The organism is Streptomyces sp. R35, assembly GCF_041053035.1.
Taxonomy (GTDB): domain Bacteria; phylum Actinomycetota; class Actinomycetes; order Streptomycetales; family Streptomycetaceae; genus Streptomyces; species Streptomyces lutosisoli.
Genome location: NZ_CP163440.1, coordinates 1127998 through 1589370, shown reverse-complemented (window position 1 = coordinate 1589370; position 461373 = coordinate 1127998). Strand labels below are relative to the sequence as shown.

395 protein-coding genes, 10 pseudogenes and 2 riboswitches (2 of these 407 cut by a window edge) are annotated in these 461373 nt (G+C 70.8%); of the genes and pseudogenes, 222 read left to right on the top strand and 183 right to left on the bottom strand.

The genetic code is table 11. The annotated features are described in order from the left end of the window. Positions 1-170, top strand: the 3' end of a protein-coding gene (locus AB5J50_RS07565) for a DUF6397 family protein (protein ID WP_369256110.1). It extends 850 nt beyond the left edge of the window; 170 of the gene's 1020 nt are visible here — the last part of the coding sequence; its start codon lies beyond the left edge, outside the window; its stop codon occupies positions 168-170. Between the two features lie 109 nt (positions 171-279). Here AB5J50_RS07565 and AB5J50_RS07560 read toward each other — a convergent pair whose 3' ends face one another. Beyond that, the gene (locus AB5J50_RS07560; RefSeq protein ID WP_330302866.1) at positions 280-1146 is read right to left on the bottom strand and encodes an acyl-CoA thioesterase II; all 867 of its coding nucleotides are present in this window, start codon (positions 1144-1146) and stop codon (positions 280-282) included. Between the two features lie 19 nt (positions 1147-1165). After that, complete coding sequence (locus AB5J50_RS07555; protein ID WP_369256107.1) at positions 1166-3679, bottom strand: DEAD/DEAH box helicase; 2514 nt, start codon at positions 3677-3679, stop codon at positions 1166-1168. A gap of 145 nt (positions 3680-3824) precedes the next feature. Between AB5J50_RS07555 and AB5J50_RS07550 the strand changes: the two genes are divergently transcribed. Then, positions 3825-4619: a metal-dependent hydrolase gene (locus tag AB5J50_RS07550; protein ID WP_327426864.1), complete on the top strand. Its 795-nt coding sequence runs from the start codon at positions 3825-3827 to the stop codon at positions 4617-4619. Positions 4620-4770: 151 nt separating this feature from the next. Here AB5J50_RS07550 and AB5J50_RS07545 read toward each other — a convergent pair whose 3' ends face one another. From AB5J50_RS07545 to AB5J50_RS07530, 4 genes are all read right to left on the bottom strand, one after another. Then, positions 4771-5046, bottom strand: coding sequence for a type B 50S ribosomal protein L31 (locus tag AB5J50_RS07545; RefSeq protein WP_327426863.1), 276 nt, complete (start codon positions 5044-5046; stop codon positions 4771-4773). A gap of 34 nt (positions 5047-5080) precedes the next feature. After that, a complete protein-coding gene (locus AB5J50_RS07540) occupies positions 5081-5551 on the bottom strand; it encodes a DUF5709 domain-containing protein (protein WP_369256105.1) in 471 nt (156 codons plus the stop codon). Positions 5552-5818: 267 nt separating this feature from the next. Next, entirely contained in the window at positions 5819-7600 is a 1782-nt protein-coding gene (locus tag AB5J50_RS07535) for an ABC transporter ATP-binding protein (RefSeq protein ID WP_369256103.1), read from the bottom strand. Further along, complete coding sequence (locus AB5J50_RS07530; protein ID WP_369256101.1) at positions 7597-9384, bottom strand: ABC transporter transmembrane domain-containing protein; 1788 nt, start codon at positions 9382-9384, stop codon at positions 7597-7599. The genes AB5J50_RS07535 and AB5J50_RS07530 overlap by 4 nt, the downstream gene beginning before the upstream one ends. Positions 9385-9619: 235 nt before the next feature. Here AB5J50_RS07530 and AB5J50_RS07525 point away from each other — a divergent pair, with 235 nt between their 5' ends. From AB5J50_RS07525 to AB5J50_RS07515, 3 genes are all read left to right on the top strand, one after another. Next, complete coding sequence (locus AB5J50_RS07525) at positions 9620-10390, top strand: L,D-transpeptidase family protein (RefSeq protein WP_369265329.1); 771 nt, start codon at positions 9620-9622, stop codon at positions 10388-10390. Between the two features lie 120 nt (positions 10391-10510). Beyond that, positions 10511-12124, top strand: coding sequence for a peptide-N4-asparagine amidase (locus tag AB5J50_RS07520; RefSeq protein WP_369256099.1), 1614 nt, complete (start codon positions 10511-10513; stop codon positions 12122-12124). A 152-nt stretch (positions 12125-12276) separates the two neighbouring features. Beyond that, the gene (locus AB5J50_RS07515; RefSeq protein WP_369256097.1) at positions 12277-13722 is read left to right on the top strand and encodes a cation:dicarboxylase symporter family transporter; all 1446 of its coding nucleotides are present in this window, start codon (positions 12277-12279) and stop codon (positions 13720-13722) included. Here AB5J50_RS07515 and AB5J50_RS07510 read toward each other — a convergent pair. Then, positions 13715-16654, bottom strand: a complete 2940-nt coding sequence (locus tag AB5J50_RS07510; protein WP_369256095.1) for an FAD-binding and (Fe-S)-binding domain-containing protein — start codon at positions 16652-16654, stop codon at positions 13715-13717. The genes AB5J50_RS07515 and AB5J50_RS07510 overlap by 8 nt on opposite strands. 20 nt (positions 16655-16674) lie before the next feature. Further along, complete coding sequence (locus AB5J50_RS07505; RefSeq protein WP_327426855.1) at positions 16675-17130, bottom strand: MarR family transcriptional regulator; 456 nt, start codon at positions 17128-17130, stop codon at positions 16675-16677. A gap of 144 nt (positions 17131-17274) precedes the next feature. Between AB5J50_RS07505 and AB5J50_RS07500 the strand changes: the two genes are divergently transcribed. Together AB5J50_RS07500 and mltG are read left to right on the top strand one after the other, a co-directional pair. Next, entirely contained in the window at positions 17275-19074 is a 1800-nt protein-coding gene (locus tag AB5J50_RS07500; RefSeq protein ID WP_327426854.1) for an ABC transporter ATP-binding protein, read from the top strand. Between the two features lie 43 nt (positions 19075-19117). Further along, on the top strand, positions 19118-20035 hold the full coding sequence (gene mltG, locus AB5J50_RS07495; RefSeq protein ID WP_369256092.1) for an endolytic transglycosylase MltG: 918 nt from the start codon (positions 19118-19120) through the stop codon (positions 20033-20035). Between the two features lie 16 nt (positions 20036-20051). Here mltG and AB5J50_RS07490 read toward each other — a convergent pair whose 3' ends face one another. The 6 genes from AB5J50_RS07490 to AB5J50_RS07465 form a co-directional block, all read right to left on the bottom strand. After that, positions 20052-21140, bottom strand: coding sequence for an NAD(P)-binding domain-containing protein (locus AB5J50_RS07490; protein WP_369256090.1), 1089 nt, complete (start codon positions 21138-21140; stop codon positions 20052-20054). A 93-nt stretch (positions 21141-21233) separates the two neighbouring features. Next, on the bottom strand, positions 21234-22391 hold the full coding sequence (locus tag AB5J50_RS07485; RefSeq protein ID WP_369256088.1) for an LLM class flavin-dependent oxidoreductase: 1158 nt from the start codon (positions 22389-22391) through the stop codon (positions 21234-21236). Further along, positions 22391-23422, bottom strand: a complete 1032-nt coding sequence (locus tag AB5J50_RS07480; RefSeq protein ID WP_369256086.1) for an ABC transporter substrate-binding protein — start codon at positions 23420-23422, stop codon at positions 22391-22393. Before AB5J50_RS07480 ends, AB5J50_RS07485 begins: the two co-directional genes overlap by 1 nt. Before the next feature lie 102 nt (positions 23423-23524). Then, positions 23525-24280 carry an ABC transporter ATP-binding protein gene (locus tag AB5J50_RS07475; protein WP_369256084.1) on the bottom strand — a complete coding sequence of 252 codons (756 nt, stop codon included), beginning with the start codon at positions 24278-24280 and terminating at the stop codon, positions 23525-23527. Next, positions 24253-25140, bottom strand: coding sequence for an ABC transporter permease (locus AB5J50_RS07470; protein WP_369256082.1), 888 nt, complete (start codon positions 25138-25140; stop codon positions 24253-24255). The genes AB5J50_RS07475 and AB5J50_RS07470 overlap by 28 nt, the downstream gene beginning before the upstream one ends. Positions 25141-25289: 149 nt before the next feature. Further along, positions 25290-25358 (bottom strand): putative leader peptide, encoded by a 69-nt coding sequence (locus AB5J50_RS07465; RefSeq protein ID WP_351286961.1) that lies wholly within the window; start codon positions 25356-25358, stop codon positions 25290-25292. Between the two features lie 201 nt (positions 25359-25559). Here AB5J50_RS07465 and AB5J50_RS07460 point away from each other — a divergent pair, with 201 nt between their 5' ends. Further along, positions 25560-25988 carry a secondary thiamine-phosphate synthase enzyme YjbQ gene (locus AB5J50_RS07460; protein WP_369256080.1) on the top strand — a complete coding sequence of 143 codons (429 nt, stop codon included), beginning with the start codon at positions 25560-25562 and terminating at the stop codon, positions 25986-25988. Positions 25989-26119: 131 nt separating this feature from the next. Here the strand turns inward: AB5J50_RS07460 and AB5J50_RS07455 are convergent, their stop codons facing one another. Then, complete coding sequence (locus AB5J50_RS07455; RefSeq protein WP_369256078.1) at positions 26120-27004, bottom strand: winged helix-turn-helix transcriptional regulator; 885 nt, start codon at positions 27002-27004, stop codon at positions 26120-26122. Between the two features lie 128 nt (positions 27005-27132). Between AB5J50_RS07455 and AB5J50_RS07450 the strand changes: the two genes are divergently transcribed. After that, positions 27133-28389, top strand: coding sequence for an MFS transporter (locus tag AB5J50_RS07450; RefSeq protein ID WP_369256076.1), 1257 nt, complete (start codon positions 27133-27135; stop codon positions 28387-28389). Positions 28390-29173: 784 nt separating this feature from the next. Next, on the top strand, positions 29174-29752 hold the full coding sequence (locus tag AB5J50_RS07445; protein ID WP_369256074.1) for a helix-turn-helix transcriptional regulator: 579 nt from the start codon (positions 29174-29176) through the stop codon (positions 29750-29752). A gap of 125 nt (positions 29753-29877) precedes the next feature. Here AB5J50_RS07445 and AB5J50_RS07440 read toward each other — a convergent pair whose 3' ends face one another. Continuing rightward, a complete protein-coding gene (locus AB5J50_RS07440; protein WP_369256072.1) occupies positions 29878-31215 on the bottom strand; it encodes a PLP-dependent aminotransferase family protein in 1338 nt (445 codons plus the stop codon). Between the two features lie 96 nt (positions 31216-31311). On the opposite strand from AB5J50_RS07440, the gene AB5J50_RS07435 reads away from it, so the two are divergent. Continuing rightward, complete coding sequence (locus AB5J50_RS07435) at positions 31312-31938, top strand: DJ-1/PfpI family protein (protein ID WP_369256070.1); 627 nt, start codon at positions 31312-31314, stop codon at positions 31936-31938. A gap of 139 nt (positions 31939-32077) precedes the next feature. On the opposite strand, the gene AB5J50_RS07430 is transcribed toward AB5J50_RS07435, so the two are convergent. From AB5J50_RS07430 to AB5J50_RS07415, 4 genes are all read right to left on the bottom strand, one after another. Then, complete coding sequence (locus tag AB5J50_RS07430) at positions 32078-32728, bottom strand: response regulator transcription factor (protein ID WP_369256068.1); 651 nt, start codon at positions 32726-32728, stop codon at positions 32078-32080. After that, complete coding sequence (locus tag AB5J50_RS07425) at positions 32634-34262, bottom strand: sensor histidine kinase (protein ID WP_369256066.1); 1629 nt, start codon at positions 34260-34262, stop codon at positions 32634-32636. The genes AB5J50_RS07430 and AB5J50_RS07425 overlap by 95 nt, the downstream gene beginning before the upstream one ends. Positions 34263-34269: 7 nt before the next feature. Beyond that, a complete protein-coding gene (locus AB5J50_RS07420) occupies positions 34270-34605 on the bottom strand; it encodes a response regulator transcription factor (protein WP_327426830.1) in 336 nt (111 codons plus the stop codon). Positions 34606-34705: 100 nt separating this feature from the next. Continuing rightward, complete coding sequence (locus AB5J50_RS07415; RefSeq protein ID WP_369256064.1) at positions 34706-36142, bottom strand: TRAP transporter substrate-binding protein; 1437 nt, start codon at positions 36140-36142, stop codon at positions 34706-34708. A 174-nt stretch (positions 36143-36316) separates the two neighbouring features. Between AB5J50_RS07415 and AB5J50_RS07410 the strand changes: the two genes are divergently transcribed. Beyond that, positions 36317-38038: a sensor histidine kinase gene (locus AB5J50_RS07410; RefSeq protein WP_369256062.1), complete on the top strand. Its 1722-nt coding sequence runs from the start codon at positions 36317-36319 to the stop codon at positions 38036-38038. Positions 38039-38084: 46 nt separating this feature from the next. Here the strand turns inward: AB5J50_RS07410 and AB5J50_RS07405 are convergent, their stop codons facing one another. Both AB5J50_RS07405 and AB5J50_RS07400 read right to left on the bottom strand, forming a co-directional pair. Then, the gene (locus tag AB5J50_RS07405) at positions 38085-39734 is read right to left on the bottom strand and encodes a SpoIIE family protein phosphatase (protein WP_369265328.1); all 1650 of its coding nucleotides are present in this window, start codon (positions 39732-39734) and stop codon (positions 38085-38087) included. Between the two features lie 184 nt (positions 39735-39918). Further along, positions 39919-40599, bottom strand: a complete 681-nt coding sequence (locus tag AB5J50_RS07400) for a class I SAM-dependent methyltransferase (RefSeq protein ID WP_369256060.1) — start codon at positions 40597-40599, stop codon at positions 39919-39921. Between the two features lie 170 nt (positions 40600-40769). On the opposite strand from AB5J50_RS07400, the gene lpdA reads away from it, so the two are divergent. From lpdA to AB5J50_RS07380, 4 genes are all read left to right on the top strand, one after another. Continuing rightward, positions 40770-42170, top strand: coding sequence for a dihydrolipoyl dehydrogenase (gene lpdA / locus AB5J50_RS07395; RefSeq protein WP_369256058.1), 1401 nt, complete (start codon positions 40770-40772; stop codon positions 42168-42170). Between the two features lie 19 nt (positions 42171-42189). Further along, positions 42190-42924 carry a hypothetical protein gene (locus tag AB5J50_RS07390; RefSeq protein WP_369256056.1) on the top strand — a complete coding sequence of 245 codons (735 nt, stop codon included), beginning with the start codon at positions 42190-42192 and terminating at the stop codon, positions 42922-42924. Between the two features lie 90 nt (positions 42925-43014). Then, complete coding sequence (locus AB5J50_RS07385) at positions 43015-44040, top strand: alcohol dehydrogenase (RefSeq protein ID WP_369256054.1); 1026 nt, start codon at positions 43015-43017, stop codon at positions 44038-44040. A 62-nt stretch (positions 44041-44102) separates the two neighbouring features. Continuing rightward, on the top strand, positions 44103-44549 hold the full coding sequence (locus tag AB5J50_RS07380) for an RpiB/LacA/LacB family sugar-phosphate isomerase (protein ID WP_369256052.1): 447 nt from the start codon (positions 44103-44105) through the stop codon (positions 44547-44549). Positions 44550-44608: 59 nt separating this feature from the next. Here the strand turns inward: AB5J50_RS07380 and AB5J50_RS07375 are convergent, their stop codons facing one another. Beyond that, positions 44609-45784, bottom strand: a complete 1176-nt coding sequence (locus AB5J50_RS07375; RefSeq protein WP_369256050.1) for a C40 family peptidase — start codon at positions 45782-45784, stop codon at positions 44609-44611. Between the two features lie 8 nt (positions 45785-45792). Further along, a riboswitch (cyclic di-AMP (ydaO/yuaA leader) is annotated at positions 45793-45953 on the bottom strand. 142 nt (positions 45954-46095) lie between these two features. Then, positions 46096-50187 carry a molybdopterin-dependent oxidoreductase gene (locus AB5J50_RS07370; protein WP_369256048.1) on the bottom strand — a complete coding sequence of 1364 codons (4092 nt, stop codon included), beginning with the start codon at positions 50185-50187 and terminating at the stop codon, positions 46096-46098. Between the two features lie 283 nt (positions 50188-50470). Between AB5J50_RS07370 and AB5J50_RS07365 the strand changes: the two genes are divergently transcribed. Both AB5J50_RS07365 and AB5J50_RS07360 read left to right on the top strand, forming a co-directional pair. Next, on the top strand, positions 50471-51835 hold the full coding sequence (locus AB5J50_RS07365; protein ID WP_369256046.1) for an FAD-dependent oxidoreductase: 1365 nt from the start codon (positions 50471-50473) through the stop codon (positions 51833-51835). A 192-nt stretch (positions 51836-52027) separates the two neighbouring features. Continuing rightward, positions 52028-52657, top strand: coding sequence for a dihydrofolate reductase family protein (locus tag AB5J50_RS07360; protein ID WP_369256044.1), 630 nt, complete (start codon positions 52028-52030; stop codon positions 52655-52657). A 45-nt stretch (positions 52658-52702) separates the two neighbouring features. On the opposite strand, the gene AB5J50_RS07355 is transcribed toward AB5J50_RS07360, so the two are convergent. Beyond that, entirely contained in the window at positions 52703-53311 is a 609-nt protein-coding gene (locus tag AB5J50_RS07355; protein WP_369256042.1) for a TetR/AcrR family transcriptional regulator, read from the bottom strand. Between the two features lie 252 nt (positions 53312-53563). Here AB5J50_RS07355 and AB5J50_RS07350 point away from each other — a divergent pair, with 252 nt between their 5' ends. The 5 genes from AB5J50_RS07350 to AB5J50_RS07330 all read left to right on the top strand — a co-directional run bounded on the left by AB5J50_RS07350 (position 53564) and on the right by AB5J50_RS07330 (position 59494). Continuing rightward, positions 53564-54202 (top strand): (2Fe-2S)-binding protein, encoded by a 639-nt coding sequence (locus AB5J50_RS07350; RefSeq protein WP_369256040.1) that lies wholly within the window; start codon positions 53564-53566, stop codon positions 54200-54202. After that, positions 54199-55191 carry a xanthine dehydrogenase family protein subunit M gene (locus AB5J50_RS07345; protein WP_369256038.1) on the top strand — a complete coding sequence of 331 codons (993 nt, stop codon included), beginning with the start codon at positions 54199-54201 and terminating at the stop codon, positions 55189-55191. The genes AB5J50_RS07350 and AB5J50_RS07345 overlap by 4 nt, the downstream gene beginning before the upstream one ends. Beyond that, entirely contained in the window at positions 55188-57311 is a 2124-nt protein-coding gene (locus tag AB5J50_RS07340) for a xanthine dehydrogenase family protein molybdopterin-binding subunit (protein WP_369256037.1), read from the top strand. The genes AB5J50_RS07345 and AB5J50_RS07340 overlap by 4 nt, the downstream gene beginning before the upstream one ends. Next, positions 57304-58491, top strand: coding sequence for an XdhC family protein (locus tag AB5J50_RS07335; protein WP_369256036.1), 1188 nt, complete (start codon positions 57304-57306; stop codon positions 58489-58491). Before AB5J50_RS07340 ends, AB5J50_RS07335 begins: the two co-directional genes overlap by 8 nt. Positions 58492-58561: 70 nt before the next feature. Then, a complete protein-coding gene (locus AB5J50_RS07330; protein WP_369256035.1) occupies positions 58562-59494 on the top strand; it encodes an NADP-dependent oxidoreductase in 933 nt (310 codons plus the stop codon). A gap of 56 nt (positions 59495-59550) precedes the next feature. Here AB5J50_RS07330 and AB5J50_RS07325 read toward each other — a convergent pair whose 3' ends face one another. Genes AB5J50_RS07325 through AB5J50_RS07315 form a run of 3 tightly spaced genes read right to left on the bottom strand, consistent with a single transcriptional unit; the run spans position 59551 to position 63990 of the window. Continuing rightward, positions 59551-62742, bottom strand: coding sequence for a carboxyl transferase domain-containing protein (locus AB5J50_RS07325; RefSeq protein ID WP_369256034.1), 3192 nt, complete (start codon positions 62740-62742; stop codon positions 59551-59553). Between the two features lie 31 nt (positions 62743-62773). Then, a complete protein-coding gene (locus tag AB5J50_RS07320; protein WP_369256032.1) occupies positions 62774-63469 on the bottom strand; it encodes an HAD family hydrolase in 696 nt (231 codons plus the stop codon). A gap of 44 nt (positions 63470-63513) precedes the next feature. Beyond that, the gene (locus tag AB5J50_RS07315) at positions 63514-63990 is read right to left on the bottom strand and encodes an Lrp/AsnC family transcriptional regulator (RefSeq protein ID WP_327426809.1); all 477 of its coding nucleotides are present in this window, start codon (positions 63988-63990) and stop codon (positions 63514-63516) included. Between the two features lie 225 nt (positions 63991-64215). Between AB5J50_RS07315 and AB5J50_RS07310 the strand changes: the two genes are divergently transcribed. The 3 genes from AB5J50_RS07310 to AB5J50_RS07300 all read left to right on the top strand — a co-directional run bounded on the left by AB5J50_RS07310 (position 64216) and on the right by AB5J50_RS07300 (position 68417). After that, positions 64216-65703: an FUSC family protein gene (locus AB5J50_RS07310; protein ID WP_369256030.1), complete on the top strand. Its 1488-nt coding sequence runs from the start codon at positions 64216-64218 to the stop codon at positions 65701-65703. 219 nt (positions 65704-65922) lie between these two features. Next, on the top strand, positions 65923-67308 hold the full coding sequence (locus AB5J50_RS07305; RefSeq protein ID WP_369256028.1) for a nitric oxide synthase oxygenase: 1386 nt from the start codon (positions 65923-65925) through the stop codon (positions 67306-67308). Positions 67309-67370: 62 nt separating this feature from the next. Beyond that, positions 67371-68417, top strand: a complete 1047-nt coding sequence (locus AB5J50_RS07300; RefSeq protein WP_369256026.1) for a lactonase family protein — start codon at positions 67371-67373, stop codon at positions 68415-68417. 139 nt (positions 68418-68556) lie between these two features. On the opposite strand, the gene AB5J50_RS07295 is transcribed toward AB5J50_RS07300, so the two are convergent. From AB5J50_RS07295 to AB5J50_RS07280, 4 genes are all read right to left on the bottom strand, one after another. Further along, a complete protein-coding gene (locus AB5J50_RS07295) occupies positions 68557-69477 on the bottom strand; it encodes a hypothetical protein (protein ID WP_327426805.1) in 921 nt (306 codons plus the stop codon). A gap of 217 nt (positions 69478-69694) precedes the next feature. Then, complete coding sequence (locus tag AB5J50_RS07290) at positions 69695-70681, bottom strand: N-acetylglucosamine kinase (protein WP_369256023.1); 987 nt, start codon at positions 70679-70681, stop codon at positions 69695-69697. Then, positions 70678-71355, bottom strand: a complete 678-nt coding sequence (locus tag AB5J50_RS07285) for a uracil-DNA glycosylase (protein ID WP_327426803.1) — start codon at positions 71353-71355, stop codon at positions 70678-70680. Before AB5J50_RS07285 ends, AB5J50_RS07290 begins: the two co-directional genes overlap by 4 nt. 162 nt (positions 71356-71517) lie before the next feature. Beyond that, positions 71518-72603: a WD40/YVTN/BNR-like repeat-containing protein gene (locus AB5J50_RS07280; RefSeq protein WP_369256021.1), complete on the bottom strand. Its 1086-nt coding sequence runs from the start codon at positions 72601-72603 to the stop codon at positions 71518-71520. 271 nt (positions 72604-72874) lie between these two features. Between AB5J50_RS07280 and AB5J50_RS07275 the strand changes: the two genes are divergently transcribed. Next, entirely contained in the window at positions 72875-73453 is a 579-nt protein-coding gene (locus tag AB5J50_RS07275) for a hypothetical protein (RefSeq protein ID WP_369256019.1), read from the top strand. Between the two features lie 549 nt (positions 73454-74002). On the opposite strand, the gene AB5J50_RS07270 is transcribed toward AB5J50_RS07275, so the two are convergent. Further along, complete coding sequence (locus AB5J50_RS07270) at positions 74003-76045, bottom strand: HEAT repeat domain-containing protein (protein ID WP_369256017.1); 2043 nt, start codon at positions 76043-76045, stop codon at positions 74003-74005. 242 nt (positions 76046-76287) lie between these two features. On the opposite strand from AB5J50_RS07270, the gene AB5J50_RS07265 reads away from it, so the two are divergent. Next, positions 76288-76671, top strand: a complete 384-nt coding sequence (locus AB5J50_RS07265; protein ID WP_369256015.1) for an ArsR/SmtB family transcription factor — start codon at positions 76288-76290, stop codon at positions 76669-76671. A gap of 45 nt (positions 76672-76716) precedes the next feature. Further along, positions 76717-77117, top strand: a pseudogene (locus AB5J50_RS07260) (cation transporting ATPase C-terminal domain-containing protein); the annotation flags it as partial. On the opposite strand, the gene AB5J50_RS07255 reads toward AB5J50_RS07260, so the two are convergent. Both AB5J50_RS07255 and AB5J50_RS07250 read right to left on the bottom strand, forming a co-directional pair. Next, positions 77080-77802 carry a response regulator gene (locus tag AB5J50_RS07255; RefSeq protein ID WP_369265327.1) on the bottom strand — a complete coding sequence of 241 codons (723 nt, stop codon included), beginning with the start codon at positions 77800-77802 and terminating at the stop codon, positions 77080-77082. The pseudogene AB5J50_RS07260 and the gene AB5J50_RS07255 sit on opposite strands and share 38 nt — an antisense overlap. 5 nt (positions 77803-77807) lie before the next feature. Then, the gene (locus AB5J50_RS07250) at positions 77808-79220 is read right to left on the bottom strand and encodes a sensor histidine kinase (protein ID WP_369256013.1); all 1413 of its coding nucleotides are present in this window, start codon (positions 79218-79220) and stop codon (positions 77808-77810) included. A gap of 191 nt (positions 79221-79411) precedes the next feature. Between AB5J50_RS07250 and AB5J50_RS07245 the strand changes: the two genes are divergently transcribed. From AB5J50_RS07245 to tatA, 3 genes are all read left to right on the top strand, one after another. Next, positions 79412-80104, top strand: a complete 693-nt coding sequence (locus AB5J50_RS07245) for an ABC transporter ATP-binding protein (protein ID WP_369256011.1) — start codon at positions 79412-79414, stop codon at positions 80102-80104. Next, positions 80101-82446, top strand: coding sequence for an ABC transporter permease (locus tag AB5J50_RS07240; protein ID WP_369256010.1), 2346 nt, complete (start codon positions 80101-80103; stop codon positions 82444-82446). Before AB5J50_RS07245 ends, AB5J50_RS07240 begins: the two co-directional genes overlap by 4 nt. Positions 82447-82588: 142 nt before the next feature. Next, positions 82589-82846, top strand: a complete 258-nt coding sequence (gene tatA, locus AB5J50_RS07235; RefSeq protein ID WP_369256008.1) for a Sec-independent protein translocase subunit TatA — start codon at positions 82589-82591, stop codon at positions 82844-82846. Between the two features lie 25 nt (positions 82847-82871). Here the strand turns inward: tatA and AB5J50_RS07230 are convergent. Continuing rightward, positions 82872-84527: pseudogene (locus AB5J50_RS07230) on the bottom strand (phosphatidylglycerol lysyltransferase domain-containing protein); the annotation flags it as partial. A 530-nt stretch (positions 84528-85057) separates the two neighbouring features. On the opposite strand from AB5J50_RS07230, the gene efeU reads away from it, so the two are divergent. Together efeU and efeB are read left to right on the top strand one after the other, a co-directional pair. Beyond that, a complete protein-coding gene (efeU, locus tag AB5J50_RS07225) occupies positions 85058-87112 on the top strand; it encodes an iron uptake transporter permease EfeU (protein WP_369256006.1) in 2055 nt (684 codons plus the stop codon). 72 nt (positions 87113-87184) lie between these two features. Beyond that, entirely contained in the window at positions 87185-88465 is a 1281-nt protein-coding gene (gene efeB, locus AB5J50_RS07220) for an iron uptake transporter deferrochelatase/peroxidase subunit (RefSeq protein ID WP_369256004.1), read from the top strand. Here efeB and AB5J50_RS07215 read toward each other — a convergent pair. Beyond that, a complete protein-coding gene (locus AB5J50_RS07215) occupies positions 88396-88737 on the bottom strand; it encodes a hypothetical protein (RefSeq protein ID WP_327426794.1) in 342 nt (113 codons plus the stop codon). The two genes, efeB and AB5J50_RS07215, sit on opposite strands and share 70 nt — an antisense overlap. Before the next feature lie 137 nt (positions 88738-88874). Here AB5J50_RS07215 and AB5J50_RS07210 point away from each other — a divergent pair, with 137 nt between their 5' ends. Together AB5J50_RS07210 and AB5J50_RS07205 are read left to right on the top strand one after the other, a co-directional pair. Continuing rightward, positions 88875-89516 (top strand): hypothetical protein, encoded by a 642-nt coding sequence (locus tag AB5J50_RS07210; protein ID WP_369256002.1) that lies wholly within the window; start codon positions 88875-88877, stop codon positions 89514-89516. Between the two features lie 114 nt (positions 89517-89630). Next, positions 89631-90266, top strand: coding sequence for a sigma-70 family RNA polymerase sigma factor (locus AB5J50_RS07205; protein ID WP_369256000.1), 636 nt, complete (start codon positions 89631-89633; stop codon positions 90264-90266). Positions 90267-90479: 213 nt separating this feature from the next. Here AB5J50_RS07205 and AB5J50_RS07200 read toward each other — a convergent pair whose 3' ends face one another. Continuing rightward, positions 90480-91829, bottom strand: coding sequence for a nucleobase:cation symporter-2 family protein (locus AB5J50_RS07200; protein ID WP_369255998.1), 1350 nt, complete (start codon positions 91827-91829; stop codon positions 90480-90482). Between the two features lie 158 nt (positions 91830-91987). Beyond that, complete coding sequence (locus AB5J50_RS07195) at positions 91988-93337, bottom strand: FAD-dependent oxidoreductase (RefSeq protein WP_369255996.1); 1350 nt, start codon at positions 93335-93337, stop codon at positions 91988-91990. Between the two features lie 145 nt (positions 93338-93482). On the opposite strand from AB5J50_RS07195, the gene AB5J50_RS07190 reads away from it, so the two are divergent. Beyond that, on the top strand, positions 93483-94001 hold the full coding sequence (locus AB5J50_RS07190; protein ID WP_369255994.1) for a DUF6214 family protein: 519 nt from the start codon (positions 93483-93485) through the stop codon (positions 93999-94001). A gap of 50 nt (positions 94002-94051) precedes the next feature. Here the strand turns inward: AB5J50_RS07190 and AB5J50_RS07185 are convergent, their stop codons facing one another. Then, positions 94052-94702, bottom strand: coding sequence for a DUF305 domain-containing protein (locus AB5J50_RS07185; protein WP_369255992.1), 651 nt, complete (start codon positions 94700-94702; stop codon positions 94052-94054). 193 nt (positions 94703-94895) lie between these two features. Between AB5J50_RS07185 and AB5J50_RS07180 the strand changes: the two genes are divergently transcribed. Beyond that, complete coding sequence (locus AB5J50_RS07180; RefSeq protein WP_369255990.1) at positions 94896-96398, top strand: LVIVD repeat-containing protein; 1503 nt, start codon at positions 94896-94898, stop codon at positions 96396-96398. On the opposite strand, the gene AB5J50_RS07175 is transcribed toward AB5J50_RS07180, so the two are convergent. Further along, positions 96386-97081: a TetR/AcrR family transcriptional regulator gene (locus tag AB5J50_RS07175; RefSeq protein WP_369255988.1), complete on the bottom strand. Its 696-nt coding sequence runs from the start codon at positions 97079-97081 to the stop codon at positions 96386-96388. The two genes, AB5J50_RS07180 and AB5J50_RS07175, sit on opposite strands and share 13 nt — an antisense overlap. 201 nt (positions 97082-97282) lie before the next feature. Between AB5J50_RS07175 and AB5J50_RS07170 the strand changes: the two genes are divergently transcribed. Next, the gene (locus tag AB5J50_RS07170) at positions 97283-97528 is read left to right on the top strand and encodes a DUF2630 family protein (protein ID WP_369255986.1); all 246 of its coding nucleotides are present in this window, start codon (positions 97283-97285) and stop codon (positions 97526-97528) included. Positions 97529-97561: 33 nt separating this feature from the next. Here AB5J50_RS07170 and AB5J50_RS07165 read toward each other — a convergent pair whose 3' ends face one another. The 4 genes from AB5J50_RS07165 to AB5J50_RS07150 form a co-directional block, all read right to left on the bottom strand. Continuing rightward, the gene (locus AB5J50_RS07165; RefSeq protein WP_369265326.1) at positions 97562-98254 is read right to left on the bottom strand and encodes an HAD family hydrolase; all 693 of its coding nucleotides are present in this window, start codon (positions 98252-98254) and stop codon (positions 97562-97564) included. A gap of 105 nt (positions 98255-98359) precedes the next feature. Beyond that, positions 98360-99058, bottom strand: coding sequence for a phosphatase PAP2 family protein (locus tag AB5J50_RS07160; protein WP_369255984.1), 699 nt, complete (start codon positions 99056-99058; stop codon positions 98360-98362). 39 nt (positions 99059-99097) lie between these two features. After that, the gene (locus AB5J50_RS07155; protein WP_369255982.1) at positions 99098-100033 is read right to left on the bottom strand and encodes a M56 family metallopeptidase; all 936 of its coding nucleotides are present in this window, start codon (positions 100031-100033) and stop codon (positions 99098-99100) included. A gap of 133 nt (positions 100034-100166) precedes the next feature. Next, a complete protein-coding gene (locus tag AB5J50_RS07150) occupies positions 100167-100715 on the bottom strand; it encodes a DUF5134 domain-containing protein (protein WP_369255980.1) in 549 nt (182 codons plus the stop codon). 179 nt (positions 100716-100894) lie between these two features. On the opposite strand from AB5J50_RS07150, the gene AB5J50_RS07145 reads away from it, so the two are divergent. The 4 genes from AB5J50_RS07145 to AB5J50_RS07130 all read left to right on the top strand — a co-directional run bounded on the left by AB5J50_RS07145 (position 100895) and on the right by AB5J50_RS07130 (position 106430). After that, on the top strand, positions 100895-102556 hold the full coding sequence (locus tag AB5J50_RS07145; protein ID WP_369255978.1) for an FUSC family protein: 1662 nt from the start codon (positions 100895-100897) through the stop codon (positions 102554-102556). A gap of 155 nt (positions 102557-102711) precedes the next feature. Then, a complete protein-coding gene (locus AB5J50_RS07140; protein WP_369265325.1) occupies positions 102712-103203 on the top strand; it encodes a MarR family winged helix-turn-helix transcriptional regulator in 492 nt (163 codons plus the stop codon). 140 nt (positions 103204-103343) lie between these two features. Further along, positions 103344-105878: a cellulosome protein gene (locus tag AB5J50_RS07135; protein WP_369255976.1), complete on the top strand. Its 2535-nt coding sequence runs from the start codon at positions 103344-103346 to the stop codon at positions 105876-105878. 33 nt (positions 105879-105911) lie between these two features. After that, the gene (locus AB5J50_RS07130) at positions 105912-106430 is read left to right on the top strand and encodes a cupin domain-containing protein (protein WP_369255974.1); all 519 of its coding nucleotides are present in this window, start codon (positions 105912-105914) and stop codon (positions 106428-106430) included. Positions 106431-106498: 68 nt separating this feature from the next. Here the strand turns inward: AB5J50_RS07130 and AB5J50_RS07125 are convergent, their stop codons facing one another. After that, positions 106499-107263: a VOC family protein gene (locus tag AB5J50_RS07125; RefSeq protein ID WP_369255972.1), complete on the bottom strand. Its 765-nt coding sequence runs from the start codon at positions 107261-107263 to the stop codon at positions 106499-106501. A gap of 150 nt (positions 107264-107413) precedes the next feature. Then, positions 107414-107800: a VOC family protein gene (locus tag AB5J50_RS07120; protein ID WP_369255970.1), complete on the bottom strand. Its 387-nt coding sequence runs from the start codon at positions 107798-107800 to the stop codon at positions 107414-107416. 69 nt (positions 107801-107869) lie between these two features. Between AB5J50_RS07120 and AB5J50_RS07115 the strand changes: the two genes are divergently transcribed. Then, entirely contained in the window at positions 107870-108412 is a 543-nt protein-coding gene (locus tag AB5J50_RS07115) for a GNAT family N-acetyltransferase (RefSeq protein WP_369255968.1), read from the top strand. 3 nt (positions 108413-108415) lie between these two features. On the opposite strand, the gene AB5J50_RS07110 is transcribed toward AB5J50_RS07115, so the two are convergent. After that, on the bottom strand, positions 108416-109099 hold the full coding sequence (locus AB5J50_RS07110) for a glycerophosphodiester phosphodiesterase (RefSeq protein WP_369255966.1): 684 nt from the start codon (positions 109097-109099) through the stop codon (positions 108416-108418). A 295-nt stretch (positions 109100-109394) separates the two neighbouring features. Here AB5J50_RS07110 and AB5J50_RS07105 point away from each other — a divergent pair, with 295 nt between their 5' ends. From AB5J50_RS07105 to AB5J50_RS07080, 6 genes are all read left to right on the top strand, one after another. Then, positions 109395-110402 carry an alpha/beta hydrolase fold domain-containing protein gene (locus AB5J50_RS07105; protein WP_369255964.1) on the top strand — a complete coding sequence of 336 codons (1008 nt, stop codon included), beginning with the start codon at positions 109395-109397 and terminating at the stop codon, positions 110400-110402. A gap of 81 nt (positions 110403-110483) precedes the next feature. Next, on the top strand, positions 110484-111881 hold the full coding sequence (locus tag AB5J50_RS07100) for a DUF6421 family protein (RefSeq protein WP_369255962.1): 1398 nt from the start codon (positions 110484-110486) through the stop codon (positions 111879-111881). Positions 111882-111919: 38 nt separating this feature from the next. Then, positions 111920-112666, top strand: coding sequence for an SDR family NAD(P)-dependent oxidoreductase (locus AB5J50_RS07095; RefSeq protein ID WP_369255960.1), 747 nt, complete (start codon positions 111920-111922; stop codon positions 112664-112666). Continuing rightward, complete coding sequence (locus AB5J50_RS07090) at positions 112663-113736, top strand: low specificity L-threonine aldolase (RefSeq protein WP_327426770.1); 1074 nt, start codon at positions 112663-112665, stop codon at positions 113734-113736. Before AB5J50_RS07095 ends, AB5J50_RS07090 begins: the two co-directional genes overlap by 4 nt. Positions 113737-113816: 80 nt before the next feature. Continuing rightward, positions 113817-114389: a transglutaminase domain-containing protein gene (locus AB5J50_RS07085; RefSeq protein WP_369255958.1), complete on the top strand. Its 573-nt coding sequence runs from the start codon at positions 113817-113819 to the stop codon at positions 114387-114389. Between the two features lie 8 nt (positions 114390-114397). Beyond that, positions 114398-115090, top strand: coding sequence for a B3/4 domain-containing protein (locus AB5J50_RS07080; RefSeq protein WP_369255956.1), 693 nt, complete (start codon positions 114398-114400; stop codon positions 115088-115090). 37 nt (positions 115091-115127) lie between these two features. On the opposite strand, the gene AB5J50_RS07075 is transcribed toward AB5J50_RS07080, so the two are convergent. Beyond that, positions 115128-115856: a lysophospholipid acyltransferase family protein gene (locus tag AB5J50_RS07075; RefSeq protein ID WP_369255954.1), complete on the bottom strand. Its 729-nt coding sequence runs from the start codon at positions 115854-115856 to the stop codon at positions 115128-115130. 186 nt (positions 115857-116042) lie between these two features. Next, entirely contained in the window at positions 116043-116459 is a 417-nt protein-coding gene (locus AB5J50_RS07070; RefSeq protein WP_369255952.1) for a DUF4395 domain-containing protein, read from the bottom strand. A 75-nt stretch (positions 116460-116534) separates the two neighbouring features. Here AB5J50_RS07070 and AB5J50_RS07065 point away from each other — a divergent pair, with 75 nt between their 5' ends. The 4 genes from AB5J50_RS07065 (at position 116535) to AB5J50_RS07050 (ending at position 119688) form a co-directional block, all read left to right on the top strand. Further along, positions 116535-116948, top strand: a complete 414-nt coding sequence (locus AB5J50_RS07065; RefSeq protein WP_330302774.1) for a thioredoxin family protein — start codon at positions 116535-116537, stop codon at positions 116946-116948. Between the two features lie 206 nt (positions 116949-117154). Continuing rightward, positions 117155-117664, top strand: coding sequence for a flavin reductase family protein (locus tag AB5J50_RS07060; protein WP_369255950.1), 510 nt, complete (start codon positions 117155-117157; stop codon positions 117662-117664). A 222-nt stretch (positions 117665-117886) separates the two neighbouring features. Then, complete coding sequence (locus AB5J50_RS07055; RefSeq protein WP_054228809.1) at positions 117887-118672, top strand: electron transfer flavoprotein subunit beta/FixA family protein; 786 nt, start codon at positions 117887-117889, stop codon at positions 118670-118672. 53 nt (positions 118673-118725) lie between these two features. After that, a complete protein-coding gene (locus AB5J50_RS07050) occupies positions 118726-119688 on the top strand; it encodes an electron transfer flavoprotein subunit alpha/FixB family protein (RefSeq protein WP_327426762.1) in 963 nt (320 codons plus the stop codon). A gap of 54 nt (positions 119689-119742) precedes the next feature. On the opposite strand, the gene AB5J50_RS07045 is transcribed toward AB5J50_RS07050, so the two are convergent. Further along, positions 119743-120636: an endonuclease/exonuclease/phosphatase family protein gene (locus tag AB5J50_RS07045; protein ID WP_369255947.1), complete on the bottom strand. Its 894-nt coding sequence runs from the start codon at positions 120634-120636 to the stop codon at positions 119743-119745. A gap of 124 nt (positions 120637-120760) precedes the next feature. Here AB5J50_RS07045 and AB5J50_RS07040 point away from each other — a divergent pair, with 124 nt between their 5' ends. Continuing rightward, the gene (locus tag AB5J50_RS07040) at positions 120761-122068 is read left to right on the top strand and encodes an aldolase/citrate lyase family protein (RefSeq protein ID WP_369255945.1); all 1308 of its coding nucleotides are present in this window, start codon (positions 120761-120763) and stop codon (positions 122066-122068) included. Positions 122069-122142: 74 nt separating this feature from the next. Here the strand turns inward: AB5J50_RS07040 and AB5J50_RS07035 are convergent, their stop codons facing one another. Together AB5J50_RS07035 and AB5J50_RS07030 are read right to left on the bottom strand one after the other, a co-directional pair. After that, the gene (locus AB5J50_RS07035) at positions 122143-122913 is read right to left on the bottom strand and encodes a hypothetical protein (RefSeq protein ID WP_369255943.1); all 771 of its coding nucleotides are present in this window, start codon (positions 122911-122913) and stop codon (positions 122143-122145) included. 3 nt (positions 122914-122916) lie between these two features. Then, positions 122917-123999, bottom strand: coding sequence for a LacI family DNA-binding transcriptional regulator (locus AB5J50_RS07030; RefSeq protein WP_369255941.1), 1083 nt, complete (start codon positions 123997-123999; stop codon positions 122917-122919). Positions 124000-124193: 194 nt separating this feature from the next. Between AB5J50_RS07030 and AB5J50_RS07025 the strand changes: the two genes are divergently transcribed. After that, positions 124194-125153, top strand: a complete 960-nt coding sequence (locus tag AB5J50_RS07025) for an ROK family protein (RefSeq protein ID WP_327426758.1) — start codon at positions 124194-124196, stop codon at positions 125151-125153. Positions 125154-125254: 101 nt separating this feature from the next. On the opposite strand, the gene AB5J50_RS07020 is transcribed toward AB5J50_RS07025, so the two are convergent. Further along, positions 125255-127294, bottom strand: a complete 2040-nt coding sequence (locus tag AB5J50_RS07020) for an NPCBM/NEW2 domain-containing protein (RefSeq protein WP_369255938.1) — start codon at positions 127292-127294, stop codon at positions 125255-125257. Between the two features lie 267 nt (positions 127295-127561). On the opposite strand from AB5J50_RS07020, the gene AB5J50_RS07015 reads away from it, so the two are divergent. The 11 genes from AB5J50_RS07015 (at position 127562) to AB5J50_RS06965 (ending at position 139287) form a co-directional block, all read left to right on the top strand. Further along, on the top strand, positions 127562-128830 hold the full coding sequence (locus AB5J50_RS07015; protein WP_369255936.1) for an ABC transporter substrate-binding protein: 1269 nt from the start codon (positions 127562-127564) through the stop codon (positions 128828-128830). A 19-nt stretch (positions 128831-128849) separates the two neighbouring features. Next, the gene (locus AB5J50_RS07010) at positions 128850-129764 is read left to right on the top strand and encodes a carbohydrate ABC transporter permease (protein WP_369255934.1); all 915 of its coding nucleotides are present in this window, start codon (positions 128850-128852) and stop codon (positions 129762-129764) included. Continuing rightward, positions 129761-130684: a carbohydrate ABC transporter permease gene (locus AB5J50_RS07005; RefSeq protein WP_369255932.1), complete on the top strand. Its 924-nt coding sequence runs from the start codon at positions 129761-129763 to the stop codon at positions 130682-130684. The genes AB5J50_RS07010 and AB5J50_RS07005 overlap by 4 nt, the downstream gene beginning before the upstream one ends. Positions 130685-130750: 66 nt before the next feature. Next, entirely contained in the window at positions 130751-131722 is a 972-nt protein-coding gene (locus tag AB5J50_RS07000) for a TIGR01777 family oxidoreductase (protein ID WP_369255930.1), read from the top strand. A 30-nt stretch (positions 131723-131752) separates the two neighbouring features. Then, positions 131753-131947: a hypothetical protein gene (locus tag AB5J50_RS06995; RefSeq protein WP_327426752.1), complete on the top strand. Its 195-nt coding sequence runs from the start codon at positions 131753-131755 to the stop codon at positions 131945-131947. A gap of 97 nt (positions 131948-132044) precedes the next feature. Next, positions 132045-133085, top strand: a complete 1041-nt coding sequence (locus AB5J50_RS06990; RefSeq protein WP_369255927.1) for an NUDIX domain-containing protein — start codon at positions 132045-132047, stop codon at positions 133083-133085. Positions 133086-133290: 205 nt separating this feature from the next. Beyond that, positions 133291-135105 (top strand): ABC transporter family substrate-binding protein, encoded by a 1815-nt coding sequence (locus AB5J50_RS06985; RefSeq protein ID WP_369255925.1) that lies wholly within the window; start codon positions 133291-133293, stop codon positions 135103-135105. A 100-nt stretch (positions 135106-135205) separates the two neighbouring features. Further along, complete coding sequence (locus tag AB5J50_RS06980) at positions 135206-136192, top strand: ABC transporter permease (protein ID WP_369255923.1); 987 nt, start codon at positions 135206-135208, stop codon at positions 136190-136192. Further along, positions 136185-137105, top strand: coding sequence for an ABC transporter permease (locus tag AB5J50_RS06975; protein WP_369255921.1), 921 nt, complete (start codon positions 136185-136187; stop codon positions 137103-137105). The genes AB5J50_RS06980 and AB5J50_RS06975 overlap by 8 nt, the downstream gene beginning before the upstream one ends. After that, positions 137102-138220, top strand: a complete 1119-nt coding sequence (locus tag AB5J50_RS06970; RefSeq protein WP_369255919.1) for an ABC transporter ATP-binding protein — start codon at positions 137102-137104, stop codon at positions 138218-138220. The genes AB5J50_RS06975 and AB5J50_RS06970 overlap by 4 nt, the downstream gene beginning before the upstream one ends. Next, complete coding sequence (locus AB5J50_RS06965; protein ID WP_369255917.1) at positions 138217-139287, top strand: ABC transporter ATP-binding protein; 1071 nt, start codon at positions 138217-138219, stop codon at positions 139285-139287. Before AB5J50_RS06970 ends, AB5J50_RS06965 begins: the two co-directional genes overlap by 4 nt. On the opposite strand, the gene AB5J50_RS06960 is transcribed toward AB5J50_RS06965, so the two are convergent. Next, positions 139260-140315: a protein kinase family protein gene (locus tag AB5J50_RS06960; protein ID WP_369255915.1), complete on the bottom strand. Its 1056-nt coding sequence runs from the start codon at positions 140313-140315 to the stop codon at positions 139260-139262. The genes AB5J50_RS06965 and AB5J50_RS06960 overlap by 28 nt on opposite strands. 176 nt (positions 140316-140491) lie before the next feature. Continuing rightward, on the bottom strand, positions 140492-141847 hold the full coding sequence (locus AB5J50_RS06955) for a dipeptidase (protein ID WP_369255913.1): 1356 nt from the start codon (positions 141845-141847) through the stop codon (positions 140492-140494). A 183-nt stretch (positions 141848-142030) separates the two neighbouring features. On the opposite strand from AB5J50_RS06955, the gene AB5J50_RS06950 reads away from it, so the two are divergent. Then, positions 142031-143236 (top strand): geranylgeranyl reductase family protein, encoded by a 1206-nt coding sequence (locus AB5J50_RS06950; RefSeq protein ID WP_327426743.1) that lies wholly within the window; start codon positions 142031-142033, stop codon positions 143234-143236. A gap of 18 nt (positions 143237-143254) precedes the next feature. Here AB5J50_RS06950 and AB5J50_RS06945 read toward each other — a convergent pair whose 3' ends face one another. After that, complete coding sequence (locus AB5J50_RS06945; RefSeq protein ID WP_369255911.1) at positions 143255-143704, bottom strand: nitroreductase family deazaflavin-dependent oxidoreductase; 450 nt, start codon at positions 143702-143704, stop codon at positions 143255-143257. Between the two features lie 147 nt (positions 143705-143851). Between AB5J50_RS06945 and AB5J50_RS06940 the strand changes: the two genes are divergently transcribed. The 3 genes from AB5J50_RS06940 (at position 143852) to AB5J50_RS06930 (ending at position 146568) form a co-directional block, all read left to right on the top strand. Continuing rightward, positions 143852-144580, top strand: a complete 729-nt coding sequence (locus AB5J50_RS06940) for a TetR/AcrR family transcriptional regulator (protein WP_369255909.1) — start codon at positions 143852-143854, stop codon at positions 144578-144580. Positions 144581-144661: 81 nt separating this feature from the next. Further along, the gene (locus AB5J50_RS06935) at positions 144662-145906 is read left to right on the top strand and encodes a sensor histidine kinase (protein ID WP_369255907.1); all 1245 of its coding nucleotides are present in this window, start codon (positions 144662-144664) and stop codon (positions 145904-145906) included. Then, complete coding sequence (locus tag AB5J50_RS06930; protein WP_369255905.1) at positions 145903-146568, top strand: response regulator; 666 nt, start codon at positions 145903-145905, stop codon at positions 146566-146568. The genes AB5J50_RS06935 and AB5J50_RS06930 overlap by 4 nt, the downstream gene beginning before the upstream one ends. A 268-nt stretch (positions 146569-146836) precedes the next feature. Here AB5J50_RS06930 and AB5J50_RS06925 read toward each other — a convergent pair whose 3' ends face one another. The 3 genes from AB5J50_RS06925 to AB5J50_RS06915 form a co-directional block, all read right to left on the bottom strand. Then, positions 146837-147892 carry a CU044_5270 family protein gene (locus AB5J50_RS06925; protein ID WP_369255903.1) on the bottom strand — a complete coding sequence of 352 codons (1056 nt, stop codon included), beginning with the start codon at positions 147890-147892 and terminating at the stop codon, positions 146837-146839. Further along, positions 147889-148554, bottom strand: a complete 666-nt coding sequence (locus AB5J50_RS06920) for an RNA polymerase sigma factor (RefSeq protein ID WP_369255901.1) — start codon at positions 148552-148554, stop codon at positions 147889-147891. Before AB5J50_RS06920 ends, AB5J50_RS06925 begins: the two co-directional genes overlap by 4 nt. A gap of 264 nt (positions 148555-148818) precedes the next feature. Then, positions 148819-150330 carry an MFS transporter gene (locus AB5J50_RS06915; protein WP_369255899.1) on the bottom strand — a complete coding sequence of 504 codons (1512 nt, stop codon included), beginning with the start codon at positions 150328-150330 and terminating at the stop codon, positions 148819-148821. Positions 150331-150415: 85 nt separating this feature from the next. On the opposite strand from AB5J50_RS06915, the gene AB5J50_RS06910 reads away from it, so the two are divergent. Next, the gene (locus tag AB5J50_RS06910) at positions 150416-150829 is read left to right on the top strand and encodes a MarR family winged helix-turn-helix transcriptional regulator (RefSeq protein WP_369255897.1); all 414 of its coding nucleotides are present in this window, start codon (positions 150416-150418) and stop codon (positions 150827-150829) included. Positions 150830-150857: 28 nt separating this feature from the next. Here AB5J50_RS06910 and AB5J50_RS06905 read toward each other — a convergent pair whose 3' ends face one another. Further along, complete coding sequence (locus AB5J50_RS06905) at positions 150858-151598, bottom strand: maleylpyruvate isomerase family mycothiol-dependent enzyme (RefSeq protein WP_369255895.1); 741 nt, start codon at positions 151596-151598, stop codon at positions 150858-150860. 70 nt (positions 151599-151668) lie between these two features. After that, a complete protein-coding gene (locus AB5J50_RS06900) occupies positions 151669-152832 on the bottom strand; it encodes an MFS transporter (RefSeq protein ID WP_369255893.1) in 1164 nt (387 codons plus the stop codon). A gap of 613 nt (positions 152833-153445) precedes the next feature. Between AB5J50_RS06900 and AB5J50_RS06895 the strand changes: the two genes are divergently transcribed. The 11 genes from AB5J50_RS06895 (at position 153446) to AB5J50_RS06845 (ending at position 166433) form a co-directional block, all read left to right on the top strand. Next, positions 153446-155503, top strand: coding sequence for a discoidin domain-containing protein (locus AB5J50_RS06895; protein WP_369255891.1), 2058 nt, complete (start codon positions 153446-153448; stop codon positions 155501-155503). A 29-nt stretch (positions 155504-155532) separates the two neighbouring features. Continuing rightward, entirely contained in the window at positions 155533-156141 is a 609-nt protein-coding gene (locus tag AB5J50_RS06890; RefSeq protein WP_369255889.1) for a TetR/AcrR family transcriptional regulator, read from the top strand. Between the two features lie 136 nt (positions 156142-156277). Continuing rightward, a complete protein-coding gene (locus AB5J50_RS06885; protein WP_369255887.1) occupies positions 156278-157114 on the top strand; it encodes a hypothetical protein in 837 nt (278 codons plus the stop codon). A gap of 417 nt (positions 157115-157531) precedes the next feature. Beyond that, positions 157532-158155 (top strand): DUF6230 family protein, encoded by a 624-nt coding sequence (locus AB5J50_RS06880; RefSeq protein WP_369255885.1) that lies wholly within the window; start codon positions 157532-157534, stop codon positions 158153-158155. A gap of 77 nt (positions 158156-158232) precedes the next feature. Further along, positions 158233-158715, top strand: a complete 483-nt coding sequence (locus tag AB5J50_RS06875) for a DUF6114 domain-containing protein (RefSeq protein WP_369255883.1) — start codon at positions 158233-158235, stop codon at positions 158713-158715. Beyond that, on the top strand, positions 158705-159421 hold the full coding sequence (locus tag AB5J50_RS06870; RefSeq protein ID WP_369255881.1) for a hypothetical protein: 717 nt from the start codon (positions 158705-158707) through the stop codon (positions 159419-159421). Before AB5J50_RS06875 ends, AB5J50_RS06870 begins: the two co-directional genes overlap by 11 nt. A 312-nt stretch (positions 159422-159733) precedes the next feature. After that, a complete protein-coding gene (locus AB5J50_RS06865; protein WP_369255879.1) occupies positions 159734-160639 on the top strand; it encodes an expansin EXLX1 family cellulose-binding protein in 906 nt (301 codons plus the stop codon). Positions 160640-160719: 80 nt separating this feature from the next. After that, positions 160720-161505 carry a cyclase family protein gene (locus tag AB5J50_RS06860; protein WP_369255877.1) on the top strand — a complete coding sequence of 262 codons (786 nt, stop codon included), beginning with the start codon at positions 160720-160722 and terminating at the stop codon, positions 161503-161505. After that, positions 161502-163142 (top strand): thiamine pyrophosphate-binding protein, encoded by a 1641-nt coding sequence (locus AB5J50_RS06855; RefSeq protein WP_369255875.1) that lies wholly within the window; start codon positions 161502-161504, stop codon positions 163140-163142. The genes AB5J50_RS06860 and AB5J50_RS06855 overlap by 4 nt, the downstream gene beginning before the upstream one ends. A 210-nt stretch (positions 163143-163352) precedes the next feature. After that, positions 163353-164312, top strand: coding sequence for a LysR family transcriptional regulator (locus tag AB5J50_RS06850; protein ID WP_369255873.1), 960 nt, complete (start codon positions 163353-163355; stop codon positions 164310-164312). A 135-nt stretch (positions 164313-164447) separates the two neighbouring features. After that, the gene (locus AB5J50_RS06845) at positions 164448-166433 is read left to right on the top strand and encodes a collagenase (RefSeq protein ID WP_369255871.1); all 1986 of its coding nucleotides are present in this window, start codon (positions 164448-164450) and stop codon (positions 166431-166433) included. A gap of 163 nt (positions 166434-166596) precedes the next feature. On the opposite strand, the gene AB5J50_RS06840 is transcribed toward AB5J50_RS06845, so the two are convergent. After that, positions 166597-167316, bottom strand: coding sequence for a hypothetical protein (locus AB5J50_RS06840; protein ID WP_369255869.1), 720 nt, complete (start codon positions 167314-167316; stop codon positions 166597-166599). A gap of 76 nt (positions 167317-167392) precedes the next feature. On the opposite strand from AB5J50_RS06840, the gene AB5J50_RS06835 reads away from it, so the two are divergent. The 11 genes from AB5J50_RS06835 (at position 167393) to AB5J50_RS06785 (ending at position 195169) form a co-directional block, all read left to right on the top strand. Further along, positions 167393-169132, top strand: a complete 1740-nt coding sequence (locus AB5J50_RS06835) for a DUF4132 domain-containing protein (protein ID WP_369255867.1) — start codon at positions 167393-167395, stop codon at positions 169130-169132. 224 nt (positions 169133-169356) lie between these two features. Next, positions 169357-169836, top strand: coding sequence for an SRPBCC family protein (locus AB5J50_RS06830; protein WP_369255865.1), 480 nt, complete (start codon positions 169357-169359; stop codon positions 169834-169836). 64 nt (positions 169837-169900) lie between these two features. Beyond that, complete coding sequence (locus AB5J50_RS06825) at positions 169901-170413, top strand: hypothetical protein (protein WP_369255863.1); 513 nt, start codon at positions 169901-169903, stop codon at positions 170411-170413. 561 nt (positions 170414-170974) lie between these two features. Beyond that, positions 170975-172090, top strand: a complete 1116-nt coding sequence (locus AB5J50_RS06820) for a GNAT family N-acetyltransferase (RefSeq protein WP_369255861.1) — start codon at positions 170975-170977, stop codon at positions 172088-172090. A gap of 483 nt (positions 172091-172573) precedes the next feature. Next, positions 172574-174334: a fatty acyl-AMP ligase gene (locus AB5J50_RS06815; protein ID WP_369255859.1), complete on the top strand. Its 1761-nt coding sequence runs from the start codon at positions 172574-172576 to the stop codon at positions 174332-174334. A 232-nt stretch (positions 174335-174566) separates the two neighbouring features. After that, positions 174567-188564: an SDR family NAD(P)-dependent oxidoreductase gene (locus AB5J50_RS06810; protein ID WP_369255857.1), complete on the top strand. Its 13998-nt coding sequence runs from the start codon at positions 174567-174569 to the stop codon at positions 188562-188564. Positions 188565-188665: 101 nt separating this feature from the next. Next, complete coding sequence (locus AB5J50_RS06805; RefSeq protein WP_369255855.1) at positions 188666-191212, top strand: thioester reductase domain-containing protein; 2547 nt, start codon at positions 188666-188668, stop codon at positions 191210-191212. Next, positions 191209-192345 (top strand): alpha/beta hydrolase, encoded by a 1137-nt coding sequence (locus AB5J50_RS06800; protein WP_369255853.1) that lies wholly within the window; start codon positions 191209-191211, stop codon positions 192343-192345. Before AB5J50_RS06805 ends, AB5J50_RS06800 begins: the two co-directional genes overlap by 4 nt. Before the next feature lie 62 nt (positions 192346-192407). Continuing rightward, complete coding sequence (locus AB5J50_RS06795; protein ID WP_369255851.1) at positions 192408-193187, top strand: alpha/beta fold hydrolase; 780 nt, start codon at positions 192408-192410, stop codon at positions 193185-193187. A 152-nt stretch (positions 193188-193339) separates the two neighbouring features. Beyond that, on the top strand, positions 193340-194155 hold the full coding sequence (locus AB5J50_RS06790; protein ID WP_369255849.1) for an alpha/beta fold hydrolase: 816 nt from the start codon (positions 193340-193342) through the stop codon (positions 194153-194155). Between the two features lie 195 nt (positions 194156-194350). Beyond that, the gene (locus tag AB5J50_RS06785; RefSeq protein ID WP_369255847.1) at positions 194351-195169 is read left to right on the top strand and encodes an alpha/beta fold hydrolase; all 819 of its coding nucleotides are present in this window, start codon (positions 194351-194353) and stop codon (positions 195167-195169) included. Between the two features lie 111 nt (positions 195170-195280). Here the strand turns inward: AB5J50_RS06785 and AB5J50_RS06780 are convergent, their stop codons facing one another. The 5 genes from AB5J50_RS06780 to AB5J50_RS06760 form a co-directional block, all read right to left on the bottom strand. Then, positions 195281-195541 carry a hypothetical protein gene (locus AB5J50_RS06780; protein ID WP_369255845.1) on the bottom strand — a complete coding sequence of 87 codons (261 nt, stop codon included), beginning with the start codon at positions 195539-195541 and terminating at the stop codon, positions 195281-195283. A gap of 51 nt (positions 195542-195592) precedes the next feature. Then, positions 195593-196474: a hypothetical protein gene (locus tag AB5J50_RS06775; RefSeq protein WP_327426709.1), complete on the bottom strand. Its 882-nt coding sequence runs from the start codon at positions 196472-196474 to the stop codon at positions 195593-195595. Between the two features lie 134 nt (positions 196475-196608). Further along, the gene (locus AB5J50_RS06770; protein WP_369255843.1) at positions 196609-197838 is read right to left on the bottom strand and encodes a PP2C family protein-serine/threonine phosphatase; all 1230 of its coding nucleotides are present in this window, start codon (positions 197836-197838) and stop codon (positions 196609-196611) included. A 103-nt stretch (positions 197839-197941) separates the two neighbouring features. After that, positions 197942-198589 (bottom strand): TetR/AcrR family transcriptional regulator, encoded by a 648-nt coding sequence (locus AB5J50_RS06765; protein ID WP_369255841.1) that lies wholly within the window; start codon positions 198587-198589, stop codon positions 197942-197944. A gap of 211 nt (positions 198590-198800) precedes the next feature. Then, complete coding sequence (locus AB5J50_RS06760) at positions 198801-199580, bottom strand: DeoR/GlpR family DNA-binding transcription regulator (protein ID WP_327426706.1); 780 nt, start codon at positions 199578-199580, stop codon at positions 198801-198803. A gap of 122 nt (positions 199581-199702) precedes the next feature. Here AB5J50_RS06760 and AB5J50_RS06755 point away from each other — a divergent pair, with 122 nt between their 5' ends. Next, complete coding sequence (locus AB5J50_RS06755; RefSeq protein WP_369255839.1) at positions 199703-200593, top strand: SIS domain-containing protein; 891 nt, start codon at positions 199703-199705, stop codon at positions 200591-200593. Positions 200594-200626: 33 nt separating this feature from the next. Continuing rightward, a complete protein-coding gene (locus AB5J50_RS06750; RefSeq protein WP_369255837.1) occupies positions 200627-201484 on the top strand; it encodes a ketose-bisphosphate aldolase in 858 nt (285 codons plus the stop codon). A gap of 5 nt (positions 201485-201489) precedes the next feature. Here AB5J50_RS06750 and AB5J50_RS06745 read toward each other — a convergent pair whose 3' ends face one another. Next, positions 201490-201771 (bottom strand): hypothetical protein, encoded by a 282-nt coding sequence (locus tag AB5J50_RS06745; protein WP_369255835.1) that lies wholly within the window; start codon positions 201769-201771, stop codon positions 201490-201492. Then, entirely contained in the window at positions 201768-202601 is an 834-nt protein-coding gene (locus AB5J50_RS06740; RefSeq protein ID WP_369255833.1) for a phytanoyl-CoA dioxygenase family protein, read from the bottom strand. Before AB5J50_RS06740 ends, AB5J50_RS06745 begins: the two co-directional genes overlap by 4 nt. Before the next feature lie 71 nt (positions 202602-202672). Here AB5J50_RS06740 and AB5J50_RS06735 point away from each other — a divergent pair, with 71 nt between their 5' ends. Then, on the top strand, positions 202673-203446 hold the full coding sequence (locus AB5J50_RS06735) for a helix-turn-helix domain-containing protein (RefSeq protein WP_369255831.1): 774 nt from the start codon (positions 202673-202675) through the stop codon (positions 203444-203446). On the opposite strand, the gene AB5J50_RS06730 is transcribed toward AB5J50_RS06735, so the two are convergent. Beyond that, positions 203436-204578, bottom strand: coding sequence for a methyltransferase (locus AB5J50_RS06730; protein ID WP_369255829.1), 1143 nt, complete (start codon positions 204576-204578; stop codon positions 203436-203438). The two genes, AB5J50_RS06735 and AB5J50_RS06730, sit on opposite strands and share 11 nt — an antisense overlap. 113 nt (positions 204579-204691) lie before the next feature. On the opposite strand from AB5J50_RS06730, the gene AB5J50_RS06725 reads away from it, so the two are divergent. Further along, positions 204692-205345, top strand: coding sequence for an alpha-ketoglutarate-dependent dioxygenase AlkB (locus AB5J50_RS06725; protein ID WP_369265324.1), 654 nt, complete (start codon positions 204692-204694; stop codon positions 205343-205345). Between the two features lie 72 nt (positions 205346-205417). Beyond that, on the top strand, positions 205418-206659 hold the full coding sequence (locus AB5J50_RS06720) for an ROK family protein (RefSeq protein WP_327426700.1): 1242 nt from the start codon (positions 205418-205420) through the stop codon (positions 206657-206659). Between the two features lie 40 nt (positions 206660-206699). Here the strand turns inward: AB5J50_RS06720 and ilvY are convergent, their stop codons facing one another. Next, positions 206700-207551, bottom strand: coding sequence for an HTH-type transcriptional activator IlvY (gene ilvY / locus AB5J50_RS06715; protein ID WP_369255827.1), 852 nt, complete (start codon positions 207549-207551; stop codon positions 206700-206702). A gap of 88 nt (positions 207552-207639) precedes the next feature. Between ilvY and AB5J50_RS06710 the strand changes: the two genes are divergently transcribed. Further along, entirely contained in the window at positions 207640-209139 is a 1500-nt protein-coding gene (locus AB5J50_RS06710; protein WP_369255825.1) for a ketol-acid reductoisomerase, read from the top strand. Positions 209140-209150: 11 nt separating this feature from the next. Here the strand turns inward: AB5J50_RS06710 and AB5J50_RS06705 are convergent, their stop codons facing one another. Genes AB5J50_RS06705 through AB5J50_RS06690 form a run of 4 tightly spaced genes read right to left on the bottom strand, consistent with a single transcriptional unit; the run spans position 209151 to position 211646 of the window. After that, on the bottom strand, positions 209151-210083 hold the full coding sequence (locus AB5J50_RS06705; protein WP_369255823.1) for a phosphotriesterase: 933 nt from the start codon (positions 210081-210083) through the stop codon (positions 209151-209153). After that, entirely contained in the window at positions 210080-210664 is a 585-nt protein-coding gene (locus AB5J50_RS06700) for a DUF4865 family protein (protein WP_369255821.1), read from the bottom strand. Before AB5J50_RS06700 ends, AB5J50_RS06705 begins: the two co-directional genes overlap by 4 nt. A gap of 11 nt (positions 210665-210675) precedes the next feature. After that, positions 210676-211071, bottom strand: a complete 396-nt coding sequence (locus AB5J50_RS06695; RefSeq protein ID WP_369255819.1) for a cupin domain-containing protein — start codon at positions 211069-211071, stop codon at positions 210676-210678. 14 nt (positions 211072-211085) lie between these two features. Then, entirely contained in the window at positions 211086-211646 is a 561-nt protein-coding gene (locus AB5J50_RS06690; RefSeq protein WP_369255817.1) for a TetR/AcrR family transcriptional regulator, read from the bottom strand. Positions 211647-211823: 177 nt separating this feature from the next. Here AB5J50_RS06690 and AB5J50_RS06685 point away from each other — a divergent pair. The 3 genes and pseudogenes from AB5J50_RS06685 to AB5J50_RS06675 all read left to right on the top strand — a co-directional run. Continuing rightward, a pseudogene (locus tag AB5J50_RS06685) lies at positions 211824-212120 on the top strand (SHOCT domain-containing protein); the annotation flags it as partial. A 7-nt stretch (positions 212121-212127) separates the two neighbouring features. Continuing rightward, positions 212128-212886, top strand: a complete 759-nt coding sequence (locus tag AB5J50_RS06680; RefSeq protein WP_369255815.1) for an ABC transporter ATP-binding protein — start codon at positions 212128-212130, stop codon at positions 212884-212886. Further along, positions 212883-215444, top strand: coding sequence for an ABC transporter permease (locus AB5J50_RS06675; protein ID WP_369255813.1), 2562 nt, complete (start codon positions 212883-212885; stop codon positions 215442-215444). Before AB5J50_RS06680 ends, AB5J50_RS06675 begins: the two co-directional genes overlap by 4 nt. 53 nt (positions 215445-215497) lie before the next feature. On the opposite strand, the gene AB5J50_RS06670 is transcribed toward AB5J50_RS06675, so the two are convergent. Both AB5J50_RS06670 and AB5J50_RS06665 read right to left on the bottom strand, forming a co-directional pair. Next, a complete protein-coding gene (locus AB5J50_RS06670) occupies positions 215498-216013 on the bottom strand; it encodes an ATP-binding protein (RefSeq protein ID WP_369255811.1) in 516 nt (171 codons plus the stop codon). 273 nt (positions 216014-216286) lie between these two features. Further along, on the bottom strand, positions 216287-216610 hold the full coding sequence (locus tag AB5J50_RS06665; protein ID WP_327426690.1) for a hypothetical protein: 324 nt from the start codon (positions 216608-216610) through the stop codon (positions 216287-216289). A gap of 383 nt (positions 216611-216993) precedes the next feature. On the opposite strand from AB5J50_RS06665, the gene AB5J50_RS06660 reads away from it, so the two are divergent. Then, positions 216994-218118 (top strand): PLP-dependent cysteine synthase family protein, encoded by a 1125-nt coding sequence (locus AB5J50_RS06660; RefSeq protein WP_369255809.1) that lies wholly within the window; start codon positions 216994-216996, stop codon positions 218116-218118. Positions 218119-218247: 129 nt separating this feature from the next. On the opposite strand, the gene AB5J50_RS06655 is transcribed toward AB5J50_RS06660, so the two are convergent. Both AB5J50_RS06655 and AB5J50_RS06650 read right to left on the bottom strand, forming a co-directional pair. Continuing rightward, positions 218248-218727, bottom strand: a complete 480-nt coding sequence (locus AB5J50_RS06655; protein ID WP_369255807.1) for an SRPBCC family protein — start codon at positions 218725-218727, stop codon at positions 218248-218250. Positions 218728-218869: 142 nt separating this feature from the next. Continuing rightward, positions 218870-219700, bottom strand: coding sequence for a DeoR/GlpR family DNA-binding transcription regulator (locus tag AB5J50_RS06650; RefSeq protein ID WP_327426687.1), 831 nt, complete (start codon positions 219698-219700; stop codon positions 218870-218872). 279 nt (positions 219701-219979) lie between these two features. Here AB5J50_RS06650 and AB5J50_RS06645 point away from each other — a divergent pair, with 279 nt between their 5' ends. Further along, positions 219980-222337 carry a hypothetical protein gene (locus AB5J50_RS06645; RefSeq protein ID WP_369255805.1) on the top strand — a complete coding sequence of 786 codons (2358 nt, stop codon included), beginning with the start codon at positions 219980-219982 and terminating at the stop codon, positions 222335-222337. On the opposite strand, the gene AB5J50_RS06640 is transcribed toward AB5J50_RS06645, so the two are convergent. From AB5J50_RS06640 to AB5J50_RS06625, 4 genes are all read right to left on the bottom strand, one after another. Then, the gene (locus AB5J50_RS06640) at positions 222307-224739 is read right to left on the bottom strand and encodes a right-handed parallel beta-helix repeat-containing protein (protein WP_369255803.1); all 2433 of its coding nucleotides are present in this window, start codon (positions 224737-224739) and stop codon (positions 222307-222309) included. The genes AB5J50_RS06645 and AB5J50_RS06640 overlap by 31 nt on opposite strands. A gap of 158 nt (positions 224740-224897) precedes the next feature. After that, positions 224898-225503, bottom strand: a complete 606-nt coding sequence (locus tag AB5J50_RS06635; RefSeq protein ID WP_369255801.1) for a hypothetical protein — start codon at positions 225501-225503, stop codon at positions 224898-224900. Between the two features lie 185 nt (positions 225504-225688). Then, complete coding sequence (locus tag AB5J50_RS06630) at positions 225689-226513, bottom strand: MOSC domain-containing protein (protein ID WP_369255799.1); 825 nt, start codon at positions 226511-226513, stop codon at positions 225689-225691. A gap of 45 nt (positions 226514-226558) precedes the next feature. Further along, a complete protein-coding gene (locus AB5J50_RS06625; RefSeq protein WP_369255797.1) occupies positions 226559-226987 on the bottom strand; it encodes a DUF6643 family protein in 429 nt (142 codons plus the stop codon). 281 nt (positions 226988-227268) lie between these two features. Between AB5J50_RS06625 and AB5J50_RS06620 the strand changes: the two genes are divergently transcribed. Next, complete coding sequence (locus tag AB5J50_RS06620; protein ID WP_369255795.1) at positions 227269-228630, top strand: TerD family protein; 1362 nt, start codon at positions 227269-227271, stop codon at positions 228628-228630. 4 nt (positions 228631-228634) lie between these two features. On the opposite strand, the gene AB5J50_RS06615 is transcribed toward AB5J50_RS06620, so the two are convergent. Further along, on the bottom strand, positions 228635-229810 hold the full coding sequence (locus AB5J50_RS06615) for a glycosyltransferase (protein ID WP_369255793.1): 1176 nt from the start codon (positions 229808-229810) through the stop codon (positions 228635-228637). A gap of 57 nt (positions 229811-229867) precedes the next feature. Here AB5J50_RS06615 and AB5J50_RS06610 point away from each other — a divergent pair, with 57 nt between their 5' ends. Beyond that, positions 229868-230653 (top strand): glutamate racemase, encoded by a 786-nt coding sequence (locus tag AB5J50_RS06610; protein ID WP_369255791.1) that lies wholly within the window; start codon positions 229868-229870, stop codon positions 230651-230653. 131 nt (positions 230654-230784) lie between these two features. Then, positions 230785-231330, top strand: coding sequence for a hypothetical protein (locus AB5J50_RS06605; protein ID WP_369255789.1), 546 nt, complete (start codon positions 230785-230787; stop codon positions 231328-231330). A gap of 30 nt (positions 231331-231360) precedes the next feature. On the opposite strand, the gene AB5J50_RS06600 is transcribed toward AB5J50_RS06605, so the two are convergent. Continuing rightward, the gene (locus AB5J50_RS06600; RefSeq protein WP_369255788.1) at positions 231361-232422 is read right to left on the bottom strand and encodes an O-antigen ligase family protein; all 1062 of its coding nucleotides are present in this window, start codon (positions 232420-232422) and stop codon (positions 231361-231363) included. Between the two features lie 239 nt (positions 232423-232661). Here AB5J50_RS06600 and lnt point away from each other — a divergent pair, with 239 nt between their 5' ends. The 4 genes from lnt (at position 232662) to AB5J50_RS06580 (ending at position 237670) form a co-directional block, all read left to right on the top strand. Beyond that, entirely contained in the window at positions 232662-234275 is a 1614-nt protein-coding gene (gene lnt / locus AB5J50_RS06595) for an apolipoprotein N-acyltransferase (RefSeq protein ID WP_369255786.1), read from the top strand. A 55-nt stretch (positions 234276-234330) separates the two neighbouring features. After that, entirely contained in the window at positions 234331-234804 is a 474-nt protein-coding gene (locus AB5J50_RS06590) for an NUDIX domain-containing protein (RefSeq protein WP_369255784.1), read from the top strand. 60 nt (positions 234805-234864) lie between these two features. After that, complete coding sequence (locus AB5J50_RS06585; protein WP_369255782.1) at positions 234865-235665, top strand: 3-hydroxybutyrate dehydrogenase; 801 nt, start codon at positions 234865-234867, stop codon at positions 235663-235665. 79 nt (positions 235666-235744) lie between these two features. Further along, positions 235745-237670: a helix-turn-helix domain-containing protein gene (locus AB5J50_RS06580; protein ID WP_369255780.1), complete on the top strand. Its 1926-nt coding sequence runs from the start codon at positions 235745-235747 to the stop codon at positions 237668-237670. Positions 237671-237726: 56 nt separating this feature from the next. Here AB5J50_RS06580 and AB5J50_RS06575 read toward each other — a convergent pair whose 3' ends face one another. Beyond that, positions 237727-239112, bottom strand: a complete 1386-nt coding sequence (locus AB5J50_RS06575; RefSeq protein WP_369255778.1) for an MFS transporter — start codon at positions 239110-239112, stop codon at positions 237727-237729. Positions 239113-239354: 242 nt separating this feature from the next. Next, a complete protein-coding gene (locus AB5J50_RS06570; protein ID WP_369255776.1) occupies positions 239355-240143 on the bottom strand; it encodes an IclR family transcriptional regulator in 789 nt (262 codons plus the stop codon). A gap of 115 nt (positions 240144-240258) precedes the next feature. On the opposite strand from AB5J50_RS06570, the gene AB5J50_RS06565 reads away from it, so the two are divergent. The 4 genes and pseudogenes from AB5J50_RS06565 to AB5J50_RS06550 form a co-directional block, all read left to right on the top strand. Next, positions 240259-241218, top strand: coding sequence for a 5-dehydro-4-deoxyglucarate dehydratase (locus AB5J50_RS06565; protein WP_369255774.1), 960 nt, complete (start codon positions 240259-240261; stop codon positions 241216-241218). A 206-nt stretch (positions 241219-241424) separates the two neighbouring features. Beyond that, positions 241425-242762, top strand: coding sequence for a gluconate:H+ symporter (locus AB5J50_RS06560; protein WP_369255772.1), 1338 nt, complete (start codon positions 241425-241427; stop codon positions 242760-242762). Between the two features lie 36 nt (positions 242763-242798). Then, positions 242799-244130, top strand: a complete 1332-nt coding sequence (locus AB5J50_RS06555; protein ID WP_369255770.1) for an enolase C-terminal domain-like protein — start codon at positions 242799-242801, stop codon at positions 244128-244130. Between the two features lie 184 nt (positions 244131-244314). Further along, a pseudogene (locus tag AB5J50_RS06550) lies at positions 244315-244521 on the top strand (transposase); the annotation flags it as partial. 235 nt (positions 244522-244756) lie between these two features. Here AB5J50_RS06550 and AB5J50_RS06545 read toward each other — a convergent pair. Continuing rightward, positions 244757-244951 (bottom strand): annotated as a pseudogene (locus AB5J50_RS06545) (ISAzo13 family transposase); the annotation flags it as partial. A 204-nt stretch (positions 244952-245155) separates the two neighbouring features. Here AB5J50_RS06545 and AB5J50_RS06540 point away from each other — a divergent pair. Next, positions 245156-245800: a tyrosine-type recombinase/integrase gene (locus AB5J50_RS06540; protein WP_369255768.1), complete on the top strand. Its 645-nt coding sequence runs from the start codon at positions 245156-245158 to the stop codon at positions 245798-245800. A gap of 287 nt (positions 245801-246087) precedes the next feature. After that, positions 246088-246273, top strand: coding sequence for a hypothetical protein (locus tag AB5J50_RS06535; protein ID WP_369255766.1), 186 nt, complete (start codon positions 246088-246090; stop codon positions 246271-246273). A 707-nt stretch (positions 246274-246980) separates the two neighbouring features. Here the strand turns inward: AB5J50_RS06535 and AB5J50_RS06530 are convergent. From AB5J50_RS06530 to AB5J50_RS06520, 3 genes are read right to left on the bottom strand one after another with little or no spacing between them, the layout of a single operon-like run. After that, complete coding sequence (locus tag AB5J50_RS06530) at positions 246981-248252, bottom strand: sugar ABC transporter permease (RefSeq protein WP_369255764.1); 1272 nt, start codon at positions 248250-248252, stop codon at positions 246981-246983. 5 nt (positions 248253-248257) lie between these two features. Continuing rightward, positions 248258-249040 carry an ATP-binding cassette domain-containing protein gene (locus AB5J50_RS06525; protein WP_369255762.1) on the bottom strand — a complete coding sequence of 261 codons (783 nt, stop codon included), beginning with the start codon at positions 249038-249040 and terminating at the stop codon, positions 248258-248260. A 38-nt stretch (positions 249041-249078) separates the two neighbouring features. Then, complete coding sequence (locus tag AB5J50_RS06520; protein WP_369255760.1) at positions 249079-250167, bottom strand: substrate-binding domain-containing protein; 1089 nt, start codon at positions 250165-250167, stop codon at positions 249079-249081. A 694-nt stretch (positions 250168-250861) separates the two neighbouring features. Between AB5J50_RS06520 and AB5J50_RS06515 the strand changes: the two genes are divergently transcribed. The 3 genes from AB5J50_RS06515 (at position 250862) to AB5J50_RS06505 (ending at position 255998) form a co-directional block, all read left to right on the top strand. Next, positions 250862-253396: a SpoIIE family protein phosphatase gene (locus tag AB5J50_RS06515; protein WP_369255758.1), complete on the top strand. Its 2535-nt coding sequence runs from the start codon at positions 250862-250864 to the stop codon at positions 253394-253396. Continuing rightward, complete coding sequence (locus AB5J50_RS06510; protein ID WP_369255756.1) at positions 253393-254475, top strand: sugar ABC transporter substrate-binding protein; 1083 nt, start codon at positions 253393-253395, stop codon at positions 254473-254475. Before AB5J50_RS06515 ends, AB5J50_RS06510 begins: the two co-directional genes overlap by 4 nt. A 71-nt stretch (positions 254476-254546) precedes the next feature. After that, the gene (locus AB5J50_RS06505) at positions 254547-255998 is read left to right on the top strand and encodes a glyceraldehyde-3-phosphate dehydrogenase (protein WP_369255754.1); all 1452 of its coding nucleotides are present in this window, start codon (positions 254547-254549) and stop codon (positions 255996-255998) included. 66 nt (positions 255999-256064) lie between these two features. Here the strand turns inward: AB5J50_RS06505 and AB5J50_RS06500 are convergent, their stop codons facing one another. The 5 genes from AB5J50_RS06500 to AB5J50_RS06480 all read right to left on the bottom strand — a co-directional run bounded on the left by AB5J50_RS06500 (position 256065) and on the right by AB5J50_RS06480 (position 262654). After that, entirely contained in the window at positions 256065-256784 is a 720-nt protein-coding gene (locus tag AB5J50_RS06500; RefSeq protein WP_369255752.1) for an FAD binding domain-containing protein, read from the bottom strand. Between the two features lie 240 nt (positions 256785-257024). Beyond that, the gene (gene meaB / locus AB5J50_RS06495; protein WP_369255750.1) at positions 257025-258011 is read right to left on the bottom strand and encodes a methylmalonyl Co-A mutase-associated GTPase MeaB; all 987 of its coding nucleotides are present in this window, start codon (positions 258009-258011) and stop codon (positions 257025-257027) included. A gap of 4 nt (positions 258012-258015) precedes the next feature. Continuing rightward, a complete protein-coding gene (scpA, locus tag AB5J50_RS06490; RefSeq protein ID WP_369255748.1) occupies positions 258016-260190 on the bottom strand; it encodes a methylmalonyl-CoA mutase in 2175 nt (724 codons plus the stop codon). Beyond that, entirely contained in the window at positions 260190-261995 is a 1806-nt protein-coding gene (locus tag AB5J50_RS06485; RefSeq protein WP_369255746.1) for a methylmalonyl-CoA mutase family protein, read from the bottom strand. Before AB5J50_RS06485 ends, scpA begins: the two co-directional genes overlap by 1 nt. A 185-nt stretch (positions 261996-262180) precedes the next feature. Then, positions 262181-262654, bottom strand: coding sequence for an isochorismatase family protein (locus AB5J50_RS06480; RefSeq protein ID WP_369255744.1), 474 nt, complete (start codon positions 262652-262654; stop codon positions 262181-262183). A 23-nt stretch (positions 262655-262677) separates the two neighbouring features. Here AB5J50_RS06480 and AB5J50_RS06475 point away from each other — a divergent pair, with 23 nt between their 5' ends. Beyond that, on the top strand, positions 262678-263736 hold the full coding sequence (locus tag AB5J50_RS06475) for an NAD-dependent epimerase/dehydratase family protein (RefSeq protein WP_369255742.1): 1059 nt from the start codon (positions 262678-262680) through the stop codon (positions 263734-263736). Positions 263737-263793: 57 nt separating this feature from the next. Here AB5J50_RS06475 and AB5J50_RS06470 read toward each other — a convergent pair whose 3' ends face one another. The 3 genes from AB5J50_RS06470 to AB5J50_RS06460 all read right to left on the bottom strand — a co-directional run bounded on the left by AB5J50_RS06470 (position 263794) and on the right by AB5J50_RS06460 (position 266739). Beyond that, a complete protein-coding gene (locus AB5J50_RS06470) occupies positions 263794-264771 on the bottom strand; it encodes an alpha/beta fold hydrolase (protein ID WP_369255740.1) in 978 nt (325 codons plus the stop codon). Between the two features lie 79 nt (positions 264772-264850). After that, positions 264851-265723: a TIGR03943 family protein gene (locus tag AB5J50_RS06465; RefSeq protein ID WP_369255738.1), complete on the bottom strand. Its 873-nt coding sequence runs from the start codon at positions 265721-265723 to the stop codon at positions 264851-264853. Next, positions 265720-266739, bottom strand: a complete 1020-nt coding sequence (locus tag AB5J50_RS06460; RefSeq protein ID WP_369255736.1) for a permease — start codon at positions 266737-266739, stop codon at positions 265720-265722. The genes AB5J50_RS06465 and AB5J50_RS06460 overlap by 4 nt, the downstream gene beginning before the upstream one ends. Positions 266740-266965: 226 nt before the next feature. On the opposite strand from AB5J50_RS06460, the gene AB5J50_RS06455 reads away from it, so the two are divergent. The 5 genes from AB5J50_RS06455 to AB5J50_RS06435 are packed head-to-tail and all read left to right on the top strand — an operon-like array spanning position 266966 to position 271770. After that, positions 266966-268471, top strand: coding sequence for a cytosine permease (locus AB5J50_RS06455; protein WP_369255734.1), 1506 nt, complete (start codon positions 266966-266968; stop codon positions 268469-268471). Then, on the top strand, positions 268468-269061 hold the full coding sequence (locus tag AB5J50_RS06450; RefSeq protein ID WP_369255732.1) for a cysteine hydrolase family protein: 594 nt from the start codon (positions 268468-268470) through the stop codon (positions 269059-269061). Before AB5J50_RS06455 ends, AB5J50_RS06450 begins: the two co-directional genes overlap by 4 nt. Beyond that, positions 269058-269768: a GntR family transcriptional regulator gene (locus tag AB5J50_RS06445; RefSeq protein ID WP_369255730.1), complete on the top strand. Its 711-nt coding sequence runs from the start codon at positions 269058-269060 to the stop codon at positions 269766-269768. The genes AB5J50_RS06450 and AB5J50_RS06445 overlap by 4 nt, the downstream gene beginning before the upstream one ends. Before the next feature lie 51 nt (positions 269769-269819). Beyond that, positions 269820-270836 (top strand): ADP-ribosylglycohydrolase family protein, encoded by a 1017-nt coding sequence (locus AB5J50_RS06440; RefSeq protein WP_369255728.1) that lies wholly within the window; start codon positions 269820-269822, stop codon positions 270834-270836. A gap of 4 nt (positions 270837-270840) precedes the next feature. Continuing rightward, positions 270841-271770 carry a PfkB family carbohydrate kinase gene (locus tag AB5J50_RS06435; RefSeq protein WP_369255726.1) on the top strand — a complete coding sequence of 310 codons (930 nt, stop codon included), beginning with the start codon at positions 270841-270843 and terminating at the stop codon, positions 271768-271770. A gap of 10 nt (positions 271771-271780) precedes the next feature. On the opposite strand, the gene AB5J50_RS06430 is transcribed toward AB5J50_RS06435, so the two are convergent. Further along, on the bottom strand, positions 271781-273043 hold the full coding sequence (locus AB5J50_RS06430) for an alpha-L-fucosidase (RefSeq protein WP_369255722.1): 1263 nt from the start codon (positions 273041-273043) through the stop codon (positions 271781-271783). A gap of 233 nt (positions 273044-273276) precedes the next feature. Here AB5J50_RS06430 and AB5J50_RS06425 point away from each other — a divergent pair, with 233 nt between their 5' ends. After that, positions 273277-276246 carry a carbohydrate binding domain-containing protein gene (locus AB5J50_RS06425; RefSeq protein WP_369255720.1) on the top strand — a complete coding sequence of 990 codons (2970 nt, stop codon included), beginning with the start codon at positions 273277-273279 and terminating at the stop codon, positions 276244-276246. 44 nt (positions 276247-276290) lie between these two features. Here the strand turns inward: AB5J50_RS06425 and AB5J50_RS06420 are convergent, their stop codons facing one another. The 4 genes from AB5J50_RS06420 to AB5J50_RS06405 all read right to left on the bottom strand — a co-directional run bounded on the left by AB5J50_RS06420 (position 276291) and on the right by AB5J50_RS06405 (position 280267). Continuing rightward, positions 276291-277157, bottom strand: coding sequence for a geranyl diphosphate 2-C-methyltransferase (locus tag AB5J50_RS06420; RefSeq protein ID WP_369255718.1), 867 nt, complete (start codon positions 277155-277157; stop codon positions 276291-276293). 40 nt (positions 277158-277197) lie between these two features. Continuing rightward, entirely contained in the window at positions 277198-278475 is a 1278-nt protein-coding gene (locus AB5J50_RS06415; RefSeq protein WP_369255716.1) for a family 2 encapsulin nanocompartment cargo protein terpene cyclase, read from the bottom strand. A gap of 5 nt (positions 278476-278480) precedes the next feature. Next, a complete protein-coding gene (locus AB5J50_RS06410; RefSeq protein WP_369255714.1) occupies positions 278481-279902 on the bottom strand; it encodes a family 2B encapsulin nanocompartment shell protein in 1422 nt (473 codons plus the stop codon). 197 nt (positions 279903-280099) lie between these two features. Continuing rightward, entirely contained in the window at positions 280100-280267 is a 168-nt protein-coding gene (locus AB5J50_RS06405) for a hypothetical protein (protein ID WP_369255712.1), read from the bottom strand. A 54-nt stretch (positions 280268-280321) separates the two neighbouring features. Between AB5J50_RS06405 and AB5J50_RS06400 the strand changes: the two genes are divergently transcribed. The 3 genes from AB5J50_RS06400 (at position 280322) to pqqB (ending at position 282757) form a co-directional block, all read left to right on the top strand. Further along, positions 280322-280618 carry a hypothetical protein gene (locus tag AB5J50_RS06400; protein ID WP_369255710.1) on the top strand — a complete coding sequence of 99 codons (297 nt, stop codon included), beginning with the start codon at positions 280322-280324 and terminating at the stop codon, positions 280616-280618. Between the two features lie 78 nt (positions 280619-280696). Continuing rightward, a complete protein-coding gene (locus AB5J50_RS06395) occupies positions 280697-281812 on the top strand; it encodes a hypothetical protein (protein WP_369255708.1) in 1116 nt (371 codons plus the stop codon). Between the two features lie 60 nt (positions 281813-281872). Beyond that, complete coding sequence (gene pqqB, locus AB5J50_RS06390; RefSeq protein ID WP_369255706.1) at positions 281873-282757, top strand: pyrroloquinoline quinone biosynthesis protein PqqB; 885 nt, start codon at positions 281873-281875, stop codon at positions 282755-282757. A 49-nt stretch (positions 282758-282806) separates the two neighbouring features. On the opposite strand, the gene AB5J50_RS06385 is transcribed toward pqqB, so the two are convergent. The 7 genes from AB5J50_RS06385 to AB5J50_RS06355 all read right to left on the bottom strand — a co-directional run bounded on the left by AB5J50_RS06385 (position 282807) and on the right by AB5J50_RS06355 (position 290212). Continuing rightward, positions 282807-283199, bottom strand: a complete 393-nt coding sequence (locus tag AB5J50_RS06385; protein ID WP_369255704.1) for a MarR family winged helix-turn-helix transcriptional regulator — start codon at positions 283197-283199, stop codon at positions 282807-282809. Positions 283200-283314: 115 nt separating this feature from the next. Next, positions 283315-283668, bottom strand: coding sequence for a VOC family protein (locus AB5J50_RS06380; RefSeq protein ID WP_327426632.1), 354 nt, complete (start codon positions 283666-283668; stop codon positions 283315-283317). A 191-nt stretch (positions 283669-283859) separates the two neighbouring features. Then, the gene (locus AB5J50_RS06375; RefSeq protein WP_369255702.1) at positions 283860-285812 is read right to left on the bottom strand and encodes a serine/threonine-protein kinase; all 1953 of its coding nucleotides are present in this window, start codon (positions 285810-285812) and stop codon (positions 283860-283862) included. A 230-nt stretch (positions 285813-286042) separates the two neighbouring features. Then, positions 286043-287074: a LacI family DNA-binding transcriptional regulator gene (locus AB5J50_RS06370; RefSeq protein ID WP_369255700.1), complete on the bottom strand. Its 1032-nt coding sequence runs from the start codon at positions 287072-287074 to the stop codon at positions 286043-286045. Further along, positions 287071-287976: a carbohydrate ABC transporter permease gene (locus AB5J50_RS06365; protein WP_327426629.1), complete on the bottom strand. Its 906-nt coding sequence runs from the start codon at positions 287974-287976 to the stop codon at positions 287071-287073. Before AB5J50_RS06365 ends, AB5J50_RS06370 begins: the two co-directional genes overlap by 4 nt. After that, complete coding sequence (locus tag AB5J50_RS06360) at positions 287973-288896, bottom strand: carbohydrate ABC transporter permease (RefSeq protein WP_369255698.1); 924 nt, start codon at positions 288894-288896, stop codon at positions 287973-287975. The genes AB5J50_RS06365 and AB5J50_RS06360 overlap by 4 nt, the downstream gene beginning before the upstream one ends. After that, a complete protein-coding gene (locus tag AB5J50_RS06355) occupies positions 288893-290212 on the bottom strand; it encodes an ABC transporter substrate-binding protein (RefSeq protein ID WP_369255696.1) in 1320 nt (439 codons plus the stop codon). Before AB5J50_RS06355 ends, AB5J50_RS06360 begins: the two co-directional genes overlap by 4 nt. A 184-nt stretch (positions 290213-290396) precedes the next feature. On the opposite strand from AB5J50_RS06355, the gene AB5J50_RS06350 reads away from it, so the two are divergent. The 15 genes from AB5J50_RS06350 (at position 290397) to AB5J50_RS06280 (ending at position 306538) form a co-directional block, all read left to right on the top strand. Continuing rightward, on the top strand, positions 290397-292418 hold the full coding sequence (locus AB5J50_RS06350; RefSeq protein WP_369255694.1) for a beta-galactosidase: 2022 nt from the start codon (positions 290397-290399) through the stop codon (positions 292416-292418). 261 nt (positions 292419-292679) lie between these two features. Next, positions 292680-294239 (top strand): glycosyl hydrolase 53 family protein, encoded by a 1560-nt coding sequence (locus tag AB5J50_RS06345; protein ID WP_369255692.1) that lies wholly within the window; start codon positions 292680-292682, stop codon positions 294237-294239. A 189-nt stretch (positions 294240-294428) separates the two neighbouring features. After that, positions 294429-294716: a winged helix-turn-helix domain-containing protein gene (locus AB5J50_RS06340; protein WP_327434882.1), complete on the top strand. Its 288-nt coding sequence runs from the start codon at positions 294429-294431 to the stop codon at positions 294714-294716. A gap of 93 nt (positions 294717-294809) precedes the next feature. Continuing rightward, on the top strand, positions 294810-295208 hold the full coding sequence (locus AB5J50_RS06335) for a hypothetical protein (protein WP_369255690.1): 399 nt from the start codon (positions 294810-294812) through the stop codon (positions 295206-295208). A gap of 242 nt (positions 295209-295450) precedes the next feature. Next, complete coding sequence (gene crcB, locus AB5J50_RS06330; protein ID WP_369255688.1) at positions 295451-295927, top strand: fluoride efflux transporter CrcB; 477 nt, start codon at positions 295451-295453, stop codon at positions 295925-295927. After that, on the top strand, positions 295924-296316 hold the full coding sequence (locus tag AB5J50_RS06325; RefSeq protein ID WP_327426623.1) for a DUF190 domain-containing protein: 393 nt from the start codon (positions 295924-295926) through the stop codon (positions 296314-296316). Before crcB (AB5J50_RS06330) ends, AB5J50_RS06325 begins: the two co-directional genes overlap by 4 nt. Next, positions 296313-296687 (top strand): fluoride efflux transporter CrcB, encoded by a 375-nt coding sequence (gene crcB / locus AB5J50_RS06320; RefSeq protein WP_327426622.1) that lies wholly within the window; start codon positions 296313-296315, stop codon positions 296685-296687. Before AB5J50_RS06325 ends, crcB (AB5J50_RS06320) begins: the two co-directional genes overlap by 4 nt. A gap of 83 nt (positions 296688-296770) precedes the next feature. Further along, positions 296771-297607 (top strand): undecaprenyl-diphosphate phosphatase, encoded by an 837-nt coding sequence (locus AB5J50_RS06315; RefSeq protein ID WP_330302638.1) that lies wholly within the window; start codon positions 296771-296773, stop codon positions 297605-297607. Between the two features lie 170 nt (positions 297608-297777). Next, entirely contained in the window at positions 297778-298455 is a 678-nt protein-coding gene (locus AB5J50_RS06310) for a FadR/GntR family transcriptional regulator (RefSeq protein ID WP_369265323.1), read from the top strand. Continuing rightward, positions 298452-299918 carry an amino acid permease gene (locus tag AB5J50_RS06305; RefSeq protein ID WP_369255685.1) on the top strand — a complete coding sequence of 489 codons (1467 nt, stop codon included), beginning with the start codon at positions 298452-298454 and terminating at the stop codon, positions 299916-299918. The genes AB5J50_RS06310 and AB5J50_RS06305 overlap by 4 nt, the downstream gene beginning before the upstream one ends. Next, positions 299915-300949: an asparaginase gene (locus AB5J50_RS06300; RefSeq protein ID WP_369255683.1), complete on the top strand. Its 1035-nt coding sequence runs from the start codon at positions 299915-299917 to the stop codon at positions 300947-300949. The genes AB5J50_RS06305 and AB5J50_RS06300 overlap by 4 nt, the downstream gene beginning before the upstream one ends. 164 nt (positions 300950-301113) lie before the next feature. Continuing rightward, positions 301114-302535 (top strand): aspartate ammonia-lyase, encoded by a 1422-nt coding sequence (gene aspA, locus AB5J50_RS06295; RefSeq protein ID WP_369255681.1) that lies wholly within the window; start codon positions 301114-301116, stop codon positions 302533-302535. 33 nt (positions 302536-302568) lie between these two features. Then, positions 302569-303507, top strand: coding sequence for a glutaminase (locus AB5J50_RS06290; protein WP_327426618.1), 939 nt, complete (start codon positions 302569-302571; stop codon positions 303505-303507). A gap of 203 nt (positions 303508-303710) precedes the next feature. Then, positions 303711-305105 carry a polyprenol phosphomannose-dependent alpha 1,6 mannosyltransferase MptB gene (gene mptB / locus AB5J50_RS06285; protein ID WP_369255679.1) on the top strand — a complete coding sequence of 465 codons (1395 nt, stop codon included), beginning with the start codon at positions 303711-303713 and terminating at the stop codon, positions 305103-305105. A gap of 50 nt (positions 305106-305155) precedes the next feature. Then, entirely contained in the window at positions 305156-306538 is a 1383-nt protein-coding gene (locus tag AB5J50_RS06280; protein WP_369255677.1) for a glycosyltransferase 87 family protein, read from the top strand. A 59-nt stretch (positions 306539-306597) separates the two neighbouring features. Here the strand turns inward: AB5J50_RS06280 and AB5J50_RS06275 are convergent. The 3 genes and pseudogenes from AB5J50_RS06275 to AB5J50_RS06265 form a co-directional block, all read right to left on the bottom strand. Then, a pseudogene (locus AB5J50_RS06275) lies at positions 306598-307440 on the bottom strand (D-alanyl-D-alanine carboxypeptidase family protein); the annotation flags it as partial. A gap of 89 nt (positions 307441-307529) precedes the next feature. Then, a complete protein-coding gene (gene rho / locus AB5J50_RS06270; protein WP_369255675.1) occupies positions 307530-308672 on the bottom strand; it encodes a transcription termination factor Rho in 1143 nt (380 codons plus the stop codon). A gap of 301 nt (positions 308673-308973) precedes the next feature. After that, positions 308974-309804: a class I SAM-dependent methyltransferase gene (locus AB5J50_RS06265; RefSeq protein WP_369255673.1), complete on the bottom strand. Its 831-nt coding sequence runs from the start codon at positions 309802-309804 to the stop codon at positions 308974-308976. 103 nt (positions 309805-309907) lie between these two features. On the opposite strand from AB5J50_RS06265, the gene AB5J50_RS06260 reads away from it, so the two are divergent. Continuing rightward, positions 309908-310828, top strand: a complete 921-nt coding sequence (locus AB5J50_RS06260) for a zinc-binding dehydrogenase (protein ID WP_369255671.1) — start codon at positions 309908-309910, stop codon at positions 310826-310828. 59 nt (positions 310829-310887) lie between these two features. On the opposite strand, the gene AB5J50_RS06255 is transcribed toward AB5J50_RS06260, so the two are convergent. Beyond that, positions 310888-311748, bottom strand: coding sequence for a helix-turn-helix domain-containing protein (locus tag AB5J50_RS06255; RefSeq protein WP_369255669.1), 861 nt, complete (start codon positions 311746-311748; stop codon positions 310888-310890). Between the two features lie 54 nt (positions 311749-311802). Beyond that, positions 311803-312675, bottom strand: a complete 873-nt coding sequence (locus AB5J50_RS06250) for a helix-turn-helix domain-containing protein (protein WP_369255667.1) — start codon at positions 312673-312675, stop codon at positions 311803-311805. A 249-nt stretch (positions 312676-312924) separates the two neighbouring features. Between AB5J50_RS06250 and AB5J50_RS06245 the strand changes: the two genes are divergently transcribed. The 3 genes from AB5J50_RS06245 (at position 312925) to AB5J50_RS06235 (ending at position 315287) form a co-directional block, all read left to right on the top strand. Further along, positions 312925-313332, top strand: a complete 408-nt coding sequence (locus AB5J50_RS06245; RefSeq protein ID WP_369255665.1) for a cupin domain-containing protein — start codon at positions 312925-312927, stop codon at positions 313330-313332. Positions 313333-313358: 26 nt separating this feature from the next. After that, positions 313359-314375 carry a zinc-dependent alcohol dehydrogenase family protein gene (locus AB5J50_RS06240; RefSeq protein ID WP_369255663.1) on the top strand — a complete coding sequence of 339 codons (1017 nt, stop codon included), beginning with the start codon at positions 313359-313361 and terminating at the stop codon, positions 314373-314375. Positions 314376-314621: 246 nt separating this feature from the next. Continuing rightward, positions 314622-315287 carry an SDR family NAD(P)-dependent oxidoreductase gene (locus AB5J50_RS06235; RefSeq protein ID WP_369255661.1) on the top strand — a complete coding sequence of 222 codons (666 nt, stop codon included), beginning with the start codon at positions 314622-314624 and terminating at the stop codon, positions 315285-315287. A 33-nt stretch (positions 315288-315320) separates the two neighbouring features. Here the strand turns inward: AB5J50_RS06235 and AB5J50_RS06230 are convergent, their stop codons facing one another. Further along, positions 315321-316232 (bottom strand): helix-turn-helix transcriptional regulator, encoded by a 912-nt coding sequence (locus tag AB5J50_RS06230; RefSeq protein WP_369255659.1) that lies wholly within the window; start codon positions 316230-316232, stop codon positions 315321-315323. A 175-nt stretch (positions 316233-316407) separates the two neighbouring features. Here AB5J50_RS06230 and AB5J50_RS06225 point away from each other — a divergent pair. The 13 genes and pseudogenes from AB5J50_RS06225 to AB5J50_RS06165 all read left to right on the top strand — a co-directional run bounded on the left by AB5J50_RS06225 (position 316408) and on the right by AB5J50_RS06165 (position 327640). Continuing rightward, positions 316408-317296 (top strand): annotated as a pseudogene (locus tag AB5J50_RS06225) (aldo/keto reductase). A 63-nt stretch (positions 317297-317359) separates the two neighbouring features. Then, positions 317360-317866, top strand: a complete 507-nt coding sequence (locus AB5J50_RS06220; RefSeq protein WP_369255657.1) for an alcohol dehydrogenase catalytic domain-containing protein — start codon at positions 317360-317362, stop codon at positions 317864-317866. A gap of 267 nt (positions 317867-318133) precedes the next feature. Continuing rightward, positions 318134-319177, top strand: a complete 1044-nt coding sequence (locus AB5J50_RS06215) for an NAD(P)-dependent alcohol dehydrogenase (protein WP_327426606.1) — start codon at positions 318134-318136, stop codon at positions 319175-319177. 96 nt (positions 319178-319273) lie between these two features. Beyond that, on the top strand, positions 319274-319774 hold the full coding sequence (locus tag AB5J50_RS06210) for a cation:proton antiporter (protein ID WP_369255654.1): 501 nt from the start codon (positions 319274-319276) through the stop codon (positions 319772-319774). An 11-nt stretch (positions 319775-319785) separates the two neighbouring features. Further along, positions 319786-320682, top strand: coding sequence for a cation:proton antiporter (locus AB5J50_RS06205; protein WP_369255652.1), 897 nt, complete (start codon positions 319786-319788; stop codon positions 320680-320682). 102 nt (positions 320683-320784) lie between these two features. Then, positions 320785-322038 (top strand): cytochrome P450, encoded by a 1254-nt coding sequence (locus AB5J50_RS06200; RefSeq protein WP_369255650.1) that lies wholly within the window; start codon positions 320785-320787, stop codon positions 322036-322038. Positions 322039-322165: 127 nt separating this feature from the next. Then, a complete protein-coding gene (locus AB5J50_RS06195; protein WP_369255648.1) occupies positions 322166-322936 on the top strand; it encodes an SDR family NAD(P)-dependent oxidoreductase in 771 nt (256 codons plus the stop codon). A gap of 6 nt (positions 322937-322942) precedes the next feature. Then, positions 322943-323356 (top strand): VOC family protein, encoded by a 414-nt coding sequence (locus AB5J50_RS06190; protein ID WP_369255646.1) that lies wholly within the window; start codon positions 322943-322945, stop codon positions 323354-323356. 11 nt (positions 323357-323367) lie between these two features. Next, entirely contained in the window at positions 323368-324912 is a 1545-nt protein-coding gene (locus tag AB5J50_RS06185) for an MFS transporter (protein WP_369255644.1), read from the top strand. Between the two features lie 161 nt (positions 324913-325073). Next, complete coding sequence (locus AB5J50_RS06180) at positions 325074-325820, top strand: nuclear transport factor 2 family protein (protein WP_369255642.1); 747 nt, start codon at positions 325074-325076, stop codon at positions 325818-325820. Next, on the top strand, positions 325817-326158 hold the full coding sequence (locus tag AB5J50_RS06175) for a YciI family protein (RefSeq protein WP_327426599.1): 342 nt from the start codon (positions 325817-325819) through the stop codon (positions 326156-326158). Before AB5J50_RS06180 ends, AB5J50_RS06175 begins: the two co-directional genes overlap by 4 nt. Next, positions 326155-327411 (top strand): RNA polymerase sigma factor, encoded by a 1257-nt coding sequence (locus AB5J50_RS06170; RefSeq protein ID WP_369255640.1) that lies wholly within the window; start codon positions 326155-326157, stop codon positions 327409-327411. The genes AB5J50_RS06175 and AB5J50_RS06170 overlap by 4 nt, the downstream gene beginning before the upstream one ends. A 49-nt stretch (positions 327412-327460) precedes the next feature. Further along, positions 327461-327640 carry a hypothetical protein gene (locus AB5J50_RS06165; RefSeq protein WP_369255638.1) on the top strand — a complete coding sequence of 60 codons (180 nt, stop codon included), beginning with the start codon at positions 327461-327463 and terminating at the stop codon, positions 327638-327640. Positions 327641-327680: 40 nt separating this feature from the next. Here the strand turns inward: AB5J50_RS06165 and AB5J50_RS06160 are convergent, their stop codons facing one another. From AB5J50_RS06160 to AB5J50_RS06125, 8 genes are all read right to left on the bottom strand, one after another. Further along, a complete protein-coding gene (locus AB5J50_RS06160; protein ID WP_369255636.1) occupies positions 327681-328451 on the bottom strand; it encodes an SDR family NAD(P)-dependent oxidoreductase in 771 nt (256 codons plus the stop codon). Between the two features lie 42 nt (positions 328452-328493). Then, positions 328494-329483, bottom strand: a complete 990-nt coding sequence (locus AB5J50_RS06155) for a LysR family transcriptional regulator (RefSeq protein ID WP_369255634.1) — start codon at positions 329481-329483, stop codon at positions 328494-328496. Between the two features lie 191 nt (positions 329484-329674). Continuing rightward, positions 329675-330631, bottom strand: a complete 957-nt coding sequence (locus AB5J50_RS06150) for a fumarylacetoacetate hydrolase family protein (RefSeq protein WP_369255632.1) — start codon at positions 330629-330631, stop codon at positions 329675-329677. A gap of 3 nt (positions 330632-330634) precedes the next feature. After that, the gene (locus AB5J50_RS06145; RefSeq protein ID WP_369255630.1) at positions 330635-332005 is read right to left on the bottom strand and encodes an FAD-binding oxidoreductase; all 1371 of its coding nucleotides are present in this window, start codon (positions 332003-332005) and stop codon (positions 330635-330637) included. 11 nt (positions 332006-332016) lie between these two features. Next, on the bottom strand, positions 332017-332985 hold the full coding sequence (locus AB5J50_RS06140; RefSeq protein ID WP_330302607.1) for a cyclase family protein: 969 nt from the start codon (positions 332983-332985) through the stop codon (positions 332017-332019). Beyond that, positions 332982-333986 carry an amidohydrolase family protein gene (locus tag AB5J50_RS06135; protein WP_369255628.1) on the bottom strand — a complete coding sequence of 335 codons (1005 nt, stop codon included), beginning with the start codon at positions 333984-333986 and terminating at the stop codon, positions 332982-332984. The genes AB5J50_RS06140 and AB5J50_RS06135 overlap by 4 nt, the downstream gene beginning before the upstream one ends. After that, a complete protein-coding gene (locus AB5J50_RS06130) occupies positions 333983-335107 on the bottom strand; it encodes an FAD-dependent monooxygenase (RefSeq protein ID WP_369255626.1) in 1125 nt (374 codons plus the stop codon). Before AB5J50_RS06130 ends, AB5J50_RS06135 begins: the two co-directional genes overlap by 4 nt. 41 nt (positions 335108-335148) lie before the next feature. Beyond that, positions 335149-335577 (bottom strand): antibiotic biosynthesis monooxygenase, encoded by a 429-nt coding sequence (locus tag AB5J50_RS06125; RefSeq protein WP_369255624.1) that lies wholly within the window; start codon positions 335575-335577, stop codon positions 335149-335151. Between the two features lie 259 nt (positions 335578-335836). Here AB5J50_RS06125 and AB5J50_RS06120 point away from each other — a divergent pair, with 259 nt between their 5' ends. From AB5J50_RS06120 to AB5J50_RS06100, 5 genes are all read left to right on the top strand, one after another. Beyond that, entirely contained in the window at positions 335837-336802 is a 966-nt protein-coding gene (locus tag AB5J50_RS06120; RefSeq protein ID WP_369255622.1) for a fumarylacetoacetate hydrolase family protein, read from the top strand. Next, positions 336799-337737, top strand: coding sequence for a VOC family protein (locus AB5J50_RS06115; protein ID WP_369255620.1), 939 nt, complete (start codon positions 336799-336801; stop codon positions 337735-337737). Before AB5J50_RS06120 ends, AB5J50_RS06115 begins: the two co-directional genes overlap by 4 nt. 47 nt (positions 337738-337784) lie before the next feature. Continuing rightward, positions 337785-339086 (top strand): histidinol dehydrogenase, encoded by a 1302-nt coding sequence (hisD, locus tag AB5J50_RS06110; protein ID WP_369255618.1) that lies wholly within the window; start codon positions 337785-337787, stop codon positions 339084-339086. After that, on the top strand, positions 339083-339853 hold the full coding sequence (locus AB5J50_RS06105) for an SDR family NAD(P)-dependent oxidoreductase (RefSeq protein ID WP_369255616.1): 771 nt from the start codon (positions 339083-339085) through the stop codon (positions 339851-339853). Before hisD ends, AB5J50_RS06105 begins: the two co-directional genes overlap by 4 nt. 295 nt (positions 339854-340148) lie before the next feature. Beyond that, complete coding sequence (locus AB5J50_RS06100; RefSeq protein WP_369255614.1) at positions 340149-342053, top strand: hypothetical protein; 1905 nt, start codon at positions 340149-340151, stop codon at positions 342051-342053. Here AB5J50_RS06100 and AB5J50_RS06095 read toward each other — a convergent pair. Continuing rightward, positions 342050-343645: an alpha-amylase family glycosyl hydrolase gene (locus AB5J50_RS06095; RefSeq protein WP_369255612.1), complete on the bottom strand. Its 1596-nt coding sequence runs from the start codon at positions 343643-343645 to the stop codon at positions 342050-342052. The genes AB5J50_RS06100 and AB5J50_RS06095 overlap by 4 nt on opposite strands. A 54-nt stretch (positions 343646-343699) precedes the next feature. Between AB5J50_RS06095 and AB5J50_RS06090 the strand changes: the two genes are divergently transcribed. The 3 genes from AB5J50_RS06090 (at position 343700) to AB5J50_RS06080 (ending at position 345820) form a co-directional block, all read left to right on the top strand. Continuing rightward, positions 343700-344491: a class I SAM-dependent methyltransferase gene (locus AB5J50_RS06090; protein ID WP_369255610.1), complete on the top strand. Its 792-nt coding sequence runs from the start codon at positions 343700-343702 to the stop codon at positions 344489-344491. A gap of 139 nt (positions 344492-344630) precedes the next feature. Then, entirely contained in the window at positions 344631-345320 is a 690-nt protein-coding gene (locus AB5J50_RS06085; RefSeq protein WP_369255608.1) for an SDR family oxidoreductase, read from the top strand. A gap of 218 nt (positions 345321-345538) precedes the next feature. Beyond that, positions 345539-345820 carry a hypothetical protein gene (locus tag AB5J50_RS06080; protein ID WP_369255606.1) on the top strand — a complete coding sequence of 94 codons (282 nt, stop codon included), beginning with the start codon at positions 345539-345541 and terminating at the stop codon, positions 345818-345820. 67 nt (positions 345821-345887) lie between these two features. Here the strand turns inward: AB5J50_RS06080 and AB5J50_RS06075 are convergent, their stop codons facing one another. From AB5J50_RS06075 to AB5J50_RS06060, 4 genes are all read right to left on the bottom strand, one after another. Next, positions 345888-346049, bottom strand: a complete 162-nt coding sequence (locus AB5J50_RS06075) for a hypothetical protein (RefSeq protein ID WP_369255604.1) — start codon at positions 346047-346049, stop codon at positions 345888-345890. Positions 346050-346148: 99 nt separating this feature from the next. Then, positions 346149-346970, bottom strand: coding sequence for an alpha/beta fold hydrolase (locus AB5J50_RS06070; RefSeq protein WP_369255602.1), 822 nt, complete (start codon positions 346968-346970; stop codon positions 346149-346151). Positions 346971-347028: 58 nt separating this feature from the next. After that, complete coding sequence (locus tag AB5J50_RS06065) at positions 347029-347862, bottom strand: alpha/beta hydrolase (protein WP_327426575.1); 834 nt, start codon at positions 347860-347862, stop codon at positions 347029-347031. A 75-nt stretch (positions 347863-347937) separates the two neighbouring features. Beyond that, on the bottom strand, positions 347938-348354 hold the full coding sequence (locus AB5J50_RS06060; RefSeq protein WP_369255600.1) for a response regulator transcription factor: 417 nt from the start codon (positions 348352-348354) through the stop codon (positions 347938-347940). Between the two features lie 295 nt (positions 348355-348649). Here AB5J50_RS06060 and AB5J50_RS06055 point away from each other — a divergent pair, with 295 nt between their 5' ends. Then, complete coding sequence (locus tag AB5J50_RS06055; protein WP_369265322.1) at positions 348650-348823, top strand: AraC family transcriptional regulator; 174 nt, start codon at positions 348650-348652, stop codon at positions 348821-348823. 2 nt (positions 348824-348825) lie between these two features. On the opposite strand, the gene AB5J50_RS06050 is transcribed toward AB5J50_RS06055, so the two are convergent. After that, positions 348826-350892 carry an AAA family ATPase gene (locus AB5J50_RS06050; RefSeq protein WP_369255598.1) on the bottom strand — a complete coding sequence of 689 codons (2067 nt, stop codon included), beginning with the start codon at positions 350890-350892 and terminating at the stop codon, positions 348826-348828. 117 nt (positions 350893-351009) lie between these two features. Here AB5J50_RS06050 and AB5J50_RS06045 point away from each other — a divergent pair, with 117 nt between their 5' ends. Next, positions 351010-351921 (top strand): MEDS domain-containing protein, encoded by a 912-nt coding sequence (locus tag AB5J50_RS06045; RefSeq protein WP_369255596.1) that lies wholly within the window; start codon positions 351010-351012, stop codon positions 351919-351921. Then, complete coding sequence (locus AB5J50_RS06040) at positions 351918-352892, top strand: anti-sigma factor RsbA family regulatory protein (protein ID WP_369255594.1); 975 nt, start codon at positions 351918-351920, stop codon at positions 352890-352892. Before AB5J50_RS06045 ends, AB5J50_RS06040 begins: the two co-directional genes overlap by 4 nt. Here the strand turns inward: AB5J50_RS06040 and AB5J50_RS06035 are convergent. The 11 genes from AB5J50_RS06035 to AB5J50_RS05985 form a co-directional block, all read right to left on the bottom strand. Next, positions 352870-353595, bottom strand: coding sequence for a GntR family transcriptional regulator (locus AB5J50_RS06035; RefSeq protein WP_369255592.1), 726 nt, complete (start codon positions 353593-353595; stop codon positions 352870-352872). The genes AB5J50_RS06040 and AB5J50_RS06035 overlap by 23 nt on opposite strands. Positions 353596-353739: 144 nt before the next feature. Further along, complete coding sequence (locus AB5J50_RS06030) at positions 353740-354906, bottom strand: serine hydrolase domain-containing protein (RefSeq protein ID WP_369255590.1); 1167 nt, start codon at positions 354904-354906, stop codon at positions 353740-353742. Positions 354907-355343: 437 nt separating this feature from the next. Then, complete coding sequence (locus tag AB5J50_RS06025) at positions 355344-356558, bottom strand: cytochrome P450 (protein WP_369255588.1); 1215 nt, start codon at positions 356556-356558, stop codon at positions 355344-355346. Positions 356559-356580: 22 nt separating this feature from the next. Continuing rightward, positions 356581-357972, bottom strand: coding sequence for an NAD(P)/FAD-dependent oxidoreductase (locus AB5J50_RS06020; RefSeq protein ID WP_369255586.1), 1392 nt, complete (start codon positions 357970-357972; stop codon positions 356581-356583). Then, positions 357969-358196 (bottom strand): ferredoxin, encoded by a 228-nt coding sequence (locus AB5J50_RS06015; RefSeq protein ID WP_369255584.1) that lies wholly within the window; start codon positions 358194-358196, stop codon positions 357969-357971. The genes AB5J50_RS06020 and AB5J50_RS06015 overlap by 4 nt, the downstream gene beginning before the upstream one ends. 380 nt (positions 358197-358576) lie before the next feature. Next, on the bottom strand, positions 358577-359254 hold the full coding sequence (locus AB5J50_RS06010) for a GAP family protein (protein ID WP_369255582.1): 678 nt from the start codon (positions 359252-359254) through the stop codon (positions 358577-358579). Between the two features lie 395 nt (positions 359255-359649). Then, positions 359650-360327, bottom strand: coding sequence for a recombinase family protein (locus AB5J50_RS06005; RefSeq protein ID WP_369255580.1), 678 nt, complete (start codon positions 360325-360327; stop codon positions 359650-359652). Beyond that, positions 360312-360713, bottom strand: coding sequence for a nuclear transport factor 2 family protein (locus tag AB5J50_RS06000; RefSeq protein ID WP_369255578.1), 402 nt, complete (start codon positions 360711-360713; stop codon positions 360312-360314). Before AB5J50_RS06000 ends, AB5J50_RS06005 begins: the two co-directional genes overlap by 16 nt. Before the next feature lie 8 nt (positions 360714-360721). Continuing rightward, positions 360722-361690: an acetylxylan esterase gene (locus AB5J50_RS05995; RefSeq protein ID WP_369255576.1), complete on the bottom strand. Its 969-nt coding sequence runs from the start codon at positions 361688-361690 to the stop codon at positions 360722-360724. A gap of 151 nt (positions 361691-361841) precedes the next feature. Next, a complete protein-coding gene (locus AB5J50_RS05990) occupies positions 361842-362597 on the bottom strand; it encodes a ferredoxin reductase (protein ID WP_369265321.1) in 756 nt (251 codons plus the stop codon). Positions 362598-362680: 83 nt separating this feature from the next. Next, positions 362681-363286, bottom strand: a complete 606-nt coding sequence (locus AB5J50_RS05985; RefSeq protein ID WP_369255574.1) for a sulfite oxidase-like oxidoreductase — start codon at positions 363284-363286, stop codon at positions 362681-362683. A gap of 305 nt (positions 363287-363591) precedes the next feature. On the opposite strand from AB5J50_RS05985, the gene AB5J50_RS05980 reads away from it, so the two are divergent. Both AB5J50_RS05980 and AB5J50_RS05975 read left to right on the top strand, forming a co-directional pair. After that, positions 363592-364512 (top strand): NADP-dependent oxidoreductase, encoded by a 921-nt coding sequence (locus AB5J50_RS05980; RefSeq protein ID WP_369255572.1) that lies wholly within the window; start codon positions 363592-363594, stop codon positions 364510-364512. Continuing rightward, positions 364509-365222 (top strand): GNAT family N-acetyltransferase, encoded by a 714-nt coding sequence (locus AB5J50_RS05975; RefSeq protein WP_369255570.1) that lies wholly within the window; start codon positions 364509-364511, stop codon positions 365220-365222. The genes AB5J50_RS05980 and AB5J50_RS05975 overlap by 4 nt, the downstream gene beginning before the upstream one ends. A 52-nt stretch (positions 365223-365274) precedes the next feature. Here AB5J50_RS05975 and AB5J50_RS05970 read toward each other — a convergent pair whose 3' ends face one another. Next, on the bottom strand, positions 365275-365691 hold the full coding sequence (locus AB5J50_RS05970; RefSeq protein WP_369265320.1) for a MarR family winged helix-turn-helix transcriptional regulator: 417 nt from the start codon (positions 365689-365691) through the stop codon (positions 365275-365277). A gap of 231 nt (positions 365692-365922) precedes the next feature. On the opposite strand from AB5J50_RS05970, the gene AB5J50_RS05965 reads away from it, so the two are divergent. The 5 genes from AB5J50_RS05965 to AB5J50_RS05945 all read left to right on the top strand — a co-directional run bounded on the left by AB5J50_RS05965 (position 365923) and on the right by AB5J50_RS05945 (position 371622). Then, entirely contained in the window at positions 365923-366975 is a 1053-nt protein-coding gene (locus AB5J50_RS05965) for a hypothetical protein (protein ID WP_369265319.1), read from the top strand. Positions 366976-367151: 176 nt separating this feature from the next. Continuing rightward, the gene (locus tag AB5J50_RS05960; RefSeq protein WP_369255568.1) at positions 367152-367925 is read left to right on the top strand and encodes a putative protein N(5)-glutamine methyltransferase; all 774 of its coding nucleotides are present in this window, start codon (positions 367152-367154) and stop codon (positions 367923-367925) included. A 128-nt stretch (positions 367926-368053) separates the two neighbouring features. Beyond that, positions 368054-368857, top strand: a complete 804-nt coding sequence (locus AB5J50_RS05955) for an alpha/beta fold hydrolase (protein ID WP_369255566.1) — start codon at positions 368054-368056, stop codon at positions 368855-368857. Positions 368858-368938: 81 nt separating this feature from the next. Then, positions 368939-370954: an NADPH-dependent 2,4-dienoyl-CoA reductase gene (locus tag AB5J50_RS05950; RefSeq protein WP_369255564.1), complete on the top strand. Its 2016-nt coding sequence runs from the start codon at positions 368939-368941 to the stop codon at positions 370952-370954. A gap of 95 nt (positions 370955-371049) precedes the next feature. Further along, entirely contained in the window at positions 371050-371622 is a 573-nt protein-coding gene (locus AB5J50_RS05945; RefSeq protein WP_369255562.1) for a PadR family transcriptional regulator, read from the top strand. 155 nt (positions 371623-371777) lie between these two features. Here the strand turns inward: AB5J50_RS05945 and AB5J50_RS05940 are convergent, their stop codons facing one another. From AB5J50_RS05940 to AB5J50_RS05930, 3 genes are all read right to left on the bottom strand, one after another. Next, positions 371778-372317, bottom strand: coding sequence for a hypothetical protein (locus AB5J50_RS05940; protein ID WP_369255560.1), 540 nt, complete (start codon positions 372315-372317; stop codon positions 371778-371780). Positions 372318-372506: 189 nt separating this feature from the next. After that, positions 372507-373436, bottom strand: a complete 930-nt coding sequence (locus AB5J50_RS05935; protein ID WP_369255558.1) for a LysR family transcriptional regulator — start codon at positions 373434-373436, stop codon at positions 372507-372509. Between the two features lie 53 nt (positions 373437-373489). Continuing rightward, entirely contained in the window at positions 373490-374452 is a 963-nt protein-coding gene (locus AB5J50_RS05930) for a fibronectin type III domain-containing protein (RefSeq protein WP_369255556.1), read from the bottom strand. Positions 374453-374842: 390 nt separating this feature from the next. Here AB5J50_RS05930 and AB5J50_RS05925 point away from each other — a divergent pair, with 390 nt between their 5' ends. Continuing rightward, positions 374843-375559, top strand: a complete 717-nt coding sequence (locus AB5J50_RS05925; protein WP_369255554.1) for a glycoside hydrolase family 75 protein — start codon at positions 374843-374845, stop codon at positions 375557-375559. A gap of 31 nt (positions 375560-375590) precedes the next feature. Here AB5J50_RS05925 and AB5J50_RS05920 read toward each other — a convergent pair whose 3' ends face one another. Then, positions 375591-376355 carry an SDR family NAD(P)-dependent oxidoreductase gene (locus tag AB5J50_RS05920; protein ID WP_369255552.1) on the bottom strand — a complete coding sequence of 255 codons (765 nt, stop codon included), beginning with the start codon at positions 376353-376355 and terminating at the stop codon, positions 375591-375593. A gap of 183 nt (positions 376356-376538) precedes the next feature. On the opposite strand from AB5J50_RS05920, the gene AB5J50_RS05915 reads away from it, so the two are divergent. Beyond that, positions 376539-377204, top strand: a complete 666-nt coding sequence (locus tag AB5J50_RS05915; protein WP_369255550.1) for a TetR/AcrR family transcriptional regulator — start codon at positions 376539-376541, stop codon at positions 377202-377204. Between the two features lie 101 nt (positions 377205-377305). On the opposite strand, the gene AB5J50_RS05910 is transcribed toward AB5J50_RS05915, so the two are convergent. From AB5J50_RS05910 to AB5J50_RS05885, 6 genes and pseudogenes are all read right to left on the bottom strand, one after another. Continuing rightward, a complete protein-coding gene (locus tag AB5J50_RS05910) occupies positions 377306-377752 on the bottom strand; it encodes a PTS-dependent dihydroxyacetone kinase phosphotransferase subunit DhaM (protein ID WP_369265318.1) in 447 nt (148 codons plus the stop codon). 4 nt (positions 377753-377756) lie between these two features. Next, on the bottom strand, positions 377757-378356 hold the full coding sequence (gene dhaL / locus AB5J50_RS05905) for a dihydroxyacetone kinase subunit DhaL (protein ID WP_369255548.1): 600 nt from the start codon (positions 378354-378356) through the stop codon (positions 377757-377759). A 133-nt stretch (positions 378357-378489) separates the two neighbouring features. Then, the gene (gene dhaK / locus AB5J50_RS05900) at positions 378490-379482 is read right to left on the bottom strand and encodes a dihydroxyacetone kinase subunit DhaK (RefSeq protein ID WP_369255546.1); all 993 of its coding nucleotides are present in this window, start codon (positions 379480-379482) and stop codon (positions 378490-378492) included. An 845-nt stretch (positions 379483-380327) separates the two neighbouring features. Then, the gene (locus AB5J50_RS05895; RefSeq protein WP_369255544.1) at positions 380328-380666 is read right to left on the bottom strand and encodes a hypothetical protein; all 339 of its coding nucleotides are present in this window, start codon (positions 380664-380666) and stop codon (positions 380328-380330) included. Positions 380667-380782: 116 nt separating this feature from the next. Beyond that, positions 380783-381055, bottom strand: a pseudogene (locus AB5J50_RS05890) (gluconate kinase); the annotation flags it as partial. 103 nt (positions 381056-381158) lie between these two features. Then, positions 381159-382034, bottom strand: a complete 876-nt coding sequence (locus tag AB5J50_RS05885) for a universal stress protein (RefSeq protein WP_369255543.1) — start codon at positions 382032-382034, stop codon at positions 381159-381161. A 167-nt stretch (positions 382035-382201) separates the two neighbouring features. Here AB5J50_RS05885 and AB5J50_RS05880 point away from each other — a divergent pair. The 4 genes and pseudogenes from AB5J50_RS05880 to AB5J50_RS05865 form a co-directional block, all read left to right on the top strand. Further along, a pseudogene (locus AB5J50_RS05880) lies at positions 382202-382408 on the top strand (universal stress protein); the annotation flags it as partial. Positions 382409-382479: 71 nt separating this feature from the next. Next, positions 382480-383382, top strand: a complete 903-nt coding sequence (locus AB5J50_RS05875; RefSeq protein WP_369255541.1) for a universal stress protein — start codon at positions 382480-382482, stop codon at positions 383380-383382. Between the two features lie 97 nt (positions 383383-383479). Next, the gene (locus AB5J50_RS05870; RefSeq protein WP_369255539.1) at positions 383480-384382 is read left to right on the top strand and encodes a universal stress protein; all 903 of its coding nucleotides are present in this window, start codon (positions 383480-383482) and stop codon (positions 384380-384382) included. Between the two features lie 78 nt (positions 384383-384460). Next, complete coding sequence (locus tag AB5J50_RS05865; RefSeq protein WP_369255537.1) at positions 384461-384742, top strand: SHOCT domain-containing protein; 282 nt, start codon at positions 384461-384463, stop codon at positions 384740-384742. 31 nt (positions 384743-384773) lie between these two features. Here the strand turns inward: AB5J50_RS05865 and AB5J50_RS05860 are convergent, their stop codons facing one another. Beyond that, on the bottom strand, positions 384774-385031 hold the full coding sequence (locus AB5J50_RS05860) for a DUF1876 domain-containing protein (RefSeq protein WP_369265317.1): 258 nt from the start codon (positions 385029-385031) through the stop codon (positions 384774-384776). A 220-nt stretch (positions 385032-385251) separates the two neighbouring features. Here AB5J50_RS05860 and AB5J50_RS05855 point away from each other — a divergent pair, with 220 nt between their 5' ends. Further along, positions 385252-386190, top strand: a complete 939-nt coding sequence (locus tag AB5J50_RS05855; protein ID WP_369255535.1) for a nitroreductase family protein — start codon at positions 385252-385254, stop codon at positions 386188-386190. Between the two features lie 147 nt (positions 386191-386337). Here the strand turns inward: AB5J50_RS05855 and AB5J50_RS05850 are convergent, their stop codons facing one another. The 3 genes from AB5J50_RS05850 to AB5J50_RS05840 all read right to left on the bottom strand — a co-directional run bounded on the left by AB5J50_RS05850 (position 386338) and on the right by AB5J50_RS05840 (position 390223). Then, a complete protein-coding gene (locus AB5J50_RS05850) occupies positions 386338-387315 on the bottom strand; it encodes a GerMN domain-containing protein (RefSeq protein WP_369255533.1) in 978 nt (325 codons plus the stop codon). 373 nt (positions 387316-387688) lie between these two features. Next, positions 387689-390022: a heavy metal translocating P-type ATPase gene (locus AB5J50_RS05845; RefSeq protein ID WP_369255531.1), complete on the bottom strand. Its 2334-nt coding sequence runs from the start codon at positions 390020-390022 to the stop codon at positions 387689-387691. Positions 390023-390052: 30 nt separating this feature from the next. After that, entirely contained in the window at positions 390053-390223 is a 171-nt protein-coding gene (locus tag AB5J50_RS05840; RefSeq protein WP_369255529.1) for a hypothetical protein, read from the bottom strand. 917 nt (positions 390224-391140) lie between these two features. Here AB5J50_RS05840 and AB5J50_RS05835 point away from each other — a divergent pair. The 3 genes from AB5J50_RS05835 (at position 391141) to AB5J50_RS05825 (ending at position 394792) form a co-directional block, all read left to right on the top strand. Next, on the top strand, positions 391141-392016 hold the full coding sequence (locus AB5J50_RS05835; RefSeq protein WP_369255527.1) for a universal stress protein: 876 nt from the start codon (positions 391141-391143) through the stop codon (positions 392014-392016). Between the two features lie 103 nt (positions 392017-392119). Beyond that, complete coding sequence (locus tag AB5J50_RS05830; protein ID WP_369255525.1) at positions 392120-393595, top strand: AAA family ATPase; 1476 nt, start codon at positions 392120-392122, stop codon at positions 393593-393595. A gap of 168 nt (positions 393596-393763) precedes the next feature. Beyond that, positions 393764-394792, top strand: coding sequence for an alcohol dehydrogenase catalytic domain-containing protein (locus AB5J50_RS05825; protein WP_369255523.1), 1029 nt, complete (start codon positions 393764-393766; stop codon positions 394790-394792). Positions 394793-394992: 200 nt separating this feature from the next. On the opposite strand, the gene AB5J50_RS05820 is transcribed toward AB5J50_RS05825, so the two are convergent. Beyond that, on the bottom strand, positions 394993-396174 hold the full coding sequence (locus AB5J50_RS05820; RefSeq protein WP_369255521.1) for an acyl-CoA dehydrogenase family protein: 1182 nt from the start codon (positions 396172-396174) through the stop codon (positions 394993-394995). A gap of 79 nt (positions 396175-396253) precedes the next feature. On the opposite strand from AB5J50_RS05820, the gene AB5J50_RS05815 reads away from it, so the two are divergent. Beyond that, positions 396254-397447 (top strand): CaiB/BaiF CoA transferase family protein, encoded by a 1194-nt coding sequence (locus AB5J50_RS05815; protein ID WP_369255519.1) that lies wholly within the window; start codon positions 396254-396256, stop codon positions 397445-397447. On the opposite strand, the gene AB5J50_RS05810 is transcribed toward AB5J50_RS05815, so the two are convergent. Further along, complete coding sequence (locus AB5J50_RS05810; RefSeq protein WP_327426532.1) at positions 397422-397994, bottom strand: TetR/AcrR family transcriptional regulator; 573 nt, start codon at positions 397992-397994, stop codon at positions 397422-397424. The genes AB5J50_RS05815 and AB5J50_RS05810 overlap by 26 nt on opposite strands. Before the next feature lie 43 nt (positions 397995-398037). Further along, the gene (locus tag AB5J50_RS05805; RefSeq protein WP_369255517.1) at positions 398038-398631 is read right to left on the bottom strand and encodes an SDR family NAD(P)-dependent oxidoreductase; all 594 of its coding nucleotides are present in this window, start codon (positions 398629-398631) and stop codon (positions 398038-398040) included. Here AB5J50_RS05805 and AB5J50_RS05800 point away from each other — a divergent pair. Together AB5J50_RS05800 and AB5J50_RS05795 are read left to right on the top strand one after the other, a co-directional pair. Beyond that, entirely contained in the window at positions 398549-399145 is a 597-nt protein-coding gene (locus AB5J50_RS05800; protein WP_369255515.1) for a thiamine pyrophosphate-dependent enzyme, read from the top strand. The two genes, AB5J50_RS05805 and AB5J50_RS05800, sit on opposite strands and share 83 nt — an antisense overlap. 2 nt (positions 399146-399147) lie before the next feature. Beyond that, positions 399148-400590 (top strand): aldehyde dehydrogenase family protein, encoded by a 1443-nt coding sequence (locus AB5J50_RS05795; protein ID WP_369255513.1) that lies wholly within the window; start codon positions 399148-399150, stop codon positions 400588-400590. A gap of 37 nt (positions 400591-400627) precedes the next feature. Here AB5J50_RS05795 and AB5J50_RS05790 read toward each other — a convergent pair whose 3' ends face one another. From AB5J50_RS05790 to AB5J50_RS05770, 5 genes are read right to left on the bottom strand one after another with little or no spacing between them, the layout of a single operon-like run. After that, entirely contained in the window at positions 400628-401647 is a 1020-nt protein-coding gene (locus AB5J50_RS05790) for a Gfo/Idh/MocA family protein (RefSeq protein WP_369255511.1), read from the bottom strand. A gap of 25 nt (positions 401648-401672) precedes the next feature. Continuing rightward, entirely contained in the window at positions 401673-402575 is a 903-nt protein-coding gene (locus tag AB5J50_RS05785) for a sugar phosphate isomerase/epimerase family protein (protein ID WP_369255509.1), read from the bottom strand. A 1-nt stretch (position 402576) separates the two neighbouring features. After that, a complete protein-coding gene (locus AB5J50_RS05780; protein ID WP_369255507.1) occupies positions 402577-403491 on the bottom strand; it encodes an ATP-binding cassette domain-containing protein in 915 nt (304 codons plus the stop codon). Positions 403492-403499: 8 nt separating this feature from the next. After that, positions 403500-404570, bottom strand: coding sequence for an ABC transporter permease (locus AB5J50_RS05775; RefSeq protein ID WP_369265316.1), 1071 nt, complete (start codon positions 404568-404570; stop codon positions 403500-403502). A gap of 5 nt (positions 404571-404575) precedes the next feature. Further along, positions 404576-405595: a sugar ABC transporter substrate-binding protein gene (locus tag AB5J50_RS05770; protein WP_369255505.1), complete on the bottom strand. Its 1020-nt coding sequence runs from the start codon at positions 405593-405595 to the stop codon at positions 404576-404578. 296 nt (positions 405596-405891) lie between these two features. Between AB5J50_RS05770 and iolC the strand changes: the two genes are divergently transcribed. The 6 genes from iolC to AB5J50_RS05740 all read left to right on the top strand — a co-directional run bounded on the left by iolC (position 405892) and on the right by AB5J50_RS05740 (position 413087). After that, positions 405892-406863, top strand: a complete 972-nt coding sequence (iolC, locus tag AB5J50_RS05765; protein ID WP_369255503.1) for a 5-dehydro-2-deoxygluconokinase — start codon at positions 405892-405894, stop codon at positions 406861-406863. A gap of 107 nt (positions 406864-406970) precedes the next feature. Continuing rightward, positions 406971-407849 (top strand): deoxyribose-phosphate aldolase, encoded by an 879-nt coding sequence (locus tag AB5J50_RS05760; RefSeq protein WP_369255501.1) that lies wholly within the window; start codon positions 406971-406973, stop codon positions 407847-407849. 41 nt (positions 407850-407890) lie between these two features. Beyond that, positions 407891-408775, top strand: coding sequence for a 5-deoxy-glucuronate isomerase (iolB, locus tag AB5J50_RS05755; protein WP_369255499.1), 885 nt, complete (start codon positions 407891-407893; stop codon positions 408773-408775). Continuing rightward, the gene (iolD, locus tag AB5J50_RS05750; protein WP_369255497.1) at positions 408775-410646 is read left to right on the top strand and encodes a 3D-(3,5/4)-trihydroxycyclohexane-1,2-dione acylhydrolase (decyclizing); all 1872 of its coding nucleotides are present in this window, start codon (positions 408775-408777) and stop codon (positions 410644-410646) included. The genes iolB and iolD overlap by 1 nt, the downstream gene beginning before the upstream one ends. A gap of 43 nt (positions 410647-410689) precedes the next feature. After that, positions 410690-412192 carry a CoA-acylating methylmalonate-semialdehyde dehydrogenase gene (locus AB5J50_RS05745; protein WP_369255495.1) on the top strand — a complete coding sequence of 501 codons (1503 nt, stop codon included), beginning with the start codon at positions 410690-410692 and terminating at the stop codon, positions 412190-412192. Between the two features lie 94 nt (positions 412193-412286). Next, entirely contained in the window at positions 412287-413087 is an 801-nt protein-coding gene (locus AB5J50_RS05740; RefSeq protein ID WP_369255493.1) for a GntR family transcriptional regulator, read from the top strand. 3 nt (positions 413088-413090) lie between these two features. On the opposite strand, the gene AB5J50_RS05735 is transcribed toward AB5J50_RS05740, so the two are convergent. From AB5J50_RS05735 to AB5J50_RS05725, 3 genes are all read right to left on the bottom strand, one after another. Beyond that, entirely contained in the window at positions 413091-414545 is a 1455-nt protein-coding gene (locus tag AB5J50_RS05735; RefSeq protein WP_369265315.1) for an alginate lyase family protein, read from the bottom strand. A gap of 191 nt (positions 414546-414736) precedes the next feature. Beyond that, complete coding sequence (locus AB5J50_RS05730) at positions 414737-415849, bottom strand: NADAR family protein (protein WP_369255491.1); 1113 nt, start codon at positions 415847-415849, stop codon at positions 414737-414739. Positions 415850-415928: 79 nt separating this feature from the next. After that, the gene (locus tag AB5J50_RS05725; RefSeq protein ID WP_369255489.1) at positions 415929-417083 is read right to left on the bottom strand and encodes a Gfo/Idh/MocA family protein; all 1155 of its coding nucleotides are present in this window, start codon (positions 417081-417083) and stop codon (positions 415929-415931) included. Between the two features lie 111 nt (positions 417084-417194). Between AB5J50_RS05725 and AB5J50_RS05720 the strand changes: the two genes are divergently transcribed. After that, complete coding sequence (locus AB5J50_RS05720; protein ID WP_369255487.1) at positions 417195-418253, top strand: LacI family DNA-binding transcriptional regulator; 1059 nt, start codon at positions 417195-417197, stop codon at positions 418251-418253. A 50-nt stretch (positions 418254-418303) separates the two neighbouring features. Here AB5J50_RS05720 and AB5J50_RS05715 read toward each other — a convergent pair whose 3' ends face one another. The 4 genes and pseudogenes from AB5J50_RS05715 to AB5J50_RS05700 all read right to left on the bottom strand — a co-directional run bounded on the left by AB5J50_RS05715 (position 418304) and on the right by AB5J50_RS05700 (position 422143). Next, positions 418304-419632, bottom strand: a complete 1329-nt coding sequence (locus tag AB5J50_RS05715) for a phosphoribosyltransferase family protein (protein WP_369255485.1) — start codon at positions 419630-419632, stop codon at positions 418304-418306. Between the two features lie 54 nt (positions 419633-419686). Further along, positions 419687-420815, bottom strand: a pseudogene (locus AB5J50_RS05710) (CapA family protein). Positions 420816-420824: 9 nt separating this feature from the next. Beyond that, entirely contained in the window at positions 420825-421445 is a 621-nt protein-coding gene (locus AB5J50_RS05705; protein WP_369255483.1) for a TetR/AcrR family transcriptional regulator, read from the bottom strand. A gap of 2 nt (positions 421446-421447) precedes the next feature. Next, positions 421448-422143, bottom strand: a complete 696-nt coding sequence (locus AB5J50_RS05700) for a type 1 glutamine amidotransferase domain-containing protein (protein ID WP_369255481.1) — start codon at positions 422141-422143, stop codon at positions 421448-421450. A gap of 277 nt (positions 422144-422420) precedes the next feature. Between AB5J50_RS05700 and AB5J50_RS05695 the strand changes: the two genes are divergently transcribed. Continuing rightward, positions 422421-422822 carry a nuclear transport factor 2 family protein gene (locus AB5J50_RS05695; RefSeq protein ID WP_369255479.1) on the top strand — a complete coding sequence of 134 codons (402 nt, stop codon included), beginning with the start codon at positions 422421-422423 and terminating at the stop codon, positions 422820-422822. Between the two features lie 28 nt (positions 422823-422850). Here the strand turns inward: AB5J50_RS05695 and AB5J50_RS05690 are convergent, their stop codons facing one another. Then, entirely contained in the window at positions 422851-423429 is a 579-nt protein-coding gene (locus tag AB5J50_RS05690; RefSeq protein WP_369255477.1) for a histidine phosphatase family protein, read from the bottom strand. Between the two features lie 100 nt (positions 423430-423529). Then, positions 423530-423694: riboswitch (cobalamin riboswitch) on the top strand. A gap of 36 nt (positions 423695-423730) precedes the next feature. Between AB5J50_RS05690 and AB5J50_RS05685 the strand changes: the two genes are divergently transcribed. Both AB5J50_RS05685 and AB5J50_RS05680 read left to right on the top strand, forming a co-directional pair. Then, a complete protein-coding gene (locus tag AB5J50_RS05685) occupies positions 423731-423952 on the top strand; it encodes a CbtB-domain containing protein (protein WP_327426512.1) in 222 nt (73 codons plus the stop codon). Positions 423953-423977: 25 nt separating this feature from the next. Then, a complete protein-coding gene (locus AB5J50_RS05680; RefSeq protein WP_327426511.1) occupies positions 423978-424742 on the top strand; it encodes a CbtA family protein in 765 nt (254 codons plus the stop codon). 50 nt (positions 424743-424792) lie between these two features. Here the strand turns inward: AB5J50_RS05680 and AB5J50_RS05675 are convergent, their stop codons facing one another. Beyond that, the gene (locus AB5J50_RS05675; RefSeq protein ID WP_369255475.1) at positions 424793-425446 is read right to left on the bottom strand and encodes a TetR/AcrR family transcriptional regulator C-terminal domain-containing protein; all 654 of its coding nucleotides are present in this window, start codon (positions 425444-425446) and stop codon (positions 424793-424795) included. Then, positions 425443-426375, bottom strand: a complete 933-nt coding sequence (locus AB5J50_RS05670; protein WP_369255473.1) for an alpha/beta fold hydrolase — start codon at positions 426373-426375, stop codon at positions 425443-425445. The genes AB5J50_RS05675 and AB5J50_RS05670 overlap by 4 nt, the downstream gene beginning before the upstream one ends. A 103-nt stretch (positions 426376-426478) precedes the next feature. On the opposite strand from AB5J50_RS05670, the gene AB5J50_RS05665 reads away from it, so the two are divergent. The 6 genes from AB5J50_RS05665 (at position 426479) to AB5J50_RS05640 (ending at position 435289) form a co-directional block, all read left to right on the top strand. Beyond that, the gene (locus tag AB5J50_RS05665; protein WP_369255471.1) at positions 426479-426928 is read left to right on the top strand and encodes a hypothetical protein; all 450 of its coding nucleotides are present in this window, start codon (positions 426479-426481) and stop codon (positions 426926-426928) included. Next, positions 426925-428481, top strand: a complete 1557-nt coding sequence (locus AB5J50_RS05660; RefSeq protein WP_369255469.1) for a multicopper oxidase family protein — start codon at positions 426925-426927, stop codon at positions 428479-428481. Before AB5J50_RS05665 ends, AB5J50_RS05660 begins: the two co-directional genes overlap by 4 nt. Positions 428482-428626: 145 nt before the next feature. Then, positions 428627-429790 carry a methionine adenosyltransferase gene (gene metK / locus AB5J50_RS05655; RefSeq protein WP_369255467.1) on the top strand — a complete coding sequence of 388 codons (1164 nt, stop codon included), beginning with the start codon at positions 428627-428629 and terminating at the stop codon, positions 429788-429790. A 37-nt stretch (positions 429791-429827) separates the two neighbouring features. Continuing rightward, a complete protein-coding gene (locus AB5J50_RS05650) occupies positions 429828-430808 on the top strand; it encodes a carbohydrate kinase family protein (protein WP_369255465.1) in 981 nt (326 codons plus the stop codon). Continuing rightward, the gene (locus tag AB5J50_RS05645; protein WP_369255463.1) at positions 430805-432037 is read left to right on the top strand and encodes a class I SAM-dependent methyltransferase; all 1233 of its coding nucleotides are present in this window, start codon (positions 430805-430807) and stop codon (positions 432035-432037) included. Before AB5J50_RS05650 ends, AB5J50_RS05645 begins: the two co-directional genes overlap by 4 nt. 60 nt (positions 432038-432097) lie before the next feature. Further along, complete coding sequence (locus AB5J50_RS05640) at positions 432098-435289, top strand: BTAD domain-containing putative transcriptional regulator (RefSeq protein ID WP_369255461.1); 3192 nt, start codon at positions 432098-432100, stop codon at positions 435287-435289. 30 nt (positions 435290-435319) lie between these two features. Here AB5J50_RS05640 and AB5J50_RS05635 read toward each other — a convergent pair whose 3' ends face one another. The 3 genes from AB5J50_RS05635 to AB5J50_RS05625 are packed head-to-tail and all read right to left on the bottom strand — an operon-like array spanning position 435320 to position 438213. Continuing rightward, on the bottom strand, positions 435320-436468 hold the full coding sequence (locus tag AB5J50_RS05635) for a nucleotide disphospho-sugar-binding domain-containing protein (RefSeq protein WP_369255459.1): 1149 nt from the start codon (positions 436466-436468) through the stop codon (positions 435320-435322). Between the two features lie 12 nt (positions 436469-436480). Next, a complete protein-coding gene (locus AB5J50_RS05630) occupies positions 436481-437287 on the bottom strand; it encodes an ABC transporter permease (protein ID WP_330302520.1) in 807 nt (268 codons plus the stop codon). Beyond that, complete coding sequence (locus AB5J50_RS05625; protein ID WP_369255456.1) at positions 437284-438213, bottom strand: ATP-binding cassette domain-containing protein; 930 nt, start codon at positions 438211-438213, stop codon at positions 437284-437286. Before AB5J50_RS05625 ends, AB5J50_RS05630 begins: the two co-directional genes overlap by 4 nt. A 220-nt stretch (positions 438214-438433) precedes the next feature. On the opposite strand from AB5J50_RS05625, the gene AB5J50_RS05620 reads away from it, so the two are divergent. The 5 genes from AB5J50_RS05620 to rfbH all read left to right on the top strand — a co-directional run bounded on the left by AB5J50_RS05620 (position 438434) and on the right by rfbH (position 449525). After that, on the top strand, positions 438434-439471 hold the full coding sequence (locus AB5J50_RS05620) for a ketoacyl-ACP synthase III family protein (RefSeq protein WP_369255454.1): 1038 nt from the start codon (positions 438434-438436) through the stop codon (positions 439469-439471). 93 nt (positions 439472-439564) lie between these two features. Beyond that, entirely contained in the window at positions 439565-446071 is a 6507-nt protein-coding gene (locus tag AB5J50_RS05615) for an acyltransferase domain-containing protein (RefSeq protein WP_369255452.1), read from the top strand. A gap of 16 nt (positions 446072-446087) precedes the next feature. Further along, the gene (locus AB5J50_RS05610) at positions 446088-447278 is read left to right on the top strand and encodes a nucleotide disphospho-sugar-binding domain-containing protein (protein ID WP_369255450.1); all 1191 of its coding nucleotides are present in this window, start codon (positions 446088-446090) and stop codon (positions 447276-447278) included. Continuing rightward, positions 447275-448225 (top strand): NAD-dependent epimerase/dehydratase family protein, encoded by a 951-nt coding sequence (locus AB5J50_RS05605; RefSeq protein WP_369255448.1) that lies wholly within the window; start codon positions 447275-447277, stop codon positions 448223-448225. The genes AB5J50_RS05610 and AB5J50_RS05605 overlap by 4 nt, the downstream gene beginning before the upstream one ends. A 4-nt stretch (positions 448226-448229) precedes the next feature. Continuing rightward, positions 448230-449525: a lipopolysaccharide biosynthesis protein RfbH gene (gene rfbH / locus AB5J50_RS05600; protein ID WP_369255446.1), complete on the top strand. Its 1296-nt coding sequence runs from the start codon at positions 448230-448232 to the stop codon at positions 449523-449525. A gap of 58 nt (positions 449526-449583) precedes the next feature. On the opposite strand, the gene AB5J50_RS05595 is transcribed toward rfbH, so the two are convergent. From AB5J50_RS05595 to AB5J50_RS05580, 4 genes are read right to left on the bottom strand one after another with little or no spacing between them, the layout of a single operon-like run. Continuing rightward, positions 449584-450738 carry an acyl-CoA dehydrogenase family protein gene (locus tag AB5J50_RS05595; RefSeq protein ID WP_369255444.1) on the bottom strand — a complete coding sequence of 385 codons (1155 nt, stop codon included), beginning with the start codon at positions 450736-450738 and terminating at the stop codon, positions 449584-449586. Next, complete coding sequence (locus AB5J50_RS05590) at positions 450668-451270, bottom strand: flavin reductase family protein (RefSeq protein WP_369255442.1); 603 nt, start codon at positions 451268-451270, stop codon at positions 450668-450670. Before AB5J50_RS05590 ends, AB5J50_RS05595 begins: the two co-directional genes overlap by 71 nt. Then, positions 451267-452265, bottom strand: a complete 999-nt coding sequence (locus tag AB5J50_RS05585) for a Gfo/Idh/MocA family protein (protein WP_369255440.1) — start codon at positions 452263-452265, stop codon at positions 451267-451269. Before AB5J50_RS05585 ends, AB5J50_RS05590 begins: the two co-directional genes overlap by 4 nt. Next, positions 452262-453692 carry an NDP-hexose 2,3-dehydratase family protein gene (locus tag AB5J50_RS05580; RefSeq protein WP_369255438.1) on the bottom strand — a complete coding sequence of 477 codons (1431 nt, stop codon included), beginning with the start codon at positions 453690-453692 and terminating at the stop codon, positions 452262-452264. The genes AB5J50_RS05585 and AB5J50_RS05580 overlap by 4 nt, the downstream gene beginning before the upstream one ends. Positions 453693-453906: 214 nt before the next feature. On the opposite strand from AB5J50_RS05580, the gene AB5J50_RS05575 reads away from it, so the two are divergent. The 7 genes in view from AB5J50_RS05575 to AB5J50_RS05545 are tightly spaced (at most 36 nt apart) and all read left to right on the top strand, a layout consistent with a single transcriptional unit that may run on beyond the window. Continuing rightward, on the top strand, positions 453907-455175 hold the full coding sequence (locus tag AB5J50_RS05575) for a beta-ketoacyl synthase (RefSeq protein ID WP_369255436.1): 1269 nt from the start codon (positions 453907-453909) through the stop codon (positions 455173-455175). Next, positions 455172-456395 carry a ketosynthase chain-length factor gene (locus AB5J50_RS05570; RefSeq protein ID WP_369255434.1) on the top strand — a complete coding sequence of 408 codons (1224 nt, stop codon included), beginning with the start codon at positions 455172-455174 and terminating at the stop codon, positions 456393-456395. The genes AB5J50_RS05575 and AB5J50_RS05570 overlap by 4 nt, the downstream gene beginning before the upstream one ends. 36 nt (positions 456396-456431) lie before the next feature. Next, the gene (locus AB5J50_RS05565; protein ID WP_369255432.1) at positions 456432-456689 is read left to right on the top strand and encodes an acyl carrier protein; all 258 of its coding nucleotides are present in this window, start codon (positions 456432-456434) and stop codon (positions 456687-456689) included. Then, entirely contained in the window at positions 456686-458386 is a 1701-nt protein-coding gene (accA, locus tag AB5J50_RS05560; RefSeq protein WP_369255430.1) for an acetyl-CoA carboxylase carboxyl transferase subunit alpha, read from the top strand. The genes AB5J50_RS05565 and accA overlap by 4 nt, the downstream gene beginning before the upstream one ends. Before the next feature lie 4 nt (positions 458387-458390). Next, the gene (locus AB5J50_RS05555; protein ID WP_369255428.1) at positions 458391-458918 is read left to right on the top strand and encodes an acetyl-CoA carboxylase biotin carboxyl carrier protein subunit; all 528 of its coding nucleotides are present in this window, start codon (positions 458391-458393) and stop codon (positions 458916-458918) included. Positions 458919-458924: 6 nt separating this feature from the next. After that, on the top strand, positions 458925-460337 hold the full coding sequence (locus AB5J50_RS05550) for an acetyl/propionyl/methylcrotonyl-CoA carboxylase subunit alpha (RefSeq protein ID WP_369255426.1): 1413 nt from the start codon (positions 458925-458927) through the stop codon (positions 460335-460337). A 14-nt stretch (positions 460338-460351) separates the two neighbouring features. Further along, positions 460352-461373, top strand: partial view of a glucose-1-phosphate thymidylyltransferase gene (locus AB5J50_RS05545; protein WP_369255424.1) — the 5' portion only. The gene runs 43 nt beyond the window's last position; 1022 of the gene's 1065 nt are visible here — the first part of the coding sequence; the start codon lies at positions 460352-460354; its stop codon lies off the right edge, out of view.

Sequence of the window (461373 nt, the reverse complement as noted above, 5' to 3'; positions counted from 1 at the left end):
CTCCGGAAGAGCGGCCGACGGCCGAAGATCCGCTGACGGCGGAGGACCGGCCGACGGCGGAGGGCCGGCCCAGGACCGAGGACCGGTCCACGACCGAGGACCGGTCCACGACCGAGGAGTCCGAGCGGTCACGGAGGCTGCTCGGGTGGCTGCGCCGCAGAAACCCCTGAGCCCTGAGCCACCGGTGTCGTTCCGCAGCGCCCTGAAGAGCCCTTCCCGGGACCGTCAGGCGCTTCCCCGCAGCGCCTGAAAAGCGTCCCGGGGAGGGTCGGCACTTCCCTACAGCGCCCGGAAAAGCCCCTCTTGGACGACCGAGACGAGCAGGCGTCCCTCCAGGTCGTAGATGCGCCCGCGGGCCAGCCCGCGACCGCCCGTCGCGATCGGGGACTCCTGGTCGTACAGGAACCACTCGTCCGCGCGGAACGGCCGGTGGAACCACATCGCGTGGTCCAGCGAGGCCATGTCGAAGCCGCGCGGGCCCCACAGCGGTTCCACCGGGATCCGGACGGCGTCCAGAAGGGTCATGTCGCTCGCGTACGTGAGGGCACAGGTGTGCACCAGCGGGTCATCGCCCAGCGGCCCGACGGCACGCATCCACACCGCGCTGCGCGGCTCGGCGTCCTTGATCTCCTCGGGGGTCCAGCGCAGCCGGTCCGCATAGCGGATGTCGAACGGCTGACGCCGTGCCATGCGCTCCAACGCCTCGGGGAGCGCGCCCAGGTGTTCCTTGATCTCCTGCGTCACCGTCGGCAGCGACTCCGGGTCCGGAACCTCGCGGGCCGGCGGCAGCTGGTGCTCGAAGCTCCCTTCCTCAGGCTTGTGAAAGGAAGCGGTCAGATTGAAGATCGTGCGGCCCTGCTGCACGGCGGTGACACGACGGGTGGTGAACGACCGCCCGTCCCGGACCCGTTCGACCTGGTACACGATCGGCACGCCCGGCCGGCCCGGGCGCAGGAAGTACGCGTGCAGCGAGTGCACCGGCCGGTCGCCTTCGGTGGTGCGCCCGGCGGCGACCAGGGCCTGGCCCGCCACCTGGCCACCGAAGACCCGCTGCAGTGATTCGTCCGGGCTGCGGCCACGGAAGATGTTGACCTCGATCTGTTCCAGGTCGAGCAGATCGACGAGTCTCTCGGCTGGGTTCGTCATGTGGGGGATTCTCCCGTCCTCACAGCTGGCCGACGTCGGTGACCTTGACCACGGCGCGGCCCTCCGCGTCGGAGGCCACCAGGTCGACCTCCGCGCTGATGCCCCAGTCGTGGTCGCCGTTCGGGTCGGCGAAGGTCTGACGGACACGCCACAGGCCGTTCTGCGGCTCTTCCACGATCGACAGCAGCTTGGGGCCGCGGGCGTCGGGGCCGGTGCCGAGGTCCTCGTACTCGTCCCAGTACTTGTCCATCGCCTCGCCCCAGGCATCGGCGTCCCAGCCGGAGTCGGTATCCATCTCGCCGAGCTCGTGGACATGGTCGAGGGCGGCGAGCTCGACCCGGCGGAACATGGCGTTGCGGACGAGGACGCGGAAGGCGCGGGCGTTCGCGGTGACCGGCTTGACCTGGTCGGCCTTCTCCTGGGCCTCCTCGGCCGTCATCTCCTCGGGGTTGGCGAGCTGCTCCCACTCGTCCAGGAGGCTGGAGTCGACCTGGCGCACCATCTCGCCCAGCCAGGCGATGAGGTCCTCCAGGTCCTCGGACTTGAGGTCGTCCGGGACGGTGTGTTCAAGCGCCTTGTAGGCACTCGCCAGGTAGCGCAGGACAATGCCCTCAGTGCGGGCGAGCTCGTAGTTGGAGACGAACTCGGTGAAGGTCATGGCTCGTTCGTACATGTCACGGATGACGGACTTCGGGGACAGCGGATGGTCACCGACCCACGGATGGCTCTTGCGGTAGGTGTTGTACGCGTGGAAGAGCAGCTCCTCCATCGGCTTGGGGTACGAGACGTCCTGGAGCCGTTCCATGCGCTCCTCGTACTCGACGCCGTCCGCCTTCATCGCGGCCACGGCCTCGCCGCGCGCCTTGTTTTGCTGGGCCGCGAGGATCTGCCGCGGGTCGTCCAGCGTGGACTCGACGACGGACACCATGTCGAGGGCGTACGAGGGGGATTCGGGGTCCAGGAGCTCGAACGCGGCGAGCGCGAAGGTCGACAGCGGCTGGTTGAGCGCGAAGTCCTGCTGGAGGTCGACGGTGAGGCGGACGATGCGGCCCGTGGAGTCCGGTTCGTCGAGCTTCTCGACGATGCCGCCGTCGAGGAGCGAGCGGTAGATCGCGATCGCCCGCCGGATGTGCCGCAACTGCTGCTTGCGCGGCTCGTGGTTGTCCTCCAGCAGATGCCGCATGGCCTCGAAGGCGTTGCCCGGGCGGGCGATCACCGACAGCAGCATGGTGTGCGTCACGCGGAAGCGCGAGGTCAGCGGCTCGGGTTCGGAGGCGATGAGCTTCTCGAAGGTGTTGTCCGTCCAGCCGACGAAGCCCTCGGGAGCCTTCTTGCGCACCACCTTGCGGCGCTTCTTCGGGTCGTCGCCCGCCTTGGAGAGGGCTTTCTCGTTCTCGATGACGTGCTCGGGAGCCTGCCCCACGACGTAGCCCGCCGTATCGAAACCGGCCCGCCCGGCGCGGCCCGCGATCTGGTGGAACTCCCGCGCGCGCAGCGTCCGCACACGGGTGCCGTCGTACTTCGTCAGGGCCGTGAACAACACCGTGCGGATCGGGACGTTGACTCCGACGCCGAGGGTGTCCGTGCCGCAGATGACCTTGAGGAGACCGGCCTGGGCCAGTTTCTCCACCAGGCGGCGGTACTTGGGCAGCATGCCCGCGTGGTGCACGCCGATTCCGTGGCGTACGTAACGGGAGAGGTTCTGGCCGAACTTGGTGGTGAAGCGGAAGTTGCCGATCAGCTCGGCGATCTGGTCCTTCTCCTCCCGCGTGCACATGTTGATGCTCATCAGCGCCTGCGCGCGCTCCACAGCCTGGGCCTGGGTGAAGTGCACGATGTAGACGGGTGCCTGCTTGGTGGCGAGCAGCTCGGTGAGTGTCTCCGTCAGCGGAGTCAGCACGTACTCGTAGGAGAGGGGCACGGGCCGGGTCGCCGAGCGGACCACCGAGGTGGGGCGGCCGGTGCGCCGGGTGAGGTCCTTCTCGAACATCGAGACGTCGCCGAGCGTCGCCGACATCAGGATGAACTGCGCCTGCGGCAGTTCCAGGATCGGGATCTGCCACGCCCAGCCGCGGTCACCCTCCGCGTAGAAGTGGAACTCGTCCATGACGACCTGGCCGACGTCGGCGTGCTTGCCGTCGCGCAGCGCGATGGACGCCAGCACCTCGGCGGTGCAGCAGATGACGGGGGCGTCGGCGTTCACGGAGGCGTCGCCGGTGAGCATGCCGACGTTCTCGGTGCCGAAGATCTTGCACAGCTCGAAGAACTTCTCCGAGACGAGCGCCTTGATCGGCGCCGTGTAGAAGGTGACCTCGTCACGGGCGAGCGCCGCGAAGTGCGCGCCCGCGGCGATCATGCTCTTGCCCGAGCCGGTGGGCGTCGAGACGATCACGTTCGCCCTCGAGACCACCTCGATCAGCGCCTCCTCCTGATGGGGGTAGAGCGTGAGACCGCGTTCCCCGGCCCACGACTCGAAGGCTTCGTAGAGGGCGTCGGGGTCTGCGGTCTGCGGCAGCTGATCGATAAGGGTCACGCCCCCATCTTGCCTGTGAACCCACTCGATGGGGGAATCGGATGCTGGTCGGAAGATCACGACCGCTACGCTGTGGCGCCGGCCAAGCGTCAGCGCACACGGGCAACTGGACAGCGGTACAAGAGGAATGGGGCGGGGAACGGCCATGATGGGACCAGCACACTCACTGTCGGGAGCCGCGGCCTGGCTCGGCGTCGGAGCGGCGGCCGCCGCGGCCGGCCACACCATGCCCTGGCCGGTCCTCCTGGTCGGCGCACTGATCTGCGCGGGCGCCGCCCTCGCCCCCGACCTGGATCACAAGGCGGCCACCATCTCGCGCGCCTTCGGACCCGTCTCACGGGGCCTGTGCGAGATCGTCGACAAGCTCTCGTACGCCGTCTACAAGGGGACGAAGAAGCCCGGCGACCCGCGACGCTCCGGCGGACACCGCACCCTGACGCACACCTGGCTGTGGGCGGTGATGATCGGCGCGGGCACCTCGGTCGTGGCGATCACCGGCGGCCGCTGGGCGGTCCTGGCCATCCTCTTCGTCCACATGGTGCTCGCCATCGAGGGTCTGCTCTGGCGGGCGACCCGTGGTTCCAGCGCCGACATCCTGGTCTGGCTGCTGGCCGCGACCAGCGCCTGGATCCTCGCGGGCGTCCTGGACAAGCCGGGCAACGGCTCGGACTGGCTGTTCACCGCGCCGGGCCAGGAATACCTGTGGCTCGGGCTCCCGATCGTCCTGGGCGCTCTGGTGCACGACATCGGGGACGCCCTGACGGTGTCCGGCTGCCCGGTCCTGTGGCCCATCCCGATCGGCCGCAAGCGCTGGTACCCGATCGGCCCGCCCAAGGCGATGCGCTTCCGCGCCGGCAGCTGGGTGGAGCTCAAGGTGCTGATGCCGGTGTTCATGCTGCTGGGCGGGGTGGGGTGCGCGGCGGCGCTCAACGTCATCTGAGGTGCTGGGCGGCCCGTGTCGTCCTCGTGCGGACGCCTCCAGGTAGCCGTGGACGCGGTCCAGCCGGGGCTGTGGCGGCGTCGAGGTGGTGGAGGAGTCGCTCTCAACGGGCCTGTACGGCAGGGCGGTTGGCCCAGGGGCATCGTCTCGTTCAGGCGGTGGTGCTCCCACCGGAGTCCTGCCCGCCGCCTCCGTACCGCCGCTCGAACTGAGCGACGCGGCCCTCCGTGTCGACGGTCCGGGCCTTGCCCGTGTAGAACGGGTGGCTTTCCGAGGAGATCTCGACGTCGACGACCGGGTAGGTCTCGCCGTCGTCCCACTCGATGGTCTGCTCGCTCGTGGCGGTGGAGCGGGTGAGGAAGGCGTAGCCGGCGGCGCGGTCGCGGAAGACGACGGGGTGGTAGGCGGGCTGCTTGTCCTGCTGCATGGGTGCTCCTTGGGGGAGAGGGGCGGGGGATCGGTCAGCCGGACAGGGAGTCCTCGTCCACGATGTGCATCGCGGCTTCCTCGGCCGAGGCGGCGGCTCCGTCGATGCCCACGTCCGTGGCGATGAGCCCGCTCTCCTCGTCCTCATGGGCGCCTTCATTGGGGGCCACGAGACGGCCGGAGCGCTGGGCGCCCACCTCGTTGTCGAGGGGTTCGCCGTCGGTGCCCTCGCAGTCGCCGATGCCGTCTCCGTCGGGTTCCGCGACGTCGGGCAGTTCCTCCGCGAGGCGCTGGTCCAGGGTCTCGCCCTCCTGGCGCTCGGCGGCGGTCACGCCGGAGTGCTCCACCGCCCATGGTCGCTCCGGTGGCGACCAGCCCCGGTCGAGGGGATCGCCGACGCCGTCGGCGAGCAGGGTGTCCTCGGCGTCGAGCAGCCCCGCGTCGTCCTGTACCTCGGATCCGTCGGGCTGGTAGACGTCGTCTCCCCATCCGTCGGCGCTGTTCACGGCTACCTCCAGGGGGTGCGGGCGGGGTCCGGTGCCGCCGCACTCGACGACGGGCGCACGGGCCACTGGACACAGGCGTCACGCCGCGCGAACGGGTGGTTCCCGGGAGTCCCCCGAGCCGGTGCCCACATCCAGCCTTCCACCCCCCTTCGGCACCGCGCAACGCCACACGGTCCGATGTGGGACGGGCAGGCCCTCGGATGCAGGCCCAGGGCGCCGGTGCGACCGCTCTCACATGTGAGCGCGGACCGCACCGGCAGCGCTCGCTCACCCGTGCCAGGACCGCCACAGCGCGGCGTACGCGCCCTCCGCCGCGACCAGCTGGTCGTGGCTGCCCAGCTCGCTGATCCGGCCGTTCTCCACGACGGCGATGACATCCGCGTCGTGCGCGGTGTGCAGCCGGTGCGCGATGGCGACGACGGTGCGGCCGTCGAGGACACGCGCCAGTGAGCGCTCCAGATGGCGGGCCGCGCGCGGGTCGAGGAGCGAGGTCGCCTCGTCCAGGACCAGCGTGTGCGGATCGGCCAGCACCAGCCGGGCCAGCGCGATCTGCTGGGCCTGGGCCGGGGTGAGCGCCACCCCGCCGGAGCCGACCTCGGTGTCCAGGCCGTCGCCGAGGGCCCGGGCCCAGCCGTCCGCGTCGACCGCGCCGAGCGCCGCCCACAGCTCGGCGTCGGCGGCGCCGGTCCGGGCGAGCAGCAGGTTGTCGCGCAGGGAGCCCACGAAGACGTGGTGTTCCTGGTTGACCAGGGCCACGTGGGAGCGGACCTCCTCGGCGGGCATCCGGGACAGTTCGGCGCCGCCGAGCGTGATCCGGCCGTCCCGGGGCGCGTAGATCCCGGCGAGCAGCCTGCCCAGCGTGGACTTGCCCGCGCCGGACGGACCGACCAGGGCGAGCCGGGTGCCGGGCGCGACCTCCAGGGAGACCTCGCGCAGCACGTCCACTCCGGCCCGGTAGCCGAAGTGCACCCGGTCCGCGTGGACGTCGCGCCCGTCCGGGGCCACGGCCGGGTCGCCCGCGGCCGGCTCGATGTCCCGGACACCGACGAGGCGGGCCAGCGAGACCTGGGCGACCTGCAGCTCGTCGTACCAGCGCAGGATCAGGCCCACCGGGTCGACGAGCATCTGCGCGATGAGCGCGCCCGTTGTCAGCTGGCCCACACCGATCCAGCCGTGGAGGACGAAGACCCCGCCGATCATCAGGACCGAGCACAGCACCGTCACATGCGTGAGGCTGACGACCGGGAAGAGGACCGACCGCAGCCAGAGCGTGTACCGCTCCCATGCGGTCCACTCCTTGACCCGGCGGTCCGACAGGTCGATGCGGCGTTCGCCCAGGCGGTGCGCCTCGACCGTGCGCCCGGCGTCGACCGTCTCGGCGAGGACGGCGGCGACAGCGGCGTACCCGGCGGCCTCCGAGCGGTAGGCGGACGGCGCGCGCTTGAAGTACCAGCGGCAGCCGACCACCAGCAGTGGCACGGCGACCAGCACGGCGGGGGCGAGCGCCGGCGCGGTCACGGCGAGTCCGCCGAGCAGCAGCGCCGCCCACACCACACCGATGGCCAGCTGTGGCACCGCCTCGCGCATCGCGTTGGCGAGCCGGTCGATGTCGGTCGTGATGCGGGACAGCAGATCGCCGGTCCCGGCCCGCTCCAGGACGCCGGGCGGCAGCCCGACCGACCGTACGAGGAAGTCCTCGCGCAGATCGGCCAGCATCCGCTCGCCGAGCACGGCCCCGCGCAGTCGTACCGCTCGTACGAACACGGCCTGGACGACGAGGGCGACGACGAACAGCGCGGCGGTGCGCTCCAGATGGAGCTCGCGCGCGTGGTCCGAGACCCGCTCGACGACCGAGCCCAGCAGATAGGGCCCGGCCATCGAGGCGACGACGGCCACGGTGTTGACGGCGACCAGGAGCAGGAAGGCCCTGCGGTGCCGTTGGAACAGTTCGGCCACGTAGGCGCGTACGGTCGCGGGCGCGCCGACGGGCAGGGTGTTCGCCGTCGTCGGGGCGGCCGGGTCGTACGCCGGTGGCGCCACGCCGATCATGCGGTCTCCTCGATTTCTTTCAGTGCTTCCAGTACGTCGTCCAGGGCGGCCTCGTCCTCGGTCTCCCGGGTCACGACGGCCCGGTAACGCGGTTCGCCGCGCACCAGTTCGCGGTGCACGCCGACCGCCGCGACCTCGCCCTCGTGGACCAGGACGACCCGGTCCGCGTGGTCCAGGAGCAGCGGCGAGGAGGTGAAGACCACCGTCGTGCGCCCGGCGCGCAGGGAGCGCACGCCGTCGGCGATCCGGGCCTCGGTGTGCGAGTCGACGGCGGACGTCGGCTCGTCCAGGACGAGTACCTCGGGGTCCGTGAGCAGCGACCGGGCGAGCGCCAGACGCTGACGCTGGCCGCCCGACAGGGAGCGTCCGCGTTCGGTGATCCGGGCGTCCATCGGGTCCTCGGCGTCCAGCGACCCCTGGGCGAGCGCGTCCAGGACGTCGCCGCACTGCGCGGCGGCCAGTGCGGCCTCGGCGGTGACGAGACCCGACGCGGGTACGTCGAGCAGCTCGCGCAGCGAGCCGGACAGCAGCACCGGGTCCTTGTCCTGGACGAGGACGGCGCTGCGGGCGGAGTTCAGCGGCAGTTCGTCCAGCGGTACGCCCCCGAGGAGCGCCGAGGTGCCCTCCTCGGAAGGGTGCCCGCCCAGCCGCTCGGCCAGCAGCCCCGCCGTGTCCGGGTCGCCGCACACCACGGCGGTGAGCCGGCCGGAGGGCGCCAGCAGCCCGGTCGAGGGGTCGTACAGATCGCCGCCCGGCACCTCCGCCTCGCGAGATCCGTCGCTGTCCATCGCTCGTTCGAGGGACAGCACCCGGGCGGCCCGCTTGGCGGACGGACGCGAGAAGGAGTACGCCATGGCGATCTCCTCGAAGTGCCGCAGCGGATAGGTGAGCAGCATGACCGCGCTGTACACGGTGACCAGTTCACCGACCGTGATCTTGCCGTCGCGGGCCAGATGCACGCCGTGCCAGATGACGGCGATCAACAGCAGACCGGGCAGCAGTACCTGGATCGCGCTGATCATCGACCACATCCGGGCGCTGCGCACGGCTGCCCGGCGGACCTCCTGGGAGGCACGGCGGTAGCGGTCGAGGAAGAGCTCCTCCCCGCCGATGCCGCGCAGTACGCGCAGGCCTGCGACGGTGTCCGAGGCCAGTTCGGTGGCGCGTCCGGCCTTCTCGCGCTGGAAGTCGGCGCGCCGGGTGGCGCGGGGCAGCAGCGGCAGCACGGCGAGCGCCAGGACAGGCATGCCCACGGCGACGATCACACCGAGCGCCGGCTGGTAGACGACCAGCGCGACGCAGACCAGCACCACGGTCACGGCGGCCGCCGCGAATCGCGACAAGGCCTCCACGAACCAGCCGATCTTCTCGACGTCGCCGGTGGAGACCGCGACGACCTCGCCGGCCGCGACGCGCCGCGTCAGCGCGGAGCCCAGTTGGGCGGTCTTGCGGGCCAGCAGCTGCTGGACGCGCGCGGCCGCCGTGATCCAGTTGGTGACCGCCGTGCGGTGCAGCATGGTGTCGCCCAGTGCGATGCCCGCGCCGCAGAGCACCATCAGCCCGCCCGTCAGGGCGAGCCTGGTGCCGGAGCGTTCGACGACGGCCTGGATGGCGAGGCCGACGCAGAACGGTAGCCCGGAGACGGCCACGAAGTGCAGCAGACCCCAGGCGAGGGCCTTGAACTGCCCACCGAGCTGATTGCGGCCGAGCCACCACAGGAATCGGGGACCCGAGCGCGCGTCCGGCACACCCGGGTCGGGATACGGAAGGTCTTGAATCTGCATGACGTCCCAGTGGCTCGTGTCAGGGGGTGGCGGGAGCCGCGGTTTTCGGCAACCGACCGGCCGTGAAGGCCGGCAACAAACCGTGAAAGGTTCGCGTCGCAGCGTGGTCGGAGGCAAACGATTTTTCGCCGCGGGGCATGGATTCGGCCCAACCGCCCGCGAACGGCCGGGAAGCAGATGGTGGGCAATTCGCCCGATACGTGGTGCGACTATGTGCCGTATGCGAAAGAACGGGATGGGCCGCGTGCGAAAGAGCGGCGCGATGCGTGCGGGGCTCGCCGCGGCGGCTTGTGGTGTCCTTGTCGTCGCTCTGTCGGCCTGCGGTGGCCAAGGCGGCGGGAGCGGGAGCGCGAGTGGGAGCGGGACGAAGGGCACCGGAGGGCCCGGCGGCCAGGCCGGCGACTCCCCGCCGCAATCCGTCGACCTGAAACGCATCCCTGACGTCGGCGACCGGTTGCAGAAGCGGATCCCGTCGGCCTCCCACCAGGTCGTCGCGGTCTACGGCGAGGGCAGGAACTCCGCCGATTCCACCGTCGTCCTGTACACGAAGTCCGGTTCCACCTGGGACGAGACCCGCAGGTGGCCGGCGCACAACGGGTCCAGGGGCTGGACCACCGACCACCACGAGGACGACAAGCGCAGTCCCGTCGGGGTGTTCACGCTCACTGACGCGGGCGGAGTGCTCGACGACCCGGGCGCCCTGCTCCCGTACGACCGGTCGGAGACCTATCAGGCGCCGTACGACTGGGCCGAGTCGTACTGGCACGACTTCGACTACGTCATCGCCATCAACTACAACCGTCGCGCGGGCACCCCGCCCGACGACCCGAACCGCCCCCTGGGACAGTCGAAGGGCGGCGAGATCTGGCTGCACCTGGATCACGACAGCGGCACGTCCGGGTGTGTGACCGTGTCCGAGTCGGCCATGGAGTATCTGCTGCGCACGCTCGACCCGGATCAGCACCCTGTCGTGGTCATGGGGGACAAGGCGGACCTGAACGCCTAGTCCTCGTGGCGGAACGAGGGACACCACGACGTGGGTCCCCCGTTCCGCCACCGTCCCCGTGCGCATGCCGTCCCGAGGGCCCATTGCGGGACGGGTCAACCGCCCCGTAGAACACCGCACATGAGAAGACGGCTCATCATGTCCATGCTCGCCGGGGTGACCCTCGTGGCGAGCGCCTTCCTCGGGGCGGCCCCGGTCTCGGCCACTCAACTCGCGGACCCTCCCGCCGAGTTCGGCACCGACTGGCACGACCCCCTGACCGCCGCCCCGCCGATCGCCGCGCCCGCAGCCAAGTCCTGCGAAGTGACGGTCGCCGAGGCGCAGTTCCGCGACTTCACGCCGTACCGGGGCACGTACGCGCCGCCGAGCGGTTGCGGTGACCGCTGGAGCAAGGTGGTGCTGCGGCTCGACGGCAAGGTCAAGGGGCGGCAGTTCGACCGGCTCGGCTATCTGCACATCGGCGGGGTCGAGATCTTCCGTACGTCCACTCCGGAGCCCTCGCCCGACGGCATCGAGTGGTCCGTCGAGAAGGACGTGACCCGCTACAGCGACACCTTCCGGCAGAGCCGCGACGTCGAGATGCTGATAGGGAACGTCGTCGACGACACGTACACCGGAGTCCTCGACGTCAAGGCCACGCTCACCTTCTACGCCGCCGAAAAGCCCGCCAAGCCGGCGGCGGCCACCCCCGACCGCGTCCTCACCCTCCAGGACGGGACCCTCACCACACCGCGCAACAGCGAGCGCATCGTCGCCGAGGTGTACGCGACCGGGTCCGGTGGCGGCTGCGAGGAGTTCTGGTATCTGACGGTGCCGGGCTCGGCCCCGTACTCCTGCCAGGCGGACAACGGTCCCTACCGCGAGGTGCAGATCAAGGTCGACGGTCAACTCGCCGGTATCGCCGAGCCGTTCCCGACCGTGTGGACCGGTGGCTGGTCCAACCCCTTCCTCTGGTACGTGATCCCGGGCCCGCGCGCCTTCGACATCAAGCCCATCGAGTACGACCTGACACCCTTCGCCGGGCTCCTGAACGACGGCCGTCCGCACCAGGTCGACGTCTCCGTCGTGGGCGTCCCCGAGGGACAGACCGGCTGGAGCGCCCCGGTCAACGTCCTCGTCTGGCAGGACGCGAAGAGCGAGCACGTGAGCGGCGCGCTCACCCAGGTCAAGGCGGGCGACCTGGCCAACTCGTCGACGTACACGCCCGGTTCGGAGAACCGCCTCGACACCGAGGGCGGGCATGGGCTGACGGTCTCCGGGTACGTCGACACCTCGCACGGCCGTGTGAAGACCACCGTCCGGCGGGTGCTGGCGAACACCTCCGTGCACCGCTGGACGGACGGTGAGAACACGGACGGGCTCAAGGCGACCTGGACCGACGACGAGACGGTCACCGTCGACGGACGAGGACCGGCCAGGACGACGCGCACACAGCGCACGTACGCGATGGACGGCACGACGACCCTCGGCACGGACGACCGGTTGCGGACCGTCCTGACGCTCGGCGACCGGGCGGCCGTAGTGGAGACGCGCGGCGGGCGGCGCACCGCGTGGTCGCGGCTCGACGACACCTACACGGGCGACGCCACGTATACGGCGAACGTGCCGCGCGACCAGCGCCATGCGGTCGCGGCGACGAGCGAGCGGTATCGGCTGTACGGCTCGGCCGGGTGCTACGACCGGAGTGTGAGCACCGTGCAGGGAGTACTGACGCAGGACCGCAGCGACTGCTGAGACTCCTGAAACTTCTGAGCAGGGATGGTGCCTCTGTTCCATGATTTACGTGGACGTGACACGGAGGTATCCGGCAGCACGGGGAACTCCTCAATAGTGATCAGCGCGGAAGCGCTTTTCCGCATACCAGAAGTCCCCCTGGAGGAGTCCCCGTGCCGCCGTCTGTACCGTCCCCGCGACGCGTCGCACGCATACTGCGTACCTCATTGTTCGCGCAGGTCGCCTGCGCTCTCGTGCTCGGAATCGTCGTAGGAAGGTTGTGGCCCGACACGGCCACGACCTTCCAGCCGCTCGGCGACGGTTTCGTGCGTCTCATCAAGACCGTGATCTCGCCGCTCGTGTTCTGCGTGGTCGTCGTCGGCATCGCCAAGGCCGGCAATCTGAAGGCCTTCGGGCGGATCGGGCTCAAGTCCCTGATCTGGTTCGAGGTCGCGTCCACGGCCGCTTTGCTCATCGGTCTGATCGCTGCCAACGTTGTCAACCCGGGCTCCGGCATGAACGTCGACCCGTCGAAGCTCGACGCCTCGGCGATCGACGGCAAGACCGCCGGCGGTTCGCTGCCCTCGACCAGCGAGTTCATCCTGAACGCGCTGCCCCAGAGCGCCGTCGGCGCGTTCGCCGAGAACTCGCTGCTCCAAGTCCTGGTGCTGGCGTGTCTGACGGGCGCCGCGCTGCTGCACCTCGGCACCACCAAGGTGCCCAAGATCCTGCCCGCCATCGAACAGGCCCAGGAGATCATCTTCGCGATCGTCGGCTTCGTCATGAAGCTGGCCCCCCTCGCGGTGTTCGGCGCGATGGTCCACCTGGTCGGCGAGTACGGGCTCGGCGTGATCAAGACGTACGGCAAGCTGATCATCCTGTGCTACGCGGTCGCGCTGCTGTTCCTCGCGCTGCTCGCCGTCGCGCTGAAGCTGGTCACCGGGCTCAGTCTGTGGAAGTTCGTCCGCTACACCCGTGCGGAGATGCTGCTCGCCCTCGGCACCGCGTCCAGTGAGACCGTGATGCCGCGCATGATGCAGAAGCTCCGCCAGGCGGGTGCCCGGGACGACGCGGTGGGGCTGGTGCTGCCCACGGGGTACTCGTTCAACCTCGACGGCGCCTCGATCTACCTCTCCATCGGCACGCTGTTCATCGCCCAGGCCGTGGGCGTGGACCTCTCCCTGAGCCAGCAGATCACCGTGATCCTGGTGCTCATGCTGACCAGCAAGGGCATGGCGGGCGTGCCGGGTTCGGCCTTCCTCGCCCTGTCGGCCACCGCGTCCTCCCTCGGCGTCATCCCCGCGGGAGCGGTCGCGCTCCTGCTCGGCGTCGACCGGATCATGGACTCGATGCGCGTCGCCACCAACCTGCTCGGCAACTGCGTCGCCGTCTTCGCGGTGTCCCGCTGGGAGGGCGCGCTCGACCTGGAGCGGGCCAAGAAGGTGCTGGACGGCGAGATCGCGTTCGTGGAGGAGGATGACGAGCCACGGGCCGAGACGCCCGCCCAGCCGGAGCGAGAGCCGGAGCCGGGCCTGGACCTGGAGCCTGAGCCGGCGGCCAAGGCCGACGTGCCCGCTCAAGCGGTCGCGGTCAAGGAACCCGCCCCCGAGGTCAGTTGACCGATTCAGGAGATTCAGGACGGGTCGCGCGCTCCAACTCCAGCAGTACGGAGTAGTAGCCGCGGCCCGTCGCGTGCTCCATCCCCACCTCGCACATACGGTTCGCCGAAAGATGCGCGTCGAAGGGGCGCGAGCCCACGAACGCGGCCTCCTTGCGGGTGGCCGACTCGGTGAGCTCCTTGTGGAGCATGCCGCGGTCGCCCGCGAAGGCGCAGCACCCGGCGTCGTCCGGAACGACCACCTCGTCGGCGCAGGCCTCGGACACCGCGCGCAGCTGGGCCTCGTCGCCCAAGTGGCGCATGGAACAGGTGGGGTGGAGCACCGCGGAGCCGACCCTCCGGAGCACGGTGAGGTGGGGGAGCAGCTCGTCGGCGGCCCACACCACGGAGTCGACGACCGTCAACTCGGCGTGCAGCTCGCGGTTGTCGGCGGTGAGGTACGGCACGACCTCCTGCGCGAGGCCGAGCGTGCAGGACGAGGCGTCCACGACGAGGGGCAGCTTGCCGCCCGCCGTCCACCCCCAGGCGGCCTCGACGATGCGATTGGCCATGACGGCGTTGCCCGTGTCGTACCCCTTGGAATGCCAGATCGTCGCGCAACATGTCCCCGCGACATCGTCCGGAATCCAAACCGGCCTCCCCGCGCGCGTGGAGACCGCGACGACGGCCTGGGCGAGCGACACGTCCCCCGGGCCGGCGAAGATGCGGTTGACGCAGGCCGGGTAGTAGACGGCGGCGGCTCCCACGCGCGCGGTGCGGGGCAGTTTCGCGGAGGCCGCTCCCGGGAGCCCCGGCAGCCACTCGGGCACGAGATCCTGCCGTACCGCCTTGCGTGCCGCGCGCGTCGCGGCGCCCACCCATCGGTCGCCGATCCGGTCCGCGGCGGCCACGGCCAGCCGCGCCGCCGCTTCGACCGCCCGGAAGTTCCGCGCGGCGAGCGCCGCCGTCTTCTCCTCGCGCGGCGAGTGCCGTGCGTGCCGGAAGCCCTCCATCAGCGCGCCCGTGTCGATGCCGACCGGGCAGGCGAGCCTGCACGTCGAGTCGCCCGCACAGGTGTCCACGGCGTCGTATCCGTACGCCTCCAGGAGGCTGTCCTCGACCGGGGAACCGTCGGGCTGGCGCATCATCTCCCGGCGCAGCACGATCCGTTGGCGCGGTGTGGTCGTCAGGTCCTGGCTGGGGCAGGTCGGTTCGCAGAAGCCGCACTCGATGCAGGGGTCGGCGATCGGCTCGACCCGCGGGATCGTCTTGAGGCCCCGCAGATGCGCGAGCGGATCACGGTCGAGCACGATGCGCGGCGCGAGCACCCCGTCCGGATCGATCACCCGCTTCGTCCGCCACATCAACTCCGTCGCCCTGGGGCCCCATTCGAGCTCCAGGAACGGCGCGATGTTCCGGCCCGTGGCGTGCTCGGCCTTCAGGGAGCCGTCGAAGCGCTCGACCGTCAGCCGGCAGAAGTCGTCCATGAAGGCGGCGTACCGCGCGACATCGGCCGTCCGGGACGCGTCGAAGGCGAGCAGGAAGTGCAGATTGCCGTGCGCGGCATGGCCCGCGACGGCAGCGTCGAAGCCGTGCCGCGTCTGGAGTTCGAGCAGTGCCGCACAGGCCTCCGCCAGCCGTTCCGGAGGCACCGCGAAGTCCTCGGTGATCAGCGTGGTCCCGGACGGACGCGCACCGCCGACCGCCGTGACGAACGCCTTGCGAGCCTTCCAGTAGCCGGCGATGGTCTTCGGGTCGCGGGTGAAGGCATTCGTCACCGAGGCGACGGGGGAGACCAGCGCGAGCCCCTCCAGCACTTCGAGGGCCGCCTCCTCGTACGCCTCCTGTCCGGACGCGTCCGGAGCGCGGAACTCCACCAGGAGCGCCGCCGTCGACCTGGGCAGTGCGGCCCAGTCCGCGGGTACGCCCTCGACGCTCACCGAGGCGCGCAGCGTGTTGCCGTCCATCAGCTCGACGGCGAGCGCGCCCGCCTCGTTGAACAGGGGCACGGCGGCGGCCGCGGCCGGCAGCGAGGGGAAGAAGAGCAGCCCGGTGGTGACACACCGGTCCAGCGGCAGTGTGTCGAAGACGACCTCCGAGATGAAGCCGAAGGTGCCCTCGGAGCCCACCATCAGGCCGCGCAGGATCTCGACGGGTGTCGAGCCGTCCAGGAACGCGTCCAGGCGGTAGCCGTTGGTGTTCTTGATCGTGTACTTGGCGCGGATGCGGGCGACCAGTTGGGGGTCGGACTCGATCTCCTCCTTGAGCTCCATCAGCCCGCCGCACAGAGCCGGCTCGGCGTGCGCCAGCTGTTCGTCGGCGTCCGGCTCCGCCGTGTCCACGACCGTGCCGGTCGGCAGCACGAAGGTGAGGGAGGCGAGCGTGCGGTACGAGTTCCGGGTGGTGCCCGCCGTCATACCCGAGGCGTTGTTCGCGACGACCCCGCCGACGGTGCAGGCGACCGCGCTCGCCGGGTCGGGGCCGAGCACGCGTCCGTGCCGGGCCAGCGCGGCATTGGCGCGGGCGACGGTCGTACCTGGCCCGATGCGGGCGCGCTCGCCGCCGTCCAGGACCTCGACGCCGGTCCAGTGCCTGCGCACGTCGACGAGGATGTCCTCGCCCTGCGCCTGGCCGTTCAGCGAGGTCCCGGCCGCCCGGAACACCACCTCGCGGCCCTTGCCATGCGCGTACGACAGCACGGCCGACACGTCGTCGATGTCCTCGGGGACCACGACGACCCGGGGGACGAAGCGGTAGGGGCTGGCGTCGGAGGCGTACCGGACGAGGTCGGAGATCCCGGTGAGCACCTTGTCGGGGCCGAGCAGGGCGATCAGGTCGCCGCGCAGGGGCTCGGGCGTACCCCCGGCACGGTCGTCGGGGACCCGGTCGGGCGAGGGAGCCTCGGGGCGCGCGGCGGGGCGCAGGGCATCCGGCTCCGGCTCCAGCAACGGCATCGCGCACCACTCCTACCGATTCAGCAGCGGTGCTCCAACCTGGGCGCGCCGTCCACCAGGGTGTCCAGCAGCCCGCCGAGCACCTCGCGCTGCTCGTCCGTCAATGGAGCCAGGATCTCCTCCGCGGCGGACCGGCGCGCGCCGCGCAGCTCCCGCAGCGCCCTGCGCCCGTCGTCCGTGACCTCGATGCGGATCACGCGCCGGTTGGTGGGGTCGGGGACCCGGCGCACCTTGCCGCTCGCCTCCAGGCCGTCGACCAGGGACGTGACGGCGCGGGGCACCACTTCCAGGCGCTCGGCGAGATCGGCCATGCGAGGTGGCGAGCTGTAGTGCGCGAGGGTGCGCAGCAGCCGGGACTGGGCCGGTGTGATGCCCAGCTCGCGCTGCTCCAGATGGCGCTTCTGGATGCGGTGCACGCGGCGCGTCAGCCGCAGCAGCTGCTCGGCCAGCAGGCCGTCGGCATCGGGGGTGGTCATGCGGGAACAATATCAGGATGCAGTTCATTGTGAGTATAGGTAACAATGAGCTAAGCTCCGTCAGTCGTCACTTCCATGCTCGCCCGAGCGTCAATCGAGCGAGCATCGCTTCTGTCCTTGTCACCTCACTCCAATAGGAGCCCATTGCGTCCCGATCAACCCACCTGGACCCCGACATCTGCCGACGCGGAACAGCCGCGGCAGGTGCGTCGCATCCTGAAACTCTTCCGCCCCTACCGGGGCCGTCTCGCGATCGTCGGCCTGCTGGTCGGCGCCGCGTCCCTCGTCTCCGTCGCCACGCCCTTCCTGCTGAGGGAGATCCTGGACGTCGCGATCCCCCAGGGCCGCACCGGCCTGCTGAGCCTGCTCGCGCTCGGCATGATCCTCAGCGCCGTCCTCACCAGCGTCTTCGGCGTGCTGCAGACTCTCATCTCCACCACCGTCGGCCAGCGCGTCATGCACGACCTGCGCACCGCCGTCTACGGCCGGCTCCAGCGCATGTCGCTCGCCTTCTTCACCAGAACCCGCACGGGTGAGGTCCAGTCGCGCATCGCCAACGACATCGGCGGGATGCAGGCGACCGTCACCTCCACCGCCACCTCGCTGGTCTCCAACCTGACCAGCGTGGTCGCCACCATCGTCGCGATGGTCGCCCTGGACTGGCGCCTCACCGCCGTCTCGCTGCTCCTGCTGCCGGTGTTCGTGTGGATCAGCCGCCGCGTCGGCAACGAACGCAAGAAGATCACCACCCAGCGCCAGAAGCAGATGGCCGCGATGGCCGCCACGGTCACCGAGTCGCTCTCCGTCAGCGGCATCCTGCTCGGCCGCACCATGGGCCGCGCCGACTCGCTCACGAAGTCCTTCGCGGAGGAGTCCGAGAGCCTGGTCGACCTCGAAGTGCGGTCGAACATGGCGGGACGCTGGCGGATGTCCGTCATCGGCATCGTCATGGCCGCCATGCCCGCCGTCATCTACTGGACCGCGGGCATCGCCTTCCAGCTCGACGGTTCCTCGATATCGATCGGCACGCTCGTCGCCTTCGTCTCGCTCCAGCAGGGCCTGTTCCGGCCGACGGTCAGCCTGCTCTCGACGGGTGTCCAGATCCAGACCTCGCTCGCCCTCTTCCAGCGCATCTTCGAGTACCTCGACCTGCCCATCGACATCACCGAGCCCGAGAGCCCGGTCCACCTCGACCAGGTCAAGGGCGAGATCCGCCTCGAGGACGTCGAGTTCCACTACGACGACAAGAGCGGCCCGATCCTCGACGGCATCGACATCACCGTCCCCGCGGGCGGCAGCCTCGCCGTCGTCGGCCCGACCGGCTCCGGCAAGTCCACGCTCAGCTATCTGGTGCCGCGGCTGTACGACGTCACGGGCGGCCGCGTCACGCTGGACGGGGTCGACGTGCGCGACCTGGACTTCGACACACTCGCGCGCGCGATCGGCGTCGTCTCCCAGGAGACGTACCTCTTCCATGCCTCGGTCGCCGAGAACCTGCGGTTCGCCAAGCCGGACGCCACCGACGAGGAGCTGTACGCGGCGGCGCGGGCGGCCCAGATCCACGAGCACATCGCGTCCCTGCCCGACGGGTACGACACGGTCGTCGGCGAGCGCGGCCACCGCTTCTCCGGTGGTGAGAAGCAGCGCCTCGCCATCGCCCGTACGATCCTGCGCGACCCGCCGGTGCTCATCCTCGACGAGGCGACCAGCGCCCTGGACACCCGTACGGAACACGCCGTCCAGGAGGCCATCGACGCCCTGTCGGCCAACCGCACCACGCTCACCATCGCGCACCGGCTGTCCACCATTCGGGGCGCCGACCAGATCGTTGTCCTCGACTCCGGTCACACCGTCGAACGCGGTACGCACGAGGAGCTGTTGGAGCAGGAAGGGCGCTATGCCGCCCTTGTCCGCCGGGACGCCCAACTGGAGCCGACAAGATGACGATATGCCGGGTTTGGTGGCATTAGCGGGTTAACGTGCCCGCATGCAGATGAACACTCCGCCACGGAGCACGATTCGACTGACGCGACGGGGCCGGGTCGCCCTCATCACGACCGGAGCCGTCGTGGCGGCCACCGCCGTGGCGGTGCCGCTGCTGACGATGGGAGGCGGCGAGGTCACGCAGCCGACGTCCCTCGTCATCCAGGAGGGCTGGCGCTCCGGCCAGGTCTACGAGGCCGTCGACAAGGCTCTCCGGTTGCCCCCGGGCACCACCAAGAAGTCCCTTGCGAAGGCCAACCTGAAGCTGCCGAACGACGCCGAGGGCAACCCCGAGGGGTACCTCTTCCCGGCGACGTATCCGCTCGACAAGAAGGCGACTCCGGAGTCGCTGCTGTCGTACATGGTCAACACCGCGAACCTGAAGTTCAACGGGGCCCCGGTCGCCGCCGGCGCGCAGCGCAACGCGATGAATGTCTATCAGGCGGTCACCATCGCGAGCATCGTCCAGTCCGAGGCGGCGACCAAGGCGGACATGGGCAAGGTGGCCCGGGTCATCTTCAACCGCCTGGAGCGGGGCATGCCGCTGCAGATGGACTCCACCATCAACTACGCGCTGAACCGGTCCACCCTGAACACCAGCCCGAGCGACACGAGGCTCAACAGCCCCTACAACTCGTACCAGCGGATGGGCCTGCCGCCCACGCCGATCGCCAACCCCGGCGAGGAGGCGATGCGCGCCGCGATCACGCCGACCCCGGGCGACTGGCTGTACTTCGTGACGGTCAAGCCGGGCGACACCCGCTTCACGGCCAGCTACGAGGAGCACCAGAGGAACGTCGCCGAGTTCACCCAGATCCGCAGCAGCGCGTCTCCCGCCGCCCCTGTCACCGGCACTGCCACCGCCTCCGCCGGCTCCACCGCTTCCACTGCCTCCACCGCTTCCGTCACCGCCCCTCGCTGAGCCGGCGTACCGGACATCACGCGGCGGTCGGCACCCCCGCCAGCAGCCGCCTGATGTCCCGTACGGCCGCGCGTCCGGCCCGGTTGGCGCCGATGGTGCTGGCCGAGGGGCCGTACCCGACCAGATGGATGCGCGGATCGGCGACCGCGCGTGTCCCCTCGACGCGGATGCCGCCGCCCGGTTCGCGCAGCCGCAGAGGTGCCAGATGGTCGATGGAGGCTCGGAAGCCGGTCGCCCACAGGATGACATCGGCGTCCACGTGACGGCCGTCGTTCCATTCGACGCCGTCGGGCGCGATCCGGTCGAACATCGGCTGCCGGTCCAGCACGCCGTCGGCCAGAGCCTGCCGGATCGCGTCGTTCAAGGGCAGCCCGGTGACCGAGACGACACTCTTGGGCGGCAGCCCCTGACGGACCCGCTCCTCGACGAGCGCGACGGCGGCCCGGCCGAATTCCTCGGTGAAGGGACCCTCACGGAAGACGGGCGGACGCCGCGTCACCCACGTGGTCCCGGCGGCGTACGGGGCGATCTCCATCAGATGCTGGGTGCCGGACGCGCCGCCGCCCACGACGACCACCCGCTGTCCGGCGAAAGCCTCGGGACCGGGGTACTGCGCGGTGTGCAACTGCCGCCCCCGGAAGGTCTCCTGGCCCGGATAGCGTGGCCAGAACGGCCGGTCCCAGGTGCCCGTCGCATTGATCAGCGCCCGCGCCGACCACGTACCGTCGTCCGTCTCGACGAGCAGCCGCCCGCCCTCGCCCTCGCGTACGGCCTTCACCTCGACCGGCCGCCGTACCCGCAGGTCGAAGGTGCGCTCGTAGCTGTCGAAGTACTCCGCGATGACCTCGGAGGACGGGCGCGCCGGGTCCGCGTCCGTCAGTTCCATACCGGGCAGGGAGTGCATCCCGTGCACTTTGCCGTACGTCAGCGAGGGCCAGCGGAACTGCCAGGCGCCGCCGGGACGCGGCGCGTGGTCGAGCACCACGAAGTCCCGCTCGGGCTCGAAACCGCCCCGCCGCAGGTGAAAGGCGCTGGACAGGCCGGCCTGTCCAGCGCCTATGACGACGACGTCGACGTCGCGCGCTCGTACCCCGGTGTTGTTCACGCATCTACTAACCGGACCGGGGTCCGGGATCTTCCCGCAGGGTGTCCGACGGTGAGCCGTTCGACGAGTGATGAGTCACCCGAGGGGCCTCCGTCAGCGGCCACTCGCGACGAGCAGGGGCGCGCCACCTCCCGCGGCCGCCACGCGGGGCAGCAGCCCCCGAGCCGCCAGATCCGGGATCACGCCCTCCCCGAACCAGTACGCCTCCTCCAGATGCGGATACCCGGAGAGCACGAAGTGCTCGACGCCCAGCGCGTGGTACTCCTCGATCCGGTCGGCGACCTCGGCATGACTGCCCACGAGGGCGGTGCCCGCGCCACCCCGTACGAGCCCCACGCCCGCCCACAGATTCGGTGAGATCTCCAGGGCGTCGCGAGAGCCGCCGTGCAGCGCCAGCATGCGCAGCTGGCCCACCGACTCGCTGCGTCCGAGGGCCGACTGCGCGGCCGCGATCGTGTCGGCGTCGAGGTCGTCGAGCAGCCGGTTCGCCGTCGACCAGGCCTCGGCCGACGAATCGCGGGAGATGGTGTGCAGCCGGACACCGAAGCGAACCGTGCGCCCCTCGCGGTCGGCGAGCGAGCGAATCCAGTCGATCTTCTCCCTGACCTGCGCCGGAGGCTCGCCCCACGTCAGATAGACGTCCGCGTGCCGGGCCGCGACCGGCCCTGCGGCCGCCGACGAACCGCCGAAGAAGATCTCCGGCAGCGGATCGGGCGGCAGCGCCGTCAGCCCGCCCTCGACCTGGTAATGGGCGCCCTCGAAGTCGTACGGCTGCCCGCTCCACACCCCGCGTACGACCGACAGGAACTCGTCCGTACGCGCGTACCGCTGATCGTGCCCGAGATGGTCGCCGAAGCGCCGCTGCTCCGCCGAGTCGCCGCCGGTGACGACGTTCAGGAGCAGCCTGCCGCGCGTGATGCGCTGGTATGTCGCCGCCATCTGTGCCGCGAGCGTCGGCGAGATGACGCCCGGCCGGAACGCCACCAGGAACTTCAGCCGCTCGGTGTGCTGGGCCAGCGCCACCGTGGTCAGCCAGGCGTCCTCGCACCAGGTACCGGTCGGAGTGAGCACCGCCTCGAAGCCCAACTGCTCGGCGGCCTTGGCGATCTGTGCCAGATATTCGATGTCGGGCGCGCGGACCCCGCTGACCGGCCGGGCGCGGTCGATGTCGTTCGCGGCGTACGCGTGCCGGTCGACGAGGGTACGGCCGTCGCCGCCGGTCGGCAGGAACCAGTGGAGATGGACGGTCATCAGGATTCCTTGAAGACGCGGGGCGTGGTCGTGGACGGCGGCAGACTGCCGTTGAACCGGGTATCCGTGAAGTCGGCGAAGTCGACCTTGCCGGGGATGAGCTTCAGGCCGGTGAAGGTGTCCGCGATCGCCTGCTCGGAGGCGATGAGCGGCTTGTCGACCGCGACCGCGATACGGCTGGCGTTGGTCCGCTTCACCGAGGCCAGCGCCACCTCGTACGGCAGCCCGGTGTCCTTCGCCCACACCTTGGCCCACGCCTCCGGGTGGTCGTAGACCCAGTCCTGGGCCCGCCGCAGCCGCTCCAGATAGTCCTTGATGGCCGCGGCCTTCTTCGTGTCCTTCAGTGCGCTCGGCGCCGCCACCTGGAAGTTGAGCCCGTTGACCACGCCGTCGCCGTCGGTGAGGATCCGGCCCTGCTTGGCCCCCAGCACTTGCGAGGTGTACGGGTCCCACACCGCCCAAGCGTCGACCTTTCCGCTGGTGAACGCGGCCAGCGCGTCGGCGGGCTGGAGGTACTTGACCTTCACGTCGCTCAGCGTGAGCCCGGCCTCCTTGAGCGAGGCGATCAGCTGATAGTGCGCGGACGAACCCTGCGCCACGGCGACGGACTTGCCCTTGAGCTCCTCGGGCTTCTTCAGCGACGAGTTCTTCGGTACGAGGATGGCCTCGCCCTTGGACGTGCCGTGCCAGGCGGCCACCACGGTGATCTTGGAGTTGGCGCCGGCCGCGAAGACGGGCGGGGTGTTGCCGACGCCGCCGATGTCGACGGCCTTGGCGTTGACGGCCTCCAAGAGCGGCGGGCCGGACGTGAATGTCGACCACTTGATCTTGTAGTCGAGGTTCTTGAGCTCTCCGGCCGCCCGCAGCACAGCCTCCGAACCGCCCTTCTGGTCACCGACGTTGAGCGTGAGGGACCCCTTGCCGTCGGTCCCGGCACCCGCGGCGGTGTCGGCCGCAGAGTTCCCGCCGCAGGCGGCGAGCAGCAGGGCCAGGGGGAGGAGCAGGGCGGCGGGGGCGAGGCGTCGTCGCATGGTGGTTCCGTTCGTTGGGTTGAACCGAGGGTGTGGTTCGGCGGAGTTGAACTCGGGGATTGGTTCGGTCGGGGTTGAACCGCGGTTTTGGGGGCGGGGAGTTCAGGCGGCTTCGGCGGCGGTGTCGACGCCGAGCCGTTCCAGCAGTGCGGCGCGCAGTGCGGCGAACCGGGGGTCGGTGATGTCGCGCGGGCGGTCCAGCTCGACCTCCGTCTCGTACGCGATGACGCCGTCGTCCATCACGAGGACGCGGTCGGCGAGCAGTACCGCCTCCTCGACGTCGTGGGTGACCAACAGGACGGCGCAGCCCCGGCGTTGCCAGAGTTCGCCGACGAGTCGCTGCGCCTTGATGCGGGTGAGGGCGTCGAGCGCGCCGAACGGCTCGTCGAGCAGCAGGAGATCGGGCTCGCGGACCAACGCGCGGGCCAGCGAGGCACGTTGGGCCTCACCGCCGGACAGGGTCTTGGGCCAGGCGTCCGAGCGGTGGGTGAGACCGACCTCGGTCAACGCCTGTTCGGCGACGGCACGTTCGGGCTTGCCGGGCAGACCGAGCAGGACGTTGCGCCACACCTTCTTCCACGGCATCAGCCGGGGTGCCTGAAACGCGACGGCCTTGCGCCGCGGGACGAGGACGGTGCCCTCGATGTCACGGTCCAGCCCGGCGAGGATCCGCAGGAGCGTGGACTTGCCGCAGCCGCTGCGGCCGAGCAGGGCAACGAACTCGCCCGGCCTGACGTCCAGTTGGAGGTTGTCGATGACGGCGCGGCCGTCGAAGGAGCGGGTCAGTCCCGCCACGCGTACGGCCGCGGCGGGGGCCTTCCGGGTGGTGGTCACCGGCCCGTGAACGTCGGTCGCCATTGCAGCAGCAGCCTTTCGAGGGTGCGGACGATGAAGTCGGCGAGCAGGCCGAGGAAGGCGTAGACGATCAGGCAGACGACGATCACGTCGGTCCGCAGGAAGTCCCGCGCCTGGACCATGAGGAAGCCGATCCCGGCGTCCGCGTTGATCTGCTCGGCGAAGACGAGCGCGAGCCAGGCGATGCCGAGGGAGTAGCGCAGCCCGGTCATCGCCCCGGGCAGCGCGCCCGGCAGTACGACATGCCGGACGAGCCCCCATCGCGAGAGTCCCAGCGACTCCCCGGCCTCGATCAGCTGGGAATCGACGCCGCGGATGCCGGCGTACACATTCAGATAGAGGGGGAAGGACACGCCGAGCGTGATGATCGCGATCTTCGGGGCCTCGCCGATGCCGAACCAGATGATGAACAGCGGGATCAGCCCGACGAACGGCACGGTCCGCAACATCTGGACACTCGCGTCCACGAGGTCCTCGCCGACGCGGAACAGCCCTGATATCAGGGCGAGTCCGGTACCGACGACGGTGCCGAGCAGCAGGCCGACCGCGACGCGCTGCAACGAGACGCCCATCGCGTTCGGCAGCGACCCGTCCGCGATCAGATCACTGCCGACCCTTGCGATGGTGCCCGGCGAGGCGAGGACATCGGAGGTCAACAGGCCGGTAGCGCTGAGGAGTTGCCACAGGGCGAGCAGCAGGACGGGGCCGGAGGTGCGACGCAGCCAGCGGGGGACCCGGGTGCGGCGTGTGGAGGTGGGGACGATGGGTTCGAGGTCGGGCGACGCCTGCGAGGGCTCGCCGTCCTTGGATGTATCCGAAATATCGGGCTCGGGTGAGCCGGGCGGGGCATGGCTGATGCTCATGAGTGCTCCACGGGGAGGAGAGCGACCGGAGAGGGGTACGCCATGGCGCCGCCGCGTCATGAACTCAGCGTGGGATCAGGTGAGAACGGACGCGCGGGTGGGCGGGGCGCAGGCGAGGAGAAAAGGGGGAAAGTGAGGGTGAAAGGGCGTCAGCAGCCGCGGCGACACGCGGCGGAGGCCACCCGCAGCAGGTCGATGTGACCGCGCGTGGTGAGCATGGCTGAACGCAACATGCGGCAGAAGCTAGCCAGCTGGTACGTGTACGGTCAATGGTGTCTCGCGGACTGGACCTCACGTATCACTGTACGGGCGGGGCGGTCGGGGTGCGGACCCGATCCATGGGCCGCCGATCGGCGTGCCCCCCGATGCGCGAGCCGTCGATCGGGCGTGGAACCCCACGTATGGGCGAGGATTGGGGCATGTCCGATGCCTTCACCACCCGTGTCCTGAACGTCGCCACCGGTTCGTCGGAGACGGTCGTCGATCTCACCCGTGACTGTGAGGCCTTCCTCCGGGAGGCGGCCGCCGGCCGCGACGGCCTCCTGAACGTCTTCGTCCCGCACGCGACCGCCGGAATCGCGATCATCGAAACCGGCGCCGGCAGCGACGACGACCTCCTCGCCGCCCTCCACTCCCTGCTCCCCGCGGACGACCGCTGGCAACACCGCCACGGCAGCCCCGGCCACGGCCGCGACCACGTACTGCCGGCGGTCGTGCCGCCGCACGCGACGTTGCCCGTATTGGGCGGGCGGCTGGAGTTGGGGACGTGGCAGTCGGTGTGCCTGGTGGATACCAACAGGGATAATTTCGAGCGAAAGGTTCGCATTACCTTTCTCGCCGGCTCCTGATCGGCATGCATGGAGGCCGTCCTGAGGTCAGAGGCACCGGAGGAGTACGCCACGGCCTAGCGGGTGTGAGCGCCTGTCGCCGTGACGGACTCGGCGGGCATACCCGGGGCCATCCCCGCGCCCGCCCCCCTTCAGCGCCCCGCCGCCACCCGCCGCACCACCGCCAGCGCCTCGCGCACTGCCCCCGGGATGTCCGTCACGGGGAAGCGTGCCTGGCGCACCACGCGTTCGCGGTCCACCACCAGCACCGCCCGCTTCAGCCGCAGTGCCTGCCCGGCGCGGAACACTGGTAGCCGCAGAGCGGCGGCGAGGCGCAGGTCGACGTCTGAGAGCAGGGTGAAGGGGATGCCCTCCTCGACCGCGAACACCCGCTGCTCGTCCGGGCGTTGCGTGCTCACGCCGCGCACCTCGGCGCCCGCCGCGCGGAAGTCGTCGTACGCGTCCCTGAACAGCCGGTTTTCCAGCGTGCAGCCGATGGCGCCCGGGATGTCGGCCCAGCCGTCCGGCAGCGGGCCGGGGCGACCGGTCGCCGGGTAGCAGAACAGGACGGTGGCCGCGGCCTCGGCCACCGGGTCCAGCGGCTCACCGTCCCGGTGCCCCGGCAGTTCGAGGCGCGGCAGCCGCTCGCCCACCAGGCCCGCCACCCGCACCGCCTCCGCACTCTCCTCGTCAGCCGTGCCGCTCAGCGAGCCGTCGCCGAGCAGCCAGCGGTCCGCCCAGTCCTGCATCGAGAGCAGTACGGGCAGCAGCCCCCGCCCGCTCTCCGTCAGCCGGTACTCGTACCGCACCGGGCCACTCTGGTACGGAACCTTCTCCAAGACCTCCGCCTCCACCAGATGCGCAAGGCGCTCGGTCAGCACCTTCCGGGAGATCCCCAACTCCTCCTGAAGCGCGTCGAACCGGTGGTGCCCGCGTGCGGTCTCCCGAACCAGGAGCAGGCTCCACCAGTCGCCGACCACGGCCGCCGCCTGCGCGATCGCACAGGCGGCGTCCCGCTCGGGCACCGACCTGACCATGGGTCTCCTGTCTTGCGGATACAGCGTCCAGCCTTTGAAACCATCTTGCGCCATGCGGTCAGTTCCGGATAGGAACTCAGTCGCATCAAGTAAGTTCCCATAAGAGACTCACGGGGGATGGGCGCAGTATGAGCGAGACACCGACGGTCCCGGAGCACGATCGCCGCAGCACCCGCCACGCGACCTCGCCGCCGGCCGTCTTCTGGCGCTACTGGGCCGCCGCCACCGTCAGCAACGCGGGCACCGCCGTCACCGCCCTCGCTCTGCCCCTGGTCGCCCTCACAGTCCTCGACGCCACCGCGCTCCAGGCCACCCTGCTCGCCGCCGCCGGACAGATCTCCTGGCTGCTGCTCAGCCTCCCGGCCGGAGTGATCGCCCAGCGCGTCCCGCTCCGCCGCCTCCAGGTCACCCTCGATCTCGTACGGTTCGTCGCCGTCGGATCCCTCCCGCTCGCCTGGTGGCTTGACCGGCTCAGCTACCCGCACCTGTTGCTCGCCGCTCTGGTCACCGGCGCGGCGACCGTACTCTTCGACATCGGCAACTCGACCTTTCTGCCCGCCATCGTCCCGGACCGGCAGCTCGCCGCCCGCAACAGCCTGATGTCCGGCACGCACGCCGTCACCGAGACCGGAGGGCCCTCCGGGGGCGGCCTCCTCGTGCACGCCACGGGCCCGGTCGGCGCGCTCCTCGTGGACGCGGCCAGCTACCTGCTCTCCGCCGTGCTGCTGCGTACCCTCCCCGAGCGCCGTCCCGCCGCCCGCACCGGCGACGGCGCCCTCCGGCTGATCCGCGAGGGCTGGACGTACGTGACGCGGCACCCAGTGATGCTGCCCTGCATGCTCTGGGCCACCGCCACCAACTTCGTCTGCGCCGCCCTGGTCGCCCTCACACCCCTCTACCTGGTCCGTGAGGCCGGACTGACGCCCGTACAACTCGGCCTGGTGCTTGCCATGGACGGAATCGGCGCCCTCGCCGGGTCCGCCGTGGCGGTCCGACTGACCCGGCGGTTCGGCACCGCCCGGGGGGTCGTCGGGACCGCGCTGGCCGGCGGCGCTGCCGCCCTGCTGGCCCCGCTGACCACGTCCGCAGCCGACGCGTACTGGTTCGCCCTGGGCAACGCCGGCTTCGCCTTCGGCGTCGTCATCGGGTCGATCACCACCCGCACCCACCGCCAGACCGAGTCCCCGCCCGAGCTCCTCTCCCGTGTCATGGCCACCGTCCGCTTCGTCTCCTGGGGCGCCCAGCCGCTCGGCGCCCTCACCGCCGGCCTGCTCGCCACGTACGCGGGGACGCACGCGGCCCTGTGGACGGTGTGCACGGCCGCGCTCCTGCCGCCGCTGTACCTGCTCGCGGTCCCGGTGGGCCGCCGCCGGGACTTCGCCTGACGCGGTCCTGGAGTCGGCGTGGTCTTCGTTCGACAGCGCGCCGGCGACGCTCATGCGCCGCTGCGGGCAGGTGATCGGCAAGCGGCAGGTCGAAAGCCTGGTTGTCCAGGCCGCGGTGGATATCGATGCCCCCTACCGGGCCCGCATCCCCGCACCGCCAAGACGCTGTTGGTGATCTCGGCCGACGGTAAAGGCATTGTGATGCGGTCCGATGCTCTGCGGCCTACGACGCCGAACCCGCCCCCGGTCCATACGACGTGCCCTCGCCCGGGCGGACGCCACGGCAGCCGCATACCCCGGCCCGGCCCGAAGGCCACCGCGAAGTGGCTGCACGGATGGGTCCTGCACGATGCCGCCACCGTCATCAAAGACGTCTTCGACCAGGCCGAAGCCCGCGACCCTGGCCACCCTGATCCGACGGCGTGTTCGGCGGCTGTGTCCCCAGGACGCCCTCTTGCGGGTGGCTGGGGAGCTGGGTTGTGTGCGTTCGGCCTTCTCTGCACCAAGCAAGAAGCGAGCCAGATACAAGGTCGACGTGTCGAGCAAGGTCAGTCCGGCGGCCGTCCCCCAAGATATGCCGCACCCGTGCCACCTGGAGTCGCACGTTCTCGGAGTCATCGCATGACTCCAGGTAGTAGGCCAATGAGCTCTCTGCGGCCTCTATGCCCATCGCGCGAACCTTATCGAGCCCGCCAACGGCCACCAGCTCGGGGTGGTTACGAGCCGCGAGACTGTATGCGTCCATCGCGACGTTGTGTTCCAGCGCAGCTCTGACGAAGGGCGGATGGTCCCCGACGGTTATCTCCATGGCCTTGGTCAGCGCCTTCAGGCCGGACACCTGGTCGGTCTGCCCGCGAGTGACAACCCGCTCGGTCTGGACGAGCCGACCGTGCTGACCGTCGGGCCCCTCCTACGGGAACTGATCCTCGCCTACACGCACACCCCGCACGACGACAGTCCCGAACGCGGGCTGCTACGGGCCGTGCTGCTCGACCAGTTGAGGGCATCACCCCAGCAGCCGCTGCACCTGCCCACTCCCACCGCCCCTCAGTTGATCGCGGTGTGCGAGATCCTGCGCACGAATCCGGCCGACGGCCGCACCCTGGCCGTACTGGGCAGAGAAGTCGGCGCCGGCGACCGCACTCTCTCCCGCCTCTTCAAGGCCGACCTCGGCATGACCTTCCCGCAGTGGCGTACCCAACTGCGCCTCTACCACGCGCTGGTCCTGCTGGCCGAGAACACCCCGGTGACGGCCGTGGCCCACCTGTGCGGCTGGTCGTCCGCCAGCGCCTTCATCGATGTCTTCCGCCGTACCTTCGGACATACCCCGGGAACACATCAGCCGCGCAAGCGGACAGGCTGACTGTTCCATCGTCCTCGCCAGGCGCACCCACGGCCTGCCGTACAGCGGATCCTCGGCGCGTTGGAAGGGGAATCCTCTGAGAGTGCGGTCGAGGCCCTCTCCCGGGACCAACCGTCCCACCGGCTTCAGGCGTAGGCGTCCTCGACAGCGGCTCGTCGCACTGTGCGCAGCGTCGACTGGAGACTGTCCAGATCGGTCGAGCCCAGAGCGAGGCGGATCGCCTGCGGTGTGTGCGGCGAGGTGGTGAACGGCTCGGCCGTGGCTACCGAGATGTGCTGACGCGCGAGGGTGGCGGTCAGGCGGTCGGCGCGTGCGTCGTCGGGCAGCGGCAGCCAGGTGAAGTAGGACGAGGGGTGGCTGATGAGGGGGAGGCCTGCCAGCTCCTGTCTGGCGATTGCTTGGCGGGCCTTGGCGTCGTCTCGTTTCTGCGCTTCCAACTGGTCCACCGTGCCGTCGTCGAGCCAGCGGCAGGCGATCGCGGTGGTGAGGGCCGGGGTGTTCCAGGTGGTCGCCCGGATCGCGCGTTCGAGCGACGGCACCGTAGAGGGCGGGGCGACGACGAAGCCGACCCGCAGGCCGGTGGCGACGCTCTTGGACAGTCCCGAGACGTAGACGGTGATGTCCGGCGCGGTTGCGGCCAGTGGCGGTGGCGGGTTCTCGACCAGGTAGGCGTAGGAGGCGTCTTCGATGATGAGCGGGCCGTGGTGTCGGGCGATCTTGATCAGGCGGGTTCGGTCGGTGGCCGGCATGACCCAGCCCAGCGGGTTGTGCAAGGTGGGCATCGTGTAGATCGCGCGCACCGGGCGGGTCGCGCACAGCTTCTCGAGGGCGTCGAGATCCGGCCCGGCGGCGGTTGCGGGGATGGGCGCCAGGTCGAGATGGAAGGCATGCGCGAGCACCTTGAAGCCCGGGTAGGTGAGGGCGTCGACCGCGACGACGTCGCCGGCATTGAGCGTGGCCATGACGGTGATGGCGAGGCCGTGCTGCGCACCGCCTGCGATGAGGACCCGATCCGCGTCGGTGGTGATTCCCCGGCGCCTCAGGTGCTGTGCGATCGAGGCTCTGTCCTGGGGACGCCCTCGATGTGGTTGGTAGCGCAGCAGCGTGTCGAGATCGCCGGCGGTGGCCAGCTCGCGCAGGGCCTGCCGGAGGAGATCGGCCTGTCCGGGCAGCGACGGGTAGTTGAAGTTGAGGTCGACCGCGTCCGTGGCGACGACCTGCTGATCGATGCCGTGACCGGCGGGAACCGCGATGTCACGCACGAACGTGCCGCGGCCCTGTTCCCGGCTCACCAGCCCCATCGTTTCCAGCTCGGCGTACACCCGGGTCGCGGTCACCACGGCGATGCCCTCACGGGCGGCGAGCCCACGGTGTGTCGGCAGCCGCACGCCCGGGGCGAGCCGCCCGCTCCGGATGTCGGATGCGAGCGCGTCGACCAGCACTTTGTATCGCGAGGCTGCCATGCACCCGATTGTATCCATGACAATTCTTTGACTGTCCTGTTCGCGGGTCCTTACCGTCAAGACCCACCCACCCACTCACCCGGAAGGACAGCCGCTGTGCCGCACATCGCCATCCTCACCTTCGAGGGCTACAACGAGCTCGACTCCCTGATCGCGCTCGGTGTGCTCAACCGCATCAAGACCGACGACTGGCGCGTCACCATCGCCACCCCCAGCCCCAAGGTGACGTCGATGAACGGGGTGGTCATCGAGCAGATGTCCACACTTGAGGAGGCGTGCGCCGCCGACGCCGTCATCGTCGGGAGCGGCATCGCCACCCGCGAGGTCGTCGAAGACCCGGCGATCATGAACGTCCTGCGCCGCCTGGATCCCTCGCGCCAGCTCATCGCGGCACAGTGCTCCGGCGCGCTCGTGCTGGCCAGGCTCGGCCTGCTGGGCGGCATCCCCGCCTGCACCGACCTGATCACCAAGCCCTGGGTCGTCGCCGCCGGCGTCGAGGTGCTCAACCAGCCCTTCTACGCCAAGGACAACATCGCCACCGCCGGCGGCTGCCTGGCCTCGCACTACCTCGCCGCCTGGATCATCGCCCGCCTCGAGGGCCACGACGCCGCCGAAAGCGCGCTGCACTATGTCGCACCGGTCGGCGAGAAGGAGGAGTACATCGAGCGCGCCTGGCGCAACATCACCCCCTACCTGCCCGCTTCCACACCGGCACTTGTGTGAACAACCCGTCGCAAGACGCGGCCGGCCAGGAAGCCCCGACCCCCCGGCAGCCCGGCCGGTCGTTCGCGGCCCGAACGTCTGGGCTTCCGCCGGCGATCGCCTCGGCCACCGCGTTGCCTGCGAGGCGGCGAGCCAGGGCTCAGTGCGTGGCCTGGAGGTACTTCAGGACGGCGAGTACACGCCGGTGGTCGTCCGGCGACTGATGCAGGTTCAGCTTCTGCAGGATCTGCCGGACATGGGCCTCCAGCGTCTTGGGACTCATCGAGAGCTTTCCGGCGATGGCTGCGTTCGAACGCCCCTCGGCCATGAGTGCCAACACCTCGAGTTCCCTTGTGGTGACGCCCGCGAGGGGGCCGGGGTCGCGGGGCCGCCGCATCAGCGTGCTCACGATCGTGGGGTCGATGACGCACTCGCCCTCGACGACGCGGCGCAATGCGTCGACGAGCAGGGCGACGTCCGCCACACGCTCCTTGAGGAGGTACCCGAGGTGTTCGGGCGCATCGCTGATCAGACGCATCGCGTAGTGCGCCTCGAGGTACTGCGACAGGACGAGCACACCGATGGACGGATGCATGGATCGCAGCTTGTGGGCCGCGACGAGGCCCTCGTCCGTGTACGTCGGCGGCATCCTGATGTCCACGATCACCGCGTCGGGCACAGCGGAGTCGAGTTTGTGCATCAGCGTGGCGGTGTTGTCAGCGGTCGCCACTACCTCGCAGCCGGCTTCCGCGAGCAGCCGCGCCAAGCCGTCGCGGATCAGCATCGAGTCGTCCGCGATCACGATCTTCATCGGATGCCCCCCGTTCACGATCTCCGTCCGACCCCGCTCCCTCGGCCGGGATCCTGGCCATGAGCAGTGTCCCGCCCGCGGCACCACCGCCGACAGTGATGCTGCCGCCCAAAGCCTCGACCCGGTCGGCGATCCCGCGCAGTCCCGAGCCCTCGGCGTCGGCACCGCCGCGGCCGTCGTCGGTCACGCGCACCACGACGTCGCCCGCCTCGGCGACGACCTCCACGCTCGCCGACGTGGCGGCCGCGTGCTTGGCGACGTTCGTCAGTGCCTCGGCGCACACGAAGTAGGCGGCCGCCTCGACCGGGGGCGGCAGTCTGCCGACCCCGACCGCCACCGAGACCGGCAGCCCGGCCCGGCCGGCGAGCAGCGGCAATGCGGCGGCGAGCCCACCGGCGGTAAGGCTCTGCGGCCTCACCCCCTGCGCGAACTGGGCGAGTTCGCGCAGGGCGGTGGCCACCTCGGCCCGCACCTCCGAAAGCACAGCGCGCAGTTCGTCACCCGCCTCGGCCTCAAGGGCGGCGAGGTGGAGCCCCGCCTGGGCGAGGTGGCGTTGCGCACCCGTGGCCAGCTCCGCCTCCAGCGCCCGCCGCTGGGCGTCGGCCGCCTCCACGATGCGGCGGCGTGACGCGGCGAGCCCGGCCGTGCGGGCGCGGACTTCCGCCCTCATCCGCGCGTTGGTGACGGCCAGGCGCAGCGCCGCGGTGGCCCCGTCGACCAGCTTCGGGTCGTCCAGTACCGAGGGATCGTGAATGAGTACGGCGACGGGCTCCCCGTCGTTCTCGACAGCCGTTGTCACCCGCCCCGTGGTGCGCCCGTCGGCGTCGAGCCGACGGCCTGTCTCATCGACGTACGCCTGCTGCCGCGGCACCCAGTAGCCCAGCGTCAGGCCGGGATCGCCCAGTGCCCTGGCCAGTTGGGCCTGCAGTCCTGCGGTGTCCGTGCGCCGGCCGAGCTGCGTGACGAGGTCGGAGACGGTGGCCTCGGTCCAGCGCCCGTACAGCAGATCCACCGTCAGCCAGATCACGACCAGGCAGACGGCCGCGTCGTAGACCAGCACGACAGCGCGGTCCGCGCCCCACTCCAGCAGCACGTTGGCGCTGCCCAGGGCCAGCACGCCGGCGAAGACCAGCGCGGCGGCCAGCGCCGACCGCCCTGCCCTCCTCGCGGGTCCCGACGTCCGGGCGAAGACGTCGAGAGCTGCCACGACGACGAGAGCCGACAGTCCCACGGTCAGCCACGGCGTCCGTACGAAACCCTCGTAGACCGCCGCTACGTAGGCGGCGAGGACCACGACAGCGGCCGGTCGCCGGTGCAGCCGCCCGATCGGATAGGACAGGTGCAGATGGACCAGCGGTCCCCGGTGGAGGAACACCAGGCCGGGAAAGACGCTGCCCAGGAACCAGCACGCCCCGGCCATCGCCATGAGCAGGCCGACGCGGCTGCGGCGCCTGCCTGTCCAGGCCACCGCGCCCGACGCGAGAAGCACCGCACCGACCGTGGCGTCGGCCAGAGACAACACCGGGTCCGGCATGGCGTGTTCACCCCGCCAGTGCCATGAGCGCGGTGCGCGACAGCCTGTCCTTGGGGATGAACCCGCGAGCCGCACTGCGCCCCAGCCGGTCCGCATACACCGTGGCGTCGCGGCTGGAGGTGAGGATGACCGCGGGCCGTTCCCCTCCACGTTCGGTCAGGCGTGCGCAGACCTCGAACCCGTCCAGGTCCGGCAGCACGATGTCCAGCAGCACGATCTGGGGGTCCAGCCGCTCGGCCGCGAAAACGGCCGACGCGCCGTCCGCGGCCTCCCCGACCACGTCGAACCCCTCCGCCTCCAACAGCGCCCTGGCGAAGGTACGGAAGCCTGCGTGATCGTCCACGATCAGAAGCGTCGGGGCCACAGCCCGATGGTGACAGCACGGACGGCGGCAGCGCATCAGGGCTGCCCCCGATGCGCCGCCTCGCCCCCGCGCAGCCCGTTCAACGGGCCGCCGCCGTCTTGACCCAGGGCTGCTTGGAGCCGCCGAATGTCACGGCGTAGCCTCCGCAGTCCGTACAGTCGCCGAAGTCGAAGGTGCCGAAGGTGAGTTGGTCGCCGTCGAGGCGGAACGTGGCGTTGAACGTGAACAACCCGGCGAGATGGATCCGGTCGCGGAACGTCTGGTAGGGCCACCGCTCGGTCTCGCCGTTGGGGTCGGTCTTGGTGAGGATTCCGTTCTCGAAGGCCAGGGTCCACGTGCCGTTCGGCGGACCCTCGGTCCAGGTCTCGTCCCCCGGCCAGTGCCGCCAGTCCCCGTCGGCCATCGTGCGTGTCCACGTTCCTTCGAGCGGACCGGCGGTGGTGGACTTGGCGGGGCATGAGGCGGTGTCAGGTCCCACGCCGGTCGTCTCCTTGAGGTACTGGATCTGTTCGAGCCAGTCATTCGTGCGTGTGTCCTTGCGCAGCCTGGCGTAGACCGGCTTCAGGGCCGACTCCATGGCTTTCAGACCGGCGGAGGACGCCGACGGGAACGTCATTCCCAGCCTGCACAGGGTGGGCGCGGTCTCCCGGTCCTCGGCCCGGGAGAGATCCACCGCCTGTGTGACCGTCTGCTGGAGCGCCTTGGTGAGGACGGTCCGCTGCTGCGGGGAGAGCCTGCTGTGGGCGGCCTTGCCCATGACGACCACGAGGGGGCGCGGCCACAGATCGACATTGCCCGTCACGTACTTGGCATCCTGGTCGTGATGCCTGCCGAGGACCGCTCCGAGCTGCATCTGAACGCCGCCGTAGGAACTGAGGTCCGTGCTCGCCGCTGCCGTGACGGGAGTCGCGCCCAGGGCCCGTAGGCTCTCGTCCATCAGGGCCGAATCCTGGCTGACGATCTTCTTGCCTTTGAGAGCGTCCGGGTTCACCAGGGGCTCGCGGGTACCCACCAGCCGCGTCAGCGGCCCCGGCAGCACGCCGATGCCGACGACACCGGCCTTGCGCACTCCGCCGAGCATCTTCGCCGGAATGCCGGCCTCGAACACCTTCGTCTCCAGCTCGTAGCTGTCCACCAGCATCGGCGCCAACAGTGCCTGGAAGTCCGTGATGCCGACCCGGTCGAACGAGCGGGCCCCCACCCAGGCCATGTCCGCCTTGCCCTTGCGGATGTCGTCGAGTGTCCCCACCTCGGGCCGGGCCTCTCCTTCGCGCCACTCGTCCCGGAACTTGATCCTGATCGTCCCCTTGGACAACTGGTCGACACGCTTGGCCCAGGCCACCAACTGCGGCGGCTCAACGGATCCGCCCGGGTTGGCGAGGGTGAGCACGGTGGCCTCGGCGTCGGCATGCCCTCCGGCCCTGTCGGCCGACGCGGCCGAGCACCCTGCCGAGACCAGCAGAGCCCCCACAACTGCCGCCGCAGCGGCCCACGTTCCTCGTTTCCGCCGTTTCACGGGGCACCTCCCCTTTCGATGCCCATGACGCTACGGACGTCCCCGGAGCGGGACATCGGGGCTGTCCCGGTGACACGCCACGGCCAGAATCAGGGACAGCCCTCTGCCAAAACAATGCCCGTCCCGGGACCATCGTTCCGACAGAAGAGCGAGTCGCCTGCCGGAGACATGCCGATGCCGATACGTCTGCTGCTGTTCGGGGTGGGAGTTGCTCTCAGCCTCGTCACCGTGGTGATCGCGCGGGCGGAGCGGGGCTTTTCGACGGCGCTCACGACATCGCACGGCCTGACCGCCCTGCTGGGTGCCGGCTGGGCCCTGCTGATCGGCGCTCTCGCTTTCGGCCGGCGGACTTCCGCCAGACGAACGGGACTGCTGCTGTTCCTCGCCGCATACGCCTGGTTCCTGCCGGAGTGGGACAACCCGGGGACGACCTCGTCGGTCGTGTTCTCCCTCGGTCTCGCCCTCAACGCGGCCTGCCCGGCAGTGGTGGGCCACATGGCGCTGGCCTACCCCGGCGGCCGGCTCGGGTCATGGCCCGCCCGCGCGCTCGCGGTGGCAGGCTACGCGATCACTGTGGGCGTACAAGGCGTGGGCGCGGCCGCGTACTTCCGGCCTCAGACGCAGGGCTGCTCGGAGTGCCCGCGCAACTGGTGGGCAGTCGCCGACGCCTCGGCTCGCGCACAGAGCATCGCATCGGTGGGCGTACAGGCGGGCACGGCCTGGCTCCTGGCGCTCATCCTCTTCCTCGTCTTCCGCCTGCTCACCTCGAGTCCGGCCGCGCGGCGGTCCACAGGCCTGCCGATGCTGTGCGCCCTCGGTTACTTCACGGCCGTGGCCGTCTCCTACATCCGCAGCCTGAACCGCGGCTTCCTCGGCTCCGACGCCCGTGATGGCCAACTGTGGCAGGTGCAGGCCGGGGCGCTGGCCCTGCTGGCGGCCTCGTTGATCGTGGAGGTCGTCCGCGCCGGACTGAGGCAGCGCGAGCTGACCCGTCTGGTGATCGACCTGGGTGGCACGGCCACCCCGAGCAGATTGCGCGAGGCGATCGCCGGACGCCTCGGCGACCCGGACCTGCAGATCGCCTACCCGGTCGGTGCCGGCGACCTTCATGTCGACGCGGCGGCCAACCCGGTCGCCCTGCCTCCGCCGCACGGCAGAACTGCCACCACGCTCCGCCGCGGCGACTCCCACATCGCCACCCTGGTTCACCGTCCCGGCCTGCTGGACAGCCCGGGCGCGATCGAGGACCTCCTGTCCGGCGCCCGGATGGCCCTGGAGCACGAGCGTCTCCACGCGGAAAGCCTCGCCCAACTCGCCGCCCTGCGCGCCTCGGGCGCCCGCATCGTCACCGCCGGCGACGAGGAGCGGCGCCGCCTGGAGCGCGACCTGCACGACGGCGCCCAGCAGCGCCTGGTGAGCCTGGCCTTGGGGCTGCGGCTCCTGCGCATGCGCGCGACGACTCCGGCACGCCGGCTGGACCTGGCCGAGGCGGAGCTCGAACAGGCCGTCTCCGAGCTCAGACGGCTGGCGCGCGGACTTCACCCTGTCCTGCTGAAGGAGGCCGGCCTTGCCGTCGCCCTCGAAGCACTGGGCCAAACCCGAGACCTTCGCGTCGAAGACGTCCCGCGCGTGCGCTACTCCGACGTCCTGGAATCCACGGTGTACCTGGTGGCGGCCCGGATGAGCGAGAACAGGCCGACGACGGTCTCCGTAGACAGCCGCGACGGCCAACTGACCGCCTACGTCACGGTGAAAGGCGAGCTGCCGGACCTCGCTGACCTGGCCGATCGGATCACCACACTCGAAGGGGAGCTCAACTCCCACACCGAGCAGGGCGAGACTCGGGTGACCGCCCGGCTTCCCCTGCGCTGCACGGGCCAACTCAGGCGCGATTGAGCTTCCTGGGACGAACGTCAAGACGTCCAGGACCGCCCAGGTTCCTTCAGGTGTCGCCATTCCTCGGGATCTGCTGCTCGAACCAGACGACCTTGCCCGTGCTCAGCCTCGTCGCCCCCCAGCGCTGGGCGAGTTGATCGACGAGGAACAGGCCGCGGCCGCCTTCGTCGCCTGGTGCGGCCCGCCGCATCCGGGGCACCTGGGGCGAGTCGTCGGTCACCTCGCAGCGGAGTACGTCGGTGCGGAGCAGGCGCAAGGCGATGGGGCGTGAGGCGTACCGTACGGCGTTCGTCACGACCTCGCTGACCAGGAGTTCCGTCGAGTCGAGCAAGGATTCCAGGCCCCAGCGGCGCAGCGCCCTGCGGGTCAGGCGCCGTGCCTGTCCCGCGGTCAGCGGGTGGGGGTCGAGGTACCAGTATCCGACGCTGTCCGGAGGGAAGCCCTCGAACCGGGCGGTCAGCAGCGCGATGTCGTCGTCCCGGGCGCCCGGGGCCATGGTCCCCAGGAGCTGATCGCACAGGAGTTCCAGTGAGGGGGCGTCGTGCCCGCGCGGGGTGGCTTGGAGATGGGTGCGCAGGGCCTCGATGCCTGTTCCCACGTCGGTGTCGCGGGACTCGACGAGGCCGTCGGTGTACAGCAGCAGGGTCGCTCCGGTGGGCGCGGACATCTCCACGGAGTCGAAGGCGACGCCGCCGACGCCGATCGGTGCGCCCGGCGGGATGCGAAGTACCTCCGCGTGGCCGTCCGGGTGCAGGAGGACCGCGGGCGGATGGCCGGCGCTCGCCATGAGCAGCCGGTGCGAGATCGGGTCGTAGATCGCGTAGAGGCAGGTCGCGATGTGATCGCTGCCCAGGCGCTGGGCCTGCTCGTCGAGGTGGTGCATGACCTCGTCCGGAGGCAGGTCGAGCCCGGCGAGGGTCTGCACGATCGTGCGCAGCTGGCCCATGATCGCGGCCGAGGTCATGGAATGACCCATGACATCACCGACGATCAGCGCGACGCGGTTGCCGGACAGGGGGATCGCGTCGTACCAGTCGCCGCCGACCTGGGCGGTCTTCGAGGCGGGCAGGTATCGGCTGGCCAGCCGGACGCCGGTGGGCTCGGGCAGTGACGACGGGAGCATGGTGTGCTGCAACGTGTCCGCCACGGAGGCCTCGTGTCCGTACATCACCGCCTTCTGGACGCCGATGGCGGTGTGTGTCGCGAGCTGTGAGGCGACGAGCAGGTCGTCACCGGTGAAGGCGAGCCGGTCGGGCCGGCGCAGCAGCACGACGGTGCCTACGACGTGATGGCGGCCGTGCAGCGGGGCGATGATCTGGCTGCGGCCCGGCGGCAGTGACCCCGGCGCCTGCGCCACGGGCCCGAGCAGCTCCGCGACCGCGGGCGCGACCCCCGGTGTGTCGCCGAACGCCGGCCGCCCGGCCAGGAGCAGCCTCGCGAGGCGGCCGCCCGTGACCGGATGCACGCGCGCGGCCACATCCGAGCGCAGGGGAAGGGACTTCAGCCCGGGTGTCCGTGTCCGTTCGGTGTCCGCGAGCTCCGGTGCGCTGTCGAGGCTGTGCAGATGCAGGGCGACGGGCACGGCCGACTTCTCGTCCCCGACGGGCAACGGATCCTGCAGATGGATGATGATGGCGTCCGCGAACGCGGGAACGGCTGCCCGGCGCAATTCCCGGAGCGTCTCGTCCAGGTCCATCCCGCGGGCGATCCGCCGAGTCGCCACGTCGAGATACCGAAGCCGGTCGGTCTGCGGCCCGGTGCTGCCTGTCACCGCGTCCTGTCGTCCACGGCGGCCGGGGGAGGGGTGCCCGTGGTGCTCCGTCACGCCTTTCGTTCCATCCAGTCGTGTCACAGGTCTGCCCGTGCCGGCTCGTGCGTTCTCAGTCACGCCGCCTGCAGCAGAGGAAGATCTGTTCCTCGGGCGGGACGTCGGCGACCAGGGGGGCGTAGGTGTAGGAGGTCTCCTTGACGATCTCGAAGCCTCCTGTCTCGAGGACATGGCGGAGGTCCTCCAGCACGTAGCCGGAGACCCGGATCGTGTGTCCGAGGAACGGGATCTCGAAGTCGTCCACGTCGGCTTCCACCATCGAGAGGGCGAACAGGCCGCCGGGAACCAACAGATGGTGGATCGATCGCAGTGCGAGGGGAATCTCTGCGCGCGGCAGCATCAGCAGCGAGAAGAAGGCCGCGACGGCGTCGAAGCGGCCCAGATCGCGAGGGCCGCCCGGTCGCAGGTCGGCGAGGTCCAGCTGGTGGAACGTGGCATTCGGGACGTACTCCCGGGCGAGTTTCACCATCCCGCCGGACAGATCGACGCCCACGAGTTCGAAGCCCGCGTCCGTCAACTGGCGTGCGGTCGGCACTCCGGTGCCGCAGCCGAGGTCCAGTACGCGGGATCCCGCCGGGAGGGATGCGATCAGCCATTCGCCCGCGGAAATCTGGCCCTCCTTGTGGGGGAAGGCCTCGTGGTAGCGGTCGCCGATGGCGTCGAACGCCTCGGCCTGACCTGCGCGGTCGAGCCGTAGGGTCTCGTCATCGGTCCCATGGTCACTGCTGGTCACGAAAGTTACCTCTCGTTGCACACGGTGGATTGTCCCATAATCAGGCGCAATCAGGCGCAATCGGACGGGTTCGCTGGAGAGGGGAGGGCCTCGCCCGGCTGCCCCGGCCGGTCTTCCGGCGACCGGCCTGCAAGATCGCCATTTACGGCTGGAGGGCTACGCTGACCGTCATGAGCGCACACTTTGACGTGGTGGTCCTGGGCGCCGGCCCGGGTGGATATGTCGCGGCGATCAGGGCGGCCCAGCTCGGCCTCAGCACGGCGATCGTCGAGGAGAAGTACTGGGGCGGGGTGTGCCTCAACGTGGGGTGCATCCCGTCGAAGGCGCTGCTGCGCAACGCGGAGCTGGCACATATCTTCACCCAGGAGGCCAAGACCTTCGGCATCCAGGTGAACGGCGAGGTGAGTTTCGACTACGGCGCGGCCTTCACCCGCAGTCGCAAGGTGGCGGACGGGCGCGTCAAGGGCGTCCACTACCTGATGAAGAAGAACAAGATCACCCAGTACACCGGCCGTGGCACCTTCAGCGACGACCACACCCTCCAGGTCGCCCTCGCCGACGGTGGCAAGGAAACCGTCACGTTCGGGAACTGCATCATCGCCGCCGGCGCGACCACGAAGCTGCTGCCCGGCACCTCGCTCAGCGAGCGCGTGGTGACGTACGAGGAGCAGATCCTGTCCGACACGCTCCCGGCGAGCATCATCATCGCGGGCGCGGGTGCCATCGGCGTCGAGTTCGCGTACGTCCTGCACAACTACGGCGTCGACGTCACCCTCGTCGAGTTCCTCGACCGCATCGTCCCGCTGGAGGACGAGGAGGTCTCCGCGGAGCTGGCCCGCCGTTACAAGCGGCTCGGCATCAATGTGCTGACCTCCACCCGGGTCGAGGCGATCAACGACTCGGGCGATTCCGTCAAGGTCATGGTGACCACGGGCGGCCAGCGGCAGACGCTGCAGGCCGGCAAGGTGCTCCAGGCGATCGGCTTCCAGCCGCGCGTGCAGGGGTACGGCCTGGAGAACACCGGCGTCAAGCTCACCGACCGCGGGGCGATCGACATCGACGGGCGCTGCCGCACGAGCGTCCCGCACATCTACGCCATCGGTGACGTGACGGCGAAGCTGATGCTCGCCCACGCGGCCGAGTCGATGGGCATCGTGGCGGCCGAGACGATCGCCGACGCGGAGACCATGGAGCTCGACTACGTCATGATCCCGCGGGCGACCTACTGCCAGCCGCAGATCGCCAGCTTCGGCTGGACCGAGGCGCAGGCCCGTGAGAAGGGCTTCGACGTCAAGGTGGCGAAGTTCCCGTTCACCGCCAACGGCAAGTCGCACGGTCTGGGCGACACCGCGGGCTTCGTCAAGATCCTCAGCGACGCCCGGTACGGCGAGCTCCTCGGTGCCCACCTGATCGGCCCCGAGGTCACCGAGCTCCTCCCGGAGCTGACCCTCGCCCAGCAGTGGGACCTGACCGTCCACGAGGTCGCGCGCAATGTGCACGGCCACCCGACACTCGGCGAAGCGGTCAAGGAGGCCATCCACGGCCTGGCCGGTCACATGATCAACATGTGACCCCGGGACAATCGTCGCCATGACCGACGGTATGGACGACGCCGAGAGCCGCCTCGCCAGGATCGAGCGGCTGCTGGAGAGCCGCGAGCGCGAGGTGGCACCCGCGTGGCGCCGGGCGACGCGGGGTGAGTCGCGCTGGGCGGTGACCGCCGTGATCCTGGTGGCGGTCGCCCTCCAGCTGATGCTGCCGCACCGGCTCACGCTCCATCCGTACTGGGCGCTGCCGGTCCTGGAGCTGGTGCTGCTGGCCGGCCTGATCGCCGCGAACCCCCGGCGGGTCGAACCCCGGACCCGGTGGCTGCGGTGGCTGGACCTGGCCCTGATCTGCGTGATCAGCCTGGCCAACGGCTGGGCGGCGGACCAATTGGTGGCGGGCCTGGTGAACGGCACCGAGGGGAAGGATGCAGGGCCGCTGCTGCTGACCGGCGGCGGCATCTGGCTGACGAACGTCATCGTGTTCGCCCTCTGGTACTGGGAGTGGGACCGTGGTGGACCGATGGCACGGGCCGTCGGCCACCACCAGTTCGCCGACTTCCTCTTCGTACAGATGCAGAGCCCGGACACCGCCCCGCCGGACTGGGAGCCGGCGTTCCTGGACTACCTGTACCTGTCGTTCACCAACTCCACCGCCTTCAGCCCGACCGACGTGATGCCACTGTCGCGCTGGGCCAAGATGCTGATGATGCTGCAGTCCTCGGTCTCGCTGGTGATCGTGGTCCTGGTGGTTGCCCGGGCCGTCAACATCCTGCATTGACAGAGCGGGCGGGGGACATCCGGCGCGCGCGATCGGCCCGGAGCTGGTCTGCTGGTTCGAGGGGCCGTCGCACTCGTCCCGGAGAGACACATGACTACCTATCGAGTTGCCCAGGTGACCGCCGTCGGCGGGCCGTTCGAGATCACTGAGCGTGAGGTGCCGCGGCCGGGCCCCGGCCATGCACGGATCGCTGTGGAGGCCTGCGGGATCTGCCACAGCGACTCCTACTTCGTGAATGCCGGCCTGCCGGGCGTCCGGTTTCCGGTGGTTCCCGGGCATGAGATCGCCGGGAGCATCGAAGAGCTCGGCGAGGGCACGCAAGAACGAGGCTGGCGGGTGGGAGATCGAGTGGCGGTGGGCTGGTTCGGAGGCAGCTGCGGCTACTGCGAGCCTTGCAGGCAGGGCGACTTCATCGTGTGCGAGAACCTCAAGGTCCCCGGGTGGGCCTATGACGGGGGCTTCGCCGAGGCGGTGATCGCGCCGGCCGACGCCTTGGCCCGGATTCCCGACGCGCTGACGGCGAGCGACGCGGGGCCCATGGCCTGCGCGGGTGTGACCACGTTCAACGGGCTGCGGCGCAGCTCCGCCCAGCCGGGCGATCGGGTCGCCGTACTCGGCATCGGCGGACTCGGCCACCTGGGCGTGCAGTACGCGGTCGCCATGGGCTTCGAGACGGTTGCGATCGCCCGGGGAGCCGGCAAGGCCGACTTCGCCAAGCAACTCGGCGCTCACCACTACATCGACAGCACGGGAGACACCGCCGTCGCGGACGCCCTGCAGTCTCTCGGCGGTGTCAAGGTCGTGCTGGCCACCGCCGGCAGTTCCGACGCCATCACGGCGACCATGGACGGGCTGTCGCACCGTGGTGAGCTGGTGGTCATCGGGGTGGCTCCCGAGCCACTGGGGATCAGCCCGCTCCAGCTGCTCATGAGCGGCAAGGTCGTCCGCGGCCACCCGTCGGGCACCGCGCAGGATGTGCAGGACACCATGGCGTTCAGCGCCCTGCACGGCATCCGCCCGACGGTCGAGACCGTGCCGCTGGACCAGGCCGACGAGGCGTATCAGAAGATGCTCTCCGGCACGGCCCGCTTCCGGATGGTGCTCACCACCCGCTGACGTACGCGCCCCCGTCGCCCACTCGCAGGACGCGAGCCCAACCGCTGGGTAGTCTCCCAGACATGCGGATCTCCGTTTCCTCGGACATGGACGAACCCGTGGCCCGCTCCCTTGTCGCGGAGCTGTGCAGCCGTGGCCACGAGGTGCGGACGCATGGGGCGCTGCGCCCCGGGGACGACCCGCGGTGGGCGGCGTGCTCGGAGGCGGCGGCCCGGGAGGTCGCCGCCGGGACGTCGGACCAGGCGATCGTGTGCTGCTGGACCGGCACGGGCGCGTCGATCGCCGCGAACAAGGTGCCAGGGGTACGAGCGGCCCTGTGCACGGACGCGTACACGGCGGACGGCGCCCGCCGCTGGAACGACGCCAATGTGCTGGCGCTCAGCCTGCGGCTGACGTCCGAGCCGCTGCTCAAGGAGATCCTTGACGCGTGGTTCGCCGCCCAGGCCAGCGAGGACGCCGACGACCGGGAGAACGTGGCCCATGTAGGACGCCTCGACCTCGGGGGATAGCGGGCCCCAGGGCCGTGGAACCCCGCGACCCCGCGACCCCGCTGCCCCCCTGCCGGGCTTCAGGCGGGCCGTGTCGCGCCGTGGATCGCCGACTCGCCGGCGAAGAAGATCGACTCCTCGCGAAGGTAGCCCCCCTGGCTCGGGGCATGGATCATCATGCCGTCGCCGATGAAGAGGCCGACGTGGCCGGCGTCGCCGTAGAAGAAGATCAGGTCGCCGGGCCGGATACTGGCGAAGGGGATCGCCGTGCCGGTGACCGCCTGCTCGTACGCGGTGCGCGGGAGTGCGACCCCGGCGGTCTTCCAGGCGGCTTGGGTCAGGCTGGAGCAGTCGTACGAGCCCGGTCCGGTGGCGCCCCAGACACACGGTCTGCCGATCTGTTCACGGGCGAAGGCCAGCGCCTTGGCGGCCTTCCTGCCGTACTCGGAGTCCGATGCGCTGTCCGCGCCGAACGGCATGCTCGTGTCGAGCAGCATGCCCCCGGCGAGGGAGGTGTCTGTGCTGAGGGCGGCCGATTGCGGTGTCTGCCACCCCTCCTGGGCCTGGCGGTCGGCCCATGCCCCGGCGGTGGGCCACGCGTCCTCGGCCGGTCGGGAGGCGATCGCGGCCAAGGGCGTGCTCCGCTGTGCGGCGGTGTGCTGGGTGAGCAGGTCGCGGGCCTTGGCGAGCTTCTGCTGGATCTGTTCCTTGGAGGTCTTCAGCGAGGGCTGCCGGGGCTCGATGGCCGCTGCGGGCAGGGCCTTGGTGGCTTCCTGCCGTGTCTCCGGTGCGGCCGGCAGCGCGGCGACGGCCCTGGCGGTCAACTCCGCCACGGGACCGGCGGCCCTCCCGGCGGCGGGACCGGCGGTCAGTTCCGCGACGGGACCGGCGGTCAGTTCCGGGACGGGTCGGCCGGCCGCCGGCTGTGCACGGTCGGTGAGTGCGTTCTGCGGGCGTTCCGCCGGGCGGGCCGGCATTCTGTCGGCCGGGAGCCTGGCGGGCACGGTGGGACCCAGCCGCGTGCGCGCCACGTCGAACCACTGCCTGGTCACGTCGTCGACGGCGGGATCGGTGCGCCTGCGCCCGTTGTCGGCCGCCGGGTTGACGCGCCCCCGCGTCCCTGCGGACGTCGCGCGGGTCGCGTTGTAATTACCGGTGGCGGTCTCGGCCTGGTCGTAGAGGGCGCTGATCCGCTGCCGGACCTCTTCTTGGCTAGGCCCGTCTGCCGCGCGGGATGTGGCTTGTTCCGGCGCCATGGGAGACGCGCTCCTTCCGTGTTCCGCCTACCGAGTTAGCTGTCGGGTTCGGGCGGACGGTTCCGGAAGGTATGCCCTACGGCCCTTGCCCTGCTGGGCAGTTGGGCCGATTCACCCCAAGTTTCGGTTGGGTCCCCGGCTCCGGCTGCCACGGAGGCGCACCGAACTCGGCGGAGGCCGCGCGACCCGGCGAGGTTCGCCGGAGAGAGTCGTGTTGCCTGTCGCCAACCTAGCCAATTTGTGTGGCTCACGTGAAGATTGAAGCGCGAAGTGTCCGATATGTATTTGTGACCTTCGTCGTACTGGCTGCCTCAGTAGACATCGCGGACGTAGCGTTTGTCGGCCGCGAGCTGCTTGACGAACGCGGCGGCGCCGTCCTCGTCCAGACCGCCGTGCACGACGGCGATGTCGCGCAGCGCCCGGTCGACGTCCTTGGCCATACGGGAGGCGTCACCGCAGACGTAGAAGTGGGCGCCGTCCTGGAGCCAGGACCACAGTTGGGGGCCGTGCTCGCGCATACGGTCCTGGACGTACACCTTGGTGCGCCGGTCGCGGGAGAAGGCCGTGTCCAGGCGCGCGAGGGTGCCGTCGGTGAGATGGGCGGCGAGTTCGTCCTCGTAGTAGTGGTCGGTGGCGCGGTGCTGTTCACCGAAGAACAGCCAGTTGGGGGCGGGGTGGCCGAGCGCGCGTCGCTCGTCGAGGAAGCCCATGAAGGGGGCGACCCCGGTGCCGGGGCCGACCATCACCATCGGAGTGGCGGGGTCGGTGGGCGGCCGGAAGTGCGGGGACCGCTGGACGAAGACCGGTACCGGACTGTCCGGTTCGGCGTCCGCGAGGAACGGGGAGCACACGCCCTGACGGAGGCGGCCGTGCAGGTTCTCCCAGCGGACGACGGACACCGTCAGCGAGACCAGGCGGGGATCGCTGAGCGGGCTGGACGAGATGGAGTACAGCCGCGGTTGCAGTCGCTTGAGCGCGTCCGTCCATTCCTGCGCGGTGGCCCGCACCGGAAGCTCGGTGAGGACGTCGACGGTCTGCCGGCCCCAGCACCACTTCGCGAGTTCGTCCTTGTTGTCGGGACGCAGCAGCTTCTTCAACTCGCGCGGGTCATGGACGCGTTCGCTGATGAAGCGCAGCACGTCGGGGGTGACGCGGGTGATGTCCAGGTGCTCGCGCAGGGCTTGGCGCAGGGCGACTTCACCGACGCCCGCGACCTCCACGGTGGCGGCCGGGTCGAGCCCGGTGACGGCCAGCCACTCGCCGACCAGCTCGGGGTGGTTGAGGGGACGTATGCCGAGTGCGTCACCGGCCTCGTACGCCAGCGGTACGTCGCTGTCGCTGGTGTCGAAGGTGAAGCGCCGTACTTCTTTGCCCGCCCCCGGCCGGCTCAGCAGCCTGTTGCCGGTGAGGCGTGCGGTGACCGGGGCGGGCTTCCGTGCACTCCGGGAGGGCGCCGGGGCGAGTGCCGGCGCCGCCACAGGGGCGGGGGTCAGCGCGGTGAGGACCTGGTCCAGCCAGGCCCGCGCCGAAGGCTCGTAGTCCGGTTCGCAGTCCGTGCGGGGCGCCAGACGCACCGCGCCCAGCTCGTCCAGGCGCTGGTCCAGACGGCGGCCGTGCCCGCAGAAGTCGTCGTAGGAGGAGTCACCGAAGGCGAGGACCGCGTACTGCCTGCCGGCAAGGCTCGGGGTGTCGTGCGAGGCCAGGGAGTCCCAGAAGGAGGAGCCGTTGTCGGGGGCGTCACCGTCGCCGAAGGTGCTGGTGATCAGGAGCAGCCCGGCGGCAGGCGGCAGCGCGGCGAGATCGGCGTCGTCCATGCCGACGAGGCTGGCCCGGTGTCCGGCCGAGGCGAGCCGCTCGGCGGTGGCCGCCGCGAACTCCTCGGCGTTGCCGGTCTGCGACGCCCACAGGACGACGATCTCGCGTCCCTCGGGGACGGACGTTCGCGGCACGGAGACCGCGGCGGGCACGGCGCGGGAGTACATGCCGGCCAGCACGCCGTTGACCCACAGCGCGTGGCCGGGGCTGAACGGCGCCGTCGGCGGGAGCACCGGCACGCCGGGGGCGCCCGCGTCGATACCGGCGAGGAATCCGACCAGATAGGTGCGCTCGGTCTCGCTCAGCGCGGGCGGCGGCGGGGCGGGGTCCAGACCGAGGGCGGTGGCCGCAGCGCTCGGCACCGCGTCTCCGGGTGCGGTCGTCCGGGCCATGGCCGGGACGGGTACGTCGGCCCGCGCGGGCACCTCGGCCGGCACGGCAGCCCGCGCGGCCACCTTCGCCAGCGACACCGCGCACACCTTGAACTCGGGCTGGAAGGAGAGCGGGTCGACGGCATCGCTGGTCACGGCGTTGACGCTCAGATACTCGCCGAACAGGTCGTTCCAGTGGAACGGCGCGAAACAGTTTCCCGGCCGGACCCGGTCCGTCACCACCGCGGGCAGCACGGCCCGGCCGCGCCGGGAGGCGACCTCCACCGAGTCACCGTCGCGGATGTCCAGCGCCTGGGCGTCGTCAGGGTGCAGTTCCACGAACGGGCCCGGGTTCAGCTTGTTGAGCTTGGCGACCTTGCCCGTCTTCGTGAGGGTGTGCCACTGATGCTGCACCCGCCCGGTGTTCAGTACGAACGGGTAGTCGTCGTCCGGCATCTCGGCCGCCGGAAGATGCGGGCGGGCGTGGAAGACGGCTCGGCCGCTCGGCGTGGGAAAGGACAGGCGGCCGTCCTCGGCGACGTACCTGATCGGATTGCGGTCGGGCCCGTCGTCGGACGCCGCGGGCCACTGCACGGAGGTGGAGCGCAGCCGCTCGTAGGACACCCCGCGCAGGTCGTAGCCCGTCTTCGGGTTCCAGGCGCGCTTGATCTCCTCGAAGACCTCCTCCGCACTGTCGTAGGAGAACCCCTTCTCGTAGCCCATCTCGCGTGCGACGGCCGCGATGATCCGCCAGTCCGCCATGGCTTCGCCGGGCGGCTCCACCGCGGGCCGGGCGAGGGTGAGGTTGCGCTCGCTGTTGATCAGGACGCCCTCGGTCTCGGTCCACAGCGCGCCGGGCAGGATCACGTCGGCGTATGCGTTGGTCTCCGTGTCGGCGAACACGTCCTGGGTGACGACGAATTCGGCCGCCTCCAGGCCTTCGATCACGGTCTTGCGGTTGGCGACCGAGGCGACGGGGTTGGTGCAGATGATCCAGCAGGCTTTGATGTGGCCGTCGGTCATCCGCTGGAACATCTCCACCGTGCCCTGGCCGACGCCGTCCCCCCGGATCGAGCCCGGAGGCAGCCCCCACAACTCCTCGGTGAACGCCCGCTCCTCGTCCACCAGCACCGAGCGCTGGCCGGGGAGACCCGGTCCCATGTAGCCCATCTCGCGGCCGCCCATGGCGTTGGGCTGGCCGGTCAGGGAGAACGGGCCGCTGCCCGGGCGGCAGATCGCGCCGGTGGCCAGATGGAGGTTGACCAGGGCGTTGGTGTTCCACGTGCCGTGGGTGGACTGGTTCAGGCCCATGGTCCAGCAGCTCATCCACTCCCCGGCCTCGCCGATGAGCCGTGCCGCCTCGCGGATGTCCTTCTCCGGGATGCCGGTGATCTCGCTGACCGTGTCCGGCGGGTAGTCGGCGAGGAACTCCGGCAGCGCCTCCCAGCCCTCGGTGTGCGCGGCGATGAACTCCGCGTCCGTGTGCCCGTTCTCGTACAGCAGACGCAGCAGGCCGTTGAGGAGCGCCAGGTCGGTGCCGGGCCGGATCTGCAGGAACAGATCGGCCTTGTCGGCGGTGGCGCTGCGCCGCGGGTCGACGACGATCAGTTTGGCCCCGGCCTTCTTGACCCGGTCCATCATCCGCAGGAAGAGGATGGGGTGACAGTCGGCCATGTTGGAGCCGATGACGAAGAAGACGTCCGCGCGTTCGAAATCCTGGTACGAGCCGGGCGGGCCGTCCGCGCCGAGCGAGAGTTTGTAGCCGGTGCCCGCGCTGGCCATGCACAGCCGCGAGTTCGACTCGATCTGGTGGGTGCGCACGAAGCCCTTGGCCAGCTTGTTCGCCAGATACTGCGCCTCAAGGCTCATCTGCCCGGACACATAGATCGCGAGCGCGTCCGGACCGTGCTCGTCGACGACCGCCCGCAGCCGCCGCGCCGTCTCCCTGATCGCGGCGTCCACGCCGACGGGCGCAGGCTCCTCCTCACGCCGCTCCCGTACGAGCGCCGTGGTCAGCCGTCCCGGGGCGGCCAGCATCTCCGCCGTGGTGGCGCCCTTGGTGCACAGCCGGCCGAAGTTCGCGGGATGCGCCTTGTCGCCGGACGCCTTGAGGACCGTACGCCGCCCATCGGGCCCCATACCGATGTCGAGCACCATGCCGCAGCCGACACCGCAGTACGAGCAGACCGTGCGCACCTGCGTCGCGGTCGTGGTCACGGGCGATCCCTCTCGTCACTGGATGCGTCCACCCGACCGTACGAAATGCCCATTACGTGCACGTCACGCGAGATGATCAACAGCGGTTACGTGCATCACACAGCGGCCGCGGACGGTGTGTGAGGAGCGACGTCGCGCACGCGTGGCCTCATGGGTCGACCTCATGAGACCTCATAAGCCAGCCTTATGAGGTCATAGATCCAGCCCGGCTACTGACTTAGGATTGCCTTAGTTTAGGCTTCCCGGCGAGTACTCCTGATCATCGCTCGAAGGGAACCTGATCATGCCTCGCCCCCTGCGGGTAGCCATTGTCGGAGCCGGCCCCGCCGGGATCTACGCCGCCGACGCGTTGCTGAAGTCCGCAGTGGCCGTCGAGCCAGGCGTGTCCATCGACCTCTTCGAGCGGATGCCGGCCCCCTTCGGACTGATCCGCTACGGCGTCGCCCCCGACCACCCCCGGATCAAGGGCATCGTCACGGCCCTGCACCAGGTGCTCGACAAGCCGCAGATCCGCCTCTTCGGCAATGTCGACTACCCCCGCGACATCAACCTGGACGATCTGCGCGCCTTCTACGACGCGGTGATCTTCTCCACCGGGGCGACGGCCGACCGGGCGCTCGACATACCCGGCATCGACCTCGACGGCTCGTACGGCGCGGCGGACTTCGTCTCCTGGTACGACGGGCACCCGGATGTGCCGCGCACCTGGCCGCTGGAGGCGGAGAAGGTCGCCGTCCTCGGCGTCGGCAATGTCGCACTCGACGTGGCGCGCGTCCTGGCCAAGACCGCGGACGAGCTGCTGTCGACCGAGATCCCGCCGAACGTCTACGACGGTCTCAAGGCCAACAAGGCCCTGGAGGTCCATGTCTTCGGCCGCCGTGGTCCGGCGCAGGCGAAGTTCAGCCCGATGGAGCTGCGGGAGCTGGACCACTCCCCGAACATCGAGGTCATCGTCGACCCCGAGGACATCGACTACGACGAGGGCTCGATCGCGACCCGCCGGGGCAACAAGCAGGCCGACATGGTCGCCAAGACCCTGGAGAACTGGGCCATCCGCGACGTCGGCGACCGCCCGCACAAGCTGTTCCTGCACTTCTTCGAGTCGCCGTCCGAGATCGTCGGTGAGGACGGCAAGGTCGTCGGCCTGCGCACCGAGCGCACGGCTCTGGACGGCACGGGCAACGTCAAGGGCACCGGCGAGTTCAAGGACTGGGACGTCACCGCGGTCTACCGCGCCGTGGGTTACCTGTCCGACAGCCTCCCCAAGCTGCCCTGGGACGTCGAGTCGGGCACCGTCCCGGACCAGGCCGGCCGGGTCATCGAGGAGACGGGCGAGCACCTTCAGTCGACGTACGTCACCGGCTGGATCCGGCGCGGCCCCGTGGGTCTGATCGGCCACACCAAGGGCGACGCCAACGAGACGGTCGCCAGCCTCCTGGACGACCACGCGAACGGCCGTCTGCACGCGCCCACTTCGCCCGCCCCGGAGGCCGTGGACGCGTTCCTCGGCGAGCGCGACGTCCGCTTCACCACGTGGGAGGGCTGGCACCGCCTGGACGCCGCGGAGAAGGCCCTCGGCGAACCGCAGGGCCGTGAGCGCGTCAAGATCGTCGAGCGCGAGGACATGCTCGACGCCAGCGGCGCCTAGCCCAGGCCTGCCGACTCCGCCCATATTTCCGCCCCATGAATCAGGGGCGGAGCAACCGGGGGAGAGCGCGGTGCGGAAACGCCCGTGCTCTCCCCCGGTCGTCGTAGATTTCCGGGAGAAGCTGTCGATCCGGGTGCGTCCTGTTCGACGCCTGGGTGAGAGCGGGAAACGACGAACCCAAGGAGCACGGCCATGCCCAAGCTGCGCGTACACAACCTCACGGTCTCGCTGGACGGCTTCGCCGCAGGTCCGCGGCAGCGGCTGGAGCACCCGCTCGGCGAGGGCTTCGAGGGGCTGCACGAATGGATGTTCGCCGCGATGCGGGACCGCGCCGACGGCAAGACGGGGATCGACGTCGAGTACGTGGAACGCAGCGAGGAGAACATCGGCGCCACCATCATGGGGCGGAACATGTTCGGGCCCCAGCGCGGACCGTGGCAGGACGAGTCGTGGAAGGGGTGGTGGGGCGACAACCCGCCGTACCACAACGACGTGTTCGTGCACACGCATCACCTGCGGCCCTCGCTGGCCATGGAGGGCGGGACCACGTTCCACTTCACCGACGAGCCCATCGAGACGGTGCTCGGGCGGGCGTACGAGGCGGCGGCGGGCAAGGACGTCCGCATCGGTGGCGGACCGGCGACCATTCAGCAGTACCTGCGCGCCGGGCTGATCGACGAGCTGCACCTGGCCATCGTTCCGGAACTCCTCGGCAGGGGTGAGCGCCTGTTCGACAATCTGGGGGACGGGATCGACGGCTACCGGGTCGCCGAGCTGGTCGGTTCGCCGGCCGTCGTGCATGCCCGGCTGGTCCGCCGATGACGTATCCCCGGCGGATGCCCCTCGGCCGTCTCCGCCGGATACCCCTTAGTCGTCTCCGGCGGCTGCGACCGGTCCCGGCGCGCCCGCCCGCAGCCCGTCCATCACGAGGTCCAGCAGGCGGGCGGCGCGCGGTTGCCAGGCGCTGTGCGGGTCGATCTGCCAGAGTCCGGCGATGGCCAGGACGAAGTCGTCGGGGGTCACCCCCGGGCGGATGGTGCCCGCCTCCTCGTTCGCCTTGAGCAGGAGATCGACGGCCGAGGACACCGGGCCGTGACCCATGCTGGTCAGGGTGCCGCGCGGAGTGCTGGTGGTGGTGGCCGTGCGCAACGCGTCGGCCAGGCCGGCCTTGGCCATGGCGTACTGGGCGAGGCGGTTCATCCACTCCCGCAGGGCCTGGTCCGGCGGGTGGGTTTCCAGCAGCTGGGCCGCGGTGTCGGCGACCTGCTGCACCTCGTAGCGGTAGACCTCCAGGACGAGTGCCTCGCGGTTGGGGAAGTTGCGGTAGAAGGTCCCCTGGCCGACGCCCGCCTTCTTCGCGATCGCACTCAGCGGGGCGTCCGCCGAGCACGTCAGTTCAGCGAGCGCCACTTCCAGAATGCGCTCGCGATTACGTTGCGCGTCGGAGCGCAGTGGGGCGTCCTTCTCGGGGGCCACTTGCCCTCCTTCCGGAACGACGGCCGGGCCGCCCTTGCTAAGCGGACAGCGGTCCGTTAGGTTCATTGATAGCGGACAGGTGTCCGTTTAGAGTCCACTCTAGTGGCTGCCAAGCTCCGTGCACATGGCCGGATCCGATTGCCGACCGGCATTCTCGCGCACCGGCTGCTTTTCAAGCCGCCCTGGACCTCCCATTCGACATGGATCTCCCACGACTTCGACGCGCACCGCGAACGCGAAAGAAGGCTGATCATGGCCCCAGCCCCCTCATCGACGTACAGCGCCATCACTCTGAACATCAATGGCGAGAAGTACACGCTTCCCGTCGACCACCGCACCACCCTGCTCGACGCGCTGCGCGAGCAACTCGATCTGACCGGTACCAAGAAGGGCTGTGACCAGGGACAGTGCGGCGCCTGCACGGTGCTCCTCGACGGGCGCCGCGCGGTGTCCTGTCTGCAGCTCGCGGTCGCCGCCGAGGGACGCGCGATCACCACCATCGAGGGCGTGGCGGACGGCGAGCGGCTGCATCCGGTGCAGCAGGCCTTCCTCGACCTCGACGGGTACCAGTGCGGTTACTGCACGCCGGGGCAGATCTGTTCGGCCCTCGGTGTGATCGAGGAGCACGCGGCGGGCTGGCCGAGTGCCGTGACCGCCGATGTCCGGCCCGAAGCCGGCGCTCCACCGCTCACCGCCGAGGAGATCCGCGAGCGGATGAGCGGCAACCTGTGCCGCTGCGGCGCATATGTGTCGATCGTCCAGGCGGTGGCGCGGGCGGCGGAGGCCCAAGTGGCGGAGTCTCAAGGAGCGTTGCCTGACATGGCAGAGCCTCAAGTGGCCGAGGCCGAGGCGGCCGAGGCCGGGATCGGCGCCAAGGGGGCTGCGGCATGAGGGAATTCGGCTACGAGCGGGTCCTCGACGTCTCCGGCGCGGTCGCCCTGCTCGGCGACGACCCCGACGCGCGTTTCCTCGGCGGCGGCACCAACCTCGTCGACCTGATGAAGGCCGGTGTGGAGAGGCCGACCCGGCTCATCGACGTACGCGAACTGCCCCTGAACCGGATTCAGTTCACTCCCGGCGACGGTCTGCGCATCGGTGCGACCGTCACCAACAGCGATCTGGCGGCCCATCCCGAAGTGCGGCGCCACTACCCGGCGTTGGCGCAGGCAGTGCTGGCCGGCGCCTCGGGTCAGCTGCGCAACATGGCCACGGTCGGCGGGAACCTGCTCCAGCGCACCCGCTGCGGCTACTTCACCGACCTGGCGAAACCGTGCAACAAGCGTGCCCCCGGCAGTGGTTGCCCCGCCATCGAGGGCGAGCATCACAACCACGCGATCCTCGGCGCCTCCGCGCACTGCGTGGCCACGCACCCCTCGGACATGGCGGTCGCGCTCACCGCCTTCGACGCCGTGGTCTCGTACGAAACGGCCGACGGGCCGGGCGAGTTGGCGCTCACCGACTTCTATCTGCCGGTGGGTGACACCCCGCATCTGGAGACCGCGCTGCCGCCCGGTGCGCTGATCACCGGCGTCACGCTGCCGTCGGCCCCGGTGGCCGCCCACTCGCGGTACCGGAAGGTGCGCGAGCGCGCCTCGTACGCGTTCGCGATCGGCTCGATCGCCGCCGCCCTCGACGTCCAGGACGATGTCGTACGCGAAGTGCGGCTCGCCTTCGGGGCGGTGGCGTCCCGGCCGTGGCGGGCCAGGGCGGCCGAGCGGGTGCTGACCGGCGGCCCGGCGAGCGCCGAGACGTTCGCGGCCGCCGCGGACGCCGAACTGGCGGCCGCGAAGCCCCTGCCCCACAACGGATACAAGGTGACGTTGATGCGCAACCTCGTCGTGGCCGTGCTCACCGAACTCGCCGAGGAGGCCGCCCGATGACCACGAGCACCACAACCGCGGCCGTGACCAGGGCCGTCGGCACCGCGCACACCCGCGTGGAGGGCCTCGCCAAGGTCACCGGAGCGGCGCGCTACGCCGGAGAGGTCCCCGACCCCGAACTCGCGCACGGCTGGATGGTGTTGTCCACCGTGGCACGCGGCCGCGTTCGCGCGGTGGAGGACGCCCCGGTCCTCGGGATGCCCGGTGTCCTCACGGTCCTGCACCACGGGAACGCCCCGCGTCTCGACGGGAACTACATGAACCCGTTCGGCCTTCCCGACCCGGTTCTTCAGCTCTTCCAGCACGACCAGGTGCCGTACGCCGGCTGGCCGGTGGCCCTGGTCGTCGCCGAAACACCCGAGCAGGCCAGGGAAGCGGCCGAGGCGCTCGTGGTCGCGTACGACGAGGAGCCGCACGACGTCGCGTTCTTCGCCGGACGCCCCGGGATGTACACACCTGAGGGCTCGGCGCAGGGAAAGGGCGACCTGGAGGCCGAACTCGCCGCGTCCGCCGTGGTCGTGGACGCGGAGTACACCACACCGGAAGAGCACCACAGCCCGATGGAGCCGCACGCGGCGACGGCGCGCTGGGACGACGGCCGGCTCGAAGTGGTGGACTCCAACCAGGGCAGCCGGTTCGTGGCGGACGAGCTCGCGCACCTGTTCTCGCTCGACCCGGGCTCGGTGCGGGTGCGCTCCGAACACATCGGCGGCGCCTTCGGATCCAAGGGAACCCGCCCGCACCTGGTGCTCGCGGTGATGGCGGCGACGGTTCTGCACCGACCGGTCCGGGTCGTCACGACCCGCCGTCAGATGTTCTCGCTCGTCGGCTACCGAAGCCCCACGGCGCAGCGCGTCAGGCTCGGCGCCGACGCCGACGGGCGGCTGCGCGCGCTCGACCACCAGGCGGAGTGCCTGACCTCGACCGTGTATGAATTCATCGAGCGCAGCGCCGATTACGGGCGTCCGGTGTACGACGCGGACGCGCACCACACCGTCAACCGTGCGGTACGGCTCGACGTGCCGACGCCGACCTGGATGCGCGCCCCGGGTGAGGCGCCGGGCTCGTTCGCGCTGGAGTCGGCGCTCGACGAGCTCGCCGAGAAGTGCGGCATCGACCCGATCGCGCTGCGCGTGCGCAACGAACCGGCCGTGGGGCCACTGTCCGGACTGCCGTTCAGCAGCCGCAATCTCCTCGCCTGCTTCGAGGAGGGCGCCCGCAGGTTCGGCTGGGCGGACCGCGACCCGCGTCCCGGCATCCGTCGCGAAGGGCGCCGACTGATCGGCACCGGCACGGCCGCCGCCGCGTTCCCCACGCTCTCCGCTCCGTCCACGGCGGCCGTGACGGCGGAGGCGGACGGCACCTTCACCGTACGGATCACCGCCAGCGACGTCGGGACCGGCGCGCGCACCGCGCTGACCCAGGTCGCCGCCGACGCGCTGGAGGTGGCACCGGAGCGCATCCGGATGCGGATCGCGGACAGCGACTTCGGTCCGGCGATCATCGCCGGCGGCTCGATGGGCACCCGTTCCTGGTCCTGGGCGATCATCGCGGCGGCCCGGGAACTGCGCGAGAAACTGGTTCCGGGCGGCGGCATTCCGCCCGAGGGAATCACCGTACGGTCGAACACGGCGGAGGCCATCGGCGCGCTGACGAACAAGGAACGGCACACCTTCGGGGCGCAGTTCGCCGAGGTCGCCGTGGACATCACCACCGGCGAGGTCCGCGTACGGCGCATGCTCGGGATCTTCGCCGCGGGCCGGATCGTCAACCCGCTCACCGCGCGCGGCCAGTTCATCGGCGGGATGACGTGGGGTCTGTCCATGGCGCTGCACGAGGAGGCGATCCGGGACCAGGCCTCCGGCGGCCACGTCGGCGCCGACCTCGCGGGCTACCACTTCGCCGCCAACGCCGACGTACCGGCCATCGAGGCGGACTGGGTGGACGACCCGGACCCGGACGACCCGGTCGGGATCAAGGGCATCGGCGAGATCGGGGTGGTGGGAGCCGCAGCGGCCATCGCCAACGCCGTCTGGCACGCGACCGGCGTACGCCACCGGAACCTGCCGATCCGGCCCGATCGCGTCCTGCTGGGGACTGAGGGAGCCCGGGGTGCTTGACATCGCCGACGAGCTGAACCGGTGGGTCGAGGAGGGCAGGGACTTCGCCGTCGCGACCGTCGTGAGCGTCGGCGGCAGCGCGCCGCGCGGACCCGGCGCCGCCCTAGCCGTCGACAGCCACGGCACGGCCATCGGCTCGGTATCCGGCGGCTGTGTCGAAGGGGCGGTGTACGACCTGTGCGTCCAGGCGCTCCAGGACGGCACGACGGTCCTCGAACGCTTCGGCTACAGCGACGAGGACGCGTTCGCGGTGGGCCTGACGTGCGGCGGGGTGATCGAGGTGCTGGTCACGCCCGTACGTACGGATGACTCGACACGTACGCATGAGCCGGTACGCGCGGATGAGGCGCTACGCACGGACGACTCGGTGTTCGCGGCATGGTTGTCGGCCGCCGCCCGGGGAGAGGCGGTGGCCCTCGCCCGGGTGGCCCGGGGCCCCGTCGGACTACGGGGCAGCGCGCTGCTCGTCCACACCGACGGATCGTACGAAGGTGGCCTCGACGTGCACCCGGAACTGGACGGGACCGCAGCCGCGGAGGCCCGCGCGATGCTGGACGCGGGCCGTACCGGCACCGTGGAGATCTCCGAGGACGGAGCGCGCTGCCCGGGCGGCGTGACGCTGTTCGTGGAGTCGAGCGTGCCGCCGCCCCGGATGATCGTCTTTGGTGCCGTGGACTTCGCGGCGGCGCTGGTACGGGTGGGCAAGTTCCTCGGCCACCACGTGACGGTGTGCGACGCCCGGCCGGTGTTCGCCACGGGTGCCCGTTTCCCGGAGGCGGACGAGGTCGTCGTCGACTGGCCGCACCGCTACCTCCGGCGCACCGGGACCGACCACCGCACCGTCCTGTGCGTGCTCACCCATGACGCCAAGTTCGACGTGCCCCTGCTGGAGACGGCCCTGCGCCTGCCGGTCGCGTACGTCGGTGCGATGGGCTCCCGCCGCACCCACGAGGACCGCAACCGCCGGCTGCGCGAAGTCGGCGTCACCGAAGGCGAGTTGGCGCGCCTTCGCTCCCCGATCGGCCTCGACCTCGGTGCCCGTACGCCCGAGGAGACCGCCCTGTCGATCGCGGCGGAGATCGTCGCGGCCCGGCGGGGCGGGTCGGGCGTTCCGCTGACCGGTGCGGGGACGCCGATCCACCACGACCGGGTGACGGTGTTGGCGACCGCAGCCGGATGACTCATGCGGAATGACCCCCCACACCGCAGTCTGGAGGTAGGGATTCGGAGCCGGAGGCCTGGAGGTCGGCATGAGCACGATGCACGCGGTACGCGGTCACCGTCGCGGCGGGCCGGAGCAGCTGACGTACGAGGTCGTACCGCGTCCCGAAGCGGGCGCGGGGGAGGTGCTGCTCGCCGTGCGGTCGGCGTCGATCACGTTGGGTGAGCTCGCGTGGGACGCGACCTGGACCGACAGCTTCGACGGCAGCGGTAGCCCGCGCACGCCGATCATCCCCTCCAAGGAGGTCTCCGGGATCGTTGCCCGGGTGGGCCAGGGGGTGACCGACTGGGACGTGGGTGACGAGCTGTACGGGCTGATCCCCTTCACCAGGGACGGGGCCGCCGCCGAGTACGTCGCCGTCCCCGCGGCCGTGCTGGCCGCCAAGCCGTCGAGCCTCGACCACGACCATGTGGCGGCCCTGCCGCTCGCCGGGCTGACGGCCTGGCAGGGGCTGGTCGGGCACGGTGGCCTGCGCCCCGGCTTCCGCGTGCTGGTGCACGGCGGCGCGGGCGGTGTCGGTTCCGTCGCCGTACAGCTGGCGGCCGCCCTGGGCGCCTCCGTCACCGCGACGGCCTCGGCCGGAGCCGCGGACTTCGTGCGCGAGCTGGGTGCCGAGCAGGTCATCGACTACCGCACCGAACGCTTCGAGGAGCACGTCAAGGACATGGACCTGGTCCTCGACACCGTCGGCGGCGACACCCAGGACCGCTCCTGGCAGGTGCTGCGCCCGGGCGGTGTGCTGGTCAGCATCGTGGCTCCGCCGGACCCCTCGAAGGAGGGCGGCGTGTTCTTCGTCGTCGAGCCCGACCGGGCCGGCCTCGACGAGCTGACCCGGCTGGTCGACGACGGCAAGCTGGTACCGCGGGTCGAGCGTGTGGTGCCGCTGGCCGAGACCGCCCAGGCGTACATGGCGCTTGAGGAGGGACATCGGCTCGGGAAGATCGTGCTCCGGGTGTCGTGAGCGCAGGGGTGCCCTGAGCGGCGGCCGTGAGCGGGAGGGGCGTGCTCGTAGGCGCCTCACCATGTGTCGATGAACGAGCGCCCGCGCTCCGCAGGGAGAGACGGGCCGCCGTCCAGTGCCGCCAGGATCCACGCACGCGACTCCGCCGGATCGATCACCGCGTCGATCTCCAGTGCCGCCGCCGCGTTGACCGCCTTCCCGTGCTCGTACAGTTCGGCCACGCGCGTCTCGAAGGCGCGCTCGCGTTCCCCGGGGTCGGTGATCGCCGCCAGTTCCTTGCGGTAGCCGAGGCGGACCGCGCCCTCCAGGTCCATGCCGCCGAACTCGCCGCTCGGCCAGGCGGCGGTGGCCAGGGGAGCGCGGGTGGAGCCGCCCATCATGGCCATGGCGCCGAGCCCGTACGCCTTGCGCAGGACGAGGCCGACGAGGGGGACGCGGAGGTTCGCGCCGGTCACGAAGAGGCGGGCGAAGTGCCGTACCGTGGCGGTGCGTTCGGCGTCCGGGCCGACCATGAAACCCGGGGTGTCGCAGAGCGAGACGACCGGGAGTCCGAAGGCGTCGCAGAGTTGCAGGAAGCGGGCCGTCTTGTCCGCCGCGTCGCGGTCGAGGGCGCCGCCCAGGTGGGCCGGATTGCTGGCGATGAGGCCAAGAGGGCGGCCTTCGATACGGACGAGGCACGTCAACACCCCGATGCCGAAGGCCCCGCGCAGCTCCAGTACCGAGCCGGTGTCCGCCAGCGCCTCGACGGCCGCGTGCATGTCGTACACGCGTCGGCGGTTCTCCGGGACGACATGCCGGAGCAGCCGCTGGTCCGGTGCCTCCCAACTGGCCTGTGCACCTTGGAAGTACGACAGGTACCGGCGTGCCACTTGCACCGCCTCCGCCTCGTCGGCCACCGCCAGGTCCACCACCCCGTTGGGGACTTGGACCGACAGCGGGCCGACCTCCTCCGGGCGGTACACGCCCAGGCCGCCGCCCTCGATCATCGCGGGGCCGCCCATGCCGATCGAGGCGTCCGGCGTCGCGATCACGACGTCGCAGCAGCCGAGCAGTGCCGCGTTGCCCGCGAAGCACCGTCCCGAGGCGATGCCGACGAGCGGTACCAGGCCGCTCAGCCGTCCCATCCGGTGGAAGGTCGTCACGTCCAGTCCGGCGACGGAGGTGGTGTCCGTGTCCCCGGGGCGGCCACCGCCCCCCTCCGCGAACAGCACGACCGGCAGCCGCCGTTCCTCCGCGAGTGCCAGCATCCGGTCGGTCTTGCGGTGGTTCTGCAGCCCTTGTGTGCCCGCGAGCACCGTGTAGTCGTACGACATCGCCACGCACGGCCCGCCGCCCACGCGCCCGGTCCCGGTGATCATCCCGTCGGCCGGCGTCGAACGGATCAGGTCGTCCAGCGAGCGCCGCTGGCGCTGGGCGGCGATCGCCAGGGCCCCGAACTCGGTGAAGGTTCCCTCGTCGCACAGGTCCTGGATGTTCTCACGGGCGGTGCGACGCCTGATCGCATGACGTTTCGCGACGGCCTCGGGACGGTTCTCGTCCAGGCCGAGGGCGTGGCGGCGCACCGCCTCGGCCAGATCGGGGCGTACGGCGTTCAGGTCCGGGGTCGTGTCGGCGTCCGACCCGGCGGTCGCGCCGGTCAGCTCGTCCAGTGCCACCAGAGGACGCCCTTCGCCGACCGTCTCGCCCACGCGCACGTGCAGCGCGCGGACGACACCGGCGCCCGGAGCCCGTACGACGTGCTCCATCTTCATGGCCTCCAGGACCAGCAACTGCTGGCCGGCCCGCACCGGTTCACCCGGAGCGACGGCGACCGAGACGACCGTGCCGCTCATCGGCGCGTGCACCGTCCCGTCCGTGTCCACCGGATCCGCTTCCTCCTCAGCGGGCAGAAGCTCGGCCAGGTGCTCCTCGACGAATCCGGTGTGCCGCCAGAACCCCGGTCGGTCAAGAACCGCCCGCAGCAAGGGAATTCCGGTCCGCACGCCCTCGACCTCGAACTCGCCGAGCGCCCGCCGGGCCCGGTCGCACGCGGCGTCGACGCCGTGCGGCACATGGGCGATCACCTTGGCGAGCAACGAGTCGTAGCGGAGGTCCACCGGGGCGCCGGCCCGCACCGCTGTGTCGACCCGCACGCCCGGCCCCGTCGGCACGTCGAACCGCGTAAGCCGCCCGGCCGACGGCCGCACCGTGCCGTCGGCGGACGTGACCTCGGCGTTGACCCGGGCCTGGACGGCGAACCCACGGGGCTCGGCCGGGGGCCCCGCGAGCCCCAGCGCCTCCAGCGTCTCGCCCGTGGCCAGCCGCAGTTGTACGGCGACCAGGTCGACGCCCGTCACCTCCTCGGTGACCGTGTGCTCCACCTGGAGCCGGGGATTGGCCTCGATGAAGTGGAACGCGTCGTCCTGTTCCTGGTCGTCACGTTGTTCTCGCACGAGTGGTTCCCGCACGAGGAACTCGAAGGTAACCAGGCCTGTGCAGCGCGTGGCGTGAGCCATCCGCAGGGCGGCGGAATGAAGCTTCTCCCTTGTGGCGGCGGCCAGTTCGGGAGCGGGCGCGATCTCGATCAGCTTCTGATGGCGGCGCTGGGCGCTGCAGTCCCGCTCCCAGAGGTGTGTGACGGCGCCGATGGCGTCGCCGACGATCTGCACCTCGATGTGCCGGGCACCCTCCAGCAGCCGTTCCACGTACAACTCGTCGCGCCCGAAGCTGTGCCGGGCCTCCGAGCGGCACCGCTCCCACGCCTCCGCCAGCTCCCCGACGGAGCGCACCGCCCGCATACCGCGACCGCCGCCCCCGCCGACCGCCTTGATCATCACGGGACCGCCGGCGAGGAAATCCCGCGCCCCTTCGAGCGTGGTGGCGCCGTCCGATCCGGGCAGGACCGGCACTCCCAGCGAAGCGGCGAGGGCACGCGCGCGTGCCTTGTCGCCGAACAGGTCCAGGACATCGGGGGAGGGGCCCACGAAAGTGACGCCGGCCGCCGCGCAGCGCCGCGCGAAGGCGGCGTCCTCGCTCAGGAACCCGTACCCGGGGTGCAGGAACGCGCACCCGGTCTTCCGCGCGGCCGCCACCACCGCGTCCGCGTCGAGGTAGTCCCGCAACGGCACGGCGTCGTCGGCCCGCCCGGCATGCTGGTCGTCGCCGTCCGTGTACACCGCGACCGTGCGCAGCCCGAGTTCGGAGGCGGCGCGCAGCACCCGTACGGCGATCTCCCCGCGATGGGCGACGAGTACGGCGGCAGAACCCATGTGCCCTCCCTTCCCCGGAAGTTGTGGAAGTTCAGGATGCCGGAGTGGACTCCGCGAGCCAGTCGTACGCGGACCGCGCCGTGAAGTCGGCCTGGCCGCCGCGCAGCAGCAGCCCGGCCGTCGCGAAGGCCGGGTCGTCGGCATGTGCGGCGACATACGGGATCGCGATGCAGCGCATCCCGGCCGCGTGCGCGGCGGCGGCGCCCGGCGCGGCGTCCTCCATGACCACGCAGTCCGCCGGGGCGGCACCCAGACGGCGCGCCGCCTCCAGGAAGACATCGGGGGCGGGCTTGCCGTGTGCGACCTCGTCGGCCGAGACGACGGTCGTCAGGTGGGAGGCGAGGCCCGAGCCCGCCAGGATCGCCTCGATGGCCTCCGGCGAGGACCCCGAGGCGACGGCCATCGGGACGCCCTCGGCCGCCAGCAGCTCCACGAACTTCCGCATCTCCGGGTACACATGCGTGGCGGCGCGGGCCAGCTCCAGATAGCGGCGGTTCTTTTCGGCGAGCAGGGTGTCGAGCGGGGCGGACAGGCCGTAGCGCTCCTTCCAGAGCGAGAGCGTCTCCTGGGTGCTGATGCCGACGTACCGCTCGTGGTCGGCCCAGGTGAAGTCGGTGATGCCCTGCCCGGCGAGCGTCTGCCGCCCCGCTTCGAAGTAGTTCGGTTCGCTGTCCACGAGCGTTCCGTCGAGATCGAAGATGACCGAAGTGCCGCCGAGAGTGCTCATGGGGTCCAGGATGCCAAGGGGCCGGCTCCTCGCACGCGTGCGGATCAGCCCTTGGCCGCGCGCCCGATCGACTCCACCAGCGGCAGCAGCCGCTGCGGGACACGTTCGCGCAGCGCCACCTCCGTGCGGGTGCGGACGACACCCGGCAGGCTGATCAGCGTCTGGATCACGTCCTCCAGGTGTCCGTTGTCGCGCGCCACGACCCGGGTGAGCAGATCACCGCCGCCCGTGATCGAGAACACCTCGATGATCTCCGGCACGGCGGCCAGCGCGTCGCCCACGTCGTCGAGATGGCCCTGCGTGACCTCGATGTGCACGAAGGCCAGGACGGGGTGGCCGAGCGCGGCGGGGGACAGGGACGGGCCCGTACCGGTGATCACTCCGTCCCGCTCCAGCCGGTCGAGGCGAGCCTGGAGCGTGCCACGGGCGACCCCGAGCATGCGGGCGTACTCGCGCACACTGGTGCGCGGCTGCTCCAGAAGCAGCCGCAGAATGCGGGTGTCAAGCTCGTCCACGGCCATAGTCCGTTGGCCTCCTTGCTGTCTGCGGCGTTCGCCTCAAACTGTACCAATGGCTCAGTCGAAACCGAGCCGGTTGAACCAGTTCCTGGCTGTTGCTTACCTTGTCTGTATTGATGGCGCTGCGCAGCGCCGGACGGCAAGGACGCCGTACCGGACCCGCGGCGCCTTTCCCATGTCTTGAAAGTGTCGATGCGTAGTGGGGGCGGGCCGCCGACGGTGAAGAAGATGTTCATGGCTCCGGATCCGGGACTGTTCCGGCTGCGGGTCTCGCTGCGGGCGGTCCTCGGCATAGGCCTCGCGGTGACTCTGTCCGAGCTGGCCGGGCTCTCGCTGTCCGCGTCCATCACGGGCGGGCTCGCGGCGCTCCTCGCACTGTTCACGGTCGGTGACACGACCGTGCGCGGCCAGGCCCTCACCACCGCCCTGCTGCCGGTGGCCGGCCTCCCGGTCCTCGCGCTCGCGACCGCCCTGCACGGGATGCCGCCGCTGCGCGACGCGACCTGGCTCGCGGTGATCTTCTGCGGGGTGTACGCCCGCCGCTGGGGCCCGCGCGGCCACGCCCTCGGCATCTTCGCGTTCATGATGTTCTTCACCACCCAGTTCCTGCACGCCGTCCCCGGCCAGCTCCCGCAGCTGTACGCCGCCGTCGCGCTGTCGCTGGCGGCGTCCTCGGGGGTGCGCTTCGGCGCGTGGTGCATCGAGCGGCGCACTCCGCCGCCCGCCGCGCCGGCGCCGCTGGACGGGCGCGGGCTCGCGCGCCCCGCCACGCGTCAGGCCTTCCAGGCCACGGCCGCCTGCGCCTTCGCCCTCTCGGCGGGCCAGGCGCTCTCGCACGACCGCTGGTACTGGGCCGTCGGCACCGCCTGGTGGATCTTCGTGAACACGGCCTCACGCGGAGAGACGCTCATCCGCGGCTTCCGGCGCGTCGTCGGCACGGTCACCGGCATCGTGGCCGGGCTCCTGATCGCCGTACCGCTGCACGGCGCCCCGGTACCCACCGCCGCGCTCGTCGCGGTCTGCGTCTTCGGGATCTTCTACACGGCCGCGCCGTCGTACAGCTGGATGATGTTCTTCGTCACCGTCATGGCGGGACTGCTGTACGGACTGCTCGGCGTGCTGCACCCCGGGCTGCTCGGTCTCCGCCTCGCCGAGACCGGTGTCGGCGCGCTCGGCGCCGCGCTCGCCGTCGCGCTGATCCTGCCCATCACCACGCACACGGTCACCGACCGGTGGGTCGAGCGGGCGCTGCACGCGGTGCACGGCTGCACCGCGACGGCGGCCAGGAGGCTCGCGGGCGACGCCCACGCCGACCCGGCGCCGCGCGCGGCAGAGCTCGAAGCACTTCTGGGGCGCGTACGCATGGCGCTCGCGCCCCTGGTGCATCCGCTCAACCCGGTGCGGGCCCGCAAGGCCCGCGCCCGCCAGATCCTCGCCCTCCTCGACGACTGCGCCCGTGAGGTACGCGGTCTCGCGGCCGTCGCAGCCGACCCGGACGCCTCGCACGACGCCCGCCTCACGGCCGCGTGCCGACGCGTGGAGACGGCGATGGAGTCCCTGGTCGGCGCGGTGCCGGAACGCGCCCTGACGGCCCAGCACGGCGCCCCGGGCCATCACCCCGGCGCCGAGCAGGCACTCGCCCACCTCTACGGCCTGGAGCGGGCTCTCGTCGCGCTGGCCACGCCCCTGCGCGGCTCGCGGCTCGCGGGCGTCTGACGTCCCCGGGACGGGACGCGGCTCATGAGCGTCCGACGCTTTCCGGGCCGGGACTCCGACGTCGGCACTTGGACACCAACCTCCGGAATGAGGCACATTTACCGGCCATCTAGAGGGTGGATCACCGCACCGACCGGGTAACCCCGCGGCTATCAGACGCACGGATCCCGCGGACCGTGCGGGAGCGGCCCGCGGGCGGAGCCGCTTGGGGGTGGCACCATGCGGGACTTCCCTCGCAGAACCGGACACGGGGAGCACTTCGCGGAGGACGGGAGCGCGGGGTGCCCGGCACCGTGGGACGGTGGGCCGGGAGGGTGGCTGGACCGGGTTCCGGCCCGTCGCGGGGGAGACGGTACGGCCCCGAGCGCGCCGTACGCGCAGGTCGGCGCCGGCACCGGTCCACAGACCCCGGGCCTCAGGGGACAGCTGATCCCCCGTCGTTTCGACGCCGGCGCCCGAACCCGTCACGACGCCGTCTCCCGCGGCCCCGATCCCACGCCGCACGAACTCCTGCGCGCCGCTGCCGAGTTCCTCACCCTCCACCACACCGAGGAACGCCTCGGCGACCCGGGCCGCCGGATCGCCGCCGCCCGCCGGGAGATCGCGGACACCGGGACATACCGGCACGCCAGGGAAGAGCTCGTCTTCGGTGCGCGCGTCGCATGGCGCAACGCCAACCGGTGCATAGGGCGGCTGTACTGGCACTCCCTGTGCGTGCGGGACCGCAGGGACGTGCGGGACGCGGAAGAGGTCGCCGAGGGCTCGGCGGACCATCTGCGGGAGGCGACGCACGATGGCCGGATCCGGGCGCTCATCACGGTCTTCGCGCCCGACGAGCCGGGGCGCCCCGGCCCCAGGATCTGGAACGAGCAGCTCATCCGGTACGCGGGCTACGCACGCCCGGACGGCGGCGTGACCGGCGACCCGCGCAACGCGGGCCTCACCTCGCTCGCCCAGCGGATCGGCTGGCCCGGTGGCCCCGGCACCCCCTTCGACGTACTGCCGTTGGTGGTCCAGGGCTCCGACGACAAGCTCCGCTGGTTCGCGTTGCCGGACGACGCGGTGCTCGAAGTGGAGCTCGCCCACCCCGAGTACACCTGGTGGCGCGCGCTCGGACTGCGCTGGCACGCGGTGCCCGCGCTCGCCAACATGTGCCTGGAGATCGGTGGCATCTGCTACCCGGCGGCCCCGTTCAACGGCTGGTACATGGGCACGGAGATCGGCGCCCGCAACCTCGCCGACACCGACCGCTACGACCTTCTGCCGTTCATCGCCGACCGTCTGGGCCTGGACACCCGCACCGACCGCTCCCTGTGGAAGGACCGCGCGCTCGTCGAACTCAACCGCTCCGTGCTGCACTCCTTCGACCGCGCGGGTGTCACCGTCACCGACCACCACACCGAGTCCCGTCGCTTCCTCACCCACCTCGGCCGCGAGGAACGCAAGGGCCGCCCGGTCGGCGCGGACTGGTCGTGGATCGTGCCGCCCATCTCCGGCAGCGCCACGCCCGTCTTCCACCGCACGTACGAGGCCGTGGAGCGGCGGCCCGCGTACGTCCACCACCCGGAGGCCCTTGAACGGGCGCGGGGCACTGCCTTGGTCTAGACCGCCGATCTACGACTGCTACCGTCGGCCCCGGAACGGCGCAGGACCGAGAGGGGTCAGCAGTGGCAGACGGCGGCAGGCGGCAACAGCGGGCGTTCATCGGCTCGTTCACGGCGGCGGGAGGCCTCGGCGTCCTCACCGCGGCCGTGGACCCGGGCAGCGGCGCGCTGACCGTCCTGAGCGCGGTGGACGGCGTCCCCGACCCCTCGTATCTCGCCCTGTCGGCCGACCGGGACATGCTCTACGCGGTCAGCGAGACGGCCGACGGCGCCGTGGCCGCGTTCCGCGTGCACGGCGACAAACCGGAACTCACCGGGCCGCCCGTGCCGGTCGGCGGCAGCGGTCCCACGCACCTCGGCCTGTTCGCCGGACACGTCCTGACCGCCAACTACGGCTCCGGCAGCGTCACCGCGGTACCCGTTCGCCCCGGCGGCGGCCTCGCGAGCGCCGCCTCCAGCGTGCTCCAGCACACCGGCTCGGGCCCGCACACCCCGCGCCAGCAGGGCCCGCACGCTCACCAGGTGCAGTCCGACCCGAGCGGCAGGTGGGCGGTGAGCGTCGACCTCGGCACGGACTCCGTACGGGTGTGCGCGCTGGACGGCGGAACGCTCACGCTGCACCGCGAGATCGCCCTGCGCCCCGGCTCAGGACCCCGCCACCTCGTCTTCCATCCGCGCGGCGAACACGCGTACGTCCTCAACGAACTCGCCCCCACTATCACCGTCTGCCGCTGGGACACCGCCGAAGGCTCGCTGCGGCCCGTCGGCGAGACGCCGGTGCTGTCGGGCGTCCCGGACGGTGACGCGTACCCGTCGGGCATCGTCGTGTCGCCCGACGGGCGCTTCGTGTGGACCGCCACCCGCGGCCAGGACGTCGTCTCCGTGCTCACGCCCGACGCGGTCGGAGAGGGGCTGCGGCTGGTCGCCACCGTGCCCTGCGGCGGCACCTGGCCCCGTGCGCTGGCCATCGACCCCTCGGGCCGCTTCCTGTACGCCGCGAACGAGCGCTCCGGCGACGTCACCTGGTTCGTGGTCGACCCGGACACGGGTGTGCCGCGCCGCGGCGGTTCGGTGCAGGCTCCGGCGGCGTCCTGCGTGGTCTTCGGCTGACCTCGCGTCGTGCGCCCGTAGGCGCGCATGTGCGTGCGCACGGGAAAGGGCCCGCTCCTGCGCGAGGAGCGGGCCCTTTCCCGTGTACTGGTCGTACGGGTTGATCTGGTCGTACGGGTGGTACCGGCGAACCGGACGGCTAGTGGATCGGCGCGCCCTGCGGCTGCTGCGGGGCGATACCCAGCGCCGTCGTGTACTTGGCCAGCGCGAGCTTGCCGATCGCCGGGTACGGGCCGAGCGCCTCGGCGGCGGAGCAGCCCGCCTCCTTGGCGGCCGCGTCGAGCAGACCCGCGTCGAGCTCGGGACCGATCAGATACGGCGCGAGCGCCAGCTGCTGGGAGCCCGAGCCGCGCAACTGCTCGGCGGTGGCCGCGATCGCGCCCTCCTCGTCGAGCGCCGCCGCCATCACCGGCACGGCGAGCCGCGCGGCGAGCAGCATGCCGGTGATCCCGGCGGCCTGCACGGCCTCCTCGCCGCCCACGGAGGCCAGGATGATGCCGTCCGCGGCGGTCGCCACGGTGAACAGCCGGGCGCGGTCGGCACGGGCCAGGCCCGCCTCCGACAGGCGCACGTGCAGCGCCTCGGCGAGCAGCGGGTGCGGGCCGAGCACATCGGTCAGATCGGCCGCGACACGGCTGTCCATGACGGCCTGGCGGATCCGGCGCAGCAGCGCGTTGTCCGGGCTGGCGAGCAGCGGCACCACGACGGCGACGGGGCCGTCGGGCTCGGTCACGTCAGCACCGGCGGCGCGGGCCTGCTCGAAGCGTGCGACACGCTCCTCGGCGGCGTGCGTCAGCACGGACTGCAGCGTCGGGAATTCGTCATTCCCGTCGAGGTACCCGATCCGGGCGTCGAGGCCGGGCAGCTCGGAGCGCGCGATGCTCACGACCTCCTCGGCGAGGCTGCGCGTGGCGGCGCTGGGCGGGCCCGGCACCGCGAGGACGAGCGCGGGCGCACCCTCGGGAGCCGCCAGGGGCTCGGGACGGCGGTGCCGCCCGGGCTGGCGGGGTCGCGGCATTCGTACTGGCAGGCCGGACGCGGGCCCAGTGGGGGAGCTCATGGCGTCGCATGTTACTGGCTTCCTGGGCTCCCCTGTTCGGGGAGGGTGCAGGTGAGCGGTATCCGTCCGCTTTTGTCTGATGAGTTACATACAGATCAGAAGTGATCAGTACCAACCCACTTGCCTGTCCTGTGATATGTGGCGACGCCCGGGACGGGCATGGCACCGGCCTCACGTGTCCGACAGGGCGGATCAATCACCCTTTTTTGGTCATGTCCTACTCCGTCACCACGTACAGCATCCGCTCGTCGCAGGGGAGCGCGAGCCGGTCTCCGGCCAGATCGACGGCGATGAGCACGGCGCCGTGCAGCGGGTCGCCGGCGGGCGGTACCAGCCTGGCGTGGGGCAGTTGCTCCGCCAGCCCCTCCCGCAGCGGTACGAGGAGGGGGTCCCCCATCTTGAACAGGCCACCGGTGCAGGCGATCAGGGCCTCGTCGGTGTCCGGGCAGACCGCGGCCGCCGACTCGGCCATGTACCGGGCGGCCGTGCGCAGGACGCCCGACGCCACCGGGTCGCTCGCGGCGCAGGCGGCCACCTCCGGTGCGAAGGAGGCGAGTACGGCGGGACGGTCCGTGCGCGGATACAGCTTGCCCGGCAGGGTCGGCACCGGGCCGAACATCTCCTCCGCCCGCGCCAGCAGCGCCGACGATCCGCCGGGGCGTCCGTCGAAGGCCCGTACGGCCGCTTCGAGCCCGGCGCGACCGATCCACGCCCCGCCGCCGCAGTCGCCGAGGAGATGACCCCAGCCGTCCGCCCTGCGCCAGCTCACCAGGTCCGTGCCCACCGCGATCATGCCGGTGCCCGCGGCGAGGACCGCGCCCGGCCGTGGTCCGAGCGCACCCGTGTACGCGGTGACCGCGTCGGCGGCCAACGCGAGCCGCCGTACGCCCAGTTCCCGCTCCAGCGCCGACGGCAGCGCGGCGCGCAGTTCGTCGCCCAGTGTGGCCAGGCCGGCGGCTCCGACGGCGACCGCACGGAGCGTGTCCACCCCGCACTCGGTCATCAACTGCCGGGCCATCGGAAGCAGTTGCTCCAGCAGGTGCCCGGCGTCGATGCCGCGCGGGCCCGTACGGACCGGTTCCCCGGAGGCCAACGGACCCGGGCGGGCCCCCTCGTGGTCGCCGGGGACCGCGAGCACCGCGCGCAGCCCCGAACCCCCCGAGTCCACGGCCAGCACACCGGTGTGCCCGCCGGGGTGCGTCACGGCAGACGCCAGTCCACCGGCTGTGCTCCCTGCCTGGCCAGCAGGTCGTTGGCCCGGCTGAACGGGCGGGAGCCGAAGAAACCGCGGTCCGCCGACATCGGGGAGGGGTGCGCGGACTCGACCGACGGCAGGTCGCCCAGCAGGGGCCGCAGATTGCGGGCATCGCGCCCCCACAGGATCGACACCAGCGGACGCCCCCGCGCCGCCAGCGCCCGTATCGCCTGTTCGGTGACCTCTTCCCAGCCCTTGCCGCGGTGCGCCGCGGGGCTGCGCGGGGCCGTGGTGAGCGCCCTGTTGAGCAACAGCACGCCCTGCCCGGTCCACGGGGTGAGGTCGCCGTTGGACGGCTGGGGCAGCCCCAGGTCGGTGTTGAGCTCGCGGTAGATGTTGATCAGGCTGCCGGGCAGCGGACGCACATCCGGCGCGACCGAGAACGACAGCCCCACCGCGTGCCCCGGGGTCGGGTAGGGGTCCTGGCCGACAATCAGGACGCGGACGTCGTCGAAGGGCTGTTGGAAGGCGCGCAGGACATTCGCCCCCGCCGGGAGATAGGTGCGTCCCGCGGCGATCTCCGCGCGCAGGAAGTCGCCCATCTCGGCGATCCGTCCGGCCACGGGTTCCAGGGCTTTCGCCCAGCCCGGTTCGACGATTTCATGCAACGGTCGTGGTGCCACGGGCGTCACCCTACTGCCGTACACGCGGCGGAGATCAACCGGTGGCCGTCGGACGACCGAGGATGACCGGTCCGTTGACGAACCGGGTACCCGCGAGACAAGGTGCGCGTCTTCATCGTCCGGTGGAGCCTCCCGAAGGGTGTGGGTGGGATCTTCCGGGCCTCAGGCGACGACCGCGGCGCGTACGCAGAGCACATCCGGCAGGTGCGAGGCCAACTGCCGCCAGCTGTCGCCGTCGTCGGCCGACGCGTACACCTCGCCGTTGCGGTTGCCGAAGTACACGCCCGCCGGGTCCGCGCCGTCGGTGCAGAGCGCGTCGCGCAGGACCGTGCCGTAGTGGTCCTCGGTGGGCAGTCCGGCCGTCAGCGGCTCCCAGCTCTTGCCCGCGTCCGCCGTGCGGAAGACACGACAGCGCCGGTCGGCCGGGACGCGGTCCTCGTCGGCGTTGATCGGGAAGACGTACGCCGTGTCGCCGCGGTGCGGATGCGTGGCTGCCGCGAACCCGAAGGTGGACGGCAGGCCCGCGCCGATGTCGGTCCAGTGCCCGCCCGCGTCGTCGCTGCGGTACACCCCCCAGTGGTTCTGCAGATACAGCCGGTCCGGAGTCGCCGCGTCCTGCGCGATCTTGTGCACGCACTGGCCGAACTCCGGGTTCGGATCAGGAAGGAACACCGCGGAGACACCGGAGTTGGAGGGCGCCCAGCTCGCGCCGCCGTCCTTGGTGCGGAACACCCCGGCCGTGGAGACGGCGACCGTCACGGCTCGTGGGTCGCGCTGGTCGGTGAGGATGGTGTGCAGTCCCTCCCCGCCGCCGCCCGGTACCCACTTCGAGCGAGTCGGGTGCTCCCAGAGTGGACGGACCAGCTCGAAGGACTCGCCCCGGTCCTCCGAGCGGTACAGCGCGGCCGGCTCCGTGCCCGCGTACACGACGTCCGGTTCGGCGGCCGCCGGGTGCAACTGCCACACCCGCTCCAGCGAAGCGCCCGTGTCCTTGGGGAACTTGACGGCGGCCTTGGCCGGCTCGGTCCACGTCCGGCCCAGGTCGTCGGAGTGGAAGACGGACGGGCCCCAGTGCGCGCTGTCCCCTCCAACCAGCAGCCGCGTGTTCTGGCCCCTGGTGTCGATCGCGACCGAGTACACGGCCTGCGCGTTGAAGTACGGACTCTCGTCGAACTCCCAGGTGCCGCCGCGTCGGCGTCCGATGAAGAGCCCCTTACGAGTGCCCACGGTGAGCAGTACGTCGGCCATGTCGGCCACCTCCGCGACGTCGTTGTCTCAGACACGGGCCAGTCTGCACCTCGCCACTGACAGTCACCTCTGGACGCGGCATCTCCGCAGGTCAGTCCGGTGGTGTCGATGCTTGGCCGGGATTCACGGGCGGTCACCGCCGAGCGGCGGCGCGGGGTGCCGGGACACCGGGTGCGGACGAGCCGGGGGACTCGGCTGAGCATCGGAGGGGCCGAGCGCGTATGGGAGGGAGATGTGGCAGATCCGTGCGGTTGTGAGGAGGATGCCATTGATGGCGGCATTCCGTGGTCCGAAGGTGTGGCTGTGGCGGTGGCGGCGCAACCCGCTACGGCGGCGCAGCGATGCCCTGGAGGCCTGGGTCGTGCTCGTCGCCTGGGCGGTCACGGTGCTCGGCGGCGTGTTCACGGGCCTCGCGGCCACGCAGGCCGTGGAGCACGGTCTCGCCCAGGAGCGCGCCGAGTGGCGTTCCGTCGCGGCCCTGCTCACCGAGGACGCGCCGGATGAGGGCGCCACGGAATCCGCCGGTGACCTCGTCTGGGCGAAGGTGCGCTGGACCGCGGCGGACGGCTCTCCGCGCGCGGGCCAGGCGCGGGTGTTCGCCGGCACCGTCGCGGGCACCTCGGTGACCGTCTGGACCGACCCGGACGGCCGCCTGGTCACCAGGCCCGCCACCGCGTCCCAGGCCAGACTGCGGGCCTCCCTCGTCGGCGTCCTGGTGGGCGTGAGCGCGGCGGGCGTGCCCTTCGTGTGCGGGCGGCTCGTCCGTGGCCGTCTGGAACGCCGGCGCATGGAGCAGTGGGACCAGGAGTGGGAGCGGATCGGACCCCTGTGGGGGCGGAAGACGAGCTGAGCGGGCTGCGGGCCGGCGGTGCGTCGCGCACCGTCTGGACCTCGCCTCAGGGCCGACCGGGCCCTCGGCTGGGCCGGTCGGCCCGTGCCGGGACCGGCCGCAGGGCGCCATGCTGATGGCCGGCAGGGGAGAAGCCCGACACCGGAGTAGCCCCACACCGGAGAAGCCTCCGCGACGGCCTCGCCCACTCCGACGGCCCGGCCGCCGACCCGGCCGCCCGGGTCACGGAGGGCCGCCGCGGAGGGCCGCCGCGGAGGGCAGGCGCGAAGGGCCGGCGCACGGGACGAAGGCGGGCACCCGGATGAGGCGGGCACCCGGATGAGGCGGGCACTCGGACGAGGCGGGTACCCGGCCCTTCCCGTGCGGCACAACTGAGCGTCGGCCCGCGCTGTGCCGCACCACGTCCGCGCTTCCGTGGCACCGTCCACCGGACGCGCGGACGTGTCTCCGTCCGCCCGCGCACACGTGCGCCGACCGTGCGCCGTCGCGAGCTGCGAGTGATCCCCAGTCCGTGCGCGGGGCGGTCGGCGGGGCCCGGAGCCGTGCACGCTATATGGCGTCCAGTGCCGCGCGGCAGGTGTGCAGGAGTCGTTCGTCCTCAAGGATGTCGTGGCTGCCGTAGCCGCCGGAACGCCGAGCCCGGTGCCGACGTGGTGCGGCGAGTTCAGCGTGGACCAGATCGTGGGCGGGCGCTGCCGCGGTGCCCATCCGGAGCAGGCACGCGGCGATCGTGCCTCGGGTGTACGCGTTCTGCCGCCAGGCGGAGCGGAGCGCCGGAAGGACGGGTTCGGGATCCCCGTCGATGTCCCACAGCGCGCACGCGGCAGCCGTCCGCTCCCACACCTCGGCGGATTCGGCCAGGCGGCGCAGTTCCGGGAGTGCGGGGGCGGCCAACGGTCCCAGGCGGCCCAGGGCTTCGGCGGCCATCCGTGGATGACCCGCCTCCTCCGCGGTCAACTCCCCCAACAGCGGCGGAAGTACGGCCTCCACGTCTCCTGTCACCGACCAGAGCGCGGTGGCCGCCGTGACGGCGCGCTCGCCGTCCAGCAGCTCGCGCAGCGCCGGTATCGCCTCACGAGCGTCCGTCCCGAACGTCCCGAGCGTTCTGGCGAGCGCCTCCACGAGCGAGTCCCGGAACCGCAGATCGCGCGGCATGCCGTGCAGCAGCCGCAGCACTTCCGGTACGGCGGCGCCGTACCGCAGCCTGCCGAGGGCGGACAGCAGCGGGGCGGCCCGGTTGTACGTTTCCGGGGAGTCGAGGGGGACGTCGCCGAGCCGCTCCCGCAGCAGGGGGGCCAGCTGTTCGGCCGCCGGGCCCAGGTACTCGACCGTGTAGCCGATGTCGTTCGGAATGACGGGTTGGGCCAGCACCCGTGCGAGCGCCGGTACCGCCCGGGGATCCCCGGATCGCGCCAAGGCCTTCAGCGGGCGGCCCAGAGTCGTCGTCCCGCATCCCCAGGACTCCGGGGCCGCCTCGACAAGGGTGGCGAGGCGGTCGGCGGCCGGGACCGCCAGCGTGAACAGGGACTCCAGGACGGATACCGCGGCATCGCGCAACCGCTCCTCGTCCGAGGCGAGTTGCTCGCCGATCAGCGCGACCGGTTCCCCGTAGTCGGCGCGCCATTCACGGAACAGCCCCGCGGACATCCACACGGCATTGCACCGGTCGGCCGGATCGGCGCTGGTCAACTGCCCCTTGAGCAGGGCGATCCGGTCGGTGGTGCGGGCATCGAGCGCCGAGTGCAGCGTCCGCAGCAGCTGGGAGCCCTCTTCGTCCGCGGGCCGCAGGCGGCGCAGATGGCTGATGAGGGTGTCGGTGTCGGGCCGTTCGGGCTCGGCCGGCACCCGGGGGCGCTGTGAGCGGGCCCGGAGCAGGGCGACGACGGTGGGGACGAGGTCGGCGGGCAGGCGATCGGGTGCGCAGCCCGCGAGTTGACCGAGCGCGGCGAGCCTCAGCCCCGGGTCGTTCGGGGCGGCACTGAGCGCCATCAGGCAGTCCACCGCCGGACCGGCGGACTCGGTGTGCAGCCGTGCGAACAGTCCGAGGCCCTCGGCCAGTGCCAGCCGGACGCCACCCTCCCGCTCGTCGTCGAGTCGCTGCCTCAACAGGCCGAGCACGCGAGCCGGTTCGTCCAGAAACCGCACGAGCGCGCGAGGCACTGCCCGGCGTACCTCCGGGTCCCGGTCCGCGACCAGCTCGACGAAGACCGCGGCGCCCGCCCGTATCGCGGTCCGCGCCATCGCGTAGTTGTCGTGGCGGTCCTCCTCACCGGCGTCGAGCGAGATGTCGTCCTCGTCGAGGTCGAAGCCGTCCGCGTCCCCTCCGCCGATGCTGACGAGCAACTCCACGATGCCGCACCGGTCGGGGAGTTCGGCGTGCGTGACGAGCGCGAACAGGAACGGGATGCACGCGAGCGTCGAGTCGTACACATCGCCCTGGTGGTGCACCGCCCCGTACATCCCGTCGAGTGCGGTCTCCCGCTCCTGGGGGCACGGCGAGGCCAGTGCCCGCAGTATCCCCGGCACGTCCTCGGCGCTTCCGTAGGCATGCTGCATCGAGGCCCAGTCGACCTCGTCGATCCCCGTGAACACGGCGTCCTCCCCAGGCGTAAAGCAATTGATCGCGAGTGTGCACCACAGCACTGACAGTGACGCCCGGGAGCCACGTCGGCGATGGCCGCGATCGAGCCGACACCCGCTCGGCCTCCGGCCGGAGGCGCCCCGTTCCACTGGGCGCACGGCGCCGGGACGGCCCTCGGGGGCACCGTCGGTGGCGCCCTGGACTGGGGCGATTCATACGGGACGGCCGGCCGGCGGGACGGGAGGACGCAGCGGTGGCGGCAGAGGCCGGCGGCTTGAAGGATCCGTCCGCCGAGGTGCTGGCGGAGGCGGCCGCGGCCTTCGGGCTGCTCGCGTCCTCGGCGCGGCTGCACATCGTCTGGGCGCCGGCGCAGGGCGAGAGCGATGTGACCGGGCTCGCGGAGCGGGTCGGCGGGGCACTGCCCGCGGTGAGCCAGCACCTGACCAAGCTGAAACTCGCCGGTCTCGTGCGGTCCCGGCGCGAGGGCCGGAGGCAGACCTACTTCGTCGACGACCCGGACGTGGTGACGGTCGTACGGCTCATGGTCGGCCAGCTGTGGGACCGCGCCGAACGCGCCGACGCCACCGACCCCGTCGGGCAGGGTTCGGCGCATCGCATCCGTGGCCTCGGCGCCTGAGACCGCCGCGACGGCGGTGGGGCAGCGCCGCCCGGGCGGGAGCGCGCCGCAGGCCTGCTGCTGCCCTTCCTGCCGATGCTCCCCGCGCAGGTCCTGGAACAGAACCTGTGCTTCGACGCGGCACAGCTCGCCTTCGCGTACGACCGTCCGCACCCGGACCCGCCGCGCCGCCCCACCGTGCTGCTGACCCGTGCCTTCCTGCGCTTCATCACCGGCTTCGGCGCGCTCGACGCAGTCGCCGACCTGGCCGGCTTCGCGGTGCTCGCGCTCGTCCTGAACGGGCCGGACACCATGGACGACGCCATGTCATTCCACTCCGGCCGGTTCACCGAGACCTGATGACCCAGGCCCTGATCATGCTGTTCTACGTGCTCCTCGTCGCGGTCCTCACCCAGTACGCAGTCGCGCTCACGGCCGCCCGGAGGGGAGCGGTCCGCTCGGGGTGACGAGACCCGTTTCGTAGGCGGTGACGACCGCCTGGACGCGGTCGCGGAGGCCGAGTTTGGCGAGGATGCGGGCGACGTGGGTCTTGACGGTCGTCTCGGCGAGGTGGAGACGGGCGGCGAGCTCGGTGTTGCTCAGGCCCTGGGCGAGCAGGCGCAGGACTTCGAGTTCGCGCGGGGTCAGCGCGGCGAGGTCGCGGTGGAGCGCGGCGGCTCCGGGGCCGCGGCGGGCGTACCTCTCGACCAGGCGGCGGGTGATGGCCGGCGCCAGCAGCGCGTCGCCGGTGCGGACCATACGGACGGCGGAGACCAGGTGTTCGGGCGTGACGTCCTTGAGGAGGAATCCGCTGGCTCCGGCGGACAGCGCCGCGTAGACGAGGTCGTCGAGGTCGAACGTGGTCAGGATGATCACGCGCGGTGCGTCGGGGGCGCCGTCCAGGACGCGGCGGGTCGCCTCCAGGCCGTCCAGCTCCGGCATCCGGATGTCCATCAGGACGACGTCGGGCCGGGTCCGCCGGACGGCGGCGACGGCTTCGGCTCCGTTGGACGCCTCGGCGACCACATCGATGCCGTCGGCGGTGAGGATCATCCGGAAGCCGGTACGGGCCAGCGTCTGGTCGTCGGCGACCACCACGCGCAGCGGCCGCTCCGGCACCGCTCGGCCTCCGAGAGGGTCGCTGTGGTGCACCGGGGTCACTCCGTCTCCAGGGGGATCAGCGCGGTCACGCGGTAGCCGCCGGTGGGACGCCGTCCCGCGTGCAGGGTGCCGCCGTAGACGGCGAGCCGCTCGCGCAGGCCGAGCAGGCCGCGGCCGTTTCCGGTGGCCGCGGCGGCGTCCGCGGTGCCTCCGGTGTCCAAGATGTCGACCCGCAGCCGGTCGGCGCCGTACTCCACGGCCACCGTCGCCGTCGAACCGGCCGCGTGCTTCACGATGTTGGTCAACGCCTCCTGCACCACCCGGTACGCCGCCAGGCCGACCCCGGACGGCAGGGCACGGGGTGACCCGGTGACCGTCAACTCGACGGGTACGCCGGAGCCGCGCACTCTTCCGACCAGGGAGTCCAGTTGGTCCAGGCCCGGCTGGGGCGCGAGGTCCGCGGTGGCGGCCGGGTCCGGGCCGTCGGCTTCCATTGTCAACAGGCCCATGGCGTGGCGCAGTTCGGCCATCGCCGCCCGGCCGCCGGACTCCACGGCGAGCAGCGCCTCGCGGGCCTGCTCGGGCGCGATGTCCATGACCTTGCGGGCGGCGCCGGCCTGGATGACCATCACGCTGACGTTGTGGGTGACGACGTCGTGGAGTTCGCGGGCGATGCGGGCGCGTTCGCGTTCGGCGGCGCGGCGCAGTTCCTCGGCCCGCTCGCGTTCCAGGGCCGACATCCGTTCCCGGCTCTCGTCCGCCCGGAGTTTCCATATGCGCAGCCCGTTCGCCGTCACCACCAGCGGGACCAGGATCAGCAGCGTGACGTACTGGGTGGGGACCGTGGGCGGCACAGAGTCCCCGAGGGTGCCGACCGACTCCCCGACGGTGCCGACCGTGAACGCCGTCACCGGCAGGCTCGCCAGCGTGGCGACGCGGTAGGGGCCGAAGGCCGCCGCGCTGTAGGCGGCGACGACACAGGGGTAGAAGACGATCCGCTGCGCGTCGTGCGGCGTCAGGGCGGCCGCGCCCGTGACGATCCACAGCACCGCGAGCGGATACCGGCGGCGGAACACCAGCGGGGCCGAGGCGATGACCGCCAGGGCCAGCGCGGCGACGAGGCTGCCGGTGGCCGTCGGGACCAGTGGGGCAACGCCGTCATGAGCGTGGCGCAGCCGGTCCGCCCCATGGACCGCGGCCCATGGGACCAGGGTGATGCCGAGGACCAGCGTCAGAGTGACGTCGAAGGCGAGGCCGCGACGGGTGGGCCGCGGCAGCGGGCCGGTCTGGAGCCTCAACAGCCGTACCGCTTCCCGCAGAGGGTGGCGCGACGGGTGGTGCTCGGGCGGCCGGGCCACGCCCCCGTCCCAGGGCGGGCGCCTCAACACCCGGGCCCCGCCCCGCAGTCGCTCCGCCACCGACGCGCTCATCACCGGCCCATTCTCGCCGAGGTCCGCGCGCGACGGCATCCTCCTTACCGACCCCTGTCCGGCCTCCGCATACCTCGCTCGCCTACATCTCAGGGATGACCCGGGGCGTCCTCGTCCGGACGCGGTACCGGAAATGACTCGGCAGACCGACGCGCCCGTAGCGGCAGCGCGCCTAGCGTCCGACGGGCCACACGGCCACATGGCCAGTTGTACGGACCCAGGGAGACACCATGACCACGCCGGTGATCGAACTGCGCGACGTGAGTCGCGCCTACGACGACGGGCCGCCCGCGCTGCACGACGCGTCGCTGACCGTCCGGACCGGTGAGGCGGTCGCGATCCTCGGTCCCTCCGGCAGCGGCAAGTCCACGCTGCTCAACCTGATCGCGGGCCTGGACCGGCCGGACACCGGAACGGTCACCGTGGACGGCGTACGCGTCGACGGGCTGGGCGAGGCCGCGGCGGCGCGCTACCGGCGGGCCAAGATCGGCATGGTGTTCCAGTTCTTCAACCTGCTCGACGACCTGACCGTCGCCGACAATGTCGTCCTGCCGGCCCAACTGGCGGGCATGGCACGCAAAGAGGCATACCGGCGTGCTGCGGAACTGCTCGAAACGCTCGGCATCGACCGGCACGCCCGCGCCTACCCGGGCCGCCTGTCCGGCGGCGAGCGCCAACGCGTCGCGGTGGCAAGGGCCCTGATGAACCGTCCGCCCCTGCTGCTGGCCGACGAGCCGACCGGCGCGCTGGACACGGCCTCCGGGGAGGACGTGAGCGACCTGTTCACCGAGCTCAACGCCGACGGCCAGACCCTGGTCGTGGTCACCCACGACCTGGCCCTGGCCCGGTCGTGCACGACCCGCACGATCCAGCTCGTCGACGGCCGGATCACCGAGGACGTCCGGCCGGAGGCGGTCCGATGACCGCGCTGGGCCGCGTGGTGCGCTCGGGTGTCGGACGCCGTCGGGTGCAGTCACTCGTGATCGGGCTGACCATGATGATGGCGGTGACCGCGTCCGTCCTCGGCGGTTCCCTTCTGGTGGCCTCCAGCGCGCCCTTCGACCACGCCTTCGGCAAGCAGCACGGCGCGCATCTGTCCGTGCAGTTCGACGCGAGCCGGGCCACGGCCGCGCAGCTGTCCGCCTCGGCGGATGCGGCGGGGGTCGCTGAAGCGTCCGGCCCCTTCCGTACGGCGACGGTGACTCCGCACACCGACGAGGGCATCGACGGGTTGCCGATGACGGTCGTCGGCCGGAGCGGTCCGGGCGCCGGGGTCGACCAGGTCGTGCTGAACGAGGGACGGTGGGCGCGGCGCCCCGGCGAGATCGTGATCTCGGACGGTTCCCAGCCCTTCCTGGGCCTGGGCCGGCGGCTGACGTTCCCCGGTCTTCCCGGAGGCCCGACCCTGAAGGTGGTCGGGCTGGCCCGGTCGGCGAGCCGGACCGGCGAAGCGTGGGCGGTCCCCTCCCAGATCGCCGCGCTGACGCCGAAGGGCAGGGCCGGGGGCTACGAGATGCTGTACCGCCTCACCACGGCGGACACCGTCGCGAAGGTCGCCGCGGGCCGCCGCGCGGTGACCGCCGCCGTCCCCGCCGGGGCGGTGACCGGGGCGCAGTCCTGGCTGACCGTCAAGAAGGCGGCAGACCGCGAGACCGCGCTGTTCGTCCCGTTCCTCATCGCGTTCGGCATCCTGGGCCTGGTCATGTCGGTGCTCATCGTCGGCAATGTGGTCGCCGGGACGGTCGGTGCGGGGCTGCGGCGCATCGGCATCCTCAAGGCCGTCGGATTCACCCCGCTCCAGGTCGTACGGGCCTACGTGGGCCAAGCCCTGATCCCGGCCGCGATCGGCACCGCGCTCGGTGTCGTCGCGGGCCACCTCGCCGCCGTTCCGGTGCTGTCCGAGACCGCGAACGCCTACAGCACGGGCGGATTCGCCGTCGAGCCCTGGGTCGACGTCGCCGTGATCGCGGGGGCGCTGGGCCTCGTGACGGTCACGGCGTGGGCGGCCGCGTGGCGGGCGGGGCGGCTGCGCACGGTGGACGCGCTCGCGGTTGGCCGTACGCCGTCTCCCGGGCGGGGTCGAGGGGCGGCCGGGCTGGGTGCCCGGTTGCCGTGGTCGAGGCCGGTCGGCCTCGGGCTGGCCCGTCCCTTCGCCCGGCCCGCCCGGGCATCCGCCATGTGCGCGACCGTCGTGTTCGGCGCCGTGGCCGTCACCTTCGCCGTCGGTCTGGCCTCGTCGCTCGGCGAGGTGATGACCGCACGGGAGCACAACGCCGCCGACGTCACCATCGGCGTCTCGGGGCCGGGCCCCGTTCGCATGCCCGCCGAGAAAGCGGTCACGGCCGATCCACGAGCGATCGTCGCGGCCATCGACTCCCAGCAGGGGACCGGGAAGTACTACGGCATCGCCACGACACAGGCCACCGTCTCCGGAGCGGCCGGTTCCCTCAGTGTCTTCGCGTTCACCGGCGACGCGTCCTGGGGTGGCTACGAGATGGTCTCGGGGCGCTGGTTCGCGAAGTCCGGCGAGGCCGTGGTGCCGACGCCCTTCCTGACCGCCACGGGCACCGAGGTCGGGGACACCGTCATCCTGAACGACCACGGCAGTGCGGTCACCGTCCGGGTCGTCGGCGAGGTTCTCGACACGCACAACCAGGGCATGGAGGTGTTCACCGACCGGGCGACCCTCACGGCCGCGGAACCGGGCCTGCGGGTCGAGAGCCATCACATCGCGGTGAAGGCGGGCACGGACGTACCGGCGTACGTCCATCAGCTCAACGCCCGGCTGCGGCCCCTGGGAGTCACCGCCGAGGTCCGCAGCACAGCCGACGGGAGCGGAACGGTCGCCCTTCTCAACGCGCTGACGGCGATGCTCACGCTGATGCTCCTCTCCGTCGCAGGCCTGGGCGTGCTCAACGGCGTCGTCCTCGACACCCGCGAACGGGTCCGTGACCTCGGAATCCACCGGGCCCTCGGGATGACCCCGCGGCAGACCGTCGTCATGGTCGTGGCCTCGGTCGTCGTGACCGGGCTCGTCGGTGGCGCCCTCGGCGTGCCGCTCGGCGTGGCCCTGCACGGCTGGGTGATGCCGGCCATGGGGCACAGCGCCGGGCTGAACCTGCCCGACTCCGTCATCGCCGTCTACCGCACGCCCGAACTGGTCCTGCTCGCGCTCGGCGGGCTGTTCATCGCCGTTCTGGGCGCGCTGCTGCCGGCGGGCTGGGCGGCCCGGACCCGCACGGCCACCGCCTTGCGCACCGAATAGGAAAGGCCCTTCGGACCGAAGAGAAAGCGCGGAGGCGGCTGCTCCACCCCATGGTTGTACAGTCGCGCAAAGTAGCAACCATCATGGGGTGGCGGCCGGTCCGGCGCGCCCCCGACCGATGCGAGGAAGGGTGGGGGGCGCGATGCTCCGCAACGGACTGGAACCCTGGCACCTGCTGATCGTGGCGATCGTGCTCGTCGTGCTGTTCGGCTCGAAGAAGCTGCCCGACACCGCCCGCGCGCTCGGCAAGTCGATGCGCATCCTCAAGAGCGAGGCGAAGGCCATGAAGGACGAGAACCCCGAGTCGCCGGCACCGCAGGCGACGCCGGTGGTTGTCCGGGCAGCCGAGGAGCCGACCGTGCCTCACCCTGCCGCGGAGGCCTCGGGCGCCGCGCACTGAACCCACGCCGGGGCAGCGCGGGCGGGGTGAGGAACCCCTCCGCGCGCGCTGCGGCCATGCCGATGCGGGGGATGTCGCTGCTCTTCTCGAAGAGGATGTAGCGCGGTTCCCACACGGGCCGGTACTTGGCGTTGGCCCGGTAGAGGGATTCGAGCTGCCACCAGCGCGAGAGAAACGTCAGCACCGAGCACCACAGCCGCAGTACGGGTCCGGCGCCCAGCCGGGTGCCGCGCTCGAAGACGGACCGGAACATCGCGAAGTTCAGGGACACCCGCTCGACGCCGATCTCCTGGGCGCGCAGCAGCAGTTCGATGACCATGAACTCCATGAGCCCGTTCTCGGAGTTCCGGTCGCGGCGCATCAGGTCCAGCGACAGCCCCCGCTCGCCCCACGGCACGAAGCTCAGCACGGCCCGCGGCTCGCCCTCGCTGTCGTGGCACTCCAGCATGACGCAGCGCCCGTCGGCCGGGTCGCCGAGCCGTCCGAGCGCCATGGAGAAGCCACGCTCGGTCTCGCCGTCGCGCCAGTGGTCCGCCTTGTCGGTCAGGGCGGCCATCTCGGCCTCGGGGATGTCCGCGTGCCGCCGGACGCGCACGGTGTAACCGGCCCGGCGGACGCGGTTGTGCGCCTGTCGGACGCCCCGCATCGCGCGCCCCTCCAGGGTGAAGTCGGCCCGGTCCACGATGGCTTCGTCACCGAGTTCCAGGGCGTCCAGGCCATGCCGGGCGTAGATGGTGCCGGCCTCCTCGCCGGCGCCCATCACCGCGGGCGTCCACGCGTGCCGGCGCGCCTCCCTGAGCCATTCCTCGATCGCGCCGGGCCACGCCTCGGGGTCGCCGATCGGGTCGCCCGAGGCCAGGGTCACTCCGCCGACGACCCGGTAGGCGATCGCCGCCTTGCCGCTCGGGGACCACATGACCGCCTTGTCGCGGCGCAGTGCGAAGTACCCCAGTGAGTCCCGTTCGCCGTGCCGGTCCAGCAGCTCCCGCAGACGCGACTCGTCCTCCTCGCCCAGGAGTTCACGGCCGCGCGGCGCGCGGAAGCAGGCGTAGAGCACGAGGAGGAAGGTCGCGGCGATCAGCGCGTTGACCAGCACGTCCACCCAGCGGGGCGCGACGACGCTGTCGAAGCGGTCGGCGAGCGGGCCCACGCTGACCCCGCGCAGCAGGGTGTACGCGATCCGGTCGCCCAGCGGTGTCCCGGACACGCGGTTGGTGGCGCTCACGAGCAGAGTGCCGAGGGTGGCGCTGACCAGCAGGCCCCCGGCTCCCACCGCCAGGGCGAGCCGGGGGTTGGAGCGGTCCCCGACGGCGTGGAACTCCTTGCGCCCGAGCAGCAGGGCGGCGACGAAGAGACCGGTGAGCAGGGCGGAGATCCAGTTGAAGCCGTGCCGTTGATACCGCTCCTGGGTCAGCGCCACGACGTACAGCGCGAAGAGGGGGCCGGCCAGCAGCAGGTTGAAGATCCACGCGGCCCGTTTGCGGCGCCGCATCACGAGGGCGAGGAACAGGGCCAGCGCCGCCGAGATCAGCCCCGCGGTGGCCAGATAGGGGGTGAAGAACTCACCTCCGTTGTGCTCGTGCACCTCTTCGCGGAACGGCAGCGAGACCACCGCGACGATGTTGAGCAGCGCGAGCAGCCGCAGGTACCAGACGGTGAACGCCGCCGCCCGCAGGCGTATGGCGGTGGACGGCCGGCCGGGCGGGCCGAACCGGGGCGGCCTCGGGTTCCGCTGTTCCGGGATGAGCGCTGACTGTTGTACGGACACCGTGGAGCATCACCTTGGGAGAGGCCGGGCGAACCGGTGGGGGACAGAGGCGGGGAACCCTACATGTTGTAGGGAAGAAGAGGGTTATCGCGAGGCCGAGGGGTAAGGGAGTGGTAAGAGTTGCCGCGCAACTGGACTCGCCGAAGGGATGGGCCTGTTGCGCCGCCCTACGGCGAAGGCGCGTCCGCTGCCGGCTCCCGCGCGCGGTGCGTGGCCGCTCGGCTATGACATTGTCGCAGGTCAGAGCCTTGCGGCAGAGAGCGTCCGAATCTCCTGCCGGGGTGCCGAGTTGAGCGCTCGCGGCGCGTCGGCGCCGTCGGGAAGGATCACCCGTCCGGTGTGTCAGGTTTTGCACGCCACATTGACGGCTACTTAGGCATGCCTACACTAAGCCCCGTTTGCGGTCGTCCGGCCGCGAACGTGCTGCTTCGGAGAGGCCTGCGGTGTGGGACGACGCGTTTCCCAGCTTTCTGATCGGTCTTCGTGAGGGACTGGAAGCGGGGCTGATCGTCTCGGTGCTGGTCGCCACACTCGTGCGGTCGGGCCGGCGCGCCCGGCTGCCCCATGTGTGGACGGGAGTTGCCGCCGCCGTCGGGCTGTCCATGAGCTTCGGCGCGATCCTGACCTTCACCTCCGCGAACCTGTCCGGGAAGGCCCAGGAAGCGTTCGGAGGCACGCTCAGTCTGATCGCGGTCGTGTTCGTCACCGCCATGGTGTTCTGGATGCGGCGCTCGGCCCGGACCTTCTCCGGCGAGATCAAGGAGAAGGTCACCGCCGCACTCGGCATGGGCGCGGGCGTCCTGGTCCTCACCTCGTTCCTCGCCGTGGGGCGCGAGGGGCTGGAGACCGCGCTGTTCCTGTGGACCACGGCGCAGGCCGCGGGGAGTTCGTCGGGCCCGCTCGCCGGTGCCGCCGCCGGACTGCTGATCGCGACGGCGCTGTGCTGGGGCCTGTACCGACGGGTCCTGCACATCAATCTGACGCGGTTCTTCACCTTCACCGGCGTCGTGCTCATCGTCATCGCCGCGGGCGTCCTCGGGTACGGGATGCGCGACCTCCAGGAATCCACCCTGCTGCCGGGCGGAACGGCGTACGCCTTCGACCTGTCGGCGCACCTCGACCCCAGTTCCTGGTACGTCACCGTCGTCCAGGGGACGCTCAACCTCACCCCGCAGATGACCTGGCTTCAGATCTCCGTCTACGTCGCCTATCTGGCCGTCGTGATGACGCTCTTCGTACGCGGCGTACGGGCGACGGCTCCCGCTCCCGCGAAGCCGGCCGCCGAAGCGAAGCCGGCACCTGCGGCCACCGGGTCCGAGCCCCAGGCCTCCCGCCGCGTCCCGCGCTGGACCATCCCCGTCGCCCTCCTCGGCGTCCCGGCCCTGATCGCCGGTGTCGCCATCGCGGTGAGCGACGGAAAGCCCGCCTCGGGCACGCCGGTCATCGAGGTCGCGGCCGCCGACTGCGGCAAGGGATTCACGGCGCCCAAGCCGGGCCGCCAGACCTTCCAGGTGCGCAACAGCGGCAGCCGTACCTCCGAGATCTACCTCATCGACCCGGTCAGCAACGCTGTCTACGGCGAGGTCGAGGGCATCGCCCCCGGCACCACCCGCGCGCTGATCGCCACCGTAGGGACCGGTTCGTACGCCTGGCGTTGTGTCCCCAGCGGCGGGAAGGCGGTCACCTCGGCCGCGGTCCGGGTCAGTTCGGGCGGCACCACCCGTGCCGTACTGCCGGTCTCGGAGAAGGACCTCGCCGCGCCGCTGGCCGCCTACCGGAAGTACGTCGACCAGGGCCTGGCCGGCCTGCTGGCCAAGACGCGCGCCCTGCAGAGCGACATCGACGCGAAGAAGCTCGACAAGGCCCGCGAGGACTGGCTGCCCGCACATCAGCAGTACGCCTCGCTCGGGGCCGCCTACGGCACGTTCGCCGACTTCGACGCGAAGATCAACGGCCGTACGGCCGGACTCGCCGGAGGCGTCACGGACCCGGACTTCACCGGCTTCCATCGCATCGAATACGGCCTGTGGCACGGCGAATCCGCCGCCGCCCTCGCGCCGTACGCCAAGCGGCTCACCTCCGACGTCGCCGCGCTGCGCACGGACTTCCCGAAGCAGGACTTCGACCCGGGCGACCTGCCGCTGCGCACCCACGAGATCCTCGAGAACACCCTGCACCGCGAACTGAGCGGCAACGCCGACTACGGCAGCGGCACCGAACTCGCCACCACCGAGGCCAACCTCGACGGCACCCGCGAACTGCTCGGCCTGCTCCGCCCGTTGATCGACAAGCGCAACCCCGAGGTCACCCCGGCCGTGGACACCTGGATGAAGCGCACCGAGCGACTGGTACTCGCCCAGCGGGCCAAGGACGGCGCCTGGACGCCCCTGGACAAGGTGCCGGCCGCCGACCGGCAGCGGCTCAACGGCTCGCTCGGCCGGCTGCTGGAGGAACTCGCCCCGATCCCGGACCTCCTGGAGATCCGCAAGGCCGCGTGAGCGACCCACCACCGCCGACCATCCCCCCCGCAGCACCGGGACCATGCGCCCGCAGGAGAGGACCCTCCCGAGATGACCACCCCGAGTCAGGACCAAGCCCCGCAGGGCGGCTGCCCCTTCGGCCGTCGTACGTTCGCCAGGACCGCGCTCGGTGTGGGCGCGGCCGGGGCCGCGCTCGCCGGTGCGGGACTCGCCGGGGCCGGGATCGCGGGCGGCGCCACCCCGGCGGCAGCGGCAGAGACCGGCGGCGGCAAGGTGGCGTTCCACGGCGCCCACCAGGCCGGCATCACCACGCCCGCGCCCAAGGCCGCCGCCTTCGTCTCCTTCGACGTCATCGCCGACACCCGGGCCGAACTCGCCGGCCTGCTGCGCACGATCACCGAACGAGCCCGCTTCCTCACCGCCGGCGGCACCCCCGCCGACCTGGGCGTCGGCGCCCCGCCGTCCGACAGCGGTCTGCTCGGCCCCGACCTGCCCGCCGACGACCTCACCGTCACCGTGGGCGTCGGCGCCTCGCTCTTCGACGACCGCTACGGCCTCGCCGACCGCATGCCGCGCCACCTCAAGCCGATGCGCACCTTCCCCAACGACAACCTGGACGCCGCCGAATGCCACGGCGACCTGTCGCTCCAGCTGTGCGCCGCGAACTCCGACACCGTGCTGCACGCCCTGCGCGACATCGCCCGCCACACCCGCGGCGGAATGCAGATCAAGTGGCGCGTCGACGGCTTCCAGAACCCGTCCCGGCCGACCGGCGCGCAGCGCAACTTCCTCGGCTTCAAGGACGGCATCGCCAACCCCGACACGGCCTCCGCCCGCGAGATGGACAAGCTGGTCTGGGTCACCGACGCCGCGGGCGAACCGGACTGGGCGGTCGGCGGCAGCTACCAGGTCGTACGCGTCATCCGCATGCTGGTGGAGTTCTGGGACCGTGTCTCGCTCACCGAGCAGGAGAAGATGATCGGCCGCCGCCGTGACACCGGAGCCCCGCTCGACGGCGCGCGCGAGACGGACATCCCGCGCTACACCAAGGACCCGCAGGGGCAGGCGATCCCGCTCGACGCCCACATCCGCCTCGCCAACCCCCGTACGGCGAAGACCGACACGACCCGGATCCTGCGCCGCGGCTACAACTACGACCGGGGCATCGACAAGGCGGGCAACCTCGACATGGGACTGCTCTTCTGCTGCTACCAGCAGGACGTGGTCCGCCAGTTCGAGGCGACCCAGGAGCGGTTGATCGACGAGCCGCTCGTCGACTACATCACCCCCACCGGGGGCGGCTACTTCTTCGCCCTGCCGGGCGTGCGCAACCACTCCGACTGGCTGGGCCGCGGGCTCCTCAAGGGCTGAGGCGGACAGGGCTCCCCGCTGTCCCCGGCCGGGCGGTCGCGCGTCGCCGCCCACCAGAGGAGATCCCCCAGGGCGGCTCCCGCCGTCACGACGGCCATGATCACGCCCGCCATGGTCAGCCCGTCGTCGAGGTGCGGGCGCCCGTGCAGGGCGTGCAGGTCGAACCCGCACAGGTGGTAGACGCCCACCGCGGCGACCCCGAGGCTCGGCACGAGCAGGGCCAGCACGGACAACGGCCCGCGGCCCGTGCGCCCGGCGCCACGTTCCTTCAAGAGATCCCCCTGTTGGGTAAGACACTCACGACCAGGACCCTACAACACGTAGGGTCCTGGTCGTTTCGTGCAGGAGGGCCCGAGTTTCCGTACCCACCCATGGCGAACGGACCCCGGATGCAAGGATGAGGGCCGTCATGACTGCTGGGTGGTGTTCTCGCACGGTACGGGCCGCGATGTTCGCGGCCGTCTGTGTGCTGCTCGCCGCCCTGGGGCACGTGATGATGTCCGGCTCCTCGGTGGCCTGGTGGGCGATGGCCGGTGGAGCCGCGGCCACGGGCGGCACGGGCTGGTGCCTGGCCGGCCGTGAGCGCGGGCTTCCGCTGATCGTGTCCGTGGTGGTCGCCGCCCAGGGGGTGCTCCACTCGGCGTTCTCGTTCGCCCAGTCGGTGGCCTCGGGCTCCGACTCGATGGACGCGATGACCATGAACGGCATGTCGATGGCCTCCATGGGGCACGACATGAGCGCCATGGACATGGGCCACCCGGGGCACGAGACGGGCGGCGCCTCCTCGTTCGGCATGCTCGCCGCCCACCTGCTGGCCGCGCTGCTGTGCGGCGTCTGGCTCGCGTACGGCGAGCGAGCCGCGTTCCGCACGCTGCGGGCGGTGGCCGGCCGGCTGGTCGCGCCGCTGCGGCTGCTGCTCGCCCTGCCCGTGCCCCCGCACCGTCCGCGTATCCGCGTACGCCGAGGCTTCTCGGACCGCGCGCCGCGGAGCCTTCTCCTCGTTCACGCGATCACTTCCCGGGGTCCACCCGTGGGGACCGCTGTCGTCTGAGACAGCCGGTTCCCCGAAGCGCCTCCCCGCGCGCTTCGGGCATCCGCCGTACCTCTCCGTACGGCCGTACCCCACACCGGACCACCCGCGCCCTCGCGCCGGTCCGGATCACGGATGACCCGAGAAGGACACCTGGTGATCACTTCTGCCCTGCCCGTCCCGCTCGACGACACGGCGTCGGTGGACGAGTCGATAACCGCCTGGGCGCTGGCCGCCCGCGGCGGCGACCCGGACGCCGTCGAGCGTTTCGTACGCGCCCTGCACCGAGACGTCCTGCGCTACGTCGCACATCTCAGCTCGGACCCCCAGGCCGCCGACGATCTGGCCCAGGACACGTTCCTGCGGGCGCTCGGCAGCCTGCACCGGTTCGAGGGACGCTCCTCGGCCCGCGCCTGGCTGCTGGCCATCGCCCGCCGCGCGGTGATCGACAGCTTCCGGCATTCCGCCGCCCGGCCCCGGCTGAGCGACTCCCGTGACTGGCAGCTGGCGGCAGAGCTCGCGCAGCCGCGCGACCTGCCCGGCTTCGACGACGGCATCGCGCTGCTCGACCTGCTGGCCGTGCTGCCCGACGACCGTCGCGAGGCGTTCGTCCTCACCCAGCTGATGGGGCTTCCCTACGCCGAGGCGGCGGAGGTCGGCAACTGCCCGATCGGGACGGTCCGCTCCCGCGTGGCACGCGCCCGGGCAACCCTGGCCGCGCTGCTCACCGAGGCCGAGGCACCGGCGGCATCGGCCGCGCTGGCCGCCTGACGAGAACGGCGCCGGTGTCCTCCGCGTGCGCGGGACACCGGCGCCTTTGGCGAGCTGACCCCGGTCATAGGACCAGCTCTTCATGCAGGTGATCTGCCCGTGCATGGTGACGACCTCGACGGCGCGCTCTCCAGCCCCCCGCGGCGCCAGGCCGCGCGAGAGCGGAGTGCCCCGGCAGATCTACCGGGGCACCGCCAGGCCGACCGCCTGGGCTCAGGCTGAGGCGGCCTTCGGTTCGGCGGCGACCCCGGCCGGACTCGCCTTCCCCGGCAGGTGGTTGAAGAGCAGGTTCAGTGCGATCGCCGTCAGGCAGCCCGCGCTGATCCCGCTGTTCATCACCGTCTGGAACCAGTCGGGGAACTTCTCGTAGATCGTCGGCACCCCGACCGGCAGCATGCCGATCGCGACCGAAACGGCCACCACCGTCAGGTTGTTGTTGCCCTTGAAGTCCACCTCGGAAAGGGTGCGCAGACCGCTCGCGGCGACCGTTCCGAACATCACCAGGCCCGCGCCGCCCAGCACCGGTGCCGGGATCGCCGCGACCACCGCGCCCAGCTTGGGCAGCAGGCCGAGCAGCACGAGGATGCCGCCCGCGGCGGCGACCACCCAGCGGCTGCGCACCCGGGTCATGCCGACCAGGCCCACGTTCTGCGCGAACGCCGTGTAGGGGAAGGTGTTGAACACGCCGCCGAGGACCGTCGACAGACCGTCGGCGCGCAGGCCGTCGGCGAGCGCACGTGGCTGGATCGGCCGGTCGGTCATCTCACCGACCGCGATGAAGTCACCGGTCGTCTCGGTCATGGTCACCAGGGCCACGACGAGCATCGAGATGATCGCGGAGGCGTGGAACGACGGCGCGCCGAAGTGGAACGGCGTGCTGATCCCGACCCAGTCGGCGTCCCCGACCCCGCCGAAGTCCGTGAACCCGAACGGCACCGCGACCGCGAGACCGACCGCGATGCCGATCAGCACCGCGATCCGGCTCAGGAACGCCGGCGCGAACCGCTGCACGCCGATCACCACGGCCAGGACGAAGCCCGCGAGGGCCAGGTTCTTCGGCTCGCCGAAGTCCTTCGAGCCCACGCCGCCTGCCACCCAGCCGCCTGCCACCGGCAGCAGCGACACCCCGATGATCAGAATGACCGTGCCGGTGACGAGCGGCGGGAAGAAGCGCAGCAGCTTGCCGAAGACCGGGGCGAGCAGCACGATCGCCAGTCCCGCGACGATCACCGACCCGTAGATCGCAGGCAGTCCGCCGCCCGTCGTCCCGATGAGCACCATCGGTGACACGGCCGCGAAGGTGCAGCCCTGCATGATCGGCAGCCGTACGCCGAAGCGCCAGAAACCCACGCACTGAATCAGCGTCGCGATTCCGCAGACCAGCAGATCCGCGGTGATCAGATACGCCAGATCGGCGGGCGACAGCTTCATCGCACCGCCCACGATCAGCGGAACGGCCACCGCGCCCGCGTACATCGCGAGCACGTGCTGCAGCCCGAAGGCGGCCAGTTGGCGTACGGGTGGGACCTCGTCGACGGGATGCACGGGTGTGGTGGTGGCCATGGGCACTCCAGGAGCGGCGGGTGAGCGGGGAATGTCGAGCAGCACCAGACCGTAGGGTGCTTGAACAGTTTGTTGATTTCCGCTTTGTTGCGGGTGTGTGTCATGCCCACGGAAGTGGAACCAACTCTGCTAAGACCCCTGTGACCCCGCCGGTTGCGCTACGACCCCGCCGTGCGCGCCGCCGTCAGCAGCGACTCCCAGTCGGGAAGCTTGACCACGCTCCGGCCGAGCGAGGCCCCGAGTTGCGCCTCGGCCCGCTCGATCGCCTGCCAACCGGCCCACTCGACGGGCCGCACCCCCTCCGCCCGCAGCGCCGCCAGCGGATCCCCGGGCAGGTCCCGTCGTACGAGAACGGGGGCGTCCTCCAGCAGCGAGGTCACCGTCTCCTTGGCGCACGGCCGGTTGGTGCCGATGACACCCGTCGGGCCGCGCTTGATCCAGCCCGCCACGTACTCGCCCGGGGAGACCGCACCGTCCCGCAGTATCCGCCCCGCGAGATGCGGCACGGTGCCGTGGCCGGTGTCGAACGGCAGCCCTTCGAGCGGCACCCCGCGATAGCCGACCGAGCGCAGCACCAACTGCGCCTCGATGTCCTCGTACCGGCCCGTGCCCGTCACCCCGCCCTGTCCGTCCGGCACCGTCCGCTCGAAGCGCACCGCACCCACACGCCCGCCGTCGGCGAGCAGTTCGACGGGGCGCAGGAAGAAGCGCGGCCGGATCCGCCGAGGACGGCCCTGCGGCGCCGCGGCGGCCCAGCCCCGCAGCACCTCCACATTGCGGCGCGGGGCGGCGGGCAGGTCCGACGGATCGAGATAGGCCGGATCGAGGGCCAACTCCTCCGGGTCCACGACGACTTCGGTGTCCGGCAGCGCGCCCAGCTCGCGCAGCTCCTTGGTGGTGAAACGGGCCTGCGACGGGCCGCGCCGCCCGACCATGCTGATCTCCGTCACGCCGCTCGCGGCCAGCGCGGTGAGCGCCGCCTGCGGCATGTCGGTGGGGCTCAGCTCGGCGGCGCCGCGGGCCAGCATCCGGGTCACGTCGACGGCCACGTTCCCGACGCCGATGACCACGGCCGACCGCGCGCCGAGGGTGAACTCGTCGGCCACGGAGTCGGGATGCGCGCTGTACCAGGACACGAACTCGGTCGCCGACCAGCTGCCGGGCAGGTCCTCGCCCGGCACCCCGAGGTGGCGGTCGGTGGCGGCGCCCACGCAGTAGACCACCGCGTGGTACAGCTCCCGCAGCCGGGCCACCGGCACCCCGTCAGGGCCGACCTGGACACCGCCCAGGAACCGGACCCGCTCGTCCTCAAGGACCGCCCGCAGGTTGTTCTGCAGCGACTTGATCTTCTCGTGGTCGGGCGCCACGCCGTAGCGCACCAGACCATACGGACACGGCAGCCGGTCCAGGACGTCCACCCGGACCCCCGGCACCTGGTTCTGCTGGACGAGGCTCTGGGCGCTGTAGACCCCGCTGGGCCCCGAGCCGACGACGGCGACATGCAGCACGGCCGAACTCCTTACCCGAAGGACTCGGGAGATCGCTGATGGTTCCAGGATCGCACCACGGATGCTCCGCTGACAGGGTGCGGCGCGCGGCACGCGCGTGCGTGTCTGTTCTTATGGAATGTGATGATGCGGTTACGTTCCGTATGTGCTAGAAGCATCCTTTCTTAATCTGTCCGACCGCAGCCGCCCGGATGGTGCGGTCTCCGTCTGGCCCGCGTGGGAAGTGCAGGAGCACGAGAGTGCCACGTCATGGTTCAACGTCCGGCTGGCCTTCGGCGACGGCGCCCAGGTCGACGTACTCGCCGTCGTGTCCGATGCGGGCGTGTCGATCGAGGACGTACGGGCCCAGCCGCCGCTCTCCCTCGACGACCTCGCGGTGCTCGCCGACTGGATCGAGGAACCGCTCTTCGAGGCGTGCGGCGTGCCTGCCGGCCCGTCGTGCGAGCAGGGGGGCGGGCCTGCGCGCCGCGCCCGGCCCTCGTGGCCGCGCGGTGTCGAGGGCCGGTGGCTGGTCGCGGAGGAATACCGCGCCGCGCAGGAAGAGGGCTTCGACCCCGTGCTCGCGGTCATGTGCGCCACCGGCCACAGCCGGCGCAAGTCGCTCAGGCTGATCGCCGGGGCGCGCGACGAGGGATTCCTGACGCCACGTCATGCCAGGCGCTGAGCGGGAGAGTTGCCGCATGCCCGGTCGGGCGGGTGGGCCGGGTGCGGTGGCTAGGACATCTCCCGCATCCGGTTGATCTCGCTCGTCTGCTGGGCGATCACGTCGTCGGCCATTTCCTCGATCTGGATGTTGTTGCCCTGTGCCTTCACATCCGTGGCCATGGTGATCGCTCCGTCGTGATGGGTGATCATCAGCTTCAGGAAGAGCGTGTCGAAGGCCTTGCCCTTCGCCGTGCGCAACTTCTTGAGCTGGGCCTGCGTCGCCATGCCCGGCATCGCCGCGTGCTCGTGCTCCGTGACGGTCTGCTGGCCGTTGTGCGTCTTCAGCCAGCTCTTCATGGTGGTGATCTCCGGGCCCTGTGCGGCCGCGATCCGCGCGGCGAGCCGCTTCAGCTTTCCCGACTCGGCCTGCTTCGGGGCGAGTTCGGCCATCTCCAGGGCCTGTGTGTGATGGTCGATCATCATCCGCGCGTACGCGAAGTCCGCCGAGTTGGGGGAGTCGTCGTCGGCCCGCTGCTTCGCGGCGTCCTGGGCGGAGAGTGTCTCGGCCGCCTCGCCGGGCTTGCCGGGCGCGATCACCGAAGGCCCGCCCGCCTTGCCGGACTTGGTCCCGGAGCCGGAGTCGCAGCCCGCGAGCGCGAGCACGGCGACCGCCAGTGCTGCCGTGACCAGGGACGCGCGGGACGTACGGCGAACGAGCACAGCGACCTCCTGCGGCACACGAATGGGCGTACACCTCAAGGGTGTTGATGACCGTCCTAGCACGCTTCCGCGTACGGCTGATCGAAAACGTTCATTACGAGTACGTTGCCATCTGTTGATCTCTCCATGGGGCGGACGATACTTCAGGGGTCCGTGAACCGTTCGACTGTGAACGGCTACAAGGGAGGACGCAGTGACCCTGTTGAACGACCCCCGAACGCGGCACAGACGTCTGGGAGTTGCCGCGGCCGCGGCCGGACTCCTGGCCGCGCTGCTCACGGCCGGCCCGGCGGCCGCCACCCCCGACCCCGGGGACGGTCCCGCCGTGCAGGAACCGGTCTCCACGAGTCAGGCCGCCGAGGCGAAGGCGGCGATCGCGAGCGGCGAGATACCCGGACAGGACGAGATCGTCCACTCCGACAACATCGAACACCTCACCAACATCCCCAAGGACGCGTTACCCGGCACCAATTCGGACCTCGCCTTCCAGGGCAAGTACGCCTTCGCCGGCAACTACGACGGCTTCCGCGTCCTGGACATCAGCAACCCCAAGGCGCCCACGACGGTCGCGCAGGTGCTCTGCCCGGGCTCACAGAACGACATCTCCGTGTCCGGCAACCTGCTCTTCCTGTCCACCGACTCCTCACGCAGCGACAACTCCTGCAACAGCACCACGCAGCCCGCGACCGAGAAGTCGTCGTGGGAGGGCATGAAGATCTTCGACATCAGCGACAAGGCGAACCCGAAGTACGTCGCCGCCGTCGAGACCGCCTGCGGATCGCACACCCACACGCTGGTGCCCCAGCGCAAGAACGTCTACATCTACGTCTCCTCGTACTCGCCGAGCGCCACCTTCCCCGACTGCCAGCCGCCGCACGACGGCATCTCGGTCATCAAGGTGCCGCGCGACGCCCCCGAAGAGGCGGCCGTCGTGAACTTCCCGGTGCTGTTCCCGGGTGAGGGAACGGACGGCGGCGGCAACCCGGGCGCGCCCACCAACCCGGGCGTCGCCAAGACCACCGGCTGCCACGACATCACCGTCCTGCCCTCGAAGGACCTGGCCGCGGGCGCCTGCATGGGCGACGGCATCCTGTTCTCCATCAAGGACCCGGAGCACCCGAAGGTCATCGACCAGGTCGAGGACAACGTGAACTTCGCGTTCTGGCACTCGGCGACCTTCAACCAGAAGGCCGACAAGGTCGTGTTCACCGACGAGTTGGGCGGCGGTGGAGCGGCCACCTGCAACGCGGCGACCGGTCCGGACCGCGGCGCCGACGGCATCTACGACATCGTTGGCAAGGGCGACGACCGCAAGCTCGTCTTCAAGAGCTACTACAAGATCCCCCGCCACCAGGCGGACACCGAGAACTGCGTGGCCCACAACGGCTCGCTGATCCCCGTCAGGGGCAAGGACCTCATGGTCCAGGCCTGGTACCAGGGCGGTGTCTCCGTCTGGGACTTCACCGACTCCGCCAACCCGAAGGAGATCGCCTACTTCGAGCGCGGCCCGCTGGCCACCGACACCCTCAAGGTCGGCGGCTCCTGGTCGGCGTACTACTACAACGGCTACATCTACTCGAACGACATCGCCAAGGGCTTCGACGTGCTGAAGCTCAGCGACCGGCGCACGGACCCCGCGAGGTGGGTCCACCTGCGCGAGCTCAACGTCCAGACGCAGCCGGACTACTTCGACTGACCGTCGGCTGGACCGGGCCGGTCCTCCGTGCGGTGGTCGGTCGCGAAGAACCGCGACAGATCCGTCTCGTCCGTCCCGCCGGGCACCTCGGTGTCCGGCGGGACACCCAGCTCCCAGTCGAGCCGGTACCGCTTGAACAGCTCGGCCCGCAGCGTCGGGACCGGCATCGGAACGCCCGGCACCAGGGCCGCGTACACCGAGCCCATGAGCAGCGCCCGCATCATCGGGTAGTCGGTCGCGGCGTCCGGCGAGCCGTACCCGGCGACGGTCTCCCGCAGGAGCTGCGCCAGACGCTGCTGCTCCGGGCACTGCAGGAATCCCTCGCCCTGAAGCAGCCCGGCCATGTGCTGACGCATCAGCACCGGATGGACCCGGGTGAGCCCCAGGATCGCGTCGATGGCCCGCGCCATCCGCTCCCGGCCGTCCTCGCTACGCGGCTCGCGCTCCAGCGCCTCCTCCAGCGTGCGGTGCATCAGCCGGTGCACGGCGGACTGCAGCAGCTGGCGTTTGCCGGGGAAGTAGTACGACACCAGTCCGCGCGCCGATCCCGCGCGATCCGCGATGTCGCCGAGCGTCGTCGCCTCATAGCCGCGCTCGCTCACCAGCTCCACCGCGGCCTGCAACAGCCGCTCCCGGGAACGCCGCCGCAACTCTTCATTGACCGAGGCGCTGCGCGGGGACATGCTGTAACTCCTGCGTTGACTGGCTGCCAGCCAACTATACTCAACGCGTCGGGCCGGACCCTTCACGGGTCCGCTCCGGCCTGCCGTCTGCCTCGGGTGGCGCGGGGGAACATCCGAGGCAGACGTGCATGGCCCCGAGCGAGTCGCACAGCCGGGGTGACCTCCTTAGAGTGGCCTGGAGGGCCGAGGAGGCGTACGGACATGGATCAAGACCAGATCCTGGCCAGGATCACCGCGATGGTGGACGACGAGCGACGACTGCGCGACGATCTCGCGTCCGGGCGGATCGACAGCGACACCGAACAGGCACGGCTCGCAGATCTGGAGCGCGCGCTCGCCCAGTGCTGGGACCTGCTGCGCCAGCGGCGCGCGAAGTCCGAGTACGGTGAGAACCCGGACGAGGCGCGGGTGCGTCCTTCGTCGCAGGTCGAGGACTATCAGAGCTGAGGAAGCACGCGCGAGGGTCCGCGGGAGGGCCGGTCAGCCGACCAGGTCGAGCACCGGCCGCAGCCCGTCCGGGCGGTCCGCCACCGGCAGATGGTCCACGAAGTGCACCCCGCAGCCCAGGGCCGCCGCACCCCCGTCCGCCCGGCGGTCGTCACCCACCATCAAGGTGTCCTCGGGAGCGACCCCGAGCGCGTCGCAGGCGGTGGCGAAGAGCCGGGTATCGGGCTTCTGGATGCCGTGCTCGTACGACAGGACGTACGTGCCGACGTACGGGTCGAGGCCGTGCTCGCGGAAGACGGGCCGCAGATCCCAGCCGATGTTGCTGACCACACCGACCGCGACCCCGCGCTCGCGCAGCGCGCCCAGTACCTCGGCGGCGTCCGGGTAGGGGTGCCAGGCGTCCGGGACCATGTGACGGTCGTACAGCGCGTCGTAGAGACGGGGGTCGGGCAGCGGTACCTGGCGGGAGACGCCGGTGTACGCGGCCCGGTGCAGCTCGGCGCTCTCGTCGCGGACCGCCCACACCCCGGCGAGGTCCGGCGGCAGTGGCAGTGACGGAGAGGCGCCGCCGGCCAGCGCGCCCGCGGACTCCAGAGCCTGCACCGTCTGTGTCAACTCCGGCTCTGGAAGGGTGAGTTCGGCCTTCGCCAGCACCGCGCGCAGCCATGAGCGGGTGGACTCGATACGGAAGAGGGTGCCGGAGAAGTCGAAGAGCACGCCTTTGATCGTCATGAGGAGGATCCTTCGTGGCACGACCGTGACCGGTCAAGGGCACCTCGAAGGACACGGACTGCGCCGCTCGGATGCCGCAGGCCAACGCGACGACGCCGCTCAGGGACGCCGTGCGCCGGGCCACCGTTCGTACGAGGCCACCGCCAGGGCGACGATCAGCGCGCCGATGAGCCAGCCGCCCAGGACGTCCGACGGCCAGTGCACGCCGAGCCAGACACGGGTCAGACCGACGCCCACGACGGAGACGACCGCCAGGGCCGACGCCGTACGCCACAGGGCGTGTCCGGCGCCGTGCAGGCGGAGCAGCCACAGCAGCAGTCCGCACACCACCGTGGCTGTCAGGGCGTGGCCGGAGGGGAAGGCCGCGTAGTGGGCGGAGTCCACGGGGTCGGGCCAGACGGGGCGTTCACGTCCGACCGCCGACTTGAGCCCCTGCTGCACCAGTGTGCCCAGCACACATGTGGCCACCACCCATAGGGCGAGCCACCATGCCGAGTGGATCCACAGCAGCCAGATCACGGCGGCGGCACATACCGCGCGCAGCGTCCATGGGTCCCACACCCAGTCCGTCAGGACCCGGAAAACATGGGTAGCACCGGGGTTGTCGACCGCCCACCTGTGCGTGGTGCGGGCGATGTCGCCGTCGAGGGCGAGCAGCGGATGCCAGGAGAACGCGACGAGCAGAAGGAGCACCACGGAGGGCACGGCGAGGGCCGCCGCGCTGAGCGCCGCGGTGCGAGGGCTCGGTGTGCGGGGGCCCGGTGCAGGGGACGGCGAGTCGGCGGGCGGGGAGTGCATGGGGATGATCCTCGCCGACGGGACGGGCGGGAGACCAACTCAGCCCAGCGCCCGCAACCCGGGAACGAACGCCACCAGCACCGGAATCACCGGCACCAGCGCGGCCGCCGCCGTCAGCCGCAGCCGCCGGGCTGCCGTGAGCCGGTCCGGGGGAGTGAGGAGGCGGTTGACGCGCTGCGGGACATGGGCGCCCGGGGTGGGGCAGGGGCCGAACACGCCCCGGTCCTCGTTGAGTTCGACCAGTGCGAGGGCGATGGTGAGGCGGCCGAAGCGGCGCGATGCCACGTCGTCGGCGGCGAGTTCGACCAGGCGGTGCATCTCGCCGCGGAACGCGGCGAACACCGGCACCTGCGGAAAGCCGACGGCCAACGCGGCCGAACAGTGCAGCAGCCAGTCGTGCCGGGCCCGCGCGTGCCCCTGCTCATGGGCGAGTACGGCATCCAGCTGGCGCCCCTTCAGACGGCGCAACGCGGCTGTGGTGATGACGAGTTGGGGTGCCGTGCCGGGCAGCCACCAGGCGTCCGGGCGCTCGCCCTCCAGAACCACCAGACGGTCGGCGCCGGGCTCCTCGCCGGGCAACAGCGGGGCGCGTACGAGGAGTTCGGCCCGTCGCTGCCGACGGCGCGCCCGGGCCCGTACGATCTCGCGGGCCAGCATCGTGGCGGTCCAGGCGCCCCCGCACGCGAGCGCCACGGCGGTCGTCGCCGCCCAAGTGCCGCCGGTGCTCAGCGCGTAGGCGTCCACGACCGAGCGCGGCGCCGAGCCGAAGACATGGCCGCGCACGGCCACCCACGCGGCGGCGGCGCTCAGCGTCATCGACAGCACGCAGCACAGCAGCACGGCGGCCACCACGCACTGCCACACCCATAGCGCGACCACAGGTTCACGGTCCGGCCAGTCCGCCCTGGCGAGCAGTCGCGGAGCGACCACGGCGGCCAGGGCGCCGAGCAGCAACAGTGCCGCGGGGACCATCATGGGGTGAAGCCTATGAGCGGGGCGTCGCCGGTGGATACGGGCCGCGACGGCAAGTGACGTACGCCACGGTTTCGTACAGCGGTCACGGCCCGAAGGCGTGCGGGCCCCGGGCGTGCGTCGGCGGGGTCCGGCGTCAGAGCGTGACCAGCATGGCCACCATCGCGATCCCCATGGACAGACGGCAGGCCCGGGAGAGTTCGGGGCGGTCGCCCCAGCCGAGGGTGCGGGTGCCTCCCGGCGATGCGGCGGCCAGTGGCAGCAGGCGGACGCCGGAGCGCAGGACGTAACCGGTGAAGTAGAGGAGCAGCACGCCGGTGACCAGGGGGATTCCGGAGCCGCCATGGCTGTGGTGTCCGGGCGAGGCGGCCATCACGCCCGCCATGTAGACCATCGCGCCGGCGCCCATCAGATGGTGCAGATGGTGTGGGTTCGTGCGGGACGCCCACAGGGCGCGTACGGCGGTCGCGCCGAAGAGGGCGGCGTAGGCGAGCCAGGCCCAGCGTGGCGGAGTGGCCACCGCCGCGGGTACGGCCATCACGGCCATGCCGAAGCCCATGAGCGCCTCACCGCCCGCGGTGCGGCGCTGTTCCTCGACGGGGCTGCGCATCCTCAGCAGGCAGTACGCCCCGGTCGCCGCGCACAGCACGACGAGCAGCCAGCCGGGCGAAGCCGGTCCATGCACCGCGTACCTCCCCGCTCGACGATGTCGGACATCGCGCAGTCGGTCAGGGCATGCCCGGGGCGACCGGAGCGCAAGCGAGCGCAAGGGTGTACGCGGGGGAGCGTGCGGGGGTGCACCGCAGATGGGGAATGTGACGGGCGAGATATTTTACAGATAAAACACCTGCTAATGTTATTGCCATGAGTAGTGCGCCCAGCCCCAGTCCCACCCCCTCACGTGTACATCGCCTCCCGCTGGCAGGTGTGCTGCGCGTCGGCAGGCCCTCCGACATCTGGTTCAAGCCCGCGCTCAGCGTCGTCGCCGCGGTCGCTCCACCGAATCTGACGCTCCTGGCGCTCGGCCGGCTGGACCTGGCGATGTACACGATGGCCGGGTCGCTCTGCGCGCTCTACGCCCACAACCGCCCGTACGCCGCCCGGGCCCGCGCCCTCGCCTGGGTGGTGCTGGGCATGCTCGGCGGTCTCGCCGTCGCCCTCGTCACGGCCTCGCTCACCACGGACGCCGTCGTGCTGGTCACCGTCGGCGCGCTGCTCGCCGCCGTACAGAAGGTGGTGTGCGACGCCACGCGCATCGGTCCGCCCGGTCATGTGGTCCTCGCCTTCATCTCCTCCGCGTCCCTGTTCGTGCCCCAGACGCTCGGCCAGGTGCCCGGCCATCTCGCGCTGGGCGCGGCGGCGGGCGCCTGGGCCTGGATCGTCGGCATGGCCCCCGGGCTTGTCCGTCCGCACGGACCGGAGCGGCGCGCCACCGCGCACGCCCTGAACGCCGCTGCCGCGTACGTGGAGGCGCGGGGGAGTGGTGACGGCGCCGCCCGTTCCCGCGCCGCCGCGGCCGCCGCCGTGCACGGCGCCTGGCAGTCGCTGCTGTCGACCGGCGCCCGCTCCGCGCCCCGGCGCGCCCTCGAACGGCTCGTGGTGCGTGCCGAGGTCGCGCTCGCCGCGCCCGCCGACACTGAGCCCGAGCGGCTGCGCGGGTGGGCCCGCGAGCTGCGCGGCACCGGACCCGTTCCGCGCCCGGACGACCTGGCCGACGCCGCCGACGAACTCCTGGGCGTGGAGGCGTCCCTCGCCTCCGGTGAACAGCCGCTGCTGCGCCGTCTCGGCCCGCTCGCCCCCATCGCCCTGCGCACCGCGCTCGGCTGCGCCCTCGCCGGATACGTCTCGCTCGCCTTCGGGGTCGGCCGCCCCTACTGGGCGCTGGTCACCGCCGCCTCGCTCTACCAGGCCAACGTCACCCTGACCTGGAGCCGAGGCGTGCAGCGCGTCTTCGGCAACCTCGTCGGCGTGCTGGTCTTCGCGGCGATCGCCCCGCTCGCCCATCTCGGCCAGACAGCCCTCGTGCTGTGCTGCCTCGTCCTCAACTTCGGCGCCGAGGCCCTGATCGGCCGCAACTACTGGCTCGGCAGCATCTGCGTGACCCCGATGGCCCTGCTCATCACCGAGTTCGCGCGCTTCCAGCAGCCGGGCGAGCTGATCACCGACCGTGTCGTGGACACCCTCGTGGGCGCGCTGGTCGGCTTCGTCGCCGCGATCGCCGTCACCAACCGGCGCGCCGGCAGCCGTATCGAGCAGGCCCTCTCCACGGTGGACCGCGCCCGCGACCACGCCCTCACGATCCTGGCCGACGAGCGTCCCGACCCCGGCGCCCTGGAGTCCGCCCGCCGCGGCCTGGCCGCCGCCGTGGTCGACCTGCGCGCGACCGCCGACGCCGCCGCCGGCGAATGGTGGCAGCGCGCCTTGCCGGAGGAGCGGGTCATGCGGGCCGAGCAGGCCGGACACCGTACGCTCGCGGCGACGGTACGACGGCAGGGACTGCACTGCTTGGAGGGCGCACAGGCATGACGACAGCGGATGGGCGGGCGGAGACCGGGGCTGCCCCTGCCGGGCCGGCGGAGACGGAGCGCGCCGCTGCCGGACGGGCGGAGAGGGAGAGCGCCTCCGCCGGACGGGTGAAGGCGGAGAACGGCTCTGCCGGGCGGGCCGCGCCGGGCGACACCATGGCCGCCGTCGTGCGGCAGTGGCAGACCGTGCGCCCCGATCTCGACACCGGGCCCATGGAGGTCATCGGCCGGGTCAACCGCTGTGCCGCGCTCCTCCAGCAGGCCGAGGACGCCCCGCTGCGCCGGGCCGGGCTCACCCGGCCCGAGTTCGACGTGCTGGGCACCCTGCGGCGCACGGGGCACGAGCTGACCCCCAGCGAGATCGCCCGCGAGACGTTCTCCTCGGGCGCCGCCGTCACCAAGCGGCTCAAGCAGCTGACCGAGCGCGGTCTGGTCGAGCGACGCGGTGACGCCCGGGACCGCAGGGTCGCCCATGTACGGCTCACCGACGAGGGCCGCGAACTCGTCGACGGCATCCTCCCCGAGCAACTCGCCTACGAGACAACGGTTCTGTCCGGGGTCGGCCTGGGCCGGCAGCGTGAACTGGCCGAACTGCTTGGCGAGTTGCTCGGACAACTGGAAGGCCGACTGGGGCTGCCCCGGACCTGACACACGACAGCGTGCGGTGACGGACCGTTGACATGAGAAGAGCGCCACTCCTACGTTCGAGCAGGTCGGTTCGGCATCCCGGCTGACGTGCGGCATACCGAACGCCAGGGTCTCGTCGAGGCCCTGGGAGGGGAGACAGCGTGACGCTCACCATCGACCTGGGGACCGACACCGGAGCCTTCCACGGCGGCGCGAGCGGCACTCTCTACGGCCTGTACGGCGACGGCGTGCCCAGCCGCAACGTCGTCGAGGGCATGTACGTCCGCACGGTGTCCACCAAGGCCCAGGGCGGCACCCAGCACCCCGGCGCCGACGCCCTCGACATCCTGCGGCCCTTCGTGGACTGCGGCGGCGAGGACGTCTACGTCTACATGACCGACATCTACCGCGGCTTTCCCTACCAATGGCCCGGAGCCACGGGGGAGGAACGCCTCGCCGGCTTCATGAAGCTGATCGAGAAGCAGGTCCGGCAGGTCCTGGCGACGGGCGACTACAAGTCCCATGTCGTGTATGTGCCGTTCAATGAACCCGAAGGCAACATGTTCGGCACGGAGGAGTGGAGCTACAACGGGATCTCCTGGCACACCGACCCGCAGTGGTACTTCGCCGCCTGGAAGGACGCCGTCCGGCTCATCAAACGCCTCGACCCGGACGCGCGCGTCGCCGGCCCCAACACCTGCGTCCTGTACGAAGAGGTCAAGGGCTTCCTGGAGTTCTCCAAGGCCCACGACGTGCTCCCCGACGTGATCACCTGGCACGAGCTGTCCACGCCCGCCGCGATCCGCACCAATGTCGCCAAGTACCGCAGAATGGAACGGGACGTGGGCGTCGGTCCGCTCCCGGTCAACATCAACGAGTACGCGCACAACTACCACTTGTCCGTGCCGGGCCAGATCGTCCAGTGGATCTCCGCCATCGAGGAGTCGAAGATCGACGCCGACATGGCGTACTGGAACATCGACGGCAACCTCAACGACTCGGCGGTCGAGGCGAACAAGGGCAACGGCCAGTGGTGGCTGTTCAACGCCTACGGCCGGATGACCGGCCGCACGGTCCGGGTGACCGCGCCCCAACCCAACGTCCAGTACACCCTCCAGGGCGTCGCCACGCTCGACCGGGACAAGCGCCAGGCCAGGGCCCTCCTCGGCGGCGGGAGCGGTGCCGCCGACATCGCGTTCTCGGACATCCCGGCCGAGATCTTCGGCGACAGGGTGCACGTGCGGCTCCACGAGATTCCGTGGACCGGCCAAGTCGGCGCGTCCGCACAGCCGTCGCGTCTCCAGGACCGCGAACTGCCCGTCGTGGACAGGAAGGCGACCCTGTCGCTGCCGGACCTCCATGAGATGTCGGCCTACGAGGTCATCCTCTCGCCCGGCGGTGACGGCGCCGTTCTCCTGCCGCCGTCGGTGGGCTGGCGGGCGACGTACGAGGCCGTGAACGCCACGTACACGGGCGGTGGTTACTCGAAGAACGGGCCGGAGGGTTCACCCGCGGACGTCGACAAGTTCGCCTCGTCCGGCACCCACCACGTCGGCGGGCTGCGCACCGGTTCCGACGGCGTCCTCGCCTTCGCCGTCGAGGTTCCCCAGGACGGGACGTACGACCTGAGCGTCTTCGCCAACTCGTACAACCTCGACGGCCTGGTCAAGGAACAGGGCCCCACCAACGTGTTCCTGCGCGTCGACGGCGCGGACCCGCAGGAGCTGCGGCTCCCGCTCGGCTACAAGTGGGTGGTGTGGGGGCACACCGACACCCAGGTCCAACTGACCGCGGGCAAGCACACGATCACGCTCGCCGCCCAGGACCCCGACCTCGGCGTCACCAAGGGCGACGCGATCATCGACAAGATCGACCTGGCGCTGTGTGACGAGCGGGTGACGGCTCCCGCGCTGTACGACGCCGAGTACGCGGTCCTCGGCGGCGGGGCACACGTGAGCTACGCGCACCGCGGGGCCTCGGGGCCAGGGGCGGCCGTGCTGCCCCACGGAGGCACCGCCACATTCTGGGTGCACGCGGCGGCGGACGGCGAGGCGACCGTCACGGTCGATCAACTGGGCGGTGGTGAGGGCGTGTTGACCGTCAACGGCGAGAAGGCGGGACGGCTGGGCCGGACTCCGCTGTTCCTGGCCGGCGGCATCAACAAGCTGACGGTCACCGCCACTTCAAGCCAACTGGTCCTCGACCGGCTGCTGGTGGCACCGGGACAGGGCCACCTGAAGACCACCGTGTACGCCGCCGAAGAGGGCACCGTGACGGGCGACGCGAAGGTGACCGGCGCCCACACCTTCGCCACCGGCGGAAAGGCGGTCGACGGCATCGGCAACGGGGCCGCGCTCACCCTCACCGTCACGGCCGCGCACACCGGGCGGCACGCCCTCACCATCCGCTACTCCAACGGCGAGCAGGCCCCGGCGACCCACTACAACCCCGACCCGGTCTGCCGCCACGCGGACATCTCCGTCAACGGGGAGCCGTCGCGGCGGGTGCTCTTCCCCACCACCTTCCACTTCAACAACTTCTGGGACCTCACCGTCCCGGTGACTTTGCGGGAGGGCGCCAACACCCTCACCTTCACGAACCAGGACCAGGACGAGGACCAGGACCAGAACCAGAACCGGCAGCGCTCGGCGTACGCCCCCGTCATCGATCAGGTGGCGGTGACACCACTGGCCTGACAGCCCTTCCTGAGGCGATGCTTCCGGGTCACCATGGGCGCCATGACCGATGGACTGGTGCTGCCGCCCGGATCGGGCCGCCGGATGGGTACGTCCGGGATGACGCTCAAGGTGGGGGCCGAACACTCGGCTCTGTGGTCGGTGTTCGAGGCCGAGGTCGGGCCGGGATTCGACGTGGGCGCCCATTTCCACGACGAGGCAGAGGAGTTGTTCTACATAGTCGACGGCGAACTCGACCTGCTGGCCTTCGAACCACGGATCAGGACGGCCGGGGACTGGCAGAGCTGGGAGTCGAAAAGCGGACAGAAGGTCGTACGGGGTGGTCCGGGCAGTCTGATGTACGTCCCCTCGGGCTGCCCCCACGGTTTCGCCAACCCGGGCTCCACTCCCGCCCGGATGCTCTTCCTCGCCGCGCCCGCGGGCCACGAGCACTACATCCAGGAGATCGCCGACATCCTCGACGCCCCCGGGCCGCCCGACGTGGCCGCCATCGCGCAGGTGCGGTCGCGGCACGGCATCCATCAACTCACGCAGATGAAGCCGGGACAGTAGTCTCGCCGGCCACGACTACCGGACCTGTGGCCGACATCCCAGCGCCGGATCCGTACGGCAGGGCCCGGCTAGCCCTCCTCGCCCGCGACATGGACCCCGAACGCCGCACCCTGCGGGTCCCGCAGGACGGCGATCCGGGGTCCGTGCGGCACGGACATGGGCTCCATGAGCAGGTGGCCGCCCGCCAAGAGGGCGGCGTTCGCCGTGGCGTCCACGTCCTCGACGGTGAAGTACGGCATCCAGTGCGAGGGCACCTCGTGCGGGAACATGTCGCCCATCGTCACCATGCCGCCGAAGTCGGCACCGTCGATCCCCCACTGCGGGTACTCCTCCGAGGCGCTCACGGTCCAGCCGAACACCCCCGTGTAGAACTCCGTGGCCCGGTCGGGGGCGCGGGTCATCAGCTCCACCCAGCCGAGCGCCCCCGGCGCGTTGAACAGCCCCGCGCCGGGGAAGGCCCGCGCCTGCCACAGCTGGAAGGCCGCTCCGCCCGGGTCGAACGCCACCGCGAAACGGCCCACGTCCAACACGTCCATCGGGCCGAGGACGACCGTGCCGCCGGCGGCCTGCACCGCTGCCACGGCGGCGTCGGCGTCGTCCACGGAGAACGACACGTTCCAGGCGACGGGCTGCGACTCCTGGTACAGCGGGCTGATCGCCGCGACAGCCGCGTCACCGAGGTGCGCGACCGTGTAGCCGCCCGCCTCCGGGCGCGGATCCGTCTCCGGGCGCCAGCCGAACAGGTCGGCGTAGAAGCGCTTGGCCGCCTCCAGATCGCTGGTCCCGAGCTCGGTCCAGCAGGGTCCGCCGGTCACTGGCATGTCGAGCTTCATGACGTTCCTTCCGCACGATCACGACGTTCCTTGCGCAGCAAGACCCCTTCAGAAAACGCTAAGCCCGGCCCGCCGTGCCAGCCATCCGGACCCTGGGCCCGGCCCGGCTCGTGGGGAAGGAGAAGGGGCCGTGACGTGCGGCGGCGCGCCTCAGGGCCGGTAGCGCAGCGGATGATCCTCCGGGACCTCCACGATCACGATCTCGGTGCCGTCCGGATCGGCGATCCACATCTCGATCAGCCCCCACGGCTCCTTGACCGGCGGCCGCAGCACCTCGACACCCGCAGCCGTCAGCTCCTCGTGCGCCGCCGTCACGTCGTCGACCTGGAGCCACAGCTTGAGCGCGGGGGAGGGCGGGGTCTCGGAGCGCCCTGCGACCTCCAGGAAACCGCCGCCGAGGAAGTACACGGTCCCGCGTTCGGGGCCCGTACCGAACTCGCGGTAGACGGCGAGGCCCAGCTGCTCGCCGTAGAAGGCCCGGGAGCGCTCGGGGTCGATGGGACGCAGGAGGGTCCGGCTGCTCAGTACATGCACCATGCAGCCGGAGCGTAGGGGAGGGTTACGCTCGTCGGTGCCCAGCCGCGCCACTGAACGGAGAATCGCTCCATGGATACCGCCGCCGCCACCGGACTCACCTTCCGCGACGCCACCGACGCCGACGTGGACGCCCTGGTCGCGCTGATCGAGTCGGCGTACCGCGGGGACTCGAGCCGGACCGGCTGGACCACGGAGGCGGACATCCTCCAAGGCCAGCGGACGGACCCCGACGGTGTGATCGCCGTCATCAAGTCGCCCGACAGCCGGCTGCTGACCGTTGAGCGGGACGGCGCGGTCGTCGCCTGCTGCCAGCTCGAACACCGCGGCGACCACGCCTACTTCGGCATGTTCGCGGTCAGCCCCACACTCCAGGGCGGGGGTCTCGGCAAGGTGATCATCACCGAGGCGGAGCGGACGGCCCGCGAGACCTGGGGCGTCACGGAGATGCACATGACCGTGATCTCCGTACGCGACGACCTCATCGCCTGGTACGAGCGGCGCGGCTACCGCCGTACGGGAAAGATGACGCCCTTCCCGTACGGCGACGAGCGCTTCGGCATTCCGCAGCGCGACGACCTGCAGTTCGAGCTGCTGGTCAAGCCGCTGACGTGACGCTCACGCGGTGAAGCGGCCGGTGCGCTTGATCTCGGGGTAGTCGGTGGTCGCGCCGTCCAGCTCCAGGGCGCGCACCAGCCGCAGCTGGTCCTGGGTGTTCACCACCCAGCCGATGATCCGCAGGTCGGCCTTGCGGGCCTGCTCGACGATCTCCAGGGTCAGCCTGCGGATGTTGAGACAGACGGTCGCGGCGCCCGCCTCCACGGCGCGGTCCACGACATCGGTGCCATACCGGCTGGCGATGAGCGCCGTGCGGACGCCGGGCACGAGCCGGGCGACCTCGGCGATCGCCTCGTCGTGGAACGACGACACCTCGACCCGCCCGACAAGGTCCCGCCGGTGCATGACCTCGGCCAGCGCCCGGGCCGCCGCCAGATCCTTGATCTCGGCCTGCAGCGGCGCCTTGACGGCGTCCAGGACCTCGTCGAAGACGGGGACGCGCTCACCGCGTCCCGCGTCCAGCGCGCGCAGCTCGGCGAGTGTCTTCTCGGCGATCGGCCCCGAACCGTCGGTCGTACGGTCCACTTCGGCGTCGTGCATGACGACGAGGGCGCCGTCCTTGCTCAGATGCAGATCGAGTTCGATCAGGTCGAGGCCCGCGTTCTGGGCGGCGACGAAGGAACGGAGGGTGTTCTCGGGTTCGACACCCATCACTCCGCGATGACCGATGGTGAGGAAGTTCAAGATTCGACTCGCTTCCGTCGACGGCGGCTCGGCTCGCGCGTGGTGTGCGACGGGGCGCCCACGCGGCAGGGCGCAGCCTAATGGCCCCGCTGTGCGATGTACCCGCTCGTACGCGGGCCAATGGGGTGTCTGTCAGGGGAGATCTGCCTCGGGTCGCCCGAACGGGTCACTCTCGGGTGGGCGAGTCCCTCGATGGTTGACCGGCGGCCGGGCCTTGTCGCGTGCCGGGCTGACGGTTAGTCATGTCCGTGCCTTGGTAAGAGAGTTCCGCCGACAGCCTCGGAAGGGAACCGCGATGCCCAGCGAACCCGCGCCCGACGTCCTCGCCCTCATAGACGCCATTAACGTCCACTTCCCGGACGTCGGCGGCACCGTCACCGACGCGGCCGAGGCCCGCCGCATTCTCGCCGCCGGGCCCGCCTGGCCCTTCGAGCCGCCACGCGTGGGCTCGGTCGAGGACCGCGCGATTCCGGGTCCGGAGGGGGCCCCGGAGATTCCCGTACGGATCTATCGGCCGGAGGCGGAGCCGGAGCCGTCCGAGGCGCAGCTGCCCACCCCCCGGCCCACCGTCGTCTTCTTCCACGGCGGCGGATGGGTCATCGGGGGCCTGGAGACGCACGACCCCATCGCCCGCGCCCTGTGCCGGGACGCCGGCGCGGTCGTCGTCTCGGTCGACTACCGGCTCGCGCCGGAGGCCCGCTTCCCCGCGGCCGTCGACGACGCGTACGCCGCGCTGTGCTGGGCGGGCGGGAATGTCGGCGAACTGGGCGGGGACCCGGGCGCGTTGGTGGCCGCGGGTGACAGCGCGGGCGGGAACCTCGCGGCCGTGGCCGCGCTGATCGCCCGCGACCGGGGCGGCCCGGCGCTCGCCCTCCAGGTCCTCGTCTACCCCGCGACCGACGCACGGCCCCGGGTCGAGACCCGCGGCGGGGCCGGCGCGGGTCACTTCCTCACCCCGGCCCACGGACGCTGGTTCGACGAGCAGTACTTCGGGCCCGACGGCGACCGGACGCACCCGCATGCCTCGCCCCTGCTGGCGGATCTGCACGGCCTGCCGGCCGCCCACATCGTCACCGCGGGCTTCGATCTCCTCTGCGAGCAGGGCCGCGCGTACGCCGCGAAGCTGAGCAAATCGGGTGTATCGGTCACGGAGGGCCACTACCCCGGCATGTTCCATGGATTCTTCGGCTTTCCCGAGCTTCTTCCGGACGCCCGCGCCGCACAGCAACGCGTAGTGGAAGTAATCGCCTTGACGGTTTCCGGCAGGAAAAAGAGCGGTGAAGGCGGGGGTCGCGCAGGATAATCTCCCGAGTCTCCTCTTGCGGGAAGGAACCTCGCTTACATACGGTGTCCATACGCGTGGTTCTCCCGTGGAGGATGAGAGATGACGGAAATTCTTGTGCAGGTGGGTATGGAGGAGCAGGTTCCTCCCGTGGTCAGGGTGGTGGAGCACCCGGCATGGCCCGTGCTCAAGAATGCCGTGGAGGAGATACGTCCCTGGCAGTCCAAGGACGGGGCCATCGACTTCGAGGCGGAGGGCGCTCCCGACGCGTCCGACGCCGATCTGGCCGTACGCCGTGCCATAGACGCGATCGAGCAGCTCGCCCCGCTGCTGCCGCACGACGCCGCGTACCACGAGGCGCTCGTGAAGGACCTGCGCCGCTGGTCCGACGGCGGCTTCCAGGTGCCCGACTTCCTCGACTCGCTGCTGGCCTTCCAGCCCGCCGCGCACCGCGAGGACGGCCTCCAGCACCTGGTCGTCTTCCCGATGTACACGCAGAACGGCAACCCGAACCGCAACTTCGAAGCGGTCGTCCTGCGCATGGTGTGGCCGGACTGGCTGGCCGAGCTGGAGCGCACCCGCTACGACAACCCGCTCTTCTGCGGCATCAGTTTCGAGGACTTCACCGCGGGCTACGACACCAATTCGGCCGTGCTCTTCCCGGAGACCATCGCGGTGCGCGAGGCGCCCGAGCGTTTCTCCTGGGGCGGGATCTTCTGCGACCGCGAGGCCGCCCGCTTCCGCGCCGTCACCGACGCCGCCGTGGACACCCTGGGCCTGGAGCTGCCCGAGGACATCGCCGCGATGGTCCACGACCAGCAGCGCTGCGAGCAGGCCTTCGTGCTCTGGGACATGGTCCACGACCGCACCCACAGCCACGGCGACCTGCCCTTCGACCCGTTCATGATCAAGCAGCGCCAGCCGTTCTGGATGTACGGCCTCGAAGAGCTGCGCTGCGACCTCACCGCCTTCAAGGAGGCCGTGAAGCTGGAGGCCGAGGGCAACGCGCACGGCCGCGACGTGCAGTACGCCGTGCTCTTCGACCGGATGTTCCGCTTCCCGCTCTCCGGCGACCGCGTCCGCAACTACGACGGCCTCGGCGGCCAGCTGCTCTTCGCCTACCTGCACAAGCACGACGTCGTCCGCTGGACCGACAACAAGCTGCACATCGACTGGCAGCGCGCCCCGCAGGTCACCAACCAGCTGTGCGCCGAGATCGAGGAGCTCTACCGGGCCGGCATCGACCGCCCGAAGCTCGTCCACTGGTTCAAGGCGTACGAGCTCGTCTCCACCTACCTCGCCCCGCACCCCGGCTCCCGCTGGGCCAAGGGTCCCGACGCCCTCGACCTCACCCAGCCCCCGCGCAAGCTCGTGGACGACGTGCTTCCGGACGAGTTTCCGCTGAGCATGTTCTATGAGGCGCTCTCCAAGAAGCTCAAGAACGTGATCGCCTCCACCAAGGGCATCACCGCTGCGAACGCCGAGCGGGCCGCCGCGTGAGCGACGGCGCCGAGAACACTGCTCAGGAGGCTAAGAAAATGAGGAACGGGGCTCTCAGCGGTGCGGTGATCGCGGTGGCCGGCGCGGGTGGACCCGCCGGACGCGCGACGCTCGCCCGGCTCGCCGACGCGGGCGCGACCGTCGTCGGCTCGGACAACGACCCCGAGCGGCTCGCGGAGGCCGTGGACGCGGCCCGCTACGGGCATGGCGGCGCCACCGTCGTCGGGGACACGGTCGACCTGCTCGACCTGCAGTCGACCCAGGACTGGGCCACCCGCATCGAGAAGGACTTCGGCCGCGTCGACGGCCTGGTCCACCTCGTCGGCGGCTGGCGCGGCAGTGAGACCTTCACCAAGACCAGCCTCGACGACTGGGACTTCCTGGAGCTGCTGCTCATCCGTACGGTGCAGCACACCTCTCTCGCGTTCCACGAGGCGTTGCAGCGCAGCGACCGCGGTCGGTACCTCCTGATCAGCGCGGCCGGCGCGAGCAACCCCACCGCGGGCAACGCCGCCTACTCCGCCGCCAAGGCCGCCGCCGAGGCATGGACGCTGGCCATGGCCGACTACTTCCGCAAGGCCGGGGGCGAGGGGGGCCCGACCTCCGCGGCTGCCATCCTGGTCGTCAAGGCACTGGTGCACGACGCCATGCGCGCCGAGCGCCCGAACGCGAAGTTCGCGGGCTTCACGGACGTCAAGGACCTGGCCGAGTCCATCGCCGGCGTCTGGGACCTGCCCGCCGGCGAAGTGAACGGAAACCGTCTGTGGCTGACCGACAAGCCGTGAACCCTCCGAAGACGGACGCCCGGCGTCACCATGACCCGGCCGTCCGCGGCTTCGCCAGTGACAACTATGCGGGGGCGCACCCCGAGGTGCTCGCCGCCATAGCCCTGGCCAACGGCGGACACCAGGTCGCGTACGGCGAGGACGACTACACGGCGAATCTCCAGCAGATCATCCGCAGCCACTTCGGTGCCACGGCCGAGGCCTTCCCGGTCTTCAACGGCACCGGCGCGAACGTGGTCGCGCTCCAGGCGGTCACCGACCGCTGGGGCGCGGTGATCTGCGCGGAGAGCGCGCACATCAACGTCGACGAGGGCGGCGCTCCCGAGCGTATGGGCGGCCTCAAGCTGCTCACGGTGCCCACGCCGGACGGCAAGCTCACCCCCGAGCTGATCGACCGGCAGGCGTACGGCTGGGACGACGAGCACCGCGCGATGCCGCAGGTCGTCTCGATCACCCAGAGCACCGAGCTGGGCACCCTCTACACGCCAGACGAGATCCGCGCGATCTGCGAGCACGCCCACGCGCACGGCATGAAGGTGCACCTGGACGGGTCCCGGATATCCAACGCGGCCGCCTCCCTGAACGTCCCGATGCGGACGTTCACCAACGCGGTGGGCGTCGACATCCTGTCGCTGGGCGGGACCAAGAACGGCGCGCTGTTCGGCGAGGCCGTCGTCGTCCTCAATCAGGACGCCGTCAGCCATATGAAGCATCTGCGCAAGCTGTCGATGCAGCTCGCCTCCAAGATGCGCTTCGTCTCCGTCCAGCTGGAGGCACTGCTCTCCAAGGACCTGTGGCTGCGCAACGCCCGCCATTCCAACGAGATGGCTCAGCGGCTGGCCGAAGGCGTGCGTGCGGTGCACGGTGTGGAGATCCTCTACCCCGTTCAGGCCAACGCGGTCTTCGCACGACTCCCGCACGACGTGACCGAGCGGCTGCAGCAGCGCTTCCGCTTCTACTTCTGGGACGAGGCCGCGGGCGACGTCCGCTGGATGTGCTCGTTCGACACCACCGAGGACGACGTCGACGGGTTCGTGGCGGCGCTCAAGGAGGAGATGGCCCACCAGTAGCCGCGGGGGTCATGCATAGATATACGGTCGATCGAAAAGTCATTGACTCTCGGTCGGCCGTATTCCTATGCTCTGGAGGCATGGAGCTCATCCAGGAAACCCCTGACCTGTCCGCCTATTTGGCCGCTGACGAGGTCGTCGACCATCACCATCCGATCGTCCGCGAGACGGCAGGGCGCCTCGCTAAGGGTGCGGCCGACTCGTATGCCTATGCGCAAGCCGCCTACGAGTTCGTGCGCGACACCATCCCGCACTCATACGACTCCGGCGATCTGCGCGTCACCTGGCGCGCCTCCGACGTGCTGGAGCAGCGCACCGGCATCTGTTATGCCAAGGCCCATGCCCTGGCCGCGCTGCTGCGGGCCGAGGACATCCCGACGGCGTTCTGCTACCAGAAGTTCGACGAGGTGCACGGGCTCGTCGCCGTACGGTTCAACGGCGCCTGGCACCGGCAGGACCCCCGTGGCAACAAGCCGGGTGTAGACGCCCAGTTCTCCGTCGACGGCGAGCGGTTGGCCTTCACGCCCGATCCGGAGTTCAATGAGTTGGACTATCCGGTCTTGTATGCTGAACCTCACCCGGTCGTGCTGAGCGTCCTCAAAGCCGCCCCCGACCGGCCGCATCTCTGGAAGACGCTCCCCACCGCACTCTGAGGCAGGCCATGACTCTCACGCTCACCGTGTCCGACGAGGTCCGCGCCCTCGCGCCCGGTTTCACCCATGTCGCCATAGAGGCGCACGGACTGGTCAACGGGCCCAGTACCGAGGGGACTTCGGCGCTGCTCGACGACGCGGCCCGGCGGCTGGCCGTACGACTGGAGGGTCGCGCTCCGCACGAGGACCCGCACATGGCCGCCTGGCGGGAGGTCTACACGGCGTTCGGGTCCAAGCCGTCGCGCACGCGCAACTCGGCGGAGGCGCTGGCCAAGCGCGCCCTCGCGGACGGCGGACTGCCCCGGATCAATGTCCTCGTCGACATCTACAACGCGATCAGCGTCGCCCACCTGATCCCGGTCGGCGGTGAGGACACCGATCACATCCAGGGCGGGATGCGGCTCGTGCGTGCCACGGGTGAGGAGGACTTCGTGACCGTCGCGGGCGGCGAGGAGGTCGTCGAACACCCCGACGCGGGCGAGGTGGTGTGGCGCGACGACGCGGGCGTGACCTGCCGCCGCTGGAACTGGCGCCAGGGGCCGCGGACCCGGCTCACGGAGGAATCGACCTCCGCGATCTTCCTGCTGGAGAGCCTGACGCCGATGCCAGTGGCCCACGTCGTGGCCGCAGGCGGCGAACTCGCCGAGCTGCTCGAGAAGTTCAGCCCCGGGGCGCGGATCACCGTCCACGCCCCGGAGTGACGATTCAGCACGCTCCGGCCGCGCCGGAGGTGACGATTCAGCGAGCCTCGGCGGCCTTCACTTCTTCGGGGGTCGGCGCCGTGCCACCGAGATGCGCCGGCATCCACCATGTGTCGTCCGGACCCTTGGGCCGCACGGGATAGGCGCGCTGCGCGGCCTCCAGGAGCTCCTGGACGCGCTCGCGCAGCCGCCGCGTGATGGCGCCCGCGTACTGGTCCTGCGGCGCCTCGATCGGCTCGCCGACCCGGATGGTGATCGGGGTGTGGCTGCGCTTGAAGTTCTTCGGGTGGCCCTTGGTCCACAGCCGCTGGGTGCCCCAGAGGGCCATCGGGATCAGCGGCACGCCGGCCTCCTGGGCCATGCGCGCGGCACCCGACTTGAAGCTCTTCAGGGTGAAGGACTGAGAGATGGTCGCCTCGGGGAAGACGCCGACGATCTCGCCGGAGCGCAGCGACTTCAGGGCGTGCTGATACGCCGTCTCACCCTGCTTGCGGTCCACCGGGATGTGCTTCATGCCCCGCATCAGCGGACCGGAGATCTTGTGCCGGAAGACCGCCTCCTTCGCCATGAAGCGCACCAGGCGCTTCTGCGGCAGGGCGGCCAGACCGTCGAAGATGAAGTCCAGATAGCTGATGTGGTTGCTGACCAGCACGGCGCCGCCCGAGCGCGGAATGTTCTCCGATCCCTGGCAGTCGATCTTGAGGTCCCAGGCCTTGAACAACGTTTGGGCGAGACCGACGACGGGACGGTAGACAAGCTCTGCCATGGACGGGGTGGACCCTTCTCTCTGCCTGGGAAGGGGTCTCCCGGCGGGAAAGTTACGCAGCCGTAGGTTTACGGCATTGCGCAGATCGTGCCCCAAGAACGGACGAGTGGCCAGTCCTGGTGCCGCCGAACGGCGAGATCCTCGTCACGTCCATCACTTGATCCACCTCGGGCTTTTAACTCACCTTTACTTCGAACGAACCGTCACCCGCCGTGCGACCAGGTACATCTCGCATCCCAAGCAGTACCCGAACGCCGCGTTGAGGAACGCGGCGGCGAGCGCGCATCCGGTCGCCGCGAGCCCCAGCCATTGCGGGCCCGCCGTGAAGCCGATCAGTCCCACCACGGCGAACACGAGCCCCACCGCCTGTGCGAACTGCGGCGGTTCGGGCGCCTCGAACTCCGTCGGCGGCCCGAGCCGGGGGCGTACGGCCTTGCGGAACAGCCAGCCGTACGGGGAGCGCGCCACGCCGCCCGACGCGCCCAGCGCGAACGCCAGCGTCTGCCAGGCCAGCACCCAGGCGCTCCCGGTGATCAGTGCCGCCGCCAGCACGACGGTCGTCACGGCCGCACCGAATCGCGGCCCCCTCACATCGATGTCCATGAATCAAGCATTCCGTATGGAGCGGGATTCGTGGAGCCGGGAATCTTTGCGGTCTCGTGAATGCTGGTGCAGACGATGACCGGACTTGTGGTGTGCGTGGCGGTGCTCGCGGCGGCGAGCGTGTACGGAGTGCTGCATCAGCGGCGGAGCGGGAGAGTGAGAGTGCGCGGGCGCGACGGCGGAAAGCGGCTCGGCGCGGCGGAGTTGGGGGAGGGGCTCGGCGAACGGGCCACGCTCGTCCAGTTCTCCAGCGCCTTCTGCGCGCCCTGCCGGGCGACCCGGCGGGTGCTCGCCGAGGTGGCCGGCATGGTTCCCGGGGTGTCCCATGTGGAGATCGACGCCGAGGACCACCTGGACCTCGTACGCGAACTCGACATCCTCAAGACGCCGACCGTGCTGGTGCTCGACGCGGACGGGCGGATCGTGCGGCGGGCGACAGGACAGCCGCGCAAGGCGGATGTGATCGCGGCGCTGGGAGAGGCCGTCTGACCCGTGACGATCATGGTGAGGCATCTCCCAGATTCCGGAACGCCCTTGACTGCGTGCACCACCTATCGTCAGCCTGACCGTATGCCCCCGGAACTCCTTCTCTTCGAGCGCGTCCACGTGGACCTGGCCCGCACCGCGAGTGCGCGCTGTCCGGGCTGTTGAACAGCCACGGATCAGCTCGTCACCCCTCGCAGAAGGACAACTCCATGACGGCCACGCCCGACCTCGGCACCCCCCAACTCGCCTCTCCCGACCTGCTGCGCTCCGTCTTCCGGCGACACGCGGCCGGTGTGGCCGTGATCACGGCTCCCGGCGGCGAGGGTCCCGTGGGCTTCACCGCCACCTCGCTCACCTCGGTCTCCGCCGAGCCCCCGGTCATCTCCTTCGGCATCGGCGTCGGCGCCTCCAGCTGGCCCGCGATCTCGGAGTCCGGCCATGTCGGGGTCCACATACTCGGCGAACACCAGCAGGAGCTGGCCGCGACCTTCGCCAGGAGCGGGGCCGACCGCTTCGGCGCGTCCACCAGTTGGCGTACGGGACCCGAGGGAGTTCCCGTCCTCGACGACGTGCTCGCCTGGCTCGTGTGCCGTGTCGTCGCGCGCGTGCCCGCGGGGGATCACCGCATCGTCCTGGCCGAGGTGGTCCTCGGCGACCCTTCCGGCGCGGGCCGGCCGCTCCTGTACCACCAGGGGCGATTCAACGGCCTGCGCGACTGAAGTTACTCGCCGGTCCTACCCGTCGGTCCTACTCGCTGGTTACACAGCGTTGCCAAGGTCACACTTCAAAGCGCTTGCTTAGTGGGCATTCACTGGGTGTACTGACGAGTAATATTTCGTTCGGAGCGCGGGTCGCCCCGACCGGGATCGGCCGCTTCAGGCGCCTATGCTGCCTGAAAGAAGGCAGCAGCCCAGAAATGACGATGCAGTAGGAGAGCCGGCGTGAGCTTGAGGATCGTTGTCACTGTGAAGTACGTGCCCGACGCCACTGGCGACCGGCACTTCGCCGATGACCTGACCGTCGACCGTGACGACGTGGACGGCCTGCTGTCCGAACTCGACGAGTACGCCGTCGAGCAGGCGCTGCAGATCGCCGACGAGGCGGACGACGCCGAGATCACCGTGCTGACCGTCGGCCCCGAGGACGCCAAGGACGCGCTGCGCAAGGCGCTTTCCATGGGTGCCGACAAGGCCATCCACGTCGAGGACGACGACCTGCACGGCACCGACGCCATCGGCACCTCGCTGGTGCTCGCGAAGGCGATCGAGAAGGCCGGCTACGACCTGGTCATCTCCGGCATGGCGTCCACCGACGGCACCGCCGGTATCGTCCCGGCCCTGCTGGCCGAGCGCCTGGGCGTCCCGCAGGTCACGCTGCTCTCCGAGGTCTCCGTCGAGGACGGTGTCGTCAAGGGCCGCCGCGACGGCGACTCCGCCTCCGAGCAGCTGGAGGCCTCCCTCCCGGCCGTCGTGTCGGTCACCGACCAGTCGGGTGAGGCGCGTTACCCGTCCTTCAAGGGCATCATGGCCGCCAAGAAGAAGCCGGTGGAGTCCTGGGACCTGGAGGACCTGGAGATCGAGGCGGACGAGGTCGGTCTCGAGGGCGCCTGGACCAAGGTCGACTCCGCGACCGAGCGCCCGGCGCGCACCGCCGGCACGATCGTCAAGGACGAGGGCGAGGGCGGCAAGCAGCTCGCTGAGTTCCTCGCGGGCCAGAAGTTCATCTAAGCCCACCCCGCTTACCGCCCCTCAGACTTCGCAATCCGCAGGAGATCATTCCCATGGCTGAAGTTCTCGTCTACGTCGACCACGTGGACGGTGCCGTCCGCAAGCCCACCCTGGAGCTGCTGACGCTGGCCCGCCGCATCGGTGAGCCCGTCGCCGTCGCCCTCGGCTCCGGTGCCGAGAACACCGCCGCCGCGCTCGCCGAGCACGGCGCGGTGAAGGTCCTCACGCACGACGCCGCCGAGTACGCCGACTACCTGGTCGTACCGAAGGTGGACGCGCTGCAGGCCGCGTACGAGGCCGTCTCCCCGGCCGCCGTGCTGGTCCCGTCCTCCGCCGAGGGCAAGGAGATCGCGGCCCGCCTCGCGGTCCGTATCGGCTCCGGCATCATCACCGACGCCACCGACATCGAGGCCGGCGACGAGGGCCCGGTGGCCACGCAGTCCGCGTTCGCCGCCTCCTTCACCACCAAGTCCCGTGTCTCCAAGGGCACCCCGGTCATCACGGTCAAGCCGAACTCGGCTCCCGTGGAGGCCGCCCCGGCCGCCGGCGCCGTCGAGGCCCTCGCGGTCTCCTTCTCCGAGAAGGCCACCGGCACCAAGGTCACCGCGCGCACCCCGCGCGAGTCGACCGGCCGCCCCGAGCTGACCGAGGCCGCGATCGTGGTCTCCGGCGGCCGTGGCGTCAACGGCGCCGAGAACTTCTCGATCATCGAGGGGCTCGCCGACTCCCTCGGTGCCGCCGTGGGCGCCTCGCGCGCCGCGGTCGACGCCGGCTGGTACCCGCACACCAACCAGGTCGGCCAGACCGGCAAGTCCGTGTCGCCGCAGCTGTACATCGCCTCCGGCATCTCCGGCGCGATCCAGCACCGCGCCGGTATGCAGACGTCGAAGACGATCGTGGCGATCAACAAGGACGCCGAGGCCCCGATCTTCGACCTGGTCGACTACGGCGTGGTCGGCGACCTCTTCGAGGTCGTCCCGCAGCTCACCGAGGAGATCAAGTCCCGCAAGGGCTGATCGAGTCCCGCTGTACGAGGCCCTCGCGACCGTCACGGTCGCGAGGGCCTCGCCTCATCCCAGGGTCAGTGTGGTCTGCAGGGGCAGATGGTCGCTGGGGAACTGCCCGCGCCGGGAGAAGGTGTCGACCGACGCGCGGTGCACCGTCACGCCGGGTGCGGCGAGGATCCAGTCGATGCGGTCGCCGTCAGGCACCAGAGGCTTGTAGCCGTGGAAAGTGGCGTACAGCGGACCGCGCTCGGCCGCCGCGTCCCAGGTGTCGACGAGACCGGCGCCGAGCATCGTGTCGTAGACGGGGTTCTTGTGGGCCGCGACATTGAAGTCGCCGGTCACGATCAGCGGCAGGGAACGGTCGAACCCGGCGATCCGCTGACCGATCAGGGCGGCGGCACGCGCGCGTGCCTTCTGACGTCCGCTGTCCAGATGGGTGTTGAGGACGTAGAACTCCCGCTCCCCGTCGCGCAGATCACGGAAGCGGACCCAGGTGACCATGCGGATGCAGACGCCACCCCAGGTGTTCGAACCGATCACGTCGGGCGTGTCGGAGAGCCAGAAGTGCTCGTACTCGACCGGGGCGAGACGGCGGGTGTCGTAGAAGACCGCCATGAACTCGTCGCGGCTGCCGCCCGCGCGGCCCGTGCCGATCCAGTCGTAGTGCGGTCCGAGGTCGGAGTCGATGTCGCGCAGCTGGTGGTAGAGGCCCTCCTGGGTGCCGATGACGTGGGGGGCCGCCCGGCGTAAGAGCTCGCCCATCACCGGGCGGCGGGTGGGCCAGCTGTGGGGTTCGGAGCCGCTCGCGTAGCGGAGATTGAACGTCATGACGTCCAGGTCCCGGCCACGGTGCGGGGCGGCGGAGGCGGCCGCCGTACTCAACAGGGGCACGCCGACCGCGGCGGCCATCGCGGTCCTCAGTCCCATGCGACGAGTCACTCTGCTGGTGTCCGGCACGCGTACTCCTTCGGTCGGGGGTCAGGATGAGGGTGCAAGAGGGTGTTGACCATCGGGAAGATCCCCGGATAACTTCGCTATACGGATTGTTGATTCCGTGGAGCGGAAAACAGGAGGCTGTGGGATGGGTCAGGGTCAGCAGGAGAAGGTGTCGACGAGCCTCGCGGGCGCCGTCAGCGAGGAGATCAGTGCCTCCCTCGCCCCGGTCGACGCCGAGCTGGAGCGCCGCTACCCCGGAGACCCCGGCACCCGGCAGCCCGTCCACACCGTGTACGTCCCCGGCGACGTGTTCGCCGCCGACACCATCCGCTCCTGGGGCGACCGGGCCCTCGCCGCGCTCGACGAGCACGCCCCGGACGCGGCCTCCTTCGCCGCCGTCCTCGGCCTCTCCGACGAGCTTGCCGAGCCCGTGTACGACCGCGTACGGGCCAAGCTGGAGCGCGAACCCATCGAGGACCTGCGTGTCGACTTCGAGGACGGCTACGGCCCGCGCCCGGACGCCGAGGAGGACGAGGCGGCGGCCCGCGCGGCCCGTCTGATCGCGGAGGCGTACGAGAACGGCACGGCGGCCCCGTACATGGGCATCCGCATGAAGTGCATGGAGGCCCCGGTGCGTGACCGCGGCATCCGCACCCTCGACATCTTCCTGACGGGCCTCATGGAGGCGGGCGGTCTGCCCGAGGGCCTGGTCCTGACCCTCCCCAAGGTGACGTACGCCGAGCAGGTCACCGCGATGGTCCGGCTCCTGGAGGAGTTCGAGAAGGCGCGCGGCCTGGAGCCCGGCCGGATCGGCTTCGAGATCCAGATCGAGACCAGCCAGTCCATCCTCGCCACCGACGGCACCGCGACCGTCGCCCGGATGATCCAGGCCGCCGAGGGCCGCGCCACCGGTCTGCACTACGGCACCTTCGACTACAGCGCCTGCCTCGGCGTCTCCGCCGCCTACCAGGCCAGCGACCACCCCGCCGCCGACCACGCCAAGGCGATCATGCAGGTCGCCGCCGCGGGCACTGGCGTACGCGTCTCCGACGGCTCCACCAACGTCCTGCCGGTCGGTCCGACCGAGAAGGTCCACGACGCCTGGCGCCTGCACTACGGCCTCACCCGCCGTGCCCTGGCGCGCGCCTACTACCAGGGCTGGGACATGCACCCCGGCCACATCCCCACCCGCTACGCCGCCGTCTTCGCCTTCTACCGCGAGGGCTTCGAGCAGGCCGCGGCCCGCCTCGCCCGCTACGCCGCCCACACCGACGGCGACGTCATGGACGAGCCCGCCACCGCCAAGGCCCTCAGCGGCTACCTGCTGCGCGGCCTGGACTGCGGCGCCCTGGACATCGCGGAGGTGGCCCGGGTAACCGGGTTGACCCGGGCCGATCTGGAGGGTTTCGCGACGCCGAGGCGGGCGGATCTGACGATCTCCGGGAACCAGTAACGACCCTTCAGGGGCGCGGGGCCGTGCCGTCCGCGGCTCCGCCGCGGGGCGCGACACGCCACAGACAACCCGCACTATGACGACGGACCCGTCTTTGCGTACCTCTCCAGACCGGAGGCAGTGGTCAACCCCTCTTCCGCGAACAGACGGGTCCCCCGCGCACACAGCTCCGCGTCGAAGCGAGCCCTGGCGCAGAACTTCTCCGGCGTGTCTCCGAACAGCTCCCGCAGGCGCGCCGACCCGGCAAGGAGCGAGGCGAGCAGCGGACGCTCGCCCGGATGGGTACGGGGCACTCCGGCACCGTCGTGGAGAACCCCGTGACGGTTGACGTAGACGTGCGCGCCGGGCAGGAACTCACCGGAGTCCAGCTCGATCCGGACGCCGGAGGCGGACGAGGGCAGCCACGCGCGATCGTACGCACCGGTCGCTTCCGGAACGCCCTCGCTCGCGTCGACCACCGCGAGCTGTGCCTCATCGAGCCAGGTGAGGAACAACTCGCCGACGGCGCCCGGCGCGTGGAACGGCGACGCGGACACGTACCCCATGAGACTCACATGGGCCGAGACGCCGACCCCGATGCCGCCGACCCGCGCCTTCACCAGCGGAATCGTGCCGGACACCCCGGACTGCGCCATCTTGTGCCGGAGTTGGGCGGGACAGGCGTTGGAGCCGACCGCGAGGACCGGGACGCGGTCCTCGTACACCAGACGGCCCAGGGGCAACAGCCGGTCCCCGTCGAGGAGTCCGGACTCCTCGGGCCAGGCCCCCGGATAGCTCAGCGGGTGCTCGCGGGGGATCTCGGCGAGGCCGAGGGCCTCCAGAGTGCGCGGGTCGGGGGCGGCCACGGCTCAGTCCGCGGGCGGCAGTTCCCCGGAGCCGCGGGTGATCAGGCGCGTCGGGAGTTCGATGCGCTCCGGGGTGACGAGGCTGCCGTCGAGCTGGCGGAAGAGGCGTTCGGCGGCCGTGCGGCCGAGGGCGGCGGCGTCCTGGGCGACGACGGTGACGCCGGGCTGGAGGAGGTCGGCGAGTTCGATGTCGTCGAAGCCGACGAGGGCGACGGGGCGGCCGCGCTCGGCGATGACGCGGACGACCGTGACGGTGACACGGTTGTTGCCGGCGAAGACCGCGGTGACGGGGGCGGGGCCGGAGAGCATGTCCTCGGCCGCCTTGCGCACCCGCCGCGGGTCGGTGACGCCCAGGGACATCCACGCGTCCTCGACCGGTATGCCCGCGTCCTCCATGGCGGCGCGGTAGCCGCGCAGCCGCTCGGCGGCGGTGTGGATGCGGGGCATGTCGCCGATGAAGCCGATCCGGCGGTGGCCGTGGGCGATGAGGTGGGCGACACCCTCACGGGCACCGCCGAAGCTGTCCGACAGGACGACGTCGGCGTCGATCTTTCCGGCCGGGCGGTCCACGAAGACCGTGGCGACGCCCGCCTTTATCTCGGGTTCCAGATAGCGGTGGTCGTCACCGGCCGGGATGACGACGAGTCCGTCCACGCGGCGCGCGCACAGCGCGAGGACCAGTTCCTGCTCGCGGTCCGGGTCCTCGGCGCTGGAGCCGTTGATCAGCAGCGCGCCGTGGGCACGGGCCACCTCCTCGACCGAGCGGCTCAGCGGCCCGTAGAAGGGGTCCGCGAGGTCCTCCAGGACGAGGCCGATGCTCGCGGTGCTGCCCTTGCGCAGCACTCGCGCGCTGTCGTTGCGGCGGAAGCCCAGAGAGTCGATGGCCTCCTGGACGCGGCGCTCGGTGTCCGGGGTGACCCCCGGCTCGCCGTTGACTACGCGCGAGACCGTCTTGAGGCCGACTCCCGCACGCGCCGCAACGTCCTTCATGGTCGGACGGTTTCCGTAGCGGTTCTCGGGTCGGCGGGCGGTCTCGGCCACGATGTGCTGTCCTGTCCTGTCGTCCACGGGGATGCGTCGGTCCATGGGGTTGTATGAGGATGTGGCGTCGAGCATAGAGCCTGGACAACGTTGTCAGATGCGAGAGAGACTGTCCACCGCATTCTCCGGCCTGCGCCTTCCCCCAGGGGCGTGTCGTCCTGCCTGCCTTTTCGGCCGGAGACCCGGACCCGCAGCGCGGCGGGCCCGGAAACGACACCGTCTTGGGAGATCTGACTCTGATGCACACCGACCTCGTGGCCGCGCTCGACATAGGCGGCACCAAGATCGCCGGGGCGCTGGTGGACGGCCACGGCCGGATCCTTCTGCGCGCGCAGCGCGCGACGCCCGCGCAGGAGGACGGCGACACCGTGATGCGAGCCGTCGAGGACGTGATCGGCGAGCTGACGGGCTCCCCGCTGTGGAGCAGGGCGCGGGCCGTCGGCATCGGCAGCGCGGGCCCGGTGGACGCCTCCGCGGGCACGGTGAGCCCCGTGAACGTGCCGGGCTGGCGCGACTACCCGCTGGTCGAGCGGGTCCGCAAGGCCACGGCGGGGCTGCCCGTCGAGCTGATCGGCGACGGCGTGGCCATCACGGCGGCCGAGCACTGGCAGGGCGCCGCCCGCGGGCACGACAACGCGCTCTGCATGGTTGTGTCGACCGGGGTCGGCGGCGGACTCGTCCTCAACGGACAGCTGCACCCCGGCCCCACCGGCAACGCGGGCCACATCGGGCACATCAGCGTCGAGCTGAACGGCGACCTCTGCCCCTGCGGCTCCCGCGGCTGCGTCGAGCGCATCGCGAGCGGCCCCAACATCGCGCGCCGCGCGCTGGAGGGCGGCTGGCAGCCCGGCCCCGACGGCGACACCTCGGCCGCCGCGGTGGCCGAGGCCGCCCGCGCGGGCGACCCGGTGGCCGTGGCCTCCTTCGAACGGGCCGCGCAGGCGCTCGCGGCGGGCATCGCGGCCACCGCGACCCTCGTCGAGATCGACGTCGCCGTCATCGGCGGGGGAGTGGGCAAAGCGGGGGACATCCTGTTCACGCCGCTGCGCAAGGCGCTCGCCGACTACGCGACGCTCTCCTTCGTACGGCGGCTGACCGTGGCACCCGCGCTGATGGGCACGGACGCCGGTCTGGTCGGCGCGGCCGCGGCCGCGCTCAGCAGGAACCCGAGCGCGACTGGTGCCGGGGCCGGGGTCTGACGCGACGGGGCGGGTCGGCGGTGCAGGCCTCGGCCGACGGATCAGCCGAGGCCTGAACGTGTCAGCCAAGGTGTGAAGGGGGCAGCCGAGGCCTGGAGGGATCAGCAGCTGAGCTTCGCGTCCGCCCAGTCCGCGTGGTCCGAGTCGATTCCGTCGCCGCCGTCGGTGACGACGAGTCGGACCACCTGGGCGCCGGTCACATCGGCCGTGATCGGCTGGGCCGCCATCGCGTTGGTGAGGACGCCGGTCGAGGCGACCTTCGTCCCGTCGGCCCAGATCTCGAAGGCGACGGTCCCCTTGGCGCCCTTCTCGTCGTCGACGCCGACGTCCGCGGTGACCGTCTCGCACGCCGTGCCGGTGTAGTACTCGACGGCGCTCTCGGCGTGCACGCCGAGCCCCTTGGCGTAGACGACTCCGCCGAGAGTGATCGGATGACCGTCGCCCGCGGCGCTCTCACCGTTGCTGGTGTTGCGCTCAACCGGCCCCCAGCCGTTGGTCGTTGACAGCCACGGCAGGTCTCCGAGGGAGGAGACCCCCGAGGGTGGCGCCACGACCACGGAGGCCTTCAGCGGCAGCACGCTCTCGGCGCGTACACCGGTCGGTGAGCGGTAACTCGCCTTCAGCGTCAGGTCGTACGATCCCGTGGCCGTGCCTTCGGGTGCGGTGACCTGCCATCCCGTACGCAGCGCACGGCCCGTCGGCACCACGCCCGCGGTGGCCGGCGACGTCGCGCCGACCGTCCAGCCCTCGGGCCCGCTGAGCGTCACGGAGACGTGCTGGGCGGGCGTGCGGCCGAGGTCGGTGACCGTGGACTCCAGGGAGGCGGTCTTCCCCGCCTCGACCAACGGGCTGCCGTTCAGGCCGAGTTCGACGGCGGGCGGGTTCTTGGCCCACTGGGCGTCGACCGAGACACGTACCAGTACGGTGCCGTGGGCGGGAACGGTCGCCGAGATGGTGCCCGCGGTGTTGTAGCTCTTGTGCTGCCACACATCGCGCAGCGTGTAGGCGTCGGTCTCGGGCAGGCCCACGGCCTGCGCGGTCGTGGCGATCCGCTGTGCGCTGCCCGTCTCGTTGAACAGGGCCACCGCCCGGCTGCCGTCCTTCATCTCCTTGGCGACGACCCAGCGTCCGCCCTCGGAGGAGAGCACCGTGCCCTGCTTGCCCAGCGGGTCCTGGTCGACCGCGATGACCTCCTTGTTGTCGAGAAGGTCGAAGGTCGCGGCGGATGCCTTGCGCAGGTCCGAGCCGATGAGCAGCGGTGCCGCCATGACCGACCACATCGAGAAGTGCGAGCGGTACTCGGTGTCGGTCATGCCGCCGTTGCCGACCTCCAGCATGTCCGGGTCGTTCCAGTGCCCGGGGCCGGCGTACGGGGCGAGGGGCAGGTTCTGCTTGAGGATCGACAGCATCGAGCCCCAACTGTCGCTGATGTCCCCGGTCGTGCGCCACAGATGTCCGACGTCCGCCGCCCATTCCCAGGGTTTGTTCTGGCCCCACTCGCAGATGCTGTAGACGATGGGCCGCCCGGTCGCCCTGAGGGCGTCACGCATGGTGGTGTAGCGCAACTTGGCGTCCACGCCGAGGTTGTTGCAGTTGTCGTACTTGAGGTAGTCGACGCCCCAGTCGGCGAACTGCTGGGCGTCGCTGTACTCGTGGCCGAGCGCGCCCGGGAATCCCGCGCTGTTGCACGTCTTGACGCCCGCGCTCGTGTAGATGCCGAGCTTGAGCCCCTTGGCGTGCACATAGTCGGCAACCGCCTTGATTCCGCCCGGGAATCGCACGGGGTCGGGCACCAGCTTGCCGTTCGCGTCCCGGGACGGCAGTGCCCAGCAGTCGTCCAGATTGACGTACTGGTACCCGGCGTCCTTGAGCCCCTTGTCGACGAAGAGGTCCGCGATCCCCTTGACCATGTCCTCGTTGAACTCGGCGCGGCAGTGCGTGGAGTTCCAGTTGTTGAAACCCATGGGCGGGGTGAGGGCGAGGCCGTCCGCCAGGGCGGGGGAGACGGGGTCCTCGACGGGGGCCGCGAACGCGGGTGCGGCGGCGAGGACGGGCGCCATGAGCCCGGTCGTACACAACAATCCTGCGGCGAGCGCTCCGACCACTCTTCGGCGGGTTGTGCGGGTGTGAAGGTGACGCATCGTTACGTTCCTCCGAACTCGCGAAAGGTTGGATGACTGCATGTCCGCGACAATGGTGCGCGTTTACGGTAGGACCTGTCCGACTCTGGTGGAAGAGAAGTGGTAACGGTTGTTCGATATCCCGTCAGAACCCTTGACGGTGCCGCCACATGGGAGTGAGATCCAAGCCTCGCGTTCGGTTGTGTTGGGTGGCACCCCGAGGAGGGGGACATGGCACAGTCATCGTTGAAGGGGCCCGTCGTGCCCGGAGGTACTACAGGACATCGGATGTCCCGGCGAAATCTCTTGCGTGGTGCGGCTGTCGGAGCCGGTGCGGTCACGCTCCCCGCCCTGCTGTCCGCATGCGGCGACGGACCCGGTGGAAACAAGAACGAAGTGACCGTGGGGTCCAACGCTTCGGACCCGGTGCCCAAGAAGGCGTACGCGGCGGCCTTCACGGCGTACGAGAAGAAGTCCGGCAAGACGGTCAAGGTCAACACGAAGGACCACAACGACTTCCAGGAGAACATCAACCGCTATCTCCAGGGCACACCCGACGACGTCTTCATGTGGTTCGCCGGATACCGCATGCAGTACTTCGCGGAGAAGGGGCTCCTGCACGAGATCAGTGATGTGTGGAGCGGCTTCAGCGGATTCTCGGACGCGCTCAAGGAGCAGTCGACGCACGCCGGGAAGCAGTACTTCGTGCCCTATTACTACTACCCGTGGGCCGTCTTCCACCGGAAGAGCCTCTTCCAGAGCAAGGGTTACCAACAGCCCAAGACGTGGGACGAGTTCATCGCACTCGCCAAGAAGATGTCGAAGGACGGCGTACCGGTCGCCTTCTGCGACAAGGACGGCTGGCCGGCGATGGGCACCTTCGACTACATCAACATGCGCCTGAACGGATACGACTTCCACAAGTCCCTGATGGCCGGCAAGGAGTCGTGGACCGACACCAAGGTCAAGAACGTCTTCGACACCTGGCGCGAACTCATGCCGTACTACCAGAAGGGCGCCCTCGGCCGTACCTGGGAGGAGGCCGGGCAGAGCCTCCAGCAGCGCAAGACCGGCATGGCGGTCTTCGGAATGCCGCACCCCGGCACCCAGTTCCCGGAGAGCGAACGCGACGACATCGACTTCTTCGCCTTCCCCGAGATCGACCCGCAGTACGCGCAGGACGCCGTGGAGGCGCCCATCGACGGCTTCCTCGTCGCCAAGAAGTCGAAGAACCTCGACGGCGCCAAGGCCCTGTTGAAGTGGCTGGGCACCCCCAAGGCCGAGGACACCTACCTCGCCCTCGACCCGAACAACGTGGCCGTCAACGACGGCGCCGACACCTCCAAGTACAGCGCCCTGCAGAAGAAATCGGCCCAGCTCGTCTCGGGCGCCAAGCAGATCTCACAGTTCATGGACCGCGACACCCGGCCCGACTTCGCCTCGACCGTGATGATCAAGGCGATCCAGGACTTCATCGGCAATCCGAAGGACGTCGACGGTCTCTGCAACAGCATCGAACGACAGAAGAAGACCATCTTCTCGTCGCCCGTCGGCTGAACCTGGGGGAAGACGTTCCGTGGCGCTCAACATCCCACGGCGCGCCGGACGACGGCGGCTGCGGCGGTTCACCCGCCGCGACGTCGTCGTCCTCGGCGTGCTCCTCGGCGTACCGATCCTGCTCGACATCGTGATCATCTGGGGCCCGACCCTCGCCTCCATCGGACTCTCCTTCACCTCCTGGGACGGCGTCGGCGACATCCACTGGATCGGCGGTGACAACTACAAGAACATGGTCGAGAACTACCCGGTCTTCTGGCCGGCCGTCCGCCACAACATCCTGTGGCTGCTGTTCCTCGGCCTGATCGCGACCCCGTTCGGCCTCTTCCTGGCCGTCCTCATCGACCGGGGCGTCCGCTTCAGCCGCTTCTACCAGTCCACGATCTACCTGCCGGTCGTGCTCTCGCTCGCCATCGTCGGCTTCATCGCCCAGCTGATCCTGGGCACCGACCAGGGCGTGGTCAACACGATCCTCAACAACCACGACAACCCGGTCGACTGGCTCGGCGACGCGCACATCAACCTCTGGATGATGATGATCGCGGCGAGCTGGCGGCACACGGGTTACGTCATGATCCTCTACCTCGCCGGACTCAAGTCCGTCGACCCGCAGCTCAAGGAAGCGGCCGCGATCGACGGCGCCAACGAGCGGCAGACCTTCTTCCGCGTCGTCTTCCCCACCCTCCGCCCGGTCAACGTCATCGTCGGCGTGATCACCGTCATCGAGGCACTGCGCGCCTTCGACATCGTCTACGCGGTCAACAAGGGCCGCAACGGCCTGGAACTGCTCTCCGTCCTCATCACCGACAACATCATCGGGGAAGCCAGCCGCATCGGATTCGGCTCCGCCATCGCGGTCGTCCTGCTCACCGTCTCCCTGGGGTTCATCGTGACGTTCCTGGTCCAAGAGCTGCGAGGTGCGCGCGACCGATGACAGCCGACGTCCGCGCCAGTGCGCCCACCCGTCCGGCCGCAGCTCCGGTGGAGACTCCCAAGCCCGGTGCACGCCGCGGCCGTTGGGGCGTGCACATCTTTCTCATGGGCGTCTCGCTCGCCTTCCTGGCACCACTCCTGCTCGCCGTCTACGCCTCACTGCGGCCGTACGAGGAGACGGCGCAGCACGGTTACTTCTCGTTCCCCAAACACCTGTCGTTCGAGTACTACCGCCGGGCCTACACGGAGTCCGGCATGGGCAAGTACTTCACCAACACCTTGCTGATCGCCGTGCCAGGTGTGCTGATCACCCTCTTCCTGGCCTCGTTCGTCGCCTTCGCGGTCTCCCGTCTGAAGCTGCGCGGCGGCCTGGTGCTCCTGATGTTCTTCACGGCGGGCAATCTGCTGCCCCAGCAGGTGATCGTCACCCCGCTGTACGTCCTGTTCAACAAGATCCCGCTGCCGTGGTGGATGTCCGACTCCCAGATGATGTACGACTCCTACTGGGCCGTCATCATCGTCAACATCGGCTTCCAACTGGGCTTCTGCGTCTTCGTGCTCGCCAATTTCATGCGGACGCTGCCGCAGGAGATCCTGGAGGCCGCGATCGTCGACGGCGCGGGCGTCTGGACCCAGTTCTGGCGCATCACTCTCCCGTTGTGCCGCCCCGCCCTGGCAGCTCTGGGCACCCTCGAATTCACCTGGATCTACAACGACTTCCTCTGGGCCCTGATCTTCATCTCGAACCCGGACAAACTGCCGATCACCTCATCGTTGAACAATCTGCGCGGCCAGTTCTTCACCGACTACAACCTCCTCGCGGCGGGCTCGGTCCTCGTCGCCCTCCCGACGATCCTGGTGTTCCTGCTGCTGCAGCGGCACTTCATCGCGGGACTGACGCTGGGGTCGACGAAGGGGTGAGGCTCCAGGTTTTGAACGCGTTCAATATTCTGCGCTAGGCTCGCTCCCGAACAGAGGGGGAGCCCGGTGAAGATAGTCATTCCCGGTGGAACGGGGCAGGTGGGCACGGTCCTGGACCGTGCGCTGACCGCGGCCGGTCACGAGGTCGTGATCCTGACCAGACGGCCGGCGCACGACCGTGAGGTCCGCTGGGACGGCGAGAGCCTGGGCCCCTGGGCCCAGGTGATCGACGGCAGCGACGTCGTGATCAATCTGGCCGGACGCAGCGTCAGCTGCCGCTACACGGCGGCCAACCTGCGGGCGATGATGGACTCGCGCGTGAACTCCACCCGGGTCGTGGGCGAGGCGATCGCGGCCACCGCGCGCCCACCGCGGGTCTGGCTGCAGATGAGCACCGCCACCGTCTATGCCCATCGCTTCGACGCGCCCCACGACGAGGCGACCGGCGTGATCGGCGGCGGCGAACCCGGTGTCCCGGGCTACTGGGGCTACAGCGTCGAGATCGCCAAGGCCTGGGAGCTGGCGCAGGAGCGGGCCGAGACCCCGCACACCCGCAAGGTGGCGCTGCGCTCCGCCATGGTCATGAGCCCCGACCGTGGCGGCGTCTTCGATGTCCTGCTGTGGCTGGTCCGGCTCGGTCTGGGCGGCCCGGTCGCCGGTGGCGCGCAGTACGTCTCCTGGATCCACGACCAGGACTTCGTCCGCGCGGTCGAGTTCCTGATCGACAGGGACGACCTCACCGGGCCGGTGAACCTCGCGTCCCCCGGCCCGCTGCCGCAGCGGGCGTTCATGCGCGCCCTGCGCGCCGCCCGGGGCGTCCCGGCGGGGCTGCCCGCCACGAAGTGGATGGCGGAGCTCGGCGCGTTCGCGCTGCGCTCGGACACCGAACTGCTGCTGAAGAGCCGCCGCGTCGTCCCGGGCCGCCTGCTGGCGGAGGGCTTCGACTTCGCGTACGCGGAGTGGTCCGCGGCGGCCGACGAGCTCGTGGGGCGCGTGCGCGACGGTATCCGCTCCACCGGGCGGCCTGTCGGAGCGTGACCCCCGCGCCCTTCCTCAGTTGAACGGGGCATGAAGAAGCGCAGCATGCTCGCCATCGCCTCCCTCGCCACCGGGTTCGTCGTCGCGGCGATCACCCCGTCCCATGCCACGGACAGTGACGTCCTCGGCGATCTGAACGTCAACGACACCGTCAGCACCCTCGATCACACCGTCAGCAGTGACAGCCTGGCGATGGACGAGCGCACGCTGGGGCAGAACACCTGAAGGGTCCGCACACGCGGCGCCCTCATCAGGTCCTGGTTTCCGTGGCAGGGTGGAACGGGCAAGCCATGGGGGGCCAATAGAAGAGGGGGAACTGTCCGTGATCGTCTGGATCAACGGAGCGTTCGGTGCGGGAAAGACCACCACCGCACGGGAACTGATCGAACTGATCCCGAACAGCACGCTCTTCGACCCCGAGGTCATCGGCGGCGCACTCACGCACCTGCTGCCGGCCAAACGCCTCGCCGAGGTCGGCGACTTCCAGGACCTGCCGATCTGGCGACGCCTGGTGGTCGACACCGCGGCCGCCATGCTCGCCGAACTCGGCGGCGTCCTCGTGGTCCCGATGACCTTGCTCCGCCAGGAGTACCGCGACGAGATCTTCGGTGGCCTCGCCGCGCGCCGGATCCCCGTACGCCATGTGCTCCTCGCCCCGGCGGAAACGATCCTGCGCGAGCGAATAGCCGGGCGCGCGGTGCCCCCGGACCTGCCCGACGGTGACCTGCGCGTGCGCCAGTGGTCCTACGACCACATCGAGCCCTACCGGGCCGCGCTCGCCTCCTGGCTCACCGCCGACGCCCACCCCGTGGACACCAGCGCGCTCACCCCGTACGACACCGCCCTGCGCATCGCCGACGCCGTACGCACCGGGGACGTACCCGTGTGCGACATAGTGCAGACGCCCGAACCCACCGCGGAGACCGTCGCCGCGGGGGTGCTCCTCTTCGACGAGCAGGACCGGGTGCTGCTCGTCGACCCGACGTACAAGGCCGGCTGGGAATTCCCCGGCGGCGTCGTCGAACCCGGCGAGGCCCCCGCGCGCGCGGGCATGCGCGAGGTCACCGAGGAGACCGGCATCACCCTCGACGACGTGCCCGCACTCCTCGTCGTCGACTGGGAATCGCCCGCGCCCCCCGGTTTCGGCGGTCTGCGGCTGCTCTTCGACGGCGGTCGGCTCGACACCGCGGCGGCCCAGCGGCTGCTGCTGCCCGGGCCCGAGCTGCGTGACTGGCGCTTCGTCACGGAGCGGGAGGCGGCCGATCTGCTGCCGCCGGTGCGCTATGAACGGCTGTGCTGGGCGCTGCGGGCGCGCGAGCGCGGGGCGGCGCTCTATCTGGAGGCCGGGGTCCCGGTCGGCTGACGTCGCTACTTTGCCCGGCGTGTGGAGTTCCGAGGGAGAAGCGAGGGGGATCCAAGAGAGAAGCGAGGGTGAATCGACGCCATCCCGATATGGCGCGGGAACTTACGAAGCTATTTGACAGTCCTACCGTGAATGTGCAGATCACCTCTGCGCGGCCCTGGGCCGCCCCAACAAGGCCGGATACACCCCCGGCTGAAGGAGGGACATGCGCGCGTACTCATCTGCCCTCACAAAGGGATTCACGCTCGCCGCGGGGCTCACGCTGGTCCTGGCCGCCTGCAGCAGCGGCGGCGGGAACAGCACCCACAAGAACAGCTCCGCGGGGTTGTCGTCGTGCAGCACACAGGGCAAGGCGAACACCTGCAACGCGGCCGCCACCAAGTCCGGAGGCACCTTCACCTACACGCTGGAGAAGAACATCCAGCAGTGGAACGTGCAGGACGTCAACGGCAACACCTTCGAGAACGCGGAGGCCCTGGAGGTCGTCCTGCCCCAGGTGTTCATACCCCGGCCCGACTTCTCCGTCGGCCTCAACACCGATCTGGTCACTTCGGCGACCCAGACCAGTACCAGTCCGCAGACCATTGTCTACAAGATCAACCCGAAGGCGTCGTGGAACGACGGCACGCCCATCACGGCCGACGACTTCGTCTACTACTGGCGCACCAACAACGGCAAGGACTGCCCGCCGCCACCCGCCAGCGACGCCAGCCAGACCAAGGGCTGTCTGCCGCAGAGCAGCGCCGGCTACGACCGCATCAAGTCCCTCACCCCGTCCGACGGCGGCAAGACCGTCACCATGGTGATGTCCAAGCCGTACTCGGACTGGAAGTCGCTGTTCGGCGGGGGCTATCCGATGTATCCGGCGCATGTCGCCGAGAAGCTGTCGGGCGCCACGGCCGGCGACGCCGCCCATATGACGGCCGCTCAGATGACCCAGGGATGGCAGTACTTCCTCAAGACACCGCCCTCCCAGTACGCGACGGCCGGCGCGTACAAGATGCAGGACTGGACGGACAACGACCACGCGACCTTCGTCCCCGACCCCAAGTGGACGGGCGCGAAGAAGGCGACCCTCCAGCGGCTGATCTTCAAGGTGATCTCGGACGCCACCCAGGAGCCGATCGCCCTGCGCAACAACGAGGTGCAGGGCATCTACCCGCAGCCCGAGGTGGACCTCGTCAACCAGGTCAAGTCCATCCCGAACGTCACCTACACCATCGGCAGCGGACTCACCTGGGAGCACTTCGACCTCAACCTGCACAACCCGGTGATCGGCAAGTACACCGCACTGCGCCAGGCGATGTTCACGGCCATCAGCATCAAGGACATCATGGCCAAGACCGTGGCCCAGTTCGATCCCACGGTGAAGCAGCTCGGCAACCACAACTACGTACCCGGGCAGGCCGGTTACCAGGACGTGGTCAACGCGAGCGGTCAGGGGTCCGGTGATCTCGCCAAGGCCAAGCAGTACCTCACGGACGCCAAGTTCACCGGGATCGGGAGCGCGCTGAAGGCACCGGACGGCAAGGCCGTCGGTCCCTTCAACTGCCGTTACACCACCGGCAACCAGATCCGGCAGAGCGAGTGCCAGATCCTGCAGAGCGCCCTCGGCAACCTCGGCATCAAGATCACCATCAAGCCGATCGGCGCCGCCGACCTCGGCACGGTACTGGCCGGCCACCAGTACGACATCATCGTCTTCGCCTGGGTCGCCTCGCCGTTCCCGAGCAGCGGCGCCCAGCAGAACTGGTCCACCGGCGGTGGTGGCAACTACGGCGGCTACAGCAACAAGAAGGCCGATTCCCTGATCGCGCAGGCCGTCGGCGAGACGGACGCGACGAAGGCCGCGGCGCTCCTCAACCAGGCCGACTCGATCATGGTGAACGACGCCTATGTCCTGCCGCTTTACCAGAAGCCGACGTTCCTCGCCGTCCAGACGCGGTTCGTGAACATGCGGAACAACTCCACGAACGTGGGCCCGCCGTACAACACCGCGGAGTGGGGCCTCAAGAAGTAGGCCCGGCATCACTCCTCGCTGAGCCCGGCCCCGGCGACACCGGGGCCGGGCCCCGCCCACGGACGGCATCTCCAACCCGTCGGCCCCGAGAGAAGACCGCATGCTCGCCTACACCGTGCGCCGCATCCTCGTCTCGATTCCCGTCCTCATCGTCTCGACGTTCATCGTGTTCCTGGTCGTCATCAACTCGGGTGACCCGGTGGCCAACTTCGCCACCTCGCGGCAGCCCGCCCCCAGCAAGGCGGCCGTGGCCGCGTTCGCCCGGCACATCCACGCCGACCAGCCCGCGGTGGAGCGCTACTGGAACTGGATCACCGGAGTACTGCACGGCGACTTCGGTCCGTCCGTGCAGGCCAACCTCGACATCGGGCACGACCTGTTCACCCGCTTCCAGGTGACCGTGACGCTGGTCGCCGCCGCGATGATCATCGCGCTGATCCTGGCCGTGGTGTTCGGGGTGTTCAGCGCGCTCCGGCAGTACTCCACCGCCGACTACACCATCACCTTCTTCGGCTTCCTGTTCCTCGCCATGCCGGTGTTCTGGTTCGCCGTTCTGCTCAAGCAGGCCGGGATCTGGTTCAACGAGAAGACCGGCAGCCAGTTCCTCGGCACGATCGGTGAGAAGTCGGCGTACCTCGAAGTCGACACCACCTGGAACGAGTTCACCGACCACATCGGCCATTTGATCCTGCCCACCATCACCCTCGCCCTGGTCTCCTTCGCGTCCTGGACCCGCTACACCCGCGCCTCCATGCTGGAGGTCCTCAACAGCGACTACGTACGGCTCGCCCGCGCCAAGGGGCTGCGTCGCGGCAAGGTCATGACGCGGCACGCGTTGCGCACCGCCCTCATCCCGCTCGCCACCGTCACCGCGCTCGACATCGCGATCATCCTGGGCGGCGCGGTGATCACGGAAACGATCTTCCAGTGGCACGGCATGGGCGAGATGCTGGTCCAGGCCGCGACGACCCTCGACGTCTACCGCACCATGGCCTGGCTGCTGCTCTCCGCCGTAGTCGTCATCGGGTTCAACCTCATCGCCGATCTCCTCTATGCCGTACTCGACCCGAGGATCCGCTATGACTGACATCGAGGCACCCGGATCCGCGGGCACCCAACAGCCGCGTGCCGAGCACGAGTTCACGGTACGGCAGCGCAGCCAGACCCAGCTGGTGCTGCGCCGCTTCGTGCGCCACCGGGCCGCCATGGCCAGCCTCGTGGTGTTCGTGCTGATTCTCCTGTGGGCGTTCATCGGCCCGCACCTGTGGCACTACTCGTACCAGAAGTACACGCAGGACAACTCCCAGGCGCCGTCCTGGAAGCACCCCTTCGGTACCAACTCCTCGGGATACGACGCCTATGCACAGGTCATGCGCGGCACCCAGACCTCACTCAAGATCGCCATCATGATCGCGCTCGGCTCCACCCTGGTCGGCGCGATCTGGGGAGCCGTCGCCGGTTTCTACCGGGGTGTCGTCGACGCCGTCATGATGCGCGTCGCCGATCTCGTCCTGACGCTGCCCCTGTTCGCCATCGCCCTGGTCATCTCCTCCCGCACCGGCGGCTCCTGGTACTGGATCGCCCTGGTGATCGCCGGGCTGACCTGGGCGTACGTATCCCGGGTCGTGCGCTCCGCCGTACTGTCGCTGCGCGAGAAGGAGTTCGTGGAGGCGGCGCGGGCGCTCGGCGCCTCGGACGCGCGGATCATCTTCCGTCATCTGCTGCCGAACGCACTCGGCCCGATCATCGTCAACGCGACGATCCTGGTGGCCACCGGCATCCTCACCGAGACCGCCCTGTCCTTCCTCGGCTTCGGCGTCCAGCCCCCCGACACCTCGCTGGGGCTGCTGGTCTCCCAGGCGCAGACGGCGGTGGACACCCGGCCCTGGCTCTTCTACATCCCCGGCGCGTTCATCATCGCCATCGCCCTGACCATCAACTTCATCGGCGACGGGCTGCGCGACGCCTTCGATCCCCGGCAGCAAAGGGTGCGACAGTGACGACCACGAGTCATGGAGTGCACGAGGTCCCGGTCACCGACACCGTGCTCGAAGTCGAGGACCTGAGCGTGGAGTTCTCCACGGAGGACGGGATCGTACGGGCCGTACGCGGCGTCGGCTACCAGCTGGACCGCGGGGACTCGCTCGGCATCGTGGGCGAGTCCGGGTCCGGCAAGTCCGTCACCGCCCTGGCCGTGATGGGGCTGCTGCCGGCCGGCGCCCGGGTGCGCGGCTCGGTGCGGTTCGAGGGCACCGAGTTGCTGGGGCTGTCCGACGCGCGACTGTCGGACCTGCGCGGCAGCGGCATCGCGATGATCTTCCAGGATCCGATGACCTCGCTCAACCCGGTCTATCCCGTGGGCTACCAGATCACCGAGACCCTGCTGCGGCACAACCCGGAGCTCAAGGGCAGAGCCGCCCGCGCGCGGGCCGTCGACCTGCTCGGCACCGTCGGCATCCCCAGCCCCGAGCGCCGCGTCGACAGCTATCCGCACGAGCTGTCGGGCGGCATGCGCCAGCGTGTCGTCATCGCCATCGCCATGGCCAACGACCCGGACGTGATCATCGCCGACGAGCCGACCACCGCGCTCGACGTCACCGTGCAGGCGCAGATCCTCGACGCCCTGGAGACCGCCCGCGCCGAGACCGGAGCGGCCCTGGTCCTCATCACCCACGACCTGGGTGTGGTCGCCGGCCACACCGACCGGGTCGCCGTCATGTACGCGGGCCGGATCGTGGAGACCGGCTCCGTCGAGGACATCTTCTACACCCCGCGCATGCCCTACACCCTGGGCCTGCTCGGCTCCCTGCCCCGCCTCGACCGCGAGGAGGAACGTCTCACCCCGATCGGCGGATCACCGCCCTCGCTGCTGAACCTGCCGCCGGGCTGCCCCTTCGCGCCCCGCTGCCCCATGCGCCGGGACGTGTGCGACACCGACGAGCCCGCCCTGCGCCGGGCGGGCCACGATCTGCACCTCAGCGCCTGCCACTTCGCCGACGAACTCGTCGACACCGGTGCCGACCAGGTCTTCGACGCGGTGGGCGCCGACTCCGAGGCCCTGGCCCGCTTCGCCGACGCGGCACCTGCCACCCAGCCCGAGGAGGACCCCGTATGACCGCGCCCGCGCAGGCCACCGCCTCCCTCACGCCGCTGCCCGGCCACGGAGGCACCGGTGAGCCGGTCCTCCAGGTCCGCGACCTCGTCAAGCACTTCCCGGTCATGTCCCGGGGCGTCATCCGCCGGCGCGTCGGCGATGTGCACGCCGTCTGCGGGGTCTCCTTCGACCTGTACGAGAACGAAACCCTGGGCCTGGTGGGGGAGTCGGGCTCGGGCAAGACGACGATCTCCCGCACCGTACTGGGCCTGGAGCGGGCCACCTCCGGCCAGGTCCGCTACCGGGGGCGCGAACTCACCGAGCTGAGCAGACGCCGGATGCGGCCGCTCAGGCGTGAACTGCAGATCGTCTTCCAGGACCCGTACGCCTCCCTCGACCCGCGGATCTCCGTGCACGAGATCGTCGCCGAACCGCTGCGCATCCACGGACAGTACGGCCCCGGCGCCAAGGACGAGGTGCGCGAACTCCTCCGTCTCGTCGGGCTCAACCCCGAGCACGGCAACCGCTTCGCCCACGAGTTCTCCGGCGGCCAGCGCCAACGCATCGGCATCGCAAGGGCGTTGGCCCTGCGCCCCAAGGTGATCATCCTCGACGAGCCGGTGTCGGCGCTGGACGTGTCGATCCAGGCGGGCGTCCTCAACCTGCTGATGGACCTGCAGAGCGAACTGGGACTGTCCTTCCTGTTCGTCGCGCACGATCTGTCGGTGATGCGGCACGTGGCGGGCCGGGTGGCCGTCATGTACCTGGGCCGACTGGTCGAGATCGCCCCGGCCCGGCAACTCTTCGCCCGCCCGGCGCACCCGTACACCCAGGCGCTGGTCTCGGCCATCCCGCTGCCCGACCCGCGCAAGGAGCGCGCACGGAAACGGATCACCATCCAGGGCGACGTCCCGAGCCCCGTCCGCCCGCCCAGCGGCTGCCGCTTCCGCACCCGCTGCCCCAAGTTCGCGGGCCTGCTCAGCGAGAGCGAACGCACGTCCTGCGTCGAGGAGATACCGGCGTTGGTGGACCGGGGCGGCGGCAACCCGGTCGCCTGTCACTACGCGGAGAGCGTGGAGTTGTTGTAGGCGAGCCCCAGTGTCTCGGCGGACGGGTACGGAGTCAGCCGGCTCTCCTGCTTCAGGCGGCGGTTGAAGTCGCCCACCGTCGCGGCGAGTTGTGCGTACCGGGAGATGATCCCGGCGGCGGCCCGGGGGATACCCTCGGGCCGCCTGCCGTCGGCGCACCCGCGGATGAAGTCCTCGCGCTCGTCCCTGCCGTAGCCGTACTGGTCGACGACGAGCCAGTGCACCAGGTAGGAGAAGGCGTAGGCGCGGTCGTAGTGACGGTGACGGTCGTAGAAGTCGCGTTCGGCCGGGTCGAGTTGGAAGCGCGATGAGAGAGCGAGGCCGTAGTCGGCCAGGTAGAGCTGCTGCCCGTCGGTGAGGATGTTGCCGAAGTGGGCGTCGAAGTGCAGGAGTTGCCGCTCGTGGAGGAAGCCGGTGACGGCTTCGAGGCCCCGCTCCACGAGGGCGCAGGCGGTGTCGGGATCGTCGGTGCGTAGTTGGGCGGAGAACCAGTCGTGCAGGGTGTGCGGCAGGTGTTCCATGAACAACGTCAGGCTCGCGGACGCCGTGCGCAGTGCCTCGATGTGCTCACGCCCGCCGCCCCAGTAGGCCACGGCCCGCTCCACGTCGGCGAGTTCCTCGGGCAGCGACTGCTGCGCGTCGGGCAGCACTCGCCAGTGGTGCAGCAGGGGGAAGCCCGGGAACCGGCCGGACAGTGCCCAGTTGGTCGTCATCTCGAGCGTGGCCAGCTCGCGCCAGGCGCCGAAGCCGGGGCTGGGGATGGCGCCGATGCCGTAGTGGCAGAAGGCGGGCGTCCCGAACACGTTGGCTGTGGACCGGACGTTCTCCGGCCGGCGCTCGACATCGGTGAGCGGCATCCGCTTCACGAACACCCTTCTGCCGTCCACCTCGATCAGCGTCGAACGCCCGCCGATTCCGGAGCCGAGGGGTGTGCCGGCCTCGACCAGCTCGACGAGTTCGCGGTCGGACCGGAGGGCGAGAGACGTGGCGGTGTCGCAGTGGGTGACGAGGCGCTCGGTGTGGGACATGGCTTCATCCTCGGCGCGGGGCGGCGTACCTGTCCGCCGGTCTCCGAAGTGCCGCTCCCGCTCCTCCAACACCGGCTGTGGGCCCGGTACTTGGAGAGGGCCCGCGCCTAGTGGCGAGGGCCCTCTGCTGTGGGCCGACCGGTCCAGCAGACCGGTTCAGCCGACGGTGGTCGCGATCAGCTCGCCGCGTAGTTGCGCAGGAACAGCGCCTCCGCGACCGAGAGGCGCTCCAGCTCGTCCGGGGAGACGCTCTCGTTCACCGCGTGGATCTGTGCCTCCGGCTCGCTCAGGCCGATGAGGAGGATCTCCGTCTGCGGGTACAGCGAGGCGAGGGTGTTGCAGAGCGGAATGGAGCCGCCCATGCCCGCGGACTGCATCTCCTGGCCCGGGTAGGCGACCGCCATGGCCTCGGCCATCGACGCGTACGCCGGGCTGGAGGTGTCGGCACGGAACGCCTGGCCCTGGCCGATCTGCTCGGTGCTCACCCGCGCGCCCCACGGCGTGTGCGCCTCCACGTGGGCTTGCAGCAGCTTGGTCGCCTCGGCCGCGTCCATGCCCGGCGGCACCCGCAGGCTGATCAGGGCACGGGCGCCCGCCTGCACGGACGGGGTCGCGCCGACGACCGGCGGGCAGTCGATGCCGAGGACGGTGACGGCCGGACGCGCCCAGAGCCGGTCGGCGACCGTGCCGGAGCCGATGAGCTCGACACCGTCGAGCACCTTGGCGTCCTGGCGGAACGCCTCTTCCTCGTACTGAAGACCGTCCCACTGGGCGTCCGCCGCGAGTCCGTCGACGGTCGTCGAACCGTCCTCGGACCGCAGCGAGTCCAGTACGCGGATCAGCGCGGCCAGCGCGTCGGGCGCCGCGCCGCCGAACTGCCCCGAGTGCAGGTTCCCTTCCAGGGTGTCCACCTGGACGCGTACGAGGGTCATACCGCGCAGGGTCGCCGTGACCGTCGGCAGACCCGCCCGGAAGTTGCCGGCGTCGCCGATGACGATGGTGTCGGCGGTCAACAGCTCCGGGTGCTCCTCGGCGTACCGCTCAAGGCCGCCCGTGCCCTGCTCCTCCGAACCCTCGACGATCACCTTGACGCTCACGGGAACGCCGCCGTTCGCCTTCAGCGCACGCAGCGCGAGGAGGTGCATGATGAAGCCGCCCTTGCAGTCGGCGCTGCCGCGGCCGTACCAGCGGCCGTCGCGCTCCGTCAGCTCGAACGGCGGCGTCGCCCAGGCGGCCTCGTCCAGCGGCGGCTGCACGTCGTAGTGCGCGTACAGCAGGACGGTCTTCGCGTCCTCGGGGCCGGGCAGGTAGCCGTACACCGACTGCGTCCCGTCGGGGGTGTCGAGCAGTGCCACGTCCTGGAAGCCCTCGGCGCGCAGCGCGTCGGCGACCCAGTTCGCGGCGCCCTCGCTCTCGCTCTTCGGATACTGGTCGAAGTCCGCCACCGACTTGAAGGACACCAGCTCGGTGAGCTCCGCCTTGGCCCTGGGCATGAGCGAGGCGACGGTCTCGGCGACCGGATTCGACGACATGGGCACGCTCCTTGTGGGTGCGACGTTGTCTTCTGTGTACAGGTGATCGGGTGGTGCGTACGCGCGTACTGGTGTGCAGGGCGCATACGCAGCCGATCCTCCCACAGTGGCCTGCGGCGATGCCCGCCGTAGGATGCGGGAGACAGGTGCGGCAGACGGCTGGACTGGGAGCAGTAGACCATCGTGAGCAGCGAGAACTCTTCGGCGGACGACGGGCAGCGGGTGTGGGACGTCGTCGTGGTCGGTGCGGGGCCCGCCGGGGCCTCGGCCGCCTATGCGGCAGCGGTCGCGGGACGCAGTGTCCTGCTGCTGGAGAAGGCGGAGCTGCCGCGCTACAAGACGTGCGGCGGCGGCATCATCGGCCCCTCGCGCGACGCGCTGCCACCCGGCTTCGAGCTACCGCTCCAGGACCGGGTGCACGCGGTCACGTTCTCGCTGGACGGCAAGTTCAACCGCACCCGCCGCTCCAAGCAGATGCTGTTCGGGCTGATCAACCGGCCCGAGTTCGACCAGCAGCTCGTCGAGCACGCCCAGAAGGCGGGCGCGGAACTGCGGACGGGTGTGACGGTCTCGCGGGTCGAGCAGCACGGGTCCGCCGTGCCGGACCGGCGCACCGTCGCCGTCGTCCTGCAGGGCGGCGAGACCGTGCTGGCGCGGGCGGTCGTCGGCGCCGACGGCAGCGCGAGCCGGATAGGAGCGCACGTCGGGGTGAAGCTCGACCAGGTCGACCTCGGCCTGGAGGTGGAGATCCCGGTGCCGGAGACCGTCGCCGAGGACTGGCAGGGACGGGTGCTGATCGACTGGGGTCCCATGCCCGGCAGTTACGGGTGGGTGTTCCCGAAGGGGGACACGCTCACCGTCGGCGTGATCTCCGCACGCGGCGAAGGCGCCGCCACCAAGCGGTACCTGGAGGACTTCGTCGCCCGTCTCGGGCTTGCCGGCTTCGAACCGGCCGTCTCCTCCGGCCACTTGACGCGCTGCCGCGCCGACGACTCGCCGCTGTCGCGCGGTCGGGTGCTCGTGTGCGGCGACGCGGCGGGGCTGCTCGAACCCTGGACCCGCGAGGGCATCTCCTTCGCGCTGCGCTCCGGGCGGCTCGCGGGGGAGTGGGCGGTACGGATCGCCGAGGCGCACGACGCGGTGGACACCCGGCGACAGGCCCTGAACTATGCCTTCGCGATCAAGGCGGGCCTCGGCGTCGAGATGAGCGTCGGCAAGCGGCTGCTGATCGCCTTCGAGCGCCGGCCGGGCATGTTCCACGCGGCGATGACGAGTTTCCGGCCGGCCTGGAAGGCCTTCGCGGGGATCACCCGCGGTTCGACTTCGCTCGGCGAGCTGGTCCGCTCCCACCCGATGGCCGGGCGCGTCCTGACCGCGATCGACCGGTGAGCGGCGGGGGAGCGGCGGTCAGCTCTTGAGCGTGACCCGGAAGACCGGGTGGTCGGGAGCGATGCGCCGCAGCTCCTCGTCGGAGGAGTCGGGGCCGACGCCACCGAAGAAGACGCCGACCTCGGCCTTCCACCGCTTGAGGTAGGCGCGCAGCAGCGGGACCTTGTCGTCGTCGGCGACCTCGGTCGCGGTGAACGTGTCCACGTGCTTGCCGAGTCGCAGCTCGCCGCCTTCCGCGGCCCGCATGTTGTGCGTCCACTGGACGTGGCCGCGGGGGGCGACCAGGTACTGCTGTCCGTCGACGGTGAGCAGGTTGACCGGGGTCGTGCGCCACTCGCCGCTCTTGCGGCCGCGGACGGCCAGGACCCGGGAGCCCCAGATGCTGATGCCGCGGCGGGTCATCCAGGCGACGGCGCGGTTGAAGACGTTCACCGTGAACCAGCCGGGCTTCTGGACGTGTGTGGACATGATGACCCCCATCGATTGAGAGAGCACTGCTTCCTTTTGTGAGCACTGCTCTCGCTTGAGAGCAGTCTGCACGAGATCGGTGATCCAAAGCAAGAGCACTGCTCTCGTTTGTGTGCACTGATCTGAAAGCGTGGGACACTGCCCCGCATGAGTACCGCACGAGGGGCACGGGCCCGAGCCAGGATCGAGGTCACCGCAGCCATCAAGGACGAGGCGCGCAGACAGCTCGCGGCGAAGGGTGCCGCCAAGCTCTCGCTGCGCGCCGTGGCCCGCGAGCTCGGCATGGTCTCCTCCGCGCTCTACCGCTACTTCCCCAGCCGCGACGACCTGTTGACCGCGCTCATCATCGACGCATACGACTCCCTTGGCGAGGCCGCGGAGTCGGCGCACGCCGAAATCGCCGGCTCCGGTCCCCGGGAGCGCTGGATCGCCGTGTGCGTGGCGGCGCGCCGGTGGGCGCTGGAGCATCCGCACGAGTACGCCCTCATCTACGGTTCGCCCGTGCCCGGCTACACCGCGCCGGACACGACCGTCCCCGCCGCTTCCCGGGTGGGCCTGCTCCTGATCGGCATCGTCCGCGACGCCTACCAGGGCAAGGGCGTGGCCCGCACGCCACTGCCCGCCGGTCTGAAGGCCGAGGCGCAGCGGATGGCCGCCGACCTCGCGCCCGACCTGCCGCCCGAGGTGGCCGTGGCGCTGGTGGCCGCGTGGGCGCAGCTGTACGGGCTGATCGGCTTCGAGTTGTTCGGCCAGTTCAATCGTGTCGTGGAGGACCGTGAACCGTTCTTCCGGCACGCGGTGGATCAGCTCGCGCAGGGTGTGGGCCTGGTGTTCCCTCAATCGACCGGCACGCGCCCGGGGCAGAGCTTCCCGTGATGCCGTACTCCGGCGGGAGTACGGCTGATCACCTCGCCCGGCGGACGCCGGAGCCGTCCCGTCGCGTCTAGCGTGACCGTCATGGAAGAGCAGCGCACCCCCAGGTCCCCGGCGTGGGGCGGTCCACCCCCGTTGTGGCGGCACGGGCCGCCCGGGTGGAACCTCAGGGGCGACGAGGAGCGCGGCGCCCACTGGCCGTGGCGTTCCACTCTGCTGGTGACCGCCTTCGTGCTCATCGGTTCCCAAGTCGCGGGCCATGCCCAGCAGGGCGACCGTGCATCGCTCGACTACGTCGGGCGGGCACTGCTGCTCGTGGGCTGCGGTCTGCTGCTGTGGCGACAGCGGCACCCCGTGCTCGTCGCGTTCGGTACGGCCGCGGCCGCCATGGTGTATCTGGGCGCCGGATATCCGTACGGGCCGGTCTTCTTCACCGTCGCCCTGGGCTGCTTCAGCGCGGTCGTCACCGGGCACCGCACGGCCGCCTGGGCGGCGGTCGGCATGTTCTGGGTCGGGCATGTGCTGGTGGCGCACTGGCTGTACCGATGGCTGCCTCCGGCGGGGGACCGGCCCGCCTCCTGGGGGCAGGCCGGGATCATCGCCACCTGGATCGTGGCGATCGTGGCACTGTCGGCACTGGTCCGCGTACGCCGTGAACAATGGGCCCGTGACCGCGCCGAGCGCGCGCAGGCCGCGCGGCGGCGCGCCGACGAGGAGCGGCTGCGCATCGCCCGCGAACTGCACGACGTGCTGGCGCACAGCATCTCGGTGATCAATGTGCAGGCGGGTGTCGGTCTCGCGCTCCTCGACTCCGACCCCGAGCAGGCGCGCACGGCGCTCACCACCATCAAGGCGGCCAGCAAGGAGGCGCTCGGCGAGGTCCGCCAGGTGCTCGACACACTGCGCGCGCCGGGGGAGGCGCCGCGCGCGCCGGCGCCCGGCCTCGACCGGCTCCCCGAACTCGTCGAACAGGCGGCGGGCGCGGGGTTGACGGTAGAGGTGGAGGGGGAGGACGAGGTCCCGAAGCTTCCGCCGGGCACCGACCTGGCCGCCTTCCGTATCGTCCAGGAGGCGCTCACCAATGTCGTACGGCACTCGGGGTCGCGGCACGCACGCGTGCGGCTCGGTTACGCGGAGGGCGCGCTGCGGCTGCGGATCGACGACGACGGCCCCGCGACCGGCGCGGACGCGGGCGGCAGCGGCAACGGGCTCGCCGGAATGCGGGAGCGGGCCGCGGCCCTGGGTGGCACGATCGAGGCCGGCCCGCGCGACGACGGAGGCTTCCGTGTGCTGGCCGTACTGCCGCTGAAGATCAAGGAGGACCGGTGATCCGCGTACTGCTCGCCGACGACCAGTCACTGGTCAGGGCAGGCTTCAAGGCGCTGCTCGACGCGCAGCCGGACATCGAGGTGGCCGGCGAGGCGGCCGACGGCGAGGAGGCGGTGCGCAAGGTGCGCGAACTGCGCCCCGACGTCGTCCTGATGGACATCCGGATGCCCCTGCTCGACGGCCTCGCCGCGACCCGTCGCGTCACCGACGACGCGGACTTGAGCGACGTCAAGGTGGTCATGCTCACCACCTTCGAACTCGACGAGTACGTCTTCGAGGCGATCCGTTCCGGAGCCTCCGGCTTCCTGGTCAAGGACACCGAGCCGGAGGAACTCCTGCGCGCGGTACGGGCGGTGGTCGAGGGCGACGCCCTGCTCTCCCCCGGGGTGACGCGCCGGCTGATCTCCGAGTTCGCGGCTCGTTCCAAGGAACCCGCGACCGCCGCCTCCCTCGCCGAACTCACCGAGCGGGAACGGGAGGTGATGGCCCTGGTCGGCATCGGCCTCTCGAACGACGAGATCGCCCGCCGTCTCGTCGTCAGCCCGCTCACGGCAAAGACCCACGTCAGCCGGACCATGGTCAAGCTGGGCGCCCGCGACCGGGCCCAATTGGTCGTGCTGGCCTACGAGTCGGGGTTGGTACGGCCGGGCTGGCTGGGCTGAGCCGCGCCGCCCTCGTGCCGGAAGCCCGACAGCGCCGTGCAGCCTCGTGGGGTCCCCCGAATGTCTCCATCCGTCGGGCCAAACAGGCGTGCGTCCGGCGGGGTGAAAAGCCCCGCCGGGCGCAGACGCCGGAGGCGTCCCCCGATCGTCTCCGGCGACTGGCCGACTGGCCGACTGGCCGACTGGCCGACCGGGCGGCCAGGCGCGGACAAAGGTCTGTCCGGCGGGGCCGGCCCGTGTGAAAGCCGACGCCCCCGCCCGGCCTTCCTCAGGGGCGGGCGCCCGGCTTGTTCACGACGCCCCAGGCGTTGCGGACGGTGATGAGCGCGGTGTTGGGGTCCTGGGACGGCATCGGTGACTGGCTCGTGCCTTCGGGGAGTTCGAACGGCGCGGCGTGCGCGATCTCTCCCAGATAGGTGTACGTCTTCGGGTCGAAGAAGATCTCCTGCTTGCCCAGGTGACCCGAGGCGCTGGGCTTGGTGTACGTCACGGTCACGCCGATGGCCGCGCGCCCGATGGGGTCCTTGATGCCCTTCTCCACCCGGGCGCCGGGGATCTTCGCGAGCGCCCGGAACAGGCCCGCCTGCGCGTTCGGCGGGATCAGCACGGAGCGGTAGAGGACGTCGATCTCCCGCCAGTCGCGTTCCGCCGTGGTCTCGCCCTTGATGTCGCCGATGGCGTGCTCCTTGCGGATGGCCGACATCATGCGGTCGGGGTCGCTCGGGAGTGTGGCGAGGAAGCGGTAGAACTGGCGCTGGGAACGGTCGTCGTAGCCCTCCTTCTTCCACTTCTCCTCCTGGTTGGGCCCGTACCAGACCTGGAGTTTGTTCGGGTCGAAGTCCGAGATGTCGCCCGAGCGCGGGATGCCGGGCAAGCGTGCCTCGCCGGTGCCGTCCCAGCGGGTCCACTGCTCCGACGTCTGGGGCTCGCCCTGGCCGAGGGACGTGCCCTTCTCGTAGACCCACTGCTTCGGGCCGGGCTCGGTGACGCCGAGCTTCTCCACCGTGGCGGCGGCCAGTTCGAGGGTGTCGGCGGAGGCCCGCGCGGACAGGAGCTGACGGCCGGTGCCGGCCGGGGCGGTAGCGGGGGTGTCGTCGGGCAGCGACGCCACGACTCCGCCGGTAACGGCGAGCGCCCCGGCCGCCGCGGCGGTCACCAGGACGATCCTGCGCCGGGGGAGCGAGGTGCGCACCGCGGCGGTCCGACGGCCGGGGGTCTCCCGCTGGAATGCCTTGGTGAGCTGGGCCCGTTGCGGCGCGAGCCGGTCGCTGTCGGGCAGTGGGGCATCCGCGCGCAGGGCACGTGCTTCGTACAGCTCGTTCATGCGAGGTCACCTTCGGGTACGTGCGGTTCGATCGGCTGGTTGGATGCGCTGGAGTCGCTGAAGGGGCTGTGCGCACCTGTCGCGGTGCGCAGCTTCGTGCGGGCCCGGTTGAGCCGGGACCGGACGGTGCCCACGGGGATGTCCAGGGCCTCGGCGATCTCCTGATAGGTGAAGTCGGCCCAGGCGAACAGCAGGAGCGCGTGCCGGTCTCCCTCGGAGAGCTTGGCCAGTGCCTTGGCCAGCGGCCGGGAGGCGGCCTGTGCGGTGACGCGGTCGTCCGCGGAGTCGGTCCAGGTCTCGGCCACCGGGTCGCGGCCGGTGCGGGCGAGGACCTTCAGGGCTTTGGCCTCCTCGCGGCGGTGCCGGCTGATCAGCTTGGCCGCGATGCCGTACGGCCAGGGCCGTACACCGGCACGTCCGCTGTCGTAGCGGGCCCGGATCCGGAAGGCCGTCAGGAAGGTCTCCGCGGTGACGTCGTCGGCCACGTCACGGCCGAGGCGGCGGGCGACGTACCGGTGGATGGTGGGCGCATGGCGGTCGAACAGCACCGCGAAGCGCTCGGGGTCGTCGAGCGACGCCGCGATCAGCACGGCATCCGCCTGCGCGGTGTCGGCGCCGGACGTGCCGGCCCCTTGGGCGGGGCGGCACAGCGAATCAGTCATGGACGGTCCGTGTGGTCAGAGGAAAGGGACAGCGTTCACTCAGTACTTGCCAACTGACCAGGAATGGGTTCACGGGCACGGGACAGGCCGTTCGTCTGGCAGAACCGGCAGAACCTGCCTGAACAGTACGGCTCTTGGAGCGGACGACGGTGGCGGCGGTCCCGTCGCGCACTACGACAAGACCGCCGCCACCGTCCGACCGGCCGGATCCGCCTCGCCGCCGCTTGCATCCGGGCCGCGAGGCGATCGATCCACGGGAAAGTCCTAGTCGCGGACCGCCACGCGCTCCGCCGCCGTCTCCTCCTCCTGGTTTTCCTGGTTCTTCTGGTTCTCCTGGAGGGACTTGGCGACGACGACGGACTGCTGCGTCCGCCGTGTCCGCAGGCCCGGCAGAGTGATCAGCAGACCCGCCAGGGCGATGCCGGTCACCACGATCAAGCCGGGCCGGTAGCTGTCGAGGACGGCCTGGGGCGAGGAAGCCTCGGAGGAGTTCGCGGTCACGACAGCCGTCACCACGGCCAGGAAGATCGCGCCGCCCACCTGGACCGAGGTGTTGAGCAGACCCGAGACCATGCCCTGCTCGTGGTCGTCGACGCCGTTGGTGGCCTGGATGTTGAGGGAGGGGAAGACCAGCGCGCAGGCCGCGCCGATCAGCAGCATGGTCGGCAGGATGACCGCCGCGTACACCGGGTCGAGGTCGACGCGCAGGAAGAGCGCGTACCCGACGACCATCAGGGCGAAGCCCGCCGCGATGAGCCGCGGGGTCCCGAACCGGTCGACGACGGCCCCCACCTTGGTGGAGGACAGGGCCACCAGTGCGCCGGCCGGCAGGAAGGCGAGCGCGGTGTGCAGGGCGGACCAGCCCAGCAGCGACTGCATGTACAGCGTCACCAAGAACTGGAATCCGACGTACGAACCGAAGAACGCCATCGCGCCGAGCTGCGCCCGGATCTGGCTGCCGGAGCGCAGGACGCCGAGCCGGATCAGCGGGCTCGGGCTGCGCCGCTCGACGGTCACGAAGACGGTGAGCAGTACGGCGACGGCGACGAAGGACAGCAGCGTGCGGGCCGAGCCCCAGCCGGCCTCGGGTGCCTGAACGACGGTGAAGACCAGCAGCAGCATCGAGGCGGTGCCGAGGATGGCGCCCGGGATGTCGTAACCGCGGTGGTCCTTCTCGCGCTCGCTGCGCGGGATGAGCTTCAGGCCGGCCAGCAGCGCGATGACCGCGATGGGTGCGGGCAGCAGCATGGTCAGCCGCCAGCTCGCCTCGGTGAGCAGACCGGACAGGACGAGGCCCATGGAGAAGCCGGTGGCCGCGCAGGTGGTGTAGATCGAGAGCGCGCGGTTGCGCAGCGGGCCTTCGGCGAAGGTCGTGGTGATGATCGACAGACCCGCGGGCGCGGTGAACGCCGCGCTCAGGCCCTTGATGAAGCGGCTGGCGATCAGCAGCGGGCCCGAGTCGACGAGCCCGCCGAGCAGTGAGGCGAGCGCGAAGACTCCCAGGGCCACCAGGAAGACCTGGCGGCGGCCCAGCAGGTCGGCGGTGCGGCCGCCGAGCAGGAGCAGTCCGCCGTATCCCAGGATGTAGCCGCTGACGATCCATTGGAGCGTCGAGGTGGAGAGGTCGAGTTCGGAGCCGATGGACGGCAGAGCGACGCCGACCATCGACACGTCCAGAGCGTCCAGGAACATCGCGGCGCAGAGCACCAGCAGGGTGCCCCACAGCCGGGGGGTCCAGCGTCCCTGGGACGCGGGGTGGGTGAGCGGAGAGGTCATGCCCTCGACACTACATGCGTATGCATCCAATGCAAGTGCATTTAATTCCGATGCAACAAAGCTGATTTTTTGCTACGGTGCGCCCATGGCGGCGAAGAAGGCCGAGCAAGGGCTCGTGAATCAGTGGCGGGACATCCTCGCGGTGCATGCGCGCACCCTCTGCGAGCTCGATCGCGAACTGCATCGACACGGCCTGGGCGCCAGCGACTTCGAGGTGCTGGACGTACTGGCCGACGGCACCGCGTCGGGCGGCGGCGCCACCTTCCGCGTCCAGGAGATCTCCGAGCGGGTCCACCTGAGCCAGAGCGCGCTGTCCCGGCTGATCGGCCGCCTGGAGAAGGACGGTCTCGTGACGCGCGGCATGTGTGAGGAGGACCGGCGGGGCGTGCGGGTGTGCCTCACGCCGAAGGGACGCGAGCTGCACGGCGAGGTGCTGCCGGTGCAGCGCGCGGTGCTCACGCGGATGCTGGCGGGCGGCCCGGCTTCCCCCTGCGAGTGACGGCTCCGGGCGATCCTTACCTCTGTGGTCAACTCCAGGTGACGCCGGACTTCTCCCGCCACAGCGTGGCCAGCGAGCCGTCGCCTGTCACGCTCGGGAACGGCAGCCTGTTCCACAGCGCCAGGTAGAGCCGCGCGGCGGGTCCTGCCAGTTCGCAGTCCGCTTCTCCTTCTCCGCCTCGCGCGCCGGCCGGTGAATCCGCCGACAGCCGTACGGTCCACACCGCGTCCGGGGAATCCGTGGCCCGCACACGCAGAACGCGCGGCTCCTCCGTCCGCACCCTGCTCGTCGCGCGCCCGTGGAAGCCGAGCAGCAACTCGTCGATCCCGTCCACCGCGAAATCCGTGGCTACGGCGCTCCCTTCACCGCCGAGCGCCGACTCGGCGTCGACCCGGTGCACGGTCGTCTCGTGCGCCTGTCGCCGGGCCCAGAAGGCGAGCGGCGAGGGCGCGGGCAGGAAACTCCAGCACTCCACATCGGGCGGAGCGGCGCTGAGCGTGTCGACGAGCCGGCCGTGGCCCTCCCGGAACCAGGCGAGCAACTCCTCGCCGTCGAGCTCCGGCAGGCCGCCGTCGGGGTGGTACGAGGTGTGCCCCTCGGCGACGAACGCGGTGGCCCACCGGTGCACCATCCCCGTGTGCCGCAGCAGATCCCGTACCTGCCAGCCCGGGCAGGTCACGACCTTGGCCTCGACACCCGCCTTCTCGGCGGCCGCTGCCAGCAGCCGGCCCTCCCTGCCCAGGGTTTCCACGAACTCCGGAATCTCCATGCGGTGAGTGTGCCGGATGGAGTGCGGTCCAGGGCAAGGCGTGGGGGCGGCGCGTCATGGGAGCGGAGCGTCAGTTCAGTGCCGCGCGGCGGGTCGCGGCGCCGATGAGGGCGGCCACCGCCGCGAGCGCCGCCACGCTGGTGAGGGCCGCGGGCAGGGAGAAGCACTCCGCCATGAAACCGATCGAGGGTGGGCCGAGGAGCATGCCGCCGTAACCGAGCGTGGACGCGATCGCGACGCCGCTGGGGCCGGCCAGGGCGCCGGCGCGTTCTACGGCGACCGGGAAGATGTTGGCGAGCCCGAGTCCCGTGACGGCGAAGCCCAGCAGGGCCGCCCACAATGAGGGGGCGAGCGAGCCGAGCAGCATTCCGGCGGTGGCCATGGTGCCGCCCGCCACCAGTGTCCGGGTCCGCCCGAGCCGTTCCAGCAGGGTCGTCCCGCAGGCCCGGCCGATCGTCATGGCCAGGGCGAAGCACGTGTAGCCCGCGGCCGCGACGCCGGGGTGCGCATTCAGGTCCTGCTCCAGGTGCAGCGCGCCCCAGTCGGCCAGGGCACCCTCGCCGTACGCCGTGCAGAGGGCGATCAGACCGAAGACGGTGACCAGTCCCCGGGTGCGGGCGTCCAGCCGGCGCGGGGCGTGTTCCTCGCGGTGCGGACGGTCCGGTGTCCTCACGGGTTCGTGGCGCAGCAGGGTGCGTCCCGCGAGCGCGGTCACCAGCAGGCCGATCACGGCGAGGCCGAGCAGATGGCGAGCGGGCGACAGGGAACCCGCGACCAGTCCGCCGAGCCCCGCGCCGACCATGCCGCCCAGGCTGAACGCGGCGTGGAAGCTGGGCATGATCGGCCGCCGAAGCGCGGCCACCAGATCGACGGCGGCACTGTTGAACGCCACATTGATCCCGCCGTAGGCCGCTCCAAAGATCAACAGGACTGCGCCCAGGGCCGGTACGGAGTGCGCCAGCGGCGGGAGCGCCACGCTCAGTGAGAGCAGGATGCCGCAGACCACGGTCACGGGGTGGTTGCCGAAGCGGCGGCACAGCCGTCCGGTGAGCGTCATCGTGATCACAGCCCCGGCGGAGACGCAGAGGAGGGCGAGCCCCAGTTCGCCGGCCGAGGCGCCGGTCTGTTCCTTGACGGCGGGGATGCGGACGACCCAGCCGGCGAAGATGAAGCCGTCGAGGGCGAAGAAGGCGGTGAGGGCTGTGCGGAGTCGGGTGAGGTCGTTGTCCGGCACGGCGTTGTGCGTTCGGAGTTTGTTTAGTAGCGGCACAAAGTCAGGCTAGGTCGGTGATGGAGGTCGGGCAAGAGAGAAGACTCGAGGACATCGTGGGCGCGCGCCGACGGGCCCGGCCCGCCCCCCCGGTCTGCCGTGTCCGGCTCGGTTGGGGGCGGGCGGCGCTGACGACGATCTACGGGGAATGCCCGGCGTACCTTCCTTGCCACGACCATCACCGCACCGGGGCGGCCTGTCCCCGGCGCAGGCCCTGCGTACGGTGACCGTCCCGCCCGCCTCTTCGGCGTCGACCGCGACCTTGGCACCGTCGAGGAAGGCCGGCTCGCCGACCTGACCGTCGTCGACGGCGATGCGCTGATGCGAAGGGGCGACTGCTGTGACGGCCAAGGAATCCAGGTTTCCCGACCCGGGCCACATGCTCCGGCCGAGGGGACGGGCGTCACGGGGTCATCAGGTCAATCGTCCGGGACTCTTGACTCGGAATGGGTCAGCCGTGATCCTCGTCGCATAACTTGCACCGGTCATGACAAGTCGGGAGGAGTGTCTCCGGACCCCCGCCGGCCTGCTCGTTGACCGCGTCATCCCCGCCGACCGAGGGATGTGGGTAGTGATCATGGATCGATGCTCGTACCGCAGGCGCAAAGACGTCACTCTTGTGTCGCTGCTCCTCCTCGTGCTGGCCATGGCCCTCGGTCCCACGCCGAGTTCGGCGGCCGGCAACGACTGGTGGACTCCGGCCGCACGCCCCACCCCGGACTCCCAGATCAACGTCACCGGTGAGCCGTTCACGGGCACGAACGCTGCAGGAGAGGTGCGCGGCTTCGTCGACGCCCACGACCACCTCTTCGCCAACGAGGCCTTCGGCGGGCGGCTCATCTGCGGCAAGACGTTCTCCGAGGCCGGGATCGCCGACGCGCTCAAGGACTGCCCCGAGCACTACCCCGACGGATCGCTCGCGGTCTTCGACTTCATCACCAAGGGCGGTGACGGCCGGCACGACCCGGTTGGCTGGCCCACGTTCAAGGACTGGCCCGCGCACGATTCGCTGACCCACCAGCAGAACTACTACGCCTGGGTCGAACGGGCCTGGCGCGGCGGTCAGCGGGTGCTCGTCAACGACCTCGTCACCAACGGTGTGATCTGCTCGGTGTACTTCTTCAAGGACCGCAGCTGCGACGAGATGACGTCGATCCGGCTGCAGGCGAAGCTGTCGTACGACCTGCAGGCGTACGTCGACAAGATGTACGGCGGTACGGGCAAGGGATGGTTCCGGATCGTCACCGACAGCGCGCAGGCCCGCGAGGTCATCAAGCAGGGCAAACTGGCGGTCATCCTGGGCGTCGAGACCTCCGAGCCGTTCGGCTGCAAGCAGGTCCTGGACATCGCTCAGTGCAGCAAGGCCGACATCGACGCGGGGCTGGACGAGCTGTACTCGCTGGGCGTGCGCAGCATGTTCCTGTGCCACAAGTTCGACAACGCCCTGTGCGGGGTCCGCTTCGACGAGGGCGCGCTCGGAACGGCCATCAACGTGGGGCAGTTCCTGTCGACCGGCACCTTCTGGAAGACGGAGAAGTGCACGGGCCCGCAGCACGACAACCCCATCAACGGAGCCTCGGCGTCCGAGGCCGAGGCGGAACTCCCGGCGGGCGTGCAGGTCCCCTCGTACGCCGACGACGCCCAGTGCAACACCCGCGGTCTCACCGACCTCGGTGAGTACGCCGTGCGCGGCATGATGAAACGCAAGATGATGCTGGAGATCGACCATATGAGCGTCAAGGCCGTCGGCCGCGCGCTCGACATCTTCGAGGCCGATTCGTATCCCGGCGTGATTTCCTCGCACAGCTGGATGGATCTGAACTGGACCGAGCGGGTCTACGGCCTCGGCGGCTTCGTCGCCCAGTACATGCACGGCTCGGAGGGATTCGTGGCCGAGGCGAACCGCACGAAGGCGCTGCGGGACAAGTACGACGTCGGTTACGGCTACGGCACGGACATGAACGGTGTCGGCGGCTGGCCGGGGCCCCGGGGCGCGGACGCCGCCAACAAGGTGACGTACCCCTTCCGCAGCGTCGACGGCGGCTCCGTCATCGACAGGCAGACCACCGGCGAGCGCACCTGGGACCTGAACACCGACGGAGTCGCGCACTACGGGCTCGTGCCGGACTGGATCGAGGACATCCGGCTCGTCGGCGGGCAGGACGTGGTGAACGACCTCTTCCGGGGCGCCGAGTCCTACCTCGACACATGGGGCGCGACCGAGAAGCACCAAGCCGGAGTCAACCTCGCCAAGGGCGCGGCGGCCACGGCCAGTTCGGCCGAGTGGAATCCGTTCACGAGCTACGCACCGGGCCGGGCCGTGGACGGCACACGGGACACCCGCTGGGCCAGCGACTGGAGCGACGACCAGTCGCTGGGCATCGACCTTGGTTCCACGCACCTGGTCGGGCGCGTCACGCTCGACTGGGAGCGTGCGTACGGGAAGTCGTACCGCATCGAACTCTCCACCGACGGAACGAACTGGCAGACCGCCTGGTCCACGACGTCCGGCGACGGCGGCCTGGACACGGCCCTGTTCACCGGCACACCGGCCCGCTACGTCCGCATCCACGGCCTGGAACGCGGCACCGGCTGGGGATACTCGCTCTACGAAGTAGGCGTTCACAGCAGCTGAGCTGCGGCACGAGCACGAAGGACACGCGGATGGCACGGATGCCGTTGGCCGAACGGCGCCGGCAGCTGACGGAAGCAGCGATCAGGGCGATGGCCCGGGACGGCGTCGCCAAGACGACGACCCGGTCCATCGCCGCCGAGGCGAGCGTGTCCCTGAGCGTCTTCCACTACTGCTTCGATTCAAAGCAGGCCCTGGTCGAGTCCGTCATCACGACCCTCACCGACCACTCCGTGACAGTGGTGAAGGACGCGCTGCGACCCAGGGCCACGCTCGAGGAGACGGTCCGGGCCGGCTTCCAGGCGTACTGGGACCACGTCCGCGCCCACCCCGACGAGCACATGCTCACCTACGAACTGACGCAATACGCCCTGCGCCAGCCGGGGTTCGAGCACCTGGCCCGACGGCAGTACGAGCTGTACAGCGACGCGTACGCCGCTCTGATCGACCAGTTGACCCGGAGCATGGGACTCCAACTCCGCGTGCCCGTCCCGGTGCTGGCCCGCTATCTGGCTGCCATGACCGACGGCCTGACCCTCAACTACCTCGTGCTCGGTGACGAGTCCGCCTGGACCGAAATCCTCGACACGCTCATCGCCCACATAGCCGGTCTGGTGCACGACGACGTGCACCAGGCTTAGCCCACATTGAGCCTCTGGTGCCCGCGCATGGCTTCGCCGACTTGCGGGGAGCGGCCGCACCGTTGCGGCTTCCTGTCATCCTCCCTGGCATAGTCGACAAAAGGGAGTTTTCGCACGGGAGATCTGGGGTCGGCGGATGAGCCAGCACGAGGAGCACTCCGAAGGGGCGGGGCCGTTCACAACCCGGCTGACCTGGCGGCTCGTGGATGGGGGCACTGCGGTCTGGGAGTCGCGCCTGGCACGTAAGCGTGGCCTGGTCGCCGTACGCGCCGCGGGTGAGCCGGAGTTCCGTTCCCGGCGAGCAGACAGGGTGTCGGTCGGCCGACTGCGCAGGCTGAACGACGTTGCTGCGGGTGCGTTCACCGTTGGCGGGGCCCTCTTCGCCCTCGGGGCCGGAGTCGCTCAGTTCGGCTCGGGCGACGCGACGGGCGCCTGGATCTATTTCGCGGGCGGCCTCTTCTTCAACACCGGTGGTTACGCCTCGCTGCTTCAGGCGATCAATGCTCCTCGCCGGGACAGCGAAGCTGGTGCGCTGGCGGCACGGCGCTGGAGATGGTGGAGCTACGAGCCCACCCGGATCGACTGGCTGAGTACCTTCTTGCTGTTCGTGGGAACGCTGGTGTTCGGCATCAATCTGCTGAACTCCCTGCTTCAGGGGCTCTCGCTCCACCAGGTGAACAGACTCATCTGGGCCCCCGACATGGTCGGGTGCATCCTGTTTCTGATTTCGGGGCACCTTGCGCTGGTCGAGGTCTGCCATGGCCGGCCAGGCGTCCGTGCCCGCGACCTCGGCTGGTGGATCGTCGCGATCAATCAGTTCGGGTCCGTGCTCTTCCTGATTTCGGCGCTGGCTGCCTTCACACGTCCCGCCACCGAAAGCCTTGTGAATGCCGACATCGCCAACTGGGGCACGCTTACAGGGGCGTTGTGCTTCTCGGTCGGAGGTGTGCTGCAATTCTTCGAACGCCCCTAGGCGAGCTGCGGGAAGCGCCATTGTCGCGGGCGGCGCCATAACCTTCGGGACACCGTCATGGCGGGTGAAGACCCCGGAAGAGCGGCTCGGACGACCTCTCCAGCGCCTCTGGAACCGACGGTGGAGCGGGCGACGAGTGCGACCCCGCACGGCGGGGTCGATGCGGTACGGCATCCGCAGCAGAGACCCGGCGTGCGTCCACTCGGCTCGGCGATCGTCTGCAGATCGCAGACATCGACCACGTCACCGCACCGCGTGTCATCCGGATGCCGCAGCGGAAACCGCATCACCCATCCGGCCGACCTGACATGCCGTCCGCTGCCGCACCGGGAAGCCTAGGATCCGCCACTAGAGAGAGGGACGTCGCCTACCCCTGTCTGGCATCGGCGAGCCCACATCGTGACCGGAGGAAACGGGATGCTGCACCGCGCCGGCAGGACCTCCTGGAAGCGTTTTGCCGCCGTTCTCGTCCCGAGTGTCATGGCCGTCGCGGCTCTCGGTATCGGCATGGCGCAAGGAGCACTGGCCGCGTCGTTCCTCATCTCCGGCCAGAAGTTCCAGGTGGCCCTGGACACTCTGGACGTCCGTGGTCTGAGCATCTACGGCATGGTGGACGTGACCAGGAAGGGTGCCCCCGTGCCGGTCGTGGTCACCGGGGCCAGACGTGCGGAGATCAGCGGGCTGTGCCAGTCCGTGGTGGTCCCGATCCCGGTCCTGGGCCCGTACACGCTGAAGATCACCGGCGGCGAACGGAGGCCGGTCGAGGCGAAGAACTTGTTCCTCGACGCGACATCACTGTCGAGCGGACAGGCGAATTTCGACGACCTCGACATCGGTGTGGCGGCGGGAGCGGTCAGCAAGGGCCCGATCCGTCCGGAGGACAGGAACTCCCGGTTCTTCGATCCCAACGGCGTCGCTCAGCAGGCGGACTCGGCCTTCCTGAGCGACGTGCGCTTCACTACGGTCGCAGTCTCGGCCGCAACGTTCAACGTTCCGGGCCTCGATGTGCAGCTCAAGCAAGGCAGCCACGAGTGCTTCTGACCCATCGGCGCGGAGCCCGCACCTTCCGCGCCCGCTCGCCGCACACTCCCGCCCGCCGGACATCATGGAAAGCCCACGTGTTCTTCGAACTATTCGGCGGACGCCGAAACTTGCGTGTCGCTGCCGCCGACGCCAGACGGGGATTCAGGACCTGGCGGGGCGAACGTCCCTTCTGGGCAGGGCTGTTCACCTTCGCGGCGGGCTTGCCCATCATCTACTTTCCGTACGCGCACTTGAACTTCGGCGCCATCCCACTGGCACTGTCCACCTCGGCCGGCGCGGGGTCGCTGATCATCGGGGTTCTCCTCGTGGCCCTGGCCATCTCCCTCTGGTTCCACCAGCAGGTGCGCGTATTCGCAGGGATCACAGTCATTCTGCTTGCCCTCATCTCGTTTCCCGTCGCCAATTTCGGGGGCCTCCTCATCGGGTTGATTTCCGGCCTGATCGGCGGATCCCTGGCCTGTGCCTGGGTTCCTCCGACGGGCGCCGCCGAGTCGCTGCCCGCAGCGAACCGTGCATCAACGACCATCCCCGCGGGTGAGGAGCACGGTGGCGAGTGACGACCTGACCGGCTGTGCGGCCAGCGGGCCGGAGTCCGAGCCCTGCCATCTGAGCAGTGCGGTGAAGAGCCGCTCGGCCGGTCGGCTGCTGCGGCCCCTCGCCTGCGCGCTGGCAGTGGCCGCCCTGTCCTTGGTCCTACAGGTCGCCACACCGGCGGCCTCGAAGGCGTTGCTCGCCCCTGGCGGCATCCGCACCTCCAAGGCACCAGCAGGTGCCGGCACGCCGGTCGACCGACTGCCGGCTCGTCCGGCGAACGTCCCGTGGGTGCTGCGTGCCGACAGACTCGTGCTCCATGGCAGTGCCTTCCGCGGTGTGGTCACCGTCCGGACTGCTGCAGGGTCCAAGCGGGTGCTGAAGTTCACCGCACGGTCGATGGAATTCGGCGACCTCGACCTGACGGCGGGCCGCGGCCGCGCGGCGATGCGTCTGCGGGCCGAGCCCGCGACCACATCCACGGTCAGAGGCAACGACGTGGTGACTCTGTACATCCAGAAGCTGTCCGGCACGCTCGTCGGACTGGGCGGCGCTCCGCTCCCGGCGGACCGCAGCGTCATCGTCACGCCCGACGCGCTGCCCCCGTGGCTCTCCCACCCCGCTGTTCCCACCCGCACAGTCACCTTCGAGAACGTGACCGTTTCACAGGTCGCCCAGCTCAGCGGCGACATGTCCATCTCCGGGCCGACCCTCAGCGCCGTGGCCGGGTGACCAACACACATCCGCTGCCTGCGCAACACGGAAGCATGACGGGACGAAACTCAGGACATGCGACAAGTACGAGGCACGCGTCCGGCTCCACCTGATGCTGATCCTCGGCGCCAAGCGGCTCGAATCCCTCGGCGTCGCGGATGTACGCCGCTTCCTCGTCTTCTTCGGCGAGCAGCTCACCAGGAGGTTCCCGGGACCGCACTCGGCCCCAAGTACGCCCCGGGATCGGGCTTGCCGTCGTGCCCCCGGGTCTGGAACGATCGCTGCCCCCCGTCACTCACGACCATGGGTGATGGCCGTCAAGGAGGTCCGATGTACAGGCGTTGGCCGTTCATATCGGCGGCCGCGGCTCTCGTAGTCGTCTCCTTGGTCCTGGTGCTCCTCCCTGGCCATGAGGCCGACGCCAGGCACGCCGCGGCCACCCCCATCGCCGGTACGTCGGCGAACGTCCCGCGCGCGACGGGGTCTCCGACCGCCTCCGGCAGCGCGACCACCGCGTCGGCGAAGCCGTCGGCCAAGAGCACCCCGCGGACGGCGCCGACCGCCACGTCGGTGAAGCCGTCAGCGGCGGACACCCCGCAAGTGGCGTCCGCCGGCGCACCGTTGGCGGGACGCATACGGCCCGCCGTCACCTACAAGGGAGTTGCCACCTTCTATGACGCGGACGGCGGAGGCGCCTGCCTGTACGACCCGAGCGGTGATGTCATGACCGGGGCGATGAATTCCACCGACTACGAGTCGGCCAAGGCCTGCGGCGCGTATGTGTCCGTCCGCGCGGCCGACGGAGCCTCCATCACCGTCCGCATCACCAACGAATGCCCAGGGGAGTGCGCACCTGGGCAGATCGACCTCAGCGCAGAGGCGTTCGCCAAGCTCGCGGCCCCGTCGCGCGGCCGGATCGCGATCACGTGGAAGCTGGTGAGCCCCAGCACTCCCGGCACGATGTCGATCCGGTACAAGACCGGGTCCACCCGCTATTGGTGCGGCATCCAGGTCATAGGTCACCGGAATCCGGTGGCCCGCTTGGAGGTCCGTGCCGGCAGCGGCTGGCGTCAGCTGTCGCGCGCCGACTACAACTACTTCATTTCCGGCGACGGCACCGGGTGCGGCGGCGCGATCAGGATCACCGACATCTTCGGAGAACGACTCACCGTCGACGAGATCGCGATCCGGCCGAACGCCGCGCAGCCGACCCGGGTCCAGTTCGCCAAGCACTGATCCTGTACTCCGGCCGCATCTGAACGACCGTCATATCAGACTGGCATGCTGTCAGTTCCGCCTTGCTTCAGGGGGTTCTCATGCCCGAGCTGTCCGTCCTCGCCTCGCTGGTGTCCGGGTTGCGGAGTGGGTCGATCGAAGTCGTCGACCTCACGTCGCCGTTGTCGTCGTCGACACCGGTGATCCAACTGCCGCCGGAGTTCGGCCAGACGGCGGTGTTCGAACTGGAGGAGATCAGCAGGTACGACGTACGGGGGCCGGCCTGGTACTGGAACAACTTCCGCAGTGGCGAGCACACAGGGACCCACTTCGACGCCCCGAACCACTGGGTGACCGGGAAGGACCTCTCCGACGTGGCATCGGTGCCGGCGCGTCGGCTGATCGCACCGGCCGCCGTGCTGGACTTCACCGCCGAAGCGCGGGAGAACCCGGACTTCCTCGTGGAGGTGGATCACGTGCGGGCCTGGGAAGCCGTGAACGGGCCGCTGCCCGACGGCGGATGGCTGTTGCTGCGCACCGGCTGGGACGCCCGCGCGCACTCGCAGGAGGCGTTCCTCAACGCCGACGAGAACGGCCCGCACACCCCTGGCCTGTCGCCGGAGTGCGCCCGCTGGGTGGCTCAGGAGTCGCCGGTGATCGGCCTCGGAGTCGAGACGGTGGGCACCGACGCGGGACGTGCGCACGCGTTCGACCCGGTGTTCCCGTGTCACTCCTCTCTCATGGGCAGTGACAAGTACGGGCTGACCCAGTTGCGGAACCTGGAGCTGCTGCCGCCGACCGGCTGTGTCGTCATCGCGGGACCGTTGCCCATCGTCACAGGGTCGGGGGCTCCCGCGCGGGTGCTCGCGCTGGTGGAGCGCTCGTGAAAGTCGCGGAGGCCGTCGGGCGGGCGCTGTCCGCGGCCGGGGTCGGCCATGTCTTCGGTGTGGTCGGATCGGGCAACTTCCATCTCACCAATGCCATGGTCGCGGAGGGCTCGCGGTTCGTCGCCGCACGCCATGAAGGCGGCGCGGCGACGATGGCCGACGCCTACAGCCGGATGAGCGGCACAGTGGCCGCGCTGAGCGTTCACCAGGGACCCGGCCTGACGAACGCCATGACCGGTATCGCCGAGGCGGCCAAAAGCCGTACACCGCTGCTCGTACTGGCAGCCGAGGCGACCGAGCCGAGATCCAACTTCTACGTCGACCAGGAGGCGTTGGCGCGATCGGTGGGCGCGGTCACGGCGCGCGTGACGTCGGCGGCGGGCGCCGTCGCGCAGGCCTGCGACGCGCTGCGACGTGCTCGGCACGACAGACGTACCGTGCTGCTCAACCTCCCGCTGGACGTACAGGCCCGCGACGCACCCGAAGGCGCACCCGCCCTGGCCGTGGCGCCGCCCGAACGGACCGCGGTCGAACCGGAGTCGGCCGATGTGGGGGCGCTTGCGCAGGTGTTGGAGAAGTCCCGGCGGCCGGTCTTCGTGGCCGGCCGGGGAGCGCGCTCACCCGGCTCCCGGGACGCCTTGGCGGCGCTGGCCGAACGCCATGGCGCGCTGCTGGCGACGTCGGCCGTCGCCCGCGGCCTGTTCCACGGCAATCCGTGGGCGCTCGACGTGTCCGGAGGCTTCGCGTCCCCGCTGGCCGCCGAGCTGATCCAGGGGGCCGACCTGATCGTGGGATGGGGCTGCGCGCTCAACATGTGGACCACGCGCCACGGCCGGCTGATCGGTGCGGACACCACCGTCGTCCAGGTCGACGACGACGCGTCCGCGCTCGGTGCGCATCGGGAAGTGGACCTCGGGGTCACCGGCGACGTGGAGTTGACGGCGCGGCATGCGCTCGCGAGGGCCGGCGGATGTCGCAACGGCTACCGGACCGCCGATATCGAGGCGGCTCTCACCGCACGCGTGCGGTGGCGGGATGTGCCCTACGAAGACACGAGCAGCCGCGAGCGGATCGACCCGCGCACACTGAGCATCGCGCTGGACGACATCCTCCCCGCGGAACGGGTGATCGGCGTGGACTCCGGCAACTTCATGGGCTACCCGAGCATGTACCTGTCGGTGCCGGACGAGAACGGCCTGTGCTTCACCCAGGCGTTCCAGTCGATCGGCCTGGGGCTGGCGACCGCGATCGGTGCGGCACTGGCGCAGCCGGACCGGCTTCCGGTGGCCGCGCTCGGGGACGGCGGCGCGATGATGGGCGCCGCGGAACTCGACACGGTACGCCGGCTCGGACTGCCGATGGTGGTCGTCGTGTACAACGACGACGCCTACGGAGCGGAGGTGCACCACTTCGGGCCCGACGGATATCCGCTGGAGACAGTCGAGTTCCCGCCGACGGACGTCGCCGCCGTGGCGCGCGGGTACGGCTTCGAAGCGGTGACCGTGCGCACCCGGGCGGATCTGAAGGCGGTCGAGGACTGGGTCGCCGGGCCACGCTCCGCGCCTCTGCTCATCGACGCGAAGGTCGTCGCAGACCGAGGAGCCTGGTGGCTCGAGGAGGCGTTCCGCGGGCACTGAGCCCGGGATCACCGCTCTCTCGGTCTTGGTGTCGCGGTGTCCGCGTCGCGCCGGACGGTGGCGGACATGTGCCTTGTGCCTGCGGCGACGCGATGGAACGCTTCCTGTCCGCCGGCCGCGACCACGGACCGGCATCGGCCCGCCGGGGAGACGCCACGGTGACGATGACGTCGTGGGGCCGGCCGGGTGGACGGACGGGGGAGCGGACGGATGGAGCTGGAACTTCGGCATCTGCGCGTCCTGTGCGCGATCGCCGACGCGGGGAGCGTGGGCCGGGCCGCGTCGGACCTGGGTTACTCGCAGCCGGCCATGAGCACCCAACTCCGGCGGATCGAGCGCTACTTCGGCGAGTCGCTGTTCGAGCGCGGGCCGGCGGGGGTGAGGCTGACACCGTACGGCATCGAGGTCGTCGCTCAGGCGCGCGACGTCCTGGCCCGTGCCGCCGCGATCGGATGCCGTCCGGCCGGCGAAGCCGCGAGAACCCGTCGGACCTTGCGCGTGGCGGCGACCAACTCCCCGGTGCTGTCGGGCATGGTCTCCCGGGTCCGTGCCCGGTTGCCGGATGTGCCGCTCGCGGTGAGCAGTGTGTACGCCTCCTCGCGGATCGTCGAACTCCTGGAGGAGGGCGCGGTGGACGCGGCGGTCGCCGCGGACTACCCCGGAAGGGAGCTGAGGCATTCGGACGCGGTGACGCACCGCGGAATCGTCACCGAGCCCACGTTCGTGGCCCTGCCGTCCCGGCATCGCCTCAGACACCGCGCTCAGGTCTCGCTCGCCGACCTGGCCGAGGACGCGTGGTTCCTGACGCCGGACGACGGCGCCGGCTGGCCGCGAGTCTTCTACACCGCCTGTGAAGCGGCCGGTTTCTCGCCGGTCGCCGTGCACGAATTCCTCGGCGACCAGCTGCAGTTGCAGAGCATGATCGGTGCGGGCCTCGGTGTGTCTGTCGTACAGGCGACGCTGCGACCGATCCCGGACGTGGTGATCAAACCGCTGATCGGTACGCCGCTGTGGTGCCGTTACGTGCTGGCCTGGCGGCGCGACGCGGTTGCCGGGGAAGTGGCGGAGACACTGTTCGACTGCGCCGCCTCCGCGTACCGCGAACTCGTCGGCCAGTCACCGCACTTGAGGGCGTGGGCCGCTCGCACCTGGAGCGTGACCGGGGCCTAGGGCGGCTCCGGTGTTATGGCTCACCGATGCCATGTGCTATGTCACACGCCATTGTTGGGGCGGGTCGGTGTTGAGAAGGTGCCACACACGCCTCAACACCCGTATCGAGGCGCATCCATCCGTGGAGGAGTCCAGATGCGCTACCGCTTCGCGCTGCCCAGACGCATGGCCGGCGCCCTCACCGTCTGCGTCACCTTCGCCGGCCTGCTCTCGACGCCGGCGCTCGCGGCACCCCCCGCTCGGGACGGCACCACCGCGGTGACCGCGTCCCGGAAGGCGACGCCACCCCCGCCGCCGACCGGCTCGACCGCAGGTGCCGCCGACCGTCCCGCCGTACAGGGCCGACCGCTCACCGCGGCCCAGCTGCCTCCCCTGACGCCGACGCCCTCCCGGGGCCGTCCGAGCTCGGGGACCGGTACGAGGACCACACCGAAGGCGGCCTCCTGTACTCCGGGCGACTTCGCCGGCAGGATCGGACCCGCACTCGTCGCGTTCGTCAAGGCCTCGACCACGGGCTGCGTCAACACGCTGTTCGCCGTCACCGGTTCCGACGCGCGCGACATCTTCCGCGAGTCTCAGATGGTCACTCTGGCGAAGGCCTTCACGCGAGAGGCGCAACGCTATCGAGGCGACAACTCGTCCCAGGTGTGGCAGCTCGTCCTGTTCCTGCGCGCCGGCTACTACGTGCAGTTCAACGACCCGGCCGACGTCGGCCCCTACGGCGCGACCCTCGCCGCAGCCACCACCCGCGGCCTCGACGCCTTCTTCGCCAACCGGCACTCCAGGGACGTCACCGCGGCGAACGGTGACGTGCTCGGTGAGGTCGTCATTCTCACCGACAGCGCCGACCAGCAGGCCCGCTATCTGAAGGTCTACCGGCGGTTGCTCAACGGATACGACAGCTCCTATGACGCCATCGGCAGCATGCTCGCGGCCGTCAACGACGTCTACACCCCGCTGTGGCGCGGCAACTGGAACACGGACTACGTCAACGCGGTCACCGCCGACCCGGGCATCGTCCGGACCCTCCACACGTTCGCGCTGGGGCACCTGGACCTGCTCGGGACCGACCGCGGTTACCTGGACTCCAACGCCGGGATGAACCTCGCCCGCTACGTCGAACACACGGTGCTGCAGGCGACGGTCCGGCCCCTGACCCTGGACCTGTTGAACGCGTCGGAGCTCACCGGCCCCACGGCCGGGCTGTGGATCGCGGTGGCGACGCAGGCGGACTACTACGACCACCTCAACTGCTCGTACTACGACGTCTGTGACCTGACGGGCCGGCTGACCCGGGCGGCCCTGCCGATCACCCACACCTGCGACGCGACCCACACCGTCCGGACCCAGGCGCTCACCTCCGACGAACTCGACGCCGTGTGCGCCAACCTGCTGGGCCAGGACCCGTACTTCGACAACCTGGTCAAGGACGACGGCCCCATACCCGGCCAGTACGTGTCCACGCTCCAACTCGTCGTCTTCGCCAGCCGCGCGGACTACCAGACGTATGCCGGGGCGATCTTCGGCGTCAGTACGGACAACGGCGGCATCACCCTGACAGGAGACCCGTCCGACCCCGCCAACCAACCGCTGGCGATCATGTACCAGAAGAACGTCGACGACGGCTTCACGGCCCGGATCTGGAACCTCAACCACGAGTACACGCACTTCCTCGACGCCCGCTACGACATGAAGGGCGACTTCGCGCAGCAGACATCAGTGCCGGACGTCTGGTGGATCGAGGGCCTGGCCGAATACGTCTCCTACGGCTACCGCGGCATCACCGACGAGCAGGCGGTCGCGGAGGCGGGCAAGCACAGCTACCTCCTGAGCACGCTGTTCCAGAACACCTATGCCAACAGCGACGTGACCCGCACCTACCCCTGGGGCTACCTCGCGGTCCGCTACATGTTCGAGCAACACCCGACGGACATCCACCGCATGCTCGCCCGTTTCCGCGTCGGCGACTACGCGGGCGGATACGCCGTCTACGGCTCCGACATCGCCACCCGCTACGACGCCGATTTCGACCAGTGGCTCACGGCGTGCGCCGCCGGCGCCTGCTCCACACCCGGCCGAGCCGGACTCCGCGCGGTGTCGGCGCACGCCTGGGCCCCGTAGGCCGGTGCACTGCCGCCCAGGGGAGCGGCTGGAGCGGCCCGCGGCGGACCCGGCCGAGAGGCTTCGGCCGGGTCCGCCGCGGCTTCCGGAGCCTTCGGGTCGCCGGTAGTTGGACGCCGGATCACATGAACCGACGTGTGGATCCGGCGGGTTGGTCGCGTTGTCAGTCCCCTCTGCCATGATCCCGGCCATGCTCTACGACGCCCTGGTGGCCAAATCCCGTAGGAACGACTCGCTCGACGAGGTGAGGTCTGCCGCGCTCGGCCGCGTCCGCTGGCTCGTCGACCTTCTGGAACGCCAGCGCGCGCAGTTTCGGTGGGACGCCGTCCCGTGGGTGGGGGAGGGCGGGTACGAGCGGTTCCAGGCGGCGTGCGCGGCGACCAAGAACGAGATCGACGGGCGGCTCGCGGCCTGCGCGGACGAGGAGTGCCGGGCCGCGGTCCTGTGCCTCCTGCTGGCCGCGGGCTTCGACCGTACCGGCTTCTGGCAGTACGGCACTCAGATAGGGACGCTGATCTCGCGGGTGCGCGGCTGGACTTCGGACGAGGTCGCCGTGATGCTGCTTTGCGTCACCGAGTACGACATGGGCCACTCGTTCGCCGAATCGCTGAGGACGGCGCTGAACGCGGCCGAGTGCCTTGACGCCGACGGTCGCCGCGCGGTCGCGCCCTGGTTGCGGCACGCCCATGCGGAGCTCATGAACACTGATGTCCCGGCGCGCCTGCGCGGGCCGCTCGCCCAGCGCCTCCGTACGCTGCTCGAAAGCGTGGACGAGGCGCACATCCCCGAGGGACTGATCCCCTCGTCCGCCCCCTGGGCCGCCCCACTGCGAGACCGGGCCGGCGCCTCGCCGACGCCCGAGCTGGCCGGCTTCGTCCGGCACCTGGCGAGCCTGTCGGGCCCGCGTCCCGCGCAGCGGGTGGCGGCGGACGTGCCGCGCGCTCGCGGACGCGGCGGCGGTGGGCGACCTCGCGGTCGAGATCCTGCGGGGGCTGGCCGAGGGGGATCCGCTGTGCAGCAGCGGACAGGGTCCGCACACCGCCTGGATGGGCGAGTACCACTACCACTATGTCGTTCATCAGAGCGATGGCGACCTGGCGCGCGGCGTCGTCTGGGCGGCCGCGCTCACCGGCGGCCCGGCCTCGGTGCCGTACTTCTGCGCGCTCGGCCTGGGGGCAGGCGGTCCAGGATCCGACGTGATCGAGGACCTCAAGCTCGCGGGCGCGGCGATCAACGCGCTCGCCGAGATCGACGATCCGGCCGCCCTGGAGGCGCTGTGGCGGTTGCAGTCCCGGATCAAGCACCGGGCTCTGCGCAAGCAGCTCGACACCGCTCTGCTGACGGCCGCCGACCGGCAGGGCATCACGGCGGGGCAACTCGTCGAGCGCAGCGTGCCGGACCACGGCCTGGCGCCGGGCGGCTCGCTCGAGCACGAGCTGGGCGGATACCGGGTACGGGTGGTGATCGAGGACGCGGTGACGGTGCGGCTCACCTTCGCGGGCCCCGACGGGCGCCTGTTCCATACGGCCCCGGCGGCGGTGAAGGACGGGTTCCCGGACGAACTCAAGCAGCTGAAAGCCCTGGCCAAGGAGATACGAGGCACGCTCTCGGGCGAGCGGGCCCGCGTCGAGGCGCTGATGTCGGCCGGGCGTGAGTGGCCGTACGACGAGTGGTGCCGCTACTACCGCGACCATCCGGTCACCGGGGTCCTCGTCCGCGGCCTGATCTGGGAGTTCCAGCACTCGGACGGCGTGTGGCACGCGGCGGCGCCCATGACCGAACCGCCCGGCGAGCCGGCGCGCGCACGGTTGTGGCATCCGATCAGGGCGTCGACGGACGAGATCAGGGCGTGGCGGGAGCGGATCGTCGCCGAGCGGCTGCGGCAGCCGTTCAAACAGGCCTTCAGGGAGATCTATCTGCTCACTCCGGCGGAGGAGGAGACCGGCGTCTATTCCAACCGGTTCGCCGCCCACATCGTCCACTACCGACGGCTCTACGCGCTGTTCAAGGAGCGCGGATGGCAGGCCAACTTCCTCGGCCGGTACGACGGAGGCTACGAGGGGAGGGCACGGGTCGAGCTCGGGGACGGCGAGTGGCGGGCGTGCTTCTTCCACGAACCTGCCGCGGAGGACTACGGGGACTACGCGCCCGATCACGCCGCGACGGACCAGGTCCGGTTCGAGCGGCGTGACGGCCGACGCCGGCGGGAGGTTCCGCTGGCCGAGGTTCCGCCGCTGGTGTTCAGCGAGGCGATGCGGGACGTCGATCTGTTCGTGGGCGTGACCTCGATCGCGGCGGATCCCGAGTGGGCCGACCGGGGCGAGGACCGCTATGCCGCTTACTGGCGGACAACCACGTTCGGTGAGCTGACGGCGAACGCGGAGGTCCGGCGCGCGGCGCTGGAACGGATCCTGCCGCGCTTGAAGATCGCCGACCGGTGCGCGCTCGACGGCCGCTTCCTGGTGGTCCGCGGCGGGCTCCGTACGTACAAGATCCATCTGGGCTCGGCCAACATCCTGATGGAGCCGGACGACTCCTACCTGTGCATCGTCCCGTCGCGCCCCAAGAGCGACGGCAAGGTGTTCCTGCCGTTCGAGGACGACCGGCTCTCGCTGATCCTCAGCAAGGCGTTCCTGCTGGCCGCCGACACCAAGATCACCGACAGGACCATCCTCACGCAGATCAAGCGAGGTGGCTGACGGCCACCGTGGCGTTCCGCGAGCCATGAAAGAAGGCCAAGGACGACTCATCGTTGACATTATGCAGGTAACTACCTGCATAATCGGAGTGTGAGCCTCGAAGCGAGGGCTGCGCGAGCTGTGTGAGCGCTTGGGCATGGCGCGCCGGTCGGCGACACGGCATCTCGGCATTCTTGAGCGGGCAGGCGATCAGCGTCATCAAGAACCAGGCAGAGGAGTACGCCATGACCAACGGAACCACGTCCGTACCGACCTACGTCTACGTCACCTACATCCGTGCGGGCGCGGAGCAGGTGTGGCAAGCCCTGACGGACGCAGACCTGACGGCGCGCTACTGGGGGCACGCCAACATTTCGGACTGGCAGCCGGGCTCGGCCTGGGAGCACCGACGCGTTGACGGATCAGGCGCCGTCGATGTCGTCGGTGAAGTGATCAAGGCGGAGCCTCCGACGTGTTTGGTCATCACCTTCGAGGACACCCCCGACGCCGAAACGCCAAGGGAACCGTCGGTTGTCACCTTTCTCGTCGAACCGCACCAGGACATCGTCCGGCTCACCGTGACCCACGAGAATCTCCCCAACCAGGAGATGCTCCAGGGCATTTCGAGCGGTTGGCCGGCCGTGCTGGCGAACCTCAAGTCGCTGCTCGAGACCGGCGATGTCCTCCCGCAGGCGCCATGGGAGATGTCCCCCGGGCACGCCTGAGACGCACTCGCCACAACCCTTCCCGTATTCGCCCCGCGCACGACCGCAGAAAGAGGACAACACGATGGATGCCACCCCGCTTCGGGACGCCTACCGCGCGCTGCTGGACGTTGCTGCCACGGTGGCCGACTCCGGCGACACGAACCCCGCCCCGCCGGCCGGCGAGTGGAACGCTGAGCAGATTCTGGCGCACGTCGCCATCGTCAACGCCGCCACCATCGCCGCCGTCTCCTGCGTCGCCGCGGGAGCGAACACGACGTATGACAACCGCATGGCGCACGACACCTGGACCATCGAACGCGTCATCACGCTCGCCGGCGGCAACGCGGGGCTCCAGGACCGCATCCGCCACCAAGGAGACGCCCTCTGCGCACTCGGCGGGCCGATGCTGAGCGAGGCCGAACTCGACACCCTGGTGCCCACTCTGCTCCTGTCCAACGGCAAGGTCCTGGTCGATCAGACGGTGCCCCTCAGGGACCTCATCACGGGCCTCGCGGAAGTGGAGCTGCCCGGCCACACGAGGCAGCTCCTGGCCCTCCTGCCGGACGGCGCCGGGGCCGGGGCCGAAGCCATGTGACCTTCCAGCGCGGCCATCGGCCTCGCCTGGTGCGTGGCGCTCTTCCTGGTCGGTTACGTGTGGGCGCGCCGCACCTTCAAGACCGGCGCCAAGCGGTAACCACCGCTCCTCTCAAGCCACTTCACCGCGGCGCATCCTCCACACCCCGCCCGACGACCGCGGGAGGACCCCATGCCGGGGTCTTGCGCGTACGGACCGTCTACTCCGTACGAAGGCTCACAGCAGCCCGAACGGCGGCCAGGAGTCGCGGGTCGGGTGGCCCAGAGCGGACCCGGTCGCTCAATCCACAGCTTTCCGATGCGGTAGGGGCTCTTGACAGCGTGCGTACTGTTTCGCGACGTTTGAGCCCCGCCGCACCGTTCAAATCTCGGTCGCGACCGCGGAACGAGCGTGTGTACGGCGTGGATCTCGGATAGCCAAAGAAGTGGCGGGACGCGTACAGCGCGTCATGGGGGGAGCGGTCGTCCATGCGATCCATGAGCAATGATCCACACATCTCACCGGCCTGTGCTGTGACCGGCACGTTCCTCGCGGGTTCTGCGGAAGGGCGGTTGATCTGAGGTGGACATCACCATCTACAGGCTCGACGAGCTGAGCGTCTCGCTGCGCAAGGCGTGGCACCAGGCGATGGATGAGTCGCCCGAATACGCCAACCCCTTCCTGGCGCCGGAGTTCGCGATCGGGATCGGCAAGTACCGCGGTGGGGCGCGGGTGGCGGTCCTGCACGAGAACGGGGAGCCCGTCGGTTTCCTCCCGTACGAGCGCAACGTCTTCGGCGTCGGCCGGGCCGTCGGGCTGGGCCTGTCCGACTGCCAGGCACTCGTGCACCGTCCCGGGGTCACCTGGGACACCGAGGAGTTGCTGCGGGCCTGCGGGCTGTCCATCCTCGAGTTCGATCATCTCGTCGAGGAGCAGAAGCCGTTCGGCAGACATGTCACGGGGACGTTCGCCTCACCGGTGATCGACGTGAAGCCCGGCGACGGCAGCTACGCGGAGTGGCTGCGCGGCGCGTACCCGGGGCTGGCCAAGACGACGCTGAAGAAGGAACGCCGCGTGGGGCGTGAGGTAGGGGAAATGCGGTTCGTCTTCGACGAGCGCGACCCGGAGGTGCTGCACCAGCTCATGCAGTGGAAGTCCGCCCAGTACCGAAGAACGGGGCGGATGGACCGGTTCGCACGACCGTGGATCGTCGACCTGGTGGACCATCTGTTCCAGGTCCGCGAGGAGCACTTCACCGGCGTCCTGTCCGTGGTGTACGCCGGCGACCGGCCGGTGGCCGCACACTTCGGGCCAAGATCGCGCACGGTGCTGGCGGCCTGGTTCACCGCGTACGACCCCGAATTCCACCGCTACTCGCCCGGATTGATGATGCATCTTCGGATGGCCGAGGCGGCGGGCCGGCACGGCGTGACGCTCCTGGATCTGGGACGCGGTGACAAGGAGTACAAGGACTGGCTCAAGACCCGTGAACTGCGCGTGGGAGAAGGGTTCGCGGCCCGCCCCCACCCGGTGGCGGCGGCACACCGGCTGTGGCGCCGACCGGTGCGGGGCCTGCGCAACACGGTCCTGGCCCATCCCAAGCTGCGGGAACCCGCCGACCGGCTGCTGAAGACGGTCGGCACGCTGCGCACGTCGGGCCGTGCGGACTCCGGCGGAGTGGGACCCCGCACACACTGAACTGGCTTCCCTGCTCCCGGCTTTCGCGCGATGCCGGCCGGGCGCACGGGCATGCCGAAGTCCTGACGAGGGATCAGGCGAGCAGCGTGGTGGATGTGTTCTGCGGCACATACCAAGTGGTCCGCAATGGAGGGCATCAGACGCGTGTATCCAGATAAGCGCAACCGTGCACGCCGGTGACACGTTTCTCTAACTGGGCGTCAGATCATTCAATTGCCTATTGAAATACCCAGGGTTACATCTGTCGAGCCGAAAAGACTTGCTATCGTCCTACTCGTCGGTAGCAAGCCGAACGGGGGGCACGAGGAGCCGGCGTACGCATCGCTGCTGCTCCTCGGCAGGTTGGTCGTGTGGGCATGTCTGGCAAGGGGGCCAGGCGGCCACGGCGTCTTTGCGTACGCATCACGCGGCCGGTCTTCGGGCTCCAGTTTTCTGGCCTTCTCTTTTCCTCGCCCATTTATCCGAACAGGTGAGACTCCTCAAATGGCTCGATCCCTGGTCGATTTACTGACCCTGCACGCCTCGCAACAGCCCGACCGCACCGCCTACCGCTATCTCGTCACGGGCGACTGTGACGGAGAGATCCAGGACATCTCGTTCGGGCGTCTGGCCGGCCGGTCCCGGGCCGTCGCCGCCTGGCTGCAGGAGCGCGGTCTGGCCGGTTCCCGCGCCCTGCTGCTGTATCCGCCCGGGCTCGAGTTCATCTGCGGCTACCTGGGCTGCCTTTCGGCCGGAGTCGTCGCCGTACCGGGCGTACCCCCGCAGGGGCGATCGCAGAACCACCGCGCCCTGACCCGGATGAAGCGGCTGATCGCCGACGCGGACGCCAAGGTGATCCTCGGCGGCCGTGAGGTGATCGCCGCTCTCGGCGCCATGTCGGAGCATCTGCCCGAACTGGCCGAGATCACGTGCGTCGCCACCGAGGACATCCCCGACGAGGCGGCCGGCTCCTGGCGCGAACCCGACCTCACCGCCGACTCGGTCGCCTTCCTCCAGTACACCTCCGGGTCCACCTCCGCCCCGCGCGGTGTGATGGTGACCCACGGGAACCTGCTGGACAACGAGCGGGTCATCACGGAGCGGATGGGCCATACCCCCGACGTGATCGCCGAGTACGACCACGAACTGTTCGTCAGCTGGCTGCCCGTGTACCACGACATGGGTCTCATAGGCCCGGTCCTGAACACGGTCTACCTCGGCGTGACCGCCACGCTCTTCTCGCCGCTCCACTTCCTGCAACAGCCCCAGCGCTGGCTGACCGCCATCGACCGCTACCGCCCGCACACCAGCGGCGGCCCCAACTTCGCGTACGAGCTGTGCCTGAAGCACGCCACCCCCGAACTCCTCGACGGCCTCGACCTCAGCCGCTGGAAGGTCGCCTTCAACGGGGCCGAACCGGTGCGGGCCGCCACCCTGCGGCGCTTCACCGAGACCTTCGGCGCTGCGGGTTTCCGCCGCGAGGCCCTGTACCCGTGCTACGGCCTGGCCGAGGCCACCCTCATGGTCACCGGCAGTACGGTCGAGACCCCGCCCACCCTCGTCGAGGCCGCCGGGACCGGGCCGCACGCCGGGGCGGCGGACGCGGCGGCGGTCAGCTCGGGCCGGCCAGGTCCCGGCATGACCGTGGTGATCGCCGACCCCGAGCGGCAGGAGCCGCTGCCTGAGGGAGAGGTCGGCGAGATCTGGGTCGCGGGTGCGAGCGTCGCCAAGGGCTACTGGCGCAACACGCTCGCCACCCGCGAGACCTTCCGGGCCACGCTGAAGGACCGCGAGGGCCGCTTCCTGCGGACCGGCGACCTCGGATTCCTGCGCGACGGCGAACTGTTCGTCACCGGCCGTCTCAAGGACCTGATGGTCATCGACGGACGCAACCACTACCCGCAGGACCTGGAACTGTCCGCCGAGATGTCCCACGGGGCGCTGCGCCCCGGCTGCACCGCCGCGTTCTCCGTGGACAGTGCGGTGGACGGCGCAGCGGACAGTGCGGTGGACGGTGGAGTGCAGGGCGAACAGCCCGTCATCGTCGCCGAGATGGCCCCGGAAGCGGTGGGTGACTCCGACAAGATCACCGATCTGATCCGCAGCGCGATCGGCGAGGCCCACGGCCTGTCGGTGCGCGAGGTCGTGCTGGTCCACCCCGGCACCATCCCCAAGACGTCCAGCGGGAAGATCCAGCGCCACGCCTCCCGGGCGGCCTACCTGGCCGGCACCCTCTCGGTGGTCGGCGCGCCCGCCATGAGATGACCTGGACGACGTCACCCGCCGCCGGCACGCACATCCGTGCCGGTGGCGGCCCCGCCGTCGCCCTGGTCGTACACCGGTTTCTTGGCCGTGCGACGCCGGAATCGCCGTACGTCACCGGAGTTCGCCCACGCCGGTCACATGGTTCGGACGTACGTCGCCCGCATCGCCCGTATCGGCCGTACGGAAATCGCCTGAGCCCGAGTTCACGAGTTCACGAGGACACCTTTTCCAGATGCCTGCGAACGAGTCCCCGAAGCAGTTCCCCGAGATGTCCGTCACGACCTCCGAGGGTGTGCGGGCCTGGCTGGCGGCGGCTGTCGCCGAGGAGGCCGGGATCGACCCGCCGGCCGTCGACCCGGAGCGGCCGATCGCCGAATTCGGTCTGGGATCACGGCAGTTGGTGACACTGGCCGCCGGCCTCTCGGAGCGGATCGGGCGGCCTCTGGAGCCGTCTCTTGTTTTCGACCACCCCACGATCGCGGAACTCGCCGAGGCGGTCTTCGGTGAACGGCCCGCCGTCGCCCACGCGGCGGACCAGGCGCCCGCGAACCCGGCCGCACGAGCCGTCGGACGGGCCGACGACGACATTGCCATCATCTCCATGGCCTGCCGCTTTCCCGGCGGCGCCGACGACCCCGAAGCGCTCTGGCGGCTGCTGGCCGCGGGCGAGGACGCCATCACCGAGGTGCCCGCGGGCCGTTGGGACACTCAGGGGCTCTACGACCCCGACCCGGAGGCCACCGGCAAGGCCTACACCCTGCGCGGCGGCTTCCTGGCCGACATCGACCGCTTCGACGCGCCCTTCTTCGGGATCTCGCCGCGCGAGGCCGCGGCCATGGACCCGCAGCAGCGGCTGCTGCTCCAGACCACCTGGGAGACGATCGAGCGCGCCGGGATCGTCCCGGAGACGCTGAACGGCAGCTCCACAGGCGTCTACATCGGCCTGTACGACAGCGGATACCTGGCCTCGGCGGCGCTGGGCCAGCTCGACGGGCATGTCGGCACGGGCTCGGCGTCCAGCGTGGCCTCCGGGCGCATCGCCTACACCCTCGGTCTCCAGGGCCCGGCGGTCACCGTCGACACCGCTTGCTCCTCCTCCCTCGTCGCCCTGCACCTGGCCGCGCGGGCGCTGGTGAGCGGTGAGTGCGACCTGGCGCTGGCCGGTGGCGCGACGCTTCTGGTGACACCGCGTGGGCACGTCGAGTTCAGCAGGCTGCGCGGGCTGTCGCCGTCCGGGCGGTGCAGCCCCTTCTCGGCCGACGCGGACGGCGTGGTGTGGGCCGAGGGCTGCGGTCTGGTGCTGCTCAAGCGGCTCGCGGACGCACGCCGGGACGGCGACCGGGTCCTCGCGGTCGTCAAGGGCTCCGCGATCAACCAGGACGGCCGCAGCCAGGGCCTCAGTGCCCCCAACGGTCCCGCGCAGGAACGGGTGTTGCGCGCGGCCCTCGACGCCGCAGGGCTCCGGCCGGACGACCTGGACCACGTCGAGGCGCACGGCACGGGCACACGGCTCGGCGACCCGATCGAGGGCCGGGCGCTGGCATCCGTGTTCGGTCCGGGACGCCCCGCCGACCGGCCGCTCGGCGTCGGCTCGCTGAAGTCGAACATCGGCCACACCCAGGCCGCGGCCGGCATCGGCGGCGTCATCAAGACCGTCCTGGCCCTCGGCCACGAGCTGCTCCCGGCCTCGCTGCACGCCGACACCGTGACCGAACACGTCGACTGGGCGGGCGGCGGCCTGCGTGTGCACAACGGTGCCCAGGCGTGGCCGCGCGGCGGCGACCGGGTGCGGCGGGCCGGCGTGAGTGCCTTCGGGATCAGCGGTACGAACGCGCATGTCGTGCTGGAGGAGGCGTCGGAGGACCTGGCGCGGCCGGCCGGCGAAGCGCTGCCCGCGGAGCTGTCCGGAGAACCGACCGCAGAGTTGCCTGGAGAGCCGACCCGAGAGCCCACCGCAGAGCTGCCCGGAAAGACCCTGTTCCCGCTCTCCGCCCGGACCCTCCCAGCCCTCCAGGGGCAGGCCGCCCGCCTCCACGAACTACTCGCCGGGCAGCCCGAGTTGACCCTGCCGACCGTGGCAGGAACGCTGACCCACCACCGCACGCACTTCGAGCACCGAGCCGTCGTCCAGGCGGGCAACCGCGACGAACTGCTGACCGCGCTGCGCGGACTCGCCGAGGCACAGCCCGACACCGGCACCGACACCGGCACTGGCGCCGTCGTCGTAGGCCCCCAACAGACCCTCCCCCCAGGCAAGTTGGCCTTCGTCTTCCCGGGCCAGGGTGCCCAGTGGACCGGTATGGCCCGCGATCTGCTCGACCGTGACCCGGTGTTCGCGGACGAACTCGACCGCTGCGACGCCGCCCTGCGCCCGTTCACCACCTGGTCGGTGGCCGCTGTTCTGCGCGGCGACGGGGGCGTCCCGCCCCTGGACCGTGTGGACGTCGTGCAGCCGGTCCTCTTCGCCGTGATGGTGTCGCTGGCCGCGGTGTGGCGGGCCCGTGGCGTACGGCCGGACGCGGTGATCGGGCACAGCCAGGGCGAGGTCGCCGCGGCCTGCGTCGCCGGGGCGCTCAGCCTCAACGACGCGGCGGCCGTGGTGGCCCTGCGCAGCCAGGCCCTGACCGAGCTGTCCGGCACCGGCACCATGGCGGTCGTCGCCCTGCCGCACACCGAGGTCGAGGCCCGCCTCGCCGAAGCCGGCCTCGCCGGCCGGGTGTCCGTCGCCGCCGTGAACAGCGGCCGCTCGACGGTGATCGCCGGTGAAGTGGAGCCGCTGGAAGCCTTGTTGGCCGCACTCGACCGCGAGCTGGTGTTCACCCGCCGCCTCGACGTCGACTACGCCTCCCACAGCGCCCAGGTCGAAGCGGTCCGGGCCACCATCCTCGACGAACTCGACGGCGTCACCACCTGCCCCACGTCCGTGGCCTGGTACTCCACGGTCACCGGTGAGCCGGTCACCGAGGAACTGGAGGCCGGCTACTGGTACACCAACCTCCGCGAACCCGTCCGCTTCGCGCCCACCGTGGAGCGCATGGCGGCCGACGGCTACCGCTACTTCGTCGAACTCAGCCCCCATCCCTCCCTCGTCACCGCCCTGCGTACCGTCGCCGAGGACTCCGGTCACGAGGATCTGGTCGCCGTCGGATCGCTGCGCCGCGACGAGGACGGTTCCGCGTGCCTGGACCGGGCCGCCGCCGAACTCCATGTCCACGGGCGGAAGATCGACTGGCGCCGCCTGGTCCCCGACACCGCACCGGCGGACCTGCCGACGTACGCCTGGGACCCGCAACGCCACTGGATCGAGCCCGAGTCCGCTTCCGGCGCCCCCGGCCTCTTCGACCGCGCCGCGCACCCGCTGCTCGGTGTCCAGCTCCAGTCGGCGGACGAGACCCGCTGGACCTTCCGCAACGAGTGGTCCCCGGCCACCGCCGACTGGCTGCCCGACCACGCCGTGTTCGGGCGGACCGTGGTGTCGGGCACGACGCTGATGGAGCTGTGCCGCGCCGCGCTCGCCGTGGCCCGCCCGGACGATCCCGGCGACGTCACCGACCTGCTCCTCCTCGCGCCTCTCACCCTGCCTCAGTCCGGCACTGCCGAGGTGTCCGTCGAGGTGGTCACCGCCGGTCCTGTACTGGAGATCACCGTGCACAGCCGTCCGCGCGGTCAGGAGGCCATGGGCTGGACCCTGCACGCCACCGCGTCGGCGGCCGAACCCGCCCCGCTGACGGCGGGCCGGCCACCGGTCTGGCCCGAGGCGGCCGAACCGGCCTGGACCGATCGGACATACGAGCGGCTCACCGCGCTCGGCCTCGGCTACGGCCCCGCCTTCCAGGGCGTACGGTCGGCCGTCACGACCGGCGACGGCGCGCTGCTCGCCCGGCTCTCGTTGCCGTCCGTGGCGCGTGATGTGACCGACCCGTACCCCGTCCACCCGGCACTCCTGGACGCCGCACTGCAAGTGGCCGCCGCGTTCGACGCCTCCGACGGGCGGGTTCTGCTGCCGGTCGCGGTGGGCCGCTGCGTCCTGCCGCCCGGTGGCGCGACCGACCTCACCGCGTCCGTACGGCGCACGGGCGGCTCCGGCACCGACCTCACGCTGGACGTGACGCTGTGGGACGCGGACGGTCTCCCGGCGGGCCGCCTGGAGGGCGTACGGCTGCGGGCCGCGGACCCGGCGGACCTGAACGGCGCCTCTGAGAACGCCCGGCACCTGTACGAGGTGGTGTGGACGGCCGTGGGCGAAGAGCCCGCCGAGTCACCGGGCACCGCGTGGACCGTCCTCGGCGACCCCTCGGATCCGGAGCTCGCCGCGGCCTTGCGCGGCCTCGAAGCGGCGGGGATCCAGGTGCGCGAGACGGGCGCCGACGTCGTCGTACGGTTCTGGCCGTGCCCGGCGGCGGATGCCGAACCGGCCGCCGTGGCACAGGAGTTGGCGGCCACGGCCCTGGCCGAACTCCATGCGCTGATCGCTCTCCCGCAGGACGAGGCGCCCGCCCGGACCGTATGGGTGACGCGCGGCGCGATCGCGGCCGACGAACGGGACACCGTGCCCGGCCTCGCCCAGTCGGTGCTCTGGGGCCTGGCCCGCAGCGCCCGCGCCGAACACCCGGACCTCGGGCTGACCCTGCTCGACCTGGAAGGCTCGGATCCCGCCGACGCTCTGGCGGCCGCCGTCGCGTACGCCGGCGAACCCGAACTCGCCATCCGTGCCAGTGCGTTGCTCGTGCCGCGGCTGGTGCGGGCCCGTGCCCAGGACGCGTTGCGGAACCCTGCGGACGCGACCCTTCAACCGGTGCTGTCCCAGGAGACCCTCGCACCCGGTGGCCGCCCCGCCCTCGTACCCACCGACGGCACCGTCCTGATCACCGGCGGTCTCGGTGCCGTCGGCCGGAACATCGCCCGGCTCCTCGCCGAACATGGCGTACCCCGGCTGCTGCTGACGTCTCGTCAGGGATCCGACGATCCGCGCACCGACGAGGTCATCGCCGAACTGACCGCGCTCGGCGCCGAGGTGGAGGTCGCGGCCTGCGACATCGCGGACGCGTCCGGGCTGGCCGACGTACTCGGCCGTATCGGTGACGAGTTGCCGCTGCGCGGCGTCGTGCACTGCGCCGGCGTCCTCGCCGACGGGGTGGTCGCCGAGCTGACGCCCGAACGCCTCGCGCGGGTACTGCGCCCCAAGGTCGACGGCGCCGCCCACCTCCACCGGCTGACCGCCGACACACCGCTCGACCTCTTCCTGCTGGTCTCCTCGGCCGCCGGTGTCGTCGGCAACGCCGGTCAGGGCAACTACGCGGCGGCCAACGTCTTCCTCGACCAACTGGCCCACCATCGGCGGGCCCTGGGCCTGCCCGGCGTCTCGGTCTCCTTCGGCGCGTGGGCGGGTGAGGGCCTAGCCGCCGAACACGCCGACCTGGAGCGGATGGCTCGCCTCGGCCACCGCGCGCTCACCCCCGACCAGGGCCGCGATCTCGTCGGACTCGCCCTGCGACGAGGCACACCGCATCTGGTCGCCTGGGCCCTGGACCTGCCCCGGCTGCGCGACCACACGGCGGCCGCGGACGACGGTACGGCGGCGCTGTGGCGCTCACTGCTCCCCGCTCCCCGCACCGGCCGGGACACCGGCGACGGCCTGGCGGACCGGCTGGCCCGGCTCCCTGAGACCGAACGCTCCGAACGCGTCCTGTCCCTGGTCCGCGAGGAGGCCTCCCGCGCCCTCGGCCTGCGCTCGGCCGACTCCGTCCGCCCCGACCAGCCGCTGCGCGAACTCGGCATGGACTCGGTGACGGCGGTCGAACTCCGCACCCGCATCGGCACCCGCATCGGCGCCAAGCTCCCCGCCACCCTGCTGTTCGACCACCCCACCGCGGCCCGGCTGGCCGAGTACCTGCTGACCACCGCCCTCGCGACCGGCGGCCGCACGATCCGCCGCACCGCTCCCCGAAAGCAGCCCACCCGCACGGCTGCGTCCGCGGCTGACGAGCCGGTGGCCCTGGTGGCCATGGCCTGCCGTCTGCCGGGCGGCGTCAGCGACCCGGAGGACCTGTGGCGCCTGGTCGCGGAGGGCCGCGACGCGGTGGGCCCGTTCCCGGCGGGACGCTGGGACGTGGAGGCGCTGTACGACCCCGACCCGGACGCCCTGGGCAAGTCGTACGCCCGCGAAGGCGGCTTCCTGAGCGACGACGACCTGGAGTCCTTCGACGCGGGCTTCTTCGGGATCACCCCGAAGGAAGCGGCCGCCATGGACCCGCAGCAGCGCCTGCTGCTGGAGACGGCCTGGGAGGCGCTGGAGCGCGCCGGGATCGTGCCCGACGATCTCGCGGGCAGCACCACCGGTGTGTACGTCGGCATGTTCGGCAGCGACTATCTGTCGGGATCCCGGCTCGACCAGCTGGACGGGTACGTCGGTACGGGATCGGCGCTGAGCGTGGCCTCGGGACGGCTCGCGTACACGCTGGGGCTCACCGGCCCGGCGCTGACGGTCGACACGGCCTGCTCGTCGTCGCTGGTCGCGCTGCACCTGGCCGCGCACGCGCTGCGGTCGGGCGAGTGCGACCTGGCGCTCGCCGGCGGTGTGACGGTGATGGTGACGCCGGGCACCTTCGTGGAGTTCAGCCGGCTGCGGGGCCTGTCGCCGACCGGCCGCTGCCGCTCCTTCTCCGACGACGCCGACGGCGCCATCTGGGCCGAGGGCGCGGGCATGGTCGTACTGAAGCGGCTGAGTGACGCGCGGCGTGACGGTGACGAGGTACTGGCCGTGCTGCGCGGCACGGCCATGAACCAGGACGGCCGCAGCCAGGGTATGTCCGCGCCGAACGGTCCGGCACAGGAGCGGGTCATCCGGCGGGCGCTGGAGCTGTCCGGGCTGGAGCCCGCCGACATCGACTACGTGGAGGCGCACGGCACGGGCACGACACTGGGCGACCCGATCGAGGCGAACGCCCTGTCGGAGGTCTTCGGTGACTCGCGCCCGCAGGACCGCCCGCTGCACCTGGGTTCGCTCAAGTCCAACATCGGGCACACGCAGGCGGCTTCGGGTGTGGTCGGGCTGATCAAGGTGGTGCAGTCGCTGCGCCACCGGACCCTGCCGCGCACCCTGCACGCCGACACGCCCAGCAGGCACGTCGACTGGGACGGCAGCGGGCTGCACCTGCTGCACGAGACGGCGGTCTGGCCGTCGTCGCCGCAGCGCATACGACGGGCCGGAGTGAGCGCCTTCGGGATCAGCGGAACCAACGCGCATGTGATCGTGGAGGAGGCCCCGCCGGCCGACGCGCAGCCGGCGGACGAACTACCGCCGGGAAAGCGGATGTTCGTGCTGTCCGGCCGCAGTGAGGCCGCCCTCCGGGGGCAGGCCGCGCGGCTGGCCCAGCACGTGACCGAGGACACCGCCCTGCCGGACGTCGCCCACACCCTGGCGCGGCACCGCAGCCACTTCGAACGGCGTGCGGCGATCGTGGCGGGTGACCGGGACGAACTGCGGGACCGGCTCGCCGCGTTGGCGCGCGGACGGGCGCCCCTCGCTGCGCCCCGCGAGGAGCGGACGGGCAAGGTGGCCTTCGTCTTCGCCGGACACGGCGGTCAATGGCCGGGCATGGCCGTGGAGTTGATGGCGGGCTCGGACACGTTCCGCACGGAGCTGGCCCGCATCGACGAAGCTGTGCGCCGCCGGGTCGGCTGGTCCGTGCTCAACGCGCTGCGGGCGCCTGAGGAATTCACCCCGCTCGGCCGGACCGAGTTCCTGCAGCCGGTGCTCTTCGCGGTCAACGCGGCGCTTGCCGCCGCCTGGCGTGCGCTCGGCATCGCCCCGGACGCCGTGGTCGGGCACAGCCTGGGCGAGATCGCCGCCGCCTACAGCGCGGGCGCCCTCACCCTGGACGACGCCGTGACCGTGGTGACCGGGCGCGCCCAGGCGGTCGTACCGCTGGCGGGCAAGGGCGGCATGCTGTCCGTGGGACTGCCGCCCGCGCGCGTCGAGGAGCTGCTCGCGCCGTACGCGGACCGCCTGTTCGTCGCCGCGGTCAACAGCGCCACCTCCACGGCCGTCTCCGGCGAGGCCGACGCGCTGGCCGCACTGCGCCACCACCTCGACGAGCAGGGAATCCCCGCACGGCCGCTGTCGACTCCCTTCGCCTCGCACACCCCCTTGATGGACCCGCTCCGCGAAGAGCTGCTCGACCGCTTCTCCGGCATCCGGGGGACCCGCACGCCGACACCGCTGTACTCGGCGGTGCTGGCCGAACCCCTGTCCGGGGACCGGCTGGACGCCGACTACTGGTACGCGAACCTCAGGGAGCCCGTCCGCTTCGCGGACACCGTCCGACGGATGCTGGACGACGGCTACCGCTACTTCGTCGAGCTGAGCCCGCACCCGTCGCTCATCTCGTCGATCGAGGCGGTGGCGGCCGAGGCCGGGATCGACGCGGTCGGCATCGGCTCGCTGCGCCGGCAGCAGGACGGGAGCGATGTCCTGCTGCGCAGGCTGGGGGAGTTGTACGTGGCCGGGCACACCCCCGACTGGCCGGTGCTGTTCCCGCGGGGCCGCCGGGTCGACCTGCCCACGTACGCCTTCGCCCGCGAACGCCACTGGCTCGCACCCGCCCCGGCCACCGGGACGGCCGGCGGTTCACCACTCCTCGGCACGCACATCGAGGCCAGCGACGAAGCCGACCGGCACCTCTTCCAGACCGACATCGACCTGCGCGACAGCCGCTTCGCCTATCTCACCGACCACCGGGTCACCGGTGAGGTCTGGCTGCCCGGCGCCGCCTTCCTCGACATGGCTCTGGAGGCCGCGTCCGCGCTCCAGGGCGGCGGCGAAGTGCGGCTGACCGAGGTCAGGTTCGTGCAGCCGCTGTGTCTGGACGCGGAGAAGCCCGTACGGCTGCAACTGGCCCTGCGGCCCGCCGAGAACGGCAGCCGCGAGTTCACCATCGCCTCGGCGACCGCCGGAGAGCGGGGCACGCGGTGGGAGCGGCACGTCAGCGGACGTGTCGCCGGCACAGCCGAACCCGTGTCCGGTGCGGGCGAGCGGCTCGCCGTCCTCCGCGACCGTTGCGACGAAGAGGTCGAGCTGTCGGCCGTCTACGCCGGGCTCGCTGCCCTGGGCATCGACTACGGCCCGGCCTTCCGGGGCCTGGAAGAAGGCCGTCGTACGGACAGGGCGGCACTCGGCCGGCTGGCCCGGACGCCCGCCGCCGGTCATCTGCTGCACCCCGCGGTCCTCGACGCCGCCTTCCACACGGCCGCCCTGCCCGGCGCCGCCCCCGAAGGCCGGGCGTTCGTGCCCGCCGGCGTCGGACGACTGCGTTTCACCGGGCTGCGCACCACGCCCGCGTGGGTGACCTGCGAGCTGCGTTCCGCGGCCGGCGACGCCGCGACCCTGGACCTGCGGCTCTGGGACGAGAACGACCAACTGGTCCTGGAGGCCGAGGAGTTCGAACTGGCCGCGCTCTCACCCCTGAACGGCGCGCTCTTCGAGACCCGCTGGCAGCCCCGCCCGGCCGCGAAGGAGCCCTCGGCGAACGGCAGTTGGCTGATCCTGGCCGACAACACCGGCGTGGCCGCCGAACTCGGCGAGCGCCTCGGCTCGATGGTGCCGCAGGTGATCGCCCGCAGGGGTGAGACCTTCGCCGTGGAGGGTCCCGGCCGCTACGTCCTCGACCCGGCCGATCCGCACCAGCTGGCCCGTCTCCTCGACGAGGCGTTCCCGGACGGACTGCCCGAACAGGTGGTCCAGCTGTCCGCACTCGACGCCCCGGCGATCGAGGACGCCCGTACGGCCGAGGAGGCCGCACGGCTGTGCTGCCTGAGCACCCTGCATCTGGTGCGGACGCTCGCCGACCGCCCGCGGGGCCGGGCTCCCCGCCTGTTCGTCGTCGTACGGGGCAGCCAGGCCGCCGGTGACAGCACGCAGGTGACGCACCCTCAGCAGGCGCTCGGCTGGGGCTTCGGCCTCGCCGTGGCGCAGGAGTATCCGGAGCTGTCGACCACACTGATCGACCTGCCTGCCACGGACGGCGTCGACGCCCTGTGGACGCAATTGCGGCACGCGGACGACGAACGGCTGGTCGCGCTGCGGGAGTCGGGCCGTCTGGTGCCGCGGCTGGCCCGCACCCACCCCGACGACGGCGGTCACGGCGACATCACCCCGGACGGCGTGTACCTGATCACCGGAGGTCTGGGCGGCCTCGGCCGCGTCGTCGCCGAGCGACTGGTCCGCCGCGGCGCCCGCCGACTGGCCCTGATGAGCCGAGGTACGCCCGGCGTGGACGCGGCGCACTGGATCAGGGACCTCGAAGAGCAGGGCGTCTCCGTGCACCTCGCCCGCGCCGACGTCGCCGACCGCGAAGGGCTGACGGCCGCCCTGGACGCCGTACGTCGTGCGGCCGGCCCGATCGCCGGTGTCGTCCACGCGGCCGGTGTCCTCGACGACGCCACGGTGGCGAACCTGACCGACGAACGGGCCCTGCGCGTGCTCGCCCCGAAGGTCCTGGGCACCACCCTGCTCACCGAGCTGATCCCGGAGGCCGAGAACCTCGTCCTCTTCGCCTCGGCGGCCGGTGTCCTCGGCTCCGCCGGGCAGAGCCCGTACTCGGCGGCGAACGCCTTCCTCGACGCCTGGGCGCACCACCTCGCCCATGCCGGCCGACGGGCGCTCAGCCTGGACTGGGGCGCCTGGACGGGCGTGGGCATGGTCGCCGAGTCCGGCACCCGGGCCGCCGAGACCAGCCGGTCCGGTCTGGTCGCGTTCTCCCCGCAGGACGGCGGTGAGCTGTTCGACCGGGTACTGACCACCGCCCGCCGCCAGCTCGCCCCCCTCGCCCTGGACTGGGAGATGCTGGCCCTCGACCCGGACGCGGCACGCACCCGCCCGATCCTGGGCGACCTGATCACCGCCCCGACGGGTACGGCGGACTCGGACGGTCTCGTCAAGAAGGTGTTCGCTGCGACCACGGACCACGACCGCGCGGTATGGCTCGAAGCGTACGTACGCGCCAGGGTCAGTGAGGTCTCCGGAGGCGCGGTGGACGTGTCCGCGACCACGGCCCTGAAGGAACTCGGCCTCGACTCCCTCATGCTGGTCCGGCTGCGCAACGCCTTCGCCCGTGAACTGGGCGCCGAACTCCCGGCCGCCGCGGTGTTCTCGGCGTCCGACATCCGCGGCCTCGCACGGACCCTCGGCGAGGCCCTGCCCGAGCGGGACACCGTGGCGCGGCCCGAGAGGGAGCCGGCCGACAGCACCGCCGAAGTGCCCGAGAGCGAACTGCGGCCCGCGACCCGCGACGTCGTACGGCTGCTGCGCAGCGCCCAGCCGGGTATGCCGGACGCCGCGCACGGCATCGGGCTGGCCGTACGGCTCACCACGCCGACCACCCACGAGACGCTCTCCGGCATCCTCACCAGGCTCGCGGGCCGGCACGCGGCCCTGCGCACCGCGATCGTCAACGGCACCGGAGGCGAACGGGAGTTGCGGGTGGAACGGGAGCCGGCCGAGCCGCTGCTGCACTGGACGGACGTGGCCCCCGACGTCGAACTCGACGCCGCCGACCGGCTGCGCGGGCTGCTGGAGCCGCCGTTCGACCTGGCGAAACCGTCGCTGTGGCGGTTCGAGCTGCTCGACGCCGAATCCCGGGGCCAGATCCTGGTGTTCGGCGCGCACCACGCCGTGAGCGATCTGCAGTCGCTGCTGCTCGTGGCAGGGGAGATCGACGCCGAACTGTCCGGCACCTCCCTCGGCGACGCCGTCACCAACCGCGACATCGACCAGCTGATCGAGGCCCAGCGACCCCAGCAGGCCGACGCCGCCTCCAGCGAGGGCGCGGCCGAATGGCGCGAGGCCTTCCACGGCAGCGCACGACTGGACCTGACGCTCGCCGGGCCGCGCCCGGCAGCACGCTCGTACCGGGCGGGCAGCGTGACCGTCACGATCCCCGACGGGCTCATGGAACGGGTCTCGGCAGCCGCGAGCAGGCTCGCCATCACGCCCGCCGCCTTCTGCCTCGGCACCCTGATCGTGCTGCTGGCCAGGATGCGGGAACGGGAGCGCTTCGTGCTCGCCGTGCCCGTGGACACGCGTATCCACGCCGACGCGTACGACGCGGTGGGCTTCTTCGGAGTGCCGGTGCCGTTCCCGGCCGAGGCCCGGGCGGGCGAGCGGATCGAGGACGTACTGCGCCGCACCGACGGCCGCCTCGACCGGGTCCTCGACAGGGGAGCCATGTTCTCGGACGTGCTGTCGACGCTGGCCCGGCAGGGGCTGTACCGGGCGAACGCGCCGCTGGTGGAGGTGTACTTCAACTTCGTACGCTCCTCAGCGGGCCGCCTCACCCACCTGGAGGTGCTGCCGGTCGGGACGGGCTACTCCGACCTCGACCTGATGATCACCATGACCCCGGACGCGGGCCGGATCCGGCTGGATCACAACCTGGACATCCTGGACGCGGCGACCTCCACCGGGCTGGGGGAGGAGTTCCTGCGATCGCTTGCGGAGGCTGTGGAGGATCCGGGGACGCCGGTCCGTACAACGACGGACACGACGGACACGACGGACACGACCCACGCGACGGACGCGATGGTCGAGACGGTCCCAGCGATGTCTGAGGAGGCCGGCCCCTCCCCGCGCCGCTCGCTCGCGCTCGCCGCCACCTTCGCCCTCGGCAATCTGCCGCTGCTCTGTGAGGCGGCGGTCGAGGAGGGCGCGCGGGACGACGGCGGCCTGACGGTCGCGGAAGCCCCGTACCACCAGGTCCTCGCAAGCCTGCGCGACCCTTCGAGCGTCTTCGCCGACCCCGCCACGGCGATGGGTGTGGTGCTGCTGCGCGCGGCGGACCTGGAACGGTTCGGCCCGGTGGACGACGTACTGCTCGCCGAACTGCGCACCGAGTACCCGGCCGCGCTGCGGGCCCTGTCCGAGCGGACCCGCAAGCCGCTGATCGTCGGCTTCCTGCCGTCCGCGCGAGCGGAGGACCGCCTGGCGCGCTGGGAGCGCGAAATCGCCGACGAGCTGGCGGAGTTGCCCGGCATCGCGGTGCTGCGACCTGACGACTGGACCCGGTACCACGCCGTCGAGGAACGCTTCGACGAGCGGACCGAGCGGCTGGCCCACCTCCCCTTCACCCCGCACTTCCAGGCGGCGGTGGCCCTGCGTCTCGCCGAGGTCGTACGAGCGGTGCGGCGCCCCGCGCCCAAGGTGATCGCGGTGGACGGCGACGAGACCCTGTGGGGCGGGGTGGCCGGGGAGATCGGCCCGGACGCGGTGGACCTGACCGGCCCGCGTGCCCTGCTCGCGCGGCTGCTGCTGCGGTGGCGTGCCGCGGGCGCGCTGCTGGCGCTGGTCAGCAACAACGACGAGGACACGGTACGGGCCGTCCTGGACCGCCCCGACAGCCTGTTGAAGGCGGAGCACTTCAGCGTGCTCTCCGCGGCCTGGGGCCCGAAGCCGGGCCGGCTGGCCGAGGCGGCACGCACGCTCAACCTCGGTCCGGACAGCTTCCTGTTCCTCGACGACAACCCGGTCGAGATCGCGGGAGTGCGGTCCGCGCTGCCGGAGGTGCTGTCGGTGACCTGCCCGCCGACGGCCGAACTGGAGGAGTTCCTGGGCCGGTTGTGGCCGCTGGTACCGGCCGCGGCGACGGCCGAGGACGGACTGCGGGCACAGTTCTACGAGCAGGAGCGGGAACGGGACGCCGCACGCGAACAGGCCGGATCCGAGGAGGCCGGATTCGAGGAGTTCCTCGCCCACCTGGAACTCGACGTCGACATCAGGGCCCTCTCCGAGGCCGACGTCGAGCGGGCCGGGCAACTCGTCCGTCGTACCAACCAGTTCACCCTTCGCGCCCGGTCGGCCGACGGCGGAGATCTCGCCCGGTGGCGGGAGAACGGCGAGGTGTGGACGGCGGCGGCCCGGGACCGGTTCGGCGACTACGGCCAGATCGGCCTGCTCGCCGTCCGCCGGGACGGCGACCAACTCGACGTCCTGGCCTGGCTGATGAGCTGCCGGGCACTCGGCCGAGGCGTCGAGGAACGCCTGTTGCAGTGGCTGGCCGACCGCGCCGACCAGCTGGGCTGCGCCAAGGTCCGGCTGACGGCGGAGCGCACCCCGCGCAACGTGCCGGCCCGCCGGCTGCTGGCCGCGCTCGGCGGCGGCGACCAGGACGACCAGCTTCTGGAGAGCGTGGTCACGCCGGAACAGCTACGGGCCTTCCGCTCCTGGCGGCGGCGGTGAGCGGGTGGGAAGCGGGTCGGCCGCGACCTGTGGCGGTGGCCCTGAGGGATGGGAAGCAGTGGCAGTGAGCGAGTGGACAGTGCACAGAGTGAAGGGCTCTCATGCGTGATGTGAACGAGGCCGCGCCGGCGTACGCCGGACAGCGGGCGACCGGCGAGTCGATCGAGCGGGGCGGCGGCGGGCTCGGCGTGGACGCCCTGCTGGCCAAGGTCAGGACGCCCGAGGCGCCCTCGCCGACCGGCCCTGACGCCGGTTCGGATCCCGGTTCCCGTAACGCCCAGGCTCCCGTGGCCCCGGACGTGGACGGGCTGGCCGCCGCCATCGCCGCCGCGGCGGGCCCACACCTGCCCGAGGGGCACCTCTCGCCCGACGCCGACTTCTTCGACGCCGGTGGCAGTTCCGTCGGCGCCGTAGAACTCGTCGCGGAGCTGGAACGCGAACTGGGCCTGGAGATCAGCCTGGACGACGTGTTCGCCGACGCCCGGCCACGCAGCCTCGCCCAGCGCTGGCTGTCGACCGCGGGGGCCACCGCGGTCCTCTCGGCCCGGGCGTTCCCTGCGGGAACCGTGGCGACCTCGGCCCCGGCCACGTCAGGAACCTCGCCGGCCGCGGCGACTCGGGCGCCGACAACCACCGCGGCCGGCACCTCGCCCACCCCGGGCACGCTTCCGCTCTCTACCCCGGGCACCCTTCCGCTCTCCGCCGCGGGCACCCGCCCGGCCGCCGCCCCGGGCACCCTTCCCGTCCCGGCCCCCCGCACCCCACCCGCGACGGCGATCACGATCCGGCCGGGCAACAGCGACACCCCCTACTCCACGGCCCGCCCCGAGGACCTCGACCAGATCCTGGCCGACCTCTCCCTCGCCGACCGTCTGCCCTGGACCAGCACGCCCGAGCCGTTGCCGCCCCGCCGGATCCTGCTGACCGGCGCCACCGGCTTCCTCGGCAGCCATATGCTCCTCGACCTGCTGCGGCACAGCGACGCCCACGTCTACTGCCTGGTCCGCGCCGCCGACGAGGAGGCGGCCACCGCCCGGCTCGGCGACGCGCTCAAGAGCTACCGGCTGCCCTGGTCGTCGGAGGTGCGCCGCCGGGTGACCGTGCTCCCCGGCGACATCAGGCGCCCGCACCTGGGCCTGTCCGACGAGCTGTGGAACACGCTCGCCCACGAGCTGGACAGCGTGGTCGGCGTGGCGGCGGCCGTGGACTTCCTACGCGGCTACCAGTCGCTCAGGCAGAGCAATGTCATCGGCTCACTGACCCTCGCCGAACTGGCGGCGACCGGCCGGCCCAAGCCGCTGCACCACATCTCCTCGATCGCCGTCTTCAACGAGGTCGGCATCACCGCCATGGGCGAGGACGACCCGTTCGCCCACGTCGACCGCCTCATCGCGGGCTACGACCAGACGAAGTGGGCCGCCGAGGTCGCGCTGCGCCGGGCTCGCGACCACGGTCTGATCGTCACGGCCATGCGCCCCGGTGGCATCGGCGGCCACACCAGGACCGGCGCCTACAACCCGCAGGACCTCAGCAGCGGCCTCATCTCGGCCTTCGGCCGCTTCCGTACCGTGCCCGCCTTCCACTATCTGAACGCGGCCCCGGTCGACTGGGTGAGCCGGGTCGCGGTCGGCGTCATCTGCGAACCCGACGCGTGGGGCTACGACTACCACCTCACCGGCGTACCCAACACCCTCGACGACGTCGTACGGGACATGGCGTTCGGCGGCATGCATGTGCGCGTACAGGACTGGGACGAGTGGCGCACCGACGCCCTGGCCCGTCTGGAAGCCGAACCCGTGCCCGAACTGGGCTTCCTGGCCCGGGTGTTGCAGAGCCCCACCGCCCTCAAGCTGTGCGAGGCGACACTGAAGGGCCCGGCGGCCACCGACGACCGTACCGCCGCGCTCGTCGAGGCGCTCGGGCTCCCGCCGGCGGCCCGCTACGACGCCCAGGCCCAGCTGAAGACGTTCGAGCGGCTCGCCCAGGACGGCCTGGCCCGGCTGCCGCACAAGGACGACCAGCCGTACCTGTGGTTCTCCGAGACGACCGAGGGCGGCGTCGGCCCGGTCGGAGCCCCTGCCGACACCCCCTGCTCGATGGCGCTCACCCTCTCCATCGCGAGCATGTACCAGTTGGTGAAGGAGCGCCGGGTGGACGTCAGCGGTGAGCTGACATGCCCGGCGGTGCACGCCGAACCCCTGGTCGTCGAGCGCGGCGACGTCTGGATCCGCCCCGAGGAGGGCATCCCGCACCAGCACGGTCTGCGGCACCAACTCCTCACCTACCGGCTGTCGTTGGTCGACGCCGACGGCGGACGCTGGTGGCTCGAGGGCAACAAGCACGCCCGGGCCCGCCGTGACGTCTGGCGGCAGACCCGCGCGCTGACGGTCGAGATCGGCCGCGAGGGCGAACCGGCAGCGCTGGCCGGCGAGGTCGTCGTGCCCGCCGACAGCTACATACGTGACCAGATCGACGGCATCAAGGTCGACCCGCGCCTGACCAGCCAGGAGAAGCGGGCCGCCAAGCTGACCTGGCTCGCCTGGTTCGGCCTGGAGATGGGCCGCGGCCTGCTCGGCCCCTTCGCCCGGGCCGCGGCCGACCTCCTCGACCTGCGCCGCACCCAGACCCCCTCGGAGCACCCCCGATGATCCTCAGGACGACCAACTCCCGTACCAGGCCCGCGATCCGCAAGGTCAGGACCACCGCGGCCCTGCGTCCCCTTCGCCACCGCCTCGATCCGGCGACGGTCGAGGAGATCCCCTTCCGGGCGGGCGACGGCGTACGCCTCGGCCTGACCCGTATCGACAGCGGCGAGCCGGACCGGCCCGCCGTACTGCTCCTGCACGGGCACACCGCCTCCGCCGACATGTTCCTGCTGCCCGAGACCCGCAACCTGGTCGACGTCCTCCTCGACGACGGCTACGAGCCCTGGCTGCTCGACTGGCGAGGCAGCTGCCGGCTGCCGTACAACGAGACGGGCCAGAGGTACACGTACGACGATGTCGCCCTGTACGACATCCCGGAGGCCGTCTCCCACATCCGGCAACGCATCGGCGACCGGCCGCTGTTCGTGGTCGCCCACTGCATCGGCTCGCTCACGCTGTCGCTGAGCATGACGGCGGGCCTGGTGCCGGGGCTCGCGGGTGTGGTGTCGCAGGGGGTGTTCCTGACGCCGAAGCTGGCGGGCCGCACCTCGCTGCGGATGTCGGTGGCCGGGGAGCTGCTGAAGTCCCGGATCGATCACATCCCCGTCGACTTCCGCACGGTGGGCTTCTGGTCGAAGTACACCCCGCTGTTCGCACTGGCCTCCCGGAAGGCGAGCTGCCCGGATCCGACCTGCCAGATCCTGCACAACTCGGCCTGGGGTACCGGCGCTTCACTGTTCGTGCACGAGCACCTGTCCGAGGCGACCCACCAACGGCTCGCCGAGCTGCTCGGCCCCGCGCCGCTGTGGATCCTGCCGCATCTGCGCCGCATCGAGCTGGCCCGCACGGTGGTGCGCTGGCACGACGGCGACCACCGCTACCGGGCGCTGCCGCCCAACGCGCTGGACGCCGCCGGCCGCATCGACACTCCCGTCCTGCTGCTCGCAGGCAGCGAGAACGGCCTGTGGCTGGATTCCCAGAAGCTGTGCCGCGACGTACTCGCCCGCAGACAGCCCCAGTTGGACGTGACGTACACCGAGATCCCCGGCTACGGCCACCTCGACACGTTCCTCGGCCGGGGCGCCGCCCTCGACGTGTTCGGGCACATCCTCGATTTCCTCGGCGCACAACGGTGACGGCGGCCCCGGCGGACGGTTACCGTACGCGTCAGTAACCGACCGCACCGCAGGAGGCACCGATGCCGCAGCTCGAAGTCGACGGCGCAGCACTGACGTACGACGACGAGGGCCCCCGGGACGGTGACGGTGTGCCCCTGGTGTTCATCCACGGCTGGACGGCCGACCGGCACCGCTGGGACCACCAGGTGGCACACTTCGCGTCCAAGCGGCGGGTCATACGGCTCGACCTGCGCGGGCACGGCGAGAGCACCGGGGCGGGAGCGCGAGCGGTCGACGAGCTGGCCCAGGACGTCATCGCCCTCCTCGACCACCTGGAGGTCGACCGGTTCGTCCCGGTCGGCCACTCCATGGGCGGGATGATCTCGCAGACCCTCGCCCTCGCCCACCCCGAGCGGGTCGAGCGCATGGTGCTGGTGGACTCGATCAGCCGGATGACCTACAGCCGGGGGCGGGGCCTGCTGATGGCGGTGTCCACTCTGGTGCCGTTCAAGCTGTTCGTCGCCGCCAACATCCAGCGGGCGTTCGCCCCCGGCTACCCCCGCGACGAGATCCGCGGCTACATCAAGGCCTCCGCGGCGACGCCCAAGGAGGTGGTGATGACCTGCTACGGCGCCATGCGCGACTTCGACGTCCTGGACCGCGTCGGCGAGATCACGGCTCCCACCCTCCTGGTGCACGGTTTCCATGACATCCAGCTGCCCGTCTCGCAGATGCTGCGGATGGCGAAGGCCTACCCGGACGCGGTGGTACGCATTGTGGACGCCGGCCACGAACTTCCGGTGGAGAAGCCGGCGGAACTGACGTCGACGCTCGACTGGTTCCTGACCGGCCGGGCGTGAGGACCCCGGGCGCCGAGAGCGAGCCCCGAGGCGTTGGGCCGTCTGTCCGACGCTTTGGCTGCGGCGCCCGTGACCGCGCCGGACACTGAAGGGAACCTCCCGTCGGGCCGTCCCCGAGCCCTGTCACCCCACGCGCTCCGAGGAGTCACGGCATGCCGCTTCTTCGTACCGGTGACCTGAACCTCTACTACCAGGTCGCCGGGGAGGGGGATCCGCTCGTCTTCGTCCACGGCTCCTGGAACGACCACACGTCATGGCAGCCCGCGATCGAAGCCGACTTCCGTTCGTCGTTCCGGGTGATCAGCTACGACCGCCGTGGCCACGGGCAGAGCGAGGCGGGGCCGGGCCAGGGCACCCGCCGACAGGACGAGGACGACCTGGAGGCCCTGATCGAGCGGCTCGGACCCGCGCCCGCGCACGTGGCCGGCAACTCCTTCGGCGCTGCGATCACGCTCGGTCTGGCCGCACGCCGCCCCGAGCTGTTCCGCACCATCACGGTCCACGAGCCCCCGCTCGTCGGGCTCGTGGCCGACGACGCGGACGCCATGAAGGAACTGGCTCCGGCGAAAGCCTCGATCGATGCGGCCCTCGGCCATCTCCGCAACGGCGAGTACGAGCAGGGCGCGCGGCAGTTCGTGGAGGAGGTCGCACTCGGACCCGGCATGTGGGACCGGCTGCCCGCCCAGGCGCGCGAGACATTCGTGCACAACGCGCCCACCTGGCTGGACGAACAGTCCGACCCGGACTGGGACCGGCTCGACGTGGCAGCCCTCGCGCGCTGCACCGCGCCCGTGCTGCTGAGCCGCGGCTCCGAGAGTCCGCAGTGGCTGAGCACGGTCCTCGACCGGCTGGCCGCGGCCCTGCCACAGGCACAGCGGCAGACCCTCGAAGGGGCGGGGCACATCCCCCACGTCACCCATCCAGAGCAGTACGTCGCCGCGCTCACCCGCTTCATCCGAGCGGCCTGAGACACCTCCCCGGGGTCCCCGGGCCCCGGGGAGGTGTCTCGGGCCGGTACGACGCCGCACCGGCGGTGCCGTCGGCGGACTCCCGTGCCACAGCGCGGGCCGTGCTGCCGATCGGTACTGTCGGAAGTGATCGCCGCTCACTGTCCGCTTCCGGTTCCCGGACCCGGGCGGCCGAGCGGAAGGAGGCAGGGCGTCGTGACCGTGATCTCCCTGAAGTCCGCGCAGGTACGGGAAGGGCTCACCCTCCCCTATGGCGAAGCCGGGTACCCGAGCGGCACACCGGTCGTCTTCGTGCACGGGCTGGCCGACTCCTGGTGGTCCTTCGAGCCCCTCCTCAGACGCCTCCCGGCCTCCTTGCACGGCTACGCACCCACCCAGCGCGGCCACGGCGACGCCGACCGCCCTCCCGACGGCTACGCCCCCGAGGACTTCGCCTCCGATCTCGTCGACTTCCTCGACGCCGTCGACATCCGACGCGCCCTCCTCGTCGGATCCTCCAGCGGCGGCGTGCCCGCCCGCATGGTCGCGGGCAGCCACCCCGACCGGATCGCGGGACTGGTACTGATCGGCGTCCCCGGCACACTCGAGGACAAGCCGGCGGTGACGGCGATGCGGGAGACGGTGCAGGGCCTCTCCGATCCCGTCCCCCGCGAGTTCGTCGAGGAGTTCCTGGCCGGCATGGTGGCCAGGCCGGTCGCCAGGGGACTCATGGAGACCATGATCGAGGAAAGCCTCAAGGTCCCCGCCCACGTCTGGAAAGAGACCCTGAGCGGTCTGCTCGAAGCCGATCTCCGCGCGACCCTCGCAGGCATCCTGGTGCCCACGCTCGTCATCTGGGGCGACCAGGACGACTTCCTGCCGCGCGGCGACCAGCAGACCATCCTGGACGCCATCCACGGAGCGCGCCTTCTCACGTACGAGGGCGTAGGCCATGTCGTCCACTGGGAAGAACCCGAACGCGTCGTCGCCGACATCGCCGCCTTCGCAGCGGAGCGGTCGTGCGAAGCGGAGTGAGGGGCAGGACCGCGCTGCCGGAGCACGCGGCAGCGGAGGCCTCGGACCTGCGCGGCGTTGTGGTGCTGCGCCTTGGACCCGTGGCCCCCGCCGACATCAGCGTGTGAGGGCTCAGGACGTCTCGTCGTCCGGCTTCGCCGGCTGCTCCTTGCTCGTCGGCTCGTCCTCGGAGGAGTCGAGTTCGTGCATACGGCGATGGATGGCCTCGCGCAGGCTCTCACCACCGGGCCGCGTGGGAGCGTCGGCGGCATCCGCCGGTGGTCCGGCCGGATGCTCCGGCGGTCCGGACGCGAGCTGATCGATCACCTCATGCAGGTGGTCGGCTCGGTCCTTGCCGTCGTTCTTCTCGTCTGCCACGTTCTCGTCTGCCACGGCGCACCTCCGTTCCGGGCGGTCCGAGTGCGGTCGTCCTCCCCAATTGTCCTACTCGTTGTCCTGATCGCCGTCTTCCCAGGTGCCTTCGACGACGGGTCCGGCCTGAAGCTCGTCGACGCGGCTGCGCCACCCGTTGGCGCGGGACTGTGTGGACTCCTTCACCGCGGCGGTCAGAGTGCGGGCGGCGGCGAAGCGATCGGACTGAGGGCCACTGGCGGCGATGCGTGCGATGGTCCCCGTGCGGGAGTCGATGGCCGAGCGCAGGCTGCCGGCGCGGGCGGTCAGTCGGCCCAGGTCGCGGAAGCGGGGCTGGTCGCTGTCGAACCAGATCTGCTGCCACCAGTGGTCGCTGACCGGGTCGTGCCAGCTGATGTAGCCGCCGGGCAGGATCTTGCGCGGGCCGTCCAGCTTGCCGGTGAAGCTGTAGCGCACACCGGGGGCGGCGACCGGGTCGTAGAAGTTCGGGGTGAAGAAGTCCGACATCAGCAGGCCGTTGATGGTGTAGCCGTTCTCGGGCGCCTCCGACGGATCCGCGACCTCCACCAGGAACTCCACCACGCCCTGGCCGGGCTTGGGGGACTGGCCGGCGACCAGCCGGCTGCCGCCGGGGTCGCCGAGCATCTCCAGCATCTCGTGGCTGGCGGTCAGCGACCAGCTGTCGCTGTACTCGATCAGCGAGAAGGGCTGGCCGTTGTTGTCGAGGTGGACACCGGCCGCTCCGGCCTGCTGGATGTCATCACGGACGATCATGGGCCAGTAGCCGACCGGAACGTCGTCGAGCTTGTCGAAGGCGTCGACGCTGGCGGGGATCTTCCAGATCGGGTCGAAGTCCCGGATGGCCTGCTTCTGCAGCGCGGCGGCGACCCGGTTGAGCTGGGACGGGGTGATCTGGTCGCTCTCGGACACCAGGGCAAGGTGGGTGACAAGCATGCCGGCTCCTGTTCGGCGGGGACCTTCCAACAGGCAGGATGCCGTAACGTCACCACTTCGTTACCGCATGTCGTGGCCGGTCGCCCGCATGGAGTAGGAACTCGGCATCCATCCATTCGACGCCGACTACGCCGTCACAAGCGGACGATGATCAGCGCGGTGTCGTCGGTGGCGCCCCCCGGCGGGAGCAGTTCGAGGAGCACGGCGTCGGCGAGGGTCTCCGGGTCGGCGTCCCGGTGGCGGAGCAGGGCGGCGGCGAGGCGGTCGAGGCCGGTGTCGATGTCCTCGCCCCGGCGTTCGATCAGTCCGTCGGTGTACAGCACGACGGTGGCGCCGTCGGCGAAGGTCGTGGTGGCCTGGGGTCTGGGGACCGGGTCGGGACGGGCGTCGAGCGGTGGGTCGGTGGCCTGGTCGAGGAACTCCACACGGCCGTCGGCGTGGACCAGCGCGGGCGGGGGGTGCCCGGCGCTGCTGTAGGTGATGGTGTGGTGGTCGAAGTCGATGAACGTCGTGACCGCGGTGGCCGATTCGGCGCCGTCGACCACATGGGCGTACCGTCCCAGGACGTTCAGGGCCTGGGCGGGGCCCTCGGCGACGCGGGAGGCGGCGGTGAGCGCGCTGCGCAGCTGGCCCATCACGCCGGCGGCCTCCAGACCGTGGCCGACCACGTCGCCCACGGCCACGCCGATACGGTTGCCGCCCACGAGGTCGACCAGGTCGTACCAGTCCCCGCACACGTTCAGCGCGCCCACCGCGGGCCGGTAGCGCACGGCGGTCCGGTGGTGTCCCAACTGCTGGGGGGCGGGCAGCATGGCTTTCTGCAAGGCGAGCGCCACCTCGCGCTCGCGGGCGTGGGCCTGACGCAGACGTTCATTGACGTCCTGCAGTTCGCGGGCGCGTGTGTACAGCTCGGCTTCGAGCACCCGGGCGCGGTTCCCGCTCGGGCCGCCGCGGGCCCGGATCAGTTCGGTGACCTCCTCGACCCGGTGGACCAGCAGCACCACCTTCCCGTCGGGGCCGTACACCGGCGCGTTGACCGGGCTCCAGTAGCGCTCCTCCCACTCTCCGGGCCGGTCGGAGTATTCGACGTCGTACCGCTGCAGGGCCATGGCGTCGCGCTCACCGGTGCTCAGGACCCGTTGCAGCGAGGCCTCCAGGTTGCGCATGCCCGTCGCGGTGGCGTCGTTCGGGTTGTCCGGGAAGACATCGAACAGGTAGCGGCCGACCAGCTGCTCCCGGGTGCGCCCGGTCATGTGCAGGAACTCGTCGTTGGCATCCGCGTACACGAGTTGGGGCGTGAGGAGCGCCACCATGCCGGGAAGGGCCCGGAACATGGCCGCGTAGTCGATCCGCGCGTCCGTCATCGTGCCGCCACCTCGCTGCCGATATCGCACATTTTCGCATGATTCGATCGGCTGGACCTGGCGGTATCAGTACCCCTGGTGGGTATCGGCAATGAAGTGTGAACTAGAGAGCCCCGACGGGCAGGGGACGGCGGGCCACTTCGTGGGCCTCCTCGGGTGTGAGGCCCAGCATGCGGAGGATGAGTTCGGCCATCTGCTCGTCGGCGCCGGGTCCGGCCTGGCCGGACTTGTCGGACGACTTCAACTGGAGCAGTCCGAGGAGGGATCCGCCGACCGCGCTGAGGGCGACCAGGGGGTTGTCGACCCGGAAGCGGCCGGAGGCGTTGCCCTTCTCGATGTCCCGCAGCGCCCGCGGTCCCAGGCCGAAGTCGGCGTGGATGTAGGGGAGTCCGCCGTAGCGCAGGACGCGGGTGAGTTCGGGGTGGGTGTCCGCGAGCCGGAAGGTCAGCCGGACGCTCACCGCGAACACCTCGGCCGGGTCGTCGATGTCGCCGGTGATCGAGTCGATCAGCTTGCCGTACTCCTCCAGCGCGCCGACGACAGCTGCCTCGAAGAGTTCCGCCTTGGTCTGGAAGTGGTTGTAGAAGGAGCCGAACCCGACGTCCGCGCGCTCGGCGATCTGCTGGATGCTGGCCTCGCTCGTGCCCTGCTCGGCCAGGATCTGCTGGGCGGCGGCGATCAGGGCGCCGCGGGTCTGGGCGCGCCTGCGTTCGAAGCGGTTGGCGGGCTGGGCGTCTGCTTGATCCGGCATCCGCTCATCCTATCCGCGGACCTTCAGAACTGATGGGCGGATCAGTCGGCAGGGTCCAGCGCGAGCGGCTGATGGCCCCGCTGGTGAACCGAGTTGTCGCCCACCAGTCCGTGATCGGAAGGGCCCGAGGGCGTGGTGGTGAACCGAGCTGTCAGCCGTTGACCGTGACCAGAAGTGCCCCAGCCGGCGTGGTGAACCCAGTTGTCAGCCGTCACACGGCGACAACCCTCACCCCCGCCTCCTCGAACCGCCGCACCGTCTCCGCCCCCACCGCCGAGTCCGTGACCAGCGTGTCCACCGACTCGGCCGCGCAGATGCGGGCGAAGGCGCGCTGGCCCAGCTTGCTGGAGTCCGCGGCGACGACGACGCGCTCGGCGCGCTCGCACAGCAGACGGTTGATCGCGGCCTCCGCCTCGTCGTGGGCGGCCGCGCCGTGTGCGGGGTCGAAGGCGACCACGCCGAGCACGGCGACGTCGATGGTGATCTGGCCGAGCACGCCGTCCGCGAGCGGTCCGATGAGCTCGTAGGACTGCGGGCGCGCGACCCCGCCGGTCACCACGATCTTGAACTGGGGGCGGACGGCGAGCTCGTTGGCGATGTTCAGCGCGTTCGTGACGACGGTCAACGCGGGGGAGCCGGAGGCGAGATCGGGGCGGACCGCCAGGGCGCGGGCCACCTCGGTGGTCGTGGTGCCGCCGGTCAGGCCCACCGCCTCGCCGGGGGCGATGAGGTCGGCCACCGCCTTCGCGATGCGCTGCTTCTCCGAGGCGTGGCGTGCGGTCTTGTAGCGCAGGGGCAGTTCGTACGAGACGCCGTGGACGACCGCGCCGCCCCGGGTGCGGACGAGCATCTGCTGCTCGGCGAGCTGGTCGAAGTCGCGCCGGATCGTGGCGGCCGACACCTCCAGCTGGGTCGCGGCTTCCTCGACATCCAGGCGGCCCCGCTCCACGAGCAGTTCCAGCAGCGCCTTCCAGCGGGCGTCGCGCGACATCCGCACTCTCCATTCCTCGATCTTCCGCGACCCTAGCGCACCCCGCTCCCCTATGAATGCTTGATTGTGCTCGAAAGTTCGCTATATCTTGCAAGAACAAGCATCAGTGGGAGGGGTACGGCATGACCCATGTCGAGAACGAGCTGAGCAGTCAGCCCGAGTGCTGGATCCGCGCCGCCGAGCAGGCCGTCGCGCACGGGGCCGCGTTGCCCGCGGCGGGGGAGCGGGTCGCGATCGTGGGGTGCGGCACCTCGTTCTTCATGGCACAGGCCGTGGCCGCGCTGCGCGAACAGTCCGGGCAGGGCGAGACGGACGCCTTCGCCGCGTCGGAGTTCCCGCACGGGCGCTCGTACGACCGTGTCGTCGCCCTCACCCGCTCCGGCACCACCACCGAGGTGCTCGAACTTCTTGGGCACCTCCGGGGGCGTACGCGTACGACGGCCGTCACCGCCGACCCCGAGACCCCCGTGATGGAGTCCGCGGACGACATCGTCGTGCTCGACTACGCCGACGAGCGGTCCGTGGTGCAGACGCGGTTCGCGACCACCGCGCTCACGCTGCTCCGGGCCCATCTCGGGCTGCACTCCGACGCCGTCGTCGCCGACGCCCGCACCGCACTGGAGGCGCCCCTGCCCGAAGGGCTCGTCGAGTGCACGCAGTTCACCTTCCTCGGCCGCGGCTGGACCGTCGGGCTCGCCAACGAGGCCGGGCTCAAGATGCGTGAGGCCTCGCTCGCCTGGACCGAGGCCTACCCGGCGATGGAGTACCGGCACGGCCCGATCAGCATCACCACCCGGGGCACCGCCACCTGGATGTTCGGCGAGGCACCCGAAGGGCTGGCCCAACAGGTGCGTGAGACCGGCGGGTTGTGGGTGGCCGGTGCTCTCGACCCGCTCGCCGAACTCGTCCGGGCCCAGCGACTGGCGGTCGCCGTCGCCGCGGCCCGCGGGCTGAACCCCGACCAGCCGCGCCACCTGACGCGCTCGGTGATCCTCAGCCAGGCGGCCCACTGAACCGGGTCAACCACCCACCGAGAAGGAGGAGTTGTGCCCCTCGCAGCAACCGGTGAACTGGTCCTCGCGGCCGCTGAGGCGCGGACCGCCGTCGCCGCCTTCAACATCATCACCCTGGAACACGTCGAGGCTGTCATCGCGGGCGCCGAGTCCGTCGCCGCGCCGGTCGTCCTCCAAGTCAGCGAGAACGCGGTGAAGTTCCGCTACGGACGGCTGCTCCCGCTGGCCCGTGCCGTGACCGCGGCGGCCGAACGCGCCTCGGTGCCCGTGGCGTTGCACCTCGACCACGTCCAGAGCGACGACCTGTTGCGGCAGGCGCCCGGCGCCGGGTTCAGCTCCGTGATGTACGACGCGGCACGGCTGCCGTACGAGGAGAACCTCGCCGCCACCCGGGCCGCCGCCGACTGGGCACACGCCCAAGGGCTCTGGATCGAGGCCGAGTTGGGGGAGATCGGCGGCAAGACGGGGTCGGCCGAGCCGCCGCTCGACGCGCACGCGCCCGGCGCCCGTACCGACCCCGCGGAGGCCCGCGCCTTCGTGGCCGACTCCGGCGTGGACGCCCTGGCCGTCGCCATCGGCAGCTCGCACGCTATGACCACCCGCACCGCCACTCTCGACCACGACCTCCTCAAGCGGCTGACCGCCGCGCTCGACGTGCCACTCGTCCTGCACGGCTCCTCCGGAGTGCCGGACGGCCAGCTGGCGGCGGCCGTCGCGGGCGGCATCGCCAAGGTCAATGTCGGTACGGCGCTGAACATCGCGATGACCGGCGCCATCCGGGAGTTCCTCGCCGCCCACCCCGAAGCGGTGGACTCACGCAAATACCTCAGCGTGGGGCGGGAGGCGATGGCGCAGACGGTGGCGCGGCTCATCCGCGTTCTGCGTCCCTGAGCGAATCAAGCGGCGTCGGTCTCCACGAGTTTCTCGAAGAAGAACTCGTGCTTGAGGAACGACGTGTCGTACTCACGCCCTGGATACGGCGGAATCAGCTGCGCCGCCTGGAACAGCCGCCAGCCGTCCTCCAGGGCGTGCACACCGCACTTGTACGGGGGTTCGTCACTGTCCCCGGTCGTGGGAGACGTACGGCCGGTGCCGTCGTAGACCGACCAGCCCACCACGTCGGAGTCGAGCGCGGAGGTGGCCAGATAGAGCACGAGAACCTGCTGACGGAGACTCATACGGGGTCCCCCTGAGGGCGGTTGGAAACCCGGGTCACCCAGTGGTCCAGGTCGAAGGAGTCGTCCCCGGTGAGCGAGCGCCACAGCAGGACACGGTTGTAGACCTCAAGACGGCCGGTGGCGTGCTCGTACCACGGGAACGTCGTGCCGAGTTCCTCGGCGACGCGCGGGTCCCCGAGATCCGAGGTGTCCCACAGCCGCCGCTGCCGCACCGCCGGATTGAAGCGGATCTTGAACATATAGCGGACCGTGTCGCTGTCGTTGCGCCGCCCGCCGTGCCACAGCCCATGGTGCAGAAACACCACGGTGCCGGCCGGACAGACGAGGCGGCTCTGCCCGCGCAGGTTCTGGTAGCGCCCGGTGTCCGACTCGTTGGTGCGCCGCAGATGGCTGCCCGGCACGCTGAGGGTGCCGCCCATGTCGAGGGTGACGTCCTGCGGGTAGTACATCAACTGGACGTCGAAGGCATCGGTGCGTACGTCGATGATCGCGTCCCCGTGCAGCGGCTGCGCCCGTCCCTCACGGGGCTCGCGGACGTGGACGGCGTGATGGTCGACGCTTGGTCCGGGGCCGACAAGACTGTGCAACGCCCCGGCCACGGCAGGGAGTTCAAGGAGACGGCGGACGAAGGACCCCTCCGGGTAGGCGTCCGGCACCGGGCTGCCGTACGGCACGCCGGGCAGGCCCTCGCTCAGCACCTCCATCCCCTCGGCATTCATCTCCGGCGGCACCACGGCGTCGAGGCGCAGTGAGCCATGGGCCACGAAATGCGCCATCCGCACCGAGCTCAGCAGCCGTGTGCCGGCGGTCTGCTCCAACGTGTTGGTCATGCAGGCCAACGTAGGACCGGCCTCCTCGTCCGCGCGTTGGCCTCACTCACCACTGCTGGTAGTTTTTCACCATGCGGGAGACGGAGCTTCACCTCGGCGAACCGCCCGCCGTCGTCAACATCGGCGTCGGCGTGCACGGCGTCGCGAGCCCCACGGACGTCTTCCGGCTGCCGGAGCTGTGGCAGCTGCACCTCTACCAGTACGACGCCGAGCTGACCGTCGACGGCACGGCGCACGCCATCCGCCCCGGCCGCCTGAGCCTCGTACCGCCCGGGACCACCGTCCGCTACCGCTACCAGGGCCGCTCCGAACACCTCTACGCGCATCTGCGGATCAGCCCCGCGGGGCCGTCGCGCACCATCCCGGTCATGCAGGACACGGGGCCCGAACTCCCCACCCTGTCAGGCCTGTTGTTGCACGCGATCGCGGCGGCGCCCGGCGCACCGGAGCGCACCCGGGCCGAGATCTGGACCGCGCTGTGGCGCATCGCCGGCCTGACTCCGCCCGCTGTGACGAGCCAGGGCCCCCACCCGGCGGTCAGCACGGCGATCGCGCACATCGAGGCTCACCTCGCCGCCCCGCTCACCATCCCCGAGATCGCCCGCGCCGCCGGGGTCTCCCACAACCACCTCACCCGGCTCTTCCGCACCGAGACGGGAACCACGGTCGTGGCCTACATCCGGCGCCGCAGACTGGAGCGCGCCCACCACCTGCTGCGCGCCTCGACCCTCTCCATCCCGGCCGTGGCAGCCTCCGTAGGTATCCCCGACCTCCAGGCCTTCAACAAGGCGTGCCGCCGCGAACTCGGCGCCTCGCCCCGCGTGCTGCGCGGGGCTACTTCTTGACGGCCCGGAGAATCACGAACTTCGCGTCGCCGGCGACGAGTTCACTGTTGCCGAAGAGACGGCGCAGCTTCAGGTGGTAGCCGAGGTGACGATTGCCGATCACCCACAGCTCGCCGCCTGGCCGCAGCGCGCGCCGCGCCTCCGAGAACATCCGCCAGGCCGTGGTGTCCGTCGTCGCCTGGTGCGAGTGGAACGGCGGATTGTTGAGCACGAGGTCGACGCTTCCGTCGGGAACATCCGTCAGCCCGTCACCGACGCGGAACTCCGCGTCTCCCTGGGCGTTCGCCCGGTAGGTCGCCTCGGCCGAGGCCACGGCCTGGTACGACTCGTCGACGAACAGCACCTCGGCCTCGGGGTTGGCCAGCGCGACCGCCGTCCCCAGGACCCCGTTCCCGCAGCCCAGGTCCACGACACGCTCGGCACCGCGGCTACGCGGCAGATGCTGGAGGAAGAACCGGGTGCCGATGTCGAGGCGGTCGGCGCAGAAGACGCCCGCGTGGTTGACGACAGTGCGGCCGGAGACCTGACCGATGCCGTCGGGGAGCTCGTAGCTGTACGGCCACGGGTTCGCCTCCCGCGCGATCCCCGAGAGCGGGGTGCAGAAGATGAGCCGGGCCTTCTTCTCGGCCAGCGAGGTGCGGGTCGGGCCCAGGATCCGCTCGAAGAGGTGCAGCGTCGAGGTGTGGATCTCCTTGACCATCCCGGTGCCGACGACGACCGTCCCCTCGTGCACACCGGGCGCCAGCCGGTGCAGCTGGTCCTCCAGGAGAGCCAGGCTCTTCGGCACCCGGACGAGCAGCACGTCGATGCGTTCGGGCGGGGCGTCCTGCGTGGTGAGGAGCCGTACCGCGTCCTCCTCGGCACCGGCCCGCGCCAGATTCGCCCGCGTCGCCTTCTGCGCGAGGAACGAGTCGGTGATCTGCGTCGGCCGGTGCGCCGACAGCGCCGTGGCGAGCGCACCCCACCGGTCGCCGACCACCACGACCGATCCGGTCAGCGGGGTCCCGCTCTCCGCCAGGTGCCGCAGCAGATAGGTGTCGGCGGCGTCCCAGGCCCGCAGCTGGTCGCGAGGGTCCTCGGGGAAACGGGCCAGCTCGTACTCGCCCCAGGGTGTGCTCATCCGGTCGTTCATCGTGGGTCAAGGCTAAGCGCTGTCGGGAACGCACCCGCACTTCCCCGACTCCGCTTGGCCGAGCCGCAGCTCAGCCCCGGTCCGGCCGGGTGCGCGAGGATGGGGTCATGTCCATGGACGCCGAACTGTTCCCCCGGAGCCGGACGGAGATCGCGCCCGACGCGGTACATGTCCCGGACTGGCTGGACGCCGAGCACCAGCGGCAGCTCCTGGAGGCCTGCCGAGCCTGGGCCCGCCCACCGGCCGGCCTGCGCACGGTCCGCACGCCCGGTGGCGGCACGATGACCTCCCGGCAGGTCTGCCTCGGCTGGCACTGGTATCCGTACGGATACGCGCGCACGGTGGTCGACGGCGACGGCTCCCCGGTCAAGCCCTTCCCGGCCTGGCTGGCAGACCTCGCCCGCGATGCGGCCCGAGACGCCCTCGGCCCGGAGGCCGTCGCCGCGACAGCCCCGTACGACATCGCACTGATCAACTTCTACGACGCCGACGCCCGCATGGGCATGCACCGCGACAGCGACGAGCAGTCGGACGCGCCGGTGGTGTCGCTGAGCCTCGGCGACACCTGCGTCTTCCGGTTCGGGAACACGGAGTCCCGCGCGCGGCCGTACACGGATGTGGAGCTGCGCAGCGGCGATCTCTTCGTGTTCGGCGGGGCGTCGCGGCTCGCGTATCACGGGGTGCCGCGGGTGTACGCGGGCACGGCGCCGACCGAGTTGGGGCTGACCGGCCGGCTGAACGTCACGCTCCGGGTCAGCGGCTGGTAGGCCGTACGTCTCCGAGGCCGCTCGGCGACCGGGCGGGCCCCGTCATCAGCGGATCATGGGAGACTCGCCCTCATGAACGGCAAGGCGGGCCCCCGGGCGGCGGGGGAAGGGAACACGCGGACGCGGCTGGACCGGGGGCGCGGAGCGCTCGGGCCGGCGCTGGAGCTGGTGCACACCGGGCGTGCGCCGACGCGTGCCGTGCTCACCGCCGAACTGGGGGTCACCCGGGCGACCGCGGGCGCGGTGGCCGCGGAGCTGGAGGCGCTGGGGCTGATCAGGGTCGACGCGCGGCCCGGGGCGGCCGCCGGTTCGCAGGGGCGGCCCTCGCACCGGCTCGAGGTCGCCGAGGACGGGCCCGTCGCGCTGGCCGCGCAGGTGCACGCCGACGGCTTCCGCGCCGCGCTGGTCGGGCTCGGCGGCCGGATCGTCGCCACCGCGCCCGGCTGCGAGACCGTGGACGCCGACCCGGCGAAGGTGCTCGGCTCGGTCGTCGAGGCCGGCGCCGAACTGCTGCGCGACACCGGGCGACGCTGTGTGGGCGCCGGACTCGCCGTGCCGTCCGCCGTCGCCGAACCCGAGGGGCTCGCTCTCAACCCGCTGCACCTGGCCTGGCCCGCGGGCTCTCCGGTGCGCCAGATCTTCGCCGAGCGGGTGCGTGCGGCCGGCATCCAGGGACCCGCGTTCGCCGCCAATGATGTCAACCTCGCCGCCCTCGCCGAGCATCGCCACGGTGCGGGCCGCGGCGCCCGCGACCTGCTGTGCGTGGCCACCGGCCACCGGGGCGTCGGCGGCGCGCTCGTGCTCGACGGGCGGCTGCACACGGGCAGTTCGGGGCTCGCCCTCGAAGTCGGTCACCTCACCGTCAACCCCGAGGGCCGGCCCTGCTACTGCGGCAGCCGCGGCTGTCTCGACGTCGAGGCGGACCCGCTGGCCTTCCTCACCGCGGCGGGCCGCGACCCCGGCCCCGAGGTGTCGCTGCTCCAGCAGGCCAACGACCTGATCCGCGGGCAGTACGACGACCCGGGCGTCCGCACGGCCGTCGAAGCACTGATCGACCGCCTCGGCCTCGGCCTCGCGGGCCTGGTCAACATCCTCAACCCGGACCGCATCATCCTCGGCGGACTGCACCGCACCCTGCTCGACGCCGACCCGGACCGGCTGCGCGCCGTCGTCGCCGACCGCAGCCTGTGGGGGCAGAGCGGCGGCGTACCCATCCTCGCGTGCACGCTGGACCACAACAGCCTTGTGGGGGCTGCCGAGTTGGCGTGGCAGCCGGTGCTCGACGATCCGCCGGCGGCGCTGGCCGGGGTCTGAGAGGTCAGGAAGCGGTCGGCTGCACCGCGCCGCGACGGCGTCAGGAACCGGTCAGGCTCCACAGTGCCGCGACCAGCGGCCGTCGCAGGTCCGTCCGGCGTACGCACAACCCGATCGGGAACGGCTCGGGCGGGGGATCCGCGGGAATCACCGACAGACGCTCGCGCACCGCACTGTGATCGAGTACGAGGCGGGGGACCACGCCCGTGCCACAGCCGAGCGCGACCAGGGCCAACAGCCCTTCGTGGCCGTCCGGTTCGGTGGCCACCTCGGGAGCCGTGCCGTGCGCGCGGAACCAGCGGTCCGCCGCCTCGCGGACAAGACCCCGGTGCGGGAGTACGAAGGGGCCGCCGAGTCCCGGGTCCGGGCGGTCGCGGGCGGTGACGAAGACCAGCTCCGTCGTCGCCAGCGTCCGGCTGACCAAGGGGTCCGGCAGCCGTGCCGGGATGCCCGCGACCGCCACGTCGACTTCGCCCTCGTCGAGCCGGGCCAGCGCGGCCGCCGCGTCGCCGGTCCGCAGTTCAAGGCGGACCTGCGGATGCGCGGCCCGGAACGGCGCCAACAGGTCCGGAAGCAGGGCCTGGCAGGCGGTCACCGTCGCGAACACCGTGAGACGGCCGGTGAGTTCCGCCGGGTCCGGGTGCTCCTCGCGGTACGAGCGCCACAACTCCAGTGCCTGAACGGCGTATTCACGGAAGCGGTGGCCCTCCGCCGTCAGCGACACACCTCGCGGACCGCGGTCGAGGAGCCGGTGGCCGAGTTCCGACTCCAGCCGCTGCACGGTCCGGGTGAGGGTGGCCGGGCTGACATGGCAGTCGAGGCTCGTCCGCCCGAAGTTCAACGTCTGCGCCAGATGGAGGAAGAGACGCAGCTCGCGGTGGTCGTCGCGCATACCCCCACCTCGTCCTTTCATTCCATGCAACAGTCCGCTGCGGAAGTTGCGCTTGTCGCAACGATCCGTCGGAGCCTACAACTCGACCATGACCTCGACGACTTCGACGAGCACGGACCCACGCACCAACGCCTTCACCTCCACCGTGTTCCCGCTCGACATCATGGACGTCCCCGGCGGTACCGAGACCATCCTGCGCGGCGGCCGGCACCTCTTGCCGCTGCTCCCGGAGGCCTTCGCGGGCATCCGCCGCATCGGCGTCATCGGCTGGGGACCGCAAGGGCGCGCCCAGGCCCAGAACCTGCGCGACTCGCTCGCGGGCACCGACATCCGGGTGGCCGTCGGGCTGCGTCCCGGATCCGTTTCCGCCGCCGACGCCCGCGCGCACGGCTTCACCGAGGCGGCCGGCACGCTCGGCGACTGGCTCGCCGTCACCGCCGAGAGCGACCTGGTGATCCTGCTGATCGCGGACGCCGCGCTCGTCGCGCACCACCGCGAGATCTTCGCGGCGCTGAAGCCGGGCGCCACCATCGGTCTGTCCCACGGCTTCCTGCTCGGTCATCTCCATGAGACCGGCGGGGAGTTCCCGGTCGGCCACGGAGTGATCGCCGTCTGCCCCAAGGGCATGGGCGACTCGGTGCGCCGCCTCTACGAGCAGGGCGCGGAGATCAACGGCGCCGGAATCAACAGCAGTTTCGCCGTGCACGCCGACCCCGACGGCCACGCCACCGACCGCGCCCTCGCCTGGTCGGTCGCGCTCGGCTCCCCGTACACCTTCCGCACCACGCTCGACAGCGAGTACCTCTCCGACATCGTCGGCGAACGCGCCATCCTGCTCGGCGCCGTGCACGGCATCGTCGAGAGCCTGTACGGCCGCTTCCGCCTCGCGGGCGACGATGCGGTGACCGCGTACGAGAGGTCCTGCGAGAACATCACCGGGCCGATCGCCCGCACCATCTCGCGCGAGGGGCTGCGGGCGGTGCGCGAGGGACTGGACGCGGCCGGGCGTGATGTCTTCGACCGGGTGTACACGGCGACGTACGGTCCCGCTCGCGAGGTCGTCGCCGAGATCTACGACGAGGTCGCCGACGGAACAGAGCTGCGCAGTGTGATCCTCGCCGAACAGCGGCTCGGCGCCCGCCCGATGAGCCGGATCGGCGGATCGCCGATGTGGGCGGCCGGCGACGAGGTGCGTGCCCGGCGGGCCCGACGTGCCCCGTCCGTCGACCCGTTCACAGCGGGAGTCTTCATCGCCACCATGACCGCCCAGATCGATGAGTTCGCCGAGCGCGGCCACCCCTGGTCGGAGATCGTCAACGAGTCCGTGATCGAGGCGGTCGACTCACTGCTGCCGTACATGCACGCCCGCGATGTGGCGTACATGGTCGACAACTGCTCCCGCACGGCCCGCCTCGGCGCCCGCCGCTGGGGCCCGCGCTTCCAGGCGGCGTACGAGCAGATCGCCTTTCCGGGGGCGGCCGCGCCGACGGATCCGGCACTGATCGAGGCCTTCACCGCCCACCCGATGCACGACGCCCTGGCCGCGGCCGCCGAACTCCGACCCTCCGTGGACATTTCCGTGGCCTAGGCCCTGTCGACTCAGGGCCACGCGACCGCGAAGGCGCGCCCGGGATTCCCGCTGAGCATGCGGTCCACCAGGTCCTTGCCCAGGGCGAGTTCGAGCCTCGGGCGCACCCGTCGCAGCAGATACGGCATCCCGGGGCCGCCGTTGACCGAGCGGGCGGCGGCGGTCGTCGTGTCGCCGCCCAGGAGCAGGCGGTGGCCGAAACCGGCGTCGGCGAGGGCGCGTACGGCGTTCGGCATGCGCCAGTCGGTGGCGTGGTGGGCGCGTGATGGGCCGTCGAAGGCGAGGTACGCGCCCGCCTCGGCGGCCTCGCGCTGCACCACGAAGTCCGGCGAGCGGTTGAGGTGGCCCAGGATCACCCGGTGCGGTGGCACACCCAACTCGCCGCACAGCAGGTCGAGTACGTCGAGGGCGCCCGTGCCCAGCTCCAGGTGGACGGCGATCGGCGCCCCCGTGGCGTGGTGGGCCTCGGCCGCGGCGGTCATCGTCCAGCGGGCGTGAGCGTCGAGGGCGTGGAAGCCGCCCGCGACCTTGATGAGTCCGGCCCGGACCCCGGAGGTGCCGATGCCTGTCGTGAGTTCGGAGACGAACAGGGCTGCCAGCTTGTTGCGCAACTCGGAGAGCGACTCGGGCGTGTAGTGCGCCGCCTGGTGGAGCCCGGTCGCGGCGACCACCTGAACGCCGGTGTCGCGGGCCAGCAAGGGCAGGTCCGCGGCGCGCCGCCCCAGGCCGTACGGCGTCCACTGCACCACGCTGGTGCCGCCCTGCGCGCGGAACGCCGCCAGCTCGGCCCGCGCTGCGGACGCGTCGCGCAGTTCCTGGCCGGGGAGTTGGGGGCTGCCGAAGAAGAGGTGGTCGTGCGCGTCGCACACGCCCAGTTCCTCCGGGCGCACGTCTCCGAGGACCGTACGGACTGTCTCCGCGAGGGCGTGAGGGGCAGTGCTCACCACTGCCGGCCCCGCGGCAGCCGGTCGCGTTCCGGTGCCGACAGGTGCAGCACCTGGAAGATCTCCCCCGACGCCTTGGGGGAGTCGTGGTCCCACAGGGAGAAGTGCACCAGCTCCCAGTGGTGCGGATCGACGGCCGCCGCCACGCAGACCGCGCCGTCCAGCGAGGCCAGTCGCCCCGCCTCGCGCACGGCCTCCTCCGTCACCTCGGACAGGTCCACTCCCTCGGGCACGGGCAGGCGTCGCCGCACCGCGACCTTGGCGGGCGACCCGGCGGCGCCGCCCTCCTCGTACGCGAGACCCGTCCAGTGCTGCACCACCGGCCGCCCGAAATCGTTGACGAGCCCCTGGAACGCGCCGCCCCAGAGGAAGGAGTTCATGCCCTCGGTGGTGTTCCACAGGTAGAACGGTGCGTACTGGTTGACCGGCGAACCGTCCACCCCGCGCTCACGCATCAGATACGTCTTGAATCCGAGCCCGTCCCAGTCGTCGAGCAGGTGCCCGATCCGGGCGACACGCCCGCGGATGATGTCCATGTCGTAGTCGGCGGGGAAGGTGAGTTCGTACTGCATGGCGTGCATCGGGTGCCTCCTCAGGCGGGGTACTCATCCGATCCGACGTGCGTGTCCCACTCCGTGGTCGTGCCGTCCTCGGACGCCTCGACGACCGCGAGATGTGTCATGAAGGTCCGGGGCGCGGCCCCGTGCCAGTGCCACTCGCCGGGCTCGATCCACACGGTGTCGCCGGCGCGGATCGCCTCGACGTCACCCCCCTTGCGCCGCACCAGGCCCTCGCCCTCCAGGACGTGCAGGACCTGACCGTGCGGGTGGCGGTGCCACGCGGTGTGTGCGCCGGGCGCGAAGTGGACGTTGAACATCCGCAGCCGGGAGGGGGATTCGGGGACGGCGACCTCGTCGAGCCACACCGTCCCCGTGAAGTTGTCGGCCGGCCCCTGCCGGGTGTCGGGGCGCTTCCTGGTGATGTGCACGTGAGTGAACTTCCTTATCGGAGAGGCGAGAGCAGGGCGAGCAGTCCGCGGACCCCCGTGTCGAAGGCGGCGGGCGAGCCGGACGCGCGGGCCAGTACATAGCCGCCCTGGACGGTCGCGAGGATCGTCGCGGCGACCTCCTCCGCGTCGAGCGTGGGCGCGAACTGGCCCTGCTCCTTGCCCTCTTCGACGATTCCGGCCAGTCGCTCGCGCAGCCAGTCGATCGTCTCGTCCACCGGGGCGCGCAACTCGTCGTTCGCGATCACGTCCGGGTCCATCGTCAGCCGCCCGACCGGGCAGCCGCGCAGGACGTCACGCTCACGGCGCAGATACGCCTCGATGCGCTCGTACGGCGACCCGGGCGAGCTCAGTACGCCCTCGGCGGTGGCCCGCATCTCCTCGGCGGTGCGGCGGATCGCGGCCAGGGCGAGATCGGGCTTGCCCTTGAAGTGGTGGTACATGCTGCCCTGCCCCGCGCCCGCGTGCTCCTGGATGGCCTTGGGGCTCGTACCCACGTAGCCGCGCTCCCACAGGAGTTCGCGCGTTGACTCGATCAGTCGCTCCGGAGTGCTCATGAAGCCACTGTACATACTAGTAGGTACAGACGTCGAGGGTCGAAGGAAGCAGCCGGCGACACCCCGCGTACTCCCGGGGAGGTACGCGCCCAGCCGCTGGCCGTACGACGACGCGGACCCCCTCCCGGAGCGAGTCTCGAAGCATCGCAGCAGATCCCACCGAGGAGATGACCTCAGATGCAGACCCTGGCGAACTGGGACGGCGGACCCGGCCCGTGGATCCTCTTCTTCCCGCTGATCTGGGCAACCGCCGTGATCGGCGTCGTGACCGTCCTGCGCCGCACCGTCGGACGCGGTCGCCGCGGCCCGTGGCGCGCGATGGGCGGCTTCGGCCCTGACGGCGACTCCCGCCCGACAGGCGACGCGCCGATCGCCGTGCTCGGCCGCCGCTTCGCCTCCGGCGAGATCGACGAGGACGAGTACTGGCGCCGCCTCTCCGTCCTGGACGAGCAGTTCGGGCGTACGGGCAAGGGGGAGCGGCGTGACCAGCGCGACCACGACGCGTCACGCCGCGGGTGTCACCGACGCCGCCAAGGTGTACGGCGGCGGAGACACCGCCGTGAGGGCCCTGGACGGGGTGAGCGTCGGCTTTCCGGCCGGGCGCTTCACCGCGATCATGGGGCCCTCGGGCTCCGGCAAGTCCACCCTGATGCACTGCGCGGCGGGCCTGGACACGCTCACCTCCGGAGCAGCGTTCATCGGCGGCACCGAACTGGGCACGCTCGACGACCGGCGCCTGACACTCCTGCGCCGCGACCGCATCGGCTTCGTCTTCCAGGCGTTCAACCTGGTCCCGACGCTGACCGTCGCGGAGAACATCACGCTGCCGCTGGACCTCGCCGGATCCAAGGGCTCCCGTGAGTGGATCGACGCGCTCATCGACGTCGTCGGCCTGCGCGACCGGCTCCACCACCGCCCCAGCGAACTCTCCGGCGGACAGCAGCAACGCGTCGCCGTGGCACGGGCGTTCGCCGGACAGCCCGACGTCGTCTTCGCCGACGAACCCACCGGCAACCTCGACTCCCGCTCCGGCGAGGAGGTCCTGAACCTCCTCGGCCGCGCGGTGCGCCAGATGGACCGTACGGTCGTCATGGTCACACACGACCCGGTCGCCGCCGCGCACGCCGACGAGGTCGTCTTCCTCGCCGACGGACGCCTCGTCGACCGGATGGAGTCCCCGACGGCCGAGAAGGTCCTCGACCGGATGAAGGCCTTCGACGGCGCAGGGGCCCGGTCATGAACGCCTCGCTGCGCATCAGCGCCGCGTCCCTGCGCACCCACAAACGACGCTTCGCCGGTACGTTCCTGGCGGTGCTCCTCGGTGTCGCCTTCCTGGCCGGAACACTCGTCATGGGCGACACACTTCGAGCCGGCTTCGACACGATGTTCGGCAACGCGACGAAGGGCACCGATGCCGTCGTCCGCAGTGCCGACACCATCACCACGCCCGGCGAGAGTCAGGGCGTACGCCGGCCCGTCGACACCGGCCTCGTGAAGACGATCGAGAAGACTCCGGGTGTCGCGGCCGCCGTGCCCGACATCCAGGGCGCGGGCCAGCTCGTCGGCTCCGACGGGAAGCCCATCGGCGGCCAGGGCCCGCCCACTCTCGCGGGCAACTGGATCGAGGACCCCAAGCTCAACGCCTACCAACTCGCCGAGGGCCGCGCTCCGTCGAAGTCCGGTGAGGTCGTCGTCAACCGGGGCGCCGCCAAGAAGGGTGACCTGAAGATCGGCGACACGACGACCCTGCGTACGCCCGACCCCGTCAAGGTGACGATCGTGGGCCTCGCCACCTTCGGCGGCGAGGACGGCATGGCGCAGGTGACGTTCACCGCAATGACGCAGGCCGACGCGGAGAAGTACCTCACCGCGAAGCCCGGCGAGGCCGCGAGCATCCGTGTGCGGGCCGGCCCCGGCGTCAGTCAGCGGCAGCTCGCCGACGATCTGACTATCGTACTGCCCAAGGGAGTTGAGGCCATCACGGGCCAGGAGTCGGCGCAGGAGAACACCGACATGATCTCCAGCCAGTTCCTGACCATCTTCACGACCTTCCTGCTCGTCTTCTCCGGCATCGCGTTGCTGGTCGCGACCTTCTCCATCCACAACACCTTCGCGATCGTCGTCGCCCAACGCACCCGCGAGAACGCCCTGTTGCGCGCCCTCGGTGCCTCCCGCCGCCAGATCACCGTCTCGACCCTCGTCGAGGCGAGCGTGGTCGCCGTGACCGCGTCGGTCGTGGGCCTCGCGGGCGGCATCGGTGTCGCGGCCGGGCTGCAGGCACTGTTCCCGGCCATCGGATTCCCCTTCCCCGAAGGCAACTTGGTGATCAGCGGCCTGTCCATGCTGCTCCCGTTGGCGGTCGGCATCGTGGTCTGCCTCGGCTCCGCGCTGCTGCCCGCCGCACGCGCCGGACGCACCGCTCCGCTGGCCGCGCTGCGCGAGACGGCCGTCGACCAGTCCGGGGCCTCGCGCGGGCGGGCGCTCGCCGGCGGTGCTCTGGCGGCCCTGGCGATCGCCCTCACCCTCACCGGCGTCCTGGCCAGTACGTCCTTGTGGCTCGCCGGCCTCGGCGCCGTTCTGGCGCTCGCCGCCTTCGTCGTCCTCGGCCCCGTCGCGTCCTCGACAGCCGTACGGGTTCTCGGCAGCCCCCTCGACAAGCTGCGCGGGGTCACCGGCGGACTCGCCCGGCGCAACGCGCTGCGCAGCCCGAAGCGGACCGCCGCCACCGCGAGTGCCCTGATGATCGGCGTGGCCGTCGTCTCGCTGTTCACGGTCTTCGGCGCCTCGCTCAAGGCCACCATGGACCAGACGGTCTCCCGGTCCTTCGCCGGCGATGTCGCCGTCAGCACCCCCTCGTTCGGCGCCGGCGGCAGCGGACTGAGCCCGAAGCTGGCTCCCGCGATCGCGCGGCAGCCGACCGTCGAGAACGCCGTCGGCCTCGGCCGCGGTGTCGCCGAAGTCAACGGCAAAGGGCGCGCGTTGACGGTCACCGACCCGGTCACGCTCGGCAAGGTCTTCGACCTGGGCGACGTACGGGGCTCGCTGAACGACCTGGGCACCGACGGCCTCGCCCTCACCAGGAAGGAGGCCGACAAGCAGCACCTCACGACCGGTGACACGGCCCAGCTCGCCTTCACCGACGGCAAGAAGGAGAACTTCACCGTCCGCGCGGTCTACGGCCGGTCGGAACTCGCGGGCGACTACATCATCACCCGCGCCGCCTGGGCACCGCACCGAACCCAGGACTCCGACACGCTCGTCGCCGTCTCCTTGAGGAACGGCGTGAGCACGGCCGACGGCAAGGCGGCGGTGCGGAAGGTCGCGGAACAGTACGGCAACCCCGAGGTGCAGACCCGCGACGAGTACGCGCAGTCCTCGGCCGGTGGCATCGACATGATGCTCACCCTGGTCTACGCACTGCTCGCCCTCGCGGTGCTCATCGCACTGCTCGGCATCGCCAACACGTTGACCCTCGCGATCCACGAGCGCACCCGTGAACTCGGACTGCTGCGGGCCGTCGGGCAGACCCGGGCGCAGCTGCGCGCCATGGTCCGCTGGGAGTCGGTCCTGGTGGCCGCGTTCGGCACGGCGGGCGGGCTCGCCCTCGGCGCCTTCCTCGGCTGGGTGCTCGTCAGGGCCTCCGACGGCGCCTCGGACAGCGCCTTCGCCTTCGCGCTGCCGCCCGTGCGGCTCGCCGTGGTGGCGCTGGTGGGCCTCGCGGCCGGAGCCCTCGCGGGCCTGCGCCCGGCGCGGCGGGCGGCACGCCTGGACGTGCTGCGCGCCATCGCCACCGAGTGAGCCACCGAGGGACGTACGACCCTGCGATGTGCCAGGTGGGGGTCACCGCCCGGTCAGCCGGCAACGGCGGACCGGGCGGGAGCGTGTTCCGGCCTGCGCCCGTCGGCGGCGTGCCTGCGCGTGGTCTCGCGGGCCGTGTCGTGCGGCGGGCGGAGGGGCACCGTCACCACGGGAGTCGGCGCCGGAAGGGTGAACCACACGACCTTGCCCGACTCGCCGTTGGGACGCACACCCCAGCTCTCGCTCACCGCGGCGACCATGGCGAGGCCACGTCCGCAGGTGGCGCCCGGGTCCGCGTCCCGCACCTCGGGAAGGCGGGGGTCGTGGTCGTGCACCGAAACAGTGAGCCGGTCGAGCAGCAGCTCGATCTCCACGGTGCACAGCTTGTCGGGCTGGGCGTGCCGGTGGACGTTGGTCAGCAACTCGGTCACGCCGAGCGCGGCCCGGTCTATCAAGGGGTCCAGATGCCAGTAGCGCAACTGCGCAGAGACGATTCTGCGGACCTGGCCGATCCGCGACGGCAGGGCTTGGAGCTCCACCGTGCAATGCCTGCTTGGCTGGCTGATCACGGCTGCGACTCCCCGAATTGAGGTCCGGAAGAAGACGGAGATCGGATCCAGCAGAGTGGCTGATGGGAACGGCCGCCTGCTGTGGTGGCCGGCGGGCTGGTTCGCAGCGTTATCGCCGGTAAACCCAGAGTGATGTGAGACCAGCGTGACTCAGGGGGTGCGGTCCTGCAACTCGCGGCACTTTCCGCCACCGCGGCCGCTGTTCCGGCCGTCGCGCCCCGCTGCCGCGCGTCATCGCTCAAGCAGCTGAGCCCTGCTGCCCCGCGTACTGCTTCAGCCGCTGCGACCGGCCGCCTTGCGTACCGCGTCGATGAACCGGCGCGCCGAGGGCGGCCCCGGTTTGCCGGGCGCGGGATCGTGTTCGCCGAGGGTGAGGGAGTAGCGCGTGCCGTTGACATCCGCCAACGCCCGGTCCTCGTGGGCGAACCAGGGCTTCGACGCGCGCACCGCCTGCACCGGCGCGCTGTCGATCTCGCTGCCGTAACTGGTGAGCAACTGCAGCCTGCCGTCGCTGATCCGGACCTGTCCGGCCCGGGTGAGCGAGCGCAGCCTCTTCCCGATCCGCACGCCTGTGGCCGTGAACTCCGGCTCCGCCATGATGCCCCGCCCCCTTGTGCGCTTCGGCCGTGCTCTGTTTGTGCGCTTCGGCCGTGCTCTGTCGTGGTCCCGCGTCGGGCCGTGACCCAGTGCGCACCGCTCCGGCCACCGCCTCGCGCGAGGCGGCCGGCACGCGGACACGCCCCGTGCGGTGCAGTCTGCCCGCAGGCGGCGACGAGCACCAGTGCGCATGACGAGGTGACGGCCCCGGCGGAAGCACACGCCGGGATGCGCCCCCGTCGCCCGGCCGAACCGTCCCCCAGGGGTGCCTTGGGGCTGCTCAAAGATGTGTTTATGCAGGTGAGAAGCGTGCGGAAGGTGTTTATGATCGAGGCGTCCGACCAGCTGAACCGGCGTCGGCGCGATGTGTAAGGAGCCCCGCCGTGAGCAGCCCCCAGCAGACCCGGACCGGCGAAACCCTCGATGTCGACCACAGTGACGCGGAGTACCGGGCCTGGCTCAAAGAAGCCGTCCGCAAGGTCCAGGCCGACGCAAACCGCTCGGCCGACACGCATCTGCTGCGTTTCCCGCTGCCCGAGAAGTGGGGCATCGACCTGTACCTGAAGGACGAGTCGACCCACCCCACCGGCAGCCTCAAGCACCGCCTCGCCCGTTCCCTCTTCCTGTACGGGCTGTGCAATGGCTGGATCCGGCCCGGCCGTCCCGTCATCGAGGCGTCCAGCGGCTCGACGGCGGTCTCCGAAGCCTATTTCGCGGGGCTCATCGGCGTGCCCTTCATCGCGGTCATGCCGCGCACGACGAGCGCCGAGAAGTGCCGTCTGATCGAGTTCCACGGCGGGCAGTGCCACTTCGTGGACGACTCGCGCAAGATGTACGAGGAGTCCGCCGCGCTCGCGGTCGAGACGGGCGGCCACTACATGGACCAGTTCACCTACGCGGAACGGGCCACGGACTGGCGCGGGAACAACAACATCGCCGAATCCATTTTCCGCCAGCTGGAGTTGGAGCGATTCCCGGAACCCGCGTGGATCGTCGCCACGGCCGGCACCGGCGGCACCTCGGCGACCCTCGCCCGCTACGTCCACTACATGCAGTACGACACCCGCATCTGTGTCGCCGACCCGGAGAACTCCTGTTTCTTCGAGGGCTGGACCACCGGCGATCCGGACGTCACCTGTGACTGCGGCTCACGCATCGAGGGCATCGGACGGCCGCGCATGGAGCCGAGCTTCGTACCGGGTGCCATCGACCGGATGATGAAGGTGCCGGACGCGGCGAGCGTCGCCGCCGTACGCGCCCTGGAACAGGCCATCGGCCGCAAGGCGGGCGGCTCGACCGGCACCGGCCTGTGGAGTGCGCTGAAGATCGTCGCCGAGATGGTGGCCGAGGGGCGCTCGGGGAGCGTGGTGACGCTGCTGTGCGACCCCGGGGACCGCTATCTCGACAAGTACTACTCGGACGAGTGGCTGGCCGAACAAGGGCTGGACATCGCGCCGTACACGGCGGCGATCACCTCCCTGCTGGAGACGGGCGTCTGGCCGGCCTGACCTCGGCGGGGCGCTCGGCGCTCACGACGTCGGGCGTGCGCGGCCTGTGACGTCAGGCGTCCATGACGTCGGGCGTGCGCGGCCTGTGGCGTCCGGCGTACGTGATCCGAGCGCGCGTCGGCTGTTGCGTCAGGCGTGAGTGGAGGCCAGCCGGCGGTCCAGCGCCATCACCGCGTCGCGGAAGGCGCGGCCCAGGCCCGCCCGCCCGAGCTTCAGGGCCAGCCGGAAGGGTACGGCGCCGTCGGTGGCGAAGGTCCACTGGACGCGGGTGCCCTTCCCGGCCGGCGTCAGCCGCCACTCCTCGACCAGGGCGCGGGCCCCGGGCGCGTTCGTGACGTCCACCCGGTACGTGTACACCTCGGGCGCCCTTGCCGCGAGGACCGTCTCCTCGAAACGCGTGCCGCCCCTGAGCCGGACCTCGCGCCCGGCGCCGTCCTGGGTCGGCCGGGCCAGCGTCACGGCCGAGAACCACTCGCTCCAGCCGGACACGTCCTCGGCGAGCGCGTGGAAGACCGCCTCCGGGGAAGCCGCCACCTCCCGCGCGAACACCAGACGCAGCGGAGCGGTCTCGACGAAGTCGAGTCCCACCGGACGCAGACGGCGTGCCATGGACAGAACCCCCTAGCGGGAACGGAGTCCCGGGCGGCAGCGGGCGATGACCAGGGCGCGCCCCAGCCGCGGGTGGCGCGAGCAGCGTCACGGGCGGCGCGGGGACCCCCTGGAGGGCAGCGTCACCATAGCTGGCGGACCGTCAGATGTCTGTACCGTCTCCGGGCTCACCGGCCACCACCAGACGCCTCAGGTGTTCCGCGATCTCCGTGCGTGCCTCGGCCGGCAGACCGGCGTCGGTGACCAGCGTGTCGACCTGTTCGAGGGCGGCGAACGAACTCAGGCCCACCGTGCCCCACTTGGTGTGGTCGGCGACCACGACGACACGCCGCGCGGACTGCACCAGCCGCCGGTTGGTCTCGGCCTCCGCCAGGTTCGGAGTCGACAGGCCGGCCTCGACCGATATGCCGTGGACACCGAGGAAGAGCACATCGAAGTGCAGCGCCGCGATGGCCTGATCGGCGACGGGACCGACGAGGGAGTCGGACGGCGTACGCACACCACCGGTCAGGACCACCGTGGCGGCGCCCTGCCGCTGACCGGAGGAACGCTGCGCCGAGTGGAACACGTCAGCCACGCGTACCGAGTTGGTGACCACGGTCAGGTCCGGCACATCGAGGAGCTGATGGGCCAGCGCGTACGTCGTCGTACCACCGGAGAGGGCGATCGCCGAGCCCGGCGCGACCAACTCGGCGGCGGCGCGCGCGATGTCCTCCTTGGCGGTCAGCTCCAGACCGGACTTGGCCTCGAAGCCCGGCTCGTGCGTGCTCGCCTCGACCACCGGCACCGCGCCGCCGTGCACCTTCTCCACGACGCCCTGACGGGCGAGCGCGTCGAGGTCGCGGCGGACCGTCATGTCGGAGACGCCGAGCTTTCGGGTCAGTTCGTTCACACGGACGCCACCGCGGCGTCGCACCTCGTCGAGGATCAGGGCACGGCGCTGCTCCGCGAGGAGGTTCTGATTCTCACTCACGCCCGCTCCGGTCCCTTCGCCGCCCACTGCCCGACACTCCGTCCGAACCCACTCCCACGTGGACATTCTCCTTGTCCGAGGTCCTGAGGACGACCCATCCTCGCACGGGACACCGACAGTCGCGCCACTGCCCGCACGGACACCGGGCCCCTCCGGTGCCGTCACCTTCACACGTATCGGGGAGATTCCGTGACTACAGGTGTGCGCAACCCCCGGAGTGGAGATCCTTGTGCCTGCACATGACACACGCAACACGCGGCACGGGGGAAGTGCAGAACAGTGGAACGTGTACGGGAACAGGGATCGACCGGGGAGCCCGACGGCCCCGCGCAGCGGCCCGAAGGGTCCGAAACCGCTCTTGAACTTCTGGTCCACGGAGTCGGCGGCACCACACCTGAGGACATGCTGGGCGATCCACGGACGGTCCGGATCACCGGCGACGCGACGGCCGCGGTCTATCGGCGCGTCGACGACGCCGACGCGGAACAGCGTCCCGACGACCACCGCGGCAAGCCGGTGCGTGAGGCCTATGTGTGGTGCAACCTCACCTCGGGCAACGGCGCCCGCGCCCTGTGGCTGTTGCTGCTGCCCTTCATGGTCGTCAACCTCGCGCACTGGATGCGCCCCACCACCCGCGGCCGGAAACGGACGATCCGCCTGTACGGCCTGCTCGTCCGACTCGCCGGACTCACCCTCACGGTGCTGCTGGTCGCCGCCGCCTGCGAGGTCGCCCTCGACCTGACCGCCTGGCAGTGCGCGGGCACGCGCGCGTGCGCCCAGGAGCACTCCTGGCTGGGATTCCTCTCACCGGCCGGGTCCGGTGGCTGGTGGAGTCAGCCGGGCCGCCGGCTCGCCCTGGCCTGCCTGGTGCCCGCCGCGCTGACCGGCCTCCTGTGGTACCTGTCCCACCGCACCTGGAGCGCGTACGAGTCGCAGCAGCCGATGTCCCGCAGGGCGGAGCCCGACGAGGAGACCGGACGCACCGGGCTCGGCCGGCCCGGGTTCTGGTACGGGCGCCGTCTGGTGGCCCGGTTGCGCGCCGCGCACACCGCCGCGGGCTTCCTGACGGTTGCGGCGGCCGTCGGCACCTCCGCCGCCGGCTACGACCGTACCTCCGGCGGCCCCGCCGTTCTCGACGCGCTGGGCCGGCTCCTGGACGCGACTCTTGTCGTGGGCGCGGCCATTGTGCTGTGGGTGGTCTGCCGCCGCGGCCGCAGCGAGAACCGGCTCGACCAGGAACGGGACCAGACCCTGGTGCGCTGGCTGCCCATGAGCTCGATTGTCCTGCTCGCCCTGACCCTGGTGTACGCCGGGTGGTCCCGGCCGGACTGGCACTCGGCGCGGCGACTGCCCGGCGACATGACGTTCGGCGCGATCGCCCTTTTCCAGTGCCTGCTTGTCATCGCGCTCGGCGTCGTCGCCCGCATCCTGTACCGCACCCGTCCCGACACGCGCACCGCGATGCGCGGCCTCGCCGGTCCCGCCGTCGCGATGCTCGCCTGTGCGCTGGGCGGCGTGATGTCCGGCGGGGTCTCCCAGCGTGTCGCCGACTGGCTGGACGGCACCCGGGACTCGATCCCGGGCCCGCCCGTCCTGCTGACCTGGCAGGCCTCGGTGATCCCCCCGCTGCTCGTCGTGCTGCTGGCCCTCATCGGCTGGCTGGCCCGGCGGACCTGGCAGCTGCGGAGCCAGGAGGTGGACGCCGTGGAGCTCGACTACAAGGGAGAGCGCAAGGACACCGCCCGCACCCGCCGCATCGCCGGCACGCGCGCGATGGCCGCCCTCACCGACCGGGCGCCCCGCATGATCGGCGTCATCTCGTTCGTGACGCTGCTCCTGGGCGCCGGAGCCCTGGCGGGTGCCCTGGCGGCCGAGGAGCCTCCGGGCACGGCCGCGCAGGGGGCGTACGCCTTCGTCCAGGGCGCCGCCGAGACCGCGCAGGCGCTCGGATCCTGGCTGATCGGCTTCGGCTTCATACTGTTCGTCACCTGGGGCCGCCGCGCCTACAAGGACCCCGCCGCCCGCCGCACCATCGGCATCCTCTGGGACGTCGGCACGTTCTGGCCGCGCGCCGCCCACCCCTTCGCGCCGCCCTGCTACGCCGAGCGCGCCGTGCCCGACCTGACCTGGCGCATGGTGACCTGGATCCGTGCCAACGGCGGACGGCTCGTGCTCTCCGGGCACTCCCAGGGCAGTGTGCTGGCGGCGGCCGCGGCCTGGCAGCTGAAACCGTCCGTACGCAAACGGGTCGCCCTGCTCACCTACGGCTCCCCCCTGGAGCGCCTGTACGGGCGCTGGTTCCCGGCCCACTTCGGCCCGGCCGCCCTCACCTCGCTGCACCGCGAGGTCGCCTGCTGGCGCAATCTGTACCGCCTGACCGACCCCATAGGCGGGCCCGTCCGGCTGCCCGGCGACTGCGGCCCCCAGGTCGACCGCGAGCCCCTCCAGGACCCGCTCGCCTACGGACGCACCGAGCGGCATCCACTGCCCGCGCCGATCCTCGGCCACTCCGACTATCAGGCCGACCCGGCCTTCGCCGAGGAGCGTGAACGGCTGCTGGCGCGGCTGCGGCCGGATGTGCCCGGGCCACGGCCCGTAGGTGACGCTCAGGGCAGCTCCGGCAGATCCTCCGAATAGAGCAGGGTGAGGTCGTCCGTGCTCGGCTCGTCCAGCTGGGCGACCCGCCCCGCGTGCCGCTCGACCATCGCCTCGAAGGTCTGCCGAGCGGTGCGGCCGTTGCCGAACGCGGGTCCCTTCGGGATCGCCGTGAAGTACTTCAGCAGCGCCTCGGCCGCGCCGGGGGCCAGCCGGTACTCGTGCTCCTCGGCCTGCTGCTCCACGATCCGCAGCAACTCCTCGGGGACGTAGTCGCTGAAGGTGATGGTCCGTGAGAAGCGGGACGCCACACCGGGGTTGACCGAAAGGAACCGCTCCATCTCGGCCGTGTAGCCCGCGACGATCACCACCACCGCCTCCCGGTGGTCCTCCATCAGCTTCACCAGCGTGTCGATGGCCTCGCGCCCGAAGTCACGGCCCGAGTCCTCCGGCGACAGCGCGTACGCCTCGTCGACGAACAGCACGCCGCCGCGCGCCCGGTCGAACGCCTCCTGGGTACGGATCGCGGTGGAGCCGATGTGCTCGCCGACGAGGTCCACCCGGGACACCTCGACGAGATGCCCCTTCTCCAGCACACCGAGCGAGGCGAGGATCTCGCCGTACAGCCGGGCGACCGTCGTCTTGCCGGTGCCGGGGGAGCCCGTGAACACCAGATGGCGCCGTACCGAGGCCGCCTTGAGGCCCGCCTGCTGCCGACGGCGGCCCACTTCGATCATGTCGGTGAGGGCCCGCACCTCACGCTTGACGCTCTCCAGGCCCACCAGCGTGTCGAGTTCACCGAGAACGGCCTTCGACGTGCGCGCCGCCTGCGCGGGCTCCGCGACGGACACGAGCGGCTCCTGCTCGGTGGTGCGCTGGCCCGGGATCGCGCCCAGCAGGCCCGATGACGGGCTCGACGTCTGTACGGCCGTCTCGTGCGCCGGGGGCCGCGGGCCGGCGCTCTCGTCGCTCGTGCAGTCCTCGACGACCGGGCCCCCGCCGGCGCCCTGCGCGGCGCCGTCCGCGAACTCGTAACCCCCGCGCGCACAACGCTCCGTACGGCACTTCTTCAGCGTCGCGCGGCAGCCGTCGATCACATGGAAGCCGTAGCCCCCGCTGTCCGTCACGCGGCAGTTGAGGAAGCTGCCCCGGCCGCCCGCCGACACATAGAAGCCCGCCTCGGCCGGTGAGGTGACCGTGCAGCGCTCGAAGGTGGGATCGGCGCCCTTGGTGACGATCACGCCGGTCTGGGTGCCGTCCACGGTGCAGCCGGACAGTGTGCCGCCGCTGCCGTGGTCGCGGAACCAGGCGCCCGTCGCGGCGTCCCGGATACGGCAGTCGTCCAGCTGTGCGGTGGCGCCGTCGCTCACCGAGACGGCCGTGTTGCGCACTTGGGAGAGATCACTGTCGACGACGTCCGCGCGCGAACCCCGGTCGAGCACGAACAGGGCGTCCGGGACGTCGTGCACCCGGCACGACTCGAGCACCGCGGTCGCGCCGTCGCTGACCCACACCGCGGGGTAGTCGCCCGTGCTGTCGAAGATCTCGCACTGGTTGGCGTCCACGCGTGTGCCCGGGTCCCAGACCGAGAGGCCGTTGCGCCCGAACTGCCGCACGCTGGTGCGGGTCAGGGTGAGGACCGAGCGCGAGCGCAGATCGACCGCGTTCTCCGGGATGTCGTGGATACGGCAGTCGGCGAGCGTGAGCACTGCGTCCGTGTCGAGGGTGACGCCGTCCGCGGTCGTACGGTGCACATCGCAGTCGGTGAGATGGGCCGTGGCCCGCCCGGTGATCTGCACCCCGGAACCCTTGACCTCGTACACCTCGCAGCCGACGGCCTCCAGTGACGAGTTCTCACCGGTCACCGACAGGCCCGCGCCGGAGGCGTGGTGCACCCGGCAGCGCTCCAGGCGCGGATGGGCGCCCCCGCGGACCGCGACGCCCGACTGACCGGCCGCGACGACCTCGCACTCCTCGAACACCCCACCGCCGCCGTCCAGTACGGCGATGCCGATACCGGCCGGATTGTCGACCGTGCAGCGCCGCACGGTCGGACGGGCGCCTCCGCGTACCTCGATCCCGGCCGCGGACCGCGTGACGATCCGCACGTCGAGGAGTTCTGGAGTGCCCTCCTCGACGAGCAGTGCGGGCGCGGCAGAGTCCTGGCCCTCCACATGCAGGTCCTGGACCACGGCGGAGGCGCGCACGGTCAGCGGCACCCCGTCCACCGGCGCGATGCGCACGGAGCCGGGGAAGCCCTCGGGGCCGCGCAGCGTCACCGCGCGCTGCACCACCAGGTTTTCCCGGTAGGTGCCGGGAGCGACGGTGAGTACATCACCGTCTGCGGCGGCCTCCAGGGCGGCGGCCAGCGATGCGTACTCTCCCGTGCGGCGCCGCCACCGCGAGGTGCCGGTGTGCGTCACCTGGACCGTGCCCTGTGCCATGGCGCTGTTGTGCCCCCACCTCGTCGTACGCGGGTCCTGCGAGGCCGTACTGAAACCCCGTCGGGATCAAGGACAGCCTCTCACGACGGTGCCGAACAGTTCGGCCGGTCCACCGTAGCGTGCGCGGGGACGCCGGGTTGACCGGAGCGGAAAGGCTGTCAGCTGCCGGTGCCGGTCCTGCCCCAGTCGGGGCCCGCCTTGTCCCATGCCTGGTCCCAACGGGCATACCGGCGACGGACCATGCGCCAGAGGAGCAGCCGTCTGCCGCCCTCGACGAGTCCCGCGCACATCAGGGCCGCGCCGAACCCGGCCAGCACGGCGTGCGTCGTCGCGGTGGCGCTGTCCAGCGGGCGGCCCACTATTCGGCCGTGCAGGTCGGTCCAGATCGTGAAGTGGTCCCCGCGGTGGGGGGACTTGAGGGCGGCTGTCACCGCGCCGTGCTGCGGGGTGCCGTCCGGCGCCGTCCAGTCGGCCAGTACGCGGCTGTGGGGGTCCCGTACCGACGATGTCTCGGGGTCGGGCTCCAGCGGGCTGCGGGACAGCTTCTTGAGGACGGTGGCCGCCACCTCGTGGCGGGTCTGACGCTGCTCCCGTACGGACTGCTGCAAGGCGCCCTGGGCCGCGGCCCCGACGACGGCGCCGAGGAGGGGCGCGGCGACGAGGACGAGCAGGATGGCCGCCAGGGCCAGCCAGGCCTCGGCCAGATCGGTCGTGCGGCGCAGCGGATTGTGCCGCCAGCGCCAGAGTCCGCTGATAGCTCGCACCGTCCCGCACCCCCTTCCGCGTCCGTGATAACCCGCAGCGGAGCCGTTCACGCGAGAGCCCCGGGAAGAGAGAGCGAAATCACCCTCCCCATGGGCCTCTCATGAACTCCTCACGAAGTCTCAACGATCGTGCCCGCGGCCCGGGTTCCCCGTGAAAGCCCATTCGCGGGACTGGATCGCGCGGGCTATTCGAGGACGATGACCGGATCGCCGACGCGCACCGTGCCGGGGGACTCGGGGACCAGGTTCTGTCCGAAGACCAACTGGCCGCCGAAGCGGCGGTGGCGTCCGAGGGTGCGCAGGGGTTCCTTGCCGCGCTCGGCGGACACCTGGTCGGTGGTGGTCACGACGCATCGGCCGGACATCCTGGCGACCCGGAAGGTGACCTCGCCGATGGCGATCCGGGACCAGTCGTCCTCGGCCCAGGCGGCGGTGCCGGACACGACCGCGTTCGGCCGGAAACGGTTCATCGGGAGTGGGCCCTCATGGGCGTGGTCGCCTTGCGCGATCAAGGAGTTGAGGGCCTTCAGCGAGGCGAGGGTGGTGACCAGCAGCGGATAGCCGTCGGCGAAGGCGACGGTCTCGCCCGGGAGCGCGAAGTCCGGGTCGACGGGCCGGCGCGTGGCCGGATCGTCCATGTGGACGAGGCGCACCTCGGCGCCCAGATAGTCGCTGCACCAGGCATGCGCGGTGGCGTCGGCGAGGACGGCCTCCACCTTGTCGCCGAAGACGTCCAGCGTCGTCGTGCCGACCGGCTCGGGCACGGGGACGTTCACCGGCTCACGGCCCTCCGCGGACAGCCGTATGCCGCCGCCGGGCAGCAGCTCGGCGGCGGCCAGTGCCAGACGTGGCTGCTGGCGCTGCGTGACGACCTTTCCCCCGTCGTCGATCAGTGTCCAGCGTCGGTCCCCGGCCAGCCCCCAGGGCTCCACGACGGCTTCCCGGGGTGACTGGCCCCGGAACGCCTTGACCGGATGGACATGGATCGAGTGCAGCTCCGCGTTCCCCATGACACCCATGGTGCCAGCAGGCACCGACAATCCGGTGCGAATGAGTCAGTAGCCGCGGTACTGCTGGCTGTTGTACGGATCCTGGTAGGGAACCGGAGCGGGACGGGGAGCCGCGGGGCGCATCGCCTCGTAGCCGGTGCCGGCCGCCATCGGGCGCTGCTGCTGCGGCTGGGCGCCCGGGTAACCGCGCGGTCCCGCCGCCTGCTGCGGGATGTACGGCGCGGGGGCGTGCTGGAGCGGTGAGGGCTGCTGGGCCTGCGGGTAGCCGTACGAGGCCTGATGGGAGGGGCCGGCCGGCAGAGCGGGAAGCGCCGACGGAAGGGCGGGCAAATGGCTGCCCGTGTCGTAGGCGGCGGGAACCCGGATCGGAGCGATCTGAGGGGTGCCCCGCTCGGCGACGAGGGAGTCGTAGATCGGGGTGTCCTGGAAGGCGGAGTAGTAACCGCCGCCATAGGTGGAGCGGGGGGAGGTCATGGCACATAAGTTAAGCCCACGATGTGCTGGTTGGGGAGACCGATAAGAGGGTTGTTTTCCGTGTCGGCAGTGACGCGGGATCCCCAATGCGAGCGAACTCGGCAAAAAAGGACGCCAAAGAGGGTTCAGATCGTGTAAAGGCCGAGTTCCTGGCGGGTTACCGGCGGTTGACCATGGATCTTCCTGTGCGGGTCATGGGAGTTCGATGGGTCGGGGGATTAGGTTTGGCTCGGAGGGGGCCCGCGGACTGCTCGGGGCGTGGCCCGGCGCGGAGACACGTGATGGGGGCGTACATGTCAATGTCTAAGGGATCGAATGTTCCTGTCCCGACGACCGCGCTGCGCGTGGAATTGGGATGGCGTTCAGGACCCGGAGTCCCCGACGCGGATGCCTCCGCGCTGTTGCTGGTCTCCGGAAAGGTCCGTTCGGACGGCGACTTCGTCTTCTACAACCAGCCGTCGCACTCCTCCGGCGCCGTGCGGCACGAGGGCAAACGGGACACCGGCGGCCAGGTGACCGACGCACTGCTCGTCGACCTCACGCGCGTCGAGCCCGCGATCGAGACGGTGGTGCTGGCCGCCTCCGCCGACGGCGGCACCTTCGGGCGGGTGCCGGGCCTCTACATCCGGGTGCTCGACGCGCAGCGGGGCACGGAGGTCGCACGTTTCGACAGCGCCGACGCGACCATTGAGACCGCCTTCGTGCTCGGCGAGCTCTACCGGCGCCAGGGCGCCTGGAAGTTCCGCGCGGTCGGACAGGGCTACAGCAGCGGACTCGAAGGACTGGCCACGGACTACGGGATCACCGTGGACGAGCCGCAGCACGCGGCACCCACCGCCGCGCCGCCCGCGCCCGGCACCCGCGTGCAGGGTCCGCCGCCCGTGGCTCCACCGGTGACCATGCCTGCGCCGGGGACGACGCCTCCGCCGGTCGCCCCGCCCGTGACGATGCCCCCGCCCCCGACGGCTCCGCCGGCCGCCCCGCCCACGGCTCCTTCGGCTCCGGTGCGCCTGTCCAAGGTCACGCTCACCAAGGAGGCCCCCTCGGTCTCGCTCGCCAAGCAGGGCGGCACGTCCGGTGCCATGCGCGTGAACCTCAACTGGCAGGTGCGCAAGCAGTTCTCGGGATGGGGCAGCAAGCGGGGCCGTGCCGTCGCGATGCACGCGGACCTCGACCTCGACCTGTGCGCCCTGTACGAGCTCTCGGACGGCCGCAAGGGAGTCGTCCAGGCACTCGGCAACGCCTTCGGGGCGCTGCACCAGCCGCCGTACATCCATCTCGACGGCGACGACCGCACCGGCGCCGTGGCCAGTGGCGAGAACCTGTCCATCAACCTTGACCACAAGCAGAGCTTCCGGCGCATCCTCATCTTCGTGACCATCTACGAAGGAGCGCGTTCCTTCGCCGACCTGCACGCCACGGTCACCCTGCAACCGCTGGGCGGCGCCCCGGTCGACTTCTCGCTCGACGAGTGCACGGTGCCCTCGACCGTCTGCGCCCTCGCCCTCATCACCAACAACGGCGGCGACCTGGTCGTCCAGCGCGAGGCCCGCTATCTGGTCCCCGAGCGCGGCGTGAGCCCGCAGCGCACCGTGGACTACGCCTACGGGTGGGGCATGAACTGGACCCCCGGCAGGAAGTGAGCGATCAGCTCTCGTCGAGCGCGGTGTCGGGGCGCGTGTAGGTGCGGCCCTTCCAGGCCGCGCCGCGCCCCCTGTAGTGCTGCACCGCGGAATCGACGGTCATGAGGAGGTACAGGAACGCGGTGACCGGCAGCAGCGGAGCGAGCCACAGGGGCTGCCGGTAGTAGCGGAGCATCGGCACATAGGTAACCGTCATCAGCAGCCACGCGAGCCCCCCGGCCGTCGCCGCCCACATGTTTCCCGCGGCGAGGCCCACCGCGAGAGCCACCGGTGGCACCAGGTAGACCACGGCAAGACCGGCGACCGTCCCGGCGAGCAGCAGCGGGTTGTGCCGCAGCTGGGCGTACGCGCTGCGCGAGACCATCCGCCACAGGTCGTGCAGTCGCGGATACGGCCGCACACTGTCCACCCGGTCGGCGAGCCCCAGCCAGATGTGGCCGCCGGATTTCTTGACCGCCCGGGCGAGCGCCACGTCGTCGATCACGGCATGCCGGATCGCGTCCGGAATCCGCGCCCGCTCGGCGGCATCCGTGCGCAGCAGGACACATCCGCCCGCCGCGGCCGCCGTCCGCGAGCCCTTCACCGCGATCCGGCGGAAGGGGTAGAGCTGTGCGAAGAAGTAGACGAAGGCGGGCACGACGAGCCGCTCCCACACGCTTTCCACGCGCAGCCGGGCCATCTGCGAGACGACGTCGAAGTCACCGGTACGCGCTGCCGCGACCAACTCGCGCAGGCTGTCCGGGGCATGGGCGATGTCCGCGTCCGTGAGCAGCAGGAATTCGGGTGCACGCGTGCGTGCCAGGCCGATGCCGTGGCGCACGGCCCAGAGCTTGCCCGTCCAGCCCTCCGGCGGCTCTCCCGGCGAGTCGACGGTGAGTGGCAGCCCCCCGTGAGTGCGGGCGAGCTCACGGGCGAGTTCCCCGGTGCCGTCCGAGCTGCCGTCGTCGACGAGGAAGACCTCCGCCCGCCCGGGATAGTCCTGGGCGAGGAGCGACGGCAGGCTCGCGGGCAGCACGGCGGCCTCGTCGCGCGCGGGGACGACGACGCAGACGGGGGGCCAGTCGTCCGGGTCCGTGCGGGCCGGCAACCTGATGTCCGTGCGCCAGAAGAAGCCCTGGCAGAGCAGCAGCCACAGCCAGGCGGCGAGTGATCCGGCGGCGATCCACACGATGGCGCTCACGGCCGCAGTCTGCCCCACCGGACCGACTCGTCGGAGCGCATCGTCTATCGTGACCGGGTGAAGATCGCGCTCATGGACTCCGGAATCGGCCTGCTTCCCGCCGCCGCCGCGGTACGCCGTCTGCGACCGGACGCGGATCTCGTGCTCTCCTGGGATCCGGACGGGATGCCCTGGGGGCCGCGCACGCCGCAGGACATCACACGGCGCGCCCTGGCGGTCGCCGAGGCCGCTGCCGCGCACGGTCCCGATGTCCTGATCGTCGCCTGCAACACGGCCTCCGTCCATTCCCTGCCCGAGCTGCGCGCACGGTTCGAACCGGATCTGCCGGTCATCGGCACGGTCCCGGCGATAAAACCGGCCGCCGCGGGAGGCGGGCCCGTCGCGATCTGGGCGACACCCGCCACCACCGGGAGCCCTTACCAGCGTGGTCTCATCCGTGAGTTCGCCGATGGTGTGGCGGTCACCGAAGTGCCCTGCCCGGGGCTCGCGGACGCCGTGCACCACGCCGACGAGGCGGCCACCGACGCCGCGATCGCCGCCGCCGCCGCACTCACCCCCGACGACGTGACGACGGTCGTACTCGGCTGCACCAACTACGAACTGGTCGGCGAGCGCATCCGCGCGGCCGTGCAGAAGCCCGGACACGCGCCCCTCATCCTGCATGGCACGGCCGGAGCGGTCGCCGCCCAGGCGCTGCGCAGGATCGGCGAGCTCCCGGACCCCGAGGCACCCGCCGAATCCCGCCTCACGGTCATGCTCAGCGGCCAGGAGGGCGTGCTGCCCGCGACGGCGCTTGCGTACGCGGAAGGCCGCCTCCTGTCGGCGGTCAGCCCGGCGCACTGATCGACGGCCACTCTGCGTACGGCCCTGGTCGGCCACCGCGTGAATGCCCTCCGTAGGACGATCGTCCACCCGGAGTAGTAACGCTCAGCGACACGGTGCCCGCGGTGCGGAACCTGAGTACCCTCATTGACATGAGGGACCACCCCCACGGCGAAGACACCCCGAACCCGGAGATCTGGACCGGTCGTGCGACCAACCGCGTCCAGTGGCTGCCCGCGCTCGGCGGCGCCGCCTGCCTGGCGCTCGGTATCGAGCTGGCCGTCGACTCCGTCTGGACGTCGGGCGCGGCCCCGCTCGTCATGTCCGTGGTCGGGTGCATCGCGGCCGGACTGCTCATCCTCTTCGGCACGCTCGCGTTCGTGCACGTGGCTGTGAAGGTCGACAAGGACTGCGTGGAAGTGCGCTGCGGCCACATCGGTCTGCCGCGCCGCCGCATCCCCCTCTCACAGGTCGTCGGCGCCGACTTCGCGCCCCAGGTCACCCCGCGCCAGTGGGGCGGCTGGGGCTACCGCTGGCGGCCCGAGCTGGGGACCGCCGTCATTGTCCGACGCGGCGAGGGCGTGGTGCTGCGGCTCGGCGACGGCCATACGTTCACGATCACGGTGGACAACGCGGAGGCGGCGGTACGGATCATCCGGGACCGGCTGCGGCCGGCCACCCCCGGCACCGTGGTCTGACCCGGACCGGGCTGCCGTGGCGTAACGCGCTCACGGCTCCAGACGGTCGCCCCGCGGGCGGGCGGCGCCGTCCATGACGTTCTCAGGCCCCTCGTCGACCAGTGGCCGTGCCGTGGCGAGGCCCGCGAGCAGGCCCGCGCCGGCCGTCACCGTGGTGAAGCTCAGAGCGTTGCCGATCGACGCGATGGCGGCCAGTGCCGTCAGGGCCGCGCCCGCCGTCAGGGCGATCGGCGTGGGGCGCGGGGTGCGCCACAGCGCGTACAGGACCCAGCAGAACACCGCCGCGAGCAGTGCCACGCCGATCACGCCCTGCTCGGCCGCCTGCTGCAGAGGCGCGGAGTGGGGTTTGCCGTCGGGCAGCAGCGACTGCGTGACCGTCGGGCTGAGCTCTCCGTAGCGCCCGGGCCCCACACCCAGCGCCGGATCCTGGCGGGCCAGGCGGAGCGCGTCGTGCCAGAGCAGGACCCTGTGCTGGGTGAGCTGCCCCTCCAGGGAGGCGGTCAGGCCGTCGGGCAGCGCGTTCTCGGCGATCGCCCAGGTGGCTCCCGTCACGAGCGCCGCGGCGAGCGCGAGGCCCGTGAGCCCCAAGGCGCGGCGGCGCATCCGGGCGGCGGCGAGCGAACAGAGCAGGACCCCGGTGCACGTGACGAACCCGGTGGTCGACCCCAGCAGCGCCGCGGTCACCGCGATTCCGGCGGCCAGCAGCCTCAACGCCAGGCGCAGCGCCGACGGGCGTGCCGCCCAGGCCGCACAGCACGCGGCTCCGGCGGAGAGCGTCAGCAGCGCGGCCGTGGCGCCCGTGTGTCCGAGCGGCAAGCTGATCTGCGGGCCGGGAGTGACGATCGCGAGGCCGAGTCCGGCGAGCGCCCCGGCGCAGGGGGCGGCGACCGGCAGGAGCGCCCCGAGGATCCGTCCCGAGGCGTAACCGGCAGCCACCGCGAGCACCGCCAGCAGTACGCCCTCGGGCCTGCCGTCGTGCGCGGCCGCTGTGATCAACGACCAGACGGCGCATGCCGCGAGCACGATCACGCCCGTGGCGTCCGAAGCATTGCGTCTTTCGCCCGCGGCCGCTGAATCGGCCGCGGACGTCATCCCCGTGGACCCCACCCCGTCGCCCCCCGACTATGCCGAGCCCCGGCCGCCGTGGCCGCATCCGGCCGCAGGTCAGAGACTCGGGCACACCGTAACGGGTGATGCGCCGGTTTGTGGACAAGTTGCGCAGGAACGTTGCTTCAGACGTGTGCGGAGCGTCCTGCCGGACAGCCGCTTTCCCACCGGGGACGACGAGACCGTGCTGTCGGCGCCCAGGTCACGCGCCGTACACTCCCCGAGTGACCGCCACCGCAACCACCGTAGACGAGCCGGAACAGCTCGAACCCCAGGCCGCACCCGCCTCGCGCGCTGCCGGACTGGTGCGGCGTCTCGTTCCGGCCGCCGCCGCGACGCTCTCCGGAGTGCTGCTGTACGTCAGTTTTCCCCCACGGACCCTGTGGTGGCTCGCCCTGCCGGCCTTCGCGGTCTTCGCCTGGACGCTGCGCGGCCGTACCTGGAAGGCGGGTCTCGGGCTCGGCTATCTGTTCGGCCTCGGGTTCCTGCTGCCGCTGCTCGTGTGGACCGGTGTCGAGGTCGGCTCCGGTCCGTGGCTGGCCCTTGCGGCGGTGGAGGCGGTGTACATCGCGCTCGTCGGCGCGGGCATCACGGTCGTCTCCCGGCTGCCCGCGTGGCCGGTGTGGGCGGCCGCGGTGTGGATCGCGGGCGAGGCGGCACGCGCGCGTGCGCCGTTCGGCGGCTTCCCCTGGGGAAAGATCGCCTTCGGGCAGGCCGACGGAGTGTTCCTGCCGCTCGCCGCGGCGGGCGGCACCCCGGTGCTCGGCTTCGCCGTCGTGCTCAGCGGCTTCGGTCTCTACGAGATCGTGCGCCTGGTCCTCGAAGGCCGCCGCACCCGTGCCGTCCAGCGAGGCGCCGCGGCGGTGGCGCTGCTCAGCGTCGCCGTGCCCGTGGTGGGTGCGCTCGCCGCACGGACGCTGGTGAGCGACAAGGCCGAGAACGGGACGGCGACCGTCGCGGTCATCCAGGGCAACGTGCCGCGTGCGGGGCTCGAGTTCAACGCCCAGCGGCGCGCGGTCCTCGACTACCACGCGCGGGAGACCGAGCGGCTGGCCGCCAAGGTCAAGGCGGGCAAGGTCGCACAGCCCGACTTCGTGCTGTGGCCGGAGAACTCCTCCGACATCGACCCGTTCGCCAACTCCGACGCGCGCGCCGTGATCGCCGGGGCGGCCAAGGCGATCGGCGCCCCCATCTCGGTGGGCGGCGTCGTCGAGCGGGACGGCAAGCTCTACAACGAGCAGATCCTGTGGGACCCGGAGAAGGGCGCCGTCGACACGTACGACAAGCGGCAGGTGCAGCCCTTCGGTGAGTACCTCCCGATGCGGTCGCTGCTCGGGGCGATCAACAAGAACTGGACCAGCATGGTCCGTCAGGACTTCAGCCGGGGCACCAAGCCGGGCGTGTTCACGATGGACGGCACCAAGGTCGGCCTGGTGACCTGCTACGAGGCCGCCTTCGACTGGGCGGTGCGCTCCGAGGTCACCGACGGCGCCCAGCTGATCTCGGTGCCCAGCAACAACGCGACCTTCGACCGCAGCGAGATGACCTACCAGCAGCTCGCCATGTCCCGCGTCCGCGCCGTGGAGCACAGCCGCACCGTCACGGTGCCGGTGACGAGCGGCGTCAGCGCCGTGATCATGCCGGACGGGAAGATCACCCAGAAGACCGGGATGTTCGTGGCCGACTCGCTGGTCCAGAAGGTGCCGCTGCGCTCCTCCGAGACCCCGGCCACGAAGCTCGGGATCCTCCCCGAGATGCTCCTGGTGCTAGTCGCGGCGGGCGGGCTCGGCTGGGGGGTGGCGACGGCGGTCCGCGGACGGCGGAGCACCGGCGTCTGAGGACCGGGTCCCGGAGCACAACTGGCTCATGGCACCGGCCCATTAGGGTCGGTGCATGGCTACTCCTGATTTCATCCGCACGATCCGTGCCACCGCCGGGCAGCAGCTGCTCTGGCTGCCCGGCGTCACCGCCCTTGTCTTCGACGACGAGGGCCGGGTGCTCCTCGGGCGCAGGGCCGACACCGGAATGTGGGCGGTCATCGCCGGAATGCCGGACCCGGGGGAGCAGCCCGCCGCCTGCGCCGTCCGCGAGGTGTACGAGGAGACGGCCGTACGGTGTGTTCCCGAGCGCGTCGTCCTCGTACAGGCCCTGAAGCAGATCACGTACGAGAACGGCGACATCTGTCAGTTCATGGACATCACGATCCGTTGCCGGGCCGTCGGCGGCGAAGCCCGTGTCAACGACGACGAGTCGCTGGAAGTCGGCTGGTTCGACGTGGACGCCCTGCCGGAACTGAACGACCACGCACTCTTCCGGATCAAGCAGGCACTGGCCGACGCACCCACATGGTTCGACCCTATGACCTGAGGCTGAAGTGTGTGTGGTGACCATATCGGTCGGGGCGAGGGCGCTGCCTAGGGTCGAGACATGACCGCGCCCAGCGCCCTCTCGGGCCTCCACGCCTCCGCACTCGACCTCGGCGGCCGAACCGCCCTCGTCACCGGCGCCGCGGGCGGCATCGGCCGCGCGTGCGCGCTGCGGCTCGCCGCCGCCGGAGCCAAGGTGAGAGCGGTCGACCGGGACGCCGTCGGCCTGGACGCGCTGGCCGAACTCGCCCATGGCCTCGCGGGCACCGTCGAGCCGCATGTCCTCGACCTCACCGACCTCGACGCGGCGGAACAGGCCGCCGCGGGCACCGACGTCCTCGTGAACAACGCCGGGCTGCAACTGGTGCGCCCCATCGAGGAGTTCCCGCCCGACGTCTTCCACACCGTGCTGACCGTGATGCTGGAGGCACCGTTCCGGCTCATCCGCGGAGCGCTGCCCCATATGTACGGGCAGGGCTGGGGCCGTATCGTCAATGTGTCGTCGGTCCATGGGCTGCGCGCCTCGGCGTTCAAGTCGGCGTATGTGGCCGCAAAACATGGTCTTGAGGGGCTCTCGAAAACCGCCGCCCTGGAAGGCGCACCCCATGGAGTCACCTCGAACTGTGTGAACCCCGCCTATGTGCGCACCCCACTGGTCGAGAAGCAGCTCGCCGACCAGGCGCAGGCGCACGGGATTCCGGCGGAGCGCGTGCTGGCCGAGGTGCTGCTGCAGGACAGCGCGGTCAAGCGGCTCATCGAGCCGGCGGAGGTCGCGGAGGCGGTGGCCTATCTGTGCGGTCCCCAGGCGGCCTTCATCACCGGTACGTCGCTGGCGCTGGACGGCGGCTGGACTGCGCACTGAGCCGGAGCCGGTCAGGAGCACGTCATGAGTTGTCCACAGGGGCCCTGGTGCCGGGCCGCCGATGCGTAATCCTGTGAGCATGTCCCGCGATCACGTGCAACCCGCCGAGCGCTCCGCCGACAGCGCCGAGGCGCCGTTTCTGGAACTCCTGGCCAGAGGCGCGTCCGCCGACGCGTACGAGCAGCCGGTGCTGCTCGCCCGCGCCGAGGGCCGTCCGCCCGAGCGCATCGCCGCGCTCGAACAGGCCATGCTGCTGGCCCTGCGTGTGCGCTCGGAGATAGAGGGCCGGCGCCGCCGTGAGGCCGAGCTCTCCGCGCTGTTCGAGACCGCGCACGACCTGGCGGGCCTGCGCGACCTCGATGCCGTGCTCCGGGCGATCGTGCAGCGGGCCCGGTCACTGCTGGGCACGGACGTCGCGTATCTGAGCCTGCACGACGCGGCCAGGGGCGACACCTATATGAGGGTCACCGAGGGTTCGGTGGCCGCGCGCTTCCAGCAGCTGCGGCTCGGCATGGGGGAGGGACTGGGCGGACTCGTCGCGCAGACCGCCCGCCCGTATGTCACCGACGACTACTTCAAGGACGAGCGTTTCCAGCACACCCGGGCCATCGACGCGGGCGTACGGGACGAAGGGCTCGTCGCGATTCTCGGCGTGCCGTTGATGATCGGGCCGCAGGTCATCGGAGTGCTGTTCGCGGCGGACCGTCGCGCGCGGGTCTTCGAGCGGGAGCAGATCGCCCTCCTCGGCTCGTTCGCGGCCCTGGCCGCAGCGGCGATCGACACGGCGAACTGGCTCACGGAGACCCGTTCCGCCCTCGACCGTCTGGGCCGCGCCAACGAGATCATCCGGGACCGCAGCGGAGTGATCGAGCGCGCGTCGGACGTCCACGACCGGCTCGCCGAACTCGTGCTGCGCGGCGGCGGGGTCCACGACGTGGCCGCCGCCGTGTCCGAAGTCCTCGACGGCACCGTCGAGTTCGCCGAGCCGGGCGACGCACCGACCGCCGCGCTGGAGGCATCCCGCGTCGAGGGCCACGCCGTGCGGCACGGGGACGACTGGGTCGCCGCCGTGGCGGCCGGCGGCGAACTGCTCGGCACACTGATGCTGCGCGGGCATCCGGGCCTCGACCCCGTCGACCAGCGCACCCTGGAGCGCGCCGCGATGGTCACATCACTGCTCCTGCTCGCCAGACGCTCCGCCTCCGAGGCCGAACAGCGCGTCCGCGGCGAGCTGTTGGACGACCTGCTGGACGCCCGCGACCGCGATCCGCGGCTGCTGCGCGAGCGGGCCGCCCGCCTGCACGCCGATCTCGACGGTCCCCATGTGGTGCTGGCCGCCCGGCTCGACGCCACAGCCGACGATGCCGACCAGGAGGCCGCCGCTCGCAGACGGCTGTGGTCCGCCGCCTCCCATCTCGCCGGCACCCGGCACGGGCTGGCCGCGGCCCGCGAGGGCGGCACCGTCCTGCTGCTCCCCCTCGGCCCCGGCGACACCGCGACGACCCTGGCCCGCCGTACGGCCAGGGACCTGGGCACCGCCGTGCGTGAGCAGGTCACCGTCGGCGCCTCCGCGCCCGTCGAGCAGCTCGCCGCCCGCCCGGACGCCGTGGTCGCGGCGTACGCGGAGGGGCAGCGCTGCCTGGAAGCCCTGCGCCTGCTCGGCCGGGCCGGAGACGGCGCCGCCGCCGAGGACTTCGGGTTTCTGGGGCTCCTGCTCGCCGGGGACCGGGACATCTCCGGCTTCGTCGACCGCACCATCGGCCGGGTGGTGACGTACGACGAGCGGCGGGGCACCGATCTGCTGCGCACCCTCGACGCGTACTTCGCGTGCGGCATGAGTCCGGCGCGCACGAAGGACGACCTGCATGTGCATGTGAACACGGTGGCGCAGCGGTTGGAGCGGGTGGGGCGGCTGCTCGGGGACGACTGGCAGAGCCCGGCCCGCGTGCTGGAGATCCAACTCGCCCTGCGGCTGCACCGGTTGTCGTCCGCAGCCCCGCACTGACCCCCGTACATGTCAGCTGCGTACGGGGGTCAGTGCGGGAGTGGGGGGCCGGGGGTTCAGGCGGTGCGGGCGTCCGCCGTCGGGGCCGCCACGGGCCGATCGTCGGTCGGGGCGTCGACCTCGGCCAGGTCGCGGTGCCGTGTCTCCTTGGCGGCCCCCACCGCGATCAGCGTGACGACGGCCGCCGCGATCACATACAGGGAGATCGGTGTGGAGCTGCCGTAGTCGGACAGCAGGGCGGTCGCGATGAGCGGTGCGGGCGCGCCCGCCGCGACCGAGGCGAACTGGGCGCCGATCGAGGCACCCGAATAACGCATCCGGGTCGCGAACATCTCGGAGAAGAAGGCGGCCTGGGGCGCGTACATGGCGCCGTGCAGCACCAGGCCGACGGTGACGGCGAGGACCAGGTTCCCGAAGCCCCCGGTGTCGATGAGGGAGAAGAAGGGGAACATCCACAGGCCGACTCCGGCGGCGCCCAGCAGATAGACGGGCCGGCGGCCGATCCGGTCCGAGAGCGCGCCCCACGCCGGAATGACGGCGAAGTGCACGGCGGACGCGATGAGCACCGCGTTGAGCGCCGTCTGCTTGGAGACGCCGGCCGACGTGGTGGCGTACACGAGGATGAAGGCGGTGATCACGTAGTAGCTGATGTTCTCCGCCATCCGGGCGCCCATCGCGACCAGCACGTCGCGCCAGTGGTCGCGCAGTACGGAGACCAGCGGCAGCTTCTCGGGCTCTTCGGTCCGCGCCCCCTTACGGGCCTCGGCCTGCGCCAACGCCCGCTTGAAGACCGGCGATTCATCGACAGACAGACGTATCCACAAACCGACGGCCACCAGGACGCCGGAGAGCAGGAACGGGATGCGCCAGCCCCAGGAGCCGAAAGCGTCGTCCGACAGCGTGGCGGTCAGCAGCGAGAGCACACCGGTGGCCAGGAGCTGCCCCGCGGGTGCTCCGGTCTGCGGCCACGAGGCCCAGAACCCGCGACGCCTGGCGTCCCCGTGCTCGGACACCAGCAGGACGGCGCCGCCCCACTCGCCGCCCAGGGCGAAACCCTGCACCAGACGCAGCGTGGTGAGCAGCACGGGGGCGGCGGCGCCGACGGTCGCGTGCGTGGGCAGCAGGCCGATGGCGAACGTCGCCCCGCCCATCAGCAGCAGGCTCAGCACCAGCAGCTTCTTGCGGCCGAGCCGGTCGCCGTAGTGCCCGAACACGAGCGCGCCGAGCGGCCGGGCAGCGAACCCGACCGCGTACGTCAGGAACGACAGCAGCGTGCCGACGAGCGGGTCGGAGTCCGGGAAGAACAGCTTGTTGAAGACGAGGGCGGCGGCCGAGCCGTAGAGGAAGAAGTCGTACCACTCGATGGTGGTGCCGATGAGGCTCGCGGCGACGATGCGCTTGAGGTTCACGGACGTCGGCGGAGCGGCTGCTGCGGAGGCCATGTGCACCACTTCCAGGTGTTCGGTGGGGACGTGTATGTGTCGGCACACGCTAGGAACACGCAGGTCGGGCGCACATGTGGCGGGACAACATAGTTCGGGGTCGGAGTGTGAGCGTGGCCTCCACGTGTGCCGCGCGAAACCCTGGCTGGGGACTTCAGGGGCAGCTCAACAGACGGCGTCGCAGAGCGCGACCGCCGATGTTCGGATCTCGGCGACGAGGGCCACGGGGTGTACGCGCAGCCTCAGCGCCAGTCGGGTGCGCCTGAGGCGGGCGGCAGGTGGGTTTCGATCTTCGCTCGTATCTCCCGCATCACGGAGACGATGCGGCTCTCGTGTTCAGGGGTCAGCCGGGCCACCGGGACCGAGCAGCTGATGGCGTCGGTGGCCGGGGTGTCGTAACGGAGGGCGAAGCCGAAGCCGGCGATACCGGGCACCGTCTCTTCGTGGTCGATCGAGTAGCCGCGCTCGCGCACCTGGGCCAAGTCGGCGAGCAGTGCGGCGCGGTCGGTGTGCGTCTTCTCCGTGAAAGCGGTCAACGGCCCGTCGGGGACCGGCAGTTCGTCGTCGGCGCGCTCGGCGAGCAGCGCCTTTCCGAGGGCGCCGGCATGAGCCGGGATGCGGCGGCCGACCCGGCTGATGGTGCGCAGGTACTCGTGGGACTCGCGGGTGGCGAGGTAGACGACGTCCGGGCCGTCGAGGCGTGCCATGTGGATCGTCTCGCCGAGCGCGTCCGAGGCCTCGTCGAGATACGGGCGGACCGCATGGATGCGCCGGTCGCCGTCGAGGTAGCTGGTCCCGGTGAGCAGCGCGCGGATCCCGATGCCGTAGAGGGATCCGGTGGCGTCGGTGCGGACCCAGCCGCAGTCGACGAGAGTCTGCAGCAGCTGGTACATGCTGCTGCGCGGCACTTCCAGCTCCTCCGCGAGCTGGTCCAGACGCGAGGGCCGCTCGCCCCGCGCGGCGAGCAGTTCCAGCAGCGCGACCGTCCGGGCCGCCGACTTCACGCCGCGGACACCTCTTCCCTCCGACATGGGCCCATCGTAAATCCGCGCCGATCGGTGGCCGCACACCCATTGACCCTTCAAGTTCACCGACCTAACCTTCATCTACATACATGGACGGCATCTGCATATAGGGATGAGAGTTATGGCAAGCAACAGCGCGGAGGTCGCAGGGGTCGCCCAGCGGGTCCGTGAGGGAATGGCTGACGGGGTGCTGTCCTTCCCGCTCACGAGCTTCGGGGACGACGGCGGCCTCGACCTGGCCGCGTACCGGGCGTACCTGACCGACCAGTTGGCCACCGCCCCCGGCGCGGTGTTTCCGGCCTGCGGGACCGGAGAGTTCTTCTCGCTGGACGAGGACGAGTACCGGGCGGTCGTGCGGGCCACGGTCGAGGTCGCCGACGGGCGGTTGCCGGTGGTCGCGGGCATTGGCTACGGCTGGGCGCAGGCGCTGCGGTTCGCCCGTATCGCGGAGGAAGTCGGCGCGGACGCCTTGCTGGTACTGCCCCACTACCTGGTCGGGGCCCCGCAGGACGGTCTGGTGGAGCAGCTGCGCCGTATCGCCGACGGGACCCGGCTGCCCCTCATCGCCTACCAGCGCGGCCAGGTCGCCTTCTCCGTCGACGGCCTGCGCCGAATCGCTGAGATCCCCACCGTCATCGGTCTGAAGGACGGCCACAGCGACCTCGACCGGCTCCAGCGCCTCACCCTTTCCGCGCCCGAGGACTTCCTCTTCTTCAACGGCGCCGCCACCGCCGAGATCCAAGCCCGCGCGTACGCCACCGTCGGTGTCCCTGCCTACTCGTCGGCCGTCCACGCCTTCGCGCCCGAGATCGCGAATGCCTTCTTCACCGCCCTGCGGGACGGGAACGACGCGGTGGTGACCGTGCTCCTGCGCGAGTTCTACGTCCCGCTGGTCGAACTGCGCGACCGGGTGCCGGGCTACGCCGTCTCCCTGGTCAAGGCCGCCGCCCGGCTGCGCGGCCTCCCGGTCGGCCCGGTGCGCGCACCGCTCACCGACCCTGGCCCGACCGACCTCGCCGACCTGGAGAAGGTGCTGGACCACGGCCTGAGCCTGGTCGGCGCCGTACGACGATCCGCTTGACGAACCCGGGCATCCCTGGCCGTACGACGAACCCGCGGGTGGCTGTCGCTCCCGCTGGATGACGCGCGGCCCGGCTCAGGCAGACCGGCAGTAGGCCGGAGCCGCCACCCACCCGTCGCTCTTCGCTCCGCGTGCGGTCGATCGGGCCGTACACAGTGCCCGCGGAGCCTCCGACCGCTCACTCAACAGTTCAAAGGGGAACTGCCATGCCTCTCGTCGTAGTCGGGATCAGTGTTCTGATCCTGCTGCTGCTCATGACCAGGCTGAAACTGAACGGCTTCGCGGCCCTGCTGCTCGTGGCCGTCGGTGTCGCACTGGTCCGGGGCATCCCGGTGGCGACCATCCCGGACGTCCTCTCCGAGGGCATAGGGGGCCAGATCGGCGACACCATGCTCACCATCGGGCTCGGCGCGATGGTCGGCCGCGTCATGGGGGACTCCGGCGCCGCGCAGCGAATAGCGGGCAGGCTCCTCGATGCCTTCGGCCCGCGCGGGGTCCAGATCGCCATGGTGGTCACGTCCATGCTGATCGGCGTGACCATGTTCTACGAGGTCGCCTTCATCATCATCGTGCCCATCGCGTTCACCCTGGTCAGGGTCACTGGGGTGAAGCTGCTCTGGGTCGGCCTGCCGATGTCCATTGCGTTGTCCACCATGCACAGCTTCCTGCCGCCGCACCCCGGCCCCACCGCCGTCGCCGCGACATTCCACGCCTCCGTCGGACTGACCCTGTTCTACGGCCTGTTCATCGCGATCCCTGTCGGGGCGCTCATCGCCCTGACCTGGCCGCGCCTGCCGTTCGTCCAGGCGATGAACCCGTCCATCCCTCAGGGCCTGGTCACCGAGCGGGAGTTCACCGACGAGGAGATGCCCGGCCTCGGCTGGTCGCTGTCCGTGGCACTCTTCCCCGTCGTGCTGATCGTGACCGCCGCCGTGACCGACATGGCCACCGACACCGAGAGCCCGTTCCTCCACACCGTCGCCTTCATCGGCTCGGCACCGGTCGCGCTGCTGCTGACCCTGTGCCTGGCGGTCTGGGCGTTCGGGCCGCGGATCGGCCGGAGTCTGGAGGAGGTCGGCGCCTCGTGCACCTCGGCGGCGAAGGCGATGGCGATGATCCTCCTGGTGATCGGCGCCGGCGGGGCCTTCAAGAACGTCCTCGTCGAAGGCGGGATCTCCGACTACATCAAGGACGCCACCGACAGTTGGTCCATCTCGCCGATCGTCCTCGCCTGGCTCGTCGCCGTCATCCTCCGCATCGCGCTCGGCTCGGCAACGGTCGCCGTCGTCACGGCCTCCGGCGTGGTGCTGCCGCTCCTGGCGGGAAGCGGGGTCCACCCGGAGATCATGGTGCTCGCCGTCGCCTGCGGCTCCATCGCCTGCTCCCATGTCAACGACCCGGGATTCTGGCTGTTCAAGGAGTACTTCAACCTCTCCGTCATCGAGGCGATCAAGGTCCGTACCACCTATACGACGGTGCTCGCCATCCTCGGCCTGGGCGGCGTCCTGGCGGCCGAGTGGGCGCTGGACGTCCTGAGCCTCTAACTCAACTTACCTAATGCACAAGGGATATGGACCAGCATGAGCAGTCAGCCGACCGTCACCGAGTTCTCTGTCTACCCCGTCGCCGGCCGCGACTGCATGGAGCTGAACCTCTCCGGCGCGCACGGCCCGTACTTCACCCGCAACGTCGTGGTTCTGAAGGACTCCGAGGGCCGTACGGGACTGGGGGAGGTGCCCGGCGGCGAGAAGATCACGCAGACCCTCCGCGACGCCGAACCTCTCGTCCTCGGGGCGAAGGTGGGCGACTACAAGCGCGTCCTGCGCGAGATCGGTGACCGGTTCGCCGACCGTGACGCCGGAGGCCGGGGCGCCCAGACCTTCGATCTGCGGACCACCGTCCACACCGTCACCGCCGTCGAGTCGGCGCTGCTCGACCTCCTCGGGCAGCACCTCGATGTGCCCGTCGCGGCGCTACTGGGGGACGGCCAACAGCGGGAGTCCGTACGGATGTTGGGCTATCTCTTCTATGTCGGCGACCCGGATCGGACCGACCTGGAGTACGTCCGCGAACCCGACTCCCCTGTGGAGTGGTACCGGGTCCGGCACGAGGAGGCCCTGTCACCGGAGGCGATCGTCCGGCAGGCCGAGGCGGCTTACGACCTTTACGGATTCCGGGACTTCAAGCTCAAGGGCGGTGTCCTGGAGGGTGCCGAGGAGGTCAGGGCCGTACGCGCTCTCAAGGACCGCTTTCCCGAGGCCCGGATCACCCTCGATCCGAATGGCGCGTGGTCACTGCGCGAGGCGATCGAGCTGTGCCGGCCCCTGGCGGGCACGCTCGCCTACGCCGAGGACCCCTGCGGAGCCGAAGGCGGCTACTCCGGGCGGGAGATCCTCGCCGAGTTCCGCCGTGCCACAGGCCTGCCCACCGCGACCAATATGATCGCCACCGACTGGCGGCAGATGACCCACGCCCTGGCCCTCCAGTCGGTCTCCATCCCGCTGGCCGACCCGCACTTCTGGACCATGCAGGGGTCGGTGCGGGTGGCGCAGCTGTGCAACGCGATGGGGCTGACCTGGGGTTGCCACTCCAACAACCATTTCGACATCTCCCTGGCCATGATCACGCACTGCGGTGCCGCGGCGCCAGGCGAGTACAACGCCCTCGACACGCACTGGATCTGGCAGGAGGGCCTGGAGCGGCTCACCATTGCCCCGCCGCGGATCGGCGGCGGCGAGATCGCCGTCCCGGACGCCCCGGGTCTGGGCGTCCAACTCGACATGGACCGTTTGCTCGCGGCCCACGAGCTCTACCGGGAGAAGGCGCTCGGATCCCGCGACGACGCTGTCACCATGCAATACTTCGTACCCGGCTGGGAGTTCGACGCCAAGCGGCCGTGTCTGGTGCGGTAGGCGACTGTTACCGCTCGACCGGTGTGGTGGTCACAGCCGTCGTCGTGACCACCACCTGCGCACACTCTTCCGGCCCGCCCGATCCGCAGCGTCGGCCAGGTAACCGGTGGCTCACTGAACGCGTCGTCGGCTCGGGCCGCGTCCTGTCTGCCGCCAACTCATCCGCCTGGGGCACCGTCGCATCAAGGGAATCGTGGGCCATAAGCGGCGCATCGTCGTCGACACCGGCGGTCTGCTCCTGGCGGTATTGGTCACTGTCGCGAGCGTGCAGGATTCCGTCGCCGGCCAAGCCCTCATCGAGAGGGTGGCCGCCGAGCGCCCCACCATCCGCAAGACCTGGGTCGACGGCGGATACCGCAAACACCTCGCCGAGCACGCCGCCACCCTCGGCGGAGTACCGTCGAGCGAACCTTGGCTGGCTGATGAACCACCACCGCCCGGCCAGCGACTGCGAGGCCCACCCCCACCCCTCCGAAGCCATGGTCCACCTTGCGATGGTGGGTCTGCCGCACGATTGGGTGACATCTTGACCTGCCCCAGGTCCTGGGTTCCAGTTCTGGTGGCTAACTGACGGCCTTCACGAAAGGCTGCCGGACATGCCCCCCGCCCAGAGGCACACAGTCCGCCTCCAGCTCGAGCAGGCCCCTGCGGACGGTGGTCTCGCTCGCTCCGGCAACCCGCGCGACGGCGCGGACGCCACCATGGCCGAGCAGACCCGCCTCCGTTGCCAGCATCAGCCGCCGCTGACGCTCGTTCAGATGCGGCAACAACACGACGAAACGCACGGCAAGTTGCTGCCGTACCCCCTCCTTGATCCCCATGCCAGATCAACGATCTGCACCGCCGAGAGCGACACCTTGTTTCCATACAGCTCCACTTCGTCCGCGACGTCTTCGCAGTGATCGAGAAAGGCTCGGGAGAGATGGTCGCGGCCACCATCCGTACCAGAGCCGGGAGGGCGTCGCGGTCGGCAGCGGGAGGTGTCGTTCTCCCGGAAGGGGCAGGCGCGGAATTTTGCCGTCGCTGTGGAGCAGGAGAAGCTTCTCGGTGTCCGTGCCGGGGTGTTGGGGTCGTCACGGTCCTTGGTTGATGTGTATCGCGAGTACATCGACGGCGGGCCGTATGCGGGGTCCACGCGGTATCAGTACGAGGCGAGCCTGCGTCTGCATGTCGAACCGTACTTCCGGCAGCGCGCCATCGGTTCTCTCCAGCCCAAGGACCTGCGGGGCTGGCTGACGTGGATGGTCGAAGAGCGTGGCTATGCGCGCAGCACAGTGGTGAACCGCTACGGGATCCTGCGTGGGGTGCTCGGCTATGCGGTCGCCAATGGCTATCGGGCCCAGGATCCGTCCCGGGGCTGGACCACCAGCCGTCACTACAGCAGGCGGGGAAGGCGCAAGACAGTGCGGCTGCCGACGCTGGCCGAGGTCACGGCCATCGCGGAGCATCTTCCCGCGCCTTACCGGTTGTTGGTGTGGTTGATGGCCGGGTGCGGGTTGCGGATCGGTGAGGCGAGCGCGGTCTGCCTGCGCCAGTTCGACTTCTCAGCCGGCGTGCTCCTCGTGGACCGGCAGATCACGCAGGACGGGGGAGCGCTGGCGGCTGGGCGGCGCAGGCGCCGGGGGGCGGCAGCCGGGGGCGGGGGCGGGCGTATCGGATCCGGGCCCTGAAGTGGCGCCCGCCGGGTGAAGGGCGGCTCGTACTGCTGCTGGGCGTGATTGTGGCCAAAGTCCGTGAGCATGTGCGGAGGCATGGCACCTTCCGCGTCGCTGACGGCCCGAACCGCATGGCGGGGGACCATCTGTTCGCCAACGTCGGGCGGACGAACATCCTGATGTACGCGTTGCTGCATCGGCTGTGACAGGCGGCCAGGAAGGCCGCTGGGGTCGCCCGGAGGGTCACGCCGCAGTGGCTGTGGCACCTCTTTGCCTCGGTCGGTCTGGCCAAGGGTGTACCCGTGACGGACATGGCCGCATGGCTGAGCCACAGTGATCCGCGCACGACCTACCAGACCTACGCCCACGTACTGCCCGACGCTCCTGAACGCCTGCGGTCGGTGATGGACGACGTACTCACTCTGAAGACCCAGCTCGTCCTCCCACTCCAGTCCGAGGCTCGGCACGAGACCGCAAGCCTCTGCTGAGCGCCGGGCACATGCCTCATGGCGAGGCCCCGCTGCTCGAGGGTCATGTCGCTCGATCCGGTGAACAACGGCTGCGGGGAGGTGGAACGGCGGCGCGTGGGGTACGCCAAGGGAGCAGGTCGACTGTATGAGCGTGCACCGCCGTGTGAACACGGTGCGTAATCAATGGCGAAGGCTGATGGGTGCCTCGTGGGGCCCGTCCCGCAACGCCTGGTGGTGGCCTACCGGTAGGGGGAGATCGCGGTGCTGATTCGGTGCTGATTCGGTGCTGACTCGAACGCCCGTTCCTAGCTAAAACCGCAGGTCGTAGCTCTGTTCGAGTGGGTGGTCGTACCACTCGATGGTGGTGCCGATGAGGCTGGCGGCGACGATGCGCCGGAGACTGGCAGGCGCTGGTGGAGCGGTTGCTGCGGAGGCCATGTGCACCACTTCCGGGTGTTCGCTGGGGACGGGTCGTGTCGGGACACCGTAGGAAGGCGCAGGTCAGGCGGACATGTGGTGGGACACCATAGTTCGAGGGCAGGGTGTGCGTGGGGCCTCCATGCCATGACGCTGAAGCCCGACTCGCCGTGAGGCTGTAGCCGCTGTGGATCCTTCGCACCGGTGTCCGCGACCAGCACCGGGGCCGTAAGCCCAGGGCGGCTCGCGCAGAACCGGCTGGGCGCCGGCTCCGGAGTGTGCGGCGTGGACCGTGAGTTCGGCTCGCGTCAGGCCCGCCCGTGTGCCTCCTGCGAGCGTCGTGACAGTGAGTCGATGACCACCGCGGCGAAGAGCACCCCGCCCGTGATCACGAACTGGAGGGCGGCGGGAGTGTCCGTGATCGCCATGCCTGAGGCGATCGACTGGATGACCAGGATGCCGAGCACGGCGGACCAGGTCGTACCGCGTCCTCCGAAGAGACTGGTGCCACCGATCACGGCTGCTGCGATGACATTGAGCAGAAGGACGCCCGAGCCTGAACTCTGGCTCACCGAGGTGATGCGCGAGGCCAGGAACAGGCCGCCGACCGCGGCCATGGTCCCCGAGACCGCGAGCACCGCGGTCTGCACCCGCGTCACACTGACACTGGCGCGACGGGCTGCTTCGACACCGCCGCCGAGTGCGTAGACATGCCGCCCGTAGTGCGTGCGGCGGAGAACGACGTCGAGGCCGGCCACCACCGTGAGGAAGATCAGGAGGGCGAGCGGCAGGCCCTGGAACTGGTTGAGCACATACGCGGAGGCGAACGCGATCACCGCGACCGCTCCCGTGCGCACCGCGATTCCCCGGAGCGAGCGGTGCGGCATACCGGCCACCGTGCGGCGCCGCCTGCCCAGGTAGGACCCGAGGAAGACCATGCCCGTGCTGACCGCCGCGAGTCCGTAGGCGGCGCCGTCGTTGGTGAAGTAGTAGCTGGTCAGCTTGGCGACGAGCCCGTCCTCGTCGAGGTTGACGGTGCCGCTGTTCCCGAGGATGGAGAGCATGATGCCGTTCCAGGTGAGCAACCCCGCGAGTGTGACGACGAACGCAGGTACCCGGGTCTTGGCGAAGGAGAAGCCCTGGACGGTTCCCGCCGCGGTACCCGCGAGCACCGCGAGGATCAGGGCAAGCCATTCCGGCACGCCGTTGTTCACGTTCAGAACGGCGAAGACAACCGCAGCGAGGCCGCTGACCGAGCCGACCGACAGGTCGAGCTCTCCGATCAGCAGCACGAAGACGATGCCGACCGCGATCATGCCCGTGCCCACGATGTCCACGCTGAGATTGGACAGGTTCCGGGGTGAGAGGAAGTTTTCGTTGAGGGCCTCGAAGGTGATCCAGACCGCGGCGAGGACGAGGACGACGGGGAGCGCGCCCACTTCACCGGCGCGCAGCTTGCGCCGGAAGACGGCGACCGAGCCCTCCACGGCACGGGCGACGGCCCGCGCGCGGCGCGGCTGACCGGCCTCGGCGGTGGGTGCGGCGGTTTCGGTCGTCGTGTCGTCCGCCCTGTCGCGCATCTCTTTCACCACCCCGCCTCCTGGTGGGCCACCCGGCGGGGCGCGTTCTCCGAGGCGCCGGTGATGGAGGAGATGATCTGTTCGTGAGACGTGGTGTTCACGTCGAAGAAGCCGTTGTTACGACCGAGCCGTAGTACGGCGGCCCGGTCCGCGAGGGCTTTCACGTCGCCCATGTTGTGGCTGATGAGCAGTACTCCCATGCCGCGGTCACGCAGCTGGTCGACGATGTCCAGGACCTCGGTGGTCTGCTCGATTCCCAGTGCTGCGGTAGGTTCGTCCAGGAGGAGGATCCGAGGGTCGCCGAGGAGCGAGCGAGCGATGGCGACGGTCTGCCGCTGGCCGCTGGACAGCGAGACGACAGGGCCGCGCAGATCGGGGACACCTCTGGTCAGGCGTTCCAGCAGGTGTCTGGTGCGGCGCTCCATCTCCATCTCGTCCAGGAACCCGAAGCTGCGGATCTCCCGCCCGAGAAACAGATTGCCGACCACATCGAGGTTCCCGCACAGTGCGAGGTCCTGGAAGACGGTGGCGATGCCGAGATCCCGGGCGTCGTGGGGGCGCCTGATATGGACCGCCCGGCCCTCCCACTCGATGACGCCCTTGTCCGCGGGGGCGACGCCGGAGATCACTTTGACCAGGGTGGATTTGCCGGCGCCGTTGTCGCCCAGAAGAGCGACGACTTGCCCGGCGTGAATCTCCAGCTCGATGTCCGTGAGGACCTCGACGATGCCGAAGCGCTTGCACACGCCGTGCAGCGCCAGCAAGGGGGGAGTCGGCACGGAAACCATCTCCTTCCCGGGGCACCGACCTGGTCGGAACCTCCCTGTCAGGTCAGCCCGGCCTTGTCGCAGGCGGCCTTGAGGTGGGGGGTGCAGATCTGCTGGATCGTGTACACGCCGTCCCGCACCAAGGTGTCCTTGATATTGCCGACGGTCACGGACACCGGAGTGAGCAGGACGGCCGGAACCGCCTTCACACTGGGGGTCCTCACCTTGCTCGTGGCGACCCGGTCGAGGGTTTCACCACGAGCCGCGGCCACGGCCATGGCACCGCCGGCGGAAGCCTCGGGTGCGAAGGGTTTGTAGACGGTCATGTACTGAGAGCCGCCGACAATGCGCCGCACTGCTCCGAGTTCGGCGTCCTGCCCGGTGACCGGGGGCAGCGGGTTGACCTTGTTCGCTTTGAGGGCGGAGATGCTGCCGGCGGCGAGGCCGTCGTTGGCGGCGTAGACCCCGTCGATGTTGTCGGCGCCGAGGGCGGCAATGGCGCCGGACATGTTCACGTGCGCAGCCTCCGTCCTCCACTGGAGTGTGTCGTACGCCTTGCCGATCTTCACTTTCCCGTTGAGTACGGACAGCGCGCCCTTCTTGAACGCCACCGCGTTGGGGTCGCTGGGATCGCCGTTCATCATGACGATCTGGGCGCCGGGCACCTCGTCGCCCATGGCCTTCAGCAGTGCTCTGCCCTGGAGCCTGCCGACTTCCTCGCCGTCGAAGGAGACATAACCCGAGATCGGGCCCTCGGCGAGGCGGTCGTAGGCGATGACCGGGATATTCGCTTCGTGCGCCTTCCTGACCTCGGGGCCGAGCGATTTGGCGTCCACGGCCACGAGCACGATGGCATCGACCCCTTTGGTGATCATCGAGTCCATCTGTGCCTGCTGGGTGGCGACATCGTTCCTGGCGTTGACGTGCTCGACCGTGCAGTCGGCGCACAGTTCCTTGATCTTCTTCTCGAGCAAGGGCCCGTCCTGTGTCTCCCAACGAGCTGTGGTGGAGTCCGGCAGCAGCACCCCGATCTGCGGCGTGTTTCCCCCGGGGGAGGCGTTCTCGGCGTCCGACCCGCAGGCAGCGAGAGCAACGGCCGTCGAGACCGCGGTCAAGGCAATGGCCGCGTCCCGTATGCAGGCCTTCATGTGAGAGACCTCCCTACCCGCCTCTCCCGTCGCGTCCGGCCGGCACGGTGCGCGGTGCGCGCGTGGGGAAACGGTTCGCGTGCAGGGCGGGCGTCAAGGTGCGTGTGCGGGCGGACGGGCCGTAGGGGACACGTGTGACGCGGCGCGATGGCACGGGCCGCGTTGAGGTTGAGCCGGGCGGCGATGTCGGCGTGGGGGTCCGGGCAGGTCCGCGCCCTCACGGGCAGCTGCGGCTCCGCCGGTCGCGGGACGGCCTCGCCCGTCCCGGCGAGGTGAGGACTCGGCCCGACCAGCCCGGCATCGGCGGCTCCCTCGTAGAGCATGGCGACATCCGGCCTCCTCACCATGCAACGGATGCTGTCGGCCAGAAGTCCAGCAGCCGACAGCCGGCCACGATGCCGACGCCCGTTGTCCGCCTGGAACGTATCGCGTGGACGTGGCAAGACGACCACGTCGTCAGTGTGGCACCGGCCGCAGTGATCTGCGAACGCAGCGGCTCCGGCCGCCGAGGTTCGGTTCCCGTAGCGGGCCCCCTCCCGAAGGTCCTGGCATGCGTATGCAATCCCGTATTCGAGGGGTTCCATAGCAATAAAGTAGATCTGACCAGTTACTGCGGATATGCGACTCTGGTAAGTGGATGCCCCGATCTCAACCTGTTGGCACCTGCGGCATGGACGGGAGGAAGGTTGCGGACATGCCTCATGACGGCCGTGCCCGGGCCGGGCTCTCGGAGCCGCGGGTATCCGAGGCCCACGCCGCAGGCACCGGTTCATCGCCTCCGGTGCCAGACACCGCCGCGAGTGATCGGGCCCTGACGTTCGCCGGAGCGGCGCTGGCGGCGGTCTATGTGCCCGGTGCCGGGGAGGAAGCGCTTCGGTTGGTGGAAGCGGCCGGATGTGCCACTTCCGAGTGCGGGCTGCCGGTGTGTCTGCCCCTGTCCGGTCGCTCACCCGCGGCGCACGCCTTCCGCATGCACCGGCCTCTGTGGCTGAACCCCGCAGCGCTTGCCTCCTACTCAGAGGGCGGGCCCACGCCGCCGCGACCAGAGGCGTCGCTCGGTGCGCTGCCACTCGGGACGGAGGGCAGACGGCTGGGCTGCCTCGTCGTCGTGGGCGCGTCGGCGGACGGCTTCGACGCCGAGCAACGGCGCTTCCTTGAGCGGTACGCCAACGCGGTCGCCGACATGCTCCAGGTCGGGGCCGGCCGGTCCACGCCGTCGTCGCTGCTGAGTCCCGCCCTGCGGAGTCTGCGCGTCGGCTCCTTCGCCCTGGTGCCGGACACCGGCCTGATCGAGGCGGACGAGACGCTGCTCAAGCTGGTCGGCATCACGCCGGTCGACTTCGACGGCAAGGCGGACACCCTCCTCGCGCACGCCCTCCCGGAGGACATGCCCGCGCTGATGTCGGTCCTGGATCCGTCCACCCAGACGTTCGGCCGGCGGGAGCTGGAGTTCCGAGTCCGCCGCCCCACCGGCGAAATGCGCTGGCTGAGCCTGAGTTGCCGGGTGGTGGTGAGCACCGGTGACGGGCCGAAGCAGGTGCTGGGCATGGTGACGGCGACCTCGGTCCTGCGCCGGAGCGCCGACGACGTTTCCCGGATCCAGTGGCTGACCGCAGTACTCGACGATGCCGCAACAGTCCCTGACGTCGGCCGAGTGGTGGTCACCGCGCTGCGTGAGCCGCTGGGCGCCGACCGGGTGGCGCTCGCCGAGTTGCAGGACGACCGGCTCCTGGTCACCGTACTCGACCCGCCGCAGCCCGCCGCCTGGCCGGAGACGTGGCGTTCGGAGTGGCGTTCGGAGTGGCCCAACGCGCCGGTGGGCGCCCTGCCCACCCTGCAGATGGCCTTGCGGGACGGACGCCTGGATCTGTGGCCCGCCGGCTCCGCCCTCGAACCAGGACTCGCGGGCATCGGTACCGGGGGTCTGGCCGTCCTGCCGCTCCCCGCCAAGGGCCGGATCGCCGGTGTGTGCCTGGTCGGCTGGGATCAGCCGCACGAGTTCGTCCCCGAGGAGCGGTCCCTGCTGACCGCCACCGCGGCGCTGGTCGGGCAGGCCCTCAAGCGGGCGCGCGCGCACGACGCCGAGCAGGAGCTCGCGACGATGCTGCAGCGCAGTCTGCTGCCCCGGCGCCTCCCCGAGCTGCCCGGGGGAACCGCCGTCGCCCGCTATCTGCCCGCCAGGCGGGGGTTGCAGGTGGGCGGTGACTGGTACGACGTCATCGCCCTCTCCGAAGACCGGGTGGCGCTGGTCATCGGTGACGTGCAAGGACACAGTGCCGGAGCCGCGACGATCATGGGCCAGATGCGTACCGCGGTCAGGGCGTACGCGGTGGAGGGGCACCCGCCCGACGTGGTCGTCTCGCACGCCAACCGTCTCCTCGTAGGCATGGAGACCGATCTGTTCGCGACCTGCTGCTATGCCGAACTGGACATGGATGAGGGCAACATCCTGTTCGTCCGGGCCGGGCACCTGTCACCGTTGATACGCCATCCCGACGGCAGCACCGAGGAGGTGCAGGTCGAGGGTGGGCTCCCGCTGGGCGTTTCCCTGGAGGCGGAGTTCCCCATGACCGCGGTCGCACTGGCCCCCGGCACGGTGCTCGCCCTGGTGACCGACGGCCTGGTCGAGGCCCACGACCTGCCCCTGGACGAGGGCATGCGCCGGACGCGCACCGCGCTCGCCGCGGCCGATCCGGCGGATCCAGAGCTGATGGCCGACGCGCTGCTCGGCGACATCGGCCGTCGTGAGGACGACGTGGCGCTGCTGCTGATGCGCTACGACGGCATGAAGACCCGGCCGATACGGGTCGGATGGGTGGTGTGGCGGCTGCCCGACGCCGTCATGCACGCCCGCCGTTTCACCGCGCGCACTCTGCGGCGGTGGAACGTCGAAGAAGTAGGCGATGCGGTGCTGCTGGTCGTGTCCGAACTTGTCACCAACGCCCTGATACACACTCAGGGCCCGGTCCGCCTCGACCTGATGCTCCGCGGGGACCGGGTACGAGTCAGCGTGAGCGACTCCTCGCCGCGTGCGCCCGCCAAGCCGGTGATCGTGGACTGGGAGGCGACCGGCGGCCGAGGCCTGCTTCTGGTCGAAGCCATGTCGGATTCCTTCGGCTCGGTGCCGGTGGCCGGCGGCAAACAGGTGTGGAGCGAGATCGTCGTGCCGCGGCGCGAGCCGGCTCCGGCGGACTCGGGGCCCCGAACGGAGCAAGGGGTTCTGCGATGAGGCCCCGTACGTGCCACGTCGTCGCGGCGCTCGTCGCGGGGCTCATGACGATGTCCCTGGCCGCCTGCGAAAGGGACGGCGTGGCGGCCACGGACAGCTTCACCGTCGGCCTGCTGCTCCCGAGCCGAACGGTTCCCCGCTGGGAGCGCTCCGACAAGCCGCTGATCGAGAAGCGGCTGAAGGAGCTGTGCCCCCGCTGCGCCATGGAGTACGCCAACGCCGGGGACGACGCGACGATGCAGCGGCAACAGATGATGTCCATGATCACCAAGGGGGTCAGGGTCCTGATCCTCGACGCCGCCGATACCCGGGCGCTCCGCTCCTCGGTGCAGGAGGCACACAACGCGGGTGTCCCGGTCGTCGCCTATGACCGGCTCGCCGAAGGCCCGATCGCGGGTTATGTCAGTTTCGACGGTGCGCGGGTCGGCAGGCTCCAGGGCGAGGCGCTCCTGAAGGCCATGGGCGACAAGGCGAGCCGCGGGAACGTCGTCATGATGAACGGTGATCCGACCAGTGCCAACGCCGCGTGGTTCAGGAGGGGCGCGCTGTCCGTCATCACAGGCAAGGTGAACATCGCCCGGTCGTACGACATCGTGGGCTGGAGCACGCAGAGCGCCCACGCCAACATGGCCGCCGCCGTCGCGGCCCTGGGCCCGGACCGGATCGGTGGTGTCCTGGCGGCCAACGACGCGATAGCCGCAGGCGTCATCTCCGCTCTCAAGAGCGCCCATGTCGGCAAGCTCCCTCCCGTCACCGGGCAGGACGCCGACCTCGACGCCGTGCAGCGCATCATCAAGGGCGAGCAGTACATGACGGTCTACAAACCGTTCAGGATGGAAGCCGCCGCAGTCGCCTCCATGGCCGTCGCCCTGGGGCGCGGCGAGGATCTCCGCGACATCGCCACGACGACGACCAACAGCCCCACCACCCAGCGCATCCCGTCCGTCCTGCTCACTCCGAGAGCGGTGACGGTCGGCAACATCAAGCAGACACTCGTCAAGGACGGCATGTACACCATCGACCAGATCTGCACACGGCAGCTCCGGCCCGCCTGCGACAAGGCCGGACTCGGGCGGTAGACGATCCGCTTACATGATCAAAGTGGCGAGGAGTTAGCATGTGAGCGCCGCCTAGCTCGAAAGATAAATCTGTGACTGTCAACGAGGACTCGTTCACCAACTGGAAGAACCGTGAGGAGATCGCGGAGTCGATGATCCCGATCATCGGGAAGCTGCACAGGGAGCGGGACGTCACCGTCCTGCTGCACAGCCGCTCCTTGGTGAACAAGTCGGTGGTGAGCATTCTCAAGACTCACCGATTCGCCCGGCAGATAGCCGGAGAGGAACTCTCGGTCACGGAGACGCTGCCGTTCCTGGAAGCTCTCACCACGCTGGACCTCGGCCCGTCCCAGATCGACATCGGCATGCTGGCCGCGACGTACCGGGCCGACGACCGCGGTCTGTCCGTGGCGGAGTTCACCACCGAGGCCGTCGCCGGCGCCACGGGTGCCAACAAGATCGAGCGCGGCGACGGTCGCGATGTCGTCCTCTACGGCTTCGGCCGCATCGGCCGCCTCGTCGCCCGCCTGCTGATCGAGAAGTCCGGCTCCGGCAACGGCCTGCGCCTGCGTGCCATCGTCGTACGCCAGGGCGGCGACCAGGACATCGTCAAGCGCGCCTCGCTGCTGCGCCGCGACTCCATCCACGGCCAGTTCCAGGGCACGATCACCGTCGACGAAGCGACGAACACGATCACCGCCAACGGCAACGAGATCCAGGTCATCTACGCGAACGACCCGTCGGAGATCGACTACACGGCGTACGGCATCAAGGACGCCATCCTCATCGACAACACCGGCAAGTGGCGCGACCGCGAGGGCCTCTCGCAGCACCTGCGCCCCGGCATCGACAAGGTCGTCCTGACCGCGCCCGGCAAGGGCGACGTCCCCAACATCGTGCACGGCGTCAACCACGACACGATCAAGCCGGACGAGCAGATCCTGTCCTGCGCGTCCTGCACCACCAACGCGATCGTCCCGCCGCTGAAGGCGATGGCGGACGAGTACGGCGTGCTGCGCGGCCACGTGGAGACCGTCCACTCGTTCACCAACGACCAGAACCTGCTGGACAATTACCACAAGGCCGATCGTCGCGGCCGTTCGGCGCCGCTCAACATGGTCATCACCGAGACCGGAGCCGCCTCCGCCGTCGCCAAGGCGCTGCCCGACCTCAAGGCGCCGATCAGCGGCAGCTCGATCCGCGTCCCGATGCCGGACGTCTCGATCGCGATCCTCAGCCTGCGGCTCGGCCGCGAGACCACCCGCGAAGAGGTCCTCGACCACCTCCGCGACGTGTCGCTGAACTCGCCGCTCAAGCGCCAGATCGACTTCACCACCGCGCCCGACGCCGTCTCCAGCGACTTCATCGGCTCGCGCCACGCCTCGATCGTCGACGCCGGCGCCACCAAGGTCGACGGCGACAACGCGATCCTCTACCTCTGGTACGACAACGAGTTCGGCTACTCCTGCCAGGTCATCCGCGTCGTCCAGCATGTCTCCGGAGTGGAGTACCCGACGTACCCGGTTCCCGTCCCGGTGGCCTGATCCCGGTGGGATGACGCTCACTTGACGCTCGTACCCATGGGGCGTCAAGTGAGCCGCCAGGAGTCCTCAGCCGTCGGCGGGGCGGGGCACGAGGTCGGTGACCTGCTGGCGTACCACTTCCCAAGCCGTGGAGTGAAGTGCGCCGATGTCCGTATGACGCAGGTCGTCGAGGGCCTGTTCGGAGTCGGCGGTGCACTCGGTGCTCTCGCTGAGCACCTCGTAGCCGTCGCGGACGGCGACGCGAAGGCGGGTTCCTCCGCCGTCGGCGGCGTGCAGCGCGGCGGCGACGAGAGGTGGCGGATCACCCGCTTCGCCCGCCAGCTTGTGGAATCCACTCGCGATGGGGGCGCGCCAGCGGAGGCTGAGCAGCAGGGGGCTCTTGGCCAGAACCTCGGCCAGGTCGGTCTCGTAGGCGCTTTCCGTTTCCAGGACCACGGCGCGGGCGTCCAGGACGAGTGCCGCGGGCAGCAGGTCGCGCAGCGTGCTGCCGACGATATTTCCGCCGACCGTGGCCGTACGGCGCACGGCTCCGGTTCCCACGGTGGCGGCCGCCTGCCGCAGGGCCTGCGGCACGCGGTCGTCGATCCGGTTCAGCACCACGGCCGCGCCCAGCGTCTCGCGCCCGATCGCATTGGCTTCCGGCAGGTCACGCAGCGACATGGCGTGCTCGGGGAAGCCGTCCCGCTGCCAGTTGGCCCACACGAGCGTCGCGCCGCCTATCGGCACCGCCCCCTCGGCCATGCACTCCTGGGCTTCGGAAACGGACGTGGGCAGACGCAACAGCACGGCAGCCGACCTGCTTTCTGGGAAACTGGCGGCCGGGTACGCGATACCTCAGCCACAGACCGTCGACAGGGCGCATTTTCCCCGGGCACGCGGGGGCGCGTACAGGGCTCATTCCTTCCCCCGGTGCGCCCCTCGCATACGAGGTGCACTGTGGATCTTTCCCCGCGTGCCGCTCGGCGTACGACCGGGACGGCCGAGAGGGTGACCAGGTTCTGGGGCGCGAGAGTGGTGCGGCGCGGTTCAGCGGCGCTCCGCGCCGAACACCCCCAGGATGCGCTCGGCGGCGAGCGTGGCCGTCAACTCCCCGTCCCGTACTTGCTGTTCGAGGCCGGGGGCGAGGGCGCGTACCGACGGATCGGCGTGCAGACGGCCGAGGAGTTCGTCGCGGACCATCGTCCACGTCCAGTCCACCTGCTGGTCGCGGCGCTTGGCGGCGAGTCGGCCGGTGGAGTCGAGGAGCGCACGGTGCTGTTCGAGGCGCTCCCAGACCGTGTCGAGGCCCATTGACTCGCGGGCGCTGCAACTCAGCACGGGTGGGGTCCAAGCGGCGTCCATCGGGTGCATCAGGCGCAGGGCGCCCGCCAGTTCGCGTGCCGCGGCGCGGGCGTCACGTTCGTGCGGCCCGTCCGCCTTGTTGACGGCGATGACGTCCGCCAGTTCCAGGACGCCCTTCTTGATGCCCTGCAACTGGTCCCCCGTACGGGCGAGGGTCAGGAGCAGGAAGGAGTCCACCATGTTCGCGACCGCGGTCTCGGACTGACCGACGCCGACCGTCTCCACGAGGACCACGTCGTAACCGGCCGCCTCCATCACCACGATCGACTCGCGGGTCGCCTTGGCGACCCCGCCGAGCGTGCCCGCGGTGGGGGAGGGGCGTACGAACGCCGCAGGGTCGACGGCCAGGCGCTCCATCCGGGTCTTGTCGCCCAGGATCGACCCGCCCGTCCGGCTGGAGGACGGGTCGACGGCGAGCACCGCGACCCGGAACCCGAGCGAGGTGAGCAGCGTGCCGAACGCGTCGATGAAGGTCGACTTGCCCACGCCGGGCACGCCGCTGATGCCGATCCGCCGGGCCCGCCCGCTGTGCGGCAGCAGCTCGGTGAGCAACTCCTGTGCCAGGGCGCGGTGTTGGGGCCTCGTCGACTCGACGAGCGTGATGGCGCGTGCCACCAGCGCCCGCTTCCCGTCGAGTACGCCCTTCACATAGGTGTCGAGATCGAGTGCCATGGGATCAGACGTCGTGTCCGAGATCGACCGCCAGCCGCTGCACCAAGTCGTACGCCGCGTCCGGGATCACCGTCCCGGGCGGGAAGACGGCCGCCGCGCCCATCTCAAGGAGCGTGGGCACGTCCTGCGGCGGAATCACCCCGCCGACCACGATCATGATGTCCTCGCGGCCCTCCGCCGCCAGTTCCTCCCGAAGCGCCGGTACGAGGGTCAGGTGCCCGGCGGCCAGCGAGGACACCCCGACGATGTGCACGTCCGCCTCGACGGCCTGGCGTGCCACCTCGCCCGGGGTCTGGAACAGCGGGCCGACGTCGACGTCGAAGCCGAGGTCGGCGAAGGCGGTGGCGATCACCTTCTGGCCGCGGTCATGGCCGTCCTGGCCCATCTTGGCGACCAGGATGCGGGGGCGGCGGCCCTCGGCCTCCTCGAAGGAGTTCACCAGCGTGCGGGTGCGTTCGACGGACGGGGACTCGCCGGCTTCGGTGCGGTACACACCGGAGATCGTACGGATCTGGCTCGCGTGCCGCCCGTACACCTTCTCCAGAGCGTCGGAGATCTCGCCGACGGTGGCCTTCGCGCGGGCCGCGTTCACCGCCAGCTCCAGCAGGTTGCCGGTGCCTTCGGCGGCCCGGGTCAGGGCGTGCAGCGCGTCCTGGCAGGCCTGTTCGTCGCGCTCGGCGCGCAGCCGGCGCAGCTTCTCGATCTGCTGGGTGCGTACGGAGGAGTTGTCGACCTTGAGGACGTCGATCTGCTCGTCGGTCTCCACGCGGTACTTGTTCACGCCGATCACCGGCTGGCGCCCGGAGTCGATCCGGGCCTGGGTGCGGGCCGCGGCCTCCTCGATGCGCAGCTTGGGGATGCCCGCGTCGATGGCCTTGGCCATACCGCCCGCCGCCTCGACCTCCTCGATGTGCTGCCAGGCCCGGCGCGCGAGGTCGTACGTCAGCTTCTCGACGTACGCGCTGCCGCCCCACGGGTCGATCGCCCGGGTCGTGCCGGACTCCTGCTGGATGAGCAGCTGCGTGTTGCGGGCGATGCGCGCCGAGAAGTCGGTGGGCAGGGCGAGCGCTTCGTCGAGGGCGTTGGTGTGCAGCGACTGGGTGTGGCCCTGCGTCGCCGCCATTGCCTCGACACACGTACGCGTCACGTTGTTGAACACGTCCTGCGCGGTCAGCGACCAGCCGGAGGTCTGCGAATGGGTCCGCAGGGAAAGGGACTTGGCGTTCTGCGGGTCGAACTGCTTCACCAGCCTGGCCCAGAGCAGCCGTGCCGCCCGCATCTTCGCGATCTCCATGAAGAAGTTCATGCCGATCGCCCAGAAGAAGGAGAGCCGGGGCGCGAACGCGTCCACGTCCATCCCCGCCGCCCGCCCCGCCCGGATGTACTCCACACCGTCGGCCAGCGTGTACGCCAGCTCCAAGTCGGCGGTCGCGCCCGCCTCTTGGATGTGGTAGCCGGAGATGGAGATGGAGTTGTAGCGCGGCATCCGCTGCGAGGTGTACGCGAAGATGTCGGAGATGATCCGCATCGACGGCTTCGGCGGATAGATGTAGGTGTTGCGGACCATGAACTCCTTGAGGATGTCGTTCTGGATGGTCCCGGCCAACTTCTCGGGCGGTACGCCCTGTTCCTCCGCCGCCACGATGTACAGCGCGAGAACGGGCAGGACAGCCCCGTTCATGGTCATCGACACGGTCATCTTGTCCAGCGGGATGCCGTCGAAGAGCTGCCGCATGTCGTAGATCGAGTCGATCGCCACGCCCGCCATGCCGACGTCACCGGTCACCCGCGGGTGGTCGCTGTCGTAGCCGCGGTGGGTGGGCAGGTCGAAGGCGACGGACAGGCCCTTCTGGCCGGCCGCCAGATTGCGCCGGTAGAAGGCGTTGGACTCCTCGGCGGTGGAGAAGCCCGCGTACTGGCGGATGGTCCACGGCTGGTTGACGTACATCGTCGGGTACGGGCCGCGCAGATACGGGGCGACACCCGGGTAGGTGCCCAGGAAGTCCAGGCCCTCCAGGTCCTGCCCGGTGTAGAGCGGCTTGACCGCGATGCCCTCCGGGGTCTCCCAGAGGAGGTCGTCGCCGCCGGTGGCCTTCTTGACGGCGCTGCGCCATTCGTCGGTGCCGGCGTCGGCGGTCGGGACGCCCAGCTCGATCCCGGAGAAGTCAGGGATGGGCATCAGGACACTCCCATGCGGTCGAGGGTGGCGGAGAGCACGGCTACGGCGTCACAGCCCGCGAAGACGTAGGCGTCGACACCGGGGTACTGCGCGGGGCGACCGGCGAGGAACACCTGTGCGGCGCCTGCCGACTTGAGGGATGCGGTGACCTCGGCGGCCCGCTCTTCATACAGTGCGTCGCTGGAGCACAGGCAGACCTCGGTGGCACCGCTGTCCTCGAACGAGCCCTCGGTGACGGGCTCGATGCCACCCGCCTGGAACAGGTTCGAGGCGAAGGTGAGGCGCGCGGTGTGGGCGGCGGCGGGGCCGAGGGCGGCCAGGAAGATCCGCGGCCGGGAGCCGGTCGCCGCGAGGTGGGCGTCGGAGCGGGCCCGCAGTGCCTCGTACGCCTCGTCGCGCCGCACGCGCGGCAGCCCGCCGGACGGCTGCACGGGGGCGGCTTCGCGCTCCACGAGGCGTTCGGCGAGGTTCGGGAACTCGCTGACCCCGGTGATGGGTTCGCGTCGCTTGGCGAGCTTCGCGCTGCGCGCAGCCCAGGTGTCGGCGAGGTCCTGGCGGAGCCGGCCGGAGCGCAGGGCCGCCGCCTGGCCGCCCTCTTGCTCGATCCGCTGGAAGAACTCCCAGCCCGCGTGGGCGAGTTCGTCCGTGAGCCGTTCCACGTACCAGGAGCCCCCGGCCGGGTCGATCACCCGGGACAGATGCGACTCCTCGACCAGGATCGTCGAGGTGTTGCGGGCGATCCGGCGGGCGAACGCGTCGGGCAGGCCGAGCGCGTGGTCGAAGGGCAGCACGGTGACGGCGTCGGCGCCGCCCACCCCGGCGGCCAGCGTCGCGACCGTCGTGCGCAGCATGTTCACCCACGGGTCGCGGCGGGACATCATCACCGGCGAGGTCACCGCGTGCTGCACCTGCCCGCCCGGGGCCCCGCAGACCTCGGCGACCCGTGCCCAAAGCCTGCGCGCCGCACGCAACTTGGCGATGGTCAGGAACTGGTCGGCGGTGGCCGCGTAGCGGAACTCCAGCTGGGCGGCGGCCTGTTCGGCAGTCAGTCCCGCCTCGGTCAGCGCGCGCAGATAGGCGACACCGGTCGCCAGCGAACTGCCCAGCTCCTGGGCCGCCGAGCCGCCGGCCTCGTGGTACGGCAGCGCGTCCACGGTCAGCGCCCGCAGCCCCGGGTACTCCTCGGCGCACCGTCGCGCGAGTGCGGCGACGGGCGCGAAGTCGAAGCCGTTGTCTCCCGTACGGGCCTCGAAGCCCAGTGGGTCGGCTCCCAGGTTGCCGCGCGCCGCCTCCTTGGCGACCCCCCGCTCCCCGTACAGCCGTAGCAACTCGCGTGCGGCGGGCTCGACTTCGCGTCCCGCGTCGAGAACGACGGGCGCCAGGTCGAGATAGACACCGTCGAGGACCCGGCCGAGCGACGAAACCGGAATCCCGCCCTCGCCGATGACCAGCCAGAGCGAGGTGACGCCGTTCTCCAGGTCCGCGAGGACCGCGGCACCGTCGGCCGCCGTGTGCTGCTGCCGCACGTCCCAGCCGCCGAGGGTGTTGCCCTCGGCGCGGCCGCCCCGGACGAAGGGAGCGAAGCCGGGAACGCCGGGATCGGGCGCGGAGTCGTGCGCGGTATAGAGGGGGCGGGCGCGCAACCCGTCCTCCAGCGCGGTGGACAGAGCGTCCTCGGCTGCGTCGTCCGAGACTTCCTTGCCCGACTTGCGCAGTACGCCCGCCACCAGGCGTTGCCACTGTTCATGTGTCGCGTCAGGGAACTCGGCGGCCAGCGAGAGCCCGTCGTCAGGCAGGACCGTCATGCTCGGATGCTAGGCCAGAACCGCAGGTGAGCAGCAGGGGACGCGGCTGTGACCTTGCCCTCTCCGGGGTGGGCTTGATCGCCGGGATGGGTGCGTACTAGTAGGAGGTGTTGCGTGGATCACAGCGCCACCGCCGAAGTGAACACATCACCCGCGGAGCGGCAGCGAGACCCTGGCCGTGGCGGTCAGCTCAGCGACGCGGCGGACGGGACGACGACGCCGTACAGGTCCTCGATCGTCGCCAGGGCACTGTGGTGGACCTGCTCGGCGGAGACCTCGGCAACCGCCGTCCGCAGGGGCCGAGTCGCGCAGGCGTCGGCGACGACGGTGGGCCGGTTGCCGCGCAGGAACGCGCCCTGGGCGGTGAATGCCACGCACATGTGTGTCATGAAGCCGGCGATCACGACGTCCTTGTTCCCGGCGGCGTCCACGCGGCCGGCCAGGTCGGTGTCGAGGAAGGCGTTGGGCACCTGCTTGACGACGACGGCCTCACCCTCGACAGGGGCGGCCTTCGGGTGGATCCGCCCGATCTCGGCCCGGATGTCGTACGGCGCGCCCTCGCCGCCGCCTGCGGGTTCAACACGATCGACACCCTGATCCGGGCGTTCCGCCGGAAGCTCAACACGACGCCGACGGAGTACCGTAGCCGGTTTCGGCATTCCAGGACGTGAGGAGTGACAGCGTGGGTGGAGACGGCGCGACAACCGTGCTGGTGACCGGCGGCAGCGGGTTCGTCGGCAGTCATCTGGTCCGGCGGCTGCTGGAGCGGGACTACCGGGTGTGCGCCACCGTACGCAGCGTGGCGAACACGGCGAAGGTGTCGCCGTTGAGGGAGATGCAGGACGCCTTTCCCGGCCGACTCGCCCTGTTCGAGGCGGACTTGCTGACGGAGGGCTCCTTCGACGATGCGATGAGCGGCTGCCGCGTGGTCTTCCATGTGGCGTCGCCGTTCCTCATGCCCGAGAAGATCAAGGACGGCCGCAGGGACATGGTCGACCCGGCCCTGATCGGCACGCGCAACGTGCTGGCGAGCGTGGAGAGGACCGCGACGGTCGAGAAGCTGGTCTTCACGTCCACGGTGGGCGCGGTCTTCGGCGACTACATCGACGTGCTGGACATGGACGACGAGGTGCTGTCGGAGAAGTACTTCAACACCACCAGCACGGCGGAGAACAACCCGTACCACTACGCGAAGACGGTCGCGGAACGCGAGGCATGGGCGGCGGCGGCGGCCCAGGACCGCTGGCGCATGGTGTCCGTCAACCCCGGCCTGATACTGGGCCCGTCGCTCACCCCCAAGTCGGAGTCCGGCAGCCTGTTCCTGCTCGACGAGCTGTTCAAGGGCTACTTCTTCTACGGTGCACCGGACTTCAGCTTCACGACGGCCGATGTGCGCGATGTGGCCGACGCGCACATCGCGGCGGCGGAGAACCCCGCGGCGAAGGGCCGTTACATCGTCGCGGCGGAGACGATGACCTCCTTCCACGAGATGTCCCGCATCATCCGCACCCGCTACCCCCGCGATCTCCGGCTGCCCCGTACCGCGCTCCCGCACTGGCCGGTACGCGTCCTGGGCCCGGCGTTCGGTCTGACCCAGGACTACATCCGCAAACACCTCGGCATCCGGTTCCGGGTGGACAACAGCAGGAGTGCCCACGAACTGGGCCTCACCTACCGCCCGATCGAGGAGACCCTCCTGGACCATTACGAAGCGTGGCGGCGGCAGCGAGGGGCGAACTGAAGGCGTCAGGCCCTGTGACACCCCGGATGCGCGGGATCACCCGTGGGACGCGCACGATCAGCCGTGCGCGGCCCGGCCCACGACGAGCCTGATCGCGCTGATCGTGAGGTCGGGGTCGTGGACCTGCACGTAGTGGTCGCTGCCCGTCGCGAGCAGGTGAGGGGTCTGCGGTGCCAGGTCCACCAGTGTCTGCTGCACCCGGGGCCAGGCCGCCTCCAAGCGCGCCAGCAGCTGTTTCGAGGTTCCCGCCGGGGCGGCGAAGGGTTCCGTCTTGCTGAGAACGGCGAGCGGCGCCTTCGGCAGCGGACCGGCACGGTCGACCGCCGCGACGGCGCCGCCGATGTCGACGGTCTCGAAGGCCGGGTCGTGGTCGAAGGGCGTGCCCGGATGGTTGAGCAGCCGCACGTACGTGGCCCAGTCCGTGCCGAAGAGCGGCTCGATGTCCGTACCGAACGAGTCGACAAAGACGAGACCGCCGACCCGCTCCGGATGCTGCTGCGCGTACAACCGGGTGATCATTCCGCCGAAGGAGTGGCCCACCAGCAGGTAGGGGCCGGGCACGCGCCCCGATGTCAGCACTTTGTCCAGGTCGCGCGCCATGTCCTGGAGCGAGCGCGTACCGGCCATCGGGGTGCTCCGCGTGGTGAGGGCGGGGGGTTCGGTGTACCGGACCGTTCCGGGCCGGTCGTAGGTGCAGACACGGGTGAACTCGGCGACGCCCGGGAAGACCGCCGGGGCCTTCGGTACGGGCGGGCGGGTGTCCGTGATGCTCCAGGTGTCGGAGGAGTCGTGGAGCCCCGACTCCAGGACGACGGTCGGGCTGCCGCTTCCCCGGCAGTGCAGGTAGATCTTCCGGCCACCGCCGATGTCCACCTGCCGGGCCACGTCACCGCTCGCCGCGGTCGCCGCCGCCACCGCGGAGGCGGTCGCTGTCTCCGTCACGGCGCGGGTGGCCGGGAGGGTGTCACAGCCGGACAGCAGCGTCAGCGCCGCGGCGGTCGGCGCCAGCATCCCGACGGGCAGGCGTTGTCGCATGGCCTCAGCCTGACCGGGGGCGCGGCCGTCCGCCACCGAGCCGGTGGCGGACGGCAGCCGAACGCCCAGCAGAACGGAATCAGTTGTTCCAGCTCTCGTCGTACGGGTCGCGCGGTGTCGGCACCGGCCTGGCCTGGCTCACCTTGAGGAACGGGATGATGCCGCCGTTGACGGGATCCTTGGTCTGCTTGCTGGTGTAGGTGCCGGTGACTTCGAGCCAGGTGTCGGGTTGGAGGACGGGCGGAATCCTTCCGGACAGGCCGATCTTCACGGGTTGGGCGTCGGCGGCGCAGCAGTTCAGAGCCATGCGGACCAGGTAGGGCGTACCGCTGCGGTCGAGGGCCACGAAGCCGGTGATCTTGATCCGCCGGTCGCCGAGGGAGCGCCCGTGGTCGTAGGCGGCGCGGCCGGCATAGTCGACCAGGCCGAGCGGCAGCGGATCGCCGGCGGGGAGGGCGGGGTAGCCGAACGGTGCTTGCAGGGCCGTACCGGTGCGCATGGCGCTGTAGGAGCCCAGGGCGGGCGGGGCGACCAGGATCAGGGCGAGCAGCGGCAGGATGAGAAGCCAGGAGATGCGCGGTTCACGATGTCCGTGTCCGTGCCCGTGCTCATCGCCATGGCCGTCCCCAAGGTCGTCCCCGTGGCCGTCGCCGTCTCCGCTCCCGCCTCCCTCCACGTGTACGTCGTCGCGCTCGGCCTCGGGCCGGTCCTCCCCCTGTGCCGAACGCGCCCCGCGCATCCCGCGCACCCATCGCATCCCGCGCCCCGGCCGCCCCGCCCGCACCTCGTACCAGACCGTGGCCACAGCCGCGACGATCAGCACCACGCCCGCTCCGAGCAGCAAGGGCTGCAACCCCGCCTTGACGTACCGCAGATAGAGATCGGTGCTGCCCGCGTGCAGCACCGCCGCGCCGGTCAGGAAGAGCACCGCCGCCTGTGCCTGCCGGTTCACAGCAGCACCGCCCCGACCAGGACCGACATGAGGATCGCCAGAGCGAAGGTGGTGGGGGCGAACCGCAGGGCGAATCCGCGGCCGAACGTGCCGACCTGCATGGCGAACAGCTTCAGGTCGATCATCGGTCCGACGACGAGGAACGCCAGCCGTGCGGTGAGCGAGAACTGGGACAGCGACGCGACCACGAACGCGTCCGCCTCCGAGCAGATCGACAGCAGCACGGCGAGGACCGCCAGGGCGAGGACCGACACCACGGGGTTGCCGGCCGCGGCGTGCAGCCAGCTCGCCGGTACGACGGCCTTGAGCGTGGCCGCGGCCATCGCGCCGACGACGAGGAACCCGCCGGCGTGCATCACGTCGTGCCGTACGGACCCCCAGAACGCCGCCCCCTTTCCGAGGCCCTCGTGCGCCGGGCGGGCCGGTGGGCGCAACCAGTCGGTGCGGCCGAGGCGTTGCCACAGCCACCCCATCGCGCACGCCACGAGCAGACTCGCCACGAACCGGGCGAGGACCATCTCCGGATCGCGCGGAAACGCCACGGCGGTGGCGGTCAGCACGATCGGGTTGATCGCCGGGGCGGACAGCAGGAACGCCAGCGCCGCCGCGGGCGTGACGCCCCGGCGTACCAGCGCCCCGGCCACCGGCACGGAGGCGCACTCGCAGCCGGGCAGGATCGCCCCGGCCATCCCGGCGACCGGTACCGCGAGGGCGGGCCGGCTGGGCAGTGCGCGGGCGAAGAACGACGGCGGGACGAACACCGCGATGACCGCCGACAGCAGCACACCGAGGACGAGGAAGGGCAGGGCCTGGATCACCACCGCGACGAACACGGTCATCCAGCTCTGCATCACCGGCGCCGACAGCGCCCGGCGGACCGGCCCCTGCAACGCGACCACCAGGAGCAGCAGCATGGTCAGGACGAGCGGGGAGTTGAAGTGCCAGCCCCGCCAGCCCTGCCGGTCGGCCGTGTCGCGGTGGTCGACCGGGGGCGGGGCTGCCTTGGTGATGGTCACGGGTGTGGTACCTCCGGTAGGGAAGGGCTCGGTGGCTGGTGCCCCTCGACCTTGAGTACGCCGGTTCGGGCACAGCTTCTCACCGCGAGTCCCGGTGAATCGGCGAGCCCCCGCGAATCGGCGCATCCGCACCTCCGCGGGCCGATCCCGGTCCGCTCGTGTCCCTTGACGGTCCCGGGCGGCCGCCCTACCCTCCACTGAACACGTCTAGACAGGTAGGTCGACGATGGCAGACTCCCTGGATTCCCTCGACAGCAGAGCCGCCGGCCGGCAGCTCCAGGTGGAGACGCACGGGCTCGACGTGATCGGCGACGCCGAGCGCAAGGGCACCCCGCGGACGCTGTTCTGGCCCTGGTTCGGGGCCAACGTCTCGATCCTGGGCCTCAGTTACGGCGCCTTCGCGCTCGGCTTCGGCATCTCCTTCTGGCAGGCGCTGGCCGCCGGAGTCATCGGCATCGTCTTCTCGTTCCTCCTCTGCGGCTTCATCGCGGTGGCGGGCAAGCGGGGCTCCGCGCCGACGATGGTGCTCAGCAGGGCGGCGTACGGCGTACGGGGGAACCGGCTGCCCTCGGTGATCTCGTGGATGCTGACCGTCGGCTGGGAGACCGTGCTCACGGCGCTCGCCACGATGGCCACGGCGACGGTCTTCGGGCGGCTCGGCTGGGGCGGCGGCACCGAGACCAAGGTGGTCGCCCTGATCCTGGTGGGCGCGCTGATCGTGGTCGGCGGTGTGATGGGCTTCGACCTGATCATGCGGCTGCAGACGGTCATCACGGTCGTCACCGCCGTACTCACCGTCGTCTACATCGCACTGGTCGCCGACCACATCCACTGGCACACCGTCAGCTCCGTGCCCGCGGGCTCCGCGCAGGAGTTCATCGGCGCCCTGGTCTTCATGATGACCGGCTTCGGACTCGGCTGGGTCAACGCCGCCGCCGACTACTCGCGCTATCTGCCGCGCTCCTCCTCCAGCCGGGGTGTGATCGGCTGGACCACCTTCGGCGCCTCGGTGGCACCGCTGCTCCTGCTGGTCTTCGGACTGCTTCTCGCGGGCTCCTCCGCAGACCTCAGCAAGGCCATCGCCATCGACCCGATCGGCGCGCTGACGACGATCCTGCCGACCTGGTTCCTGGTGCCCTTCGCCGTGGTCGCCGTGCTCGGCCTGGTGGGCGGCGCGGTCCTGGACATCTACTCCTCCGGCCTGGCCCTGCTGTCCGCCGGTCTGCGCGTGCCGCGCTATCTGGCGGCGCTCGTCGACGGCGTCCTGATGATGGCGGGCTCGGTCTACATCGTCTTCTTCACCGACAACTTCCTCGGCCAGTTCATCGGCTTCCTCACCACGCTGGGCGTCCCCGTGGCCGCCTGGTGCGGGATCATGCTGGCCGACCTGGCGATGCGCCGCCGCGACTACGACGAGGGGGATCTGTTCCGTCCGGGCGGCCGCTACGGCGATGTCCCGCTCCAGCCGCTACTGCTCACCCTCGCCGCCACCGCGCTCGGCTGGGGCCTGGTCACCAACTCCGCCGCGAGCTGGCTGGAGTGGCAGGGCTATCTGCTCGACCCGTTCGGACTCGGCGGCAAGACCGGCGCCTGGGCGTACGCCAACCTCGGCGTCCTGCTCGCGCTCGCCCTCGGCTTCCTCGGCACCCTGGCCCTCGGCCGTGGCCGGGTGCGCGCCCAGGAGCGACAGGACCCGAGCCCGGCGGCGAGCGAGGAGGTGGTCGGCGCGTGAGCACGGAGAACGCACCGGCTGAGCGCGGGGACCCCGGGGCATCGCACGGTCTGCTCACCGTCATCGACATGCAGCGCGTCTTCGCGGAGCCCGACAGCCCGTGGGCGACCCCGCGGTTCGAGGACGCGGCCGACGGCGTACGGCGACTGCTGCCGGCCTTCGGCGACCGCGTCACCTTCACCCGCTTCCTCGCGCCCGAGAAGCCTGTCGGGGCCTGGCGCGCGTACTACGACCAGTGGCCCTTCGCGCTCCAGCCGCCGGGGGCCCGGCTGTGGGAGCTGACGGACGAATTCGCCGCGCGTGCCCAGCACTTGGTGGACGCCACGACCTTCGGCAAGTGGACCCCCGAGCTGGCCGAACGCGTAGGCGCCGACGGACGGCTGGTCCTGGCCGGAGTCAGCACGGACTGCTGTGTGCTGTCCACCGCGCTCGCGGCCGCCGACGCGGGAGTCGAGGTGCTGGTGGTGGCCGACGCCTGCGCGGGCGTCGACGACGACTCGCACGCCAAGGCCCTCCAGGTGATGGACCTGTACCGGCCGCTGATCCGCGTCGTCACCGTGGCCGAGGTGCTCGCCGGGGGCGCGGAATGACCGCGGTCCGGCTCAAGCACCAGCAGATCACCGAGGCGCTCGCCAAGGAGATCCGCAGCGGACACCGCCCGGCGGGGGAGCAGTTGCCGGGCGAGCACGCCCTGGCCCAGCGCTTCGGCGTCAGCCGCACCACCGTGCGGGCCGCGCTCGCCGAGCTGAACGAAGCGGGGCTGATCGCCACCCGCACGGGCAAGGGCTCGTACGTCCTCTTCGACGGCCGCCCGCTGGACGACCGGCTCGGCTGGGCGCACGCCCTGGCCGACCAGGGCATCGACACGCGCGTGCGGACCCTCGCCGTCGAGGAGGTCCACGACGAGGAGCTGGCCGGTCGACTCGGCCTGGACACACCCGTGTTCATCCGGGTGGAGCGCACCCGGGAGCTGGTCGCGGACGGCTCCGTGATCTCGTACGAACGCAGCTCTCTGCCGCCCGTTCCAGGTGTCCGGGAACTGCCGAAGCAAGGCAGCCTCGGTGACCTCTCGCTCACCGAGGTGATGCTGCGGGCCGGGCTGCGGCCCGACCACGGCGAGCAGCGTCTGGCCGGGAGGCGGATCGACGTCCGGGAGGCGGAAGTGCTGCGTCGCGCGCCGGGGGACTGGTTCCTCGACACGCGGCGCACGAGTCGCGCGGCCGACGGCTCCTTGGTCGAACATGTCGTGAGCCTGCTCGACCCCGACCACTTCCAGCTGTCCCTCGAGTTCGGCTGACGCCCGGCACCTGGCCCCGAAGTTCCGCTGGCCCCACCACGGAAAGCACCCATGAGCACCATCAGCCCCACCCTCCACAGCCGCGCCCTCGGAGCCCTGTACGGGCTCGCGCTCGGCGACGCCCTCGGCATGCCGACGCAGATGCTGTCCCGCCCCCGGATCACCGCCCGCTACGGACCGGTCCTGACCGGCTTCCACGCCGCCGCGCCGGACCATCCGCTGGCCGCCGGGATGCCCGCCGGAGCCATCACCGACGACACCGAACAGGCGCTGCTGCTGGCCCAGTTGCTGCTCGACGGCGAGGGAACCGTCGACGCGGCGGAGTTGGCCCGGCGGCTGGTGGCCTGGGAGGACGACATGCGGGCGCGGGGCTCGCTCGACCTGCTCGGCCCGTCCACCAAGCGCGCGGTGGAGCTGGTCCTCGCGGGGACGCCGGTGGACGAGGTCGGCCGGTACGGCACCACCAACGGCGCGGCGATGCGCATCGCGCCCGTCGGTATCGCCGTGCCCTCCGGGGACCCGGTCGCCCTGGTGGACCGGGTGGTGGAGGCCAGCAGGCTGACCCACAACACGGGCGTCGCGCTCGCGGGCGCCGCTGCCGTCGCCGCCGCGGTCAGCGCGGGACTCGACGGTGCGTCCGTGCCGGAGGCGGTGGAGGCGGCGGTCGGCGCGGCCCGCCTCGGGGCCGGGCGCGGGCACTGGGTGGCGGCAGCCGACGTGGCCGAGCGGATCGTCTGGGCCACCGGGCTGGTACGAGGGCTGTCGACGGCCGACGTGTGCGAGCGGGTGTACGCGCTGGTGGGCACCAGCCTGGCGACCCAGGAGTCCGTACCGGCCGCCTTCGCCGTACTGACGGCATGTCAGGACGACCCGTGGCAGGCGGTGTTGCTCGCCGCCTCGGTCGGAGGGGACTGCGACACCATCGCCGCCGTCGCGGGCGCCATCGGGGGCGCCTGTCACGGGGTCGAGGCCTTCCCCGCCGACGCGCGGGCCACCCTGGACCGCGTCAACAAGCTCGACCTCGACGCGACGGCCACGGCACTGCTCGCGCTGCGCGGGCGGCCGTGATCGCATGAGACTTCTGCACCTGGGCAACGTGATGATGGACCTGGTCCTCGCCGTGCCCGCCCTGCCCGAGCGGGGCGGCGACGTGCTGGCCACGGACACCTGGAGCGCGCCGGGCGGCGGTTTCAACGTCATGGCCGCCGCCGCCCGCCAGGGCCTGCCGGTGACGTACGCGGGCGCCCACGGCAGCGGCCCCTTCGGCGACCGGGCGCGATCCGCGCTGCGGGACGAGGGCATCGACGTACTGCTCGCCCCGCGCTCCGAACGCGACACCGGCTTCGTGGTCTGTCTGGTGGACGCCGAGGGCGAGCGCACCTTCGTCACCAGCCCGGGAGCCGAGGCGACACTGACCCTCGATGACCTCACCGAACTGCGGCCCACAGCAGGGGACTTGGTCTACCTCTCCGGCTACAGCATGCTCTACGAGGCCAACCGCGCCTCCCTCACCGCCTGGGTGCCCCGACTGGACCCGGCCGTCACGGTGATCGTCGACCCGGGGCCGCTGGTGCGCGACATTCCCTCTGACGCACTGGAGTTGCTGATGGCGCGCGCCGACTGGTGGAGCTGCAACGCCCGCGAGGCCGCGCTGCTCACCGGAATCGACGACCCGTCCGCCGCCGCCCACGCCGTGCGGTCCCGGCTGAAGCGCGGCTCGGCCCTGGTGCGTACCGGCTCCGACGGATGCCTCCTGCACCACGGCGGCACACTCGACGCGATCCCCGGTTTCGCCGTCCGCGCCGTCGACCTCAACGGCGCGGGCGACGCGCACACGGGCGTCTTCATGGCCGGCCTCGCGCAGGGGCTGGCCCCGGCGGCCGCCGCGCGACGCGCCAACGCGGCGGCCGCGCTGGCCGTCACCGAGGCCGGGCCCGCCACCGCGCCGGGAACGGACGCGCTCGACGCGTTCCTCCGCCAGGCGCGTCCCGCACCCGGGTAGCGGGCCGGCCTCAGTCGCGCCCCGTGCCCCGGTAGAGGTCCAGCTCCCTGTCGAACTCGACGGCCAGCACGGTGGCGTACGCGTCGAGGTCGGCCTCGGCGGGAGCATCGATCCAGGTCACGCCGGGGACCGTGTCCAGGCCGCCGGTGACGTGATGGCCCAGTTCGGTGCCCGTGCCCAGGACGGTCACCCGCCGAATCGCATTGCGCAAGCCACGGATCGACACGGTTTCGCGCGGCGCGTCGAAGCACATGAGATACAGCGTGCGCCGGTCGGCGGACAGCGTGCTCGGGCCGTAGTGGTGCCCGGCGGGCAGTCCGGCGACCGTCCCGTACACGGCCTCGGCATGCTTCGTGACCCAGGCGCCGAGACCCTCCACGCGTTCGACCTGCTCCTCGGGGATCGTCCCGTCCTCGCGGGGGCCGACGCCGAGGAGCAGATTGCCGCCCATCGCGATCGTCTCCGTGAAGTAACGCACCAGCTGGCGCACCGACTTGAAGTCGCGGTCCTTCGGCCGGTAGCTCCACGAGTCGTTGACCGTCAGGCACAACTCCCAGGGGCCGTCCGGCGCCTGGAGCGGGACACCCTGTTCGGGAGTGGCGTAGTCGCCGTGACTGAGCATGCGGGCGTTGAGGACGGTGTCCGGGTTGCCCGCGAGGATCAGCTCGGCCAGCTCCCGCATCCGCCACTGTTCCTCGGTGCGCTCCCACTCGCCGTCGAACCAGAGCAGATCGGGGCGGAAGCGGTCCACGAGCTCGCCGACCTGGCCGTCGCGGTACGCCAGATAGCGCTCCCAGGCCGCCGGGTCCTCCTTGCCGGTCTCGGCGTGGGAGTAGGGGCTCGGCGGCTCGCCCGGCTTGACGTGCCGGATGCTCGGGTAGTCGGGGTGGTTCCAGTCGGAGTGCGAGTAGTAGAGACCGACCTTGAGGCCCCGCTCGCGGAGCGCGTCGGCGAATCCGCCGACCAGGTCGCGGCCGGCCGGTGTGTGCCGTACGACGTTCAGGTCGCCGTGAGCGGTGTCCCACAGGGCGACACCGTCGTGGTGCTTGGTGGTCAGCACCGCGTACTGGGCGCCGACGCGGGCGAAGAGCTCGGCCCAGGCCTGCGGGTCGTAGCGCGAAGCGGTGAAGCCTTCGAGCTCTTTCATGTATTCCTCGTGCGAGACCTCGCCCGTGTAGAACGACCAGGACTCGGCCCATCCGTCGACGGCGTAGATGCCGTAGTGGATGAAGATGCCCAGCTTGGCATCGGTGAACCAGGGTTGCATCGGCATGCGCCCAAGCTAGGCGCCTGGGCTCGGTCCGCGCGTGGGCGCCGGTCACCACTACTGGTCTGTTTTCACCCTGGGTTCCGGACGCTGTGCGATCTCTTTACGCGGCTGTCATGTCCCTGTAGCTTCCGGCTGCAAGGGCTTTCAGGAAGTTTCCGGTTCTTCTTGCAGTCCAACTCCCCGCCCCCCGCCCCGCATTGGAGACGCCCATGACGCCGAGGACGCCCATGACGTCCATGAGACGGAGACCCCCACGCCTGCTGAGGCGCCCGCTGGTGGCGTTCGTGGCGGCGATCGGGCTGTTCGGACTGATCCCACCGGACGCGGGCTCCACGCCCATGGAAAAGACGGCCGACACATCCAACACGGCGACCGTCTTCTACTACACGAAGACCAAGAACTGGCCGACCACCTACCTGCACTACGCGCCGGACGGCGGTTCCTGGACCACCGTGCCCGGCGTACAGATGGAGACGGCCTGCACGGACTGGGTGAAGAAGACCGTCGACCTGGGCTCGGCCACCGGACTCCAGGCCACCTTCAACAACGGCAGCGGCACCTGGGACAACAACGGCGGCAACAACTACGCGCTCGGCACCGGCACCATCACCGTCAAGGACGGCGTGATCGCCCACAGCGACCCGTGCGCCGACACCGGTACGGGCAGCGGCAACCAGGCCACCGTCTTCTACTCGACCGCGACCTCCGGCTGGACCACCGCCAACATCCACTACGCGCCCGCGGGTGGTTCCTGGACGACGGTCCCCGGCGTCGGCATGGAGACGGCCTGCACAGGCTGGTGGAAGAAGACCCTCGACATCGGTACGGCGACCTCGCTGAAGGCCGCCTTCAACAACGGCAACGGCGTCTGGGACAACAACAACAGCGCCGACTACACGATCGCCACCGGCACGACGACCGTGAAGGACAAGACGGTCACCGCCGACGCCAAGGACCCGTGCGCCGCCGAGGCGCCGGACACCGAGGCCCCGACCGCGCCCGCCAAGGTCACCGCGAGCGCCACCAACACCTCGATCGTGCTCTCCTGGGACGCCTCCACCGACAACACGGCAGTGACCAAGTACCAGGTCACCCGCACCGGCGGCACCAAGGGCACAGTCGTCACCGACGTCGGCTCAACGGTCTACTCCGACACGGGGCTTGAGGAGAAGACCACCTACACGTACACCGTGAAGGCGGTCGACGCGGCAGGAAACACCTCGCCCGCCTCCGCCGAGGCGACCGCGACGACCGGCGAGAAGGCACCCGAACCGGCCTCCGGCACACCGCTCGGCACGGACCCCCGCAAGGACCCGATCTACTTCGTCCTCACCGCCCGCTTCTACGACGGCGACAGCTCCAACAACCGCGGCGGCAGCCAGAACGTGAAGTCGGGCAACGCCGCGAACAACGACCCCATGTTCCGCGGCGACTTCAAGGGCCTGGTCGACAAGCTCGACTACGTCAAGGCGCTCGGCTTCTCGGCGGTCTGGATCACCCCGGTCGTCCTCAACCGCTCGGACTACGACTACCACGGCTATCACGGCTACGACTTCTACAAGGTCGACCCGCGCCTGGAGTCGGCCGGCGCCTCCTACCAGGACCTGATCAACGCAGCTCACGCCAAGGGCATGAAGATCTACCAGGACGTGGTCTACAACCACAGCTCCCGCTGGGGCGCGAAGGGTCTGTTCACCCCGACCGTGTACGGGGTCCGCGACACCGAGTGGAGCTGGTACTACGACGAGAAGAACGAGGGCTTCGACTACGACGGTCTGACCGTCGAGCCCAAGTCCGGGAAGTCGTACTACAACGGTGACCTGTGGTCGACGGCCGAACCCTCCGGCAACACCTGCCTCAACTGGGGCAAGCCCACCGGCTCCAAGAGCTCCGAGGGCTACACGCTCTACAACTGCCAGTGGCCCAGCCCCACTTCGGGCATGTTCCCGAAGGCGTACTACCACCAGTGCTGGATCGGCAACTGGGAGGGCGAGGACTCGCGTTCCTGCTGGCTGCACGAGGACCTGGCCGACTTCAACACCGAGAACACCACCGTCCAGAACTATCTGATCGGCGCGTACGACAAGTACATCGACATGGGCGTCGACGGCTTCCGCATCGACACCGCCGTACACATTCCGCGCGTCACCTGGAACCGCCGCTTCCTGCCCGCCATCTACGACCGGGTCACCCAGAAGTTCGGCACCGACGCGGCGAAGAACTTCTTCGTCTTCGGCGAGGTCGGCGCGTTCGTCAACGACAAGTGGAACCGCGGATCCGTCAACCACTCGGCGCAGTTCTACACGTGGAAGGAGCGCAAGGAATACAGCGCGGACGACGAAGCGGCGGCCATCGAGCAGTACAACTACGAGGAACAGCTGGGCACGGGCAATCAGCCGACGTCCACCAACGCCTTCCTGAGCGGCAACAGTTACCACACGCCGGACCGCAGCCAGTTCTCCGGGATGAACATCATCGACATGCGCATGCACATGAACTTCGGTGACGCGCAGAACGCCTACAACAACGGCAAGGACTCCGACGACTCCGTCAACGACGCGACGTACAACGTCGTCTATGTCGACAGCCACGACTACGGCCCGAACAAGTCGAGCACCCGCTACAGCGGCGGCACCGACGCGTGGGCCGAGAACATGGCGCTGATGTGGACCTTCCGGGGGATTCCCACGCTGTACTACGGCTCGGAGATCGAGTTCCAGAAGGGCAAGCAGATCGACTGCGGTCCGACCTGCCCGCTGGCGACCACCGGCCGCGCGTACTACGGCGACCACCTCGCGGGAAGTGTCACGACCTCCGATTTCAGCAAGGTGGACTCCGCGAGCGGCGAGGTCGCCACGACGCTCGCCCAGCCGCTGGTCAAGCACCTTCAGCGGCTGAACCAGATCCGCCGGGCGATCCCGGCCCTTCAGATGGGCCAGTACTCCACCGACGGCATCAGCGGCTCGATGGCCTTCAAGCGCCGCTACACCAGTGGCTCCACGGACAGCTTCGCGCTCGTCACGGTCACCGGCGACGCAACGTACACCGGCATCCCGAACGGCACCTACACGGACGCCGTCACCGGTGATGTGAAGACCGTCTCGAACGGCACGCTGTCCGTGGCGGCACCCGGGAAGGGCAACCTCCGGGTGTACGTGCTGAACGGGCCCGGGAAGATCGGAAGCGACGGGCCGTACCTGAAGTAGCCGTGCGGGGCCCGGACTTCGGCAGTCCGGGCCCCACACCCGTGTCAGATGCGGTCCGCCGCGATCAGCAGATAATGGAAGCTTCCCTCCTTGTACGCCGTCAGGAACGCCTCCTCGATCCCCGTGGCCACCTCGGACCTCGCCCGCAGCTCCCAGTACGGGACGGTCGCCGCCGTGAGGTCGACGACGTCGATCGGTACGAGGCCGTTCGCGGACAGCGCCTTGAAGTACTCACTGCGCGAGTGGATGTTGCAGGTGTAGTGCTCGTCGATCTTGCTGACGGCCTTGGAACGCAGTCCCTGGACGTCGTTCGAGCAGCCGGTGATGCACACATACCGGCCGCCGTACTCCAGCAGCCGTGCGAACTCCTCGTAGAGCTCGAAGAGGTCGACGTACATCGTGGTCTCGTTGGTCCAGATGGCCCGGCGCGAGCCGGTGTCGAAGCCCGTGTCGAGCATGTTGCGGAAGTGGAAGCCCACCTTGTCGGTGATGCGCCGCCGCGCGGCCTGCTCGTTCGCGAAGGACACCTGCTGCTGCGAGATGCTGACGCCGTCCACGGAGCAGCCGAAGCGGGCGTTGGCCATGATGCTGGTGCCGCCGCGGCCCGAGCCGGCGTCCAGCAGACGGTGCTCCGGACGGATCTCGCCGAGATGGTCGAGGAGAACGTCCGCCTGCGCGGTCTCCAGGCGGTGCATCTCCTCGATCATGCGCCGCTCGCGGGTCTCGGCCGGGCCTTCCAGGACGGACGGGTCGTAGTCGCCGAGACCGTAGTGGTGGTGGTAGAGGTCGTCGATCTCGCCGAGCTTGAGGTTGACGTCGTTCTTCTCCGCGTTCCAGTAGTTGGCGACCGACTTCTGGTACGCGGTGCGCAGGACGTTGGCCACGGTGTTTTCCGTTTCGGTGACAGACATGCTGAAGCGATCTCCTTGCGACAAGAGGGATTTCGGGATGTCAGGCGGCGGTGGCGTAACGGGCGCTGCCCGCGTGCCATTCGCGGCTGCCGCCGAGCCAGGCCCAGGTGCCGGCCAGGAAGCGGCGGAGCTCGGGGGAGCCGGTGAGGGCGAGCGCGGACGCCTCGGCCTCGAAGGTGTGCATGAGCTCGTTGTGGATCTCGACGGTGCGGTCGACGGCCTCCTCCAGGGAACAGTCGTCCTCGGCGGCGATCAGCCGGGGCAGGCTGAAGTCCGTCGGGTCCTCCACCCCCATGGAGTACAGGTCGTTGACGATCACGCTCGCCGAGCCCGCCATCGTGAACGCCCGCCGCACCCGCGGATCGGCGAACTCGCCCTGCGGCAGCTCGTATCCGGCGACCGCGTCGATGAGCACCATGCATGGCACGAAGCTGTTCTCGTGCCGGTGCATCAGGAACTCCCAGACCGGCGGGGTGTGTTCGGCCGTGTGCCAGACGCCTTCCTGGCCGTAGGCCACGAACATGATCGACAGTTCGTTGCGGAGCCGGCGGACCTGTGTGCTCGTCGCGTACCGCGCGAGGTTGTCGAGACCGGAACGCAGGGCGACCATCACGGGATCCTTGCGGACCACCGCCTCCAACTGCGGCGCGTACGCCGACGGGAGGTGAGCCTGGTCGATCACCGAGTGGGCGATGGCCAGCCGCCGGCCCAGCAGCTCGTGCTGGGCCTCCTCCACCAGCCCGTCCACATAGTGGTCGTCGACGGACCACTCGGCGAGCGCGCACTTCGCCGCCGCCAGCAGCCGGTCGGGGTCGTCGGACTCCGGGTGGGCGAGCATGATGAGCCGCCCGAAGTCGGCCCTGCGCACCTTGTCGAGCTGGCCGGGATAGATGCCGACCTCCGCGGCCCACTCGACCAGCCGCTCGTTGACGGTCTCGCCGAGAGCGGGGTCGTCACGGAGGGCGGGTGGACAGTGCAGCCGCGAAGCCGGCTCGACGGAGGGCGGCTCCCGCGGTGGTGGTGCTTCCGGAGTGAACGTCCGGGCGGCCGAAGTACCCAGCCCGGTGGGACCGGTGGGCAGGCCCGGCTTCCACCGTCGTACGACATCGGGCCGCGGCGGCAGCATCGGGCAGGGGATCCGTGCCGCGGAGGTGCCAAACCCCGTTGGTGTGGACGGCAGTTGTGGGGTGCTGCCCGAGGGCTGCGGGGCGAGCGGCAGCCGCGGTTCGGCCGTGACCCGCGCCGACAGCAGTGCCGTCACGACCTCCGCCAGCTCATGGCTCGCAGGAGGCGCGAGGGTTCTGGAGATGAGGGACACCGGCGTCAGCTCCCGCTCGCGCGGGAGACCTCGACGTTCTCCAGGATGCCGAGGGCGTCCGGCACCAGTACCGCGGCCGAGTAGTAGGTGCTGACCAGGTAGGAGATGACCGCCTGCTCGTTGATGCCCATGAACCGTACGTTCAGCGCCGGTTCGACCTCGTCCGGGATCCCCGTCTGGTACAGCCCGATGACACCCTGGTCGTCCTCGCCGGTGCGCAGGGCGAGGATCGACGACGTACGGGCCCGGCTGACCGGGATCTTGCCGCACGGAAGCAGCGGCACTCCGCGCCACGCGGGCAGATGATGGCCGTTGAGCTCGACACCGCCGAAGTAGAGGCCGCGCTTGTTGCACTCCCGGCCGAACGCGGCGATCGCCCGCGGGTGGGCGAACAGGAAACGGGTGCCGCGCCGCATGCTGAGCAGCTCGTCCAGGTCGTCCGGTGTCGGCGGCCCGGAACGGGTGGAGATCCGCTGGTCGTAGTCGGCGTTGTGCAGCAGCCCGAAGTCCGCGTTGTTGACCAGCTCGTACTCCTGGCGCTCACGCAACGCCTCTACGGTCAGCCGCAGTTGCTGCTGGGTCTGGTCCATCGGTCGGCTGTAGAGATCGGCGACCCGGGTGTGCACCCGCAGTACGGTCTGCGCGACGCTCAACTCGTACTCGCGCGGCCGCAGTTCGTAGTCCACGAAGGTGCCGGGCAGATCCGGCTCGCCCACATGCCCCGAGCTGAGCGCGATGTCGGCCTCGCCCGAGCGGTTGCGCGGCCGGTACCCGTCCGAGCCGGCCCGCTCGACATGCGCCCGCAGCCCGTCGTACCGCTCCGCCACCGCCTGGTACGCCGCGTGCGGCAACGCGAGCACCGTGGTGGCCGTCGCCGCGCGGGCCGTGAAGTCCCAGGCGCCGTCCGGCCCGGCGAGCACATGCCCGCCGAAGGTGTCGCCGTCGGCCAGCAGACCGACGACCGCCTCGTCCCCGTAGGGCCCCGCTCCGACCTTCTCCACCTTGCCGTGCGCGACGAGGTACACATGGTCGGCCGTCGCGCCGGCCTCCACGATGAGCTGGCCGGGCTCGTACTCCCGCTGCTCGAACCGCTCCGCCAGCGCGCCCAGTGTGCCGCCGTCCGAAAACCCGTGCAGCAGCGGGAGTTCGGCCAGCTCCGCCGGGATGACCCTGACCTGCGCTCCGGTCTTCACGAACGTCACCCGGCCGTCGCCGACCGTGTACGAGAGCCGTCTGTTCAGGCGGTACGTGCCGCCCGGCACGTCCACCCAGGGCAGCATGCGGGTCAGCCACCGCGAACTGATCCCCTGCATCTGGGGTTCGGACTTGGTCGTCGTCGTCAGGTTCCGTGCCGCGGCGGTACCGAGGCTCTGTTGCTCCCGTTCCTCGGCGCCCGCCGCAGGCGCCGTATCGGTCTCGACCGACATGGGTTCCTTCTCTCCTGTCGCGCTGGTGACAGTACGCTTCCGGACTGTCACGTTCCGCGCCTACAGCTACCCATGACCGGCCGCGGCGAGTGATGACTTCGCGGGGCGTGCGAGGCACGTCGCGTGGAGAAGTGCCTCCGCACCACCCCCGATTCCCCCGGATGCGCCCGCTTGGCGGTATCCCCCTGCTCCACGCACTACGTCCGCCAGACGCTGCGCGCTCCCGACGCCCTGCACGCGGGGCGCGCGCCCAGCTTCTTCCACGGGGAGCTCGCCGCCGTCATCATCGGCATCGCGTACGCCGCCGCGGACGAGTACGCCCGGATCGTCGCCGAACGCCCGCTGATCGCCGACCCGAGCAGCACCCGCGCCGAACTCCGCGACTGCCAGCGGCACTCCAGCACAACGCCGAGGACTGGATGGAGGTCTGCCGCCGCAATGTCTCGGGCGAGGCCCCGTTCAGCACCGCCGAGGACAACCGGCTCGCGCTCGTCTTCCTCACCGCCGGGCGCATGGCCCGGGATGTGCTGCAAGGCATCCTCTTCCGCACGGCGGGCTCCCGCTACGCGCGCGACGGCGAACGGATGCAGCGCTACTTCCGGGACTCGGCCACGTACTGGACCCATGTCGGCCCCACCATGGCCGAGCCGCTCCACCGGCGCGTCGGCTGCGACCGCCTCGGCCTGCCGTCGGACGGCATCCCGCTGCTGCCCTGAGGTGAACCTGCCCCGCCCGACAGGCGCGGCCCGCCACCTGGCGAACGACGCCGCTGTCACCGGCGTGACAATGACCCCATGAAATGGATCTCCGGCGTGGCCGGCGGGCTGCTCCTGGCGTTGGTTCTCGTCAGTGTTCTACGCACCCTGGTGGTGCCCCGAGGGCTCTACTCCTCGCTGGTGACCCGGTGGTGGCGCTCGCTGCGCTTCGTGCTGCGCATGGCCGCGCCCGGCGGCAGCTACGACGCGCACGACCGCGCGCAGACCTGGCTGGCCCCGCTCATGCTGGTCGGCATGCTCACGAGCTGGCTGGGCGGGGCGCTGCTCGGCTTCGGGCTGCTGCTGCACTCCCTGTCCACGCTGTCCTGGACCAACTCCGTCAGGGAGGCGGGGTCCAGCCTGTTCACGCTCGGCTTCGCCAGCGGCGACCGGCTGCACCTGTCCGTCGTGGACTTCGTGGCGGCCGCCACCGGACCCGTGGTGATCGCCCTCCAGATCGCGTATCTGCCCACGCTGTACGGCGCCTACAACCGCCGCGAAGTGGAAGTGACCCTGCTCCAGTCGCGCGCGGGGGAGCCCGCCTGGGGCCCGGAGATCCTCGCCCGGCAGTGGCTGGTCGACACCGAGACCGCGCTGCCCGAGCTGTACCGCGGCTGGGAACGGCTCGCCGCGGAGATCGGTGAGAGCCACTCGACGTACCCGATCCTGCTGTCGTTCCGTTCGCCGCAGCCCTACCGCAGCTGGATCGTCGGCCTTGTCGCCGTCATGGACGCGGCCGCCATGCAGCTGGCGCTCACACCGCGCGGCGCCCCGCCCCAGGCGCGCCTGATGCTGCGCGCCGGCTTCACCGCGCTGCGCGACATCGCCCGCGTGCTGCGCGTGCCCTTCGAAACGGACCCCAGTCCCGACGCACCGATCCAGCTGTCCTTCCTGGAGTTCGACGCGGCCGTCGCGATGGTGGAGGCGGCGGGGTTCCCCACCGAGCGGACCGCCGAGCAGGCATGGCCGCACTTCCACGGCTGGCGGGTCAACTACGAGGCGATCGCCTACGAGTTGTGCCGTCGTGTCGACGCGGTCCCCGCTCTGTGGACCGGCCCCCGGGACTTCGCCACCAGCCCGATCGCTCCCCGGCGGCCGAAGGACCGGCGTCCGGGCGCGGAAGGTCGTCCGGAACTGCCCCCCTCCGCCGGGTAGTCCGGCGCGTCCTGGCGGGAAGATCCCTCGGAGGGTCCGATACGGAGGGGTGGGGTTCCCTTGAAAGTCGTCCTGCTGGGCACGGCCGCCGGTGGCGGCTTCCCTCAGTGGAACTGCGCCTGCGCGCTGTGCGCGGCCGCCCGCGACGGGAAACTGCCCGCGCGGACACAGGAGTGCGTCGCCGTCAGCGGCAACTCCCGCGACTGGTGGCTGCTCAACGCCTCACCCGACATCCGTACGCAGCTGACCACCACACCCGCGCTCGCACCCGGGCCGGGGCCCAGGGACACACCGGTACGCGGCGTGCTCCTGACGGACGCCGAGGCCGACCACGTCACGGGGCTGACCGTCCTGCGCGGCGGCGCGGGCCTCAAGCTCTACGCCGCGCCTCCCGTCCTCGCCGCCCTGGCCCCGCTGCGCGCGATGCTCGACCGCTACGCCCCGTGGGAGTGGGCGGACAGCCTGACCGAGGGCGGGTTCGTGCTGGCCGGCGGTCTGGTGGTGAGCGCTCACCCGGTCGGTTCCAAGACCCCGAAGTACGTCGCCGGAGCCGTCGCGGACGCCGGCTGGGTGACGGCGTACCGGATCGAGGACCTGGCCAGCGGGGGAGTGCTCGTCTACGCGCCCTGCCTGGGCGGCTGGACACCCGCGCTGGACGACCTGCTGGCCACGGCGACCTGCGCGCTGCTCGACGGCACCTTCTACGCGTCCGACGAGATGGGCACGGCGGTGCGGGCGCCCGCCGGGCAGGCCGCCATGGGACATCTGCCCGTCTCGGGAGCGCGCGGCAGCCTGGCCGCCCTGGCCCGCCATCCAGGGCCGCGCCGCATCTACACCCACCTCAACAACACGAACCCGCTGCTCGACCCGGCCTCGGACGCCTCTGCGCGGGTAGCCGGGACCGGGGTCGAAGTCCTGCCGGACGGTGCGGAGTTCGTGGTCTAACGGGAGTGCCAAGTGATGTCGGGGAAGTGCAGGCACGCCCCCACGCCGTCTAGCCGTTCAGCACGCGCTCCAGGGCGGCGCGTTGCAGGGGGAGCACCTCGGCGTGCAGCTCGCGCCCCTTCTCGGTGAGCGCGACCCAGACTCCGCGTCGGTCCTCCTGGCAGACGGTGCGCTCCACCAGGCCGTCCTTCTCCAGCCGGCCGATGAGGCGGGACAGGGCGCTCTGGCTCAGGTGGACCCGGCCCGCGATGTTCTGCACCCGGCACTGCTCGCCGGGCTCCGCGGCCGCGCCCGACGCGAGGATGTCCAGGACCTCGAAGTCACTGGCTCCGAGGCCGTGGGGATGCAGCGCGCGGTCGATCTCGCACATCGTGCGCGCGTGCACCGAGAGGATCTCCCGCCACTGGTCTTCGAGGGGGGAGCCGGGCGTCTTCGCTGCCATAACTGAACGGTAACAGAGATCCGGCCAGTCATTGCGCGTGCAACTAGTGCAGCTGCATCCAGTCGGCCCCCCGCCGCGGCGGGGCCCCGCCGCCCGCCCCCTCCGTGCGGCCGCTCTACTCGCCGGAAGGATCCTGGGTGAGCCCGATCAGGTTCCCGTCCGCGTCCTTGACGAAGGCGATCAGCTTGCCGCCGCCCACGTCCTGGACGTCCTGCAGCGACTCGGCCCCAGCGTCCAGCAGGGCCGCGAGGGTCGCCCTGATGTCGGCGACGTGCCAGTAGGGGACGGGCCCGGTCATGCCCTTGGCGTGACCGTTGGGGTCGAGGCCGACATCCTGGCCCGCGTCCTTGAAGCCGACGTAGTACGGCTCGTCCGCGTAGGGCTCAACCCCCAGCAGCGCGCTGAACAGCGCCTTTCCCTGTGCGAGGTCCTTGACGGGGTAGATGATGGTCTTCAGGCCGGCGGTCATGGCGACTCCTCCGTGGTGCTGGTCAGTGCCTGCGAATGGCTTCTCGCTCCGACGTGTATCCCGTCGGTGCTTCAACGCTAGGACGGGGGAGCACCGCATGGCTTCTCGAATCCTGACCGGTCGGGAATCCTGAATCGGTCGGGAATCCTGACCGGTCGAGGGGTACGGCCGGACTGTCGCGGACCTGCCGGTCAGCCGCTCACCGGGTCCACCGCGTTGCGCCAGACCTTGATGTCCACCGTGATGTAGTCCGTCGTGTCCGGCGAGGGCGCCGTGCCGCGGAAGGTGATGAGGCCGACGTGGCCGGTTCCGCTCACCACGCACAGCCGGTCGCCGACAGCGAGGTCCCTCACCCACAGGTACTTCTCGCTGCCGGTCTGTGCGAGGCAGGAATCCAATGTCCCGGCGGCACGGGGCGCCAAGCGGGTCAGCTGGCTCTGGCTGGTGGAGCCGGGGGCCACGACGGCGCCGGAGGAGTACACGGCGTAGGTGAAGTCCTCGTCGCTGGTGCCCGTGTCGGCCTTGGGCCCTGGGGGCCTGTCGCCCAGATACAGGTCGTGGCTGGCGGTCATGCGAAGGCCGGTATAGGTCTCGGTCGCCGGCTGGGCCGCCGCCGTCGCGGTCGGCTTGCGGGCGGCGGCCGACGTCTGGGACGTGGCCGGTTCGTCGGAGGCGGGCGGGGCGGTGCGGGTCGCGGACGCGGACGGGTCCGCCTTCTTCGGCTTGGCCTTCTTCGACGGCGATGCGGAGGGATCACCCGAGCCGGTCGGCTGCTGTTCGGTCGCCGAGCTGGAGGCCTGTCCGGCCTGGCCGCTCGCGCCGTCCGCCGGCTCCTCGGGGCTCAGGACGCCGGACAGGAACAGGGCGCAGGTCACCGCTGCCACGGTCAGGACGACCGCCCCGCCCGTGACCAGCCCCCGCCGAGTACGGCGACGCGGCGCGGGCCCCACGACGACGGGACTGGTGGGCCCGGAGTACGGCACGCCCGCGCCGGGCGTTGCAGGACCGGGAGTCGCCATTCCGGCGTACGCCCCGCCGGGGACGCCGCCGACGCCGGGCGCCGCGGGAAAGGGAGTGACCGGGGGACCGAACTCACCGCTGGTGATACCCGGTGCGGGGGACTCGGCCCGCTGTCCCAAGGCGCCCTGCCGGGGGATGCGCAGGGCCATCGTGTCCACCGGGGACGAATGCGGTTGCCCTTGGGGCTGGGGCTGGGGCTGGGGCTGGGGCTGGGGCTGGGGCTGGGGCTGGGGCTGGGGCTCGCGCACCGCGTGCTGTGCGAGCTGCCCCGCCACCGACGCCGGCAGCCAGCTCTCCGCGCGGCGCAGGCCCTGCTCCGGGTCGGCGGCCGCGCACAGGCGTATGACATCGGCCGGGGACGGCCGCAGCGCCGGGTCCTTGTGCAGGCATCCGGCCACCAACTCCGCCAGGTAGTCGGGGAGTTCGCCGAGCCGCGGCTCCTCGTGCACGATGCGGTACAGCACCCCGTGCGAGGGCCCGTCACCGAAGGCGCCCGCGCCCGTCGCGGCGAAGGCGGCGATCTGGCCGAGCGCGAACACGTCGGTCGCGCCGGTGATCTCCCCGCCGAGTGCCTGCTCGGGCGCCATGAAGGCGGGCGTCCCGATGGCGGAACCGCTACGGGTGAGGGCGGTGGCGTCCGCCGCGCGCGCCACCCCGAAATCGATGACGCGGGGCCCGTCGAAAGCGAGCAGCACATTCGACGGCTTGAGGTCGCGGTGCACGACGCCGGCGCGGTGGATGTCCTGGAGCGCCTCGGCCACCCCCGCCGTGAGCAGCAGCACCGTGTCCCTGGGCAGCGGCCCGTGCTCCTTGACGGCATCCGCGAGGGAGGGGCCGGGGATATAGGCGGTGGCGAGCCAGGGCATGGGCCCTTCGGTGTCGCTGTCGAGGACGGGCACCGTGCACACGCCCTGCACCCGGCGGGCGTTGGCGACCTCCTGCCGGAACCGGTCACGGAAGTCGGGGTCGTCGGCGAGCTCGGGGCGGATCACCTTCACGGCGACGGCCCTGCCGCCGGGTGTGTGGGAGAGGTAGACGCACCCCATGCCCCCGGCGCCGAGTCGTGCCAGCAGGCGGTATTCCCCTGCGGTGCGCGGATCGTCGTCCTCAAGCGGCTGGAACATCCCCGCACCCGTCTGCACGTTCCCGACTCCCGTAGCGCTCTGCTGTCACTCACACATCAGCTGTCACTCACACAACTGATCCGAACAGTATCGGTGTTCGAGCGAGCGCGGCGAGGGACGCCCTCCCCTTGGCCACGGACGTCCTCCTCGTGGTGACGGCCGTCCGCCCCGCGGCGGGGCAGCCGCGGGGCAAGGACGTCAGAGGTGACGTGAGACGTGACCGGAGTGCCTCACGTGGACTCGCGTCGCACCAGTTCCGTGGGCAGGATCACCGCCGCCGGATCATCGCCTCCTATCTGGGCGAGCAGCACCCGCACCATCTCGGCGCTGATGCGATCCCAGGGCTGGCGGATCGTGGTGAGGGCGGGGGTGGACGCGACGGCGGCGGGGGAGTCGTCGAAGCCGCCGACCGCGACGTCCTCGGGGACCCGGCGGCCGGCCTTGTGCAGTGCGGACAGCACCCCCTGTGCCATCAGGTCCGAGGCGACGAACACGGCATCCAGGTCCGGGACCCGTTCGAGGAGTCGCTCCGCGCCCGCCTCGCCGCTGGCCCGGCTGTAGTCGCCGGGGACGACGAGGCGGTCGTCGGCCTCGATCCCGGCCTCGGCGAGCACCTCCCGGTAGCCCGCGAGTCGCTCGACTCCGCCGGGGGTGTCGAGCGGTCCCGTCACCATGCCGATGCGGCGGCGGCCGAGGGAGAGCAGGTGCTTGACCATGTCCCGGGCGCCGTCCCGGTCGTCCGCGGCGACGTAACTCACCTTGGATCCCAGGCCGATGGGCTTGCCGCAGGCGACCAGCGGCACGCCCGCCTCGCGCAGCTCCTCGGCGACGGGATCGCCGGAGTGGCTGGAGACCAGCAGCACCCCGTCGACGTGGCCCGCGGTGATGTACCGCGTTATGCGCCGCCGTTCGTCCTGGGTGCCCGCGAGCATCAGCAGGAGGGGAACGTCGTGCGCGGCCAGCGCCTGCGTGCAGCCCCGCAGCAGGACATTGAAGTTGGGGTCCTCGAAGAACCTCTCCTGAGGCTCGGTCAGCAGGAAGCCGATCGAGTCGGAGCGTCCGGTGATCAGCGAGCGGGCGTGCCGGTTCACGACGTAACCCGTCCTGCGGATGGCGGCGTTGACCGCCTCCTGGGCGGCGGGGCTGACATAGTGCCCGCCGTTGAGTACCCGCGACACGGTCCCTCGTGAGACACCGGCCTCGCGTGCGACGTCATGGATCGTCGGCGGTTTGCGCCTGCCCCCCGTGTGATGCATGGTCATGACTTTACGGCTCCGGACAGCAGATCGAGGCTCCAGAACCGCTGGATGACCAGGAACAGCGCGACCAGCGGGATGACCGCGAGCATCGCACCGGTGATCACCAGGGTGTACAGGGCCGGGGTGTTGGAACCCTGTTTGAGGAGGGTGAACAGGCCGAGGGTGATCGGGAACTTCTCGTCGTCGCTGAGCATGATGTACGGCAGCAGGAAGTTGTTCCACACCGCCACGAACTGGAACAGGAACACCGTCACCAGTCCGGGCACCATCATCGGCAGCGCGATCCGGGTGAAGATCCGCCACTCGCTCGCGCCGTCCATCCGCCCGGCCTCGACCACGTCACCGGGCACCGCCGCGGCGGCGTAGATCCGGGCGAGATAGATGCCGTACGGGGAGAGGACGAGGGGGAGCAGGACGGAGGCGTACGAGTCCGTCAGGTCGGCCTTCGCCATCAGCAGATACTGGGGGATCGCGAGGATCACCGGCGGCATCAGCACGCCCGCCATCAGGATGCTGAAGACGGTCTCGCGGCCGCGGAAGCGGTAGAGCGCGAGCGCGTAGCCGCCGAGCGCGGAGACGGCCGTCGACAGGAGGGCGCCGAGACCGGCGTAGAGGGCGGAGTTGCCCATCCACTTCCAGTAGATGCCGTCGCGGTAGGCGTTGAGGTCCTTCACGTTCTGGGTGAAGCCGGTGCCCGGCAGGAACGTGAACGTCGAGAACAGCTCACGGCCCGACTTGGTGGAGGCGATCACCACCCAGGCGACGGGCAGCAGACAGTAGAGGGCGCCGAGCAGCAGCGTCAGCGTGGGCACCAGGGCGATCCGGCGGCGCAGCGGCGGCCCCTGGGCGGTTCCGGGGGTCGTGCCGGCGGCCGGAGCGGCCTTGCCTACGGCAAGAGAACTCATCGTGCTTCCTCCTGCTTGTTACGGGAGTTCGCGGCGCGCAGGAATCCGAAGGACAGGATCAGCGTGACGATGGCGATGATCACGGCCTCGGCGGCCGCCGCGTAGATGTCGCCCGCGCCGAACGCGTCCCGGTACACCTTCATCAGCGGACTCCACGTCGTGGAGACGGAGTTGGTGAGGGGCTTGAGGGTGGTCGGCTCGCTGAACACCTGGAGCGTCGCGATGATCGAGAAGAAGAAGGTGAGGACCAGCGAGGGCGCCACCATCGGAATCTTGATCTTCACCGCGATCTGCAGGGGCGTGGCGCCGTCCAGCTTCGCCGCCTCGTACACCTCGGCCGGAATGGCCTGGAGCGAGGTGTAGATGACGATCATGTTGAAGCCGGTGCCGCCCCAGACCGCGATGTTGGACAGGGCGAGATAGAGCGGGCCGCCGTCCAGCAGGTTCGGCTGCGGCATGCCCAGCTTGTCGAGGACGAAGTAGAAGGGGCTGACGTCCGGGAGGTACAGGAAGCCCCACAGCAGTGCGGCGACGACGCCGGGGATGGCATACGGCAGGAAGATCGCGAGCCGGGTGAAGGGGGCGAAGCGCACCTTGTCCGTGTCGAGCATCAGCGCGAACAGCAGTGCGAGACCGAGCATCACCGGAACCACGATGGCGCCGTAGCCCAGCACCCGCAGCCCGCCGTCGATCAGCTCGTTGTCGGTGACGGCGTCGGTGTAGTTCTCCAGGCCCGCCCAGACCTCCTTGCGGGCGCCCGCACCGAGGCCCAGGCCGCTGACCTTGACCTTGTGCAGGCTCAGCCAGAGCGCGTAGCCGATGGGCAGCGCGAAGAAGAGGGCGAACAGGATCGTCGCGGGGAGGAGGAAAGCGTACGGGGCCCCCTTGACCCCGTACGACTTCCGACGTGCGGTTGTCACTGAGCGACCCCGAAGCCCTGCTTCTTCAGGTTGGCGACGGTGTCGTCCTGCATGGTCTTCAGGGCGGCACCGAAGTCCGACTTGTTCTTCGCGGCGGCGCCGAAGGCGTCGTTGAAGGACGTGTAGGCGACGTTCACGTTCGGGCCCCACGCGGACGGCGCGGTGGTCTTCGCGATCGCCGAGGCCTTCGTGTAGAAGTCCTGCTGGTTGGAGAAGAAGGCCGGCGGCTGCATGAACGCGTCACTGAGCTGGGCGCTGGTGGAGGCGGGGTAGATACCGCTCTCCTTCGCCAGCGCGGCCACCGCGTCCGGGTCCGTGTTCAGCCAGGCGGCGAACTTCGCGGCGGCCGCCTTGTGCTTCGAGTCCGTGGTGACGGCCGTCGAGGAGCCGCCCCAGCTGCCGGTGACGTTCTCGCTGTCCGACCACTGCGGCAGCGGGGCCATCGCCCACTTGCCCTTGGTGTCGGGGGCCGCGGTGGTGAGGGTGCCCGGCGCCCACACCGCGCTCACCCAGGCGATCTGCTTGCCGGTGTTCAGGGCCTTGTTCCACGGCGGCGTGTACATCGGCTCGTTGTCGATCACGCCTTCCTTGACGAGACCGCCCCAGAACTTGGCGACCTTCTGCGTCGCCGCGTCGTCGATGCCGACCTTCCACTTGTCGCCGGAGGTCGTCCACCACTTGGCGCCGGCCTGCTGGGCGAGACCGGCGAAGAGGCCGGAGTCGTTGGCGGAGAAGGTCGTGAGGTCCTTGTCCGGCGCCTTCTTCTTCAGTGCGCGGGCGGTCTCCGCGAACTGCTCCCAGGTGGTCGGGACCGTCAGGCCGTACTTCTTGAAGAGGTCCTCGCGGTAGTAGAACATCATCGGGCCGATGTCCTGCGGGATCGCGTAGACGGCGTCCGTACCCAGCGTCGTCTGCTGCCAGACACCGTCGGCGAACTTGGACTTCACCTCTTTCGACTCGCCCGATATGTCAGCCAGCGCGTCATTGCTGACGAGCGTCGGCAGCGCCTGGTACTCGGCCTGGACCAGGTCCGGGGCCTTCTTCGCCTTGTGCGCGGTGAGGATCTTGGTGACCAGGTCGTCTCCCGACGCCTGCTTCTTCACCGTGACGGTGATCTGCTGCTTCTTCCCCGGCCCCTTGTTCCACAGGTCCACGACCTTGTCCATGCCCGGGGTCCAGGTCCAGTACGTCAGTGACGCGGGTCCGGACTGGGCGTCGTCCTTGGCGTCCTCCGAGCCGCAAGCGGCGAGAGAGGTGGCGCCGAGCGCGACGGCGATGGTGGTGGCCACGAGGCGGCTGTGCTTCGTGATGGGCATGGATCGTTCTCCCCTGACCTGGGCCTCCGCCTGCTGCGAAGACCTGCCATGCTTCTGTGAGCGTTCACAGTAGAGAAACATCCCGGACACTTGTCAATGGTTGTTGCTGTGCGGTTATGTTGGGCTCGCGCCGCTGGCGCTGTGTGTGCACGTTCCCAAATGATCGATTAACCGGGAGAGATCCATGCCGGAGACCACCCCCACGGGCCTCACCAGGCTCGCCTTCGGTGGGGACTACAACCCCGAGCAGTGGCCGGAAAGCGTCTGGCACGAAGACGTCCGGCTGATGCGCGAGGCCGGTGTCACGATGGTGAGCGTCGGGATCTTCTCCTGGGCGCTGCTCGAACCGGCGCCGGGCACCTACGAGTTCGGCTGGCTCGACCGTCTGCTCGATCTGCTCCACGAGAACGGCATACGCGCGGACCTCGGTACGCCGACCGTGGCGCCGCCCGCCTGGTTCTACCGCGAACACCCCGACGCGCTGCCCGTCGCCGCCGACGGCACCCGCTACGAGTTCGGCTCACGCGGCGCCATCTGTCACAGCAACACCGACTACCGTGCCGCCGCTGCGAACATCGCCACGCGGCTCGCCACCCGGTACGCCGGCCACCCCGCGCTCGCCCTGTGGCATGTCCACAACGAGTACGGTGTCCCCGTCTCGGCCTGCTACTGCGAGTCCTGCGCCGCGCACTTCCGCCGCTGGCTGACCAGGACGTACGGGACGATCGACGCGCTCAACGCGGCCTGGGGCACCGCCTTCTGGGGCCAGCGCTACGCGGACTTCGACCAGATCAACCCGCCGCGCCTGACCCCGACCGTCGGCAACCCGACCCAGGCCCTCGACTACAAGCGGTTCGCCGACGAGACCATGCGCGAGAACTTCGTGGCCGAGCGGGACATCCTGCACCGCCTCTCGCCCGGCATCCCGGTCACCACCAACTTCATGACCGCCCTGAGCCAGTGCGACTCCATCGACTACTGGGCCTGGGGCCGCGAGGTCGACCTCGTCACCAACGACCACTACCTGATCACCGACGGCCGCCGCACCCATGTGAACCTCGCGATGGCCGCCGACCTCACTAGGTCGGTGGCCGGCGGCGCCCCCTGGCTGCTGCTCGAACACTCCACGTCGGGCGTCAACTGGCAGCCCCGCAACCCCGCCAAGGCGCCCGGCCAGATGGCCCGCAACTCCCTCGGGCATGTCGCGCGCGGCTCCGACGGCGCCATGTTCTTCCAGTGGCGGCAGTCCCGGCGCGGCGCCGAGAAGTTCCACTCCTCGATGCTGCCGCACGCGGGCACCGACTCCCGGGTGTGGCGCGAGGTCGTCGAACTCGGCGCGTCCGTCGACTCGCTGGACTCCGTCAAGGACACCCGCACCGTCGCCGACGTCGCCGTGCTGTGGGACTGGCACTCCTGGTGGGCGCAGAACCTCCAGTGGCGCCCCAGCGAGGACCACGACCCCCGCGAGCGCGCCGACGCCTTCTACGAAGCCCTCTACGACCGCCACCTCACGGTCGACTTCGCCCACCCGGAAGCCGACTTGTCGGCGTATCCCCTTGTCGTCGTGCCCGCCCTGTATCTGATGACCGAGGCCGCCGGGAACAACCTCCGCGAGTACGTCGAGAACGGCGGCACCCTCGTCGTCTCGTACTTCTCCGGCATCGTCGACGAGCACGACGCCGTGCACGACGGCCCGTACCCGGGCGCCCTGCGCGACGTACTCGGCCTGACCGTCGAGGAGTTCTCGCCGCTCCTCCAGGGCGACCTGGTCCGGATCACGGGTCCCGACGGCTCCGAGCTCACCGGCGACGTGTGGACCGAGTTCGTGGTCCCGCGCGGCGCCGAGACCGTCTGGACGTACGCCGACGGTCTGACCGCGGGCCACCCGGCCGTCACCCGGAACCGCCTCGGCGAGGGCTCGGCCTGGTACGTGTCCACGCGCCTGGCCGCGCAGGGACTGGACGCCCTGATCGGCTGGGCCGGCGACGACGCGCGCATCGCGCCGCGCGCCGACCTGCCCCGCGATGTCGAAGTGGTGCGCCGCACCGGTGAGTCGGGCACCTACGTCTTCGCCATCAACCACACCTCGTCGGACGCCAAGGTGCCGCTGGACGCGCACGGCACCGAGCTGCTGACGGGCGAACGCGCCGCGGGCCGCCTCGCGGTACCCGCGGGAGCCGTACGGGTCGTACGACTCGACGGCTGAGCCGACTGCCGTCCGGGCCGTCCGGCCCGGGCAGCCGCACCGACCGCCGCCCGGGTCCTTCGACCCGTCCGGCCGCACCGACCGCCGTCCGGGTCCTTGGACCCGTCCGGCCGGGTGAACAGCCGTCCGGGCCGCAGGACCCGACGGCCGAGCCGACTCCCCTCCGCCCGTGCGAGCACCCGAGCCGCGGGCGGAGGGGTTCCCCCAGCTCCATCGGGGGGCATCCCCATCCCCATTACGTCGAAGGGACGACGGACGAAGATGTTCCATCCCAGACGCACACTCAGGGCCCTGCTGCTGCCGCTCGTGGCCGGACTCGCCCTCACCGCCCTCCCCGCGCAGACCGCGCAGGCGGCGAGCACGCTCACGAACGCCGGATTCGAGACCGACGGGACCGGCGCCGCCGTGCCCAGCGGCTGGTCGGAGTACGGCGACACCGGCGCCTCCTACGTGGAATCCGGTGGCCACAGCGGGAGTTACCGGCTGACGCAGTACTCCTCCGCCGCGTACAAGGTGGAGACGTACCAGTACCTCTCCGGGCTGACCAACGGGAACTACAAGCTCACCGCCTGGGTGCGCTCGGGCGGCGGCCAGAACTCCGCCTACCTCGCGCTGAAGAACTGCGGCGGCACCGAGCAGCGCACCGACCTGCCCGTCTCCACCAGCGAGTGGATACACCTGGTCGTGCCCGTCTCCGTGACCAGCAACCAGTGCACGATCAGCGTCTACTCCGACGCGAACGCGGGCAACTGGATCAACGTCGACGACCTGACGTTCACCTCGGGCACCAGCAGCGTGGCCGTCAAGGGCGCGGACATCTCCTCCCTCGCCAAGAGCGAGGCCCTCGGCGGCGTCTACAAGACCAGCTCCGGCACCACCGGTGACGCGGTCGCCATCCTCAAGTCGTCCGGCATGAACTACGCCCGCCTCAAGGTCTGGGTGAACCCGGCCGACGGCTACAACAACAAGACCCGCGTCCTCGCCATGGCCAAGCGCATCAAGGCGCAGGGCATGAAGCTGCTGGTCGACTTCCACTACTCGGACACCTGGGCCGACCCGGGCAAGCAGACCAAGCCGGCCGCTTGGGCGAGCCACTCCTACAGCCAGCTCAAGACGGACGTCTACGACCACACGTACGACGTGCTCAACGCCCTCAAGGCGCAGGGCACCACGGCCGACATGGTGCAGATCGGCAACGAGATCAACGGCGGCATGCTGTGGTCCGAGGGCTCGACCTCCAACTGGTCGCAGCTCGCCGGCCTGCTCAACTCCGGCTACAGCGCCGCGAAGGCGGTCTCCTCCGGCACCCTGGTCGCCCTGCACCTGGCCAACGCCGGAGACGACGCCACCGTCCGCTGGTGGTTCGACAACGCGGCCACCTACGGGATCAACTACGACGTGATCGGCCTGTCGTACTACGGCTACTGGCACGGCTCGCTCGGCGCCGCGCAGACCACCCTCGACGACGTCGCCTCCCGCTACAGCAAGCCGGTGTTCATCGCCGAGACGGCCTACCCCTTCCGTCTCGACAGCGACGACTCGCTCGTCAACCAGATCGACACGACCGGTGAACTGGTCAGCGGCTACCCGGCGACGACGGCCGGGCAGACCGCCTGGTTCCGCGACGTGATGAACATCGTGGAGGCCGTCCCGAACGGCCGCGGTCTCGGTGTCTTCTACTGGGAGGCCACCTGGACGGCGGTCACCGGCAACGGCTGGGACCCGACGGACGCCACGTCGGGCAACGGCTGGGAGAACCAGGCCCTGTTCGGCTTCGACGACAAGGCGCTTCCGGCCATGTCGGTGTTCAGTCACCGCTGACCCCGCAGGGTCACCACTGAGCCCATGAGGGCCCGGCTGCCACGCGGTAGCCGGGCCCTCATGCTGTCCTGAGCCGCCGCGTCCGGTGAGCTCCACCCGTTCGGCCTCGGCCAGGGTCGTGGAAGCCCGTGCGTGGCGCCCCGGGCTGCGGGACAGTAGCGGGAGACCGCCGTGACGGAGGGGGACGAGATGCTGAGGGTTCCCGTCAGTGGGCAACGCCTGGACATACTGGAGTGGCTGCGGGATCCCACCGCGCACTTCCCGCCGCAGCGCTACGGCGACCTCGTCGAGGACGGCGTCAGCCCGGCGGCCCTCGCCGCCAAACTCGGCGTGAGCCGTGCCGTGGCGCGCACGCATCTCGACCTGCTCACCGGGATCGGTCTGCTGCGGGCCAAGAAGATCAGACGGCGGACCTTCTACCGCCGCGACGAGTACCGCATCGCCGAGGTCAGCCACTTCTTCGAGAAGGGCTGGTAGCGGCGTGAGCCGACGGCCACGGGAGGCATCCGTGTCCCGCACCGGCCGCCGCACGGTGCCAGGGGGCTGACCGGCCTGGAGGACGGCCGCATCGTGCGCGTCGACGCCCCGGCCGATCCCGACCGCACCCGCGTCGAGGTCCTCGCGGAGACGGGCGGCAGGCCGCTGGGACTCGAACTCCTCCCGGATGACGGCCTGTTGGTCTGCGACGCCCGACGCGCACTGTTGCGGATCGCGCTCGACGACGGCACCGTACGCGTCCCCGCCGACACGCTGACAGGCCCCGCGTCGCCGCCCTGGAACTCCTCCACCGCCGCGGCCCCGCCCTGCGGCACACCGCTGCCCGTCCGGCGGTGCGCGCGCCGTTCCGTCCCCCGGGCACCGCCGGTGTCGTCGCGGTCGACGACGACCGTCACGTCCTTCACCACCTGGAGCGCCGCCGCTCCCGCTTCCGCATGGTCACCAGCGCCTGCGCGGCCGCCGGCCACCTGATCCTGGGAAGCCTGTGGGAACGCGGCCTCGAGATCTGTGATCTGCCCGGTTCCACGGGCTGAGCCGCGTGTGCGCCGACGGTACCCCCGGCGTTACCCTTTGACCGGCCGCGATCTTGTGTCGCGGCGCGGTGGTGGGGCCCGCCGTACCCGAACCGCGGCATCGGTGCCGCCAACGGTCCCTACTTGCGATGACGCGTGCCCAGGTGCTGCCCGGGCCCCGGCGAGTAGGAGAAGTACGTCATGACAGTCCCGCACTCCGAGCGAGTCGACGGCCCCGACACTCCTGTACGGATGCCCGTACGGAAGGCGTCTCCCTGGCACGGCCAGACGCCGGTCGTCGCGATGGTCGCGCTCGGCGGCGCCATCGGCGCCACGGCCCGCTACGGAGCGGCACGGCTGTGGCCCGCCGAGACGGGCGGATTCCCCTGGACCACGTTCTGGGTCAATGTCGTCGGCTGCGCCGTCATCGGCGCCTTCATGGTCGTCATCACCGACGTGTGGGCGGCCCACCGGCTGGTACGCCCCTTCTTCGGCACCGGGGTGCTCGGCGGCTTCACCACCTTCTCGACGTACGCCGTCGACATCCAGAAACTTGTGGACGCGGGCCACCCCGGGACGGGGTTCGTCTACCTGGCCGCGACCCTGTTCGCGGCGCTCGCGACGGTGTGGCTCGCGGTGACGGCGGCACGCCGCGCTCTGGCATGGAGGCAGCGATGACACGGCTGACGGGCAGCGCCCTGCGGGTGACGATCTTCATCGGCGAGAACGACACCTGGCACCACAAGCCGCTCTACTCGGAGATCGTGCACCGCGCCCACGCGGCCGGTCTGGCCGGTGCCAGCGTCTTCCGGGGCATCGAGGGCTTCGGTGCCTCCTCCCTGATCCACACCTCCCGGCTGCTCTCGCTGAGCGAGGACCTTCCGGTGGCCGTCGTGATCGTGGACACCGAGGAGCGTGTACGGGCCTTCCTGCCGAAGCTCGACGAACTCGTCACCGAGGGTCTGGTGATCCTCGACGACTGCGAGGTCATCCGGTACGCCGGACGCGATGACACCTCGCACGACCGCCCCCGAGGCAGGCGCGGGAAAGGTGAGAAGTCGTTGTGAACTGGCTGCTGGTGATCATCGGTGCCGCGGTCGGCGCGCCCTTGCGCTATCTGACCGACCGGGCGGTGCAGCTGAGACATGACACGGTCTTCCCCTGGGGCACCCTCGTCGTCAACGTGACAGGCTGTCTGATCCTGGGCCTGCTGACCGGCGCGGCCTCGACGGGCCACGCCTCCGGGCACCTGCAACTACTGATCGGCACCGGCCTGTGCGGGGCCCTGACCACGTACTCGACGTTCTCGTACGAGACACTGCGGCTGACCGAGACCGGCGCGGGGTTCTACGCTGCCGCCAACGTGATCGTGAGCGTGACGGCCGGCCTGGGCGCGGCCTTCGCCGGGGTCTCGTTTGCGCAAGCTTTGTGGGCCTAGTCGCCGGGCGTCCGCGCGCATAGGCAAGACTGTCCCCTGCACCGTCTACAGCACTGTCGACCAACTCCTCAGAACTGGATCCCATGAGCGTCATCAACGTCGGTCAGGCCGTCGTCCTCGGAGTCGTCGAGGGGGTGACCGAATTCCTCCCCGTCTCCTCGACCGGCCACCTCAAGATCACCGAGGGGCTGATGAACATCCCCGTCGACGACGACGCCGTAGTCGGGTTCTCGGCGGTCATCCAGGTCGGCGCGATCGCCGCCGTGCTTGCGTACTTCTTCAAGGACATCGTGCGGATCGTCTCCGCCTGGGGGCGCGGGCTGCGCAACAAGGAGGAGCGCCAGCACCACGACTACAAGTTCGCCTGGTGGGTCATCTACGCGACCATCCCGATCGTGATCGTGGGCCTCGCCGCCAAGAACCTCATCGACGGGCCGCTCGGCTCGCTGTGGGTGGTCGCCGGCTCGCTCATCGTCGGCAGTGGTGTGATGTGGGCGGCGGACCAGATGGGCCGGCACAAGCGCGGTGAGGACGACACCTCGTTCAAGGACGCGATGCTGGTCGGCAGCTCCCAGATCCTCGCCCTGCTCTTCCCGGGCTTCTCGCGCTCCGGTGCCACCATGTCCACGGCGCTCATCCTCGACCTGGACCGCGTCGCCGCCACCCGGCTCTCCTTCTTCCTCGGCATCCCCGCCCTGACCGGCGCCGGTCTGTACGAGCTGAAGGACGCCCTGGGTACGGGTGTGGGCGCCGCCCCGCTGGCCGTCGGCACCCTCGTCTCCTTCGTGGTCGCGTACGGCTCGATCGCCTGGCTGCTGAAGTTCGTCGCCAAGCACTCCTTCAACGCCTTCGTGATCTACCGGATTGTCATCGGTGTGGCGCTGTTCGGGCTGCTGGCCACCGGAGTCCTCGACAGCTGAGGACACAAACAGCTGCTCACAGGGGGCGTGAAGTCGACTTTCAGACTTCACGCCCCCTGAATTTTTCTTTTCGCTCCCCTTGACAGTCACCTCCCGGCACCCGCAGGATCACCTCCGTGAACCTGTCAGACAGCCAGACAGGTGGCTCGGTACCGCGGCGCGTCAGCGCCATGGAAGCGGTGCTCACCCACCTCCGCGGCGCCATCGAGCGCGGCGAGTACGCCATCGGCGACAAGCTCCCCTCCGAGGCGGAGCTCTGCCGCCGCCTCGAAGTCAGCCGCCCCGTGCTCCGTGAGGCGCTGCGGGCCCTGCAGGTCATGGGCCTGACCGTGTCCCGTACCGGCAAGGGCACCTTCGTCATCGCCAACACGGTCGAGGACCCGACCTTCGGCGACTACGCGGCGAGCGACCTGCTCGAAGTGCGCCGCCATGTCGAGATCCCCGTCGCCGGGTACGCGGCCACTCGCCGCACCGCGGAGAACCTCGACCACCTCGCCCATCTCCTCGACCGCATGGAGCGGGAGACCGACACCACCGCGTGGGTCGCGATGGACACGATCTTCCACATCGCTGTCGCCGAGGCCTCCCAGAACCCGGTGTTCCGCCGGGTCATCGAGGAGATCCGGGACGCCCTGGCCCGTCAGTCGGCCTTCCTGAACGAACTCGGCGGCCGCCGCGAGCAGTCCAACCACGAGCACCGCGCGATCGTCGAGGCGCTGATCGACGGTAGCGAGACCGACGCGGTGGAGGCGATGTCCCATCACCTCGACCGCGTGGAGACCACCCTCATCGACATCGTGCGCCCCGCGCGTACGGACACTCCCACGGAAGGCGGACCCGAGGCGTGAGCGAGCAGTCCCTGCAAGAAGAATCCGTTCAAGGCGACCCGACGACGACGTCGGCGCGGCCCGCCGCACACGTCGACGCCGGAGACGCGGGTTACAGCAAGTCCCTGAAGTCCCGGCACGTCAACATGATCGCCATCGGCGGCGCCATCGGCACCGGCCTCTTCCTCGGCGCCGGCGGCCGCCTCGCCGACGCCGGACCCTCCCTCTTCGTCGCCTACGCGGTCTGCGGCCTGTTCGCCTTCCTGGTCGTACGCGCGCTGGGCGAACTCGTCCTGTACCGGCCGTCGTCCGGCGCCTTCGTGTCGTACGCCCGTGAGTTCCTCGGCGAGAAGGGCGCGTACGTCGCCGGCTGGATGTACTTCCTGAACTGGGCCACCACCGGTATCGCCGACATCACCGCCGTAGCCCTCTACACCCACTACTGGGGCATGTTCTCCGACATCCCGCAGTGGGTGATCGCGCTCATCGCGCTCGCCGTCGTCCTCACCGTGAACCTCATATCCGTTCGCCTGTTCGGCGAACTGGAGTTCTGGTTCGCGATCGTCAAGGTCAGCGCACTCGTCGTCTTCATGCTCATCGGCATCTTCCTGCTGGTCACCCAGCACCCCGTCGACGGGCACAACCCCGGCCCGTCCCTGATCACCGACAACGGCGGCATCTTCCCCAACGGCCTGATGCCCATGCTGCTGATCATCCAGGGCGTCGTCTTCGCCTACGCTTCCGTCGAGCTGGTCGGCGTCGCCGCGGGCGAGACCGAGAACCCCGAGAAGATCATGCCGAAGGCCATCAACTCGATCATGTGGCGCGTCGGCCTCTTCTACGTCGGCTCGGTCGTCCTGCTGTCGATGCTGCTGCCCTGGAGCAAGTACAGCGCGGACCAGAGCCCGTTCGTCACTGTGCTGTCGAACATCGGCATCCCCGCCGCGGGCGGCGTGATGAACCTCGTCGTCCTCACCGCCGCCATGTCGTCCCTCAACTCCGGTCTGTACTCCACCGGCCGCATCCTGCGCTCCATGGCGATGTCCGGCTCCGCCCCGAAGTTCACCGGCGTGATGAGCCGCAGCCACGTCCCGTACGGCGGCATCCTGCTCACCAGCGGCATCTGCGTCCTCGGCGTCGGCCTCAACTTCGTGGTCCCCGCCGACGCCTTCGAGATCGTGCTCAACTTCGCGGCGATCGGCATCCTCGCCACCTGGGGCATGATCATGCTCTGTCACCTGCTCTTCTGGAAGAAGACCCAGAACGGCGAGCTGTCCAGGCCGGGTTACCGCCTCCCCGGCTCGCCGTGGACCGAGATCGTGACCATCGGCTTCCTCGCCTCGGTGCTCGTCCTCATGTACGCCGACGGGGGAGCGGGCCGTACGACCGTGCTGTGTCTGCCGCTGATCGCGGCCGCGCTCGTCGCGGGCTGGTACGGGGTGCGCCGCCGGGTCGCCGGGATACGCGACGGGGTCGACGCGTGAACCCGACCGTGACGTACGACTGCTCGCTCGCCGCGGCTCCGGTGATCCGCGAACCCCTCCACGCCCCCGTCGCCCATCTCGTACGCGGCGGTGTCATCGAGGGCATCCACTACGGCTCGGTGGTCGTGCTGGCCGCCGACGGCACCGTGGAACTCCAGATCGGCGACATCGAGGCCGCCTTCTACCCGCGCTCGGCGCTCAAGCCCGTCCAAGCTGTGGCCATGCTGCGGGCCGGACTCCCGCTCGACGGCGAACTTCTCTCGCTGACGGCGGCCAGCCACTCCGGCGAGGAACGGCACCTGGCCGGAACCCGGCGGATCCTGGAACTCGCCGGCCTGCCGGAGGCCCGGCTGCGCAACATCCCGGACCTGCCGTTCGACCCGGTCGTCCGCGAGACCTGGGTGCGCGAGGGGCGCCTGCCCTCCCAGCTCGCCCAGAACTGCTCCGGCAAGCACGCGGCCATGCTGTACACGGCCCACCTCAACGACTGGTCGCTCGACGACTACCTCGACCCGGCGCACCCCCTCCAGCAGGCCATCGCCGAGATCGTCGAGGACCTCACCGGACAGGCCATCGCCCAGGTGACCGTCGACGGCTGCGGCGCGCCCCTGTTCTCCGTCTCGCTGCACGGCCTCGCCCGCGCCGCCGCCCGGATCACCACCGCCGCGCCGGGCACCCCCGAGGCGCGCGTCGCCGACGCGATGCGCGAGCACGCCGAGATGGCCTCCGGGTCCGGGCGCGACGTCGCCGCGCTGATGCGGGCCGTGCCGGGGCTGCTCGCCAAGGACGGCTTCGAAGGTGTGCAGGTCGCGGCGCTGCCGGACGGCCGGGCCGTCGCCGTGAAGATCGCCGACGGTGCCGATCGGGCGCGGGTTCCGGTGGCCGCGGCGGCCCTTGCGCGGGCGGGCGTTGACCCGGCGGCGCTCGCCGAGTTCGCCGGTGCGCCGCTTCTTGGGGGCGGTGCGGTGGTCGGTCACATCCGCGCGGCCCGGGCGCTCGAACCGCTGCCGGCGCACGACGTGTGCGCCTGAGCGCCGTGCGCCCAAGCGCCGTGCGAGTAGGGCTGTGCGGCGGGTGCGGGTCCGCTGTGGCTGGTCGCGCAGTTCCCCGCGCCCCTTAGGTTCGTTGCCTCTTGCCCCTGTCTCTACGCCTCACCCCTCCCACCCTCACCCCTCCGAAAGAGGACCGCCCAGCCATGACCACCGTCGCAGCAGCGCACCGCAGCGAACATGATCTGCTTGGAGACCGCGACGTCCCTGCTGACGCGTACTGGGGTATCCACACCCTGCGCGCCACGGAGAACTTCCCCATCACGGGCACCCCGATCTCCGCCTACCCGCATCTGATCGACGCCCTCGCCGCCGTCAAGGAGGCCGCCGCTCGCGCCAACGAGGAACTCGGCCTGCTGGAGCCCCGCAAGGCGGCCGCCATCGTCGAGGCCTGTCGGGAGATCCGGGACGGCAGACTGCACGACCAGTTCGTCGTCGACGTCATTCAGGGCGGCGCGGGCACCTCGACGAACATGAACGCCAACGAGGTCGTCGCCAACCGGGCGCTGGAACTGCTGGGCCACGAAAAGGGCCAGTACCAGTACCTGCACCCCAACGAGGACGTCAACCTCGGCCAGTCGACGAATGACGTCTACCCGACCGCCGTCAAGGTCGCCACCGTCTTCGCCGTGCGCGGGCTGCTCAAGGCGATGGCCGTGCTCCAGGACGCGTTCGCCGCCAAGGCCGTCGCATTCCGTGACGTACTGAAGATGGGGCGCACCCAGCTCCAGGACGCGGTGCCGATGACACTGGGGCAGGAGTTCTCGGCGTACGCGGTGATGCTGGACGAGGACCGCAGCCGGCTCGCCGAGGCCGTCGAGCTGATCCACGAGATCAACCTCGGCGCCACCGCCATCGGCACCGGGCTCAACGCCCCCGCCGGATACGCCGAGTCGGTGCGCCGCCATCTCGCGGACATCACCGGGCTACCGCTGGTCACCGCCGCCAACCTGGTCGAGGCGACCCAGGACTGCGGCGCCTTCGTGCAGATGTCGGGCGTGCTGAAGCGGATCGCGGTCAAGCTCTCCAAGAGCTGCAACGACCTGCGGCTGCTGTCCTCCGGGCCGCGCGCGGGCCTCAACGAGATCAACCTGCCGCCGGTGCAGGCGGGTTCGAGCATCATGCCCGGCAAGGTCAACCCGGTCATCCCCGAGGTCGTCAACCAGGTCGCCTTCGAGGTGATCGGCAACGACGTCACCATCACCATGGCGGCGGAGGCCGGCCAGCTCCAGCTCAACGCCTTCGAGCCGATCATCCTGCACTCCCTGTCCGAGAGCATCACGCACCTGCGGGCCGCCTGTCTGACCCTCGCCGAGCGGTGCGTCGCCGGGATCACCGCGAACACGGAGGTTCTCCGGGCGGCCGTGGAGAACTCCATCGGGCTGGTGACCGCGCTCAACCCGCACATCGGGTACACGGCGGCCACCGACATCGCCAAGGAGGCCCTCGCCACCGGACGCGGCGTCGCCGAACTCGTCCTGGAGAAGGGCCTGTTGCCCGCCGAGCGCCTGGAGGCGCTGCTGCGGCCCGAGGTGCTCGCCGGCAGCGGCGCCCGGCTGGAGGTCTGAGCCGATGAGCAGCGGGACCGGCTGGGCGGCACAATGGTGATCATGCCGTACTCGTCGTCCTTGACCTTCCAGCCGGTCCTGGAGCGCATCGCCACCGAGATCGCGCAGACGCCGGGTCGCGGGCGCCCCGCCGACTACATCCCGGCGCTCGCCGCCCGCGACCCGCGCAGCTTCGGCATGGCCGTCGCGGAGCTGGACGGCACGGTGTACGGCGTGGGGGACTGGCAGCAGCCGTTCTCCACGCAGTCCATCACCAAGGTCTTCACCCTCGCCCTCGACCTGGCTCGCGAGGGCGACGAGCTGTGGGAGCACGTCGGCCGTGAGCCCTCCGGCAACCCCTTCAACTCGCTGGTCCAGCTGGAGTACGAGAACGGCATCCCGCGCAACCCGTTCATCAACGCGGGCGCCCTCGTCGTCACCGACCGCCTCCAGACCCAGACCGGCGACGCGGCGGGAGCACTTCTCGACTTCCTGCGCGCCGAGAGCGGCAACCCCCGGCTGACCTTCGACAAGGACGTCGCCGCGTCCGAGGCCGCGCACGGCGACCGGAACGCCGCGCTCGGCCACTTCATGGCGTCCTACGGCAACATCGACAACCCGGTGCCGGCCCTCCTCGACCAGTACTTCCGCCAGTGCTCGATCGAGGCGTCCTGCGCCGACCTCGCCCTCGCCACCGGCTTCCTGGCCCGGCACGGCGTCCGCGCCGACGGCTCCCGGCTGCTCACCCGCAGCCAGGCCAAACAGGTCAACGCGGTCATGCTCACCTGCGGCACCTACGACGCGGCGGGCGACTTCGCCTACCGGGTCGGCCTGCCCGGCAAGAGCGGCGTCGGCGGCGGCATCATCGCGGTGGTACCGGGCCGCTGCACGCTGTGCGTCTGGAGCCCGGGCCTGGACGAGCGGGGCAACTCGGTGGCGGGCGTGGCGGCACTGGACCGCTTCACGACGCTGACGGGCGTGTCAGTGTTCTGAGAAGGGTGTCCGAAGCGCCCCTTCACGGGCGTGGGGCTGTGACGTCACGCGGCTCCGCCGCGTGGGCGCGACCAGCCACGAAGCACCCGCACCCGACAAACCACCCGCAGACCCCCGTCTGATTACACGCAGGCCATGAGACGGTCCCCGCCCGGAGGGCACCCCGTCGCTTTCCGGCCACCCACCCTTGACACGCTGGCCAAGTGTTGGCCAAGGCTCCCGTCGATCTCCGCCGCTGCCAGGCCCTGGGCCTGGCCGGTACCGCCTTCCTCGCCCTGGGAGGTGAGACGGCCGGGGCGCTGCCCATGCAGGACCTCCTCGCCCCCGAGTCCGGCCGTGCCGTACTCGGCGTGGTCGGTGTCTACTTCGGCGTCGTCCTGCTGATAGCCGCGTGGGCGCTGCTCGGCACCGTCGTACGGGGCCCCGAACCACCGACTCCCCGCTCCCTGCTGCTCGTTCTCGCCGTGTGGGCGGCGCCGCTGCTCCTCGCGCCGCCGCTGTTCAGCCGGGACGTGTACAGCTATCTCGCGCAGGGCGCCATGGTCGACGCGCACATCGACGTGTACGCGCACGGGCCCGCGCAGCTCGGCGGTCCGCTCGCCGACGAGGTGGCGCCGGTGTGGCAGCAGACCACGACGCCGTACGGCCCGGTCTTCCTCGCCGTCGCCTCCGCTCTGTCCGGACTCACACGCGGGGAAATACCGGCCGGACTGCTCGGCATGCGCCTGGTCGCCCTGCTCGGCGTCGCCCTGATGGCGGCGGCACTGCCCCGTCTCGCCCGGCACAGCGGCGCCGATCCGGCCGCCGCGCTGTGGCTGGGGGCGCTCAACCCCCTCGTCCTGCTGCACCTGGTGGCCGGTGCGCACAACGACGCCATCATGCTCGGTCTGCTCGGAGTCGGACTGGTGGCCGCGCGCGGCCGGTGGCACGTCCTGGGCGTCGTCCTCATCACCCTCGCCGCCCTGGTGAAGGCGCCCGCGGCGCTCGGCCTCCTTGCGGTGGTCGCGCTGCGCGGGCGCCGGGGGATGCTGAGGTCCGCCGTGACCACGACCGGGGTCGCCCTCGCCACGACGGTCGCGGCAACGGCCGCCACCGGTACGGGATACGGCTGGATCGCGGCCCTGAAGACCCCCGTGTCGCCGCACAACTGGTCGCCCACCAGCGTCCTCGGCCGCGCCACCGGCGCCCTGCTGGAGAAGCTCGGCAGCGGCCTGGCACCTCTGGCGCTGCCCGTCTGGCACGCGGCGGGACTCGCGCTGACCGTGATGGTGGTCCTGTTCATATGGCTGCGCCTGCGGCCTGGTCCGATCTACGCGCTGGGCTTGAGCCTGGCCGCCGTCGCCGTGTTCGGCCCTGCGATCCGGCCCTGGTACGCGCTGTGGGGCCTGTTCCTCATCGCCGCGGCGGCGCCGAGCGGTTCGGTACGCCACCGGGTCGCGGCCGCCAGCGCGGTGCTCGCGCTCGCCGTGCTGCCGAGCGGGGGACCGCCGGACGCCGAGCAGGTGGTTCTGGCCGTCTCCGGCGGAGTACTCGCCCTCGTCGTGCTCTGGCACGCCCACCAGGCGGCGCAGGCACCGGTGCTCGGGCGGACGGCATGAGAAGACCGGGCGGCATGAGAGGACCGGAGGGCACGAGAGGACCGGAGGGCATGAGAAGGCCGGGCGGCACCGATCGCCGGCGGTTGCTCTTCGTGCTCGGACTCGCTGTCGCCGTCGCCGTGTTCACCGCCACCGTGCCGCTGCTGCGCGACTGGTTCGACCTGCGTGTCTACTACGGGGCCGTTGACACCTGGGTCCACCACGGCGGCCGGATCTACGACTACCGGGTGCCGGGGACGACGTACGGCTTCACCTATCCGCCGTTCGCGGCCCTCGGCATGCTGCCGATGGCGCTGGTCGGGCTGCGCACGGCGATCGCCGTCGGGCTGCTGCTCAACCTCGCCGCCCTCGGCGTGGTCGTGTGGGTCCTGGTCGGGCCCGCGCTGCGCCGCTACGGCTGGTTCGGTTTCGCCCTGGCGGGCTGTCTGCTGGCGCTGCTCGAACCGGTCCGTGACACCTTCAGCTTCGGCCAGGTGAACCTGCTGCTCCTGGCCCTCGTGCTGAGCGACGCATGGCTGCTGTCCACCGGCCGGGGCCGCCGGGCAGGCGTCGGCATCGGCCTGGCGGCGGCGGTCAAGCTCACCCCCGCGCTCTTCATCGGCCTGCTGCTGCTCGCCCGCCGCTGGCGCGCCGCCGGGGTCGCGACGGCCGTTGCCGCGGCGGCCACCGCGCTGGCCGCCTGGGCGGCACCGGGCGCCTCGCGCTTCTACTGGACCGACGCGGTGTGGGACACGGCCCGCATCGGACAGCTCGCCTATGTCTCCAACCAGTCGTTGCAGGGTGTCCTGGCCCGGCTCGCGGCACCGGACGAACCGAGCAGGGCCGCCTGGGCGACGGCCGCCCTGCTGGTCCTGTGCGTGTGGGCGTGGCGGACCTCCCGTGCCCTGGCCGACGAGGACTGGACCGCCGCGTTCGCCCTCACCGGGCTCGCCGCCTGCCTCGTCAGCCCGATCACCTGGGTGCACCATCTGGTCTGGCTGCTGCCGTCCTTCGCCGTGCTGCTGCACCGGGGCCGGCCGCGGATCGCGGCCGCCTTGTACGTCGTGCTGTGCAGCAGCGTGGTGTGGCTGTGGTTCGACGACGCCTCCGGCCTTGACGGGTTCCTCGGCAGCAACACGTACACGTGGATCACGCTCGGGCTGCTGCTGTGGCTGCCCGTCGGTCAGTCACGCGTGGGCCGTGTGCCCTTGAGCCGCAGGGCCAGGGCGACGCCGCCGGCGCCCAGACCCGCCGCGCCCGCGATGACGGTGGCCTCGGACCAGCCGGCTCCGTCGCTCTCCGCCGGAGCCGCGGGCAGGGCGGCGGGTCCCGCGGCCGGTACCCGACGCGTGTCGAGCAGCGTCCCGACGGGATCGACGTGCCCGGCCGCCGCGAAGCCCCAGTCGAGCAGCGAGCGCGCCTCCTCGTACACGGCGAACCCGCCGCCCTCCTGAGGGTTCATCACCGTGACGACAAGGGTGCGCCCGCCCCGCCGCGCGGCGGCGACGAGCGTGTTGCCCGCGTCGGAGGTGTAGCCGTTCTTGACGCCGATCAGGCCCGGGTACGGCTCCACCCCGTCGGCGCCGGTCAGCAGCCGGTTGGTGTTGTGGATCTCGAACGCGTAGCCGTCGCCGGGGAACATGGCCTGGACGGTGGAGCAGTACCGCGCGAACTCCGGGTTGCGCAGTCCGGCCCGCCCGAAGACCGCCAGGTCGTACGCGGACGAGACCTGGCCGGGTGTGTCGTAGCCGTCGGGCGAGATGACGCGGGTGTCGAGGGCGCCCAGTGAACGGGCCTTGGTCTGCATCCGGGCGGCCGTGCTCTCCCAGCCGCCGTTCATCGAGGCCAGCACGTGCACGGCGTCGTTGCCGGAGTTGAGGAAGACACCACGCCACAGGTCGGCCACGCGGTAGGTGCGCCCCTCCGCGACGCCCACCAGGCTGCTGCCGGGGCCGATGTCCTGGAGCTCCTCCTCCTTGACGGTGTGCCGGATGCCGCCGGGCAGTGCCGGGAGCACCGTGAGCGCGAACAGGGTCTTGAGGGTGCTGGCGGGCGGCAGCCTGAGGTGTGCGTCGTGTGCGGCGAGCACGTCGCCGGTGCGGGCGTCGGCCACCAGCCACGACAGCGCGGAGACGTCCTCGGGGACCTCGGGCGCCCCGGCCCGGAGCCGTACCTGTGTCCCCGGCCGGTACAGCGGCGGCGGCTGCGAGGCCGCGGGCCTCGGCGCGCCCGGGTCGGTGTGGGCCCGGGCGGCAGCCGGACTCGGCGCGAGGGCCAGCGCGCCCACCGCGCAGACGACGGAACAGGAGACGGCGGCGCGGCAGGCGATGGCGCTGGGTGAGAATCCGATGGTCATTCCGCCAACGTAGGAACGGAGTCGCCGTACACCGGGGTGCCAGGGCCGAGCGGCCGGATCGAGTACCCGGATGCCGCACGCGGGACAGGTCAGGCGACCGGCAGGGTCGGCTGGACCTGGCGGAGGAAGGTCGCGTTGTCCGGGGTGGAGCGCATCCGCTCCAGCAGGGTTTCGAGGCCGGCCTGGCCGTCCCGCGTCTGCAGGGCGCGCCGCAGTCCTCGCATGGCCGTCAACTCGGCGGCGGGCAGCAGGAGTTCCTCGCGGCGGGTGCCGGACGGGGTGATGTCGACGGCCGGGAACACGCGTCGTGAGGCGAGGGTCCGGTCGAGGCGGAGCTCCATGTTGCCGGTGCTCTTCAGCTCCTCGAAGAAGTAGTCGTCGGCGCGGGAGCCGGTTTCCACCAGGGCGGTGGCGAGGATGGTGAGCGAGCCGCCCTCCTCGGCGAGGCGCGCGGCGCCGAAGAACTTCTTGGGGCCGTGCACGGCGGCGGCGTCGACGCCGCCGCTGAGGGTGCGGCCACCGGAGGCCGCCGCGTTGTTGTGCGCCCGGCACAGCCGGGTGAGCGAGTCCATCAGGATGACCACGTCCTCGCCCTGCTCGACGAGCCGCTTGGCGCGCTCTATGACGAGCTCGGCGAGGGCGATGTGCTGCTTCGGCGTCTTGTCGAAGGTCGACGCGAAGACCTCGCCCCGGACGGAGCGCCGCATGTCGGTCACTTCTTCGGGCCGCTCGTCGAGCAGCACCACCATCAGGTGGCATTCGGGATGGTTGCCCGCGACGGCGGCGGCGATCTGCTGGAGCAGCACCGTCTTGCCGGTCTTGGGCGGGGCGACGATCAGGCCGCGCTGGCCCTTGCCGACCGGCGAGAGCAGGTCGACGACGCGCCCGGCCAGACCGCTCGCCGGGTGTTCCAGGCGAAGCCGGTCGCGGGGGTGCAGCGGGGTGAGGTCGCGGAAGTGCGGGCGGCCGCGCAGCTCTTGGGGCGTACGGCCGTTGATCCGCTCGACCTCGGCGAGCGCGCGGGGTCCGCCGCGTACGCCTTCGACGGTGTCGCCCTTGCGCAGGCCGTAACGGCGGATCAGCGCGGCGGAGACCTGGACGTCGTTCGGCGTGGGCAGGCAGTTCGCGGAGCGCAGGTACCCCTTCCCGTTGCCGTCGATGTCGAGGACACCGGTGGCGACCTGGGCCTGGGGCTGCTGCTGTACAGGTGGGTGTTCGAGTGTGGTGGTCATGAGAAGGGGTCCTTTCGAGGACGGATTCATGAGGTCATGAGGAAGGGAGGGGATGTGCCGGTGGAGGCGGCGTGCTCACGCGTCCGTACGGCGGGGAGACAACACCTCGGGTACGGCGGACGGAAAGAACTGCCCGTGGCCGCGCTCAAGAGGTGGTGCTGAGAAGCTGGTCCGCCGGTCGGATAGCAACAGGCGTTACAGCGATAAGAAAGGGAACTGGCACCGGCGCCCGAGACGGGGCGTACACGAGTGCTGTTCGCACTGTACCACCCGCTGGCCGGGTCCCGCTGTGATCTGTGACTCAGCGGCCCGCGAGGAGGCCGTACAGCAGGGGAATGCGCGGCTCGGTCTCCGGCAGACGCCACCACCCGGACGGGGTACGGGTCATCTGCGGCCACCGGGGCCAGGGAAGCTCGTCGCTCTCCCGCAGTCGCCGGATACCGAGCCCTGCTGCGACCAACGCGTTGACGACCTCGTCCATTCCATGCATCCACTCGAAGCTGTCGGTGGCACCCTGCACGGCCGGACCGTCGGTGTAGGTGTACGTCGCGTCCCGGTGGACGGCGTCCCGACCGCCCAAGTAGTCGTGGCGCAGCAGCAGTTCACCTCCCTCGCCCTCGGCGGGCTTGGGGCCGAGCGAGTTCAGCAGCGGGTGGAACTCGACCAGGTACAACCGCCCGCCCGGACGCAGGAGCTGGGCGACGACGGCGGCCCAGCGCTCCAGGTCGGGCAGATAGCACAGGGCGCCCTTGCCGGTGTAGATGACGTCGAACCGCCGCCCGCCCAGGGCCTCGACGGCGTCGTACACATTGGCCTGTACGTAGGTGATGCCGGCGCCCGCGCGTGCCGCGATGCCGGCCGCTGCCGCCACGGACGCCTCGGAGATGTCGAGGCCGACGGCGCGGGCGCCGCGTTCGGCGAAGGCGATCGTCTCGGTGCCGAGGTGACACTGGAGATGGAGCACATCGAGGCCCGCGAGTTCACCGAGGTCTTCCCACTCGAAGGCGGCGAACCAGCGGGACGGATCGAGTTTCTCGTGCAGCCCATAGAACCGGCTGGCGAGATGGACGGGGGTGCGCGCATCCCAGTTGGCCTGGTTGGCCCGCATCATCCGCTCGTGCTCGTCGGTCATGGGGACCATCCAACCGTGCGCGGCGGGGGAGCGGCGGGAAGAACTCCGGATCGGCGGGAGTTGGTGCGTGGCGAGCCGCCGACTACGAGAGAAGGTACCTCTCATGCGCGCACTGATCGTCGACCCCATGGCACCCGGAAGGGTGCGCCTGGGCGAAGCCCCCGATCCCGTACCGGGCCCCGCCCAGGTCCTGGTGGAGGTCCGGCACACCTCACTCAACGCCGCCGAGCTCTTCTTCGCGGAGCGCGCCGAGCCCGGCGAGGTCATCGGCTTCGACGCGGCCGGTGTCGTCGTGACCGCCGCGGCGGACGGCAGCGGGCCCGCCGTCGGCAGCCGCGTGGTGGGCTTCGCCGACGGTGGCGGCTTCGGCGCGCTGCGCGCCATGGACGTCGCGGACGTGGCCGTGGTGCCCGACGCCGTCGACCTGGGCGAGGCGGCCACACTGCCGGTCGCCGCCGGGACGGCCCTGAGGGCGCTGGAACAGGCGGGACCGCTGCTGGGCCGCAGGGTCCTGGTGACGGGAGCGTCCGGCGGCGTCGGCGGGTTCGCCGTGCAGCTCGCGGCGCTCGGCGGCGCGTACGTCATCGCGGTCGCCGGTTCCGAGGAGAGCGCGCGGGGGCTCACCGACCTCGGCGCGGACGAGGTCGCGATCGGCCTAGCCGGTCCGGCGGAACCGGTCGACGTGGTGATCGACACCGTGGGCGGCGACCAACTGACCGCGTTCTACACCCTGTTGGCCCCCGGCGGCACCCTGCAAAGCGTGGGCTGGGCCTCCGGCCACGCAGCGACCCTGCCCGTCGGATCCACCCTGGGCAGCCCCGTCCCGAAGGCCATCGTCTCGGTCTACAACGGTGTCGGACTCACCGACCGCCAGGCCCAGTTGAGCAGACTGCTCACTCTCGTCGCGGCGGGGAGGCTGCGCGTCCCGGTCGGCTGGCGCGGACCGTGGGACAAGATCGCGGACGCGGTGGAGGCGCTGGGGAGCCGCCGGTTGCGGGGGAAGGCGGTGCTGGACGTGAGCTGAGGCGGCGTCCGACGCCGGGCGGCACCTCATATGTGCCACCGGTCCCGGGCAGCAGACGATCAGTTGGTGGTGCCGCGGGTGGGCTCGTGGCTGTCGGCGGCCCAGGAGGCGAGGAAACGCAGCCCTTCGTGGGTGGGCGTGCCAGGGGCCGCGGTCCAGACGATGAGCTGCTGGTCGGGGTCGGTGCTACAGGTGAGGGTGTCCCATTCGAGGACGAGGGTCCCGGCGATGGGATGGTTCAGCGTCTTGGTGCCGACGGTGCGGGCGGCCACGTGGTGAGCGGCCCACCAGCGCCGGAAGTCCGGGTCCCGCTCGGACAACTCGTTGACGAGGCTGGTGAGCCGTGCGGAGCCGGCGTTGTGAGCCGCTTCCATCCGCAGTTGGGCGACCGCGATACGGGCCGTGCTCTCCCAGTCCGCGTAGAGCTCTCGCATGGCGGGGCTGAAGACCATCAGGGCGTAGTTGCGGTCCTTCTCCGGGATCTGCCCGAAGTCACCGACCAGGGCGGCGGCCAGCGGATTCCACGCCAGCACATCCATATGGCGGCCCAGGACCATGGCGGGGATGGAACCGAGGTCGTCGAGCAGCCGCTGCAACTGCGGCTGGACCGTCTGCACGCCTTGCGTGCGCGGCCGGGCGGGTTCCTTCCCGGCCAGCTCGAACACGTAGGCGCGCTGGTCCTCGTCCAGGTCCAGGACACGGGCGATGGCGTTCAGTACCGGTTCGGACGCCTGAATGCGGCCCTGCTCCATGCGGGTGTAGTAGTCGGTGCTGATCGCGGCCAGCATGGCCACTTCCTCCCGGCGCAGGCCCGGCACCCGCCGTACGGCCCCGCCGGGCAGCCCCACGGAACGGGGGCTGAGCTCCGCGCGCCGGGCCTTGAGGAATTCCCCCAGCTCACTGGGTGCGTTGCGCGTCATGGCAGCCATTTTCGCAGCAGCCCGCCACCGGGGAAGGGCGGAGGCGGTGCCGGCTCAGCCGGCGGTGTGGGGCGCGGCCGGCCGGCGGTCGCTCGTGGCCCAGGAGGAGAGGAAGCGCAGGCCCTTGTACGAGGGCGTGCCGGGCTCCGCGGACCAGATGACGAGCTGCTGGTCGGGGTCGGTGCTGCAGGTGAGGGTGTCCCAGTCGAGGACGAGTTCGCCCGCGACCGGGTGGTTGAGCGTCTTGGTGCCCACCGTGCGGGCCGCCACATGGTGGGCTCCCCACCACTGCCGGAAGTGGGCGTCCTGTACCGACAGCTCGCCGACGAGGGCGGTCAGCCGGGGATCGTCGGGATACCGCGCGGCTTCCCTGCGCAGCTGGGCGACCGTGCCCCGGGCGACGCCTTCCCAGTCCGCGTACAGCGACTTCATCGCGGGATCGGTGAAGAGCAGCCGGACATAGTTCCGCTTCTTCTCCGGGATTTTCCCGAAATCGGTGACCAGAGCGGCGGCCAAAGGATTCCACGCCAGAATGTCGTCACGGCGGCCCAGAACCATTCCCGGGGTGGCCGTGAGATCGTCGAGCAGCCGCTGCAACTGCGGCTGGACTTTCTGTACGGAACGCCTGCGCGGCCGTCCCGCTTCCTTTCCGGCCAGCTCGAACAGATAGTCCCGCTGATCGTCACCCAGGTGCAGTACGCGGGCGATGGTGGCCAGCACGGGCGCGGACGGCCGCATGCGGCCCTGCTCCACGCGGGTGTAGTAGTCGGTGCTGATGGCGGCGAGCAGGGCGACCTCCTCGCGGCGCAGCCCGGACACCCGCCGGGGGCCGCCGGACTCGGGCAGGCCGACCGTGCGGGGGCTGAGCTCGGCGCGCCGGGCCTTGAGGAATTCCCCCAGTTCGTTGAGGTGCGCGTCGCTCGTCATGCCGCCAGTCTGGCACCACCTCTCCGTCCTGCGAGGGGGAGAGTTCTCTCCCTGGATGTTCTTCTCCCGGGATGGAATTCTCCTCTTTGCGGGATCGCGCGACGGTGGCAATGTCGGTGACGCGGCCGGTGGCGTGAACGGTCCGCGAAAGGCATTCGCCCGAACCGGCGTGACTGCTTTCCACCTTTGTTTCGGCATTCCCCCAGCACCCGCATCGCAGCATGTCACAGCACAGAAAGACAGAGACCCATGGAACTGCTGAAGCCGCCCCCGACCATGAAGCTGCCCGCCGACTGGTTCACCGGTGACGCGTACGCCGATGTCATCTACCGGGGCCAGGAGCCCTCCCGGGCCCGGGCGAACATGGTCCGATTCACGCCCGGCGCCCGCACCGCCTGGCACTCCCACGGCCTGGGCCAGACCCTCTGCATCGTCGAAGGCATCGCCCTCATCCAGTCCCGCGGCGGCGACATCCTCGAAGCCCACCCCGGCGACGTCATCCACACACCCGCGGGTGAGGAGCACTGGCACGGCGCCGCCCCCGAGCAGTTCATGAGCCACATCGCCCTGTGGGAGGGCGACGACGTCAACTGGCTCGAACACGTCACCGACGCGGACTACGGCGGCAAGCGCGTCAGCACCCGCACCCGCCCCTGAGACCCCTCACGAGCTGAGACACCACCATGCGCGCAACCATCATCCACAAGCCCGGTGACATCCGTATCGAGGACGTTCCCGAGCCGAAGATCCTCAGGCCCACCGACGCGATCATCCGCACCGCCGCCACCTGCGTCTGCGGCTCCGACCTGTGGGACTACCGCGGTATCAACCCCGTGGACGAGCCCCACCCGATGGGCCACGAGTACGTCGGCGTCGTCGAGGAGGTCGGCGGCGAGGTCACCTCCGTCAAGCCGGGCCAGTTCGTCGTCGGCTCGTTCGCCACCTCGGACAACACCTGTCCGAACTGCCGCAACGGCTACCAGTCCTCGTGTGTGCACCGCGAGTTCATGAGCACCTGCCAGGCCGATTACATCCGTGTCCCGACGGCCGACGGCACCCTGGTCGCCACCCCCGGCCAGCCGGCCGACGACCTGATCCCCAGCCTGCTGACGCTGTCCGACGTCATGGGCACCGGCTGGTACGCGGCCGTCGCCGCCGAGGTCCAGCCCGGCTCCACGGTGGTCGTCGTCGGTGACGGCGCGGTCGGCCTGTCCGGGGTCATCGCCGCCAAGGAACTGGGCGCCGCACGCATCATCGCGATGAGCCGCCACGCGTCGCGGCAGAAGCTCGCGACCGAGTTCGGCGCCACCGACATCGTCACCGAGCGCGGCGACGAAGGCATCGCCCGCGTCAAGGAACTCACCGGTGGCATCGGCGCCGACTCCGTCCTGGAGTGCGTCGGCACCCAGGAGTCCATGCTCCAGGCGCTGCGTTCCACCCGCCCCGGCGGCAACGTCGGTTTCGTCGGCGTCCCGCACGGCGTGGCCGTCGACGGCCAGGAACTGTTCTTCTCCCACGTCGGCCTGCGTGGCGGCCCGGCGCCCGTGCGCCGCTTCCTGCCCGACCTCATCGACCGGGTCCTGGACGGCCGTATCAACCCCGGCAAGGTCTTCGACCTGACCCTCCCCCTCGACGAGGTCGCCGAGGGCTACCGCGCCATGGACGAACGCCGCGCCATCAAGGCACTGCTTCGCCCCTGACGCCCCGCGCACAAAGGCCGGGCGCGTGGGTCCGCAAGGCCGCACGCCCGGCTCAGCGAGCTGCCCTGACCTGCGGAAGAGGCACGTGGGGCCCTGCCGCTCCAAGTACAGCCACTACGCCGCGAACACCATCAGACGCATCACGAGCCCCCGAGGCGTCCGCCACGACGATGCGGGCTCCTGCCGCGCTGAACGACGGGTACCGTCAGCCAGAGGTCACCCGGACCCGCACGACCCGGAGGGAACATGACCACCATCGCCGTCATCGGAGCGGGACCCGGTCTCGGAGCCGCCGTCGCCCGGCGGTTCGGCCGCGAGGGGTACGACGTCGCGCTCATCTCCCGCGACCGGGAACGGGCCGATGCCCTCGCCGCCGACGTGACCGGGGAGGGCATCTCGGCGCGCGGTTTCGCCGCCGAGGTACGCGATCCGAAGGCCCTCGAAGCCGCCCTGGACGCGGCGACCGCCACCCTGGGTCCGATCGAGGTCCTGCAGTACAGCCCGGTCCCGCACCGGGACTTCATGCGGCCCGTCCTGGAGACCGGCCCCGCCGACCTGGTGGGCCCGATCGAGTTCTCCGTCTACGGGCCGGTCGTCGCCGTGCGACAGGTGCTGCCCGGCATGCGCGCCCTCGGCCGCGGCACCATCCTCTTCGTCAACGGCGGTACCGCCGTGGTTCCGCACCCCGAACGCGCCGGTACGTCGATCGCCTTCGCCGCCGAGAGTGCGTACGGCCATCTGCTGCACGACACGCTCGCCGCCGACGGCATTCACGTCGCGCAGCTCATCATCCCCGGCGCGATCATTCCCGGTCACCCGAGGAAGGACCCGGCCGCGCTCGCGGACACTCTGTGGAGCATGCACCAGGACCGGCACGGGTTCCGGCACTTCGCCGACGACCTCGACAGCTGACCCCCTCGGCCCCGTCGTCCTGACGCCCAGGCGTCAGAAGGACGGGGCGGAAGCCGACGGACCGTCGCTCGGCACCGGCCGGTGCGAGGCGTTCTCGGGCGCCAGCATGTCGAGCAGGACGATCGCGTCGTGCTCGGCGGTGCCCGGTTCGGCGTAGTAGGTGATCAGGCGGTGGCCGGGGGTGCCCTCCAGCTCCATCGACTGGTAGCCGAGGGTGAGATCGCCGACCTCGGGGTGGTGGAACGTCTTGCGGCCGTGGGTGCTCCCCTTGACGTCGTAGCGCTCCCACAGACGCGCGAACTCCGGGCTTTTCAGCAGGAGTTCACCGGCCAGCCGGGTCAGGTCGGGGGCGTCCGGGTCGGTGCCTGCCAAGGCGCGCAGCCGGGCGACGCAGCCGCGGATCTGGTGGTCCCAGTCGTGGAACAGCTCACGGGCCGCCGGGTGGAGGAAGACGTAGCGCGCGATGTTGCGCTGCCTGAGCGGCCAGTCCTCCATACCGGGGAGCAGCCGGAGCCCGGCGGGGTTCCAGGCCAGCAGGTCGTTGGTGCGGCTGACCACATGCGAGGGACCAGGGCGCAGGCTCTCCAGCAGGAGTCTGACGCCGGGCCGTACGGTACGGCTGGGCGCGACCGGCGGTTCGGGCGCGCGCCGGGCGGCGAGGGCGGCCAGGCTGCGCAGGTGCTCGTGCTCGGTCTCCTCCAGCAGGAGGGCGCGGGCCAGGGCGTCGACCACGGACGGGCTCGGGCGGGTCTCCTTGCCGCGCTCCAGGCGGACGTAGTAGTCGATGCTGATCCCGGCCAGGGTGGCCAGTTCCTCACGGCGCAGCCCGGGCGTACGGCGCAGGCCGGCGCCGGCCCGCAGGCCGGCCTCCTCGGGGGTCACCCGGGCCCGGCGGGCGCGCAGGAAGCGCCCCAGCTCGGTGCCGTTCTGCTGCTCACTCTTCATGGCTTCCAGTGCGGCGGCGCCGTGACCTGCGCGGCAGGCGCGTGGGGGGCCCTGTCGCACCCCGGAACACGGCTCCCCGGCACAGCGCGGTCTGCCACGCGGTGAGCCCGCCGGAGAGGGTTGGTGCCGTGGGAGATCTCGTCCTCACACATCTGAGAACGTATGGAGCACCACCGTGAAGCACATCAAGCTCGGCGGACAGCTGGACGTCACCCGGATCGGCATGGGCGCCATGCCGATCAACGCGCTCTACACCGGAGCGAACGCGGACAACGAGGAAGGCATCCGAGCCATCCACCGGGCGCTCGACCTGGGCGTCACACACATCGACACCGCCGAGGCGTACGGGCCCTTCCTCAACGAGGAGCTCGTCGGCAAGGCACTGCAGGGCCGCCGTGACCAGGTGGTGCCGGCGTCGAAGTTCGGCTTCGTGTCGTACTCGGGCCGCCCGGAAGGTTCCCTGGACAGCAGCCCGGAGAGCATCCGTGTCGCGGTGGAGGGCTCCCTCAAGCGGCTGGGTACCGACTACATCGACCTGCTCTACCAGCACCGGGTCGACCGGCCACGCCCACGCCACGCACCCGCTGGTGGCGGTGCAGACCGAGTACTCCCTGTGGTTCCGGGACCCGGAGACGGAGATCCTGCCGGTGACGCGGGAACTGGGCATCGGCTTCGTGCCGTGGGCACCGCTGGGCCACGGCTTCCTCGCCGGTGGATTCCGTACGACGGACTGGTTCGACGCCGAGGTCGACCTGCGCGCCACCATGCCGCGCTTCAACAACGCCGAGTACTTCCGGCAGAACCTGCGCCTCGCCGACGAGGTCAAGGCCGTCGCCGACGAGGCCGGCGTCACCCCGGCGCAGGTGTGTCTGGCCTGGCTGGTGGCGCAGGGCGACGACATCGCCCCGATCCCCGGCACCCGGCGCGTCTCCCACCTGGAGGAGAACACCGCCGCCGACGCCGTGGTGCTGACCCCCGGACAGCTCCACAAGCTCGACCACCTCACTCCGGCCGCCGGCGAGCGCCTGGGCGAGGACCACATGGCGCTCGTCGACCACAACTGACGTTCCCGCCGGGCCGGCGTTCCGGCAACTCCCTGTAGAGCAGCGCAAGATCGGAAGAATCCCATGCGAGCAACCCTGATCTACGGTGCCGGTGACGTGCGCGTGGACGAGGTGTCGGACCCGAAGATCCAGAAGCCCACTGACGCCGTCGTACGCGTCCTGCGTTCCTGCGTCTGCGGCAGCGACCTGTGGCCGTACGGATCGATGCCGGCCTCGGAGCACGGCGGCGGCCGCATCGGTCACGAGTTCCTCGGCGTCGTCGAGGACTCGGCGCTCCTGCCGTCCCTGCTGCCCCTGTCCGACGTGTTCTGCACCGGCCACCACTGCGCGGTCACCGCCGGCGTCAACGCCCGTACGACAGTGACGGTCGTCGGCGACGGCACCCATACCGTGCTGGAGTGCGTCGGCACCCTGCCCGCCCTGGAGATGTTGCTCGGCGTGGTCCGCGCCGGCGGCACCGTCAGCCGGGTCGGCGCGCCGCAGTACGGCGAAGTGCCCCTGGACGACGTACCGGAGGGCTACCGGGCGATGGCCGGCCGCGAGGCGCTGAAGGTCCTCATCCAGCCCTGACCGCACCCCCTGGCCACGAACGGCCGCACCCGGGCAGGCGCTGTCGACAAGGAAGTCACCCTCGTGGACGCCGATGGTGAGCGCAATGAAGCGGTCGAGACCGCGTACCGTGCGAAATGCGGACATTGTGCCGCATGTGTCGCCAGGGCTGTCACCAGTTCCGAGGCGAGCTTCGCCGTGACGCGGATCGTCCCGAACCGACCAAGCCCCCTGCCCCCAACGGCAGTTCCACCAGCAGTTCCACCAGAAACACAGGACCGGAGAACCATGCTCACCGTCAACGCCTACGCCGCGACCTCCGCTACCGAACCGCTCACCCCGACCACCGTCGAGCGCCGCGACGTCGGCCCGCACGACGTCCTCATCGAGATCAAGTACTGCGGCATCTGCCACTCCGACCTCCACAACGTCCGCGGCGAATGGGGCCCGGCGACCTACCCCCTGGTCCCCGGTCACGAGATCGCCGGCATCGTCACCGAGGTCGGCTCCCAGGTCACCCGGCACGCCGTCGGTGACCGGGTCGGCGTCGGCTGCATGGTCGACTCCTGCCGCGAGTGCGTCAACTGCCGCAAGGGCGACGAGCAGTACTGCCTCAAGGGCAACACCCTCACCTACGGCTCGATCGACAAGGACGGCACGCTCACCCAAGGGGGCTACTCCACCCACGTCGTGGTGACCGAGGACTTCGTCGTCAACATCCCCGAGGGCATCGGCCTCGACGAGGCGGCCCCGCTGATGTGCGCGGGCATCACGACGTACTCGCCGCTGCGCCGCTGGGGCGCGGGCCCGGGCAAGCAGGTCGCCGTGATCGGCCTCGGCGGACTCGGCCACATGGCCGTCAAGATCGCCCACGCGATGGGCGCCGAGGTGACCGTCCTGTCCCAGTCGCTGAAGAAGATGGACGACGGCCTGCGCCTGGGCGCCGACCACTACTACGCCACCAGCGACCCGACCACCTTCGAGCAGCTGGCCGGCACCTTCGACCTGATCGTGAACACGGTCAGCGCGAAGCTCGACCTCGACGCCTACCTCGGGCTGCTGGCGGTGGGCGGCGCCATGGTCAACGTCGGCGCTCCCGCCGAACCGCTCTCCCTCAGCGTGTTCTCGCTCATCATGCAGGGCCGTTCGTACGCCGGTTCGCTGATCGGCGGCATCCGCGAGACCCAGGAGATGCTGAACTTCTGCGGCGAGCACCGCATCGGCGCGGAGGTCGAGATCATCGCGGCCGACAAGATCAACGAGGCGTACGAGCGTGTCGTCGCCTCCGACGTGCGCTACCGCTTCGTGATCGACACCGCGACGCTGGCCTGACCAGGGCCGGCTCCGGCTGAGACCACCCCGTACGAGGCGCCCCCGACCCCTCGTGCGGGGTGGACCTACAACGGCCGCTTGGCCAGGAGAAACACCGTGCTCGCACTCGAACTCGTCGTGGTCCTCGGCGTGGCGGTGCTGGTGGGCAACGCCGTCGGGCAGCGCTTCCGCATCGCCCCGCCCGTCGTGCTGCTCATCGTCGGCGCACTGCTGGGGTTCGTCCCGGCGCTGCGTGAGGCGCATCTGCCGCCGGAGGTGGTGCTGCTGCTCTTCCTGCCGGTGCTCCTGTACTGGGAGAGCCTCACCACCTCCTTGCGCGAGATCCGCAGTAACCTGCGCGGCATCGTGCTGCTGAGCACCACGCTGGTGATCGCCACCGCCGGAGCCGTCGCGGCGGTGGCGCACGCCCTGGGCCTCGGGTGGGGACCGGCGTGGGTGCTCGGCGCGGCGGTCGCCCCCACCGCCGTAGGGGTGCTCGCGAAGACGCTGCCGCGCCGCAACGTGACCCTGCTGCGCGCCGAGAGCCTGGTCAACGACGGCACAGCACTGGTCATCTACGGCCTCGCCGTCGGCATCACCTCGGCGAGGAGCACCTGAGCGCGCTGCACGTGGGCGGACTGTTCCTGCTCGCGTACGGCGGTGGGGCCGCGGCCGGCGTGGTGACCGCCTGGTTCGGCATCCGGGTCCGCCGCGTCTTCGACGATCCGCTGCTCGGCAACGTGGCCACGATCCTCACCCCCTTCACCGCCTATCTGCTGGCCGAGCTGATCCACGCCTCCGGTGTGCTCGCCGTCGTGGTGGCCGGGCTGATCATGAGTCAGGCGGGGCCGCGCATGGTGGGGGCCGCCACCCGCCGCCAGGCGGAGGAGTTCTGGTCACTGGCGACGTTCCTGCTCAACGGCTCCCTGTTCGTCCTCGTGGGCGTGGAGGCGCAGTCCGCCGTCCGCGGCCTGACCGGCACCGGCCTCACCCACGCCCTGATCGCCGTCGGGGCCGTGTCGGTGGTGGTCGTCGTGGTGCGTTTCGCCTTCCTGTTCACCGTTCCGTACTTGATCCGCCTCCTGGACCGCCGTCCGGAGCAGCGGCTGCGCCGCATGGGCTACCGCCCCCGGGTCGTCAGCGCGATGGCGGGCTTCCGGGGCGCGGTGTCGCTCGCCGTGGCGCTATCGGTGCCGATGACGCTCGACTCGGGCGAACCGTTCCCCGACCGCGACACGATCGTGTTCGTGACGTCAGGGGTCATCGTCGTCACGCTGGTGGTGCAGGGCCTGCTGCTGCCGGGCGTGGTGCGCTGGGCCCGGCTGCCCCGCGACACCTCCGTCCAGGAGGTGCTGCGGCACGACCGCCACTACACCGCGCTCCGCCTCGCCCTCCTCGCCCGCAAACGCGCCACCGTGCTCCGGCTCCGCGACGAACTCCGCATCGACGACACCGTGCTGCGCCAGGTCCAGAGGCAACTCGACATCGAGGATGTACGCCTGTCCCGGCGCGAGACGGTCGAGTGATCGGCGCCTCAACGGGCGTTCCCACGTGTTCGATTGACCGTGTGAGACGGGCAGAATCGTTCGTCGTACGGATCGACTCGGCACCCCCGTCAGGAGAACCCGGTGGACACCTCACCCGTCACCCCGCACCGCATGGACCCCGCAGGCGGCTGCCCGCACGCCGACAACGCGCGGCTGCTCGCGCGGGGCGCCGTCGCGCCGGTGGTGCTGCCCGGTGAGGTGGAGGGCATGGCGGTGCTCGGGCACGACGCGCTGAAGGAGTTCCTCGCGCACCCCGATGTCGCCAAGGGGGCCCGGCACTTCACCGCACTGAGCGAGGGGCGGATAGCGGCCGGGTGGCCGTTGCTGACCTTCGCCACCGTGCGGGGGATGACCACCGCCGACGGCGACGACCACCGGCGGCTGCGGTCCCTGGTGAGCAAGGCGTTCACCGCGCGCAGGGTCGAGGAACTGCGGCCCTGGATCGAGGAGTTGACGGAAGGACTGCTCGACGGCCTGCACCGGGCGGCCGAGGAGGCGGGCGGAGTCGCCGATCTGCGCAGGCACTTCGCGCTGCCGCTGCCGATGGGCGTCATCGGCGAGCTGCTCGGAGTCGACGCCGCATACCGCGACCGGCTGCACCAGCTGTCGAACCAGGTGGTCGCCACCGACATCGGCCCGGAGCAGGCCGTCGCCGCGAACCGTGAGCTGGTGGCCGTACTGAGCGCCGTGGCCACCGCGCGGGCCGAGGAACCCGGCACCGACCTCACCAGCGCGCTGATCGCCGCCCGCGACGAGGAGGGCGACCGGCTCAGCCAGGAGGAGCTCATCGGCACTCTGGTACTGATGATCATCGCCGGGCACGAGACCACGCTGAACCTCATCACCAACGCCGTACGGGCGTTGTGCGGCCACCGGGATCAGCTGGACCTGGTCACCAAGGGCGAGGCGAGCTGGGCGGACGTGGTCGAGGAGACGCTGCGCTGGGACGCGCCCGTCAGCTACTTCCCGTTCCGGTATCCGGTGCGGGACCTGACCCTCGACGGCACCGTCATCCCCCGGGGCACACCGGTCCTCGCCGGGTATGCGGCCGCGGGGCGCGACCGGGCCGCGCACGGACCGGACGCCGACCGCTTCGACGTCACACGCCCCGGCAGGACCGGCGCCGCCCGGCATCTGTCCCTCGGGCACGGCGCCCACTACTGCCTCGGCGCCCCGCTGGCGCGTCTGGAGGCCACCATCGCCCTGGAGCGGCTGTTCACCCGCTTCCCCGACCTCGAACTCGCCCTCCCCGAGGGGGAACTCTCCCGTCACTCCAGCTTCGTGGGCAATAGTGTGCGAGCGCTTCCGGTGCGGCCGGGGACCTCCCGCGGCTGACCCCGCGCATACCAGCCATACGACACCGCGATGGCCCTGAGCTGACCCTTTTCTTGTTCCCGCCAAACGCCGTACCTACGCTTCCACCACCGCACACCGGCGGCACTGGACAAGGGACACGGCAATCATGGGTCGACTGGCCGGAAAAATCGCTTTCATCAGCGGCACGGGGGCTGGAATAGGGCGGGCCGCGGCTCAGATATTTGCCGCGGAAGGCGCCACCGTATTCGGCTGCGACATCGACTCCGATGCCGCCGCCGAAACGGTGGAACTCGTCGAGAAGGCCGGCGGAGTCATGGAGTCCCTCGCGCCGGTGGACCTCTCCACCGAAGCGGGCGCACGGGAGTGGATCGACGCGGGGATCGCCGCGTTCGGCGGGATCGACATCCTCTACAACAACGCCTCCGCCCTGCGGAACGGGCCGTTCGAGACCATGCCGGCCGAGGACTGGTACTTCACCATCAAGAATGAGCTCGACATCCCGTACTTCTGTACGCAGGCGGCCTGGCCCCATCTGATCGCCCGCGGCGGCGGAGCCGTCCTCAACGTCGCCTCGGTGGCCGCCGTGCGGGGCGCCCCCTTCATGCCGATGGTGCCGCACGGCGCCGCCAAGGGCGGGGTGCTGGCGATGAGCATGCACTTGTGCGCGGCCGGCGCCCCGCACCACATCCGCGTCAACACCATCGCCCCCGGCATGACCCGGACGTCCGCCACCGCGCCCTTCCTCGACGACCCGGACGGTCCGAAGGCGCAGTTGGAGGCGCGGATCCCGGTCGGACGCGTGGGGCAGCCCGAGGACATCGCGCGGGCCGCGGCCTTCCTCTGCTCCGACGAGGCCGCGTTCATCAACGGCGCCAACCTCATGGTCGACGGCGGCGACAGCGCGATGGCGGGCTGAGCGCCGGTGAACACACGACTCGACCACGTGGGCGTCAACGTACGCGACCTGCCCGCGCTCACCGCCTGGTACAAGGACGCCTTCGGACTGAAGACCGTCTTCGAGTTCACCCTCGAAGGGCCCGGCCTCAGCGCCGTCGTCCTGGAGCATCCGCACGGCTGGCGCATCGAACTCCTCGCCAGGACCGGATCCACGCCCGGGCTCCGGGCGCCGGACCCGTTGACCGCCGCCCTCACCGAGGGATACGGGCACTTCGCGGTCACCACCCCCGAACTCGCCCCCGTCTACGCGGCCCTGGTGGCCCACGGAGCGGGCGAAGCCATGCCGCCGGGACCGTCCCCCGAGCCGGGCATCCGCATGGCCTGGGTCACCGACCCCGAGGGAAATCTCATCGAACTCATAGAGAAAAACGCAGAGTGAGGGCACGCACGATGACGGATTCGAAAACCCTGAACTCCCGGAAAAGACTGGACGTCGGAACACTCATAGCCTGTTGTCTCGCGGTGGCGGCGGCACAGTTGTGCATCACTGTTCCCTCGCCCATCAACGGAGAAATTACAGCCGCTTTCGGGGCATCCGGTTCCCAGGTGGCCTGGGTGACCTCCGCCTTCATTCTTCCCACCGCAATTCTTGAGCTGAATTTCGGTGTGGTGGGAGACCTCTTCGGACGCAAGCGCCTGCTGGTGCTCGGCGGCCTGGTTCTCGCGCTCGGTGAGCTCCTCAACGCCACCTCGCAGAACATCACCATGATGTGGGTCGGTCAGGCCCTCGCGGGCGTCGGTGCCGCCGCGCTCTTCCCCAGCTCCCTCGCCGTCATCGCGGCGGCCACACCCGACGGGAAGGACCGCGCCAAGGCGGTCTCCACGTGGGCGCTCAGCATCTCCATCGCCTCCGCGGTGGGGCCCCTGTCCTCCGGCATTCTCGCCACGGTCGCCGACTTCCGCTGGGCGTTCGTGCCGCCGGTCGTCCTCGGCCTGGTGGTCGCGGTCACGAGCTGGAAGCTGGTCACCGACTCCAAGGCCCCCGAGGGCCGCAGCCTGGACTGGCCGGGCCAGATCACCATCGCCGTCGGCCTCACCGCCCTGCTCTGGGGCATCATCGAGGGCGGCGAACGCGGATGGAGCAGCGCGCCGATCGTGGGCTCGCTGTCCCTCGCGGCGGTGGCGCTCGTCGGATTCATCGTCGCTGAGACCCGCTCCGCCTCGCCCATGTTCAACCTGGACCTGCTGAAGATCCCGTCGTTCGCCGCGGCCGCCGTCGTCGCGCTGGCCGGTATGTTCGGCTTCATCGGCACCGCGTACTGCGTCTCGATCCGGCTCGGCGTGGTGATGCACCAGAGCGCGCTGCGTTCCAGCATGCCGTTCGTCATCCTCCAGCTGATCCCGCTGCTCCTCGCACCGGTGCTGAGCAAGATGCTCACCCGCGTCGACGCCCGCTGGCTCCTGATGGGCGGCCTGCTGCCGATGGCCGCCGGACAGTTCTGGATCGCCGCGCTCCCCATCACCACGACGTCCCTCGCGGCCTTCATCGGCCCCGTGCTGCTGCTCGGCATCGGCTTCATCTGCGTGGTGTCCTCGCTGACCTCGGCGGCCGTGAACGCCGTACCCATCGAGATGACCGGTATGGCCAGCGGTGCCACCAGCCTGGTCCGCGAGTTCGGCCAGGGCCTCGGCCCCGCCGTGATCAGCACCATCGCGATGAGCGCCGCGTCCTCGGCCCTGGTGGGCAAGCTCAGCGGCCAGGACGCGGGCATGGAGGCGGCGGCCGGACCCCTCGCGGTCGTCAACGCGGGCAGCGCCCAGGCCAAGGCGGCCGCCCAGACCGCACTCGGCCACGGCATGGCCCTCGGCGTGGTGATCTGCGGCTGTGCCTCCCTGCTGGGCGCGACGGTCACCCTGCTGCTGGTGCGCAAGAACACCGCCCGCGCGACGGTCGGTGCCACCGGTGAGACGGCGGTGCAGGCGGCGTCCGCGTAGCGCGCGACACCCACGCGGACGCGAGGGGGCCGGGGCTGATGCCCCGGCCCCTTCGCGTGCTCCCGCCCTCCCGCACGCGAAAAACATTTCGACGCCTGTCGAATCGGCGTGACCCCGTTCGTCGGTGGGGTGTAGGAAGCTCATGACCACCGGGAGGAACCATGAAGTACATGCTGCTGGTCTGCGGCGACGACACCGCCGACGCCTCGGGCATGGCACCTGTCGAACCCTGGGTCGAGGAGCTGGGCGCCGAGCGCGGCGTACGGCTGCACGGGCACCGGCTGAGGCTCCCCGCCGACGCGGTCACCGTGCGGGTGCGCGACGGTGAGGTGCTGCGCACCGACGGGCCGTTCGCGGAGACGAAGGAGTACGTCGCCGGCTACGACATCCTCGAGTGCGACAGCCTGGAGGAAGCTGTCGAGGCGGCCGCCAAGCATCCCGTGGCGTCCATCGGGGCCATGGAGGTGCGCGCCTTCTGGGACGACGAGGACACCGAGGGGGAGATCCGCCGCCTCGACGCGGAGCTCACCGCCGCCGCCCGCGAGCACGACATCGACCGGGCGATGGCCTGCTACGCCCCTGACGTCGAGGTCTTCCACCCCGTGAGCGGTCTGGAACAGCGCGGGATCGACGCCCTGCGCAAGGCGGAGGAGTGGTGGTGGGCGACGCTGGTCGGACCCGTGGAGCGCGAAGTGCTCGACTTCCGTGTCCGGGTCGACGAGAGCGTCGCGTTCAGCCATGCGCTCGTACGGATGCGGGCCACGCTCGCCGGCGGCGAACCGCTGGACACCACGGCGCGGGTGACCACCGGCTACCGGGCCGCCGGCGACAAGTGGCAGATCGTCCACCAGCACACCTCGGTCCCGTTCGACGCCGGAATCCAGGGAGACCAGGAGGGCCGGTCATGAAGTACGTGTTCTTCATCTGCACACCCGTCGGCGGCGAGGAGCTCAGCCCCGAGGAGATCGCCGACGACCCCCGCTTCACCTCGTACATCGACGAGGTCCGCAGCCGCGACGTGGTGAAGGGCGGCGCGCGACTGCGGCCGTCCACCGACGCCACCACCGTGCGCGTCCAGGGCGACGAAGTCCTGCTCAGCGACGGCCCGTTCGTGGAGTCCAAGGAATACGTCGCGGGCTTCGACATCATCGAGGTCGCCGACCTCGACGAGGCCATCGCGCTCGCGTCCCGGCACCCGGCGGCGCTGGGCGGCGGCTCGGTGGAGGTGCGGCCGGTCTGGGAGTGAACGACGACGGCGTCGAGGAGGCGGTCGCCGCCGCCTTCCGCGAGGAATGGGGCCAGGTCGTCGCCACCCTGATCCGGGTGACCGGCGACTGGGACCTCGCCGAGGAGTGCGCCCAGGACGCCTTCGCCCAGGCCCTGGACCGGTGGCGGCGCGACGGGATTCCGCGCCGCCCCGGCGCCTGGCTGACGACGACCGCCCGCAACCGCGCCCTGGACGTACTGCGCCGGGAGGCGGTCGGGGCGGCGAAGCTGCGGGAGGTGGCGGTGCTTGCGCGGGACGAGGGGCCGTACGACCCGGAGTACGACGGCGACGACAGCGGGGTCCAGGACGACCGGCTGCGGCTGATCTTCACCTGCTGCCATCCCGCGCTGCCCATCGAGGCCAGGGTCGCACTGACCCTGCGCACCCTCGCCGGGCTGAGCACGCCCGAGATCGCCCGTGCCTTCCTCGTCCCCGAGGCGACGATGGCTCAGCGCCTGGTCCGTGCCAAGCGGAAGATCCGCAACGCCGGCATCCCGTACCGCGTACCGCCCGCGCATCTGCTGCCCGAGCGCACGACGGGTGTGCTCGGCGTGGTCTACCTCCTCTTCAACGAGGGGTACGCGGCCACGTCCGGCGCCGACCTGGTCCGCACGAACCTGTGCGCGGAGGCGATCCGCCTGGCCCGTGTGCTGGCCCGCCTGATGCCCGACGAGCCCGAAGTGCTCGGTCTGCTAGCGCTGTTGCTGCTGCACGACGCCCGGCGCGGCACGCGGGTCGACGCGGCGGGCGAGCTGGTGACGCTGGAGGACCAGGACCGTACGGCCTGGGACAAGGCAGCCGTCGACGAGGGCGCCGGCCTGCTGGAGACCGCCCTGCGCCGCGGGCGTCCGGGCCCGTACCAGATCCAGGCCGCCATCGCCGCCTGCCACACCACCGCCGAGACGGCCGAGGACACGGACTGGGCCGACATCGCGGCGCTGTACGGCGAGCTGGAGCGCTTCGTGCCCTCCGCCGTGGTGCGCCTCAACCGGGCGGTCGCCGTGGGCATGGCCGAAGGCCCGGAAGCGGGGCTGGCCAGGGTGGCGGAGCTGGAGGCGGAGGGCGAGCTGGACGACTACCACCTGCTGCCCGCCACGCGCGCGGACCTGCTGCGGCGTGCCGGGCGCCCGGCGGAGGCGGCGGAGGCGTACGCCAGGGCGCTGGAACTGGTGGAGAACGACGCCGAGCGACGCTTTCTGGAGAAACGGCTCGCGGAGTGTCGATCGACGTAGGGGCCGTCCGTCGGTGGGGTGAAAGCACCTCACGACACCGGAGGTTCCCATGACCACCCTCGTGCCCATGCACCGCACCCGCACGGTCCTCGCCCTGCTGCTTCCCCGGCTCCGGAGGCCGATGCGCCGGACACCCGCCGCCCCACCCGAGTCGGTGCCGCACGGGCCGACCGGTGACGGACCGGGCGCCCCGGACGTCTGGCTCGCGGGCCTGCGCCTGGGAGGCTGACCGATGAGCGCCACCGTCACCACTTCCGGCCCCCGTGCGGTCACTGCGAGTCGAGCGCGTTCGTGATCGCCTTCACCCCGCCGTGCGCCGAGTAGCCGCCGTCCACGGTGATCTCGGCGCCGTTCACGTACGACGCCTCGTCCGAGAGGAGGTACACGACCAGCGGGGCGACCTCGTCGCAGGTGCCGGGGCGGCCCTGCGGGGTCATGGAGAGGTGCGCCTGGGTGAAGACGGGGTTCGCGGTCGCCATCAGCGGGGTCTCGATGTAGCCGGGGTGGATCACGTTCGTACGGATGCCGCGGGGCGCCAGCTCCAGGGCGGCCACCTTGGACAGGCCGCGCAACGCCCACTTGCTGGCCGTGTACGCGACCGCGTGATGGGCGGTGAGGCCCGCGACCGAACCGACGTTGACGATGGAGGAGCCCTTGCCCATCAGGGGGGCGAGGGCCTGGATGCCGAGCATCGGGCCGGTGGTGTTCACGGCGAACGCCCGGTTCCAGTCGGCGAGTTCGACCGAGCCGAGGCGGGCGCGCATCGGGATTCCGGCGTTGTTGACGAGGCCGTGCACTTCGGAGAGCGACGCCGCGAGCTTCGCCCAGTCGTCCGGGGACGACACGTCCAGGTGCTGGTAGCGCACGTCCAGGCCGTCGGCGCGCAGGGAGGCGGCCAGCTTCTCACCCGGCTCGTCGAGGACGTCGGTCGCGACGACCGAGGCGCCCTCGTGTGCCGCGGCGGTCACCTCGGCGGCTCCCTGGCCCTGCGCGGCTCCGGTGATGACGACGGTGCGACCGGCCAGGCGCGTGCGGCTCACGGCTTCCTCCAGGGGGTACGGGATGCGGGTTCCCGCACCACGCTAGGAAGCCGGGGCCAGCTCCGGAAACGCACGTTCCTCATGGCTGGCATCCGCCTCGGCGATCTCGACCGCCTCCGGTGGCGCGGGTTCGTCGAGCGAGGCGCCCACCTTGCGGACCGTCTCCCGCAGCCAGCGGTGCGCGGGATCCGCGTGCCGGTTGTGGTGCCAGTACATGGCCTCGACGAGCGGCACGTCCGGGAACGGTGTGGGTACGACGGCACAGCGGGCGAAGCCCTCGTAGCGCCGGGCGAGCCGCTCGGGCACCAGGGCGACCAGGTCGGTGCCGCTCACCAGGAACGGCAGCACGTTGAAGCCGGGCGTGCTGACCTGCACCTTGGGCGTGATGCCGAGGGTCTCCAGCTGGCGGTCGGCGGGTGTGAGCTTGCCGATGCCGCAAGCGGCGTGCGGCATCTCCGCCAGGTCGCGCAGGGCGAGCCGTCCGTCCACCAGGCGTGGGTTGTCGGGGTCGACGAGACACACGAACCGGTCGTGCATCACTGCCTCGCTGACGCCCGGCAGCTGGTACCCGAGCGGCACGATCATCAGGTCGTGACAGCGCAGATGGGTCTCCGTCTCCAGCTGCCCGTCCACGATGGGGTGGAAGTCGATGCGGACGCCCGGCGCCTCCTGCGCTATGGCCCGCAGCAGGGGCTCCACGAACACCGTCATCACGTAGTCCGACATCACCACCGAGAATCGCTGCCGACTGCGCGACGGCTCGAAGTGCCGGGTCAGCGACATCGCCTCCTCGGCCTTGTAGAGGGAGGCCTGGACGACCGGCAGGAGCCGCTCCGCGAGCGGGGTGAGCTCGTACTCGCGGCCCACCCGCACCAGCAGCTCGTCGTTGAAGTGCCGCCGCAGCCGGGCCAGCGAGCCGCTCATCGCGGACTGGCTGGTGGAGAGCCGGACACCGGCGTGCGTGACGTTCTTCTCCTCCAGCAGTGCTTCCAGCGCCACCAGAAGATTGAGATCTATCGCTCCGAGACCCACGGGTGTCCCCTTCCGGCCGCGTCATTGAAGCATCGGTGAAACGGGAGCGTAATGAAGCGCCTTCCGTCGAGGAAGGGCCCTCATGGAGTTCTCAGGTGGAACCGATGACAGCCATCGGACCAGCGAATACGCGCATGCCGAAGAGCCCGCGCGGACACAGCTCCCGCACGGGCTCGGCACAGCTCTGCGTGCTACGGCCTCGGTGTCCGCCCCCGCTTGCGGGCGCGTGGCAGATACACGTCCGTACGCCCGGGGACGATGCGATTGGAGAGGGTGCCGAGGCGTTCCACGGTCAGCGTCACCTCGTCGCCGGGCTTCAGCGGCGGGGGAGTGCGCTCCCCGACACGGCCCCAGAACTCGGCGAGCGCGCCCCAGCCGCAGGTGCCCGAGCCGAGGATGTCGCCGGGACGGACCCAGGCGTCGCGGGCGGCGTACGCGATCATCTCCTCGAAGGTCCAGGAGACGTTCGCCAGGGTGTCGCGGCCGATCAGCTCGCCATTGAGGGCGACGGTCATCTCCAGGTCGAGGAAGCCGTCCGGGTCGCGCCGGTCCGCCACCTCGTCTGCGGTGACCAGGAAGGGGCCGAGGGTGTTGGCGAAGTCCTTGCCCTTGGAGAAGCCGAGGCCGAGGTTCTTCTCCGGCTTCTGCAGATCGCGGGCCGACCAGTCGTTGAAGACGAGGTAGCCGACGATGTGATCGCGGGCCTCCTCGGGGGTGAGGTCCCGGCCCGGACGGCCGATGACCGCACCCACCTCCAGCTCGAAGTCGAGGACCGAGCAGCCCGCCGGAACCGGCACGTCGTCCTGCGCGCCGTACGCCGCGTGCGGATTGGTGAAATAGAAGTTCGGCGCCCGGTACCACTCCTCGGGCACGTGCTCCAGGCCGTCCAGCGACTTGGAGACACCCTCGATGTGCGCCTCGAAACCGACGAAGTCCCGGATGGACGGGGGCTTCAACGGCGGCAGCAGCCGCACCTGATCAACCGTCAGATCGCTGTCTGTGGCCAGTGCTTCGGAGCCGGCGTGCTGGAGCGCATCCTGCTCGATGAGCTCCAGCACCGTCACCCCCTCGGGCAGCGGATGGATGATCCCGTCCCGGACGACCCCGGCGCGCTCCACGCCCTCGTACGCGTATGTCGTGAACCGCATGCCTCACTGCTCCCAGTGGTTGGTGTTGGTGACGGAGCCCGCGCTCAGATATCCCGCGAACAGGCCCTTGGGGTCGCGTTGCGCCCGTATCTCCTGGAGCCGCTCCCACTGCTCGTCGCCCATGAACTTCAGCTGCCGGACGGTGAAGTCGGAGTCCCCGAGGTACTGACCGGCGGTGACCGGCTGCATCGCGGCCATCGCCTCGTCGAGCCAGCCGCGCAGCTCGGCGTCCCGCTCGGGCTCGTCGTGGACGACGTACGTCGCGCAGTAGATCTCGGACTGCAACGAGAAGGCCATGTCGGGGAGTTCACGTAGCGGGGCCATGGAGAACCAGATGGTGAAGGTCTGCCGGGTCGGCTGCTCGGTGAACGCCTTGCGGATCGCCGGGACGACCTCGTCGGCGGGCCCGGTCAGCCACGCGTTGTCGACCAGATAGCGGTGGCCTTCGGGGTTGGCGACGCGCTGTCCCTGGAGCTGCTCGGCCAGCGTCGTCGGCTGTGCCTCGACCCGGAACAGCGCCCGGTCCGCGTACGGATTGGCGTGCAGCGGGGCCAGCGCATCGGCGGCCTGCTCGGGCGTGTCGGTCATCGACACGCCCGTGACCAGCAGCACCGGCCCGTCACCGCCGGGCGGGGTCTGCGTCAGCGCGACGATCTCCACCAGGTCGGAGACCGTGTGGTGCATGCCGTGCAGCCAGGTCATGACCTCGTCGAAGAGGTCCAGCGGGTACGCGTGCACGGTGTGCGCCAAATGCTTCGGGAGCGGGCGCGTACGCAGGTGGACACGGGTGACCACCCCGAAGAAGCCCGGCCCGGCACCCCGCGCCGCCCAGAACAGATCGCTGTGGTGCGTCTCGTCCGCGCGCACCAGCTCACCCTCGGCGGTGACGATGTCGAGGGCGACGATGTTCTCCGCCGCCCAGCCCCAGCCACGCGCGTTCCAGCCCTGTCCGCCCTGGAGCAGAAAGCCGCCGATGCCGACGGACGGACAGTGCCCGCCGTTGAAGAACCGGCCGAACGTGCTCAGATACGGGTTGAGTTCGTCGCCGCCCTTCACACTGGTGGTGGCCGTCACGATCCCGGTCGTCTCGTCGTACGACAGCTCGTGGAAACCCCCGAGATCGATGAGCAGCGCCTCTTCGCGCACCGACCACGCCGCCCAGCTGTGCCCTCCGGAGCGGACGGCGACCTGCCAGCCGCGCTCGATCGCGAGCCGCACGCCTTCGGCGACGTCCTGCTCGCAGACCGCCTTCAGGACGGCCGCGGGTGAACGGTTTGACGGACGGCGGGCGTTGAAGACCCGCCCGAAGCACGCCTCCTCGAAATCCTCGTCACCGGGGAAGTGGAGGGTGCCGGAGAAACGGTTGTCGTGCATGCGCTGCTCACTCACTTGATCGCGATCGGGTTGACGGGGGCGCCCACCGCACCGGTCACCGGCAAGGGCGCCGCGACCAGCAGGAACTCGTAGACACCGCCCGCCGCGCAGTCCTCGGCCAGCTCCTCCAGGTCCCACATCTCACCCAACGGGAGGCCCATGTTGGGGATCGCGATCTGGTGCAGTGGAGACATGGCGGGCTGGGGGAACTCGTAGGGCCGCACCTCAAGTCCCCATGTGTCGGAGGCGATCGCCGCGATCTCGGTGCGGTGCAGCCAGCCCAGCGTGGTGAAGGAGAGGCCGGGGGCGTCGCCGGCGGCATACCCGCCCCAGTCGCCCAGCCGCCGCACCCGGCCGAGCTGGCCCGTGCGGATCAGGACCAGGTCGCCGCGCCGTACGGACGAGGTCGCGCCCTGCGCCTCGATCGTGGCCCGCAGATGCTCCTCCAGGATGGGGAAGCCATCCGGGAGTTCGCCGTGTTCGTCGCCGACCGCACGGCCCACGTCGAGCAGCACACCGCGCCCGGTGAAGGCGTCCTTCATGTGCTCGATGCCGGTGACCGAGTCGCCGTTGCCGTTGACGATCGTGCACGGACGGCCGTTCCACGCCTGCTTGTTGTCGTAGATGTGACCCAGGCCGTCCCACTGCGTGGAAGCCTGGAGCGGCATCACGATGTGGTCGTCGGCGCCGCCGAAGCCGTGCGGGAAGCCCTGCGTTCCGGCGGCCGCGTCCGAGCCGGTGTCCTTCATGTAGTGGACGGGGTTGATCCGGCCGCGGAATCCGCGCTGCGGGCCGTCCTCGTTGAACTCCTGGGAGAGCGAGAACGACCGGCCGCGCCGGACCAGGCTCGCCGCGTGCGCCCGTATCGCGTCGTCGATGAAATTGAGCGTGCCCAGCACGTCGTCCTCGCCCCAGCGACCCCAATTGCGGTACGCGGAACGGGCCTTGGCGAGCTCCTCCTCAATGGGACCGAGGCTCATCGGGTACGTCCTTTCAGCAGCAGGTCCAGAGCGTTGCCCCCGGCGACGGCGGCACGGTCGGCGGCCGGCAGTCCGGCGGCGTCCAGCCGGGCCACCGGATCGTCGACGCCCATGTCGAAGGGGAAGTCCGTGCCGAGGACCACCCGGTCCGCGCCGACCTCCTCGACCAGATGGCGCAGGGCACGCGGCGTGTAGACCAGCGCGTCGAACCACATCCGCCGCAGATACGCGCTCGGCGGTTCGGCGCAGCCGCGCGCGTCCTGGCGCAGCTGCCAGGCGTGGTCGGAGCGCCCGATGTATGTCGGCAGATAGCCGCCGCCGTGCGCCGCGACCAGCTTGAGGCGCGGGAAGCGGTCCAGGACGCCGGTGAAGATGAGCTGCGACAGCGCGACCGTCGTCTCGACGGGCTGACCGACCGTGTTCCCGAGGTAGTGGGTGGCAAGGCGCTCCCCGAGCGAACAGCCCCAGGGGTGCACGAACACGACCGCGCCCAGCTCCTCGGCCTTCTCCCACACCGGATCGTGCGCGGGATCGGCCAGCGCCCGGCCGTCCACGGTCGTCGACACGCTGATGCCGTACAGGCCGTACTCGGTGACCGCCTTGTCCAGCAGGGCGACCGCGAGGTCGGGATGCTGGAGCGGAACCGTGCCCAGCCCGTACAGCCGCTCGGGCGCCTGGGCGCAGTGCGCGGCCACCGCCTCGTTGACGGTGCGTGCCAGGCGTACGGCGAGATCCGCGTCCGCCCAGTAGTGGTGCATCGGCATCGGGCCGACCACCTGGATGTCGACACCCATCGCGTCCAGGTCGGCGAGCCGGGCCCCGGCGTCCGTCAGCTTGGGTGCCAGGCGCTGAAGCTGGGCGCGGTTGACCGCCAGTGACGCGGGGGAGTGGGCCCGCTGTTCGGCGGCCAGTTCGGCGGCGAGGCCGGGGGCTCCCGCGCACAGGGCGTCGGCGGCGGGGACGGCGAGATGGCCGTGGAAGTCGACCACAGGCGTGCTCATGCCGCCGCCGTCAGGTAGTCGAGCGTCTCCGACATGATCCGGCCGGGGTCGGCGCCGGGCGCGTCCGGGTGGATCTCCCAGTCGGCGAGGCGCAGCGAGTTCTCCAGCACGATCCGCACCCGGGGCAGCCGGCGCGCCATGAACGTCTCGAGCGCCCGGTCGAGCGGCTCCTCGCCGGTGACCAGCTCGGCGAGCACCACCGCGTCCTCCGCGCACATCGCCGCGCCCTGCGCGATCAGCGGCGGGCACGCGTGCGCCGCGTCGCCGATGATCACCGTACGGCCGCGGTGCCAGGGCTCGTCGACGAGGATCGCCTCGATCCACCGGTAGTCGACCGTGGTGTCGTCGGGCAGCGAGGCGAGGACCTTGCCCCAGGTGCCGCCGTATCCGGCGCCGCGCTCGCGCAGCAGCGACAGGGGCACGCGCGGGCCGATCAGGGAGGCGTCCAGGTTCTCGTCGAGGAGGTACGCGTAGCACTCGTCGGGAGAGATGGGGCTGTACCCGGCCTTGAAGCGCGGGCCGCCGTAGTACACCTCCGCGCAGTCCATCTCGGCCGGGCGCTCCGCGACCACCCGGAAGATCGACATGCCGACCGGACGGGGCTTGGTGGTGATCCCGATCATCGCGCGCATCTTCGAGTTGATGCCGTCCGCGCCCACGACCAGGTCGTAGCGTCCGGTGGATCCGTCGGTGAACGTGACGTCCACGTGGTCGGCGGCCTCGTCGAGCTTCTCGACGCTCAGTCCGAGGCGCACCCGGACCCCGTGCGCGTACACCGCGTCGCACAGCGCGTTCTGGAGGTCCGAGCGCAGCGCGCCCGCCGTCGACGGAAGATCGGCGCCCCCGGTGTGCGGGGTGGACAGCTCGGTGATCAGCTCGCCGTCGGCCCGGCGCAGCCGCATCCGGTCGAAGGGGACGGCCCGGGCGAGCACCCGGTCCAGTACGCCCACGGAGCGCAGCGCCTTGAGGGCGTTGCCCTGGATGGTGATGCCGTGGCCCACACCGAACCACTGGGGCGAAATCTCGGCGAGCTCGACCTCGGCGCCGCGCTGGGCGAGCGCGAGGGACAGCACGCTTCCGGTGATGCCGCCACCGACGACGAGCACCTTTTGTACGGGCATGAGCGATCCTTGCGAACGTAGAAGAGAGACGGGTGGTGCGGTCAGCCGGCGAAGCGGGCGCCGAGCTCCCGGTAGTGCTCGACGGCAGGCGGCTCGGCGAAGAACGGGCCGACCAGGGACCGCCACCGCTGGAAACGCTCCGACTCGCGGAACCCCACGGTGTGGGCCTCGACGGACTCCCAGCCGACCAGCAGCAGAAACGTCCGCGGCCGTTCCACACAGCGCAGCAGCTCGGCCCAGCGGAAGCCGTCGGCCTCGGCGAGCACCTCGCGCGCCTTCTCGAAGACGGCCTCGAAGTCCTCCTCACGACCGGCCTCGACGGTCAGCTCGGCATGCTCGACGATCACACTCACTCCTCGGTTCGGTGGGGTGCTCCGAGCCTGCTTGGGCTCGCGCGCCTTCTCGAAGACGGCCTCGAAGTCCTCCTCACGACCGGCCTCGACGGTCAGCTCGGCATGCTCGACGATCACACTCACTCCTCGGTTCGGTGGGGTGCTCCGAGCCTGCTTGGGCGGTCGATGCAGGGTCAACGGATCGAGGCATCGGCAAGGGGGACGTCATCCATCCCGTACGACGATGGGCCGCTGATCACAGGGCTCGCGGGGCCTTGATGCCAGGCATCGCGGATCGCTATTTCCGCCGCACCCCCTGCGCTGCCTAGCGTCGAGGGCAAGCCACCCGATCCCGCACCACGGTGGCAAGCCACCCCGCCGTACGAGGAGACCGCCCGTGCCAGACCGACTTCCCTCCCACGCCGGACCATTCGCCCTCGGCACATTCGGGGACGGCTCCCGGGTCTTCCCGGGCCTGGTCGTCGGGCACCAGGTGCGCGACCTGTCCGACCTCGCCCCGTCCGTGCGCGCCGTGATCGAGGACTGGGACGACCTCTTCCCGCGTCTGACGGAACTGTCCCAGGAAGTCTCCTCGACCTGGTACGACCTCGTCGGTCTGCGCATCCTCGCGCCCATCGAGCCCGGCCAGATCCTGCAGAGCGGTGCCAACTATCGCAAGCACGTCGTGGACCTGGTGGCCGCCGAGAAGGAGAGTGTGCACGGTGCCACGCCCGAGGAGGCGCGCGCCGACGCCGCAAAGATGATGGACGAGCGGATCCGCAGCGGAGTGCCGTATGTCTTCCTCGGCTCGCCGCGCGCCATCTGCGGACCCTACGACGACATCGTGCTGCCCGAGCAGGGCGAACAGCACGACTGGGAGCTCGAACTCGCCCTCGTCATCGGCAAGTCGGGCAAGAACATCCCCGCCGAGGAGGCGATGCGGTACGTCGCCGCGTACACCATCTGCAACGACCTCACCACCCGCGACCGGCTCTACCGGCCCGACCTCAAGGCCATCGGCACCGACTGGTTCACCGCCAAGAACGCCGACACCTTCCTGCCGACCGGCCCCTTCCTCGTACCGGCCGCCTTCGTCGGCGACCCGTCGGACGTGCGGATCACCTTGCGCCACAACGGAGTTGTCCGCCAGGACGAGTCCACCAAGGACATGATCTTCGACATTCCCCGGCTCATCGCCTACGTCTCCTCGACCACCACCCTGCGCCCCGGCGACCTGCTGCTCACCGGTTCCCCGGCGGGCAACGGCGCGCACTGGGGTGTCTTCCTCCAGCCCGGGGACGTCATGGAGTCGGAGATCACGGGCCTCGGCCACCAGCGCAACACCGTCAGGAGCGGACAGTGACCACCTTCCAGCCCATCACCCATCTGCGCCATGTCGACCTGGCCGTACCGGACTTCGACCGGCAGCGCGCCTTCTACGGCACCACCTGGGGCCTGACCGAGGTCGCGAACGACAGCGGTATCGCGTTCTTCGCCGCCGAGGGCAGTCCCGAGCAGTACATCGTCCGTATCCGCAAGGACGAGCGGAAGCGGATGGACCTGGTCGCGTTCGGTGCCGTGTCGCCGGACGCCGTGGACGAGCTGCATGTGCGGCTCGGCCGGGCCGGGATCCGGCTCATCAGCGAACCAGGAGTGATGGACACCCCGGGCGGCGGCTACGGCTTCCGCTTCTTCGACCCGGACGGCCGGGTCGTGGAGGTCTCGGCGGACGTCGAGACCCGCGTGCACCGCAAGATCGAGGAGCGCGAGGCGATCCCCGTCCGCCTCTCGCACTGCGTGGTCAACTCCCAGGACCCGCAAGGGCTGCGGGACTTCTACGTCCAGCACCTCGGCTTCCGGCTCACGGACACCCTGTACTCGACGCACATGGGTGACCTCATGTACTTCCTGCGGTGCAGTCCGCTCCACCACTCCTTCGCCATCGCACGCGGACCCCATGTCTCGCTGCACCACGCCTCGTTCGAGATGCGCGGTGTCGAGGAGTACATGCGTGGCACCGGGCGGGCGCTGCGTGCCGGGACCCGGCTCACCTGGGGTCCGGGCCGCCACCTCGCGGGCGACAACACCTTCTCGTACTTCCACGACCCGCACGGCAACACCGTCGAGTACACGACCGAACTCGCCGTCCTCGAAGAGGACTTGTGGCACCCGGGCCGCCACGACGTGGACGACCCGGTCACCCAGGACCAGTGGGGCACCGCCGACCCGATGAGCGAGTCGGTCGCCAAGGAGCAGTTCAACGACCCCGACGTGCTCTTCAGCGCGCCCCCCGTCTAGTCCATCCCCCCGCGTTCAGCCCAACCACCCGCAGAAAGGCCGCAGTTGTGGCAACGATCCTGAAGTACGCCGTCCCCAAGGCGGAGGTCACGGCCTCGCTCGACCAGGTGCGCGAGACCGTCGCGGGTGTCATCGCCGACATCCGTGAGCGCGGCGACGACGCCGTACGGGCGTACTCCGAGAAGTTCGACAAGTGGAGCCCCGACTCCTTCCGGCTGTCCGACGAGGACATCGAGAAGATCGTCGCGTCGGTCCCGCAGCAGGTCATCGACGACATCCGCTTCGTCCAGGACCAGGTGCGCTCCTTCGCCCGCCACCAGTTCGCCTCCATGGGCGAGTTCGAGGTGGAGACCCTGCCGGGCGTCCGGCTCGGCCAGAAGCACATCCCGGTGCAGGCGGCGGGCGCGTACATCCCCGGCGGCCGCTACCCGCTCACCGCGTCCGCCCACATGACCATCGTGACGGCGAAGGTCGCGGGAGTGCCGCGCGTCGTCGCCTGCACACCGCCGATCCGCGGTGAGATACCGGCGGCCACCGTGGCCGCCGCACACCTCGCGGGCGCGGACGAGATCTGGCTGCTCGGCGGAGTGCAGGCGGTCGCCGCGATGGCCGTCGGGACCGACACGATGGAGCCGGTGAACCTGATCGCCGGGCCCGGTAACGCGTACGTCGCCGAGGCGAAGCGGCAGCTGTTCGGCACGATCGGCATCGACCTCTTCGCGGGCCCGACCGAGATCCTGGTCCTCGCGGACGACGACGCCGACCCCTTCGTCTGCGCCGTCGACCTGCTCTCCCAGGCCGAGCACGGCCCCGACTCGCCGGCCGTGCTCATCACCACCTCGCGCGAGGTCGCCGAGAGGACGATCGCGGAGGTCGAGCGCATCCTCCCCGGCATGCCCACCCGCGACTTCGCCGGGCCCGCCTGGCGCGTCCACGGCCAGGTGCACGTCGTGGACTCGCTCGACGAGATGTACGCGCTCGCCGACGAGTTCGCCTTCGAGCACGTGGAGGTGCTGACCGCCGAACCGCGGCTGGCGCTGGAGAAGATGACCCAGTACGGCGCCCTGTTCCTCGGCGAGGGCACCTGCGTGTCGTTCGGCGACAAGGTCATCGGCACCAACCATGTGCTGCCGACCCGTGGTGCCGCCCGCTACACCGGCGGCCTGTGGGTGGGGAAGTACCTCAAGACGGTGACGTACCAGGAGGTCACCGACACCGGTTCGCAGGCCCTGCTCGGCCGGCTGTGCGGGCGCGCCTCGCGCGTCGAGCTGTTCGAGGGGCACGCCCGCTCCGGTGACGTACGGGCCGCGAAGGCCGCGGGCGACGAGCTGCCCTGGAACGGCGCATGACGCTGCGCGGGCGTACGGCGCTGATCACGGGCGGCGGCGGACCGCTGGGGCGGGCCTTCGCGCTCGCCCTGGCGGGAGCCGGCGCCCGGGTGATCCTCGTGGGCCGGAGCGAGCAGGCCCTCGCCGACGCCGCGACGCTGGTGGTCAAGGAGGGCGGCCGGCCCCGGACGGCGGTGTGCGATGTCTCCGACCCGGACTCGGTGCGCGCCCTGGCTGCCGAACTCGCCGACGAGGACGTGTCGTTGCTCGTGAACAACGCCGGCGTCGCGGGCCCGGTGAAGCCGCTCACGGACATCGAACCCGACGAGTGGGACGACGTGTTCGCGGCCAACGTACGCGGCGTCTACCTGCTGTGCCGGGCCTTCCTGCCGCCGATGATCGCGGCCGGGCGCGGGGACATCGTCAACATCGCCTCTGTGAGCGGCAAACGGCCCCTGCTCAACCGGACCCCGTACACCGCCTCCAAGATGGCACTGCTCGGCCTGACCCGGACACTGGCGGGGGAGGTCGGACCGCACGGTGTGTCGGTCAACTCCCTTTCCCCGGGCCCGGTTCGGGGCCCGCGCATGGACCGCAATTTCCGGCTGACGGCCGAACTGACCGGCACCACGGTGGAGGAGGCCGAGCGGGACTTCGCCTCGCGCGCCGCCCTGAACCGACTGGTGGAGGAGGACGAGGTCGCCCGCGCGCTGGTGGCGATGCTCGCCATGCCGGGGCTGTGCGGGGCGGACATCGATCTGTCGGCGGGCATGATCGCCCCGGCGTAATTCCCCAGTGCCTCCGAACGACGAGGTGGACGGCTTCGGCCGCCCGCCTCGTCGTCGTGCGTGCCCTCCCGCACGCGCTGTGGCGACTCTGTGTGACCGCCATGAAGTGGGCTGCGTGATCCGAGGCATCGGGCTCCCGTATCTGTGTGTACGGCGCCTATTCCCAGGTGTGCGGGGCTGATTCACTCCGTCGTGCGCACCTCCGGTGCCTCCGCCCGAGCCGTCCCCAAGGTCATTTCGACGGCCGGCCGGTCACGCTGCGCGATGGCGCACTCATTCCCTGGGAAGGCACGCAATGACGCTGATCACCCGACGCTCGTTCCTTATCGCCGGTACGGCCACGGCCGGAGCCCTGCTGGTTCCGGCGGCCTCCGCCACCGCCGCGCCCTCGGCGTCCACCAAGAACAAGATCTCCGTGGGAGCCGACGAGACGTACGAGCTCTCCACGACGACCCGGGTGAGCGAGCTGTCCATCGCCGAAGGCGGAAAGATCGCCGCGACCGACGGCTACAGCATCACGCTGACCGTCGACGGAGTGGAGACCGGCCAGCTGCTGACCGAGACGGGCGGCACGGACACCCTGATCTCGGCCGGGACCTACCTGGGCGACGTCGTACTCACCGTGGCCGAGGCCAACGAGGTGACCTACCAGACCCTCACCTTCCCCTTCCGGCAGGCCGTGTACGTGGACGCCGACGGTGTCGCGACCGCGAAGTCGGTCCTCGCCGGTGTACTCGGCGGAAAGCTCACCAACACCCTCGCCAAGAACATCTCCATCACCTCGACCGGCGAGTGCTTCGACGGCGTCTTCGTGCAGGACGCCGACTACACGCTCACCGGCCCCACCATCTCCCTCACGGGCAACGGCCGTTGCGACTTCGCCGGATACGGCGCCGCCGTCGTCGGCGACGGATCGGCGACCAAGCTGGTCCTGGACGGCGCGCGCATCGCGACCAAGGGGGTCGTGCGCACGGGCGTGATCTCCAACAACGGCGCGAACGTGATCGTCAAGAACTCCGCCGTCCGCACCCGCAACGGCGTAGTGCCCAGCGACTACCAGGCCACCGTCGAGACCCCGTACATGGAGTCCGTGCCGTGGATGCTCGGCCTCGACGGCAACGTCCGCGCCACCAACCTCATCGGCAAGAGCAGCCGGGCCACCTACCTCAACTCGTCGGTCTTCTCGGAGACATGGGGCGCCCTCTCGGTCGAGGGCGGCAGCGGTCTGAAGCTGACCGCGATCAACAGCCATGTCGGCAAAACCGGGGAGTACGGCTACGGCACCTACGCCATCGGTGACGCGATCGTGCGGGTGCTCGGCTCGCAGTTCGACGTCGGCAGCTACGCGACCATCATCGCGGGCCCCGCGGCGTCGGTGCACTACGGCGACAGCACCCGCGACGCGGTCGCCGCGCTCAACACCGAGCTGGAACTCGGTCTGAGCGACGCCGAGTTGGCGGCCGTCCCGGTCCGGAGCACGTCCGTGAACTCGGGTCACTTCGGCTATATGTTCTTCGGCGCCGGCACCCTGAAGCTCGACGGCGGCACGGTCATCAACTCCGAGAAGGCGACCTTCCTCAACAAGGGCCAGCAGACCACGATCACCGTGGACGGCTCGCAGGGCGCCCGGCTCAACCCGCGCAACGGCATCGTCCTGCAGATGATCGAGCTGGACGACCCGGGCCCGGTGAACGTGGGCGGCAAGATGATGAACGTCGGCGTCTACACCGAGCCCACGACCGACCCGACCAAGGACTCCACCTTCGACACCACCGCCGTCCACACGGCCGACGGGGCCGCCACCTTCACCTCCATCGCGCTCAAGGGCGACTTCTACAACGGCATGCGCAAGGGCAAGAACATGGTCCTCACCTTCGAGGACTCCACCGTCCAGGGAGCCATCTCGGCGACGACGGCCAAGCACAACGTCTCCTCGATCGACTCCTCGACCTTCTACGAGCTGGGCGAGGTCACCAACACCGTCCAGGCGGCCGTCAACAACGGCGTGATCGTGCAGCTGAACAGCGGCTCGGCCTGGACGGTGACCGGCACCTCGTACCTGACCAAGCTGACCGTGGCCTCCGACGCGGCGGTGAAGGCGCCGCGCGGCAAGTCCGTGACCATGACGGTCGACGGCACCGCGACGGAGATCGCGGCGGGCGGCAGCTACTCCGGTGCGATCGTGCTGACGGTGAGCTAGTCCGCGGACCGGAGGTCGAAGATCCCGTACGCGAATCCGTCCGCGGTGATCGTCGCGCCCTCGATGTGGACGCCGGAGGCCTCCAGGGCCCCGGCGTCCCGGGCGCCGTCGACGCGGTAACTCGCCGCATCCCGCCGTGGGTTGACGACCACGAGGTACCGCCCGCCCCGCACGTACACGAACGGGTATCCGGCGTGCAGTACCTCCACCGAGCCGCCCGGGCCCAGCTCGGGAGTACTGGTGCGGAGCGCGATCAGGCGGCGTACGAGATGCAGGAGGGAGGTGTCGTCGGCAAGCTGGGCGGCGACCGTCGGGCGCTCCGGGGTAGGGGCGAGGGGGAGGTAGAGGCGGTCGGACGGGGCAGTGGAGAAACCGGCGCCCGGGCTGTCGTCCCACTGCATGGGGGTGCGGGAGCCCGCGCGGTTGTAGCGGGGGCCGAGGACGCTGCCCTCCTTGTCGGGCAGGCCCGGGACGTAGCGCATGCCGATCTCGTCGCCGTAGTAGATCGCCGGAAGGGTCGGCCAGGTGAGCTGGAAGGCGAAGGCGGCGGGGAGCTGGCCGGCCGTGCGGGGGCCGCAGTTGAGGCGGGAGAAGTCGTGGTTGGCGGTGGGCAGGGAGATGAAGCCGCTGTCGCCGACGGCTGCGGAGGCCTGCTCCCAGGCCTTGAGGAAGGGACGGGGCGAGCCCTTGCCGTCCGGGTCGAAGAAGCAGTCGAGCGGATCCCAGGCCTCGCTGACCGTGCCCTCGGCGTTGCTCCACAGCGAGCGCAGGGCGAGGCCGTCCGTGGGGCCGCCGAACTGGAGGAAGAAGTCCGCGTGGAAGCCCGCGCGGACGGACACCTCGGGCTCGCCCCACTCCGAGAGCAGCACCGCGTCCGGATGCGCGCCGTCCAGCCAGTGGCGCAACTCCGTCCAGACCCTGGCGGTTTCCGTCTTGCCGGGGTCGTCCTTCACGAGCGACGCGGCCATGTCGACGCGGAACCCGGACAGACCGAGGCCCAGCCAGTGGTCCATGACCGCACGCAGGGCCGCCCGGTTGGCGCGCGGGCCTTCCGCGTCGACCGGGCGGCGCCAGGGCTCGGCCGGATTCTCGCGCGCGTAGCCGAAGTTGAGGGCGGGCTGGAAGGCGAAGAAGTTCGGGAGGTACGCGCCCGGACGGGTCCCGGGGGAGGGGACGAAACCGTCGGGGGTGCCCTCGGGCGCCCAGATGTACCGATCGTCGGCCGGATCGCCGGCCGCGGCCCTGAACCACGGGTGCTCGTCGGAGGTGTGACCCGCCACGAGGTCCAGCAGTACGCGGATGCCGCGGCGGCCCGCTTCGTCGACCAGCTTGGCGAGCTCGTCGTTCGAGCCGTAGCGGGGCGCGGTGTTCAGGTAGTCGCAGACGTCGTATCCGGCGTCGCGGAACGGTGAGGCGAAGCAGGGGTTGAGCCACACGGTGTTGACGCCCAGCCACGCGAGGTGGTCGAGGCGCTCGGCGATCCCGTTGAAGTCGCCGATGCCGTCGCCGTTCGAGTCGGCGAACGACTGCGGGTAGATCTGGTAGAAGACGGCGTCGGCCAGCCATGCGGGGGCGGGGCGGAACGAGGTCATGCAGGGGACCATAGATGAGCTCGTACGGCGCCCGCTGCCCCTAAGCTGAAGGCGATGTTCACCCCGCAAGGTCCCACCCTCCGCGAGCTGGCCGCGCAGGCCCTTTCGTCCGTCGAACACGGCTACGACCTGCTCGCGCCGAAGTTCGACCACACCCCGTTCCGGACACCGGACTCGGTCCTCGACGCGGTGGGAGGAGCGCTGCGGCCGATGGGGCCGTTCGAGAGCGGGCTCGATCTGTGCTGCGGCACCGGGGCGGGCATGGACGTCCTGGCGATGCTGTGCGACGAGAGCGTCACCGGGGTCGACATCAGCGCCGGGATGCTGGCGGTCGGGCGTGAGCGGTTGCGTGCCGACGGCCCGCCGTCCGGCATCGGGAAGCGCGGCCCGTCCGTTATCGGGGAGCATGGTCCGACCGTCGCCTGGGTGCGCGGCGACGCCCGCGCCCTCCCCTTCGGCCCCGTGTTCGACCTGGTGGTGAGCTTCGGCGCCTTCGGGCACTTCCTGCCGCGTGAGCTGCCGGGCCTGTTCGCCCAGGTCCACTCCGTGCTGCGCCCCGGCGGGCGTTTCGCCTTCCCGGTCGCGGCCCCGCCCCGGCCGAGCTCGCCCTGGTACTGGGCCCTGCTGGGTTTCGACGCGGCGATGCGGGTGCGCAATGCCCTCTGGCGCCCGCCGTTCGTCATGTACTACCGGGCGTTCCGCCTGGGCGACGTACAGCGGGAGCTGGCGTGGGCCGGCTTCGCGGTGGAGCTCCACACCCTGCCCGAGTTCGGGTATCGGCGGGACGGCAGCCCGCGATGCCGGATGGTCGTGGCCACACGGGGCGGCGGCGCGACGCCCGCCTAGGAACTCCAGGTCCATCTGTCGGGGCACAGGCTGCCAAGGTGTCCATTTGTCTTTCCAACTCACGTAGCTACAGTGAGTCTGATTCTCAAACTGAGTGGGCTGGTGGTGGCCGCCCCCAAGCCCGTAATCGGGAGACCTCATGAACATCACCGGAGCCACCGCGCTCGTCACCGGCGCCAACCGTGGACTGGGGCGCGCCTTCGCGCTCGCGCTCCTGGAGCGGGGCGCGCACACCGTGTACGCGGCTGCCCGCGACCCGAGGACCGTGACCGACCCCGGCCTCACGCCCATCGAGCTGGACATCACCGACCCGGCCGCCGTCGCCGCGGCCGCGGAGCGGTGCGCGGACACCGGCCTCCTCATCAACAACGCCGGTATCGTGCGCGGCGGTTCGCTCCTCACCGCCGAATCGCTCGACGGAGCCCGTGCCGAGCTGGAGACGAACCTCTTCGGCACGCTCGCCATGAGCCGCGCCTTCGCCCCGGTGCTCGCCAAGAACGGCGGCGGCGCCCTGGTCAACATGCTCTCCGTGCTGTCGTGGCACACGATCCCGGGCATCGGCGCGTACGGCGTGTCCAAGGCGGCCGCGTGGTCGATGACGAACGCGATCCGTGAAGAGCTGCGCGAGCAGGGCACGTTGACGGTGGGCGTGCACGCCGCGTTCATCGACACGGACATGGCGGCCACGGTCGACGGGCCGAAGATCAGCGCCGCCGATGTCGCCCGCCAGGTCCTCGACGCCGTCGAGGCCGGCCGCGAGGAAGTGCTCGCCGACGACATCACCCGCCAGGTCAAGGCCGCACTGGGCGGGGCGCCCGATGGCGTCTGATCTGCGTGGCACGGTGACCGAGCCGCAACTCGCCGTCTCGGCGCGGTCCCGGCGCGGTACCGCGGTCGCCCCACGGTTCGCCGGGGAGCGCTGAGCGGGAGGGCGCTGCCTCCGTGGACGCCCTGTTCCGCCCGACGGCCCAGCCGCGCTCGCCGCTTCCCTCTTGCGGACATAGCGTCGCAATCAAGACGTCTTCGCAGGTGAATCGAGGGACCGAGATGGCCGTTTTGGTGCATAACCAGGGTGCCGACTGGAACAGGGAGCTCTACAACACGATCTTCGACCGGGTCATCCCGGACCGTACGAATCCACCCAGCGGGCTCATCGCCCACTTCGGCACGCCCCGGGTGGCAGGCGGCTGGCAGGTCGTCGACGTCTGGGAGTCGGAAGAGGCGTACCGCCGTTTCGCGGAAGAGGTGATTTTCCCCGCCGCGAAGGAACTCGGGGCGCCGCCGTTCGAGACGACGCTGGTCGAGATCCACAATTCCCTGATCGTGTAGCGGGAGCCTGGAGGAGGGAGGTCTTCCCCCGGCCCGAGGGCTCGGGGGAAGACTGTGTGAGCGGGAGTCAGCCGGTGAGGGCCCAGGACGGCACGGTCCGCCAAGCGGCAGCCGAGGCCGTGTCCCCGAACGCGGAGGCGCCGACCAGGCGTTGGGACACCGCCATCATCGACGTCGTGGACCGAAGGAGATCGGCCGCGAAGAGCGGCCGGTGACGGCGCTGCCTCATGGAGCCTCCTGTCTCATGAACGCTCCTGACTCATGAACTGTCCTGAATCATGAACTCTCCTGTTCTGTGCGGTCGTTGAGAGTGCCGTCGCTCGCTCGCTCATCCCCGGATGAAGTCGAGCAGATCGGCGTTGAAGGCCTTCTCGAACTCGCCCACCAGGCCGTGCGGAGCGCCCGGGTACACCTTGAGCGTGGCGTCCTTGACGAGCTGGGCCGTCTTCAGGGCCGCGGCGGCGATCGGGACGATCTGGTCGTCGTCACCGTGCGCGACGAGCGTCGGCACGTCGATACGGGCCAGGTCCTCGGTGAAGTCGGTCTCCGAGAACTGCTTGACGCAGTCGTACGCGCCCTTGAGCCCGACCTGCATGCTCCACAGCCAGAACGCCCGGCGTACGCCCTCGGACTCGGTGGCCCCGGGACGGTTGTACCCGTAGAAGGCCTCACTGAGATCCCAGTAGAACTGCGAACGGTCCGCCTCGACGCCGGCCCGGATGCCGTCGAAGGCGTCGATGGGCGTGCCCTCCGGGTTCGCGTCCGTCTTCAGCATCAGCGGTGGGACCGCGCCCAGCAGGACCGCCTTGGCGACCCGCGCGGTGCCGTGTCGGCCGATGTAGCGGGCCACCTCGCCGCCGCCGGTCGAGTGGCCCACCAGGATCACGTCGCTGAGATTGAGCGTCTCGATGAGCTCGGCCAGGTCATCGGCGTACTGGTCCATGTGGTTGCCCTGCCACGGCTGCCCGGAGCGGCCGTGCCCCCGCCGGTCGTGCGCGACGGCCCGGAAGCCGTTCTCGGCGACCAGCCTCATCTGCCCGTCCCACGCGTCGCCGTTGAGCGGCCAGCCGTGGCTGAAGACGACGGGCCGGCCGCTGCCCCAGTCCTTGTAGAAGATGTCCGTGCCGTCGGAAGTGGTGAACGTGCTCATGGGTGTTCCCTTTCGAGAGATCCTGCGAAGCGGCGTCGGGCGCCGTACGGCCGGTAGGTCAGACGAAGCGGCGGACGAACTCCAGTGCCGTGTCGGCGACTTCCTGCCAGCCGTGGTCGATGGTCAGCGCGTGCCCGCGGTCCATGAGCTCCACGAACTCGGTGACGCCGGGGTTGCGCAGCTGCTTCTTGAAGGAGGCGTTGGTGATCGCCGGGGGCACGGTGTGGTCCTTCTCGCCCGAGATGAGGAGCAGCGGACCACGGTCCGGGTTCTCGGTGTCGACCTTCGCCTCGGTCCAGGGATTGAAGTTCGCGGTGGCCGCCTGGAAGAGCGGCGCGCCCGGCGCGGGCACCGCGAAAGTGTCGTACAGCTCCTTGGCCTCCTCCTCACTGACCGCGTTGGCGAAGCCGTACCGGAACTGGTCGTAGGTGAGCGGGACGGCCCGGTGCCGGTTGGCCGGGTTGCCCAGGACGGGTGCGGCGGAGCGCAGGGACGAGATCGGCAGGGGCAGGACGCCCCGGAACGGCGCCGGGTCGATCGCCACCGAGGCGGCGGACCGCCCGCGTCCGGCCAGAATCTGGGTGAGGAGTCCGCCGAACGAGTGACCGACCACGGCGGGCTTCTTCTCCAGCCCGCCGATGAGCCCCTCCAGGTGGTCGGCGACCTGCCCGACCGTCTTGCCGGCGAACACCTCCGGATGGGCGTTGGCCTCCTCGACCGTGTCGGGGTCGTCGGGCCAGGACAGCGCGACCGGTGCGTATCCGGCCCGCTCGAAGTGGGCGGCCCACCGGTCCCAGCTGCTCGGCAGCAGCCACAGACCATGGACGAAGACGACCGGGGCGCGCCCGGTGGCGTTGGCCCGCTCGATCTGTTGTGCGTCGTTGGTGGTCATGTCTCGACGCTAGACGCGAAGGGCGCCCCTGGGATCGGTCGAAAGACTGCATTACCGTCCCGGACGGGTAAGTGCTCATGTCATAGTCCCCTCCTTTCCCGTGCTCCTCAGAGAGTCCAGCGCGTCGCGCAGCGCGGAGCGCGAGGTGATGCCCAGCTTCGGGAAGATCCGGTACAGGTGGGCGCCCACCGTCCGTGGCGACAGATAGAGCCGGGCGCCGATCTCCTTGTTGCTCAGGCCCGAGGCGGCCGGCCGGGCGACTTCGAGCTGCTGCGCGGTCAGCGGCGCCCCGGCGCCGACCGGCGTGCGGTCCGTGGCGACTCCGGCGGCGCGCAGCTCCTGCTCGGCGCGGCGCTGCCAGGCCGCCGCGCCGAGCCGTCCGAAGAGCCCGGCGGCGCGTCGCAGCTCAGGCCGTGCGTCGCCGGGCCGCAGTCGGCGCCGGTGCAGGGCGCGGAAGGCCAGCCGGACCCGTGTGCGTGGTCGAAGGGCCACCGCTCGACGCCCGGCAGCGCCGGCGCCGCCCCGAACAGTGCCACGGTGTCCTCCTCCTCGGCGGCCATGGCCCGCGCGGCGAGGACCAGCAGCCGCAGCCGGGGCCTGACCGCCGCCCGCCCGGCCGCGGCGACATGGGCGCGGGCCTCCTCCGTACGCCCCGTCTGCAGGGCGGACTCGACAAGACCGAGGACCATCCAGGGCACGCCGACGCGGACACCCTCGTCGCCGACCCGGGCGCCGCCGCCCTCGGCGCGGCGACCGTGGAGTTGATGCGCGCCCTGCTCAGCAGACGATCATCGAGCAGCGGCTCGAAGGCGCCCGCTCCACCCTGGCCTCACCGGTCGGCCGCACCCGCACCATCGGCTCGGTCGCCCGCGCCTGGGGATTCACCGACCCCAGCCACTTCACGCGCCGCTTCAAGGAGGCGTACGGGGTGACACCGCAGGAGTGGCCCAGGGCTCTGTAACCTCACACCGGTTCCGGTGCCCCGCCCAGCGCCAGTGTCACCGCCGCGTCCGGCCCCAACTCGTGTCCCTCGCGCACCGCTTCGGTGAAACGGGCGTTGCCGAGGGCCGCGCGGAGCCGGCGTACGTACTCCCTGCGGAAGACGGTCGTCTCGGAGTTGCCGAGCCGGGGGAGCCCGGCCGCGTACCAGAGGCGTCTGCTGACGCCGAGGAGCTGCGCGGCGAGCAGCGGCTCACCCCGGCACGCCTGCGCGGCCACCAGCAGGTCCGTGACCGCGGCGGCGCCGAGCCGGTCGTGCACGCGCCACTTCGCGGCCAGCGCCTCGCGCCCGCTGCGCAGCGCCTCGTCCGGGCGGCCCAGGCCGATGCCGGAGAGCGAGACGAAGAAGTCGCCCCAGGCCCGCATCCACAGCTCCCCGCGTTTCGCGCAGTCCGCGCGCAGTCGCTCGGCCACCGCCGCACACCGCTCGAAGGCGCCCTGGCCGGCCAGCAGATACGCCTGTACGGCGAGCGTCAGCAACTGGTAGAACTCCGCGCCTCCGCCACCCCCGGGCCACTGCGGAGCGCTCCCGTACAGCACCGCCGACCGCGCCGACTCCCCGCGCACCGCCAGGCTCGCTCCCGTCAACGGCAGTGCGGGTACGGGCAGTTGGCGCTCCTCGGCCAACCACACATACGCGGCGCTCACGGACTCCGCGGCGTCCAGGTCGTCGGGTACGACGGTGACCAGGCGGTGCGTCCAGATGGCGAGCGTGTGCTCGGGGCCGAGGCCGTGGGTCCGGCGCAGCGCCCGCTCCAGATAGCCGCGCCCCTCCTCGGCGAAGCCGCAGGCGAACCAGAAATACCAGAGCGTGCCCGCGAGTTCGAGCGCGGTCTCCGGCTCCGCCGCCGTCAGGCACTCCTCCATCGCGAGCCGCACATTCGCGTGCTCCGCGGTGAGCCGCTCGGCCCACATCCGCTGGCCGGGACCGAGCCACTCGGCCTCGCCCTGCCGGGCGGTCCAGCGGAAGTAGTCGCGATGGCGGCGGCGTACCGCCTCCTCCTCGCCGAGGCCGCCGAGCCACTCGGCGCCGAACGAGCGGACCGTGTCGAGCATCCGGTAGCGGACGGCCGCGCCGTCGCCCTCGCGGGTCACGATCGACTTCTCGGTGAGCGAGGCGAGCAGCGCGAGGATCTCCTCGGCGTCCAACGGACCGCCGTGGCAGACGAATTCGGCGGCCTCCACGTCCCAGCCGCCCGCGAACACCGAAAGGCGTGCCCACAGCAGCCGCTCCAGCGGGGTGCACAGCTCATGGCTCCAGCCGATCGCCGTACGCAGCGTCTGATGGCGGGCCAGCCGTGGCCTGGCGGGGGAGACGAGCAGGTCGAAGCGGGAGTCGAGTCCCTCCAGGAGCCGGTCGAGGGGGAAACCGCGCAGCCGGACCGCGGCGAGCTCCAGGGCCAGCGGAATCCCGTCGAGGCGGGCGCAGACGGCGGCCACGCCCGCCCGGTTGGCGTCGGTGAGCGCGAACGACGGCACGGCCGCCGAGGCGCGTGCCGCGAACAGCGCCACCGCGTCGTCCCATTCGCCGAGCGGCAGCGGTGCCACCGTCAACAGGTGCTCGCCGGGCACGCCCAGCGGCTGCCGGCTGGTGGCCAGCACGCGCAACTCCGGTACATGCGCGAGGAGTTCCTGCACCACGCGCGCGCACTCGTCGAGTACGTGCTCGCAGGTGTCGAGCAGCAGGAGCGGCGCGGCCCCGGCGAGATGCTCGCAGAGCCCCTCCAGAAGCGGCCGCAGGGTCTGCTCGGTCAACCGGGTCGCCTGCGCCACGGCGTTGGTGAGCAGATCCGGGTTCCGCAGCTCCGACAGCTCCACGAGCCACATCCCGCCCGGGAACGCCCGGCGTGCGGCATGCGCGGCCCTGAGCGCGAGCCGTGACTTGCCGACACCTCCGGGGCCGGTGAGCGTGACGAGGCGGGTGTTGCCCAACAGGCCTGATATTTCCGCGAGTTCGTCCGTGCGCCCGATGAAGGCATTGGCCTCGGCGGGTAGATTGCCGGTCCTGCCGTTGCGCACTGAGGCAGCCATCGTTCCCCCTCACCGGACCCGATGGCGGTCACCATAACCCCCTCACGCGGCCGCCGCTTCCGGCGTAGCGTGGAAGCGTCCCGGCACACCGAGTGGCGACCTTGGGGGGTGCGGGGGATGGAAGCCGTACCGGCGCTGCGAGCCGTCGGGCAGATGCGTCCCGGAGACCATCTGCTGCTCGGCTACGACACGGACGAGGAGCGCGAGACCGTACTCGCCGCGTTCCTCCTCGACGGACTGGCCAGCGGGCAGCGCGGGCTGGTGCTGACGCCGGGGGACATTCCGGCGGGCCTGGCCCTGTCCTTCCTGGAGGCGTACGGCTGCCCGGTGGACGAGGAGATCGCGGTAGGCAGGCTGGCGGTCGACCCGCAGCTGGCCACCCCCGAGGGGTTGTGGGACCTGGACGAGGTGATCCGCCGGGAGGCCCGCCGCGCGGTCGCCGACGGTTTCCTCGGTCTGCGCGTCAGCATGGAGGTGTTGTGCGGCCGGGCGGGCAAGAGCCTCAAGATGCTGCACGACAGCGAGCTCCTCCTCGACCCCGTCTTCGCCTCTCTGCCCGTGCTCGGCGTCTGCCAGTACGACCGGCGCGTCTTCGACGAGGAGGAGCTGATCCCGCTCGACGTACTGCACCACGGCCGGGTCGCCGCCGACCTCGTCTGGCACGACGAACTGCTCTCCATCACCCGCACTTTCGCACCCCCCGGCCTGGCACTCGCCGGGGAGATCGACGACACGAACGTCACCGCCGTCGCCCGCGCCCTGTACGCCGAGACGGCCCGTGCCCGTGGCCGCACCGCGAACGGTATCCGCACCCGGCTCGACCTGCGCGACCTGCGTTTCGTGGACGTCGGTGCGCTGCGTCTGCTGGTCTTCTCGGCCCTCGGCCTGTACGCGGCGGGCGGCACCCTCGTCCTGCACGGCGTCGCCCCGCACGTCCAGCGGGTGATGCGGGTGACCGGCTGGGACCGGGTGCCCGGCCTGCGGATCGAACAAGGAGACCGAGAAGCACAAGGAGAGTCCCCGCCATGACGCGCACCGGGTTCGTCCACCAGGCGCTCTGCTACGGCTCGGACGACGAATTCCTCGAAGGAACCCTGGAGTTCGCCCGCGACGGCCTGGCCGCGGGCGACGCCGTCCTCGCCGTCGTCAAGAACCACAACATCGCCCTCCTCGAACAGGCCCTCGGCAGCGGCTCCGGCGACGTCGAGTTCGTCGACGCCGACGACTGGTACGGCTATCCGTCCCGCACCCTGGGGCAGTACCACGCGTACTGCGCGGACCACGGCATGGACCGCCGCGTCCGCGTCATCGGTGAACCCGTCTGGGCGGGCCGCACGGACTTCGAGACACGCGAGTGGATGCGCTACGAGTCGCTGCTCAATGTCGCCTTCGCGCACTCCGCCCTCTGGATCCGGTGCCCCTACGACACCCGCACACTCTCCGCCGACATCCTGCGCACCGCGACCCACACCCACCCTGAACTCGCCCTAGGCTCCCGCATATCGGCTCCCAGCGGACGCTACGCCGACCCGGCCGACTTCTACGCCGATTGCGACGCCGCCCTCCCGGCGGCGCCGTTGCCCGACGACTGCGACGACATCCGCTTCGCACGCGGCCGGTCGGCGGCCGTGCGGGGTGCCCTCGCCGTGTACGCCCGCCGTTCGGGTATGCCCGAGCAGCGGACGTACGACATGGTGGCGGCGGTGCACGAGGTGGTGGTCAACGCGGTGCGGTTCGGCGGCGGTGGCGGTGTGCTGCGGCTGCGCAGCGACCCCGACTACGTGATCTGCGAGGTTGCCGACGACGGTGCGCGCAACCGGGCGATGCCCGCGCGGTTCCCCGGCCATCTGCCGCCCGGCGCGCGAGCCGTGGGCGGCCACGGGATGTGGGTGGTACGGCAGTTGAGCGACCTTGTCACCGAGGACCTCGGGCCCACGGGATCCACCGTACGCATGTACTTCCGTCGCCCCGGCGCGTTCATCCGGCCGCCGGCAGCGTGAACTCGTAGACCAGGGCGTCCTGTTGGGCGTCCACCATGAGGTCGGTGATCTCCAGGGGCCGGTCGTACTGGTCGTGCACGCGCCGGGTGACCCGTACGGACTGCGGCAGCCGGGTGATCGAGTCCCGGTGGTGCAGGGTCAGCCCCGCCTTGCGCATCCAGTCGTAGGCCCGCCGCAGCTGCGCCGACGCGGTGCCGTCCGCGCGGTCGCGGTAGCGGGCCAGCTCCTCGACCTCGGTCACCGCGACCGTGGAGAAGGACGTCACGGCGGTGCGCAGTCCGGTGCCGTCCGCCGCGGCCGACTCATAGCGGTGGACCAGCGTCGGGCGGCGCGGCGCGAGTCCCAGGGCCTGCGCGTGGTCCGGCGGGGGAGCCTCCCAGTTCACGGTGGTGCGCTGGACGGCGCACGGTTCGGTGGTGTGCGCCCCGACGGGGAAGTCGAGGGACGGGACGTGCTCGGCGGTGGTGCCGGACAGGGTGGCGTGGCTGCCGCGCCGGTCGGTGGAGACCAGACCGCTGCGCCGCAGCATCTGCAGCGCCTGCCGTACGGTCTCGCGGCTCACCCCAAAGCGGGTGGCCAACTCCCGCTCTCCCGGCAGGCGTTCACCGGGCGGAATGGTCCCGTCGCGCAGGTCGCCGAGCAGCTGGGTGGCGATCCGCGAGTAACGGGGCTCGTGGTCGGATGGATGGGTGGTGCGGGCCATGTCCGCGCCTCCTGCGTGGTGACAAGACGTAGCCGTGCGGGCTCATTGCGGCACCACATCTAGCATTGGTCTAAACCACCAGGGAAGAGCGGCCGGGCACTTCGGCCGATTTCAGCCCACACCCTCCATGCGGTGCGGGCGCGCTCAGAGCGCGTCGTACAGGGCGTCGACGAGCGCCATCTTCCTTGGGTCGTCGGCGATGTGCGGGCCCATGCGGTTCATGACGTAGCCCAGCGAGACGCCCGCCTCGGGGTCGGCGAGACCACAGGAGCCGCCGAAGCCGTCGTGTCCGAAAGCCCTCGGGTTGGGACCGTAGGACCCGTTGGGCCCGCTCAGCCACAGGCCGAGCCCGATCTCCGTCTCGTGCGCGAACGCCGCCCCCAGCACCAGGTCACGGCAGCTGCCCTGCCCCTCGCGCACCCGCTCGACGGCCTCCGGCGCGAGCACCTGCCGGGAGCCGTACGAACCCCGCCCGGCGAAGATCCCGTACAGCGCGGCGACCGCGCGGGCCGTCCCGTGGCCGTTGGCGGCCGGGATCTCGGCGGCCCGCCACTGCGGCGTGTTCGCCTCGTCGGCTCCCACCGGCGGGTTGGTGAGCGCGGCCAGCGCGGCGGGCGCCAACTGGGCGAAGATCGCCGCCTGTTCACTGCTCGGCGCGGCCCGCGGATGCACCAGCTCGGCCGCGCGGTCCGTCTCCTTCTCCGGCAGCCCGATCGTGAAGTCGATCCCGAGCGGCCCGGTCACCTCCCGCTCCAGGAACTCCCCGGGCAGCAGCCCCGAAACCCGCCGCACCACCTCGCCGACCAGGTGGCCGAACGTCAGTGCGTGATAGCCGGAACGCGTGCCAGGCTCCCACCAGGGCTCCTGGGCGGCGAGACGTTCCACGGTCAGCTCCCAGTCGCACAGCTCGGCGAACGTGTGCGGCTCACGGAGCCCGGACAGCCCCGCCCGGTGCGACAGCAGATGCCGTACGAGGACGTTCTCCTTGCCCGCCGCCCCGAACTCCGGCCAGTACGCGGCCACCGGGGCGTCGAAGTCGAGCAGCCCCCGATCGGCCAGGATGTGCGCGCACAGTGACGTCGGCCCCTTCGACGTCGACCAAACGTTGACCAGCGTCTCCCGCTCCCAGGCACGGGTGCGCGCCGCGTCGGCCCAGCCGCCCCAAAGATCCACCACGGTCTCCCCGCCGAGCGTGACCGTCACGGCCGCGCCCAGTTCACCGCGGTCGCGGAAGTTCTCCTCGAACGCGACGCGCACCGCCGAGAAACGCGCGTCGCAGTGGCCTTGAACGTCAGGCGCGTGCTGGGACATGGGACCTCCGTCATACGTCCGCGGGTGAACCTGGAAGGGTCCGGGCCCGTTGAACGTACCGACTGGTCGGACTGGAGGGAAGCCGCAGGACAGCACCTCGTCCTCGCCACTGCCCGCCGTCATGGGGCGGCGGGCAGTGGCGCGCGCCCAGATGAGGAAGAGGGAACCGGTCGGCTCCTGATGGCCCGTGACGGTGTGCGCAACACCTCAGCGAATGCAGCCTCCTGGCAATGATGCTGCGCCAGAAGGGCCTTACCGCTTCGGGCTACGGCCGGACCGCCTCGGAGAAGGGCACGACTTTTACCCGGCCGAGCCATACCACCGCAGTACTTATCGGACACCAAAAACCCGAACGGGTACTTCGGGCGGAACCAGTGTCTCTTGCCCGATCGGCGTGGCCACGACGGATGTCTGAGCACTCGGGCCTCGCTCGAGCCTCAGCTCTGTTCGATGTGCAGATGGATGGGACCTCGCAGGACGGGGCTGGGCCGGTACGGCGGCGGGTCGGTGACCAGTCTGGGCCGGTCCAGGCGGCGTACCAGCTCGCTCAGTGCGATCTGGGTTTCCAGCCGGGCAAGCGGGCCGCCGAAGCACAGGTGGATGCCGCTGCCGAACCCGAGGTGCTGGTTGTCCTGCCGATCGGGGTCGAAGCGGTCGGGATCGTGGAAGCGGTCCGGATCGCGGCTGCCCGAGGCGAGCATGAGCATGATCTGTGAGCCCTTGGGGATGACGGTGTCGGCGACGGTGATGTCGCTGTACGCCGCCCGCCAGGGAATCATGTGCACGGGGGGCTCGTAGCGCAGCAGTTCCTCGACCAAGGGCACGATCAGGTCCGGTTCGTTGCGCAGTCGCTGGAGCACTTGCGGGTGGCGCAGGAGCGTCAGCATGCCGTTGGTGATGAGGTTGACGGTGGTCTCGTGGCCGGCGATGAGCAGCAGGTTGGCGGTGCTGACGATTTCCGCGTCGGTCATCCGCCCGTCGGGCCCGTCATCGTTGGCCAACCGCGTCAGCAGGTCGTCGCCGGGCCGGCCGTGGCGTTGTTCCAGCAGCCCGCCGAGGTATTGGCGCAGGTCTCTGCTGGCCTGGAGGCCGTTGTCCAGTTTCTCCTTCGGGTCGGTCTTGGGGTCGTAGGCGATCAAGTCGATGATGGCGTTCACCCACACGTGGAACCGCGGTTCGTCCTCGCGCGGCACACCGAGCAGGTGGCAGATCACGGCGACGGGGAACGGGTAGGCGAAGTCGTCGACGATGTCGATCCGCTCATTGCCGGCGAAGTCGTCGATCAGGCCGCTGACGATGGCGGTCAGGTCGGGTTCCATGCCGGTCACCAGCCCCGGGGTGTGCGGGGGGCCGAAGGGGCGCATAGCCAGGCGCCGCAGACGGTCGTGCTCGGGCGGATCGATGTTGATGAACGACGGCGTGGCACGTTCCTCGGCCCCGGGTATCGGCCGTGACAGGTTGCGGACGTCGGAGCTCAGGTGCGGATTGTGCAGTATGCCGGTGAGCTCGCGATAGGTGCTGATGACGTAGCTGCCGTCCTCCTGCAGGGCCACCGGTGTCTTGCGTAGCTCGGCGTACAGCGGGTACGGGTCGGCCCGGGAGGAATAGTCGAGGATCCGGGGCAGGATGTCGGGCGTCTTGGTCGTGGTCATGTCGCTTTCCCTCCTGCTTCCCCTACCTGTGCTGCCGCATGGCGCTGACGCGCCGTTCGCCCGGGTCATGTCCGGTGACGACCACCGTGGCACCCTGGGCAAGCAGAGTGGGGCCGGGGAAGTCGACGGGTACCGGTTTCGCGTCGACGGGCTGGTCGGGCGTGGGGCAGGGGGGCGGGAAGGGCGCGGCGGTCTCGATCAGCTGCCGGTAGTGGTCCAGCCACTTCGCGTTGTTGAAGCTGACTGCTGCGGTCACGCGGCCCTGGTACCCGTATGCGGCGACGAAGCGGTGGTCTGGCACGGATCCTTGGGTGACGACGACCTCGTCGGCGTAGGTCGGTACACCGACGGACTTGATGTTGACGCCGAACTGGATGGACCAGAACGTCGGGATGGACAGGTGCGGCCAGCGGTCCGCCTGGGCGCTGACCATGTTGTGCGCCGCGATCTCGGCCTGCTCCACGGCGTTGGCCCAGTGTTCCAGCGAGATGAAACGGTATTCGTAGATCGGGTTCGGGCAGCGTGCCACGTCTCCGGCGACGAAGATGTCGTCGGTGACCAGGCCGTTGAGGTCGAAGGCGCGGCAGCCCGCGTCGCAGGCGACTCCCCATGGGCCCACCGCCAGTCCCGAGTCGCGCAGCCACTCGGTGTTGCGGATGCCTCCGAGCGCCACCACCGCCACGTCGGCGTCGACGGTGTTGCCCTCGGAGAAGTGGGCGCGGCGGAACCGCCCCTGCGCGTCGCCCTCCAGCTGGGTGACTTTGACACCGCAGCGCAGGTCGACACCGTGGGCACGCTGCATGTCCGCCGCGACCTCACCGATCATGGCGCCTAGTCCCCCGACCAGCGGGGTCGGCGCGAGTTCGGCGACGGTCACCGGGATGTCACGCTCACGGCAGATGGAGGCGATCTCGGAGCCGGTGAAGCCCGCGCCGATGACCAGTACGCGGGAGGGCCCGGCGGCGATCGCTCGCTGCAGGCCCTCGGCGTCCTCGCGCGTGCGGACCACGAATACGCCGTCCAGGGCCGCCTCGGCCGCGACAAACCAGGGCCGGGCCCGTACCCCGGTGGAGATCAGCATGCGGTCGAAGGGGATCCTGCGGCCGTCGGCAAGATGCACGTGGTTGGTCGCCAGGTCCAGTCCGTCGGCGGGCACGCCCAGCAGCCACTCCGCATCGATGTCACGACGTCGCGGCAGCGTAGTGCCCCCGGCCGGCACCCACCCGGTCAGCACCTGCTTGGACAGCGGGGGGCGGTCATAAGGCTCGCCCAGCTCGTCACCGATCATGGTCAACGTCCCGGTGAACCCCTCATCGCGCAGAGCCTCCGCGGATCGCAGTCCCGCCAGCGACGCCCCGACGATCACAACGCGGCCGTCGCGCTTGAACCCCTGCAGGGTGTCGGCACTGCTCATGACGGCGACACCCCCACCGACGCGTCCCGCTCCTCCAGCTGGTCGACCAGAATTGCCTGGAGCGGGCAGGCCGCCGCGGCTCGCAGCACCTGCTCGCGCTGGGCGTCGTCCGGGTTCGAGGAATACATCAGCGCTTCCTCGCCGTGCATCCGGAAAGCGTCCGGAGCCAGGAACGCGCACTGCGCATACCCCTGACACCGGGAAAGATCAACGACAACTCTCATCCCGACCTCCATTTCAGGGACTGCAAAGCTGCGGGCCCTGAGGCAGCACTCCTACGGCGCCCAAAGCGCGAGGCACGCCTTCGAAGACAGGGAATCGGCATTTGTGCACGCCTGAGAATGCGAAGGGGTGCACCGCGCGTGAAAGGTCTCCGCAGGATGAATTGATCATCGCGAATGAGGCCTCGGCGTCTGCAAACCGCCCGGAGAACCTGACCTTGGCGCCAAAAGCCTATCCCGCGCGCATGTCGTCCGCACCCCGGGACAGGGGCTTACGGGCGCCGGTCACTCCAGCAAGCCAGCGGGCCCGAACAGGAGAAGCGCGCCTCTGAGCTGGGCGGAAGGTGCGTGCCGAAGGGACCCCCCACCGCTTGTGGCCGCTGTCAGGAGGTGAGGATGCCGATGCCATCACCGATCAGTTTCAACCCCAGGACGAAGAAGAGGACCGCCATCACGACGACGTTGTGCTGTGCGGCCCAGTCTTTCCAGCTGCCGAGCGTGGTCTTTGCCCGATTTCCCCCGACCAGGAAGACTCCCAGCGGAGCCAGCAGTCCGAGTGAGCCGATCAGTACGAAGATCGCCAGCGACGCGATCTGCTGCCCGACGGGAAGCCCGGCCGAAGCGATCGAGGCGCCTGCGGCGATGGTCAGCGGGGCATTCTTGGCATTGAGCGCGACCAGGGCCACCGCCAGCCCGAAGACCTTCAACGGCGTGAGTCGGTCGATCGTGGCCATCCACTTCGGCAACTGCGCCCCCGAGGCATCCGCCGGGCGCCGACGCCACTGCCTGGCGCCGAGGAGGACGAGCAGCACTCCCAGGGCAATCTTGAGGCCGCCCACCCAGGTGGCCGGCTGACTGCCGGCGGAGGAACCCTCTGGTCCGACGATCGCCAGCACCACCCCGCCAAGCGCGGAGAGCCCCAGAACCCAGCCCGCGGCGAACAGCAACCCGTTGAGTCGTCCCCGAGGTGTGGCGAGTACGAGAATCATCGCGATGATCGGGAGCGGGCTGACGGCGACGGCGGCCGCAAAACCCAGGACATCACCAAGAACTTGACCCATGGCAGCCTCCAGAAGAGGATCGAGTGATCGGACTGGGCAGGGCTTGGCAGGAGTCGGCCCGGCAGCCCGGGCGGAGAGCCGCCTGACTGTCCTGGGCAGAGCACTGGGCCAAAAAACCTTCAGACCTCTCCACAGACATCGTCGACCGCACATTGCCCAACCGCACGACACAAGCGCCCAAGGGGTGAGCCGCGCTGCACCGCCGCGCGGCGAGCTACAGACGGGCCACCACCCTGCTCAGCACCCACCCAACAAGCCGAAATGGCCCGCCGGAGAACCGACGGACCGTCATGCGGGCGACCATGCGGCCGGTCGGCGTCGCAAGGTCGATCTCCCCGCTCACCGTGGCGAGTTCGACACCGCGACGGTCGGCAAGGTCAATAACATCTTCCAACTTACGCTGTGACCGGCGTGGTGATCCCCCTGCCATCCGAACGGGCGCGTCCCACCAACAGGTATGGGCCCCGGTCCCGTCGGGCCTTGTGATTGCGACGAACGCGGCGAGCGGTGTCGGCCGACTGCTTGTTGGCCATGGCGACGACCACGCGGGCCATGGCGCGCCCGTTGTCGGTCAGCAGATCCAAGGTGCCCGTGATGTGGATGATCGGCCGGTGATAGTGCTCAACGGTATCGATGGCGTCTTCAAGATGCCGGGGGTCCCGGGTCAGACGGTCGATGTCGTAGACGATCAATCCGTCGATGCGCTCGCCGTTCGGTGCCTTGCCTCGCTTGAGATCTTCTAACGCGCCCTCGAAGACGGGACGCACAACGCAGTAGCCGAGACTGCCATCGGGCAGACGCACCCGCTTGCGCTTCCAGGCGGAGGTGTCCGGCTGCGTGTACGTGTGCACGTACCGACCGCCCCGGCTCCCGACGAACCCGCGGCCGTTCCTCTCCTGCTCCTCCGTGTTCTTGATGTCCCTACCGGTGATGAACCGAGGGCCAGCCTCCTCCGACGTAGCGTCAGAGGAGATCTCGCCCTCGGTCTCTTCGGTGGACAGCCGGGCCAAGCCGGCCCAGTTCTGTCCCTCCAGATTTCCCCAGTGCGTTCGCTGTACTAAGTCATCTCCCATGGGAGGGAGGGAACGTGCACCGGGGTGCTGTGCCAGTAGTCACGGGTCTCCACAGCCAGACCCTCCGCGTCGAAGCGTACGAAGACGCAGCCCGCCAGTGTCGACGGCTGTCCGTCCTCCTCCGCGAGGACGCGGAACTCGGCGACCGCGAGACCGTCCTGTCCGACGATCGGTTCGGAGAATCGAACATCGGTCGTGTGCTCGGCCGCGAAGGACCACCGTATGTACGCGGCGAGTTCGTCCGGGCCCCGGTGCGGCTCGCGGAACGGCATGGAACGGTGGACGCAGTCGGCGGCGTACAACTCCAGGATCGCGTCGACGTCGTGGGCCGCCCAGGACCGTTCCCACACCCGGACGAAGCGCCGCGCCGCCTGAGCCGTGTCCATCGCGAGCCTCAGAGGTGCGAGGGCAGCCAGCGCAGCTGGGCCGCCTCCTGGTAGGGGCCGCCGCCCTCGTGGTCGTTGAAGTCGTACACCTCGATCTGCTTGTCGTCGTGGGCCCACGCGTTGAACGCGGCGAAGACCGAGGACGGCGGGCAGGTCTGGTCCTCCAGGCCCACCGAGAAGAGGGCGGGCGCCCGGCCGCGTGCCGCGAAGTGCACCCCGTCGAAGTAGGAGAGCGTGCGCAGGATGTCGGCGGTGTGCCCGCGGTGGGTCTTGAGGTAGTTGCCGATCTCCCGGTACGGAGAGCGGTCCGTGATGGTCGTCGAGCGGGGGAAGTCGCACAGGAACGGCACGTCCGGCACGATCGCGGCCAGATCGGGGACCAGACCGCCCACCGCGATGGTGATGCCGCCGCCCTGGCTCCCGCCGAGGGCCGCGACGCGAGCCGCGTCGACCAGCGGATGCGAGCGGGCCGCCTCCACCGCGCGCACCGCGTCCGTGAACACCCGGCGGTAGTAGTAGTTCTCGGGAGCGTCGACGCCGCGGGTCATGTAGCCGGGGAACGCGGGCCCGCTGCCCACCGGGTCCGGGGTCTCGCCGCCACCGCCCCAGGCGCTGCCCTGGCCGCGCGTGTCCATCACGAAGTGCGCGAAGCCCGCGGAGGCCCACAGCAGATGCGTGTGCGGCAGGCCGCGACCGCCGCCGTACCCGACGAACTCGACGACCGTGGGCAGGGGCGAGTTGGCCCAGGCCGGCACCGTCAGCCAGCCCTTGATGGGGTGCCCGCCGAATCCGGCGAAGGTGACGTCGTAGATCTTGACGGTCTTGAGGGCTGTCTCGATCGGGTCGAAGCGTGCGTCGAGCTCGTGCTCACGGGCCTCCTGGAGTGTCTTGGCCCAGAAGGCGTCGAAGTCCTCGGGCTCGGCGGACGCGCTGCGGTAGTCGCGGAGTTCGTCGAGGGGGAGGTCGAACAGGGCCATGAAGGACCACCTTTGACATCAGAGGTGCGGATGATCACACCGTACGTGTGCCATCGGAGGGCCGCCAAGCCTTGGCCATCGTCCGTCCTCCGCCTTCGGCGCTTCGACCCGGCGCTTCAACTTGGCGCTGCCACGGCGTTGTTCAGCGGCCTCAGCCGAAACGCTCGATGCGGATCCGGTCCACGGGCTGGCCCGCTTCCACCAGCAACCGGGAGGCGTGCTCCGCGAACCCGTTGGAGCCGCACACATAGGCCTCCCACCCACCGGGAGGCTGCTCGGCCAGGAGCGGTGCCACATGTGCGGCCGCCATACGTCCGACCGGCACACCGTCCGGCGCGCCGCGCGTGAAGACGGGCGTGGTCTCCTCGCCGTACTCCCGCGCGTAGATGAGTTCTTCGGGGGTGCGCGAGGAGACGAGCAGCCGCAGCGGCACGTCCAGAGCCCGCGCGCGATGGTGGCGCAGCATCGACATCAGCGGGACGACACCGGAGCCGGCGCCGATGAGCAGCGCGGGCCGGTCTCCGGGCCAGGCGAAGAAGCCGCTGAGCGGCCCGCGCACCTCGACCGAGTCGCCGGGCTTGGCCACGGTGTGGAACCAGCCGGAGACCTCGCCGCCCTCGACATGGTCAAGGGTCAGCTCGATGTGACCGGCGTCGTCGGGCGGTGACGCGATGGAGTAGTGGCGCTGCGCCAGATACCCGTCCTCGGCCCTCAGCCGCAGCATCAGATGCTGCCCCGGCAGATGCCCCGTCCAGTGCGGAACCGCGAACCGGAAGGTGGCCGCGTGCGGCGTCTCCCGGCGGATCTCGGTGAGCGTGGCCGTCTGCCAGGTGGCCGCGGCGCGGTTGCTCACGGCGATCCGCCCGGGCACGGCGAACCGTGTGGGCGGCACGAAGGTCTCGGTCATCGTCCCCATCACCGGAGTTGTCTCGGTCACCGCAGTTGTCGCAGTCACCGGAACTGTCTGCGTCACCGAAGTCGTCTCAGTCATCAGTCACCGGAGTAGCGCTGCTCTTCCCAGGGGTTGCCGCGTGCGTGATAGCCGTTCTGCTCCCAGAAGCCCGGCTCGTCGTGGTCGAGGATCCTGAGGCCCGCGATCCACTTGGCGCTCTTCCAGAAGTACAGGTGCGGCACGATCAGCCGCGCCGGGCCGCCGTGCTCGGCGGGCAGCGGCTTCCCGTCGTACTCCCACGCGATCCAGGCACGGCCACCGGTGAGGTCGGCGAGCGGCAGGTTCGTGGTGTACCCGGTGTGCGAGTAGGCGACCGCGTGGGTGGCGCTCGCGTCCGGGCGTACGGCGTCCAGGAACGCGTCCAGGGACACGCCCCCGAAGCGCACCCCGAACTTCGACCAGCTCGTCACGCAGTGGATGTCACCCTCGTACGCCGAAGCGGGCAGCGCGTGCGCCTGCTCCCAGCTCCAGGTGCGCTCCTCGGCGACCAGGCCGTCGACCCGGAAGCTCCAGTCGGCGGGCGCGAGGTCGGGGGTGACCTCGGCGGACAGGACGGGCCAGTCGTCGCCCGCGTCGTACTGGCCGGGCGGCAGTCCGGCGTTGTGGGCGCGCGGGCGCCCGGTGAAGCCTCGCGTGACGTTCATAGGGGTGGTGCCTCCAGGGCCGTCGGGGACGGCGGCCCGCGGATCGAGCGTGATCAGTGCCCGCACATGCATCCGTGATCAGCGCATACGCGTACATCAGTACTTACGCATTCAACCGTACGCGGCCGTGCACCGTGCTCCGCGCCGGGGCGGGGCCCCGATCATTGCGGACATATGAACTCTCCAGGGGCGGGGGAATAGCCACGCCGCGATCTTCCTTGCCGCTAGTGCCGTATCCGGTGGCCCCTGCTACCGGTGACGGTGACCCGCGCACCCGGTGACAGCGAAGGAGAGTGAGGGAGCGGATGCCCAAGGCGTACGTCTTCACGCGGTACGGCGGCCCGGAGACCGAGGCCCTGGCGGAGCTGGACCGCCCCGGCCCGGGACCCGGCCAGCTGCTCGTCGCGGTGCGCGCCGCCGGTGTGAACCCCGTCGACTGGAAGCAGCGGACGGGCTATCGCCGCCCGGGCGGCGACGAGCGCGAGCTGCCGGCCGTGTTCGGCAACGAGGTCGCGGGGGTCGTCGAGGAGGTCGGCGCCGACGTGACCGGCTTCACGGCCGGGGACGAGGTCTTCGGCAACCCGGTGGCCGGCGGATACGCCGAGTACGCCCTGCTTCCCGTCGCCGTCACCGCGCACAAGCCCGCCGAGCTGTCGTTCACGGACGCCGCGGCCCTGCCCGTCGCGGGGGCGACCGCGTACGACGGAATCCGCCAGCTCGGCCTGCCGTCCGGCGCGACCGTGCTGATCACCGGCGCGGGCGGCGGAGTCGGTGTCGCCGCCACGCAGATCGCGCGCGCCTTCGGGCTGCGCGTCGTCGGGGTCGCGAGCGACGGCAAGAAGGACTTCGTGGAGTCGCTCGGAGCCGTGCACGTTCCGTCGGGGCCCGGCCTGGAGGAGCGGGTGCGCGCGGCGGCGCCGGACGGGGTGGACGGAGTGTTCGACCTGGTCGGGGGCGAGGTCCTGGAAGCCGCGGCGACGCTGCTGACCGACCGTACGAAGCTGATCACCGGCGCCGACCGGGAGACGGTCGCGCGGCTCGGAGGCGTACCCGTGGCACGCGCCCGCACCGCCGCGGTGCTCGACGAGGTGGCGAAACTCGTGGTGGACGGCGAGCTGCGGCCGTTCGTGACACGGACCTTCCCGCTCGACCGGGCCCGTGAGGCGCTGCGCACCGTCGAGGACGGTCATACGCGCGGCAAGATCGTGATCGAGGTGTCCGCATGACCACGCACCCGCTGGACAACCCCGCGCTCGGTTCGCTGACCGGCCCGCACGCCCACTTCGCCGAACGCCGCGGCAACGTCCTGCGCTACCCCGTGGACGTATCGCCGTGGCTGGCGTTGCCGGACGAGCCGGATGCCGACGACTGGGCGGACCTGGCGGCCCTGGTGGGCCCCGGCGGCGAGGCACCTCTGGCCGGATTCAACGGGCGGACGCCGGACGGCTGGGAGGTGACCTTCCAGTTGGAGGGCGTCCAGCTCGTCGACGACGGGATCGCCGCGGCGCCGGACGCCGAGACCGTGCGGCTCGGCTCCGCCGACGTACCCGAGATGCTGGACCTGGTCGAGCGGACCAGGCCCGGCCCCTTCCTGCCGCGCACCGTCGAACTCGGCACCTATCTCGGGATCCGCCGGAACGGCGCCCTGATCGCCATGGCGGGGGAGCGGCTGCACCCGCCGGGATGGACCGAGATCAGCGCGGTCTGCACCGACCCCGGCTTCCGCGGCGAGGGCCTGGCCACCCGGCTGATCCTGGCCGTCGCGCACGGCATCCGCGAGCGCGGCGAGACTCCCTTCCTGCACACCGCGGCGGGCAACACCAACGCCATCCGCCTCTATGAATCCCTCGGCTTCCGGCTGCGCCGCACCACCCGCTTCATGGCGGCGCGCGTGCCCGAGCACCTGGGCGACGAGCGGGTCGTGGGAGCCCGGTGACGCCGGAGACCGCGGTGATCGCGGGCGGGACCGACGGCGGCGGAGGTGCTTCTCAGCTCGCGGACGCCTTCGTGACCGGGCCTTCCTGCGAAGCCGTGGTGTTGTAGCGCAGCAGATACGAGGCGAAGCGCGCGAGATCCTCCTCGGACCAGCCCATGAGCCGCTCCCGGAACGCCACACGGCGGCTCCGGGTCACCTGGGCGAGGATCTCCGTGCCCGCCTCCGTCAGATGCAGCACCTGTACCCGGTGGTCCTCGGGGTCGAGCCGCCGTTCGATGAGCCCGGCCCGCTCGAGCGCGGCCACCTGACGGCTCACGGTGGACTTGTCCAGCGCGTAGTGCGAGGCCAGATCGGTGGCGCGGCAGCCGCCGCTCTCCTCCAGATGGCCGAGCAGGGTGTACGAGACCAGGGACAGCTCGGGATGCATGCGCCCCGCCGAGGCACGGGCCCGCCGGGCGAAGACGGTCATCTCGCGCTGAATGGTCTCGACGGCCAGGTCGGCGGCCGACGTGCCGACGGTGACATCGGCGGCCGACGTGCCGGCCGTGCCCGCCGTGACACCGGACGTGCCCGCCGTGACACCGGTCTCATCGGACTCTTCGGATGCCTTCACGGGACCTCCCTCCACTCTCCTGGTTGTATAGTACAACTTGATAGAGAGTTGTATATGCCAACCAATGGAGGACCCGTGGCCACCGGCCTGCGCTCCCCGGCCCTGCGCCATGTGCTCACGCACCTGGTCACCCCGCTGCTGATGTGTCTCGGTATGGGGCTGGCCTACATGGGCGCATTCGTGACGCCGGAGCCGAACCACCTGCCTGTCGCCGTCGTCGGCACCGGACCCGAGACGAAGGTCTTCGCCCAGACGGTCAAGGACAAGGCGGGGGACCAGCTCGACGTACGGACCGTCGCGAGCCGCACCGCAGCGGTGGACCTGCTCAAGTCCCGTGACATCACGGGCGCTTATGTGCTGAGCGCGAAGACGCCGGAGCTGGTCGTCGCCACCGCCGCGTCCGACATGGGTGCCACGGCCGTCGAGAAGGTCTTCACGCCGGTCGCCGGCCGGCAGGGAGTGCCCCTGAAGGTCACCGATGTGGCCCCGCCGGTCTCCGACGACCCCACGGGCCAGGGCCTGTTCTTCCTGCTGATCGCGTTGAGCATCGGCTCGTACGCGTCCGTCGCCGCACTCGGTGCCGCGGGTGCGGGCCTGCCCCTGCGGATACGCGCACTGCTCGCCGTGGGCGTCTCCGCAGTCGTGAGCGTCATCGGCGCCGCCCTCGCCGGGCCCGTCTTCCATCTCGCGCACCACGATCTCGCGAGCGTGTGGGCGATGAGCTGGCTCTACTCCGCGGGCATCCTCTTCATCGGCGTCGGACTCCACACGTTCCTCAAGCGATGGACCACGCTCGCGATGATGGTGCTCTTCGTGATGCTCAACTTCACCAGCTCCGGAGGCCTGTTCCGGCCGGAGCTCCAGAACGGCTTCTTCGGCACCCTGCACGCCTTCTGGAACGGCGCCGGGTTCGTCGAGGGCATCCGCAGCCTCCTCTACTTCGACCGCGACGGGCTGTCCGGCAATGTGGGGACGCTGGTCGCCTGGCTGGTGATCGGCCTGTTGGCCACGGTCGTCGCCGGTGCCGTCGAGCGTGCGCGCGCCCGTCGCGCCGTCCAGGAAGAGCCTGTCTCCGAGCCCGAGCCCGTGACCGAAATGGCGGAGGCCGAGGAGGAGCTGGAGGAGTCGGTCGCCGTCTGACCGTTCCTGTAAGGTGGCCGTTCCGGCTGCGGACCGCCCCAGCCGAGGAGTTGTCGAGGAGGTGAGACCCATTACCGCTGTGTCAGGTCGGGTGCTCTCCTCCCAAGGCAACGCGACTCACCGCCTGTAGGTGACCGCGAGAGCGCCCTTCGCTCCTCGAAAGGCTCTCGGCTTTCATGCCCCCTCTTGCTGATTCCGTTGTCGCCGCGCTCCGTTCCGCGGGCTGTGTCTTCGCCGAGGACGAGGCGGAGTTGATCCTCTCCACCGCCCGCACCCCGGACGAGGTCACCGCCATGGTGGACCGGCGCGTCGCGGGACTGCCCCTCGAACACGTCCTCGGCTGGGCCGGGTTCCACGGTCTGCGCATCTCCGTGGAGCCGGGTGTCTTCGTGCCCCGTCGTCGCACCGAGTACCTCGTCGACCAGGCGGTGGCCCTCGCCCGTAGCGCGTCGGTCGTCGTGGACCTGTGCTGCGGCTCGGGCGCGGTGGGCGCCGCCCTGGCCGCGGCCCTCGGCGGACCCGAACTGCACGCCGCCGACATCGACCCGGCCGCGGTGCGCTGTGCCCGCCGCAACGTCGCGCCGTTCGCCGGTCATGTCCACGAGGGCGACCTCTTCGCGGCCCTGCCCGGCACCCTGCGCGGCCGCGTCGACGTCCTGGCCGCCAATGTGCCGTACGTCCCCACCGAAGAGGTCGGCCTGCTGCCCTCGGAGGCCCGCGACCATGAACCCCTGGTCGCCCTCGACGGAGGCGATGACGGGCTCGACCTCGTACGCAGGGTCGCCGCGGAGGCGCCCCAGTGGCTGGCCCCCGGTGGCTGCCTCCTCGTCGAGACGAGCGAGCGCCAGGCGCCCCTGGCCGTCGAGGCCTTCGCCCGCAGCGGTCTGCTGGCCCGGCTGGCGGTCTCCGAGGAGCTGTACGCCAACGTCGTGATCGGCGTACGGCCTTAGGGTCTCGCCTCGTCTCACGGGTCGCGTGGCGGACCGGCATGCCGCCGCTTCCGGTCCCGGATCGTCGAATCGCCCCGTCTCGCGCGCAAGACTCCGGCTGAACGCAGGCGCGAGACGGAGGTTCGACGATGACCACCCCCGAGAAGTTCCGCGCGTGGGACATCCAGGAGTCCGGGCCCGCCGACGCGCGGGCGACGGTGCTGCTGCTCCCCGGCGCAATGTGCGGCCGCGCGTTCTACGAGGACCTGATGGCCGCGCCGGCGCTCGCCTCCGCGCCGGTGCGGCTGATCGCGGCCACGGTCCCGGGCCATGCGGGCACCCCGCCGCCACGGGACCTGAGCATGGAGAACTACGCGGCGCTGGCGGGCGCGCTCGCCGCGGAGCAGGGCTGCTCCGTCGTGGTCGGCCACAGCCTCGGCGCCAACGTCGCCCTGGAAATGGCGGCAGGCGGACACTTTTCCGGCCCGGTGGTGCTGCTGTCCCCGACCTTCTCCGCGCCCGACGAGCCCAGGGCGCTGGCCGTCGCCAATCGCCTCGGCGGGCTGCCCGGCATCGGAGCCCTGACCTGGTCCGCCCTGGTGAAGGTGGCGGCGCGCGCCATGGCGGGCAGCCTGCCCCCGGCCCGCCGCGAGGCCCTGGTGGCCGAGTTCAAGAAGAACGACCCGGAGTTCTGCCGCCAGGTGATCCGCCGCTACTTCGACTACCTGGACCGGCACGGTTCGCTGGTGCCCCGGCTCCGCGACTCGGGCGTGCCGGCCTGGGTCGTACGCGGCGACCACGACGAGATCGGGCTGACGGACGAGGAGCGTGCCGGACTCGACGCCGGCCCCAACGTCACGATGGCGGTCGTCCCCGACGCGGGCCACCTGGTGATGGTCGACCAGCCCGCACCGGTCGCCGAACTCGTCGCCCGGGTGGCCCTCGCTGAGTGACCCTCGTCATTGTGCAACTAGTTGCACAATACGTGGCCCGTCGTCTACAACAGACACACGACACCGCGCACGGAGGGCCCGATGAGCCGTTACCCGCACCTGCTGAACCCGCTTGACCTGGGCTTCACCACCCTGCCCAACCGCGTGATCATGGGCTCCATGCACGTGGGCCTGGAGGAGGCCGAGCGCGGCTTCGAGCGGATGGCGGAGTTCTACGCCACCCGGGCGCGCGGCGGCGTCGGCCTCATCGTCACCGGCGGCATCGCGCCGAACGACGCGGGCCGGCCGTACGAGGGCGGCGCCAAGCTGACCACCGAGGCGGAGGCCGAGCAGCACACGGAGATCACCGCCGCGGTGCACCGCGAGGGCGGCAGGATCGCGATGCAGATCCTGCACTTCGGGCGGTACGCCTACCACCAGGACCTGGTCGCCCCGAGCGCCCTCCAGGCGCCGATCAGCCCCTTCCCGCCGCACGCGCTCACCGACGCCGAGGTCGAGCAGACCATCGACGACTACGCGCGTGCCGCCCGCCTGGCGAAGCAGGCCGGCTACGACGGCGTCGAGATCATGGGCTCCGAGGGCTACCTGATCAACGAGTTCATCGCCGTCCAGACCAACCGGCGTGAAGACCGCTGGGGCGGCTCGTACGAGAACCGCATGCGCTTCCCCGTCGAGATCGTCCGGCGCGTACGCGAGGCGGTCGGCGAGGACTTCATCATCATCTACCGCCTGTCGATGCTCGACCTGGTGCCCGGCGGCTCCTCCTTCGACGAGGTCATCACGCTCGCCCGGGCCGTCGAGGCCGCCGGTGCGACGATCATCAACACCGGCATCGGCTGGCACGAGGCCCGTATCCCCACCATCGCGACCTCCGTGCCGCGCGGCGCGTACGCCTGGGTGACCAAGAAGGTCATGGGCGCGGTCTCGATCCCGCTGGTGACGACCAACCGCATCAACACCCCTGAAGTCGCCGAGCAGTTGCTCGCCGACGGCCACGCCGACATGGTGTCGCTGGCCCGCCCGATGCTCGCCGACCCCGACTTCGTCGCCAAGGCGGAAGCCGGGCGGCCCGAGGCCATCAACACCTGCATCGGCTGCAACCAGGCCTGCCTCGACCACACCTTCAGCGGCAAGATCACCTCCTGCCTGGTCAACCCGCGCGCCTGCCACGAGACGGAACTCGTCCTCGCACCGACCCGGCTGCGCAAGCGCGTTGCCGTCGTGGGCGCCGGTCCGGCCGGACTCGCCGGCGCCGTCTCCGCCGCCGAGCGCGGCCACGACGTCACCCTCTACGACGCCGCGCCCGAGATCGGCGGCCAGCTCAACGTGGCCCGCAAGGTCCCCGGCAAGCAGGAGTTCGACGAGACGATCCGCTACTTCCGTACGCAGCTCGAACTGCACGGCGTGGACGTCCGATTGAACACCCGCGTCACCGCGGACGCGCTGGACGCGTACGACGAGGTCGTCGTCGCGACCGGCGTCAGCCCCCGCACCCCCGAGATCCCCGGCGTCGACCACCCCAGTGTCGTCGGCTACCTCGACGTCCTGCGCGACGGCGCCCCCGTCGGCGACCGCGTCGCGATCCTCGGTGCCGGCGGCATCGGCTTCGACGTCGCCGAGTACCTCACCGACAGCGGCGACAAGGCGAGCGAGGACCCGGCGACGTACTTCCGGAACTGGGGCGTCGACATGGAGTACCGGGCACCCGGCGGCCTCGCCGCGCCCGAGCGGCCCGCCCCGCCGCGCACGGTCCACCTCCTCCAGCGCAAGGCCACCAAGGTCGGCGCCGGACTCGGCAAGACCACCGGCTGGATCCACCGCACCGAGCTCAAGCACCGCGGCGTCACCATGGTTCCGGGTGTTCAGTACGACCGGATCGACGACGCCGGGCTGCACGTCACCGTCGACGGGCACAGCCAGGTCCTGGAGGTCGACACGATCGTGCTGTGCACCGGGCAGGAGCCGCGCCGCGACCTGTACGAGGAGCTGCTCGCCGCGGGCCGCAGCGTGCACCTCATCGGCGGCGCCGACGTGGCCGCCGAACTGGACGCCAAGCGTGCCATCAAGCAGGGCACGGAGCTGGCGGCGGCGCTCTAGAGACGAAAGGCGGGAGGGTCGTCGCCGCATCGGGCGGGCCGTGGCCGGGCGCCCGGTCCCGTGGGCGGTGGGGCGGCCCTCCCTAGGATGACCCCATGTCACTCCCGCACGCGATCCTCACCGCCCTGCTCGAGAGGCCGTCGTCGGGTCTCGAACTGACCCGGCGGTTCGACAAGTCGATCGGCTACTTCTGGTCGGCGACACATCAGCAGATCTATCGCGAGCTGGGAAAACTGGAGGCAGAGGGCTACATCCGCGCCCTGCCCTCCGAGCAGCCGGCCCGGGGGCAGAAGAAGAGCTACGAAGTCCTTCCCGCCGGTCGCGCCGAACTCGCCCGCTGGACGGCCGCCGCCCAGGATCCGAAGCCGATGCGCGACACGATGCTGCTGCGGCTGCGCGCCTCGGCCGTCGTCGGCACGGCGGGCATCGAGGCCGACCTGCACCGCCATCTCGCCCTGCACCAGCGGCAGTTGGCCGAGTACGAGGAGATCCAGGAGCGCGACTTCCCGCCCGGCAAGGACACTCCGCAGGACCGCCTCCGGCACCTCGTGCTGCGAGCCGGAATCGACCTGGAGACCTTCTGGACCCAGTGGCTGACCCGCGCGCTGGAGGAGTTCGGGCAACTCGGGGACGAGCCGGCCGCGCAGGCGGAGGCGGCGCGGGAATAGGCGGCGTACGGAGAAGCGGCGTACGGACAGGCGGTGCACGGACAGGCGGTGCAGCGGTGCACGGACAGTCGGTGCACGGACAGGCGGTACACGGACAAGCAGCCGTCCTCCGACCGGAGTCGGGTGGACGGCCGCTGGTGTGACGTGACCGTGGGTCAGAGCCGGTGGGGCTTGGCCCGGCGGCGCAGGAACCAGGCCGCCGCCACGGTGCCCGTGGCGACCAGCGCGACGCCGCCCACCAGCGTGACCGTGCCGTAGTCCTTGACCGCTCCGCCGAAACCGCCCATGACCCCGAGTGACGGTGAGGCCGTCGCGGAGATCGTGGGCGTCGAGGGGGCCGAGACGATGATGGACTGGGTGCCCGCCGTCGTCCCGTCCTGGCAGACCACGATGACGGTATAGGTGCCCGGGCTCACACCCGACCAGGACGCGGACTGACTACTGCTCGTCCCCGTCAGCGGCATTTGGCGCCCTTGGGAGAAGTTCGCCTGTCCACCGGAGAGCAAGGAGGAGTTGCCGAAGCTGCTGCCGTTGCTCGGACACGCGCTGGTGGTGACCGAGACGACGGAACCGGTGGTGCTCACCGAGATCCCCGAACCGAACGCGACGGCCGAGGGAGCGGTCAGGGTCAGCGGCAGCGCAGCGGCGGCGGCCACGGTCAGGCCGGAGCGGAGAAGAAACTGAGTAGTACGCATAGGAACTGCCCTCCAGCGGCACGGTTGGCGGTACATCCCATGCGCCGCCGAGGATTGGAAAGGCCCGTGCTGCCTCAGGGAGAGCCAACGTGCCCCCGGCCCGGCCCGCATGCGGACGGGGACCGGGCAGGTGATGAATTCCTTCGTCCGGCCGACTGCTGATGGCTTGTTACCGCCGTGGGTGAGGCGTCACCATGTGCGGCCCGCCTGGAGCAGCCGCTTCCGGACGAGGGCCACATGCGGGTTGTCCGAGGCGCCGGGCCGCTGGGTGAGATACCCGGTGTTGATCGGCGGGTCCTCGGGCGACAGCAGGGGCACCAGGGCGCCGGAGGCCAGCTCGTCGAGGCACAGATAGCGGGGGAGCACCGTGATCCCGGCGCCGGACACGACCGCCGCGAGGACGCCCCGCAGATCGGGCACCGTGATCGCGGCCTGCCCGCTCAGCCGCACCTCGAAGACATGGCGCCAGTAGCGGCGGGCGATGGGCAGATCCTCGGCGTACGTCACCAGGGGCACCCCGTGCAGCGCGGCGGGACCCTCGGCCGCCACCCGGTCCACACCGATGCGCTCGGCCCACTCGGGGGAGGCCACGAGCACGAACTCCTCGTCCATCAGCGGCACGGAGGTGAGGGTGCGGCCGCGCGGCCGGGTCGTGGCGATCACCAGGTCGAAGCGGCCGCCGCGCAGCCCGTCCAGCAGCTCGTCGGTCAGCCCCGTGCTGATCCGCAGCCGTACGCCCTGTCCTGTCAGCGGCGCCAGCGCGGGCAGCACCTTCGTGCACAGCAGCTCGGCCGGACCCGCCACATGGACCGGGTCCGGCGGCTGGTCGGCACCGAAGCCGCCGCGATCCGCGACCGCCGCGAGCGTGTCCAGCGGCGCCGCGACCTGCGCGGCCAGCTCGTCCGCCACCGCCGTGGGCACCACACCCCGCGGCCCCCGCTCGAACAGCTCCCGGCCCAGCTGCTCCTCCAGCGACCGCATCTGCGTCGTCACCGTCGGCTGCGAGAGACCCAGCAGCCGTCCTGCCGCCGTGAAGGACCCCGTCCGGTGCACGGTGAGGAAGGTGCGCAGCAGGGAGAGATCCAGCGGAGACGCGGCATTGGGTTCTCTATGGGCCATACGAGTAACCCTATGCCGCACCTATCGCTGCTTGTCCGTGCTCACCGTGCGCTTCACTTCTCGCCCGTCGTCACCGTGCGCTCCGCCGAGAATCCGCCCCATGTGCCGTCCGGCAGCTTCGCCCTGATCCGCACCCGGTGGGCGACCCCGGCGTCCCGGCCCATGTAGAAGCTGTATGCCGACTTGCCCTCGGGCGGAGTGCCGCCCCACACCAGCGAGGTCACCGGACGCCCGTCGAGATGGATCTGGTACTCCGTGATCACTCCGTCCACTTCCGGCGCCATCCACGACAGATCGATGTAGTACGCCCCCTCCGCGCGGTGGGTCGTCGCGCGGAAGACGGCCGGCGCCGTCCCCCGGCCGTCGTCCGAACCGGGCGCGGTGGTGAGCGGGACGGCGTCGCTCCCGGGCGAGACGTTGTCCGCCGCGTCCCGCGCCTTCACGGTGAAGGAGTAACGGGTGCCGGGCCGCAGCCCGGTGACCACGGTCGCCGTCTGCGCGCCGCCGACGCTGTGGATCTTCGAGGTGCCCTGATAGATGTCGTACGAGGCCACGCCCCTTTCGTCCGTCGACTTCTCCCAGGACAGCTGGACCGCCCGGCTCCCGACCGCCTTGCCGTGCGGCCGGCCGGGGCGGGTGGGAGCCGTGTGATCGGCGGCGACCGCTGCCGGTGTGGTGGCGCGCACCTGTTTGCTGGGCGGTCCGGAGTCCCCGGCGGCGTTCCGGGCCCGGACCATGAAGACGTACGTGGTGGACGGTTTGAGCCTGGTGATGTCCACCATGTGCTCCGCGCCGGGCACTTCCTTGACCTTTGTGGTGCCGCGATACACCTCGTAGCGGGTGACCTCCGGATCCTCGGAAGCCCGGTTCCACATGACGTGCACGCTGGTGGCGCTGCCCGCCGCGGCGGTGACGCCCATCGGTGCCGAGGGCAGCCGTTCGCCCTGGCCGTCGTCCTGCGCGCCCCACCCGCAGGACGCCAGCACGAGCAGTGAGCCGCACATCAACGCACGCATCAACGCAGGGGGGACGCGTCGCACGGGTCTGCCTTCCCTCGACGGGATTGGTCTGTACCTATAAGACACGGCTGACGCGACCACATCAAGAGGGTGGGTGGCCGTTGGCCGGACCGCCGGGAACGTACGTATGCTGATCCCTGACGCGGCGTGAACTCGCCCTTGTCTCCGGGGAGTTCACGCCCACGGCGCGGACCGCTGTCGTCGCTGATCCCGCGCCGGCGAGGGCGGTCGAGTGGCCGGAGCCGACTGCGGCTTGGGCCCTCGGCCGCACGGCGCCGCCCGATGCGGTCGTGCGCCGTCCGGACCCCTTCCAGTGGACGCGCCGTCAGATGCCCATCAAATTTAGGCAAATGACCATCAATGTCCTCCAGGAGAGGGTCTCTCATCGTGCGTGTCCAGTCGCTGACGCTGGCCGCGGCCGGCGCCGCCCTGCTCGCTCCCGCTCCGGCGGCGCTTCCCGCCCTCGCCCCACCGAGCCGGCCCGTGGCGGCGGTGCGTGAGGGAAACGTCCGCGCCGCCGACCTGCTGGCGAAAGTGCGCGGCTGCGCCCCCGTCTCGAATCGGCGCTACCGCAGGGACGACGGCACCCGTGCCGACATCGCCGTGTGCGGCACGCGGGGCGCCGTGTTCTGGAAGGCCGACATGGACATCGACTGCGACGGCAGGCCAGGCCTTCGCTGCAACAGCCGCACTGACCCGCTCTTCTCCGACACCACCGCCTACCAGCAGTCCGACGGCCGTGAGCTGAGCGCCGAGACCCTCCCGTACATCGTCGTCCCGGCCCCGAGCGGCATCTGGAACCACCGGAACCACGGTGTCCGCGGCGGATCGGTGGCCGCCGTGGTCTACCGGGACCGCGTCCAGTACGCCGTCGTCGGCGACACCGGCCCGCACGACATCATCGGCGAGGCCTCGTACGCCACCGCCAAGGCCCTCGGCATCCGTCCCGATCCGCGGGACGGCGGGACGAACTCCGGGGTCACCTACATCGTCTTCAAGAACTCCCGGGTGTCACCCATCGAGAACCACGCGGCCGCCGTGACGGCGGGCGAGCGACTGGCCCGGCAGTTCGTCCGCGGCGGCTGGGCACCCTCGGTTCGGTGAACCGGGGGTGCGGGGCCTGGACGGCGGGACCTCAGACGGCGGCCCAGCCGTTGTCGACGGGCAGGATCACGCCGTTGATGTTGCTCGCCGCGTCCGAGGCGAGGAAGACGATGGCCGCCGCCTGCTCCTCGGCCTCTGCCGGCTGGCCGACGTTGCGCATGTACGAGCCCAGGACCGCGGGGCCCTGGGAGCCGGCCTCGATGTCCACGACGATGCCGGTCTTCGTGCCGCCGGGAGCGATGGCGTTGGCGCGAATGCCCTTGTCCCGGTACATCACGGCGAGGGACTTGGTGAGCCCCGCGATGCCGTGCTTCGAGGCGGTGTACGCGGCCCCCGCGGCGCTGCCGCGCAGGCTCGCCTCGGAGGCGGTGTTCACTATGGCGCCCTTGCCGGCCTCCAGCATGTGCGGCAGCACCGCCCGGGTGAGCAGGAAGGGAGCGGTGAGGTTGATCCGGATGACCCGCTCCCACTCCGCGTCGCTGACCTCCGCCACCGCCGACATGCGGTCCATGATCCCGGCGTTGTTCACCAGTACGTCCACCCCGCCGAACCGCTCCACCGCGGTCGCGGTCACCTGGTCGACGACGGCCTGCTCGCTCAGGTCGCCGGTGACGGCCACCGCGGTGCCGCCGGCCGCCGTGATCTCCTTCACGACCGTCTCGGCGCCCTCGGCGTTGAGGTCGGCCACGACGACGCGCGCGCCCTCCGTCGCGAAGGCGAGCGCGGTGGCGCGCCCGATGCCCGAGCCCGCGCCGGTGACGATGACGCTTCGGCCGTCCAGTCCAGTGGTGGTCATGACGTGCTCCCAGTGGTGCGTACGTGGTGCAACGAAGCTGCTGCGCTGCCACAGTACGACTTAATGTCTGTGAATGACAGAAAGTCCTTGCCTCTCTTTCGAAGTCCCCCGACGCCGCTTTGGAGATCGTTAGACTCACGGCAGGCCCGGGCAGCAGCCGCCGGCGGAACCGAGGAGTCACCAGTGCCGGACGGCGCGATCAGCGAACCCCCCGGCCAGAGTCGTGGCCGTACGGGACGGCCGCCGCTGACCGAGCAGCGCAAGGCGGAGATCCGGCTGGAGATCGCGCGCGCCGCGGTGGAACTGTTCGTCGCCCACGGCGTGGCCGCGACGACCGGGGAGCAGATCGGGCAGGCTGTCGGCGTCTCCGCGCGAACCGTCTGGCGTTACTTTCCGAGCAAGGAGAGCTGCGTCAGCCCGCTGTTCGCGGCCGGCATCGACGCCATCGCCGCCGCGTTGCGCGCCTGGCGTCCCGACCAGCCGCTGGAGGACGCCCTGGAAGCGGCGACCACGGCCGGCGCCGGCCCGATGGCGAGGCCGCATCTGCCCAACGTCCGTGCGCTGTTGAGGCTGACCCGCACCGAGCCGGGCCTGCGTGCGGTCTGGCTCCAGGCCCACGACGAGGCCGAGCCGGTCTTCGCCCGCGCCCTCGCCGACCGAGCGGGGCTGGCCACCGTCGACCTGCGGTCGGAGATCCAGGCCGCCATGCTCAATGCGGCCCTGCGGACGGCGGTCGAGCACTACGCGTGGCGTGGCGACGAGGAGCAGTCCGACCCCGCGACGGCGCGGGCCGAGCTGGTGTCGACCGTTCGCTCGGCCCTCGCCGTCGCGGCCGAGGGACTTGCCTGACGAAGCCAGGGGCCACTGATCCCGGCGCTCACACCTTCCGACGCGGCCAGGGATCACTCATTCCGGCGCGCACACCTTCCGGCGAAGCCGGGTCCTGGTGCTCAGACCTTCCGGTACGCGTACGCCTCCGCGGCCGCGGCCTCCACTGCGGCGAGGTCCGCGCCCGCAGACGCCGTGACGACCGCGGCGACCGCGCCCTCGACGAAGGGCGCGTCGACGAGGCGGGTGTTGTCGGGCAGTTCGTCGCCCTCGGCGAGCAGCGCCTTCACCGTGAGCACGGCGCTGCCCAGGTCGGTGAGGACCGCGACGCCGGCGCCGCGGTCCACGGAGGCTGCCGCGGCGGCGATCAGCTCGGCGCTCGTGCCGAGGCCGCCGTCTGGGGTGCCGCCCGCCGGGGCGACGGGAGCGGTCGTGCCACCGCCCGCCAGGCCCGTCGCCAGCTCGGCGACGGAGGCGGCGACGGCGGCACTGTGGGAGACCAGCACGATCCCTACGAGCTTGTCCGTGCCGTCACTCGTCGAGGTGGTCGAGGTGGTCGAGGTGTCCATGGAGTCACTCACCGGCCGCCTCCACGAGTGCCGCGATCAGCAGGGACGAGGACGTGGCCCCCGGATCCTGGTGCCCGATGCTGCGCACACCCAGATAGCTGGCCCGGCCCTTGCGGGCCTGCAAAGGCGTCGTCGCGACGGCGCCCTCCTCGGCGGCGGCCTTCGCCGTGGCGAAGGAGTCGGCGAGCGCGTCGACCGCGGGCACCAGCGCGTCGATCATGGTCTTGTCGCCGGGTGCGGCTCCGCCCAGCGCCATCACCGCGTCGACGCCCGTGCGCAGCGCGTCCGTGAACTGTTCCTCGGTGACCTCGGCGGCATCTCCGAGCGTCTTGCCGGTCCGGCGCAGCAGGGTGCCGTACAAGGGTCCGGACGCGCCGCCGACCGTCGAGATCAGCTGACGACCGGCGAGCGTGAGAACGCCACCGGGCGTGTCCGGCGCCTCCTTCTCCAGCGCGGCGACCACGGCGGTGAACCCGCGCTGCATATTGGTGCCGTGATCGGCGTCGCCGATAGGCGAGTCCAGTTCGGTGAGTCGCTGCGCCTCGCGGTCCACGGCCGAGGCGGTCACCGTCATCCAACGGCGGAAGAAATCGGCGTCGAGCACGGAATCTCCTTGCGTGGTACGAGCGTTGATCGCGCGGTACGAGCGTCGATCGGTTTCGGGCCCTCGGCAACTGGCTGCCTGTTGACCGGGTTCACACGCGGCCTCATGGCAGCCGACTGCCTGTTGACCGAGTTCACACGCCCCAGCGCAGTCCCGGCGTCTTCACCGGCGCGTCCCACAGCCGCAGCAGCTCCTCGTCCACCTGGCACAGCGTCACCGAGGCGCCCGCCATGTCCAGCGAGGTGACGTAGTTGCCGACCAGCGTGCGCGCCACCGGGACGCCACGCTCGTCCAGCACCCGCTGCACCTCCGCGTTGAAGCCGTACAGCTCCAGGAGTGGGGTCGCACCCATGCCGTTGACCAGGAGCAGCACCGGGTTGCGCGGGTTGAGGTCCTCCAGGATCGCGTGCACCGAGAAGTCGGCGATCTCGCTGGAGGTCATCATCGCGCGGCGCTCCCGGCCCGGCTCGCCGTGGATGCCGACGCCCAGCTCCAGCTCGCCGGGCGGCAGGTCGAAGGTCGGGCTGCCCTTGGCCGGAGTCGTGCAGGCGCTGAGCGCGACCCCGAAACTGCGGGAGCTCTCGTTGACCTGCCGGGCCAGCGCTTGGACCCGCTCCAGCGGTGCGCCCTCCTCGGCGGCGGCACCCGCGATCTTCTCCACGAACAGCGTCGCCCCGGTGCCACGCCGCCCCGCCGTGTAGAGGCTGTCGGTGACGGCCACGTCGTCATTGACGAGGACCTTCGCGATCTGGATGCCCTCGTCCTCGGCGAGCTCGGCCGCCATGTCGAAGTTGAGCACGTCACCCGTGTAGTTCTTCACGATGAACAGCACGCCCGCGCCACTGTTCACGGCGGCGGCCGCGCGCAGCATCTGGTCAGGCACCGGAGACGTGAAAACCTCGCCGGGACAGGCCGCCGACAGCATGCCGGGGCCCACGAAACCGCCGTGCAGCGGCTCGTGCCCCGACCCGCCGCCGGAGACGAGGCCCACCCTTCCGGCGACCGGAGCGTCCCGCCGTACGATCACCCGGTTGTCGACGTCCACCGTCAGCTCGGGATGCGCCGCCGCCATGCCCCGCAGCGCGTCCGCGACCACCGTCTCCGCCACGTTGATGAGCATCTTCATGGGAACCTCCTGGTGAGCTGAGCAGACAGGTCCCTGACCATGGTTCTTACAGGTCAGAGTGGGTTCGGTTGTTTGTCGATCTTGGCGCTGCCTGGCGCCTGTAGGCGGGCTCTGGCGGGCTCTGGCGGGACTGGTGCTGACCTATTGCTGACTTTCTTGACTGAGTGTCAAGTGTGGCTGGCGTGTGGGTCGGCGGCCCGAGGGCCACTCTCGGCAGTATCGGCTCTGCGGGGGCGATGGTCACGCGTGATGACGTTCTTGGGTCTGGGTGAGTCCTCTGGCCCGCCCCATTGCGCAGGGACGTCGATAACACCGCCATCTTTTGACGTGATCAGGTCGTGTCCGCGCGATCCGGCCGCCGACTTCTATCGTATTACCAGAGATGATCTATCAATGGGGTCGCATGGGTGCGCGGATTCGTTCGTCGTCGGCTGCGGATCAAGAAATCTTTGTGCCGGGGCAGAGGCGCCCTTCCGGGGCGATTCGAAATCTTCTCGGGGTCGCCCGTCTGTGCTCTGGCCGAAGCGGGCGTCTCGTTACTGAAGTCGGCGTACAGCCCGACTCGCGTCTGTCAGTACGGCTCTGGCCTGGGCTTATGGCCTGGTCGCCTTTACCTGCCAGGGGAGTGCAGGTAAAGGCGGCGCCGACCTCGACGCGTGGATTCGGTCTCTGTGCGCTCTCGTCGTTGCCGGGGCTGCTGCGTACGCCTCATACATTCATCAGCGGGAGCTCGCCCGCCTGGGCGGAGTGAATACGGTGAGCGCGGAAGCCGGTGCTCGTCGCTGCATGGCCTCCGGTCGGCCGGGAGAGATCCGTCTCGGAGAGTCCCCGGGCCATCTTGGGGATCATGAACACCCGGGTGACGAACTCCCCGGAGATTCCATGGTGCATGGGCGTGAGGTATCGATCAGAGCGAAGTCGCCCTGCTCCAGGAACGTCTCATGACCGTTCTGCTCCAGCCTGCTTCGGCCGGCGTCGAGGAACGCCAACTGCAGGGCGTCCGAGGGATCCTTGGCGACGTGGCGCCATGTCCGGCGCGCCACGAACGGCTGGCCCCGCGGTTCGGTGACCACGAGAATGTGGCCGAAGCGCTCGTACCGCGACTCGATCGTGCGGGGCGGCGCACCACGTGCGGGCATGACGTCCAGATCCAGGAGCGGCAGCTCATCCGCCAACTCGCCCACGACCGGCTCCCGCCCCAACTGCGGCCGCCTGACGTCTTATCCGCCGTACCCTGGTCCGTTGCGACAACCACTAGAACTCAAGCGGGTGGGAGCGGGGCATCAACGTGTCCAGAAGCCCCTTCTCGTACCAGTTGGGAGAGGCAGCGCTGCGTCGGCATGCGACGCATCACCGCGACGGGCTCGGGCACATCCGTGTCCGGACTGCGGATTTCCCCGACGCCCAGATAGACATCGTGGGTGAAGCGACGGTTGAGCGCGACCTCCTACTCGCACGCGGTACGTCGAGCAGCAACGGTGGTGTAGTCCAGGATCCCCGGATCGAGCGGTTCCTTGACCTTGTAGGCGCGGTCGCCGAAGAAGAACACAACCGCGGTGTGGGTCTCGCGCACCTCCGCGCGGGGGAGCGGCGGAGAGCCGAGGCCGGTGCTGGTACGGAGCACGGACGCGTCGGCCCGACGCACCGCCTCCACCGGCTCCCTGCTGTGGTTCGGCTCAGTCATGAGGGACGACGGCGACGGGGCAGCGCGCGTGATGGACGGCGGCTTGGGCTACGGAGCCCACGTGCGGTGCCACGGGGGGACGGTGCTTGCGTCGGCCGACCACCAGCAGCCCGGCGCTCTCGGCCTCCCGTACGGCGACCTTGGCTGGGCTTTCGAGCCGCACCACGTCGACCACCTGCACACCGGGGAACTTCTCACGCCACGGGCGAAGCGCCTGGCTCAGGTGCTTCTGGGCGTCCTGTGTGATCTCTTCGGTCACGTTGTGGTCGACACCCCAGGGGACGCGTGCGTGGATCGGCACGCTTCGGCCGTGGACGGCCCTGAGGGGCATGCTCCGCGCCGCGGCGGTCACGAAACCGAATTCGAGCAGCTCGTCGCTCTGGCTGTGCAGTTTCAGCGCCACGACCACGGCGCCTGCCGTACGCGGAGTGGGCTGCGGCCTTCCTTCGTGTGTCGCGGCACGTACCAGCACCACGGGGCGTTCGGCTCGTGCTACGACGGGCATGCTGATGTCGCCCAAGAAGTAGCTCTCGACGGGCAGCAGCCCTCTGGAACCGAGCACGAGCATCTCGGACTCCGAAGCCGCGTGCAGCAGCGCGTTCTCGGCGTCGTCGGCCACCAGGTTGCCGACGACGGAAAGTCCCGGGTGGCGTGCCTGGAGCTCCGCCTGCGCAGTGTGGACGATCCGCTTGGCCCAGTAGTTCTGGTCCACCTCCGAGGGGATGTTGGTCGGTTCGGGCACCAGCAGGGGCCAGGCGTGCAGCAGGCGCAGCGTGAGCTTGCGCCGCTCAGCTTCGTCGGCGGCCCAATGGGCGGCGGCAAGGCTCTCGGGTGAGCCGTCGAGGCCCACCGTGATGACTGGCTCCATGGCGACTGCCTCCGTCTCGCACGAAGCTGGAGTGACGGTGAACGGGTCCACTCGTCCAGACTGCGCCTCCATGCCGAGTACGGCCTCTTCTCATTCGAGGAGTACCCCAAAGTGTCCCGCGGCGGATGCGAACCCTGATGCGGCAGCGCTCGGAAAGGTATGGAGTCCGGCAGGCGCTCCTGGAAGCCGCGTCAGGCGCTGACCTGCTCGTCGTCGGAGCCCGCAGACGACGTGGGCACGCAGGTCTCCAGCCGGGCCTCGTCAACCACGCGGTGCTGCATCACGCGCCGTGTCCGGCCGCGGGTGATCACGACTCGGTCGAGGGTGCACGTCGCCAAGCATGGGCCGGACGGTCCTCGGTGAGGACCTGGTAGCCCCTGCCCGTGCGCCGGGCACAGCGCCACGCTTGTACCGACGAGAAGACCGAGCGTCGGAGGTGCGCGTCATGCTTCAGCCCGTTGCCGTCGGAGTCGATGGATCGGCCGAGAGTCTGGCCGCTGCCGAGTGGGCGGCCCACGAGGCCGTGCGCCGTGATCGACCACTGCGTCTGGTGCACGTCTGGAACTGGCACCCCCGCCAGACGGACGGCGAGATCGCGAACGCCGCCCAGCGTCATCTGGCCCTACGTGCCCTTCGTCGGGCAGAGGAACGTGTCCGCGCCGCGTGCCCCGGTGTCCGTCCGTACGACGAGCAGGTCGAGGGCCCGGCGGCCACGGCCCTGTTGACGGCGGCCGAGCGGGCCGACCTGCTGGTGCTGGGCTCGCGCGGACTGAGCGGCTTCACGGGATTCCTCGTGGGTTCAGTCGCCCTGGACGTGGTGGCGCGGGCCACGCGTCCCGTCGTCCTCGTACGAGCGGGTGAGGAAGCGGAGGACGCACACCTCCCGGCAGCCGACGGGAGCGCGTCCACGAGCAGCGGCTACCGCGACGTTGTGTTCGGCATCGATCTCGGCGACGCGTGCGACGAGGTGATCAGGTTCGCCTTCGAGGCGGCACGGCTGCGTCACGCACGGCTGAGGGCCGTGCACGCCTGGCAGGCGCCGTCCCCGCTCGGCCTCGGCCCCGGCGACATCGGTCTGGTGGACGGCCCCCAGCGGGCGGACGAGTGGCTGGGTTTCCTGTCCGGCGTACTCCACGTGTGGCGCGACAAGTACCCCGACGTAGAGGTCTTGGAGTCGGTGGCGGAGGGCAAGGCCTCGGACGTGCTCGTCCGGGCGGCGTCCGGAGCGAGCCTGCTCGTCGTCGGGCACCGCTTGGCCGGGCGGCCGATGGGCCCGCGCACCGGCCCCGTGACCCACGCCGTGATCCATCACGCAGGCTGCCCTGTGGCCGTCGTACCGCATGCGTGAGAGAGCCGAGTCGAGTCGAACGCGCGTCTTACGGACGCCATTGAAGCGAGTGACGGCGGACAGCACAGAGGGACAGGGGACGAGGGAGGTGACGGTCATGCTGAGGCCAGTTGTGGCCGGTCTGGACGGTTCGCGCGAGAGCCTCGCCGCGGCCGACTGGGCGGCCAGGGAAGCCCTGCGCCGCGGACTGCCGCTCCGTCTGGTGCACGCCTGGGAGGGCCTGCCCGACGAGAGCACCGAGGCGACGCTGCCCGAGCTGCGGGCGCCGCAGTACTACGCGCGCCGCACGCTGCGCTGCGCGGTCGACCGACTGAACGAACGGTATCCGCAGCTGTACATCGCCGCTGAACAGGTGCACGAGCAACCCGGGCCCGCGCTGCTTTCCGAGGCGGAGAACGCCGAACTCCTGGTCATCGGCAGTCAGGGGTTCGGTGGCGTCGGCGGGTTCTTCTCGGGGTCCGTCGCCTTGGCCACCGTGGCCCGCGTCGAACGGCCGGTCGTCCTCGTACGGGCCGGCGACACCGCGGAGGACGAACACCTGCCGGACAGCTCCGGGAAGCCGTCGGTTTGCACGCCCTGTCGTGACGTCGTGGTCGCCGTCGACGTCGACGGCGGCGGCCCGTGCGACGACGTACTCGAATTCGCGTTCCGCGCCGCAGAGCTGCGCCGGGCACCACTGCGGGTCGTGCACGCCTGGAACGTGCCGCTTTCCCATGGCATCCCCGATGCGGAGGAGCACGCACGGATGAGGGAGGTGACGCAGCGGGAGCTGACGGCGCTGCTCGACCCGTGGCGTGAGAAGTTCCCCGCCGTGTTCGTCCGAGAGACCCTCTACGAGGGGCGCCCGGCCCATGTCCTCGTGCGGGCCGCACAGGGGGCGGGCCTGCTGGTGGTGGGCCATCGCAGGCGTCGTACCGCGGTCGGCCCGTACACCGGCCCGGTCGCCCACGCGCTGATCCACCACGTGAACCGCCCGGTCGCGCTGGTCCCGCACGGCTGACGGGCGTTCGCCCGGCGCCAGTGCCGGACGGGGGCACTGCCGCGCAACGGCACTCAAGATCCGAGGAAGTGATCCGAGATGTACTGGAACACACATGACATGAGCGGCTGGGGCTGGTTCGCCATGTCCTTGAGCTCCATCGTCTTCTCGGCACTGCTGGTTTCCATCGCCGTCCTGCTCTTCCGCACCGTGAACCGCGGTCCCAGGGGTACGAACCCCCCTCCCCCCGAGGTCACCCCCGAACGGCTGCTCGCCGAGCGGTTCGCCCGCGGAGAGATCGACGAGGACGAGTACTGGCGCCGGATGGCCGTCCTGCGAGCGGACAGCTCGGGCCGGACCGAGCACTCGCCCCGACCTTGATCGTCCTGACCCTGATGGTGAGGAGGCGCCGTCATGGTGCGACAGGGCCTGCCAACTGCACGATGTCGTCGGCAGCGACATCGTGCAGCCGGATGGCAAGGTCCTCCAGGGCACGGCTGGCGGCGAGTTCGTCGCCGATCTCGGGGATGGCCCGGTCGATCGGATTGCGCCGGGCCACGCCCCTGCCCGTGACGGTCGAGGTGTCGCGGGTGCTCAGTACGGCACGCGCGTTCGTGTCGTCGCCTTCCTCCGAGATGTAGATCTGCACGGTCCACTGCTTGGCTTCCATCGTGATCACTTCCGTGCGCGGGTTCCTCACTACTCTCCAGCCTGCGCCGCTCAACGTGACCGGTCCAGAGCCGCACGGCTTCCTCCGGCCGTGGCTCGGTCGTGCGGCCAACCGGCACGGGCCGCTTGGGCCAGGCGGGAGTCATGCGGCCCATCCCCCGCACCAGTGGGAAAAGAGGACCATGAAGGGAGGAAGCTCTCCAGGAAGGGCGGCTCCGCTCATGACCGCCGTCTGCGTACGCCCCAGCCATGCGTCCACCTATCTGGTCCGCGCGGCCATCACCGCGCCCTCGGTGTACAACACGCAGCCCTGGACCTTCGTCATGGAGGAACAGGACAAGGGCATCGAGTTGCACGCGGACCTCACCCGACGACTCCCGCTCACCGATCCGTACGGCCGGGAAGCGGTCATCAGCTGCGGCTCGGCCCTGTTCAACGTCCGCGTCGCCATGCGGCATCTGGGCTTCAGCCCGGTCGTCCGGACCTTCCCGCACCCGCAGGACTCGTCCTTCCTCGCCGAGGTGACCTGGGGGGCCTACGGTCGGCCCAGCCACGACGAGCAACGCATGTACGCTGCTCTGCGCAGGCGGCACAGCGTGCGCGGGCCGTTCCTGGCGCGGCCGCTGCCCTCCTCCCTGATCGACGAGTTGCGTGAGCAGGCCCGCGGTGAGGGCGCCACCCTGCACTACCTCGACGACAGCACGAGTCGACGGCATCTGGCCGAGCTGGTCCGGGCCGACGAGGACACCCACCGGACCGATCCGAGGTACGTCGCCGAGCAGTCCCGGTGGACCTGGCAGATCGCACTGCCACGGACAGACGTGGCCCCCGCCGACGCGGACGTCATGCACCCGGACTGCACGTCTCTCGTCCGACGGGACCACTCGGCTCTCTCCCGGATGTTCCCCGCTCCACCCCGTCGGTGGTCCGCGCGGACGGGACTGGTTGCCGTGATGAGTACGGACCGCGACGACCGACCGGACTGGCTCCGGGCCGGTCAGGCCCTGGAGCGGGTCCTCTTGTACGCGGCGGCCCACGGGGTCATGGCGGCGTTGCACACCCAGCCTCTCGAACTCCCGCATCTCAGGGCACAAGTCCGCCGAACGCTGAGCATGGGAGAGTTCCCGCAGATGATTCTTCGCCTCGGGTACCCGCCATGAATCCGACCTCTGCCCCGGCGCCCCGTCGAAGAGGTGCTCACGAGGAGAGATTCCCGACCCCCGTGAACCGTCCGTCGGCGGGAGAGGACGGCCCTGACGCCCACTCGCGGCAGGGGCGTCGGGGCTGGTGCGCGTCGCGGTCCGGTGTCAGCGGTTCACGGTCAGTGGCACGGTGTCGACGATCACGGGCCTGCCGTCCTTGGGCGGGACGAGGTACGCGATCAGCAGCCCGGGGCCGGTCCGGGCGGCCTTGTAAGGGAAGGCCACATCGAAGGTCCCGCGGGCTCCGGTGCCGGATGTGGCCCGGATCTGGACATCTGCGGAGGTGCGGCCGGTCGTGTCGGTGACCTTCAGACGGAACTCGGCCTCGAACGTATTGGCGCTGCCCCAGACCCGGACGGGTGTGTGGACGGTGTCACCGATCAGCGGGGACTCGACCAGGACGGCCGGCGCGAGGTCCTCGAAGTCGGCCCGTCCCACCGGGCCGTTGAGGACGATGCCTTCGCCACCGAAGTGCTTGACCGGCTTGCCGTCGAGCTCGAAACGGACTTCGTGGACACCGGCGAAGCGGGTCATGGTGAACACGACCTGAGCGAGCCGCGCCCGCATGGAGAGGCTGCCGCCACCGTCGTCGTACCGGCTGGAGAGGTCTACGGTCGCGACGTGGCCGCGGACCACGACGGAGTGGAGCTTCGTACCGGACGGGATGGCCGTTGTGCGGCCGTGGTCCGCTTCGTAGCGGTTGGGGCCGCTCAGCAGTTCGCGTACGGCACTCGTGGCGGTGGCCGGAGCGGTCACGGTGCGCGGAGCGGCCGAGACGTACTCGCCGCGCAGGAAGTACACCGCCGTGCGGATCCTGTGCGCTCCCGCCGACGTGCTCACCGAGGGCTCGGGGGTTGCCGGTTTCGCGCTGGTGGTTCCCGACGGTGCGGGCGTGCCGGAGGCACCGCCGGAGGTCGACGTGCCGGTCGGGGACCCGGCCGGACGGCCGCTGCCTTGCGGCCGATCCGGACCCGTGCCCGTGCCGCACCCGCTGGCAGCGAGGAGAGGCAGCGTCAGCGCCGCTGCGGTGAGCACCAAGGAGTGACGCCTGCGGGGGCATGGAACTGGGGCTTCGCTGTTCATGGCACCCTCCTCCGACGCTTCAAGCGAAGCGCCTGCGGGGGCCCGCTGCCAGGGGCCGTACGGCACTCGTCGTAGGCCGCCCAGCGAGGGTCGGAAGGACCGTTCGGCCCCGTAAGATCCACTGCGGCCAAGGAAGTTGACCGAGCCTCAGCACGCCGCACCGGCCGTGAGCCGGTGCCGCAGCGCCCAGCGACGCGAGGGTGAGGAGCACGGTCGCGAAGACCGCGAGGACGACGAGGTCGCGCGGGATCGCGATCAGGCCGCCGTCCCTGGAGCGCAGCGTGGTCCACGCATGCATCCGCCGAGCATGCCGAGCGCGGGGCCGACGGCGTGCACCTGCAGCCCGTCGCCGCCCGCGCTGCTCCAGGGCTGCTCATGGCGCGAGGGAGAAGTAGTTCTCCTCCTCCTGGGTGAAGTGCAGCCGCAGCACGGTGTGCAGCCCATAGAGACAGGCACGCAGATCGTCGAACTGTTCGGGTGCCGGACCGCCGGCGGCGTCGGCGAGCGTGAGGTGCGTGGCGATGCGCCGGGCCAGTCGTTCGATCTCGGCATGAGCCCGGCTCATGGTGGCCGTCGACTCGGGCCCACCGAGGGCGGGCGCGAGCGCGGGATAGAGCTGGTGCTCCTCGGCGTACTCGTGCGGCAACAGCCGCTCGGTGAGCAGCCGGTGCGCCTCTCCCACCGAGGCCAGGGCTTCCGGCCCGGGGCTGTCCGAGAGGCGATCGGCGGCTTCGCGTACGGCTTCGAGGACGTCCTGCAGATCGTCGTGCTCGGCGGCGAACCGGTGGATGAGTGCCTCCGTGGCGGGTTCGAGCGGCTGCGCTGTCGCGTGGTCGACGCGCAGGGCACGCAGCGCGTTCAGGATCACCGCGACGTCGATGCCCTCCTGGAGCAGGGCGCCGACGGCTGGAGGAAGCAGACCGAAGGCGGCCGCGACCATGGCCGCGAGCGACATCACCATGCCGCCGAGGGCGCTCTGCACGGCGATGCGCCGCGAGCGTACGGCGATGCCGACGGCGTCGGCCAGACGGTCCACCCGGTCGGTGGTCAGGACGATGTCGGCGGCCTCGGAGGAGGCCGTGGAGCCGCGCGCGCCCATGGCCACACCGACATCCGCGGCGGCGAGCGCCGGGGCGTCGTTCACGCCGTCGCCCACCATCACGGTGACCGTGCGGGCCCGCTCGGCCCGCACGGCGGCGACCTTGTCCGCCGGGGCCAGATCGGCGCGCACGTCGTCGAGACCGAGCACGGCGGCGATCTCGCGCGCGGGCTCGGGCCGGTCGCCGGTCAGCATCACGAGCCGCTCGATGCCCGCCGCACGCAGTCGGCGCAGGGTCCGGGGCGCGTCGTGGCGCAGCGGATCGCGCAGGAGGACGGCACCGGCGCGGTGGCCGTCGACGGTGAGCCAGGCGACGGCCGCCCCGTCCAGGAGCGCGCGGTTGTCGGCCGCACGGGCCCACATCGGGCTTTCGTCGTGGGTGTCGAAGCGGCCGATGGTCGTCCTGCGTCCGCCGACGGTGCCGGTGGCGCCCCGGCCGGGCTCTTCCGACACGTCCTCGGGCACGGTCAGTTCGAGTCCGCGCTCGCGGGCTGCGTCGACGACGGCCTGCGCCAGGACGTGCGGGGAGTACTGGTCGAGCGAGGCGGCCGAGCGCAGCACCTCTGCCGGTGTCCAGCCCGGTGCCGCGATCACGTCGAGCACGCGCGGACGGCCGCCGGTGAGGGTGCCGGTCTTGTCGAGCAGAAGGGTCCGGGCCCGGCCGAGGTTCTCCAGCGCTCCGCCGTCACGGATCACCACCCCGAGGCGGGATGCCCGCGACAGACCCGAGACGATGGCCACCGGTGCCGCGAGCAGCAGGGGACACGGAGTGGCGACCACCAGGACCGCCACCGCTCGCACGGCGGAGCCGCTGATCAGCCAGGCGAGCCCCGCCGCCGCCACCGACAGGGGCAGGAACCAGGCGGCGTAGCGGTCCGCCAGCCGCACCACGGGAGCGGATTCCGCTCCCGCCTGCCGGGCCAGCCGCACGATCTCGGCGTACGTGCTCTCCTGCTCGGTCGCCGAGGCCCGCACCTCGAAGGCGCTGCCCGCGTTGACCACACCGCTGCGCACGGTGTGACCTGCCGCGCGCTCCACATTCCGGGATTCTCCGGTCAGCACCGATTCGTCGAGTACGGCCGGGGTGCCGACCACGCGCCCGTCGACGGGGACGACCTCGCCCGGACCGACCACGAGCAGATCCCCGACGGCCACCTCGGCCAGCGACACCGTACGCACCTCGGTGCCGATGCGGCGGCGGGCGGTGCGCGGCGCGTGTTCCAGCAGCGCCCGCAGGTCGTGGGAGGCGCGCCGCTGGGCTGCGGCCTCGAGCGTGCGGCCGGTGGCGAGCATCAGCGCGATCAGGGCACCTGCCAGATACTCGCCCACTGCCAGGGTGCCGACGAGCGCCAGAACCGCGATCAGGTCCACGCCCGCGTGGCCGTGCCGCAACGCGTCCAGCACCCAGCCCACCGCGGGCGCGACGGCCACGACGGTACCGAGTCCCCAGCACAGGTCGGCAAGATCGGCAGCACCGAGGAGCCAGAAGACGCCTCCGGCCGTCAAGGCGGCGGCCGTGACGGCCAGGAGAACCGGTTCCAGCTTCGACGGAAGGGACAGCACCGTGACCAGACGGCGCAGCTGTTCTCGCGGGATGAAGCGGTCCATGGCAGTCCTCACTGGAGCAGCGACGGCACCTCAGACGTACGGCACGTATGCGCTCGCGCTTTGTTCGAGGAGGGCCTCGGAGGCGCAGGATCGGAGCAGGAACATGGGCAGGCGCCTCTCCACGGACTCGTCGGCGGCCCACCACGCGGCCGTCATGCTTGCGGGGGATCCGTCGAATGCGGCTACGACAGGTCCGGTCATGGCACACCTCGCGTGTCGGCGCGGCAGGCTGGGACAGGGCCCGACAGCCGCGCACGTGCTCCCCTTCTCTCTCTTACTTCCAGTGTGGTGGCCCGACGGCCTCCGGCGCGACGGCCGGATGGCGCGCCGGTGGGGGCCATCCGGCCCTGTTTGGGCGGTCCGGACGCACCTCCCGCGTCCGTGGACTGTCCGACCGCTGGACGGGGCAGTTCGGTTCGTCCGAAGCGGCGGTTCCGTCGAGGTCCAGGAACAGGGGTGGCATACGGCGGTGTGCAGCAGGTCCTTCCGGTCCGTGTCCGAGCCGGATGAGCATCTGAACGTGATCGAAGGGCGCTGTCGCGCTGCGTAGGTCGTTCTGTAGGTCGGGCCATTCAAGTGCCTGATGCAGGAGCGAGGTGCGCAACCGGTGCGCCGTCGCCACGAGCGGGACGTGCTGAAGTGTCTGTCCGGCGCGTAGCCAATCGGTGCGCCGGTGTTCTCGAACTCGTCCTGGCTCGCCCACTGGCGGCTTTCCGCGCTGCGGTCCGCGTCGGCGCGATTGCGGTGCTCCGCGTCGGCAGTGACCCGCAACAGCCGTGCCGTCTCGTGTGGTTCGGGGCACGATGAGCGTGGCGCCTTCGGTATGGGCGGCCTCGGCGAGTTCGCGGAGGACGGAGCCGGGAAGCCGCTCGTCGGAGAAGGGGATCCGATCCCAGCCCTACGACCTGCCGCACCGGAGTCCACATGCGCCGCAAGAGGATTTCGGGTACTCCTCGGGTGAGAAGCAACTTCGCCTGGCGCGGCGGCGCAGACGATCGCCCAGCGAGTAACCCTCGCAGTCGCCTGAACGGCTACCGACGGGGCGTAGGACGGACAGCAGTCCGGAAAGCGGACTGCTCACCGGCATTCCGGTTTCGTACGAGACGGAGGCAGAGGCCTTGGAGCCAGTAGTCACCGTGGGCCTGGACGGCTCACCCGAGAGCCTCGCCGCCGCCCATTGGGCAGCAGACGAAGCCGAGCGGCGGAAGCTCACGCTGCGCCTGCTGCACGCGTGGCCCCTGCTGGTGCCGGAACAGACCCGTATCCCCGCCGAGGTGGATCAGAACTACTGGGCGAATCGCATCGTGCACAACGCGCGGGCGGAGCTCCAGGCGCGCCACCCGGGCCTCTCCATCGACGGCAATCTCGTGGCCGACGACGCCCAGGACGCATTGTTGCAAGCAGCATCGGAGTCCGAGATGACCGTGCTCGGCTCGCGGGGGCTGGGGGCTATCGGAAGCTATTTCCTGGGCGACATCAGCATGCCCGTTGTGGCACGGGCCGACCGGCCGGTGGTCCTGGTACGCGCGGAAACCCCCGAACCGGGGCCACAGACCGATCCACGTACGGCAGGCGGCGTAGTGGTGGCATTGAAACTGCATGGCCCATGCGACGACCTGCTTGGATTCGCCTTCGGCACCGCCGCGGCGCGGGGCGTTCCCCTCCGGGTCGTCCATGGCCGGAGCCTGCCCGTCGTCGCTTACGTTCCCTGGGGCGTGGACCACGACGTCACCGAAGGGATCAAGCAGGACGCACAGAAGGACCTGAGCCAGGCACTCCGCCCCTGGCGCGAGAAGTTTCCAGGCGTGGAGGTGGCCGACGTCATCGCTCTCGAAAGTCCCGCCAAGGCCGTCGTACGAGCCGCCGACGGCGCCGGGCTGCTGGTCGTCGGCCGACGCAAACATCGTCCCGGCCTGGCACCACTCCTGGGCCCCGTGGCCCATGCCGCAGTCCACCACGCGCGCTGCCCCATCGCCGTCGTCCCCCATGACTGAGCCGAGCCGCAACGGGGAACGGACGATGCCGGCGTATCAGGCCGACGCGTCCGTCCTCCGCCCCAGCGTTGCCCCAGCTGCTTCGCGGCTCCCGCGTGCAGAGGTGCACGAGACCCATACCGCGGTGGTGTTCTTCGTCGGGGACCGTGCATACAAGGTCAAGAAACCGGTCGACCTCGGGTTCCTGGACCACACAACTGTGGCGGCGCGCCGGGCCACCTGCGAGCGGGAAGTCGCTCTCAACCGCCGCTTCGCCCCCGACGTCTACCTCGGTCTGGGGGAATTCCACAGCCCGGACACGGATACGCCCGAACCCCTCGTCGTGATGCGCCGTATGCCGGCGGAGCGCCGCCTCTCCCGCCTGATGAGAGAAGGCAAGGCTGTTGACGGTGCCCTGCGGGCTGTCGCCCGGCTGCTCGCCACCCGTCACGCGGACGCTCCCCGCAGCCGGGACGTGGACGAGCAGGGAACGCGGGATGCTCTGTCGTCGCGCTGGGAAGCGAGCTTCGGACAGGTCCGTGCACTGGCCGACGACGGCCTCGTCCCCGATGGCGTGGAGGAGATCGAGCGGCTGGTGCGCCGCTATCTCGCGGGCCGTGGACAGCTCTTCGAAAAGCGCATCGAGAAGGGGCGGGTGGTCGACGGCCACGGCGACCTGCTCGCCGATGACATCTTCTGTCTCGATGACGGCCCCCGCGTCCTGGACTGTCTGGAGTTCGACGACCGCCTGCGCTATGTCGACGGCCTCGACGACGCCGCCTTCCTTGCCATGGACCTGGAACAGCTGGGTGCCCCGGAAGCGGCGGCGTTCTTCCTCGCCGAGTACAGCGAGTACTCCGGCGACCCGGCACCGCCCTCCCTCCGGCATCACTACGTCGCCTACCGCGCGTTCGTCCGGGCCAAGGTCACGTTGATCCAGGCACGCCAGGGCGCGCCCGGCGCGGAGGGGGCGGCACGCCGACTGATCACGACGGCCCTGCGGCACCTTCGTACGTCCGCTGTCGGCCTCACGCTCGTCGGCGGGCTCCCGGGGAGCGGGAAGTCCACGCTCTCCGGCGCACTGGCCGATCGCCTGGGAGTCACGCTGCTGAGCAGCGACCGGCTTCGTAAGGAGCTGGCGGGCATCCCGGCCGAGGAGCCCGCGGCCGCCGGCTATGGCGAGGGCCTTTACACGCCGGAGTGGACCCACAAGACCTACGCGGCCCTGCTCGACCGCGCATCCGCCCTGCTGTCCAGTGGCGAGTCCGTCGTCCTGGACGCCACCTGGTCCGGTGCGGGACAGCGTGAAGCCGCCCTGCGCGTGGCCGAACGCACCAGCGCCGACCTGGTGGCCCTGCACTGCCAGGTTCCAGATGATGTGGCGGCGGCCCGCCTGACCACCCGCACACCTGGGACGTCCGACGCCGGCCTGGACGTGGCAGCCGCCATGGCGGCCACGGAACCGCCATGGCCGGAAGCCGTCGTAGTCGACACGAGCGGCCCCCTGGAGGCCGCGGTCGTCCGGGCGCTGACAGCCGTACGCCCTTACGCCACTGACCAGGCCCCGGTCTTTCGCCGCCCCTACATGGAGCCGGATTAGGAGGCGAGCTGCGACCATGCGGCGGCGACCTGTGTGCCGGAATGGACGGCCTGCTCAGGAGGGCCCGGACGACCTGAGCGGCTGCTGCCCTCGAAAGAGCCCCGACAGTCCCTGTTGCCCGGTAGTCCTTCGCGGGCGACGGTGGAAGGGGGCAGCCGAGGGAGCACCATGCGAGCACTCGTCTACCACGGCCCCGAACAGACCTCCTGGGACACAGCCACGGATCCGGTGATCGAGGACCCGACCGACGTCATAGTGCGGGTCGACGCCACCACCGTCTGCGGTACTGATCTGCACATCGTGCGCGGAGAGCTCCCCGAGGTGAAGCCAGGGACGGTACTCGGCCACGAGGCCGTCGGCGAAGTAGTGGAAGTCGGCCGGGAGGTTCGCTCCGTCCGCGTGGGGGAGCAAGTGATCGTGTCGTCCGTCTCGGCCTGCGGCCGCTGCCGGTTCTGCCAGGACAGCATGTACGGACAGTGCCGCAACGGGGGCGGATGGATTCTGGGGAACCTGATCAACGGGACACAGGCCGAATTCGTGCGGGTGCCCTTCGCCGACCACTCCACCCACCGGCGGCCCGACACCCTGACGCTCGATGACGCCGTCCTGCTCGCCGAACTCCTCCCCACCGCCTACGAGGTCGGGGTGCGGAATGGACACGTGGACTCGGGGGACACCGTGGTCGTCGTGGGTGCTGGTCCCGTAGGGCTTGCAGCGGTCATCACCGCGCGGATCTACTCCCCCCGCAGAATCATCGCGGTGGACCTGTCTCCTTCCCGGCTGGAAGCAGCCACCCGACTGGGTGCCGACGCCGCCGAGCTGCCCGGGCGGCTGATCGCCGATCTGGCCGAGGGGCTCGGCGCCGACGTGGTCATCGAGGCCGCCGGAGATCCGGAGAGCTTCGTCCTCTGCACCCGGGTTGTGCGCCCAGGCGGGCGCATCGCCAACATCGGCATGCACGGCAAGCCGGCCACGCTTCACCTCGAGGCCCTGTGGCACAAGAACGTGACGATCAGCACCGGTCAGGTCGACACGTCCTCCACTCCCTGGCTGCTCGACCTGGTGACTTCCGGACGCCTGCGGGTCTCCTCGCTTGTCACCCACACCCTCGGCCTCGACCGGATGGAGGAGGCCTACGAGATCTTCTCCCACGGCACCGACACCGGGGCCCTCAAGGTCGTGCTGCACCGTGAGTGAAGCGCCCGGCCAGATTTCGCCGTGACGGTCGTGGCGACGGTCCCTGAGGCCGCGATCCCTTACGCACGACGAAGCCCGACCGGTACTCAACACCGGCCGGGCTCCGTGCTGTATCGGCGCTCAGCAGGCGGCGGTCACGTGGTGCGGACCCTCCGGGATGTGCGCGTGCCGTCGACGCCCGACGCGTACGCCGCTGCGTACTACCTGGTCTCGTCCCGAACCCTGAGACTGCCCCGGTCGGCCTCCTTCAGCGCGCGGCCGATGATCAGGCGCTGAATCTGGTTGGTGCCTTCGAAGATCTGCATGACCTTGGCCTCCCGCATATAGCGCTCGACCGGGAAATCGCGGGTGTAGCCGGAGCCGCCGAGTACCTGGACGGCGTCGGTGGTGACCTTCATGGCGTTGTCGGTGGCGACCAGCTTGGCGATGGACGCCTCGCACTGGAACGGGAGCCCCTGGTCCTTGAGCCGGGCGGCGGCGAGCGTGGTGGCGCGGGAGGCCTGCACCGCCGCGGCCATGTCCGCGAGGACGAAGGCCAGCCCCTGGTGCTCGATGATGGGGCGCCCGAAGGTCTCCCGTTCCCGCGAGTAGCGCAGTGCGTGGTCCAGCGCCCCCTGGGCAAGGCCCGTGGCCACTGCCGCGATGCCCAGCCGGCCGCAGTCCAGCCCGGCGAAGGCGATCTTGAGCCCTTCGCCCTCCTCGCCGATCCGGCGGTGCGCGGGGACACGTACGTCCTCCAGACGGATGGTGGCGGTGGCCGACCCGGTCAGACCCATCTTGTGTTCCGGGGGATCGGCCACGACACCAGGAGTGTCGGCCGGGATCAGGAAGCAGGAGATGGCGCGTGAGCCCTCGTCGGCGGTGCGCGCCATGACCGTGTAGAAGTCCGCGTGCCCACCGTGCGTGGTCCATGCCTTGGCGCCGTTGAGCACATAGTGGTCGCCGTCCCTGACGGCCCGCGTGCGCATCGCCGCGGGGTCGGAACCGGCGTGCGCCTCGGACAGGCAGTAGGCGCCGAGCAGATCGCCGCTGAGCATGCCGGGGAGCCACTCGTCCTTCTGCTCCTGGGTGCCGAAGGCGGCGAGGCCGAAGCAGGACAACGCGTGGACCGAGACACCCACGGCGACGCTGGCCCACACGGCCGCGATCTCTTCGACAACCTGGAGGTAGACCTCGTAGGGCTGGCCACCGCCGCCGTACTCCTCGGGGTAGGGCAGGCTCAGCAGGCCGGCCCGGCCCAGTGTGCGGAAGACCTCGCGGGGGAACCGCTCCTCGGCCTCGGCCTCGGCGACGCGCGGCGCGAGCTCCTTCTCGGCGAGCTCGCGGGTCAGGCCGATCAGGTCGACTGCTTCCGGGGCGGGAAGCGTTCGGGTAGCGGGCATGAGATGTCCTCGGGCGTAGCGCTGGAAGTTTTTGATACTCGAAGCGATACAACAGTATCGTTATTGGTACCGTAATGCCATGTCGTCCATCGACAGATCAGCTGGTCCCCTCGCCGGTCTGCGTGTCCTTGAACTCGCGGGACTCGGGCCGGCGCCCCACGCGGCCATGGTGCTGGCCGATCTCGGTGCCGATGTGGTGCGGGTCGAGAGGCCTTCCGGCCGGGCGCTCCGGCTCGGCCCCGTCGGCGCGACCGACATCGTGCGGCGCGGCCGCCGGTCGGTCTTCGCGGATCTCAAGGAGCCCGAGGGGCGTGCGCTCGTCCTGGCGCTGTCGGCCCGGGCCGATGTGTTCGTGGAGGGACTGCGGCCGGGCGTCGCCGAGCGGCTCGGAGTCGGCCCCGACGACTGCGGACGGCGGAATCCGGGGCTCGTCTACGCCCGGGTCACGGGCTGGGGGCAGGACGGTCCGCTCGCTCAGCAACCCGGACACGATCTGAACTACATCGGTCTCACCGGCGTGCTCCATGCCATGGGTCGGGAAGACGGTTCGCCACCCCCTCCGCTCAACCTCGTGGGAGATTTCGGGGGAGGGTCCATGCTCTTGGCCGTCGGCGTCCTGGCCGCGCTGTGGGAGCGCTCACGCTCCGGGGCGGGACAGGTCGTCGACGCCGCGATGATCGACGGGACCGCCCTGTTGAGCCAGATGACGCTCGCTCTGCGCGGCATGGGCGAGTGGTCGGACGAGCGGAGTTCCAACCTTCTCGACGGGGCCGCCCCTTTCTACGACACCTACGCGTGCGGCGACGGCAAATACGTCGCCGTCGCCGCGCTCGAACCGCACTTCTTCGCGGCCCTGCTCGATGGTCTGGGGTTCGACCCCGCCGGGCTGCCCGCCCAGGGCGACCGCGGCGGCTGGCCGGCACTGCGGTCGGCCTTCGCGAAGCGGTTCGCCTCCCGTACGCGCGACGACTGGGCCACGCACTTCGCCGGCACGGACGCGTGCGTGACGCCCGTGCTCACGTTCGCCGAGGCGGGAACGCACCCGCATGTGGTGGCCCGGCGCACCCTGGTCGAGGTCGACGGCATCCTCCAGGCCGCACCGGCCCCGCGATTCTCGCGGACGCCCAGCAGAGAGCCGTCGACTCCGGACACGCCGGGTGAGGACTCCGAGTCGGTGCTACGGGACTGGGGAGTCGGCTCCACCGCTGACACCACTGACACCACTAACACCACTGCGGTCACCGAGGTCAGGGCGAAACCGCGTGCACAATGAGCGACGCCAGCTCGGCGTAGGCCTCCGCGTCGGACAACCCGGTGCGTGCGGCGACCTCACCGCGCTGGATCTCCTGCATGGTGGCGGCGACCACCTCGCCCACGAACGCGGCATGGACGTCACGGAACGCGCCGGCGGCGACCCCGTCCGCGATCAACTGCCTGAGCCGGCCCGCTGCAAGACGCGTATTGGCCTCGTACACCTCGCGAGCAGGTTCGAAGTCGGCCATGTCGTCGAGGAATTGCCGGGACAGCGGTCTCAGCTGCTGGGCGACCGCGTTCAGGTAGACCACCACGCGGTCCGCGGGCGCCGAGGTGTCCGCCACCTGCTTCTCGATGGTCTGTGTCGCCTCCCGGAAGTAGTGCTTCACCGCCTCCCGGACCAACTCCTGCTTGCTGCCAGCCAGTTGATACAAGGTCGTCTTCGAGCAGCGCAGCCGCTCGGTCAGCTCGTCGAGCGTGAACGACGCGAAACCCTCCGCCGCCAGCAGGGCGACCAGCCGCTGGAGCAAGTCGGTCTGGCGCGCTGTACGACGTGTGGACGGCATGATCTCAGCGTAACCGTTCGCCTTCGCCGGGATCGAGCAGTGGTCAGCGCGCGGTCCAGCCGCCGTCGACGACGACCGTCTGCCCGGTGACATAGCTTCCCGCGTCCCCCGCGAGCCACAGGATGGCGCCGACGATGTCGTCGGCGGTTCCCGCCTTCGGCAGCGGAGTATTGCGGCGCAGGTACTCGGCGGCGCGCTCGCTCTCGTAGAGCGGGCCGGTGATCTCGCTGCGGAAGAAGCCGGGGGCCACCGTGTTCACCCGGATCGAGTGCTTCGCCCAGCCGACCCGGCCGCTGATGGACGAGACGTTGATGATCACGCCCCGGCCGATGGCGCGCATGTGGGGGAAGACGGCCTGGGCGAGCAGGAACGGGGCCAGCAGGTTGAGGTCCGTGGTCCGGCGGACGGCGTCGAGTGGTTCGGACTCCGCGCGCTCGGTCGTGAACATGGTCCCCGCGGCGTTGACGAGGATCTCCGGCGGCCCCAGGCCCTCGACCACCGCCGGTACGACGGAGCCGGCCCGGTCGAGGTCGGAGAGGTCGCAGGCGACGGCGATGCCGTCGATCTGCTCGGCGAGTTCGGCCAGCCTGTCGCGACGGCGGGCCACCACGGCGACCCGGGCGCCGAGCGAGGCCATTTTCGGCTGGACCTATTCCCAGGCGAAGCCCCATGAGGTGATGTGGAACCAGAACTTCGGCCACCTCGGCACGGGGCTTCCCTACGCCGTGGGCGCCTCGGTGGCGGAAGGCGGAAAACGTCCCCTGATGCTGATCACCGGGGACTCGTCCTTCCAGTTCCACATCGCGGAGCTGGAGACGGCCGCGCGCCTGAACCTGCCCCTCGTCTGTGTCGTGGGCGTCGACTACGCCTGGGGCCTCGAAGTGGGCGTCTACAAGCGCACCTTCGGGCAGGGGTCGCTGGAGACCGGCGTGCACTGGAGCCGGAACACGCGGCTGGACAAGGTCGCCGAAGGGTTCGGCTGCCACGGCGAATACGTCGAACGGGACGAGGACATCGCCCCCGCCATCAAGCGTGCGTACGCCAGCGGCAAGCCGGGTGTCATTCACGTGGCGGTCGACCCGAAGGCGAACTCCGAAGAAATGCCGAGCTACGACGAGTTCCGGACCTGGTACGCGGAAGGGACGCAGTGACCATGCGGGAATACCTGAAGTTCTACATCGGCGGTCAGTGGACGGATCCGGCGGAGCCGCGGACCTCGGAGGTCGTGAATCCCGCCACCGAGGAGGTCTGCGGCAAGGTGGCGGCCGGCTCGGCCGCCGATGTGGACCGGGCGGTCGCGGCGGCGCGGCGGGCCTTCCCCGACTGGTCGACGACCACGGTCACGGAGCGCGTCGAGGTGCTCCAGAACATCCTCGACGTGTTCCAGAAGCGGGCCGGCGACCTCGCCGCGGCGCTGACCGAGGAGATGGGCGCGCCGACCGCGCTCGCCCACGGCTTCCAAGTGGGGCTCGGGGCCGGGCATCTGACGACGGCGATCGCGGTGCTCAAGGACTTCGTCTTCGAGGAACGGCGTGGCGCCACGCTCGTCGTCAAGGAGCCGATCGGCGTCTGCGGACTGATCACCCCGTGGAACTGGCCCATGAACCAGATCGCCGTGAAGGTCTTCCCCGCGCTGGCGACGGGGTGCACCGTGGTGCTCAAGCCGTCGGAGCAGTCGCCCTTCACCGGGCAGATCTTCGCCGAGATCCTGGATGCCGCGCGTGTTCCCGCCGGTGTGTTCAACCTCGTTCAGGGCGACGGCCCGGGCGTGGGGGTGCCGCTCTCCCGTCATCCCGGGGTCGACATGGTCTCCTTCACCGGTTCGACGCGCGCGGGCATCGAGATCGCGAGGAACGCCGCGCCCACCGTCAAGCGCGTGACACAGGAGCTGGGCGGCAAGAGCCCGAACATCGTCCTCGACGACGCGGCCTTCGCCGAGAACGTCGGCAAGGGCGTGGCCACCGTGATGGGCAACTCCGGACAGACATGCAGCGCGCCGTCGCGCATGCTGGTGCCCAGCGCCCGTATGGCAGAGGCCATGGTCATCGCCCGGGAGACCGCGTCCCGGATCACCGTGGGTGACCCGGGCGGCGACTTCGTGATGGGTCCGGTGGTTTCAGAGGCCCAGTTCGAGAAGATTCAGGGGCTGATTCAGCGGGGCATCGACGAGGGAGCCACCCTGGTGACAGGCGGCACCGGACGCCCGGACGGTTTGGAGAAGGGCTACTACGTCAAGCCCACCGTCTTCGCCCATGTCGCGAACGACATGACCATCGCCCGCGAGGAGATCTTCGGGCCGGTGCTGACGATCCTGGGCTACGACAGTGTGGACCACGCCGTCGAGATCGCGAACGACACGGAGTACGGTCTCGCCGGTTACGTGGCCGGGGCGGACCTCGAAAGCGCCCGCGCCGTCGCTCGTCGCATCCGGGCGGGGTGGGTCGTGGTCAACGACGGATTCGACTTCGGCTGTCCCTTCGGTGGCTACAAGAAGAGCGGAAACGGCCGGGAGTGGGGCGAGTTCGGCTTCCACGACTACCTGGAAATCAAGGGAATCCTCGGCCACGCACCTGATGAGGCGGCCTCGTCGACCTGACGAGACCGCCCCGGAGACACGCCGCCTGCCAGTCGTGTCAGCGGTAGAGGGCGGGGCGTTCGATCAGTTCGACCTCGGTCCGGCGTCCGTCGGCCTGGGCGCGGACGCCCGCCTCGCAGACGGCCGCCGCCGCGTATCCGTCCCAGCTGCTGGGGCCGGTGACCTCGCCGCGCAGGGTGGCGTCGACCCAGGCCTGCACCTCGCGGTCGTACGCCTCCTCGAACCGCTCCACGAAGTCCGGGGCGATCGAACCGCCCCACCGGCCACCGGCGTTGACCGACATCCCGTGGGCGTCGCCGATCCGCGCGGTGCCGCTCTCGCAGACCGCCTCGGCCTGCACCTGGTAGCCGAAGCGGCAGTTGACGTAGATCTCCACGTCGACCAGGACCCCGCCGTCCGTCTCGAACACGACGAACTGCGGGTCCGACAGGCCCTCGGGCGCGTTGCCGGACGGCCTCGGCTTCATCACCGTGACCGCGGTGATCTCCTGGTCGAGCAGCCAGCGGGCGGCGTCCATCTCGTGCACGACCGAGTCGTTGATCAGCATCTGCTCGGTGTAGTACGACAGCACGTCGGCGTTGCGGTGCCGGTTGTGCAGCATCAGCGGCCGGCCCAGCTCGCCGCTGTCCAGCAGGGACTTGAGCTTCATGTACTCGGCGTCGTACCGCCGCATGAACCCGACCTGGACCCTGCGGTGTCCGAGCTTCTGCTCGGCCTCCATGACGCGCAGCGCGGAGGCCGCGTCCGGGGTGAGCGGCTTCTCGCACAGCACCGGCAGATCGTGCCCGAAGGCGGCGAGCAGCGCCGCCTCGTGGGCCGGGCCGGGGGAGGCGATGATCACGGCGTCGACGTCGTCGGCGGCCAGGGCGGCGGCCGGGTCGGTGTACGCCGTGCAGCCGTCGATGCCGTCGGCGAGCTGCTTGGCCCGCTCGGCGTCGATGTCCACGACGGCGGTCACCCGCGCCCCGCTGGTGACCTCGGTGATCCGGCGTACGTGGTCGGCCCCCATCCGGCCCGTGCCGATGACGGCCACCCCGAGTGTTCCGCGCTGAGTCATGGTGGTCGATGGTCCTTTCAGATGGTCAGGCGCCGCAGGAGCGGAGGAACTTACGGGTGCGTACGGCGATCGGGAGCGGCTTGTCCGGCTCGCACGGGTACATGTCCTGCTCGACGATGGCGAACAGCTCCACGCCGAGACGCTGGGCGGCGACCAGCACCGGCTCCAACTCCGGTACGCCCGCCGGGGGTTCGCACATCACGCCGCGCTGCACGGCGGGGCCGAACGGCACCTCGTTCTTGACGACGTCGGCGAGGATCTCCGGGTCGACCTGCTTGAGGTGCAGATAGCCGATGCGCTCGCCGTAGGTCTCGATGAGCTTGACGCTGTCGCCGCCGCAGTAGGCGTAGTGCCCGGTGTCCAGGCACAGGTTGACCAGGTCGGAGTCGGTCGAGTCGAGGAAGCGCTCGACGTGGTCCTCGGTGTCGATGTGGGTGTCCGCGTGCGGGTGGACGACGATGTCGAGGCCGTACGTCTCCTTGACCTCGTGGCCGAGCCGTTCCATGCCCTTGGTCAGGTGGGCCCACTGCTCGGCGGTCAGCTCCGGCGGTTCGAGGATCTCGGCGGTCTTGTCGTCCCGCCAGAAGGACGGGATGACCACCAGGTGCTTCGCGCCCATGGCCTGGGTGAGCGCGGCGATGTCGCTGACGTGCTTCCAGGTGGACTCCCAGACCGAGGGCCCGCGGTGCAGTCCGGTGAAGACCGTGCCGGCCGACACCTTCAACTGACGCTTGGTCACCTCGTCGGTGAGCCGGGCCGGGTCGGTCGGCAGATAGCCGTACGGGCCGAGCTCGATCCACGAGTAGCCGGCCTCGGCGACCTCGTCCAGGAACCGTTCCCACGGGACCTGTTGCGGGTCGTCGGGGAACCAGACGCCCCAGGAGTCGGGGGCCGAGCCGACCCGGATGCGGTCGAGGGGAGTGGTCATCTCAGGAGGTCCCTTCGGAGGAGGCCGCCACGGGTGCCTGGAGGTCTTCCGCTTCGGGGAGTTCCTCGACGTCGACGCCGCGTACCTGCGCCAACTCGTGCTTGAGCGCCGCGAGTTCGGCGCCGCCGGCCATGTGGTTGGTGAGCTCTTCCAGGCTGACCTCGCTGCGGTCGGCGCTGAGCTCCATGGTGCCGAGCCGGAGCACGCTGAAGTGGTCGCCGACCATGTAGGCGTGGTGCGGGTTGTGGGTGATGAAGATGACGCCGAGACCGCGGTCGCGGGCGGCGGCGATGTACTTGAGGACGACACCGGACTGCTTGACGCCGAGCGCGGCGGTCGGCTCGTCGAGGATGAGCACGCGGGCGCCGAAGTACACGGCGCGGGCGATGGCCACGGACTGGCGCTGGCCGCCGGAGAGCGTGCCGATGGGCTGGTCCAGGTCGTCGAGGACGATGCCCATGTTGCGCAGTTCCTCGTCGGCCGTCTGCTTCATGCGGGCGATGTCGAGGCGGCGCACGGGCCAGGGGCCCTTGGTCATCTCGGAGCCGAGGAAGAAGTTCCGCCACACCGGCATCAGCGGCACGGTGGCCAGGTCCTGGTAGACGGTGGCGATGCCCTTGTCGAGGGCCTCGCGCGGGGTGCTGAAGCGTACCGGCTCGCCGTCCACGAGGAACTCGCCCTCGGTGTGCTGGTGCAGACCCGAGATGATCTTGATGAGGGTCGACTTGCCGGCGCCGTTGTCGCCGAGCACGCAGGTGACCTTGCCGGGCCGCACGGTCAGGGACACGCCGTGCAGGGCGCGGATGTTGCCGTAGGCCTTGCCGGCGTTGCGCAGTTCGACGAGGGGGGCGGTGCCGTCCTCGGACGGCGTGTCCTTGAGGATCGCGCCGACGGGTCCGGATCCGTTGCTTGCCATGAGTCAGTTCACCTCCGGGTCGCCGTGCGGCGGACCCACAGATTGATGAGCGTGGCGCCGAGCAGCATCACGCCGAGGAAGGCCTTGAACCAGTCGGGGTTCCAGCCGGCGTAGACGATGCCCTGCTGCACCATGCCGAACATGAAGGCGCCGAAGACCGGGCCGATCGCGGAGCCGTAGCCGCCGGTCAGCAGACAGCCGCCGATCACCGCCGCGGCGATGTAGATGAGTTCCTGGCCGACACCCTCGCCCGACTGCACGGTGTTGAAGGAGAACAGCTGGTGCATGCCGATGAACCAGGCGCCGAAACCGACGGTCATGAACAGCGTGATCTTGGTGAAGGTGACCGGCACACCGACCGCGCGGGCGCTGTCCTGATTGCCGCCGACCGCGAAGATCCAGTTGCCGTACTTGGTGCGCAGCAGCACCCAGGTCGCGATGGCCGCGAAGACCAGCCACCACACGATGGTGATCTTCACCTGGACACCGCCGACGTCGAAGGACGAGGCGAAGACCTTCTTCGCCTGATCGAAGCCGTCCATGGTGCTGATGTCGTCGGTCGCCACGTTGTTGGTGATCAGCTTGGTGACCGCGAGGTTCACGCCTTGCAGGATCAGGAAGGTGCCGAGGGTGACCAGGAAGCTCGGCAGCCCGGTGCGGACCATCATCCAGCCGTTGAACGCGCCGATCGCGAGGGACACGAAGAGCGCGACGATCACGCCCATCCAGACGTTCATGGTCAGCTGGTAGCTGAGCATGCTCGCGGTCAGCGCCGAGGTGATCACGGCGACGCCGGACGACAGGTCGAACTCGCCGCCGATCATCAGCAGGGCCACGGGCAGCGCCATGATGCCGATCGTCGACGACTGGTAGAGCACGGTCGCCATCGAGCTGCCGGAGCGGACCGCCGGCGCCGCGATGAGGAAGAAGACGAACACGGCGACTGCGCCGAGGAATACGCCGACCTCGGGCCGGGCGAGCAGCCTGAGCGCCAGGGAGCGCTGTGCGGTCCGCCCGTCGGTCTCCTTGGGGCCGGAGGCCGGCGGTGTGGTCACCGCCGGCTCAGCCTGCTGGGTCATCTTCGTCACCGGGTGCCCTTCGCGGCGAACTTGGCGACAGCGTCGACGTTGGACTTGTCGACGAAGGCCGGTCCGGTCAGGATCGGCTGCTCGCCGCCGCCGCTGTAGTTGCCGTTGGTCTTGTAGAGCCACAGGGAGTCGACCGCCAAGTAGCCCTGGAGGTAGGGCTGCTGGTCGACGGCGAACTCGACGGTGCCCTTGCTGATGGCGCCGGTCAGGTCCTTGTTGAGGTCGAAGGTGGCGACCTTGGCCTTGCTGCCCGCGTCGCTTACCGACTGCGTGGCGGTCAGTGCGATCGGCGCGCCGAGCGTGATCACGTGGTCGATGGAGCTGTCCTGCTTGAGCTTGGCGGTGATCGTCGACTTGACCGACGGCATGTCAGTACCGTTGACGTACAGGTTCTCCAGCTTGCCGCTGAACGTCTTCTTCACGCCGTCGCAGCGTTGGGTGAGTCCGATGTTGCCCTGCTCCTGGATCACACAGACGGCGTTCTTGGCGCCTAGCGAGTTCAGCTTGTTGCCGAGACCCTCGCCCGCCACGGTCTCGTCCTGCCCGAAGAACTGCAGCAGGCCCAGCTTCTTCCAGTCGCTCACACCCGAGTTGAGGCCGACTACCGGGATGCCGGCCGTCTTCGCCTTGCTCACGACGTCCTTCAGGGCGTCCGGCTTGGCGAGCGTGATCGCTATACCGTCGACCTTCTGGTCGATGGCGTTCTGGACCAGGTTGGCCTGGGCGCCCGCGTTCGGGTCCGCCGAGTAGACGAGCTTGATGTTGTCCTTGGCGGCCGCGGCCTCGGCGCCCTTGCGGACGATGTCCCAGAACGTGTCGCCGGGCGACTGGTGGGTGACCAGCGCGACCGTCATACGGGGCGTGTTGGCCTTGCCTGCGGAGGCACTGTCTCCGCTCTCCTCGGACTTCTTGCCGCCGGAGCTGCTGGAGCAGCCCGCGACGAGGAGCGCGGACGCCGCTGCCAGCGCGACGAGAGGGGCGATTCTCCGAGAGCGGGGGTGAAACGTGCGGTCCATCTTTCCAGCACCTCACTGTGCGACGGGGGGAAAGGGAACGGGACGGCGCGGGGGGCGCGAGGCCCGTGCGGGGACCCGGACGGGATGTCCGGGTCATGTGCCGGTGACGCGGCTGTTTCGTTGGGACGGGATACAAGTCCCTGATGCACCCACCTGTCAATACTTTGTTAAGACATCATTTCCTGAGCAGGTCCGAATGTCAGTACAAACTCTTGACAGGGGCTCACTCCGGGTCCTACACCTAAGAGGCATCGGGCGCCCCGTTGCCCGCTTCCCACGCATCAGGAGCGTCACGCATGCCTGAGTCCGCTGAATCCTTCGACGCTGAGTCCTTCGACGTCATCACCATGGGACGCATCGGCGTCGATCTCTATCCCCTGCAGACCGGTGTGCCGCTCGCGCAGGTCGAGACCTTCGGAAAGTTCCTCGGCGGCTCGGCGGCCAATGTGGCGGTGGCCGCCGCGCGTTTGGGCCGGGCCACTGCGGTCATCACCCGCACTGGACAGGACCCCTTCGGCACCTACCTCCACCAGGCGCTCAAGGAGTTCGGCGTCGACGACCGCTGGGTCACACCCGTCGACGAGTTCCCCACGCCGATCACGTTCTGCGAGATCTTCCCGCCGGACGACTTCCCGCTGTACTTCTACCGGCGGCCCAAGGCGCCGGACCTGGAGATCCGGACCGACGAGCTGGACTTCTTCGCGATCCGCGCGGCCCGCATCTTCTGGATCACCGGCACGGGACTGAGCGAGGAGCCCAGCCGCTCGGCCACGCTCGCCGCCCTCAAGGCGCGTGCCAAGTCGGGCACCACCGTCTTCGACCTCGACTGGCGCCCCATGTTCTGGTCGGACCCGGACGAGGCGCGCCCGTACTACGCCGAGGCGCTGCGGCACGCCACCGTCGCCGTCGGCAACCTCGACGAGTGCGAGATCGCCACCGGCGTACGCGAACCACGGGCCTGCGCCGAAGCCCTGCTGGAAGCCGGCGTGGAACTCGCGGTCGTCAAACAGGGCCCCAAGGGAGTCCTGGCCGTCCACCGCGACGGCACCGTCGCCGAGGTCCCGCCGGTACCGGTGGAGGTCGTCAACGGCCTTGGCGCCGGAGACGCGTTCGGCGGTTCCCTGTGTCACGGTCTGCTGTCCGGCTGGGAGCTGGAGAAGACCATCCGGTACGCCAACGCGGCCGGCGCCCTCGTCGCCTCCCGGCTCGCCTGCTCCTCCGCGATGCCGACCGAGACCGAGGTCGAAGACCTCCTCGCGCGCGGCTGACCGAGTCCGAGGCGGACGACCTCCTCGTACGCAACTGCCGCCCCAGTCCGAGGCCGACGACCTCCTCGTACCCGGCCGGCCGACGCCACCCCTGAACGGAGCCTGTCTTGAGTATCAGCATCCCCGACCTCGTCACGGTGCGCGCCCGGCACCCGGAGGCCATCGCCGAAGCGGCCGCCCGACGGGTCCGCCGCCCGCTGATCGGCGACAGCGGCCGGCTGATGATCGTGGCCGCGGACCACCCCGCGCGCGGCGCCCTCGGTGTCGGCGACCGCCGCCTGGCCATGGCCAACCGCGCCGACCTCCTGGAACGCCTCTGCACCGCGCTGTCCAGGCCCGGAGTGGACGGGGTGCTCGCCACCGCCGACATCCTGGAGGACCTGCTGCTGCTCGGGGTCCTGGAGAACAAGATCGTGATGGGCTCCATGAACCGCGGCGGGCTCGCCGGCGCCTCCTTCGAGATGGACGACCGCTTCACCGGCCACCGCGCCGAGGACATCGAGCGGCTCCGCTTCGACGCCGGAAAGCTGCTGGTGCGCATCGACTACGACGACCCCGGCTCGCTGGAGACGCTGGAGACCACCGCTCGCGCCGTCGACGACATGGCGGCACGCCGACTGCCGCTGTTCGTCGAGCCGTTCATATCCCGCCGGGTCGAGGGCACGGTCCGCAACGACCTGAGCGCCGAGGCCGTCACCCGGTCCATCGCCATCGCCTCCGGCCTGGGCGGCACTTCGGCCTACACCTGGCTCAAACTGCCGGTCACCGACGACCCCGACGACATGGCCGAGGTGCTGGAGGCCTCCACCCTGCCCGCCGTGCTGCTCGGCGGCGAGGTCGGCCAGGACCAGGAGGGCGCGTACGAGAGATGGCGCAAAGCCCTGCGGCTGCCCACTGTCCAGGGCATGGTCGTCGGCCGGTCGCTGCTGTACCCCGCCGAAGGCAGCGTGGAGACCGCGGTGGACACCGCGGTCGGCCTGCTCTGACTCCCGTAGGCCTGCCGATTCCCGTAGAGGAGCCACTCCCGATGACCACCACGCACCACCTTCCCGCGGGCAAGGCCGCCACCGACGCCTACACCGTGGACGTCACCCCCGAGTCGGCCGGCTGGGGCTACTCCAGCCTGCGAGTGCTCGAACTGCCGCCCGGCGGCTGGCACAGCTTCGACACCGGCGACAGCGAGTGGATGGTGCTCCCGCTGTCCGGCGGCTGCACCGTCGCGGTCGGCGGCGACACGTTCCGGCTGACCGGCCGCGAGAGCGTCTTCAGCGGGGTCACCGACTTCGCGTACGTTCCCCGCGACGCCCAGGTCTCGATCGCCTCGCGCGACGGCGGGCGGTTCGCGCTCACCGGCGCACGCTGCACCCGGCGGCTGCCCGCGCGCTACGGACCCGCCTCCGCCGTCCCGGTCGAACTGCGCGGCACTGGCAACTGCTCCCGACAGGTCAACAACTTCGGCGCGGCAGGGGTCTTCGAGTGCGACAAGCTGATCGCCGTCGAGGTGATCACCCCCGGCGGCAACTGGTCCTCCTTCCCGCCGCACAAGCACGACGAGCACCGCCCCGGCGAGGAGTCCGAGCTCGAAGAGGTCTACTACTTCGAGTTCGCCGCCCACGAGGGCACGCCCGGCCTCGGCTACCAGCGGGTCTCGCCCTCGGGCCAGGGCAGCGGCACCGACGTGCTCGCCGAGGTGCGCGACGGCGATGTCGTCCTCATCCCGGACGGCTGGCACGGACCGTCCATGGCCGTGCCCGGACACGACATGTACTACCTGAACGTCATGGCGGGCCCCGGCACCGACCGCTCCTGGCTGATCTGCGACCACCCCGACCACGCCTGGATCCGGGGTACCTGGCCCGAGCAGCCGGTCGACCCCCGGCTGCCCCTGTACACCGCCCCCGAGAGGTCCTGATGAGCACCACCACCCGCCGCCTGACCACAGCACAGGCCCTGGTGCGCTTCCTGTCCGCGCAGTACAGCGAGCGTGACGGCGTACGCCACCGGCTGATCGCCGGCACCTGGGGCATCTTCGGCCACGGCAATGTGGCGGGCATCGGCCAGGCACTTCTGGAGGCCGGCGAGGACACCATGCCGTTCCACCAGGGCCGCAACGAACAGTCCATGGTGCACGCGGCGGTCGGCTACGCCCGCCAGCTCAACCGCCTGTCCGCCCAGGCCGTCACCACGTCCATCGGCCCCGGCGCCACCAACCTCGTCACCGGCGCAGCCCTCGCGACCATCAACCGCCTCCCGGTACTGCTCCTGCCCGGCGACTACTTCGCGACGCGCCCCGCCGACCCGCTGCTCCAGCAGCTGGAACACCCCGTCGAGGCCGACGTCTCCGTCAACGACACGCTGCGGCCGGTCTCCCGCTACTTCGACCGGATCACCCGCCCGGAGATGCTCATCCCCTCCGCGCTGAACGCGATGCGCGTCCTGGCCGACCCCGCCGACACCGGCGCCGTCACCCTCGCCCTGCCGCAGGACGTGCAGGCGGAGGCGTACGACTGGCCGGAGGAGTTCTTCGCCGAGCGCGTCTGGCGCGTACGCCGCCCCGCCCCCGACCCGGTCGAACTCGCCGAAGCCGTACGGGCGATCCGCGCCGCCGGGCGCCCTCTGATCGTCGCCGGCGGGGGAGTCCACCACAGCGAGGCCGAGGGCGCGCTCAAGGCCCTGGCCGACGCCACCGGCATCCCCGTCGCCTCCACCCAGGCGGGCAAGGGTTCGCTGCGCCACGACCACCCCGCCGACCTCGGCGGCATCGGCCACACCGGCACCGCCGTCTGTGACGACATCGCCCGCACCGCCGACCTGATCATCGGCGTCGGCACCCGCTACACCGACTTCACCACCGCGTCCAACACGCTGTTCCAGAAGGACGGTGTCCGGTTCGTCAACCTCAACATCACCGCCTTCGACGCCCACAAGCTCGCCGCCCGGACGCTGGTCGCGGACGCGCGGACGGGTCTGGAGGCGCTCACGGCGGGGCTGTCCGGCCACCGTGTCGACGTGGCGTACGAGGCCGAGTACCGCGCGGGCAAGGCGCGTTGGGAGGACGTGGTCGAGGCCGCGTACCGGGCGGAGGACTCCGCCGTGCCCACCCAGACACAGGTCCTCGGCGCGCTGGACGCCGTCGTCGGCGACGACGACGTGGTCATCAACGCGGCCGGATCGCTCCCCGGCGACCTGCACAAGCTGTGGCGGGCGCGCGGCCCGCGCCAGTACCACCTGGAGTACGGCTTCTCCTGCATGGGCTACGAGATCCCGGCCGGCATCGGCGTCCAGCAGGCCGCCCCTGGCACGGCGGTCTGGTCGCTGGTCGGCGACGGCACCTATCTGATGATGCCGACCGAGATCGTCACCGCCGTCCAGGAGGGCCTGCCCGTCAACCTGGTCCTGATCCAGAACCACGGCTACGCCTCCATCGGCGGCCTCTCGGAGGAGATCGGCGGCGAGCGCTTCGGCACCGCCTACCGCTATCGCGCCGCCGACGGCACCTTCTCCGGTGCCCCGCTCCCGGTGGACCTGGCCGCCAACGCCGCCAGCCTCGGCATGGACGTCCTCCGGGCCAAGACCGTACGGGAACTGCGCGACGCGCTGGCCGAAGCGCGCGCCTCGGACCGGCCGACCTGCGTGTACGTCGAGACCGACCCGACGCCCACCGCACCGCCCGCCGCGGCCTGGTGGGACGTACCCGTCGCCGAAGTGGCCACGCGCGAAGCCGCGTTGCACGCCCGTGAACGCTACGACGGCCAGGTCGCCGGCCGCCGCCGCCACCTGTGACCCCGACTTCTTGAACTCCCCGCCCACGAAAGGCCCCCGCACCATGAAGACCATCACGCACTGGATCGGCGGCAAGCCCGTCGAGTCCGTCTCCGGACGCTTCGGCCCGGTCTACAACCCGGCCACCGGCGCCCAGGAGAAGCAGGTCGGTTTCGCCTCCGTCGACGAGGTGGACGCCGCGGTCGCCAAGGCGAAGGCCGCCTTCGAGAGCTGGGGCGAGGCCTCGCTCGCCAAGCGCACGGCGGTCCTGTTCAAGTACCGCGAGCTGTTGGACGCGCACCGCGACGAGATCGCCGAGCTGATCACCGCCGAGCACGGCAAGGTGCACTCCGACGCGCTCGGCGAGGTCGCGCGCGGCATGGAGATCGTCGAACTGGCCTGCGGCATCTCCGAGAAGCTCAAGGGCGAACTGTCCACCCAGGTCTCCAGCCGCGTCGACGTCGCCTCGATCCGCCAGCCGCTGGGCGTCGTCGCCGGCATCACGCCGTTCAACTTCCCGGCCATGGTGCCGATGTGGATGTTCCCGCTCGCCATCGCCTGCGGCAACACCTTCGTGCTCAAGCCGAGCGAGAAGGACCCGTCGGCCTCCTTCCGGCTGGCCGAGCTGGCCTCCGAGGCGGGCCTGCCGGACGGTGTGCTGAACATCGTGCAGGGCGACAAGGTGGCCGTGGACCGGCTCCTGGAGCACCCGGACGTCGTCGCGGTCTCCTTCGTCGGCTCCACGCCGATCGCCAAGTACATCCAGCTCAAGGGCGTCGAGCACGACAAGCGCGTACAGGCCCTGGGCGGCGCCAAGAACCACATGCTCGTCCTCCCCGACGCCGACCTGGACTTCGCCGCCGACCAGGCCATCAACGCCGCGTACGGCTCGGCCGGCGAGCGCTGCATGGCCGTGTCGGTCGTGGTCGCGGTCGGCGACACCGGCGACGAGCTGGTCGCCAAGATCGCCGAGCGCGCCAAGGGCCTGAACATCGGCCCCGGCAACGACCCGGCCTCCGAGATGGGCCCGCTCATCACCCGCGAGCATCGCGACAAGGTCGCCTCGTACGTCAGCGGCGCGGCGGCCCAGGGCGCCGAGGTCGTCGTCGACGGCACCGGCTACACGGTCGAGGGACACCCCGAGTGCGCGGACGGCTTCTTCCTCGGCGTCTCGCTGCTCGACAAGGTGCCGGTGACGGCGGACGCGTACAAGGACGAGATCTTCGGCCCGGTCCTGTGCGTAGTGCGCGCCGACACCTACGACGACGCCATCAAGCTCATCAACAGCTCCCGCTGGGGCAACGGCACCGCGATCTTCACCCGGGACGGCGGCGCCGCCCGCCGCTTCCAGCTGGAGGTCCAGGCGGGCATGGTCGGCATCAACGTGCCGATCCCGGTCCCCGTCGGCTACCACTCCTTCGGCGGCTGGAAGGACTCCCTCTTCGGAGACCTGCACATCTACGGCAACGACGGCATCGCCTTCTACACCCAGGGCAAGGTGATCACCACCCGCTGGCCGGACCCGTCCGACGGAGGCATCAACCTCGGCTTCCCCAGTCACTCCTGACCCAAGCGGCGGCCGGCGCGGGAACGGACCCGCGGCCTCCCGCACCGGCCGCCTTTCAGGACCGAACGTCACGACCGACCGTCAGGACGATGCGATGGCAAGGGTTCCCGTCCGCCGGACCACCGGATCCCCACGAGCGACGGCAGCCGCCCCGCCCGTGGGCCTCGATTTCGCGCTCGACCGGAGCAGCCCCGTTCCGCTCTACTACCAGCTCGCGCAGCAGCTGGAGTCCGCGATCCAGCGCGGAGTGCTGGGCTCGGGAAGCCTGCTCGGCAACGAGGTCGAGCTCGCGGGGCGGCTCGGCCTGTCCCGCCCCACCGTCCGCCAGGGCATCCAGACCCTCGTCGACAAGGGGCTCCTGGTCCGCCGCCGTGGCGTGGGTACGCAGGTGGTGCACAGCCAGGTCAAACGCCCACTGGAGCTCAGCAGTCTCTACGACGACCTGGAGACCGCCGGGCAGAGCCCCACGACCCAGGTGCTGCACAACGAGACCGAGCCGGCCTCCGCCGAGGTCGCGGCCGCCCTGGGCATCACCGAGGGCAGCGGCGTACACCGTGTGGAGCGGCTGCGCCTCACCCGCGGCGAGCCGGTGGCGGCCCTGTGCAACTACATCCCGGAGGGACTGCTGGACGTCGACACCGCCCGGCTGGAGTCGACCGGCCTGTACCGCATGATGCGCGCCGCCGGCATCACCCTGCACAGCGCCCGCCAGTCCGTGAGCGCCCGCTCCGCCACACCGCACGAGGCCGAGCGGCTGCACGAGCCCGCGGGCGCCGCGCTGCTCACCATGCAGCGCACGGCCTACGACGACACCGGCCGCGCGGTCGAGTACGGCACCCACATCTACCGCGCCTCGCGGTACGCCTTCGAGTTCCAGCTGCTCGTCCGCTCCTGAGGGTCACTCACCGGCGTCGCGGCGCGCCTGACCGCGGCGGCGCAGCAGGAGCAGACCGCCCGCGAGGGCGGCGACGCCGGTGGCGGCGGTCCAGGCGGGGAGGTCGGAGGAGCCGGTGGCGGCCAGGTCGCCGCTCCTCCCGCCGAGCGGGCTCGACGAGGAGGAGGGCGCGGCGGACGCGGCGGTGGACGCGCCGCCGGCGGGCGACGTGCCGGACGCGGTGGTGGAGGGTGTCGGGGACGCCGTCGCCTCGGCGGTGGTGGCCCGGGGGCGGGTGAACGCCAGGGTGCCGAAGCCGAGTTGGTCGTAGCCACCGCTGTTGGGGCCGTAGTCCCCGCCGCCGCCCTCGGGGGCGAACCGGGCCGCGATCCGGGTGAGGTACTGCGCGTCCAGTCCCCGGCGCTTGGTGTAGTGGCTCGCGACCATCGCCCAGATCGGCCGGGCCATGGCCGGGTCGACGGCCGCCGCCGCGGACGCGGTCTCCGTGCCCGACCAGATGCCGGGCGCGCCCTTCTTCCGGGTGTACGCGGTGAAGGGCACGTCTCCGCCCATGCTCCACTTGGCCACGTACTGGGCGCCCTTGAGGAAACGGCTGTCGTCGTAGCCGTACAGGTCGATGCCCTGGTTCCAGGCCATCTCGCAGATGGTGCCCATCAGGCCGACGCCGAGCAGCGCGTGGCCCTGGTCGCGGCCGGCCTCGACCCATTCGGCGAGACCGTCGTCGTACACGACCGGGATGGCGTTCTTGACCGAGCCCATGCCCTCGCCGTGCTTGAAGTAGTCGACGGCGCGGTTCACCTTGGCGCGGTCGTCGCACAGGATGCCGATCGCGAGGACGGAGGCGATGTTCGTCAGGTCCCAGTTGGCCCAGTAGTTGGTGATGTAGGCGCCGTTGTGGTTCGCGAGGAAGTCCTCGCTCAGCGGGTGGAAGACGTCGAGCATCATCTGCTGGAAGCGGGCCAGTTCGAAGCCGTCGTAGCCGCGGATGAGCTCGGCGGCGTTGGCGAACTGGTAGCCGTACAGGCCCGAGGCGAGGAACCGGTCGGCGCTGCCGTCGAGCTTGGTCAGCTTGGCCGACCAGGCGTTGAGGATGTCGCGGGCGGTGTCGGCGTGTGCGGTGTCCCCGGTGATGTGCCAGCGCAGGGCGTTCTGGTAGGCGGCGTGGATGTCGTTGTACAGCGTGCGGTAGTTCTCGGGCGAGCCGGAGCCGCGGTAGACCGTGGCCTGCGGGTTGGCCTTCCAGGTGCTCTGCGCGTGCGCGTTGGCCGTCAGCTTGGCGAAGCCGGCCGTGTAGGGCTGCGCGCCGGCCTTCACCTTGGCCGCCATGCGGGCGAGATCGGCCCGGGTGTGCAGCATCCCGGGGTGTGCGAAGGCACCGCCTGCCGCCGACGCCGGGGCCGCAGCGAGGGCCGTGCCGGTCCCGGCGGCGCCCGCCGCCACCCCGGCGATCTTCAGCATGTTCCGGCGACTGATCTGTGCTGTCACTGACTCGGTTCCTTAACGCTCGGGTGCCTGGGGATGCCCTACGCACTGGAGACGTCGTGGAACGCGGCCGATAACAAAAAGTTGGGCGCGCCATCGGGCCCTCACGCGACCCCGTTCCGCCGGGAGCGACGGCTCGATCCGCGGCCCTGCGCGTCAGTTCAAGGTCACACCCGGATCCCCGCGCGCCCGGCGTGCAGCTCGGAACGGATGAGTTCGAGAAGGCGACCGATCCAGTTCCGGCCGCGGCCGCCGTTGTCGCCCCAGAAGTCGGAGTCCATGTGGTCGTAGACGAGTGTCGCGTCGTCCGTGGCCAGGAGAATCTCGGCGAGGGGCGGGTGCTGGGTGTACTTGGCCCGCAGCAGCCCGGTCATCACAGAGGTACGGGCCTGTTCCCAGCCGTCGCGCCGGCGGGCGCCGGCGGCCAACTGCTGGGCGGCGTACGCACTGTCCGCTGCGGTGATCGCGGCCCGGGCTTCGGGGTCGTCGGTCGAGAGGGCCCAGTACGCGTAGGCGACCGACGGGTAGATGACGCCGTCGACGTCGATGGGTGCCGGGTAGCCGTTGCGCAGGGCCTTCGTGCCCGGATCGTCGGACTGCTTCAGCGGATAGCTCTGGTAGAGGTGGATCGCGGGGGCGACAGGAGTCGCGGGTCCGTCCGCCGGGACCCGTGAGGGCCGTTCGGCGATCCACTTCGCCCGGTCCTCGAAGTAGGCCACCGCGTCGTCGTACATCTCCTGGGTGACCGCTTCGTCCGGCCACTCCATGCGCCCGCCGGGTCCGGCCACCAGGGCCTGAAGAGGCCAGTCCTTGCGGTCCATGTCGCCGAGCGCGTAGTGGCGCTGCGTCTCGGGGATGGCGAGGTAGGCGGCGCGCGCCACGGCCCGCTTCTCCTCGGTCCGGTCGGCGAGGAACGCGTCAACGGCGGTCAGGCACCGCTCCGTCGAGTCGGGGCGGCCGTTGAGCTGGTCGATGGTGTCGCGCACTTCGGCGAGCAGCAGCTCAGGGGTGTGCCAGCTGCGCGGCTCGCTGAATTTCCAGGCGGCCAGCTCATGGCCGGACGCCCTGGCGCCCTCCGGGAGTTCGGTGGCGACCCAGCCGCTGCGCAGCTTCTCTTCGAACTCCTCAAGGGTGACCAGGCCCCAGCAGTTGACGAGTCCGTCCGCGTAGATGAACAAGTCGGTCAGGAAGTAGTCGCCGTTACGGATGAAGGCATGCCGCCAGGTTCCGGGTACGCGTATGCCGTCCGCCATGCGGTAGGTGATCCGATTGCCGATCATCGCGTCATTGTGACGGACCCCTCCACGGCGCGAAGTGTATTTTCCGCCCGGGTCCGTTGCCCCGATCCGTTCGCGTCGCTCAGGTCGGTGAAACCCACGTTCCCAGCTCGGCGGAGCGTGACATGGCGTCCAGCGCGGCGGCACTGTGAACCGCGTCAACCAGCGTCGCGCCGTACGCGGTGTTGTCAGCGATGGACCGCAGGAAGTTGCGCGCCTCGATGACCTTGAGGTCGTCGTAGCCCATGCTGTTCGCCGCGCCCGGCTGGAAAGCGGCGTACTCGCCCTGCCCGGGCCCGACGTACAGCGTGCTGACGGGCTGGTCCTGGTACGACGTACCCCTGCTGACGCCCAGTTCGCCCATCCGCCGGAAGTCCCAGAAGACCGCGCCCTTGGTGCCGTGCACCTCGAAGCCGTAGTTGTTCTGCTCGCCCACCGAGACCCGGCAGGCCTCCAGCACACCGCGCGCGCCGGAGGCGAAGCGCAGCAGGCAGTTGACGTAGTCCTCGTTCTCCACCGGGCCCAGCTCGCCGCCCGCCGCGCGCGTATGGCCGGCGGTCGCGCCCGTAGGGCGGGCCCGCTCGGGCAGGAAGATCGCGGTGTCCGCGGTCAGTGCCTCGATCTCGCCGAGCAGGAAGCGCGCCAGGTCGACGCCGTGCGAGGCCAGATCGCCGAGGACCCCGCTGCCGCCTCGCTCCCGCTCGTACCGCCAGGTCAGCGCGCCCTCAGGATGCGCCGCGTAGTCGCTGAACAGCCGGACGCGGACATGGGTGACGGTGCCGAGCTCGCCGGAGGCGATCAGTTCGCGGGCGGCGACGACGGCGGGCGCGCCCCGGTAGTTGAAGCCGACCGTGCCCTGTACCCCGGCCTTGGTCACCGCGTCCGACACGGACACGGCGTCCTCGGCGGTCAGGCCCACCGGCTTCTCGATCCAGATGTGCTTGCCCGCCTCCGCCATCGCGGTGCCGATCTCGCGGTGCAGGAAGTTCGGCGCGGCGATGCTCACCGCCTGGACCCGGGGGTCGGCGGCGACCTCATGCCAGTCCCGGGCCGCGGTGGCGAAGCCGTACTGCGCCGCGGCCTCCTCGGCGCGGCCGGGCACATCGTCGGCGACGGCGATCAGTTCGGGCCGCAGGGCGAGCTCCGGGAAATGGTGCGGCACGCGGGCGTACGCCTGGGTGTGCACCCTTCCCATCCAGCCGAACCCCACGACGGCAACGCCGAGCGTACGCACCATGACTGCCCCTCTTTGGACCGGTCCAACAAGTTCCCGGCTCACATTGAAGGCCGTTCTGGGACGTGTCAAGCCCTTTGACAAGCTCACCCACCGTATGGAACGGTCCAGACCATGAGAGCACCGACGATTCGCGATGTCGCCGAACGGGCCGGAGTGTCGAAGTCGCTGGTCTCCCTCGTGCTGCGCGGCTCCGACCAGGTGCGTGACGAGAAGCGGCAGGCCGTGCTGGCCGCCGTCGAGGAGCTCGGCTACCGGCCCAACGCCGCCGCGCGCAGCCTCAGCGAGCGGCGCAGCCGTACGGTCGGAGTGCTCCTCAACGACATGCGCAACCCCTGGTTCGTGGAGCTGCTCGACGGTCTCAACTCCCGGCTGCACGACTCCGGGCTGCACATGCTGCTCGCCGACGGCCACCTCAACCGGCGTCTCGGCGAGGACCTCACCCGGACCTTCATGGACCTGCGGGTCGACGGTCTGATCGCCGTCGGCACCCTGCCGGCCTCGGACGCGCTGCGGACGGCGGCCGGGCGGATCCCCACCGTCGTCGCGGGCGCCCGGGAGCCAGAGCTGCCCGGTGTCGACGTCGTCGCCAATGACGACGAGCGCGGCGCCCGCCTCGCCACCGAGCACCTCATCGGCCTCGGCCACCGGCGCATCGCCCATATCGCGGGGCAGGGGATGGTCGGCGAGCTGCGCCGCCGCAGCTTCGAGGCGGTCATGCGCGAGCACGGACTGGCCGAGGAGGCGATCGTGGAGCAGGGCGACCTGACCGAGGAGGGCGGCTACCGGGCGACGGTCCGGCTGCTCAGCGCCCCTGAACGGCCCACCGCCGTCTTCGCGTTCAACGACATCGCCTGTGTCGGAGCCCTGTCGGCCGCCGAGGAGCTCGGCCTCCAGGTGCCACGCGACCTCTCCCTCGTCGGCTACGACAACACCTACCTCTCACGACTGCGGCACCTGTGGCTCACCACCGTGGACAGCGCCGGCCACGAGGTCGGCCGCCGCGCCGCTCAGTGCCTCCTCAACCGGATCGACGACCCCGCCCGCCCCGGCGAGGTCGTCCTCACCGCTCCGGCCCTCGAAGTCCGCGGCACGACGGCACCACCGCGCGGTCAGGCCGGTGCCGGGGTGTCCGGGGTGGCCGGGCCGCGGGCGGTCAGCGACGCCGACTGACTCGCTCCTCGGGCTGAAGTCCGGGGCCCGAGGTGGTCTGACCTTCCGGATCAGGCGAGGTGTCTGCCGAACCAGTCCGTGGCCAGCTCGGTGACCGATTCCAGCGTGCCGGGTTCCTCGAAGAGATGAGTGGCACCGGGGACGACGGCCAGCTGATGCTCGCAGTTCAGGCGCGCCGCGGCCTGCCGGTTGAGATCCAGCACCACGTGGTCGCGGCCCCCGACGACGAGCAGCGTCGGAGCCTTCACCTCCGGCAGCCTGGGGCCGGCCAGGTCCGGCCTGCCGCCGCGGGAGACGACTGCCGCGATGTCCGCGTCGGGCTCCGCCGCGGCCCACAGCGCGGCGGCGGCGCCTGTGCTGGCACCGAAGTAGCCGAACGCCATGTCTTGGATGCCGGGCTGTTCACGCAGCCATGCGGTCGCCCGGGTCAGGCGGCGGGCGAGCAGCGCCGTGTCGAACACGTTGTCCCGGTTCACCGCCTCGGCGTCGGTGAGCAGATCGAACAGCAGGGTGCCCAGACCGGCACGGTTCAGCCCGGTGGCGACGAAGCGGTTGCGCGGGCTCTTCCTGCTGCTGCCGCTGCCGTGGGCGAAGAGGACGACTCCGGGGGCGCCGCGGGGTACCGTCAGCCGCCCTTCGAGCTCGGCGCCCGCAGCCGGTATCCGGACCGCCCTGTCATAGGGCGCGGAATCGCGCTCCGGGGAGGCTTCGCCCGCGCCCGGCGGTGCGTCGGACATGGCGTGGGCCGCGCGGTTGTGCTCCAGACAGGCGATGACCTCCTCGTCACTCGTCTGCCCGAAGTCCGCGTAGAACTCACCGATCGCGTAGAACGGCTGGGGCGTGTCCAGACAGATACCTTCGTCCGCCTCGCCTCCGATGCGGGCCGCCCAGTCGTGCGGCGCCACGGGAATCGCCAGCACGATCCGCGACGCGCCGCGGGCGCGCGCGATCCGGCAGGCCGCCAGTGCCGTGGAGCCGGTCGCCAGACCGTCGTCCACCACCAGCACCGTCCGTCCTTCGTACCGGGCCGGCTGCCGCTCGCCCCGGTAGCGGCGGGCCCGCTGCTCCAGGACGCCGCGCTCGTGCTCCTCCACCGCGGCCAGAGCACGGTCCGTCACACCCGTGGCCCGCACCACCTTGTCGTTGATGACGCGCACGCCCTCCTCGCCGATGGCGCCCATGGCCAGCTCCGGCTGGAAGGGCACCCCCAGTTTGCGTACGAGGCAGACGTCGAGCGGAGCGCCGAGGGCCTCGGCGACCTGCGCGGCGACCACGACGCCGCCGCGGGGGAGTCCCACGACCACCAGGTCCTCGCCCTTGAGATGGTGCAGCCGGACGGCGAGCCGCCGGCCCGCTTCGATTCGGTCGGTGAAGTACATGGTCGCCTCCCGGGTGAGGTCAGGTCCTCGGGTCCCGAGTGAAGTCCGTGCCGCTCACTCCCGCGGCCCCTGGGACGGCCGGACGATGAGGGTGTCGTCCGGGTTCCGTTCGACGCGTGAGCCGTAGGCCCGGCTGATCCGGTCCAGAACGTCCCGCACCCACCGCGCGTCCTCGGCCCTCGCGCGCTCCAGCCGCATCCGCCGGGACCGCATCGGGGTGATGTTGACGTCGTGGAATCTGCCGTCCTCCGGGTTCACGGTGACGAAGTACAGCAGCCGGAGGTCGTCCCGGTACTCCTCGCGGCCGCCGATGCCCTCGTAGTCGTTGATCAGGTCGCCGCAGCCGTGGGTGATGAGCTTTCCCCGGTACGACTCCAGCGGCCGAGGATGGTGCGAGGAGTGCCCGTGTACGACGTCCGCGCCGCCGTCGATGAGCGCATGGCCGAAAGCGGACCTGGTCACGCGGGATGAGATAGCCCCAGTTGGAGCCCCAGTGGACCGAGACGACCACGATGTCGCCCGGCCGCTTGGCCGGACGCAGCCGGGCGGTGATCCCGGCCGCGGCGGCGTCCGACGGCTCGGCGACGAAGTCGACCCCGCTGCGCTCTGCCGTGGCGGCCCAGCCGCGGGGTATGCCGCTGGAGGCCATCCCCACGGAGAGGACCAGGACGCGCCCGCCACCGGCGACGGGGACGATCGCGGGCCGCCGGGCCTCCTCGGCGTCCCGGCCCGCCCCCGCCGAGCGAAGCCCCGCGTCCGCCAGGGCGTCGAGGGTCTCCTCCAGCCCGCGGCGGCCGTAGTCCAGCACATGGTTGTTGGCCAGGGCGCAGACGTGCGGACGGGCCGCGGCCAGGGCGGGCAGGTTGGCCGGGTGCATCCGGTAGTGGACCTCTTTGGCGGGCGCGATCTCGTCGTTCCGCGTGACGGCGGTCTCCAGGTTGAGGATCCGGGCGTCGGGCGCCGCCGCGTCGAGCACGTCCAGAGCGTCGCCCCACGGCCAGGGGAAGCCGACCGGCTGGGGAATCATGCCGTTCGCCGCCTCGGCCAGCTCCACATAGGCGCGGGCGTCCTTGATGTACGACTCCGGCAGCTCCGGATCGCCGGGGTGCGGAAGGATCTGGTCGACTCCGCGGCCGAGCATCACGTCACCGGCCAGGAACAGCGTGACGAGGTCACCGCCCATTCCTCCAGGCTAGGCCGGTCCGGCGGGTATTGCTTCCGGGCCGCGAGCACACTCCTGACCAGGGACTACGGGAGGCCTCTGCACCGGTGCTCCCAGCAGTCCGGTCAGCAGGGCGTCGGTCGCCGGGCGCAGCAGATGTCTGCCCTCGGGCGCCGACTCCAGGCCGACGACCAGGGCGAGGCAGATGTCGGCGGCCTCGGCGGGTTCGACGCCGGCCAGGGAGTCCGCCTCGGCGAAGAGGGTGATCAGGAGGCGGCGCAGCTCGCCGGTGAAGGCGTGGCAGATGTCACCGAACAACCGGGCCTTCTCGTCGAGGAGTTCGGCCGTGTGCGGGGAGTCCCCGGCCAGCCGGCCCACCAGGTCGAGCTTGGCCGCGAGGACGCCCCGGACGCGTTCGGTGTGCGGGGTGTCCCCGGTGGCCGCCTGCCGGGCCCGGCCGAGCGCCTGCTCGTGCAGGCGTCCGGCGAGGCGGCGGAAGGCGTCGTCCTTGCCACGCACGTACTGGTAGACCGCTGACCGGGACACGCCCATGGTGGAGGCGATGTCGTCCATCGTGGTGCGCCGTACGCCGTACCTGGTCAGGCACTCGTAGGCGGCGTCGAGGACCTCGTCGAGCCGGTCGGTGGCCATCGTCAGGCCAGCTTCTTCAGCAGCTCGGCCGCGAGCGGGGCGGAGGAGGACGGGTTCTGGCCGGTGACCAGATTGCGGTCGACCACCACCTTGGGGGCCCACGGCTCGCCCTCCTGGAAGTCGACGCCCGCCTCGACGAGCCGGTCCTGGAGCAGCCACTTCGCCCGGGCGGCGAGACCCGCCTGCGTCTCCTCGGCGTTGGTGAAGGCGGAGACCCGGTAGCCCGCGAAGGCGTTGCCGCCGTCCTCGCGGGTGGCGGCGAGCAGCGCGGCCGGGGCGTGGCATACGACACCGAGCGGCTTGCCCGAGTCGAGCGCGAGGGTGAGGAGGCGGCCGGAGTCGGCGTTGACCGCGAGGTCCTCCATCGGGCCGTGGCCGCCGGGGTAGAAGACGGCCGCGTAGTCGTCCAGGTCCACTTCCTCCAGCTTGATCGGCTGCTGGAGCTCGGCGATCGACGCGAGGGCGCCGGCGATCCGGTCGGCGCCCTCCTGCCCGCCGTTCACCTCGGGCGCCAGGCTTCCCTGGTCCACGGTCGGCACGACGCCGCCCGGCGTGGCGACGACGACCTCGTGGCCCGCGGCCTTGAAGGCCTCGTACGGGGCGACGGCCTCTTCGGCCCAGAAGCCGGTCGGGTGCCGGGTGCCGTCGGCGAGCGTCCAGTGGTCGACGCCGGTCATCACGAAAAGGATCTTCGACATGGTGTGTTCTCCGGGGGAGCGGGCCCTGGCGGACCTGGGGAGCGTTCTTGGCCGTACGCCCTGACGTTCTGCGCTCAGATCGTCAGGGCGGCGATGTCCTCGACGGTATGCGTGTCGGACATAGGTGACCAATAAGAAACCCGCTCGCAGGCATAGGGGATCCAATACCGCGCCGGGAATACGGCGGGCGGCCCCGCCCCGAGGCTGGACGCCGGGAACATGCACGATTAATCTCATCCGCACCTAGACAACTGGTTGAGTAGAAGAGGTGGGCGTGATGCATTCCTTCCGCAAGGCCGTGGAGGCCGGAGATTTCGCCGCGATCGAGGAGATGCTGGCCGAGGACGTGGTGTTCACCAGCCCCGTCGCCTTCAAGCCCTACCCGGGCAAGGCGATCACCGCGGCCATCCTGCGCGGCGTCTCCCGTGTCTTCACCGACTTCCGGTACGTACGCGAGATCGCCGGCGCCGACGGCCGGGACCACGCGCTGGTCTTCGAGGCGAAGGTGGGCGACAAGCAGCTCACCGGCTGCGACTTCCTGCACTTCGACGAGGACGGCCGGATCGACGACTTCATGGTCATGGTCCGTCCGCTGACGGCGGCCCAGGCGCTCTCCGAGGCGATGGGGGCGCAGTTCGAGCGGATCTCACGGGAGGTGGCGGAGGCGGCTGGCGCGTGAGCGGCGACGCACTCTGATGGTCGACGGGTCAGCCCGGCTCCCCGAGCGGGCGTCCCGCGCGAACGTTCCAGCGACCCGCGCGGCCGCTGAACTCCGTGGCGGTCAGCGGTGGCACGTCGACGCGCCAGAAGGCCGACTCCGGCGCTCCCAACACCCGTACCACCAAAGCCCGTACGACCTCCGGCTCCACCACGGCGACGGTTCGCCCGGTGACGTCGGAGGCCGTGTCCAGCCAGCCCGCCACCCGGTCGCAGAACGCCCGCACCGACTCCCCGTCGTGCGGCGCGGATCCGGGATCGGCAAGCCACCGTGCCACCGCCTCCGGCTCCTTCGCGCTCACCTCGTCGAGGGTCGCCCCGCGCCAGCGGCCCACGTCCAGACCGGCCAACTCCGGTGGGTCCTCAGGGGTGTCGAGGCCGAGCGCGCCCGCGGTCTCGCGGCACCGCACGGTGGGGGAGACCCACAGCCGGGCCGCGGCCGGAACACTGTCCGCGGCCGCCCGCGCGAGCCGCAGCCCCGAGGCGTCGACCGGACATCCGTCGTCGAAGCGGGCCTCGCGCAGTGCCTCGCTGATCGCCGCTGAGATCAGGATCACTCGGCTCGTCATCCACATCCACTTTCCTGTGCAAAACCCTTGTGCGGTACGGGAACCGGCCACGCGGCCGGGTCAGGGGCGCACGCCGTGCCCCTCATGCGCCCTTGGCCGGATCCCCGCCACGCGGTACGGTCTCGTCGATATTGACGACGGTTCGGCGGAAGTCCGGTGGAAATCCGGCACGGTCGCGCCACTGTAAGCCCATCAAGAACCACTCCCGCCAGGGGTGGTGAAGGTCGAGCAAGTCAGACCCGCGGCCGTCGTCCTGTGCACCACCAAGATGGGACGCGAGTTCCCCAGGAGGTTCTGCCCCATGGCGCAGTCCGTCGCTCAGCCGACCGCTACCCCCACCGCCGTTCCCGCGAAGCTGCCGATCGGCGCGATCGCCCCCTGGGCGGTCTTCTTCGGCATCCTGATGCTGGTCCTGCTCTACTTCGTCGGCGCCGAACAGGGCGCCACCTCCCTCGTGTCCGGCGAGAACGTGCACGAGTGGGTGCACGACGCCCGCCACCTGCTCGGCTTCCCCTGCCACTGACGGCGAAGAGGAAACGTACGAGCTCATGAATTCCGCAACTGTCAGAAACCTCCTGGTGCGTGGCATGCTCGCGGGTCTCGCCGCGGGCCTGCTCGCCCTGGTCGTCGCCTACTTCCTGGGTGAGCCGCGCGTGGACTCGGCGATCGCCTACGAGGAGGCGCACTCGCACGAGCACGGCATGGAGATCGTCTCCCGCACGATGCAGTCCACCGGCGGCCTGGCCACCGGTGTCCTCGTCTACGGGGTCTCGTTCGGCGGGATCGCCGCCCTCGCGTACTGCTTCGCGCTGGGCAGGATCGGCCGGTTCGGGCCGCGCGCCAGCGCGCTCCTGCTGTCGGCGGCGGGCCTGCTCGCCGTCTACGTAGTGCCGTTCCTGAAGTACCCGGCCAACCCGCCGTCCGTCGGCGACCCCGACACCATCGGCAAGCGCACGACCCTGTACTTCCTGATGATGGTGCTCAGCGTGCTGCTCGCCGTCGCCACGGTCATCCTGGGCAAGCGCCTCGCGCCGCGCCTGGGCAACTGGAACGCGACGCTCGCGGCGGGCGCGTTCTTCGTCCTCGCCATCGGCCTCGCGTACGCGTTCCTGCCGGCCGTCAACGAGGTCCCGAAGGACTTCTCCGCCACCCTGCTCTGGCAGTTCCGCCTCGCGGCCCTGGCCATCCAGCTGACCCTGTGGACCGCCTTCGGTCTGGTCTTCGGGGTGCTGGCGGAGCGGGTGCTGGCTCCACGACCAGCCACCGTGCGGGAGAAGGAGCCCGCCGCGGAGGCAACTCCCGTCGCTCACTGAGCAGTTGAAAAAGGGCGGTCCCGGTCGTCGACCCGGGCCGCCCTTCTCGTTCAGATCAGCCGCTCGAAGCCGTCCAGCATCGCCGTGAGGCCGATGTCGAAGTGTTCGTCGATCTCCGTGTCGTCGGCCGCGCGGGCGAGGACGTTGTACGCGGGCGATTCGGGCGCGGGCTTCTTGCTGCGGCTCTGCGAACCGAGCCGCACCACCGCCAGGCTCAGCGCGTGCCCGATGGTGAACTCGCGCAGACAGCGAGCGATCTGCAGGGCGTGGGTCGGGGTGAAGCCCCTGGCCTGAAGCAGCTCGATGATCCGTACGCCCGTGTCGATCGATGCACGCGAGCGCACCGGACGGGTCGCGAAGACCGAGACCGCCTGCGGATGGCGGAGCAGCGTGTCGCGCAGCCGCAGGCAGTACTGCTCGGAGACCGCCCGCCAAGTGTCGTCCCAGGGCAGCGAGTCGACGTCGAGCTCGTCGAAGAGCGCCTCCGCGATGCCGTCGAACAGCTCCTCCTGGTCCCGGAAGTAGCGGTACACCGCCATCGGGTCGACCCCGAGCCCCGCGCCGAGCTTGCGCATCGAGAAGTTGCCGAGGCCGTTGGCGTCGATCAGGGCCAGTGCGGCGGCGGCGATGTACGTCCGGTTCAGCGCCGGTCTGACGCGCGGGGACGGCCGCGTGTCCGCCGCGCTGCCCTTGTCGGTCTTCATGAGGAGAGTTGGTCCAGAATCGTGGTCAGCCGCTGGGTGAATTCCTCCGGAAGCTGCTGGTAGACCGTGTGGCCTCCGGGGAACTCCTCGCATGCTACGCCGAGCAGCTCGCTCAGGACGTGAGCGGGACGGTGGTAGGGGCGCCCTTCGCTGTCGCGGCCCGTGGCGAGGCGCCAGGGGATGCCCACGTCCCGCAGGGCATCGAGGTCGGGCTGGTACGCGAAGCAGAACTCGGGCAGTTCCCGCTCGACGAGGATGCGGGAGTTGCCCAGGATGCGGGTCATGGTGTCCGGCTCGCGACCGGTCACCCGCTGCGCGGCACCGGCGGTGGCCAGCATCACGCGGGAGGTCGCGGCGATCAGCGCCTGGCCCCTCGGCGACACGAACATCCGCGGCGGCTGCGGAAGCGTCATCGCGCCGAACGCGGCCGACGCCCGCAGCGGACCCTTCTCCCGGCCGAGCCGTTCGATGTCCTCCATGGCCTGTCGCTCCGGGCTGTCCAAGGGCAGCACCTGCATGAGCGGCGGCTCGTGGACGACGGCGCCGAGCAGTCGCCCGGAGTGGTGCGCCAGCAGTTCCAGCGCGATGATCGCGCCCCCGCTGTTGCCGAAGACGTACGCCTGGTCGATGCCGTAGTGGTCGAGGATTGCGATCACGTCGTCGGCCTGCTGGGGGACGTCGATGCGTGCCGCCGGATCGGCGAGCGGGCTGCGGGAGTTGCCGCGCCGGTCGTAGGTGATCACCGTGAACCGCTCGGCGAGCAGCGGCACGACGTCCTCGAACATGCCCGCGTCGCCACCGCCGCCCGGTACCAGCACCAGGGCGGGGCCCTGCCCGACACGCTCCGTGTGCAGTCGCGCGCAGGAGACCAGGACGGTCGTCGACCGCGCGACACCCGCCTGTTCACGAACGGACTCGTGTTTGCCCATCTGAGTTCTCATTTCACTTCGTGCCTTGAGATGTGATTATGTCTACGCCGTAGGTTAAGTCTACGGTGTAGTTCATCGATTTCAGAATGGAGGAATTCCAGTCATGGGCGCGGAAGCGGCGGACGGGAAGACCACGCTGTCGGCGACGGACGGACGGGCCCGCAGAAGGCGGGCGTACGGGCGTGGATACGCGGTGCTGATGTACACCGTGGCCCTGGTCTACTTCGGGCAGGCCGTCCTGGCCGGCCAGTTCCTTTCGGGCAGCTACGACGCGTTGCGCTGGCACCAGTACGGCGCGACCCTCACGGACGCACTTCTGTTCTGCGCGCTCGTCGTCGGCGCGCTGCTCCGCCGGCACGGCAAGGGAAAGCTGTGGCCGTTTCTGGCGGCGCTCACCCTGCTGCTGGCCAATCAGGCCCAGAACGGCGCGGGGGCCGCCCGGCTGCTGTCCCTGCACATACCACTCGGCGTCGCGATGATCGCGGGCGCGTTCCTGGTCGCCCTGCGGGTACGGCACGCCGGTGAGCCCGCCGACACTGGGACCTCCGCGTGAGCGGGCGCGTCTCCCGGCGCTCCCTGCTGCTGGGCACCGGAGCCGCCGCGCTGACCATCGGCGGATCGGCCGTGCTGGCCTTCGGCTTCCGCGGTACGACATCGACCGGCACCCTGCTGCCCAGCCAGGTCCCGCTGCCCGAGGCGTTCCGGAAGCCGCTGACGGTGCCGCCGGTGCTGAAGCCCACCAGCTCGGCCGACGGCACGGACACCTACGAGATCACCCAGCGCGAGGCGACCGCCGAGATCATCGACGGCCTGCGCACCCCGATCTGGGGGTACGACGGCATCTTCCCCGGCCCGACCCTGGTCACCCGGCGCGGCCGCCGAACCGTCGTGCGGCACCGCAACGAACTCCCCGTCCCCACCGTCGTCCACCTGCACGGCGGCAGGAACGCCCAGCGGCACGACGGCTACCCCACCGACCAGATCCTGCCGACGAGCGGCGCGCACATGAGCGCGCACCACGGCGGCGGCGATGTCAGCCACGGCACGCGCACCTACGAGTACGACACCGACCAGCGGGCGGCCACCCTCTGGTACCACGACCACCGGATGGACTTCACCGGCCCGAGCGTGTGGCGCGGCCTCGCCGGGCTGCACCTGATCACCGACGACGAGGAACGGGCCCTGCCGCTCCCGGACGGCGACCGCGACCTGCCCCTCGTCATCATGGACCGGTCCTTCGCGGCGGACGGCGGCCTGCGCTATCCCAGCGTCGACAAGGACCTGGACAAGACGCCGGGGGTGACCTCCGGATACGAGGCAGGCGTCCTCGGTGACGTCGTCCTGGTCAACGGAACTCCCTGGCCGTACAGGGAAGTCGACGCCGTCCGCCACCGGCTGCGCCTGCTCAACGCCTCCAACGCGCGCCGCTACCGGCTGCGCCTCGACCCGGCCCCGGACGGCGTGCACGAGCCGTTCGTGCAGGTGGCCTCCGACGGAGGGCTCCTCGCCCGGCCGCTGACCCATCCGTACCTCGATCTCGCCTCGGCCGAACGGCAGGAAGTCGTCGTCGACTTCTCGCGCTACCGCGTGGGCCAGAAGGTGCGGCTGGTGAACGACTTCGGCGAGGGATCCACCCGCCAGGTGATGGAGTTCCGCATCGCGCGCAAGGCCAAGGACGACAGCCACGTGCCGCGCACACTCTCGGTGATCGAGCCACTGGATCCCGGACGGGCCGTCAGGGAACGGGACATGGTCTTCCAGTCCAAGTCGATCGGGGACAACCACGGCTGGACCATCAACGGCGAGCCCTTCTCCGTGGACCATGTGCACGCGGCGCCACGTCTCGGCGACATCGAGATATGGAACCTGTACGCGGACTTCCACCATCCGATCCATCTGCACCTGGTGCACTTCCAGGTACTCAACCGCGGCACCAAGGAACCCGGGCGGTTCGACCACGGCTGGAAGGACACCCTGGACCTGTGGCCCGCCGAACAGGCCCGGATCATCGCGCGGTTCGACGGCCACCGCGGCAAGTACGTCTTCCACTGCCACAACCTGGAGCACGAGGACATGATGATGATGGGCAACTTCGAGGTCCGCTGAGCGTGCGCCACCCCCGGTACGGGGGTGCGCCGAGCGCGAGTCGAGCAGTGCTCCAGGCCCGTTCATGGCGGCGGGCATACGTTCGGCGCACCTCACCGAGTTCACTTCCGGGTGGGAGCGACGACCGAGTCAGCCCAGGAGAGCCATGTCCCGCCGTCTGTTCACCTCGGAGTCCGTGACCGAGGGCCATCCCGACAAGATCGCCGACCAGATCAGCGACGCGATTCTGGACGCGTTGCTGAAGGAGGACCCGGCCTCGCGTGTGGCCGTGGAGACGTTGATCACGACCGGTCTGGTGCATGTGGCCGGGGAGGTCTCCACCCGGGCGTACGCGCCGATCGCGCAGCTGGTGCGGGAGAAGATCCTCGACATCGGCTACGACTCCTCGAAGAAGGGCTTCGACGGCTCCTCGTGCGGGGTGTCGGTGTCCATCGGCGCGCAGTCCCCGGACATCGCGCAGGGTGTGGACACCGGCGGCGCGGGGGACCAGGGCCTGATGTTCGGCTACGCGTGCGACGACACGCCGGAGTTGATGCCGCTGCCGATCCAGCTCGCCCACCGGCTGTCGCGCCGGCTGTCCGAGGTGCGGAAGAACGGTGCGATCCCGTATCTGCGGCCGGACGGCAAGACCCAGGTCACCATCGAGTACGACGGTGAGCGCGCGGTGCGTCTGGACACAGTCGTGGTGTCCTCGCAGCACGCGGCGGACATCGATCTGGAGACGCTGCTGGCCCCCGACATCCGCGAGTTTGTGGTCGAGCCGGAGCTGAAGGCCCTCCTCGACGATGGCATCAAGCTGGACATCGAGGGCTACCGGCTGCTGGTGAACCCGACCGGACGTTTCGAGATCGGCGGCCCGATGGGCGACGCCGGCCTGACCGGCCGGAAGATCATCATCGACACGTACGGGGGCTACGCCCGGCACGGCGGTGGCGCGTTCTCCGGCAAGGACCCCTCCAAGGTGGACCGTTCGGCGGCGTACGCGATGCGCTGGGTGGCGAAGAACGTCGTCTCCGCCGGGCTGGCCCGGCGCTGCGAGGTCCAGGTCGCCTACGCCATCGGCCGGGCGGAACCGGTCGGTCTGTTCGTGGAGACCTTCGGTACCGCGACCGTCGACGCGCGGAAGATCGAGGACGCGATCACCGAGGTCTTCGACCTCCGTCCGGCGGCCATCATCCGCGACCTCGACCTGCTGCGCCCGATCTACGCGCAGACCGCCGCGTACGGCCACTTCGGCCGCGAACTGCCCGACTTCACCTGGGAGCGCACCGACCGCGTCGACGCGCTGCGCAACGCCGCCGGGCTCTGACCCCACACCCGCCGACCGACGGTTCAAGGAGATCCCCGTGCGCATCGCCGTCACCGGATCGATCGCGACCGACCACCTCATGACGTTTCCCGGACGCTTCGTCGAGCAGCTGATGAGCGAGCACCTGGAGAAGGTGTCGTTGTCGTTCCTCGCCGACGCACTGGAGATCAGGCGCGGCGGAGTGGCCGCCAACATCTCCGTGGGCCTCGGACGGCTCGGACTCACCCCGGTCCTGGTGGGCGCGGCCGGCGTCGACTTCGCCGAGTACCGCGACTGGCTGCGCGCCAACGGCGTCGACACCGAGTCGGTGCGGGTGAGCGCGACCCGGCACACGGCCCGCTTCGTGTGCACCACCGACGCCGACCAGAACCAGATCGCCACCTTCTACGCCGGGGCGATGGCGGAGGCACGCGAAATCGCCCTGGCGAGCGTCGTCCGACGCGTCGGCGGGCTCGGCCTGGTGATGGTCGGGCCCGACGATCCCGAAGCGATGCTCCAGCACACCGACGCCTGCCGGGCACTCGGCCTGGACTTCGGGGCCGACCCCTCGCAGCAACTCGCCCGGCTGGGACGGGAGGAGACCCGGCGCCTCGTCGACGGGGCCCGCTTCCTGTTCACCAACGCCTACGAAGCGGCCCTGATCCAGGAGCGCACCGGCTGGACCACCCCGGACATCCTTGAGCGGGTGGGCAGCTGGATCGTCACGCACGGCGCGGAGGGCGTCAGCGTCTCCCGCGCCGGCCGGACGGAGCTGCGGATCCCCGCCGTCGAGGCGGCCGGGATCGTGGACCCGACCGGCGCCGGAGACGGCTTCCGCGCCGGCTTCCTCGCGGGCACCTCCTGGGGATGGCCGCACGAACGGGCCGCCCAACTCGGCTGCGCGCTGGCGACGTTGGTGCTCGAGTCCCTCGGCACGCAGGAGTACAAGCTGTCCACCGCCGATCTGCACCTGAGGATCGAGGAGGCCTACGGGCCCGCGGCGGCCGCCGAGATCACCCACGACCTGGAGAGGCGATGACCATCAAAGAGTGCCGCATCTGCGGCAACCGCACCCTGCTGCCGATACTCGACCTGGGGGCGCAGGCCCTCACCGGCATCTTCCCGCGCAGCCGCGACGAGGAAGTCCCCGCCGTGCCCCTCGAACTCGTCCGCTGCTCGCCCGACGGCTGCGGCCTCGTCCAGCTGCGGCACACCGCCGACTTCGGGCTGATGTACGGCGAGGGGTACGGATACCGGTCCGGGCTCGGCGAGTTCATGATCCGCCACCTCGGGAGCAAGGCCGCCCTGCTCACCGAACTCGCCGGCCTCGGCCGTGACGACCTCGTCCTCGACATCGGCAGCAACGACTCCACCCTGCTGCGCGCCTACCCGGCGGACGGTCCCACCCTGGTCGGCATCGATCCGACGGGCGAGAACTTCCGCGAGTACTACCCCGACCATGTCACGCTGATCCCGGAGTTCTTCTCCAGGGAGGCCTTCGCCGGCCACTTCGGCAGCCGCAAGGCCAAGGTCGTCACCTCCATCGCCATGTTCTACGACCTGCCGCGCCCCCTCGACTTCATGCGGGACGTCCACGACGTCCTCGCCGACGACGGAGTGTGGCTGCTGGAACAGAGCTACATGCCGGCCATGCTCGAAGCCACCGCGTACGACGTGGTGTGCCACGAACACCTCGAGTACTACGCCCTGCGGCAGATCGAGTGGATGGCCGAGCGCACCGGACTGACCGTCATCCGCGCCGAGTTGAACGAGGTGTACGGCGGCAGCCTCTGCGTCGTCCTGGCCAAGAACCCCGGCCGGCACCGCGTCGACGAGGCCGGGATCGCCGCCATCCGCGCCCGCGAGGCCGCGCTCGGACTGGACACCATGGCTCCGTTCGAGGCGTTCGCGCACCGGGCGGTGGAATACCGCGACGGGCTGCGCGACTTCCTCGACACCTCCCGCGCGGCGGGCAAGCTGACCCTCGGATACGGGGCTTCCACCAAGGGCAACGTGATCCTCCAGTACTGCGGGATCACCGAACGGGACCTGCCGTGCATCGGCGAGGTCAACAAGGACAAGGACGGCTGCTTCACCCCCGGCACGGGGATCCCCATCGTCACCGAGGCCGAGGCCAAGTCGCGCCGCCCCGACCAACTGCTCGTGCTGCCCTGGATCTACCGGGACGGCTTCGTCGAGCGGGAGCAGGCCTACCGGGAGAGCGGCGGCAAACTGGTCTTCCCGCTGCCTGAACTCACCATCATGTGAGCTACAGGGATTTGATCAACGGTTGGGGTTCGCACGTGGCTCCTGCGGCACAATGAAGGCATGCCAGCCGGTGCCGCCATCAGTGTGCTCGGACCGCTGCGGGTAAGCGCCCCGGACGGGACCGCCGACGTGCGCGGAGCCCGGCTGCAGACCCTCCTCGCGGTCCTGGCGCTCGCCGCGGGCCGGGAGGTGGCCCGCGCGGACCTCCTCGAAGCGCTCTGGGACGACACCCTGCCGTCCGCCCCGGACAACGCGCTCCAGGCCCTGATCTCCCGGCTCCGGCGGGCCCTGCCCGGACTCGTCGTCGAGTCGAGCCCCACCGGCTACCGGCTGGTCGTCGGGCGCGACGAGGTCGACGCGTTGCGCTTTGAATCACTCGTCCTGGCCGTCGGCGCCGCCCGCGGCCACGAGCGGCGCGCCGCACTGCTGGGCGACGCCCTGGCACTGTGGCGCGGCCCGGCCCTGGCCGGACTGACCCCCACACGGGTCGTACGCGCCCACGCCACCCGTCTGGAAGAGCTCAGACGGCGCGCGAGGGAGGACCGCGTCGACGCCGAGATCGCGGGCGGTGGCGGCGCCGGACTCGTCGCCGAACTCGCGGGACTGGTCTCGGAGGACCCCTTCCGGGAGAAGTTACGCGTCCAGCTGATGCGGGCGCTCCAGGCCGCGGGGCGGCAGACCGAGGCCCTCGCCGTCTACGAGGAGGCGAGGGCCCAGCTCGTCGAGGCGTACGGAATCGACCCCTCGGCCGAACTCCACCAGGCATATCTGGACGTCCTGCGCGGTGAAGGACCGCCGTCGTCCCAACAGCCCCTCCGGGAAGCGCGGTTGCCCGTGCCGCTCACCGAACTGATCGGCAGGGAAGCCGATGTCGAACGGATCCGGGAACTCCTGGCCCGCGCCCGGCTGGTCACCGTCGTCGGCCCCGGCGGCGTCGGCAAGACCCGGGTCGCCCTGGAGTCGGCCCGCCGTGTCGACGCCCGCGGCACCGACCGCGTCTGCCTGGTCGAACTCGCCGCCGTCACCGACCCGGTGAACATACCCCGCACCATCCTGGACGCCACGGGCGCCGGCGAGGGCGGACTTCTCTCCGCCCCCGGATTCGAGGCCGCGCGGGGTGCCGTACTGCGCCGGCTGACGAGCCTGCTGGCCGAGGAACGCGTCCTGCTCGTCCTCGACAACTGCGAGCACCTCGCCGACATGGTCGCCGAGACCACCGCGGCCCTGCTCGCCCGCTGCCCCAACCTCCGTGTCCTGGCGGCCAGTCGGCAGCCCCTCGGCGTCAACGGCGAGCGACTGCACCACCTTTCCGGGCTGGCGCTGCCGCGGCGGACCGCCGACGCCCCCGACAGCCCCGCGGTACGGCTCTTCGTCGACCGCGCCACCGCCGTGCGCCCCGCCTTCGCGCTGGACGGGCACACCGCGGAGCCGGTCGTCGCGATCTGCCGCGCGCTGGACGGACTGCCGCTGGCCCTCGAACTCGCCGCAGCCCGGCTGCTGTCCCTCTCCGTCGGGCAGATCCGCGACCGCCTCGACGACCGGTTCCGGCTCCTGGGACCCGAAGGACATCCCGCCGACGGACGGCAGCGCACCCTGCGGGCGGTGATGGACTGGAGCTGGGACCTGCTGGACGACACCGAGCGCACCCTGGCCCGGCGGCTCGCCGTCTTCGCGGGCCGCGTCGACCTCCCGCTGATCGAGCAGGTCGTCGCCGGTGACGGACTCCCCGGCGACGACCTCGACACCCCGCTGTCCTCACTCGTCGCCAAGTCCATCGTGCAGACGGAGGAGACCGACGGGCGCATCGGCTACCGCATGCCCGAGACCGTACGGCTCTACGCCGCCGAGCAGCTCGCCGCAGCGGGCGACGAGGACAGGGCGAGACTGCGGCACGCCCAGGCGCTCCTGTCGATCGCCGAGACCGCCGAGCCGAAACTGCGCCGGATCGGACAGCCCGCCGAACTCACCGCGCTGACCGGCCTGTTGGACGACTTCCACGCGGCCCTTCGGTGGTCCGTCGACACCGGGCAGCCCGAACTGCCGCTGCGCCTGGTCGCCGCGCTGGAATGGTTCTGGCTGCTCAGCGGGCGGCGCGCGGAGGGCACGGAATGGACGCGCCGCGCACTCGCCGTGCCGTGCGGGACCCGGCCCAGGGAGCGGGCGATCGTCTGCACCATCGGAGGACTTCAGCACGGAGCCCTGCTCGGGCAGGAGGAAGGCGTCGCGTACCTCTTCGAGGCGCTGGCCCTGATCCAGGACCTGGCGGAGGCGGAAAAGGACCACCCGGTCCTGGTGGCCGCCTCGGTCCTGGGCTCCCTCGCCTCCGGAACGCCGGAACTGGTCAGCGAACTGCTGCGCGGACTCACCGGCCACGGGGACCCCTGGATCGGCTCGTTCGCCCGGATGCTCGGCGCCCGGATGCTCGCCAACGCCGGGCAGCCGCACGCCGCACGGGACGAACTCCTCGCCGCGCTGGACGGGTTCCGTACGCTCGGCGAGCGCCTCGGACTGACGTACACGCTCACCGCGCTGGCCGAGTCCGAGAGCGCCCGCGGCGACCATGTGGGCGCGATGAGCGCGCTGGAGGAGGCATTGCGCGCGGTCACCGAGCTGGGGGTCGCCGAAGACCGGCCGATGCTCATGGTCCGCCTCGCGGTGGAGCACGCCAGGACCGGCAGCCCCGACCGGGCCGAAGCCACTCTGGAAGAGGCCGCGGCGGAGGCGTTCCGGCTCGGCCTCGGCGAGGTGCTGGGCGTCGCCCACCACGTCCTGGGCGACCTGCGCCGCAGCGCCGGCCGACCGGCCGAGGCCCGCCGGCTGCTCGACCGCGCCCTCGCCGAGGTCATGGCCCACGGTCAGGGCGTCGGCCACCGTCCCGCCGTCCTCACCAGCCAGGGACACCTGGCCGTCGCCGAAGGCCGGCTACCGGCCGCGCTTCAGGCCTGTACGACCGCGCTGGACCTCGCCCGACAGGTCGAGGACGCCCAGTTGACGGCCCGTGTACTGGTCCTCGCCGCGGACATCGCCCTCGCCCAGGCCGAGCCCAAGTCCGCGGCGGTCCTCCTGCACACCGCCGCGGACGTCCGGGGCCAGCAGCTCGACGCCGACCCCGACGTCCACCGGGTCGCCCGGGCGACCCGGCTGGCGCTCGGGGACGACCGGTACGGGGCCGCACGGGCCGTGTCCGCGGACGAGACCGAGACACTGATCGCGGGCCTCGGCGGACGGCTCGCACCTCCGTCGGCACGGTGAGCGGGGACCGGGCGCGGACGGAGGTCCGGCTCAGCGGCCGACCGGCGTCGCCGCCAGCTCCGTGAGCAGGGGCACCACCGCGCTCGGCGCGGGCAGCCGGCGGATCTCGTCGGCGAGGGCCTCGGCCGCGGCGCGGTAACCGGGCGCGGACAGCACCTCCTCCACCGCCGCGCGCAGGCCCGCCGTGGACTCCGCCCGCAGGGCCGCGTCCAGGTCGAGCACCACGCCGGCACCGCGCGCCGCGATCCGCTCGCCGACCGCCGCCCACGAGGGATTCGGCTGGGCGACGATCAACTGCGGGACACCGAATGCCAGACCGGTCAGGGCGGTTCCCGCGCCGCCGTGGTGCAGCAGCGCGTCGCAGTCGCCGAGGAACAGGTCCAGCGGCACCTGCCCGGGCGCGCGCACGGCGGCGGGCAGGGCGCCCGCGTCCTGGGGCACGGCGGTGACGACCGACTCCAGGTCGGATACGGCGGCCAGTTCACGGATCAGCGCGTCCCACACCGCGGGCTGGGTCAGCATCGGTGTCTCGCCGCCGAACGACACGCACAGCCGGCGCCCCGAACGCGGCCGCTGAGCCCAACGGGGCGGCGTACCCGCCCCGTTGAACGGCACGAACCGCACCGGCTGCGCGGCCGCCGCGTCCGTGCACTGCAGACTCGGCGGGCACGGGTCGAGCACCATCGAGGGCAGCGCCGGACCGCCGTCGACCCCGCGCAGGGCCGCCACCTCGGCGAGTGCCTCGACGGCCCGCGGAATCGACTGCGAACTGATGCGGTCGGGCCCCCAGCGGTGCACCACGGCCGGGACCCGCAGCGCGGCCGCAACGATCAGACCGCTGAACTCGATCGGATCCACCAGGAGCAGATCCGGCTGCCAGTCACGGGCAACGTCCAGATGCTCGTCCAGGACGCCGTCGACCCGCTGCCGCCAGCGTTCCTGAAGCAGTGTCCAGTCCGGCCCCGCCCCGGGCAGCCCCGAGGGCGCCGCCGAGCGCCGGACGCGCCGGCCCGGCGGCTCGCTCACCACGGCCGCCGACAGCCCGGCGGCCGCCGCCCGCTCCGCCACGGGCGCGCCGCCCGCGACCAGGACCTCGTGCCCGGCCGCCCGCAGGGCCCAGGCGACCGGCACCATCGACATCAGATGACTCGGCACCAGCGCGACGATCAGCACCCTCATACGTGAACTCCCTTACCGCTCGCGGTGATAGGCGCGCAGTGCCAGCGGGGCGAACACCACGAAGAGGACGGCCGACGCGATCAGCGTCTTCGTCACGGGTTCGCCCACCGGACCGCCGACCAGCAGACCGCGGATCGAATCGGCCAGCATGGACACCGGGTTGAGTTTCACGATCGCCTGGAGCCACCCCGGCATGGTCTCCACCTGGACGAAGGCGTCGCTGATGAAGGTCAGCGGCAGCATGATCCCGAAGGCCAGCGCCTGCACATTCTCCGGATCCTTGGCCAGCAGCCCGGCCAGCACCGACGCCCAGGACAGTGCGAACGAGAACACCAGGAGCAGCAGGAACATCGGGATCAGCTGACCCCAGCTCGTCTCGATCCGGAAGCTCAGCAGCATCCCGAAGGCCAGCAGCAGCACCACCGACCACACGAGCATGACGTAGTCCGCGAAGATCCTGCCGATCAGCGGTGCGGTACGGGAGATCGGCAGGCTGCGGAAGCGGTCGAACAGCCCCTTCGTCACATCGGTGTTCATCCCGATCGCGGTGCGCGCGGTGACCAGGACGGTGCTCTGCACGATCAGCCCGGGGACCACGAACTGCAGATACGCGTGGCGCGAGCCGGCCATCTGACCCGCGAGGACGAAGGCGAACAGGAAGACGAAGATGACCGGCTGGATGCCGACCTCGACGAGCGTCTCCGGACTGTGCTTGATCTGCACCAGCTGCCGCCAGGCGACCGTGGCACTCTGCTGCACGGCCGCGGCCGGTCCGCGGCGACGGGCCACCCGGTCCGTGGGTTCGGCGATGGTCGTCATACCGGTGCTCCCGTCGTCAGCTGCTTGAACACCTCGTCGAGGCTCGGCTCGCGGATGGACAGTTCGGTGACCGCGATCCCGGCCTCGTCCAGGCGCCGCACGACCGCGTACAGGGCCGCCGTGTCGCTCACCCGGGAGGTGACGGCCTGGCCTTCGACCGTATGGCCGCCGGTCACCTCGCTCACGATGGCCGCCACCCGGTCCAGGTGCGCGCCGTCCAGCGGGCGTACCTGGAGCGTGGGCCGGCCCACCTCGCGCTTGAGGATCTCCGGCGTGCCTCGAGCCACGACGGAGCCGTGGTCGATGACCACGATGTCGTCGGCGAGCTGGTCCGCCTCCTCCAGGTACTGCGTGGTGAGCAGGACGGTCACCCCTCGGCGCACCTCCCCGCGGATGATCTCCCACAGCTGGTCACGGGCGTTGGGGTCGAGGCCCGTCGTCGGCTCGTCCAGGAAGATCACCTTGGGGTCGCCGACCAGACAGGCCGCCAGGTCCAGACGCCTGCGCATACCTCCGGAGTACGTCTTGGCGGTGCGGTCGCCGGCATCGGTGAGACCGAAGCGCTCCAGCAGGCTCAGCGCCGTGCGCCGGGAGTCGGCCCGCGACCGGCCGAGCAGCCGGCCCAGGAACACCAGGTTCTCGACGCCGGTCAGGGTGTCGTCGACGGAGGCGTACTGCCCCGTCAGGCCGATGATGTCGCGGACCCGGTCCGGGGCCTTCGCCACATCGTGCCCGTGGACGAAGGCCTGCCCGCCGTCCGGGCGCAGCAGAGTGGCGAGGATGCGTACGGCCGTCGTCTTGCCGGCCCCGTTCGGACCGAGCAGGCCCAGCACGGTGCCTTGCTCGGCCGCAAGGTCCACGGAAGTGAGCGCGACCGTCTCGCCGAAGCGTTTGGCCAGGCCGGCGGCCTCAATCGCGGCTGTCACAGGTCTGTTTCCCTTCTCTTTCCCTCCCCTGAGGGCAGCCCGTGGGGAGAGCCCGTGGGGAGGGGGGTCGGGTCCGGAGGCTAGGGAGCGGCACTTACAGGCGGCTGACACGGGCCTGACGCGAGTGTGGGCGGCAGCCCTCGATCGACGTTCCAGCCCCGCTTGAGTGGTCCGGGTGAGTCTGACCCGGACATTGAGGGGACCGTGCCGGGAGGCCTGCGTGCGAGTCGGCGACATCTACATCGATGCACTGGGGACATGGCTCCCCGAGCCCTACAGCGCGGAGCGTGCGGTACGCGAAGGGCTCTACGAAGCCGTGGACTTCGAGGAGAACGGACTGCTCGCGGCACGGGTCGCGGGCCCCGACGAGGCGCCGGCGGAGATGGCCGTCCGCGCGGTGCGGCAGCTCGCGGAGCGCCGCGGCTCGGATCTGTCCGACGTGGACCTCCTGGTGCACGCCGGTTCGTCCTGGCAGGGGCCGGAGGGCTGGCGGCCCGCCTCGTACATCCAACGCAAGACGGTGGGCGGCACCGGCCCCGCCTGGGAGCTCACCATGGGCTGCCTCGGCGGACTGACCGCCCTGGAGGTCGCGGTCGGCTTCCTGCGCGGCGACGCGTCACGGCGCACGGTGCTCTTCACCTCCGCGGACAACTGGTCGTCCCCCGTGGTGGACCGCTGGAGGTCCTTCCCCGGCGTCATCCTCGGCGACGGCGCGTCGGCCCTCACCCTGGGCAGGGGCACGGGGTTCGCACGGCTGCTGTCGGTCAACACCGGCGGCGTCCCCGACCTGGAGGGCATGTACCGCGGCAGCGAGCCCCTGTTCCCCGGCACCTCCCTGCAACGCGCCCCTCTGGACTTCCGGCTGCGAGCGACGGCGTACAAGGAGACCGAGCAGGCCAGCTCCGAGGCGATGATGCTGTCCGCCAAGGTCCAGCTGGAACTCATCGACCGCAGCCTCGAAGAGGCCGGCATCGGCCGCTCCGACATCACGCGTGTCGCCTACGTCAACTACGCACGGCTGGCGACCCAGATGTGGCTGCTCGATCCGCTCGGCATCCCGATGTCCACCTCCACCTGGGAGATCGGCCGGCACATCGGGCACATCGGCCCGAGCGACCAGCTCGTCTCCCTGGACCGGCTGCTGTCCCACGGTGAACTCGGCCCCGGAGACCACGTCCTGCTCGCCGGGCTCGGCCCGGGCATGACCCTCGGCAGCGCCGTGCTGGAGATCGTCTCCCGGCCCTCCTGGCTCGACTGACCTCCGGACACCGGACCCAGGATTCCGCACCACGCTCCCCGCTAGCAGAAAGGCTCTGTGATGGCCGACTCGCCGTCCGACGGTCGTTCGACCATGCCCATCGCCATCGTCGGTATCGGGTGCCGCTTTCCCGGCGCGCGCGGAGCAGACGCGTTCTGGTCGCTGCTCCGCGCGTCACGCGATGTGATCTCCGAGGTTCCGGCAGACCGCTTCGACGTCGACGCGTTCCACGAACCGGGCCCCGTCAAGCCCGGGAAGATCAGCACGCGGTACGGCGGATTCCTGGACCACGTAGACGAGTTCGACGCCGTCTTCTTCGGGGTCGCGCCCAAGGAAGCGGCGCACATGGACCCGCAGCAGCGCCTGCTCCTGGAGACGACGTACGACGCGCTGGTGGACGCCGGGATCGCCGCCGACACCCTCGCCGGCAGCAGCACGGGCGTCTTCGTCGGCCAGCTCACCGCCGACTACTGGGACCTGCTCAGCCGTGAGAGCGACCTCGACATCTATGCCAACACGGGCACGACCCGCGCGGTCACCTCGGGCCGGGTTTCGTACGCCTTCGATCTGCGCGGGCCCAGTCTGACGCTCGACACGGCCTGTTCGTCGGCCCTGACGGCGGTGCACCTGGCCTGCGAGAGCCTGCGCAACGGCGAGTCGTCCCTCGCCCTGGCCTCTGGTGTCAACCTGGTCCTGCAGCCGGAGCCGAGCATCACCTTCTCCCAGGCCGGAATGCTGGCACCCGACGGCCGGTGCAAGTTCGCGTCGCCCGCCGCGGACGGCTTCGTGCGCAGCGACGGCATCGCGACGGTCGTCCTGAAGCGGCTGGACCAGGCGGAGGCCGACGGCGACGACATCTACGCGGTCGTCCTCGGCTCGGCCGTGACCAGCGACGGCGAAGGCAGCGGCTATCTGCTCACCCCCTCGGTGGAGGGCCAGGAGAGGACCCTGCGCTCCGCCTACCGCAACGCCGGCGCCGACCCCGCCGCGGTGGGCTACGTCGAGGCCCACGGCACCGGCACCGCCATCGGCGACCGCGTCGAACTGACCGCGCTGGCCCGCGTCCTGGGCGAGAACCGCCCCGCCGGCGAGCCGTGCCGGGTGGGCTCGGTGAAGACCAACATCGGGCACACCGAGGCAACCGCCGGACTCGCCGGGCTCATCAAGACCGCCCTGTGCGTCAAGCACGGGCGGATTCCGGCCAGCCTGCACGCCGAGACCCTGACCGACTCCGTCGACTGGGACGAGCTGCCGCTGGTCGTCCAGCGCGAGCCCGCCGTCTGGGAAGCGCGGGGACCGCGGCTCGCCGGAGTGAGCTCCTTCGGTATCTCCGGCACCAACGCACACGTCGTCCTGGCCGAGCACACGCCCGCCGCGCCCGAGGCCAAGGAGACGCAGCCGGCGCCGGACGCCGAGGACGAGACCGGCCCGGTGCTGCTGCCGCTGTCCACCCGTGGCCCGGCCGCGCTGCGCCGGGCGGCCGCGGACCTGGCCGACTTCCTCGGCCCGGACGGCGCGGGGCGCGAGATCCCGCTCCGGGACATCGTGGCGACCGCCGCCACCCGCAGGCAGCACCTCGACAGCCGGGTCGCCGTGGTGGGCAGCTCGCACGACCAACTCGCCGAAGCCCTCCGGGCGTTCGGCGACGGAGCGCTCCCCTCGGGGGCAGGCCGCACGGCCGACGACGTCGAGGACAAGCCCGTCCGAACGGTCTTCGTCTTCCCCGGCCAGGGTTCCCAGTGGGTCGGCATGGGCCGGGAACTGCTCGCCACCTCGCCGGCCTTCCGCGAGGCCCTGACGCGCTGCGACGAGGCGGTACGGGCCGAGACAGGCTGGTCGGTCCTGGACCGTATCGCCGACGACGCGCCGCTCACCGAGATCGACGTCATCCAGCCCACGCTCTGGGCGATGGAAGTGGCCCTGGCACACCTGTGGCGGTCCTGGGGAGTCGAGCCCGACGCCGTCGTCGGGCACAGCATGGGCGAGGCGGCCGCGGCGTGCGTGACGGGCGCGCTGACGGTCGAGGACGCGGCGGCCGTGATCTGCCGGCGCAGCCGTCTCCTGCGGCAGGTCGCGGGCCAAGGAGCCATGGCCTTCGTCGAGTTGACCGCCGAGGAGGCGGAGCGGGAGATCGCCGACCACGCCGACCGGGTGTCCGTCGCCGTGATCAACGGCCCCACCTCCACCGTGCTGGCGGGCGACCCGGGAGCGCTGGAGGAGATCCTGGACCGTCTGAAGCAGCGGGACGTCTTCGGCCAGCCGATCAAGGTGGACGTCGCCTCGCACAGCCCCCAGATGGATCCCCTGCGCGAGCAGCTCCTCGAAGAGCTCTCCTTCGTACGGCCCCGCTCCGGCAGCGTCCCGTTGCACTCCACCGTTCTCGACGAGGTGCTGGACGGTTCCCAGCTCAACACCGGCTACTGGGCGTTGAACCTGCGGGAACCGGTGCGCTTCGGTCCCGTGGTGCAAGGGCTGCTGAACACCGGACGTACGCTCTTCATCGAGATGAGCCCCCACCCGGTGCTCGTGCCCGCGGTGCTCGAATGCCTCTCCCTGGCCGGGGAGAACGCCGGCGTGGTAGTGCCCTCGCTGCGCCGGGACGAACCCGAGCGCGCGACCCTGCTGGACGCCGTGGCCACGCTGTACACGGCGGGTGTCCCCGTCGACTGGCACAGCCTGGGCCATGAGGGCAGCCCGGTACGGCTGCCCAAGTACCCCTGGCAGCGGAGCAGCCACTGGTACACGCCGAGCCGGCCCGCCGGAACGCCCCTCGTGCGCGGGGCGGCCGCCCCGGGGCATCCCCTGCTGGGCGCACGGCGGACGAGCGGGCCCGACCTCGTCCGGGAGGGAAGGCTGGACCTCGCCGGCACCAACGCCTACCTTGCCGACCACCAGGTGCAGGGCGCCGCCCTGCTGCCCGGCACCGCGTACGTGGAGATGATGACCGCGGCGGCCCGCGAGGCGCTCGCACCCCACCAGCCGGCCCTCACCGAACTCGGCTGCCACCGGGCCATGTTCCTGCGCCCCGGCGAAGAGCCGCTCGTCCAGGTGCGGATCAGCGGGGCCGGTTCACCGGATCCGCGTATCGAGGTCCGCAGCAGCGTGGACGGCGAGCCGATGATCGTGCACGCCACGGCGCGGATCCTCACCGACGGCCCGGCGCCGCGTACAGCGGACGACACCCTGGCGTCCCGGTCGGCGGCCCGCGAACGGGCCACCGGCCACTGGAGCGGAGCGGACTTCTACGCCGACTCCGCGCGCAGCGGCAACATCTGGGGTCCGGCGTTCCAGGGGATCACCGAACTGTGGCGCAGGGACGGCGAGGCGCTCGCCCGGGTCCAGACGCCGCCCGCACTGCGTACGACGGACGACGCGCAGATCTTCCACCCCGCCCTGCTGGACGCCTGTGCCCAGGTCCTCTCGGCCACTGTCACCGGGCAGGACGGCGCCGCGTCCGAGGTGTTCGTGCTGGCGAGCATGGACCGGGTCAGTCTGTACGGCAGCCCCCGGGGACCGTTGTGGAGCCATGCCGTGCGCACGTCCCGGGACGACGTCTCCTACGTCGGGGACATCACCGTCACCGATGAGGACGGCACGGTCCTCGCCGAACTGCACGGCGTACGGCTGCGCTACCTGGAACGCGAAGGCGTCCGGCCGGGCGACGCGAACCCGCGCACACGCCACGGCAGCACGCCGGACGACGACCGGGAACTGTCAGAGTGGCTCTACGAGCTCGACTGGCGGCCCGCGCCGCGCCGCGCCGGAGGGGAACTCCCGGACGGCCCCTGGCTGGTCTTCGCGGACCGGCACGGCGTCGGGACCGCGCTCGCCGAGCGACTGACCGCGGCGGGGCGGACCTGCGTACGGGTGTCCGCCGGTGCCGGCTATCGCCGGCTGAGCGACACCGCGGTCGAACTGGACCCCGGCTCCCCGGACGACTACCGCAGGCTGCTGAGCGAGCTCGACCGGTCCGCGCCGTGGCGGCTCGTCCACCTGTGGAGCCTCGACGACGGCCCCGCCCACCACGCCTGCCACGACGTACTGCGCCTCGCCCAGTCCTCCGGCCGACTGCGGGCCGGCATCGCCGGGTACTGGCTCGTCACACGGGGCGCGCAGACCGCCGTCGACACCGACCGCGTCCAGGCACCGGCCCACGGCGCCGTCTGGGGAATGGCCCGGGCGATGGCCCGCGAGCACCCCGGATGGGCCGTGCGGCTGGTGGACCTCGGCGCGGCGGACGGCGCCGACGCCCTGCTCGGCGAGCTCACCGAGGACGGGACCGAGGACCAGATCGCGCTGCGCGCCGGCACCCGGCTCGCCGCCCGGCTGGTGCGCCGGCCCTGGCGCCGGGAGAGCCGGCCGAGTCCGGCCGCGACCGGCCCCTCGCAGAACCTTCGGATGTCCGTCGAGGCACCGGGAGTTCTCGGCAAACTGAGCTTCGCCCCCGCCGAACGGACCGCACCCGGGCCCGGCGAGGTCGAGCTCCGGGTCGACCACGTGGGGCTCAACTACCGTGACGTACTCCTCGCGTTGGGGGCCCTGCCGGACTCCGCGGGAGCACCGCTCGGACTCGAGTGCAGCGCCACCGTGACCGCGGTCGGCGCCGAGGTCACCTCGGTCCGCGAGGGCGACGAGGTCGTCGCCGTCGTCGAGGGCGGCCTCGCCCAGTACGTACGGACATCGGCGCACATGGTGGCCCGTCGTCCCGCGGGACTGTCGGCGGCGGAGGCCGCGACACTGCCCATCGCCCTGGTCACCGCCTACCACGCGATGTTCGACGTCGCCGGACTCCGCGAGGGCGACCGGGTGCTCATCCACTCCGCCACCGGCGGGGTCGGCATGGCCGCACTCCAGCTCGCGCGCTGGAGGAACCTGGAGATCTACGCCACCGCCGGCAGCCCCGAACGGCGCGCCCTGCTGCGCGCGATGGGCGTCCGGAACGTCGCCGACTCGCGCTCGCTCGCGTTCGCGGACATGGTGCGCGAGGCGACGCTGGGGGAGGGGGTGCACGCCGTCCTCAACACGCTCAGCGGGCAGGATGCGATCTCGGCGAACCTCTCCCTGGTCGCCTCGCACGGCACCTACGTCGAGCTGACGAAACGCGACCTCTACGCGGGCACCCCGATCGACCTGCGACCGTTGCTGCGCAATGTCTCCTTCTCCGTGGTGGACGTGGTGGACATGCTCCAGCGCCGGCCGCGGATGGTCGGCGAGGTGCTGGCCAAGGCACTGCGGCTGGTCGCGGCGGGTGAGCTCGGCCCGCTGCCGTACCGCGTCTTCCCGGCCGCGCGGGCAGGCGACGCCTACCGGGAGATGGCCGCGGCGCGGCACACCGGCAAGGTGCTCGTCGCCCTGGACGGCAGCGAGGAACAACCGCGGGCCGAGCGCCCCGCAGGGCGACGCGGGCGGACGCCCGCCGCGAGCGGCGCCGGACACCCGCGGATCAGCTCCGACGCGACCTACCTCGTGAGCGGCGGACTGGGCGGCCTGGGACTGGAGGTGGCGCACTGGCTGGCCGACCGGGGAGCGCGGGAACTGCTCCTGCTCGGCCGGACCCCGCTCGCCGCGGACGGATCGCCCGACGTACGTCTGGAGGGCCTGCGAAGCCGCGGGGTCAGGGCCGACTACGAGGCGCTCGACGTGGCCGACGAGTCTGCCCTCCGCGACGTCCTCGCGCGACGCGCTTCCGCCGGGCTGCCACCGGTCCGCGGTGTCGTCCACGCCGCCGGAGTGGTCCTGTTCAAGAGCCTCGACGAGACGACCCGCGAGGAACTCACGGGCTCGCTGCGGCCCAAGGGGGACGGCGCGCTCGCACTGCACAACGTGCTCGATGGTGCCCCCGACGGCGCTTCGCTGGACTTCTTCGTCCTGTTCTCCTCCGGATCCTCCATCCTCGCCTCCCCGTTGCTGGGCGCGTACGCGGCCGGGAACGCCGCGCTCGACTCCTTCGCCCGGTGGCGCCGGCAGGCCGGACTGCACGCCCTGTCGGTCAACTGGGGCTTCTGGTCCGAGGCGGGCCTCGCGGCGAAGTTCGACCAGGAACAGGGCCGTCCGCTGGCGCCGGCCGGCATCGCCACCTTCACTCCGGCGCAGGGCCTGCGCATCCTGGAACGGCTGCTCGCCGAGGACGCGACCGAGGCCATGGTGATGCCGGCCGACTGGGAACGCTGGGCCGCCACCTACCCGGAGGCGGCATCGGCCGCGCTCCTGACGGAGGTGCTCGGCCGCGACCTGCCCGCCGCCGTGCCGACGCCGCCCGCGGACCGGCACGCCCCCGTCCCGGCGACCGCGCCGCACGTCGAACCCGAGCCGCAGCCCGAGCCCGAACCCGAACCCGAACCCGCGTCCGGCGGACGGGACATGGGCGAGTACCTGACCCGGAAGATCGCGGAAGTGCTGGGACTGCCCCTCGATCAGGTCAGCAGGAACCGCCCGCTGAACCGGCAGGGCATGGACTCGCTGATGGCGGTCGCGGTGCGCACCCGGGTGCAGGAGGAACTAGGCGTGACGATGTCGATGGCCAAGATGCTGGGCGGCCAGACCATCAGCGAACTCGCGGGCGAACTGGCGGCCGATGTGACGGCCGGCACGGGGTCGTGACGGGGAGGCGTGGACCATGCGAGTGCTGTTGACCACCTGGGCCGCACCGGGGCATCTGTTCCCGATGGTCCCACTGGCCTGGGCTTTCCAGGCCGCCGGACACGAGGTACGGGTCGCGGGCCCGCCGTCCTGCCAGGACGCCATCACCCAGGCGGGGTTGTCCGCCGTCGAGGCCGGCGACCAGGCCGCGATCGCCGGGCTGCCCAAGCCGCCGGAGCTGGCGGCCTGGGGGCGCCCGGCCCGCTGGCCCAGCGGATGGTCGGCCGACCTCGATCTGCTGGACACCGGGCAACGCCGGGTGATCCGCGCGCTGTACGAGAAGCAGTGTGCCGTGGCCGGCCTGATGCTGGACGACCTGATCGCCTTCGGCCGCTGGTGGCGCCCCGACCTGATCGTTCATGACGTGCTCTCGATGGCCGGACCCGTACTCGGTGCCGTGCTCGGGGTGCCCGCGGTCGGCCACGGCTGGGAGATCGGCAGCACACTGCACCCGCCGACCGGTGACTCCGACGCGGAACCACTGCCCGCCTACCTCGAACTCTTCGAGCGGTACGGCGCCGATGTCACCGAGCCGGTCGGCTGGGTCGACCCGTGCCCGCCCTCGCTGCGGCCCCCGGACGGCCGCCCGGTGAGGCGGCTGCCGATGCGGTGCGTGCCGTACAACGGCTCGGGCCTCCAGCCCGGTTGGCTCGCAGAGCGCGGCCGGCCCCGGGTCTGTGTGACCGCCGGAGTCGCCGGCGCCCGCTACCGCGACCCCGGCGGGCCCGACGTCCTCGCGCTGACCCTGGCGTCACTGGCGGCCACCGAGGCCGAGATCGTCCTGGCGCCGAGCGGTCCCGTCGCGGAGGAAGGGCTGCCGGACCAGGTGCGCGTCGCCCGCGGGATCCCGTTCCGCATGCTGCTGCCCACCTGTGACCTCGTGATCCACCACGGCGGCGCGGGCACCGCGCTCACCGCAGTCGTCCTGGGCGTCCCGCAACTCGTCGTACCGCCCTCACCGATCTGCACGGAGATCGGCCACGGGATCGTGCGCGGCGGCGCGGGCGCGATGCTCGACCGTCTCGACAGCACCGAACTGCTGCTGAAGACGGCCACCGAGATGCTTGCGGCCCCCGAGCCCTACAGGGAGGCCGCAGAGCGGGTGCGCTCGGAGACGGCGGCGCTGCCGTCCCCGGGCGTCCTGGCGGCCGAACTCGGGGCGTCGTGAACGCGCCCGGCACCGTGAACGCCGTGGTCGTCGGCGGCAGCGGCTTCCTCGGACGGCACATCTGCGCCGCCCTCGCCGCCCGCGGCGCCCACGTCCTGTCGGTCGCCCGCCGCCCCGCGCCCGGTGTGCCCTCCGCCCGGGTCGACCTCGTCGGCGGACCGCCGGCCGCGCTCGCCGACGTACTCGTCGACCATGGCGCGACCGTCGTCGTGAACGCCGCCGGGGCGGTGTGGAACTACGACGACCGAGCCCTGGACGAGTCCAACGTCGTGCTCGTGGAACGGCTGCGGGACGCGGTGGCGAAGGTGCCGCACCGGGTGCGCGTGGTGCACCTCGGCTCGGTCTTCGAGTACGCGATGCCCGAGCCAGGCCACCACCTCACCGAGGACGCGCCGCTGAACCCGTCGACCGCGTACGGCAGGACCAAACTGCTGGGCAGCCGGACCGTCCTCGACGCCACCCGGGCGGGTCTGCTGGACGGTGTGGTGCTCCGCGCGACGACGTGCGCGGGGCCCGGGCTGCCGCGCGCCGGTCTGCTCGGCCGGGTCGCCGCCGAGCTGCGCACCGCCGCCCTGCGCGGCGAACCCGCGGTGATACGGCTCGCGCCGCTCACCGCCGAACGCGACTTCGTGGACTGCCGCGACCTCGCCGATGCCGTGGCCGCCGCCGCGACCGCTCCCGTCGTCGGACGGGCGGTCAACATCGGCAGCGGTACGGCCGTGAGCGTGCGCCGGCTGGTGGACCTGCTCGTCTCCGTGAGCGGCGTGCCCGCCACGGTCGTCGAGGAGGGCTCCGCCGGCGGGCGCAGCGCCGGGGTCCACTGGCTCGCCGTACACACCGGGCTCGCCGAGCGGCTGCTCGGCTGGCGCCCCCGGCACAGCCTGGCCTCGACGGTCGAGGCGATGTGGAGCGAGGCCATCACCAACGCCGAGGAAGGGCCTGACTGAGCCGATGGACATACGCAGCGCAATGCTGGAACTGACCCGGAAATTCCACCAGGAGCAGACCGAGGAGAGCTTCGTCCCCGGAGAGACGGCGATCCTCACCTCGGGTGCGGTGCTGGACGAGGAGGACCGGGTCGCCTTCGTCGAAGCGGCTCTGGAGATGACGATCGCCGCCGGGTCGCGCGCCCGGACCTTCGAGAGCCGGTTCGCCCGCGCCATGAAGGTGCGCAAGGCGCATCTGACCAACTCCGGTTCCTCGGCCAACCTCCTCGCGCTCAGCGCCCTCACCTCGCCGCAGCTGGAGGACGCCCGCCTGGTCCCCGGCGACGAGGTGATCACGGTGGCCACGGGCTTCCCGACGACCGTGAACCCCGTCCTGCAGAACGGCCTGGTCCCGGTCTTCGTCGACATCGAACTGGGCACGTACAACACGACGCTGGAGCGGATCGAGGAGGCGATCGGACCGCGCACCCGCGCCATCATGGTCGCGCACGCGCTCGGCAACCCCTTCCAGGCGGCCGAGATCGCCGAACTCGCCTCCCGGCACGACCTGTTCCTCGTCGAGGACAACTGCGACGCCGTCGGCTCGTACTACCAAGGACGCCTCACGGGCACCTTCGGCGACCTGTCGACCGTCAGCTTCTATCCCGCCCACCACCTCACGATGGGCGAGGGCGGCTGTGTACTGACCGGCAATCTGGCGCTCGCGCGGATCGTCGAGTCCATGCGGGACTGGGGGCGCGACTGCTGGTGCGAGCCCGGCGAGGACAACCGCTGTCTGCGCCGCTTCGACTACAGCTTCGGCACGCTGCCGCAGGGCTACGACCACAAGTACGTGTTCTCGCACGTCGGTTACAACCTCAAGACCACCGACGTGCAGGCGGCGCTCGGCCTGAGCCAGCTGCGCCGGCTGGAGGAGTTCGGCACGGCGCGGCGGCGCAACTGGCAGCGGCTGCGCGAGGGGCTGCACGGCGTTCCCGGCCTGCTGCTGCCCGAGGCGACGCCCGGCAGCGACCCCAGCTGGTTCGGCTTCGTGCTCACCGTGCTGCCCGACGCGCCGTTCACCCGCAGCGCCCTGGTGACCTTCCTGGAGGACCGGAAGATCAGGACCCGCAGGCTCTTCGCGGGCAACCTCACCCGCCATCCCGCCTATGAGGGGCGGAACTTCCGGGTGGTCGGGGAACTGACCAACAGCGATGTCACCACCGAGGCGACGTTCTGGATCGGCGTGTATCCCGGCATCACCCCGGAGATGGTCGACTACATGGTCGCGTCGATACGGGAGTTCGTGGCCGCGGCCTGACCGGGCGCGGACGCGGAAGGGGGCGGCCACCGGCCGCCCCCTTTGCTGTGCCTGGGTGTCACTCCTCGCCGAGCGCGTGCTTCGCCCACCCGTCCGCGTTCACGTCCGGCTGGAGCGCGGCGTGCCCCGCCATGCAGTGCACGTCCCGCCACCCGCGCTGCACGGGGCTCGACTGGCCCTGGCCGCGGGCGCCGCTCATCCGCAGCAGCCCGTTCACCGCGTCGAGAAGCAGATCGACCGCGACCGAGTAGTCGCGCGTCGCGCGCAGTGCCAGCGCCCGGGTGACCTCCGCGCCGTCGGCCTCGGCCGCCGCGCGTTCGACGAGCAGCCGGGCCGCGTCCAGGTCCGCCGCGGCCCGGGACAGCGCCATGCGCACCCCCGGACGAGCGCTGCTCCTGACCCCGTAGATCTCCACGCGTTCCGCGGTCCAGCCCGTCCAGTGGGCGAGCATTCCCTCGACGGCGCCGATCCCGGGTGCCACGAAGAACAGCCCGTTGATCAGCTTGTGGGGGACCCGGAGCGCGCGCGGGAGAGCGGGGTCGGTGTGGCCGGTGAGCACCGAGCGGTGTTCGAAGGTGCGGTGCGCGGGCACGAAGACGTCGTCGACGAGCACGCTGTTGCTGCCCGTGCCGCGCAGCCCGACGTTGTGCCAGGTGTCCAGCACCTTGTAGTCGCGGCTCGGCAGGACGAAGTGACGCAGCGCCGGCACGCCGTCCGGGCCGGGGACCGCGCCGCCCACCATCGTCCAGTGCGCGTGGTCCACCCCGCTGGCGAAGCCCCAGGTCCCGCTCACCCGCCAGCCGCCCGGCACCTCGCGGACGGTGCCCGACGGCGCGAAGGACCCGGCGAGCGGCACGTCCGGTCCATCGCCCCACAGCTCGTGCTGCCCCTCCTCGGGCAGATGCGAGCACATACGGGCCACCGCCGTGAGCACCCCGCCGCACCAGGCGGCCGACATGCAGCCGGTCCCCACCGTGGCGAGCGCCCGGGTGAGGTCCTGGACCGACCCCGGCACGGCGGCCGAGCCGCCCCACCTCTCGCCCACGAAGTGCCGGGCGAAACCGGCACTCACCAGTGCCTCCGCGACAGCGGGTGAGAGCCGGTCGGCGGATTCGGCGGCGGCCGCGTTCTCGGCGGCGAGCTCAGCCACCTTGCCCGCGGCCGCCGCCAGCCCCGTGTCCGCCGGGGGAGCGGTGGGCGTCGTGTTCGTCATGGGCATGGGTCTCCGCCTCTCGGGTCTGACTGTGTGGGGATCCGGTCTGCAGGCCGTGGAACGCGCGGGCGAAATAGACCAGCGGCCGTCCCGCGAAGACTTCGCAGCGGCGCACCAGGCCGACCAGGATCACGTGGTCCCCGGCGTCGATCCGACGGTCGAGTTCGCATTCGATCCTGGCCACCACGCCACCCAGCAGCGGCACCCCGCGCAGGCCCTCGGAGGCGGGCAGACCGTCGTACTTGTCGATGTTCTTGGTGGCGAACCGCTGGGCCAGGTGTGCCTGGTCCTCGCGCAGCAGATGTACGGCCATCACCTCCGCCTTGTCGAACGCCGGCCGGCAGTCGGCCGTGCGGTCCAGACAGACGAGGACCAGCGGCGGTTCGAGCGACAGAGACGAGAATGCCGTGGCGGTGAACCCGCGTCGCACCCCGGCCGAGTCGACCGTGGTCACCACGGCGACCCCGCTCGGCCACCGGGACAGCGAGTCGCGCAACAGGATCCGGTCCACACCGGTGGACGCGGTGGTCATGGCGGGCTCCCCGGACCGGTACGCGCTCCATCGCGTACGGCGTCGACCAGTTCCGCCTGCCGAACGGCCGCCGCGCGTTCGGGCGCCGGGTCCCCGTCGCCCAGGGCCAGCTCCGCGAACCGGCCGGCGATGTTGGCGAACTGGTCGTCGGCGGCGAGCGTCAACTCCTCGACACGGTCCTGCCGTTCTACCCGCAGCACGGGCCGGTGCGTGGGCGGAGGGGTGAAGGCGCGGTCGAGGACGATCCGTCCGCTGCTGCCCCACAGGGTGTACGCGGAGCGGTAGGCGTGCCGGAAGCCGAAGGACACGTGGGAGGTGACTCCCGTGTCGCCGCGCAGCAGCGCGTCGCCGGCCACGTCGACCCCGTACGACTCGTCGGTCGTCAGGGCCGCGCCGATCACCGACACCGGGCCACCCAGCAGGAGTTGGGTGACCCGAAGGGTGTAGACGCCCGCGTCCAGCAGGGCGCCCCCGCCGAGCTCGGGCCGGTGGCGGATGTCCGGTGCGGGAAGCGGCGGGAAGCCGAACTCCGCGGTGATGGACCGGAGTTCACCTATCTCACCGCGTTCCAGCAGGACGGCGACCGTGGCGTGCTGCGTGTGGTGGAGGAACATGAAGCTCTCCATCAGCACCAGCTGCCCCTCTTCCGCGAGGGCGGCCAGATCCCGGGCCTCCTGGGCGCCGGTGACCATCGGCTTCTCGACCAGGGCGTGCTTGCCCGCCTTCAACGTCCGTGCCGTCCAGGGCGCGTGGAGCGCGGGAGGCAGCGGTACGTACACCGCGGCGATGTCGTCGCGTTCCAGCAGCCGCTCGTAGCCGTGCACCGCGGCCGCGCCGAACCGGGTCGCGGCCGCCTCGGCGCGATCCCGGTCGCGGCTCGCGACCGCGGCGATCTCGACCGCCGGGTTGCGGGCCATCGCGGGCAGCATCCGGCGCATGGCGATGCCGCCGCAGCCGAGCACTCCGATCCGCAGCGGTGCTCCGCGCCCGGTCACCACAGGCTGTGCAGACAGGCGACGAGGCTGCGCGCCTGGACGTTGAGATAGTGACTGTGGCGCAGCAGCCGCGTCACCTGATGCATCGTCAACCACCGGTATCCCTCGGGCTCGTGGATGGGGAAGTCGTCCTCGACCTCGATGACCGTGTAGCGGCACTCCGCGTGGTGGAAGCGGCCGCCCTCCTCGGACTGCACGGCGTCGAAGCGCACCCGCTCCTGGGGTACGCCGGTCACCTGGTCGAGGAACCGCGGCCGGTGGCCGTCGGGCAGGCCCCGGTAGTTGTCCGGGGTGCACTGCACGGTGGGTGCCAGCTCGATGCCGTGCAGATGGCCGCCCTCGGGCCGGGCGTGCAGCAGGACGTGCAGCACGCCGTCGATGTTCTTGACCAGCAGCGCGGCGAGGCCCAGACCGTGCGGGGCCAGCAGCGGCTGCGTCCAGTTCAGCACCTCGCGGCTGCCCGCCGTCACCCGGGCGCCGATGATCGAGAAGTGCCGGCCCTCGGCGTGACTGATCGCGTCCGCGGTGCGGTTCCAGCCCTCGATCCGGTTCAACGGGACGCGCTCGGTGCGCAGTTCGTGCCGGGCCGTGGTGTCCGTGAACCAGCTGAGCACCGCGCGCGCGGGGTGCAGGGCGCCCTCCTCGGGTGCCAGCGAACGGCGCAGGGCGGCGCGGAAGTCACCGTGCGGCCCCGGCGCAGGTGCTCCGGTCGGGCGGGCGAACGGGACACAGGACAGCACCGTCCTGGCGTCCATGTTCACCATGTTGTCCATCCGCAGGAGTTCCTGGATCTCGCCGATCGTCATCCAGCGGTAGTCGTCGTGCGGCGGTACGTCCTCGGTCGTCTCGACCACGATGTTGCGGTTGCGCTTGCCGAGGAACCAGGAGCCCTGCTCGGACTGCAGGACGTCGACGAGGACGTCGGACCGGCCGGGCTCGGTGAAGTACTCCAAATAGCGCACGCTCGAACCGCGGTGTACCCGCTTCTGGTTGCTGCGGGTGGCCTGCACGGTCGGCGACAGCTGGACCACGTTGACGTTGCCGGGCTCCATCTTGGCCTGCATCAGACAGCGCAGGACGCCGTCGGTCTCCTTGACGACGAAGCCGAGCATGCCGATCTCGGGCTGGTTGATGATGGGCTGGTCCCATTGCGGGACCTTCCCGTAGTCGCTGTGCACCCGGTGGCCCTGGACCGTGAAGAACTTGCCGCTGCGGTGAACGAGATCGCCCGTGTCCGCAGCGAAGGACCACTCCTGGAGCTCGTCGAAGGGGACGCGCGTCACCTCGAAGGTGTGCGCGTCCCGCCGCGCCGTCAGCCAGTTGAGCGCGGCCTTGACGGACGCGCGGTCCTCGGTGGCCGCCGCCGACTCGGTGAACCGGGCGTCCGGGCCGGGACTGTGCCCGGCCGACAAAAGGTCACGTGCCATGCCTCACCTCGCTGGAGACCGCTGTATGGAGGGCGAGCGCGCTCGCGGGGCACACCGTGGCAAAGGCGTCTAGCGCGCGCCTCGACGCCGACTCGAATCGAACCGGGAGGCGGGCCTTCTACTTGCGTTCGAGGTCGCCTCAAGCGGTGCCCCGAATGCTTCGGGGCACCGCATGGAAAGCCGGATCCACTTCAGATATCGGGGGATGAACAGGATGGCCCGAGACGTAGTGATAACGGGTGTCGGCGTGGTCGCTCCAGGCGGAATCGGCAGCAAACCGTTCTGGGACCTGCTGGTCTCCGGCCGCACCGCGACCCGAACCATCACCCATTTCGACGCCTCGCCCTTTCGTTCGACCGTGGCCGCCGAGTGCGACTTCGACGCGGAGGCGGAAGGCCTCACGACCGAGGAGGCCGGCCGACTCGACAGGGCCACCCAGTTCGCGCTGGTGGCGACCCGCGAAGCGGTGGGCGACAGCGGCCTCGAAACCGGGGAACTCGACCGTTACCGCACGGGCGTCACCATCGGCAGCGCCGTCGGCTGCACCACCAGCCTGGAACGCGAGTACGTCGTCGCCAGCCACGGCGGCCGCGACTGGCTCGTCGACCCGGACCTCGCGGTCCCGCACCTCTACGACTACTTCGTGCCGAGCTCGATGGCCGCCGAGGTGGCCTGGGCCGTCGGCGCGCAGGGCCCGTGCTCCGTGGTCTCCACGGGCTGTACCTCCGGACTCGACGCCGTCGGCCACGCCGTACGGCTCATCGAGGAGGGCTCGGCCGACGTCATGATCGCGGGCGGCACCGACGCGCCCATCTCACCCATCACCGTCGCCTGTTTCGACGCGATCAGGGCGACCACGCCCCGCAACGACGAACCGGCCACCGCCTCCCGCCCGTTCGACCGCAGCCGCAACGGCTTCGTGCTCGGCGAGGGCTGCGCGGTCTTCGTCCTGGAGGAGCGGGAGCGGGCACAGGCCCGCGGCGCCCATGTGTACGCGGGCGTCGGCGGGTTCGCCTCACGGTGCAACGCCTTCCACATGACGGGGCTGCGCCCGGACGGCAAGGAGATGGCCGCCGCCATCGAGACGGCCCTCGCGGAGGCCCGGGTGACGGCCGACGAGGTGAGCTACATCAACGCGCACGGCTCCGGCACCAAGCAGAACGACCGGCACGAGACCGCCGCGTTCAAGAAGGCGCTGGGCGACCACGCCCGCCGTACGCCCGTCAGCTCCATCAAGTCGATGATCGGCCATTCGCTCGGCGCGATCGGCTCCGTCGAACTCGCGGCCTGCGCGCTCGCCATCGAGAACGGCGCGGTTCCACCGACGGCCAATCTGCACGAGCCGGACCCGGAATGCGACCTGGACTATGTGCCGTTGGTCGCACGGGAGGCACGGCTCGACGTCGTCCTCAGCGTCGGCAGCGGATTCGGCGGCTTCCAGAGCGCGATGGTGCTCACCCGGCCCGGTCGGGCGGAACGGTGAACGCAGCCGTCGTCACGGGCATCGGAGTCGTCGCGCCGAACGGTCTGAGCACCGAGGAGTACTGGAGCGCCGCCCTCGCGGGCCGCTCCGGCATCGGCCGCATCACCCGCTTCGACCCCGAGCGCTACCGTGCCACCCTGGCCGGCGAGATCCGCGGCTTCGACCCCGCCGCTCATCTGCCCAGCCGGCTGATCCCCCAGACCGACCACTCCACCCGGCTCTCCCTCGTCGCCGCCGACCAGGCCATTCGTGACGCCGGCCTGGACACCGGGCAACTGCCCGAGTACGGCGTGGGCGTGGTCACCGCCAACAGCGCGGGCGGTTTCGAGTTCGGCCACCAGGAACTCGACAACCTGTGGCGCCAGGGACCCGAATACGTCAGCGCGTACCAGTCCTTCGCCTGGTTCTACGCGGTCAACACCGGCCAGATCTCCATCCGGCACGGCCTGCGCGGCCCCAGCGGAGTGCTGGTCGCCGACGAGGCGGGCGGCCTCGACGCCCTCGCCCAGGCCAGGCGCCTGCTGCGCCGGGACCTGAACGCCGTGGTCACCGGCGCGGTCGACGGATCCCTGTGCCCCTGGGGCTGGATCGCCCAGACCGCGACCGGACAGCTGAGCACGGCGCAGGACCCGGCACTCGCGTACCGCCCGTTCGACGAGGAGGCCGCGGGCTTCGTCCCGGGCGAGGGCGGCGCGATCCTGGTCGTCGAGGACGAGGCGGCCGCCCGCAAACGCCACGCTCCCCAGGTCCACGGCAGGCTCCTCGGATACGCCGCCACCTTCGACCCCAAGCCGGGCACCGCACCCGCCGACGACACGTCGGCGCTGCGCGGGGCGATCGAACTCGCCCTCGCCGACGCCGGTGCCGCACCCGATGACATCGATGCCGTCTTCGCCGACGCAGCCGGCATTGCGCACCTCGACCGGGCGGAGGCCGCCGCGCTCACCGCGGTCTTCGGCGAGCGCGAGCTCCCGGTCGCCATCCCCAAGACCCTGACCGGCCGGCTGTGCGCGGGCGCGGGACCACTGGACGTCGCGACCGCGCTGCTCGCCCTGCGCGACGGCGTCCTTCCCCCGGCGGCGCACACCCGGCCGTCGCCCCGGTACGGGCTCCAGGTGATCGTCGACCGGCCGCTGGAGCTCCGTATGGGCGCCGTGCTGGTCGTCGCCCGCGGCCTCGGTGGCTTCAACTCCGCGATGGTCGTGGGCGCGTCCCACTGAGCCCTGCCCCGCTCAGCAATCCAGAGGAGAAATGCCATGCCAGAGCTGACCCTTGGCGAGCTCGCCCGCATCCTGCGCGAGTGCGCGGGCGAAGGCGAGAGCGCCGACCTCGACGGGGAGTTCGCGGACGTCCTCTTCGCCGACCTCGGATACGACTCGCTGGCCGTCCTGGAGACCGCGGCCAGGCTGAAACGGGACTACGGCGTCGAACTGACCGACGACGAGGTCAACGAGGTCGGCACGCCGGGCAGGCTCCTCGAACTGGCCAGGCGCCAGATCGCCGCGACTTCATGACCGCCCCCGCCGACACGACCGCGGTGGCCGCCGCCTGGTGGCTGTGCGACCACTGCCGGCGCCCCGTCTACGCCAAGCGGCTGGCCCGGTCGGCCGGCGTGTGCCCGGAGTGCGGCCACCACCGGCGGCTGTCGGCGCGGGAGAGACTCGATCAGCTTCTCGACCCGGGGTCGGCCGACCTCCTCAGCGCGCCGCGCACCGCCGACGACGCGCTCGGCTTCACCGACACCCGGCCCTACCACGAGCGGCTGGCCGAAGCCCGGGAACGCACCGGGCTCGACGACGCCGCGATCGCCGTCCGCGGCCGTATCGGCGGTGTCGAGGTGGCCCTCGTCGCCATGGAGTTCGGCTTCATGGGCGGCAGCCTCAGCGGCGGCGTCGGTGAACTCATCACGCTCACGGCCGAGACGGCCCTCACCGAGCGGCGGCCACTGATCATCGTCTGCGCGTCCGGCGGCGCCCGTATGCAGGAGGGCCTGATCTCGCTGATGCAGATGGCGAAGACCAGCCAGGCCCTGCTCGCCCTCGACGAGGCCGGCATCGCCACGGTCTCCGTCATCACCGATCCGGTGTACGGGGGAGTGGCCGCCTCGTTCGCCACGCTCTGCGATGTGATCGTGGCCGAGCCGGGGGCCCGCATGGGCTTCGCGGGACCGCGCGTCATCGAGCGCACGATCAACGAGCGGCTGCCGGAGAACTTCCAGCGCGCGGAGTTCCTGCGGGAGCACGGCCAGGTCGACGTGGTCGCTCCGCGCGGTGAGCTGCGCGCGACCCTGACCCGGCTGCTGGGCGCGCTGGCTTCCACGGAGCACGTCGAGCGGGAGGAGCCCCACACACCGGACTCTCTCCTGCTCACCGACCCGGAACAGGTCCCCGACCTCGACCCCTGGCAGGCCGTCCGCCTGGCCAGGAACCTCGAACGCCCCACCGCCCTGGACTACATCGGCCTGCTCGTCGAGGACTTCCAGGAACTGCACGGCGACCGGCTCGGCGGTGACTGCCCGGCCACGGTCGGGGGAGTCGGCCTCCTCGGCGGCCGGCCCGTGATGGTGATCGGCCAGCAGAAGGGACATACCGCGGCGGCGCTGCGGGAGCGGAACTTCGGCATGCCGGTGCCCGCCGGTTACCGCAAGGCCGCCCGGCTGATGCGGCTGGCAGCCAAGGTGGGCATCCCGGTGCTCACGCTGGTCGACACCAGCGGCGCGTACCCCGGCGTCGAGGCGGAACGCGGCGGCCAGGCCGTCGCCATCGCCGAGAACCTGCGGCTGATGTCCGGGCTGCCCGTGCCGATCGTCGCCGTGATCGTCTCGGAGGGCGGCAGCGGAGGCGCTCTCGGGCTCGCGGTCGCCGACCGGGTGCTGGCACTGAGCAACGCCGTCTACTCGGTGATCAGCCCGGAGGGATGCGCCGCGATCCTGTGGCGCGACCCGGACGCGGCCCCCCTCGCGGCCCGCGAACTCGGGCTGCACGCACGGGAGTTGCTCGCTCAGGGGGTCGTCGACGGAGTCGTCCCCGAACCCGAGGGTGGTGCGCAGAGCGACCATCGGACCACGGCGGAGCGCCTCGCCGGTGCCGTACGGCCGCTGCTCGAAGAACTGACAGAGCTGACCACCGATCAACTGCTGGCCAGGCGGCGGGCCCGGTTCCGCGTGTTCGGAGGCTCAGACACGCCCGACCGCCCGGTACCGGAGAGGTAGTGAAATGCCCACGCCCGACAGCGTTGCCACCCTCGACGCTCTGATGAGCGACGGACGTCCCGACACCCTTCCCACGGTCCTGGAGGCCGCCAAGACAAGCATGATCGAGCTCTTGTCGGAGGCTCCCGTTCCGCCGTCCGCGGTCCGTGTGACGGTCGGCCCCGTCACCATCGAGATGGACTGGCCGGGCGCGGCCCCCGCGGCGGCCACCGCACCGGCACCCGCTTCGCCCGCGACGGCCGCACCGGCCCCGAACGGTGCGGCACCGGCCGCACAGTCACCGCTCGACCACATCCACGCCCCGACGGTCGGGGTCTTCTACCGGGCGCCCGAACCCGGCGCCAAGCCCTTCGTGACCGAGGGGGACACGGTCGTGCCCGGTCAACAGGTGGGCCTCGTCGAGGCGATGAAGCTGATGATCCCCATCGAGTCCGACCGGCACGGCGTCATCGACGAGTTCCTGCAGCCCAACGGCGCCCTGGTCGAGTACGGCGACCCGCTGTGTTCCCTCGTCCCGGCCGACGGGCGGTGAGGCGCCGTGTTCCGCACCGTCCTCATCGCCAACCGGGGTGAGATCGCGCTGCGCGTCGCGCGCGCCTGCCGGGAACTGGGCATCCGGGTCGCCGTCGTGTACTCCACCGAGGACACCGACAGCGAGGTCGTACGGTATGCCGACGAGGCGGTCCGCATCGGCCCCGGTTCGGCTCAGGCCAGTTACCTGAGCATCCCGGCCGTCATCGAAGCCGCCCGGCGCACCGGAGCCGACGCCATCCACCCCGGCTACGGATTCCTCTCAGAGAACGCCGACTTCGCCGAGGTGTGCGCCGCCGAGGGCATCACCTTCATCGGCCCGCCCCCGGAGGTGATGGAGGCGCTGGGCGACAAGTCCACCTGCCGCGCCCTCATGGCCGATGCCGGGCTGCCCCTGCTGCCCGGCACCCTGGACCCCGTCTCGTCGTCCCGCGAGGCCGAGGCGCTCGCCGCCGAGATCGGCTTCCCCGTGGTGGTCAAGGCGGTCGCGGGCGGCGGCGGCCGTGGTATCGGAGTGGCGTACGGCGCGGACGAGTTCCCCGCCGTCTACCGGGAGACCCGGCGCCACGCCGCCGCCGTCTTCGGGGACGGCAGGGTCTATCTGGAGCGCTATCTGCAGTCCGCGCGCCACGTCGAGATCCAGGTGCTCGCCGACCACTACGGCAACGTCATCCACCTCGGCGAGCGCGACTGCTCGGTACAGCGCCGCCACCAGAAGCTGATCGAGGAGGCCCCGGCACCCGGCCTGGACCAGGACGTCCTCGCCGCGATGGCGGAACACGCCGTCCAGGGCGCCAAGGCCGCCGGCTATGTGGGCGCGGGCACCTTCGAGTTCCTCTACGACGACAGCGGCCGCTTCTACTTCATGGAGGTCAACTGCCGTATCCAGGTGGAGCATCCGGTCACCGAGCTGGTCACGGGCATCGACCTGGTCCATGAGCAACTGTGGGTCGCCGCGGGCCATCCGCTGCGGATCGGCCAGCAGGACATCGCGCCGCGCGGCTGCGCGGTCGAATGCCGCATCAATGCCGAGGACGCCGACCGGGAGTTCACACCGACCCCCGGAGTCATCGACGAACTCGCCCTGCCGTCGGGCCCGTTCGTGCGCGTGGACACCCATGTGCGCCGGGGCTCGCGCATCTCCGTCTTCTACGACCCGCTGCTCGCCAAGGTCACCGTATGGGCCCCCGACCGGGAGCTCGCGCTGGCCCGGATGGGCCGGGCCCTGGACGAGGTCCGTGTCGACGGCAAGGGCATGCGTACCACGGCGGGTTTCCTCCGCTCGGTCGTCGACAGCGACGAGTTCAGCACGGCCCGGCACGACACCGGGCTCGTCGGCCGGCTCCTGGAGCCGGGACCGGCCGCCCGAGGGACCGAGGACCTGGGTCCCGCACAGGTGAAACCACCGAACGCCTCGTAGGGAAGGTTCAGCTCATGAAAGCGCTCGTGCTTTCCGGCGGTTCAGGAACCCGGCTGCGGCCGATCACCCACACGCTGGCCAAACAGCTCGTGCCGGTGGGCAACAAGCCGGTGCTGTTCCACGGTCTGGAAGCGATCGCCGCCGCGGGGGTGACGGAGACCGGCATCGTGGTGGGCGACACCCGTGCCCAGATCCAGGCCGCCGTCGGCGACGGCTCGCGGTTCGGCCTGGAGGTCTCCTATCTGTGGCAGCGGGAGCCGCTCGGTCTGGCCCATGCCGTGAAGATAGCCCGCGACTTTCTCGGGGACGACGACTTCGTGATGTATCTGGGCGACAACGTCGTCTTCGACGGCATCACCGACTTCGTGGAGCGTTTCCGGGAGCGGCGGCCCGCCGCGCAGATCATGCTCGCGCAGGTCGACGACCCCCGGCAGTTCGGCGTCGCCGAGGTGTCCGCCGACGGCCGGGTGACGGGACTTCAGGAAAAACCCCGCCGGCCACGGAGCGATCTCGCCGTCGTGGGCGTCTACCTGTTCAGCTCGGCCATCCACAAGGCGGTCGCCGAAGTGGAGCCCTCGGCCCGCGGCGAACTGGAGATCACCGACGCGGTGCAGTGGCTCATCGACCACGATCTGCGGGCGGAGGCCGCCGTCATGACCGGCTGCTGGAAGGACACCGGCAACGTGCCCGACATGCTGGAGGTCAACCGTCTGGTGCTTCGATCCCTGGAGCCGTCCAGCGCCGGGATCGTGCGCGACAGCGAGATCAACGGCCAGGTGGTCGTCGAGCCCGGGGCGCGTGTGACCGGCTCCGTGGTCGTCGGCCCCGCTGTGATCGGCTCCGGCGCGACCGTCACCAACTCCCGTATCGGCCCCTACACCTCGATCGCCGAGGACTGCAGCATCGCCGACAGCTGGATCCGTGACTCCATCGTCATGCCGCGCGCCTCGATCACCGGGGTGCGGCCGCTGGAGTCCTCGCTGATAGGCCAGGACGTGGAGATCACTCGCACTCCCGAACCGCCGTCCGCCCACCG

What these genes read in the sequence shown, in the direction of transcription:
- AB5J50_RS07560 (WP_330302866.1), bottom strand. Translation starts at nt 1,146, where the DNA reads ATGACGAACCCAGCCGAGAGACTCGTCGATCTGCTCGACCTGGAACAG.
- AB5J50_RS07550 (WP_327426864.1), top strand. Translation starts at nt 3,825, where the DNA reads ATGATGGGACCAGCACACTCACTGTCGGGAGCCGCGGCCTGGCTCGGC.
- AB5J50_RS07545 (WP_327426863.1), bottom strand. Translation starts at nt 5,046, where the DNA reads ATGCAGCAGGACAAGCAGCCCGCCTACCACCCCGTCGTCTTCCGCGAC.
- AB5J50_RS07535 (WP_369256103.1), bottom strand. Translation starts at nt 7,600, where the DNA reads ATGATCGGCGTGGCGCCACCGGCGTACGACCCGGCCGCCCCGACGACG.
- AB5J50_RS07530 (WP_369256101.1), bottom strand. Translation starts at nt 9,384, where the DNA reads ATGCAGATTCAAGACCTTCCGTATCCCGACCCGGGTGTGCCGGACGCG.
- AB5J50_RS07525 (WP_369265329.1), top strand. Translation starts at nt 9,620, where the DNA reads ATGGGCCGCGTGCGAAAGAGCGGCGCGATGCGTGCGGGGCTCGCCGCG.
- AB5J50_RS07520 (WP_369256099.1), top strand. Translation starts at nt 10,511, where the DNA reads ATGAGAAGACGGCTCATCATGTCCATGCTCGCCGGGGTGACCCTCGTG.
- AB5J50_RS07510 (WP_369256095.1), bottom strand. Translation starts at nt 16,654, where the DNA reads ATGCCGTTGCTGGAGCCGGAGCCGGATGCCCTGCGCCCCGCCGCGCGC.
- AB5J50_RS07505 (WP_327426855.1), bottom strand. Translation starts at nt 17,130, where the DNA reads ATGACCACCCCCGATGCCGACGGCCTGCTGGCCGAGCAGCTGCTGCGG.
- mltG (WP_369256092.1), top strand. Translation starts at nt 19,118, where the DNA reads ATGCAGATGAACACTCCGCCACGGAGCACGATTCGACTGACGCGACGG.
- AB5J50_RS07485 (WP_369256088.1), bottom strand. Translation starts at nt 22,391, where the DNA reads ATGACCGTCCATCTCCACTGGTTCCTGCCGACCGGCGGCGACGGCCGT.
- AB5J50_RS07480 (WP_369256086.1), bottom strand. Translation starts at nt 23,422, where the DNA reads ATGCGACGACGCCTCGCCCCCGCCGCCCTGCTCCTCCCCCTGGCCCTG.
- AB5J50_RS07475 (WP_369256084.1), bottom strand. Translation starts at nt 24,280, where the DNA reads ATGGCGACCGACGTTCACGGGCCGGTGACCACCACCCGGAAGGCCCCC.
- AB5J50_RS07470 (WP_369256082.1), bottom strand. Translation starts at nt 25,140, where the DNA reads ATGAGCATCAGCCATGCCCCGCCCGGCTCACCCGAGCCCGATATTTCG.
- AB5J50_RS07460 (WP_369256080.1), top strand. Translation starts at nt 25,560, where the DNA reads ATGTCCGATGCCTTCACCACCCGTGTCCTGAACGTCGCCACCGGTTCG.
- AB5J50_RS07455 (WP_369256078.1), bottom strand. Translation starts at nt 27,004, where the DNA reads ATGGTCAGGTCGGTGCCCGAGCGGGACGCCGCCTGTGCGATCGCGCAG.
- AB5J50_RS07450 (WP_369256076.1), top strand. Translation starts at nt 27,133, where the DNA reads ATGAGCGAGACACCGACGGTCCCGGAGCACGATCGCCGCAGCACCCGC.
- AB5J50_RS07445 (WP_369256074.1), top strand. Translation starts at nt 29,174, where the DNA reads ATGGTCCCCGACGGTTATCTCCATGGCCTTGGTCAGCGCCTTCAGGCC.
- AB5J50_RS07440 (WP_369256072.1), bottom strand. Translation starts at nt 31,215, where the DNA reads ATGGCAGCCTCGCGATACAAAGTGCTGGTCGACGCGCTCGCATCCGAC.
- AB5J50_RS07430 (WP_369256068.1), bottom strand. Translation starts at nt 32,728, where the DNA reads ATGAAGATCGTGATCGCGGACGACTCGATGCTGATCCGCGACGGCTTG.
- AB5J50_RS07425 (WP_369256066.1), bottom strand. Translation starts at nt 34,262, where the DNA reads ATGCCGGACCCGGTGTTGTCTCTGGCCGACGCCACGGTCGGTGCGGTG.
- AB5J50_RS07410 (WP_369256062.1), top strand. Translation starts at nt 36,317, where the DNA reads ATGCCGATACGTCTGCTGCTGTTCGGGGTGGGAGTTGCTCTCAGCCTC.
- AB5J50_RS07405 (WP_369265328.1), bottom strand. Translation starts at nt 39,734, where the DNA reads ATGGACCTGGACGAGACGCTCCGGGAATTGCGCCGGGCAGCCGTTCCC.
- lpdA (WP_369256058.1), top strand. Translation starts at nt 40,770, where the DNA reads ATGAGCGCACACTTTGACGTGGTGGTCCTGGGCGCCGGCCCGGGTGGA.
- AB5J50_RS07390 (WP_369256056.1), top strand. Translation starts at nt 42,190, where the DNA reads ATGACCGACGGTATGGACGACGCCGAGAGCCGCCTCGCCAGGATCGAG.
- AB5J50_RS07385 (WP_369256054.1), top strand. Translation starts at nt 43,015, where the DNA reads ATGACTACCTATCGAGTTGCCCAGGTGACCGCCGTCGGCGGGCCGTTC.
- AB5J50_RS07380 (WP_369256052.1), top strand. Translation starts at nt 44,103, where the DNA reads ATGCGGATCTCCGTTTCCTCGGACATGGACGAACCCGTGGCCCGCTCC.
- AB5J50_RS07375 (WP_369256050.1), bottom strand. Translation starts at nt 45,784, where the DNA reads ATGGCGCCGGAACAAGCCACATCCCGCGCGGCAGACGGGCCTAGCCAA.
- AB5J50_RS07365 (WP_369256046.1), top strand. Translation starts at nt 50,471, where the DNA reads ATGCCTCGCCCCCTGCGGGTAGCCATTGTCGGAGCCGGCCCCGCCGGG.
- AB5J50_RS07360 (WP_369256044.1), top strand. Translation starts at nt 52,028, where the DNA reads ATGCCCAAGCTGCGCGTACACAACCTCACGGTCTCGCTGGACGGCTTC.
- AB5J50_RS07350 (WP_369256040.1), top strand. Translation starts at nt 53,564, where the DNA reads ATGGCCCCAGCCCCCTCATCGACGTACAGCGCCATCACTCTGAACATC.
- AB5J50_RS07345 (WP_369256038.1), top strand. Translation starts at nt 54,199, where the DNA reads ATGAGGGAATTCGGCTACGAGCGGGTCCTCGACGTCTCCGGCGCGGTC.
- AB5J50_RS07340 (WP_369256037.1), top strand. Translation starts at nt 55,188, where the DNA reads ATGACCACGAGCACCACAACCGCGGCCGTGACCAGGGCCGTCGGCACC.
- AB5J50_RS07330 (WP_369256035.1), top strand. Translation starts at nt 58,562, where the DNA reads ATGAGCACGATGCACGCGGTACGCGGTCACCGTCGCGGCGGGCCGGAG.
- AB5J50_RS07325 (WP_369256034.1), bottom strand. Translation starts at nt 62,742, where the DNA reads ATGGGTTCTGCCGCCGTACTCGTCGCCCATCGCGGGGAGATCGCCGTA.
- AB5J50_RS07320 (WP_369256032.1), bottom strand. Translation starts at nt 63,469, where the DNA reads ATGAGCACTCTCGGCGGCACTTCGGTCATCTTCGATCTCGACGGAACG.
- AB5J50_RS07315 (WP_327426809.1), bottom strand. Translation starts at nt 63,990, where the DNA reads ATGGCCGTGGACGAGCTTGACACCCGCATTCTGCGGCTGCTTCTGGAG.
- AB5J50_RS07310 (WP_369256030.1), top strand. Translation starts at nt 64,216, where the DNA reads ATGTTCATGGCTCCGGATCCGGGACTGTTCCGGCTGCGGGTCTCGCTG.
- AB5J50_RS07305 (WP_369256028.1), top strand. Translation starts at nt 65,923, where the DNA reads ATGCGGGACTTCCCTCGCAGAACCGGACACGGGGAGCACTTCGCGGAG.
- AB5J50_RS07295 (WP_327426805.1), bottom strand. Translation starts at nt 69,477, where the DNA reads ATGAGCTCCCCCACTGGGCCCGCGTCCGGCCTGCCAGTACGAATGCCG.
- AB5J50_RS07280 (WP_369256021.1), bottom strand. Translation starts at nt 72,603, where the DNA reads ATGGCCGACGTACTGCTCACCGTGGGCACTCGTAAGGGGCTCTTCATC.
- AB5J50_RS07275 (WP_369256019.1), top strand. Translation starts at nt 72,875, where the DNA reads ATGGCGGCATTCCGTGGTCCGAAGGTGTGGCTGTGGCGGTGGCGGCGC.
- AB5J50_RS07250 (WP_369256013.1), bottom strand. Translation starts at nt 79,220, where the DNA reads ATGCCGTCGCGCGCGGACCTCGGCGAGAATGGGCCGGTGATGAGCGCG.
- AB5J50_RS07245 (WP_369256011.1), top strand. Translation starts at nt 79,412, where the DNA reads ATGACCACGCCGGTGATCGAACTGCGCGACGTGAGTCGCGCCTACGAC.
- AB5J50_RS07240 (WP_369256010.1), top strand. Translation starts at nt 80,101, where the DNA reads ATGACCGCGCTGGGCCGCGTGGTGCGCTCGGGTGTCGGACGCCGTCGG.
- tatA (WP_369256008.1), top strand. Translation starts at nt 82,589, where the DNA reads ATGCTCCGCAACGGACTGGAACCCTGGCACCTGCTGATCGTGGCGATC.
- efeB (WP_369256004.1), top strand. Translation starts at nt 87,185, where the DNA reads ATGACCACCCCGAGTCAGGACCAAGCCCCGCAGGGCGGCTGCCCCTTC.
- AB5J50_RS07210 (WP_369256002.1), top strand. Translation starts at nt 88,875, where the DNA reads ATGACTGCTGGGTGGTGTTCTCGCACGGTACGGGCCGCGATGTTCGCG.
- AB5J50_RS07205 (WP_369256000.1), top strand. Translation starts at nt 89,631, where the DNA reads ATGACCCGAGAAGGACACCTGGTGATCACTTCTGCCCTGCCCGTCCCG.
- AB5J50_RS07200 (WP_369255998.1), bottom strand. Translation starts at nt 91,829, where the DNA reads ATGGCCACCACCACACCCGTGCATCCCGTCGACGAGGTCCCACCCGTA.
- AB5J50_RS07175 (WP_369255988.1), bottom strand. Translation starts at nt 97,081, where the DNA reads ATGTCCCCGCGCAGCGCCTCGGTCAATGAAGAGTTGCGGCGGCGTTCC.
- AB5J50_RS07170 (WP_369255986.1), top strand. Translation starts at nt 97,283, where the DNA reads ATGGATCAAGACCAGATCCTGGCCAGGATCACCGCGATGGTGGACGAC.
- AB5J50_RS07160 (WP_369255984.1), bottom strand. Translation starts at nt 99,058, where the DNA reads ATGCACTCCCCGCCCGCCGACTCGCCGTCCCCTGCACCGGGCCCCCGC.
- AB5J50_RS07155 (WP_369255982.1), bottom strand. Translation starts at nt 100,033, where the DNA reads ATGATGGTCCCCGCGGCACTGTTGCTGCTCGGCGCCCTGGCCGCCGTG.
- AB5J50_RS07145 (WP_369255978.1), top strand. Translation starts at nt 100,895, where the DNA reads ATGAGTAGTGCGCCCAGCCCCAGTCCCACCCCCTCACGTGTACATCGC.
- AB5J50_RS07140 (WP_369265325.1), top strand. Translation starts at nt 102,712, where the DNA reads ATGGCCGCCGTCGTGCGGCAGTGGCAGACCGTGCGCCCCGATCTCGAC.
- AB5J50_RS07130 (WP_369255974.1), top strand. Translation starts at nt 105,912, where the DNA reads ATGGGCGCCATGACCGATGGACTGGTGCTGCCGCCCGGATCGGGCCGC.
- AB5J50_RS07125 (WP_369255972.1), bottom strand. Translation starts at nt 107,263, where the DNA reads ATGAAGCTCGACATGCCAGTGACCGGCGGACCCTGCTGGACCGAGCTC.
- AB5J50_RS07120 (WP_369255970.1), bottom strand. Translation starts at nt 107,800, where the DNA reads ATGGTGCATGTACTGAGCAGCCGGACCCTCCTGCGTCCCATCGACCCC.
- AB5J50_RS07115 (WP_369255968.1), top strand. Translation starts at nt 107,870, where the DNA reads ATGGATACCGCCGCCGCCACCGGACTCACCTTCCGCGACGCCACCGAC.
- AB5J50_RS07105 (WP_369255964.1), top strand. Translation starts at nt 109,395, where the DNA reads ATGCCCAGCGAACCCGCGCCCGACGTCCTCGCCCTCATAGACGCCATT.
- AB5J50_RS07100 (WP_369255962.1), top strand. Translation starts at nt 110,484, where the DNA reads ATGACGGAAATTCTTGTGCAGGTGGGTATGGAGGAGCAGGTTCCTCCC.
- AB5J50_RS07095 (WP_369255960.1), top strand. Translation starts at nt 111,920, where the DNA reads ATGAGGAACGGGGCTCTCAGCGGTGCGGTGATCGCGGTGGCCGGCGCG.
- AB5J50_RS07085 (WP_369255958.1), top strand. Translation starts at nt 113,817, where the DNA reads ATGGAGCTCATCCAGGAAACCCCTGACCTGTCCGCCTATTTGGCCGCT.
- AB5J50_RS07080 (WP_369255956.1), top strand. Translation starts at nt 114,398, where the DNA reads ATGACTCTCACGCTCACCGTGTCCGACGAGGTCCGCGCCCTCGCGCCC.
- AB5J50_RS07075 (WP_369255954.1), bottom strand. Translation starts at nt 115,856, where the DNA reads ATGGCAGAGCTTGTCTACCGTCCCGTCGTCGGTCTCGCCCAAACGTTG.
- AB5J50_RS07070 (WP_369255952.1), bottom strand. Translation starts at nt 116,459, where the DNA reads ATGGACATCGATGTGAGGGGGCCGCGATTCGGTGCGGCCGTGACGACC.
- AB5J50_RS07065 (WP_330302774.1), top strand. Translation starts at nt 116,535, where the DNA reads ATGACCGGACTTGTGGTGTGCGTGGCGGTGCTCGCGGCGGCGAGCGTG.
- AB5J50_RS07060 (WP_369255950.1), top strand. Translation starts at nt 117,155, where the DNA reads ATGACGGCCACGCCCGACCTCGGCACCCCCCAACTCGCCTCTCCCGAC.
- AB5J50_RS07050 (WP_327426762.1), top strand. Translation starts at nt 118,726, where the DNA reads ATGGCTGAAGTTCTCGTCTACGTCGACCACGTGGACGGTGCCGTCCGC.
- AB5J50_RS07040 (WP_369255945.1), top strand. Translation starts at nt 120,761, where the DNA reads ATGGGTCAGGGTCAGCAGGAGAAGGTGTCGACGAGCCTCGCGGGCGCC.
- AB5J50_RS07030 (WP_369255941.1), bottom strand. Translation starts at nt 123,999, where the DNA reads ATGGACCGACGCATCCCCGTGGACGACAGGACAGGACAGCACATCGTG.
- AB5J50_RS07025 (WP_327426758.1), top strand. Translation starts at nt 124,194, where the DNA reads ATGCACACCGACCTCGTGGCCGCGCTCGACATAGGCGGCACCAAGATC.
- AB5J50_RS07020 (WP_369255938.1), bottom strand. Translation starts at nt 127,294, where the DNA reads ATGCGTCACCTTCACACCCGCACAACCCGCCGAAGAGTGGTCGGAGCG.
- AB5J50_RS07015 (WP_369255936.1), top strand. Translation starts at nt 127,562, where the DNA reads ATGTCCCGGCGAAATCTCTTGCGTGGTGCGGCTGTCGGAGCCGGTGCG.
- AB5J50_RS07005 (WP_369255932.1), top strand. Translation starts at nt 129,761, where the DNA reads ATGACAGCCGACGTCCGCGCCAGTGCGCCCACCCGTCCGGCCGCAGCT.
- AB5J50_RS06995 (WP_327426752.1), top strand. Translation starts at nt 131,753, where the DNA reads ATGAAGAAGCGCAGCATGCTCGCCATCGCCTCCCTCGCCACCGGGTTC.
- AB5J50_RS06985 (WP_369255925.1), top strand. Translation starts at nt 133,291, where the DNA reads ATGCGCGCGTACTCATCTGCCCTCACAAAGGGATTCACGCTCGCCGCG.
- AB5J50_RS06980 (WP_369255923.1), top strand. Translation starts at nt 135,206, where the DNA reads ATGCTCGCCTACACCGTGCGCCGCATCCTCGTCTCGATTCCCGTCCTC.
- AB5J50_RS06975 (WP_369255921.1), top strand. Translation starts at nt 136,185, where the DNA reads ATGACTGACATCGAGGCACCCGGATCCGCGGGCACCCAACAGCCGCGT.
- AB5J50_RS06965 (WP_369255917.1), top strand. Translation starts at nt 138,217, where the DNA reads ATGACCGCGCCCGCGCAGGCCACCGCCTCCCTCACGCCGCTGCCCGGC.
- AB5J50_RS06960 (WP_369255915.1), bottom strand. Translation starts at nt 140,315, where the DNA reads ATGTCCCACACCGAGCGCCTCGTCACCCACTGCGACACCGCCACGTCT.
- AB5J50_RS06955 (WP_369255913.1), bottom strand. Translation starts at nt 141,847, where the DNA reads ATGTCGTCGAATCCGGTCGCCGAGACCGTCGCCTCGCTCATGCCCAGG.
- AB5J50_RS06945 (WP_369255911.1), bottom strand. Translation starts at nt 143,704, where the DNA reads ATGTCCACACACGTCCAGAAGCCCGGCTGGTTCACGGTGAACGTCTTC.
- AB5J50_RS06940 (WP_369255909.1), top strand. Translation starts at nt 143,852, where the DNA reads ATGAGTACCGCACGAGGGGCACGGGCCCGAGCCAGGATCGAGGTCACC.
- AB5J50_RS06935 (WP_369255907.1), top strand. Translation starts at nt 144,662, where the DNA reads ATGGAAGAGCAGCGCACCCCCAGGTCCCCGGCGTGGGGCGGTCCACCC.
- AB5J50_RS06925 (WP_369255903.1), bottom strand. Translation starts at nt 147,892, where the DNA reads ATGAACGAGCTGTACGAAGCACGTGCCCTGCGCGCGGATGCCCCACTG.
- AB5J50_RS06920 (WP_369255901.1), bottom strand. Translation starts at nt 148,554, where the DNA reads ATGACTGATTCGCTGTGCCGCCCCGCCCAAGGGGCCGGCACGTCCGGC.
- AB5J50_RS06915 (WP_369255899.1), bottom strand. Translation starts at nt 150,330, where the DNA reads ATGACCTCTCCGCTCACCCACCCCGCGTCCCAGGGACGCTGGACCCCC.
- AB5J50_RS06910 (WP_369255897.1), top strand. Translation starts at nt 150,416, where the DNA reads ATGGCGGCGAAGAAGGCCGAGCAAGGGCTCGTGAATCAGTGGCGGGAC.
- AB5J50_RS06905 (WP_369255895.1), bottom strand. Translation starts at nt 151,598, where the DNA reads ATGGAGATTCCGGAGTTCGTGGAAACCCTGGGCAGGGAGGGCCGGCTG.
- AB5J50_RS06895 (WP_369255891.1), top strand. Translation starts at nt 153,446, where the DNA reads ATGGATCGATGCTCGTACCGCAGGCGCAAAGACGTCACTCTTGTGTCG.
- AB5J50_RS06890 (WP_369255889.1), top strand. Translation starts at nt 155,533, where the DNA reads ATGGCACGGATGCCGTTGGCCGAACGGCGCCGGCAGCTGACGGAAGCA.
- AB5J50_RS06885 (WP_369255887.1), top strand. Translation starts at nt 156,278, where the DNA reads ATGAGCCAGCACGAGGAGCACTCCGAAGGGGCGGGGCCGTTCACAACC.
- AB5J50_RS06880 (WP_369255885.1), top strand. Translation starts at nt 157,532, where the DNA reads ATGCTGCACCGCGCCGGCAGGACCTCCTGGAAGCGTTTTGCCGCCGTT.
- AB5J50_RS06865 (WP_369255879.1), top strand. Translation starts at nt 159,734, where the DNA reads ATGTACAGGCGTTGGCCGTTCATATCGGCGGCCGCGGCTCTCGTAGTC.
- AB5J50_RS06860 (WP_369255877.1), top strand. Translation starts at nt 160,720, where the DNA reads ATGCCCGAGCTGTCCGTCCTCGCCTCGCTGGTGTCCGGGTTGCGGAGT.
- AB5J50_RS06850 (WP_369255873.1), top strand. Translation starts at nt 163,353, where the DNA reads ATGGAGCTGGAACTTCGGCATCTGCGCGTCCTGTGCGCGATCGCCGAC.
- AB5J50_RS06845 (WP_369255871.1), top strand. Translation starts at nt 164,448, where the DNA reads ATGCGCTACCGCTTCGCGCTGCCCAGACGCATGGCCGGCGCCCTCACC.
- AB5J50_RS06830 (WP_369255865.1), top strand. Translation starts at nt 169,357, where the DNA reads ATGACCAACGGAACCACGTCCGTACCGACCTACGTCTACGTCACCTAC.
- AB5J50_RS06825 (WP_369255863.1), top strand. Translation starts at nt 169,901, where the DNA reads ATGGATGCCACCCCGCTTCGGGACGCCTACCGCGCGCTGCTGGACGTT.
- AB5J50_RS06815 (WP_369255859.1), top strand. Translation starts at nt 172,574, where the DNA reads ATGGCTCGATCCCTGGTCGATTTACTGACCCTGCACGCCTCGCAACAG.
- AB5J50_RS06810 (WP_369255857.1), top strand. Translation starts at nt 174,567, where the DNA reads ATGCCTGCGAACGAGTCCCCGAAGCAGTTCCCCGAGATGTCCGTCACG.
- AB5J50_RS06805 (WP_369255855.1), top strand. Translation starts at nt 188,666, where the DNA reads ATGCGTGATGTGAACGAGGCCGCGCCGGCGTACGCCGGACAGCGGGCG.
- AB5J50_RS06800 (WP_369255853.1), top strand. Translation starts at nt 191,209, where the DNA reads ATGATCCTCAGGACGACCAACTCCCGTACCAGGCCCGCGATCCGCAAG.
- AB5J50_RS06795 (WP_369255851.1), top strand. Translation starts at nt 192,408, where the DNA reads ATGCCGCAGCTCGAAGTCGACGGCGCAGCACTGACGTACGACGACGAG.
- AB5J50_RS06790 (WP_369255849.1), top strand. Translation starts at nt 193,340, where the DNA reads ATGCCGCTTCTTCGTACCGGTGACCTGAACCTCTACTACCAGGTCGCC.
- AB5J50_RS06775 (WP_327426709.1), bottom strand. Translation starts at nt 196,474, where the DNA reads ATGCTTGTCACCCACCTTGCCCTGGTGTCCGAGAGCGACCAGATCACC.
- AB5J50_RS06770 (WP_369255843.1), bottom strand. Translation starts at nt 197,838, where the DNA reads ATGACGGACGCGCGGATCGACTACGCGGCCATGTTCCGGGCCCTTCCC.
- AB5J50_RS06765 (WP_369255841.1), bottom strand. Translation starts at nt 198,589, where the DNA reads ATGCCGGATCAAGCAGACGCCCAGCCCGCCAACCGCTTCGAACGCAGG.
- AB5J50_RS06760 (WP_327426706.1), bottom strand. Translation starts at nt 199,580, where the DNA reads ATGTCGCGCGACGCCCGCTGGAAGGCGCTGCTGGAACTGCTCGTGGAG.
- AB5J50_RS06755 (WP_369255839.1), top strand. Translation starts at nt 199,703, where the DNA reads ATGACCCATGTCGAGAACGAGCTGAGCAGTCAGCCCGAGTGCTGGATC.
- AB5J50_RS06745 (WP_369255835.1), bottom strand. Translation starts at nt 201,771, where the DNA reads ATGAGTCTCCGTCAGCAGGTTCTCGTGCTCTATCTGGCCACCTCCGCG.
- AB5J50_RS06740 (WP_369255833.1), bottom strand. Translation starts at nt 202,601, where the DNA reads ATGACCAACACGTTGGAGCAGACCGCCGGCACACGGCTGCTGAGCTCG.
- AB5J50_RS06735 (WP_369255831.1), top strand. Translation starts at nt 202,673, where the DNA reads ATGCGGGAGACGGAGCTTCACCTCGGCGAACCGCCCGCCGTCGTCAAC.
- AB5J50_RS06730 (WP_369255829.1), bottom strand. Translation starts at nt 204,578, where the DNA reads ATGAACGACCGGATGAGCACACCCTGGGGCGAGTACGAGCTGGCCCGT.
- AB5J50_RS06725 (WP_369265324.1), top strand. Translation starts at nt 204,692, where the DNA reads ATGGACGCCGAACTGTTCCCCCGGAGCCGGACGGAGATCGCGCCCGAC.
- AB5J50_RS06720 (WP_327426700.1), top strand. Translation starts at nt 205,418, where the DNA reads ATGAACGGCAAGGCGGGCCCCCGGGCGGCGGGGGAAGGGAACACGCGG.
- ilvY (WP_369255827.1), bottom strand. Translation starts at nt 207,551, where the DNA reads ATGCGCGACGACCACCGCGAGCTGCGTCTCTTCCTCCATCTGGCGCAG.
- AB5J50_RS06710 (WP_369255825.1), top strand. Translation starts at nt 207,640, where the DNA reads ATGACCTCGACGACTTCGACGAGCACGGACCCACGCACCAACGCCTTC.
- AB5J50_RS06700 (WP_369255821.1), bottom strand. Translation starts at nt 210,664, where the DNA reads ATGCACGCCATGCAGTACGAACTCACCTTCCCCGCCGACTACGACATG.
- AB5J50_RS06690 (WP_369255817.1), bottom strand. Translation starts at nt 211,646, where the DNA reads ATGAGCACTCCGGAGCGACTGATCGAGTCAACGCGCGAACTCCTGTGG.
- AB5J50_RS06675 (WP_369255813.1), top strand. Translation starts at nt 212,883, where the DNA reads ATGAACGCCTCGCTGCGCATCAGCGCCGCGTCCCTGCGCACCCACAAA.
- AB5J50_RS06665 (WP_327426690.1), bottom strand. Translation starts at nt 216,610, where the DNA reads ATGGCGGAGCCGGAGTTCACGGCCACAGGCGTGCGGATCGGGAAGAGG.
- AB5J50_RS06655 (WP_369255807.1), bottom strand. Translation starts at nt 218,727, where the DNA reads ATGGCACGCCGTCTGCGTCCGGTGGGACTCGACTTCGTCGAGACCGCT.
- AB5J50_RS06640 (WP_369255803.1), bottom strand. Translation starts at nt 224,739, where the DNA reads ATGGCACAGGGCACGGTCCAGGTGACGCACACCGGCACCTCGCGGTGG.
- AB5J50_RS06630 (WP_369255799.1), bottom strand. Translation starts at nt 226,513, where the DNA reads ATGGGGAACGCGGAGCTGCACTCGATCCATGTCCATCCGGTCAAGGCG.
- AB5J50_RS06625 (WP_369255797.1), bottom strand. Translation starts at nt 226,987, where the DNA reads ATGACCTCCCCCCGCTCCACCTATGGCGGCGGTTACTACTCCGCCTTC.
- AB5J50_RS06620 (WP_369255795.1), top strand. Translation starts at nt 227,269, where the DNA reads ATGGGGGCGTACATGTCAATGTCTAAGGGATCGAATGTTCCTGTCCCG.
- AB5J50_RS06605 (WP_369255789.1), top strand. Translation starts at nt 230,785, where the DNA reads ATGAGGGACCACCCCCACGGCGAAGACACCCCGAACCCGGAGATCTGG.
- AB5J50_RS06600 (WP_369255788.1), bottom strand. Translation starts at nt 232,422, where the DNA reads ATGACGTCCGCGGCCGATTCAGCGGCCGCGGGCGAAAGACGCAATGCT.
- AB5J50_RS06590 (WP_369255784.1), top strand. Translation starts at nt 234,331, where the DNA reads ATGGCTACTCCTGATTTCATCCGCACGATCCGTGCCACCGCCGGGCAG.
- AB5J50_RS06585 (WP_369255782.1), top strand. Translation starts at nt 234,865, where the DNA reads ATGACCGCGCCCAGCGCCCTCTCGGGCCTCCACGCCTCCGCACTCGAC.
- AB5J50_RS06580 (WP_369255780.1), top strand. Translation starts at nt 235,745, where the DNA reads ATGTCCCGCGATCACGTGCAACCCGCCGAGCGCTCCGCCGACAGCGCC.
- AB5J50_RS06575 (WP_369255778.1), bottom strand. Translation starts at nt 239,112, where the DNA reads ATGGCCTCCGCAGCAGCCGCTCCGCCGACGTCCGTGAACCTCAAGCGC.
- AB5J50_RS06570 (WP_369255776.1), bottom strand. Translation starts at nt 240,143, where the DNA reads ATGTCGGAGGGAAGAGGTGTCCGCGGCGTGAAGTCGGCGGCCCGGACG.
- AB5J50_RS06565 (WP_369255774.1), top strand. Translation starts at nt 240,259, where the DNA reads ATGGCAAGCAACAGCGCGGAGGTCGCAGGGGTCGCCCAGCGGGTCCGT.
- AB5J50_RS06560 (WP_369255772.1), top strand. Translation starts at nt 241,425, where the DNA reads ATGCCTCTCGTCGTAGTCGGGATCAGTGTTCTGATCCTGCTGCTGCTC.
- AB5J50_RS06555 (WP_369255770.1), top strand. Translation starts at nt 242,799, where the DNA reads ATGAGCAGTCAGCCGACCGTCACCGAGTTCTCTGTCTACCCCGTCGCC.
- AB5J50_RS06530 (WP_369255764.1), bottom strand. Translation starts at nt 248,252, where the DNA reads ATGCGCGACAGGGCGGACGACACGACGACCGAAACCGCCGCACCCACC.
- AB5J50_RS06525 (WP_369255762.1), bottom strand. Translation starts at nt 249,040, where the DNA reads ATGGTTTCCGTGCCGACTCCCCCCTTGCTGGCGCTGCACGGCGTGTGC.
- AB5J50_RS06520 (WP_369255760.1), bottom strand. Translation starts at nt 250,167, where the DNA reads ATGAAGGCCTGCATACGGGACGCGGCCATTGCCTTGACCGCGGTCTCG.
- AB5J50_RS06515 (WP_369255758.1), top strand. Translation starts at nt 250,862, where the DNA reads ATGCCTCATGACGGCCGTGCCCGGGCCGGGCTCTCGGAGCCGCGGGTA.
- AB5J50_RS06510 (WP_369255756.1), top strand. Translation starts at nt 253,393, where the DNA reads ATGAGGCCCCGTACGTGCCACGTCGTCGCGGCGCTCGTCGCGGGGCTC.
- meaB (WP_369255750.1), bottom strand. Translation starts at nt 258,011, where the DNA reads ATGGCACTCGATCTCGACACCTATGTGAAGGGCGTACTCGACGGGAAG.
- scpA (WP_369255748.1), bottom strand. Translation starts at nt 260,190, where the DNA reads ATGCCCATCCCTGACTTCTCCGGGATCGAGCTGGGCGTCCCGACCGCC.
- AB5J50_RS06485 (WP_369255746.1), bottom strand. Translation starts at nt 261,995, where the DNA reads ATGACGGTCCTGCCTGACGACGGGCTCTCGCTGGCCGCCGAGTTCCCT.
- AB5J50_RS06480 (WP_369255744.1), bottom strand. Translation starts at nt 262,654, where the DNA reads ATGCCGAAACCGGCTACGGTACTCCGTCGGCGTCGTGTTGAGCTTCCG.
- AB5J50_RS06470 (WP_369255740.1), bottom strand. Translation starts at nt 264,771, where the DNA reads ATGCGACAACGCCTGCCCGTCGGGATGCTGGCGCCGACCGCCGCGGCG.
- AB5J50_RS06455 (WP_369255734.1), top strand. Translation starts at nt 266,966, where the DNA reads ATGGCAGACTCCCTGGATTCCCTCGACAGCAGAGCCGCCGGCCGGCAG.
- AB5J50_RS06445 (WP_369255730.1), top strand. Translation starts at nt 269,058, where the DNA reads ATGACCGCGGTCCGGCTCAAGCACCAGCAGATCACCGAGGCGCTCGCC.
- AB5J50_RS06440 (WP_369255728.1), top strand. Translation starts at nt 269,820, where the DNA reads ATGAGCACCATCAGCCCCACCCTCCACAGCCGCGCCCTCGGAGCCCTG.
- AB5J50_RS06435 (WP_369255726.1), top strand. Translation starts at nt 270,841, where the DNA reads ATGAGACTTCTGCACCTGGGCAACGTGATGATGGACCTGGTCCTCGCC.
- AB5J50_RS06430 (WP_369255722.1), bottom strand. Translation starts at nt 273,043, where the DNA reads ATGCCGATGCAACCCTGGTTCACCGATGCCAAGCTGGGCATCTTCATC.
- AB5J50_RS06425 (WP_369255720.1), top strand. Translation starts at nt 273,277, where the DNA reads ATGAGACGGAGACCCCCACGCCTGCTGAGGCGCCCGCTGGTGGCGTTC.
- AB5J50_RS06420 (WP_369255718.1), bottom strand. Translation starts at nt 277,157, where the DNA reads ATGTCTGTCACCGAAACGGAAAACACCGTGGCCAACGTCCTGCGCACC.
- AB5J50_RS06410 (WP_369255714.1), bottom strand. Translation starts at nt 279,902, where the DNA reads ATGTCGGTCGAGACCGATACGGCGCCTGCGGCGGGCGCCGAGGAACGG.
- AB5J50_RS06400 (WP_369255710.1), top strand. Translation starts at nt 280,322, where the DNA reads ATGGAGGTCTGCCGCCGCAATGTCTCGGGCGAGGCCCCGTTCAGCACC.
- AB5J50_RS06395 (WP_369255708.1), top strand. Translation starts at nt 280,697, where the DNA reads ATGAAATGGATCTCCGGCGTGGCCGGCGGGCTGCTCCTGGCGTTGGTT.
- AB5J50_RS06385 (WP_369255704.1), bottom strand. Translation starts at nt 283,199, where the DNA reads ATGGCAGCGAAGACGCCCGGCTCCCCCCTCGAAGACCAGTGGCGGGAG.
- AB5J50_RS06380 (WP_327426632.1), bottom strand. Translation starts at nt 283,668, where the DNA reads ATGACCGCCGGCCTGAAGACCATCATCTACCCCGTCAAGGACCTCGCA.
- AB5J50_RS06375 (WP_369255702.1), bottom strand. Translation starts at nt 285,812, where the DNA reads ATGTTCCAGCCGCTTGAGGACGACGATCCGCGCACCGCAGGGGAATAC.
- AB5J50_RS06370 (WP_369255700.1), bottom strand. Translation starts at nt 287,074, where the DNA reads ATGACCATGCATCACACGGGGGGCAGGCGCAAACCGCCGACGATCCAT.
- AB5J50_RS06365 (WP_327426629.1), bottom strand. Translation starts at nt 287,976, where the DNA reads ATGAGTTCTCTTGCCGTAGGCAAGGCCGCTCCGGCCGCCGGCACGACC.
- AB5J50_RS06355 (WP_369255696.1), bottom strand. Translation starts at nt 290,212, where the DNA reads ATGCCCATCACGAAGCACAGCCGCCTCGTGGCCACCACCATCGCCGTC.
- AB5J50_RS06350 (WP_369255694.1), top strand. Translation starts at nt 290,397, where the DNA reads ATGCCGGAGACCACCCCCACGGGCCTCACCAGGCTCGCCTTCGGTGGG.
- AB5J50_RS06345 (WP_369255692.1), top strand. Translation starts at nt 292,680, where the DNA reads ATGTTCCATCCCAGACGCACACTCAGGGCCCTGCTGCTGCCGCTCGTG.
- AB5J50_RS06340 (WP_327434882.1), top strand. Translation starts at nt 294,429, where the DNA reads ATGCTGAGGGTTCCCGTCAGTGGGCAACGCCTGGACATACTGGAGTGG.
- crcB (WP_369255688.1), top strand. Translation starts at nt 295,451, where the DNA reads ATGACAGTCCCGCACTCCGAGCGAGTCGACGGCCCCGACACTCCTGTA.
- AB5J50_RS06325 (WP_327426623.1), top strand. Translation starts at nt 295,924, where the DNA reads ATGACACGGCTGACGGGCAGCGCCCTGCGGGTGACGATCTTCATCGGC.
- AB5J50_RS06315 (WP_330302638.1), top strand. Translation starts at nt 296,771, where the DNA reads ATGAGCGTCATCAACGTCGGTCAGGCCGTCGTCCTCGGAGTCGTCGAG.
- AB5J50_RS06310 (WP_369265323.1), top strand. Translation starts at nt 297,778, where the DNA reads ATGGAAGCGGTGCTCACCCACCTCCGCGGCGCCATCGAGCGCGGCGAG.
- aspA (WP_369255681.1), top strand. Translation starts at nt 301,114, where the DNA reads ATGACCACCGTCGCAGCAGCGCACCGCAGCGAACATGATCTGCTTGGA.
- AB5J50_RS06290 (WP_327426618.1), top strand. Translation starts at nt 302,569, where the DNA reads ATGGTGATCATGCCGTACTCGTCGTCCTTGACCTTCCAGCCGGTCCTG.
- AB5J50_RS06280 (WP_369255677.1), top strand. Translation starts at nt 305,156, where the DNA reads ATGAGAAGGCCGGGCGGCACCGATCGCCGGCGGTTGCTCTTCGTGCTC.
- rho (WP_369255675.1), bottom strand. Translation starts at nt 308,672, where the DNA reads ATGACCACCACACTCGAACACCCACCTGTACAGCAGCAGCCCCAGGCC.
- AB5J50_RS06265 (WP_369255673.1), bottom strand. Translation starts at nt 309,804, where the DNA reads ATGACCGACGAGCACGAGCGGATGATGCGGGCCAACCAGGCCAACTGG.
- AB5J50_RS06260 (WP_369255671.1), top strand. Translation starts at nt 309,908, where the DNA reads ATGCGCGCACTGATCGTCGACCCCATGGCACCCGGAAGGGTGCGCCTG.
- AB5J50_RS06255 (WP_369255669.1), bottom strand. Translation starts at nt 311,748, where the DNA reads ATGACGCGCAACGCACCCAGTGAGCTGGGGGAATTCCTCAAGGCCCGG.
- AB5J50_RS06250 (WP_369255667.1), bottom strand. Translation starts at nt 312,675, where the DNA reads ATGACGAGCGACGCGCACCTCAACGAACTGGGGGAATTCCTCAAGGCC.
- AB5J50_RS06245 (WP_369255665.1), top strand. Translation starts at nt 312,925, where the DNA reads ATGGAACTGCTGAAGCCGCCCCCGACCATGAAGCTGCCCGCCGACTGG.
- AB5J50_RS06240 (WP_369255663.1), top strand. Translation starts at nt 313,359, where the DNA reads ATGCGCGCAACCATCATCCACAAGCCCGGTGACATCCGTATCGAGGAC.
- AB5J50_RS06235 (WP_369255661.1), top strand. Translation starts at nt 314,622, where the DNA reads ATGACCACCATCGCCGTCATCGGAGCGGGACCCGGTCTCGGAGCCGCC.
- AB5J50_RS06230 (WP_369255659.1), bottom strand. Translation starts at nt 316,232, where the DNA reads ATGAAGAGTGAGCAGCAGAACGGCACCGAGCTGGGGCGCTTCCTGCGC.
- AB5J50_RS06220 (WP_369255657.1), top strand. Translation starts at nt 317,360, where the DNA reads ATGCGAGCAACCCTGATCTACGGTGCCGGTGACGTGCGCGTGGACGAG.
- AB5J50_RS06215 (WP_327426606.1), top strand. Translation starts at nt 318,134, where the DNA reads ATGCTCACCGTCAACGCCTACGCCGCGACCTCCGCTACCGAACCGCTC.
- AB5J50_RS06195 (WP_369255648.1), top strand. Translation starts at nt 322,166, where the DNA reads ATGGGTCGACTGGCCGGAAAAATCGCTTTCATCAGCGGCACGGGGGCT.
- AB5J50_RS06185 (WP_369255644.1), top strand. Translation starts at nt 323,368, where the DNA reads ATGACGGATTCGAAAACCCTGAACTCCCGGAAAAGACTGGACGTCGGA.
- AB5J50_RS06180 (WP_369255642.1), top strand. Translation starts at nt 325,074, where the DNA reads ATGAAGTACATGCTGCTGGTCTGCGGCGACGACACCGCCGACGCCTCG.
- AB5J50_RS06175 (WP_327426599.1), top strand. Translation starts at nt 325,817, where the DNA reads ATGAAGTACGTGTTCTTCATCTGCACACCCGTCGGCGGCGAGGAGCTC.
- AB5J50_RS06165 (WP_369255638.1), top strand. Translation starts at nt 327,461, where the DNA reads ATGACCACCCTCGTGCCCATGCACCGCACCCGCACGGTCCTCGCCCTG.
- AB5J50_RS06150 (WP_369255632.1), bottom strand. Translation starts at nt 330,631, where the DNA reads ATGCGGTTCACGACATACGCGTACGAGGGCGTGGAGCGCGCCGGGGTC.
- AB5J50_RS06145 (WP_369255630.1), bottom strand. Translation starts at nt 332,005, where the DNA reads ATGCACGACAACCGTTTCTCCGGCACCCTCCACTTCCCCGGTGACGAG.
- AB5J50_RS06140 (WP_330302607.1), bottom strand. Translation starts at nt 332,985, where the DNA reads ATGAGCCTCGGTCCCATTGAGGAGGAGCTCGCCAAGGCCCGTTCCGCG.
- AB5J50_RS06135 (WP_369255628.1), bottom strand. Translation starts at nt 333,986, where the DNA reads ATGAGCACGCCTGTGGTCGACTTCCACGGCCATCTCGCCGTCCCCGCC.
- AB5J50_RS06130 (WP_369255626.1), bottom strand. Translation starts at nt 335,107, where the DNA reads ATGCCCGTACAAAAGGTGCTCGTCGTCGGTGGCGGCATCACCGGAAGC.
- AB5J50_RS06105 (WP_369255616.1), top strand. Translation starts at nt 339,083, where the DNA reads ATGACGCTGCGCGGGCGTACGGCGCTGATCACGGGCGGCGGCGGACCG.
- AB5J50_RS06100 (WP_369255614.1), top strand. Translation starts at nt 340,149, where the DNA reads ATGACGCTGATCACCCGACGCTCGTTCCTTATCGCCGGTACGGCCACG.
- AB5J50_RS06095 (WP_369255612.1), bottom strand. Translation starts at nt 343,645, where the DNA reads ATGACCTCGTTCCGCCCCGCCCCCGCATGGCTGGCCGACGCCGTCTTC.
- AB5J50_RS06090 (WP_369255610.1), top strand. Translation starts at nt 343,700, where the DNA reads ATGTTCACCCCGCAAGGTCCCACCCTCCGCGAGCTGGCCGCGCAGGCC.
- AB5J50_RS06085 (WP_369255608.1), top strand. Translation starts at nt 344,631, where the DNA reads ATGAACATCACCGGAGCCACCGCGCTCGTCACCGGCGCCAACCGTGGA.
- AB5J50_RS06080 (WP_369255606.1), top strand. Translation starts at nt 345,539, where the DNA reads ATGGCCGTTTTGGTGCATAACCAGGGTGCCGACTGGAACAGGGAGCTC.
- AB5J50_RS06075 (WP_369255604.1), bottom strand. Translation starts at nt 346,049, where the DNA reads ATGAGGCAGCGCCGTCACCGGCCGCTCTTCGCGGCCGATCTCCTTCGG.
- AB5J50_RS06070 (WP_369255602.1), bottom strand. Translation starts at nt 346,970, where the DNA reads ATGAGCACGTTCACCACTTCCGACGGCACGGACATCTTCTACAAGGAC.
- AB5J50_RS06065 (WP_327426575.1), bottom strand. Translation starts at nt 347,862, where the DNA reads ATGACCACCAACGACGCACAACAGATCGAGCGGGCCAACGCCACCGGG.
- AB5J50_RS06050 (WP_369255598.1), bottom strand. Translation starts at nt 350,892, where the DNA reads ATGGCTGCCTCAGTGCGCAACGGCAGGACCGGCAATCTACCCGCCGAG.
- AB5J50_RS06045 (WP_369255596.1), top strand. Translation starts at nt 351,010, where the DNA reads ATGGAAGCCGTACCGGCGCTGCGAGCCGTCGGGCAGATGCGTCCCGGA.
- AB5J50_RS06040 (WP_369255594.1), top strand. Translation starts at nt 351,918, where the DNA reads ATGACGCGCACCGGGTTCGTCCACCAGGCGCTCTGCTACGGCTCGGAC.
- AB5J50_RS06035 (WP_369255592.1), bottom strand. Translation starts at nt 353,595, where the DNA reads ATGGCCCGCACCACCCATCCATCCGACCACGAGCCCCGTTACTCGCGG.
- AB5J50_RS06030 (WP_369255590.1), bottom strand. Translation starts at nt 354,906, where the DNA reads ATGTCCCAGCACGCGCCTGACGTTCAAGGCCACTGCGACGCGCGTTTC.
- AB5J50_RS06025 (WP_369255588.1), bottom strand. Translation starts at nt 356,558, where the DNA reads ATGACCACGACCAAGACGCCCGACATCCTGCCCCGGATCCTCGACTAT.
- AB5J50_RS06020 (WP_369255586.1), bottom strand. Translation starts at nt 357,972, where the DNA reads ATGAGCAGTGCCGACACCCTGCAGGGGTTCAAGCGCGACGGCCGCGTT.
- AB5J50_RS06015 (WP_369255584.1), bottom strand. Translation starts at nt 358,196, where the DNA reads ATGAGAGTTGTCGTTGATCTTTCCCGGTGTCAGGGGTATGCGCAGTGC.
- AB5J50_RS06010 (WP_369255582.1), bottom strand. Translation starts at nt 359,254, where the DNA reads ATGGGTCAAGTTCTTGGTGATGTCCTGGGTTTTGCGGCCGCCGTCGCC.
- AB5J50_RS06005 (WP_369255580.1), bottom strand. Translation starts at nt 360,327, where the DNA reads ATGGGAGATGACTTAGTACAGCGAACGCACTGGGGAAATCTGGAGGGA.
- AB5J50_RS06000 (WP_369255578.1), bottom strand. Translation starts at nt 360,713, where the DNA reads ATGGACACGGCTCAGGCGGCGCGGCGCTTCGTCCGGGTGTGGGAACGG.
- AB5J50_RS05995 (WP_369255576.1), bottom strand. Translation starts at nt 361,690, where the DNA reads ATGGCCCTGTTCGACCTCCCCCTCGACGAACTCCGCGACTACCGCAGC.
- AB5J50_RS05990 (WP_369265321.1), bottom strand. Translation starts at nt 362,597, where the DNA reads ATGACCGAGACCTTCGTGCCGCCCACACGGTTCGCCGTGCCCGGGCGG.
- AB5J50_RS05985 (WP_369255574.1), bottom strand. Translation starts at nt 363,286, where the DNA reads ATGAACGTCACGCGAGGCTTCACCGGGCGCCCGCGCGCCCACAACGCC.
- AB5J50_RS05980 (WP_369255572.1), top strand. Translation starts at nt 363,592, where the DNA reads ATGCCCAAGGCGTACGTCTTCACGCGGTACGGCGGCCCGGAGACCGAG.
- AB5J50_RS05975 (WP_369255570.1), top strand. Translation starts at nt 364,509, where the DNA reads ATGACCACGCACCCGCTGGACAACCCCGCGCTCGGTTCGCTGACCGGC.
- AB5J50_RS05970 (WP_369265320.1), bottom strand. Translation starts at nt 365,691, where the DNA reads ATGACCGTCTTCGCCCGGCGGGCCCGTGCCTCGGCGGGGCGCATGCAT.
- AB5J50_RS05960 (WP_369255568.1), top strand. Translation starts at nt 367,152, where the DNA reads ATGCCCCCTCTTGCTGATTCCGTTGTCGCCGCGCTCCGTTCCGCGGGC.
- AB5J50_RS05955 (WP_369255566.1), top strand. Translation starts at nt 368,054, where the DNA reads ATGACCACCCCCGAGAAGTTCCGCGCGTGGGACATCCAGGAGTCCGGG.
- AB5J50_RS05950 (WP_369255564.1), top strand. Translation starts at nt 368,939, where the DNA reads ATGAGCCGTTACCCGCACCTGCTGAACCCGCTTGACCTGGGCTTCACC.
- AB5J50_RS05945 (WP_369255562.1), top strand. Translation starts at nt 371,050, where the DNA reads ATGTCACTCCCGCACGCGATCCTCACCGCCCTGCTCGAGAGGCCGTCG.
- AB5J50_RS05940 (WP_369255560.1), bottom strand. Translation starts at nt 372,317, where the DNA reads ATGCGTACTACTCAGTTTCTTCTCCGCTCCGGCCTGACCGTGGCCGCC.
- AB5J50_RS05935 (WP_369255558.1), bottom strand. Translation starts at nt 373,436, where the DNA reads ATGGCCCATAGAGAACCCAATGCCGCGTCTCCGCTGGATCTCTCCCTG.
- AB5J50_RS05930 (WP_369255556.1), bottom strand. Translation starts at nt 374,452, where the DNA reads ATGCGTGCGTTGATGTGCGGCTCACTGCTCGTGCTGGCGTCCTGCGGG.
- AB5J50_RS05920 (WP_369255552.1), bottom strand. Translation starts at nt 376,355, where the DNA reads ATGACCACCACTGGACTGGACGGCCGAAGCGTCATCGTCACCGGCGCG.
- AB5J50_RS05910 (WP_369265318.1), bottom strand. Translation starts at nt 377,752, where the DNA reads ATGGACACCTCGACCACCTCGACCACCTCGACGAGTGACGGCACGGAC.
- dhaK (WP_369255546.1), bottom strand. Translation starts at nt 379,482, where the DNA reads ATGAAGATGCTCATCAACGTGGCGGAGACGGTGGTCGCGGACGCGCTG.
- AB5J50_RS05885 (WP_369255543.1), bottom strand. Translation starts at nt 382,034, where the DNA reads ATGGAGCCAGTCATCACGGTGGGCCTCGACGGCTCACCCGAGAGCCTT.
- AB5J50_RS05875 (WP_369255541.1), top strand. Translation starts at nt 382,480, where the DNA reads ATGCTTCAGCCCGTTGCCGTCGGAGTCGATGGATCGGCCGAGAGTCTG.
- AB5J50_RS05870 (WP_369255539.1), top strand. Translation starts at nt 383,480, where the DNA reads ATGCTGAGGCCAGTTGTGGCCGGTCTGGACGGTTCGCGCGAGAGCCTC.
- AB5J50_RS05865 (WP_369255537.1), top strand. Translation starts at nt 384,461, where the DNA reads ATGTACTGGAACACACATGACATGAGCGGCTGGGGCTGGTTCGCCATG.
- AB5J50_RS05860 (WP_369265317.1), bottom strand. Translation starts at nt 385,031, where the DNA reads ATGGAAGCCAAGCAGTGGACCGTGCAGATCTACATCTCGGAGGAAGGC.
- AB5J50_RS05855 (WP_369255535.1), top strand. Translation starts at nt 385,252, where the DNA reads ATGACCGCCGTCTGCGTACGCCCCAGCCATGCGTCCACCTATCTGGTC.
- AB5J50_RS05850 (WP_369255533.1), bottom strand. Translation starts at nt 387,315, where the DNA reads ATGAACAGCGAAGCCCCAGTTCCATGCCCCCGCAGGCGTCACTCCTTG.
- AB5J50_RS05845 (WP_369255531.1), bottom strand. Translation starts at nt 390,022, where the DNA reads ATGGACCGCTTCATCCCGCGAGAACAGCTGCGCCGTCTGGTCACGGTG.
- AB5J50_RS05840 (WP_369255529.1), bottom strand. Translation starts at nt 390,223, where the DNA reads ATGACCGGACCTGTCGTAGCCGCATTCGACGGATCCCCCGCAAGCATG.
- AB5J50_RS05825 (WP_369255523.1), top strand. Translation starts at nt 393,764, where the DNA reads ATGCGAGCACTCGTCTACCACGGCCCCGAACAGACCTCCTGGGACACA.
- AB5J50_RS05820 (WP_369255521.1), bottom strand. Translation starts at nt 396,174, where the DNA reads ATGCCCGCTACCCGAACGCTTCCCGCCCCGGAAGCAGTCGACCTGATC.
- AB5J50_RS05815 (WP_369255519.1), top strand. Translation starts at nt 396,254, where the DNA reads ATGTCGTCCATCGACAGATCAGCTGGTCCCCTCGCCGGTCTGCGTGTC.
- AB5J50_RS05810 (WP_327426532.1), bottom strand. Translation starts at nt 397,994, where the DNA reads ATGCCGTCCACACGTCGTACAGCGCGCCAGACCGACTTGCTCCAGCGG.
- AB5J50_RS05800 (WP_369255515.1), top strand. Translation starts at nt 398,549, where the DNA reads ATGCCGTCGATCTGCTCGGCGAGTTCGGCCAGCCTGTCGCGACGGCGG.
- AB5J50_RS05805 (WP_369255517.1), bottom strand. Translation starts at nt 398,631, where the DNA reads ATGGCCTCGCTCGGCGCCCGGGTCGCCGTGGTGGCCCGCCGTCGCGAC.
- AB5J50_RS05795 (WP_369255513.1), top strand. Translation starts at nt 399,148, where the DNA reads ATGCGGGAATACCTGAAGTTCTACATCGGCGGTCAGTGGACGGATCCG.
- AB5J50_RS05790 (WP_369255511.1), bottom strand. Translation starts at nt 401,647, where the DNA reads ATGACTCAGCGCGGAACACTCGGGGTGGCCGTCATCGGCACGGGCCGG.
- AB5J50_RS05785 (WP_369255509.1), bottom strand. Translation starts at nt 402,575, where the DNA reads ATGACCACTCCCCTCGACCGCATCCGGGTCGGCTCGGCCCCCGACTCC.
- AB5J50_RS05780 (WP_369255507.1), bottom strand. Translation starts at nt 403,491, where the DNA reads ATGGCAAGCAACGGATCCGGACCCGTCGGCGCGATCCTCAAGGACACG.
- AB5J50_RS05775 (WP_369265316.1), bottom strand. Translation starts at nt 404,570, where the DNA reads ATGACCCAGCAGGCTGAGCCGGCGGTGACCACACCGCCGGCCTCCGGC.
- AB5J50_RS05770 (WP_369255505.1), bottom strand. Translation starts at nt 405,595, where the DNA reads ATGGACCGCACGTTTCACCCCCGCTCTCGGAGAATCGCCCCTCTCGTC.
- iolC (WP_369255503.1), top strand. Translation starts at nt 405,892, where the DNA reads ATGCCTGAGTCCGCTGAATCCTTCGACGCTGAGTCCTTCGACGTCATC.
- iolB (WP_369255499.1), top strand. Translation starts at nt 407,891, where the DNA reads ATGACCACCACGCACCACCTTCCCGCGGGCAAGGCCGCCACCGACGCC.
- iolD (WP_369255497.1), top strand. Translation starts at nt 408,775, where the DNA reads ATGAGCACCACCACCCGCCGCCTGACCACAGCACAGGCCCTGGTGCGC.
- AB5J50_RS05745 (WP_369255495.1), top strand. Translation starts at nt 410,690, where the DNA reads ATGAAGACCATCACGCACTGGATCGGCGGCAAGCCCGTCGAGTCCGTC.
- AB5J50_RS05740 (WP_369255493.1), top strand. Translation starts at nt 412,287, where the DNA reads ATGGCAAGGGTTCCCGTCCGCCGGACCACCGGATCCCCACGAGCGACG.
- AB5J50_RS05735 (WP_369265315.1), bottom strand. Translation starts at nt 414,545, where the DNA reads ATGCTGAAGATCGCCGGGGTGGCGGCGGGCGCCGCCGGGACCGGCACG.
- AB5J50_RS05730 (WP_369255491.1), bottom strand. Translation starts at nt 415,849, where the DNA reads ATGATCGGCAATCGGATCACCTACCGCATGGCGGACGGCATACGCGTA.
- AB5J50_RS05725 (WP_369255489.1), bottom strand. Translation starts at nt 417,083, where the DNA reads ATGGTGCGTACGCTCGGCGTTGCCGTCGTGGGGTTCGGCTGGATGGGA.
- AB5J50_RS05720 (WP_369255487.1), top strand. Translation starts at nt 417,195, where the DNA reads ATGAGAGCACCGACGATTCGCGATGTCGCCGAACGGGCCGGAGTGTCG.
- AB5J50_RS05715 (WP_369255485.1), bottom strand. Translation starts at nt 419,632, where the DNA reads ATGTACTTCACCGACCGAATCGAAGCGGGCCGGCGGCTCGCCGTCCGG.
- AB5J50_RS05705 (WP_369255483.1), bottom strand. Translation starts at nt 421,445, where the DNA reads ATGGCCACCGACCGGCTCGACGAGGTCCTCGACGCCGCCTACGAGTGC.
- AB5J50_RS05700 (WP_369255481.1), bottom strand. Translation starts at nt 422,143, where the DNA reads ATGTCGAAGATCCTTTTCGTGATGACCGGCGTCGACCACTGGACGCTC.
- AB5J50_RS05695 (WP_369255479.1), top strand. Translation starts at nt 422,421, where the DNA reads ATGCATTCCTTCCGCAAGGCCGTGGAGGCCGGAGATTTCGCCGCGATC.
- AB5J50_RS05690 (WP_369255477.1), bottom strand. Translation starts at nt 423,429, where the DNA reads ATGACGAGCCGAGTGATCCTGATCTCAGCGGCGATCAGCGAGGCACTG.
- AB5J50_RS05685 (WP_327426512.1), top strand. Translation starts at nt 423,731, where the DNA reads ATGGCGCAGTCCGTCGCTCAGCCGACCGCTACCCCCACCGCCGTTCCC.
- AB5J50_RS05680 (WP_327426511.1), top strand. Translation starts at nt 423,978, where the DNA reads ATGAATTCCGCAACTGTCAGAAACCTCCTGGTGCGTGGCATGCTCGCG.
- AB5J50_RS05675 (WP_369255475.1), bottom strand. Translation starts at nt 425,446, where the DNA reads ATGAAGACCGACAAGGGCAGCGCGGCGGACACGCGGCCGTCCCCGCGC.
- AB5J50_RS05670 (WP_369255473.1), bottom strand. Translation starts at nt 426,375, where the DNA reads ATGGGCAAACACGAGTCCGTTCGTGAACAGGCGGGTGTCGCGCGGTCG.
- AB5J50_RS05665 (WP_369255471.1), top strand. Translation starts at nt 426,479, where the DNA reads ATGGGCGCGGAAGCGGCGGACGGGAAGACCACGCTGTCGGCGACGGAC.
- metK (WP_369255467.1), top strand. Translation starts at nt 428,627, where the DNA reads ATGTCCCGCCGTCTGTTCACCTCGGAGTCCGTGACCGAGGGCCATCCC.
- AB5J50_RS05645 (WP_369255463.1), top strand. Translation starts at nt 430,805, where the DNA reads ATGACCATCAAAGAGTGCCGCATCTGCGGCAACCGCACCCTGCTGCCG.
- AB5J50_RS05640 (WP_369255461.1), top strand. Translation starts at nt 432,098, where the DNA reads ATGCCAGCCGGTGCCGCCATCAGTGTGCTCGGACCGCTGCGGGTAAGC.
- AB5J50_RS05635 (WP_369255459.1), bottom strand. Translation starts at nt 436,468, where the DNA reads ATGAGGGTGCTGATCGTCGCGCTGGTGCCGAGTCATCTGATGTCGATG.
- AB5J50_RS05630 (WP_330302520.1), bottom strand. Translation starts at nt 437,287, where the DNA reads ATGACGACCATCGCCGAACCCACGGACCGGGTGGCCCGTCGCCGCGGA.
- AB5J50_RS05615 (WP_369255452.1), top strand. Translation starts at nt 439,565, where the DNA reads ATGCCCATCGCCATCGTCGGTATCGGGTGCCGCTTTCCCGGCGCGCGC.
- AB5J50_RS05610 (WP_369255450.1), top strand. Translation starts at nt 446,088, where the DNA reads ATGCGAGTGCTGTTGACCACCTGGGCCGCACCGGGGCATCTGTTCCCG.
- rfbH (WP_369255446.1), top strand. Translation starts at nt 448,230, where the DNA reads ATGGACATACGCAGCGCAATGCTGGAACTGACCCGGAAATTCCACCAG.
- AB5J50_RS05595 (WP_369255444.1), bottom strand. Translation starts at nt 450,738, where the DNA reads ATGACGAACACGACGCCCACCGCTCCCCCGGCGGACACGGGGCTGGCG.
- AB5J50_RS05590 (WP_369255442.1), bottom strand. Translation starts at nt 451,270, where the DNA reads ATGACCACCGCGTCCACCGGTGTGGACCGGATCCTGTTGCGCGACTCG.
- AB5J50_RS05580 (WP_369255438.1), bottom strand. Translation starts at nt 453,692, where the DNA reads ATGGCACGTGACCTTTTGTCGGCCGGGCACAGTCCCGGCCCGGACGCC.
- AB5J50_RS05575 (WP_369255436.1), top strand. Translation starts at nt 453,907, where the DNA reads ATGGCCCGAGACGTAGTGATAACGGGTGTCGGCGTGGTCGCTCCAGGC.
- AB5J50_RS05565 (WP_369255432.1), top strand. Translation starts at nt 456,432, where the DNA reads ATGCCAGAGCTGACCCTTGGCGAGCTCGCCCGCATCCTGCGCGAGTGC.
- accA (WP_369255430.1), top strand. Translation starts at nt 456,686, where the DNA reads ATGACCGCCCCCGCCGACACGACCGCGGTGGCCGCCGCCTGGTGGCTG.
- AB5J50_RS05555 (WP_369255428.1), top strand. Translation starts at nt 458,391, where the DNA reads ATGCCCACGCCCGACAGCGTTGCCACCCTCGACGCTCTGATGAGCGAC.